General features: G+C 65.0%; 444 protein-coding genes, 5 tRNA genes and 2 pseudogenes (2 of these 451 only partly in view). 230 read left to right on the forward strand and 221 right to left on the reverse strand.

All coding sequences use genetic code 11. The features are described 5' to 3' along the window. The 10 genes from HDC29_RS04795 to HDC29_RS04840 all read left to right on the forward strand — a co-directional run. Nucleotides 1–1579: the 3' portion of a M56 family metallopeptidase gene (locus HDC29_RS04795; RefSeq protein ID WP_179494923.1), read on the forward strand. It extends 95 nt beyond the left edge of the window; 1579 of the gene's 1674 nt are visible here — the last part of the coding sequence; its start codon lies off the left edge, out of view; it ends in the stop codon at nucleotides 1577–1579. Nucleotides 1580–1726: 147 nt separating this feature from the next. Next, complete coding sequence (locus HDC29_RS04800) at nucleotides 1727–2647, forward strand: MBL fold metallo-hydrolase (RefSeq protein ID WP_179494925.1); 921 nt, start codon at nucleotides 1727–1729, stop codon at nucleotides 2645–2647. Then, the gene (locus tag HDC29_RS04805; RefSeq protein WP_179494927.1) at nucleotides 2644–3258 is read left to right on the forward strand and encodes a DUF4230 domain-containing protein; all 615 of its coding nucleotides are present in this window, start codon (nucleotides 2644–2646) and stop codon (nucleotides 3256–3258) included. Before HDC29_RS04800 ends, HDC29_RS04805 begins: the two co-directional genes overlap by 4 nt. Nucleotides 3259–3324: 66 nt before the next feature. Next, a complete protein-coding gene (locus HDC29_RS04810) occupies nucleotides 3325–4035 on the forward strand; it encodes an adenylate cyclase (RefSeq protein ID WP_179494929.1) in 711 nt (236 codons plus the stop codon). Nucleotides 4036–4106: 71 nt separating this feature from the next. Then, on the forward strand, nucleotides 4107–5096 hold the full coding sequence (gene nadA, locus HDC29_RS04815; protein WP_179494931.1) for a quinolinate synthase NadA: 990 nt from the start codon (nucleotides 4107–4109) through the stop codon (nucleotides 5094–5096). Between the two features lie 975 nt (nucleotides 5097–6071). Next, on the forward strand, nucleotides 6072–6335 hold the full coding sequence (locus tag HDC29_RS04820; protein WP_179494933.1) for a GlsB/YeaQ/YmgE family stress response membrane protein: 264 nt from the start codon (nucleotides 6072–6074) through the stop codon (nucleotides 6333–6335). 111 nt (nucleotides 6336–6446) lie between these two features. Beyond that, nucleotides 6447–6716, forward strand: coding sequence for a GlsB/YeaQ/YmgE family stress response membrane protein (locus HDC29_RS04825; RefSeq protein WP_179494935.1), 270 nt, complete (start codon nucleotides 6447–6449; stop codon nucleotides 6714–6716). A gap of 318 nt (nucleotides 6717–7034) precedes the next feature. Then, nucleotides 7035–8201, forward strand: a complete 1167-nt coding sequence (locus HDC29_RS04830) for an efflux RND transporter periplasmic adaptor subunit (protein WP_179494937.1) — start codon at nucleotides 7035–7037, stop codon at nucleotides 8199–8201. 41 nt (nucleotides 8202–8242) lie between these two features. Beyond that, nucleotides 8243–11659 carry an efflux RND transporter permease subunit gene (locus tag HDC29_RS04835; protein ID WP_179494940.1) on the forward strand — a complete coding sequence of 1139 codons (3417 nt, stop codon included), beginning with the start codon at nucleotides 8243–8245 and terminating at the stop codon, nucleotides 11657–11659. Nucleotides 11660–11732: 73 nt separating this feature from the next. Then, nucleotides 11733–12998: a DUF445 domain-containing protein gene (locus HDC29_RS04840; protein ID WP_179494942.1), complete on the forward strand. Its 1266-nt coding sequence runs from the start codon at nucleotides 11733–11735 to the stop codon at nucleotides 12996–12998. On the opposite strand, the gene HDC29_RS04845 is transcribed toward HDC29_RS04840, so the two are convergent. Further along, on the reverse strand, nucleotides 12995–13786 hold the full coding sequence (locus HDC29_RS04845; RefSeq protein ID WP_179494944.1) for an SDR family NAD(P)-dependent oxidoreductase: 792 nt from the start codon (nucleotides 13784–13786) through the stop codon (nucleotides 12995–12997). The two genes, HDC29_RS04840 and HDC29_RS04845, sit on opposite strands and share 4 nt — an antisense overlap. Nucleotides 13787–13832: 46 nt before the next feature. Here HDC29_RS04845 and pepN point away from each other — a divergent pair, with 46 nt between their 5' ends. Further along, a complete protein-coding gene (gene pepN / locus HDC29_RS04850; protein ID WP_179494946.1) occupies nucleotides 13833–16433 on the forward strand; it encodes an aminopeptidase N in 2601 nt (866 codons plus the stop codon). A 9-nt stretch (nucleotides 16434–16442) separates the two neighbouring features. Here the strand turns inward: pepN and HDC29_RS04855 are convergent, their stop codons facing one another. The 6 genes from HDC29_RS04855 to HDC29_RS04880 all read right to left on the reverse strand — a co-directional run bounded on the left by HDC29_RS04855 (nucleotide 16443) and on the right by HDC29_RS04880 (nucleotide 21429). Next, complete coding sequence (locus HDC29_RS04855) at nucleotides 16443–16763, reverse strand: multidrug efflux SMR transporter (protein ID WP_179494948.1); 321 nt, start codon at nucleotides 16761–16763, stop codon at nucleotides 16443–16445. A 130-nt stretch (nucleotides 16764–16893) separates the two neighbouring features. Further along, nucleotides 16894–17754 (reverse strand): alpha/beta fold hydrolase, encoded by an 861-nt coding sequence (locus tag HDC29_RS04860; RefSeq protein WP_257018047.1) that lies wholly within the window; start codon nucleotides 17752–17754, stop codon nucleotides 16894–16896. Nucleotides 17755–17910: 156 nt separating this feature from the next. Beyond that, nucleotides 17911–18510, reverse strand: coding sequence for an ABC-type transport auxiliary lipoprotein family protein (locus HDC29_RS04865; RefSeq protein ID WP_179494950.1), 600 nt, complete (start codon nucleotides 18508–18510; stop codon nucleotides 17911–17913). Nucleotides 18511–18518: 8 nt separating this feature from the next. Next, nucleotides 18519–19460, reverse strand: coding sequence for an MlaD family protein (locus HDC29_RS04870; protein ID WP_179494952.1), 942 nt, complete (start codon nucleotides 19458–19460; stop codon nucleotides 18519–18521). An 8-nt stretch (nucleotides 19461–19468) separates the two neighbouring features. Continuing rightward, nucleotides 19469–20323 (reverse strand): ABC transporter ATP-binding protein, encoded by an 855-nt coding sequence (locus HDC29_RS04875; protein WP_179494954.1) that lies wholly within the window; start codon nucleotides 20321–20323, stop codon nucleotides 19469–19471. Beyond that, nucleotides 20323–21429 (reverse strand): ABC transporter permease, encoded by a 1107-nt coding sequence (locus tag HDC29_RS04880; RefSeq protein ID WP_179494956.1) that lies wholly within the window; start codon nucleotides 21427–21429, stop codon nucleotides 20323–20325. Before HDC29_RS04880 ends, HDC29_RS04875 begins: the two co-directional genes overlap by 1 nt. A 102-nt stretch (nucleotides 21430–21531) precedes the next feature. Here HDC29_RS04880 and HDC29_RS04885 point away from each other — a divergent pair, with 102 nt between their 5' ends. Further along, nucleotides 21532–22257, forward strand: coding sequence for an HAD family phosphatase (locus HDC29_RS04885; protein WP_179494958.1), 726 nt, complete (start codon nucleotides 21532–21534; stop codon nucleotides 22255–22257). On the opposite strand, the gene HDC29_RS04890 is transcribed toward HDC29_RS04885, so the two are convergent. From HDC29_RS04890 to lgt, 6 genes are all read right to left on the reverse strand, one after another. Continuing rightward, a complete protein-coding gene (locus tag HDC29_RS04890) occupies nucleotides 22254–23546 on the reverse strand; it encodes a cystathionine gamma-synthase family protein (RefSeq protein WP_179494960.1) in 1293 nt (430 codons plus the stop codon). The genes HDC29_RS04885 and HDC29_RS04890 overlap by 4 nt on opposite strands. A gap of 67 nt (nucleotides 23547–23613) precedes the next feature. After that, nucleotides 23614–25020 carry a DASS family sodium-coupled anion symporter gene (locus HDC29_RS04895; protein WP_179494969.1) on the reverse strand — a complete coding sequence of 469 codons (1407 nt, stop codon included), beginning with the start codon at nucleotides 25018–25020 and terminating at the stop codon, nucleotides 23614–23616. 7 nt (nucleotides 25021–25027) lie between these two features. Further along, entirely contained in the window at nucleotides 25028–25795 is a 768-nt protein-coding gene (pgeF, locus tag HDC29_RS04900; protein ID WP_179494971.1) for a peptidoglycan editing factor PgeF, read from the reverse strand. Continuing rightward, nucleotides 25792–26310, reverse strand: coding sequence for a GNAT family N-acetyltransferase (locus tag HDC29_RS04905; protein WP_179494973.1), 519 nt, complete (start codon nucleotides 26308–26310; stop codon nucleotides 25792–25794). The genes pgeF and HDC29_RS04905 overlap by 4 nt, the downstream gene beginning before the upstream one ends. Next, a complete protein-coding gene (locus tag HDC29_RS04910; protein ID WP_257018048.1) occupies nucleotides 26307–27392 on the reverse strand; it encodes a class I SAM-dependent methyltransferase in 1086 nt (361 codons plus the stop codon). Before HDC29_RS04910 ends, HDC29_RS04905 begins: the two co-directional genes overlap by 4 nt. Further along, entirely contained in the window at nucleotides 27379–28254 is an 876-nt protein-coding gene (lgt, locus tag HDC29_RS04915) for a prolipoprotein diacylglyceryl transferase (RefSeq protein WP_179494975.1), read from the reverse strand. Before lgt ends, HDC29_RS04910 begins: the two co-directional genes overlap by 14 nt. Before the next feature lie 77 nt (nucleotides 28255–28331). On the opposite strand from lgt, the gene HDC29_RS04920 reads away from it, so the two are divergent. From HDC29_RS04920 to HDC29_RS04935, 4 genes are read left to right on the forward strand one after another with little or no spacing between them, the layout of a single operon-like run. Further along, nucleotides 28332–30038, forward strand: coding sequence for a class I adenylate-forming enzyme family protein (locus HDC29_RS04920; RefSeq protein ID WP_179494977.1), 1707 nt, complete (start codon nucleotides 28332–28334; stop codon nucleotides 30036–30038). 30 nt (nucleotides 30039–30068) lie between these two features. Then, nucleotides 30069–30920: a cytochrome b/b6 domain-containing protein gene (locus HDC29_RS04925; RefSeq protein WP_179494979.1), complete on the forward strand. Its 852-nt coding sequence runs from the start codon at nucleotides 30069–30071 to the stop codon at nucleotides 30918–30920. Continuing rightward, nucleotides 30917–31696, forward strand: coding sequence for a molybdopterin-binding protein (locus HDC29_RS04930; protein WP_179494981.1), 780 nt, complete (start codon nucleotides 30917–30919; stop codon nucleotides 31694–31696). Before HDC29_RS04925 ends, HDC29_RS04930 begins: the two co-directional genes overlap by 4 nt. Before the next feature lie 40 nt (nucleotides 31697–31736). After that, the gene (locus tag HDC29_RS04935; protein WP_179494983.1) at nucleotides 31737–32975 is read left to right on the forward strand and encodes a cyclopropane-fatty-acyl-phospholipid synthase family protein; all 1239 of its coding nucleotides are present in this window, start codon (nucleotides 31737–31739) and stop codon (nucleotides 32973–32975) included. Here the strand turns inward: HDC29_RS04935 and HDC29_RS04940 are convergent. Continuing rightward, entirely contained in the window at nucleotides 32963–33400 is a 438-nt protein-coding gene (locus HDC29_RS04940) for a DUF1801 domain-containing protein (protein WP_179494985.1), read from the reverse strand. The genes HDC29_RS04935 and HDC29_RS04940 overlap by 13 nt on opposite strands. A 114-nt stretch (nucleotides 33401–33514) precedes the next feature. On the opposite strand from HDC29_RS04940, the gene HDC29_RS04945 reads away from it, so the two are divergent. The 6 genes from HDC29_RS04945 to HDC29_RS04970 all read left to right on the forward strand — a co-directional run bounded on the left by HDC29_RS04945 (nucleotide 33515) and on the right by HDC29_RS04970 (nucleotide 39379). Next, complete coding sequence (locus HDC29_RS04945) at nucleotides 33515–34732, forward strand: argininosuccinate synthase (protein ID WP_179494987.1); 1218 nt, start codon at nucleotides 33515–33517, stop codon at nucleotides 34730–34732. A gap of 42 nt (nucleotides 34733–34774) precedes the next feature. Continuing rightward, on the forward strand, nucleotides 34775–35254 hold the full coding sequence (locus HDC29_RS04950; protein ID WP_179494989.1) for a hypothetical protein: 480 nt from the start codon (nucleotides 34775–34777) through the stop codon (nucleotides 35252–35254). A 100-nt stretch (nucleotides 35255–35354) separates the two neighbouring features. Next, nucleotides 35355–36071, forward strand: coding sequence for a hypothetical protein (locus HDC29_RS04955; RefSeq protein ID WP_257018050.1), 717 nt, complete (start codon nucleotides 35355–35357; stop codon nucleotides 36069–36071). 40 nt (nucleotides 36072–36111) lie between these two features. Then, complete coding sequence (locus tag HDC29_RS04960; protein WP_179494993.1) at nucleotides 36112–37122, forward strand: low specificity L-threonine aldolase; 1011 nt, start codon at nucleotides 36112–36114, stop codon at nucleotides 37120–37122. Continuing rightward, nucleotides 37119–38078 carry a DMT family transporter gene (locus HDC29_RS04965; protein WP_179494994.1) on the forward strand — a complete coding sequence of 320 codons (960 nt, stop codon included), beginning with the start codon at nucleotides 37119–37121 and terminating at the stop codon, nucleotides 38076–38078. The genes HDC29_RS04960 and HDC29_RS04965 overlap by 4 nt, the downstream gene beginning before the upstream one ends. 35 nt (nucleotides 38079–38113) lie before the next feature. Further along, nucleotides 38114–39379, forward strand: a complete 1266-nt coding sequence (locus HDC29_RS04970; protein ID WP_179494996.1) for a S9 family peptidase — start codon at nucleotides 38114–38116, stop codon at nucleotides 39377–39379. Here HDC29_RS04970 and murA read toward each other — a convergent pair. Further along, the gene (murA, locus tag HDC29_RS04975) at nucleotides 39366–40649 is read right to left on the reverse strand and encodes a UDP-N-acetylglucosamine 1-carboxyvinyltransferase (protein ID WP_179494998.1); all 1284 of its coding nucleotides are present in this window, start codon (nucleotides 40647–40649) and stop codon (nucleotides 39366–39368) included. The two genes, HDC29_RS04970 and murA, sit on opposite strands and share 14 nt — an antisense overlap. A 43-nt stretch (nucleotides 40650–40692) precedes the next feature. Next, entirely contained in the window at nucleotides 40693–41154 is a 462-nt protein-coding gene (locus tag HDC29_RS04980; protein WP_179495000.1) for a hypothetical protein, read from the reverse strand. A gap of 201 nt (nucleotides 41155–41355) precedes the next feature. On the opposite strand from HDC29_RS04980, the gene HDC29_RS04985 reads away from it, so the two are divergent. Both HDC29_RS04985 and HDC29_RS04990 read left to right on the forward strand, forming a co-directional pair. Then, a complete protein-coding gene (locus tag HDC29_RS04985; RefSeq protein ID WP_179495002.1) occupies nucleotides 41356–42321 on the forward strand; it encodes a DUF3011 domain-containing protein in 966 nt (321 codons plus the stop codon). 60 nt (nucleotides 42322–42381) lie between these two features. After that, entirely contained in the window at nucleotides 42382–43302 is a 921-nt protein-coding gene (locus HDC29_RS04990; protein WP_179495004.1) for a DMT family transporter, read from the forward strand. Here HDC29_RS04990 and HDC29_RS04995 read toward each other — a convergent pair. After that, the gene (locus tag HDC29_RS04995; protein ID WP_179495006.1) at nucleotides 43299–43901 is read right to left on the reverse strand and encodes a 2-hydroxychromene-2-carboxylate isomerase; all 603 of its coding nucleotides are present in this window, start codon (nucleotides 43899–43901) and stop codon (nucleotides 43299–43301) included. The genes HDC29_RS04990 and HDC29_RS04995 overlap by 4 nt on opposite strands. Further along, nucleotides 43895–44626: an SDR family oxidoreductase gene (locus tag HDC29_RS05000; protein WP_179495008.1), complete on the reverse strand. Its 732-nt coding sequence runs from the start codon at nucleotides 44624–44626 to the stop codon at nucleotides 43895–43897. Before HDC29_RS05000 ends, HDC29_RS04995 begins: the two co-directional genes overlap by 7 nt. Nucleotides 44627–44820: 194 nt before the next feature. Between HDC29_RS05000 and HDC29_RS05005 the strand changes: the two genes are divergently transcribed. Further along, entirely contained in the window at nucleotides 44821–45312 is a 492-nt protein-coding gene (locus HDC29_RS05005) for a helix-turn-helix domain-containing protein (protein WP_179495010.1), read from the forward strand. On the opposite strand, the gene clpS is transcribed toward HDC29_RS05005, so the two are convergent. The 3 genes from clpS to HDC29_RS05020 form a co-directional block, all read right to left on the reverse strand. After that, the gene (gene clpS / locus HDC29_RS05010) at nucleotides 45313–45678 is read right to left on the reverse strand and encodes an ATP-dependent Clp protease adapter ClpS (protein WP_179495012.1); all 366 of its coding nucleotides are present in this window, start codon (nucleotides 45676–45678) and stop codon (nucleotides 45313–45315) included. A 192-nt stretch (nucleotides 45679–45870) separates the two neighbouring features. Continuing rightward, nucleotides 45871–46623 carry a phasin family protein gene (locus HDC29_RS19395; RefSeq protein ID WP_179497255.1) on the reverse strand — a complete coding sequence of 251 codons (753 nt, stop codon included), beginning with the start codon at nucleotides 46621–46623 and terminating at the stop codon, nucleotides 45871–45873. Between the two features lie 122 nt (nucleotides 46624–46745). Then, nucleotides 46746–48518, reverse strand: a complete 1773-nt coding sequence (locus HDC29_RS05020) for an alpha/beta hydrolase (RefSeq protein WP_179495014.1) — start codon at nucleotides 48516–48518, stop codon at nucleotides 46746–46748. Nucleotides 48519–48633: 115 nt separating this feature from the next. On the opposite strand from HDC29_RS05020, the gene HDC29_RS05025 reads away from it, so the two are divergent. The 3 genes from HDC29_RS05025 to HDC29_RS05035 all read left to right on the forward strand — a co-directional run bounded on the left by HDC29_RS05025 (nucleotide 48634) and on the right by HDC29_RS05035 (nucleotide 51812). Then, the gene (locus HDC29_RS05025; RefSeq protein WP_179495016.1) at nucleotides 48634–49854 is read left to right on the forward strand and encodes an LL-diaminopimelate aminotransferase; all 1221 of its coding nucleotides are present in this window, start codon (nucleotides 48634–48636) and stop codon (nucleotides 49852–49854) included. Next, nucleotides 49855–50337: a DUF2721 domain-containing protein gene (locus HDC29_RS05030; RefSeq protein WP_179495018.1), complete on the forward strand. Its 483-nt coding sequence runs from the start codon at nucleotides 49855–49857 to the stop codon at nucleotides 50335–50337. It abuts the gene before it with no gap. Between the two features lie 161 nt (nucleotides 50338–50498). Beyond that, nucleotides 50499–51812 (forward strand): MFS transporter, encoded by a 1314-nt coding sequence (locus tag HDC29_RS05035; RefSeq protein ID WP_179495020.1) that lies wholly within the window; start codon nucleotides 50499–50501, stop codon nucleotides 51810–51812. Here HDC29_RS05035 and HDC29_RS05040 read toward each other — a convergent pair. From HDC29_RS05040 to HDC29_RS05050, 3 genes are all read right to left on the reverse strand, one after another. Continuing rightward, complete coding sequence (locus HDC29_RS05040) at nucleotides 51809–52399, reverse strand: NADPH-dependent FMN reductase (protein ID WP_179495022.1); 591 nt, start codon at nucleotides 52397–52399, stop codon at nucleotides 51809–51811. The genes HDC29_RS05035 and HDC29_RS05040 overlap by 4 nt on opposite strands. Before the next feature lie 56 nt (nucleotides 52400–52455). Further along, entirely contained in the window at nucleotides 52456–53199 is a 744-nt protein-coding gene (locus HDC29_RS05045) for a class I SAM-dependent methyltransferase (RefSeq protein ID WP_179495024.1), read from the reverse strand. Between the two features lie 92 nt (nucleotides 53200–53291). Continuing rightward, nucleotides 53292–54581 (reverse strand): adenylosuccinate synthase, encoded by a 1290-nt coding sequence (locus tag HDC29_RS05050; protein ID WP_179495026.1) that lies wholly within the window; start codon nucleotides 54579–54581, stop codon nucleotides 53292–53294. Nucleotides 54582–54730: 149 nt separating this feature from the next. Here HDC29_RS05050 and HDC29_RS05055 point away from each other — a divergent pair, with 149 nt between their 5' ends. Further along, nucleotides 54731–55675, forward strand: a complete 945-nt coding sequence (locus HDC29_RS05055; protein WP_179495028.1) for an alpha/beta hydrolase — start codon at nucleotides 54731–54733, stop codon at nucleotides 55673–55675. A gap of 113 nt (nucleotides 55676–55788) precedes the next feature. Further along, nucleotides 55789–56166 carry a DOPA 4,5-dioxygenase family protein gene (locus HDC29_RS05060; RefSeq protein ID WP_179495030.1) on the forward strand — a complete coding sequence of 126 codons (378 nt, stop codon included), beginning with the start codon at nucleotides 55789–55791 and terminating at the stop codon, nucleotides 56164–56166. Here the strand turns inward: HDC29_RS05060 and HDC29_RS05065 are convergent. From HDC29_RS05065 to HDC29_RS05075, 3 genes are all read right to left on the reverse strand, one after another. Continuing rightward, nucleotides 56163–57275, reverse strand: coding sequence for an ATP phosphoribosyltransferase regulatory subunit (locus HDC29_RS05065; protein ID WP_179495032.1), 1113 nt, complete (start codon nucleotides 57273–57275; stop codon nucleotides 56163–56165). The genes HDC29_RS05060 and HDC29_RS05065 overlap by 4 nt on opposite strands. Nucleotides 57276–57416: 141 nt before the next feature. Further along, entirely contained in the window at nucleotides 57417–59003 is a 1587-nt protein-coding gene (serA, locus tag HDC29_RS05070) for a phosphoglycerate dehydrogenase (RefSeq protein ID WP_179495034.1), read from the reverse strand. Nucleotides 59004–59108: 105 nt separating this feature from the next. Then, nucleotides 59109–60239: a phosphoserine transaminase gene (locus HDC29_RS05075; protein WP_373562757.1), complete on the reverse strand. Its 1131-nt coding sequence runs from the start codon at nucleotides 60237–60239 to the stop codon at nucleotides 59109–59111. Nucleotides 60240–60407: 168 nt separating this feature from the next. Here HDC29_RS05075 and HDC29_RS05080 point away from each other — a divergent pair, with 168 nt between their 5' ends. Then, nucleotides 60408–61109 (forward strand): extensin family protein, encoded by a 702-nt coding sequence (locus HDC29_RS05080; protein ID WP_179495036.1) that lies wholly within the window; start codon nucleotides 60408–60410, stop codon nucleotides 61107–61109. A gap of 208 nt (nucleotides 61110–61317) precedes the next feature. Further along, on the forward strand, nucleotides 61318–62190 hold the full coding sequence (locus tag HDC29_RS05085) for an LOG family protein (RefSeq protein ID WP_179495038.1): 873 nt from the start codon (nucleotides 61318–61320) through the stop codon (nucleotides 62188–62190). 25 nt (nucleotides 62191–62215) lie between these two features. On the opposite strand, the gene HDC29_RS05090 is transcribed toward HDC29_RS05085, so the two are convergent. Together HDC29_RS05090 and HDC29_RS05095 are read right to left on the reverse strand one after the other, a co-directional pair. Then, nucleotides 62216–62644, reverse strand: a complete 429-nt coding sequence (locus HDC29_RS05090) for a cytochrome c family protein (RefSeq protein WP_179495040.1) — start codon at nucleotides 62642–62644, stop codon at nucleotides 62216–62218. Further along, a complete protein-coding gene (locus HDC29_RS05095) occupies nucleotides 62644–63294 on the reverse strand; it encodes a cytochrome c family protein (RefSeq protein ID WP_179495042.1) in 651 nt (216 codons plus the stop codon). Before HDC29_RS05095 ends, HDC29_RS05090 begins: the two co-directional genes overlap by 1 nt. Before the next feature lie 186 nt (nucleotides 63295–63480). Between HDC29_RS05095 and HDC29_RS05100 the strand changes: the two genes are divergently transcribed. After that, nucleotides 63481–64374 carry a prephenate dehydratase gene (locus tag HDC29_RS05100; protein ID WP_179495044.1) on the forward strand — a complete coding sequence of 298 codons (894 nt, stop codon included), beginning with the start codon at nucleotides 63481–63483 and terminating at the stop codon, nucleotides 64372–64374. A 6-nt stretch (nucleotides 64375–64380) separates the two neighbouring features. Here the strand turns inward: HDC29_RS05100 and HDC29_RS05105 are convergent, their stop codons facing one another. From HDC29_RS05105 to purT, 5 genes are all read right to left on the reverse strand, one after another. Further along, nucleotides 64381–65055, reverse strand: coding sequence for a CDP-alcohol phosphatidyltransferase family protein (locus HDC29_RS05105; RefSeq protein WP_179495046.1), 675 nt, complete (start codon nucleotides 65053–65055; stop codon nucleotides 64381–64383). Between the two features lie 118 nt (nucleotides 65056–65173). Continuing rightward, nucleotides 65174–65674 (reverse strand): hypothetical protein, encoded by a 501-nt coding sequence (locus HDC29_RS05110; protein WP_179495048.1) that lies wholly within the window; start codon nucleotides 65672–65674, stop codon nucleotides 65174–65176. Next, entirely contained in the window at nucleotides 65671–68481 is a 2811-nt protein-coding gene (polA, locus tag HDC29_RS05115) for a DNA polymerase I (RefSeq protein ID WP_179495050.1), read from the reverse strand. Before polA ends, HDC29_RS05110 begins: the two co-directional genes overlap by 4 nt. Before the next feature lie 61 nt (nucleotides 68482–68542). Beyond that, nucleotides 68543–69004: an AAC(3)-I family aminoglycoside N-acetyltransferase gene (locus HDC29_RS05120; protein ID WP_179495052.1), complete on the reverse strand. Its 462-nt coding sequence runs from the start codon at nucleotides 69002–69004 to the stop codon at nucleotides 68543–68545. Next, nucleotides 69001–70179, reverse strand: coding sequence for a formate-dependent phosphoribosylglycinamide formyltransferase (purT, locus tag HDC29_RS05125; protein WP_179495054.1), 1179 nt, complete (start codon nucleotides 70177–70179; stop codon nucleotides 69001–69003). The genes HDC29_RS05120 and purT overlap by 4 nt, the downstream gene beginning before the upstream one ends. Before the next feature lie 145 nt (nucleotides 70180–70324). On the opposite strand from purT, the gene HDC29_RS05130 reads away from it, so the two are divergent. The 3 genes from HDC29_RS05130 to ahpF all read left to right on the forward strand — a co-directional run bounded on the left by HDC29_RS05130 (nucleotide 70325) and on the right by ahpF (nucleotide 73013). Beyond that, a complete protein-coding gene (locus HDC29_RS05130) occupies nucleotides 70325–70618 on the forward strand; it encodes a hypothetical protein (protein WP_179495056.1) in 294 nt (97 codons plus the stop codon). A 145-nt stretch (nucleotides 70619–70763) separates the two neighbouring features. After that, nucleotides 70764–71327 (forward strand): alkyl hydroperoxide reductase subunit C, encoded by a 564-nt coding sequence (gene ahpC, locus HDC29_RS05135; protein ID WP_179495058.1) that lies wholly within the window; start codon nucleotides 70764–70766, stop codon nucleotides 71325–71327. Between the two features lie 129 nt (nucleotides 71328–71456). Continuing rightward, complete coding sequence (gene ahpF, locus HDC29_RS05140) at nucleotides 71457–73013, forward strand: alkyl hydroperoxide reductase subunit F (protein WP_179497259.1); 1557 nt, start codon at nucleotides 71457–71459, stop codon at nucleotides 73011–73013. A 15-nt stretch (nucleotides 73014–73028) separates the two neighbouring features. On the opposite strand, the gene HDC29_RS05145 is transcribed toward ahpF, so the two are convergent. Both HDC29_RS05145 and HDC29_RS05150 read right to left on the reverse strand, forming a co-directional pair. Further along, nucleotides 73029–73514 (reverse strand): GFA family protein, encoded by a 486-nt coding sequence (locus tag HDC29_RS05145; RefSeq protein ID WP_179495060.1) that lies wholly within the window; start codon nucleotides 73512–73514, stop codon nucleotides 73029–73031. A gap of 89 nt (nucleotides 73515–73603) precedes the next feature. Then, entirely contained in the window at nucleotides 73604–74308 is a 705-nt protein-coding gene (locus tag HDC29_RS05150) for a glutathione S-transferase family protein (RefSeq protein WP_179495062.1), read from the reverse strand. 142 nt (nucleotides 74309–74450) lie between these two features. Between HDC29_RS05150 and HDC29_RS05155 the strand changes: the two genes are divergently transcribed. From HDC29_RS05155 to HDC29_RS05175, 5 genes are all read left to right on the forward strand, one after another. After that, entirely contained in the window at nucleotides 74451–74759 is a 309-nt protein-coding gene (locus HDC29_RS05155; RefSeq protein WP_257018053.1) for a helix-turn-helix domain-containing protein, read from the forward strand. Nucleotides 74760–74893: 134 nt separating this feature from the next. Beyond that, the gene (locus tag HDC29_RS05160; RefSeq protein ID WP_179495064.1) at nucleotides 74894–76087 is read left to right on the forward strand and encodes an SGNH/GDSL hydrolase family protein; all 1194 of its coding nucleotides are present in this window, start codon (nucleotides 74894–74896) and stop codon (nucleotides 76085–76087) included. A gap of 156 nt (nucleotides 76088–76243) precedes the next feature. Further along, on the forward strand, nucleotides 76244–77167 hold the full coding sequence (locus HDC29_RS05165) for an alpha/beta fold hydrolase (protein ID WP_179495066.1): 924 nt from the start codon (nucleotides 76244–76246) through the stop codon (nucleotides 77165–77167). A gap of 232 nt (nucleotides 77168–77399) precedes the next feature. Further along, nucleotides 77400–78182, forward strand: a complete 783-nt coding sequence (locus HDC29_RS19435; protein ID WP_179495068.1) for an AraC family transcriptional regulator — start codon at nucleotides 77400–77402, stop codon at nucleotides 78180–78182. Continuing rightward, nucleotides 78183–78428, forward strand: a complete 246-nt coding sequence (locus tag HDC29_RS05175; RefSeq protein ID WP_179495070.1) for a hypothetical protein — start codon at nucleotides 78183–78185, stop codon at nucleotides 78426–78428. It begins immediately after the preceding gene. Nucleotides 78429–78438: 10 nt separating this feature from the next. Here HDC29_RS05175 and HDC29_RS05180 read toward each other — a convergent pair whose 3' ends face one another. Further along, nucleotides 78439–78849 (reverse strand): hypothetical protein, encoded by a 411-nt coding sequence (locus HDC29_RS05180; RefSeq protein ID WP_373562758.1) that lies wholly within the window; start codon nucleotides 78847–78849, stop codon nucleotides 78439–78441. Nucleotides 78850–78856: 7 nt separating this feature from the next. Here HDC29_RS05180 and HDC29_RS05185 point away from each other — a divergent pair, with 7 nt between their 5' ends. Then, nucleotides 78857–80014 carry a serine hydrolase gene (locus tag HDC29_RS05185; protein ID WP_179495074.1) on the forward strand — a complete coding sequence of 386 codons (1158 nt, stop codon included), beginning with the start codon at nucleotides 78857–78859 and terminating at the stop codon, nucleotides 80012–80014. On the opposite strand, the gene HDC29_RS05190 is transcribed toward HDC29_RS05185, so the two are convergent. Both HDC29_RS05190 and pdxH read right to left on the reverse strand, forming a co-directional pair. Beyond that, complete coding sequence (locus HDC29_RS05190) at nucleotides 80009–80827, reverse strand: PhzF family phenazine biosynthesis protein (protein ID WP_179495076.1); 819 nt, start codon at nucleotides 80825–80827, stop codon at nucleotides 80009–80011. The two genes, HDC29_RS05185 and HDC29_RS05190, sit on opposite strands and share 6 nt — an antisense overlap. Further along, on the reverse strand, nucleotides 80824–81402 hold the full coding sequence (gene pdxH / locus HDC29_RS05195) for a pyridoxamine 5'-phosphate oxidase (protein ID WP_179495078.1): 579 nt from the start codon (nucleotides 81400–81402) through the stop codon (nucleotides 80824–80826). The genes HDC29_RS05190 and pdxH overlap by 4 nt, the downstream gene beginning before the upstream one ends. Nucleotides 81403–81548: 146 nt before the next feature. On the opposite strand from pdxH, the gene HDC29_RS05200 reads away from it, so the two are divergent. The 8 genes from HDC29_RS05200 (at nucleotide 81549) to HDC29_RS05235 (ending at nucleotide 90601) form a co-directional block, all read left to right on the forward strand. Then, the gene (locus HDC29_RS05200) at nucleotides 81549–82463 is read left to right on the forward strand and encodes a DnaJ C-terminal domain-containing protein (protein WP_179495080.1); all 915 of its coding nucleotides are present in this window, start codon (nucleotides 81549–81551) and stop codon (nucleotides 82461–82463) included. Nucleotides 82464–82466: 3 nt separating this feature from the next. Next, nucleotides 82467–83543, forward strand: coding sequence for a YihY/virulence factor BrkB family protein (locus tag HDC29_RS05205; RefSeq protein ID WP_179495082.1), 1077 nt, complete (start codon nucleotides 82467–82469; stop codon nucleotides 83541–83543). Next, complete coding sequence (gene fabI / locus HDC29_RS05210) at nucleotides 83540–84367, forward strand: enoyl-ACP reductase FabI (RefSeq protein ID WP_179495084.1); 828 nt, start codon at nucleotides 83540–83542, stop codon at nucleotides 84365–84367. The genes HDC29_RS05205 and fabI overlap by 4 nt, the downstream gene beginning before the upstream one ends. Then, the gene (locus tag HDC29_RS05215; RefSeq protein ID WP_179495086.1) at nucleotides 84360–84890 is read left to right on the forward strand and encodes a GNAT family N-acetyltransferase; all 531 of its coding nucleotides are present in this window, start codon (nucleotides 84360–84362) and stop codon (nucleotides 84888–84890) included. The genes fabI and HDC29_RS05215 overlap by 8 nt, the downstream gene beginning before the upstream one ends. A 4-nt stretch (nucleotides 84891–84894) precedes the next feature. After that, entirely contained in the window at nucleotides 84895–85971 is a 1077-nt protein-coding gene (gene aroC / locus HDC29_RS05220) for a chorismate synthase (protein ID WP_179495088.1), read from the forward strand. Nucleotide 85972: 1 nt separating this feature from the next. Then, the gene (locus tag HDC29_RS05225; RefSeq protein ID WP_179495090.1) at nucleotides 85973–87757 is read left to right on the forward strand and encodes an SLC13 family permease; all 1785 of its coding nucleotides are present in this window, start codon (nucleotides 85973–85975) and stop codon (nucleotides 87755–87757) included. A gap of 112 nt (nucleotides 87758–87869) precedes the next feature. Then, nucleotides 87870–89222, forward strand: coding sequence for a dicarboxylate/amino acid:cation symporter (locus HDC29_RS05230; RefSeq protein ID WP_179495092.1), 1353 nt, complete (start codon nucleotides 87870–87872; stop codon nucleotides 89220–89222). Nucleotides 89223–89269: 47 nt separating this feature from the next. Then, a complete protein-coding gene (locus HDC29_RS05235) occupies nucleotides 89270–90601 on the forward strand; it encodes a dicarboxylate/amino acid:cation symporter (RefSeq protein ID WP_179495094.1) in 1332 nt (443 codons plus the stop codon). Between the two features lie 4 nt (nucleotides 90602–90605). Here HDC29_RS05235 and HDC29_RS05240 read toward each other — a convergent pair whose 3' ends face one another. Then, nucleotides 90606–91361: a peptidase gene (locus tag HDC29_RS05240; RefSeq protein ID WP_179495096.1), complete on the reverse strand. Its 756-nt coding sequence runs from the start codon at nucleotides 91359–91361 to the stop codon at nucleotides 90606–90608. Between the two features lie 173 nt (nucleotides 91362–91534). Between HDC29_RS05240 and HDC29_RS05245 the strand changes: the two genes are divergently transcribed. The 3 genes from HDC29_RS05245 (at nucleotide 91535) to HDC29_RS05255 (ending at nucleotide 95430) form a co-directional block, all read left to right on the forward strand. Continuing rightward, complete coding sequence (locus HDC29_RS05245; RefSeq protein ID WP_179495098.1) at nucleotides 91535–92944, forward strand: cytochrome P450; 1410 nt, start codon at nucleotides 91535–91537, stop codon at nucleotides 92942–92944. A 320-nt stretch (nucleotides 92945–93264) separates the two neighbouring features. Beyond that, the gene (locus HDC29_RS05250; protein WP_179497261.1) at nucleotides 93265–94656 is read left to right on the forward strand and encodes a cation:proton antiporter; all 1392 of its coding nucleotides are present in this window, start codon (nucleotides 93265–93267) and stop codon (nucleotides 94654–94656) included. 57 nt (nucleotides 94657–94713) lie between these two features. After that, nucleotides 94714–95430, forward strand: a complete 717-nt coding sequence (locus HDC29_RS05255; RefSeq protein ID WP_326913476.1) for an extensin family protein — start codon at nucleotides 94714–94716, stop codon at nucleotides 95428–95430. On the opposite strand, the gene mddA is transcribed toward HDC29_RS05255, so the two are convergent. The 11 genes from mddA to HDC29_RS05310 form a co-directional block, all read right to left on the reverse strand. Beyond that, on the reverse strand, nucleotides 95427–96161 hold the full coding sequence (mddA, locus tag HDC29_RS05260; protein WP_179495100.1) for a methanethiol S-methyltransferase: 735 nt from the start codon (nucleotides 96159–96161) through the stop codon (nucleotides 95427–95429). The two genes, HDC29_RS05255 and mddA, sit on opposite strands and share 4 nt — an antisense overlap. Before the next feature lie 58 nt (nucleotides 96162–96219). Then, nucleotides 96220–96576, reverse strand: a complete 357-nt coding sequence (locus HDC29_RS05265) for an iron-sulfur cluster assembly accessory protein (RefSeq protein ID WP_179495102.1) — start codon at nucleotides 96574–96576, stop codon at nucleotides 96220–96222. Continuing rightward, the gene (locus tag HDC29_RS05270) at nucleotides 96576–97046 is read right to left on the reverse strand and encodes an SUF system Fe-S cluster assembly protein (RefSeq protein WP_179495104.1); all 471 of its coding nucleotides are present in this window, start codon (nucleotides 97044–97046) and stop codon (nucleotides 96576–96578) included. Before HDC29_RS05270 ends, HDC29_RS05265 begins: the two co-directional genes overlap by 1 nt. Next, nucleotides 97043–98224 (reverse strand): aminotransferase class V-fold PLP-dependent enzyme, encoded by a 1182-nt coding sequence (locus HDC29_RS05275; RefSeq protein ID WP_373562759.1) that lies wholly within the window; start codon nucleotides 98222–98224, stop codon nucleotides 97043–97045. The genes HDC29_RS05270 and HDC29_RS05275 overlap by 4 nt, the downstream gene beginning before the upstream one ends. Further along, complete coding sequence (locus tag HDC29_RS05280; RefSeq protein ID WP_179495106.1) at nucleotides 98221–98952, reverse strand: SufD family Fe-S cluster assembly protein; 732 nt, start codon at nucleotides 98950–98952, stop codon at nucleotides 98221–98223. The genes HDC29_RS05275 and HDC29_RS05280 overlap by 4 nt, the downstream gene beginning before the upstream one ends. Next, complete coding sequence (gene sufC, locus HDC29_RS05285; RefSeq protein WP_179495108.1) at nucleotides 98949–99692, reverse strand: Fe-S cluster assembly ATPase SufC; 744 nt, start codon at nucleotides 99690–99692, stop codon at nucleotides 98949–98951. The genes HDC29_RS05280 and sufC overlap by 4 nt, the downstream gene beginning before the upstream one ends. Further along, a complete protein-coding gene (locus HDC29_RS05290) occupies nucleotides 99679–100026 on the reverse strand; it encodes an Imm53 family immunity protein (RefSeq protein WP_179495110.1) in 348 nt (115 codons plus the stop codon). The genes sufC and HDC29_RS05290 overlap by 14 nt, the downstream gene beginning before the upstream one ends. Further along, complete coding sequence (gene sufB, locus HDC29_RS05295; protein ID WP_179495112.1) at nucleotides 100023–101510, reverse strand: Fe-S cluster assembly protein SufB; 1488 nt, start codon at nucleotides 101508–101510, stop codon at nucleotides 100023–100025. Before sufB ends, HDC29_RS05290 begins: the two co-directional genes overlap by 4 nt. Continuing rightward, nucleotides 101507–101968, reverse strand: coding sequence for an SUF system Fe-S cluster assembly regulator (locus tag HDC29_RS05300; RefSeq protein ID WP_179495114.1), 462 nt, complete (start codon nucleotides 101966–101968; stop codon nucleotides 101507–101509). Before HDC29_RS05300 ends, sufB begins: the two co-directional genes overlap by 4 nt. Before the next feature lie 290 nt (nucleotides 101969–102258). Continuing rightward, on the reverse strand, nucleotides 102259–103146 hold the full coding sequence (locus HDC29_RS05305; protein WP_179495115.1) for a helix-turn-helix domain-containing protein: 888 nt from the start codon (nucleotides 103144–103146) through the stop codon (nucleotides 102259–102261). A gap of 99 nt (nucleotides 103147–103245) precedes the next feature. Then, a complete protein-coding gene (locus HDC29_RS05310) occupies nucleotides 103246–105072 on the reverse strand; it encodes a DUF885 family protein (protein ID WP_373562760.1) in 1827 nt (608 codons plus the stop codon). A gap of 82 nt (nucleotides 105073–105154) precedes the next feature. Between HDC29_RS05310 and HDC29_RS05315 the strand changes: the two genes are divergently transcribed. Genes HDC29_RS05315 through HDC29_RS05325 form a run of 3 tightly spaced genes read left to right on the forward strand, consistent with a single transcriptional unit; the run spans nucleotide 105155 to nucleotide 109837 of the window. Next, on the forward strand, nucleotides 105155–106225 hold the full coding sequence (locus tag HDC29_RS05315; RefSeq protein ID WP_179495116.1) for a quinone-dependent dihydroorotate dehydrogenase: 1071 nt from the start codon (nucleotides 105155–105157) through the stop codon (nucleotides 106223–106225). A gap of 41 nt (nucleotides 106226–106266) precedes the next feature. Next, the gene (gene ggt / locus HDC29_RS05320; protein WP_179495117.1) at nucleotides 106267–107958 is read left to right on the forward strand and encodes a gamma-glutamyltransferase; all 1692 of its coding nucleotides are present in this window, start codon (nucleotides 106267–106269) and stop codon (nucleotides 107956–107958) included. A gap of 49 nt (nucleotides 107959–108007) precedes the next feature. Further along, nucleotides 108008–109837, forward strand: coding sequence for a long-chain fatty acid--CoA ligase (locus tag HDC29_RS05325; RefSeq protein ID WP_179495118.1), 1830 nt, complete (start codon nucleotides 108008–108010; stop codon nucleotides 109835–109837). A gap of 78 nt (nucleotides 109838–109915) precedes the next feature. Here the strand turns inward: HDC29_RS05325 and HDC29_RS05330 are convergent, their stop codons facing one another. The 8 genes from HDC29_RS05330 to HDC29_RS05365 form a co-directional block, all read right to left on the reverse strand. After that, nucleotides 109916–110362, reverse strand: a complete 447-nt coding sequence (locus HDC29_RS05330) for a hypothetical protein (protein ID WP_179495119.1) — start codon at nucleotides 110360–110362, stop codon at nucleotides 109916–109918. 67 nt (nucleotides 110363–110429) lie between these two features. Further along, nucleotides 110430–111158, reverse strand: a complete 729-nt coding sequence (gene gloB, locus HDC29_RS05335; protein ID WP_179495120.1) for a hydroxyacylglutathione hydrolase — start codon at nucleotides 111156–111158, stop codon at nucleotides 110430–110432. Between the two features lie 117 nt (nucleotides 111159–111275). Continuing rightward, on the reverse strand, nucleotides 111276–111713 hold the full coding sequence (locus HDC29_RS05340) for a VOC family protein (RefSeq protein ID WP_179495121.1): 438 nt from the start codon (nucleotides 111711–111713) through the stop codon (nucleotides 111276–111278). 9 nt (nucleotides 111714–111722) lie between these two features. Further along, the gene (locus HDC29_RS05345) at nucleotides 111723–112160 is read right to left on the reverse strand and encodes a thioesterase family protein (protein ID WP_179495122.1); all 438 of its coding nucleotides are present in this window, start codon (nucleotides 112158–112160) and stop codon (nucleotides 111723–111725) included. A 12-nt stretch (nucleotides 112161–112172) separates the two neighbouring features. Beyond that, entirely contained in the window at nucleotides 112173–112940 is a 768-nt protein-coding gene (locus tag HDC29_RS05350) for an alpha/beta fold hydrolase (protein ID WP_218844366.1), read from the reverse strand. Further along, nucleotides 112937–113200, reverse strand: coding sequence for a DUF6356 family protein (locus tag HDC29_RS05355; protein WP_179495123.1), 264 nt, complete (start codon nucleotides 113198–113200; stop codon nucleotides 112937–112939). Before HDC29_RS05355 ends, HDC29_RS05350 begins: the two co-directional genes overlap by 4 nt. Nucleotides 113201–113282: 82 nt before the next feature. Then, nucleotides 113283–113660, reverse strand: coding sequence for a VOC family protein (locus tag HDC29_RS05360; RefSeq protein WP_179495124.1), 378 nt, complete (start codon nucleotides 113658–113660; stop codon nucleotides 113283–113285). After that, nucleotides 113657–114079 carry a MerC domain-containing protein gene (locus HDC29_RS05365; RefSeq protein WP_179495125.1) on the reverse strand — a complete coding sequence of 141 codons (423 nt, stop codon included), beginning with the start codon at nucleotides 114077–114079 and terminating at the stop codon, nucleotides 113657–113659. The genes HDC29_RS05360 and HDC29_RS05365 overlap by 4 nt, the downstream gene beginning before the upstream one ends. A gap of 146 nt (nucleotides 114080–114225) precedes the next feature. Here HDC29_RS05365 and thrS point away from each other — a divergent pair, with 146 nt between their 5' ends. Next, complete coding sequence (gene thrS, locus HDC29_RS05370) at nucleotides 114226–116232, forward strand: threonine--tRNA ligase (protein ID WP_179495126.1); 2007 nt, start codon at nucleotides 114226–114228, stop codon at nucleotides 116230–116232. Then, nucleotides 116229–116990 carry a TSUP family transporter gene (locus HDC29_RS05375; RefSeq protein ID WP_179495127.1) on the forward strand — a complete coding sequence of 254 codons (762 nt, stop codon included), beginning with the start codon at nucleotides 116229–116231 and terminating at the stop codon, nucleotides 116988–116990. The genes thrS and HDC29_RS05375 overlap by 4 nt, the downstream gene beginning before the upstream one ends. 97 nt (nucleotides 116991–117087) lie before the next feature. Here HDC29_RS05375 and HDC29_RS05380 read toward each other — a convergent pair whose 3' ends face one another. Both HDC29_RS05380 and HDC29_RS05385 read right to left on the reverse strand, forming a co-directional pair. Beyond that, complete coding sequence (locus tag HDC29_RS05380; protein ID WP_179495128.1) at nucleotides 117088–119589, reverse strand: ABC transporter permease; 2502 nt, start codon at nucleotides 119587–119589, stop codon at nucleotides 117088–117090. Further along, a complete protein-coding gene (locus HDC29_RS05385; RefSeq protein WP_179495130.1) occupies nucleotides 119590–120291 on the reverse strand; it encodes an ABC transporter ATP-binding protein in 702 nt (233 codons plus the stop codon). It lies immediately after the preceding gene. A gap of 16 nt (nucleotides 120292–120307) precedes the next feature. Here HDC29_RS05385 and HDC29_RS05390 point away from each other — a divergent pair, with 16 nt between their 5' ends. Further along, complete coding sequence (locus HDC29_RS05390) at nucleotides 120308–121021, forward strand: arylesterase (RefSeq protein ID WP_179495132.1); 714 nt, start codon at nucleotides 120308–120310, stop codon at nucleotides 121019–121021. On the opposite strand, the gene HDC29_RS05395 is transcribed toward HDC29_RS05390, so the two are convergent. From HDC29_RS05395 to HDC29_RS05410, 4 genes are all read right to left on the reverse strand, one after another. After that, a complete protein-coding gene (locus HDC29_RS05395) occupies nucleotides 121018–121341 on the reverse strand; it encodes a YnfA family protein (protein WP_179495134.1) in 324 nt (107 codons plus the stop codon). The two genes, HDC29_RS05390 and HDC29_RS05395, sit on opposite strands and share 4 nt — an antisense overlap. Nucleotides 121342–121425: 84 nt before the next feature. Then, a complete protein-coding gene (locus HDC29_RS05400) occupies nucleotides 121426–121884 on the reverse strand; it encodes an outer membrane protein (protein WP_179495136.1) in 459 nt (152 codons plus the stop codon). Nucleotides 121885–122110: 226 nt separating this feature from the next. Next, on the reverse strand, nucleotides 122111–123361 hold the full coding sequence (gene rlmN, locus HDC29_RS05405; protein WP_179495138.1) for a 23S rRNA (adenine(2503)-C(2))-methyltransferase RlmN: 1251 nt from the start codon (nucleotides 123359–123361) through the stop codon (nucleotides 122111–122113). 143 nt (nucleotides 123362–123504) lie between these two features. Continuing rightward, nucleotides 123505–124248 carry an SDR family oxidoreductase gene (locus tag HDC29_RS05410; protein ID WP_179495140.1) on the reverse strand — a complete coding sequence of 248 codons (744 nt, stop codon included), beginning with the start codon at nucleotides 124246–124248 and terminating at the stop codon, nucleotides 123505–123507. A gap of 117 nt (nucleotides 124249–124365) precedes the next feature. Here HDC29_RS05410 and HDC29_RS05415 point away from each other — a divergent pair, with 117 nt between their 5' ends. Continuing rightward, on the forward strand, nucleotides 124366–124758 hold the full coding sequence (locus tag HDC29_RS05415; RefSeq protein WP_179495142.1) for a helix-turn-helix domain-containing protein: 393 nt from the start codon (nucleotides 124366–124368) through the stop codon (nucleotides 124756–124758). Between the two features lie 15 nt (nucleotides 124759–124773). Here HDC29_RS05415 and HDC29_RS05420 read toward each other — a convergent pair whose 3' ends face one another. The 8 genes from HDC29_RS05420 to HDC29_RS05455 all read right to left on the reverse strand — a co-directional run bounded on the left by HDC29_RS05420 (nucleotide 124774) and on the right by HDC29_RS05455 (nucleotide 132922). Next, a complete protein-coding gene (locus HDC29_RS05420) occupies nucleotides 124774–125208 on the reverse strand; it encodes a PilZ domain-containing protein (RefSeq protein ID WP_179495144.1) in 435 nt (144 codons plus the stop codon). A gap of 164 nt (nucleotides 125209–125372) precedes the next feature. Beyond that, a complete protein-coding gene (locus HDC29_RS05425; protein ID WP_179495146.1) occupies nucleotides 125373–127223 on the reverse strand; it encodes a gamma-glutamyltransferase family protein in 1851 nt (616 codons plus the stop codon). Between the two features lie 162 nt (nucleotides 127224–127385). Beyond that, on the reverse strand, nucleotides 127386–127907 hold the full coding sequence (locus HDC29_RS05430) for a hypothetical protein (RefSeq protein ID WP_179495148.1): 522 nt from the start codon (nucleotides 127905–127907) through the stop codon (nucleotides 127386–127388). A 185-nt stretch (nucleotides 127908–128092) separates the two neighbouring features. After that, the gene (locus HDC29_RS05435; protein WP_179495150.1) at nucleotides 128093–128626 is read right to left on the reverse strand and encodes a hypothetical protein; all 534 of its coding nucleotides are present in this window, start codon (nucleotides 128624–128626) and stop codon (nucleotides 128093–128095) included. Between the two features lie 190 nt (nucleotides 128627–128816). Further along, on the reverse strand, nucleotides 128817–129644 hold the full coding sequence (locus tag HDC29_RS05440; protein ID WP_179495159.1) for a glycine zipper domain-containing protein: 828 nt from the start codon (nucleotides 129642–129644) through the stop codon (nucleotides 128817–128819). 114 nt (nucleotides 129645–129758) lie between these two features. Continuing rightward, nucleotides 129759–130247 carry a GAF domain-containing protein gene (locus HDC29_RS05445; RefSeq protein WP_179495161.1) on the reverse strand — a complete coding sequence of 163 codons (489 nt, stop codon included), beginning with the start codon at nucleotides 130245–130247 and terminating at the stop codon, nucleotides 129759–129761. Then, a complete protein-coding gene (locus HDC29_RS05450) occupies nucleotides 130247–132406 on the reverse strand; it encodes a prolyl oligopeptidase family protein (protein WP_179495163.1) in 2160 nt (719 codons plus the stop codon). Before HDC29_RS05450 ends, HDC29_RS05445 begins: the two co-directional genes overlap by 1 nt. A gap of 186 nt (nucleotides 132407–132592) precedes the next feature. Further along, complete coding sequence (locus HDC29_RS05455; protein ID WP_179495165.1) at nucleotides 132593–132922, reverse strand: UrcA family protein; 330 nt, start codon at nucleotides 132920–132922, stop codon at nucleotides 132593–132595. 154 nt (nucleotides 132923–133076) lie between these two features. Here HDC29_RS05455 and HDC29_RS05460 point away from each other — a divergent pair, with 154 nt between their 5' ends. After that, complete coding sequence (locus HDC29_RS05460; protein WP_179495167.1) at nucleotides 133077–133958, forward strand: LysR family transcriptional regulator; 882 nt, start codon at nucleotides 133077–133079, stop codon at nucleotides 133956–133958. Nucleotides 133959–133964: 6 nt separating this feature from the next. Here HDC29_RS05460 and HDC29_RS05465 read toward each other — a convergent pair whose 3' ends face one another. Then, nucleotides 133965–134462 carry a hypothetical protein gene (locus HDC29_RS05465; RefSeq protein WP_179495170.1) on the reverse strand — a complete coding sequence of 166 codons (498 nt, stop codon included), beginning with the start codon at nucleotides 134460–134462 and terminating at the stop codon, nucleotides 133965–133967. Nucleotides 134463–134632: 170 nt separating this feature from the next. On the opposite strand from HDC29_RS05465, the gene dnaN reads away from it, so the two are divergent. Then, nucleotides 134633–135748 (forward strand): DNA polymerase III subunit beta, encoded by a 1116-nt coding sequence (gene dnaN / locus HDC29_RS05470; RefSeq protein WP_179495172.1) that lies wholly within the window; start codon nucleotides 134633–134635, stop codon nucleotides 135746–135748. 107 nt (nucleotides 135749–135855) lie between these two features. Here dnaN and HDC29_RS05475 read toward each other — a convergent pair whose 3' ends face one another. Further along, nucleotides 135856–137199 carry a sorbosone dehydrogenase family protein gene (locus tag HDC29_RS05475; RefSeq protein ID WP_179495174.1) on the reverse strand — a complete coding sequence of 448 codons (1344 nt, stop codon included), beginning with the start codon at nucleotides 137197–137199 and terminating at the stop codon, nucleotides 135856–135858. A 171-nt stretch (nucleotides 137200–137370) separates the two neighbouring features. Here HDC29_RS05475 and HDC29_RS05480 point away from each other — a divergent pair, with 171 nt between their 5' ends. Continuing rightward, entirely contained in the window at nucleotides 137371–137586 is a 216-nt protein-coding gene (locus HDC29_RS05480; protein WP_179495176.1) for a hypothetical protein, read from the forward strand. A gap of 3 nt (nucleotides 137587–137589) precedes the next feature. On the opposite strand, the gene argC is transcribed toward HDC29_RS05480, so the two are convergent. From argC to HDC29_RS05495, 3 genes are all read right to left on the reverse strand, one after another. Next, nucleotides 137590–138507 (reverse strand): N-acetyl-gamma-glutamyl-phosphate reductase, encoded by a 918-nt coding sequence (gene argC / locus HDC29_RS05485; protein ID WP_179495178.1) that lies wholly within the window; start codon nucleotides 138505–138507, stop codon nucleotides 137590–137592. Nucleotides 138508–138509: 2 nt separating this feature from the next. Further along, complete coding sequence (locus HDC29_RS05490) at nucleotides 138510–139454, reverse strand: C40 family peptidase (RefSeq protein ID WP_373562761.1); 945 nt, start codon at nucleotides 139452–139454, stop codon at nucleotides 138510–138512. Nucleotides 139455–139539: 85 nt separating this feature from the next. Further along, on the reverse strand, nucleotides 139540–140943 hold the full coding sequence (locus HDC29_RS05495) for a M17 family metallopeptidase (RefSeq protein WP_179495180.1): 1404 nt from the start codon (nucleotides 140941–140943) through the stop codon (nucleotides 139540–139542). A 55-nt stretch (nucleotides 140944–140998) separates the two neighbouring features. Here HDC29_RS05495 and HDC29_RS05500 point away from each other — a divergent pair, with 55 nt between their 5' ends. From HDC29_RS05500 to HDC29_RS05510, 3 genes are read left to right on the forward strand one after another with little or no spacing between them, the layout of a single operon-like run. Next, a complete protein-coding gene (locus HDC29_RS05500; protein WP_179495182.1) occupies nucleotides 140999–141826 on the forward strand; it encodes a DUF4163 domain-containing protein in 828 nt (275 codons plus the stop codon). 16 nt (nucleotides 141827–141842) lie between these two features. Beyond that, a complete protein-coding gene (locus tag HDC29_RS05505) occupies nucleotides 141843–142778 on the forward strand; it encodes an SDR family oxidoreductase (protein ID WP_179495184.1) in 936 nt (311 codons plus the stop codon). Nucleotides 142779–142801: 23 nt separating this feature from the next. Then, nucleotides 142802–142984: a DUF3008 family protein gene (locus HDC29_RS05510; protein ID WP_179495186.1), complete on the forward strand. Its 183-nt coding sequence runs from the start codon at nucleotides 142802–142804 to the stop codon at nucleotides 142982–142984. A gap of 3 nt (nucleotides 142985–142987) precedes the next feature. On the opposite strand, the gene HDC29_RS05515 is transcribed toward HDC29_RS05510, so the two are convergent. Further along, nucleotides 142988–144526: an NAD(P)/FAD-dependent oxidoreductase gene (locus HDC29_RS05515; protein ID WP_257018056.1), complete on the reverse strand. Its 1539-nt coding sequence runs from the start codon at nucleotides 144524–144526 to the stop codon at nucleotides 142988–142990. A gap of 197 nt (nucleotides 144527–144723) precedes the next feature. On the opposite strand from HDC29_RS05515, the gene HDC29_RS05520 reads away from it, so the two are divergent. Then, nucleotides 144724–145848, forward strand: a complete 1125-nt coding sequence (locus HDC29_RS05520) for a DUF47 family protein (RefSeq protein ID WP_179495188.1) — start codon at nucleotides 144724–144726, stop codon at nucleotides 145846–145848. Between the two features lie 15 nt (nucleotides 145849–145863). After that, complete coding sequence (locus HDC29_RS05525; RefSeq protein WP_179495190.1) at nucleotides 145864–146877, forward strand: inorganic phosphate transporter; 1014 nt, start codon at nucleotides 145864–145866, stop codon at nucleotides 146875–146877. Here HDC29_RS05525 and HDC29_RS05530 read toward each other — a convergent pair whose 3' ends face one another. Beyond that, nucleotides 146878–148350, reverse strand: a complete 1473-nt coding sequence (locus tag HDC29_RS05530) for a DUF4403 family protein (RefSeq protein WP_179495192.1) — start codon at nucleotides 148348–148350, stop codon at nucleotides 146878–146880. Between the two features lie 64 nt (nucleotides 148351–148414). Continuing rightward, nucleotides 148415–149785, reverse strand: a complete 1371-nt coding sequence (rimO, locus tag HDC29_RS05535; protein ID WP_179495194.1) for a 30S ribosomal protein S12 methylthiotransferase RimO — start codon at nucleotides 149783–149785, stop codon at nucleotides 148415–148417. A 92-nt stretch (nucleotides 149786–149877) separates the two neighbouring features. Between rimO and HDC29_RS05540 the strand changes: the two genes are divergently transcribed. After that, nucleotides 149878–150207: a DUF423 domain-containing protein gene (locus HDC29_RS05540; protein ID WP_179495196.1), complete on the forward strand. Its 330-nt coding sequence runs from the start codon at nucleotides 149878–149880 to the stop codon at nucleotides 150205–150207. Here HDC29_RS05540 and HDC29_RS05545 read toward each other — a convergent pair. The 3 genes from HDC29_RS05545 to serS form a co-directional block, all read right to left on the reverse strand. Continuing rightward, nucleotides 150204–151271, reverse strand: coding sequence for a TrkA family potassium uptake protein (locus HDC29_RS05545; RefSeq protein ID WP_179495198.1), 1068 nt, complete (start codon nucleotides 151269–151271; stop codon nucleotides 150204–150206). The two genes, HDC29_RS05540 and HDC29_RS05545, sit on opposite strands and share 4 nt — an antisense overlap. A 114-nt stretch (nucleotides 151272–151385) precedes the next feature. Then, nucleotides 151386–152150 carry a 5'/3'-nucleotidase SurE gene (gene surE, locus HDC29_RS05550; protein ID WP_179495200.1) on the reverse strand — a complete coding sequence of 255 codons (765 nt, stop codon included), beginning with the start codon at nucleotides 152148–152150 and terminating at the stop codon, nucleotides 151386–151388. 117 nt (nucleotides 152151–152267) lie between these two features. Then, complete coding sequence (gene serS / locus HDC29_RS05555) at nucleotides 152268–153542, reverse strand: serine--tRNA ligase (RefSeq protein ID WP_179495202.1); 1275 nt, start codon at nucleotides 153540–153542, stop codon at nucleotides 152268–152270. 189 nt (nucleotides 153543–153731) lie between these two features. Here serS and HDC29_RS19170 point away from each other — a divergent pair, with 189 nt between their 5' ends. The 4 genes from HDC29_RS19170 to HDC29_RS05570 all read left to right on the forward strand — a co-directional run bounded on the left by HDC29_RS19170 (nucleotide 153732) and on the right by HDC29_RS05570 (nucleotide 156302). Continuing rightward, entirely contained in the window at nucleotides 153732–154646 is a 915-nt protein-coding gene (locus HDC29_RS19170; protein ID WP_257018057.1) for a hypothetical protein, read from the forward strand. An 18-nt stretch (nucleotides 154647–154664) separates the two neighbouring features. Next, a complete protein-coding gene (locus HDC29_RS19175; protein WP_257018058.1) occupies nucleotides 154665–154997 on the forward strand; it encodes a hypothetical protein in 333 nt (110 codons plus the stop codon). Nucleotides 154998–155364: 367 nt separating this feature from the next. Then, nucleotides 155365–155826 carry an RNA polymerase-binding protein DksA gene (dksA, locus tag HDC29_RS05565; protein ID WP_037556559.1) on the forward strand — a complete coding sequence of 154 codons (462 nt, stop codon included), beginning with the start codon at nucleotides 155365–155367 and terminating at the stop codon, nucleotides 155824–155826. A 107-nt stretch (nucleotides 155827–155933) separates the two neighbouring features. Next, nucleotides 155934–156302: a PilZ domain-containing protein gene (locus tag HDC29_RS05570; protein ID WP_373562762.1), complete on the forward strand. Its 369-nt coding sequence runs from the start codon at nucleotides 155934–155936 to the stop codon at nucleotides 156300–156302. Between the two features lie 45 nt (nucleotides 156303–156347). On the opposite strand, the gene HDC29_RS05575 is transcribed toward HDC29_RS05570, so the two are convergent. Then, on the reverse strand, nucleotides 156348–156506 hold the full coding sequence (locus HDC29_RS05575; protein ID WP_179495210.1) for a DUF465 domain-containing protein: 159 nt from the start codon (nucleotides 156504–156506) through the stop codon (nucleotides 156348–156350). A gap of 123 nt (nucleotides 156507–156629) precedes the next feature. Between HDC29_RS05575 and HDC29_RS05580 the strand changes: the two genes are divergently transcribed. Further along, nucleotides 156630–156827 carry a DUF465 domain-containing protein gene (locus HDC29_RS05580; protein WP_179495211.1) on the forward strand — a complete coding sequence of 66 codons (198 nt, stop codon included), beginning with the start codon at nucleotides 156630–156632 and terminating at the stop codon, nucleotides 156825–156827. A 111-nt stretch (nucleotides 156828–156938) separates the two neighbouring features. Next, the gene (locus HDC29_RS05585) at nucleotides 156939–157385 is read left to right on the forward strand and encodes a DUF1465 family protein (RefSeq protein ID WP_257018059.1); all 447 of its coding nucleotides are present in this window, start codon (nucleotides 156939–156941) and stop codon (nucleotides 157383–157385) included. Here the strand turns inward: HDC29_RS05585 and HDC29_RS05590 are convergent. Beyond that, a complete protein-coding gene (locus HDC29_RS05590; RefSeq protein WP_179495212.1) occupies nucleotides 157382–158464 on the reverse strand; it encodes a DUF2332 domain-containing protein in 1083 nt (360 codons plus the stop codon). The genes HDC29_RS05585 and HDC29_RS05590 overlap by 4 nt on opposite strands. 38 nt (nucleotides 158465–158502) lie before the next feature. On the opposite strand from HDC29_RS05590, the gene hisG reads away from it, so the two are divergent. From hisG to HDC29_RS05615, 5 genes are all read left to right on the forward strand, one after another. Next, the gene (gene hisG / locus HDC29_RS05595; protein ID WP_179495213.1) at nucleotides 158503–159159 is read left to right on the forward strand and encodes an ATP phosphoribosyltransferase; all 657 of its coding nucleotides are present in this window, start codon (nucleotides 158503–158505) and stop codon (nucleotides 159157–159159) included. After that, complete coding sequence (gene hisD, locus HDC29_RS05600) at nucleotides 159146–160438, forward strand: histidinol dehydrogenase (protein WP_179495214.1); 1293 nt, start codon at nucleotides 159146–159148, stop codon at nucleotides 160436–160438. The genes hisG and hisD overlap by 14 nt, the downstream gene beginning before the upstream one ends. A 7-nt stretch (nucleotides 160439–160445) precedes the next feature. Next, complete coding sequence (gene nusB / locus HDC29_RS05605; RefSeq protein WP_179495215.1) at nucleotides 160446–160898, forward strand: transcription antitermination factor NusB; 453 nt, start codon at nucleotides 160446–160448, stop codon at nucleotides 160896–160898. A gap of 115 nt (nucleotides 160899–161013) precedes the next feature. Next, entirely contained in the window at nucleotides 161014–161946 is a 933-nt protein-coding gene (gene thiL / locus HDC29_RS05610) for a thiamine-phosphate kinase (RefSeq protein ID WP_179495216.1), read from the forward strand. Between the two features lie 181 nt (nucleotides 161947–162127). Then, nucleotides 162128–164245: a sodium-translocating pyrophosphatase gene (locus HDC29_RS05615; RefSeq protein ID WP_179495217.1), complete on the forward strand. Its 2118-nt coding sequence runs from the start codon at nucleotides 162128–162130 to the stop codon at nucleotides 164243–164245. 155 nt (nucleotides 164246–164400) lie between these two features. Here HDC29_RS05615 and HDC29_RS05620 read toward each other — a convergent pair whose 3' ends face one another. Continuing rightward, nucleotides 164401–165219, reverse strand: a complete 819-nt coding sequence (locus tag HDC29_RS05620; protein ID WP_179495218.1) for an SDR family NAD(P)-dependent oxidoreductase — start codon at nucleotides 165217–165219, stop codon at nucleotides 164401–164403. Nucleotides 165220–165534: 315 nt separating this feature from the next. Here HDC29_RS05620 and HDC29_RS05625 point away from each other — a divergent pair, with 315 nt between their 5' ends. After that, nucleotides 165535–166062, forward strand: a complete 528-nt coding sequence (locus HDC29_RS05625; protein ID WP_037556573.1) for a CarD family transcriptional regulator — start codon at nucleotides 165535–165537, stop codon at nucleotides 166060–166062. Nucleotides 166063–166156: 94 nt separating this feature from the next. On the opposite strand, the gene truA is transcribed toward HDC29_RS05625, so the two are convergent. Next, entirely contained in the window at nucleotides 166157–166897 is a 741-nt protein-coding gene (gene truA, locus HDC29_RS05630) for a tRNA pseudouridine(38-40) synthase TruA (protein ID WP_179495219.1), read from the reverse strand. 112 nt (nucleotides 166898–167009) lie between these two features. Beyond that, nucleotides 167010–167930, reverse strand: a complete 921-nt coding sequence (gene fmt / locus HDC29_RS05635) for a methionyl-tRNA formyltransferase (protein ID WP_179495221.1) — start codon at nucleotides 167928–167930, stop codon at nucleotides 167010–167012. Nucleotides 167931–168099: 169 nt separating this feature from the next. Here fmt and recR point away from each other — a divergent pair, with 169 nt between their 5' ends. Both recR and def read left to right on the forward strand, forming a co-directional pair. Beyond that, nucleotides 168100–168696, forward strand: coding sequence for a recombination mediator RecR (recR, locus tag HDC29_RS05640; protein ID WP_179495223.1), 597 nt, complete (start codon nucleotides 168100–168102; stop codon nucleotides 168694–168696). Between the two features lie 32 nt (nucleotides 168697–168728). After that, entirely contained in the window at nucleotides 168729–169262 is a 534-nt protein-coding gene (def, locus tag HDC29_RS05645) for a peptide deformylase (RefSeq protein WP_179495225.1), read from the forward strand. 37 nt (nucleotides 169263–169299) lie between these two features. Here the strand turns inward: def and grpE are convergent, their stop codons facing one another. Together grpE and hrcA are read right to left on the reverse strand one after the other, a co-directional pair. Then, nucleotides 169300–169860 (reverse strand): nucleotide exchange factor GrpE, encoded by a 561-nt coding sequence (gene grpE, locus HDC29_RS05650; protein ID WP_179495227.1) that lies wholly within the window; start codon nucleotides 169858–169860, stop codon nucleotides 169300–169302. Nucleotides 169861–169864: 4 nt separating this feature from the next. Further along, nucleotides 169865–170908, reverse strand: coding sequence for a heat-inducible transcriptional repressor HrcA (gene hrcA / locus HDC29_RS05655; RefSeq protein WP_179495229.1), 1044 nt, complete (start codon nucleotides 170906–170908; stop codon nucleotides 169865–169867). Nucleotides 170909–171032: 124 nt separating this feature from the next. Between hrcA and HDC29_RS05660 the strand changes: the two genes are divergently transcribed. The 3 genes from HDC29_RS05660 to rdgB all read left to right on the forward strand — a co-directional run bounded on the left by HDC29_RS05660 (nucleotide 171033) and on the right by rdgB (nucleotide 173301). Beyond that, entirely contained in the window at nucleotides 171033–171833 is an 801-nt protein-coding gene (locus HDC29_RS05660) for a dienelactone hydrolase family protein (RefSeq protein WP_179495231.1), read from the forward strand. A 48-nt stretch (nucleotides 171834–171881) separates the two neighbouring features. Continuing rightward, a complete protein-coding gene (rph, locus tag HDC29_RS05665) occupies nucleotides 171882–172598 on the forward strand; it encodes a ribonuclease PH (protein ID WP_179495233.1) in 717 nt (238 codons plus the stop codon). A gap of 76 nt (nucleotides 172599–172674) precedes the next feature. After that, the gene (gene rdgB / locus HDC29_RS05670) at nucleotides 172675–173301 is read left to right on the forward strand and encodes an RdgB/HAM1 family non-canonical purine NTP pyrophosphatase (RefSeq protein WP_179497272.1); all 627 of its coding nucleotides are present in this window, start codon (nucleotides 172675–172677) and stop codon (nucleotides 173299–173301) included. Between the two features lie 13 nt (nucleotides 173302–173314). On the opposite strand, the gene HDC29_RS05675 is transcribed toward rdgB, so the two are convergent. Continuing rightward, on the reverse strand, nucleotides 173315–173551 hold the full coding sequence (locus tag HDC29_RS05675; RefSeq protein ID WP_179495235.1) for a hypothetical protein: 237 nt from the start codon (nucleotides 173549–173551) through the stop codon (nucleotides 173315–173317). Between the two features lie 77 nt (nucleotides 173552–173628). Here HDC29_RS05675 and hemW point away from each other — a divergent pair, with 77 nt between their 5' ends. After that, on the forward strand, nucleotides 173629–174774 hold the full coding sequence (gene hemW, locus HDC29_RS05680; RefSeq protein WP_179497274.1) for a radical SAM family heme chaperone HemW: 1146 nt from the start codon (nucleotides 173629–173631) through the stop codon (nucleotides 174772–174774). Between the two features lie 109 nt (nucleotides 174775–174883). Then, nucleotides 174884–175774 carry a tyrosine recombinase XerC gene (locus HDC29_RS05685; RefSeq protein ID WP_179495237.1) on the forward strand — a complete coding sequence of 297 codons (891 nt, stop codon included), beginning with the start codon at nucleotides 174884–174886 and terminating at the stop codon, nucleotides 175772–175774. Here HDC29_RS05685 and HDC29_RS05690 read toward each other — a convergent pair. Genes HDC29_RS05690 through rsmI form a run of 4 tightly spaced genes read right to left on the reverse strand, consistent with a single transcriptional unit; the run spans nucleotide 175771 to nucleotide 178570 of the window. Further along, nucleotides 175771–176379: a DedA family protein gene (locus HDC29_RS05690; protein ID WP_179495239.1), complete on the reverse strand. Its 609-nt coding sequence runs from the start codon at nucleotides 176377–176379 to the stop codon at nucleotides 175771–175773. The two genes, HDC29_RS05685 and HDC29_RS05690, sit on opposite strands and share 4 nt — an antisense overlap. Before the next feature lie 22 nt (nucleotides 176380–176401). Further along, nucleotides 176402–177352: a glutathione synthase gene (gene gshB / locus HDC29_RS05695; protein ID WP_179495241.1), complete on the reverse strand. Its 951-nt coding sequence runs from the start codon at nucleotides 177350–177352 to the stop codon at nucleotides 176402–176404. A 10-nt stretch (nucleotides 177353–177362) separates the two neighbouring features. Further along, nucleotides 177363–177713, reverse strand: a complete 351-nt coding sequence (locus HDC29_RS05700; RefSeq protein ID WP_179495243.1) for a YraN family protein — start codon at nucleotides 177711–177713, stop codon at nucleotides 177363–177365. Next, a complete protein-coding gene (rsmI, locus tag HDC29_RS05705; protein WP_179495245.1) occupies nucleotides 177710–178570 on the reverse strand; it encodes a 16S rRNA (cytidine(1402)-2'-O)-methyltransferase in 861 nt (286 codons plus the stop codon). The genes HDC29_RS05700 and rsmI overlap by 4 nt, the downstream gene beginning before the upstream one ends. A 61-nt stretch (nucleotides 178571–178631) precedes the next feature. Here rsmI and HDC29_RS05710 point away from each other — a divergent pair, with 61 nt between their 5' ends. Together HDC29_RS05710 and infC are read left to right on the forward strand one after the other, a co-directional pair. After that, nucleotides 178632–179768, forward strand: coding sequence for a penicillin-binding protein activator (locus HDC29_RS05710; protein WP_179497276.1), 1137 nt, complete (start codon nucleotides 178632–178634; stop codon nucleotides 179766–179768). Nucleotides 179769–179939: 171 nt separating this feature from the next. Further along, on the forward strand, nucleotides 179940–180476 hold the full coding sequence (infC, locus tag HDC29_RS05715; protein ID WP_179495247.1) for a translation initiation factor IF-3: 537 nt from the start codon (nucleotides 179940–179942) through the stop codon (nucleotides 180474–180476). 10 nt (nucleotides 180477–180486) lie between these two features. Here the strand turns inward: infC and HDC29_RS05720 are convergent, their stop codons facing one another. After that, on the reverse strand, nucleotides 180487–181185 hold the full coding sequence (locus tag HDC29_RS05720; RefSeq protein ID WP_179495249.1) for an NRDE family protein: 699 nt from the start codon (nucleotides 181183–181185) through the stop codon (nucleotides 180487–180489). Nucleotides 181186–181282: 97 nt separating this feature from the next. Here HDC29_RS05720 and HDC29_RS05725 point away from each other — a divergent pair, with 97 nt between their 5' ends. From HDC29_RS05725 to HDC29_RS05735, 3 genes are read left to right on the forward strand one after another with little or no spacing between them, the layout of a single operon-like run. Continuing rightward, nucleotides 181283–181837: a DUF4287 domain-containing protein gene (locus HDC29_RS05725; RefSeq protein WP_179495251.1), complete on the forward strand. Its 555-nt coding sequence runs from the start codon at nucleotides 181283–181285 to the stop codon at nucleotides 181835–181837. A gap of 11 nt (nucleotides 181838–181848) precedes the next feature. Next, nucleotides 181849–182457, forward strand: coding sequence for a TetR/AcrR family transcriptional regulator (locus tag HDC29_RS05730; protein ID WP_179495253.1), 609 nt, complete (start codon nucleotides 181849–181851; stop codon nucleotides 182455–182457). A gap of 23 nt (nucleotides 182458–182480) precedes the next feature. After that, a complete protein-coding gene (locus HDC29_RS05735) occupies nucleotides 182481–182918 on the forward strand; it encodes a hypothetical protein (protein ID WP_179495255.1) in 438 nt (145 codons plus the stop codon). 232 nt (nucleotides 182919–183150) lie between these two features. Here HDC29_RS05735 and HDC29_RS05740 read toward each other — a convergent pair whose 3' ends face one another. After that, nucleotides 183151–184656, reverse strand: coding sequence for a S10 family peptidase (locus HDC29_RS05740; RefSeq protein ID WP_179495256.1), 1506 nt, complete (start codon nucleotides 184654–184656; stop codon nucleotides 183151–183153). A gap of 97 nt (nucleotides 184657–184753) precedes the next feature. Further along, entirely contained in the window at nucleotides 184754–186940 is a 2187-nt protein-coding gene (gene uvrB / locus HDC29_RS05745; RefSeq protein ID WP_179495257.1) for an excinuclease ABC subunit UvrB, read from the reverse strand. 89 nt (nucleotides 186941–187029) lie between these two features. On the opposite strand from uvrB, the gene HDC29_RS05750 reads away from it, so the two are divergent. The 10 genes from HDC29_RS05750 to HDC29_RS05795 all read left to right on the forward strand — a co-directional run bounded on the left by HDC29_RS05750 (nucleotide 187030) and on the right by HDC29_RS05795 (nucleotide 198623). Further along, nucleotides 187030–187545, forward strand: coding sequence for a DUF3617 domain-containing protein (locus HDC29_RS05750; RefSeq protein ID WP_179495258.1), 516 nt, complete (start codon nucleotides 187030–187032; stop codon nucleotides 187543–187545). A 503-nt stretch (nucleotides 187546–188048) separates the two neighbouring features. Next, nucleotides 188049–189812, forward strand: a complete 1764-nt coding sequence (locus HDC29_RS05755) for a tetratricopeptide repeat protein (RefSeq protein ID WP_179495259.1) — start codon at nucleotides 188049–188051, stop codon at nucleotides 189810–189812. A 218-nt stretch (nucleotides 189813–190030) separates the two neighbouring features. Beyond that, nucleotides 190031–190267, forward strand: coding sequence for an acyl carrier protein (locus HDC29_RS05760; RefSeq protein WP_003039428.1), 237 nt, complete (start codon nucleotides 190031–190033; stop codon nucleotides 190265–190267). Nucleotides 190268–190451: 184 nt separating this feature from the next. Further along, complete coding sequence (fabF, locus tag HDC29_RS05765) at nucleotides 190452–191714, forward strand: beta-ketoacyl-ACP synthase II (protein ID WP_179495260.1); 1263 nt, start codon at nucleotides 190452–190454, stop codon at nucleotides 191712–191714. A gap of 285 nt (nucleotides 191715–191999) precedes the next feature. Beyond that, nucleotides 192000–192941, forward strand: coding sequence for an endolytic transglycosylase MltG (mltG, locus tag HDC29_RS05770; RefSeq protein WP_179495261.1), 942 nt, complete (start codon nucleotides 192000–192002; stop codon nucleotides 192939–192941). Between the two features lie 28 nt (nucleotides 192942–192969). Further along, nucleotides 192970–193719, forward strand: coding sequence for an alpha/beta fold hydrolase (locus HDC29_RS05775; protein ID WP_179495262.1), 750 nt, complete (start codon nucleotides 192970–192972; stop codon nucleotides 193717–193719). Nucleotides 193720–193949: 230 nt separating this feature from the next. Further along, on the forward strand, nucleotides 193950–194435 hold the full coding sequence (locus HDC29_RS05780; RefSeq protein ID WP_179497278.1) for a 2'-5' RNA ligase family protein: 486 nt from the start codon (nucleotides 193950–193952) through the stop codon (nucleotides 194433–194435). 61 nt (nucleotides 194436–194496) lie between these two features. Further along, nucleotides 194497–194573: transfer RNA gene (locus HDC29_RS05785), tRNA-Met, on the forward strand. 401 nt (nucleotides 194574–194974) lie between these two features. After that, nucleotides 194975–197350 (forward strand): TonB-dependent siderophore receptor, encoded by a 2376-nt coding sequence (locus HDC29_RS05790; protein ID WP_179495264.1) that lies wholly within the window; start codon nucleotides 194975–194977, stop codon nucleotides 197348–197350. 16 nt (nucleotides 197351–197366) lie between these two features. Next, nucleotides 197367–198623 carry an aminotransferase class V-fold PLP-dependent enzyme gene (locus HDC29_RS05795; protein ID WP_373562763.1) on the forward strand — a complete coding sequence of 419 codons (1257 nt, stop codon included), beginning with the start codon at nucleotides 197367–197369 and terminating at the stop codon, nucleotides 198621–198623. A 45-nt stretch (nucleotides 198624–198668) separates the two neighbouring features. Here the strand turns inward: HDC29_RS05795 and HDC29_RS05800 are convergent, their stop codons facing one another. The 7 genes from HDC29_RS05800 to HDC29_RS05830 form a co-directional block, all read right to left on the reverse strand. Continuing rightward, nucleotides 198669–200309, reverse strand: a complete 1641-nt coding sequence (locus HDC29_RS05800) for an FAD-dependent oxidoreductase (protein WP_179495266.1) — start codon at nucleotides 200307–200309, stop codon at nucleotides 198669–198671. Nucleotides 200310–200323: 14 nt separating this feature from the next. Continuing rightward, the gene (locus tag HDC29_RS05805) at nucleotides 200324–203275 is read right to left on the reverse strand and encodes a TonB-dependent receptor (protein ID WP_179495268.1); all 2952 of its coding nucleotides are present in this window, start codon (nucleotides 203273–203275) and stop codon (nucleotides 200324–200326) included. Nucleotides 203276–203353: 78 nt separating this feature from the next. Then, nucleotides 203354–204304, reverse strand: a complete 951-nt coding sequence (locus HDC29_RS05810; protein ID WP_179495270.1) for a FecR domain-containing protein — start codon at nucleotides 204302–204304, stop codon at nucleotides 203354–203356. After that, entirely contained in the window at nucleotides 204288–204827 is a 540-nt protein-coding gene (locus tag HDC29_RS05815) for an RNA polymerase sigma factor (RefSeq protein WP_179495272.1), read from the reverse strand. The genes HDC29_RS05810 and HDC29_RS05815 overlap by 17 nt, the downstream gene beginning before the upstream one ends. 260 nt (nucleotides 204828–205087) lie before the next feature. Continuing rightward, on the reverse strand, nucleotides 205088–206707 hold the full coding sequence (locus HDC29_RS05820; protein WP_179495274.1) for an amidohydrolase: 1620 nt from the start codon (nucleotides 206705–206707) through the stop codon (nucleotides 205088–205090). Nucleotides 206708–206714: 7 nt separating this feature from the next. After that, nucleotides 206715–208319, reverse strand: coding sequence for an amidohydrolase (locus tag HDC29_RS05825; RefSeq protein WP_179495276.1), 1605 nt, complete (start codon nucleotides 208317–208319; stop codon nucleotides 206715–206717). 25 nt (nucleotides 208320–208344) lie between these two features. After that, entirely contained in the window at nucleotides 208345–211113 is a 2769-nt protein-coding gene (locus tag HDC29_RS05830) for a TonB-dependent siderophore receptor (RefSeq protein WP_257018064.1), read from the reverse strand. 738 nt (nucleotides 211114–211851) lie between these two features. Here HDC29_RS05830 and HDC29_RS05835 point away from each other — a divergent pair. After that, nucleotides 211852–214320, forward strand: a complete 2469-nt coding sequence (locus HDC29_RS05835) for a zinc-dependent metalloprotease (protein ID WP_179495280.1) — start codon at nucleotides 211852–211854, stop codon at nucleotides 214318–214320. A gap of 49 nt (nucleotides 214321–214369) precedes the next feature. Next, nucleotides 214370–214942 carry an Lrp/AsnC family transcriptional regulator gene (locus tag HDC29_RS05840; RefSeq protein ID WP_179495282.1) on the forward strand — a complete coding sequence of 191 codons (573 nt, stop codon included), beginning with the start codon at nucleotides 214370–214372 and terminating at the stop codon, nucleotides 214940–214942. Between the two features lie 109 nt (nucleotides 214943–215051). On the opposite strand, the gene HDC29_RS05845 is transcribed toward HDC29_RS05840, so the two are convergent. The 9 genes from HDC29_RS05845 to HDC29_RS05885 form a co-directional block, all read right to left on the reverse strand. Further along, nucleotides 215052–216167 carry a saccharopine dehydrogenase family protein gene (locus HDC29_RS05845; RefSeq protein ID WP_179495284.1) on the reverse strand — a complete coding sequence of 372 codons (1116 nt, stop codon included), beginning with the start codon at nucleotides 216165–216167 and terminating at the stop codon, nucleotides 215052–215054. Beyond that, a complete protein-coding gene (locus tag HDC29_RS05850; protein ID WP_179495286.1) occupies nucleotides 216161–216631 on the reverse strand; it encodes a DUF2269 domain-containing protein in 471 nt (156 codons plus the stop codon). The genes HDC29_RS05845 and HDC29_RS05850 overlap by 7 nt, the downstream gene beginning before the upstream one ends. Nucleotides 216632–216902: 271 nt before the next feature. Next, a complete protein-coding gene (locus tag HDC29_RS05855) occupies nucleotides 216903–217499 on the reverse strand; it encodes a VOC family protein (RefSeq protein ID WP_179495288.1) in 597 nt (198 codons plus the stop codon). A gap of 15 nt (nucleotides 217500–217514) precedes the next feature. Beyond that, the gene (locus HDC29_RS05860; protein WP_179495290.1) at nucleotides 217515–218132 is read right to left on the reverse strand and encodes a glutathione S-transferase family protein; all 618 of its coding nucleotides are present in this window, start codon (nucleotides 218130–218132) and stop codon (nucleotides 217515–217517) included. Nucleotides 218133–218179: 47 nt separating this feature from the next. After that, nucleotides 218180–219091 (reverse strand): SMP-30/gluconolactonase/LRE family protein, encoded by a 912-nt coding sequence (locus HDC29_RS05865; protein WP_179495292.1) that lies wholly within the window; start codon nucleotides 219089–219091, stop codon nucleotides 218180–218182. Further along, on the reverse strand, nucleotides 219091–219738 hold the full coding sequence (locus HDC29_RS05870) for a carboxymuconolactone decarboxylase family protein (protein ID WP_179495294.1): 648 nt from the start codon (nucleotides 219736–219738) through the stop codon (nucleotides 219091–219093). The genes HDC29_RS05865 and HDC29_RS05870 overlap by 1 nt, the downstream gene beginning before the upstream one ends. A gap of 140 nt (nucleotides 219739–219878) precedes the next feature. After that, nucleotides 219879–220274 carry a nuclear transport factor 2 family protein gene (locus HDC29_RS05875; protein WP_179495296.1) on the reverse strand — a complete coding sequence of 132 codons (396 nt, stop codon included), beginning with the start codon at nucleotides 220272–220274 and terminating at the stop codon, nucleotides 219879–219881. 10 nt (nucleotides 220275–220284) lie between these two features. Beyond that, the gene (locus HDC29_RS05880) at nucleotides 220285–221172 is read right to left on the reverse strand and encodes an SDR family oxidoreductase (RefSeq protein ID WP_179495298.1); all 888 of its coding nucleotides are present in this window, start codon (nucleotides 221170–221172) and stop codon (nucleotides 220285–220287) included. After that, complete coding sequence (locus HDC29_RS05885) at nucleotides 221169–222464, reverse strand: MFS transporter (protein WP_179495300.1); 1296 nt, start codon at nucleotides 222462–222464, stop codon at nucleotides 221169–221171. The genes HDC29_RS05880 and HDC29_RS05885 overlap by 4 nt, the downstream gene beginning before the upstream one ends. Before the next feature lie 108 nt (nucleotides 222465–222572). On the opposite strand from HDC29_RS05885, the gene HDC29_RS05890 reads away from it, so the two are divergent. Beyond that, nucleotides 222573–223340 (forward strand): SDR family NAD(P)-dependent oxidoreductase, encoded by a 768-nt coding sequence (locus tag HDC29_RS05890; protein WP_179495302.1) that lies wholly within the window; start codon nucleotides 222573–222575, stop codon nucleotides 223338–223340. A 113-nt stretch (nucleotides 223341–223453) separates the two neighbouring features. Here HDC29_RS05890 and HDC29_RS05895 read toward each other — a convergent pair whose 3' ends face one another. From HDC29_RS05895 to HDC29_RS05905, 3 genes are read right to left on the reverse strand one after another with little or no spacing between them, the layout of a single operon-like run. Next, nucleotides 223454–224164: a glutathione binding-like protein gene (locus tag HDC29_RS05895; RefSeq protein WP_179495304.1), complete on the reverse strand. Its 711-nt coding sequence runs from the start codon at nucleotides 224162–224164 to the stop codon at nucleotides 223454–223456. Next, nucleotides 224161–224658: a nuclear transport factor 2 family protein gene (locus HDC29_RS05900; protein ID WP_179495306.1), complete on the reverse strand. Its 498-nt coding sequence runs from the start codon at nucleotides 224656–224658 to the stop codon at nucleotides 224161–224163. Before HDC29_RS05900 ends, HDC29_RS05895 begins: the two co-directional genes overlap by 4 nt. An 11-nt stretch (nucleotides 224659–224669) precedes the next feature. After that, nucleotides 224670–226922: a TonB-dependent receptor gene (locus tag HDC29_RS05905; RefSeq protein ID WP_179495307.1), complete on the reverse strand. Its 2253-nt coding sequence runs from the start codon at nucleotides 226920–226922 to the stop codon at nucleotides 224670–224672. 123 nt (nucleotides 226923–227045) lie between these two features. Here HDC29_RS05905 and HDC29_RS05910 point away from each other — a divergent pair, with 123 nt between their 5' ends. Next, a complete protein-coding gene (locus tag HDC29_RS05910) occupies nucleotides 227046–227552 on the forward strand; it encodes a DUF3237 domain-containing protein (protein ID WP_179495308.1) in 507 nt (168 codons plus the stop codon). A 1-nt stretch (nucleotide 227553) separates the two neighbouring features. Next, entirely contained in the window at nucleotides 227554–228279 is a 726-nt protein-coding gene (locus tag HDC29_RS05915; RefSeq protein WP_179495309.1) for a glutathione binding-like protein, read from the forward strand. A 53-nt stretch (nucleotides 228280–228332) separates the two neighbouring features. Here HDC29_RS05915 and HDC29_RS05920 read toward each other — a convergent pair whose 3' ends face one another. Continuing rightward, entirely contained in the window at nucleotides 228333–228986 is a 654-nt protein-coding gene (locus HDC29_RS05920) for a hydrolase (RefSeq protein WP_179495310.1), read from the reverse strand. A 149-nt stretch (nucleotides 228987–229135) separates the two neighbouring features. Between HDC29_RS05920 and HDC29_RS05925 the strand changes: the two genes are divergently transcribed. Continuing rightward, nucleotides 229136–230026, forward strand: a complete 891-nt coding sequence (locus tag HDC29_RS05925; protein ID WP_179495311.1) for a LysR family transcriptional regulator — start codon at nucleotides 229136–229138, stop codon at nucleotides 230024–230026. A 4-nt stretch (nucleotides 230027–230030) separates the two neighbouring features. Here HDC29_RS05925 and HDC29_RS05930 read toward each other — a convergent pair whose 3' ends face one another. Both HDC29_RS05930 and HDC29_RS05935 read right to left on the reverse strand, forming a co-directional pair. Next, the gene (locus HDC29_RS05930; RefSeq protein ID WP_179495312.1) at nucleotides 230031–230735 is read right to left on the reverse strand and encodes a glutathione S-transferase family protein; all 705 of its coding nucleotides are present in this window, start codon (nucleotides 230733–230735) and stop codon (nucleotides 230031–230033) included. A 4-nt stretch (nucleotides 230736–230739) separates the two neighbouring features. Continuing rightward, entirely contained in the window at nucleotides 230740–231903 is a 1164-nt protein-coding gene (locus HDC29_RS05935) for a CaiB/BaiF CoA-transferase family protein (RefSeq protein ID WP_179495313.1), read from the reverse strand. A gap of 118 nt (nucleotides 231904–232021) precedes the next feature. Here HDC29_RS05935 and HDC29_RS05940 point away from each other — a divergent pair, with 118 nt between their 5' ends. Beyond that, nucleotides 232022–232924 carry a hydroxymethylglutaryl-CoA lyase gene (locus tag HDC29_RS05940; RefSeq protein WP_179495315.1) on the forward strand — a complete coding sequence of 301 codons (903 nt, stop codon included), beginning with the start codon at nucleotides 232022–232024 and terminating at the stop codon, nucleotides 232922–232924. Nucleotides 232925–232974: 50 nt separating this feature from the next. Here HDC29_RS05940 and HDC29_RS05945 read toward each other — a convergent pair whose 3' ends face one another. Beyond that, a complete protein-coding gene (locus tag HDC29_RS05945; RefSeq protein WP_179495317.1) occupies nucleotides 232975–233886 on the reverse strand; it encodes a DMT family transporter in 912 nt (303 codons plus the stop codon). Nucleotides 233887–234164: 278 nt separating this feature from the next. Between HDC29_RS05945 and HDC29_RS05950 the strand changes: the two genes are divergently transcribed. Further along, a complete protein-coding gene (locus HDC29_RS05950; RefSeq protein ID WP_257018069.1) occupies nucleotides 234165–235148 on the forward strand; it encodes an acyl-CoA dehydrogenase family protein in 984 nt (327 codons plus the stop codon). On the opposite strand, the gene HDC29_RS05955 is transcribed toward HDC29_RS05950, so the two are convergent. Together HDC29_RS05955 and HDC29_RS05960 are read right to left on the reverse strand one after the other, a co-directional pair. After that, nucleotides 235145–236269, reverse strand: a complete 1125-nt coding sequence (locus HDC29_RS05955) for an acyl-CoA dehydrogenase family protein (RefSeq protein WP_306455562.1) — start codon at nucleotides 236267–236269, stop codon at nucleotides 235145–235147. The two genes, HDC29_RS05950 and HDC29_RS05955, sit on opposite strands and share 4 nt — an antisense overlap. Before the next feature lie 55 nt (nucleotides 236270–236324). Next, on the reverse strand, nucleotides 236325–237074 hold the full coding sequence (locus HDC29_RS05960) for a helix-turn-helix transcriptional regulator (protein WP_179495323.1): 750 nt from the start codon (nucleotides 237072–237074) through the stop codon (nucleotides 236325–236327). A gap of 147 nt (nucleotides 237075–237221) precedes the next feature. Here HDC29_RS05960 and HDC29_RS05965 point away from each other — a divergent pair, with 147 nt between their 5' ends. Together HDC29_RS05965 and HDC29_RS05970 are read left to right on the forward strand one after the other, a co-directional pair. Then, entirely contained in the window at nucleotides 237222–239660 is a 2439-nt protein-coding gene (locus HDC29_RS05965; RefSeq protein ID WP_257018070.1) for a TonB-dependent receptor, read from the forward strand. A gap of 13 nt (nucleotides 239661–239673) precedes the next feature. Continuing rightward, the gene (locus tag HDC29_RS05970; RefSeq protein WP_373562764.1) at nucleotides 239674–240573 is read left to right on the forward strand and encodes an oxygenase MpaB family protein; all 900 of its coding nucleotides are present in this window, start codon (nucleotides 239674–239676) and stop codon (nucleotides 240571–240573) included. Here HDC29_RS05970 and HDC29_RS05975 read toward each other — a convergent pair. Beyond that, on the reverse strand, nucleotides 240570–242267 hold the full coding sequence (locus tag HDC29_RS05975; RefSeq protein ID WP_179495327.1) for an amidohydrolase family protein: 1698 nt from the start codon (nucleotides 242265–242267) through the stop codon (nucleotides 240570–240572). The two genes, HDC29_RS05970 and HDC29_RS05975, sit on opposite strands and share 4 nt — an antisense overlap. Before the next feature lie 23 nt (nucleotides 242268–242290). Then, complete coding sequence (locus HDC29_RS05980; protein WP_179495329.1) at nucleotides 242291–242914, reverse strand: helix-turn-helix domain-containing protein; 624 nt, start codon at nucleotides 242912–242914, stop codon at nucleotides 242291–242293. Between the two features lie 141 nt (nucleotides 242915–243055). Here HDC29_RS05980 and HDC29_RS05985 point away from each other — a divergent pair, with 141 nt between their 5' ends. The 8 genes from HDC29_RS05985 (at nucleotide 243056) to HDC29_RS06020 (ending at nucleotide 254409) form a co-directional block, all read left to right on the forward strand. Next, nucleotides 243056–245035, forward strand: coding sequence for a serine hydrolase (locus HDC29_RS05985; RefSeq protein ID WP_179495331.1), 1980 nt, complete (start codon nucleotides 243056–243058; stop codon nucleotides 245033–245035). 23 nt (nucleotides 245036–245058) lie between these two features. Further along, nucleotides 245059–246042: a dipeptide epimerase gene (locus tag HDC29_RS05990; protein ID WP_257018071.1), complete on the forward strand. Its 984-nt coding sequence runs from the start codon at nucleotides 245059–245061 to the stop codon at nucleotides 246040–246042. An 84-nt stretch (nucleotides 246043–246126) separates the two neighbouring features. Further along, nucleotides 246127–247269 (forward strand): dipeptidase, encoded by a 1143-nt coding sequence (locus HDC29_RS05995; protein WP_179495335.1) that lies wholly within the window; start codon nucleotides 246127–246129, stop codon nucleotides 247267–247269. 4 nt (nucleotides 247270–247273) lie between these two features. Continuing rightward, complete coding sequence (locus tag HDC29_RS06000) at nucleotides 247274–249460, forward strand: TonB-dependent receptor (protein ID WP_179495337.1); 2187 nt, start codon at nucleotides 247274–247276, stop codon at nucleotides 249458–249460. Between the two features lie 20 nt (nucleotides 249461–249480). Further along, entirely contained in the window at nucleotides 249481–250521 is a 1041-nt protein-coding gene (locus HDC29_RS06005; RefSeq protein ID WP_179495339.1) for a DUF1611 domain-containing protein, read from the forward strand. Next, nucleotides 250518–251657 (forward strand): hypothetical protein, encoded by a 1140-nt coding sequence (locus HDC29_RS06010; RefSeq protein WP_179495341.1) that lies wholly within the window; start codon nucleotides 250518–250520, stop codon nucleotides 251655–251657. The genes HDC29_RS06005 and HDC29_RS06010 overlap by 4 nt, the downstream gene beginning before the upstream one ends. Next, nucleotides 251654–253231: a serine hydrolase gene (locus tag HDC29_RS06015; RefSeq protein WP_179495343.1), complete on the forward strand. Its 1578-nt coding sequence runs from the start codon at nucleotides 251654–251656 to the stop codon at nucleotides 253229–253231. The genes HDC29_RS06010 and HDC29_RS06015 overlap by 4 nt, the downstream gene beginning before the upstream one ends. Continuing rightward, nucleotides 253228–254409, forward strand: a complete 1182-nt coding sequence (locus tag HDC29_RS06020) for a dipeptidase (RefSeq protein WP_179495346.1) — start codon at nucleotides 253228–253230, stop codon at nucleotides 254407–254409. Before HDC29_RS06015 ends, HDC29_RS06020 begins: the two co-directional genes overlap by 4 nt. 6 nt (nucleotides 254410–254415) lie before the next feature. Here HDC29_RS06020 and HDC29_RS06025 read toward each other — a convergent pair whose 3' ends face one another. After that, on the reverse strand, nucleotides 254416–255753 hold the full coding sequence (locus HDC29_RS06025; RefSeq protein ID WP_179495348.1) for a sigma-54 dependent transcriptional regulator: 1338 nt from the start codon (nucleotides 255751–255753) through the stop codon (nucleotides 254416–254418). Continuing rightward, nucleotides 255750–257546, reverse strand: coding sequence for an ATP-binding protein (locus HDC29_RS06030; RefSeq protein ID WP_179495350.1), 1797 nt, complete (start codon nucleotides 257544–257546; stop codon nucleotides 255750–255752). Before HDC29_RS06030 ends, HDC29_RS06025 begins: the two co-directional genes overlap by 4 nt. Nucleotides 257547–257738: 192 nt before the next feature. Here HDC29_RS06030 and HDC29_RS06035 point away from each other — a divergent pair, with 192 nt between their 5' ends. The 6 genes from HDC29_RS06035 to HDC29_RS06060 all read left to right on the forward strand — a co-directional run bounded on the left by HDC29_RS06035 (nucleotide 257739) and on the right by HDC29_RS06060 (nucleotide 266460). After that, nucleotides 257739–259100, forward strand: a complete 1362-nt coding sequence (locus tag HDC29_RS06035) for a dicarboxylate/amino acid:cation symporter (protein WP_257018072.1) — start codon at nucleotides 257739–257741, stop codon at nucleotides 259098–259100. Between the two features lie 38 nt (nucleotides 259101–259138). Continuing rightward, complete coding sequence (locus tag HDC29_RS06040; protein WP_179495354.1) at nucleotides 259139–262270, forward strand: TonB-dependent siderophore receptor; 3132 nt, start codon at nucleotides 259139–259141, stop codon at nucleotides 262268–262270. Between the two features lie 56 nt (nucleotides 262271–262326). Beyond that, complete coding sequence (locus HDC29_RS06045) at nucleotides 262327–263241, forward strand: DUF4886 domain-containing protein (RefSeq protein WP_257018073.1); 915 nt, start codon at nucleotides 262327–262329, stop codon at nucleotides 263239–263241. 61 nt (nucleotides 263242–263302) lie between these two features. Then, nucleotides 263303–263863 carry a hypothetical protein gene (locus HDC29_RS06050; RefSeq protein WP_179495358.1) on the forward strand — a complete coding sequence of 187 codons (561 nt, stop codon included), beginning with the start codon at nucleotides 263303–263305 and terminating at the stop codon, nucleotides 263861–263863. Beyond that, nucleotides 263863–264345 carry a DUF421 domain-containing protein gene (locus HDC29_RS06055; RefSeq protein WP_179495360.1) on the forward strand — a complete coding sequence of 161 codons (483 nt, stop codon included), beginning with the start codon at nucleotides 263863–263865 and terminating at the stop codon, nucleotides 264343–264345. The genes HDC29_RS06050 and HDC29_RS06055 overlap by 1 nt, the downstream gene beginning before the upstream one ends. A gap of 60 nt (nucleotides 264346–264405) precedes the next feature. After that, nucleotides 264406–266460 carry a transglycosylase domain-containing protein gene (locus HDC29_RS06060; protein ID WP_257018075.1) on the forward strand — a complete coding sequence of 685 codons (2055 nt, stop codon included), beginning with the start codon at nucleotides 264406–264408 and terminating at the stop codon, nucleotides 266458–266460. Nucleotides 266461–266469: 9 nt separating this feature from the next. On the opposite strand, the gene HDC29_RS06065 is transcribed toward HDC29_RS06060, so the two are convergent. The 4 genes from HDC29_RS06065 to HDC29_RS06080 are packed head-to-tail and all read right to left on the reverse strand — an operon-like array spanning nucleotide 266470 to nucleotide 273188. Next, complete coding sequence (locus HDC29_RS06065) at nucleotides 266470–267570, reverse strand: DNA alkylation repair protein (protein WP_179495370.1); 1101 nt, start codon at nucleotides 267568–267570, stop codon at nucleotides 266470–266472. Nucleotides 267571–267580: 10 nt separating this feature from the next. Further along, nucleotides 267581–268981 carry an efflux transporter outer membrane subunit gene (locus HDC29_RS06070; RefSeq protein ID WP_179495373.1) on the reverse strand — a complete coding sequence of 467 codons (1401 nt, stop codon included), beginning with the start codon at nucleotides 268979–268981 and terminating at the stop codon, nucleotides 267581–267583. Further along, nucleotides 268974–272138 (reverse strand): efflux RND transporter permease subunit, encoded by a 3165-nt coding sequence (locus HDC29_RS06075; RefSeq protein ID WP_179495374.1) that lies wholly within the window; start codon nucleotides 272136–272138, stop codon nucleotides 268974–268976. The genes HDC29_RS06070 and HDC29_RS06075 overlap by 8 nt, the downstream gene beginning before the upstream one ends. A gap of 6 nt (nucleotides 272139–272144) precedes the next feature. After that, on the reverse strand, nucleotides 272145–273188 hold the full coding sequence (locus HDC29_RS06080; RefSeq protein ID WP_373562765.1) for an efflux RND transporter periplasmic adaptor subunit: 1044 nt from the start codon (nucleotides 273186–273188) through the stop codon (nucleotides 272145–272147). Nucleotides 273189–273440: 252 nt separating this feature from the next. Here HDC29_RS06080 and HDC29_RS06085 point away from each other — a divergent pair, with 252 nt between their 5' ends. From HDC29_RS06085 to rplA, 7 genes are all read left to right on the forward strand, one after another. Then, complete coding sequence (locus tag HDC29_RS06085; RefSeq protein ID WP_179495376.1) at nucleotides 273441–274046, forward strand: TetR/AcrR family transcriptional regulator; 606 nt, start codon at nucleotides 273441–273443, stop codon at nucleotides 274044–274046. Between the two features lie 80 nt (nucleotides 274047–274126). Further along, nucleotides 274127–275455 (forward strand): MFS transporter, encoded by a 1329-nt coding sequence (locus HDC29_RS06090; protein WP_179495377.1) that lies wholly within the window; start codon nucleotides 274127–274129, stop codon nucleotides 275453–275455. Nucleotides 275456–275612: 157 nt separating this feature from the next. After that, nucleotides 275613–275810 carry a preprotein translocase subunit SecE gene (gene secE, locus HDC29_RS06095; RefSeq protein ID WP_037554036.1) on the forward strand — a complete coding sequence of 66 codons (198 nt, stop codon included), beginning with the start codon at nucleotides 275613–275615 and terminating at the stop codon, nucleotides 275808–275810. Nucleotides 275811–275842: 32 nt separating this feature from the next. Further along, nucleotides 275843–276379: a transcription termination/antitermination protein NusG gene (gene nusG, locus HDC29_RS06100; RefSeq protein ID WP_093508678.1), complete on the forward strand. Its 537-nt coding sequence runs from the start codon at nucleotides 275843–275845 to the stop codon at nucleotides 276377–276379. A gap of 33 nt (nucleotides 276380–276412) precedes the next feature. Then, nucleotides 276413–277339 (forward strand): acyl-CoA thioesterase II, encoded by a 927-nt coding sequence (locus HDC29_RS06105; protein ID WP_179495379.1) that lies wholly within the window; start codon nucleotides 276413–276415, stop codon nucleotides 277337–277339. A gap of 154 nt (nucleotides 277340–277493) precedes the next feature. After that, entirely contained in the window at nucleotides 277494–277925 is a 432-nt protein-coding gene (gene rplK / locus HDC29_RS06110) for a 50S ribosomal protein L11 (protein ID WP_058808269.1), read from the forward strand. Between the two features lie 2 nt (nucleotides 277926–277927). After that, the gene (gene rplA, locus HDC29_RS06115) at nucleotides 277928–278626 is read left to right on the forward strand and encodes a 50S ribosomal protein L1 (protein WP_179495381.1); all 699 of its coding nucleotides are present in this window, start codon (nucleotides 277928–277930) and stop codon (nucleotides 278624–278626) included. 92 nt (nucleotides 278627–278718) lie between these two features. Here the strand turns inward: rplA and HDC29_RS06120 are convergent, their stop codons facing one another. From HDC29_RS06120 to HDC29_RS06140, 5 genes are all read right to left on the reverse strand, one after another. Beyond that, entirely contained in the window at nucleotides 278719–279183 is a 465-nt protein-coding gene (locus HDC29_RS06120) for a hypothetical protein (protein WP_179495383.1), read from the reverse strand. A 73-nt stretch (nucleotides 279184–279256) separates the two neighbouring features. Further along, nucleotides 279257–279667 (reverse strand): VOC family protein, encoded by a 411-nt coding sequence (locus HDC29_RS06125; RefSeq protein ID WP_179495385.1) that lies wholly within the window; start codon nucleotides 279665–279667, stop codon nucleotides 279257–279259. After that, a complete protein-coding gene (locus HDC29_RS06130; RefSeq protein ID WP_179495387.1) occupies nucleotides 279664–280311 on the reverse strand; it encodes a heme exporter protein CcmB in 648 nt (215 codons plus the stop codon). The genes HDC29_RS06125 and HDC29_RS06130 overlap by 4 nt, the downstream gene beginning before the upstream one ends. Before the next feature lie 106 nt (nucleotides 280312–280417). Then, entirely contained in the window at nucleotides 280418–281002 is a 585-nt protein-coding gene (gene ccmA, locus HDC29_RS06135; protein WP_326915251.1) for a heme ABC exporter ATP-binding protein CcmA, read from the reverse strand. Between the two features lie 23 nt (nucleotides 281003–281025). Then, complete coding sequence (locus tag HDC29_RS06140; protein ID WP_179495391.1) at nucleotides 281026–281457, reverse strand: metallopeptidase family protein; 432 nt, start codon at nucleotides 281455–281457, stop codon at nucleotides 281026–281028. 51 nt (nucleotides 281458–281508) lie between these two features. Between HDC29_RS06140 and HDC29_RS06145 the strand changes: the two genes are divergently transcribed. Beyond that, entirely contained in the window at nucleotides 281509–281796 is a 288-nt protein-coding gene (locus tag HDC29_RS06145) for a 4a-hydroxytetrahydrobiopterin dehydratase (protein ID WP_179495394.1), read from the forward strand. A gap of 37 nt (nucleotides 281797–281833) precedes the next feature. On the opposite strand, the gene HDC29_RS06150 is transcribed toward HDC29_RS06145, so the two are convergent. Continuing rightward, nucleotides 281834–282472: a hypothetical protein gene (locus tag HDC29_RS06150; RefSeq protein ID WP_179495396.1), complete on the reverse strand. Its 639-nt coding sequence runs from the start codon at nucleotides 282470–282472 to the stop codon at nucleotides 281834–281836. Nucleotides 282473–282549: 77 nt separating this feature from the next. Here HDC29_RS06150 and HDC29_RS06155 point away from each other — a divergent pair, with 77 nt between their 5' ends. Together HDC29_RS06155 and HDC29_RS06160 are read left to right on the forward strand one after the other, a co-directional pair. Next, complete coding sequence (locus HDC29_RS06155; RefSeq protein WP_179495397.1) at nucleotides 282550–284142, forward strand: peptide chain release factor 3; 1593 nt, start codon at nucleotides 282550–282552, stop codon at nucleotides 284140–284142. A 56-nt stretch (nucleotides 284143–284198) separates the two neighbouring features. Continuing rightward, nucleotides 284199–284657: a hypothetical protein gene (locus HDC29_RS06160; protein WP_179495399.1), complete on the forward strand. Its 459-nt coding sequence runs from the start codon at nucleotides 284199–284201 to the stop codon at nucleotides 284655–284657. Here the strand turns inward: HDC29_RS06160 and dinB are convergent. From dinB to HDC29_RS06205, 9 genes and pseudogenes are all read right to left on the reverse strand, one after another. Continuing rightward, nucleotides 284650–285762: a DNA polymerase IV gene (gene dinB / locus HDC29_RS06165; protein WP_179495410.1), complete on the reverse strand. Its 1113-nt coding sequence runs from the start codon at nucleotides 285760–285762 to the stop codon at nucleotides 284650–284652. The genes HDC29_RS06160 and dinB overlap by 8 nt on opposite strands. A gap of 333 nt (nucleotides 285763–286095) precedes the next feature. Beyond that, a pseudogene (locus HDC29_RS06170) lies at nucleotides 286096–286839 on the reverse strand (MFS transporter); the annotation flags it as partial. 58 nt (nucleotides 286840–286897) lie between these two features. Next, a complete protein-coding gene (locus tag HDC29_RS06175) occupies nucleotides 286898–287446 on the reverse strand; it encodes a transmembrane anchor protein (protein WP_257018076.1) in 549 nt (182 codons plus the stop codon). 86 nt (nucleotides 287447–287532) lie between these two features. Then, nucleotides 287533–288255, reverse strand: coding sequence for a HupE/UreJ family protein (locus tag HDC29_RS06180; protein ID WP_179495414.1), 723 nt, complete (start codon nucleotides 288253–288255; stop codon nucleotides 287533–287535). Nucleotides 288256–288324: 69 nt separating this feature from the next. Next, nucleotides 288325–291519 (reverse strand): CusA/CzcA family heavy metal efflux RND transporter, encoded by a 3195-nt coding sequence (locus HDC29_RS06185; protein WP_179497284.1) that lies wholly within the window; start codon nucleotides 291517–291519, stop codon nucleotides 288325–288327. 25 nt (nucleotides 291520–291544) lie between these two features. Then, complete coding sequence (locus HDC29_RS06190; protein ID WP_179495416.1) at nucleotides 291545–292786, reverse strand: efflux RND transporter periplasmic adaptor subunit; 1242 nt, start codon at nucleotides 292784–292786, stop codon at nucleotides 291545–291547. Beyond that, entirely contained in the window at nucleotides 292783–294015 is a 1233-nt protein-coding gene (locus tag HDC29_RS06195) for a TolC family protein (RefSeq protein ID WP_257018077.1), read from the reverse strand. The genes HDC29_RS06190 and HDC29_RS06195 overlap by 4 nt, the downstream gene beginning before the upstream one ends. 110 nt (nucleotides 294016–294125) lie before the next feature. Next, nucleotides 294126–294533: a hypothetical protein gene (locus HDC29_RS06200; protein WP_179495421.1), complete on the reverse strand. Its 408-nt coding sequence runs from the start codon at nucleotides 294531–294533 to the stop codon at nucleotides 294126–294128. A 150-nt stretch (nucleotides 294534–294683) separates the two neighbouring features. Further along, the gene (locus HDC29_RS06205) at nucleotides 294684–295115 is read right to left on the reverse strand and encodes a UTRA domain-containing protein (RefSeq protein ID WP_326913376.1); all 432 of its coding nucleotides are present in this window, start codon (nucleotides 295113–295115) and stop codon (nucleotides 294684–294686) included. Between the two features lie 464 nt (nucleotides 295116–295579). Between HDC29_RS06205 and HDC29_RS06210 the strand changes: the two genes are divergently transcribed. Both HDC29_RS06210 and HDC29_RS06215 read left to right on the forward strand, forming a co-directional pair. After that, nucleotides 295580–295653: transfer RNA gene (locus tag HDC29_RS06210), tRNA-Gly, on the forward strand. A gap of 194 nt (nucleotides 295654–295847) precedes the next feature. Beyond that, nucleotides 295848–296264: a Rap1a/Tai family immunity protein gene (locus tag HDC29_RS06215; protein ID WP_179495423.1), complete on the forward strand. Its 417-nt coding sequence runs from the start codon at nucleotides 295848–295850 to the stop codon at nucleotides 296262–296264. A 71-nt stretch (nucleotides 296265–296335) separates the two neighbouring features. Here HDC29_RS06215 and HDC29_RS06220 read toward each other — a convergent pair whose 3' ends face one another. Beyond that, the gene (locus HDC29_RS06220) at nucleotides 296336–296839 is read right to left on the reverse strand and encodes an FKBP-type peptidyl-prolyl cis-trans isomerase (RefSeq protein WP_257018079.1); all 504 of its coding nucleotides are present in this window, start codon (nucleotides 296837–296839) and stop codon (nucleotides 296336–296338) included. A 210-nt stretch (nucleotides 296840–297049) separates the two neighbouring features. Here HDC29_RS06220 and HDC29_RS06225 point away from each other — a divergent pair, with 210 nt between their 5' ends. Continuing rightward, entirely contained in the window at nucleotides 297050–297223 is a 174-nt protein-coding gene (locus HDC29_RS06225; protein WP_179495424.1) for a DUF1328 domain-containing protein, read from the forward strand. A 145-nt stretch (nucleotides 297224–297368) separates the two neighbouring features. Here the strand turns inward: HDC29_RS06225 and HDC29_RS06230 are convergent, their stop codons facing one another. After that, on the reverse strand, nucleotides 297369–299186 hold the full coding sequence (locus tag HDC29_RS06230; RefSeq protein ID WP_179495426.1) for a DUF885 family protein: 1818 nt from the start codon (nucleotides 299184–299186) through the stop codon (nucleotides 297369–297371). 215 nt (nucleotides 299187–299401) lie between these two features. Between HDC29_RS06230 and HDC29_RS06235 the strand changes: the two genes are divergently transcribed. The 5 genes from HDC29_RS06235 (at nucleotide 299402) to HDC29_RS06255 (ending at nucleotide 303071) form a co-directional block, all read left to right on the forward strand. Further along, a complete protein-coding gene (locus HDC29_RS06235) occupies nucleotides 299402–299632 on the forward strand; it encodes a hypothetical protein (RefSeq protein WP_179495428.1) in 231 nt (76 codons plus the stop codon). 202 nt (nucleotides 299633–299834) lie between these two features. Then, nucleotides 299835–300419, forward strand: a complete 585-nt coding sequence (locus HDC29_RS06240; protein ID WP_179495430.1) for an EF-hand domain-containing protein — start codon at nucleotides 299835–299837, stop codon at nucleotides 300417–300419. A gap of 138 nt (nucleotides 300420–300557) precedes the next feature. After that, a complete protein-coding gene (locus tag HDC29_RS06245) occupies nucleotides 300558–301292 on the forward strand; it encodes a response regulator (protein ID WP_179495432.1) in 735 nt (244 codons plus the stop codon). Then, a complete protein-coding gene (locus HDC29_RS06250; RefSeq protein ID WP_373562766.1) occupies nucleotides 301289–302641 on the forward strand; it encodes a sensor histidine kinase in 1353 nt (450 codons plus the stop codon). Before HDC29_RS06245 ends, HDC29_RS06250 begins: the two co-directional genes overlap by 4 nt. A gap of 115 nt (nucleotides 302642–302756) precedes the next feature. Continuing rightward, complete coding sequence (locus HDC29_RS06255) at nucleotides 302757–303071, forward strand: hypothetical protein (protein ID WP_179495434.1); 315 nt, start codon at nucleotides 302757–302759, stop codon at nucleotides 303069–303071. Between the two features lie 9 nt (nucleotides 303072–303080). On the opposite strand, the gene HDC29_RS06260 is transcribed toward HDC29_RS06255, so the two are convergent. From HDC29_RS06260 to HDC29_RS06295, 8 genes are all read right to left on the reverse strand, one after another. Next, a complete protein-coding gene (locus HDC29_RS06260; RefSeq protein WP_179495436.1) occupies nucleotides 303081–303881 on the reverse strand; it encodes an acyl-CoA thioesterase II in 801 nt (266 codons plus the stop codon). 7 nt (nucleotides 303882–303888) lie between these two features. Beyond that, nucleotides 303889–305058 (reverse strand): trans-acting enoyl reductase family protein, encoded by a 1170-nt coding sequence (locus tag HDC29_RS06265; protein WP_179495438.1) that lies wholly within the window; start codon nucleotides 305056–305058, stop codon nucleotides 303889–303891. A gap of 72 nt (nucleotides 305059–305130) precedes the next feature. Beyond that, a complete protein-coding gene (locus tag HDC29_RS06270) occupies nucleotides 305131–305643 on the reverse strand; it encodes a DoxX family protein (RefSeq protein WP_179495440.1) in 513 nt (170 codons plus the stop codon). Between the two features lie 70 nt (nucleotides 305644–305713). After that, complete coding sequence (locus HDC29_RS06275; RefSeq protein WP_179495442.1) at nucleotides 305714–307435, reverse strand: cellulase family glycosylhydrolase; 1722 nt, start codon at nucleotides 307433–307435, stop codon at nucleotides 305714–305716. A 167-nt stretch (nucleotides 307436–307602) separates the two neighbouring features. After that, nucleotides 307603–308157 carry a dCTP deaminase gene (gene dcd / locus HDC29_RS06280; RefSeq protein WP_179495444.1) on the reverse strand — a complete coding sequence of 185 codons (555 nt, stop codon included), beginning with the start codon at nucleotides 308155–308157 and terminating at the stop codon, nucleotides 307603–307605. A gap of 38 nt (nucleotides 308158–308195) precedes the next feature. Continuing rightward, nucleotides 308196–308645, reverse strand: coding sequence for a cytidine deaminase (locus HDC29_RS06285; protein ID WP_179495446.1), 450 nt, complete (start codon nucleotides 308643–308645; stop codon nucleotides 308196–308198). Beyond that, entirely contained in the window at nucleotides 308642–309397 is a 756-nt protein-coding gene (locus HDC29_RS06290) for a glycoside hydrolase family 25 protein (RefSeq protein WP_179495447.1), read from the reverse strand. The genes HDC29_RS06285 and HDC29_RS06290 overlap by 4 nt, the downstream gene beginning before the upstream one ends. A 2-nt stretch (nucleotides 309398–309399) precedes the next feature. Then, the gene (locus HDC29_RS06295; RefSeq protein ID WP_179495448.1) at nucleotides 309400–309897 is read right to left on the reverse strand and encodes a UPF0262 family protein; all 498 of its coding nucleotides are present in this window, start codon (nucleotides 309895–309897) and stop codon (nucleotides 309400–309402) included. A gap of 130 nt (nucleotides 309898–310027) precedes the next feature. Here HDC29_RS06295 and HDC29_RS06300 point away from each other — a divergent pair, with 130 nt between their 5' ends. Next, nucleotides 310028–311539, forward strand: coding sequence for a replicative DNA helicase (locus tag HDC29_RS06300; protein ID WP_179495449.1), 1512 nt, complete (start codon nucleotides 310028–310030; stop codon nucleotides 311537–311539). Nucleotides 311540–311559: 20 nt separating this feature from the next. On the opposite strand, the gene HDC29_RS06305 is transcribed toward HDC29_RS06300, so the two are convergent. The 7 genes from HDC29_RS06305 to astD all read right to left on the reverse strand — a co-directional run bounded on the left by HDC29_RS06305 (nucleotide 311560) and on the right by astD (nucleotide 317414). Continuing rightward, nucleotides 311560–312363: a phosphoadenylyl-sulfate reductase gene (locus tag HDC29_RS06305; protein ID WP_179495450.1), complete on the reverse strand. Its 804-nt coding sequence runs from the start codon at nucleotides 312361–312363 to the stop codon at nucleotides 311560–311562. Continuing rightward, the gene (locus tag HDC29_RS06310; RefSeq protein ID WP_179495451.1) at nucleotides 312356–312772 is read right to left on the reverse strand and encodes a DUF934 domain-containing protein; all 417 of its coding nucleotides are present in this window, start codon (nucleotides 312770–312772) and stop codon (nucleotides 312356–312358) included. The genes HDC29_RS06305 and HDC29_RS06310 overlap by 8 nt, the downstream gene beginning before the upstream one ends. After that, nucleotides 312769–313170 carry a RidA family protein gene (locus HDC29_RS06315; protein WP_179495452.1) on the reverse strand — a complete coding sequence of 134 codons (402 nt, stop codon included), beginning with the start codon at nucleotides 313168–313170 and terminating at the stop codon, nucleotides 312769–312771. The genes HDC29_RS06310 and HDC29_RS06315 overlap by 4 nt, the downstream gene beginning before the upstream one ends. Then, nucleotides 313163–314794: a nitrite/sulfite reductase gene (locus HDC29_RS06320; protein ID WP_179495454.1), complete on the reverse strand. Its 1632-nt coding sequence runs from the start codon at nucleotides 314792–314794 to the stop codon at nucleotides 313163–313165. Before HDC29_RS06320 ends, HDC29_RS06315 begins: the two co-directional genes overlap by 8 nt. Nucleotide 314795: 1 nt before the next feature. After that, a complete protein-coding gene (locus HDC29_RS06325) occupies nucleotides 314796–315092 on the reverse strand; it encodes a DUF2849 domain-containing protein (RefSeq protein ID WP_179495456.1) in 297 nt (98 codons plus the stop codon). Continuing rightward, entirely contained in the window at nucleotides 315089–315877 is a 789-nt protein-coding gene (cobA, locus tag HDC29_RS06330) for a uroporphyrinogen-III C-methyltransferase (protein WP_179495458.1), read from the reverse strand. Before cobA ends, HDC29_RS06325 begins: the two co-directional genes overlap by 4 nt. A gap of 91 nt (nucleotides 315878–315968) precedes the next feature. Next, the gene (gene astD / locus HDC29_RS06335) at nucleotides 315969–317414 is read right to left on the reverse strand and encodes a succinylglutamate-semialdehyde dehydrogenase (protein ID WP_179495459.1); all 1446 of its coding nucleotides are present in this window, start codon (nucleotides 317412–317414) and stop codon (nucleotides 315969–315971) included. A gap of 130 nt (nucleotides 317415–317544) precedes the next feature. Between astD and HDC29_RS06340 the strand changes: the two genes are divergently transcribed. From HDC29_RS06340 to HDC29_RS19185, 5 genes and pseudogenes are all read left to right on the forward strand, one after another. Next, on the forward strand, nucleotides 317545–318477 hold the full coding sequence (locus HDC29_RS06340; RefSeq protein ID WP_179495460.1) for an alpha/beta fold hydrolase: 933 nt from the start codon (nucleotides 317545–317547) through the stop codon (nucleotides 318475–318477). Next, a complete protein-coding gene (locus tag HDC29_RS06345; RefSeq protein WP_373562767.1) occupies nucleotides 318474–319655 on the forward strand; it encodes a glycosyltransferase family 4 protein in 1182 nt (393 codons plus the stop codon). The genes HDC29_RS06340 and HDC29_RS06345 overlap by 4 nt, the downstream gene beginning before the upstream one ends. Before the next feature lie 84 nt (nucleotides 319656–319739). Next, a complete protein-coding gene (locus HDC29_RS06350) occupies nucleotides 319740–321143 on the forward strand; it encodes a nitronate monooxygenase family protein (protein ID WP_179495462.1) in 1404 nt (467 codons plus the stop codon). A 113-nt stretch (nucleotides 321144–321256) separates the two neighbouring features. Next, nucleotides 321257–321361, forward strand: a pseudogene (locus HDC29_RS19180) (GIY-YIG nuclease family protein); the annotation flags it as partial. 3 nt (nucleotides 321362–321364) lie between these two features. After that, a complete protein-coding gene (locus HDC29_RS19185; RefSeq protein WP_257018241.1) occupies nucleotides 321365–321493 on the forward strand; it encodes a hypothetical protein in 129 nt (42 codons plus the stop codon). A gap of 117 nt (nucleotides 321494–321610) precedes the next feature. On the opposite strand, the gene HDC29_RS06360 is transcribed toward HDC29_RS19185, so the two are convergent. Next, complete coding sequence (locus HDC29_RS06360) at nucleotides 321611–322609, reverse strand: D-glycerate dehydrogenase (RefSeq protein ID WP_179495463.1); 999 nt, start codon at nucleotides 322607–322609, stop codon at nucleotides 321611–321613. Nucleotides 322610–322735: 126 nt separating this feature from the next. Between HDC29_RS06360 and HDC29_RS06365 the strand changes: the two genes are divergently transcribed. Then, nucleotides 322736–323194 carry an SH3 domain-containing protein gene (locus HDC29_RS06365; RefSeq protein WP_179495464.1) on the forward strand — a complete coding sequence of 153 codons (459 nt, stop codon included), beginning with the start codon at nucleotides 322736–322738 and terminating at the stop codon, nucleotides 323192–323194. A 58-nt stretch (nucleotides 323195–323252) separates the two neighbouring features. Here HDC29_RS06365 and HDC29_RS06370 read toward each other — a convergent pair whose 3' ends face one another. Further along, nucleotides 323253–323720: a DUF1090 family protein gene (locus tag HDC29_RS06370; protein WP_179495465.1), complete on the reverse strand. Its 468-nt coding sequence runs from the start codon at nucleotides 323718–323720 to the stop codon at nucleotides 323253–323255. 192 nt (nucleotides 323721–323912) lie between these two features. Next, on the reverse strand, nucleotides 323913–325100 hold the full coding sequence (locus HDC29_RS06375; protein ID WP_179495467.1) for an acetyl-CoA C-acyltransferase: 1188 nt from the start codon (nucleotides 325098–325100) through the stop codon (nucleotides 323913–323915). A gap of 157 nt (nucleotides 325101–325257) precedes the next feature. On the opposite strand from HDC29_RS06375, the gene HDC29_RS06380 reads away from it, so the two are divergent. Beyond that, entirely contained in the window at nucleotides 325258–326712 is a 1455-nt protein-coding gene (locus HDC29_RS06380) for a coniferyl aldehyde dehydrogenase (protein WP_179495469.1), read from the forward strand. Nucleotides 326713–326909: 197 nt separating this feature from the next. Here HDC29_RS06380 and HDC29_RS06385 read toward each other — a convergent pair whose 3' ends face one another. After that, entirely contained in the window at nucleotides 326910–328019 is a 1110-nt protein-coding gene (locus HDC29_RS06385; protein ID WP_179495471.1) for an AI-2E family transporter, read from the reverse strand. 103 nt (nucleotides 328020–328122) lie between these two features. Between HDC29_RS06385 and HDC29_RS06390 the strand changes: the two genes are divergently transcribed. After that, nucleotides 328123–328207, forward strand: a tRNA-Leu gene (locus HDC29_RS06390). 22 nt (nucleotides 328208–328229) lie between these two features. Here HDC29_RS06390 and HDC29_RS06395 read toward each other — a convergent pair. Beyond that, nucleotides 328230–328877 carry a DUF4198 domain-containing protein gene (locus tag HDC29_RS06395; RefSeq protein ID WP_179495472.1) on the reverse strand — a complete coding sequence of 216 codons (648 nt, stop codon included), beginning with the start codon at nucleotides 328875–328877 and terminating at the stop codon, nucleotides 328230–328232. 180 nt (nucleotides 328878–329057) lie between these two features. Between HDC29_RS06395 and HDC29_RS06400 the strand changes: the two genes are divergently transcribed. The 6 genes from HDC29_RS06400 to HDC29_RS06425 all read left to right on the forward strand — a co-directional run bounded on the left by HDC29_RS06400 (nucleotide 329058) and on the right by HDC29_RS06425 (nucleotide 335015). Continuing rightward, complete coding sequence (locus HDC29_RS06400; RefSeq protein WP_257018081.1) at nucleotides 329058–331157, forward strand: TonB-dependent siderophore receptor; 2100 nt, start codon at nucleotides 329058–329060, stop codon at nucleotides 331155–331157. Nucleotides 331158–331206: 49 nt separating this feature from the next. Then, nucleotides 331207–331515 (forward strand): DUF3649 domain-containing protein, encoded by a 309-nt coding sequence (locus HDC29_RS06405; protein ID WP_179495473.1) that lies wholly within the window; start codon nucleotides 331207–331209, stop codon nucleotides 331513–331515. After that, the gene (locus tag HDC29_RS06410; RefSeq protein WP_179495474.1) at nucleotides 331512–333074 is read left to right on the forward strand and encodes a PepSY-associated TM helix domain-containing protein; all 1563 of its coding nucleotides are present in this window, start codon (nucleotides 331512–331514) and stop codon (nucleotides 333072–333074) included. Before HDC29_RS06405 ends, HDC29_RS06410 begins: the two co-directional genes overlap by 4 nt. Then, entirely contained in the window at nucleotides 333071–333358 is a 288-nt protein-coding gene (locus tag HDC29_RS06415) for a DUF3325 domain-containing protein (protein ID WP_373562768.1), read from the forward strand. The genes HDC29_RS06410 and HDC29_RS06415 overlap by 4 nt, the downstream gene beginning before the upstream one ends. A gap of 97 nt (nucleotides 333359–333455) precedes the next feature. Beyond that, a complete protein-coding gene (locus HDC29_RS06420) occupies nucleotides 333456–334241 on the forward strand; it encodes an AraC family transcriptional regulator (RefSeq protein WP_179495475.1) in 786 nt (261 codons plus the stop codon). A 69-nt stretch (nucleotides 334242–334310) separates the two neighbouring features. Further along, the gene (locus tag HDC29_RS06425) at nucleotides 334311–335015 is read left to right on the forward strand and encodes a hypothetical protein (RefSeq protein WP_218844299.1); all 705 of its coding nucleotides are present in this window, start codon (nucleotides 334311–334313) and stop codon (nucleotides 335013–335015) included. Nucleotides 335016–335053: 38 nt separating this feature from the next. Here the strand turns inward: HDC29_RS06425 and HDC29_RS06430 are convergent, their stop codons facing one another. From HDC29_RS06430 to HDC29_RS06440, 3 genes are all read right to left on the reverse strand, one after another. Beyond that, complete coding sequence (locus HDC29_RS06430) at nucleotides 335054–336298, reverse strand: acyl-CoA dehydrogenase family protein (protein WP_179495476.1); 1245 nt, start codon at nucleotides 336296–336298, stop codon at nucleotides 335054–335056. A gap of 96 nt (nucleotides 336299–336394) precedes the next feature. Next, the gene (locus HDC29_RS06435; RefSeq protein ID WP_179495477.1) at nucleotides 336395–337312 is read right to left on the reverse strand and encodes a LysR family transcriptional regulator; all 918 of its coding nucleotides are present in this window, start codon (nucleotides 337310–337312) and stop codon (nucleotides 336395–336397) included. 61 nt (nucleotides 337313–337373) lie between these two features. Next, the gene (locus tag HDC29_RS06440) at nucleotides 337374–338711 is read right to left on the reverse strand and encodes an MFS transporter (protein WP_179495478.1); all 1338 of its coding nucleotides are present in this window, start codon (nucleotides 338709–338711) and stop codon (nucleotides 337374–337376) included. A gap of 435 nt (nucleotides 338712–339146) precedes the next feature. On the opposite strand from HDC29_RS06440, the gene cyoA reads away from it, so the two are divergent. Genes cyoA through HDC29_RS06475 form a run of 7 tightly spaced genes read left to right on the forward strand, consistent with a single transcriptional unit; the run spans nucleotide 339147 to nucleotide 345930 of the window. Next, nucleotides 339147–340325, forward strand: a complete 1179-nt coding sequence (cyoA, locus tag HDC29_RS06445; protein WP_179495480.1) for a ubiquinol oxidase subunit II — start codon at nucleotides 339147–339149, stop codon at nucleotides 340323–340325. A gap of 19 nt (nucleotides 340326–340344) precedes the next feature. Continuing rightward, nucleotides 340345–342357, forward strand: a complete 2013-nt coding sequence (gene cyoB, locus HDC29_RS06450; protein ID WP_179495482.1) for a cytochrome o ubiquinol oxidase subunit I — start codon at nucleotides 340345–340347, stop codon at nucleotides 342355–342357. Nucleotides 342358–342361: 4 nt separating this feature from the next. Next, entirely contained in the window at nucleotides 342362–342988 is a 627-nt protein-coding gene (cyoC, locus tag HDC29_RS06455) for a cytochrome o ubiquinol oxidase subunit III (RefSeq protein WP_179495484.1), read from the forward strand. Then, on the forward strand, nucleotides 342985–343383 hold the full coding sequence (gene cyoD / locus HDC29_RS06460) for a cytochrome o ubiquinol oxidase subunit IV (protein WP_179495486.1): 399 nt from the start codon (nucleotides 342985–342987) through the stop codon (nucleotides 343381–343383). Before cyoC ends, cyoD begins: the two co-directional genes overlap by 4 nt. Continuing rightward, nucleotides 343380–344081, forward strand: coding sequence for an SURF1 family protein (locus HDC29_RS06465; RefSeq protein ID WP_179495488.1), 702 nt, complete (start codon nucleotides 343380–343382; stop codon nucleotides 344079–344081). Before cyoD ends, HDC29_RS06465 begins: the two co-directional genes overlap by 4 nt. Further along, nucleotides 344081–345388 carry an ATP-binding protein gene (locus tag HDC29_RS06470; RefSeq protein WP_179497302.1) on the forward strand — a complete coding sequence of 436 codons (1308 nt, stop codon included), beginning with the start codon at nucleotides 344081–344083 and terminating at the stop codon, nucleotides 345386–345388. Before HDC29_RS06465 ends, HDC29_RS06470 begins: the two co-directional genes overlap by 1 nt. Further along, a complete protein-coding gene (locus tag HDC29_RS06475; protein WP_179495490.1) occupies nucleotides 345385–345930 on the forward strand; it encodes a response regulator transcription factor in 546 nt (181 codons plus the stop codon). The genes HDC29_RS06470 and HDC29_RS06475 overlap by 4 nt, the downstream gene beginning before the upstream one ends. A 57-nt stretch (nucleotides 345931–345987) precedes the next feature. On the opposite strand, the gene HDC29_RS06480 is transcribed toward HDC29_RS06475, so the two are convergent. The 4 genes from HDC29_RS06480 to HDC29_RS06495 all read right to left on the reverse strand — a co-directional run bounded on the left by HDC29_RS06480 (nucleotide 345988) and on the right by HDC29_RS06495 (nucleotide 350388). Continuing rightward, nucleotides 345988–348102, reverse strand: a complete 2115-nt coding sequence (locus tag HDC29_RS06480; RefSeq protein WP_179495492.1) for a prolyl oligopeptidase family protein — start codon at nucleotides 348100–348102, stop codon at nucleotides 345988–345990. A gap of 171 nt (nucleotides 348103–348273) precedes the next feature. Beyond that, nucleotides 348274–348696, reverse strand: a complete 423-nt coding sequence (locus HDC29_RS06485; RefSeq protein ID WP_179495495.1) for a DUF4112 domain-containing protein — start codon at nucleotides 348694–348696, stop codon at nucleotides 348274–348276. A 41-nt stretch (nucleotides 348697–348737) separates the two neighbouring features. Next, entirely contained in the window at nucleotides 348738–350231 is a 1494-nt protein-coding gene (locus HDC29_RS06490) for an ABC transporter substrate-binding protein (RefSeq protein WP_179495497.1), read from the reverse strand. 71 nt (nucleotides 350232–350302) lie between these two features. Beyond that, nucleotides 350303–350388: transfer RNA gene (locus HDC29_RS06495), tRNA-Leu, on the reverse strand. 89 nt (nucleotides 350389–350477) lie between these two features. Between HDC29_RS06495 and HDC29_RS06500 the strand changes: the two genes are divergently transcribed. Together HDC29_RS06500 and HDC29_RS06505 are read left to right on the forward strand one after the other, a co-directional pair. Continuing rightward, nucleotides 350478–351425, forward strand: a complete 948-nt coding sequence (locus HDC29_RS06500; RefSeq protein ID WP_179495500.1) for an ABC transporter ATP-binding protein — start codon at nucleotides 350478–350480, stop codon at nucleotides 351423–351425. Beyond that, nucleotides 351422–352189, forward strand: coding sequence for an ABC transporter permease (locus tag HDC29_RS06505; protein ID WP_179495502.1), 768 nt, complete (start codon nucleotides 351422–351424; stop codon nucleotides 352187–352189). The genes HDC29_RS06500 and HDC29_RS06505 overlap by 4 nt, the downstream gene beginning before the upstream one ends. 66 nt (nucleotides 352190–352255) lie before the next feature. On the opposite strand, the gene HDC29_RS06510 is transcribed toward HDC29_RS06505, so the two are convergent. The 4 genes from HDC29_RS06510 to aroA form a co-directional block, all read right to left on the reverse strand. Further along, nucleotides 352256–352534 carry an integration host factor subunit beta gene (locus tag HDC29_RS06510; RefSeq protein ID WP_179495504.1) on the reverse strand — a complete coding sequence of 93 codons (279 nt, stop codon included), beginning with the start codon at nucleotides 352532–352534 and terminating at the stop codon, nucleotides 352256–352258. Between the two features lie 204 nt (nucleotides 352535–352738). Next, nucleotides 352739–354451, reverse strand: a complete 1713-nt coding sequence (rpsA, locus tag HDC29_RS06515) for a 30S ribosomal protein S1 (RefSeq protein ID WP_179495506.1) — start codon at nucleotides 354449–354451, stop codon at nucleotides 352739–352741. Between the two features lie 308 nt (nucleotides 354452–354759). After that, nucleotides 354760–355389, reverse strand: a complete 630-nt coding sequence (locus HDC29_RS06520) for a d(CMP) kinase (RefSeq protein ID WP_179495508.1) — start codon at nucleotides 355387–355389, stop codon at nucleotides 354760–354762. Beyond that, nucleotides 355386–356714: a 3-phosphoshikimate 1-carboxyvinyltransferase gene (aroA, locus tag HDC29_RS06525; RefSeq protein WP_179495510.1), complete on the reverse strand. Its 1329-nt coding sequence runs from the start codon at nucleotides 356712–356714 to the stop codon at nucleotides 355386–355388. Before aroA ends, HDC29_RS06520 begins: the two co-directional genes overlap by 4 nt. Before the next feature lie 124 nt (nucleotides 356715–356838). Here aroA and HDC29_RS06530 point away from each other — a divergent pair, with 124 nt between their 5' ends. Together HDC29_RS06530 and HDC29_RS06535 are read left to right on the forward strand one after the other, a co-directional pair. Beyond that, nucleotides 356839–357165, forward strand: a complete 327-nt coding sequence (locus HDC29_RS06530) for a TIGR02300 family protein (protein WP_179495512.1) — start codon at nucleotides 356839–356841, stop codon at nucleotides 357163–357165. 129 nt (nucleotides 357166–357294) lie between these two features. Then, nucleotides 357295–357370: transfer RNA gene (locus HDC29_RS06535), tRNA-Ala, on the forward strand. Between the two features lie 77 nt (nucleotides 357371–357447). Here the strand turns inward: HDC29_RS06535 and HDC29_RS06540 are convergent. Further along, on the reverse strand, nucleotides 357448–358392 hold the full coding sequence (locus HDC29_RS06540; protein ID WP_179495515.1) for an acyltransferase: 945 nt from the start codon (nucleotides 358390–358392) through the stop codon (nucleotides 357448–357450). A 92-nt stretch (nucleotides 358393–358484) separates the two neighbouring features. Next, complete coding sequence (locus tag HDC29_RS06545) at nucleotides 358485–358931, reverse strand: Rrf2 family transcriptional regulator (RefSeq protein WP_179495517.1); 447 nt, start codon at nucleotides 358929–358931, stop codon at nucleotides 358485–358487. Nucleotides 358932–359080: 149 nt separating this feature from the next. Here HDC29_RS06545 and HDC29_RS06550 point away from each other — a divergent pair, with 149 nt between their 5' ends. From HDC29_RS06550 to HDC29_RS06560, 3 genes are read left to right on the forward strand one after another with little or no spacing between them, the layout of a single operon-like run. Further along, the gene (locus tag HDC29_RS06550) at nucleotides 359081–359641 is read left to right on the forward strand and encodes a hypothetical protein (protein ID WP_257018082.1); all 561 of its coding nucleotides are present in this window, start codon (nucleotides 359081–359083) and stop codon (nucleotides 359639–359641) included. Beyond that, complete coding sequence (locus tag HDC29_RS06555) at nucleotides 359625–360341, forward strand: hypothetical protein (protein ID WP_179495519.1); 717 nt, start codon at nucleotides 359625–359627, stop codon at nucleotides 360339–360341. Before HDC29_RS06550 ends, HDC29_RS06555 begins: the two co-directional genes overlap by 17 nt. 33 nt (nucleotides 360342–360374) lie before the next feature. Further along, nucleotides 360375–360977: an HD domain-containing protein gene (locus HDC29_RS06560; RefSeq protein ID WP_179495521.1), complete on the forward strand. Its 603-nt coding sequence runs from the start codon at nucleotides 360375–360377 to the stop codon at nucleotides 360975–360977. A gap of 324 nt (nucleotides 360978–361301) precedes the next feature. On the opposite strand, the gene HDC29_RS06565 is transcribed toward HDC29_RS06560, so the two are convergent. After that, the gene (locus HDC29_RS06565) at nucleotides 361302–362108 is read right to left on the reverse strand and encodes an enoyl-CoA hydratase-related protein (RefSeq protein ID WP_179495523.1); all 807 of its coding nucleotides are present in this window, start codon (nucleotides 362106–362108) and stop codon (nucleotides 361302–361304) included. Nucleotides 362109–362654: 546 nt separating this feature from the next. Here HDC29_RS06565 and HDC29_RS06570 point away from each other — a divergent pair. Further along, nucleotides 362655–363473 (forward strand): DUF2711 family protein, encoded by an 819-nt coding sequence (locus HDC29_RS06570; protein ID WP_179495525.1) that lies wholly within the window; start codon nucleotides 362655–362657, stop codon nucleotides 363471–363473. Between the two features lie 154 nt (nucleotides 363474–363627). Here the strand turns inward: HDC29_RS06570 and HDC29_RS06575 are convergent, their stop codons facing one another. After that, nucleotides 363628–364212, reverse strand: a complete 585-nt coding sequence (locus HDC29_RS06575) for a hypothetical protein (protein WP_179495527.1) — start codon at nucleotides 364210–364212, stop codon at nucleotides 363628–363630. A 177-nt stretch (nucleotides 364213–364389) separates the two neighbouring features. Here HDC29_RS06575 and HDC29_RS06580 point away from each other — a divergent pair, with 177 nt between their 5' ends. Together HDC29_RS06580 and HDC29_RS06585 are read left to right on the forward strand one after the other, a co-directional pair. Further along, nucleotides 364390–365790 (forward strand): amino acid permease, encoded by a 1401-nt coding sequence (locus HDC29_RS06580; RefSeq protein WP_179495529.1) that lies wholly within the window; start codon nucleotides 364390–364392, stop codon nucleotides 365788–365790. Between the two features lie 11 nt (nucleotides 365791–365801). Continuing rightward, complete coding sequence (locus HDC29_RS06585; RefSeq protein WP_179495532.1) at nucleotides 365802–366440, forward strand: YoaK family protein; 639 nt, start codon at nucleotides 365802–365804, stop codon at nucleotides 366438–366440. A gap of 18 nt (nucleotides 366441–366458) precedes the next feature. On the opposite strand, the gene HDC29_RS06590 is transcribed toward HDC29_RS06585, so the two are convergent. The 3 genes from HDC29_RS06590 to HDC29_RS06600 all read right to left on the reverse strand — a co-directional run bounded on the left by HDC29_RS06590 (nucleotide 366459) and on the right by HDC29_RS06600 (nucleotide 367826). Next, nucleotides 366459–366758 carry a zf-TFIIB domain-containing protein gene (locus tag HDC29_RS06590; RefSeq protein WP_373562769.1) on the reverse strand — a complete coding sequence of 100 codons (300 nt, stop codon included), beginning with the start codon at nucleotides 366756–366758 and terminating at the stop codon, nucleotides 366459–366461. Nucleotides 366759–366881: 123 nt separating this feature from the next. After that, nucleotides 366882–367202: a DUF2218 domain-containing protein gene (locus HDC29_RS06595; protein WP_179495534.1), complete on the reverse strand. Its 321-nt coding sequence runs from the start codon at nucleotides 367200–367202 to the stop codon at nucleotides 366882–366884. Nucleotides 367203–367214: 12 nt separating this feature from the next. After that, nucleotides 367215–367826 carry a PadR family transcriptional regulator gene (locus tag HDC29_RS06600; RefSeq protein WP_179495536.1) on the reverse strand — a complete coding sequence of 204 codons (612 nt, stop codon included), beginning with the start codon at nucleotides 367824–367826 and terminating at the stop codon, nucleotides 367215–367217. A 411-nt stretch (nucleotides 367827–368237) separates the two neighbouring features. On the opposite strand from HDC29_RS06600, the gene rplJ reads away from it, so the two are divergent. Continuing rightward, on the forward strand, nucleotides 368238–368753 hold the full coding sequence (gene rplJ / locus HDC29_RS06605) for a 50S ribosomal protein L10 (RefSeq protein WP_166941561.1): 516 nt from the start codon (nucleotides 368238–368240) through the stop codon (nucleotides 368751–368753). A 58-nt stretch (nucleotides 368754–368811) separates the two neighbouring features. Next, nucleotides 368812–369183 carry a 50S ribosomal protein L7/L12 gene (gene rplL, locus HDC29_RS06610; protein ID WP_179495538.1) on the forward strand — a complete coding sequence of 124 codons (372 nt, stop codon included), beginning with the start codon at nucleotides 368812–368814 and terminating at the stop codon, nucleotides 369181–369183. Between the two features lie 100 nt (nucleotides 369184–369283). Here rplL and HDC29_RS06615 read toward each other — a convergent pair whose 3' ends face one another. Then, nucleotides 369284–370309, reverse strand: a complete 1026-nt coding sequence (locus HDC29_RS06615; protein ID WP_179495540.1) for a hypothetical protein — start codon at nucleotides 370307–370309, stop codon at nucleotides 369284–369286. 264 nt (nucleotides 370310–370573) lie between these two features. Between HDC29_RS06615 and HDC29_RS06620 the strand changes: the two genes are divergently transcribed. Together HDC29_RS06620 and HDC29_RS06625 are read left to right on the forward strand one after the other, a co-directional pair. Further along, entirely contained in the window at nucleotides 370574–371602 is a 1029-nt protein-coding gene (locus HDC29_RS06620) for a phosphoribosylglycinamide synthetase (RefSeq protein WP_179495542.1), read from the forward strand. Continuing rightward, nucleotides 371599–372459 (forward strand): NTP transferase domain-containing protein, encoded by an 861-nt coding sequence (locus tag HDC29_RS06625; RefSeq protein ID WP_179495544.1) that lies wholly within the window; start codon nucleotides 371599–371601, stop codon nucleotides 372457–372459. The genes HDC29_RS06620 and HDC29_RS06625 overlap by 4 nt, the downstream gene beginning before the upstream one ends. Here the strand turns inward: HDC29_RS06625 and HDC29_RS06630 are convergent. Next, entirely contained in the window at nucleotides 372380–373822 is a 1443-nt protein-coding gene (locus tag HDC29_RS06630; RefSeq protein WP_179495546.1) for a carotenoid oxygenase family protein, read from the reverse strand. The genes HDC29_RS06625 and HDC29_RS06630 overlap by 80 nt on opposite strands. Before the next feature lie 86 nt (nucleotides 373823–373908). On the opposite strand from HDC29_RS06630, the gene HDC29_RS06635 reads away from it, so the two are divergent. Both HDC29_RS06635 and HDC29_RS06640 read left to right on the forward strand, forming a co-directional pair. Continuing rightward, a complete protein-coding gene (locus HDC29_RS06635) occupies nucleotides 373909–374514 on the forward strand; it encodes a TetR/AcrR family transcriptional regulator (protein WP_179495548.1) in 606 nt (201 codons plus the stop codon). Between the two features lie 76 nt (nucleotides 374515–374590). After that, nucleotides 374591–376393 (forward strand): sensor domain-containing diguanylate cyclase, encoded by a 1803-nt coding sequence (locus HDC29_RS06640; protein ID WP_179495557.1) that lies wholly within the window; start codon nucleotides 374591–374593, stop codon nucleotides 376391–376393. A gap of 85 nt (nucleotides 376394–376478) precedes the next feature. Here the strand turns inward: HDC29_RS06640 and HDC29_RS06645 are convergent, their stop codons facing one another. Next, nucleotides 376479–376886, reverse strand: a complete 408-nt coding sequence (locus HDC29_RS06645) for a ribonuclease E inhibitor RraB (protein ID WP_179495559.1) — start codon at nucleotides 376884–376886, stop codon at nucleotides 376479–376481. Between the two features lie 191 nt (nucleotides 376887–377077). On the opposite strand from HDC29_RS06645, the gene HDC29_RS06650 reads away from it, so the two are divergent. Then, nucleotides 377078–377566 (forward strand): hypothetical protein, encoded by a 489-nt coding sequence (locus HDC29_RS06650; protein WP_179495561.1) that lies wholly within the window; start codon nucleotides 377078–377080, stop codon nucleotides 377564–377566. A 56-nt stretch (nucleotides 377567–377622) separates the two neighbouring features. On the opposite strand, the gene HDC29_RS06655 is transcribed toward HDC29_RS06650, so the two are convergent. From HDC29_RS06655 to HDC29_RS06670, 4 genes are all read right to left on the reverse strand, one after another. Then, on the reverse strand, nucleotides 377623–378393 hold the full coding sequence (locus HDC29_RS06655; protein WP_179495563.1) for a hypothetical protein: 771 nt from the start codon (nucleotides 378391–378393) through the stop codon (nucleotides 377623–377625). Next, nucleotides 378383–378607, reverse strand: a complete 225-nt coding sequence (locus HDC29_RS06660) for a helix-turn-helix transcriptional regulator (protein WP_179495565.1) — start codon at nucleotides 378605–378607, stop codon at nucleotides 378383–378385. Before HDC29_RS06660 ends, HDC29_RS06655 begins: the two co-directional genes overlap by 11 nt. A 9-nt stretch (nucleotides 378608–378616) precedes the next feature. After that, the gene (locus HDC29_RS06665) at nucleotides 378617–379120 is read right to left on the reverse strand and encodes a DUF2975 domain-containing protein (protein WP_179495567.1); all 504 of its coding nucleotides are present in this window, start codon (nucleotides 379118–379120) and stop codon (nucleotides 378617–378619) included. 181 nt (nucleotides 379121–379301) lie between these two features. Beyond that, entirely contained in the window at nucleotides 379302–380147 is an 846-nt protein-coding gene (locus HDC29_RS06670) for a hypothetical protein (RefSeq protein WP_179495569.1), read from the reverse strand. A gap of 410 nt (nucleotides 380148–380557) precedes the next feature. Between HDC29_RS06670 and HDC29_RS06675 the strand changes: the two genes are divergently transcribed. Continuing rightward, entirely contained in the window at nucleotides 380558–380740 is a 183-nt protein-coding gene (locus tag HDC29_RS06675) for a CsbD family protein (RefSeq protein ID WP_179495571.1), read from the forward strand. A gap of 96 nt (nucleotides 380741–380836) precedes the next feature. Here the strand turns inward: HDC29_RS06675 and HDC29_RS06680 are convergent, their stop codons facing one another. The 3 genes from HDC29_RS06680 to HDC29_RS06690 form a co-directional block, all read right to left on the reverse strand. After that, entirely contained in the window at nucleotides 380837–381589 is a 753-nt protein-coding gene (locus HDC29_RS06680; RefSeq protein WP_179495573.1) for a hypothetical protein, read from the reverse strand. Between the two features lie 136 nt (nucleotides 381590–381725). Next, entirely contained in the window at nucleotides 381726–382277 is a 552-nt protein-coding gene (locus tag HDC29_RS06685) for a GNAT family N-acetyltransferase (protein WP_179495575.1), read from the reverse strand. A 162-nt stretch (nucleotides 382278–382439) separates the two neighbouring features. Continuing rightward, nucleotides 382440–382838: a glycine zipper 2TM domain-containing protein gene (locus tag HDC29_RS06690; RefSeq protein ID WP_179495577.1), complete on the reverse strand. Its 399-nt coding sequence runs from the start codon at nucleotides 382836–382838 to the stop codon at nucleotides 382440–382442. A 184-nt stretch (nucleotides 382839–383022) separates the two neighbouring features. Between HDC29_RS06690 and HDC29_RS06695 the strand changes: the two genes are divergently transcribed. Together HDC29_RS06695 and rarD are read left to right on the forward strand one after the other, a co-directional pair. Next, nucleotides 383023–383250, forward strand: coding sequence for a hypothetical protein (locus HDC29_RS06695; protein ID WP_373562770.1), 228 nt, complete (start codon nucleotides 383023–383025; stop codon nucleotides 383248–383250). A 12-nt stretch (nucleotides 383251–383262) separates the two neighbouring features. Further along, nucleotides 383263–384180, forward strand: coding sequence for an EamA family transporter RarD (rarD, locus tag HDC29_RS06700; protein ID WP_179495579.1), 918 nt, complete (start codon nucleotides 383263–383265; stop codon nucleotides 384178–384180). 145 nt (nucleotides 384181–384325) lie between these two features. Here the strand turns inward: rarD and pyrC are convergent, their stop codons facing one another. Continuing rightward, nucleotides 384326–385348: a dihydroorotase gene (pyrC, locus tag HDC29_RS06705; RefSeq protein ID WP_179495580.1), complete on the reverse strand. Its 1023-nt coding sequence runs from the start codon at nucleotides 385346–385348 to the stop codon at nucleotides 384326–384328. A gap of 58 nt (nucleotides 385349–385406) precedes the next feature. Between pyrC and HDC29_RS06710 the strand changes: the two genes are divergently transcribed. From HDC29_RS06710 to HDC29_RS06730, 5 genes are all read left to right on the forward strand, one after another. Then, entirely contained in the window at nucleotides 385407–386144 is a 738-nt protein-coding gene (locus tag HDC29_RS06710; protein WP_179495581.1) for a folate-binding protein YgfZ, read from the forward strand. 31 nt (nucleotides 386145–386175) lie between these two features. Next, entirely contained in the window at nucleotides 386176–386796 is a 621-nt protein-coding gene (locus tag HDC29_RS06715) for a hypothetical protein (RefSeq protein ID WP_179495582.1), read from the forward strand. A gap of 56 nt (nucleotides 386797–386852) precedes the next feature. Beyond that, a complete protein-coding gene (locus HDC29_RS06720; protein WP_257018083.1) occupies nucleotides 386853–387395 on the forward strand; it encodes a TIGR02281 family clan AA aspartic protease in 543 nt (180 codons plus the stop codon). Nucleotides 387396–387432: 37 nt separating this feature from the next. Further along, a complete protein-coding gene (locus HDC29_RS06725; RefSeq protein ID WP_179495584.1) occupies nucleotides 387433–388041 on the forward strand; it encodes a hypothetical protein in 609 nt (202 codons plus the stop codon). 151 nt (nucleotides 388042–388192) lie between these two features. Continuing rightward, nucleotides 388193–388858 carry an MBL fold metallo-hydrolase gene (locus HDC29_RS06730; RefSeq protein ID WP_306455564.1) on the forward strand — a complete coding sequence of 222 codons (666 nt, stop codon included), beginning with the start codon at nucleotides 388193–388195 and terminating at the stop codon, nucleotides 388856–388858. A 5-nt stretch (nucleotides 388859–388863) separates the two neighbouring features. On the opposite strand, the gene HDC29_RS06735 is transcribed toward HDC29_RS06730, so the two are convergent. Next, complete coding sequence (locus HDC29_RS06735) at nucleotides 388864–389301, reverse strand: MAPEG family protein (RefSeq protein ID WP_179495585.1); 438 nt, start codon at nucleotides 389299–389301, stop codon at nucleotides 388864–388866. Nucleotides 389302–389630: 329 nt separating this feature from the next. On the opposite strand from HDC29_RS06735, the gene rpmF reads away from it, so the two are divergent. From rpmF to HDC29_RS06780, 9 genes are all read left to right on the forward strand, one after another. Beyond that, nucleotides 389631–389810 carry a 50S ribosomal protein L32 gene (gene rpmF, locus HDC29_RS06740; RefSeq protein WP_056348227.1) on the forward strand — a complete coding sequence of 60 codons (180 nt, stop codon included), beginning with the start codon at nucleotides 389631–389633 and terminating at the stop codon, nucleotides 389808–389810. 22 nt (nucleotides 389811–389832) lie between these two features. Then, nucleotides 389833–390867 carry a phosphate acyltransferase PlsX gene (plsX, locus tag HDC29_RS06745; RefSeq protein WP_179495587.1) on the forward strand — a complete coding sequence of 345 codons (1035 nt, stop codon included), beginning with the start codon at nucleotides 389833–389835 and terminating at the stop codon, nucleotides 390865–390867. Then, the gene (locus tag HDC29_RS06750) at nucleotides 390864–391829 is read left to right on the forward strand and encodes a beta-ketoacyl-ACP synthase III (RefSeq protein ID WP_306455565.1); all 966 of its coding nucleotides are present in this window, start codon (nucleotides 390864–390866) and stop codon (nucleotides 391827–391829) included. Before plsX ends, HDC29_RS06750 begins: the two co-directional genes overlap by 4 nt. Nucleotides 391830–392018: 189 nt before the next feature. After that, complete coding sequence (locus HDC29_RS06755) at nucleotides 392019–392312, forward strand: integration host factor subunit alpha (protein ID WP_037556786.1); 294 nt, start codon at nucleotides 392019–392021, stop codon at nucleotides 392310–392312. Between the two features lie 29 nt (nucleotides 392313–392341). Continuing rightward, nucleotides 392342–392713 (forward strand): MerR family transcriptional regulator, encoded by a 372-nt coding sequence (locus tag HDC29_RS06760; protein WP_179495589.1) that lies wholly within the window; start codon nucleotides 392342–392344, stop codon nucleotides 392711–392713. A 412-nt stretch (nucleotides 392714–393125) separates the two neighbouring features. Beyond that, nucleotides 393126–393626: a hypothetical protein gene (locus tag HDC29_RS06765; protein ID WP_179495591.1), complete on the forward strand. Its 501-nt coding sequence runs from the start codon at nucleotides 393126–393128 to the stop codon at nucleotides 393624–393626. 55 nt (nucleotides 393627–393681) lie between these two features. Continuing rightward, the gene (locus HDC29_RS06770) at nucleotides 393682–393909 is read left to right on the forward strand and encodes a DUF2384 domain-containing protein (protein ID WP_179495593.1); all 228 of its coding nucleotides are present in this window, start codon (nucleotides 393682–393684) and stop codon (nucleotides 393907–393909) included. Continuing rightward, nucleotides 393899–394132 (forward strand): hypothetical protein, encoded by a 234-nt coding sequence (locus HDC29_RS06775; RefSeq protein WP_179495595.1) that lies wholly within the window; start codon nucleotides 393899–393901, stop codon nucleotides 394130–394132. The genes HDC29_RS06770 and HDC29_RS06775 overlap by 11 nt, the downstream gene beginning before the upstream one ends. 44 nt (nucleotides 394133–394176) lie before the next feature. Then, a complete protein-coding gene (locus HDC29_RS06780; RefSeq protein ID WP_179495597.1) occupies nucleotides 394177–394446 on the forward strand; it encodes a hypothetical protein in 270 nt (89 codons plus the stop codon). A 55-nt stretch (nucleotides 394447–394501) separates the two neighbouring features. Here the strand turns inward: HDC29_RS06780 and HDC29_RS06785 are convergent, their stop codons facing one another. Genes HDC29_RS06785 through HDC29_RS06795 form a run of 3 tightly spaced genes read right to left on the reverse strand, consistent with a single transcriptional unit; the run spans nucleotide 394502 to nucleotide 398281 of the window. Then, nucleotides 394502–395053 carry a histidine phosphatase family protein gene (locus HDC29_RS06785; RefSeq protein WP_179495599.1) on the reverse strand — a complete coding sequence of 184 codons (552 nt, stop codon included), beginning with the start codon at nucleotides 395051–395053 and terminating at the stop codon, nucleotides 394502–394504. 57 nt (nucleotides 395054–395110) lie between these two features. Continuing rightward, nucleotides 395111–397858 (reverse strand): ATP-dependent DNA helicase, encoded by a 2748-nt coding sequence (locus tag HDC29_RS06790; protein WP_179495601.1) that lies wholly within the window; start codon nucleotides 397856–397858, stop codon nucleotides 395111–395113. 54 nt (nucleotides 397859–397912) lie between these two features. Further along, entirely contained in the window at nucleotides 397913–398281 is a 369-nt protein-coding gene (locus HDC29_RS06795) for a PilZ domain-containing protein (RefSeq protein ID WP_179495603.1), read from the reverse strand. Between the two features lie 106 nt (nucleotides 398282–398387). Between HDC29_RS06795 and HDC29_RS06800 the strand changes: the two genes are divergently transcribed. The 3 genes from HDC29_RS06800 (at nucleotide 398388) to HDC29_RS06810 (ending at nucleotide 401082) form a co-directional block, all read left to right on the forward strand. Further along, nucleotides 398388–399989, forward strand: coding sequence for a lysine--tRNA ligase (locus HDC29_RS06800; RefSeq protein WP_179495605.1), 1602 nt, complete (start codon nucleotides 398388–398390; stop codon nucleotides 399987–399989). A gap of 113 nt (nucleotides 399990–400102) precedes the next feature. Further along, nucleotides 400103–400597, forward strand: a complete 495-nt coding sequence (locus tag HDC29_RS06805; protein ID WP_179495607.1) for a DUF3291 domain-containing protein — start codon at nucleotides 400103–400105, stop codon at nucleotides 400595–400597. 5 nt (nucleotides 400598–400602) lie between these two features. Further along, nucleotides 400603–401082, forward strand: coding sequence for an asparaginase domain-containing protein (locus HDC29_RS06810; protein WP_179497312.1), 480 nt, complete (start codon nucleotides 400603–400605; stop codon nucleotides 401080–401082). Between the two features lie 61 nt (nucleotides 401083–401143). Here HDC29_RS06810 and HDC29_RS06815 read toward each other — a convergent pair whose 3' ends face one another. After that, a complete protein-coding gene (locus HDC29_RS06815; protein ID WP_179495609.1) occupies nucleotides 401144–402175 on the reverse strand; it encodes a fatty acid desaturase family protein in 1032 nt (343 codons plus the stop codon). Nucleotides 402176–402263: 88 nt separating this feature from the next. Between HDC29_RS06815 and HDC29_RS06820 the strand changes: the two genes are divergently transcribed. Continuing rightward, nucleotides 402264–404963 carry an EAL domain-containing protein gene (locus HDC29_RS06820; RefSeq protein WP_257018084.1) on the forward strand — a complete coding sequence of 900 codons (2700 nt, stop codon included), beginning with the start codon at nucleotides 402264–402266 and terminating at the stop codon, nucleotides 404961–404963. A gap of 15 nt (nucleotides 404964–404978) precedes the next feature. Here the strand turns inward: HDC29_RS06820 and HDC29_RS06825 are convergent, their stop codons facing one another. The 5 genes from HDC29_RS06825 to HDC29_RS06845 form a co-directional block, all read right to left on the reverse strand. Next, nucleotides 404979–406217, reverse strand: coding sequence for a mechanosensitive ion channel family protein (locus HDC29_RS06825; protein ID WP_179495611.1), 1239 nt, complete (start codon nucleotides 406215–406217; stop codon nucleotides 404979–404981). Between the two features lie 121 nt (nucleotides 406218–406338). After that, nucleotides 406339–407610, reverse strand: coding sequence for an amidohydrolase family protein (locus HDC29_RS06830; protein ID WP_179495613.1), 1272 nt, complete (start codon nucleotides 407608–407610; stop codon nucleotides 406339–406341). 282 nt (nucleotides 407611–407892) lie between these two features. Further along, nucleotides 407893–408843: an RcnB family protein gene (locus tag HDC29_RS06835; protein WP_257018085.1), complete on the reverse strand. Its 951-nt coding sequence runs from the start codon at nucleotides 408841–408843 to the stop codon at nucleotides 407893–407895. 133 nt (nucleotides 408844–408976) lie between these two features. After that, nucleotides 408977–409522: a (2Fe-2S)-binding protein gene (locus HDC29_RS06840; RefSeq protein ID WP_179495615.1), complete on the reverse strand. Its 546-nt coding sequence runs from the start codon at nucleotides 409520–409522 to the stop codon at nucleotides 408977–408979. Between the two features lie 143 nt (nucleotides 409523–409665). Next, nucleotides 409666–410430, reverse strand: coding sequence for a class II aldolase/adducin family protein (locus HDC29_RS06845; RefSeq protein WP_179495617.1), 765 nt, complete (start codon nucleotides 410428–410430; stop codon nucleotides 409666–409668). A gap of 279 nt (nucleotides 410431–410709) precedes the next feature. Between HDC29_RS06845 and rpsU the strand changes: the two genes are divergently transcribed. Beyond that, the gene (gene rpsU, locus HDC29_RS06850) at nucleotides 410710–410916 is read left to right on the forward strand and encodes a 30S ribosomal protein S21 (RefSeq protein ID WP_037510267.1); all 207 of its coding nucleotides are present in this window, start codon (nucleotides 410710–410712) and stop codon (nucleotides 410914–410916) included. Between the two features lie 671 nt (nucleotides 410917–411587). After that, entirely contained in the window at nucleotides 411588–412127 is a 540-nt protein-coding gene (locus tag HDC29_RS06855) for an FKBP-type peptidyl-prolyl cis-trans isomerase (protein ID WP_179495619.1), read from the forward strand. Between the two features lie 37 nt (nucleotides 412128–412164). Here the strand turns inward: HDC29_RS06855 and HDC29_RS06860 are convergent, their stop codons facing one another. From HDC29_RS06860 to pyrE, 5 genes are read right to left on the reverse strand one after another with little or no spacing between them, the layout of a single operon-like run. Then, nucleotides 412165–413280: an AI-2E family transporter gene (locus HDC29_RS06860; protein ID WP_179495621.1), complete on the reverse strand. Its 1116-nt coding sequence runs from the start codon at nucleotides 413278–413280 to the stop codon at nucleotides 412165–412167. An 18-nt stretch (nucleotides 413281–413298) separates the two neighbouring features. Continuing rightward, complete coding sequence (gene lepB, locus HDC29_RS06865) at nucleotides 413299–414147, reverse strand: signal peptidase I (protein ID WP_179495623.1); 849 nt, start codon at nucleotides 414145–414147, stop codon at nucleotides 413299–413301. A gap of 7 nt (nucleotides 414148–414154) precedes the next feature. Next, complete coding sequence (acpS, locus tag HDC29_RS06870) at nucleotides 414155–414556, reverse strand: holo-ACP synthase (RefSeq protein ID WP_179495625.1); 402 nt, start codon at nucleotides 414554–414556, stop codon at nucleotides 414155–414157. Beyond that, on the reverse strand, nucleotides 414553–415302 hold the full coding sequence (locus tag HDC29_RS06875) for a pyridoxine 5'-phosphate synthase (RefSeq protein WP_179495627.1): 750 nt from the start codon (nucleotides 415300–415302) through the stop codon (nucleotides 414553–414555). The genes acpS and HDC29_RS06875 overlap by 4 nt, the downstream gene beginning before the upstream one ends. Beyond that, complete coding sequence (gene pyrE / locus HDC29_RS06880) at nucleotides 415299–415886, reverse strand: orotate phosphoribosyltransferase (RefSeq protein ID WP_179495629.1); 588 nt, start codon at nucleotides 415884–415886, stop codon at nucleotides 415299–415301. The genes HDC29_RS06875 and pyrE overlap by 4 nt, the downstream gene beginning before the upstream one ends. 230 nt (nucleotides 415887–416116) lie before the next feature. Between pyrE and coxB the strand changes: the two genes are divergently transcribed. The 20 genes from coxB to HDC29_RS06980 all read left to right on the forward strand — a co-directional run bounded on the left by coxB (nucleotide 416117) and on the right by HDC29_RS06980 (nucleotide 440064). Then, complete coding sequence (gene coxB, locus HDC29_RS06885) at nucleotides 416117–417184, forward strand: cytochrome c oxidase subunit II (RefSeq protein ID WP_179495631.1); 1068 nt, start codon at nucleotides 416117–416119, stop codon at nucleotides 417182–417184. Between the two features lie 15 nt (nucleotides 417185–417199). Next, on the forward strand, nucleotides 417200–418870 hold the full coding sequence (gene ctaD, locus HDC29_RS06890) for a cytochrome c oxidase subunit I (RefSeq protein ID WP_179495633.1): 1671 nt from the start codon (nucleotides 417200–417202) through the stop codon (nucleotides 418868–418870). A gap of 106 nt (nucleotides 418871–418976) precedes the next feature. Further along, nucleotides 418977–419888: a heme o synthase gene (locus tag HDC29_RS06895; protein ID WP_179495635.1), complete on the forward strand. Its 912-nt coding sequence runs from the start codon at nucleotides 418977–418979 to the stop codon at nucleotides 419886–419888. Continuing rightward, the gene (locus HDC29_RS06900) at nucleotides 419885–420034 is read left to right on the forward strand and encodes a hypothetical protein (protein WP_179495637.1); all 150 of its coding nucleotides are present in this window, start codon (nucleotides 419885–419887) and stop codon (nucleotides 420032–420034) included. Before HDC29_RS06895 ends, HDC29_RS06900 begins: the two co-directional genes overlap by 4 nt. Then, on the forward strand, nucleotides 420034–420591 hold the full coding sequence (locus HDC29_RS06905) for a cytochrome c oxidase assembly protein (protein WP_373562794.1): 558 nt from the start codon (nucleotides 420034–420036) through the stop codon (nucleotides 420589–420591). The genes HDC29_RS06900 and HDC29_RS06905 overlap by 1 nt, the downstream gene beginning before the upstream one ends. A gap of 79 nt (nucleotides 420592–420670) precedes the next feature. Next, nucleotides 420671–421546 (forward strand): cytochrome c oxidase subunit 3, encoded by an 876-nt coding sequence (locus HDC29_RS06910; RefSeq protein WP_179495641.1) that lies wholly within the window; start codon nucleotides 420671–420673, stop codon nucleotides 421544–421546. Continuing rightward, the gene (locus tag HDC29_RS06915; RefSeq protein WP_179495643.1) at nucleotides 421506–421943 is read left to right on the forward strand and encodes a DUF983 domain-containing protein; all 438 of its coding nucleotides are present in this window, start codon (nucleotides 421506–421508) and stop codon (nucleotides 421941–421943) included. The genes HDC29_RS06910 and HDC29_RS06915 overlap by 41 nt, the downstream gene beginning before the upstream one ends. Further along, nucleotides 421936–422580: an SURF1 family protein gene (locus HDC29_RS06920; protein ID WP_257018086.1), complete on the forward strand. Its 645-nt coding sequence runs from the start codon at nucleotides 421936–421938 to the stop codon at nucleotides 422578–422580. Before HDC29_RS06915 ends, HDC29_RS06920 begins: the two co-directional genes overlap by 8 nt. A gap of 27 nt (nucleotides 422581–422607) precedes the next feature. Further along, a complete protein-coding gene (gene thrC, locus HDC29_RS06925) occupies nucleotides 422608–424005 on the forward strand; it encodes a threonine synthase (protein WP_179495645.1) in 1398 nt (465 codons plus the stop codon). Then, a complete protein-coding gene (locus tag HDC29_RS06930) occupies nucleotides 423998–424888 on the forward strand; it encodes a class I SAM-dependent methyltransferase (protein ID WP_179495647.1) in 891 nt (296 codons plus the stop codon). Before thrC ends, HDC29_RS06930 begins: the two co-directional genes overlap by 8 nt. Nucleotides 424889–425061: 173 nt before the next feature. Further along, entirely contained in the window at nucleotides 425062–428046 is a 2985-nt protein-coding gene (locus tag HDC29_RS06935) for a TonB-dependent receptor (RefSeq protein ID WP_179495649.1), read from the forward strand. A gap of 104 nt (nucleotides 428047–428150) precedes the next feature. After that, entirely contained in the window at nucleotides 428151–429698 is a 1548-nt protein-coding gene (locus HDC29_RS06940; RefSeq protein ID WP_179495651.1) for a tryptophan halogenase family protein, read from the forward strand. A gap of 14 nt (nucleotides 429699–429712) precedes the next feature. Next, a complete protein-coding gene (locus HDC29_RS06945) occupies nucleotides 429713–430432 on the forward strand; it encodes a SapC family protein (RefSeq protein ID WP_179495653.1) in 720 nt (239 codons plus the stop codon). Then, nucleotides 430425–431456 (forward strand): cupin-like domain-containing protein, encoded by a 1032-nt coding sequence (locus tag HDC29_RS06950; RefSeq protein ID WP_179495655.1) that lies wholly within the window; start codon nucleotides 430425–430427, stop codon nucleotides 431454–431456. The genes HDC29_RS06945 and HDC29_RS06950 overlap by 8 nt, the downstream gene beginning before the upstream one ends. Next, complete coding sequence (locus HDC29_RS06955; protein WP_179495657.1) at nucleotides 431453–432952, forward strand: tryptophan halogenase family protein; 1500 nt, start codon at nucleotides 431453–431455, stop codon at nucleotides 432950–432952. Before HDC29_RS06950 ends, HDC29_RS06955 begins: the two co-directional genes overlap by 4 nt. Further along, entirely contained in the window at nucleotides 432952–433893 is a 942-nt protein-coding gene (locus HDC29_RS06960) for a glycoside hydrolase family 16 protein (RefSeq protein WP_179497320.1), read from the forward strand. The genes HDC29_RS06955 and HDC29_RS06960 overlap by 1 nt, the downstream gene beginning before the upstream one ends. After that, the gene (locus tag HDC29_RS06965) at nucleotides 433893–434954 is read left to right on the forward strand and encodes a LacI family DNA-binding transcriptional regulator (RefSeq protein ID WP_179495659.1); all 1062 of its coding nucleotides are present in this window, start codon (nucleotides 433893–433895) and stop codon (nucleotides 434952–434954) included. Before HDC29_RS06960 ends, HDC29_RS06965 begins: the two co-directional genes overlap by 1 nt. Beyond that, on the forward strand, nucleotides 434947–436140 hold the full coding sequence (locus tag HDC29_RS06970; RefSeq protein WP_179495661.1) for an MFS transporter: 1194 nt from the start codon (nucleotides 434947–434949) through the stop codon (nucleotides 436138–436140). The genes HDC29_RS06965 and HDC29_RS06970 overlap by 8 nt, the downstream gene beginning before the upstream one ends. 89 nt (nucleotides 436141–436229) lie before the next feature. Beyond that, a complete protein-coding gene (locus HDC29_RS06975) occupies nucleotides 436230–438710 on the forward strand; it encodes a glycoside hydrolase family 3 protein (RefSeq protein ID WP_179495663.1) in 2481 nt (826 codons plus the stop codon). Between the two features lie 46 nt (nucleotides 438711–438756). Further along, nucleotides 438757–440064 carry a sugar MFS transporter gene (locus HDC29_RS06980; RefSeq protein WP_179495665.1) on the forward strand — a complete coding sequence of 436 codons (1308 nt, stop codon included), beginning with the start codon at nucleotides 438757–438759 and terminating at the stop codon, nucleotides 440062–440064. A 64-nt stretch (nucleotides 440065–440128) separates the two neighbouring features. Here HDC29_RS06980 and HDC29_RS06985 read toward each other — a convergent pair whose 3' ends face one another. Then, nucleotides 440129–441265 (reverse strand): diguanylate cyclase domain-containing protein, encoded by a 1137-nt coding sequence (locus HDC29_RS06985; protein ID WP_179495667.1) that lies wholly within the window; start codon nucleotides 441263–441265, stop codon nucleotides 440129–440131. 135 nt (nucleotides 441266–441400) lie between these two features. After that, entirely contained in the window at nucleotides 441401–443530 is a 2130-nt protein-coding gene (locus HDC29_RS06990; protein WP_218844305.1) for a S9 family peptidase, read from the reverse strand. Nucleotides 443531–443823: 293 nt separating this feature from the next. On the opposite strand from HDC29_RS06990, the gene HDC29_RS06995 reads away from it, so the two are divergent. Continuing rightward, nucleotides 443824–446016: a TonB-dependent receptor gene (locus tag HDC29_RS06995; protein ID WP_179495669.1), complete on the forward strand. Its 2193-nt coding sequence runs from the start codon at nucleotides 443824–443826 to the stop codon at nucleotides 446014–446016. Between the two features lie 131 nt (nucleotides 446017–446147). On the opposite strand, the gene HDC29_RS07000 is transcribed toward HDC29_RS06995, so the two are convergent. Genes HDC29_RS07000 through HDC29_RS07010 form a run of 3 tightly spaced genes read right to left on the reverse strand, consistent with a single transcriptional unit; the run spans nucleotide 446148 to nucleotide 448689 of the window. Next, nucleotides 446148–447161, reverse strand: a complete 1014-nt coding sequence (locus tag HDC29_RS07000; protein WP_179495671.1) for a histone deacetylase family protein — start codon at nucleotides 447159–447161, stop codon at nucleotides 446148–446150. Continuing rightward, nucleotides 447158–447736, reverse strand: a complete 579-nt coding sequence (locus tag HDC29_RS07005; protein WP_179495673.1) for an FMN-binding negative transcriptional regulator — start codon at nucleotides 447734–447736, stop codon at nucleotides 447158–447160. The genes HDC29_RS07000 and HDC29_RS07005 overlap by 4 nt, the downstream gene beginning before the upstream one ends. Beyond that, the gene (locus HDC29_RS07010) at nucleotides 447733–448689 is read right to left on the reverse strand and encodes an alpha/beta hydrolase (protein ID WP_179495675.1); all 957 of its coding nucleotides are present in this window, start codon (nucleotides 448687–448689) and stop codon (nucleotides 447733–447735) included. Before HDC29_RS07010 ends, HDC29_RS07005 begins: the two co-directional genes overlap by 4 nt. 176 nt (nucleotides 448690–448865) lie before the next feature. On the opposite strand from HDC29_RS07010, the gene HDC29_RS07015 reads away from it, so the two are divergent. Then, nucleotides 448866–449624, forward strand: coding sequence for a helix-turn-helix domain-containing protein (locus HDC29_RS07015; RefSeq protein WP_179495678.1), 759 nt, complete (start codon nucleotides 448866–448868; stop codon nucleotides 449622–449624). Nucleotides 449625–449643: 19 nt separating this feature from the next. Here HDC29_RS07015 and HDC29_RS07020 read toward each other — a convergent pair whose 3' ends face one another. Both HDC29_RS07020 and HDC29_RS07025 read right to left on the reverse strand, forming a co-directional pair. Beyond that, nucleotides 449644–450057, reverse strand: coding sequence for a DUF2147 domain-containing protein (locus HDC29_RS07020; RefSeq protein ID WP_179495680.1), 414 nt, complete (start codon nucleotides 450055–450057; stop codon nucleotides 449644–449646). After that, entirely contained in the window at nucleotides 450054–450911 is an 858-nt protein-coding gene (locus HDC29_RS07025; protein ID WP_179495682.1) for a metal-dependent hydrolase, read from the reverse strand. Before HDC29_RS07025 ends, HDC29_RS07020 begins: the two co-directional genes overlap by 4 nt. A 162-nt stretch (nucleotides 450912–451073) precedes the next feature. Between HDC29_RS07025 and HDC29_RS07030 the strand changes: the two genes are divergently transcribed. Continuing rightward, nucleotides 451074–451700, forward strand: coding sequence for a TetR/AcrR family transcriptional regulator (locus HDC29_RS07030; RefSeq protein WP_179495684.1), 627 nt, complete (start codon nucleotides 451074–451076; stop codon nucleotides 451698–451700). Nucleotides 451701–451712: 12 nt separating this feature from the next. Here HDC29_RS07030 and HDC29_RS07035 read toward each other — a convergent pair whose 3' ends face one another. After that, a protein-coding gene (locus HDC29_RS07035; protein WP_179495686.1) for a FecR domain-containing protein crosses the window boundary here: on the reverse strand, nucleotides 451713–451738 show its 3' portion. It continues 970 nt past the right edge of the window; only the last 26 of its 996 coding nucleotides appear in the window; its start codon lies beyond the right edge, outside the window; the stop codon is at nucleotides 451713–451715.

Raw genomic sequence — 451738 nt, forward strand, 5'->3', positions numbered from 1 at the left:
GCGGCTGTTCGGTCCACGGCTGACCTATGCGTTGTGGGCGGTGCCCGCGCTGCGGCTGGTGCTGCCTCCCCTTCCTTTCGCCGATCCGGTGGTCGTGACGCCCGCGCCAGCTGGGGAAGCGGTGACGGTGCAGGTCGGGCTACCGGTCGCGGCGTCCGGCCCGGTTGCCGAACCGCTTTGGTCGCTTGCCGACCTGACGCCGGTCATCTTCTTCGCCTGGGCGGCGGGGATGGCCGCCGTGCTGGCGGCGGCGATGGTGTCGCACCGCCGCTTTCGGCGCGACGTGCTGCGCGGCGCGGTTCAACTCGAACCGATCGGGACCATCCGGCTGGTGATGTCCGATGCCGTCGATGGCCCGGTCGCCTTCGGCTTGTGGCATCGCCATGTCGCGGTACCGCACGATTTCTTTGCTCGCTATGTCGCCGACGAGCGGGCGCTGGCGATCGATCACGAACTGTCGCACCATCGCCACGGCGACCTGTGGGCGAATAGCGCGGCGCTCGTGCTGCTCGCCGCCCAATGGTTCAATCCGTTCGCCTGGCGTGCGATCCGCGCCTTTCGTTTCGACCAGGAGGCCGCTTGCGACGCGCGCGTCCTGAGGATGGTCGATCAGGCGGGGACTGATCGGGAGGGGCAGCGCGACCGGGCGGCGAGCTATGCGACCGCGATCGTCAAGGCGGCGGTCGGCCCGCGCCTGTCCCTTGCCGCGCCGATGGCGGTGCATGACAATCTGCAGGAGAGGTTGACGATGTTGACGAGGCAGGATGTTTCCAAAAAGCGCGGACTTGTCGGACGCCTGCTGGTCGGCGGCGCGACGCTGGCCGTGCTCGCAACCACCGCGACGCTCGTTCCCGCCGGGATCGTTGTGGCGAAGGCGCAGACCGCCGACGTGCCGGCACCGCCCGCTCCGCCCGAAGCGCCGCTGCCGCCCGTCGCGCCCGATGCGCCGGGCGTGATGGTCTTCACCGAGCATAGCGACGATGTCACGGCCGATGAGGGCGGCAAGAAGCGCGAAGTGCATCGCATCGTGATCCGCGAAGATGGCAAAAAGGCGCCTGCGACGGTGTCCGCGCGCATCGACGGCAAAGACGAGGCGCGCCGCATCGAAATCCGCACGCCCGGCAGCCTCTCGGGCGATGATGTCCTCGCGACGCTCAAGGAACAGGGCATTTCCGGCAAGCGCGCCGAGGCGATCGCCGACAGGCTGGAGGCGAAGCGCACCGAGCGCATCCGCACCGTCATGGCACCGATACCGCCGCTGCCCCCCTTGCCCCCGATGCCTCATGCCACGTGGACAACGGACGGCAAGGCCCGGTTCATCGGCAAGTGCGGTGACGGCAAGCAGGCGGCGCCGATCGTCAAACGCGAAGAGGCCGACGGCAACCGACGCAGCAGCGTCTATATGTTCTCGTGCAGCGATACGGCGGACAGTCGGGCGGCACGCCTCTCGGCGCTCAAGAAGGCGCGGGCGTCCTTCGCCGAAAGCAAATGGTCGCACAGCATGTCCGAAGACATACGCGCCAAGGTCGCTTCCGATATCGAAAAGGCGATCGCCGACATCGAGAAATCGGGCCACTGACCCCATCGACTTCGCCGCCGGTCTTTGCTCCCCGGTGGGGCCGGCGGCAGGGGCGGGAAAGGGAGGGACCCATGTCGCTCCCTTTTCACGTCCTCTTTTTGACGTGCATCCCTTTTCCTTCGCGGCGTGCGATGCCACATGAAGGGCATGAGCGAAGAAAAGCCCTGGCCCGACAGCATCCGCGCCGGCGAGTGCGAACAGCATGAGCCGCTGGTGCGCCGCGTGCTCGCGCCGAACCCGTCACCCTATACTTTCACCGGCACCCAGACATGGATCGTCGGCGCGGGCAGCGATGTCGCGGTGATCGATCCCGGCCCGACCGGATCGGGGCTCAGCATCGGCGATCCCGCCGACATCCATGGCGCGGGGCACGTCGATGCGATCCTGCGCGCCGTCGAGGGACAGCGCGTCGCTGCGATCCTTTGCACGCACACCCACCGCGATCACAGTCCCGCCGCGGCGCCGCTGAAGGAGGCGACCGGGGCGCCGATCATCGGTTGCGCGCCGCTGGCGCTCTCGGACGATGGTCCGCGCGCGGATTCGGCATTCGACGCTGATTATGCGCCCGATCGCATTCTAGCCGACGGTGAGCGCCTTTCGGGGGGCGGCTGGACGATCGAGGCGGTGGCGACGCCGGGGCATACGTCGAACCATCTCTGCTTTGCGCTCCTCGAGACAGGGGCGCTGTTCACCGGCGACCATGTCATGGCGTGGTCGACCAGCGTCGTCAGCCCCCCCGACGGCGACATGGCGGCCTATATGGCGAGCCTGTCGAAGCTCTATGACCGGGGCGACCGTGTCTATTACCCCGCGCATGGTCCCGCAGTGACCAGGCCGCGGCAGCTGGTGCGCGGGATGCTCGGCCACCGCAAGCAGCGCGAGCGGCAGATTTTGCGGGAACTCGAAAAGGGCACACGCGTCATCCCCGAGATGGTGAAACATATGTACAAGGGGCTCGACCCGCGGCTGACCGGTGCCGCCGGACGATCGGTCCTCGCGCATCTGATCGATCTCGAAAATCGCGGCCGCGTTGCGCGCGATGCCGAAAGCTGGAGGCTCGTGGCATGAGCAAGGGGCCATTTCGTGCCGCGCTCGTCGCAATACTGGCGCTCGCGCTGTTCTTCGGCTGGCGCGCATGGCATGACTGGCAGCGCGGCTATGATCCCGAAACCGTCGTCGCCGCGAGCCTGCAGGGACTCCAGGAGCAGAATATATTGGTGCCCTTCACCGCGCGCTATGTCGCGGTGGTGACGTCGACACAGAGCCGGCTCGGGCTGAGCGCGAAGAAGACGCTGATCATGCCCGGCACGGTCCGCTACGAACTCGACCTCGGCAAGCTCAAGCAGTCGGACCTCGACTGGGACGCAGCGGCGAACGCGCTCACCGTCACCCTGCCGCCGTTGCGGCTCGCGGGGCCGGAGATCGATATCGATGCGATCAGCGAATATCGCGACGGCGAGATATTGCTGACGCTGACCGATGCCGAGCAGACGCTCGACGCCGCCAATCGCAAGCGCGCGCAGGAGGAGCTGATCAAGCAGGCCAAGGGCACGACACCGATGCGCCTTGCCCAGGGCGCCGCGCGCACGGCGATCGAGCAAAGCTTTGCCATGCCATTGAAAGCCGCAGGGATCGACGCAAAGGTGACCGCACGCTTTGCGGGCGCGCCGGCTGGGTAAAAACCGGGCTTTTCGCGCTTTTGCCGCTACGCTATCTTTCCGCCGGGTCGGGAAGGGGGAATGGGCATGGCTACAAGTGCAGGCGGCGGCGCTCGCGTTGAGCTTTTCTGGCACCGCATGGCGATCGGCCTCGCGGTCTTCATCGTTTTCGGGTTCCTCCAGTTTGCGCTGAGAGGCTTCGTCGATCCGGTCGCGGCGCCCTTTTGGGTGCATGCCCATGGTGTCGCGATGCTGGCATGGCTGGCGCTGCTGATCGCCCAGCCGGCCTTCGTCTCGCGCGATAATCTGGCGCGGCACCGCCAGCTCGGGCGTGTCGGCGGGCTGCTCGCTATCTTTATCACCGCCCTTGGCATCTTCACCGGTGTCGCTTCGCTGATCCTGGACCGTTTCCCGCCCTTTTTCACACCGGCTCATTTCCTCGCGCTGACGGTGACCGAATCGCTGGTGTTCGGCGCGATGGTTGCGTGGGCGATCCGGCGGCGGCGCGCGACCGACTGGCACCGGCGGCTGATGATCGGCGCGACGATCGTGATCCTTGAACCCGCGCTGGGCCGCATATTGCCAATGCCGCTGATGATCGGCTGGTTCGACATCCCGATCGGCCTGATCCAGCTTGCCGTCGTCGGCATTGTCGCGCTCTATGATCGGCGGACGCTCGGCCGCGTCCATTCGGCGACAAAGGCGGTCGCGGTGATTGTCATCGCGGTCCGTCTCACCATCTATATGCTGTCGATGACGCCGCCCGTCATCGCGCTCGCGGCGCGCCTCGCCGGCTGATGCGACGAATTGCCCTGCCGCGGGGCAGCGTGTAGGGGGGCGCCACGGCCAAGCCATATAAGGATAACGCCATGACTGCTCCCATCCGCGAGAATCTCTCGGGCCTCGACCTGCGCGCCGAAATCGACCGCCTCCGCAAGGAGCGCAACGCCGTCATCCTCGCGCATTATTACCAGAAGCCCGAGATTCAGGACTTGGCCGATTTCGTCGGCGATTCGCTCGAGTTGTCACGCAAGGCGGCGGAGACCGATGCCGAGGTGATCGCATTCTGCGGCGTGAAGTTCATGGCCGAGACGGCAAAGATTTTGTCGCCGGAAAAGACCGTGATCCTTCCCGACATGGACGCGGGGTGCAGCCTCGAGGACAGTTGTCCACCCGAACAGTTCAAGCGTTTCCGCGAGGCGCATCCGGACCATATCGCGCTGACCTACATCAACTGCTCGGCGGCGGTGAAGGCGCTGAGCGACATCATCGTCACCTCGTCGAGCGCCGAGACGATCATCAGCCAGATCCCCGAGAGCCAGAAGATCATCTTCGGTCCCGACCGCCACCTCGGCGGCTATCTCAATCGCAAGTTCGGGCGCGACATGCTGCTGTGGCCCGGCGTTTGCATCGTCCACGAGGCGTTCAGCGAAACCGAGCTGATCAAATTGAAGACCCAGCATCCGGGCGCCCCGGTCGCGGCGCACCCCGAATGCCCCCCGCACATCGTCGACCATGCCGACTATGTCGGCTCGACCAGCGGAATATTGCAGTTCGCGAAGAGCTTCCCCGGCGATACGCTGATCGTCGCGACCGAGCCGCACATCATCCACCAGATGGAGCTGGCGCTGCCCGAGAAGAACTTCATCGGTGCGCCCGGCGCCGACGGCAACTGCAACTGCAACATCTGCCCCTATATGGCGCTCAACACGATGGAGAAACTCTACATCGCGCTGCGCGACCTCCAGCCGCGGATCGAGATGGACGAGGAACTTCGCCTCGCCGCGCGCAAGAGTCTCGACCGGATGCTCGAAATGGCGTCGGGAACGGTGGGCAAGGGCGATCTGGGGCGCGCCTGAACTTCGCGAAAGCCGAATCGATTCGACTTTCGGTCGGGCGATTCGCGCGGCGGGATGGGTCGTGATCGAATCCGAAAATGCTGCAACGCTGTTACAAAAATGCTGCAACGAATCCGGTTGTTGCTAATGCCGGACTTATCCACAACCGGGGGCGGTTTCGAGCGGCTTTTCGCGCATTTTTTGTTGGCGCCCCGAACACTTCATGTCAGCTTCAAATCATCGGACGACAGAGACGTCGGACCACCGGGACATCAAGGGTAGTTGCAAGACTAGCCGGAAGAGAACGGACGGATTGACGAGGAAATCGACCGGTAGCCTGATCACGGAACGTAGCGATTCCCACGAGTTGATACGGACCCGATCGGGTACAGGAAATGCAGTCCATCGCTTGGACAGCGACCGCTTCGGCGGACGCAAGAAGAGATGATGAAGGGCTTTCCAGGTGCGGCCGGCCCCCGAAAGGGGGCCGACCAAACCGTCGCCGGATTGTTCCGGCGGGCGCCGCGACGCGTCGTTTTGCGGGCCGCTGATCGCGAGAGAAGCGGACCGGGATGAAGCGGGACGGAGTCAGCAGGACAAAACCGGATAGTGGGGGTTGGCAGCGATGTCGGCCCCCATTTCGCATGCCCGGCCGGCCCGGCGCCACGGGGCCCGGCATCGCCGTATTTGGAGTGCGCCCCGCGCCCTCCACGGCCCCGTCGACCCGTTGCCCCCGCATCAATTATTTTCGCGGCCGTGACTTTCGTCACACCAGCGTCAAATGCGGCTGCTTAGTGCCATAGCGCGACCCGGAGACGTTCCCGATCAGGAACCGATCCCCCTTTTCCCGGCCCGGTCCAGACGGGCCGGCCGGGAACCTTTCCATCCCCGACCGCATTGTCCCGATATCGCTGAAGCGATGTCCGGGCACGACCGGACGTTTCGATAATTGCCGGCCCTGGGCGCATGCCCGGCCGGTTCAGGGAAGGAAAAAACATGGGTTTGATCATCACATTGATCGTCGGCGGCATCATCGGCTGGCTGGCGAGCATCGTCATGCGCACCGACGCCCAGCAGGGCATCATCCTGAACGTCGTCGTCGGCATCGTCGGCGCGCTCCTCGGCAATTTTCTCGGCAGCTTTTTCGGTATGGGCGCCAGCCTCGACACCTTCAGCCCAATCGGACTGCTCTGGGCCTTCATCGGCGCGGTGGTGCTGCTCGGCATCATCAATCTGATACGGCGTGGCAGCGTCCGCTGACTGGCGTGGCGGCGCACCGCCGCCGCCATTCCGCTAGGCGATTTCAAATATTTGGGTTACCAATGACAGGCCTGCAGGGTCAGGCGCCAACACGATCGTAGGGGTGATCTTATGACTTGGATTATTGCAATCATCATGGGCGGCATCATCGGCTGGCTTGCCAGCATCGTGATGCGCACCGACGCCCAGCAGGGCATTTTCCTCAACATCATCGTCGGCTGCATCGGGTCGATCCTTGGCCGTTTCCTGTTCGGCAGCTTCCTCGGCGGCGGCCATCTGCGCGGCGACGCCTTCGATCCGATGACCTTGCTCACCGCCTTCCTCGGCGCCGTGATCCTGCTCGGGATCGTCAATCTCGTGCGCCGCGGCCGCGTGCGCTGACCGCCGAACGGCGATAGCCGGTCCCGACGGGACGGCCAAAGAAAAGGGCGGCCACCGCAAGGTGGGCCGCCCTTTTTCATGTCCGCAACCACTGGAAATCGCAGGATAAGGCGTCTATGGCGCGCGCTCCGGGGCGCAGGGGGAATGGCGAAGTTTCGCCTCTTGCCAGTGGTGATTTAATTAGGTAATACACCTCGCAGAGGATTGATCCTGTTGTGCGGGGTCGAAGGGGGCGGGCGCGTTTGCGCCTTCCGCATGATGCTGCCGCGCAAGGCAGGGAGGGTTTTCGGCGTGAACTACGAGCGGAAAGTGGATTCGATGGACAGCCTGGCGGGCACGCAAAGCTTTTATGAGGATGGCGATGACAGCCGGCGCAAGCGCACGCGACTGATCGTCGCGGTCGTGCTGATCGTCCTGGCGCTGGCGGCTGCCTATTATGCCTTCTCGAGCAACAAGGGCGGCGCCGACGCCGGCGGCGGGGAAGCCGCGGCGGTTCCGAACATCACCGTTGTCGTTCCCGGCCGCGTGTCGGTCGAGGCGGCGATCGCTGCCAACGGCACGATCGCGGCACGCCGCGAAATGCCGGTCGGGGTCGCCGGCGAAGGCGGACAGGTCGTCCGCGTGCTCGTCGAACCCGGGCAGTGGGTCGGCGCGGGGCAGACGCTCGCGGTCATCGATCGCTCGGTGCAGGCGCAGCAGGCGGCGAGCCTCGCGGCCTCGATCCGCGTCGCGCAGGCCGACGCCGATCTGGCGCAAGCCGAACTCGAACGCGCGCAGGCCCTTGTCGGCCGCGGCTTCATTTCAAAGGCCGACATGGATCGCAAGCGCGCGACGCGCGACGCCGCCAACGCTCGGGTTCGCGTCGCGCAGGCGCAATATGGCGAAGCGACCGCGCGCAACAACCGGCTCAACATCGTCGCGCCCGCAGCGGGGCTGGTGCTGACGCGGCAGGTCGAGCCCGGCCAGATCGTCGGCGCGGGCACGGGGGTGCTGTTCCGCATGGCGAAAGGCGGCGAGATGGAAATGCTGGCGCAGATGGCCGAGGCCGATCTCGCGCGGGTCAAGGTGGGCACGCGCGCGACCGTCACCCCGGTCGGCACCGACGCCGAGATCGCCGGGCAGGTGTGGCAGGTATCGCCGATCGTCGACATGGATACGCGCCAGGGCCTGGTTCGCATCGCGGTCCCTTATTCGTCGGTGCTGCGTCCGGGCGGCTTCGCCGACGCGCGGCTCGTGGCGGGCACGGCGGAAGTGCCGCTGCTCCCCGAAAGCGCGGTGCAGAGCGGTCCCGAAGGCAATTTCGTGCTGGTCGTCGGCAAGGACAACAAGATCGAGCGCAAGCCGGTCAAGGTCGGCACGGTCAGCGATGCCGGCGTGTCGATCGCGTCGGGGCTCACCGGCAACGAACGGGTCGTGACCCTCGCCGGCGCGTTCCTCAACGTCGGCGACACGGTGAAGCCGGTGCTGCAGAAATCGTCGCAATAATCCGGTCAACGGCATCGCATTCGCACAAGGGCGCCTGAGTCATGAGTTTCCGCAACATTTCCGCTTGGTGCATTCGCAATCCGGTGCCGCCGATCGTCCTGTTCGTGCTGCTGTTGCTCGCGGGCCTCGTCAGCTTCAACCGGATGGACGTCAACGACAATCCGGACGTCGAATTCCCGCTGGTGCAGGTCGTCGTATCGCAACCCGGCGCGGCGCCGACCGAATTGGAAACGCAGGTCACGCAGCGCGTCGAGGCGGCGGTGCGCGGGGTCAGCGGCGTCGACGAACTATCCTCCTATGTCAGCGAGGGCAGCAGCCGGACGATGGTGCAGTTCGCGATCGGCACCCCGATCGACCGCGCATATAACGACGTGAATCAGGCGATTCAGCAGATCCGCGGCGACCTTCCCGACGGCATCCTCGAGCCGCAGGTCGTTCGCATCGATGCAGCGGGCGGCCCGATCACCTATTTTGCCGTCGAAGCGACCGACATGACGCTCGAACAGTTGTCCTGGTTCGTCGACAACACGGTCGCCAAGGACCTGCTTTCGATTCCCGGCATGGCGACGGTCGGCCGCTCCGGCGGCGTCGACCGCGAGATCCGCGTGATCCTCGATCCCGCGCGCATGCAAAGCTATGGCCTGACCGCGAGCCAGGTGAACCAGCAGCTGCGGCAGGTCAACGTCAACGCCGCTGGCGGACGCACCGAAATCGCCGGCTCTGAACAGGCGGTGCGCGTGCTCGGCAACGCCGGCAGCGCGTTCCAGCTGGGCGAGACGCGCATTTCGATCGGCGATGGCCGCACGATCCGCCTCGCCGATGTCGCCAAGGTCACCGACGGCTATGCCGAACAGCGCAACCTCGCGAAGATTGCGGGGCGTCAGGTGCTCAGCTTTTCGATCGAAAAGGCGAAGGGTGCTTCGGACGTCACGATCCACGACGAGACGATGAAGAAGCTGGAAGAGATCAAGAAGAACAACCCCAAGGTCGACTTCAAGATTCTCTTCACCCGCACCGAATATACCAAGGAACAATATCGCAGCTCGATGCTCGCGATGATCGAGGGCGCGGTGCTCGCCGTCGTCGTCGTCTTCCTGTTCCTGCGTGACTGGCGTGCGACGCTGATCAGCGCGCTCGCGATCCCGCTGTCGGCGATCCCGACCTTCTGGTTCATGGAGATGATGGGCTTTTCGCTGAACGGCCTGTCGCTGCTCGCACTCAGCCTCGTCGCCGGCGTGCTGGTCGACGACGCGATCGTCGAGATCGAGAATATCGTCCGGCACATGCGCATGGGCAAGACGGCCTATCAGGCGTCGATCGACGCCGCCGACGAAATCGGCCTGGCGGTCGTCGCGACGACGATGTCGATCGTTGCGGTGTTCCTGCCCGTCGCGCTGATGCCCGGCGTGTCGGGGCAATTCTTCATCCAGTTCGGCATGACCGTCGTCTTCGCGGTGCTGATGAGCCTCGCCGTCGCGCGCATGATCACGCCGATGATCGCGGCCTATTTCCTGTCGGCGCAGGGCGAGCAGAGCCACGCCGAGGGACCGTGGATCGATCGTTACGAACGGATTCTCGGCTTCACGCTCGACAGTTCGAAGCAGAAGGGCGTGAAGTCGCGGTACGAGGCGTTTCCGACGCGGCTGATCTTCTTCCTGGCGCCGTTCATCGTCGCGGGAATCGCGGTGCTCGCCTTGACCTTCCAGTATTTCCAGCCGGTCCCCGCCGGCCAGGATGCGCCTAACCCGGCGCTGCATTTCCTGCTGATGACGCCGCTGTCGGCGATCATGGCATTCCTGTTGACCAGCCTGTTGATGATTTTGGGCGGGGCGCTTGCTTATGCCGCGGGTATGCGCGGTTTCGCATTCACCAATTGGGCGAAGTTCATGCTCCAGCGCGCCTATGCGCGCCTGTTCGACCATCGCGTATGGATCGTCGGGATCGGCATCTTCGCCTTTGCGTCGAGCATCGGGCTGTTCATGATCCTGCCGCAGCAATTTCAGCCTACGACCAACAGCGATTACAGCCAGATCCGCTATGAATTGCCGCCGGGATCGACGCTGGCGCAGAGCGAGACGATCGCCGATCAGATCAACGCGATCCTGCGCGACGATCCGGTGATCGAAAACGCCTTCTACGACGTCAATGTCGGCGGCGGGAATGCGTTCCTGACGCTGAAGAAGGACCGGCCCGTCACCAGCGTCGAATGGGAACGCGGCCTGCAGCCCAAGATGGCGGCGATCCCCGACGCGCGCGTGTCGTTCCAGAGCCAGTCGGGCGGCTTTTCGGGTCGTGACATCACCTTCATCATCGGCGGCGACGATCCGGTGGCGCTCGAACGCCATGCGCGCAAGATCGTCGACGAGATGAGCCGGCTCAAGGAACTGCGTGCGCCGCGGGTCGAAGGCGACATTCCGCGCCCCGAAATCATCGTCAATCCGCGCATGGACCTTGCCGCCGAACTCGGCGTGACGACCGCCGCGCTCAGCCAGACGATCCGCATCGCGACGATCGGCGACATCGACCAGAATGCCGCTAAATTCTCGCTCTCCGACCGCCAGATCCCGATCCGCGTGCTGCTGTCCGAAGATTCGCGCCGTGCGCTTGCGACGATCGAGAATCTGCCGGTGCCGACCTCGCGCGGGACGACGGTGCCGCTGAAATCGGTCGCGACGATCGGCTTTGGCGCGGGCCCGACCGAGCTTCGCCGCTATAACCAGACGCGGCGGATCGTGATCGGGGCGGATCTTGCGCCGGGGCTGGTGACGGGCGACGCGCAAAAGAAGATCGATGCGCTGCCCTCGATCAAGAATATGCCTCAGGGCATCCGCAAGGTCATTCAGGGTGATGCCAAATGGCAGGCGGAGATGATGACCAACTTCATGGTCGCGGTCGTGTCGGGGCTTCTGCTGGTCTTTGCGACGCTGGTGCTGCTCTATCGCCGTTTCCTGTCGCCGCTCGTCAATATGTCGTCCTTGCTGCTCGCGCCGCTCGGCGGGCTGCTCGGCCTGCTCATCACCGGCATGGAAGTGTCCATGCCCGTGTTCATCGGTTTGCTGATGCTGCTCGGTATCGTTGCGAAAAACTCGATCCTGCTTGTCGATTTCGCGATCGAGGAGATGGACAAGGGCATCGGCAAGACCGCTGCGCTGATGGATGCGGGCCGCAAGCGCGCGCAGCCCATCGTCATGACCACGGTCGCGATGGTCGCCGGCATGATCCCGACTGCCATCTCGCTGTCGGGTGACGGGGCATGGCGCGCGCCGATGGGCGTGGTCGTGATCGGCGGGCTGATCCTGTCGACGCTGCTGACGCTGCTGATCGTCCCGGCCGGTTTCAGCCTTGCCGACAGCATCGAAAAGCGTCTTGGCCGCTTCTTCTCGGCGAACCTGCTGACCTACCGCAAGGGCGACGACGGAAAGCCGCACGGCGAAGCCGTGCCCGATCCCGCCGAGTGAAAATTACCAGCGACCGGTGCGGCATCGCGTCGCGCCGGTTGCAACCTTTGGCGGCTTTCGCCATTTGGTTCGCATGACCGACAGCGTTTCCGCCCGGCCGATTGGCGTTTCCATACCGGCAAGAGGCTCGAACATTCGCGTCGTGGCGACCGGAATGCTCGTCGTCATGGCGATCGTCTTTGTCGGCGCCAAAACTTATCAGGATGTCCATCCCGCGATCGGTTTCGTCCGCGCCTTCGCCGAGGCGGCGATGGTCGGCGGGCTCGCCGACTGGTTCGCGGTCACGGCGCTGTTTCGCCATCCGATGGGGCTGCCCATCCCGCACACCGCAATCGTTCCGCGCAACAAGAACCGCATCGGCGACACGCTCGCGCGTTTCCTGCTCACGAATTTCCTGCTGCCGCGGCTGATCGCGCGCAAGATGCAAACGGTCGACGTCGCGGGCGCGGTCGGCAAGTTCCTGTCGGAACCGGGCGAGGGCGGCGGGCGGCTGCGGCTCGGCGCATCGCGGATCATCGCCGACGGTTTGGGTGCGCTCGACCAGCAGCGGCTGGGCGGCATGGTGAAGTCGGCGATCGCCGATCGCCTGCGCGAACTCGACGTCGCCCCCTTGCTCGGTCAGGCCTTGCAGGCGGCGCTTGCCGAGGGGCGGCACCAGCCGCTGCTCGACGCGATGGTCAAATGGGGATCGAAGACGCTCGAACTCAACGAGCATCTGATCCACCAGATGGTGCACGACAATTCGAACGCGATCGTGCGTTTTACCGGTCTCGACGAAAGCATTTCCAACCGCATCGTCGCCGGGCTGTCGAAGCTTTTGAGCGAAATGGCGGTCGACGAGACGCACCCGCTGCGTATTCGCGTCGAGGAAGGGCTCGCCAAGATGGCGCTCGACCTGCAGCATGACCCCGAAGTGAAGGCGAAGGTCGCACGGGTTCGCGACGAGTTGCTCGAAAACAGGGCGGTCAAGCGCTGGCTCGACGGCCTGTGGGAACAGGGGCGCACCGCGCTGCTCAAGGCTGCGCGCAATCCCGACACGATGCTCGCCGGGCGGATCGGCGAGCTCGTCACCCAATTCGGTGCAATGCTGGGCGAAGACGCGGGGATCAAACGCACGCTCAATCGCTATGCGCGCCGCGCGGTCGTGGGGATCGTCGACAGCTATGGCGAGACTGCGCTCAAGCTGGTGTCCGACACCATCCGCGGCTGGGATGCGAAGACGATCACCGACCGGCTTGAGAACGCCGTAGGCGACGATTTGCAATATATCCGCATCAACGGCACACTCGTCGGCGGGCTGGTTGGTGTGTTGATCCACACGGTGGACGTGCTGATCTAGGCGCCTGCCGCCAGCCCCTCGCGAAAGCTGGGATAGCGCGGTGTCCAGCCGAGCAGGCGCTTTGCCTTGCCGTTCGCGACGCGGCGGTTCTCGGCGTAGAAGGCGCGCGCGGCAGGTGACAGGCCGGCTTCGTCCAGTGATCGCAGCGGTGGGAGCGGGGCACCAAGCATTACGCAGCCCCATTCGACGAGGCGGTTCTGGTGGCAGGGCTCGTCGTCGGCGAGATTGTATACCCCTGCAGGCCCACGGAAGGACGCGATGACGCCGCCGGCGATATCGTCGATGTGGATGCGGCTGAAGACCTGGTCGGGCGATGTGATGCGATGCGCGCGACCTTCGGCGATGCGATCGAGAATCGAGCGGCCGGGGCCATAGATGCCGGGAAGACGAAAAACGCGAACGTCGCCGCGTAGTGCCCGCCATTCCGCATCGGCGGCATTGCGGTCGGGCCGACGGCCCTTGACCGGCGCGCTTTCGTCGACCCATGCACCTCCGGCATCGCCATAGACGCCGGTCGACGAAAGATAGCCGGTCCATGCGGCAGGCGCGATGGCGATCGCGTCTCCATAGCGCGAGAGGACCGGATCGTCGCCTTCGGCGGGAGGCACCGACGACAGGATATGCGTCGATGTCCGCAGCGCGGCGAGCACCGCCGCCGCGTCGTCAAATGCGGTCGTGTCGCCGCGTCCGTCCCGCGTTGTCCCGATCACCTCCCAGCCGCGCGCGCGGAGGCGCCCGGCGAGATGGCTCGCGGCATAGCCCATTCCGAAAATCAGCATCTGTACCATCGCGCGCCTTATTGCGCGTCGGCGGCGCCATGCCTAGATCGAATAGATGACCGATGCTTCCTCCACGCCCGCCATTCCTGCCACGATCCATCGCGGCGATTATCGCCCGCCCGAATGGCAGGTTCCCGACATCACGCTCGATTTCGCGCTGGGGCTCGATGAAACGAGGGTGGCGTCGACGCTGTCCGTCGTGCGCCATGTCGATGCGCCGGCGCCGCTCGTGCTACGCGGTGACGGGCTGACCGCCGCGGTGGTGCGCGTCGATGGCGAGGGATGGAATGATTGGCGGATGGATGGGCCCGATCTCGTGATCGATCTGGGCGACCGGCCCGAAGCGATGGTCGAAATCGAGACAGTCATCAACCCGGCCGCCAATACGCAGCTGATGGGGCTCTATGCCTCCAACGGCATGCTTTGCACCCAGTGCGAGGCGGAGGGCTTTCGCCGCATCACCTTCCACCCCGACCGGCCCGATGTGCTCAGCCGCTACAAGGTTCGCATGGAGGGCGACAAGGCGGCCTTCCCGATTCTGCTTTCGAACGGCAATTGCGTCGATCGGGGTGACGGGGAAGGCGGCACGCACTGGGCTTTGTGGGAAGATCCATGGCCGAAACCCTCCTACCTCTTCGCGCTCGTCGCGGGCGATCTTGTCGTCAACCGCGACAGCTTCAGGACCATGTCGGGGCGAAAAGTCGAACTCGGCATCTGGGTGCGCGCGGGCGACGAGGGGCGCACCGGGCACGCGATGGACGCACTCAGGAACAGCATGAAATGGGACGAGGAGGTCTATGGCCGCGAATATGACCTCGACCTGTTCAACATCGTCGCGGTCGGCGATTTCAACATGGGGGCGATGGAGAACAAGGGGCTGAACATCTTCAACACCCGTTACATCCTCGCCGATCCCGATACCGCGACCGACCTCGATTATGACGGCGTCGAAGGCGTTGTCGCGCACGAATATTTTCACAACTGGTCGGGCAACCGCGTTACCTGCCGCGACTGGTTCCAATTGAGCCTGAAAGAGGGCTTCACCGTCTTTCGCGACCAGAATTTCTCGGCCGACATGGGCTCGCCCGCGGTCAAGCGGATCGAGGATGTCCGCTTGCTTCGCGCCGCGCAATTTCCCGAGGATGCGGGGCCGCTCGCGCACCCGATCCGCCCCGATAGCTATCAGGAAATCTCGAACTTCTATACCGCCACTGTCTATAACAAGGGCGCCGAGATCATCCGGATGATGGCGACGATGGTGGGGCCGGAGCGGTTCCGAAAGGGCACCGACCTTTATTTCGAACGCCACGACGGCGAAGCGGCGACGTGCGAGGATTTTGTGCGCGCGATCGAGGATGGCGCGCAAGTCGATCTCGGTCAGTTTCGCCTGTGGTATGGGCAGGCGGGCACGCCGCGGATTACCGCGCGGATCGACACCGATGCGGCGACCGGCGATTATATGCTCCATCTGGCGCAGGCCGTGCCGCCGACACCGGGACAGCCCGATAAGGCACCGATGCTGATCCCGCTGCGCATCAAGGCCTATGATCCGCACGGCGGCCAAGGCGAAGAGGGCGAGCAGCTCTTGCTGCTCGACCGCGCCGAAATGGCGGTGCCGCTCGGTCGGTATACCAGCCGGCCGATGCTTTCGATCAACCGCGGTTTTTCGGCGCCGGTGATCGTCGATTTCGCGCGCGAAGAAGGCGAACTTGCCTGGCTCGCCGCGAATGACGACGATCCGTTCGCCCGCTATGAGGCGTTGCAGCAGTTGATGCTTGACGCACTCGTCGCCGCGGTGTCGGGGAAGGGCGGCGGCCGCAACGCGGTGATCGACGCCGTGGCGCAGACACTGGCGGGCCGCACCGGCGATCCTGCTTTCGTTGCGGAGGCGGTGCTGCTTCCCAGCGAAGCCTTTATCGGCGATCAGATGGTGACGGTCGACCCCGATGCGATCCGCCGTGATCGACTGGCATTGCAAGCCGCGATCGGCGCCGCGCTGGAAGGGGAGTGGCGTGCGATCCTCTCCGGCGGTGCTCCGCCGGCGACGGACCTGTCGCCCGGGGCGAAGGGCGCGCGACGTCTGCGCGGCGTCGCGCTCGCTTATCTTGCGGCGGCAGGTTTTGATGATGCCGCCGCGCTGGCGTTTCGCGTCTTCTCCGATGCCGACGGGATGACCGAACGGCAGGCCGCGCTCGCGACGCTGGCGCATGGCGACAGCGAAGAGCGCGTGGCGGCGCTCGACATTTTCTATCAGCGCTATCGCGACAACCCGCTGGTGCTCGACAAATGGTTCCAGGTGCAGGCATGGTCGCTGCGTCCCGACACGGTCGACGCGGTGAAGGAGCTTGCGCTGCATCCCGACTTTACGTTGACCAATCCCAATCGCGTGCGTTCGCTCTATGGTGCGCTCACGGGCAATCAGGCGGCGTTCCACCGGGCCGACGGCGCGGGCTACCGGCTGATCGCCGACCTCGTCATCGCGCTCGATCCAAAGAATCCGCAAACTGCGGCGAAGATGATCCCGCCGCTCGGCCGCTGGAAGCGGTTCGACGAGGGCCGGCAGGCGCTGATGAAGGCCGAACTGGAGCGCGTCCTTGCGCAGCCCGGGCTATCGCGCGACGTAATGGAGCAGGCTTCGAAGAGCCTGCTCGGTTGAGCGTGCCCGTCAGGCGGGGGCGAAGAGCTTCGTCCCGGCGACGCCCACGACGATCAGCGCCATGAAGCCAAGTTGCACGGCGCTCACCTTCTCGCCGAACAGGATGATGCCGCCGATGATCACGCCGATGGCGCCGAGCCCGGTCCAGATCGCATAGGCCGTTCCCGCGGATATTTCGCGCATCGCGAAGGCGAGCAGCGCCATGTTCAGGAAACTGAGCGAAACCGGAACGAGCGACGCCTGCCACGACCCGGCCGTTGCGGCCCATTTCAGGCTGAGTGCCCAGACGATTTCGGTGAAGACGGCGATTGCGAGGATGAGCCACCCCATTTTTGATTTCCTTCGAATTTCCGGGCTCGAAGGAATGGGCGCAGCCGGAAACCCGAAAGAGGCTGCGCGCATCGACTTGGGAGTGTCGTGGCGGCGCTCCTAGGTCGATGTCGGCGCGATGGCAAGCGCCTCAGGCGCTCGCGAGAAAGGCGAGCAGATCGGCGTTCAGCCGCTCGACATGCGTCAGCGGCAGCCCGTGAGGCGCTTGGTCATAGAGGCTGAGCGTCGCCTGCGGAATCAGGGCCGCGGTCGCCCTGGCCGTCAGCGCCAAGGGCGCCGAGGCATCGCGGTCGCCGTGAATGATCAGCGCCGGAACGTCGATCCGCCGCACATCGGCTCGGAAATCGGTAGCGAAATTCGCCTGCGCCAGCTGCGCCGCCGCCAGCAGCGAGGTCGACATCATCATCGCCTGACCCCATGTCACCATCGCTGCCGAGGTCTCGGGCGTGAAGAAGGGCTTGGTGTTGGCGGCGATCCATGCCGGGAAATCGCGCGCGAGCAGGTCGGCCCCCGCGGCGAGCGTCACCGGATCGACGCCGCCGGGATTGTCGGCGCGCTTCATCAGGCAGGGCGTGATCGTGCCGACAAGCACCACGCGCGCGATACCTCGCCCGCCGTGCCGCGCGAAATAACGCGCGACCTCGGTGCCGCCCATCGAATGCGCGACGACGGTCACGCCGTCGAGCTCCAGTCCGTCGATGACCGCCGCCAGATCGTCGGCGAGCGTGTCATGGTCGTAGCCGCGGCCCGGATCGGCCGAGCGGCCGTGCCCGCGCCGGTCATAGGCGATCGCGCGATAGCCCTTCCGCGTGACGCCAAGCATCTGATAACCCCAGAAATCGGATGGCAGCGCCCAGCCCGACAGGAACAGGACGGGCCGACCTGCGCCCCAGTCGCGGACGAACAGCGACGTCCCGTCCCTGGCGGCGACGAAACTCTCGGCCGGTCGCCTCGCCTGCGGGGCTGCGGCGAGAGCGCGGGCGGGCGGCAAAAATGCTCCTGCCGCGAAAAGGCCTGCCAATGACATGATTTCGCGCCTGTGCATTCATCCCTCCTGTCGATGCGATGGGGGGACGATAGGGCGACGAATAGGGCTAAGCGATTACCTAAGGGGTAATCGAAATGGATATGGCTCGCGGAACGATTCCTATTCGGCGAGCCATCCCGCGACGTCCACGGCGACCTTGTTCGCGGCGCGGGTCAGCGCCTCGCCGACCGGTCTGGCTTCCACCTTGCCGCCGATCGGCTCGCGCACCTCGAAGCGGCGCTGCGTGACCGTCTTGCCACCCGCCGCCACGAGCATCGCCTGGTAGGCGACGACGGCTTCGTTCGATCGTGCATCGACGCCGAATTCCATGAGTTGCCCGGCGAGCTGCTCGCCTGGCGCGGTCAGATATTGCCCCTCGTCGAGCACGACGCGCGACGTGCGCGCGGCGACGGTCTCGGACACCAGCCGCTGGAACAGGCGCGATGGCGCCTCGACCCATTGCGCGTCCTTCACGTAGGCCACGCTCGTGTCGTCCTGCTGCACGGGGATGCGCGTCGTGCGCAACTTTTGCGGGGCGGTCGGAATCAGGATCGTCAGCGTCGATGCTTCGGCGGCCGTGCGCGCCGTTCCCACAGCGGGCGCCGCGTCGGGGTCGAGCGTCAGCAGGAAGGGTGGCGGCTTGCCGCCGAGGCTGAAGCAGGCCGAAAGCGTTGCCGCGCCGAGCATGGCGAGCAGCGGAGTGCGGAGGCGACGAATCATGGCGGTCTTCATTCCTTGTAATCGGGGAGCTTGCTGCCGCTGATCACCGCGCCGGCGCCCTGCTGGTCGAGCTTGTCGGTCAGGCTCGACAGCGAGGTGGACGTGCGGCGGAGGTCGCGGATCAACGCATTGGCTTCGGGGATCGTCGTTTCGCTGAAGGTCTTGAGACCAGGCCGCGCATCGCCGATCGCGCCCTCAAGGGTCTTCATGGACTCGTTCGCGGAGGCGAGCGTGTCGCGCAAATTGCGCATCGCGGGATCGACATTTCGGTCGATCGTTCCTTGCGTCGCCGCTGCGAGACTGCCGATCTGCTCGGCGGCCTGCCCGGCCTGCTGGATCGCGATCCGCGTGTCGGCAAGCGCGCGTTCGAGCGCCGGGCCGTTGCGCGCCAGCGTCGCGGTCGTCGCTTCGACATTATTCAGGATATTTGCGAAGCTTTCCTGATTCTTGTCGTCCGCCAGCTCGGCGAGACGCTCGCTGAGCGTCGAGAGGCGCTGAAGCAGCTGCGGTGCCGTGTTGAGCAGTTCGCCGAGCCCACCGACGCGCGTCGGGATCACCGGCTTGCCCGCGGGGCCCTTGTCGGTGATGGGCGGCGCGCCCTTGACCGCGCCGTCGAGAGATATCTGCGACACGCCGGTGAAGCCGACGCCCTCGAGCGCGGCAGTCGTGCCTTGCAGCACCGGGACGCCTTCGTTCACCTCGATCCGCACGCGCACGAACTGCGGATCGTCGGGCCACAAGGCGATCTCGCGCACCTGTCCCGACGGCACGCCGGAAAATTGCACCTGTGCGCCCTTGTTCAGCCCGTCGACCGACTGTTTGAAAAATATGTCATATTCGCGCTTAGCGCCGCCGCTGTCGTTGGCAAGCCACACGACAAAGACCGCTAGCGCCGCCGTGAAAAAGAGGACAAAGGCGCCGACGAGGACATTGTTCGAGCGTGTTTCCATAGCTGTTCCTATTGCGCTCGCGCGGTTTGGTTCCCGCCCGCGGCCGCGCGGCCGCGGGGCCCATTGAAATAATCCTGTATCCACGGATGCTCGGTGGCAAGCAGTTCGGGGATGGTGCCGACCGCGATCACCTTCTTTTCCGCGAGCACCGCGACGCGGTCGCAGGTCGCATAAAGCGTGTCGAGATCGTGGGTGATAAGGAAGACGGTGAGACCCATCGTGTCGGCCAGTTCGCGAATGAGCTCGTCGAACTTCGCGGCGCCGATCGGATCAAGGCCCGCTGTGGGCTCGTCGAGAAAGAGCAGCGCCGGATCGAGCGCGAGCGCGCGGGCGAGGCCGGCGCGCTTCACCATCCCGCCCGAAAGCTCGGCGGGATATTTGGGCCCTGCATCGGGTGGCAGCCCTACCATCTCGACCTTGTAGGCGGCAATCTCGTCGAGCAGCCGCTTGTCGAGCCGCGGATAATATTCGCGCAGCGGCACCTGGATATTCTCGGCGACGCTCAGCGTCGAAAAAAGCGCGCCGCCCTGGAACATCACGCCCCAACGCCGGCGCAGGTCGCGCGATTCCTCTTCATCGGCGATCGTGTCGAGCGTCTTGCCATAGACTTCGATTTCGCCGGCCGCCGGCGTTTGCAGCCCAATGATCGAACGCATCAACACCGACTTGCCCGTTCCTGAACCGCCGACGACGCCGAGGATCTCTCCCGACCGCACGTCGAGGTCGAGCCCGTCGTGGATCACCGCATCGCCGAACTGGTTCTTGAGGCCGCGGATACAGATGGCGCGCTCGAATTTTTCGGGCCGCACCGCGTCGGCGGCGGCGAGTTCCTCACGGATTTCGATGTCGGTCTCTTCGGCCATCAATTCCACCCGAGCGTCGAAAAGAAGACCGCGAAAAGGGCGTCGAGAACGATGACGAGAAAAATCGCGGCGACCACCGCCGAGGTCGTGCGCTGGCCGACTTCCTCGGCGTTCTGGCGCACCTGCATGCCCTCATAGCAGCCAGTCACACCGATCAGGATGCCGAACACCGGCGCCTTGATCAGCATGATCCAGAAATCGGTCATCGGAATGATTTCGCGCAGACGCTGGATATAGGTGAGCGGCGGGATGTCGAGCCCGATCCAGACAAAGGCGCCGCCCCCGGCGATCGCGCACAGGCTGGCATAAAAGCCAAGCAACGGCATGGTGATTGTCGAGGCGGCAACGCGCGGCAGCACGATCGCCTCCATCGGCGACACGCCGATCGTGCGCATCGCATCGACCTCTTCGGTCAGCTTCATCGTGCCGATCTGCGCCGCGAAGGCCGATCCCGAGCGGCCCGCGACCATGATGGCGGTCATCAGCAGCCCGAGTTCGCGGATCGAGGCGCGGCCGACGAGATTGATCGTGAAAACCTCGAGCCCGAATTGTTCGAGCTGCACCGCGCCCTGCTGTGCGATGACGATTCCGATCAGGAAGCTCATCAGCCCGATGATGGGGAGGGCGTCAACGCCGACGGTCTGAAAACGGGTCACGATGGCGTTCCAGCGCAGGCGCCGGCGCGCGCGAATTTGATTGCCGATCGCGACGATCATCGCGCCGAAAAAACCGACGATGCCGAGCAGTTCGTTCCAGATCGCGACGCTCGCGGTACCGACCTGTTCGAGCATCCGCATCCAGGCGGGGCGGCGGTCGCGGTGGATGCGATATTCGCTCTTGTCGCTGGCGAGCGCTTCGAGCAGGCGCTCGGCCTCGGCGCTCGCGCCGACGACTTTCGAGCCATGTTCCTTGGCGGCGCGGGTCACGATCCATGCGCCGACCGTGTCGATCCGGTCGATCGCCGACAGGTCGATCGTCGCGATCGGGCCGAGTGCGTCGAGCCGCGCGGGCACGTCGCCCAGACGGGCGAGCGTCAGCCGGCCTGTGAAGCGGACTTCGGCGCCATTCGCTCCGTCGCTATGTTCGAAATCCGCCCTGGCCACCATCGTGCGGGCGACATTGTCTTATTTGCCCGACCACGGCAAGCGAATCCATGGTGCAGCTTGCGATGTCTTGGCGGTGCCACGTCCCTCTACTAAAGAAGAGGGATGGATGATCCGCTTGCCACTCAGGTCCCAGACTATGCACATCGCATTGCCATGTATGACATGGACCGGACGATAACGCGTTCAGGGACTTACAGCGGTTTCCTCATTCATGTTGCACGGCGGCGCCAGCAATGGCGATTGCTCTTTCTGCCGCTCGTCGGGCTGGCGGGTGCCGCCTGGTCGCTGCGGCTGATCGACCGGTCGCGGCTGAAGGCCATCAACCTCCGGCTGCTCGTCGGGCGGCGTTTCACGCGCGCGGAAATCGCGCCGCTCGCTGAAAGTTACGCCGACCGGGTGGTCGAGCGCGGGCTGCATCCGGCCGCGCTCGAGCAGATCGCAGCAGACCGCGCGGCGGGGTATCGGTTGCTGCTCGCGACGGCTTCGTTCCATCTCTACGTCGATGCGATCGCGCGACGGCTCGCGATCGACGATGTGCTCGCGACCCAGCTCGACGAACCCGACGGCGCCGATCATATCCACGCGCGGCTGGCGGGCGACAATTGCTATGGCGAAGCGAAGTTCGCGCGCATCTCGGACTGGCTTGCCGCCAACGAGATCACGCGCGAGGCGGCGCATGTCCGCGCTTATTCGGACCATGTTTCCGACCATCCGATGCTGCACTTCGCCGACGAAGCGGTCGCGACGACGCCGTCGCGGGGGTTGAAACTTCTCGCGCCGAAAATGGGCTGGCAGGTCGTCGACTGGCGCGCGCGCCGCGGTCGTTAGACCGCGTCGAGCGCCTGCGCAAAGTCGGCGATCAGGTCGTCGGGATCCTCGATCCCGACCGATATGCGCACCAGATTGTCGGTGATGCCGAGCGCCTTCTTGCGTTCGTCGGGGACCGACAGATGCGTCATCGCGGCGGGATGGCTCGCGAGCGTTTCGGTGCCGCCGAGGCTGACCGCGAGCTTCGCGATCTTGAGCTCATCGAGGAAACGGAAGCTTTCTTCTTCACCGCCCTTGATGAAGAGCGAGAAGGTCGATCCGGCGCCGGTGCAATGGCGGTCGAAGATATCCTTCTGGCGCGGGTCGGTGATGAAACCCAGATAGCCCAGTCCTTCAACCTTTGGGTGATCGCGGAGGAAAGTGCAGACCTTCAGCGCATTTTCGCCCGCGCGGGTCATTCTGAGTTCGAGCGTTTCGAGGCTGCGCAGCAACATCCACGCCGTATTGGGGTCGCAGATCGTCCCGATCGTGTTGCGCATCGGACGGATCATGTCGAGCAGGCGCTGGTCGCCCGACACCCCGCCCGCGACGAGGTCCGAATGGCCGCCGGCATATTTGGTGAGGCTGTAGATGACGAGTTCGGCGCCCTGTTTCAGCGGCTGCTGCCACAGCGGGCCGAGGAATGTGTTGTCGATCGCGATCGCGGGTTTCTGTTCGTCCGTGAAGGCGGCGTCACGCGCGGCGCGGACGGCCTCGACATCGACGAGTGCGTTGGTCGGGTTCGCCGGGCTTTCGAGATAGACGAGCGCGACCTTGCCGCCCTTTTCGTCGGCGAGCGTTTGCGCGCGCGCGAGGATCGTGTCGATTTCCTCGCGCGTCGCGCCGGCGGGGAAGTCGACGAAGCTCACGCCGAAGCGCGACAGGATGCGCGCGATCAGCGACTCCGTGGCAGCATAGAGCGGGCCCGAGTGGACGATCACGTCGTTCTGATTCACCAGCGCGAGGAGCAATGTGGCGATGGCCGACATGCCGCTCGAAAAGACAAGGCTGTCGTCGGCGCCGTCCCAGACCGCAAGCCGGTCTTCAAGGATTTCCTGGTTCGGGCCGTTGAAGCGCGAATAGACGAGGCCGTCGGCCGGCCCTTCGCGCTTGCCCGTGATATGCTCGAAGAAACGCTTGCCCGCCGCCGCGCTTTCGAACGCGAAGGTCGAGGTCAGGAAAATCGGCGGCTTCAGCGAGCCTTCGGAGAGCACCGGGTCATAGCCGAGCCCCATCATCAGCGTGGCGGGGCTGAGTTCGCGATCGCCGATTTTCTTGCTGTTCGTCTTGGGTTTGCCGCGCATGGCCATGAGATGCTCCTTGAATGTTGCAGCCCTTATAACGCGCCAAGTTTCGTTTGAAACTATATTGCGCGGGTTATCCGAGCAGCGCGATGGACCAGATGACGCCGATGAGCAGCGGCACGCCGACGATGTCGAGCGCGAGCCCGGCCTTCAATATGCGCGGCAGCGCGATATGGCCCGTCGCCCAGGCGAGCGCATTGGGCCCGGTGCCCGACGGCAGCATGAAGCCCCAGCTTGCCGCCATCGCGACGGGCAAAGCGAGCAGGATTGGGTCCGCACCGGTCGCGGCGATGAGCGCCGCGAGTACGGGCATGATCCCGCTCGCGGTCGCAACATTGCTCGCAAATTCGGTGATCAGGATGGTGAGCGCAACGATGATCGCGGCGAGCAGGATCGTCGGGATGTCGCCGAGCGGGGCGAGCACCGCGCCCAGCCATGCCGCGAGACCGCTGGCGGTGATCGCGGCGGCAAGCGCCAGCCCGCCGCCGAACATCATGATGACGCCCCAAGGCGCGCGGTCGGCTTCTTTCCACAGCAGCAGCGGGCGGCCGGTGCCGTCGGGCAGGACGAACAGCAACAGGCTTCCCGCAACGGCGATCGTGCCGTCGGTCAGCGCGCCGTCGGGTAGCATCGGTTCGAGCCAGGGCTGCGCGATCCACGCGCCGAGGACGAGGAGGAAGATCGGGATGACGCGGCGCTCGGCGGTCGACCAGATCGCCTGGTTGCCGAGCGCCGATGCGGCGGCGCGGCCGTCGAACGGATGGTCGGCGAGCCGCTGGACGCGTGCGACGGCGAACATCGCGACGGGCACCGATAGCAGCACGACCGGAACGCCATAGATCGCCCAGTCCAGAAAGGAGATCCGCAGATCGAGCGCCTTTTCGATCAGTCCGGCGGCGATCGCATTGGTCGGACTGTCGACGAGCGTACCGAGCCCGCCGAGCGAGGCGGCGAAGGCGATGCCCATCATCACAGCGCCCGCAAAGCCGTCAGTCTCCCCGTCCCGCACGCCGCCCGCGCGAACGACCGCCAGCGCGATCGGGATCATGATCAGCGTGGTCGAGGTGTTCGAGATGAACATGCTGAGCAGCGCGGTGGCCGCCATGAAGGCGAAGAGCAGGCCGGTCGCGGTGGGCGCGGCGCGCTTGAGCAGAGCGAGCGCGAGACGCCGGTGCAGCCCGACGCGCTCGATCGCGAGCGCGAGGAAGGCGCCGCCGAGGATCAGGAACAGGATCGGCGAATAATATTCCTTTGCGATCGCATTGGCATCCATCACGCCGAACACGGGGACCGTTAGGAAAGGAAGGAGCGCTGTGACGGTGAGCGGCAGCGCCTCGGTCATCCACCACACCGCCATCAGCACCGTCAGCGCCGCGACATGCCAGGCGGTCGGCTCCATGCCCGCGGGTGCGGGGAGCAGGAGCATGATGCCAAAGACGACGAGGCCGCCGATCAATCCCAGCCAGCGCGTCCTCGTCATCGCCCCCTCATCCTCCCGCCAACCCGATCACCGATAGCTGGCGGCCATAGGTGTTTTCCCCTTTGTGGCACGCGCGGCGATAGCTGAAATAATCTTGCGGCAAGGCATAGGTGTCCTGCCCGCCGATGGCAATTCGCGTGACGCCCGCCGCGGCAAGCCGCGCGGCGACATAAGCGGCGATGTCGAACATCGCATGGCCGGGTTTGCCCGCCGCGAAGAAGCGTTCGTTCGCGGGATCGCCGGTGAGGAAGCGCTGCATAAAGCCTTCGTCGACTTCATAGGACGCGCGGCCGATGCACGGACCGATCGCGGCGGCGATGGTGGCGCGGCGCGCGCCGAGGCTCTCCATCGCATCGAGCGTCGCGTCGGTGACGCCCGCGAGCGCGCCCTTCCAGCCGGCGTGCGCTGCACCGACGACCCCGGCCTCGCGGTCGGCGAAGAGGACGGGAACGCAGTCGGCGGTCAAGATGCCGAGCAGGATGCCGGGCGTGCGCGTGGCATGGGCATCGGCCTCGGGCCGGGCGGTGAGGTCGGAGCTGTCATCGACGACGATGCAGCGGTTGCCATGGACCTGATAGAGGCCGGTGAGAGTCGCATGGGGCAGGACAGCTTCGGCAACGCGCTGGCGGTTCTCCGCTATAAGTGCGGGGTCGTCGCCCGATCCGAGGCCGCAGTTGAGCGAGGCGAGATCGCCGGCCGAGACGCCGCCGCGGCGCCCGAAAAAGCCGTGCGCGATGCCGTCGAGCGTCGGCCCGGTGACGAAGGGGACGCTCACAGGTCGAGCCTGAAAAAGCGGTCTTCGTCGATATGGTTGCCGACGCGAAATTCGTTTCGGCCGACGTCGTAGAAGCCGTAGCGGCGGTAGAAAGCCTGCGCGCGGTCATTCTCGGTAAAGACTGTGAGATAGAGGGTCGACGCGCGCCCGCGCGCCCACGCGATGCCCCAGTCCATGAGCGCGACGGCGACACCCGTGCCCTTGGCCGCTTCGGCGACGTAGAGCTGGTGCAGTTCGACCGCGCTGCCGGTCGGCTGGCCCTCGGGCAGCGCGAAATCGACCGGCCCCATCTTGATATAGCCGAGGATCGCGCCTGCATCGTCGCGGACGAGCGCGACGTCATGGTCATCGCTGGCGATCTGCGCGCGCACGCGCTCCGGCGGGTTCCAGTCCGCGAGGAAAGTCGCGAGGTCGGCCGGGTCATAGATATGGCCGAAAGTGTGGGTGAAGGAGCCGTTGGCAAAGGCAGCGATCGCCTCGGCATCGGCCGGTTTTGCCAATTGAATGACGGTCATGCAGTATCTCCTGTAAATCCTGCGGGCGTCGGCCAGCCCGGTGCGGCGAAGGCCATCGCCTTGAACAAACTGCCCATCGCTTTCGGTTCGACGAGCCGGTCGCGCTGGCCCTGCAATTCATCGGCGCGGTCGGGCGCGGCCGCGATCAGCGACTGCAACCGGGCTTCGATGCCCATCCGTCGCAGCCAGTCGCCCTGCGTCGCGAGCGCGCTCGCTGCCGCGCCCGCGCCTTGCGCGATATCGGCCAGCGCTGCAAAATCGACGTGCGCGGTCAGGTCGACCTCGCCCGGATCGGCGAAGGGGTCGACGAACCGGTGCGCCTTGACCGCCTGCAGCGTGTCGCCCGCCGCAGGGCCGCTATAGCCATAGTCGATCGCCAGCATCGCGCCGCCCTGCCGCACAAGCCGGAAGGCGCAGCGTTGCATGATCGCGGCCGATACGGGGGCGGTTTCGACGATCGTCCCTTCGGGCTGGTCGCGCAGCGACGCGGGGACGGCCTCCTCCGCCGGAACCTCGCCTGCGACGGGTACCAGAGCGCTGTCGCGGCGTTCGACCAAGCGTTCGCGCCAGCCGCGGGATGTGCGGATATATTGATGGACCGGCAGCGCGTCGAAAAACTCGTTGGCGACGATGATCATCGGTGCATCGTCGGGCAGCGCATCGACTTCGTCATGATGCTCGGCGCCCGGCAGGCGCACGCGCTGGGCTTCGCGTAGCGTCGGGCTCGTCTCGACGAGATGGATGCCCTGCGGGGCGCAGCCGAAACGTGCCATCACGCGCAGCGCATCGGCGGCAAGCGTCCCGCGGCCGGGGCCGAGTTCGACATAATGAAAGGCGGGGTTGCCCGCACGGTTCCAAAGATCGGCGATCCAGATGCCGATCATCTCGCCGAACATCTGGCTGATTTCGGGCGCGGTGGTGAAATCGCCGGCGGCGCCGAGCGGATCGCGGGTCGCATAATAATGCGCGTTGGCGGCCGCCATATAATCGGCGACCGTCGCCGGACGCGCCGACGCGATTTGGCTTATCAGTTCGTCGGGGGTCGGCGGGCCGTCACGCGGCGACCCCTCACGCGACGGCATCGGGTCCGGCGATGGGCTCGACCCGGTGGCGGCGTCCCTTCGCGGTTACAACGAGCCAGACGCCTGCGAGCAGCATGGGAATGGTCAGCGTTTGTCCCATCGTCAGCCCCCAGGACAAGGTGCCGAGCTGGACGTCGGGCTCGCGCACGAACTCGACCGCGAAGCGGCTGAGGCCATAGATGATCGCTGCCGTGCCGAACAGGAAGCCGGGCTTGTAGCGCGCGTCGGTCCGCCAGAATAAGAAGGCGAGGACCGCCATCATTACGATCCCTTCGAGGCCCGCTTCGTAAAGCTGACTCGGGTGGCGCGGGTCCATCGTGCCGCTGTCCGGAAAGATGATCGCCCAGGGAACGGTGGTCGCGCGGCCCCACAGCTCGCCGTTCACGAAATTGGCGAGGCGGCCGAAAAAGAGGCCGAAGGGGACGACGCACGCGACATAGTCGCAAAAGCGCAGGAAACTGAGCTTGTCCTTGCGCGTCACGTACCAGATCGCGACGAGCACGCCGACGACGCCGCCGTGCAGCGACATGCCGCCGTCCCATAATTTAAAGATCGAGACCGGGTCCTGAACATAGTTGCCGAGGTTATAGAAGATCACATAGCCGAGCCGTCCGCCAAGAATGATCCCGAGCATGGCATAGAAGATCATGTCGTCGGCGTGACGCCGCGCCATCGGGGCGCCGGGCTGCGCAATCAGCTTTAGAAGATACCAGTAACCAACGAAAATCCCGGCCAGATAGGCGAGCGCATACCAGCGGATGGGCAAGCCGAAGACGCTGAACGCGATCTCGCTGTTCGGTCCCATCAGATCCTGAAAGTTAAGATATTGCGTTGCTTCGGCTAAGGTTGCAAAAAGAAACATATTGTCGCGCTGTCCTTCCCCAGGAGAGGCCTCCCCATAAGGGGTTAGGCGAGCGAGACCAAGAGGAGAGATGAAACATGCCATCAGCGCTCGATTTGCGCCTGGAAGCCGCCTATAATCTGATCACCGGTCCGGGCGGACCGATCCAGGTCGGGTCCGTCGAACGCTTCGGTCGCCAGCTGCCCTTCATCACCAACGCGCCGACCAACCTCGCCGATTATGTTGCGTTTTTTGCCATGCAGCATGGCGACGCGACCTTCCTTGTCGAAGGCGACGAGCGACTGTCGTTCAAACAGGTCTATATGGCGGCGCGGCAGGTCGCGGCTGGTCTGGTCGATGGTTTCGGGGTCCAGCGCGGCGACCGCGTCGGCCTCGCGATGCGCAATGCCAATGCGTGGTGCGTCACCTATATCGGGATATTGATGGCGGGCGGCTGCGCGACCTTGCTTAACGGCTGGTGGCAGGGCGGCGAACTCGCCGCGGGCATCCTCGACAGCGAAGCCAAGCTCGTCATCGCCGACGTCCAGCGCGCGGCGCGGCTCGAAGAGGCCGAACATGGCGCCAAGGTGATCACGCTCGATCTCACCCGGCCGATCGATCAGGCCATCGCGCCGATCACCGGGGCAGGCGGCAGCGCGGAGACGGTGCTGCCGGCGCTGACCGGGCAGGATCTGGCGACGATCCTCTTCACCTCGGGCTCGACCGGCCAGTCGAAGGGCGCCTATTCGCGCCATGAGGCCGTGTGCCAGGCGATCTTCAACTATGTCACGCAGACCGCGAGCATCGTCCACCTGCTGACCGAGGACGGGCAGATGTCGGATATCCAGCCGGCCACCTTGATCTGCACGCCGCTGTTCCACGTCACCGCGGAAATTCCGGTGTTCCTGCAAAGCTTCGCGTTGGGGCGGAAACTGGTGCTGATGCCGAAATGGAACGCCGAAGAGGCGATGCGGCTGATTCAGGACGAAAAGTGCAACTATTTCGTCGGCGTGCCGCTGATGAGCTATGAAATCCTGATCCACCCGAACCGCAAGAATTACGACCTGTCGACGTGCAAGAGCTACGCTGGCGGTGGCGCGCCGCGGCCGCCCGAGCATGTGAAGCGTCTCGCGACCGAAATGGGCGAAGGCAAGCCGCTGCTTGGCTATGGCCTCACCGAAACCAATGCGGTCGGATGCGGCATCATCAACGAAAATTATCTCGCGAAACCGATGTCGACGGGGCCGGCGTCCAAACCGCTCGTCGATCTGGCGATCCTCGACGATAATGGCGAGCCGGTGCCGCAGGGCGGCGTCGGCGAAGTCTGCATCCGGTCGGTCTGCAATTTCGAAGGCTATTGGAACAATGAAGCGGCGACGAAGGCGGCCTTCTTCGACAATGGCTATTTCCGCTCGGGCGACCTCGGCTATCTCGACGAGGATGGCTACCTCTTCATCGTCGACCGCAAGAAGGACATCATCATCCGCGGCGGCGAGAATATCAGCTGCCAGGAAGTCGAGGCCGCGATCTATGAGCATCCCGAGGCGAACGAATGTGCCGTCTTCGGCCTGCCCGACGAGCGGCTCGGCGAAGTCGTCGGCGCGGTGATCTGGATGAAGTCCGGCAGCAGCGTCGGGTCGGAGGATATGTGTTCCTTCCTCAGCGCACGCCTCGCCCCTTACAAGGTGCCGTGCAAGATCTGGATGTCGAACGACGCGTTGCCCAAGCTCGGCAGCGAAAAAATCGACAAGGTCAGCTTGCGCAATCGCTATCGCGAGGAATATGCCGCGGAGGTCGCCGCGTAACCGATCGAAGGAAAGGAGCGAACCGGGACCATGGCCGAGCCTGAAACTCCCGTCGCTCCCCCAAAGCCTGCCGGACCGGTGCGCGTTTATCGCCACCGGTTGCCGGCGCGTATTTGGCATTGGGTCAATGCCGCCGCGCTATTGGTTCTGCTGATGAGCGGGCTGATGATCTTCAATGCGCACCCGCGCCTTTATTGGGGCGAATATGGCGCGAACTTCGACCGCGCGTGGCTGGTGATCGGATCGACGCCGGATAGCGGCTATCTGCGTATAGGCGATCAAAGGATCGAAACGACGGGCGTGCTCGGCCGCTGGACCGACGCGCAAGGGGTTGCGAAGACCTGGGCCTTTCCGGGCTGGGCGACGATCCCGACGAGCTACAGCCTCGCCGACGGACGGCGCTGGCATTTGCTGTTCGCGTGGGTGCTGTCGATCGGACTGGCGCTCTACATGCTCTGGACGCTCTTTGGCGGGCATTTGGGCAAGGATCTGCGCGTGCGCCGCGCCGAATGGTCGCCGCGCCATATCTGGCACGACGTCAAGGATCACGCGCGGCTGCGTTTCCCTCGCGGTGAGGCGGCGGCGCGCTACGGCATCCTGCAAAAGCTCAGCTATATCGGCGTCATCTTTATCGCTTTGCCGCTGATGATCGCGACGGGGCTCACCATGTCGCCCGGAATGAACGCGGCCTGGCCGTGGCTGCTCGACATCTTCGGCGGGCGCCAGTCGGCGCGTTCGATCCATTTCATTACCGCATGGGCCCTTGTCGCCTTCTTCCTCGTCCACATCGCGATGGTGCTGCTCGCAGGGCCGGTCAACGAGCTTCGCTCGATGGTCACGGGGTGGTTCCGCCTGCCGCCCGAACGGGAGGAAGCCGCATGAGCGACATCCTCCTCCCCCGCCGCCAGCTCATTGCGCGCGCCGGTGGGCTTGTCGCCGCGGCCGGCACGCTGCCGCTGCTGTCGGGCTGCGACGCGATCAACGACGCGCCCGCGGTTCGCAAGATATTGGCGATGGGTGAGGAAATGAACCGTGCGAGCCAGCGCGCGCTGATCGAACGCGGTGCGCTCGCGCGCGAATTCACCCGCGCCGACCTGTCGCCCTATTTCCGTCCCAACGGCACGCGCCTGCCCGCCGGCGCCGACTATTCCGCGCACGCGGCGAGCGGCTTTGCCGACTGGCGCGTCCGCGTCTCCGGCCTCGTCGCGCGGCCGCTGTCGCTGTCGATGGCCGACATCCGGTCGATGCCGCAGCGCACGCAAATCACACGCCACGATTGCGTCGAGGGGTGGAGCGCGATCGGGCAATGGACGGGCGTGCAGCTGAGCCGCATCCTCGCTGCGGCCAGGGTGAAGGACAGCGCGGGCTATATCGTCTTCCGCTGCGCCGACCGGCTCGGCGACGCGCTCTACTATGAAAGTTGCGACATGGTCGACGCGCGCCATCCGCAGACGATCCTGGCCTGGGCGCTGAATGATGCCGTGCTGCCGATCGCCAACGGCGCGCCGCTGCGTCTGCGGATCGAGCGCCAGCTGGGGTATAAGCACGCCAAATATGTCACCGCGATCGAGGCTGTCGCGAGCCTCGACGGCATTGGCGCGGGCAGGGGCGGCTATTGGGAGGATCGCATCGATTATGAATGGTATGCCGGGATTTGACCTCGGCCTTTTCGCGGTGCAATTGTTCGGTGCATAAAATATGTCGATTCTGCGTCCGTTTCTCTCCCGGATCATTCGCCAGGGACGGCTGACCGTCGTCGCGCCCGATGGCTCGCGCGAGGAATATGGCCAGCCGGCCGACGGCTTCCCCAATGTCACCATCCGTTTCACCAGCCGCAGGGGAATGCGCCGTATTATCCTCGATCCGCGCATCGGCGCCGCCGAGGCGTTCATGGATGGCGAGATGGAGCTGGTCGAAGGCGACATCATGGAGCTGGTCGCGCTCATCCGCTCGAACACGCCGTGGGACCGCGGCGCAAAGCTGCACGACAAGACGTGGCTGGGCCAGCGCGCCGAGTGGGTGAAGACGCGGATCGGCTCGATCAACCGCCAACGCCGTTCGCGCGCCAACGTCAAGCATCACTACGACATCGGTAACGAGCTTTACCGCCTCTTCCTTGACGAGGACATGCAATATAGCTGCGCTTATTGGCCGCGCCCCGGCATGACGCTGGAGGAAGCGCAGGCCGCGAAAAAGGCGCATATCGCGGCGAAGCTCGCGCTCGCGCCGGGGCAGCGGGTGCTCGACATCGGCTGCGGCTGGGGCGGGATGGCGATCACGCTCGCGAAGCTCGAGCAGGTCGAGGTGCTGGGGATCACATTGTCCGAGGAGCAGCTTGCGCTCGCGCGCCAGCGCGCCGCGGCGGCCGGGGTCGCCGATCGCGTCCAATTCGAACTGATCGACTATCGCGACCTTGCCGCGCGCGAGGCGGGACGGTTTGACCGTATCGTTTCGGTCGGCATGTTCGAGCATGTCGGCGCGCCCAATTTCGAGACCTTTTTCCGCGCCGCCGCCAATTTGATGACCGCCGACGGGGTGATGCTGCTCCACACGATCGGCCGGTTCGGCAAGCCCGGATCGACCGACGCCTTCACCCGCAAATATATCTTCCCCGGCGGCTACATCCCTGCGCTCAGCGAAACATTGGCGGCGAGCGAGAAGAGCCGGCTGATTGCCACCGATATCGAAACACTGCGGCTGCATTATGCCCTGACGCTGCGCCAATGGTATGCGCGGACCCTGGCGCACGAGGCCGAGATAACCCGCATGATGGGCGTCCGCTTCTTCCGCATGTGGTGCTTCTACCTTGCGGGGGCTACGGCGGCGTTCGAAAGCGGCGGTATGGGCAATTACCAGATCCAGTTCGCGCGCAGCCGCCACGCGCTGCCGCTGACGCGCGATTACATGGCGGCGGCGGAAGATCGCTATTCGGGATAATATTTGTTCATGCTGTCCCAACTCAGCGCGACGATCTGTTCGAGGACATCGAGGTCCACGTCGGCGAGCTTGTTGATGTAGAGGCAGGATTTGCCCGTCTTGTATTTGCCGAGTTTGGCAAACAGCGCGTCGGCCTCATTCTTTTGGCCGCAGTAATTGCCCATCAGATAGAGTGTCATCGCGGCCTTTCGGGGTGAGAAGCCGGCACGGCACATCGTCCCCGAATGACCGCTGTCATAGACATAGTCATAGCTGCCATAACCGATGATCGACGGCCCCCACATCCTGGGTTCGAGGCCGGTAACGCGGCGGTGCATCGCATCGATCGTGGCTGCCTCTTCGCGGCGGCGCGCATCGGGAAGAGCCGCGATGAAATCGGCAACCGGGATCTCGGTTGCCCTGGTCTTGATTTCGGCTTTGGCCATGGCATTTCTCCCGGACGCGACGATAGCCTCCACAGGGCGGGGCGCCAAGCCGGTTGCGCCCACGGCGGCGGACTGCTAGCCGCGCCCGCGTCTTTCCCTCGCCAAAGGTGCATCATGTCCGAGTCCTTCAAGCGCGTCGTCCTCGCCTATTCGGGCGGCCTCGATACCAGCGTCATCCTGAAGTGGCTGCAGGTCACCTATGGCTGCGAGGTCGTGACCTTCACCGCCGACCTTGGGCAGGGCGAGGAAATCGAGCCCGCGCGCGCCAAGGCCGAGCTGATGGGCGTGAAGCCCGAGCATATCTATATCGACGATGTGCGCGAGGAATTCGTCCGCGATTTCGTCTTCCCGATGATGCGCGCCAATGCGCGCTACGAGGGCGATTATCTGCTCGGCACGTCGATCGCGCGCCCGCTGATCTCGAAGCGGCTTATCGAGATCGCCAAGGAAACCGGCGCCGACGCGGTCGCGCATGGCGCGACGGGAAAGGGCAACGACCAGGTGCGCTTCGAACTGTCGGCCTATGCGCTCAATCCCGACATCAAGGTGATCGCGCCGTGGCGTGAGTGGGACCTGACCAGCCGCACCGCGCTGATCGACTTCGCCGAAAAGAACCAGATTCCGGTGCCGAAGGACAAACGCGGCGAAAGCCCGTTCAGCACCGACGCGAACCTCCTGCACACCTCGTCGGAGGGCAAGGTGCTTGAGGATCCGTGGGAAGAGACCCCCGACTATGTCTATTCGCGCACGGTGAACCCTGAGGATGCACCCGACACCCCCGAATATATCACGATCGATTTCGAGCGCGGCGACGGCGTCGCGCTGAACGGGCAGGCGATGTCGCCCGCCACTTTGTTGGCGGCACTCAATGACCTGGGCCGCAAACATGGCATCGGCCGCCTTGATCTCGTTGAAAACCGCTTCGTCGGCATGAAGTCGCGCGGCATGTACGAGACGCCGGGCGGCGAAATCTATGCGCGCGCGCATCGGGGGATCGAAAGCATCACGCTCGACCGCGGTGCGGCGCACCTGAAAGACGAGCTGATGCCGAAATACGCCGAGCTCATCTATAACGGCTTCTGGTTCGCGCCCGAACGCGAGATGCTGCAGGCGGCGATCGACCACAGCCAGGCGAATGTCACCGGCACCGTCCGCCTCAAGCTCTACAAGGGCAATGCGAGCGTCGTCGGGCGCAAGTCGCCATTCAGCCTCTATAGCGAGCGCCACGTGACCTTTGAGGACGATGCCGGTGCCTACGACCAGAAGGACGCGGCGGGCTTTATCAAGCTCAATGCCTTGCGCTTGAAATTGCTCGCGAAACAGGGTCAATAAAGCGGCCGGGCACGGACCCGGTCTCGACAGGAGCCTTGGTCCATGTTCTCCCTTTTGCTGGCGGCCGCCAGCCTGACCCCCGCCTTCAATGACGCCTCCTATGCCGATCTGGGCTATGTGACCCGCACGGCGGGCGAATGCACCGCGCGCTTTGACGGCGGGTCGATCGAGATCCGGCAGGCCTTTAACGACGCCGACCGCACGATGATCAACGTCGCCGTCGTGACCGGCAAGCCGACGCGCGCCGTTCCTTTGGGCACGAAATTGTGGGCGAAGTCGAGTTATGGACCTGCATGGCGCGCGGTGGTGATCGAATCCTCGCCCGCGCGTCTTCGTTTCGTGGTGCACAGCCGTTTCGTCGGCGATCTGTTCACCGAAGATTCGCTGACGATCGCGCTCCACGACCGGATCGATGCGGGTTCGATCGGCGATGCGGTGCTGGTCGATGTGGGATCCGATGTTTCCGGCTTCCGCGAAAAGCTCGCGTCCGCGCTCGACTGTTCCGACGCCCTCGGCATCTGAGCTGATCGGCGCACCGGATTTTCCGGTGGCGCCGCGCGGTGATCGGCGGCACTATTTCCCCATGCGCTTCTTCGATTTTTCATCGTGGCAAAGCATCGGGATGACGCTGCTCGGTCTGGCGCTCTTTACCCTGATCGGCGTCGGCATCCGGCTGATGGTGATGATGACGATCCAGCAGCGCCGCGAACGAATGAACCGCCAGATCAACGAGCGGCTGCGCACGTTGATGGCGGCGTACAAGACGCTCGGCGGATCGTTCACCGGCGATCTGGTCGTCGATCCGCGACATTTGCGCGACATCAGGCGCCAGGGCGGCGCAGCGGCGGCAGAGCCGGCGGTCGACCTGTCCGACGAGAGCGCGGCGGATGGCGGGCCGGAAGGCGAATCGGACCGGCCGCGCCGCATTCGGGACGCCGTCGAGGCCGCGCTGTCCGATATCATATTGCTCGGCACCGAAACGCAGGTGCGGCTTGCCAGCCGCGCGGCGAGCGAACTGGCCGAAGGGCGCCCGGTGCATGTCCATGACCTGGTGATCGAGCTGCGCGATTTCATCCGCAAGGCGCTCGACCTCGATCCTGTGCCCGCCGACGTAACGATCCCGCTGCAGGGACCAACACGCCCATCAGGCGGCGGTGGCAAGGGCGGTGGCCGCAGCGGCGAGACGCGCGGCGGCGCTGGCGGCGGCGGGCGTGGGGGAGGCGGGGGTATGGGCATGGGTATGGCCGGCGGTCTTGGGGTCGCGGGCGGAGCTAGCCTTTCGCGCGGATCGACGGTGGACGATCCGACAGACCTGCCCACCGAACCGCAGCAGAAATGAAGGCTTAGCAGCGGCTCGCTCCTGCGCTAAGGCGCTGGGCATGACTGCGACCCGATTTTTTTCCGACAATGCCGCGACTGTTCATCCCGCCGTGATGGAGGCGATGGCCGCCGCCAATCAGGTCGATACGGCCTATGACGGCGACGCGCTCAGCCAGTCGCTCGACGCCACCTTTTCGGAGCTCTTCGAGACGGATTGCGAGGTCGTGTGGATCCCGACAGGGACCGCCGCGAACAGCATCATCCTCGCGCATTTCGTGCGGCCGTGGCAGGGGATTCTCTGTTACGAAGAAGCGCATATCGAGGTAGACGAATGCGGGGCACCGACCTTCTATTCGGGCGGCGCGAAGCTGATGCCGCTCCCGGGACGTGGGGCCAAGATCGATGTCGCCGCCCTGAAGGCGCGGATCGCCGGCATCCGGCAGGATGTGCACCAGGTCCAGCCAGCGGCTGTCAGCATCACCAACGCCACCGAATATGGCCTCGCGTGGCGTGCCGACGAGATTGGTGAGATCAGCGAGATCGCGAAAGGCAAGGGGCTGAAGCTGCACATGGACGGCGCGCGTTTCGCCAACGCCGTTGCCTTTCTCGGCTGCGCGCCCGCCGACGTTACCTGGCGCGCGGGGGTCGACGCGCTGTCTTTCGGCTTCACCAAAAATGGCGCGATGATGGCCGAAGCGATCGTCTTCTTCGGCGGCAGCGGGGGCGCGGGGGTGCGCGAACTCAAGAAACGCGGCGGTCATTTGCTCAGCAAGGGACGCTTCGTCGCTGCCCAGATCCGTGCGATGCTGAAGAACGATCTGTGGCTCGCCAACGCGCGCGCCGCCAATGCCGGCGCTGCGAAGCTCGCGGCGGCGTGCGGCGGCCGGCTGATGTATCCGGTCGAGGCGAACGAGTTGTTCGTGCGCCTGACCGCCGGGGAAGCCGCGAAGCTGCGCGCCGCCGGGTTCGACTTCTACGACTGGGGAGAGGGTGCCGCGCGCCTCGTGGTCAGCTGGGACCAGGATGCCGAAGCGGTCGCGCCGCTGGCGGCGGCGATCGGCCAGCTATGAGCAGCGAGCAGCCGACGCTGCTCAGCCCGCGCGTCTTGCTGCCTTTCGTGCTGGTCACGCTGATCTGGGGTTCGACCTGGATCGTCATCAAGGGGCAGCTCGGCGTCGTTCCGCCGAGCTGGTCCGTGACCTATCGCTTCGCCGTCGCAGCGATCGCGATGTTCGCCTTTGCCGCAATGCGACGTGAACGGTTGTGGATCGGGCCGCGCGCGATGGCCTTTGCGGCGGTGCTCGGAATTGCCCAGTTCGCGTTCAACTTCAACTTCGTCTATCGCGCCGAGCAGCATATCACTTCGGGCCTTGTCGCGGTGCTCTTCGCGCTCTTGATTGTGCCCAACACATTGTTCGGGCGGGCCTTTCTGAAGACGCCTCTCCAGGGACGCTTCCTTGCGGGTGCGGGGATCGCGATCGTCGGCGTCGGGCTGATGATCCTCCACGAATATCGCGTCGCTGCGGTGGGAGCGGGCGAAGTGCTGCTCGGCACCGCGCTGACGCTCGCGGGCGTGATGAGCGCCTCGACCGCGAATGTGATGCAGGGGACGGCCTTCGCGCGCGCGCAGTCGATGGTGGCAATGATCGCTTGGGCGATGCTGTTCGGCGCGCTCGCCGACGGCGCCTATGCGTGGATCACCACCGGGCCGCCGGTGATCGAGCCGACCGCCGTCTATCTGGGCGGCGTGCTCTATCTCGGCATCATCGCAAGCGCGGTGACCTTTCCACTCTATTTCAACGTCATTCGCGCGGTCGGGCCGGGGCAGGCGGCGTGGTCGAGCGTGCTGATTCCGATCATCGCGATGGGCTTTTCGACCGCGTTTGAAGGCTATCGCTGGGCCGCACTGTCGATCGCCGGTGGTATGGTCGCGCTGATCGGGCTGGTGATTGCGGTCGCGAAACGGCCCGAGCGGCCATCGGTGAGCGGGAATACGGTTTCGTTGCCCGTGCAGCCGCAGGACTAGTTGCCATGGCTGTGTTGTCGTAATAATACGGCGGTATGAAGATATTCGCCAGCACGCTTTTGCTCCTCGCCGCGCTTCCGGCCTCGCCGGTTCTTGCGCAAACCCCTTGCACGCCGGGAACCTATGCCGCCCCCGACGGCGATTTCGTTGTTCTTGCCAAGCTCCCGACGATTCCCGCGCCGGGGCTACGCTACCTGTTCCGTGACGGCCGGCGCGGCCTCACCTCTGACGCGAATGCGCCGCTGGCTTGCGGTGCCGGTCAGGTGACGGTGAAAGGCACGGCTTGGCAGCCCGTTGCTTTCCGCGAGACGCCAGCGACCTTCGACAGCGTGGGTACGAAGATGACGGGCATGTTGATCGAACCGCCCGGCGCCGAGGCAAAGCGGCCGCTCGTCGTGATGGTCCACGGGTCCGAACGCAGTTCGCCGATCGGCGGCCTTTATGGCTATACGATGGCGGCGCAGGGGATTTCGGTTTTCGTCTACGACAAGCGCGGCACGGGCGGATCCGAAGGCGAATATACGCAGAATTTCGAACTGCTCGCCGCCGACGCGGCGCATGCGCTTGAACAGGCGCGGAAGATGACGGCTGGCCGGTTCGGCCGCGCGGGCTTTTTTGGCGGCAGCCAGGGCGGCTGGGTCGCTCCGCTGGCCGCGACGCTGACCAAAGCCGACTTCGTGACCGTCGGCTTCGGTCTCGTCGCCTCGCCCATCGAGGAGGACCGCGAGCAGATGGTGTCCGAAGTGCGCGCGGCGGGGCTGGGCAAGGACGCCGAGGCGCTGGTCAACCGGCTATCGCAGGCGACGTCGGGATTGCTCCTCTCCGATTTCCGCACCGGCTATGACGCGCTCGACGCGGTGCGGCGTGAAATGGCGGACAAGCCGTGGGCGGCAACGATCGAAGGCGAATATAGCGGCGCGATTGCGCGAATGTCGAACGACGAACTGAAGCGGATCGGCCGCGCGCGCTTCGACAATCTCGAGTTGATCTGGGACTATGACGCGGTCGGGGCCTTGCGGAAACTCGATACCCCGCTGCTGTGGGTGCTCGCGGGCGAGGATCGCGAGGCGCCGATCGAAACGACGCGCGCCGCGCTGCTCGGGCTGGCGAAAGAAGGCAAGCCCTTCGACGTCTACCTTTTCCCCGGCACCGACCATGGCATGTTCGAATTCACGACCGCCGCCGACGGGTCGCGCAGCGTGACGCGCATCACCGACGGTTATCTCAAATTGCTCGGCGACTGGATCAAGGGGGATGTGCGCGGCACCTATGGCCACGCCGAGCGGCTTACCCCGCACTGATCCGTTCGATATCGGCGCCGACCGCCTGCAGCTTTTCCTCGAGCCGCTCATAACCGCGATCGAGGTGATAGACGCGGTTGACTTCGGTCTGTCCCTGGGCGGCGAGACCGGCGATGATCAGGCTCATCGAGGCGCGCAGGTCGGTCGCCATCACCGGCGCGCCGACGAGGTGATCGACCCCGCGCACGATCGCGGTGCGGCCCTTGACCTGGATGTCGCAGCCCATGCGCGTCAGCTCGGGGACGTGCATATAGCGGTTCTCGAAGATCGTCTCGGTGAACAAAGATGCCCCTGTGCCGAGCGTCGCCATCGCCATGAATTGCGCCTGCATGTCGGTCGCGAAACCGGGATAGGGCGCGGTCGAAAGCGTGACGGGCCCGGCGCGACCGTCCATCGCGACGCGGATGCCGGCCTTGGTCGGTTCGACCGTCGCGCCGGCTTCGCGGAGCGCGGCGAGCGTCGCGTCCATTTCGTCGGCCTTGGCGCCGACCAGTTCGACGTCGCCTTGGGTGATGACGGCGGCGCAGGCGTAGCTGCCCGCCTCAATGCGGTCGGCCATGACGCGGTAGGTCGCGCCGTGCAGGCGGTCGACGCCCTCGATCGTCAGCGTTTCGGTGCCGATACCCTCGATATGCGCGCCCATCGCGACGAGGCAGTTGCACAGGTCGACGATCTCGGGCTCGCGCGCCGCGTTTTCGAGCACGCACGTCCCCTTGGCGAGCACCCCCGCCATGACGGCATTTTCGGTCGCGCCGACCGACACGACGGGAAAGGTGAATTTGCCGCCCGCCAGCCGCCCGCCGGGGGCGACGGCCTTAACATAGCCCGAAGCCAACTCGATCTCGGCGCCAAAGGCTTCGAGCGCTTTCAGGTGCAGATCGATCGGGCGGTTGCCGATCGCGCAGCCGCCGGGCAGCGATACGGTCGCTTCGCCCGCGCGCGCGAGCAGCGGGCCGAGCACGAGGATCGACGCGCGCATCTTGCGCACGATGTCATAGGGCGCGACGGTCGAGGTCAGCGTCGTCGCGCGGGCGGTCATCACGCGGCCGAAATCTTCGGGTCGCGATCCCTCGATCGTCGTCGAGCAGCCGAGCTGGTTGAGCAGATGGCCGAAACCGTCAACATCGGCGAGGCGCGGCAGGTTGCGCAAGGTCAGCGGCTCGTCGGTAAGCAACGCGCACGGCAACAAGGTGAGCGCCGCATTCTTGGCACCGCTGATAGGAATCCGGCCCTTGAGTCGCTGGCCGCCGCGAATGACGATTTGATCCATCGGCTGTCTTTAGCGCATGCGCGAAGCCGCGCAAGCAGACTAGCTATGTCGAGCGATAGCCTGCATCGCCTTCGAACTGTTCCTGCGCCTCGCGCTGCCCTTTGCCCATGAAGATATAGCCGACGATCGCAAGGATCAACAGCGCGACGCCAAGCAGCGGAACGCCGCCCCGCGTCGCGACGATCAGTGCGATCCACACGATGTTGACGAGACCCAGGATCAGGAACAGCTTTTGGTTGTTGCCCGGAAAGCCATAGATATCGCGCCCATCGGGGGTGCGGATGCCATGGACGCCTTTGAGGTCGAAGGCGTTGTAGAGATAGAAGCGACCGCGCGCCCCGGCGACAAGTTCGGCGGCAACATTGTCCTTCACCACCGCATTGCGGATCGTTCGCGGGCCAATGCCGTCCTGTTGAAAGGTGATGCTGCGGAAAACGCTGAGCCCGCCGCGGGCGCGTTTGAGGTCGGCGGCTTCGATACGGCCGTCGATGATCGAAGTGGTCATGGTCGGATCCCCTGCAATGGTGCGACCCGGGGAAGAGACGCCAAAATAATCGATCCGGCGAAATAAGGAAAGCATGGTTAAGTCGTCGTGCTTGTGCCGCGCTTTGATCATGGCGCGCGAAGGGAAATTGTGAAATTATCAGCGACGAAATCAAGGAAGCGAGGGTTGCAGAAGTCGCAGTTCATCAGGGGAGAAAAGGGCATGCGGAATCCTGTCGTTACGGCCGTCACGGCGGCGTCGCTCATCGCATCGCAAATGGCCGTCCCGGCGCTTGGGCAGGCGACGACCCTGCCTTACCCGCCGCCACCGACGCAGCCGGGCTATGGATCGGGATATGAAGGCACGATCCGCTGCGAATCCTATGCCAATCGCCAGCAAAGCTGCCGCGTGCGGACCGGCAATCGCGTCGACCTGATCCGCGTGATCGGCGGGCGTTGTTCGAAGGGGCGCGACTGGGGCTTCGACGCCGACCGGATCTGGGTTTCGGGCGGATGCCGCGCCGAATTCGGTTATGGCTATGGCGGGGGAGGTGGCTACCCGGGCTATGATTTCGCGGGCACGATAAAATGCGAATCGCGGGACAGGCGGTATCAGCAGTGCAACGCCCGCACCGGCAATCGCGTCGAGTTGACGCGCAAGATCGCGGGCAAGTGCAACGCCGGACGGCAATGGGGCTATACGGGCGATTATATCTGGGTCGACAAGGGCTGCCGCGCCGAGTTCGGTTATGGATATCGCAACACGCGACCGCCCGAAAAGGACAAGGACAAGGGGCCGAGCACCGGCCTGATCATCGGCGGCATCGTCGTCGCGGGCGGGCTGCTCGCGCTGCTCGCGAGCCAGAAGAAGAAAAAGGCCGACGGCACGGCCGAGGAAAGCGCGACGACGCATCCGCCCCGGGGCCCCGCGACGCTCAGCGCCAATCTCGGCGGCCTGCCGAGCGCGTCGCGGCCGTCGGTGCAGAATTGCATGAACGATGCGGCGCGGCAGATCGGGATCACCGGCGGGACGCGGCTGTCCTATGACAAGCTGATCTCGCTCGAGCAGGGCAATGGCGGCTGGCGCATCCGCGCGACGATGACCGCGACCTATCCCGACGGGGCGAAGCAGGTTGAAATGTACTGCCGCGCGACACCGAAAGACATCATCCAGCTCGACTTCACCTAGACAGGAAGCGGGGTTCCGCTATCCGGTGACGGATTTCGGGTGAAGGCGGAGCATGGCTGAATGATGAAGGATGGCGGGCCCGCCGCGGCGATCTGGTCGCGGGCCTATCCGCTGCTCACCGTCACCGCGCTGTTCTGGGCCGGCAATTCGATCGTCGGCCGCGCGGCGCGCGACCTGGTGCCGCCGGCCGCCTTGTCCTTCTGGCGCTGGACGTTCGCGCTCTTGCTTCTGTTGCCGCTCGCATGGCCGCACCTGAAGCGCGACTGGCCCGTGCTGCGCGCGAACTGGCCGATCGTCGCGCTGCTCGGCGCGCTGGCGATCGGTTCGTTCAACATCCTGCTCTACACGGGCCTGCAGAGCACGACCGCGCTCAATTCGATGTTGATCCAGTCGGCGCTGCCGGCGCTTGTGCTTGTTGTCGGCGCGGTGGTTCTGGGCGACCGGACGAACCTGCGCCAAATTGCGGGCGTGGTCATTTCGCTCGCCGGCGTGCTCGCGATCATCGCGCGCGGCGATCCCGCGATGCTGTGGGGGCTCCGGCTCAATATCGGCGACGCGATCATCGGCGGCGCGGTGCTTATCTGGGCGCTCTATTCGGTGCTGCTCCGTCGCCGTCCCGCGGTGCACCCGCTCAGCTTTCTTGCGGCATCGATTGGGGTGGGGATCATGGTGATCGCGCCCTTTTACGCGCACGAACTCTGGTCGGGGCGGCTGATCGTTCCGGCGGCGGGCAGCGCGCTCGCGATCGCCTATGTTTCGATCTTTCCGTCCTTCCTCGCCTATCTTTTCTTCAATCGGGGGGTCGAGCTGATCGGGTCGGCGGCGACGGGGCAATATATGAATGTGATGCCGCTGATGGGCGCGGGGCTCGCCATGCTGTTCCTCGGCGAGGCGCTGCACCTGTTCCACATCGCCGGGCTGGCGCTGATCGTCGCCGGAATCCTGGTTGCGGGGCGACCGCCGCCGGCGGCACAGGCCTAGGCCAGCGCTTCTTCGACCTGTGCAAGGCGGTCCTTGCCGAAATACATCTCGCCGCCGACGAAAAAGGTCGGGATGCCGAACACGCCGCGCGCGACCGCAGCTTCGGTGTTTTGCACAAGCTTCGCCTTGATCTCGGGCTCCTGCGTGCGCGCGAGGAGGGCCGGGCCGTCGAAGCCGTTCGCCGACAGAAAACCCGTGATCACCTCCGGCTCGTCCATCTTGAGGCCGTCCTCCCACATCGCGCGGTTCACCGCGTCGATATAGTCGTCGAGATTGCCTTCGTCGTCGGCAACGAACGCACCGCGCATGATCGTCAGCGTATTGACGGGGAAGTGCGGGTTGATGCGGAATTTGACGAGGCCGTGCTTAGCGATGAAGCGCCGCATCTCGAGGTTTTCATAAGCGAGCTTCGCCGGCGCATCGGCATATTGGACCATCGGCGCCTTGTTGCCCGTCGCCTTGAAGATGCCGCCCAAAAGGCATGGCGTGATGATCAGGTCGGCGCCGGTGCGGTCGAGCAGGTCGGGAAGCGCCTTCATCGACAGATAGGCATTGGGGCTGCCGAAATCGAAAATGAGTTCGAGCGTTTTGGTCACCATTTTTCTCCCCAAGGGCGAAGGTCGAGTTCGTGCGTCCACGCGCTTTTGGGCTGCTTGTGCAGCATGACATAATTGGCGGCGATGGCATCGGGGTTCAGGATGAGATCCTCCGCCTTGGCATGTTCGAAATCGGGATGGCGGCCCTTGATGAATTCGGTGTTGATCGCGCCGTCGATGACCGTGTGCGCGACGTGAATGCCCTCTGGCCCCAGTTCGCGCGCCATCGATTGCGCGAGCATGCGGAGCGCCCCCTTGGCGCCCGAGAAGGCGGCGAAACCCGACCCGCCGCGCAGGCTTGCCGTCGCGCCGGTGAAGATGATCGTGCCGCGGCCGCGTGGGGTCATGCGCTTCGCGGCCTCGCGGCCCATCAGGAAACCGCCGAGGCACGCCATCTCCCAGACCTTGGTGTAAACGCGCAGCGTTGTTTCGGCGATCGGGAAGTTCACATTGGCCCCGATATTGAACACCGCGACCTCGACCGGACCGACCTCCGCCTCGACCTGGTCAAAGAGCTGGATCATCGCCTGTTCGTCGCGGGCGTCGCTGGGGAAGGCGCGCGCCTTCCGCCCGTCATCGCGGATCGATTGCGCCAGCGCTTCCAGTTGCTCGGCGTTGCGTTCGCGGCGGTTGACGCAGGCGGTGAGGCCTTCCGCCGCAAAGGCGCGCGCGATCGCCCCGCCGGTGGCGTCGCCGGCTCCGATGATGACGGCTGCGGGATGGGGCATGGGCGACTCTCCTCTTGCGCCGCATAGTAACTATGATAATCATAGTGACAAGAGGATTTTGAGGATTCGAAAGGAGCTTTTGAGGTTGCGTGCAAGAACGTCGTCATTGCGAGCGAAGCGAAGCAATCCAGAGTGGCGTAAACCGCTCTGGATTGCTTCGCTTCGCTCGCAATGACGGGAATGAAGGACGGTCTATGCCTAAACGCGCAGACCTGTCGGATACTTTCTGCCCCGTCGGGCGTTCGGCGGAATTGCTCGGCGACCGTGCGGTGCTGTTGATCCTGCGCGACCTGTTTTTCGGGCGACGGCGGTTCGAGGCGATCGCCGCGAACACGGGGCTCGGTCCCCAGCTCGTCTCGGCGCGACTGAAGCTGATGGAAAAGGAAGGGGTGGTCGAGCGCCATGCCTATCAGGAGCGGCCGCCACGCCACGAATATCGGCTGACCGCGAAGGGCAAGGACCTGTTCGACGTCCTCTATGCGATGCGCAACTGGGCCGAACGCTGGGCCTATGAAGAGGGTGAAACGGGGTCGGGTCCGGCCATGCGCTATACCCATCGCGCTTGCGGCGCCGACGTCGGGACGGCGACCGTCTGCCCCGGATGCGGCGAGCTATTGCGCTACGGCGATCTGAAGGGGGAGCCCTCTGCGGCGCTCAGCGCCGAGCAGGCGGCCAAGGGGGGCTGATCAGGCCTTTTCCAGCGTGCATTGCAGCGGATGCTGGTTCTGCCGCGCCGCGTCCATCACCTGGTTCACCTTGGTTTCGGCGACTTCATAGCTGAACACGCCGCACACGCCGACGCCCTGCTGGTGGACATGCAGCATCACCTGCGTCGCCTGTTCGATGTCCATGTTGAAGAAACGCTGCAGCACCATCACGACGAATTCCATCGGCGTATAATCGTCGTTGAGCAGCAGCACCTTGTACATCGAGGGCTTCTTGGCCTTCGCGCGGGTACGCGTCGCAATGCCGACGCCGGGGCTGCCGGGTGCGCCGTCGTCCTTGTCCGCCATGGCGCGGACCGGATGGATGGTCGAAACTGGAAACATCATGGGCAGGAATATCGCAAGCGGCGGGCGAAGCGCAAGAGGCGCGGTCGCCGATTTTAACCTCTTGTTCGCCAGCGGTAGCGCCAAAAACAAGAACCGCCCGCTTCCTGAGGAAGCGAGCGGCCTTTGGGGTGTCGGCGCAGGCGGGGAGAGGAGGGGGAAGTGCCCGCGCCAACGGTGGAAGGTGAAAGCGCCTCAGGCGGCCTTCATCTTCGAAGTGATGACCGAAACGCGGTTCGAGATCGGCGCGAAGCTTTCGTTCGTCAGCTTGACGACGAGTTCGCTGGTCTTCGAGGTCTGCGCAACAGCGGCGTCGAACGCCTTCTTGCTGTTTTCGGCATAAAGCTTGAAGAAGTCGGCCGGTGTCTTGACGGCGGTGTAGCCCTTCAGCGCGGCGGTCGTGTCTTCGAAGCTCTTGCGAGCATAGGTGACGCCTTCCTGGCCGAGCGTTTCGATGCCCTTGGCAGCGATCTTGCCCGATTCGACGAGGGCTTCGATGTTCGCCTTGTTGAACTCGACGGCCTCTTCGGCCATCTTGCTGGTCTTCGCCATGGCTTCCTTGGCCTTCTCGTTGAAGTCGGCGGTCAGGGCTTCGGCGCGGGTCTTCGCTTCGTCGGCGAATTTCTTGACGGTGTCGTTCATGGTCTTGAATCCTTTGGTGGTGACGGCGGCCGGCTTCGGCGCAGTCGCCGAGGTTTTCAGGGCGGCCTTGGGGGCAATGGTCTTCGCGGCCGCCTTCTTCGGGGCGACCTTCTTGGCTGCCGGCTTTGCGGCTTTCTTTTGGACCGGCTTGGCTTTCGCCGCGACAGTCTTGGTTTTCACGGGCGCCGGGGCCTTCGCCGCGGGCGCAGCTTCAGCCGGAGCGACAGGAGCGGCCACCGGCTTGGCGGCGGTTTCCAGCGTCGCGGCTTCGAAAGCCTTTTCGGCACTATCCATCTTGGTAGCCATCGGGACAACTCCTTTATGTTGCACTGCACAATATAGGAGTGGATCGGCGATTTCAAGAGAAAATTTGTGCGGTGCACAAAAATGCTGCAGCGCCGGTCCGAAAGCAATATATTCGCCGGATATTACCGCTGTTTGACGTAGCGGCCGGGCGCATCCTCGATCGCCTTTTTCTTGCCTTTTCCAGGAATGCGGCCGCCTTTGACGGCGGTTTTCGCGTCGTCCTGCTCGGCGATCCAGCCGATCCAGTGCGGCCACCAGCTGCCCTTGGTCTCGCTCGCTCCCGCAATAAAATCGTCGAGCGTCGCGGCGCCATTGTCGCCGGTCCAATATTGATATTTGCCCGCCGCGGGCGGGTTCACCACGCCCGCGATATGGCCCGATCCTGCGAGGAGGAAGGTCCTGGGGCCCGCGAGATGGTCCATCAACCGCCACACGCTGGCGAGCGGCGCGATATGGTCCTCGCGCCCGGCCTGGATATAGGTGGGGGTCACGATTTTCTTGAGGTCGATTGGCGTCCCCATCGCCGACAGGCTGTTCGGGATGACCATGCGATTGTCGCGATAGAGGTCGACCAGATATTGGCGGTGCCACTTGGCAGGCAGGTTGGTTACATCGCCGTTCCAATAGAGCAGGTCGAACGGCGGATAGTCGTTGCCGAGCAGATAATTGCCGACGACATAATTCCAGATGAGGTCGCGCCCGCGCAAGCTGTTGAAGGTCGCGGCCATGTAGCGCCCGTCGAGGAAACCGCCGGACGAAAGCTGCTGGAGCAGCGTCAGATAGCTTTCGTCGACGAACATCTTGAGGTCGCCCGCCAGCTCGAAATCGACCTGCGCGGTAAAGAAGGTCACCGACTTGACCTTGTCCGCCTCGCCGCGCGCCGACAGCATCGCAAGCGTGGCGGCGAGGGTCGTGCCTGCGACGCAATAGCCGATGCTGTGGACGTGCGGAACGTCGAGCAACTCGCGCACGGTGTCGATCGCATCGACCTGCGCCGCGATATAATCGTCCCACACGATTTCGCTCATCGACGCGTCGGCCGATTTCCACGACACCATGAAAACGCTGAGCCCCTGTTCGACCGCCCAGGCGACGAAGCTTTTCGCGGGGTTGAGGTCGAGGATGTAAAAGCGGTTGATCCACGGCGGGAAGATGACGAGCGGTACGGTGAAAACCTCCTTCGTCGTCGGCGCATAGTGGATCAACTGATAGAGGTCGGTCTCGTGGATGACCTTGCCCGGCGTCGTGGCGATATTGACCCCGACCTCGAACGCGTCGGGGTCGACATGGGAGAGTTGCCCGCGCGACAGGTCGGTCAGCATATGCTTCAAACCCTTGAGCAGGCTTTCGCCGCGCGTCTCGACCGCGCGCTTGATCACTTGGGGATTGGTGATCGCAAGGTTCGAGGGCGCTAGTGCCTCGGTCATATTCTTCGCGGCAAACTCCATCTTCGCGCGCGCATGTTCGTCGAGTCCCTGCATCGTGCGGGTGGTCGCCAGCAATTGCTCGGCGAGCAGGCCATAGGTCTGGCGGATCAGTGCGAAGACCGGGTTGGCGGTCCAGTCGGGATCGGTGAAGCGCTTGTCTTTCGGCGCGTCGGCATCGGGTGCGAAAGACGGCTGGATCGTCGCCAGCGAAGTCCAGAAGGTCACGCCCTGTTCCCACATCTTCGAAGATTGTTCGGCCCATAGCTGCGTCGTCGGATTTTGCAGCCAGCTTGTGGGGTCGAACAGGCTCGCCGCGGCGCTGTTGCCCTGGTTCGCCTGGCCCAGGGCGTATTCGAGCATCATCTGCTGTGCGCGGCCCAAGACGCTCGCCCAATGCTGTAGGTCATCGGGTGACGGCATGAAGGGATTCGGCGCTTCGGTTGTATCGTCCTTACCCGTATCGCTCATGCTCGTTCCTGCTGGCCAGTGCCGATATAATGCCTATAACAAGCCAGGATGCGGCTGGCGAGGCGCCGTTCGCATCCTTCCAGAATCTAACGCAAAGGAGTTGTTCTAGTTTCCCATGTCCGAAGATGAATTCTATCGCATCAAGCGCCTGCCGCCCTACGTCATCGCCGAAGTGAATGCGATGCGTGCGGCCGCCCGCGCCGCGGGAGAGGACATCATCGACCTGGGGATGGGCAATCCCGACCTGCCGCCGCCCGCGCATGTGATCGAAAAATTGTGCGAAGTGGCGATGAAACCCGACGCGCACGGTTATTCGCAGTCGAAGGGCATCCCGGGACTGCGCCGCGCGCAGGCGAATTATTACGGCCGCCGCTTCAACGTCGAACTCGATCCCGAGAGCGAGGTCGTGGTGACGATGGGATCGAAGGAAGGGCTTGCGAGCCTTGCAACCGCGATCACCGGCCCCGGCGACGTCGTGCTCGCGCCGAACCCCAGCTATCCGATCCATACGTTCGGTTTCATCATCGCGGGTGCGACGATCCGCAGCGTCCCGACGACCCCCGACGAGAATTACTGGCGCGCGCTCGATCGTGCGATGGCCTTCACTGTGCCGCGTCCGTCGATCCTCGTGGTCAACTATCCGTCGAACCCGACCGCCGAAGCCGTCGATCTTGCCTTCTACGAGCGGCTCGTCGCCTGGGCGAAGGAGAACAAGGTCTGGGTGCTTTCGGACCTTGCCTATTCGGAACTCTACTACGACGGCAATCCGACCCCCTCGATCCTGCAGGTGCCGGGCGCGAAGGATGTCGCGATCGAATTCACCTCGATGTCGAAAACATACTCGATGGCGGGCTGGCGCATGGGCTTTGCGGTCGGCAACAAGCGGCTGATCGCGGCGATGACGCGCGTGAAGTCCTACCTCGACTATGGCGCCTTCACGCCGATCCAGGCCGCGGCCTGCGCGGCGCTCAACGGGCCGCAGGATATCGTCGCCAAGAACCGCGAACTCTACCAGAAGCGCCGCGACGTGATGGTCGAAAGCTTCGCACGCGCCGGCTGGGACATCCCGAGCCCGCCTGCGTCGATGTTCGCTTGGGCGCCGCTGCCGCCGGCGCTGAAAGAGATGGGCAGCCTCGAATTTTCGAAGCAGCTGCTGACCCATGCCAAGGTCGCGGTCGCCCCCGGCGTCGGATATGGCGAGGACGGCGAAGGCTATGTCCGCATCGCGATGGTCGAGAATGAACAACGCATCCGGCAGGCGGCGCGCAATGTCCGCAAATTCCTTGCAATGCACGGCGTGAACACACCGTCGGTCGCGGCGGGCGGTGGCGCCTAGGTGACTCCCGACGCGAGCGCCATCGCGCAGACGATCCAGCTGTCGGTCACGCCGGTGTTCCTGCTGGTGGCGACCGGCAGTCTGCTCAACGTCATCGCGGGCCGGCTGGCGCGCGTCGTCGACCGCTCGCGCAATCTGATGGAGCGGTGGGCCGAGACCGAAGGCCTGGAGCATGACCGCATCGTTGCGGAACTGCGCATAGCTGACCGGAGAATGGGGATCATCAACAATTCGATCCTCTCCGCCGTCGCCTGCGGTATCGTCGTCTGCCTGCTCGTCGCGCTGTTGTTCACGCAGGCCTTCACCGGCGCCAACCTCGGCGTCGCCGCTTCCTGGGCCTTTGCGGCCGCGATGCTGTTGCTGCTCGTCTCGCTGATCCTGTTCCTCGTCGAGGTCCGGCTGGCGGTGCGCGCGATCCATGTCCCGATGGAATTGCTCGAGTTGGAGAATATGGACCGGACGCGGCCGCGCGACCATCACTGATCGCGCTGCGGCGATAGCCGGCCGGCGCTGATCGGCGAAAATTTTTCCAGGCGTCGCACGGCGGCCGCCGTAACGGCAATAGCGCACCGGCATTTTTCGCGCGCCGCAAGGACGTTGACACCGGTCCCTCCGGTCTGCTCCGATGGCGGCGGGAGAGATAAATGACTGACAAGGCCGTTCCGACCCCGGGCATCGCTTCGATCCCCGACACCGGTGTTTCCGCGCAGACGCGGACGATGCTCTGGATCCTGCTGATCGTCTATATCTTCAATTTCCTCGACCGGCAGATCGTCAATATCCTTGCCGAACCGATAAAGGGCGATCTGGGGCTTTCGGACACCGAACTCGGCCTGCTGGCCGGTCCCGCATTCGCCGTCTTCTATGCGCTGCTCGGTATCCCGATCGCGCGCTATGCCGACAAGGAGGGAACGAACCGCGTCCGGCTGATCGCGCTCGCGCTCGCCATCTGGTCGGCGATGACTGCGGTGTGCGGCCTCGCGCAGAATTTCGTGCAATTGCTCGTCGCGCGTATCGGCGTGGGCGTGGGCGAGGCAGGGTGCACGCCCGCCGCGCATTCGCTGATTTCGGACAGCGTCGCGCCCGAAAAACGATCATCGGCGATCGCGTTTTACGGACTCGGCGTGCCGATCGGTTCGCTGCTCGGGCTGATACTCGGCGGGATCGTGAACGACCTTTACGGCTGGCGTATCGCATTGATGCTCGTCGGGGCGCCCGGGCTGTTGCTCGCGCTGGTGGTGCTGTTCCTGATGCGCGAACCACGGCATCACCGGCCGGCCGAGGCGGCGGCAACCGCCTCGCCAGCGCAGCTTCCCGCGCGCGAGGCGATGCGCGAAATCCTTTCCTCGCGCGCTTTCGTCTACATATTGATCGCGGCCTCGGTCACCGCCTTCCTCGGCTATGGCAAGGCGCTGTGGACGATCAGCTTCTTCATTCGCAGCCACGGTCTGTCGACGACTGAAGCGGGATTGTCGATGGCGGTCGTGCTGGGGCTGGCAGGGGTGTTCGGCACCTGGCTCGGCGGGAAATGCGCCGACGTCTACGGCAAGCGCGACAAGCGGCATATCCTGACCTTGCCAGCCTATGGCATGGCCATCGGCGCCCCGATCCTCTTTCTCGGTTATCAGATGGCCGATTGGCGCGTCGCGGTCGCGCTCCTGATCGTGCCGACCATCCTCAACTCGGCCTATTATGGTCCCGCCTATGCCTGCGTACAGGGGCTGGTGCGGCCGCAGGCGCGCGCGGTCGCCGCGTCGATCATGCTGTTCGGACAGAATCTGATAGGGCTCGGCTTCGGACCGTTCCTGTTCGGCGTGCTGTCGGACGCGCTCGCACCCACCTATGGCGAGGAAAGCGTACGCTACGTCCTCTACGGTGCCGCGTGGCTCGGCCTGATCCCCGCCTTCTTCTTCTGGCGCGCCAGCCTGCGCCTCGCCGCCGAACTCAAGTCGGGTTAATAGGGCGGATCGACCTTGGCGCGCTGCATCTTGGCGGCGTCGATCCACCAGTTGAGGTCGTCGGCGAAGCGCGGGAACAACCGTTCGAGCTGCCTGCCCTCGTCGCCTGCGGGTAGGCCGTCGCCATCAAAGGCCTTGCCGATGCGCGCGACGGGCAGGATCGACGAGATGACCGCCATCCCCATCTCGCCCAAAATGTCGCGCCACCCCATCATCGACCGTACTCCGGCGAAAGAGCCCGCTGAGTAGCAGGCGATCGCCGCGGGGCGCCAGAACCATTCCTCCAGATAATGGTCGGTCAAATTCTTGAGGCCGGGCTGTGGCCCCCAATTATATTCGCCGGTGACGAACAGGAAGCCATCGGCGGCGCGGATCTTGCCCGCGAGTTCCTCCATCTCCGCCGGCGCCTCGCCCTTCGGATATTCCTTGTACATGCGGTCGAGCATCGGCAGATCGACCGCCTTGGCGTCGATGAGCTCGGCGCTGTCGCCGCGTGCGCCGATTGCATCGACGAGCCAGCGCGCGAGTTTGACGCCCTGCCGGTCGCGGCGATAACTGCCATAGAAGACGAGGATTTGGCGCGACATGGGCTCACCTTGATCGATTGGCGTCGCCGGCACCCTAGGCTCTTCGTCGCGCGATGTCAGCCGCGTGGCATACGGCCGATGAGCGTGCCCTTTGTGCCCGACCGGTCGAACGCGAAATCGATCTGCGGCCAGCGTTTCTGCCAGCGTCGCGCGACGAGGCGTTCGCCTGGCCGCGCCGCGTCGTCGAGCAGGATTCGCGCGCCGTCCGCAAGCCGCGGGAAAAGCGATTCGGCCGCGCCGCGCACCAGCGGATGCAAGGCCCAGGGCGGGCCGTCGATCACGAGCATACCGATGTCGCTGGGCACGTCGTAAAGTTGGTACCAAAGACCGGGCCACTCGCCGGGCGGCAGCCCGAGCGGCGCGTGGCGGAGGTCCGCGGATATGCCCTGACTGGCGAGCCAGCGCGCCGTGGAGGTGACGAATTCCTGATGCTGATCGAAGCTTATGAACCGTCCGCCGCCGAATTTCGCGAGCGCCTTGGCGATGACGAGGCTGCTCGCCCCACAGCCCAGTTCGACGACGACCGCTGGGCGCAGTTCTTCGATCGCATCGACGATATGCGACAGGAAACGCGTGTCGGCCTTCCAGCTACCGAGATGCGGCAGGGCATCGTCGGCAAGGTCGAGGCGGCGGAGCAACGCGGCTTTTTCCGCCTTTCGTCCGCCCCATAGCGACCGCAACAGCCATGGCCACTGGAGGGCGCCAAAGGCGACGACTTCCAGTCGCTCGCGCGCCGGACGCGGCAGGGCGTCATAGATATCGGGACGCGCGAGAAAGTGCGTCGGGTCGCGGCTTGTCATCCATAGCCAGCTAAGCGCTGCGGATGGCAGTTCAGTGACGGCGGGCCTGATTGCGCCCGGCTGCCGCGTCCACGGGACGACCGGCGCTTTCCTCAGTCGCTGAAGGGATCGCGGATCAGGATCGTGTCTTCGCGCTCGGGGCTGGTCGACACCAGCGCGATCGGGGTTTCGATCAGCTCCTGCACGCGCTGGATATATTTGATCGCCTGCGCCGGCAGGTCGGCATAGCTGCGCGCGCCTGCGGTCGATTCGTGCCAACCGTCCATTTCCTCGTAGATTGGCTCGACCTCGGCCTGATCGGCGGCGTGGCTCGGGAAATAATCGAGGATCTTGCCGCGCAGGCGATAGCCGGTGCAGATGCGGATCGTGTCGAAGCCGTCGAGCACGTCGAGCTTGGTGAGCGCGACGCCGGTGACGCCCGACACCGCGCAGCTCTGGCGCACGAGCACGGCGTCGAACCAGCCGCAGCGGCGCTTGCGGCCGGTGACGGTGCCAAATTCATGACCGCGTTCGCCGAGTTTCTGGCCGATTTCGTCCTCGAGCTCGGTCGGGAAAGGGCCGCTGCCGACGCGCGTCGTATAGGCCTTGGCGATGCCGAGCACGAAGCCGACGGCGCCGGGGCCGAGGCCCGAGCCCGATGCGGCGGTGCCGCTGACGGTATTCGAGCTGGTGACGAAGGGGTAGGTGCCGTGATCGACGTCGAGCAGCACGCCTTGCGCGCCCTCGAACAGGATGCGCGCGCCGGCCTTGCGGACCTTCTTCAGGCGCTTCCAGACGGGCTGGGCATATTCGAGGACATAGTCGGCGATTTCGGCGAGGTCGGCGATCAGCCGTTCGCGGTCGATCGGCGGCTCGCCGAAACCTGCGCGCAATGCGTCGTGATGCGCGGTCAGGCGGTCGATCTGCGGATCGAGCTTGTCGAGATGCGCAAGGTCGCAGACGCGGATCGCGCGGCGGCCGACCTTGTCTTCATAGGCGGGGCCGATGCCGCGCCCGGTCGTGCCGATCTTGCCTGCGCCCGCGGCGGTTTCGCGCAAGGCGTCGAGATCGCGGTGGAAGGGCAGGATCAGCGCGCAATTGTCGGCAATCGCGAAATTCTCGGGGTTGATGGCAACGCCCTGACCGCGCAGCTTGGTGATCTCGTCGCGCAGCGCCCACGGGTCGAGCACGACGCCATTGCCGATGATCGACAGCGTGCCGGTGACGATGCCCGAGGGGAGCAGCGACAGCTTGTAGACCTGCTCGCCGACGACGAGCGTATGGCCGGCATTGTGACCGCCCTGAAAGCGCACCACGGCATCGGCGCGGCTGGCGAGCCAGTCGACGATCTTGCCCTTGCCCTCGTCGCCCCATTGCGACCCGATGACGGTAACATTTGCCATGATGCTGTCCTGCTGAGCGGGCCCAAAAACCGATCGTGCAAAGCCCGGCGCGGCCTTAGCGGATTTGGCCGGAGAGGCAAGGCATGGTGGCAAGTTTTTGCGACAAATCCGGCTCAGAAGGGCGCCCGCCGGGACAAGGGAGACAATCGATGACGCAGCGAAACTGGATCGGATATGCGGGCGTTGCCGCCTTTGCGGTGGCGAGCATCATGGTGCCCGGACCCTTCGCCGATGCACGCGAGACGATGCGCGAACGGGTGCGCGAGCGGCTTGCCCAAGGGATCGGCGCCGACGTCGGGCCGAAAGTGCCGGGCGGCGAGACCATTTCCTATGGCCGCGACCCGCTTCAGACGCTCGACGTCTGGCATGCCACGGGGGACAGCGGCGCCGCGCCGCTGGTCGTCTTCGTCCACGGGGGTGGATGGAAGCGCGGCGACAAGGACAATGCGACCGGGCGGTTCAAGGCGCAGCATTATCCCGCACAGGGATATGCCTTCGCCTCGATCAACTATCGCCTCGTCCCCGCCGCGACGGTCGAGCAGCAGGCGGCCGATGTCACCGCGGCGGTCAAGGCACTGGTCGATCGCGCGAACATGCTCGGCATCGACCGGCGGCGCATCGTGCTGATGGGGCATAGCGCGGGCGCGCATCTCGTCGCGCTGGTCGGCACCGACGAACGCTATCTGAAGGGCGCGGGCCTGTCCTTTGCCGACATATCCGGTGTGATCCCGATCGACGGGGCGGCCTATGATGTGGCGGCGCAGATGAAAGATGGTCCGCCGATCATGCAGAAAACCTATGTGCAGGCGTTCGGGACCGATCCGGCGCGGCAAAAAGGGGTGTCGCCGACGCAGCAAGCCGCAGCGCCCAATGCGCGGGACTTCCTGCTGCTCTATGTGCAGCGTCCCGATGGCGTGCGGCAGGCCAAAGCCTTGGGCGCAGCTCTTGAAACCGGAGGCAGCCGCGTCGAGCACGGCAGCTTTCCCGGCGAAGGGCTAAAGGGCCATGCCGAAATCAACCGCAGTCTCGGCGATCCGGCTTATGCGCCGACGGCAACGGTCGATGCGTGGTTGAAGCGGGTGTTTGGAAAATAGCCATCGTCATTGCGAGCGTAGCGAAGCAATCCAGAGCAGAGTAAGGCCGTTCTGGATTGCTTCGCTACGCTCGCAATGACGAACGAATTAGAGCGGAGCCAAGAGGAAAAGCCATGACCAACCCCGACGCTCCCTATCACGCTCATATCTATTATGATCCAGCCGAGCGGCCCGCCGCCGTCGCGCTGCGCGACGATTTCGGTGAAGATCCCGCCATTCTGTTCGTTGGCGATCTGACCGACGGCGCCGCAGGGCCGCATCCGATCGCACAATATGAGGTGCATTTTCTGGCTAAGACCGCGCCGGCAGTGATTGCGGCGATCGAGACGACGGGGCTCCGCGCGCTCGTTCATCCGCTCACCGCTGACGATCTTGCCGACCATACGACGCTGGCGCACTGGATCGGCAAAGCGGTCGAACTCGACTTGACCGTGCTCGATCCGCCCGGCGTCAACCAGGGCATCCCGCGCTTCGGACGTTCCGACTTTTAGACTTCGACCGGCCCGTCGGGGCCGAGGCGCCACCCGCAGCCGAGCGCGCGGGCGTCGTCGGTTTCGGACAGCGCCGCCACCGTCTGCCAGTCGTCGGCGCGCAGGCTGGCAGCGAGCGCGAGATCGTGGCCGAGCGGAAGGAAGATGCGGCGGTCGGCGTCGTTTTCGGCGCCAAGCCCCGCGTCGATCAGCGGATCGGGATAGAGCGAGAAGCCGATCGCCGATTCTTCCTGTTCGCCCACCGGGATCGCATAGGCGCCGCCGCGTCCGACTGCGTCGCCCTGGCCGGGAACGAAGATCTGGAAGCCGAACCAGCTCTGATACGCGAAGCCGTGGCGTTCGGTGGGGTCGAGAGTCAGCGTGACGCGGTCGCGGATGGGCGCGGCGATCGCTTCGAGCGCGGCGATACGATCGGTCAACGCACCCGATATGTCGAAGGCACGCAGGTCGGCGATAGCCTGATCGAAGGGGCCGGTCGCGCGGAGCAAAGGCAGATAGGCCTCGGCGCCGAGCCGGGTCAGCGCGCCAGCGTCCTTGGCGTCGAGCTCATCGCGGAGCTGCTGGATATCGGCATCCACCGGAAGGGGGCCGTTCGCGAGCAGGTCGACGACGTCGGGCAGGGTGAAGTCGATCGTGACGGGGCCGATGCCTGCGGCTTCGAGCGCGTCGATCGCGACGCTGACGATCTCGCGCGCCGCGGCGACGCTGTCGCTGCCGATCAGTTCGGCGCCGACCTGCAGCATCTCGCGTGCGGGACGGAGCTGGCTGGCGCGCAGCTTCACGACCTGTCCGGCGTAGCAGAGGCGCAGCGGGCGGGGCGCCTTGGCGAGCAGCGAGGTCGCGATGCGGCCAACCTGCCGCGTGATGTCGGGGCGCAGCGCGAGGGTGCGCTGCGACACCGGATCGGTGAAGCGCAGCAGGTCGCGCGTCGAGCGCTCGTCATCGCCGCCGAGCGTCTCGCGGAATTCGGCGAGCGGCGGTGCAACGCGGCCATAGCCATGCGCGCGCATGGCATCGACAAGCGCGCGGGTGACGCGCGACGCGGCTTCCGCCTGTTGGGGGAGGCGGTCACGCAAGCCTTCGGGCAGCAGGGCAGGGGCCTTGGTCATGCGTGCGGCCTTAGGATGGTCGAAGAGAGTCAACAATCCTGAATTCCGTTCGCATCGAGCGAAGTCGAGATGCCGCAAAGGCATACACCGACGATGAGTGTCTCGACTTCGCTCGACACGAACGGGGATTGAAAGGCGGATTTAGAACTTCAAACCCTTCACCGTCTTCACGCCGGGGAGCTGGCAGAGCTGCCACAGAAGCGGTTCGGGCATCGGCGAGTCAAGGCTGAGCAACAGCACCGCTTCGCCGCCAGCGCCACGGCGGCCGAGGTGGAAGGTGCCGATGTTGAGCCCCGCTTCGCCGAGCGCGGTGCCGATGCGGCCGATGAAGCCGGGCGCGTCCTCGTTGACGATATAGAGCATGTGGCCGTCGAGGTCGGCCTCGACCTTGATCCCGAACATCTCGACAAGGCGCGGGTCGCCGTTGCTGAACAGGGTGCCCGCGACCGAGCGGTCGCCCGCTTCGGTGGCGACGGTGACGCGGACGAGCGTGTGATAATCGCCGTCGCGATCATGGCGAACTTCGCGCACGTCGAGCCCGCGTTCGCGCGCGAGGTGCGGCGCGTTGACCATGTTCACGCTGTCCGAATAGCGGCGCATCAAGCCGGTGAGCACCGCAGCGGTGATCGGCTTGAGGTTGAGTTCGGCGGCGGCGCCCTCGACCTCGACCGAGATCGTCGTCAGATTGTCGTGGGCGAGCTGGCCGACAAGGCTGCCGAGCTTTTCGGCGAGGCTCATATAGGGGCGCAGCTTCGGCGCTTCCTCGGCCGACAGGCTGGGGACGTTGAGCGCGTTGGTGATGCCGCCGGTCAGCAGGTAATCCGAAATCTGTTCAGCGACCTGGATCGCGACATTGACCTGCGCTTCGTCGGTCGATGCGCCGAGGTGCGGGGTGCAGATGAAGTTGGGGGCGCTGAACAGCGGGTGGTCGGCCGCCGGCGGCTCCTGCGCGAAGACGTCGAGCGCCGCGCCGGCGACATGGCCCGACTCCAGCGCGTCCTTGAGTGCCGCTTCGTCGATCAGCCCGCCGCGCGCGCAGTTGATGATCCGCACGCCCTTCTTCGCCTTGGCGATATTTTCGGCCGAAAGGATGTTGCGCGTCTGGTCGGTCAGCGGGGTGTGCAGGGTGATGAAATCGGCCTTGGCGAGCAAGGTGTCGAGATCGGCTTTCTCGACGCCGAGTTCGATCGCGCGCTCGGGGGTCAGGAAGGGGTCGAACGCCACGACCTTCATGCGCAGGCCCAGCGCGCGTTCGGCGACGATGCTGCCGATATTGCCGCAGCCGATCAGGCCGAGCGTCTTCGAGGTCAGCTCGACGCCCATGAAGTCGTTCTTCGGCCATTTGCCCGCCTGCGTCCCGGCGTTGGCTTCGGGAATCTGGCGGGCGAGCGCGAACATCATCGCGATGGCATGTTCGGCTGTGGTGATGCTGTTGCCGAAGGGCGTGTTCATCACGATGACGCCCTTCTTCGACGCCTCGGGAATGTCGACATTGTCGACGCCGATCCCGGCGCGGCCGACGACCTTCAGGTTCGTCGCGGCGGCGAGCACGTCGGCGGTGACCTTGGTGGCCGAGCGGATCGCGAGGCCGTCATAGTCGCCGATCATCGCGATCAGCTCGTCCTTGGTCTTGCCGGTGATGACGTCGACGTCGATGCCGCGCTCCTTGAAGATCGCGGCGGCTTTGGGGTCCATCTTGTCGGAAATCAGAACTTTGGGAGCGGTCATGTCACTATTCCTCTACTCTCGTCATCCCCGCGAAAGCGGGGACCCAGTTCCAGCGTTGGCGACGGCAGCACTGGGTTCCCGCTTTCGCGGGAATGACGATGGAAATTATTTGCGGAGTTCGGCGTAGGTCCAGTCGAGCCACGGACCGAGCGCTTCGATATCGGCAGTGTCGACGGTCGCGCCGCACCAGATGCGAAGGCCCGGCGGCGCGTCGCGATATCCCGCGATGTCATAGGCCGCGCCTTCGGCTTCGAGCAGGCCAGCGAACTTCTTGATGAAATCCGCGTCGGCGCCTGCGACCGACAGGCAGACCGAGGTCTTCGAGCGGCTGGCGGGATCGGCGGCGAGGTGGCTCAGCCACTCGCGTTCCGAAACGATCTTGTCGAGCGCCGCGGCGTTCGCGTCGCTGCGGGCTTTCAGACCGTCGAGACCGCCCAGCGACTTCGCCCATTCGAGCGCGAAGATCGCATCCTCGACCGCGAGCATCGACGGGGTGTTGATTGTCTCGCCCTTGAACACGCCCTCGGCAAGCGCACCCTTGCTGACGAGGCGGAAAACCTTCGGCAGCGGCCATGCTGGGGTGTAATTCTCAAGACGTTCGACCGCGCGCGGCCCAAGGATCAGCACGCCATGGCCACCTTCGCCGCCGAGCACTTTCTGCCAGCTGAAGGTCGCGACGTCGATCTTGTCCCACGGGAGATGGTAAGCGAACACCGCGCTGGTCGCGTCGGCAAAGCTCAGCCCTTCGCGGTCGTCGGCGATCCAGTCGCCGTTCGGGACGCGGACGCCCGAAGTGGTGCCGTTCCAGGTGAAGAGCACGTCGTTCGACCAGTCGACCTCGGTCAGGTCGGGGAGCTGGCCGTAATCGGCGCGAATGACGGTCGGGTCGAGCTTGAGCTGCTTCGCAGCATCGGTGACCCAGCCCTCGCCGAAGCTTTCCCACGCGAGTGTCGTCACCGGCTTGGCGCCGAGCATCGTCCACATCGCCATCTCGAATGCGCCGGTGTCAGAGCCGGGGACAATGCCGATGCGGTGCGTGTCGGGGAGCTGCAGCATCTCGCGCATCAAGTCGATGCAATAGGCGAGGCGCGTCTTCCCGATCTTGGCGCGGTGCGAGCGGCCCAGTGATTCGGTTGCGATTTTGGAGGCGTCCCAGACCGGCGGCTTGGCGCAGGGTCCGGAAGAAAAATATGGGCGCGCAGGGCGCACTTGTGGCGTCGTCACTTCACTCATCATAGTCTCTCCTTGCAGAGAGCTCGCGCGGCGTTGGGACCGCGTGGCCCGGCGCCGCGTTTAGGGGCGGGGGCGCAACTGTCAAACAAATTGCACGGGCCGCGCGAAATTTTCGACGAGCCGATGAAAAGGTATACAGCTTGTTAACCATTTCGTCGGCAATTTGACGCCATGCCGATCCCGACCTTCTTGAAGCCCCGGATCCTGATCGCAGCCACCGTGGCGCTGGCGCTTTCCGCCTGTTTCGGGGCGCCCGAGGCGATGAAGAACGGTGGCGGGAAGCGGACGTCGGCAAGCAAGCCGAACCGCCCGCAAGTGATAGGCTCTCCCTCCTTCACCAGCGCCGAAGCCCAGCAATGCGCCTTCGACCTCAAACAGGCCGGCGTGCGCTTCACGCCGCTTCCGAACCAGGACCATGGCGGCGGCTGTACCTCGATCGACTCGATCAAGCTGCTCGACGTCGGCGTGCCGGTGTCGGGGCTCGGCGCGATGACCTGTCCGCTCGCCCGCAATTTTGCGGCCTGGGCGCAATATGCGGTGAAGCCCGCCGCACGGAAATATTTCGGGACCGAGGTCGTGAAGATCGAGACCTTCGGAACCTATAGCTGCCGTAACATCTACGGGGGCCGTTCGGGCCGCCTGTCGCAGCACGCCTATTCGAACGCGATCGATGTTTCGGGATTTGTGCTCGCCGACGGGCGCCGCATCATGCTCGACGGCGGGTGGACGGGCGACCGGTCGTCGCAGGATTTCCTCCGCGCGCTGCACAAATCGGGCTGCCGCCGCTTCGGCACCGTACTCGGCCCCGACTATAACGCCGCCCACTATAATCATTTCCATTTCGACATGAGCGGCAACGGCTACTGCCGTTAGCGACGTCCATTGCGGGCCCTTCGACTGCCTTGCAGGCGATCAGGATCAACTCGCGCATTGCGCGAGCGAAGCAATCTCCAGCCATCGGTCTCGCGCTGTCCCGCGCGCAGGAGATTGCCGCGTCGCCTGCGGCTCCTTGCAATGACGGGGAAGGGGACCTGTTGCCGCTGACTTGGCAAAGTCACGCGAAGCGGCTAGCCGCTCGCTAATGGCAGAAGATAAACAACCCCATCGTTCGCGTTTCCACAAGGCCAAGGACGACGCGCAGTTCGCCAAGCAGGCGACCACCACCCCGCAGACGGCGGACCCCGCGTACAAGCTCGCGTTTCAGGACAATGATTTCCTGTTGCGCGAGGATCTGCGTCCCGTCCGTTTCCAGCTGGAGTTGCTCAAGCCCGAGTTGCTGCTCGATGAAGCGGGGATCGAATCGACGCTCGTCGTCTATGGCTCGGCGCGCATTCCCGAACCGTCGCAGGCCGACGCGCTCGAGGCCGCGGCGACCGATGACGCCACGCGCAACATCGCGCGCCGGCTGAAGGCGAAGGCGAAATATTATGACGAGGCGCGCTCGCTCGCCCGGCTCGCAAGCCAATATCCGTGCGACGACAAGGGCTGCCGGCATTTCGTCGTATGTTCGGGCGGCGGGCCGTCGATCATGGAGGCGGCAAATCGCGGCGCCGACGACGAGGGCCGCGAATCGATCGGGCTCAACATCGTGCTGCCGCACGAGCAGGCGCCGAACCGCTTCGTTACACCGTCATTGAGCTTCCAGTTCCACTATTTCGCGCTGCGCAAGATGCACTTCCTGCTTCGCGCGCGCGCGGTCTGCGTCTTTCCGGGCGGCTTCGGCACGTTCGACGAGATGTTCGAGCTGTTGACGCTGATCCAGACCGGCAAGATCAAGCCGATCCCGATCGTGCTGTTCGGCAAGGAGTTCTGGCAGCGCGTCGTCAATTTCGAGGCGCTGGTCGAGGAGGGCGTGGTCAGTGCGCGCGACCTCGATCTCTTCCAGTTTGTCGAGACGGCGGATGAGGCGTGGAAGATCGTTACGGACTTCTACGCGAACATCGACGATCATTGACGGCCGTCGCTCTCGCGGGCGCGGCTTATTTCGACTGTTCTTCCAGATACAGGATCAGCGCCTTGCGATCGGTGGGATCGATCACGCCGGCAAAGGCCATGCGCGTGCCCGGCACATCCTTCATCGGCGCTTTCAGATAGGCGTCGAGGGCGGCCTCGTCCCAAACGCCGCCCTTTGCCTTCATCGCTCCCGAATAGGAAAAATCGGGCTTCGAGGCCACCGCAGCATCGACGACGCCGTGCAGATTGGGGCCGATGCCGTTGGATCCACCCTGTTCGGCCGTGTGGCAAGCGACGCAGCGCCGGAAGACCTGCTCGCCCATCGCCGCCGTCGGCGCAACGGCAGGGGTTTCGACCGCCGCTTCACCGCCCGGGGCGTTGTCGGCGGGGGGCTCGCTCTTGCCGCAACCGGCAAGCGCCAAGGCGCCCGCCAGCAGGACGGGCGCGAGCCGCATTATTTCTTGGCTTCGGCCGGGGCAGGGGCTGCGGCGTCCGCGGCCGGAGCTGCCGCGCCTTCGCTCGCCGGGGCCGCGGCTTCGCCTTCCGCCGGAGCGGCGCCCGCTTCCTCCGCCGCAGGTGCGGCTTCGGCGGCGGGCAGCGGCAGGTTCGACCCCTGGCTGTTCAGATAGACGATCAGGTTGGCGCGATCTTCGGGGCTGCTGAGGCCCGCGAACGACATCTTGGTGCCCGGGGCATATTTGCGCGGACTCTTCAGCCATTCGTCCATGCCAGCGAAGTCCCAATTACCTGGAACGCCCTTGAGCGCGGCCGAATAATCGAAGCCCGGAACATGGCCGTGAGGCTTGCCGAGAGCGCCCCACAGATTCGGGCCGATGCCGTTGGCGCCGCCCGAATTGACCGTGTGGCACGCAGCGCATTTCGCGAATACCGCTTCGCCCTTTGCCGGGTCGGCGGCGGCGAGGAGATTGGGGAGCGGCACGGCCGATTCGCCACCACCGGCGCCGGCTTCGGCGTCTTCGATCGGATAACCGGGCTTTTCGGGGGCATGGCTGGCGAACAGCATCTGCGACCCGATCGTCAGGCCCAGCGCGCAAATGCCGGCGAACAGTACCCAGCCGGCAATAGTATTGTTGCGATCGTCCATGCTCTAGCAGCCCCGTTAGCTGGCGCCCGCTTGCCGGACGCATCTTTGATTTGGAGGCTCCCTTAATGGTGCGGCGACGGCGGCGCAAGGGGATGAAATCGCCCGAAGAGCCGAAGGCCGAAGGTCCGGTTGCGCGCGGCAGGCGGGAAGGCTATGCGCCGCGGCTCCACCCTGGGAAGGCAATCGATGGGCAGCTATTCGGCTTCGGCGCAGCATCTGGTCGACGAAATGCGGGCGATGGCGCTCGCCGAGCCCGCGCGCGGGCTGGCGTTTCAGGGCGCTCCCGGCGCGAACAGCGACCTTGCCGCGCGCGAATATGATCCCAACTCGCTACCGATGCCCTGCTATGCGTTCGAGGACGCGATTGACGCCGTGCGCGAAGGCCGCGTCGACCGCGCGATCATCCCGATCGAGAACAGTCTGCACGGCCGCGTCGCCGATATCCATTTCCTGCTCCCCGAATCGGGCCTGTCGATCGTCGGCGAGCATTTCCTGCCGATCCGGTATGGCCTGATGAGCCGCGACCTGGGGCCGGTGACGCGCGCGATGAGCCACGAACAGGCACTCGGGCAATGCCGCCACTGGCTGCGCGCCAACAATATCGCGCCCGTCGCGCACAGCGACACCGCGGGCGCGGCGGCGTGGGTCGCCGACAGCGACGAAGTCGGCCTCGCCGCGCTCGCGCCGCCGCACGCGGCGGATCTTTATGGCCTGACGCTCCACGGCACCGGCATGGAGGATGCCGACCATAATATGACGCGCTTCGTTGTGCTCGCGCGTGAACCGCTGCTCGATTTTTCGGCGATCGAAGGGCCGGTGATGACGACCTTCATGTTCGAGGTGAAGAATATCCCCGCCGCGCTATACAAGGCGCTCGGCGGCTTTGCGACCAACGGCGTCAACATGACCAAGCTCGAAAGCTATCAGACCGGCGGCAGCTTTGCGGCGACGCAATTTTATGCCGATATCGTCGGTGCGCCGGGCGACGAACGGATCGACCGCGCGCTCGAGGAGCTGGATTTCCAGACCAAGTCGCTGCGCCTGCTCGGCACCTATGCGCAGGCGCGGGTGCGGCCCTAGGCCGCCCTAGCCGCCGCGGCGGCGGAGCATCCGCGCCGTTGCCGACGTCTGGACGATGAACAGCGTTACGAGGATGCTCGCGACGATAAGCGCGAACAGGTCGAAGGGCGAGAAATTGGTGCCCGGGATGTCGCGGCCCCCGACGATGGGCATCAGCGCGGTCATTGCCATCAGCATCAGGCGCAGTTCGGTCGGCCCGCCCGCCATGTAGGACAGGCGGAATTCGCCGAGGATCTTCGCCGAAATAAAGGTGTGGATCGACAGCAGGAAATAACCGATCACGCCCATCAGCGCGACGTCGAGTCGCATGTAAGGGCTCATCCCGATCGCGCTGATCATCAGCAGCGTCGCGATCGCATCGACGCTGTGGTCGACGAAATAGCCGTAATTGGGCCGCTCGATGCCGCGCCAGCGCGCGAGGCTGCCGTCGAGCGAATCGCCGAACCAGTTGACGATATAACCCGCGAGCGACAGGCCGAGCCATTCGCTGTCAAACCAGCTGAGCCAGTAACCCGCCGCAACGAGCACCGCGCCCACGAACCCCAATGTGGTAAGCTGATCGGGCGTAACCCATGCGGGCAGGCGCGCGCAAAGCCAGTTGAGCAGGCGGCGCTCGCTGCGCGCGAGGATATTCTGCTGGATGCGGACCGGCGCCTTGGCGACGGGTTCGAACTTGCTCATGTGGACCCTTTGTTCGGGCCGTCACAAAAATGACGGCCGCATGTCATCGAGCCGTCATAGAACCAAAGTCGTGCGCGCGAAAGGGTCGCCCCGTCGATGCGGCGCGTGCCTCGGCCGGTCAGTCCCGCCAGGGACCGATTTCGCCGACCTCGCCGATCGTGCGGAAGCGGACCGCTTCGTCGACCCACGCCACCTCCCACATCGGCGCCGGGCGAGCCCATTCGCCAATCACGAACAGCGGCAGCCGGTTCGCCTTCACAAAGGCAAGATCGTCCGCGGTCGGTCCGGGAACGACGGTTTCGGAACGCTGATGCAACCGGACGACGACGAGTGTGCCGGCGGGCGGTGCCGGAAGCGACTGGCGCGAGGGGAAGCCGATGCTTGCGGCGACGACGGGATAGCCCTTGTCGTCGCGCCGGATGAGCAGCACCTTGTCGGCGGTCGCGTAGGGCCCCTCGACCGGCCGCCCGGCAACCTTGCGCCCCGCGATCGCGGCGAATTCGCGCAGGTCGGCGTCGGCGATCGACGACTGGCGCGCAGGCACCGCCGTCGCGGTTTCCGGCGGCGCGGGGGCGGGATCGGCGGCGAGCGCCGCGACGAACAGCAGCGCGGCGATCAATGCGCTTCGCCCCAGCTCTTGCCCGTGCCGATTTCGACTTCCAGTGGAACCGTCAGCTTGAGTGCGGGTTCGGCGGCGCCCGACATGATCGCGCGGATTACGATGCCCGCGGCTTCAGCCTTGTCCTCGGGCGCTTCGAACACCAGTTCGTCGTGAACCTGCAGCAGCATGCGGATGTCGGACAGGCCCGCATCCTCCAGAGCCTTGGGCATCCGCGCCATCGCGCGTTTGATCAGGTCGGCGCTGGTGCCCTGGATCGGCGCGTTGATGGCGGCGCGCTCGCTGCCCGCACGCTCGTTCTGGTTCGCCGCCTTGATGCGCGGGAACCAGGTTTTCCGGCCGAACAATGTCTCGGTATAGCCCTTCGCGCGGACGCTTTCGAGCGTGTCGGTGATATAGTCCGAAATGCCCGGAAAGCGCTCGAAATAACGCGCGATCAGCGCCTGCGCCTCGTCGGGGGTGATCTCGAGCCGGCCGGCGAGGCCCCAGCGCGAAATGCCATAGAGGATCGAGAAATTGACCGTCTTTGCCTTGCCGCGCGTATCGCGGTTGACCTCGCCGAACAGCTCGATCGCGGTCGCGGCGTGAATATCCTGTCCTTCGGCGAAGGCCCGCTTGAGCTCGGGCACGTCGGCCATATGCGCGGCGAGCCGAAGCTCGATCTGGCTGTAGTCGGCGGCGATCAGGACATGGCCGGGCGCGGCGATGAAGGCATCGCGGATCCGGCGGCCGGTCTCGGTTCGGATCGGGATGTTCTGCAAATTGGGGTCGGTCGACGACAGCCGCCCCGTCTGCGCGCCGACAAGACTGTAGCTGGTGTGGACGCGACCCGTCTTCGCGTTGATCTGCTGCTGCAAAGCGTCGGTATAGGTCGACTTGAGTTTTGCGAGCTGGCGCCACTCCAATATCTTGCGCGCGATGGGGACGCCGTCGCGTTCCAGTCGCTCGAGTTCGCTCTGGTCGGTCGACCAGTCGCCCGACTTGCCCTTGCGTCCGCCCTTCAGGCCCATTTTGTCGAACAGGATTTCGCCGAGCTGCTTGGGGCTGCCGATCGCGAAAGGCTGGCCGGCCTCGGCGTGGATCTCGCCTTCCATGCGCAGCATGTCGTTCGCGAACTCGCCCGACAGCCGCGCGAGATAATCGCGGTCGACCATGATACCGGCGCGCTCCATGCCCTCCACGATCGCCGCCAAGGGGCGGTCGACCATTTCATAGACGCGCGTCCCGCCCTCGATCGGCAGGCGCAACTTCAGCAGCTTCCACAGGCGCCAGGCGACCTCGGCATCCTCGGCGGCATATTGGGTCGCGCGGTCGAGCGGGACCTCGGCAAAGCTGATCTGCGACTTGCCCGTCCCGCACACTTCCTTGAAAGAGATGCAGACATGGTCGAGGTGCATCTTGGCCAGCTCGTCGAGCCCGTGCTGGTGCTTGCCCGCGTCGAGCGCGAAGCTCATCACCAGCGTATCGTCATAGGGGGCGATGGTGACGCCGTGCTGCGCGAGCACGCCGATGTCATATTTGAGGTTGTGCCCGACCTTCAGCACCGCTTCGTCGGAAAAGAGCGCATGAAGGCGGCCGATCGCATCGGCGAGCGGCACCTGCTCGGGCTTTTCGGCGAACATGTCGCTGCCGCCATGGCCGAGCGGAATATAGCAGGCGCGTCCGGGCCCGGTCGCCAGGCTGACCCCGACGAGTGTGCCGGTGACGCTGTCGAGGCTTGCGGTTTCGGTATCGACTGCCACGACATGTGCGGCGCGTGCTTCCTCGATCCAGCGGTCGAGCGCTTCGATCGTCGTCACCGTCTCGTAGAGCGCGCGGTCGATCGGCGGTATCGGCGGCAGCGTGGGGGTCGAGGGGCCGGCGGCGGATGCCGCCGGCGCGGCGCTCGCGCGCGGCAGGGTCGGCGGGCCACCCGGCGTGCCACCGAGGTCGAGCTTGGCCGAGAGCGAGCGGAAGCCATGCTCGTCGAGGAAATTTTTCAGCGGCAACGGCGGGATCGCACCGAGTTTCAAGTCGTCCAGCGCATCGGGCAGCGGACAGTCGCGCTTCAGGTCGACCAGAACGCGCGAGAGTTCGGCCATGGCGCGATGCTCGATCAAATTGTCGCGCAGCTTCGACGCCTTCATCGTTTCGGCGCCGTCGAGCGCGGCGGTCAGGTCGCCATATTCCTGGATGAGCTTGGTCGCGGTCTTCGGCCCAACCCCGCGCACGCCCGGAACATTGTCGACGCTGTCGCCCATCAGCGCGAGCACGTCGCCGACGAGATCGGGTGTGACGCCGAACTTCTCGTTCACCGCTTCCAGCCCCAGGCGGACATTTTTCATCGTGTCGAGCATGTCGACATGCGGGCCGCCTTCGGGCTCGCGGATCAATTGCATCAGGTCCTTGTCCGACGACACGATCGTGACGTCCCAGCCTTCGCGCACCGCGGCCTCGGCGTAGGAGGCGATCAGGTCGTCGGCCTCGAAACCCTCCATCTCGATACACGGCAACGAGAAGGCGCGCGTGGCATCGCGGATCAGCGGAAACTGCGGGCGCAGATCCTCGGGCGGCTCGGGCCGGTTCGCCTTGTACTGATCGTAAATCTCGTTGCGGAACGACTGGCTCGAATGGTCGAGGATGACGGCAAGGTGCGTCGGCCCGTCGGCGTCGTGCAAATCCTTGGCGAGCTTCCACAGCATTGTCGTGTAGCCATAGACCGCGCCGACCGGCACGCCCTTCGGGTTCGTCAGCGGCGGCAGGCGGTGGTAGGCGCGGAAGATGTAGCTGGAGCCATCGACCAGATAGAGGTGATTCTTCTCGGACATGGCGCGGGGTGTAGCAGCGGCGGGCGGGGCGGCCTAGCGCGATGTTCCCGGTTTCTTCCCGCTAACATCGCGCCTTGGGCGGTAGGTCGAAATGGAGCACCTCTTCGCGGACGCCCAGCTTGGTATAGAGAGCGATCGCGGGCGGGTCGGCATAATCGGCCTGCACGAACACGGCCCAGGCGCCGGTGTCGGCGGCGATATGTTGCAGCTCCTCGATCAGCATCGTCGCAATGCCGCAGCGGCGGAAATGCGGAGCGACCGCAAGGTCGTAGAGATAGATTTCGCTGCGCGCCGCCTCCAGCTTAGGCAGTTCATAGGCGGTGAGGCCGCCGACGATGCGGTCCCCCGTCTCGGCGACGAGCAGGATGACGGCATCCTTGCCGAGCTGGCGTGCGAGCCACGCGTCATCGGGCGTTTCGCGGCGATAGGTTTCGGCGTCCTCGAACGCATCGGCATAGAGCGCGTTGAGGTCGCGCATCGCGGCGATGTCGCCGGGGCCGAGACGGCGGGCCGCGACGGTCATCGATAGTCGATGCGAAGCGTCGCCGCCGCCGCGACTGCCGCAGCGCGTGCTTCGTCGGTAGTGCCGCCCGTGACCCTCGCGAGCGCGACGCCCATCCGGCGATACGGCCGCGTGAAGGGCTTGCCGAAGATGCGGGCATCGACCGCGGTTTCGGCATTGGGCTGCGCCAGCGCGTCGGCAAGGCCGGTGATCGCGAAATCGCTCGCGTCGCGGTCGGCGAGCAGCACCGCGCTCGCGCTCGCGTGCGGAACCTCGATCGCGGTGATCGGCAGGCCCAGGATCGCCCGCGCGTGCAGGTCGAACTCCGACAGGGCTTGCGAGATCAGCGTGACCATGCCCGTGTCGTGCGGGCGCGGGCTGAGTTCGGAGAAGATGACCGCGTCGCCCTTCACGAAAAATTCGACCCCGAAAATGCCATGGCCGCCGAGCGCATCGACGACCTTGGTCGCCATCTGCTGAGCACTATCGAGCGCCGCATCCGACATCGCAGCGGGTTGCCAGCTTTCGCGATAGTCGCCGCGCTCCTGCCGGTGGCCGATCGGCGGGCAGAAGCTGACGCCGCCCTTGTGCCGGACGGTCAGCAGCGTGATCTCGTAATCGAAATCGATGAATGCCTCGGCGATTACGCGCAGCCGGTCGCCGCGCATCCCGGCGGCGGCATAGTCCCACGCGGCGTCGATCGCGGCGGCGTCTTTCACCGTGCTCTGCCCCTTGCCCGACGAGGACATCACGGGTTTTACGACGAGGGGGAAGCCGATCCGCCCGGCCGCGGCCCGCAATTCCTCACGCGTCTCGGCATATTCGAAGGTCGATGTGGCGAGTCCGAGCTCGCTCGCCGCGAGGTCGCGGATCGCGTCGCGGTTCATCGTCAGCTGCGCCGCGCGCGCCGAGGGGACGACATGGAAGCCCTCGGCTTCGACTTCGGCGAGGATTTCGGTGCGGATCGCCTCGACCTCGGGCACGACATGATCGGGGCGGTGCTTTTCGATCGCGGCGCGGAGCGCATCGCCGTCGAGCATCGAGAAGACCTCATATTCGTCGGCAACCTGCATCGCCGGCGCACCGGCATAGCTGTCGCACGCGACGACATGGCAGCCGAGGCGTTTCGCCGAAATGACGAACTCGCGGCCGAGCTCGCCCGAGCCGAGGAGAAGGATCTTTGCGGTGGGGGTCATATGGCGCTCCGTTGCCCGTCCGAACACCGTCTGCCTCTAGTCAGCGCGCCATGACTTTGCCAGCGGCCAAATGCCGTCGCGTGCCGCCCGATTCTATGGTAGCCTTGGCCGGGCCACCCTGGTGAATGCTTCGGGAGGGTCGATAATGACAGACGATTGGCGAGTGGATGACCTGGCGCTGTGCATCAGCCGGCACGAGCGTTACCCGCCCGAGGTTCGCCCGGGCGCCGTTTTCACGGTGCGAACCGTGTGGAGCGACATGCCCGACCTGGTGGGCGGGACGTCAGGAACCGCGCTGAAGTTCCGCGACGTTCCCGACCTTGGTCCCCGCGCAGCCTATTGCGCGCGTCGTTTCCGCAAGATCACCCCGGGCGCGCCCGATGATTTCGACGCCGAGGTAATCGACCTTCTCGCTGGCGCGAAGGATATTTGCCGGTAATCGCCGTTTTGCGCGAATATCGGCTTTTAATCGATTCAGCCGATAAGTGTGCCCGGAAAATTGGGGTTGAGTGCGCGTGCCAGTCGGCATAGCTGGCGCCCTGCAAATCATTTTGCAGTGCAGCAAATAAAGGAAACACTCTCCCATGGGTATCATCGGAAGCTCGATCAAGCCGTTCAACGCCACCTCGTACCATCAGGGCAAGTTCGTCCCCGTGACCGACGCCGACACCAAGGGCAAGTGGGCGGTTTTCTTCTTCTATCCGGCCGACTTCACCTTCGTCTGCCCGACCGAACTCGAAGACCTCGCCGACCAGTATGAAACGCTCCAGGGCCTCGGCGTCGAAGTCTATTCGGTATCGACCGACACGCATTTCAGCCACAAGGCGTGGCACGACAGCTCGCCGGCGATCGGCAAGATCAACTATCACATGCTCGGCGACCAGAACCACGTCCTCGCCAACAATTTCGGCGTGCTGCGTGAAGATTCGGGCCTTGCCGACCGCGCGACCTTCGTCGTCGATCCCGACGGCGTGATCCAGGTGATGGAAATCACCAGCGAGGGCGTCGGCCGCAATGCCGAGGAACTCGTCCGCAAGATCAAGGCCGCGGTCTATGTCCGCGCCAACCCCGGCCAGGTGTGCCCGGCGAAGTGGGAAGAAGGCGCCGAAACGCTCGCTCCCTCGATCGAACTCGTCGGCAAGATCTAAACCGACCGATTGGCAGGACCGGGCGAGCGGCGCTCGCCCGGTCCTCGCATTCCGGAAAAAACCAATAACGCCGGGCGCCGCTCTCCGCGGCGAACCCTTGCTCCTGTCCGAAAGGCTCTCCCCATGCCGATGCTCGACGCCAACACGACCGCCCAGCTCAAATCCTATCTCGGCAACCTCCGCCGCCCGATCGAGCTCGTCGCGAGCCTCGAAGCGTCGCCCAAGTCGGCCGAGATGCGCAGCCTTGTGGAGGAAGTCGCGGCGCAGTCTGACCTCGTCACCGCGCGCTTCGACGGCGACGATGCGCGCAAGCCGTCCTTCGCGATCCGCGGCGATGCGGGGAAGGCCGAAGCCGTGTTCGCCGGCCTGCCGATGGGGCATGAATTCACCTCGCTGATCCTCGCGCTGCTCCACGTCGGCGGCCATCCGCCGAAGGAAGATACCGAACTGCTCGATGCGGTGCGCGCATTGGAAGGCGACTTCACCTTCGAGACCTTCTTTTCGCTGTCGTGCCAGAACTGCCCCGACGTCGTGCAGGCGCTCAACATCATGGCGGCGCTCAATCCGAACATCCGTCACACCGCGATCGATGGGGCACTGTTTCAGGACGAGGTCGAGCGCCGTCAGGTAATGGCGGTGCCCGCCGTCTTCCTCAACGGCGAACCTTTCGGTCAGGGCCGCATGGACCTTGCGCAGGTCGTCGCCAAGCTCGACACCGGGGCAGTGGCGCGTGCGGCCGAAAAGATCGCCGCGAAGGAGCCGTTCGACGTGCTTGTCGTCGGCGGCGGACCCGGCGGCGCTGCGGCGGCGATTTACGCGGCGCGCAAGGGCATCCGCACCGGCATCGTCGCCGAACGCTTTGGCGGGCAGGTGCTCGACACCCTCGGGATCGAGAATTTCGTCTCGGTCCAGCACACCGAAGGCCCGAAGCTCGCTGCGCAACTGGAAGCGCATGTGAAGGATTATGACGTCGACGTCATGAACGTGCAGGAAGCCGCCGCGCTGATCCCCGGCGGCGCGAACGGCTTGCACGAAGTGAAGCTAAAGAGCGGTGCGAGCGTGAAGGGCAAGACGGTGATCCTGTCGACCGGCGCACGCTGGCGCCAGATGGGCGTCCCCGGCGAGGCCGAATATCGCAACAAGGGCGTCGCCTATTGCCCGCACTGCGACGGGCCGCTGTTCAAGGGCAAGCGCGTGGCGGTGATCGGCGGCGGCAATTCGGGCGTCGAGGCGGCGATCGACCTTGCCGGGCTCGTTGCGCATGTGACCTTGATCGAGTTCGACAGCCAGCTTCGCGCCGACGCCGTGCTTCAGACGAAGCTGGGCAGCCTGCCCAACGTCACGGTCATCACCTCGGCGCTCACCACCGAAGTGCTTGGCAATGGCGAGAAGGTGGTGGGACTGCGTTATCGCGACCGCAACAGGGACGAGGAGCATCTCGTCGAGCTCGAAGGCATATTCGTCCAGATCGGCCTGATCCCCAACACCGAATGGCTCGGCGATGCCGTGGCACTCAGCGATCGCGGCGAGATCGAGGTCGACGCGCGCGGCGCCACGAGCCAGCCCGGCATCTTTGCCGCGGGCGACGTGACGACCGTTCCTTACAAGCAGATCGTCATCGCGATGGGCGAGGGATCGAAAGCGTCGCTGTCGGCCTTCGATCACTTGATCCGCTCGGGCGCCTGAACCCGCAGGCCCGCATCACCCCCTCGGCCAAACCTCTGTGTCATGGTCGGGGTGCTGGTGGTTGCTCGCCTTGATGGCGCCCACATAGGCGGCCATGGTTTCCTCGGTCGTACCCTCGGCCTTGATCGGCAAATCCTCGAACAGCGATAGCTGACCTTCGACGCCGAACTGCACCCGCGGCGGGAACTGCGACGGGTCGTCGAACGACCCGGTCGTCAGATTGATATGCTTGCTCTCGAAATAGTCATAGGCCAGCGGCGTCCCGCAGTTGCGGCAGAAGCCGCGCGCCGCCTTGTCGGAGCTGTTGAACCACGCGGGCTGCCCACGCGTCCATGTTATCGCGTCGCGCGGGACGCCGATCAGCGCGATAAAGAAATTGCCCGCTGCCTTCTGGCACATGCGGCAATGGCAGATGTGCGAGGTGTCGAGCACGGCGGCGACATGATAGCGCACCGCGCCGCACTGGCAGCCGCCCGACGCTTGGGTTTCGATCCTGTCCATGCGGCATGCTATCAAAGCCGGCGCGCGCTCACAATGGTGCGCGCGCAAGGAAGCGGTGCGCGGCGGCGACGCGCCGCGCACCGCTTCTGTCATGCGCCGTACCGCTCGATCACGTCGGCGAGCAGAACATGGCCGCGGCAGGCGCCGCTGCCGCTCGCGCTTTCGCCGCTTTCGAGCGCGGTCGCATAGACGACCGCCGGATCGGCCTCCAGCCGTGCGCGGAGCGCCGCGAGTTTCGGCCAGCGCACGGGTTCGGCGACTTCGTGGAACTCCAGCCAGCGCGCGATGCCGATGAACAATGCGTCGGCCAGCGTCGGCCGGTCGCCGACCAGATAGGGGCCGTCGCCTGCCATCTCCTCAAGCCGGTCGTGGCGTCCGATCACCGCCTCCTTGCCCCATTCGCGAAGCGACGCCTGGCGCGTCGGGCGCGGCGGGTCCATTTCGAGTGCGACCCACAGCGGCGTGAAGGCACCGGTGAAGCCGGAGTTGATGAACGCCATGATCTGCCACATCCGGTCGCCGTCCGCCGACAGCGGATCGGGGCTGATCCGCCGTTCGGTGTCGCGCGCAGCGAGCCAGTGCGCGATCGCCATCGTTTCGGTCAGCACCTTGCCCTGATCGGTGATCAGCGCCGGCGTTTCGTGCCGTGCGTTGATGCGGGCATAGGCGGGCTCGCGCATTTCGCCGAGCATGTCGACGCGGCAGAGGCGATAGGGTTTGCCCAGCCACTCCAGGGCCGCGACGAGGCCCATGGAACTTCCCAGCGGGAAGCCATAGATAAGGATCGGTTCCAATGTTTTGCTCCATCGTCTTGAGGGGAGCTGCGCAGCAGTTTGCGATATAGGGGGCTCTATTCGCGCGTAAATTACGCACCTTTTTGTAACCATGGGGACAATGATGAAGGATCTGGTTTCGCGCTGTCCGATCGAGGAGGTCATGCAGCTGTTGAGCGGCCGCTGGCCGACGCTGCTGATCTATTATCTCAGTGACGGGACCAAGCGGTTCAGCGACCTGCGCCGCGACAACCCTGCGATCTCGCACAGGATGCTGACGCTCGAACTTCGCAAGCTTGAGGATGCGGGGATCGTCCGGCGGACCGAGTTCGAAGGTTATCCGCGGCGGGTCGAATATGACCTGACTGTGGACGGTGAGCGGCTCGTCCCCCTGATCGATGCGCTCGGCGGCTGGTGGGATTCGGTAACCGCGCCGGTCGTTGCCGATGCTCCCGCGACGTCAAGGCTTTGAATTAACGGCGGCTTGCACTGGATTTTATCATATATATCATTCCTTCTTACGGTGCGGACGATATTCGCTTGGTCGATGACCGGCGGTTTCCAGTCGCTGCACCGACCGGGAGTGTCCCACAGAACTGGGAGTGAATGATGCGTCATCCTTGGAAATCCGTCACTGCAGCAGCGGCGTTGCTGCTGGTCGCCGCTGCCCCCGCGCCCGCAAAGGGCGAGTGGACGCCGGCATGGTCGGCGAGCATGTGGGAGGCAACGAATGCAAGGCAGGAAGTCGCGGTCGACAATGCGACGCTGAGCTTTGCCATTCGCGTCGGTGCCGAGGGCGACCGCATCCGCCTTCGATTGTCCAACGAATATGGCGAGCCGCTGACCATCGGTGCGGTCAGCGTCCGACGGCCCGGTGGAAAAGCCGTGCCCGTCAGCTTTGGCGGTCAGACGTCGACCCGCGCGCCGGCGGGCGCGACCCTGGTCAGCGATGCGGCGGAGCTTCAAGTCGGTGCGTTCGACCTGATCGAGATCTCGGTCTATCTTCCCGGTGCGGTAAAGCTCAACACGGTCCACGGCGCGGGGGGCGCCAAGACGCGAATATCCGCGCCGGGCAACTTCGCGGGGGAACCCTTCGTCGCGGTGCGCACGGCAGACACACGGCCGTTGCTCGCGGGCGTGGAGGTGCTGGGCAAGGCGCCGCGGCCGGTGATTGTCGCCTTCGGCGATTCGATCACGGATAACCCTGGATGCGCGAACGACGCCGTGCCGATATGCCGGTGGGGCGATGTCCTCGGCCGGCGCCTCGCACAGGAGGGCAAGCCCCATGTCGTTGTGACGCAGGCGATTTCGGGCAATCGGGTCATTTCGCGCGGCGCGGGCCCCAGCGCCGTCGAGAGGTTCGAGCGCGATGTCCTCGATCTGCCGGGCGTCACCCATGTCGTAATCCTCGAGGGGGTCAACGATATCGGCAGTTCGGGCCAGCGGCGACCGGACGGCACGACCGCGCCGACCCTGTCCCATGAACAGCTGATCGAGGGCTATCGCACGCTGATCGCAGGCGCGCATCGGCGCGGTATCAAGGCGGTCGGCATGACCATCCTGCCGTTTGAGGGGGCCAATTATCATACCGAAGCGGGCGAGGCGATGCGCATGCGTGTCAACGACTGGATCCGGACCTCGGGAGCGTTCGACGCCGTCATCGACATGGAGAAGTTCGTCGCCGACGCCGCGAATCCCAAGCGGTTGGACCCGGCACTGCAGCGGGGAGACAATCTTCACCCCGACGGGCGCGGCCAAACGCGGATAGGCGAAGCGATCCCGCTCGATATTTTCGAATGAGGTCAGGACGACATCCGACGGGCATCCACCGCCTCAAATACCGGTAAGCGCCCGGTCGCTCGCGGCCGCTTCCGGCTGCGCGGCTTCGTTGCGGCTTGCCAGCCGCGTCGATCCCCGCCAGATTGGTTTCGAAAAGAAACCAAAGGAGCGGTGCCCATGACGGCCGATTTCGAGCAGCGGCGTGTGAAGCTTTCGACCGGGGTCGAACTCGACGTCGTCGACATGGGGCCGCGCGACGCTCCGGCATTGATCTTCCTCCACGGCTTTCCGGAGTCGCATCGGACCTGGCGGCACCAGCTGCCGCATTTCGCGACCCGCTTCCGCTGCATCGCGCCCGACCAGCGCGGCTATCGCGGATCGTCGAAGCCGCAGGAGGTCGAAGCTTATACCCCCGACAAGCTGATCGCCGATATCTTCGCGCTCGCCGATGCGCTGGGCGCCGACAGATTTACGATCGTCGGTCACGACTGGGGCGGAGCGATCGCCTGGGGCGTTGCGCTCGGGGGCCAGCCGGGCGGCCTGCATCCGGCGTGGGCGGGGCGCGTGACGCGCGCGGTAATCGCCAATGCGCCGCACCCCGGCATCTTTCAGCGTCTCCTTGCGACCGACGAAGCGCAGCGCGCTGCCAGCCAGTATATCCGCACCTTCCGCGACCCCGCGAGCGATGCGATTATCGAGGAGCATGGGATCGCCGGCATTCTCGCCCATGCTTTTGCGAACCGCGTGCCGAGCGGCGGCCTCCAGCCCGCCGACGAGATCGGCCGGCTGCTCAAGGATTGGGAGGATCGCGACGCGTGCCGCGCGATGATCAACTGGTATCGCGGTTCGCCCATCAACGTGCCCGCCATGGACGAGCCCTATGCCGAGCCGCCAGCAGCGCCCTTTCCGAAGCTCGGTATTCCGACGCTGGTGATCTGGGCGCTCGACGATCTGGCGCTGCCGCCCTGCAATCTCGACGGGATGGAAAATCTCGTCCCCGACGTGAGGATCGTCGAAGTTCCCGATTGCGGCCATTTCGTGCCTTGGGAAGCGCCTGACGCGGTCAACCGCGCGATGGACGAATTTCTCGCCGCGACCTGAAGCAAGCCGTTCGTTCGACCCGAAAAAAGAGGCGGGCGGCGATCGCGCCGCCCGCCTTGGGGGGGGGGCTGATACTGCGTATTTGGGGCACGCGAACATTGTGTTGCCCACACTCATTTCCCCTCGGCAGCGACCGAGGCCGAGGACTTTGGGTGGCGCGATTTAACCATATTATCGGGGAATATAGCAGGCTTTCACATTCTCCCATTCTTGCCATACTTCGGTCATGGAAGTGGGAGGACTCAGGGTCGCCTCGATCACCGACCGGATCGATGGCCCTTCGAACTGGACGATCGAACGCGATGTCCATGCGCTGATCCTTTACGAGGCGGGAAGCTATCACTGGCTCGAAACCTGGCTGGGCGACATGCGGACGTCGCTCGGCGATCCGCTGCCGGGAGAGATGTGGCTTGTTCCTGCGGGGATTGTATATCGTGCCGCGGCAAAGGGCGGCGCCGTCCGCTATAACCAGGTCGAGATTCCGGTGCCGCTTTTGTCGATCGCGCCCGACACGCGGGCGCTTGCGGCGCACCATGATCTCGCGCTCGCCGCGCTCGTCCGCGCGCTCGCGGCAGGCGACGCCTCGGCGGCCGATCCGCTGATCGCGATCCTCGCCAAGACGCTCGATCACATGATCGGGCGCGCCGAATCCCCCGCCATGACCCGTCGCATCAACGGGCTGATGATCTTCATCCAGGCGCAACTCGAAACACCGCTGACCGTCGAGGATATCGCGGCCGAGGCGGGCATGTCGGTGAACAGCCTGATCGTCCATTTCGCGCGCGCGACGGGGCGCACGCCGGCGCAATATGTCCTGCGCCAGCGGCTGCGCCGCGCGTGCTGGTTCCTGATGAACCGGCCGCTGTCGATCGCGGAAATCGCCTTCGCCACCGGATTTTCGAGCCATGCGCATCTGTGCGCGATCTTCCGGAGCAAGGTGGGCATGTCGCCCGGCGAGTGGCGGCGGCGGCATCGTTCGGCTATCTTGCCCGATGTCGAGGAAGAGGGGGCGTAAATGTCGCATACCGCCGTCATGCTCGCCGCAGGGTTCGGCCTGCTGGTCCTGCTGTGGCTCGTCATCAGGGATACGACGCGGGCGACGCGATTATTCCTGCTGCTCTGGTTCGTGGTATCGATCGGCAACCTGCTCGTCGGAGTGTTGCATGCGGGCTATGGCTGGACCGAGGAAGCGGCCATCTGGCTGCTTGTGTTCGGTGCCCCCGCCGCGGTTGCGCTCCTCGTCGGGCGTTCGCGACCCTAGGGTCAGCGCCTCAATTTTCGGGCCGCAGCAGGCATCCGCTCGCTCCGGCATGGCGCGCGCTGCGCGACGCAAGCAGCGGTACGCTGCCGGTGATGGTCCGGGTCGCCGAATCCTCGCTCAGCGACACCATGTCCATTCCGGGTTCGAAATCGTTCTGACAGCTTTCGAGGCTGCGGCCCTGGACATAGCGGCACGAACAGCCGACGCGCGCGGCATAGGCGGATCCGAGCTCCGCCTGCGCCTTGAACGCCGGGAATTTCCAGATCGCGAAGATGGCGAACAGCACCGCGACGATGATCGCCCACGGCAGGCATCCGCCCCAGCGGCCCGGTTTCTTGCGCGGCGGCGGCGCATCCGCGGGAGGGGGCGTGGCGGCCAGCGGCTCGCCGGTTGTCGGCCCGGGCGGATTGATGTTATTCACCCTTGCCATGATCACGAAAAAACGGCTGCTGGCAAGTGCCGCGCTTGCGATGCTGGGCGCCTGGTCGCTGACCCACGCAGCGGGACAGGGCAATATGGCGCCCGCATCGCCGGCGCCCAAATTCGGCACCTCGCTCGACAGCGTCGCCGCGGCCGACCCGCCGCGCGGGCTGCCCGCCTTGCCCGCTGCGATCAGAACGCACGCCGACGCGTTGTTCACCGACGCCGGCGAGGTCGGCGAGACGCGCGCGCTGCTCGTGCTGCGCGACGGCGAATTGATCTACGAGCGCTATGGGGCGGGTTTCGGTCCCCAAAGCAAGCTGATCAGCTGGTCGATGGCGAAGAGCATTACGGCGGTGCTCATCGGCTTCCTCGTCGCCGATGGGCAATTGTCGCTCGACGGGCCGGCCCCGGTGGGAGCCTGGCAGCGCAGCGGCGATCCGCGCGGCGCAATCACGCTGCGCAACCTGCTTCACATGTCCTCGGGACTCGAACATGTCGAAAATGGCGACCCGGTCTGGCAGGGCGACACCGTCGCGATGCTGTTCGGCGGCGGGGCGGAAGATATGGCCGGCTTCGCCGAGACGAAGCCCGCCGCGGCGCAGCCGGGCGAGGTGTTCAATTACAGCTCGGCGACCAGCGTCATCCTGTCGGACATCATCGCCGACACGCTGACCCCCTCGCAAAATCCCGATGCACGCCGCGACGCGATGCGCGACTTCGTCGGCGGGCGGCTGATGGAACCGCTGGGCATGGCGAGCCTGACCCCCGAGTTCGACGCGAAGGGCACGATGATCGGCGGCTCGATCATGCACGCGACCGCGCGCGACTATGCGAGGTTCGGTGAGTTTCTGCGCAATCGCGGCGTCGTGAACGGCCAGCGGCTGCTCCCGGAAACCTGGATTCGCTTCATGCTGACGCCATCGCGGAACGACGCAGGGTATGGCGGCCACATCTGGCTGAACCGCAAACGTCCCGCCGGCGTCACTCCGGCGCTCTGGCCCGATCGTGGTCCGAACGACCTCTTCGCCTGTATCGGCCACCAGGGTCAGTATATCATCGTTTCGCCATCGCAGCGGGTGACGATCGTGCGACTGGGCATCACGCGGGACGACCAGTTCCCGGCGCTGCGCCGGCATCTCGCCGATCTCGCCGAAAGCTTATAGCAGGAAATCACCCACGACCGTCGTCACGCAGGTGCCGGCAAGCTCGACCATGTCGCCATCGAGGCGGCAGCCGACATGGCCGCCGCGCGCGCTCGCCTGATAGGCGGCGAAGGCGTCGCTGCCGAGGCGCGTCGTCCAATAGGGAGTCAGTACGCTGTGCGCCGATCCGGTCACCGGATCTTCGGGGATACCGGCACCGGGCGCGAAGGCGCGGCTGACCACGTCGGCGCCCGACGGGTCGTCGATGCCCGGCGCGGTCGCGATATAAAGGATGTCGCCGTCGCTGAGCGCGGCAAGATCGGGCGTCAACGCCCGGACTTCTTCGGCGCTGCGATAGACGATCAGCGCATAGCCGCCCTCGTGCCATAGCGTTTCGGCGACGTCGCCGCCCATTGCGCGCGCGATGTCGGGCATCGGCTTCGCGCCAGCCCGATAGGCGGGCAGCTTCATGCGATAGCCTTCGTCCTCGCCATCGCGTGTGACCTGCAAAATGCCGGCCTTGCGCGTGCGAAAGCGCATCTCGTTACGCCACTGCGCCGCCGACAGCAGGACATGCCCGCTGGCAAGCGTCGCGTGGCCGCACAGCGCGACCTCGATCGTCGGGGTGAACCAGCGCAGCTCATAATCGGCCTCGTCGCTTTCGTCGGGGACGAGGAATGCTGTTTCGGCGAGGTTGTTCTCGGCCGCGATGGCTTGCAGCGTCTTGTCGTCGAGCCATTCCTCGAGCGGCATCACGGCCGCGGGATTGCCGGCGAACGGCCGGTCGGCAAAGGCGTCGACTTGCGTGATCGGAAGGCGTCGGGCTGCGCTCATGGATAAAGAAATCCTCTCGTCCAGCTGTTGCCGGCGCGCCGGAACAAGGTGCGTTCGTGCAGCCGGTGCGCCCGGTCCTGCCAGAATTCGATTCCCGAAGGATTAACGCGCCAGCCCGACCAGCGCGGCGGGCGTGGCACGTCCTGTCCTTCGAAGCGCGCCTGCATCTCGGCGAAACGCGCCTCGAACGTGTCGCGACTGTCCAGCGGACGCGACTGGTCGCTCGCCCAGGCGCCGAGCTGGCTGTCGCGGCTGCGCGTCGCGAAATAGGCGTCGGCCGTCGCGTCATCGACCGGCGCCGCTTCGCCCTCGATGCGGATCTGGCGGCGCAGCGATTTCCAGTGAAAAAGCAATGCGACGTGCGGGTTGGCCGCCAGCTCGCCGCCCTTGCGACTGTCGAGGTTCGTATAGAAGATGAAGCCATCCGGGCCATGGCCTTTCAAAAGCACCATGCGCAGCGACGGCCGTCCGTCCGGCGTCGTCGTCGCGAGCGCCATCGCGTTGGAGTCGTTGGCCTCGCTGGCGCGCGCTTCGGCGAACCAGCTGTCGAACAGGGCAAAGGGATCGTCGCTCATCGGCGCGGTCATAATGCGGCGGGAGATAATGGTCGAGGCAGATCGTCATCTCGGCGAAGGGGAACTTGACCGCGTTCCGGCACATTACCACATGGCGCGCGCAATCGGGCTTCACGCCCACTCACTTATCGGGCTACAGGAGCAAAATGGCCGATCCCTATTCCACCTTGGGCGTTGCGAAGACCGCGAGCGATGCGGAGATCAAATCCGCTTATCGCAAGCTCGCCAAGGAACTGCATCCCGACAAGAACAAGGACAATCCGAAGGCATCGGAGAAATTTTCTGACGTCACAAAGGCCTATGACCTTTTGTCTGACAAGACGAAGCGTGCGCAATATGATCGCGGAGAGATCGACGCCGACGGCAATCCTGCCATGCCGTTCGGCTATGGCGGCGGCGGTGGAGGGTTTCGCGGCGATCCGCGCGGCCAGGGCGGTTTCGGCAACGACAGTGCCGATTTCGGCGACATTTTTGAAGGGCTGTTCGGCGGCCGCGGTGGCGGGCCGTTCGGCGGGTTCGGCGGGCGCAGCGCGCCGCCGCAAAAGGGCGCCAATGTCGCCTATCGCCTGTCGGTGTCCTTCATCGACGCTGCGACACAGGCGCCGCAGCGGATCACGCTCGCCGACGGCGGCACGATCGATTTGAAGCTCCCCGCAGGCGTCGAAACCGGGACGCAGATGCGCCTTGCCGGCAAGGGGCAGGCCGGTCCCGGGGGCACCGGCGACGGCATCGTGACGATCACCGTGAAGGATCACCCTTTCTATGAGCGCGAGGGTGCCAACATCCGCCTCGACCTGCCGGTCACGCTGAACGAGGCGGTGAAGGGCGCGAAGGTCAAGGTGCCAACGGTCGACGGACCGGTGATGCTGTCGATCCCCGCGGGCTCCTCTTCGGGCAAGGTCATGCGTCTCAAGGGCAAGGGCTTCAGCCAGAAGGGCGGCGGGCGCGGCGACCAGCTTGTGCGGCTGATGGTCGATCTGCCGGCCGACGATGCGGCGCTGATCAAGCTGCTCAGCGAATGGACCGATCCGCGCAATGTGCGGGCGGATCTCGGCGTGTGATGCGTGGCTGAAGCCAGCGAAAAGAAGATCGTCGCCGCGCTCGAGCGCGAGGTCGCCGACGAGGTCGGCAAGGAATTTCTGGCCGAAGGCCATTCGCCGCACTCACCCGAAGCGCGCGCCGAGCGTGCCAAACGCGTCAAGCTGCGCGCCCGGGCGCAGGGGATCATCGAGCGCGGCCGCGAACAGCTCGGCCCCGGCACGCGCGCCTATCATATCGTTCGCCGCGTCGTCGTCGGCACCTATACCGATGGCTTCATCCACGCGGGCAATCTCGCCTATCTGGCGCTGATCGCGCTCTTTCCCTTCTTCATCCTGCTCGCGGCGGCGCTGTCGATCTTTGGGGGCAGTGTCGGCGGGGAAGCGGCGGTCGAGGCGGTGTTTTCGACGATGCCGCCGACGGTCGCAAAGGCGCTGTCGGGCCCGATCCGCGAAGTGATGACCGCGCGCACCGGGATATTCCTGTGGCTTGGCGCGCTCGTCGCGCTGTGGACCGTGGGCAGCCTGATCGAAACGGTGCGCGACATTTTGCGCCGCGCCTATGGCACGCATTTCAGCAAGGGCTTCTTTCACTACCGCCTGCTGTCGATCGGTATCATCACGGGCGCCGTGGTGCTGATGCTGCTGTCGTTCAGCATGCAGGTGCTGATCGTAGGGATCGAACAGTTCGTGACGCGCGTGCTGCCCGAGCAATATCAGGCGTGGGGCGTCGTCCTGATCTCGCGCGGCGTGTCGGGCGCGGGCCTGTTCCTTGCCATCTATATGCTCTTCTACAGCCTGACGCCGTCGAAATACCGCCAGCTCAAATGCCCGAAATGGCCGGGCGCGCTGTTCACGACGCTCTGGTGGATCGGCGTCACCCTCGCGCTGCCACCGCTGCTCGCCAGCTTGCTCAGCTACGACGCAACCTATGGCAGCCTTGCGGGTGTGATGGTCGCGCTTTTCTTTTTCTACCTCGTCGGATTGGGTATGGTGATGGGCGCCGAACTCAACGCCGCGCTCGTCGAGGTTGAGGATTTGGGCCACGACGCTATTGGGCGCGTCGACGACGTAATTATTGCAAAGGCCGGAGAAGAAAAATGACGGGTCTGATGAAGGGCAAGCGCGGGCTGATCATGGGCTTGGCGAATGACAAATCGCTTGCCTGGGGCATTGCCAAGGCGCTGCACGCGCATGGCGCAGAATTGGCGATTTCGTATCAGGGCGACGTGATGCTCAAGCGCGTCAAGCCGCTCGCCGACGAACTCGGCTGCGATTTCCTGATCGATTGCGACGTGTCCGACATGGACAATCTGGACGCGGCATTCGCGACGCTTTCAGGACGCTGGCCGACGATCGACTTCGTCGTCCATGCGATCGGCTATACGAACAAGGAAGCGCTGCGCGGCCATTATGCCGATGTGGCGCTCGACGACTTCCTGATGACGATGAATATCAGCGTCTACAGCTTCACCGCGGTCGCCAAGCGCGCGGCATCGATGATGACGCCCTTCGACCCCGAAACCGGCAAGGGCGGTGGCTCGCTTCTCACGCTCAGCTATTATGGTGCCGAAAAGGTCATCCCGCATTACAACGTCATGGGCGTCGCGAAATCGGCGCTTGAAACCAGCGTCAAATATCTCGCCAACGATTATGGCCCGCAGGGCGTGCGCGTGAACGCGATCTCGGCGGGGCCGATCAAGACGCTCGCGGCGTCGGGGATCGGCGACTTCCGCCTGATCCTGAAATGGAACGAGCATAATGCGCCGCTTCGCCGCAACGTCACGATCGACGATGTGGGCGGTTCGGCGCTCTATCTGCTCAGCGATCTGGCAAGCGGCGTGACGGGTGAGACGCATCATGTCGACGCGGGTTATCACACCGTCGGCATGAAGCAGGAAGACGCGCCGGACATCTCGCTTGTCTGACGAAACCGGTATCCGCGCCGCGACGGCGGCGGATGCCGAGGCTATCGACACAATCGTCCGGGCCGCGTTCACCGGGACCGATTTCGGCCATCAGGGTGAAGCCGAGCTGGTGCGCATGATCGAGGCAGACGGCGACGCGCTGGTGTCGCTCGTTGCCGAACGGGACGGTGTAATCGTCGGGCATGTGCTGTTCAGCCTGATGGATATCGAGGCCGACGGCGTCGCGCTTTCGGGAGCCGGTCTTGCCCCCGTGTCGGTCGCGCCCGAACGGCAGGGGCAGGGTATCGGCGATGGTCTGATCCGCGCCGGGCTGGACCAACTGCGTGGGCAGGCCGTCCGGATCAGCTTCGTCCTCGGCCACGAATCCTATTACCCCCGCTTCGGCTATTCGCCCGACCTCGCCGCGCGCTTTGCATCGCCCTTTGCCGGGCCGCATTTCATGGCGATGATGCTGGACTCGGACGCGGCTTGGCCGCTAGGCGGAAGGGCGGATTACGCTCCCGCATTCGGCCGGATGGGATAGGGTAATGAGTTTCAACAGCTTCGGACGCGTCCTTCGCTTCACAACCTGGGGGGAAAGCCACGGCCCCGCGCTCGGCGCGGTCGTCGACGGCTGCCCGCCGCGCCTGTCGCTGTCCGAAGCCGATATCCAGCCCTTTCTCGACAAGCGCCGCCCCGGCCAGTCGCGCCACACGACGCAGCGGCAGGAACCCGACCAGGTGCGCATCCTGTCGGGGATTTTCGAAGGCAAGACCACGGGCACGCCGATCAGCCTGATGATCGAGAATGTCGACCAGCGCTCGAAGGATTATGGCGAGATCGCGCAGGCCTACCGCCCCGGCCACGCCGATTATGCCTATGATGCCAAATATGGCATCCGCGACTATCGCGGCGGTGGCCGGTCGAGCGCGCGCGAGACCGCGGCGCGCGTCGCGGCGGGCGGCGTCGCGCGGCTCGTGATCCCGGAGGTGCAGATCCATGCCTGGGTGGCCGAAATCGGCGGCGATGCGATCGACCCCGCGAACTTCGACCTCGAAGAGATTGATCGCAATCCCTTTTTCTGCCCCGACCCCGCGGCGGCGCAGCGCTGGGAAGGGCTGATGGACGCGGCGCGCAAGGCGGGCAGCTCGCTGGGCGCCGTCATCGAATGCGCCGCCAGCGGCGTCCCCGCCGGTTGGGGTGCGCCCATCTATGCCAAGCTCGACAGCGACCTCGCCGCCGCGATGATGGGCATCAATGCGGTCAAGGGCGTCGAGATCGGTGCCGGATTCCACGCCGCGCGCCTGCGCGGCGAGGAAAATGCCGATCCGATGCGCCCCGCGACCGACGGCAGCAACCGTCCCGATTTCCTGTCGAACAACGCCGGCGGCATCGCGGGCGGCATCTCGACCGGGCAGCCGGTGGTCGTGCGCGTCGCCTTCAAACCGACCAGCTCGATCCTCACCCCCGTTCCGACCGTGAACAGGGCGGGAGAGGCGACCGATATCGTCACCAAGGGGCGCCATGACCCCTGCGTCGGTATCCGCGGCGCGCCGGTGGTCGAGGCGATGATGGCGCTCGTCCTCGCCGACCATAAATTGCTCCACCGCGCGCAGAACGGCTGACATGATCGAGGCGCTCCGGGCTTTTATCGAAGCGCATCAGGCCGCCCTGTCGCTGATCATATTGGCGGCGATGTTCACGGGCTTCCTGATGGAACGGCTGCCCGCGACTGTCATCGCGATCCTGGGTGCCTGCACCTATCTGGCGCTCGGCATCCTCGACGCCGACGGCCTCTATTCGGTCTTTTCCAACTCGGCGCCGATCGTCATCGGCGCGATGTTCGTGCTGTCGGGCGCGCTGATCCGCACCGGCGTGATCCAGCGCGTCGCCGACGCCATCATGAAGCGGGCGGAGAAGCACCCGCGGCTCGCCATCGTCGAAGTCCTTGTGGGGGCGCTCGTCGCGTCGGCCTTCCTGAACAATACGCCCGTCGTGGTCGTGCTCATCCCCATCATGATGAAACTGGCGGAGGTCACCGGGGTCAGCGCAAAAAAGCTGCTCATGCCGCTGTCGATTGCCGCGGTGCTCGGCGGCACGCTGACCCTGATCGGCACCTCTACCAACCTCGTTGTCGACGGTATCGTGCGCCAGGCGGGAATGGAGCGTTTCGGCATTTTCGAAATCACCCCCATCGGCCTCGTCACCGCCGCGTCGGGAATGATCGGGCTTGCGCTGATGTGGTGGCTGCTCCCCGCCGACAAACCGATCAAAGGACCCGCCGGGACGCATGATGCGCATCAATATCTGACCGAACTGGTGCTCGAAGAGGATGACTATCTCGTCGGGATGACGGTCGAGGCGTTCCGCGACCTGCCGCGCTCGGGGCGTGTCGTCGGCGTCCGCCGCGGTTCCGCGGTCGTCCTCGGAGCCGAACTCGAGCATTGGACGCTCGCGGCGGGCGACCGGCTCATCCTTCGCGTCGACGGTGCGACCTTGATGACCTGGCGCGAGCAGGGGCGCTTCCGTCTTGGCATCGGCAGCGGCGATCCGGACGAAAATGACATGGTCGTCGAAACGATGATCGCGTCGAACCACCCCGCGATCGGCCAGCGGCTGATCGATATCCCCTTCCTGCAAAAAGTCCGCGCGCGGATCATCGGCCTCGACCGTCCGGCACACGAACCGGGGCCCGACCTTGCGAGCGTCCGCATCCGCCCGGCCGACCGCCTGCTCGTCGCGGGCGGTCCGGCCGAGGTCGAGGCGCTGCGCGACAACCCGCACCTGATCGGCGCTGACCTTGCCAAGGTGCGCGCCTTTCGGCGCGGCAAGGCGTGGATTGCGATCCTGTGCATGCTTTCCGTCGTCGCGCTCGCCGCGCTCGATGTCATGTCGATCGGCGTTGCCGCGATCATCGCGATCGGCGTGATCCTCGTGACACGCTGCATCGACAGCGAGGAAGCGTGGGGCACGATTGACGGCGACGTGCTGATCCTGATTTTCGCGATGCTCGCGGTCGGCCTCGCGCTCGAACAGAGCGGGGCGGTGACGATGATGGTCGGTTGGGTCAAGCCCGTACTCGCGGGCCAGCCCATGTGGGTGCTCGTCTTCGGAATTTATTTCTTCGCGCTGATCCTCTCCGAACTGCTCAGCAACAATGCGGTCGCCGCGTTGATGACGCCGGTGACGCTTGCCATCGCCAGCGAATTGGGGGTCGATCCGCGGCCGCTCGTCATCGCGCTGATGATCGGAGCGTCGGCCTGCTTCGCGACCCCGATCGGTTACCAGACCAACACGATTGTCTATGCCGCGGGCGACTATCGCTTCGTCGATTTCGTGAAGATCGGGGTGCCGCTCAATATCATCACCGGGGTTTCGACCTGCCTCGCGATCACCTTCTTCATAACCTGACGGCATAGCGGGCGAACCGCCTGCCCCTTGACGCTGCGGCCCGCGACGGGTCAAAGGGGGGAGAATCTGGCCGGTCACGGCGTGCCATAATGACTATTCGGGGGACGGCCGCATGGACCGCAAGCTTACATGGTATATTCTCGCGGGCATGGTGCTCGGCGTGGTCGTCGGCTATGCCGTGCACGTCGGGATTCCCGCGAGCGATCCGTGGTTCGAGCATCTCGCCAAGACCTTCAAGCTGCTTTCCGACGTTTTCCTCAACCTCATCAAACTGCTCGTCGCGCCGCTCGTGCTGTCTACGATCGTCGTCGGCATCGCCCATATGGGTGACAGCAGCGCACTCGGACGGATCGGCGTGCGCGCGCTCACCTGGTTCATCACGGCGAGCTTCGTCTCGATTGCGCTCGGCCTGTTGATGGTCAACCTCTTCCAGCCCGGCGTCGGTGCGCCGATCCCCGACGCGGTCGAAGCGGCCAAGATGGTGGGCGAAGTCAAGAAGCTCGATGCCTGGGAATTCACGCTTTCGATCTTCCCCAAAAATGCGCTCGAGGCGCTCGCGACCAACAATATCCTTCAGATTCTCGTCTTCTCGATCTTTGCCGGGGTCGCCTTGTCGGCGATCGGCGATAAGGGCGCGCCGCTCGTGCGCGGGGCCGAGGCGCTCGCCGAAATGATGCTGCAGATCACCGGCTATGTGATGCGCTTTGCGCCTTTCGCGGTGTTCGGCGCGATCGCGAAGGTCGTCGCGGCAAGCGGGCTCGGCATCCTCGCAACCTATTTCGAATTGCTCGTCGAATTCTATGTCTCGCTGGTGCTGCTCTGGATCATCCTGCTGACGATGGGCTGGGTATTCCTGCGCCAGCGGATATGGCAGCTCATCCGCTACATTCGCGAACCGCTGCTGCTCGCTTTCTCGACCGCTTCGTCGGAAGCCGCGCTGCCCAAGATGTTCGAACAGCTCGATCGCTTCGGCGTGCCGCGCCGCATCTCGGGCTTCATGCTGCCGCTGGGCTACAGCTTCAACCTCGACGGCTCGATGATGTATATGAGCTTCGCGACCATCTTCATCGCGCAGGCCTATGGAATTGACCTGTCGATCGGCACGCAGATACTGATTCTGCTCACGCTGATGATCAGTTCGAAGGGTATCGCTGCTGTGCCGCGCGCCAGCCTGGTCGTTATCACCGGCACGCTCGCGCAATTCGGCCTGCCGGTCGAGGGCGTCGCGATCATCCTCGCGATCGACCAGTTCCTCGACATGGGGCGCACCGCGACCAATGTGGTCGGCAACGCGGTTGCGACGAGCGTCATCACCAAGTGGGAAGGGATGCTTGAAGTGCCCGAACCCGCCGAAGCCGAACGGCCGCACGCGCCGTCGCATACGCCGCATCATGGAACCCGCGGGCTCGATCTTCGTGATACGAACGAGGCGGGGGATAACAAGCCAGCGGCCGATAACGCATAACGCGCGTGCTGCCGGCCGTCCGATTTGGACGAGCAAGGAGCCGAGCCATGGCCGAGACAGCGGCAATCGACGAAGCCGAGCGCGATGAGGCGCGCGCGCGGCGGCTGCGCTGGCGGATGCTTGTCGGCTTCCTGGCAGGCCTCGCTATCGGTATCGCCGTCCATTATGGTGCGCCCGGCGCCGCATGGGTCGAAACGATCACCACCTATGTGACGGGTCCGCTGGGGCAGATATTCCTGCGCCTGCTTTTCATGCTCGTCATCCCGCTGCTCGTCTCGGCGCTGATTGTCGGAGTCGCCGAAATGGGCGAGATGCGCGCGCTGAAATCGGTCGGCCTGCGCACACTCGTCTATACGATCGCGGTCTCGACGATCTCGGTCGTCATCAGCCTCGCCGTCGTCAACCTGCTCCAGCCGGGTGCCGGGGTCGACCCGGCGCTGGCGCGCTCGCTGATGGCGGAGGGCGCCGCGGGCGCGCAGGCGATCGCCGATCGTGCGGGCGAATCGAAATCCGGGATGGACGCGGTGGTCGCGATCGTCCCCGACAATATCTTCGCCGCGATGGGTGCGAACGATGTGCTCGCGGTAATGTTCTTCGCGCTGTTCTTCGGCATCGGGCTGATGCTGGTGAGCACCCCGCGCACCGAGACGCTGAAGACCGCGATCGAGGGCATTTTCGAAGTGGTGATGAAGCTGATCGGCCTCGTCATCCAGCTCGCGCCGATCGCCGTCTTCTGCTTCATGTTCAACCTTGCCGCGCAGTTCGGTTGGGACCTCATCATCCGCCTGTCGGCCTTCGTCGGCGTCGTCTTGCTCGCGCTCGCGCTTCAGATGTTCATCGTCTTCCCCATCCTGCTGAAGACGCTGGCCGGGAAATCGCCGGTCCTTTTCTTTCGCCAGACGCAGGAGGCCTTCGTGATGGCCTTTGCGACCGCCTCGTCGAATGCAACGCTGCCAACCGCGCTGCGCGTCGCGCACGACCAGTTGCGGCTCCCTGACAAGGTCGCGCGCTTCGTGCTGACCATCGGCGCGACCGCGAACCAGAATGGCACTGCGATGTTCGAGGGCGTGACCGTGATCTTCCTCGCGCAATTCTTCGGCATCGACCTGACACTTCAGCAGCAGATCGTGGTGATGCTGGTGTGCATATTGGGCGGGATCGGCACCGCGGGCGTGCCCGCCGGATCGCTGCCGGTGATCGCGCTGATCCTCGCATCGGTCGGGGTTCCGCCCGAAGGGATCGGGCTGATCCTCGGCGTCGACCGCTTCCTCGACATGTGCCGCACGACGCTCAACGTTATCGGCGATCTCGTAGCCGCAACGGTCGTGTCGGCGGGAGTGAAGGACGGGGCGGCGGCAAAGACCGCCCCGCCTTCCTGAACCCTCAGTCGGGGCGGGTCTTGTTCGCCCGGTCGCTGCGCGCGCGGCCAGCCGCCGGCGGCGTCACGCGCGGCGTGGGGGCGCTGCGAACCGCCGGCGCGGGCCGCGGGCCGCGGTCCGGACGGGCCGACGGAGCAGGGCGCGCGGGCGAAGAGGTGTCGCGGCCCGGGCGCGGACGGACCGCGCCGGGACCGCGATCGGGGCGTCCCGGATTGCCTGCGACGGGCGGCTGGCCCGGACGACCCGGTCGCGTGCCGCGCGGGCCGTCATTGTCGCGATCACCGCGATTCCAACCGCCCGGACGGCCGGGGCGACCATCGCCGGGGCGTCCATCGCGGTCGCCATGGTTCCATCCCGGACGGCCGGGCTTCCAGTCCTTGCGTCCGCCATGATGTTTCCACCATGCGCGGCGCCCGCCCCAATAGTTGAGATACTGGCCGCGCAGCGGATAACGGTTGCGGTAATTGTCGAACATCCACATGCCGTAGCCGGGGTAATAATAATCGTCGTACCAGCCGCCGCCGAATCCGATGTTCACAAAGCCGCCGCCATAATCCGACGCATCGTAACAGTCGTAGCCATAGCCGTCGCCATAGGCATAGCCGTCATAATCATAATAGGCGTCGCCGTAGCGCGCGGCGCAATCGCCGCCCGACGCATAGCTCGCGCCATAGACGTCGCCATAATAGCAGCCGCCGAGCGTCGTCGCGGCGAGCGCGCCGAGCGCGATGGAAAGGGGACGCTTCAAACTCTTCGCCATGGGCTTTGTCCTTTGGGGTCCAACGGTTGCGGCCCCTCACTCGATCAGCAAATTGCACGAGTCGAGTTGAATTTGCGGTGAATGGTGTCCCGCACCTCGAAATGCCTTACTTGCATCGATGTCAGTAGTGGGTTACGCCTAGTGTCGATACATGATGGACGAGGATCGACCCGATGAACGCGCCGACGAATATCCAGCCCGCGAGCAGCGAATGGTCCGAAAAGCGCTTTGGCCCGGAAACGCGGCACTGGCTGCCGCGCAACCCTGACAGCGCGATCGATCATATCCCGGGCGAGGACGGTATGCCGGTGATCGGCAACACGCTCGAACAGCTTCGCGACTATCGCGGCTTCACGAAGCGGATGGTCGCCAAATATGGCCGCGTCTATCGCAACAACAGCTTTGGCGGGCGCAGCGTCGCGCTCCACGGACCCGAGGCGAACGAACTCGTCATGTTCGACCGCGAGAAGATTTTCTCGTCCGAACAGGGCTGGGGGCCGGTGCTCAACCTGCTCTTCCCGCGCGGGCTGATGCTGATGGATTTCGAAAAGCATCGCGCTGATCGCAAGCTGCTGTCGGTCGCGTTCAAGCCCGAACCGATGCGCCATTATGCCGATTCACTCAATGAAGGGATCAGGGATCGCATCGGCCAGTGGAGCGGCAAGACCTTCAAATTCTATCCGGCGATCAAGGAGCTGACGCTCGACCTCGCCGCGACGAGCTTCCTCGGCATCCCCTGGGGGCCTGAGGCCGACAAGGTCAACAAGGCGTTCGTCGACATGGTGCAGGCGTCGATCGGCGTCGTGCGCGTGCCGCTGCCCTTCACCGCGATGGGCCGCGGGGCAAAGGGGCGCGCCTATCTGGTCGATTATTTCGGCAAGATGGTGCCCGAGCGCCGCGACGGCACCGGCGAGGATATGTTCAGCCAGATCTGCCGCACGCGCGACGACAATGGCGACTATATGAGCGTCGAGGCGATCGTCGACCATATGAACTTCCTGATGATGGCCGCGCACGACACGATCACCAGCTCGATCACGTCTATGGTCTGGGAACTCGCGAAGCATCCCGAATGGCAGGATAAATTGCGCGAGGAGATGCTCGCGGTGTCGCCGGCGGGCGAAGGGGTCGGCCACAACAGCCTCGGCCAGCTTGAAATGACCGAATGGGCATTCAAGGAAGCGCTGCGGCTGGTGCCGCCTGTACCAAGCTTCCCGCGCCGCGCGCTCAAGGATTTCGAATATGGCGGCTACCGCATCCCTGCGGGTACCTCGGTCGGCGTCAGTCCCGCCTATACGCACATGATGGAAGAGCATTGGCCCGAGCCCGAGACGTTTGACCCGATGCGCTTCTCGCCCGAAGTCGCCCGCGAGCGGCACAAATATGCGTGGGTGCCCTTCGGTGGCGGTGCGCATATGTGTCTCGGACTGCACTTCGCCTATATGCAGGCGAAAATCTTCTTCCACCATGTCCTCACGACGCACCGCATCGTTGTTGAGGACGGCTATGCGCCCGAATGGCAGGTGCTGCCGATCCCGCGGCCCAAGGATGGGCTGACGGTGCGCTTCGTCCCGCTCGGCTAGCTGCTTCGCGGGTCTCCCCGTAGGGCGTTGAACGGAAACGGCGGATCGTTCGATGCTGACGGCTGCCGATGATGCGCGAGCGGATCGCGTCCGGTAAAAATCCCCTATGAGAGCGTTCACACAAGATTATATTGCTTGAATGGCCGATGCCATGACGATGACGAGTCGATGGCGCGCGGGCCGAGCATCCTGCAATAATACCAATTGCAGACTTTTGTTGCTTTCACCATCCGATCGTGTCTCAGTGGTGCCGGATTGACTGATGATGGGGCCTGCGAGTCGGATCAAGGCGGCAGGGGAGGACGAAATTGGTATTGAATATGTTCGATGAGCTGATGCGGACAATCGGTGACGTCATGGGCGCACACGGTCCGGGGGCGAGCGTCACGGCCAGCTATACTCCGACCGATTTCAGCATCCATTTCTTCCTCCAGATCGCGGTGATCCTGCTCGTCTGCCGCGTCGTCGGCTGGATGGCGAACCGCTTCATGGGGCAACCGCAGGTCGTGGGCGAGATGATCGCCGGCGTGGTGCTTGGTCCCTCGCTCTTCGGCCTCTTCTTTCCCGAATTTCAGGCGGCGCTGTTCCCCAAGGAAACGCGCAATATCCTTTATGTCGGCGCGCAATTCGGTGTCGGCCTTTACATGTTCCTCGTCGGCACCACGCTGCGTCTCGACCATTTCCGGTCGAAGGCGAAAAGCGCGGTCGGCGTGTCGGCCGCGGGGATCGCCGCCCCCTTTCTGCTGGCGGCGCTGATCACGCCCTGGCTGCTCGACATCCCCGGCCTGTTTGCCGACGGGCTGGGGCAGGGCAGCGCGACGCTGTTCATGGGGGCGTGCATCGCGCTGACCGCTTTCCCGATGCTCGCGCGCATCATCAACGAGCGCGGCCTTGCGAATACCTCGCTCGGCACCCTGTCCCTCACGGCTGGCGCGTTCGACGACGCGGTGTCGTGGTGCGTGCTCGCGATCGTGCTGGCGACGTTTGGTGGCGGGCCGGGTATCGCGCTCCTCGCGATCGTCGGGGGCGTCGGCTTCGCGCTCTTCATGTTCTTTATCGGCCGCAAGCTGCTGATCCCGCTCGGCCGTGCGGTCGAGGCAAAGGGCGAACTCACGCACAGCCTGCTCGCCGTCGTGCTGATGCTCTATGCGATGGCGGCCTTCTTCATGGATGCGGTCGGGATCCATGCGGTGTTCGGCGGCTTCCTGCTTGGGGCGTGCATGCCGCGCGGGCTGCTGACCGAAGAGATCAGGAAAAAGGTGGAGCCGATGACGGTCGTCTTCCTGCTCCCGATGTTCTTCACCTATTCGGGGCTCAACACGCAGCTCGCCACGGTGAACAGCCTTTCGATCCTTGCCGTGGCGTTGGGTATCTTGCTGGTCTCGATCGCGGCAAAGTTCGGCGCGTGCTGGCTCGCCGCGCGGCTGGCGGGCGAGGATAACCGCACCGCGATGGGCATCGGCGCGCTGATGAACGCGCGCGGACTGATGGAATTGATCATCATCAATATCGGCCTGCAAAAGGGAATCATCGGACCGACGCTGTTCGCGATCATGGTGCTGATGGCGATCGTCACCACCGTGATGGCGGGACCGCTGTTCGAGCTCGTCTATGGCCGCAAGGCGCGCGCCGAAGGGCGTCTTGGTGCGCTCGAAAGCGAAGAGGCTCCCACCGGACCGCGTCGCGATCACGAGACCACGCAACTCGCCTGACGGATGGGGCGTCGATGGTGGCTTGTGCGAAGTGACGACGCGCTTCACTAAGGCGCCGTGCAGAGTATCCGTCCCTATCTGATCTGGTTTGCCATCGCGATCCTCGCGACCATCGGCGCCATTCTTGGTATGCAATGGGTCCGCGACCATCCCGAGCATATCCCCGGCACCCGCTTCGAGCTTGCGCATCCGCAGGGGTGGGCGACCCACAGCAAGCTGGTCGCGCTCGCAAATGACGACATCGCCTGCTTTGCCGCCTTCGACCGCGCCGAGGCGGGTTATCTGCGCCGGCCGCCCGTTGGCAACGGGATATGCCGCGCCAGTCAGCGCATGATCCTGACCGGCGACCGTTTCGTGCCGACAATGCGACCCGCGAACGCTGCGCCCGGCTGCGCGGTGACCGCCGCGATGGCGCTATGGAACCGCGACGTCGTCCAGCCGCTCGCGCGAAAATATTTCGGGCAAAGGGTCGCCGAGCTTGAAAATCTCGGCAGCTACAATTGCCGCAAGATCGCCGGCGAGCAGGGGCAGAGCCAGCATTCGACCGCCAACGCGATCGATATCTCGGCCTTCATCCTGGCGGACGGAACGCGCATCGCACTGATCAACGACTGGAAGCCCGGCGACAAGCGCAGCGAATTCCTCCATGCCGTGCGTGACGAGACGTGCGGCCTGTTCAGCACCGTCCTGTCGCCCGATCACAATGAAGCGCACGCCAACCATTTCCATTTCGACATGGCGGCGCGAACGGCGGGCTGGACGGTCTGCCGCTAGCGGTCGCCGACGTGCGGAATGAGCATTCCGACGCGCCGACGATAGCTGACATAGGCCTCGCCGAAGACGTCGATCAGGTCGCGTTCCTCGAGCCGGATCGCGATCAGCATATACGCCGAAAGGCCGGCCGCGAGCAGCAGGTGTCCGGCGGTCATGGCGGGTGTCGCCCAGAAGGCGATGAAGAATCCGGCGTAGAGCGGGTGGCGAACGAAGCGGTAGAAGAATGGCTGGCGCAGCACCGGCGGTGCGGCTGCTTTTTCGCGCAGCGCGAACCATGCCTGCTGCAGGCCGAACAGCTCGAAATGATTGATCAGGAAGGTGCTGGTCAAAACGATCAGCCAGCCGAGCCCGAAGAGCGCCCACAGGATCGCGGCGCCGACCGGGTCGGTCACCGTCCACACCGCCGCAGTCAGTTCGTGCCAGAACAGCATGAGGACGATCAGCGCGGCGCTGGCAAGCAGCACATAGGTACTGCGCTCGACCGGCGCGGGGACGATGCGCGTCCACGCCGCCTTGAACCCCGGCCGCGCCATTACGCTATGCTGGACGCCGAACAGCGCGATCAGCGCGAGGTCGATCGCGATCGCGACAGCGGGCTCGGCTTCGCGCGCAAAATCGACTTTTGGCCCGGCGAACGGAAAATTGCCGAAGAAGGCGATAAGATACAGGAATGTCGCGAAGAATATCGCATAGCATAGGCCAGCGTAGGCCAGGTAGAAGGCACGAAACATGGCGTTGCCCCTTCTTTTGAAGGAGCATCATAGCATGTTTTTCGCGAAAAAGCGTGTTTTAGACGGTGAAGCTCTCGCCGCAACCGCACGCGCCCTTGGCGTTCGGATTCTCGAACACGAAGCCCGCGGCGAAATCATCCTCGACCCAGTCCATCGTGCTGCCGATCAGGTAGAGCACCGACGCGCCGTCGATGTAGAAAATGCCGCCGGGGGTCTCGATCTTCTCGTCGAACTTCACCTCTTCAGTGACATAATCGACCGAATAGGCGAGTCCCGAACAGCCGCGGCGCGGCGTCGACAGCTTGACCCCGATCGCGCCCTCGGGCGCCGCCGCCATCAATTTCGCGATGCGTTCCTCGGCGTTCGGCGTCAGCGCGACGGCGGCCGGGCGGGTACGGATTTTGGTTTCGGTCATCAGAGCATTCCCAGTTCGAGCCGCGCTTCGTCGCTCATATTCTGCGGCGACCACGGCGGATCCCAGACGAGGTTGACCTCGGCATCGCCGACGCCCGGCACCGCGCCGACGCGCAGTTCGACTTCGGCGGGCATCGACTCGGCGACCGGGCAATGCGGCGTGGTCAGCGTCATCGTGACAAGCACATGGCCCTCGTCGATCTCGACATTGTAGATCAGGCCGAGGTCGTAGATGTTCACCGGGATCTCGGGGTCGAAAATCTCCTTGAGCGCATCGATCACCGCTTCGTAGAGGTCGCCGCCGACCGCACTCGGTTCGACCGCCGCGGGCTTGGCCGCCAGGAAGCCTTCCAGATAGTCGCGCTTGCGCTCCAGTTTCTCGGGCGCGGTTTCGACGTCCTCGACGCGCGCCTTGGGCGGCGCCTCGACGCTTTCGACTTCCTCGACTCTGATCGTGCTGTCTTCGCTCATCCGAAAATCCTCTCGACGCGACCGAGCCCTTCGATCAGGGCCGCCACATCGTCTTCACTGCTATACACGCCAAAACTCGCTCGCGCAGTCGCGGGCACCCCGAGATGCTCCATCAGCGGCTGTGCGCAATGGTGCCCGGCGCGGATCGCGACCCCGCTTTCGTCCAAGATAGTGCCGATGTCGTGCGGATGAACCCCCGTCATCGAAAAGCTGACAATTCCAGCACTGTTTTCAGGGCCGTAGAGCGTGATGCTGTTCTTGCGCGCCAGCGCCTCGCGCAAGCTGCCGACGAGCGCGCATTCGTGCGCGTGGACCCTATCGATGTCCAATGCCTCGACATAATCGACCGCCGCCGCGAGCCCGACCGCCTCGACGATCGCGGGCGTGCCCGCCTCGAAGCGCGTGGGGGCGGGGGCATAGGTCGTCTTGGCAAAGGTTACGCGATCGATCATCGACCCGCCCCCCTGCCACGGCGGTAACGTATCGAGCTTGTCGCTCCACAGCACGCCGATCCCGGTCGGACCGTAGAGCTTGTGCCCCGAGAAAACATAATAGTCGCAGCCGAGCGCCGCGACATCGACGGGCAGTCTCGGCACGGCCTGGCAGCCGTCGATCAGCAGTTCGGCTCCGACGCGGTGTGCCAGATCGGCGGCGCGCGCGACGTCGAGCGGGCTGCCGAGCACGTTCGAGACATGCGCGAAGGCGACCATGGTGTGTTCGGGGGTGAGCAGCTTTTCGGCGGCGTCGAGGTCGATGCAGCCGTCTTCGGTCAGCGGGCACACGTCGACCTGCCAGCCGGCAAGCTGCCACGGCACGATATTGCTGTGATGCTCGAGCACCGACAGCAGCACGCGGCCCTTCTTCGGGTGCGAATAGGCGACCAGGTTGATCGCTTCGGTCGCACCGCGCACGAACGCGATCTCATTCTCGCGCGCGCCGATAAACGCCGCGATCCGCCGCCGCGCCGCTTCATAGGCGAGCGTCATGTCGGCCGAGCGTGCATAGACGCCGCGGTGGACGGTCGCATAGTCGCGTCCCATTGCGTTCACGGTTGCGTCAATGACGGCCTGCGGTTTCTGCGCGGTCGCCGCGGTATCGAGATAGTGCCAGCCGGGCGTCAGGCCGGGAAAATCCGCGCGAACATCGGGGAAGGTGCGGAGTGCGGTCGTGGTACTCACACCAATTCCCCCAGCTTCGCCAGCGCCAGCTCCTGCAACCGCGCTTCATCCTCGGCGCCGTCGAACACGCCGGCGACGAACGCCTGCAACATCAGTTTCTTCGCCTCGCCCGGCGGCAGCCCGCGTGACTGGAGATAATAGAGCCCCATCGGATCGAGCTCGCCGATCGCGCAGCCATGCGCGCATTTCACATCGTCGGCGAAAATTTCGAGTTCGGGCTTGGCGTTGGCGGTCGCGCTGCGATTGAGCAGCATCGCCTTTACATCCTGTTCGCTGTCGGTCTGCTGCGCGTCGCGCGCAACCGCGACCTTGCCGAGATAGGTACCGGTCGCGGTGCTGCCGAGGACCGAGCGCACCACCTGCCGCGACGTCGCGCCGGGTTCGGCGTGGGTCACCGTGGTGACGATCTCGAGATTCTGCTCGCCCCCGCCGATCTGCGCGGCGCCGAGATGGAAGTCGGCGCCCTCGTGCAGCGTCACCGCGAGCTCGACACGGCCATAGGCCCCGCCGATGTTGAGGATATGCAGCGACGCGATCGCACCCTTGCCGAGCACGAGTTCAATCTGACGGATGTCGCCCGCGTCCTGCACGATCGCGCGCGCGAAGCTGCCGCCCGCAGGCACGATGATGCTCTCGGGCGCGGGCAGCGGCCACGCCGCGCTCACCGCCTCGATGTCGGAGTAACGCCACGCTTCGTCGCGGCGCGAGGGGAGGGTGGCGATGGTCAAGCCGCAATCTCCGCATAGCCATGCGCTTCCAGCTCGCGCGCGAGCTCGGGCCCGCCCGACTTCACGATCCGCCCCGCGGCCAGCACATGGACGAAATCGGGCTGCACATAATCGAGCAGGCGCTGGTAATGCGTGATCAGCAGCACCGCCTTGTCGGGCCGCCGCATGATCGCATTGATCCCGTCCCCGACGGTACGCAGCGCATCGATGTCGAGGCCGCTGTCGGTCTCGTCGAGGATCGCGAGCTTGGGATCGATGATCCCCATCTGCACCATCTCGTTGCGCTTCTTCTCGCCGCCCGAAAAGCCGACGTTCACGGGGCGCTTGAGCATGTCCATGTCCATCTTGAGCAGCCCCGCCTTCTCGCGCGCCAGCTTCAGGAAGTCGCCGCCCGACAGCGGTTCCAGCCCACGCGCCTTGCGCTGGGCGTTCAGGCTCTCGCGCAGGAACTGGACGTTCGACACGCCGGGAATTTCGACCGGATACTGGAAGCCTAGGAACAGCCCTGCCGCGGCACGCTCGTGCGGTTCCATGTCGAGCAGGTCCTGCCCGTCGAAATCGACCGAGCCGTCGGTGACTTCATAACCGGGCCGGCCGCCGAGGACATAGGACAGCGTCGACTTGCCCGCGCCATTAGGCCCCATGATCGCATGGATTTCGCCCGCATTGATGCTGAGCGACAACCCCTTCAGGATCGGCTTGTCGGCAACGGTGGCGTGGAGGTTTTCAATTTTGAGCACTTAAACTTCTTTCACTTTCGAGGGCGGCGTCCACATTTCCAATCCATCCGCGAAACTCTCCGAGCAACGCATCCAATTTCAGTGGGCCGCACGCGCCTTTGATCGAGGTGCCTTCACGCTTGAGAACGACCCAGTCATGCCCTTCCTCAAGCTGATGCTCGCCTAGGGAAATTTCTGGGCCGGCGAACTGCTCATAAACTGTGTCGGTCAGCTCAAATTTGAAAAGCCATCCCGGATTATCGCAGTTGTCGATGGTAAAGCCGTAACCATGCTCCCACTCTCCGTCACACAAGGAGAGATAGAATTTCTGCAGCCATTCGAGGTTTGACGTCACCCGACGCTCCCCTCAAGGCTGATCCCCAGCAACTTCTGCGCCTCGACCGCAAACTCCATCGGCAGCTGCTGCAGCACTTCCTTGGCAAAGCCGTTGACGATCAGCGCCACCGCTTCTTCCTGCCCCAGCCCGCGCTGCATCGCGTAGAAGAGCTGGTCTTCGCTGATCTTGCTCGTCGTCGCTTCATGCTCGACGGTCGCGGTCGGGTTGCGGACCTCGATATACGGTACGGTATGCGCGCCGCTGAGCGAGCCCAGAAGCAGGCTGTCGCACTGGGTGAAATTCCGCACCCCCTCGGCATTCGGCGCCACCCGCACAATCCCGCGATAGGTGTTGTTCGACTTGCCCGCGCTGATCCCCTTGGAAACGATGGTCGAGCGCGTGCGCTTGCCATTGTGGATCATCTTGGTGCCGGTGTCGGCCTGCTGGTAATTGTTGGTGACCGCGACCGAGTAGAATTCGCCGACGCTGTCGTCGCCGTTCAGCACGCAGCTCGGATATTTCCAGGTGATCGCGGAACCGGTCTCGACCTGCGTCCACGACACCTTGCTGCGCTTGCCCTGACACAGCGCGCGCTTGGTCACGAAATTATAGATGCCGCCCAGCCCCTCGGCATTACCTGGGTACCAGTTCTGCACGGTGCTATATTTGATCTCGGCATCGTCGAGCGTCACCAGTTCGACCACCGCGGCGTGGAGCTGGTTCTCGTCGCGCATCGGCGCGGTGCAGCCTTCGAGATAGCTCACATACGCGCCCTTGTCGGCGATGATCAAAGTGCGTTCGAACTGCCCCGTATTCTCGGCATTGATGCGGAAATAGGTGCTGAGCTCCATCGGGCAGCGCACGCCCTCGGGCACATAAACGAAGGTGCCGTCCGAAAAGACCGCGCAATTGAGCGCCGCGAAATAATTGTCGTGCATCGGCACGACCTTGCCGAGCCACTTCTTCACCAGCTCGGGATGTTCGCGGATCGCTTCGGAAATCGAGAGGAAGATCACCCCCGCGCGCTTCAGTTCCTCGCGGAAGGTCGTCGCGACGCTGACGCTGTCGAACACCGCGTCGACCGCAACCTTGCGCGCGCCCTCGACGCCCGCGAGCACCTTCTGCTCCTCGATCGGGATGCCGAGCTTTTTATATACTTCGAGAATCTCGGGATCGACCTCATCGAGGCTGCCGAGCTTCGGCTTCGGCTTCGGCGCTGCGTAATAGTACGCATCCTGATAATCGATCGGCGGCACATTGAGCTTCGCCCAATCGGGCGTTTCCATCGTCTGCCAATGGCGAAAAGCCTTCAACCGCCAGTCGAGCATCCATTCGGGCTCGTTCTTCTTCGCCGAAATGAATCGGACCGTATCCTCGGTCAGCCCCTTGGGCGCGAAGTCGGTCTCGATGGTCGAGGACCAGCCATGCTCATAATCGGCGACCTTCGCTGCGGCGTCGTGCGCGGCCTGGTCTTTTACGGGGAGGTCTGTGTTGTCGGTCATAATCTGATCTCGTCGCCGGCCAATACCGGGATCGGCGGAGGGGAGGGGAGTTTCGGTGCGACGCTCAAGGTCGCGAGGCTGATCTCTTGCAACGCCCCGCGCACCGCGCCGTTCACGACGCCCCAATGCGGCTGCACCTTGCAGCTGCCCTCGAGCGAGCAATCGTGTCGCCCTTCGGCCACACAGGACGTCAGGGCGATCGGTCCTTCGACCGCTTCGATGATGTCGGCGACACTGATCGCCGCCGCGGGCCGCGCGAGCCGCACCCCGCCGCCGCTGCCGCGCGACGCGACGAGCAGGCCGGCGCGCGCGAGCTGGCTTACCAGCTTCTGTGCGGTCGGCCCCGGAATGCCCGTTTGTTCGGCCAGCATGCCCGCATGAATCGGTACCGACCCGCATTGGCGGGCGGCGGCGCTCATCAGCACCACGGCATAATCGGCAAGGTTCGACAGGCGCATGTTCTTTTCCGTCGCAATTGCGAACGATTCTTAACTGGACTAAATTACTCCACTTACATAGGCGGTCGGTTCATGCGGCGCAAGGTCGGAGCCTTCGCATAGCTTTGCGGTGAAAAAAAAGGCACCCATCCGGCCGAAGCCAAATGAGTGCCAAGATGAAGGTCTCAAGTCCTCGAAAGAGGATGAGCTCTTCTGGGTCGCAGGGAGGGATTATGCTCCCGCGCCGATTCGCGATTGGATGAAAACGCCAAAACGACGGGACAGATAATTTTCGAAGGTTAACGGCCGTCTCAGGTTTCCGAAACGAGCGGGCTGACTTTGCCCGCAAGCTGCTTGCGGCCCTTTGTAGTCGCCTCTGTATAGCTCGTCGGCTTGCCGAGCTGGCCGGGGGTCGCGCCCGCAAAGCGCTTGATCTCGCGGATCAGGTGCGACTGATCGTAGAAGGCATCGCCGAGCTGCGCCGCGTCGAGACCTTCGCCGCGTGCGAGCGCCGACGCCGCGCGCACCGCGCGATATTTGCGCGCGAGCATCCGCGGCGACAGGCCGTAATAGCGCTTGGTCATCCGCTCGACCGAACGGATCGACATGCCGGTCGCCTCGACGAGTTCGGGGACCTGCGGCGACGGCGATTCGGTCAGCCAGCCATCGACGGTGCGGATAAACCACATCGGTGCGGGCTCATTCTGTTTGAGGACTTCGCGCGCGAAGTTATTGCCGATGATCAGCTTTTCCTCGACGCTTGCGGCTTTTTCCAGCGCGGTCGCGACCTCCTCAATCCACGGACCGAACAGGTCGGCGGCGTCCATCGCGCGGTCGGTCAGCTTCTCGGCATCGTCGCCCATCAGCGCCGCCCAGCCTGAGGGCAGCATGCCGAATCCGAACATCTGGGTCGCGCAGTTGCTGATCGCGCGGACGCGGCCGCTGGTCGGCCCGACGATGTTGGCCTTGCACACCGCGGAGCGGTGGCCATCGGCGAAGACATATTCGCCGTCGGCGGCGGTCACGAAACGGAATTGCGGTCGATCGGCGCGCTCATATTCGTCGAAACGCGGCATGTTGATGCGCGCAAAATAGAAACTCGACACCATGTCCGCCAGATCGGGATCGGGCGGAAAATAATGTAGTTCGAACGGCGCGCTGCCGTCCACGCCCAACGGCGAGGTGGAAGTTTGCGACATCAGACCGAGACCCCGACAGCCTTTCCCCGGCTGCCTTCTTATCTGGGGTAAATCATTTGCGTTTCATACCCGCGCGTCAAGCGCCAATCGTCAATTTGCTTAACCCTTCTGCGCGGCGATCCAGTTATCGACCCGCCTTTCGAGGATGTCGAGCGGAACCGGACCCGATTCGAGCACGACGTCGTGGAAGGCACGAAAATCGAATTTTTCGCCGAGGGCAGCCTGCGCGCGGCCGCGCAATTCCATGATCTTGAGCTTGCCGATCAGATAGGCGGTCGCCTGTCCCGGATAGACGATATAGCGTTCGATCGCTTTTTCGATGTCGCCGTCGGGATTGGGGGTGTTGTCCTTCAGATACTGGATCGCCTGCTCGCGGCTCCAGCGCTTGTCGTGGATGCCCGTGTCGACGACGAGCCGGCACGCGCGCCACAATTCCATGCCGAGACGACCGAAATCGCTGTAGGGATCGGTGTAGAATCCCATGTCCTTGGCGAGTTCCTCGGTATAAAGGCCCCAACCCTCGGTGTAGGCGGTGAAGCCGCCGAAGCGGCGGAAGGGCGGCAGGCCGGTCAGTTCGGTCTGCACCGCGCGCTGGAGGTGATGGCCCGGGATGCCCTCATGATAGGCGAGCGCCTCGAGCTCGGTCTTCGACATGTCGCGAAGGTCATAGAGGTTCACATAATAGGTTCCCGGTCGCGACCCGTCGGGCGAGGGCGACTGATAGAAAGCCTTGCCTGCCGACTTTTCGCGGAACGCCTCGACCGCCTTCACCTGCAGGTGCGCCTTGGGCAGCGTGTTGAAGAAGGCGGGCAGGCGCGCCTCCATCGCCTTCACCTTGGCATCGACGTCGGCGAGATAGGCTTCGCGCGTCGTGTAGAAATATTGCGGGCTGGTGCGCAGGTGCACGAAAAATTGCTGTAGCGTGCCCTTGAAGCCGACCTTCGCCATGATCGTCTTCATCTCGCCATGAATGCGCGCGACTTCGGCGAGGCCGAGATCGTGGATTTGCGCCGCTGTCATGTCGGTGGTCGTGTAATTGGCGAGCAGCGCCTCATAATAGGCCTTGCCGTCGGGCAGCCGCCAGACGCCGTCCGCGGTCGGCGCACCGGGTTGCTGGCGTTTCATTTCGGCAAGCAGGCGGGTGTAGGCGGGGCCGGCGCTCGTCGACCACGCCGATTTGGCGGCACCGACCAGCCGGGCCTTTTCGGCGGCCGCGATGTCGAGCTTTTCGACCTTGGCGGTGATATCCTCGATCAGCGCGTTGTCCGGCTTCAGCAGATTCTCGATGTCCGAGATGACATAGGCATAGACCCATTTGGGGGGCTGGATGCCCAGCTTCGCGCGTTCGGCCGACTGCGCGGTCAGCGCGTCGATCACCGGGCCGATGCCGCGGATGCGTTCGACATAGGCTTCGGCCTCGCCGACGTTCGATACGCGGTGGATGTTGATCAGGAACGCCGGCATCTGGCTTTGCGCGCCGCGCATCTGGTTGAACAGATAATTATGGTGGCGATAGGCGAACAGGCTCTCCTCGCGCGCGGCCTGCGCGTTGAACAGCTCGAACGACAGCGCATCGTCGGACGACAGGCTGGCTGGGTCGTAGCTGCCACGCATCGCGGCGGCGGTCGCCTGCTGCAGCTTGTGCCGCGCGACCTCTGCCTCGTCGCTCACCTCGTCCCATTTGCCGTAATCGCCGTCGCGGATTCCGCGATACGCCTTGGTCTCTGGCGAAAGCGACAGCTGCGCCTCGTCATATTTCTGGAAAAAATCGGCGAGCGGGGCGCCGGCGGGCGTTCCGGGAGGGGGCGGCGCGGCAGGCGCCGAGGCGGTCGCCGGCGCCTGATCGATCGCGGCGGGGGCGCAGCCCGCCACGGCGAGCAGCAGCAGGCCGGTGGACATATTGGCGGCAAGGCGAAGGTGCGACACGATTTTCTCCCGGTTTTTTCAAGCATTCATGCTGGCCCGAGGGGGGCTTGCCATAGCGCCCCGCTCGGCGCAATGGCGGGCCATGTCGCTCTTCGCCTCGCTTACCGACGCCGCCTATGCGCTCGTCCGCCCGATCGTCCACGCCACCGACGGCGAAGCCGCGCACAATCTGACGCTTGGCGCGCTCCAGCCATTGCCGCGCGCGCGGCACGCGCTGACGAGCGCGGTGCTCGCGACCCAATTCGCGGGGCTCCGGTTTCCCAACCCCGTCGGCCTCGCGCCCGGCTTCGACAAGGACGCCCGCGTCGCGCATGCGATGCCGCATTTCGGGTTCGGCTTTGTCGAGGTCGGCACGCTGACCCCGCTGCAGCAGGACGGCAACCCGCGCCCGCGGCTGTTCCGGCTGGTCGAGGACCGGGCGGTGATCAACCGCATGGGGTTCAACAATGGCGGGCAGGCGGCGGCAGCCGAGCGAATCCGCTGCCTGCGCCGCCACGGCCTGCCGGTGCCGCTCGGCATCAACATCGGCGCGAACAAGGACAGCGCCGACCGCATCGCGGACTATGCGAAGGGCGCGGCGGCGATGGCGCCGCTCGCCGACTATCTGACGGTCAATATCTCGTCGCCGAATACGCCGGGCCTCCGGGCGCTCCAGGACAAGGGCGCGCTCGAGGCGCTGCTCGACGGCGTCGCGGCCGCGCAGCCGCCGGGAGCGGCAAAGCCCGTGTTCCTGAAGGTGGCGCCCGATCTCGAACCCGCGGACATCGACGACATCGTAGCCGTCGCCTTCGACAAGGGGCTGGCCGCGGTCATCGTCTCGAACACCACGATCGAACGCCCTGTGCTCGCCTCGCGCCATGCGGGGGAAGCCGGCGGCCTGTCGGGCGCTCCGCTTGCCGGGCTGGCGCTTCGGCGCGTCAAGGATTTCCACGCTGCGAGCGGGGGCAAGCTGCCGCTCGTCGCCGCGGGAGGGATTGCATCGGCGGACGACGCGTGGGGGCGCATTCGCGCCGGCGCCGGGCTGGTCCAGATCTATTCGGCGATGGTCTATGAAGGCCCGGGTCTCGCGGCGCGGATCGCGCATGGCCTTGAAAAGCTCGCCGCGCGCGACGGTTTCGCGCGTGTAGCCGACGCGGTGGGCACCGCACACTGACGGGGTTGCGTTGGCCCGAGGGCCACGCCAATGTCGCGGCCATGTTGAAAAGATTCCTCCCGCTTGCCGCGCTCGTCACCTTCATCCTCCCGTCGCTCGCCGCCGCGCAGGGCGTAACCTCGTCGGCCGACCCGCGCGCGACCGAGGCGGGGCGCGAAATTTTGCACCAAGGCGGCACCGCAGCCGACGCTGCCGTCGCCATGGTCGCGGTGCTGACGCTGGTCGAACCGCAGTCGAGCGGCATCGGCGGCGGCGGCTTCATGTTGCACCACAATGCACAGGACGGCAGCATCTCGACGATCGACGGTCGCGAAATGGCGCCGGCGGCGGCAAAGCCCGGACGCTTCCTCGGTCCCGACGGGACGCCGCGGGGCTATATGGACGTCATTCCCGGCGGGCTGTCGGTGGGAGTCCCCGGCAATATGCGCCTGATGGAAATGGCGCACAGGAAATGGGGCAAGCTCGAATGGAAGGCGCTGTTCCAGCCCGCGATCAAGCTTGCCGAGGAGGGCTTTCTCGTCACCCCCGCGCTGAACAATTGGCTCGTCCAGTTCGAGCCGATGTGGAAGGATTTTCCCGACGCGCGCGCAATCTATTATGTCGACGGCAAGCCCGCGCCGGTCGGTACGCGGCTCAAGAACCCCGCCTATGCCGCGATCCTGCGCGACATTGCGGCGCGCGGCCCCGAGGCCTTTTACTCGGGCGCGAATGCAAAGGCGATCGCCGATGCGGTGGCAAAGGCCCCGCGCAACGCGACGCAGCTTACGGCGAAGGATCTCGCCGCCTATACGGCGAAGGAACGTCCCGCCGTCTGCACCAGCTATCGCGTCTACAAGGTCTGCGGCATGGGACCGCCCTCGTCGGGCGCGACCACCGTTTTCGGCATCCTCGGTCTGGTCGAGGGTTGGGACATGAAGGCGATGGGCAAGGACAATCCTATGAGCTGGCATCTGCTCGCTGAAGCGATGCAGCTCAGCTATGCCGATCGTGCCGCCTATCTCGGCGATGCCGATTTCGTCGACGTTCCGGTTAAGGGCTTGCTCGACAAGGCGTATCTTGACCAGCGCCGCCAGCTCATCTCGCCTTACGGCGCCGCGGGCCGCTACGAGCCCGGAACCCCGCCGGGCGCGAAGCCGCGCGCCGCTGCGCCGGCGATTCCCGAACAGGGCACGACGCATTTCGTCACCGTCGATGCCGCTGGCAATGTCGTATCGATGACCTCGACCGTCGAAAGCATTTTCGGTAGCCAGCTCATCGCCAACGGCTATTTTCTCAACAACGAACTCACCGATTTCGACCTTGCGCCGATGAAGGACGGTGTGCCGACGGCGAACCGCGTGGAGGCTGGCAAACGCCCGCTCTCTTCGATGTCTCCGACGATCGTTTACGGTCCCGACGGCAAGGTCGTGCTTGCGGTCGGATCGGCGGGCGGCAAGCGCATCATCATGCACGTCACCAAGGTGCTAATCGGCGTGCTCGACTGGGGACTTGATGCGAAGTCGGCGATGGAACTGCCCAATCTCTTCTTCGGAAAGGATGGCGTGCTGATCGAAAACAATGCAGCAGGGCAGGCGATCGCCGCGAAGATGAAACCGTTCGGTTACAGCTTCACCGCCACCGGACTCGGCTCCAAACTCAACGCGGTCGAACGCACCGCGGCGGGCTATCGGGGCGCCGCAGATCCGCGCGGCCCCGGCAGCTCGTCGATCGACGGCGCGCCGGCACAGAATTAATCCAACGAAAACAGAACAGAAGCAATGAATCTCCCTGGAGAGAGGCAGAATGAAGCTTGAAAACCCCCATCTCGACCATTTTCCGAGTCTGGTCGCGATGTTCTTCGACCGCGCGGGGCGCGGCGGCGAAGATCCCTTCCTGTGGCGCAAGGCCGACCGCGCGTGGCAGCCGCTGAGCTGGCGGCAGGTCGCGAACCAGGTCGCCGCGCTCGCACACAATCTGCGCGAACTCGGCCTCAAGGAGGGCGACCGGGTGGTGCTGGTCAGCGAGAACCGGCCCGAATGGTGCATCGCCGACCTCGGCATCATGGCCGCCGGCTGCATCACGGTACCGACCTACACGACCAACACCGAACGCGATCACCAGCATATCCTCGACAACAGCGGAGCAAAAGCGGTGATCGTCTCGACCGCGAAGCTCGCGCGGACGCTGATGCCGGCGGTGATGCGTTCCGAGGCGCATATCGTCATCACGATGGAAGGCCTGCGTGTCGGCCAGCAGGGCGAGGTCACGGTCCACGACTGGGCGCCACTTGTAGAGGGCGGCGAGACCTGGATCGAGGAGACCAAGGCGCGCGGGCTCGGCGTCAAGCGCGAGGATACCGCCTGCCTCATCTACACCAGCGGCACCGGCGGCGCGCCGCGCGGGGTGATGCAGCATCACGGCGCGATCCTCCATAATGCGGCGGGCGCGGCGGAGGTGCTCGTCAACGATTTCGGTATCGGCGACGAAGAGGTTTTCCTCTCCTTCCTGCCGCTGAGCCACGCCTATGAACATTCGGGCGGCCAGTTCCTGCCGATCATGGTCGGCGCGCAAATCTATTACAGCGAGGGGCTCGAGAAGCTCGTCTCGAACATCGAGGAGACGCGTCCGACGATCATGGTCGTCGTGCCGCGCCTGTTCGAGGTGATCCGCGCGCGGATGATCAAATCGGTCGAGAAACAGGGCAAGCTCGCCAACTGGATGCTGAACCAGGCGCTGCGCGTCGGCGAAAAGGATTATGAGCGCCGCATGGGCGTGCTCGACCGTCCGGTCGACCTCATCCTCGACAAATTATTCCGTCCCAAGATCCAAAAGCGCTTTGGCGGCCGGATGAAGGCGCTGGTGTCGGGCGGCGCGCCGCTCAATCCCGAAATCGGCGTCTTCTTCCACTCGATCGGGCTGACGCTCTTGCAGGGCTATGGCCAGACCGAGGCGGGGCCGGTGATCAGCTGCAACCGCCCGAGCGCGGGGATCAAGATGGACACCGTGGGCCCGCCGCTGATGAACACCGAAGTCCGGATCGCCGACGACGGCGAGATCTGCGTTCGCGGCGAACTCGTCATGAAGGGCTATTGGCGCAACCACGCCGAGACCGAGCGCGTGCTCATCCCCGATCCGGCCGCCCCCGAAGCGGGGCCGTGGCTCCACACCGGCGACATCGGGCATATCGACGGGCAAGGCCGTATCGTCATCACCGACCGCAAGAAGGATCTGATCGTCAACGACAAGGGCGACAATGTCTCGCCGCAGCGGGTGGAGGGCATGTTGACGCTCCAGCCCGAAATCCTGCAGGCGATGGTTTACGGCGACAAGCGCCCGCATCTGGTCGGCATTCTCGTCCCCGATCCCGAATGGGCGGCCGAATGGGCCGAGGTCGAGGGGCTGCCCAAGGATATGAAGTTGCTGCGCGAGCATGAGAAGTTCCGCGCCGCGCTGCGCGCCGCGATCGACCGCGTCAACGGCCAGCTCTCGGTGATCGAAAAGGTGCGCAAGTTCGACTTCGCCGACGAAGCGTTCACGATCGAGAACGAGCAGATGACGCCGTCGATGAAGATCCGGCGCCACATTTTGAAGCAGGTTTATGCGGACAAGATCGCAGCCCTCTATAGGGCGTGATCTTGGCAGGTGCAGGCGGGGGTGCGACCCGAAGAGCTCGGCGCAAACCGGACCCCGCCTGCGGCTGAACGCAAGGGCTCAGCCTTTGTCCCCCTCCGGTTTGCGATAGGGGACGAATTCGCCGAAAACGCAGGTCGGGCCGCGAATGCCGCTCGACCGGTCGACCAGATGAAAGAAATCGCCTTCACAGGTCGACGACCCGAACTGGCGCACCACCATGATGTCGCTGTCGCGCGCGAGGCCGGGGCAGCTGCTTTTCAGGTCGTTGCGATACACGAGATTGCCGCCCGAACGATAGAGCAGGATGCTGTCGGACACGCGGATCGTCTCGTTGGTGCGATAGCTCGGCAGGCATTTCATCGGTTCGCCCGGAACCTTGCCGGCAAGCTGCTTGTCAAGCCGCTCGGCCTGTTTGGGCGTAAGCGCCGCCGTGCCGGCTTCGGCGGAGCCAGCGGGCGCGCAACTGGCGACCAGCGGCACGGCCGCGGTCAACAGCGCGGCAGCCATCAGGTTCAGCTTCGCCATGAAAATGCTCCTTGTGATCGGCCACTATGGCCGTTGCAGATGAATAGGCGCTGAAGCGGCGACGGCATCAGGCGGCATCCTTGAGCGCGCGAATACGGCCAAGCTCGCCCGCGTTCGGCGCGCGGAAAAAGGGGTTGGTCGCGCGTTCGGCGCCTATGCTCGTCGGGACGGTGGGCTCGCCCACCGCCCGCGCGGCTTCGACCGCGGCAAGCCGCGCCGCCAGCGCCTCATTGTCCGGCTCGACCGTTACCGCGAAGCGCGCGTTCGACAGCGTATATTCGTGCGCGCAGTAGACTCGGGTGGCATCGTCGAGCGTGCCGAGCTTCTGCATGTTGGCGAACATCTGTTCGGCGGTGCCTTCGAACAATCGCCCGCAACCCATCGCAAACATCGTGTCGCCGACGAAGATCGCGGTCTCTTCGGCGAAGTGATAGGCGATATGTCCCGCGGTGTGCGCGGGCACGTCCCAGACGTCGGCGACATGCTCGCCCAGCCGCACCTGGTCGCCGCCCTTCACCTGCACATCGAGCGTCGGGATACGCGCATATTCCGCCGCGGGGCCGGTAATCGTGCAGCCGGTCGCCTCCTTGATCGCGGCGTTGCCGCCAGTGTGATCGGGGTGCCAGTGGGTGTTCCAGATATCGGTGATCGTCCAGCCGCGCTCCGCCGCCGCAGAAAGGACGGGCTCGGCGACGGCAGGATCGACGACCATCGTGGCCTTGCTGGCGGGATCATGGACCAGCCAGACATAATTGTCGCTAAGGACGGGAATACGGACGATATCCAGCGCAGCCACCTTGTCTCCTTTCCAGCTCTCGCATCCACAAGACGGAGCGGATGCCAGCGGACCTTGGTGTGCCACTCTGCCACAGCCCCCGCGGAAAGTCTCGCTTTCGCGCGGGGCGCTGCGCTTTTACCAGCTGCCGGTGTTCGGCATCGAAGCCCAGGGTTCCTGCGGGGGCAGATGGCCTTCCTGCAACAGCTCGACCGAAATGCCGTCGGGCGAGCGCACGAACGCCATATGACCGTCGCGCGGCGGGCGGTTGATCGTCACTCCCGCGTCCATCAGTCGCTGGCACGTCGCGTAAATATCGTCGACGCGGTAGGCGAGATGCCCGAAATTGCGTCCGCCCGTATATTCCTCGGCCGGCGAGCCGTCGGCGGGGGGCCAATTGTATGTCAGCTCGACTTCGGCGACATTGCCTTGGCCGGGGGCGGCGAGGAAGATCAGCGTATAGCGACCCTTCTCGTCGTCGAAACGGCGCGTTTCCTCCAGCCCGATCAGCTTGAAGAAGCGGGTGGTAGCGTCGGGATCCGACACGCGGATCATCGTATGAAGATATTTGGTCATGTCGCCATATTAGGCGCGAAGGGGCCGCTCTTCAAACGCTTCGAACAGGAATAGGAATTCGTCCGGCACCGGCGCGGGCGCGCCCTGCGCTTCGGCGACATGGACGTTGATCAGCTGCCCGCTCGCACGCAGGTCGTCTTTCCCCGCGCCGTGCAGTTCGAACAGGAAGGTCATCGAGCTTTTGCCGACGCGCGAGGCGCGCACGCAGATGTCGATCTCTTCGTCGAGCAGGATCGGAACCTTGTAATCGACCTCGGCGCGCGCGACGTGGAATTCGGGGCTGCTGTGGCCGGGCCAGCGATCATAAACGCCGGCAGCGCGCCAATATTCGGTGATCCCGATGTCGAAATATTCGAGGTAGCGGCTGTTGAACACGACGCGCTGCGCGTCGATCTCGGCATAGCGGACGCGCTTGGTGACGTGGAACCGGAAATCGCTGCGGGCCATGGAAGTCCTCTTCTAGATTTGCGTGGCGAGCCGCGCGACCGTGTCGATCAGCAGCGCGATGTCGCCATCGCGCGACAAACGGTGATCGCCGCCCTTGACCAGCGCCACCTGCACATCCGTGCTCGCGAGCGCCGCCGACAGGCGCAGGCTGATGTCGGGCGGCACGTCGCCGTCTTCCTGCCCGTGGAGCAGGCGGACGGGGCAGGTGAGGGGAATTTCGGTGTCGAGAAGGCGGTTGGCCTCGCCCGACTGCCAAAAACTGCGCGTCGTCACATAGGGTTGGTCGCTGTAGGGCGTTTCCTCGGCCAGCGCGCCTTCGGCCTGGATGATCGCTTTTTCGGCGTCGGTGAAGCCCCAGTCGGTGAAATCGGGCGCCGCCGCGATTCCGACGAGGCCCGCCACCCGGCCCGGCCCGTCGCGCTGCATCAGCGCCAGCGCGGTAAGCAGCATCAGCCAGCCCCCCATCGACGATCCGACGAGGACGATCGGCCCATCGGCCTTCGCGTCGATCAGGTCGAGCACGTCGCCGCGCCAGTCGAGCAAGGTCTGATCGGCGAACAGCCCATCCGACAGCCCGCATCCGGCATAATCGAGCAGCAGGCAGGCGTGGCCCTCGCTTGCCGCCCAGTCGAACAATGCGGTCGCCTTGCCGCCCGCCATATCGGACATATAGCCGGGCAGGAAAACGATCGTCGGCCCAGCGCCCGGCGTACGGCGATAGGCGAGCCGCGGGCGGCCGGGGCGGTCGAGATAGTCGGGAGCGCCGTCCACCGCGATCAGATGACCCAGTCGATCGTGCTCATCTGCATCACCGCCTGCCCCTTGGCGCGCCGCTTTTCGACCATGATGTGATTAAGCCGCTGGATCGTGTCGCTGCCCGTGGTGATACACCAGCCCGGAACGACCGCATGTACGAGCGCGCACAGGCCGCCCCAGATCATCGTCACGCCGAATTTCGACGCGACACCGAAATGCTCGATGTAATTTTCATCGACGCTCTTCGGATGGTCGACGAACAGGCGCTTGAACGACTTGAGCATGAGGGGACGGCTCCTTTCCGGCTGCCGCCGCCCTAGCGGGAGAGGGGCAGGGGGGCAAGCTGATCGAGTTCACGCCTGTGTCTCAAGTGACCAGCGCGCTCGGCCAGCCAATGCGGACCAGCGTCTCGTCTGGGTCCGACAGCGCGAATTCGTAAATGCCCCACGGCTTGTGCGTCGGCGCTTTCTCGGGCCCGAGAATCGCATCGCGCATGTGCTCGGCCAGTTCGTCGACGCGGTTGGTATAGAGATAGAGGCCGAACGGGTTATGGTCGCGCTCGGGCCACGTCGGTCGGGATTCATTGGTCAGGTGAAGCCGCCAGCCCTTGCCATCTTCGAGCAGGCGGTAACTGCCATAGTCGCTGACGACCGACAGGCCGAGCTTTTCGTAAAAGGCGGTGCTCGCATCAAGATCGCTGCAAGGCAGGATCGCGGCGATATGGTGGGCGGGTGTATCGGTCATCGCCGCAGTCTATGCCCGCCGCCGCTGTGACGCCAGCGCCAGTTGACAAGATGCGCGGCGGCGAGTGTCAGCGCGCCAGCGGAGGTCAGAAGGCGGTCGGCGGCCTCGGGATCGGCGGCCGCGATCCATCCCTCATGCGCCGACAGGCCGAGCGCGAGCAGACCCAGCCCCGTTGCGGCGAGGATCGCGGGCGACAAGCGCCGATGCCGCTGCCACCCGTCGCGCATCGCGATCCCCGCCGCGGGCAGCGCCAGCAGCAGAATCGCCGCATGGACGCCTTCGGGCAGCGCGATCCAGCGGCTGAGCGCGGGGGCGATGAGGATGGCGAGCGGCAATGCGAGGCAATGGATCAGGCAGGTCAACGACAGGAATATCCCCGTCAGGTCGGCAAGGCGCGGGCGCTCGGCGGGGAGGCACATGAAGATTCTTTCGCGGGAGGGGCTCGTGATGCCAGATAATGATACATTGTATCATTTCAAGTCCTGTTGTGAATCCGCCCCTTGCCGCCCATATCGCATGCTGGCAAAGGGGCGCGGCAATTTTGCCCTGAAAGGCTGTATTTTCGATGTCCGAGATGATCCGTGTCACCCTTCCCGATGGCTCTGCCCGTGAAGTCGTGCGCGGCACTACCGCGGCCGAAATCGCGGCCGACATCGGACCCGGCCTCGCCAAGGCCGCGCTCGCGGCAAAGATCGACGGCGAGCTTCGCGACATCATGCGCCCGCTGGAGGAAGACACCAACCTGGCGCTGGTGACGAGCCGCGACGAGGCCGATGCGCTCGAACTCGTGCGCCACGATTATGCCCATGTGCTGGCGGAGGCGGTGCAGAATCTGTTTCCCGGCACGCAGATCACCTTCGGCCCGTCGACGGGCGACGGCTTTTATTACGACTTCGCGCCGACCGCCGAACATGGCCCGTTCCGCGACGACGAGTTGCCGCTGATCGAGGAGGAGATGCGCAAGATCATCGCCGCCGACCTGCCGCTGACGCGCGAAGTGTGGGAGCGCGACAAGCTGATCGCCAAATGGCAGGCCGATGGCGAGACCTTCAAGGCCGAATGGGCCGCCGAATTGCCTGAAGGCGAGGAACTCACCGTCTATCGCAGCGGTGAAGGCTGGATGGACATGTGCCGCGGCCCGCACCTCGCCTCGACGGGCAAGCTCGACCCCGCTGCGTTCAAGCTGACGCGCGTCTCGGGCGCCTATTGGCGCGGCGATCAGAAGAATGCGCAGCTCAGCCGCATCTATGGCACCGGCTGGCTCAACAAGAAGCAGCTCGCCGAACATCTCGTCCGGCTCGAAGAAGCCGCGAAACGTGACCATCGCAAGATTGGCCGCGAGATGGACCTGTTTCACCTGCAGGAAGAGGCGCATGGCAGCGTCTTCTGGCACCCCAAGGGCTATCGCATCTACCGCGAGCTTGAAGCCTATATGCGCCGCGCGATCGACGGCTCGGGCTATCAGGAGGTCAAGACCCCGCAGGTGATGGACGCCAAACAGTGGGAACAGTCGGGCCATTGGGGCAAATATCGCGAAAATATGTTCGTCATCCCCGACGAGGTGCCGAACATCGAAGACGAAGGCCCGCTGGTGTCGGACGACGCCGAGTGGATGGCGCTCAAGCCGATGAACTGCCCCGCGCACGTCCTGATCTTCCGCCAGGGCATGAAGTCGTACCGCGACCTGCCGCTGCGCATGGCCGAAATGGGCTGCTGCCACCGCAACGAGCCGCACGGCGCGCTGCACGGCATCATGCGCGTGCGCCAGTTCACGCAGGACGACGGCCATATCTTCTGCCGCGAGGACCAGATCGTCGAGGAAGTGCGCAGCTTCTGCGAACTGCTCGACCGCGTCTACAAACAGCTCGGGTTCGAGAAATATGCGGTGAAGCTCGCGCTGCGCCCTGACATGCGCTTCGGCACCGAAGAGATGTGGGACAAGGCCGAGGCCGAGCTGCGCGAGGCCGTCGAACGCGCGGGCATGGCGAATGACGATTATGGCTGGGAAGAACTGCCGGGCGAGGGTGCCTTTTATGCTCCCAAGCTCGAATTCCACCTGACCGACGCGATCGGGCGGACGTGGCAGTGCGGGACGATCCAGTCCGACCGCGTAATGCCCGAACGGCTCGACGCAAGCTATATCGGCGAAGATGGCGAGCGCCACCGCCCGGTGATGCTCCACCGCGCGATCCTCGGCACCTACGAACGTTTCATCGGCATCCTGATCGAGCATTTCGCCGGCCGCTTCCCGACCTGGCTCGCGCCGGTGCAGGCGGTCGTCGCGACGATCGTTTCGGACGCCGACGATTACGCCAAGGACGCGGTGGCACAGCTCGCCGCGGCGGGTATTCGCGCCGAAATCGACGTTCGCAACGAAAAGATCAACTACAAGGTCCGCGAACACAGCCTCGCGAAGGTTCCGTACCTACTCGTGGTTGGCAATCGCGAGGCAGAGGAAGGTACGGTCGCGATCCGCACCCTCGGGCAGGACGGCCAGCGCATCATGCCGCTCGCCGAAGCGATCGCGATGCTGAAGGGTGAGGCGACCCCGCCGGATCTCCGCGCCGGGTGACGAGCCTTTCTCAGCTGGTCAGCATCGCACCGCTGACGCTCGCCGGCGCGGCGGCGATGACGTTTGGCGCGGCCTATGTGCGCGGGCTGACGGGCTTCGGCATGGCGATCATCCTCGTGCCTTTGCTCGGGCTGATCATCGCGCCGGGCGAGGCGGTGGTGCTCGGCATCCTGCTGCAATTGCTGATCGGTCCGGTGGGTTTGAAAGTCATCATGGCCGATGCCGACCGTAGCACCGCGATCCCGATCGCGCTGCTCGCGATGCTCGCAACGCCCGTCGGCATGTTCGCGCTCGACGCGACGACGCCCGATGTCGCGCGGCTGCTGATCACGCTGATCGCGGTCGGCGCCTTTGTTGCCGTCCTGCTGCCGAAACAGCCCGAGGGGCACCGGCCGGGGCGTATCGCGATCGCGGGGACGGGGATCGCCTCGGGCATCCTCACCGGCTTCGCCGCGATGCCGGGGCCGCCCGTCGTGCCATTCTACCTTCGCCGTCATCTTGAGCCGAAAGTCGCACGCGCCTCGATGATGCTGATCTTCTTCGCGACCGCTATCGCGGGCACGCTCGCCGCGCTCTGGGTCGGCATCGCGACCTGGCGGCTCTTCATCTTGGCACTGGTCCTCTTCCTGCCGATGTGGCTCGGCAACCGGATCGGCGGGCGCCATTTCGGCAGCGTGCCGCCGCATGTCTGGCAGGCGATGGTCGCGGTCGTGCTCGGCGTCGCTGCGGTTTCGGCGGTGGTGCGGATTCTGAACTGACCTGCCCCTCCCGTTCGCATCGAGCGAAGTCGAGATGCCTTTCGACCTTGCTCTGCCGCGAGGGGCGTCTCGACTGCGCTCGACACGAACGGATGGATTACAAGCTGCGCAGCGCCTGCGCGGGTTTCGCCGAGAGCAAAGGCCAGCTGCCCGCAATCCCGATCAGGAAAGACAGCCCCGCGCCGCCAAGCAAGGTCAGCCCGACGATCAGCGGGTCGGGGGCGAAGTCGAAGTCGAACAATTGCGTCACCACATACCAGGCGCCCGCAAGGCCAAGCCCCAGCGCCAGCACCGCCAATATCGCCGCGAGTACCGCATATTCCATGCCCTGCGCACCCAATATCTGGCCCCTCGTGGCGCCGAGCAGTTTCAGGATCACGCTGTCGTAAACGCGCCGCTCGCGGCTCGCCGCAATCGCACCGATCAGCACCGCGATCCCCGCGAGGATCGCGATGCTCGCCGCCGCGGCGATTGCCTGGCTCATCTGCGTCAGCAGGGTCGTGACCTGCGACACGACATCGCGCACCGCGATCAGCGACGCTGACGGGAAGGCACGCGGTATGCTGCGCGACAGGGCGGTTTCGGCCTCGGGGCCGACCGCCACCGTCGCGACCATATTATGCGGCGCCGCATCAAAGGTGCCGGGCGAAAAGACGAGCACATAGTTGAGCCCGAAATTGTCCCAGTTGACGGTGCGGAACGATGCGACCTTCGCCTGCACCTCGACCCCCAGCACATTGACCGACAGCGTGTCGCCCAGCTTCAGCCCGAGAGATGTGGCAACCTCCTGCTCGACACTGACCAAGGGCGGTCCCTTGTAATCGGCCGCCCACCATTGGCCGCCGACCAGCTCGCTGCCGTTGGGCAACACGGGGCTATAGGTTAGCCCCCGATCGCCGCGCAGCACCCACGCGCCCTCGGGCAATTCGGCGAGTTCGTCGACGCGCTGGCCGGCAAATTCGGTGACGCTGCCGCGCAGCGCCGGGATCATGTTGACCTCGGCCTTGGCGTCGGCCCCCTTCACCATCGTCTGAAAGCGCGCGGTCTCGGCGCGCGGGACGTCGAGCACGAAGAAGCTCGGCGCACGCTGCGGCACCGTCGAGCGGATTTCGGCAGTGATGCTCGTCTGGATCGCCGCCAGCGTCACGAACAAGGTCAGCCCGAGCCCGAGCGCGACGACGAGCGCCCCGGTTGCGGCGCCGGGGCGGTGCAGGTTTGCAAGCGCGAGGCGGAACAGCGGGCGTTTCGGTCGCGGCAGGCGGCTCGCGGTGCGGCGCACCAGCCAGCCGAGCCCGACGAGGATGAGGAGAAGACCGACCGCCGCCCCGATGAAACTCAAGGCGAACAAAGGTTCGCGCGCAGTGCCGACCGCCAGCGCGATGATCGCGGCCAGCGCCGCCGCGACCGCGACGACCGTCCGCCGGTCGATCCGCGCCGCGCCGCTGACCGTCGCGCGGTAAAGCCCGGCGGCGGGAACGTGCCGCGTCGCCGCGAGCGGGGGCAGGGCAAAGGCGATGGCGATGAGCAGGCCATAGGCGGCGCTGACGGCGAGCGGCAGCGGATAGATGGCGATACCGGGTTTGACCGGTAGCACATCGCCAGCGATCCAGCCGATGGCCGCGGGCGCGAGCGCGCCGACGATCAGGCCAGCGACGATGGACACCGCCGCGACCGCGAGAATCTGCAAACCATAGATACGCGCCACCGTGCCGCTGTCGGCGCCGAGCACTTTCAGCGTCGCGAGGCCGGGGCGCTTGCCCGCAAGATAGCTCGCGACGCCGTTGCCGACGCCGATCCCGGCGATCACCAACGCGGCCAGCCCGACGAGCGACAGGAACTGCCCCATGCGCTCGATGAAGCGCCGCGTGCCCGGAGCGCCGTTGCTGCTGTCGGTGATGTCCCAGCCCGCGTCGGGGAATTCGGCGGTCAGCGCCTTGCCGACCGCTTCTGGGTTCGCGCTGTCGGGCAGGCGGAGGCGATATTTGCTCTCGTAGAGGCTACCGGGCTGGATCAACTGCGTCGCGGGCAGGTCGGAAAGGCCGATGATCGCGACGGGGCCGAGCGTGAAGCCTTCGCCCAGCCGGTCGGGCTCCTCGGCGATGACGCCGTCGATCAGGAAACTCGTCTCGCCGAACTTCACGCGTTCGCCGACCTTGAGGTCGAGCCGCGAGACGAGATCCTTGCCGATCCAGATGTTGCCCGGCGGCGGCGGTCCTTTGCGCGCGCCGCTTTCCAGCCGCATTGTGCCATAGAGCGGGTAGGCGCCGTCGACCGCCTTCAATTCGGACAGCAAAGCCTCGCCATCTGGATCGTTCGCCATCGCGCGCAGCCGCACGGTGGCCGACGGCGTGCCGACACGGCGGAATCCCGCCATCTCCTCTGCCGTCGCCTCGCGCTGCGGCAGGCTGAATTCGACATCGCCGCCGAGGATCGTCTGCCCGCGCACTTCCAGCTCGGACGTGATACCGCGCGTCAGGCTGCCGATCGCCGCGAGCGTCGCGACGCCGAGGAACAGGCAGACGGCGAGGAGGCGGAGCCCCCGGATGCGCGCCGCAAGGTCGCGCCGAGCGATCCGCCAGAGCGTGGCGAGGGGCAACACCTAGGCCGCCCGCTCTTCGATTTTCCCGTCGTGCATCACGACCACGCGGTCGCAATGCTCGGCGAGTTCGGGGTCGTGCGTGATGATGAGCAAGGTCGCGCCCAATGCGGCACGGCGCGCGAAGATCAGTTCGATGATCGCCTGACCGGTTGCGGTGTCGAGGTTGCCCGTCGGCTCGTCGGCAAAGATGATCGCGGGCGAGCTCGCCATCGCACGCGCGATCGCGACGCGCTGCTGCTCGCCGCCCGACAATTGCGCGGGATAATGCGTCAGGCGGTGCCCGAGGCCGACGGCTTCAAGCTCGGCCGCGGCGCGTCCGAAGGGATCGGCAATCCCGGCCAACTCCAGCGGCACTGCGACATTCTCGAGCGCGGTCATCGTCGGCAGCAGATGGAAGGCTTGCAGCACAATGCCTATCCGCCCGCGCCTTGCGCGTGCGAGGTCATCCTCGTCCATCGTCGCAAAATCGAGCCCCGCGACATGGATGCTGCCGCCATTGGCGCGTTCGAGCCCGGCCAGCACCGCCATCAGCGAACTTTTGCCCGATCCCGACGGGCCGAGCAGCGCGACCGAGGCGCCTGCGGGAACATCGAGATCGACGCCGCGCAAAATTTCGACAGGGGCCTTGTCGCTTCCAAGTGTGAGCGTCACATTATGGGCGGCGATCGCCAGGTCTGGCGAAGGTCGAGGCGCGTCGGTCAAGAAGGGACCCTTTGAAATGAGAACGGCCGGATGGCGCTCTTTGTTGATATATGGTTGCGCGATTGCGCTTTGCCAACCGCTCGCCGCATGCGGATCGGCGGAAAACCCGTCGGCTTCGACCAATGACAAGGTTGCGGCAAAAGCGGCGCCCGCTATCCCCGCCAACGCGCCGCTGGTCATCGCCTTTGGTGACTCGCTATACGCGGGCTACCAGCTTGGTCCAAAGGAAGGCCTTGCGCCGCAATTGCAGGCCGCGCTCGCCGACGATGGCGTCGTCGCGCGTGTCCAGAATGCCGGCGTTTCGGGCGACACGACCGCTGCCGGGCGCCAGCGCCTGACCTATGTGCTCGACAATGCGAAGGCGAAGCCCGCGCTCGTCGTGCTCGGGCTCGGCGGCAACGACATGCTGCGCGGGATCGGTCCCGACCAGACGCGCGCCAATCTCGACGCGATGCTCGCCGAGCTTCAGAAGCGCAAGATTCCGGTCCTGCTCACCGGCATGATGGCGGCGCCGAACCTCGGCAGCGACTATGCAAACAAGTTCAACCCGATCTATCCCGAACTTGCATCGAAATATGAGGCGAGCTTCTATCCTTTCATTCTCGACAATGTCGTCACCGATAAATCGCTGATGCTGGGCGACAATCTCCACCCGAATGCCAAGGGGGTGAAGGTCGTGGCCGAGGGGCTCGCGCCGCTCGTCGAACAGGCGCTGCCGAACGCGGGCTAGGTGCCGCGCGGGCCGAACAATATGATCGCCGCGCCGCCAAGGCAGACCGCGGCGCCGATCAAATCCCAGCGGTCGGGCTTCGCGCCTTCGACCGCCCACAGCCACACCAGCGCCGAAACGATATAGACCCCGCCATAAGCGGCATAGGTGCGTCCCGCATGCTCGGCATCGACGAGTGTGAGAAGATACGCGAACAGCGCCAGCGACGCCGTGCCGGGCACAATCCACCACACCGGCTTGTCCAGCCGCAGCCACGCCCAGAAGGCGAAGCAGCCCGCGATTTCGGCGAGCGCCGCGCCGATATAAGCCAATGCCGTCATCGCCGCACCGTGGCGGGATCGCGGGCAAAAGAAAAGGGGCGACCCGCGGGCCGCCCCTCCTTTGTCATTCGCTGTTCCGAAGGATCAGAAAGCGAAACCGATGCCGGCGACGAAGGTGTCGAAGTCACCGAAATTGTCGATGAACTGGTGACGATATTCGCCCTTGGCATAGACGTTCTGGGTCAGCTTGTGCTGGTAGCCGGCACCGACGTACGGATCGTCGACGTCGCCGAAGGTGTAGCCGCCGGTGGCGTAGAGCTTGCCGTTGGCACCGATCTTGGCGCCAACGCGGCCGCCGGCCGAGAACTGGACGTTCGCGCCATCGACGAGCACCTTGTCGCCCGCGATTTCGGCACCGACGAAGGTCGAGCTGCCGAGGTCGAAGTCATAACCGGCGGCGAGGCCGGCCGTGCCTTCGTCCTGGCCATTGCCGGTGATCAGGCCGCCGCGAACTTCCACGCGGCCTTCGCCGGCGGGGGCCGCAAGGGCGGGGGTGGCAACGACAGCGGAGAGGAGAGCGGCTGCAACTGCGAATTTTTTCATTTTTCGTTCCTTCAATCAAATCAGGCCTACGCCCTTTGGGTCGCGGCCCGGCCCCTAAATGGGGTTCGCGGCTGTCGCTGCAATGAACGGATCGTTCAGAATATGACAATTTTCTTACCTGTGTTATTTTTACCACACGGTATAGAATAGCTATGCAGGATCGCGCCCTGAAAAGGACGGATTTCTGAGGGTATTTTGCAGTGATAATAACGCGCAGCTTGCGCGATCAGCCGAGCGCGGCCTGCTTTTCCTCGGCAATACGGTCGAGTTCGGCGCGCGTGGGCTTGGTCGCGGCGCTCTTCAATTGCCCGCACGCCGCCATGATGTCGCGCCCGCGCGGGGTACGCACCGGCGCCGAAATTCCGGCCTTGAAGATCAGGTTGCTGAACGCGCGCACTCGCTCGGGGCTCGAGCATTCATAGGGTGCGCCGGGCCAGGGGTTGAAGGGGATCAGATTGACCTTTGCCGGCAGATCATAGTGTTTGATCAGCCGGACGAGTTCGCGCGCATCCGCGTCGCTGTCATTCTTGTCCTTCAGCATCACATATTCGAACGTGATGCGCCGTGCATTGTTCGCGCCCGGATAGTCGGCGCACGCCTGCAGCAGTTCCTCGATGCCATATTTGCGGTTGAGTGGCACGATTTCGTCGCGCACTTCCTTGCTCACCGCGTGGAGCGAAACGGCCAGGTTGACGCCGATCTCTTCGCCCGCGCGCGCCATCATCGGCACCACGCCGCTGGTCGATAGCGTGATGCGCCGCTTCGACAGCGCGAGCCCGTCGCCGTCCATCACAATCTTTAGCGCGCCCTTGACCTCGTCGAAATTATAGAGCGGCTCGCCCATACCCATCATCACGATGTTGGTGAGCATGCGGCCGTCGGCGGTGTAATGGCCGACTGCGTCATCGTCGGCGTCCACATCTTCGGGGTCGGCGCCAAACCCCGCCATCGTGCCTTTGGGCCATTCGCCGAGCGCGTCGCGCGCCAGCAGGACCTGCCCGACGATTTCGCCCGCGCCGAGGTTGCGCACGAGGCGCATCGTGCCGGTGTGGCAGAAGCGGCAATTGAGCGTGCAGCCGACCTGGCTCGATACACAGAGCGTTCCCCGATCGGCATCGGGGATGAAGACCATCTCATATTCCTGGCCGTCGGCGGCCGCGAGCAGCCATTTGCGCGTGCCGTCGCTCGACACCTGCGCCTCGCGCACCGTCGGGCGCCCGATGATGAAGCGGTCGGTGAGCCAGGGGCGCATCGTCTTGGCAATGTCGGTCATCGCCTCGAAATCGGTGACGCCGCGGTGATAGATCCAATGCCAGATTTGCTTTGCGCGCAGCTTGGCCGCCTTGGCATCGAGTCCGGCCTCGACCAGCTCAGCGCGGATGGCATCGCGCGTCAGCCCGACGAGGTCGATGCGGTTGCCGCCGCGCAGCGGGACAGTGCCCGTCGTGACGGGATCGATATGGCCGGGAATCTGCATGATGCGCGGCCATATAGTGGGGAAGGGGGAAAAGCGCAATTCTCACGCTTGTCATTGCGAGGAGCGTAGCGAGGCAATCCAGCGCGGCGCAAGGCTGCTCTGGATTGCTTCGCTACGCTCGCAGTGACGATATGAAGGCGGAGTTATAGATTCTTCAGCATCGCCAGCACCTGCGGCACGCTGCCGTTCGCCTCGGCATTGCGCAGCGGCAGCACGTTCTGGACGAGGATTTCCTCGGGCGTCGGTTCGATCGCAAACATCGCCATCACCTCGTCGGCGAAATCGTCGAGCGGCATATAGCCCTCGCGCGTCGACTGGCCGGGGGTCAGGTCGGTGCGCACCGCGGGCGGCGCCAACTCGATCACCTCGACCTTGCCCGCGAGCTGGATCCGCAGCGCGACCGAATAGCTGTGCATCGCGGCCTTGGTCGCCGAATAGGTCGGCGCTTTGGGAAAGGGCACGAAGGCGAGCCCCGACGTCACATTGACGATCGCGCTGTCCGCTTGCGCCGCCAGATGATCGACGAGTGCGTCGGTCAGCCGGATCGGCCCGAGGATGTTGGTCACGACTGTCGCTTCAGCCTCTGTCAGATCGCGCTTCGCGCTCGCGTCTTCGGCGCTCATGATGCCGGCATTGTTGACCAGCACATTGAGGCCGGGATGTTTGGCGACGATCTCCTTCGCGAAGGCGGCGATCGCATCGGCGTCGGTGACGTCGAGCGAGACTGCCGCCATATTCGGCCGTCCTGCGATCGCAGCGTCGAGTTTCGCGGTGTTGCGCCCGGTGATGATGACATTGTTGCCGGCGTCGTGCCAGCGCCGCGCGAGTGCGAGCCCGATGCCCGAGCCGCCGCCGGTGACAAGGATGGTGTTGCCCGTCGTCTTCATGGTCTTTCGTCCTTTGCAGAGGGGGAAGGACTGTCTAGATATCCCTACACTCTCCAAAAGAAAGAAGGCACCCGAAAGTGCCATAGTTACCAGAAAGAGAGTTTTGGATTTTCCGCTATGCCTATGCCCGAAAAAATTTCATATGATCCGCACGCGCCGATCGACCCGCGCGTCGAAACGCTCGTCAACGAGCTCATCGGCCGAGTCGCCGACAAATGGACTCTACTCGTTCTCGAAGAGCTGGAGGATCGTGGAACCTGCCGCTTCACCGAATTGTCGCGGCTCGTTCCGGGGATCAGCCAGAAGATGCTGACCCAGACCTTGCGCGCGATGGAACGCGATGGCCTGCTGGTCCGGACGGTCCATCCGGTCGTTCCGCCGAAGGTCGAATATTGCCTGACCGATCTGGGGCATAGTCTGGGCGAGGCTTTTTGCGGGGTCTGGATCTGGGCAGAGACCAATCTCGAACGGATCGAAAAGGCCCGGTCGGCCTTTGATTCGCGCGGGTGAAGGAAGGGCGGCGCTCTACCCCTTGCGCCCGAACTGTCCCGGCACGCCGGTTGCACGGGTGAGCCCGGGGCGCCAGGTGTCGACGCGTGGTGGCGGCACGATCTGGAAATCGGCCCTGCTGTCGGCGGCGACGATCGTATCGTTATGCGCGGCGCGCAGGCGCATGGTCTGGATTTCGCGGTCGGTCTGAAGGCCGAAACGCGTTCCGGCAACCCAGCGTACCGTGCCCATCATCGGTTCGTGGCCGGGCAGGAACAGCGTCATCCGCTCGCCGATCTGCAATATATGAGGGCCCTGTCCACCAACTCCGGTCAGCGAGACATTGCGAAGGGTGACATCGAACCGGCCCAGCCTCTGACAGGCGAGCGCCGCCTTGACCAGACGCGACTGCCGCGGCTGGCGCTTTTCATCGGGGGCCGGTGAGGCAGGGGAAGCCTCGGGATTCGACATGCGCGACTCAAATATCTGCCGCCCGATTCCCACCTCGGACGGTTATCTTATTGGTCCCAAGCACCAGTCCTAAACAGGGAAGGTAAATTTTCGTATATCGTGTTTGATAATTACGCGGAATATTTGGCCGGCGGGAACGAGCGCCGCCCGTCGCCCGCTTGGGTTCAATAGGCCAGCGCACACCCGTCGGCGCGCATCTCGCTCGCCGCCGCATATACGCGCGTGTCGCCGTCCGTGCGATGCTCGACGCACTGATAGCGTCCAAAGCCCCCGTCGGACTCGCCCAATGTCCACCCGATATCGGCGAGCTTGCGGCGGCTTGCGTCGGGAACGCCGTTTTCGAGTCGCAGCAAGCCGGCCGCGCCGAGACCGGGCGAATCCTCGCCCATCGATTCGGACGACCCTTCATGATGCCAGCGCGGCGAGTCGCCAGCGGCCTGGATCTCGAGCCCGTAATCGACGCGATTGATGACGATCTGCGCCTGTCCTTGCGGCTGCATGTCGCCGCCCATCACCCCGAAGCTCATCCACGGCACATCCCCGCGCGCCGCAAAGCCCGGAATGATCGTCTGGAACGGCCGCTTGCCGGGCGCATAGATGTTCGGATGCCCATCCTGCAGACTGAACAGTTGCCCACGATCCTGGAACATGAAGCCCAGCCCGTCGGCAACGAGACCCGACCCCATGCCGCGGAAGTTCGACTGGATCATCGACACCATCATCCCGTCCTTGTCGGCGCAGCTGAAATAGGTGGTGTCGCCGCGGCTCGGCGCTTGTCCCGGATGCACGGGGGTGAGCAGGCGGTCGGGGCGGATCAGCTTCGCGCGTTCGGCGGCATAATCCTTCGAAATCAGCCATTCCACCGGCACGTTGGCAAAGTGCGGATCGGCATAATATCGCGCGCGGTCCTCATAGGCGAGGCGTTTCGCCTCGGCCTGCAAATGGATCGACAGCGCCGACTGAAAGCCGGCGCCTTTCAGGTCGAACTGCTCGAGGATGTTGAGCATCTGCAGGGTCGCGATGCCCTGCGTGTTGGCGCCGAGCGCATAGACGTCGGTGCCGCGATAGCCGGTCTTGTGCGGCTCGATCCATTCGGATCGATGCGCGGCGAGATCCTCGTAGCGTAACCAGCCGCCGATCCGCTTGAAATAGGCGTCGATCGTCCGCGCGATTTCGCCTTCGTAAAAGGCGTCGCGCCCGCCCTCGGCAATCAGGCGGAAGGTGCGTGCGAGGTCGGGATTGCGGAAGACCTGCCCCGCCGCGGGGCCCTTGCCGTCGCCGAGCCCATAGGTGCGCAGCGCATTGTCGACCTCTTCGATCCCGCGACCCGGCTGGCGGAAGCCCGCGAGGCTGCGGCGGATATAATAAGCGATCATGTCGGGCACCGGCGCACCCGCTTCGGCATGCGCGATGACGGGCTCGAACAAATCCTTCCACGGCAGCTTGCCGTAACGCTGGTGCATCGTCCACCAGCCGTCGACCGTGCCCGGAACCGACACGCTGATCGCGCCATAGGCGGGCAGCGTGCCGCCCTTGGCGCGCGACCGCACCGTCGCGAGGTCGAGCCCGCGCGGGCTCTTGCCCGATCCGGCGAGGCCCGCGAGCTTCTTCGCCTTGGGGTCCCAGATCATCGCATAGACGTCGCCGCCGATGCCGTTCGCGGTGGGTTCGAGCAGCCCGAGGCACGCGTTGATCGCGATCGCCGCATCGACCGCCGACCCGCCGCGTTTCAATATGTCGATCCCCGCCTGTGTCGCGAGCGGGTGTGCGGTGCCCGCCGCGCCGCTGAGACCATAAGCGGCCGTGCGCGATGCGAAGCTCGCACCGACCGGGCGGTCACCGCTTTGGACGTCGGGTCGCAGGAACCGGTCGGCGCCCGCTTCCCAGACCGGCGGCGTCGAAGCGTTCGTCTTGGGCGCGGCGGGCGCTGGCTTGGGTTTCGTGCCCTCTGCGAAGCTTGCGGTCGGCAACAGCGCGGCGGCCGGAACGGCGGCAAGGAGTGTACGGCGGCGCATGGGCTCAGATCCCTTTGACAAAAAAAGCCTACTTTTGCGGGATGTGCGCGCGATGGCAAGGTCGGATTCGATATCCGTCGATGGCGACAGGGCGATCCCGCGCCAACAAAAAGCCCGCCCGTGCCGGGGCACAGGCGGGCCGATTGTCAACTTGCCGGGATGTTAGCGCAGGCCCGAGAAGCGAATGTCGTGAATGCGGCCATAGCGGATGTCGCAGGTGAACTTGCCCTTGTCATACGACCCGCCGCGACCCCAGCGGCCCCGCCAGCCGTCATTGACGACCACGCGGCCCTTGACGCGATAGCCGTCGCGCTTGCGGTCGATGTCCGTCACCTGGGTGACGTCGGTGCGGCCATAGCGGCGGCTGCCGCGCTCGACGGCGTTGACGCACTGACCGACCGCGCTGCGGCTGTTGCCATAACGGTTATAGTCATAGCCATAGCCGTAGCGCGGGTCGTTATATCGGCCGCGATAACGGTCGTCGTAGCGGTCATAGCGGTCGTTGTTGCTCGACAAGATCGCCGCGAGGCCGCCGAGCACGACGGCGCCGGCGATGATTTCGCCTGCGCTGATGCCGTCGCGATCATAACGGTCGCGCGCGGCGGCGGGGGCGGCGCTCATCAGCATCGCGCCGGCGGTGGCCGCACCAACTGCGGCCCTGGTAAGGTTCGTCTTGATAGCCATGGTTCGGTCTCCTCAAACAAGCGCAGGCGGCGTGTCGCGGCCTGTTGAGGATGGTTTACCGATTCGGCGGTGACGCGGCCCTGAACTGGGTGCTTATCTGGCGTTCAGCCTGGGTTTTGCTGGCGTTCATAAAGGAAAAGGCCCCTCGCCGCGGGCGAGAGGCCTATTGCCGGTCCTCGATCCGGTCAGCCGAAACTGACATCGACGACGCGTCCGTTTTGATAGCTGCAGCCGAAGCTCCGTACCTCGCCGCCAAGGCGCGAAGCCGTGCCGGTGACATACCAGCCGCCGTTGTTGGATTCGGCTCCGGTGATGCTGTCGACGCGCGCGTCATTGCCCATCTCGCCTTCGACCGCCCAGCTGCATGCGTCGGCGGCGCGGCTTTCGGTTTCGCCCCGGCCATAAACGCCGCGCGTTGCGTCGTCGTCCTGAGAGTCGGGTTCGTAACGGGGCACCTCATATCGCTCGTCTTCCCGATATGGCGGATCGTACCGGTAATCGGGCGCCCGCTCGCGCCGGTCCTTGCTCGCGGCGCTGGCGATCGCGGCGATCGTCCCGATAATCAGCAGCCCGCCGAGCACGTCGCCGGTGCTGATCCGGTCGTGATGGCGATAGCCCCAGCCGCCATGGCGCCCGCGCGCTTCGGCGGGTGTCGCACTGAAGCCGACCGAGGTCAGGACGATTGCGGCCGCGGTCGCAAGGCTGGTCAGTTTGCGCATTGAGGGAAACTCCCCTGTGGCGAGCTCCGGACGGTCCGGCTCGCATATGGTCATGCTAGGCGCGCGATGCTTTCGCGGCGGTGAACCGTTGCTGTCGCAAGGCGAGGCGAGTCCCATGAAAAAGGCCCGCCATCCGGTGGATGACGGGCCTTGGGACCAGTTATAGGTGACCAGACCTATTCCTTGACTCTCAGCACACGCAGCGCGGCACCGGCTTGGGTTTCGGCTTCCATTTCTTCTTCGCCACATAGCGTTTCCGCACCGGGACATTTTCATAATAGGTACGCGTCGATGTCTCGACCGTCTCGGTCACGATCGGCGGTCCGTTGATGATCGTCGTGACGACGACGCCGGGCGTATAATAACCATAGCTATAACCATAACCGCCATGCCGGTAGGTGGTCGAATAGCCGCTGGGGCCATAACCGCCCTGATAATGGCCGCCTTGATAGCGAGCGCTGCGGCTCGACCACCATTCGTCGCATTTCCGCTTGTCCGCGGCGCTTCCGACTGCCGAGCCGGCGAGCGCGCCGACTCCGGCGCCGATCAGCGTGCCCGCGGCGCGGTCGCCGCGCCCGGCAATGCGGTTGCCGGCGATGCCCCCCACGAGCCCGCCGACAACCGCGCCGCCCACTGTGCCCCCCCGGCCACAGCGGCGTTCCATCTCCGCTTCATAATGCGGGTCGTACCCGCCGCTATAATATGGATCATAGGCAGGTGGCGGCGGATAGCCGGCGCCATACCCCTCTATCGTGCCCTCGTACCGGCCTTCGTAACGACGTCCGTCGGGCGCTTCGTAAGTGCCGTCCCAGGTACCGGTCCAGCGACCCTCGGCGTCATAGCTGCCATCGACGCGGCGATATTCCACCTCGCTCGGCACGCGGTCGGGATAGCCGGTGTAGACGCGTGTATCGGGATCGGCGGGAACGCCATAGTCGAGCGCCGGTTGTTCGGCGCGCGCATGGCCCGCCAGTAACAACGACCCCGCGGCCAGCCCCAACAACACGAACGTGCGCATGATTTGCTCCCTGTTCCCTCGGCCCGAACCGATTGGTTAACAACTTGTTAGCAAAAATGGCGTCTGTTCGCGAATCCGTTAACCGTGAAGTATCTGTCCCGATTTGGGGCGGGTTCAGCCGGCGAGTGATGCCGCTATGCGTGCCACCAGTGCCTCGGCACCCGCCTGATCGGCGGCGGTGAAGCGCGCCGGGAGCGGGCTGTCGAGGTCGAGCACGCCGACCAGCCGGTCGTTTGCGATTACCGGGACGACAAGCTCGCTACGGCTGTCGGCATCGCACGCGATATGGCCGGGAAAGGCGTGGACATCCTCCACCCGCTGCGTCGCGCGAAGCCGAGCGGCCGCGCCGCACACGCCCTTGTCGAGCGCGATACGGATGCACGCGGCCTTGCCCTGAAAGGGGCCGAGGACAAGTTCGGTCCCGTCGAAACGATAGAAGCCCGCCCAGTTGAGGTCCGGGATCGCCTGCCAGATCAGCGCCGCGATATTCGCCATATTGGCGATGCCGTCGCGCTCGCCCGCAACGAGCGCCGCGGCGGCGTCGCCCGCCTCGGCCCAGCGTTCGGCGGGATCGCTGGCGGTGAAGGCGAGAGTATAGGACATTATTCGACGTCCAGTCCGGTCCATTTCGCCGCAAAGGCATATTTGTCGGCGGCTTCGGCGATGATCTTGTCGGTCGGCTTGCCGCTGCCGTGGCCCGCGCGCGTTTCGACGCGGATCAGGTGCGGCTTGTCACCCGCCTTCGCATGCTGGAGCGCGGCGGTATATTTGAAGCTGTGCCCCGGCACGACGCGATCGTCGGTGTCGGCGGTGGTCACGAGCACGGCCGGATAGGAAACGCCATCCCTGATATTGTGATAGGGCGAATAGCCGAGCAGGTTCTTGAAATCGTCTTCCTTCGACGGATAGCCATAATCGTCGACCCAATAGCGCCCCGCAGTGAAGCGGTCGAAGCGCAGCATGTCCATGACGCCGACCGCGGGCAGCGCCGCGGCGAAGAGGTCGGGGCGCTGGTTGGTGACTGCGCCGACGAGCAGGCCGCCGTTCGACCCGCCCTCGATCGCGATCTGACCCTTGCTCGCGATGCCTTGCGCGATCAGATATTCGCCCGCGGCGATGAAATCGTCGAAGACATTCTGCTTCTTGTCCAGCCGGCCGGCATCGTGCCATGCCTTCCCATATTCGCCGCCGCCGCGCAGGTTCGCGATCGCGAGCACGCCGCCCTTGTCGACCCAGGCGAGCCGCGTCGGCGAAAAGGCCGGCGTCATCGACACGTTGAACCCGCCATAGCCATAGAGAAGCGTCGGCGAGCCCTTGCTGCGCTCGAGGCCCTTTTTCATCACGATGAACATCGGCACTTCGGTGCCGTCCTTCGATTTATAGAAGCGCTGCTCGACGCTGAAGTCGGCGGGCTTGAAGGTCAGTTTGGGCTCCGCGAAAATCTCGCTCTTCCCGGTCTGCGTGTCGAAGCGATAGATCGTGGTCGGCCGCGCATAGCTCGAAAAGGCGTAGAAGGTTTCGGGATCGCTCGACTTGCCGCCGAAGCCCGATGCGGCGCCGATGTCGGCGAGCTGGATGTTCGCGACCGGCTTGCCGTCGAGCGCGACCATTCGCGCCTCCGACTTCGCATCACCGAGGTAGGAAAGGATGATGCGGTCCCCGACGCGCGACGCGCCGACCAGCGTCGCGTCATTCTCGCCGACCAGCTGCGTCAGTTCGCCGGGCTTTTTGATGTCGAACGAGACGATCCGTCCGCGCGGCGCCCCCTTGTTGGTCAGGAAAGTGAAGCGCGTGCCCGCGTTGGTCACATATTCCCAGTTATTCGCAAAATCATCGACGAGGGTAATCGGCTTCGCGCCGCGCTTGCCGAGCGGATGGAGCGTCAGTCCATAGCGTTCGTCGGTCCCCTCGGACGAGATGACGAGCAGATATTTGCCGTCATCGGTGACGACCGCGCTGTTATTCAGTTTGGGCTTGTCCGGGGTCGCGTGGATCAGCACATCCTCGCTCTGCGGCGTGCCGAGCTTGTGGAAATAGACGCTGTGATTTTCGTTCAATGACTGGAATGCCTCGCCCTGCTCGGGCTCCGGGAAGCGCGAATAATAAAAGCCGCTGCCGTCCTTGGCCCAATCGAGGCCTGAGAATTTGACCCAGCGCACCTCGTCGGACAGGTCTTGCCCCGTCGCGACGTCCTTGACGCGCACGATGCGCCAGTCGGTGCCGCCGTCCTGCACCGAATAGAGGAGATGCTTGCCGTCCTCCGACGGGTTCCATTCGGCGAGCGCGGTCGCGCCGTCCTTGGCCCATAAATTGGGATCGATCAGCACGCGGCCTTCGCCCTTCAGCCCTTCGCGGACATAGAGTACCGATTGCGGCTGCAATCCGTCGTTGCGGCTGTAGAAATAGCGCGTTCCCGCCTTGGTCGGCAGGCCGAAGCGTTCGTAATTGTAAAGCTCGGTCATCCGCGCCTTGAACGCGTCGCGGCCGGGCAGCGTGTCGAGATAGGCGTCGGTCACCTTGTTCTGCGCCGCGACCCAGTCGGCGACCTCCGGATTGACGCGAACGTCGTCCTCCAGCCAGCGATAGGGATCGGCGACATCGACGCCGAACTGCGGCTCGACCGTGTCGCCGCGCGCCGTATCGGGATAGGCGAGCATCGGGGCAGGCGCCGACGCCGCCGCGGCTTCCGCCGCCTGTGCTGCCGCCGGAGTCATGGCGAGGGCAACCAGCGCGAGCGGGGCGGACAGGCTTTTACGGGGCATGGCAAGGCGACCTCAATCATCCAGGAAATTATCGTGCGCCTGTATGTAAGGATCAGCAAGGGGCGGGCAAGGGGATTCGATCACCATCCTTACAGGATCGTCGCCGAACCGGACAGCACGCCGGGACGGCGACCGTGCCCGGATCGCCGCCCCGGCTATCGGGGCCCTGCAACAGGGGCCCGGACGCTATTTGCGGATCGAACTGACCTGGATTTTCTGGTCACGCGTCGCGCTGGCGATCGCCAGATCGGCCTGCGCGGCAGCGACGCGCCGGGTGTCGCGGCGGCACTCGCGCACGTCGTTCTTTCCTTCGAGGTCATAGTCGGGCGCCGTTCCGCACACCGCGACGACGGCGCGCCAGATCCGGCGGTCGAGCGCCTTGGTGCCCGCCTCGGTCCTGAGGTCGAGGTCGCCGTGCGCGACGGCGACGCTCGGGTTCGCGGGAATCGCCTGCGCCGATGCGGGCTGGGCTGCCGAAAGCGTGGCGAAGGCAGCGAGGATCATAAGCTTTTGCATCTTCTGTCTCCATCGTCCGGCTCGGGGAGGAGGGGAGGAAGCCGGTGGAATCGTCAGATAATCGATCGGCGCGAACGACAGGAGCAACGATGTTGCCGCCTCATTCTGCAAAATTGCAGAATGAGGCGGAGGCGATTATGGCGCACAAGGCGTCATGTATGATTGGAACGACCTCAAGGCCTTTCTGGCGGTGGCGGAAACGGGCAGTACCTTGTCCGCCGCGCAGGCGCTGCGCGTCAGCCAGACGACCGTGGCCCGGCGGATCGCCGCACTGGAAGCGGCGACGGGTCTCAACCTGTTCGAGCGAAGGCAGGCGGGCTATACGCTGACCCCGGTGGGCGAAGCGATGCTGGCGAGCGCGGTGGCCGTCCGCGACGCCGCCGACCGCTTCGGCGAGGCGGCGGGCGCGCGGTCGCGCGATGCAGGCGGCACGGTCAGTCTGACGACGATGGAAATCTTCGCGGTGACCATCCTGCCGCCGATCCTCCGTGACCTTCGCGCCGCGCACCCGGCGATCCATATCGATCTCGACACGTCGGACGAACCGCGTGATCTTGCGGCCGGCGCCGCCGACATCGCGATCCGCAGCAGCAAGCAGCCGACGGGCGCGGGCCTCGTCGGGCGGCGCATCGCGGACAATCCTTGGACGGTCTATTGCAGCCGCGATTATGCGGACCGGCAAGGCATTCCGCACACGCGCGACGAACTCGCCGCCCATCCCTTCATCGGCGGTGGCGGCGGGGTGTGGGAACCCTATCAGGCTTGGCTGCGCCAATATGGGCTCGAGGAGTCGGTCGTGATGCGATATGACACCGCGTCCGGTCTGCTCGCCGGCGTGCGTGCGGGCATGGGCCTCACTGTCCTGCCGGCCTTCCTGGCCGACCGCGAAGCCGATCTGATCCGCTGCATCCCGCCAAAGAGCGAAGATACCACGGGGCTGTGGCTGCTCACGCACGAACGGCTGCGCCACGTCCCCCGCGTGCGGCTGGTCCTCGACTTTCTCGCCGCCGAACTTGCGAAGCTGGGTCGGGGCTAGGCGGCCTCAGCGCAGCCGCGCGCATCCCAGCGCCGCCGCGTCGATCGCGGTTGCGGCGCCGCGCAGGCGATAGGTGTCGGCGATCGCGCGGCCATCGCGCGTGCCGCTCTCGACGCTCATGCTCGGCGCCGACCGCATCGCCGCGACGATCGCGGCGTCCATGCGGGCGTCGCTCGCCCAGCCGTGCGCGCCGTTGCCGGTCAGGATGAAGCGGCGGCTGCCGATCGTCAGGCGCAACTCGCGGTGCGGCGCCCGCGCCTTTGACAGTCGGACGTAGAATTGGCCGCGGATGCGCGAGCTGGGCCAATAGCCGACGCTGGCATAGGCTTTCACTTTCGGTGTGCCTATCGTCGCGGCGGGCGCGGCGAGGGCATAGCAGCGCGGCGTCCCGGGATCGCGGAAGGCGCCCCAGCCGTCGAAAATGCCGAGCGCGGCGGGAGCGGCGGCAAACGTCGCTCCGGGCGTCGCCGCCGCAATCAGGAAAAGGAGGGCCCGCCGCCGCATCGCGCCTCGTTCGCGCGATTGCTGCCGCTTTGCAAGCATGGCTTGCACGTCGCGATGCTTGCGTTAAGGAAGGTGGGCATTTTCAGGGGCCAGAATCGGGGCGCGAATCGCCTCCGATGGTCTGTCCCTAAGGGACTTCTCCCGCGAAACACAGGGATGGCAGATTTAGAATGAAAGCGACGATCGAACGCGCAGTGTTGTTGAAAAGCCTCGGCCACGTCCAGTCGGTGGTCGAGCGGCGCAACACGATCCCGATCCTTTCGAACGTCCTGATCGAAGCCGACGCGTCGGGCCAACTGAAACTGATGGCGACCGACCTCGACCTGCAGGTCGTCGAAACGATCGCGGCGAAGGTCGAAACGCCGGGTACGACGACGGTGTCGGCGCACACGCTCTTTGAAATCGCGCGCAAACTGCCCGAAGGGTCGGAGGTCAGCCTGGCCGCCGCCGAGGGCAAGATGCAGGTCAAGGCCGGCCGCTCGAACTTCAACCTGCCGACGCTGCCGCGCGACGATTTCCCCGTGATCGCCGAGGGCGACCTGCCGACCAATTTCGAGCTGCCCGTCGCCGAGCTCATCCAGATCATCGACAAGACGCGCTTTGCCATCTCGACCGAGGAAACGCGCTATTATCTGAACGGCATCTTCTTCCACGTCGCCGACGATGCGAGCGGCCCGGTGCTGAAGGCTGCGGCCACCGACGGCCACCGCCTCGCGCGCTATACGGTCACGCGCCCCGACGGCGCCGCGTCGATGCCCGACGTCATCGTGCCCCGCAAATGCGTCGGTGAGATCCGCAAGCTGCTCGACGAGGCCGAGGGCAATGTCGAAATCAGCCTGTCGGCCAGCAAGATCCGTTTCCAGCTCGGCCATGCCGTGCTCACCTCGAAGCTGATCGACGGCACCTTCCCCGATTACAGCCGCGTCATCCCGACCGCGAACGACAAGCTGTTGAAGGTCGATCCGAAGAGCCTGTTCCAAGGCGTCGATCGCGTCTCGACGATCGCCAGCGAAAAGACCCGCGCGGTCAAGGTCGGGCTCGACAAGGACCGCATCACGCTGAGCGTCACCAGCCCCGAGAACGGGACCGCGGCCGAAGAACTGGCCGCCGCCTATGACAGCGAGGCGATGGAGATCGGTTTCAATGCCCGCTATTTGAGCGACATCCTCGGCCAGGTCGATGGCGACAATGTCGAGCTCCACCTCGCCGACGCCAACGCCCCGACGCTGATCCGCGAGAGCGAAAAGAGCCCGGCGCTCTATGTGCTGATGCCGATGCGGGTTTGATCCCGCGCCAGCAGCCCTTCATTGCGAGCGCAGCGAAGCAATCCAGAATGGCGTAAACCGCCCTGGATTGCTTCGCTGCGCTCGCAATGACGATATTTTCTTCGGACTCAACCCGCCTTCGCAACCCGCCAGATCACCCCGCCGGTATCGTCGGCGACGAGAGCGCTGCCGTCCTTTGCAACCTTGACGTCGGCCGGGCGGCCGCGGGTGGTTTCGCCGTCCTTGCCGAGGAACTGGTCGAGCAGCGTGACCGGGAGCGCGTCGGCGGGCTTGCCGTTCGCGCCGAACTTGACGAACACGACGTCATAGCCCGTCGCGGGCTCGCGGTTCCACGATCCGTGGCGCGCGATCAGCGCGCCGTTTGCCCAGCGTTCACCTAGGTCGAGGCCGTCCGTAAAGGTCATGCCGAGCGGAGCGGTGTGCGCGCCGAGGCCATATTCGGGGCGCTTCACATATTGCCGGCGATCCTCGCCCTCGGGCGCGACGCGCGGGTCGATGAAGCCGCCCCAATAATACCAGGGCCAGCCATAGAAATCGCCCTCGTCGAGGTCGGTCAGATAGTCGGGGACAAGGTCGCTGCCGAGCATGTCGCGTTCGTTGACGACGGTCCACAGCCGGTCGGAGCCGGGGTAGAAGGCGAGACCGACGGGGTTGCGGATGCCCGCGGCGAAGGTGCGCATATATTTATTCTCGGGCCGCACCTCGAGCACGCTGGCACGGCGGAACTCGCGGTTCATGCCCGCTTCGCCGATGTTCGAATCGGCGCCGACGCCGATGTAGAGCCAGCCGTTGGGCGCGGCGGCCAAGCTTTTGGTCCAGTGGCGGTTGGTTCCCTTGGCGGGCAGATCAACGACCTTCGCCGGCTTGCCGCTCATCTTCGTCTCGCCTTCGGCATAAGGAAAGGCGAGCAGCGCATCGGTGTTGGCGACATAGAGCGTGTCGCCGACGAGGGCCATGCCATAGGGCGAGTTTAGGCCGGTGATATAGGCGGTCTTCACCTCGGCCTTGCCGTCGCCATCGGCGTCGCGGAGCAGGGTGATGCGGTTCGCCGACGGACGGCGTCCCGCGCCGCCCTTGCCCATCAGATTCTTCATCACCGCGCCCTGAACGCCGCCGTCCTTGCGCGGCGGGCTCTGCGATTCGGCGACGAGTACATCGCCGTTAGGCAGCACCAGCATCGTGCGCGGATGATCGAGACCCTCGGCAAAGCGCGCGACGGTGAGCCCCTGCGCGACGCGCGGCGCCTGGCCCGCAGCCCAGCTCGTCGCCTCGGGAACGTTGATCGTCGGGAACGTCTCGGTGCGCTGCGAGGCCATCACCGGCACCCGGCCGCTGAGTTCCGCGGTCGAGAAGCGCGCCACGTCGGGCCGCGACATGATGTAGAGCGTGACGCCGCCAGCGATCAGCAGCAGCAGCAGGGCGAGGGCGGCATATTTCAGGAACTTGCGCATGCGGCCTGTCTACACGGGCGGCGCGCGGCGTCAAAGGGGTTGCGAAGGCGGGTTAAGGGTTAACCGGCGACGGCTTGCGATTAACCTTACCCGATCGTTCATCACGGTTGGGAACGGGGCGGTGAGGCGCGGCGCGTAGGAGGGGAGTCCAAGTAACGGACCAGGAAGCCGATGTTTCTGCCAGCACCCTTTCTTTCTGATCGCGCCGCGGTCGAGGATGCCCATGCGCTGATCATGATGCATGGCGAGGAAGCCGGGTTCGCGGCAGCGGCGCGCGCAGAGCAGTATCGCGCGCTCGGCAATCACGTCCATTTCGCGCGCTGGCGCCAGATCGAGCGACTGATCACCTATTTGTCGGTCGAGGATGTCCTCGACACGGTGCATTAGGGTTTACAGCCGCAGGCCCGCAGTTTCGGGCAATCCCGCCATGATGTTGAGATTCTGGACGCAGGCGCCGCTTGCGCCCTTGCCAAGATTGTCGAGCCGCGCGACGAGGCGCAACTGCCGGCCCGCAGGATCGGCGAATACGGTCAGTTCCATCCGGTCGGTCGCCTCGTCATGCTTGCCGAGCAGCAGTTCGCTCTCGTCGCCGCGCCGCACGGTCACCAATTCGGATCCGTCGAAATGCGCGGTGAGGGTGTCGAGGACCGCGTCGGCGGCCGGCGCGTCGAAGCTCAGCGGCACCTCGACGAGCATCCCGCGATAGACGGGGACGACGGCCGGCGCGAATAGCGGCGGATGCGCCAGACCCGCGCCCTTTTGCATCTCGGGCACATGCTTGTGATCGAGCGACAGGCCGTAGCTGCGGAAGCCAAGGTCGGGTTCGGCCTCGAACCGCGCGATCAGATCCTTGCCGCCGCCCGAATAGCCCGACACGGCATTGATGCTGAGCCGGGCGTCGGCGGAAACAATGCCCGTCGCGACCAGCGGCGCGACGAGCGCGAGGAAGCCGGTCGGATAGCAGCCGGGGTTGCTGACGCGCGTGGAGGCGGCGATCGCTGCGCGCTGCCCGGCGTTCAGTTCGGGAAAGCCGTAAGCCCAGCCGGCGGCGACGCGATGCGCGGTCGATGCGTCGATGACCTTCGTGCGATCGTTTCCGATCATCGCCACCGCTTCGCGCGCCGCGTCGTCGGGCAGGCAGAGGATGACGAAATCGGCCTCGTTCAGCGCTTCGCGCCGCGCAGCGGCATCCTTGCGGCGTGCCTCGTCAAGCGCGATCAGCGAAAATTCGCTCCGCCCGGCGAGGCGCTCGGCGATTTCGAGGCCCGTCGTTCCCGCCGCGCCGTCGATGAAAACCGTCTGTGTCATGATTATCGCAGTCTTTTATATCCGCTCACCGGCGGATCATGGTCCTTGGCAGCCGAGCGTGCGACGACCTCGGCCAGCGGTTCCGCCTTCACCGCCATCCATCGTCGGCTGGCATGAATGATGTTCTGCCCGTCGGCCATGATGCCGACATGGCCGGGAAAGAAGACGAGGTCGCCGCGCGCCAGCGCCGAAGGACCGACATCTTTGTCGGCGCCGAGGGCGGCAAGCTGTAAATCGCTGTCGCGCGGCAACTGGACGCCCGCTGCGCTCCAGACGAGCTGGACGAGACCCGAGCAATCGATGCCCTTCGCGGTGCGCCCGCCCCAGAGGTAGGGCGTGCCGATCATCTGCTCCGCCAGTTCGGCAGGATCGCGGTCTTGCGCGCCGACTTCGGCGAGCGCGGCCAGCGGCAGGTAGCCGTGCGAGGTTGCGAGCCATTCGCCTTCGACTTCGCCCATCACCAGCGCGCCGCGCGGCAGGACGGCGGGGCCGCCGCTCGCGGCGTCGGGTGCGCTGTGGAGCATAGCTTCGATCATTTCGACGCGGTGGGTCGGCGCGATCGGTGCGGCAAGCGCTTCGGCCGCGAGATAGCCGACATAATGGTCGGCGAGGCAATAGCCCCAGGCCCAGCCGCCGGTGAGATCGAGCAAGGCAAAGCCTTCGCCGAACAGCAATTCACTCGTCTGGTCGGCATCGACCGACGGGGACGCGCGCAGCGATGCGGCGGGGAGGACGCCGCTCCGCATCATCGGCGCAGCATAATGCGGGGCGAAATGCGTGCCGGCGATAGCGATGTCGGCAAGGTCGGGGCGGATCGCCACGACGCGCGGATCGAAGGCTTGCGAAGTTCCCGTCAGGCCGAACCGGTCGCGGCCGGCACCCACCGTGCCGGGGCGCCCCATGCGCACGCGATTTGCCGCTGAATGTTCGCCGCTGTCTACTGTCACTTGCCGTCCCGATGAAACCCGAGGTCCGCCGAGCGCGGACAATCGCGGGCCATTAGACCAGCAGGACCTCCATTATCAAGAATGTTCAGCTTTTCGCACGCCGGTCGTAGCGCGTCTGGAGCATCGCCCATGCGGCGCGCAGCCCCAGCGCCGCGCCGCCCTTCGGGCGTCCGGGCTTGGCCGAGGGACGCCATGCGAAGGTATCGAGATGCGCCCAAGCCACCCCGTCGGGGATGAAGCGTTTCAGGAACAAGGCCGCGGTGATCGACCCCGCGAAGGGCGAACTGCCCGCATTGCCAAGGTCGGCGATATCGGTTTCGAGCAGGTCGGCATAGCCATCCCACAGCGGCATCCGCCACAGGGGATCGTCGCGTTCGATCCCGCCTGCGAGCATCGCCTCGGCAAGATCGTCGTCGTTCGTGAAGAGCGGCGGCAGGTCGGGGCCGAGCGCGACGCGTGCTGCGCCCGTCAGCGTCGCGAAATCGACGATCAGCTCGGGCTTGGCTTCGCCGGCCTTCGTCAGCGCGTCCCCCAGCACGAGCCGGCCCTCGGCGTCGGTATTGCCGATCTCGACGGTCAAACCCTTGCGACTCTTGAGCACATCGCCGGGGCGGAAAGCGTCCGCCGAAATCGCGTTTTCGGCCGCCGCGACCAGACAGTGAAGCCGCACCGGCAGCCCGCTCGCCATCACCAGTTCGGCGAGCGCGAGCACATGCGCCGCGCCGCCCATATCCTTTTTCATCAGCCGCATCCCTGCCGCAGGCTTGATGTCAAGCCCGCCGCTGTCGAAGCTAATCCCCTTGCCGACCAGCGCGACGCGCGGGTGATCCTCCTTGCCCCATATGATCTCGATCAGCCGCGGCGCATGATGCTTCGCCGCCGCGCGCCCGACCGCGTGGATCATCGGATAGCCTTGTTCGAGCGCCTCGCCCTTGGTGACGCTGAGCTTGCCGCCATGCGCCTTGGCGATGCGCTCGGCTTCTTTCTCGATCGCGGCGGGACCCATGTCGGCGGCGGGCGTGTTGACGAGGTTTCGGACGAGCGCGACCGCGCGCATCTCCGCCACCATCGGCGCGATCGCGCCGACGTCGGTTGTGAGCAGGGCGCGCGGGCCTTTCGCCGGTGCGTTCGATTTATAGGTGTCGAAACGATATTGCGCGCTCATCCAGCCGAACAGCGCCTTGCCGGGTTGCTGGCCTTCGAGGCGGTAGCGGCCTTCGGGAAGGATTTGCCCCAGCTTGGCGAGGCACCAGGCCGACAGGCTCTCCACGTTCGCGACGGCGGTGACGACTGCCCATTTTTCGGGATCGTCGCCCGGCAGGATCGCATGGACGAATGCGTCGGGTTTGAAACCGACCGCAGCCAGATGGGCGCGTTCGCGCGCGCTGCGGCTCTTCAGCCATTCGTCATAGCCCTTTTTGTCGACGAGATGGATCGGGCGGGCATCCTGTCCCTTGTCGGGCTGGATCAGGTCGGAATAGTCGATCATGAGAGCCGTGCTAAGCCGCCCGGGATATTTTGTCGATTCCCGGCGTTATGTCGGCATGACGATCGACACATCCTGGCGAAACGCCATCCCGATCCTGGCCGGCGCGCTGCTGCTGGCGGGCTGTTCCGAAGACCGGCCGACGAAGGCGGATAAGGTCGCCGCGGCATCGGTGCCCGGCGCGCCGCCGCAAGGCGCCGCCGATGAGGCCGCGAAGAATGCGGCGGCATCGAACGTCAGCGAAAGCGACGAACTGGTCGAATTCGCCTATGCCTATCCCGTGGAGGCGGCGCGGATTCCCGAGCTGGCGAAAGCGCTCGACGGCGACCGGAAGGCAAAACGCGAAGCGTTGATCGCGGCGGCACGGCGCGACAAGGACGCGGCCGAGAAGGATGGCTACCCTTACCGCAAACATAGCCACCGCCAGACGTGGCAGCGCGTCACCAGCACGCCGCGCTTCCTCAGCCTGTCGGCGGAGATCGAAACCTATTCGGGCGGCGCCCACGGAATGCAGACCTTCGACACGCTGATCTGGGACCGCAACCGGCGCAAGCAGATGAAGCCGCTCGACCTTTTCCAGAGCAGCGCGGCCTTCGATGCCGTAGTCCGCGATGCCTTTTGCGCCGGGATCAAACGCGCGAAGGCGGCGAAGGGGATCGAGGAGGCGCCCGACAGCGTCTTTGCCAAATGCCCGCCGGCGTCGGCGCAGACGGTGTGGCTCGGCTCGTCGGACGGGCGGTATCTCGACCGGCTGACGGTCGCGATCGCGCCCTATGAAATCGGCGCCTATGCCGAGGGAAGTTACAAGGTGAACCTCCCGATGACCGGCGCGCTCGTCAAGGTCGTGAAGGACGAGTTCGCGCGCGATTTCCTCCCTATCAACTGAACCGAAGGAAAAGCCCATGGCGAAGCAGCCCAAGGCCGGCAAGGTCGGCGAAAACACGAAAGAAAAGAAGGGCAAGCGGAGCGCGGCGGCGAAGCTGCGCCGCGAGGTGGGGGGCGACAAGACGATAGCCAGGCCGCCATCCGACCGCGAAGCCGATCTCGACCGCGCACCGAAATGGGAGCCGCGCTATCCGGGGTCGGGCCGGCTCGACGGCAAGGTGGCGATCGTTACCGGCGGCGATAGCGGCATCGGCCGCGCAGTCTGCGCGCTGTTCGCGCGCGAGGGCGCCGACGTCGCGCTCGTCTATCTCGAAAACCGGGACGATGCGGTCGAGACTGCCGCGATCGTCGAGGCCGAAGGACGGCGCGCGATCGCGATCAAGGCCGATGTCGGCAAACCCAGGATGGGCGAGAAAATCGTCGCGCAGACGGTCGAGAAACTCGGTCGCCTCGACATCCTCGTCAACAATGCCGGCGAGCAGCATCCGGCGGCGGACATTCGCGATATCAGCGAAGATCAGCTGCAGCGAACCTTCGCAACCAACATTTTCGGCATGTTCTATCTGGTGCAGGCGGCGCTGCCGCACCTCAAAAAAGGGTCGGCGATCATCAATTGCACCAGCGTGACGATGTATCAGGGATCGAAGGGCCTGCTCGATTACAGCGCCACCAAGGGTGCGATCACCGCCTTCACCCGCTCGCTCAGCGAAAACCTGGTCGAAAAGGGGATTCGCGTGAACGGCGTTGCGCCCGGCCCGATCTGGACTCCGCTCAACCCGCGCGGCGGCGCGCCGGTGGAGAAGGTTGCGACGTTCGGCGAAGGCACCCCGATGAAGCGTCCCGGCGAACCCAATGAGGTCGCGCCCGCCTTCCTGTTCCTCGCCTGCGACGACAGCAGCTATATGTCGGGTCAGGTGCTGCATCCGAACGGCGGCACGATCGTTAATGGTTAGCGGGGCGGCAAAGGAGAAAGACCATGCCAGCTAAGTCCAAAGCCCAGCAGAAAGCCGCCGGCGCGGCGCTCAGTGCCAAGCGCGGCGACACGCCCAAGTCGAAGCTCAAGGGCGCGTCGAAAGAGATGGCCGACAGCATGACCGAAAAGCAACTCGAGGATTTCGCCAAGGGCTCGACCAAGGGCAAGCCCGAGCACGCCGACTAAAGCTTACTCGGCTGCTTCGAGTTCCGCTGGAGCCGCCGCGACCTTCGCCCTCGCATTGGTGAAGGTCAGCACGCCATCGGCGATCGCCCCGGTCCGCATGTCGATCCGGTCCTGGACATAATGCTGGCTGAGCCGCCAGGGCAGGGTGGCCGTGCTCTTCGGCATGATGTGCAGCGAACGCTGGATATAGCCCGACGAGAAGTCGAAGACATTTTCTTCCTGGAGGCTCGACGGATCGGCGAGCGCCGGCGTCGCTACCGTCGTTCCCGTGTCGCGCATATGGTTGAGCACGCGGCAGACATATTCGGACACGATGTCGGCCCGCAGCGTCCAGCTCGCATTGAGATAGCCGAACACCGCCGAGAAGTTCGGAACGTTCGAGAACATGCACGCCTTGTAATAGAAATGTTCGTTCCAGTGGACGGGCGCGCCATCGACACGCACCGGGATTTTGCCAGCGACCGCAAGCTTCAGGCCGGTCGCTGTGATGATGATGTCGGCGTCGAGATGCTTGCCCGATTTGAGCTGGATGCCCGTCGCATCGAACCGCTCGATATGGTCGGTCACCACCGACGCTCTGCCTGCCTTCATCGCCTCGAAGAAATCGGCGTCGGGGACGAGGCACAGCCGCTGTTCCCAGGGGTTGTAGGGCGGGGTGAAGGCCTCGGCATCATAATGGTCGCCGAGGCTTGCCTTCAGCTTCTTGGTCAGGAACTCCTTGACCTTCTCGGGCCTCTCTCGCGCGCGGCGGAAGGCTATGTCCTGCAGCCGGACGTTCTTGAAGCGCGTGATCCTGTACGCCAGTTTTTCGGGCAGGAATTTGCGCAGGAAATTGGCGAAGCCGTCCTTCGCCGGGCGGATGAAATACCAGGTCGGCGTGCGCTGGAGCATCGTGACGTGCGCGGCTTCCTTCATCGAAGGGACGATGGTGACCGCGGTGGCGCCCGACCCGATCACGACGATCTTCTTGTCCTTGTAATCAAGATCCTTCGGCCAGAATTGCGGGTGGATGATCTGTCCCTGAAAATCCTCACGCCCCGCGAACTGCGCGTCGAAGGGCTCGTCATAATCATAATAGCCCGAACCGAGATAGAGCCAGCGCGCGGTCGTCGTCGTTGTCGCGCCCTTGCCGTCTTCCATCGTGACCGTCCAGCGCGCGGCTGAGCTGTCCCAGTCGGCGCCGACGACCTTGCGGTCGAAGCGGATGCGCTCGCGAATATGGCGCTCGTCGACGATCCGGTTGAGATAGTCGAGGATCGCCGGCCCATCGGCGATCGACTTTTCATGTTTCCACGGTTCGAAGATGAAGCCGAGCGTGTGCATGTCGCTGTCCGAACGGATGCCGGGGTAACGGAACAGGTCCCAGGTGCCGCCAAGCTGTTCGCGGCGCTCGACGAGTGTGAAGCTGCGGTCCGGGCAATTCATCTGCAGATGCACGGCCATGCCGATGCCCGAAATGCCGGCGCCGACAATCAGCACGTCCTGATCGACCGGTGCAGCCTTTGCGTCCACGGGGCGTTCCATCGTCGCCGTGCCTGCCATCGTTTCGTCTCCCATCTGTCTTTGGGAGGCAGCTTACGCACCGCGTTGCATTTTGCAATCGAATTGACAGCCGTGAAAGTAGGGGCCGAAACGGCGGCGCTCCCCTTGTCGCTGTCACATTATTGTCATAGGGGCGAAACCCGATTGTCATCATTCTGCCATCGCGCCGTACCAACCATAGGAAAGGATTGATCTAAATGCGCCAGATCGCGGTCCTACCCTATCGATTCGGCGGACCTCAGCAGGACGGTCCGACCGAAATTCTTTTGATCACATCGCGCGAGACCAGGCGCTGGGTGGTGCCGAAGGGCAATCCGCTGAACGGTATGACGCGTCACGCCGCCGCAGCGGTCGAAGCCGAGGAAGAGGCGGGGGTGATCGGCGCGGTCTGCCCGACGCCGATCGGCAGTTATGAATATAGGAAGCGCCGCGCGAACGGCGCGTCGATCATGTACAACGTCGAAGTCTTCCCTCTCGCGGTGACGAACGAACTCGACGACTGGAAGGAAATGGACGAACGCGACCGCAAATGGTTCTCGTTCAGTGACGCCGCGTCGGCGGTCGACGAGCCCGATTTGCAAGCGCTGATCCGCTCGTTCGGCGACAGCGGCTTCCGCGCCGTCGCCCAGCCGCGCGGGGTCGCCCATAATGTAGCCGACAAGACAGGGGTTAGCTGGATGTTCGCATGGTTTCAGCGTTTGCTGCCGCGACAGGGAAATTTCTTTGAATTGTTCGAAAGCCACGCCGCAACGCTCGTCGCCGGCGCCAATGCGCTGTCGCGCATGCTGCAGGGCGGCGAGGGAATGGCCGACCATGTGCAGGAAATCATCGAGCGCGAGCATGACGCTGATGCGATCACCCGCGAAGTGCTGCAGACCGTCCGCCGCACTTTCCTGACCCCGTTCGACCGCAGCGCCATTACCGACCTGATCGCCTCGATGGACGACGCGATCGACGAGATGCAGAAGACCGCGGGCGCGGTCGACCTCTATGACGTTACCGAATTCGAGCCCGAAATGCGCGATATAGCGGGCATCATCGTCGATGCCGCGCGCCTCACCGCCGAGGCGCTGCCGCTGCTCCGCAACATCGGCGCCAACGGTCCGCGCCTTCACGAACTCACCGAGCGGCTGGTGCGGATGGAAGGGCACGCCGACGAAATTCACGCCGCCGGGCTCAAGCGCCTGTTCCGCGAGCATGGCGAGGCGAATCCGACGCGCTTCCTGATCGCGCGTGAACTTTTCCGCCATCTCGAACGCGTCACCGACAGTTTCGAGGACGTCGCGAACGAAATCGACGGCCTAGTCATCGACCACGCGTAAGCGAGGGGCGTCCCGATGCACGAACTCGCTTTTCCGCTCCTCGTCGGCCTCGTCATCCTCGCGCTGGCGTTCGACTTCCTGAACGGGCTGCACGACGCCGCGAACAGCATCGCGACGGTGGTCGCGACGCGCCTGCTGAAGCCGGTTCAGGCGGTGATCTTCGCCGCCTTCTTCAACTTCGCCGCCTATTTCCTCAGCCTCGCCTTTCCGGCGCTGCACAAGGTGGCCGAGACGATCGGCGCGGGGCTGATCGACAAGGATCTGGTGACGCCTGCGGTGGTGTTCGGCGCGCTGGTCGGGGCGATGTTCTGGAACGTCGTCACCTGGCTCAAGGGCATTCCTTCCTCGTCGAGCCACGCGCTCGTCGGCGGGATCGTCGGCGCGGGCGTGGCGCACGCGGGATTCGAGGGTATCCAGTGGACCGGGCTCAACAAGACCGTCATCGCGATCTTCCTCTCGCCGATGCTCGGCATGGTGCTCGCGATGCTGGTGATGCTGGTCAGCAGCTGGGCTCTACGCCGCGCTACGGCGAAATTCGCGGAGAGCACCTTCCGCACCCTCCACCTCTTTTCGTCCGCCGCCTATTCGCTGAGCCACGGGCTCAACGACGCGCAGAAGACGATGGGGATCATCGCTGTCCTCCTCTATTCGACCGGCTATCTGTCGGGCGAGTTCCATGTCCCGCACTGGGTTGCGTTCAGCTGCTATATCGCCATCGCGATCGGTACGCTCTCCGGCGGGTGGAAGATTATCGAGACGATGGGCGGGCGGATCACCAAGCTGTCGCATCATCAGGGCTTTGCCGCGTCGACCGGCGGGTCGATCATGGTGTTCACCGCCAGCCTGCTCGGCATCCCGGTATCAACGACGCATACGATCACCGGCAGCATCATCGGCGCCGGCGTCGCGCGCCGCGCGAGCGCGGTGCGCTGGGGTGTTGCGGGCAATGTCGTCGCGGCGTGGTTCATCACCATCCCGGCGAGCGCGCTCGTCGCGGCGGCCTTCTATGGGATCACGCGGCTGTTCTGATCATCGCGTCGGGCGATAATCGACGCTGGCCCCGCCGACCATCCGCACCGGCAGGTAAAGGCCATTACCATAAGCCTTGATCTCACCAGTCTCGAAGCGGTCGACACGCGTGCGGATCACGAAAGGCCCTTCGCGCCGCTGGTCGACCGCGCGGCGAATCTTGCCTTGCAGTTCGGTCAGGTCGCGGGTGAAATTCTGCGTCAGCGCTTCGGCGATCAGCGGCGCGAAGCCGGCGCTGCGGCCAAGGACGATCAAAAGGTCGCCGCCGACGCCATCGGTGTCGCCGTTGATCGACAGATCGGTAAAATGCACCTCGGCCGACCCCGGCCTGTTGACCGGGATCGCCGTCATCCAGATGCGTCCGCGCGTCGGCGCGCCCGGCCGGTTGGCGAGCTTCGCCTCCACATCGACGCCGACGGCGATGCGCCCGCCGGGCGCGCCGTAGATGGTCGACTTGCCGAATTTCACCATCATCGAGCCAAGCTCGGGCAGGTCGAAAGGCCGTTTCGACCGTTTGGCGAGCGCGCGATCGACGACGGGCTGGAGCTGGGCATAATCGGCGATGACCGGCACGCGGACGTCGAGGTGTGGTCTGGGCGCTTCGTGGACAAGGCGTGGCAGCGGGGTGGGCGCGGGATTGCCGGGGCGCCGTGAGACGAAGCTTTCGGTGATCGCCTCCACCCCTAGGTTTAGGTTGATGCGCTGGCCGTCGATCCGGTAGCCACCGTACAGAATGCGCTGCGGCGTGACGCGCATCCACACCGGCGGATTCTCGTGGTTGAGTTCGAGCGCGGTAAAGCTTTGCCGCCACACGTCGGCGGCCTGTTCGCGAATGTCGATTTTCGCGATCTCTTGGGTAACCTCGCGCTCGACGTCGCGCACGACGTGCTTCAGCTTTTCATCAGCCTCGTCGGTGAAGGTGATCCGGCGCCCCAGGAAATCGATCCCCGGCGCCTTGGTCCAGCCATAGCTGATCTGCGCCTTGCCCCGCGTCCGCCAGTCGGGCGTCAGTTCGATGCGGATACGCGCATGCGCCATCGCGGCGCCGGTCGCGGTTTCTCCCTTCAGCAGCCCGCCGACATCGCGCGCGCTGATCTTCGCGTTGAGCGGCACGTCGACGACGATCTCGCTGCCTTCGCCGCGCAGCCGCAGCGGCCCGCGCGTGACCTGACCGACGATAGTGCAGGCGATTGGCGGGGTCATCTTGACCTTCTTGCCGAAGACCTTGACCCGCTGGGGCTGGACGCACGCCTCTTCGCGCCGGTTGATCGTCCACAGCGTCCTCGGCACCGCGCGTTCGAGCGCCTGTTTGAGCGAGGCAGTGCTGGCGTTGACCGGGACTGCGATCAGCGACGTCTGTGTGGGCGAGGGCGCCTTGTCGGTTGCGCGTGGTGGCGGGTCGACATCGGTCTTGCGGTCGCACGCGGTCAGCAACCCCAGCGATAGAAGTGCGGCAAGCGTCGAAATACGCATGAACGGCCCCTGTTCGATGTCTTTGGATAACATCGAAACGGTAAAGCCGTTCCCTTTTTATGCGTCAGTCCGTCACCACCCCGAACAGGTCATGCTCGTCGGCGTCCTCTATCTCGACGTCGACGATATCGCCGGCCTTCAGCTTCGCCGCGACGTCGCGCAGATAGACATGGCCGTCGATCTCCGGCGCGTCAGCCTGCGAGCGGCCGGTGGCGCCGATGCTGCCGTCTTCATCCGCGTCGCCGACCTCGTCGATAATGACGGGCAGGGTGCGGCCGATCTTGGCTTCGAGCTTGGCGGCGCTGATCGCGGCGGTCTTCGCCATGATGCGCTGGTAGCGCTCTTCCTTGACCTCCTCGGGCACCGGATTGTCGAGCGTGTTCGCCTGTGCGCCCGCGACGGGTTCGAAGCGGAAGGCGCCGACGCGGTCGAGCTGGGCTTCGTCGAGCCAGTCGAGCAGATATTGGAAATCGGCTTCGGTCTCGCCGGGGAAGCCGACGACGAAGCTCGATCGGATCGAGATGTCGGGGGCGATGGCGCGCCAGCTTTTCAGCCGTTCGAGCACCTTCGCTTCGTTCGCGGGGCGCTTCATGCGCTTGAGCACGCTCGGGCTCGCATGCTGGAAGGGGATGTCGAGATAAGGCGTGAGCAGCCCCTCGGCCATCAGCGGGATCACCGCGTCGACGTGCGGGTAGGGGTAGACATAGTGGAGGCGAACCCACGGGGCCTTGCCTTCGCTGGTCTTCAATTGGCCGAGTTCGCGCGCGAGGTCGGTCATATGGGCGCGGACTTCGCGGCCCTTCCACTGGCGCGGGTCGTGGCGGATGTCGACGCCGTAAGCCGAGGTGTCCTGGCTGATGACCAGCAGCTCTTTGGTCCCTGCGGTGACGAGCTTTTCGGCCTCGCGCAGCACCGCGTCGATGCGGCGGCTGACGAGTTTGCCGCGCAGATCGGGGATGATGCAGAAGGAGCAGCTGTGGTTGCAGCCTTCGCTGATCTTGAGATAGCTGTAGTGGCGCGGCGTCAGTTTTAGCCCGCCCTCGGGGACGAGGTCGACGAACGGCCCTTGGGTCGGCGGCGCCGCGTCGTGGACCGCGTCGACGACCTGCTCGTACTGATGCGCGCCGGTGACCGCGAGCACGTTGGGAAAACGCGCGCGAATAACCTCGGCCTCGTTGCCCATGCAGCCAGTGACGATGACGCGGCCATTCTCGGCCATCGCTTCGCCGATCGCCTCGAGGCTTTCTTCCTTCGCCGAGTCGAGGAAGCCGCAGGTGTTGACGAGCACGACATCGGCGCCCGCATAGTCGGGCGAGAGGCCGTAGCCGTCGGCGCGCAGCTTGGTCAGAATCCGTTCGCTGTCGACGAGCGCCTTGGGGCAGCCGAGCGAAACCATGCCGACCTTCGGCTGGGTGGGGAGCGTTTTGACTGTCATGATTGGCGGCGCGCATAGTCGATTTTGCGGCCCTTGTCACGCGCGGCGCGCGCGGGCATGGAGCGCGCGGTTCGGCCGAAAGGATAGCGGTGATGGCAATTGGTGCGTTTGCAGCGATTTCGGCGGCGATGGCGGTCGCGGCGGGCGCGTTCGGTGCGCACGGCGCCGCGGGCCAGCAGGAGGCCGAATGGCTGCGCACCGGCGGGATCTATCAGCTCGTCCACGCGGTGGCGGCGCTGGCGATCATGGGTTTCGCTCGCGGGCCGGCGATCATGCTGCTCGGCGGTGCCGCCATCTTTTCGATTACCCTATATATGATGGCGCTCGGTGCGCCGCGCTGGCTCGGCGCGGTCACGCCGATCGGCGGCGGCTTGCTGATCATCGGCTGGCTGTGGGCGGGCTGGCTCTACTGGCGCGGCTAGCCGCCGGGAACACTCGCTTCACATTCCTCGCAGCGGACGACCTCGACGATCAGGTCGCCCTGTTCGAGCCGCTGCGATTCGGGTTCCCAAAAGCCATAGGGCTTTCCGCCGCGATAAATGCGCAGCCCGCGGCCGCCGCTTGCGAGTTGGTCGATGCTGCGGCCGATTTCCTCGGCACCTACCGCGCGTTCGCGCAGCTGGACGCGGCCGCCGATGCTCGCGAGGTCCGCCATATAGTCAGCGACATGTGCGCCCTGCGCCGATCCCGCGAGGAGCAGGCCGGTGAAGCTGACCGGATTGATGACATTGTTCGCGCCCGCCTGCCGCGCGAGCAGCTCGTTATCCTGCGCGCGGATGACGACGCTGATCGGCACATGCGGCGCGAGGTGGCGAACGGTGAGGACCATCAGGATCGAGGTGTCATCGCGCCCCGCCGAAACCAGCACAGATTGCGCGCGCGAGATATGCACGTCGATCAACGTGTCGTCGTTCGACGCGTCGCCCTGCAGCACGTTGCAGCCCATCGCTTCGGCCTCGGCGATCCGCGCCGCCGATTCGTCGATGACCACGACACACGCCGGGTCGGTGCCGCGCGCGATCAGTTCGCGGACCGCCTCGCTGCCGCTGATGCCGAAGCCGAGCACGACGATATGGTTGGTGAGCTTTGCCTGGATACGGGCCATGCGCCATTTTTCCCATGTGCGTTTGAGGACGAAATTATAGGCGGTGCCGACGAAAATGAAGAGCACCATGATGCGGATCGGGGTGACGATCACCGCCTCGATCAGGCGCGAGCGATCGGAAATCGGCGCAATGTCGCCAAAGCCCGTCGTCGTCACAGAAATCATCGTGAAATAGACGACGTCGAGGAAGCTGATGTGGCCGTCGTGATGGTCGATCAATCCCTCGCGATCGATCCAATGGACCAATACGACGATACCGATCAGGAAAAAGGCCAGCAAGAGCCGCGCGCTTACGTCGGCCCACACCGGCCATTTGCTGGCGCGGCGCAGCGGCTGAAACCGGTGTTGCAGTTTCAGTTTTGACACGGGACGCTTGCTCATCGGGGCGGCAGTTGCTTCATCGGATCGACGGGTATGCGATTTTTGTGCAACTGGAAATGCAGTTGTGGCGTCGGCACCTGCCCGGTCGTCCCGGCGCGCCCGATGACGTCGCGCTCAACCGCCGTAGGCGCCGCGCAATGCCGCCAGTGACGCATCATGCGTCAGGTCGAGCTGGAGCGGGGTGACCGAGATATAATGGTCGTCGATCGCTTCCAGATCGCTGTCGTGCCCCAGGCTATGCTCGATGCCGTGGAGGCCGAACCAGTAATAGTGATAGCCGCGCGGGTCGGTGCCCTCGACGATCGAGCCGCGGCCGTAGTCGTGGAAACCCTGGCGGGTAACGCGGATGCCCTTGACCTCGGCGGCGGGAAGCGCGGGGAAGTTGATGTTGATCAGCGTGCGCGGCGCCATGTCCATGTCAAGCAGCGGGCGCAGCACCTTCGCGCCCCAGGCTTCGGCCGCCTCGAACGGCACGCTGTCGCCCATGCCCTCGCGCGCATAGACCTGGCTGAGCGCGATCGCCGGGATGCCCGCCAGCGCGCCCTCGATCGCCGCCGAGACGGTGCCCGAGTAAGTCACATCGTCGCCCAGGTTGGCGCCGCGGTTGACGCCCGACAGGATCAGGTCCGGCTTTTCGGGCATCAGCTTGCCGATCGCCATCATCACCGAATCGGTCGGGGTGCCGCTGCACGACCAGCGCCGCTCGCCATGCTCGCGGATGCGCACGGGGCGCGACAGGGTGAGCGAATGACCGGCGCCCGATTGCTCCTCGGCGGGAGCGCAGACCCAGATGTCGTCGCTGAGCTGGCGCGCAATCGCTTCGAGCACCGCCATGCCGGGGGCGTGGTAACCGTCGTCGTTGGTGAGGAGGATGCGCATGATCTCAATCCATACCGGTCGTCATTGCGAGGAGCGCAGCGACGAAGCAATCTCCAGCGGGAAAGGTCGCGCGAGGCCGAAGGCTGGAGAGTGCTTCGCTGCGCTCGCAATGACGGATCAGGGCGTCAGGCGGGTAATTCCGCCCATGTAGGGAAGCAGTGCCTTTGGAATATCGACGCTGCCATCGGCCTGCTGGTAATTTTCGAGGATCGCGACGAGCGTGCGCCCCACGGCGAGGCCCGAACCGTTCAGCGTATGGACGAATTCATTGCCCTTTACGTCTTCGCGGCGAAAGCGCGTGTTCATGCGCCGCGCCTGGAAATCGCCGCAGTTCGAACAGCTCGAAATCTCGCGATAGCTGTCCTGTCCGGGCAACCAGACTTCGAGGTCATAGGTCTTGCGCGCCGCGAAACCCATGTCGCCGCTGCACAGCAGCATCTTGCGGTACGGCAGTTCGAGCGCCTCGAGGATCGTCTCGGCGGCGCGCGTCTTGCGCTCGAGTTCGGCGTCCGAATCCTCGGGACGGACGATCGAGACCAGCTCGACCTTCCAAAACTGGTGCTGGCGGATATAGCCGCGCGTGTCGCGCCCCGCCGACCCGGCTTCGGAGCGGAAGCAGGGCGTGAGCGCGGTCATGCGGATCGGCAGCTCGGCTTCGGGCAGGATTTCCTCGCGCACCGCGTTGGTCAGGCTCATTTCGGAGGTCGAGATAAGCCAGCGGCCATCGGTGGTCTGGAACAGATCCTCGCGAAACTTGGGAAGCTGCGTCGTCCCGAACGCGGCCTCGTCGCGGACCATCAGCGGCGTCGCGCATTCGGTGTAGCCCGCCTCGATCGTCTGCTTGTCGATCATGAATTGGCCGATCGCGCGTTCGAGCCGCGCCATCTGGCCCTTCAGGAAAGCGAAGCGCGCGCCCGACATCTTTGCCGCGGTCTCGAAATCGAGCCCGAGCGCGGGGGCAAAATCGGCATGTTCGCGGGGCTTGAAATCGAAGCTGCGCGGGGTGCCCCAGCGGGCGATTTCGACATTGCCCTCCTCATCCTCGCCATCGGGCACGTCGTCGGCGGGCAGGTTCGGCAGCGCGGCGAGCCTGTCCTGCAGCGCCGCGAGCTGCTCGCGCTCGGCCTCTTCCTTTGCGGGAAGCGATGTCTTGAGGTCGGCGACCTCGGACTTCAGCGCCTCGGCCTGGTCCTTGTCGCCGCTGGCCATCGCCTGGCCGATCAGCTTCGAGGCTTCGTTGCGGCGTGCGAGCGCCCCCTGAATCTCGGTCTGCAGCGCGCGCAGCGATGCGTCGGCGGCGAGGATCTCGGCGGACAGGGGTTCGAGGCCGCGCCGCGCGAGGCCGGCGTCGAAAGCTGCGGGATTTTCCCGGATCAGGCGGATATCGTGCATGGCGGGGCTATGGCGGGGCCGCCCGCGCGGCGCAAGCCTGTTGCTGGGTCACGGCCGATGGCTCGGCGTCGATGCGAATGGGCCGCGCATAAAAAGGGCCGCCCCGATGGGGCAGCCCTTAGTTCGGTGGTCCGGGTTAGCCCCCCAAACCGCCAGTGGATTTCTCAAGCCGCGTTTGCGTCGTCGTCGTTGCGGTTCGCTGCGCGGCGGCGCGCGACCAGCGCGGCTGCTGCTGCGCCGAACAATAGCATCATCGGCGGCGCAGGAACAGGGGTCGGATCGCCCGACGAGCCGCCATGGCTGCTGCTGCCGCCCGAGCTCGACGAGGAGGAGCTCGACGACGAACTGCTGCTCGACGAGGACGACGAGCTGGTGCTGCCGGTCGAACCGAAGCTGCTGCTGCCGCCGGTCGCGCCCGACGAGGTCGCGCCGCTCGACGTGCTGCTGCTCGACGAAGAGGAGGATGACGAAGAGCTGCTGCTCGATCCGCCCGAACTGGTCGAACTGCCGCCGCGCGACGAACTGCCGTGCGATGAGCTGCCGTGCGAGGAACTTCCCCATCCCGAGCTGCCATGGCCGTGCGAGCTGCCGCCTTTCGACGAGCCGCCCGATGAGGAAGAACTCGACGACGAGGAAGAGGAGGATGACGACGAACTCGACGACGAACTGCTGCTCGACGAGGAGGTGCTGACGTTACCCGACGAGGTCGATACATTGCCCGACGAGGTCGAGGTGCTGACGCTGCCGGTCGATGTGGAGACGCCGCCCGTTGAGGTCGAAGTCGACACGCCGCCGGTTGAGGTCGACACGCCGCCGGTGGACGTCGAGACGCCGCCCGTAGACGTGCTCACGCCGCCGGTAGAGGTGGAGACGCCGCCGGTCGAGGTCGAGACGCCCGAAGACGTGCTGGTGGTCGAGCTGAGGCCCCCGGTGGTGGTCGAGGTGACGACGATGCTGCCGCTGCTGCCGCCGCCCGAGCTGCCGCCGAAGAAACCTCCGAAGAAGCCGCCACCGAACCCGCCGCCAAAGCCGCCGCCGATGACCGTCACGCCGCCGCCGCTGCCGCCGCCGCCTTCCCATCCCGATTGCGGGAAGGGCGCGTAGGGGATCGGGGGCAGGGGAATGGTCTGCGTCACCACCTGCGTTTGCGGGGTTGCGGTGCGGATCACTTTCTTCGTCGTGACGACGCGGCGCACGCGCTTCACCGGCTTGCGCGCCGCGTGGCGTTTGCGCACGATCTTTTTCTTGGCGACGCAGGGTGAGCAGGACTGGACCTGGGCGCGGGCCTTCGGAACATCCGTGATCTGCATCGCGCCGCTACCGATGATTGCCCCGCCGCAGGTGCAGGCGCAAAGCTTGGCAAGGGCCATTCGGACAGACATAGGCTTCTCTTTCTTTCCCGTTACAGGTGCGAAGCGCCATCGACCGACACCCCCCCATTCACCTTCGCTATAACTCAAAAGGCCAAAGCTTTGTGAACGCGGCAATTCTGTTAACCGCGTTTGCCTGTCCGAGAGCGGGAAAAGGGGCCCGGAATCAACAAAAAATGCATGATCTGTCCCAAAACAGCACGTAATATGCCGTAATTCTGTGCAGTTGGTTAACTTTCGGACCTAAATCGCGCCTCTTTTCGAACGCGACCTCGAACCGGATCGGACCCCGGAATCGCCGCCGGTGCGGGGATGGTTCATCGCCGCTTCACGCCTTGTCGCTATCGGCAGCTTCGGCGCTTGTATCGTTGCCGGTGGCTGGGTATAGGCGCGCCACTCCCAAAGGCTGCCTGCGGCCCGCCGGGTGACAGGAAAGGACGCGAGAGCCCCTCATGCCGACCAAGATTGCCGATGTTGGCGCAGACGCGCTTCGTGAAGCCAGGTCCAATCTCGATTCGGATTATGTCCCCAGCGACGACGAAGAGTTCATGAACGAGCGGCAGCAGGACTATTTTCGCGGCCTGCTCCTCGCCTGGAAAAAGTCGATCCTGTCCGAATCGGAATCGACGCTGGCGCATCTTCAGGATGGCCCGCTGCGCGAGCCCGACCTGGCCGATCGCGCGTCGAGCGAGACCGACTGGGCGATCGAACTGCGCACCCGCGATCGCCAGCGCAAGTTGATCGCCAAGATCGATTCGGCGATCCGCCGCATCGAAGAGGGCGAATATGGTTATTGCGCGGTGACCGGCGAGCCGATCTCGCTCGCGCGGCTGCAAGCCCGCCCGATCGCGACGATGACGCTGGAGGCGCAGGAGCGCCACGAGCGTAACGAGCGGATTTCACGCGAGGATTGATCCGTGGGGCGGTGCCCCATTTACGTTTCGGCAACCGCTGCCCCCTAGATTCCGCGTCTCGATAGAAGAGAAACGGGGCGCAAATGGATTCGCAAAGACCGACATCGGTGGACGAGGAAGTCGCGGCGCTGTCGCGCGCCGCCGATCGCGACAGTCTGTTCATGCAGGCGCAGTTGGCCGTGCTCGCCAGTGGCGGCGCCTCCGCTACCGTACGCGTGCGCAACCTGTCGCCCGGCGGGATGCTTGCCGAGGGCAAGGTCGCCGTAGCGCAAGGGGCGGCGGTCGAGGTCGACCTGCGCAATGTCGGACGGGTCGCGGGGCGCGTCATCTGGGTCGGCGAAGGCAAATTCGGCATCGCCTTCGATCGCACGATCGATCCGCAGGCGGTTCGTCGTCAGGTGGTTTCGCAGTCCGATCTGCCGCCGCATCTGCGGCGCACGGGGCTCGAGACGGGCCCCCTCTATCGCCGGCGCTGATGGCCCTTGAACAGGGTGGCATCAGCGGGGCGATAGCGCTGGCGATCAGCCGATCGCGAGCATCTCTTCCTTGAGTTTCAGTTTCTGCTTCTTGAGCTGCGCGAGCGTCCCGGTATCAGGAGCGGGGCGGCGCTCTTCATTCGCAATTTTCACATCGAGGTCCGCGTGACGGGACCGTAGGGTGGAAAGGTGCGACGTGCTCATTGGCATTCTCCTTTTCGACTCGATGGGCAGGGCGAAGTAAAACATGAAATCGCCCCGATGTCGTGACGATTCGTTGGGGCGGTTGCCGTTGCGGACCAGTTGTGAACGTGGCAGGGAGGCCGGGTGAGCCCCGAGGAAATTACCCAGCGCCTGGAACTGCTTCGTATCGAGCACCGCGACCTCGACGCCGCGATCATCGCGCTCGGCGAAGGGGCAATGGTCGACCAGTTGCAGCTCGCGCGGTTGAAGAAGCGCAAACTCAAGCTGCGCGACGAGATCGCCTGGTGCGAAGATCAACTGCTGCCCGACATCATCGCCTGAACCAGCGGCCTGAATCAAAACGGCACAGCCGCGGCAAATGATGGTTACTGCGATTGCGGATCGGCCCGGAAGCGTGGCATCGCTTCGGCCATGGTCGGCGGGGACGCGAACATGATGGCGATCAATTTGCCGGTGCAGCGCGCGCAGGTCGAAAATCTCTATGTCGAGGCGATGCTGCTCGCGGACGAGGCGCATGCGGCCTTTGCCGCGCAACGCAACCTGGGCAGCGTTCGCGGCAACGCGGCGGCGCAGATCGCACTCGCCTGCGAATCGCTGAAGACGACGACGCGATTGATGCACGTCATTGCCTGGCTGCTTCACCGCCGCGCGATGTTCGCGGGCGACCCCGGTGCCGGACCGAATGACAGCGCGGCGCGCATCGGCGAACCGGTCGCCGCCGACTGGGAACTGTGCGCCGGGTTCGATGCGCCGATTCGCCGGATCATTGCCGCGAGCGAGCGGCTGTTCGAGCGGATCGCCGTGCTGGAGGCGGGATGGAAAGCCCCGCCAGTGGCGCCGGTGCAGGCGTTGCTCGCGCGGCTGGAGGCGCGGCTCTAGCGCGCCAGCCACTCCACCCACGCGCCATGCGCATGGGCGTGCGCGATCGTCTGCGCTGCTTCACCGCCCGGCCAATATCGCAGCACGAGCTCGTGATGATGCGTCGTCCGGTTCGCTTCGAGCGCGATCCACGCCAGCGGCCGGTCGGGGGTCGCGCGGGCGCCGGCTTTCTCCATCGCGGCGGTGACGCGCGCCTGCTGGTCTGCGGGGACATATTGCCAGACGATCGAATGCATCAGCACGCGCGTCGTCCCGGCGGCCTGCGGTTTCGCCAGCTCGGCCTCGACGAAATCGGCGGCGTTGGCGCGGACGAGATTCGGCTTCGCCTCATGCGCTGCGGCGATCGCGGCCTCGATGCGCGCGAAGCGGATGCCGTGCTCGGGCCAGATATAGGCTTTGAGCCGCAGCGCCTGCGCCGGGTCGGTCAGGTCGACCGGGGCGACATCGCAGCCCTTCAGGCTGGCGATCTCGATCGTGTGCATCGGTGGATGGCTGCCGCGCCATTCGGGGGTGAAGGCGATCGCGCCGGGTTGCGGTCCGACATGCACGCCGCCCAGATCGTAATGATAGCGGTCGATCATCAGGTTGATCCCCGCGCTCGACCCGATTTCGAGACAGTCGAAGCGCGGCGGCAGCTCCCGGTCCGTGAGCCAGAGCATCGCGGCGATGAAGTTCGACGAACGCCCCGCCTCGTTCGTCTGCGGCGGGCCGTCGAGCCACGGAAGCAGCGCGGCGTCGTGCCGCCGGACGACGCCGGCGATGACGGCTTCGTCGTTGATATCCTCGGCATCGGCATAGATGGGCGCGAGTTCGTGCGCGGCTTCGGACAGGTGGAGCGCATGGATGCCCCCTGCGGCGCGCAGCGGCAAGGCGTCGGCGAGCGGGGCGCCTTGCCAACCTGCGATGCGGCACGCGAATTCGCTCGCGGGTTTGTCGAGCAGGGCCCCCAGCGCCGCAACCACCCGCGCAGTCACACGCGCATCATTGGCACGGCAATAGGCGACCTGATTGGCGAAGGCGGTGCGCACGGCTTTGGGGCCGGTCGCGGTCATGTCAATGAACTCGTAGCGCTCGCTCATTGCCCTTTTTCCTCTCGCCGCTTATGGGCGCGCAAGCTATGCCCGAACCGATCATCTTTGCCATCCCGAAGGGGCGCATCCTCGACGAGGCGTTGCCCCTGCTTGCACGCGTCGGGATAGAGCCTTCCGACGAGTTTTTCGACAAGAAAAGCAGGGCGTTAGTATTCGGGACAAATCAGCCCCATATCTCGCTGATCCGCGTGCGCGCGTTCGACGTCGCGACCTTTGTCGCGCATGGCGCGGCACAGCTTGGCATCGTCGGGTCGGACGTCGTCGACGAGTTCGATTATAGCGAGCTTTATGCCCCCGTCGACCTCGGCATCGGCCATTGCCGCCTGTCGCTCGCCGGGCCGGAGGGCAGTGCTCCGCCGGGGCTCGGTGAAAGCCATATCCGCGTCGCGACCAAATATCCGTCGACGACGCGCCGCTGGTTCGAGGCGCAGGGAATCCAGGCCGAGTGCATCAAATTGAACGGGGCGATGGAAATCGCGCCGAAGCTGGGGCTCGCCTCGCACATCGTCGACCTCGTTTCGACCGGCCGCACGCTCGTCGAAAATGCGCTCGCCGAGCAGAAGGTCATCAGCGAGGTGTCGGCGCGGCTGATCGTCAACCGCGCCGCGTTCAAGCTGCGCTCGGCCGAAGTGCCGGCGCTGGTCGAGAAATTCCGTCAGGCGGTGGGCGATGCGGCGGCTTGATGCGTCCGCGCCCGGCTTCGCGGCCGAGTTCGACGCGCTGGTCAACGATCGGCGCGAGAGCGATTCCGACGTGTCCAGCGATGTTGCGGCGATCATCGCGCGGGTAAAGGCCGAGGGCGACGCGGCGCTCGCCGACTATACCGCGAAATTCGATCGCTTCGATCTCGATGCGAGCGGTTGGAGCATTTCGAAGGAAGAATGCGCTGCCGCTTATGAAGCGCTGGCACCCGAGCTTCGCGATGCATTGAACCTCGCTGCCGACCGCATCCGCGCCTATCACGCCGCGCAGCTTCCCGAGGATCGCGACTATCGTGACAGCACTGGCGCCCGCCTTGGTGCACGCTGGCGCGGCGTCGATGCGGCGGGGGTCTATGTCCCCGGCGGGCGCGCCGCCTACCCCTCGTCGGTGCTGATGAACATCCTCCCCGCCAAGGTTGCCGGGGTCGAGCGCATCGTGATGGTGACGCCGACGCCGGATGGCGCGACCAATCCGGTCGTGATGGCTGCGGCGCATATCGGCGGGGTCGACGAAATCTGGCGCCTCGGCGGGGCGCAGGCCATCGCGGCGCTCGCCTATGGAACGGAAAAAATCGCGCCGGTCGATGTCGTCACCGGCCCCGGCAACGCCTGGGTGGCCGAGGCGAAGCGCCAGCTCTACGGCGTCGTCGGTATCGACATGGTCGCGGGGCCGAGCGAGATCGTCGTCGTCGCCGACGCAAAGAACGAGCCGCATGTCATCGCCGCCGACCTCTTGAGCCAGGCCGAGCATGACCCGACCAGCCAGTCGATCCTGTTCACCGACGATGGCGACTTCGCCGATGCGGTCGCCGCGGCGGTCGCGCACGTCATCCCGATGCTGTCGACCGCGCCGACGATGCAGGCAAGCTGGGCCGACAACGGCGCGGTCATCGTCGTGCCGGCCTTGGCCGACGCGATCCCGCTCTGCGACCGGCTGGCGCCCGAGCATCTCGAACTCGCGGTCGACCCCGCCGAGGCCGATGCGCTTTTTCGCACGGTGCGCCATGCCGGCTCGGTCTTCCTCGGCCGCCAGACTCCCGAAGCCATCGGCGATTATGTCGCGGGTCCGAACCATGTCCTCCCCACCGGACGCCGCGCGCGCTTTTCGAGCGGGCTGTCGGTCACCGACTTCATGAAGCGCACGAGCTTCCTCGCGCTCGACGAGGCGAGCCTTGCCGCGATCGGTCCGGCCGCGGTCGCGCTCGCCGGTGCCGAAGGGCTTCCCGCCCATGCGCTCAGCGTCCAGAACCGTTTAAAGTAGAAAAACCATGAACAAACGCGCCCAATCCCGCTCCGCCGCCCGCCTTGCCGCCGTCCAGGCGCTCTATCAGCACGAGATGGAGGCGACCCCGGTCGCGCAGCTGATCCACGAATTCCACCAGCACCGCATCGGCGCGACCATCGAAGACGCCGAATATGCCGATGCCGACACGGCCTTCTTCGACGATATCGTCAAGGGCACGCTGGCACGGTCGGACGAGATCGACGCGGCGATCGTCGCGCGGCTCGCGAGCGGCTGGTCGATGGAGCGGCTCGACCGCACCATGAAGGCGATCCTGCGCGCCGGCACCTACGAGCTGATCGCGCGCGGCGACGTGCCGATCGGCGCGGTGGTCAGCGAATATGTCGATGTCGCAAAGGCATTCTTCGACGCGCGCGAGGCGGGGTTCGCGAATGGCCTGCTCGACGCGATCGGCAAGGATGCGCGGGCTTCCAACTGACGCTTTCAGAGTGCCGTTCGTCCTGAGCTTGTCGAAGGACTGTCCTTTTCTGATATAGGTCAAAAGGGCATAACCGCCCTTCGACAAGCTCAGGGCAAACGGAAGAGGACAGGGTTTGAGCGAAGCCGATTTCATCGCCCGCCTGCGCGCCATCGCGACCAATCCCGCCGCGCGCGGGCTCGCCGACGATGCGGCGGTGCTCGGCGACCTTGTCCTTACCCACGACATGATCGTCGAGGGCGTCCATTTCCTCCCCGACGAGCGGCCGCAGGATGTCGCGTGGAAGCTCGTTGCGGTGAACCTCTCCGATCTGGCCGCCAAGGGGGCGACGCCGCTCGGCGTGCTCGTCGGCTACAGCCTGACCGGTGACGAATTTTGGGACGCGGCCTTCGTTCGCGGTCTCGGCGAAGTGCTGCGCCGGTACGACGTTCCGCTGCTCGGAGGCGACACGGTCGGCATCCCCGCCGGCGCCCCCCGGACATTCGGCCTGACCGCCATCGGCAGAGCGCCGGGGATCGGCGCGCCTTCGCGAAGCGGCGTCAAGCCGGGCGACCAGATATGGACCACCGGCACGTTCGGCAACGCCGGCCTCGGCCTCGCGATGCGGCTGGGACAGGTCGATCCGAACGAAACCTGCCTTGCCGCCTATTGCCGTCCCGAGCCGCAACTGGTGTTCGGGCAAGCCATTGCGCCGCATGTCCATGCGATGATGGATGTGTCCGACGGCCTGCTCATCGATGCGCAGCGGATGGCGGAAGCGAGCGGGTGCGAAATCGGGATCATGCTCGAATCGATCCCCTTGTCGGCGGCGCTGCTCGCGGTGCGGCCCGACGTGCTCGACACGCGGCTCGCCGCCGCGACCGCGGGCGACGATTACCAGCTCCTGTTTGCGGCCGATCCCGGCGTGGCGGAAACGATAAGGGACATTGCGGCCGGGCTGAATGTAGCGGCGACCCCGCTCGGGCACGCGGGGGTGGGCGAGGGAATCATGCTCACGCACCGGGCCCGGCGCATCGCGCCGCCCGAACACCTCGGTTTCATGCACTGACGCCAAAGCGCGGAAAAGCGCCGAACAACCGGGGTTGCGCGCTGCTTTCTTTCTTCCCATAACTCGGCGTCCAAATTTGGGGCGGTCGCATCAGGGGAGAGCGCGAACCGGCATCAATAAGTCGGCCGTGCTCGACTGCTATCTTCTGCGTCGCCCTTCTCAAGGGAAGGAAGCAACACGCATGAATCCGGTTTTGATCGCGATAGCGTGCGGCCTTTTGGCCGTGCTCTATGGGTTCATTACCTCGCGGCAGGTGCTCAGCGCATCGGCGGGGAATGAGAAGATGCAGGAAATCGCCGGCGCCATCCAGGAAGGCGCCAAGGCCTATCTGGGCCGCCAATATCGCACCATCGCCATCGTCGGCGTCGTCGTCGCCATTCTGGTCGGGCTGTTCCTCGGCCCGATCTCGGCAACCGGTTTTGTTATCGGCGCGGTCCTGTCAGGGGTAGCCGGCTTCGTCGGCATGAACATATCGGTCAAGGCGAACGTCCGCACCGCGGCGGCGGCGCAGACCGGGCTGCAGGCGGGCCTGACCATGGCGTTCCGCGCCGGCGCGATCACCGGCATGCTCGTGGCGGGCCTTGCCCTGCTCGCGATCTCGGTCTTCTTCTGGTATCTGATCGGCCCCGGCGGTTTCACCGTCGGCGGAGACGACCGCACCGTCGTCGATGCGCTCGTCGCGCTGGCATTCGGCGCGTCGCTGATCTCGATCTTCGCGCGTCTCGGCGGCGGTATCTTTACCAAGGCCGCCGACGTCGGCGCCGATCTGGTGGGCAAGGTCGAGGCGGGCATCCCCGAAGACGACCCACGCAACCCCGCGGTGATCGCCGACAACGTCGGTGACAATGTCGGCGACTGCGCCGGTATGGCGGCCGACCTGTTCGAAACCTATGTCGTTACCGTCGGCGCCACGATGGTGCTGATCGCGCTGCTGCTGAAGGGCGCGGGCGACATGCTGCTGCCGCTGATGACGTTGCCGCTGCTGATGGGCGGCGTGTGTATCATCACCTCGATCATTGGTACCTATTTCGTGCGTCTCGGCAACGGGACGAACGTCATGGGCGCGATGTACAAGGGCTTCCTCGTCACCGCGGTGCTGTCGATCCCGGCGATCTGGTTCTCGACCAGCTATGTGCTGAAGGGCGACATGTCGACCGACATCACGGGGACCACGTTCAACGGCAGCGACCTTTTCTATTGCTCGCTGCTCGGCCTCGTCATCACCGGGCTGATCATCTGGATCACCGAATATTACACCGGCACCAACTATCGCCCGGTGCGCAGTATCGCCAAGGCTTCGGAAACGGGCCATGGCACCAACGTGATCCAGGGCCTCGCTATCAGCCTTGAATCGACCGCGCTGCCGACGCTCGTAATCTGCATCGGCATCGTCGTCGCATTCCAGACGGCGGGCATCGTCGGCATCGCCTTTGCCGCGACGGCGATGCTCGCGCTCGCCGGCATGGTTGTCGCGCTCGACGCTTATGGTCCGGTCACCGACAACGCCGGCGGCATCGCCGAAATGGCGGGCCTCGACGATTCGGTTCGCGAAAAGACCGACCTGCTCGACGCCGTGGGCAACACGACCAAAGCGGTGACGAAGGGCTATGCCATCGGGTCTGCGGGTCTCGCGGCGCTGGTGCTGTTCGGTACTTACACGGCCGACATCACCGAATATTCGGCGAAGCTGGGCCTGACCGAGCCGCTGACCTTCTCGCTGTCGTCGCCCTATGTCATCGTCGGGCTGCTGCTCGGCGCGCTGCTGCCGTATCTGTTCGGTGCGATGGGCATGACCGCGGTCGGCCGTGCGGCGGGCGAGGTGGTCAAGGATGTTCGCGACCAGTTCAAGAACAACCCGGGCATCATGACCTATGAGAGCAAGCCCGACTATGCGCGCACGGTCGATCTCGTCACCAAGGCGGCGATCAAGGAAATGATCATTCCGTCGCTGCTCCCGGTGCTGGCGCCCATCGTCGTTTATTTCGTGATCCGGGCGGTCGCGGGTCCGGCAGCGGCGCTCGAGGCGCTCGGCGCGCTGCTGCTGGGCGTGATCGTCGGCGGGCTGTTCGTCGCGATCTCGATGACCTCGGGCGGCGGCGCGTGGGATAATGCCAAGAAATATATCGAGGACGGCAACCACGGCGGCAAGGGCAGCGAAGCGCACAAGGCGGCTGTCACGGGCGACACCGTCGGCGATCCGTACAAGGATACCGCGGGTCCGGCGGTCAATCCGATGATCAAGATCACCAACATCGTGGCGATCCTGCTCCTCGCGGCGCTGGCGCACGGCGCGGCGTAAGCTGCGTCGGCCTATCGCGGGCAAAAGAATGGCCCCGTCGGAGCGATCCGGCGGGGCTTTTTCTTGTCGGCCATTGGGTGGTGAGCCGACGGTCGCGCACGCTCTGGACCCCGGCCTTCGCCGGGGTACGGCTAACTCCGGTCGAAAGCCGCCGCTTAGGTGGCGCTCGTCGCCTTCATCTGCTGCGCATAGCCCGCCTGGACCATCTCGCTCATCCGGTCGAACAACGCGTCGGGGTCGTCGCGGCGCAAGGCTGCGATCGCAGCTTCGGCGCCTTCGGCAACGACCAGTTCGCGCGTGCCGGCGTCGACCGCCGCCAGCATCTGAGCCGCAGCATCGTCGGGCGACAGGCCGTTCTCGATCGCGGCGTCGCTCGTCCCGCGCACGCTGCCATCGGCGTTAAGCGCATTGCGGCTGACGTTGGTGCGCACCGACCCCGGCGCGACGACGAGCACTTTCAGCCCCAGATGCGCATTCTCGGCGCGTATCGCGTCGTGATATCCGATGATGCCGTGCTTGGCCGCCGAATAGGCGCTGCGCAGCGGCACGCCCGCAATCCCCGCGACGCTCGATATGGCGACGATCTGGCCGCCGCCCGCGCCGACCATGCGCGGAAGCAGTTGCTGGGTGAGGGCGATGGGCGCGAGCAGGTCAACCGCGATGATCTGCTGATAGACCGAAAAGTCGGTCTCGATCGCGAGGCTGCGCTGCGAGATGCCGGCATTGTTGACGAGGCCGTCGATCCGGCCCTGCCACGCCCATGCCCGATCGGCGACCGCGGGGAGGGCGGCATAGTCGGTCGCCTCGAAAGGCAGCACCAGAGCCTCGCCGCCGCAGTCGGCGGCCACCGCATCGAGTGCCGCGACGTTGCGCCCCGACAGGATCAGCTTCGCGCCGCGCGCCGCCAGTGCCTTGGCAAGTGCCGAACCGATGCCCGACGAGGCCCCCGTGACCCACCAAACTTGATCCTGCATAGCCGCTCCCTATCTCTGATTTCGTTGCAGCCTGAAACGGGGTTGAAGAGCCGTCAAGGTGCCGACCCGCGCATTTCCGCGGAGGGGTGGCAATTTTGTTGCGAATCTGTTATAATAAATATCAACACGCCGACATTGTGCCTCTTCCCGCCGCCGGGCTGGGGCATGCTTGGCGTTTCCGATGGAGCCACATCCCTTGTCACTCTGACTGGCGAGCGCCGCCCTACCAGCCCGATCCCCCTCCGATAGAGGGCCGGATACAGAGTTGTTCACGCGCTTCCCCGTCCCCCGGCAAGGCCACTGAAAGGAACTTGAATGTCCGCAAGTACTCCCGTTTTCGAAGTCGGTGATTATGTTGTTTACCCGAAGCATGGCGTGGGGCGCGTCATCGAGCTGCAGAAATCCGAAATCGCCGGCATGCAGCTGGAACTTTATGTTCTCCGCTTCGAAAAGGAAAAAATGACCCTTCGCGTGCCGACCAACAAGGCCGAAGGCGTCGGTATGCGCAAACTGTCGTCGGACAAGACGCTGAAGGAAGCGCTTCAGGTTCTGACGACGAAGCCGAAGGTGAAGCGCACCATGTGGTCGCGCCGCGCGCAGGAATATGAAGCGAAGATCAATTCGGGCGACCTCGTGTCGATCGCCGAAGTGACCCGCGACCTGTTCCGCGCCGACGACCAGCCCGAACAGAGCTATTCGGAGCGTCAGATTTTCGAAGCGGCGTCGAGCCGCCTCGCGCGCGAACTCGCCGCGATGGAAGAGAGCGACGAAAAGACGGCGCAGGCGAAGATCCTCCAGATCCTCAACGAGCATGCGCCGCTTTATTACGCCGAAAAGGTGTAACGGCGCGCATCGCGAATGACAAAAGGGCGGTCCTGCGGGGCCGCCCTTTTTCGTTGCGTCATTGCTTCGTCGCTGCGCTCCTCGCAATGACGGACTAGGGATAAACCGCCCCCACGAAATACAACCCGTCGGGCGGCGCATTGAGCCCCAGCGCCTGCCGATCCGCCGCGTCGAGCGCCGCTTTCAGATCGCGCGCCGACCATTTTCCATGGCCGACCAGCGTCAGGCTGCCGACCATCGAGCGCACCTGATGATGAAGGAAGCTGCGCGCGGCGGCCTCGATAATCAGCTCGTCGCCGTGGCGGCTGACGGTCAGCTTGTCGAGCGTCTTCACCGGGCTTTGCGATTGGCAATGCGCCGAGCGGAAGGTGGTGAAATCGTGGAGGCCGATCAGCTGCTGCGCCGCGGCGTGCATCGCATCGGCGTCGAGCGGGCGCGCGACCTGCCACGACAATCCCTTGTCCCAGGTCAGCGGCGCGCGGCGGTTGACGATGCGATATTCATAGGACCGCCCGATGCAGGCGAAACGCGCGTGCCAGTCGTCGGGCACCACCTCGCATCCGACGATCGCGATCGGCGCGGGGCGGAGCTGGGCATTGAGCGCCTCGGTCAGCTTGAAGGGGGTCAGCGGCTTTTCGATGTCGACATGCGCGCGCATGGCAATCGCATGGACGCCGGCGTCGGTGCGCCCCGCGCTGAACACCTGCACATCCTCGGCGGTGAAGCGGTGGATCGCTTCCTCGATCGCCTGCTGGACGCTGGGGCCATGCGCCTGCCGCTGCCAGCCCATATAGGGGCGGCCGTCATATTCGATGGTGAGGGCAAATCGGGTCATGGGCGGCCTTATTCCCCCTTTTCGTCACCCCGGACGTGATCCGGGGCCCATGACTTCGGCGCTGGAATGGACCCCCGATCAAGTCCGGGGTGACGATGGAGTAGCTGGGTGTTCATGCGAGCCGCGTCCCCGCAGTAATCGGCCGCCCGCGCAGCAATTCGCTTGCCTCCATCGCCGGCTTGCCCGCGCGCTGCACCCGCGTCGCGCGGATCGCGCCGGGGTTGCAGGCGATGGTCAGTCCATCGTCGAGCGTGACGCCGGGAGCGGCGCCGGCGGCGGTCTCCGCCGGATGGATGACGTCGGCGGCGAGGATCTTGTAGCGTTCGCCCTCGAGTTCAAAGAAGGCGCCCGGCACGGGATTGAACGCGCGCACCTGCCGTTCGACCTGCACCGCGCTCGTCAGGAAATCGAGCCGCGCCTCGCTCTTGTCGATCTTTGCCGCGTATGTCACGCCCTCGTCGGGTTGGGGGACCGGCGGAAAGGCGTGGAGTTCGCTCAGCACGCGTCGCATCATCAGAGCGCCCATCTCGGCAAGTTCGTGCGTCAATAGGCCCGCGCTCTTGCGCGCGACCGGCGTGGTTTCAATGAGCCGCATCGCGCCGGTGTCGAGCCCCGCGTCCATCTGCATGATCGTCACGCCCGTTTCGGCATCGCCCGCGAGAATCGCGCGCTGCACCGGCGCCGCACCGCGCCAGCGCGGCAGGATCGATCCGTGGACGTTCAGGCACCCCTCGCGCGGCGCATCGAGCACCGCCTGCGGCAGGATCAGGCCATACGCCGCGACGACCGCGACATCGAGGTCGAGTGCGGCGAATTCGGCCTGCGCTTCTTCATTCTTCAGGCTTCGCGGCGTGCGGACGGGGAGGCCGTGTTCCTCGGCCCAGACCTGCACCGGGCTTTTCTGCAATTTCTTGCCGCGCTGCGCGGGGCGGGGGGGCTGGCTATAGACCGCCACGATATCGTGCCCCGCCGCGTGAAGCGCGGCGAGCGTCGGCACCGCAAAGGGCGGCGTTCCCATGAAGGCGATACGCATGGGTGCGGGCTTTGGCGGACGGCGGGCCGATGTGCAAGATCGATGGCTGGAGATTGCTTCGCTGCGCTCGCAATGACGAAATTGGATGTCATTGCGAGGAGCGTAGCGACGCGGCAATCTCCAGCCATGGCCCTTGCGCGACTTTGTGTGCTAAGCCAAACACCACCCCATGGCATCCACCGAAATCGAAGCCCTCGTCCAGCAACTGGCCCGCCTGCCGGGGCTCGGCCCGCGATCGGCGCGGCGCGCGGTGCTGCACCTGATGAAGAAGCGCGAGAGCGCGTTCGCGCCGCTGCTCGCCGCGCTGCAAACCGTGTCCGAACGCCTCGTCACCTGCACCATTTGCGGCAATATCGACACGCACGATCCCTGCGCAATCTGTGCCGACCCGCGCCGCGATGCGCGGTCGCTGTGCGTCGTCGAGGAAGTGTCGGACCTCTGGGCGCTCGACAAGTCGCGGCTGTTCCCCGGCAAATATCATGTGCTGGGCGGGCGGCTGTCGGCGCTGGAGGGCATCCGCCCGCAGGATCTGGCGATCGACGCGCTGGTCGCGCGTGTCGCGGCAGGCGGCATCGACGAAGTGGTGCTCGCGATGAATGCGACCTTGGAGGGACAGACGACCGCACATTATCTGGCCGAGCGGCTGGAGGGTTATCCGGTGCGGCTGACCCAGCTCGCGCATGGTTTGCCGGTGGGAGGCGAGCTCGATTATCTGGATGAGGGGACGCTGGCGCAGGCGCTACGGGCGCGACGACCGGTGGGTTGACGTCAGGCTTTCGAGTTCATACCTGAGCCCCCATGGCCATCCTACCCATCATAGAGACCCCGGACCCCCGGCTGCGCGTCATTTCGAAGCCCGTCGAGAGTTTCGACGCCGAGCTGAAACAGCTTGTCGCCGACATGTTCGAGACGATGTACGACGCCCCCGGCATCGGGCTGGCGGCGATTCAGGTCGGGGTGCCGAAGCGCATCCTGGTCATCGACTTGCAGGAACCCGATCCCGACGATGAAGAGGGCAAGAAGGTGATCCGCGACCCGCGCGTCTTCATCAATCCCGTCTTTTCGGACGAGAGCGAAGAGCATAGCGTCTATTCGGAAGGCTGCCTGTCGGTCCCCGAACAATATGCCGAAGTGACGCGGCCCGCCGAAGTCACCGTCGACTGGCAGGACGAAGACGGCAAGCATCACCAGGAACGCATGACCGGGCTGATGGCGACCTGCATCCAGCACGAGCACGACCATCTGGAAGGCATTCTCTTCATCGATCATCTGTCGCGGTTGAAGCGCGAGATGGTGCTGAAGAAGCTGGCGAAGCTGCGCAAGGCGGCCTGATTAAATCCCTCTCCCCCTTGGGGGAGAGGGTTTGTCATTACCCCGCCTTCGCCACGCCTACCATCGCGGGGCGAAGCAGGCGATCCTTCAGCATGTAGCCCGCCTGCATTTCCTGCACGATCGTGCCGGGTTCCTTGTCGCTCGGGATTTCGAGCATCGCCTGATGCTGGTTCGGGTCGAGCGGCAGGCCGATCGCCGCGATGCGCGTGATGCCGTTGCGTTCGAAGACGCTGAGCAATTCGCGCTCGGTGGCTTCGAGCCCGGTGATCAGCGGCTTGATCGCCTCGTCGGCGCGCTGCTCGTCGCTGAGCGCCGCGAGCGCGCGGCCGAGATTGTCGGCGACCGACAGGATGTCGCGCGCGAATTTGGTCGCGGCATAGGCGTGCGCGTCGGCGATTTCCTTGTCCTTGCGGCGCGTGACATTCTGCGTCTCGGCGCGCGCATAGAGCAGGTCCTGCTGGAGCGCGGCAACCTGTTCGGCGAGCTGCGCGACTTCGTCGTTCGCGCTTTCGGGCGCCGCCGTTTCGGCGGTTTCGGTGCCGTTGGTTTCGGAAGCTTGGCCGTCGTCGACGGGGGTGTCGTTTTCGATGTTCGTCATAAACCTATCGTATCAGTCTGGAGAGCGATTGTGCGGTGAAATCCACCATGGGAACGATGCGGGCATAGTTCAAGCGCGTCGGGCCGATCACGCCCACCACGCCGACCACGCGCCCGTCCGATCCGCGATACGGCGCCGCTATCACGGACGAGCCCGAAAGCGAGAATAATTTATTCTCCGAGCCGATGAAAATTCGGGTCGCGGCACCTTCGCGCGCGCTGTCGAGCAATTGCGCGATATCCTGCTTCGTCTCGAGTTCGTCGAGCAACTGCCGGACGCGGTCGAGGTCGCCGACCGCGCTGTCGTCGAGAAGGTTCGCCTGACCGCGCACGATCAGCACCGGTCGGTCGGCACCGTCGGACGACCAGATGGCGAGCCCGCGTGATACCAGGTCCTGCGCCGCGCGGTCGATCGCGATCCGCTCGGCCTCGATCTCGCGGCGTACCCGCGCCATCGCCTCGCTCAGCGTCAGCCCGCCGAGCATCGACGAGATATAATTGCCCGCCTCGACGAGCGCCGACGGGTTGAGCCCAGCCGGAATGTCGATGACGCGGTTCTCCACCGTCCCGTCGCCCGCGACGAGCACGACGAGCGACTGGTTCGCCGAGAGCGGGACGAAGGCGAGCTGTTTGAGCACGCGTTCATGCTTGGGCACGAGGACAAGCCCGGCGCAGGCCGAGAGCCCCGACAGCGCCGAGGTCGCCTGCGCAAGCGCGCTTTCGATCGGACCGCCCTCGGACAGGCTCGCCTCGATCTGCGCACGGTCCTCGGCGCTGGGTTCGGCGACCTGCATCATGCCGTCGACGAAGAGGCGTAACCCCTGCTCGGTCGGCAGGCGCCCGGCGCTGGTGTGCGGGCTCGCGAGCAGCCCATATTCCTCGAGGTCCTGCATCACGTTGCGGATCGACGCGGGGGAGAGGTTGAGCGTCGCGAGCTTCGACAGCGTGCGCGATCCGACCGGCTGCCCCGTTTCGAGGTACGCATCGACGACCAGCCGGAACACGTCGCGGGCGCGCGTGGTGAGTTCGGTGATCGGTGCGGTGGTCATAGAGGGGATTTAGGGACGGCGAGGGGGTGGGGCAAGCGCAACGCCGCTCCACACCGTTGCACGAAGAAAAGAAGGTGCAATTGGCGGGCCTTCTGCATAGCCTTCCGCTTCGGGGGAGAAAATCATGACGACGCCACCGCTAAACCGCGACGACCCGCTCGACGATTTCGACCATCGCGACATCACGCTGCTCGGCCGTAAACACCGCGTCTATGTGACGGGCGGCGGCCCTGCCGTCATCGTGATGACCGAAATGCCAGGGATCAGCCCGCATGTCGCGCGCTTCGCGCGCTGGGTCCGCGACGCCGGCTTCACCGTCTATATGCCGCATATCTTCGGGAGGGACGGCGCTGTGCCGCGGGCGCCTCGCATGTTGTTCACGATGATCGGTGGCTGCATCAGCCGCCAGTTCCGCGCCTTCCAGGCGAATGAAAGCTCGCTCGCCACCTTATGGCTGCGTGCGCTCGCGGCGCAGGCGCATACAGAATGCGGCGGGAAAGGCGTCGGCGCGATCGGCATGTGCTTTACCGGCAATTTCGCATTGTCGATGATGCTCGAACCCGCTGTGCTCGCGCCGGTGCTGGCGCAGCCGTCGCTGCCGCTCAATGATCCGGCGGGGATGCACATCGCCCCCGCCGAACTGGCGGCGGTGAAGGCGCGGATGGAGGCCGAGGACCTGAGCGTGCTCGCCTATCGTTTCGAGGGCGACAAATATTGCAAGGCGGCGCGCTTCGCGGCCTACCGGGATGCGCTCGGCGACCGTTTCATCGGGAAGGTGCTGCCCGACAGCGCCGCGAACCCCGACAGCCCGATGAAGAACCCGCACAGCGTCGTCACCATCCACCTGATCGACGAAGCGGGCCAGCCGACGGTGCAGGCGCGCGACGAAATCCTCGATTTCTTCAAGATGCGGTTGAGCCAATGAGGCCGGCGGCCTAAGGGCCACCGCAATCACCAATCGAAAGGATATCCCATGCGCCCTTCCGGCCGTGCGCCCGACCAGATGCGCCCCATCGCGATCGAGACCGAATTCACCATCCATGCCGAGGGCAGCGTGCTCGTCAGCTTCGGCAACACCAGGGTGCTGGTGACCGCCAGCGTCGATGAAAAGGTGCCGTCGTGGATGCGCGGCAAGGGCGCGGGCTGGGTCACCGCCGAATATGGCATGCTGCCCCGCGCGACGCACACGCGCGGCAGCCGCGAAGCGGCGAAGGGCAAGCAGTCGGGACGGACTCAGGAAATCCAGCGGCTTATCGGCCGCAGCTTGCGCGCGGTCGTCGATATGAAGAAGCTCGGCGAGCGCCAGATCATCATTGATTGCGACGTGATCCAGGCCGACGGCGGCACGCGCACCGCGTCGATCTCGGGCGCGTGGGTCGCGCTGCGCCTCGCGGTCGACAAGCTGCTTGCGGCGAAATTGCTCGCCGAGGATCCGATCGAGGACAAGGTCGGCGCGATCTCTTGCGGCATCTACAAGGGCACGCCCGTTCTCGACCTCGACTATGACGAGGATTCGGTTGCCGAGGCCGACGGCAATTTCGTGCTGACCGGCAAGGGCCAGATCGTCGAAGTGCAGGCGAGCGCCGAGGGGGCGACCTATGACGAAGAAGGCCTGCTTCGCCTTCTCCGCCTCGCACGCATCGGCTGCGGAGAAATTTTCGCGGCGCAGGACAAGGCGACGGGGCGGTAAACCTCCTTTCGTCACCCCCGGCAAAGAAATAGATGCCGGATCAAGTCCGGCATGACGAATTTCGAGAGGTTCGATGATGGCTCATCGCAAACTGCAACCCGGAAAGCTGGTCATCGCCAGCCACAATGCGGGCAAGGTACGCGAAATCCGCGCGCTGCTCGAGCCCTTTGGAATCGAGCCTGTGTCGGCGGGCGACCTTGGCCTGCCCGAGCCCGAGGAGACGGGGACGACATTCCGCGAGAATGCGCTGCTGAAGGCGCATGCGAGCGCGTCGGCCGCAGGCTTGCCCGCGCTGGCCGACGACAGCGGGCTCGAGGTCGCCGCGCTTGGCGGGCGGCCGGGTGTCTACACCGCCGACTGGGCCGAGCGGCAGGTCTTCGAAGGTCCGCCCGGCCGCGACTGGTATATGGCAATGGGCAAGGTCGAAGGCCTGCTCGCCGAACAGGGGCCCGATGTTGACCGCAGCGCTTGTTTCGTCTGCACCCTCGCGCTCGCATGGCCCGACGGCCATGCCGAGGTTTTCGAGGGCAGGGCGCAAGGCAGCCTGACCTGGCCGCCGCGCGGCAAACTGGGGTTCGGTTATGATCCGGTGTTCGTTCCGGTCGGCAAGTCCCTGACTTATGCGGAGATCGATCCGGCGGAAAAACATGCGATCAGCCACAGGGCCGATGCATTTGCCAAACTGGTCGCGGGGGTGTTTTAAAGCCGCGGCGACATCAGGTGCGAAACCTGATCTTGCCTTCAACCTTGATGAAGCGCGACCGGTTGCCTTTCTCCTGCATATCCCACAGCGCCTGTTTGCGGCATTCGGGATCATGGTTGATACGACGGGCGACGAGCCTGCGCATTTCTTCGTCGGCAAAGATCAAATCGTGGGCGCCGTCGATGCTCACGCCAAATTTCTCGCGGGTTCGTTTGACGAGCTCGACGAAATCCCGATTGCCAATATCCATAAGTCCCTCCGGCATCGCGTTCCGGAGATCAACCTACCCATGCAGACAATCACGGAAAAGTGACTATATCGCCCCGCATGGCCGAACCGCTCGCCCTTTATGTCCATTGGCCGTTTTGCGTGTCCAAATGCCCCTATTGCGATTTCAACAGCCATGTGCGCGAGAGCGTTGATCAGACGGTTTGGCGTGGCGCGCTGCTTGCGGATTTGCGCCACGAGGCTGCGCTGCTGCCGGATCGCCGTGTCGGGTCGATCTTCTTCGGCGGCGGCACGCCGAGCCTGATGCCGCCCGCGACGGTCGCGAGGGTGATTGCCGAGGCGGAGGCGCTGTGGGGTCTCGCGGACGATGTCGAGATCACGCTCGAGGCGAACCCCAATTCGGTCGAAGTCGCCAATTTTGCCGACCTCGCCGCCGCCGGGGTCAATCGGGTTTCGATAGGTGTTCAGAGCTTCGATGCCGAAGTGCTTGAATTTCTTGGCCGCGCGCACAGTGAAGATGAGGCACGCCGCGCCATCGCAACCGCGCAGGAGCATTTTGCGCGAGTCAGCTTCGACCTGATCTATGCCCGGCCCGGTCAGACGATGGCGGCGTGGGAAAGCGAACTTGCGGGCGCGCTGGCCTTTGGCACCGATCATCTTTCGCTTTACCAACTCACCATCGAGCCCGGCACGCGCTTTGCGACGCTCGCCGCGAAAGGCGACCTCACGATCCCCGATGGCGATACCGCCGCCGACCTGTTCGACGCGACGCAGGCGATGACGCGTTCGGCCGGCCTGCCGCGTTACGAAGTGTCGAACCATGCGCTTATCGGGCAGGAAAGCCGCCACAATCTCGCCTATTGGCGTTACGCCGATTATGCGGGCGTCGGGCCGGGGGCGCATGGTCGACGCCTTGGGCAAGCGACCGAACGGCACAAGAAGCCCGAGAATTTCATCGCGGCTGTGACACGCAACGGCCACGGTCTGAAGGTCGAAGCCGACCTGCCGGCGCAGGAGCGCGCAACCGAGGCGATGCTGATGGGGCTGCGGCTGACCGAGGGCATCGACCTGGCGCGGATCGAAGCGCGCAGCGGGCTGCCCCGCGACGCATTCGTCGATGGCGAAGCCGTCGCGCGGCTGGAAAAGCAGGGGCTGATGCGATCCGAGGGGGCACGGCTGGCGGTAACCGACGACGGCATCTTGCTGCTCGACTCGATCCTTTCCGAGGTGGTCAAAACCCACTAGCTTGCCCCAGATCCGTTCGTGGCGAGCGAAGTCGAGACACCGCTCGATCTTACGCTTCGCCGAAGGGCATCTCGACTTCGCTCGATGCGAGCGGGAATGGGGACATGGTTTGGCGCAAGATTTGATCCGCGACTGGGACGCCCATCTGGCGCATGAAAAGCGCCGGTCGGAACATACACGCCGTGCCTATATTGCGACGGCGGAGCGTTTTTGCGCCTTCCTGTCGCGACATCGCGGCGGCGCGGTCGATGCGCGCATTATCAAGGCGCTGACCCCGAACGATTTGCGCGCCTATCTCGCCGAGCGCCGTGCTGAGGGGCTCGGCAATGCGTCGGCCGCGCGCGAGCTTTCGGCGCTGCGCAGCTTTCTGCGCTTCGTGGGCGGATCGAACGCCAGCGTGCCGCAGATGCGCGGGCCCCGGGTCAAGAAGGGGCTGCCGCGGCCCGTCGCTCCCGCCGAGGTGCTCCGCCTCGCGCATGATGTCGAGGATAATGCCCGCGAGGGCTGGGTCGGCGCGCGCGATTTCGCGCTGCTGCTCCTGCTGTATGGCGCGGGGCTGCGCATCGGCGAGGCGCTCTCGCTCACCGGTGCAGTCCTGCCGCTCGGCGATACGCTGCGCGTCACCGGCAAGCGCAGCAAGACGCGGATTGTGCCGATCCTGCCCGTGGTTGCGGGTGCGGTGTCGCGCTATGTCGAGGCCTGCCCCTGGCCGATCGGGAAGGACACGCCGCTGTTTCTCGGCGCGCGGGGCGGGCCGCTGGCGCCCGGCGTCGTGCGCGCCAATGTGCGTTCGGCGCGGCTCGCACTCGGCCTGCCCGAACGCACGACGCCGCACGCGTTACGCCACAGCTTTGCCACGCACCTGCTCGCGGGCGGGGCCGATCTTCGAAGTTTGCAGGAATTGCTCGGCCACGCGAGCCTTGCCTCGACGCAAGTCTATACCGCGGTCGACGCGGCGCACCTGCTCGATATTTACCGGTCGGCGCACCCGCGCGCCTAATCGCGGCGCGGCTTCGGCTTCCAGGTGATGACGCGGTAGATATAGAGGGCGATCAGCGACCCGATCGCGACGAGTGCGAGCGGACCGACGAAGGCGTCGAGGTTCGCGAACTGCTTGCCGAACCAATTGCCCGCGCCGGCGAGCGCGGCGATCCAGATCGTCGAGCCGGCGGCGGTCCAGATCAGGAATTTCAGCTGATTCATCCGCACCATGCCCGCGGGCAGCGACACCATCGTTCGCGCGACGGGCATGAAACGCGCGATGAACACGATGGCGGGGCCATATTTCAGGAAGAAATTGTGCATCCGTTCGACCTCGTCCCAGTCGAGTGTCAGCCAGCGCCCGTGGCGGTCGATAAAGGGTTTCAGCCGTTCGTAACCGATCCAGCGGCCGATCGCGTACCAGATCCAGTTGCCCGCCGTCGTGCCCGCGACCGCGACGGCGACGAGCGTCCAGAAATCGAAGCGGCCCTGCGCGACGGCGATCCCGCCGAGTCCCATGATCACTTCGGACGGGATCGGCGGAAACACATTCTCGATGAACATGAGGATGAAAATCCCCGCATAGCCCCAGCTCTGGATCAGGTTCAGGATGAAATCGGTCATGGGGGAGCAACGCTTCGCGCGGTCAGCCGATGCGTCGCTTGATCGCGTCCCAGATCATTCCCGCCGTATCGCTGTTGTTGAAACGGTCGATCGCGACGATCCCGGTGGGTGAGGTGACGTTGATTTCGGTCAGCCACTCGCCGCCGATCACGTCGATCCCGACGAAAACCAGTCCCCGCTCGCGCAGCTGCGGCCCTAGCACATCGCAGATTTCCTGTTCGCGCGGAGTGAGCTCGGCGGCCTCGGCATAGCCCCCGACCGCGAGGTTCGATCGGAATTCGCCTTCGCCGGGCTTGCGGTTGATCGCGCCCGCGACTTCGCCGTCGACGAGCACGATACGCTTGTCGCCCTGGCTGACGCTCGGCAGGAATTGCTGGACCATGAAGGGTTCGGGCCACACCTGTCCGAACAGCTCGACGAGCGCGCCGAGGTTGCCGCCGTCGGCGTCGACGCGGAATACCGCCTTGCCGCCGTTGCCGTGGAGCGGCTTGATCACGACCGCGCCGTACCGCGCCTGGAAATCCTTCACCGCGTCGAGGTCGCGTGTGACCATCGTCGGCGGCATGAACTCGGGAAAGTCGAGCACGAACACTTTTTCGGGGGCGTTGCGGACCGAGACGGGGTCGTTGACGATCAGCGTCTCGCCCGCGATCCGTTCGAGCAGCCAGGTGCCGGTGAGATAGCCGAGGTCGAAGGGCGGATCCTGCCGCATCAGCACGACATCGACATCACGGCCGAGGTCGATCAGCACTTCGTCGCCGAACTTGTAATGCGCGCCGTCTTCGCGCTGCGCTTCGATGATACGGTGCGCCTTCGTCGTCAGCCGCCCGGCCTCCCACGTCAGGCCGCGAACATCGTAATGATAAAGCTCGTAGCCGCGGTCGAGCGCCTTCAATATCAGATGGAAGCTGCTGTCGCCCCCGATGTTGATGCCATCCATCGGGTCCATTTGTACCGCGGCGCGCAGGGTCATTCGATCTTCCTCAGGGTTGCCAGACGTGGACCAGATGGCGTGGCAGGCGCCGTGGTGCAAGGAGCATCACGTCGATGCGAATGTCGTCGCGTGGGCTGGCGAAGCGCGGAGCGAGCATTTCGGCCGCCGCGGCGACGCGGCGCAGCCGGTATTGGTCGATCGCCAGGTCGAGGTCGGCGGCACGGTCGCGCCATTTGACTTCGATGAAGGCGACCGTTCGCCCGCGCCGCGCGACAAGGTCGACTTCGCCGACCGGAACGCGAAGCCGTTCGCCCAGGATGCGCCAGCCGTGGAGGCGCAGCCACCAGGCGGCGCGGCGCTCGGCCTTGCGCCCGCGCGCCTCGGCGGCGGCGCGGTTCAATCCTGCTCTTTCAGCGTCAGCGCACGCGCATAAACCGCGTGCCGATCGAGCCCGAAGCGTTTGGCGACCGCTTTCGCTGCCTGCGCGACGGGCTTGTCCGCCATCGCTTCCCGCAATGCGGCGTCCAGGGTGTCGTCGTCGGCTTCCTCGGCCAGCGCTTCGCCGGGCGGGCCAACGATGACCACGATCTCTCCCTTTGGCGGCGCGTCGGCGTAACGCGCGGCAAGCTCGCTCAGCGTGCCGGTGACGCATTCCTCGAACATCTTGCTGATCTCGCGCGCGACCGCCGCCTCGCGGTCGCCGAGCCCTTCGGCCATTGCTGCCAGCGATGCTGCAAGCCGCGGCCCGCTTTCGTAAAACACCAGCGTCGCACGCAATCCGGCGAATTCTGCGAGCGTGTCGGCGCGCGCCTTGGCCTTGTTCGGCAGGAAACCCGCAAACAGGAAGCGGTCGCTCGGCAGGCCCGACAACGTGATCGCGGCGATCGCGGCGCAAGGGCCGGGCAGGGTGGTGACATGGCGTCCCGCCGCACGGGCATCGCGCACCAGCTTGTATCCCGGGTCCGAAATCAGGGGGGTGCCGGCGTCCGACACCAAAACGACAACTTCGCTCTCCATACGCGCAACCAGCGCGGCGCGGGTGCGTTCGTCGCTATGATCATGATAGGGGGTCATCGGCACACGCAAACCCAGATGCGACAGCAGTTTCGCGGTCACGCGCGTATCCTCCGCGGCGACCACGTCGGCGGCGGCGAGCGTTTTGGCCGCGCGCGCGCCGATGTCGCCAAGGTTGCCGATGGGCGTCGCGACGATATAGAGACCGGGCAAGGGAGAATCTGAGATGTTCGAATCTGGCATGACGCCGAAAATGGCAGAAACTGCCGACCAGCGCCAAAACAAAGCACCGCCGCGTCGCCAGATGCTGCGCGGGTTCGGCGTGATGGCGATGGCGGGGCTGCTCGCGGCGTGCCAGGTGGTTCCGAAAACCGGCGGCCCTGCCACCCCGCCGCCGCCGACCAACCCCGACGACAATGTCGGCCCCGGCCTGCCGACCGACACCGACCGCCACCGTGTCGCGCTGCTCGTTCCGCAGACCGGACCCAACGCCGACGTCGGCACCGCGATCGCCAATGCGACAACGCTGGCGCTGCTCGATACGCGCACCGAACGCGTGCGCATCACAACCTATGACACCGCGCTCGGCGCCGCCGCGGCGGCGCGGCAGGCGGTCGCCGATGGCAACAAGCTGATCCTCGGGCCGCTGCTCAGCGAGGATGTCTCGGCGGTGGCGCCGATCGCACGCGGGGCGAAGGTTCCGGTGCTGAGTTTCTCGAACGACAGCAGCGTCGCGGGCAACGGCGTCTTCATCATGGGCTTCGTCCCCGGCCAGTCGGTCGAGCGCGTCGTCGCCTTTTCGCGCGCCAAGGGGCATCAGCGCTTCGGCGCGCTCGTGCCCAAGAATGTCTATGGTGACCGTTCGGCAGCGGCGTTCCGCGCCGCGGTCGCCGAGGCGGGCGGAACACTGGTTGCCGTCGAAAGCTATGACCGCAGCGCGACTGCGCTGTCGGGTGCGGCGCGGCGGCTCGCCAATGCCGGCGCGATGGATGCGGTGCTGATCGCCGACAGTGGCGGCAATGCGATCCGCGCCGTCCCCGTGATCAAGGGAGCGGGCAGCAAGCAGATCCTCGGCACCGAACTCTGGAACACCGATGCGGCGCTGGGCAGCAATGCCGCGATGCGCGGGGCATGGTTCGCCAGCGTCTCCGACGGCCTCTATCGCCAGCTTGCGACCAAATATCGCAGCCGTTTCGGCCGGACGCCCTACCGTCTCGCCAGCCTCGGCTATGATTCGGTCCTGCTGACGGTGCGCATCGCGCGCGACTGGAAACCGGGCAGCAATTTCCCGACGAGCCGCCTGCTTGCCGCCGACGGCTTCGGCGGGATCGACGGCATCTTCCGCTTCAGCAACCGCGGCATCGCCGAGCGCGCGCTCGAGGTCAGCGAAATCGGGGCCGGCGGCTTCCGCGTGATCGATCCGGCGCCGACCAAATGGTGAACTGCGATTGACAGTGGCAGGCCGGCCACAGTTGGCCGAAAACCGGTATCGGAAAAGCGCGGCGGTCTTTACGCCGACGCGGCGATCACTATATGACAATCGCGCGTGTTCCGGCGTCGATTCCGCACGCCTGTTTACAATGTTTCAGGAGATACAGCTATACCACCGCCCATGACCCGTCGCCCGATGGCACCGATGCCGCCTAAAAACGGTCCGCGTTACAATGAATTTATCGCCTCCCCCAAAGTCCGCGTGATCGACGAGGAAGGCGAAAATCTGGGCGTGATGCTGACGGCCGAAGCGATTGAGCAGGCGGCCGAGGTCGGGCTCGACCTGGTGGAAGTATCTCCCAACGCCGATCCGCCGGTGTGCAAATTCCTCGACGTCGGCAAGTTCAAGTACGAGGCGCAGAAAAAGGCGAACCTCGCGCGCAAGAGCCAGAAGACCCAGGAAATCAAAGAGATCAAGATGCGTCCGAATATCGACGATCATGATTTCGACGTGAAGATGAAGAAGGTCTTCGACTTCCTAGAGGAAGGCGACAAGGTCAAGATGACCATGCGCTTCCGCGGCCGCGAGATGAGCCACACCCAGCTTGGCCTCAACGTGCTCCAGCGCGTCGCCGAACTGACGTCGGAAATCGCGAAGGTCGAGGCGCATCCGCGCACCGAAGGCCGCCAGATGCTCATGGTGATCGCGCCGAAATAATTTCGCTGGCTCAGCCGGTATGAAATTCGAGGGCGGTCGCTCCAGCGGGGCGGCCGCCCGCTTCGTATCGGCGCTCGATCATTCGGACCGCGCCGTCAGCCGACACGAGCACGAGCGTCGAGGCGCGCGTGCCATAGATATCGCCGCGCAGGAAGAGCCCGGGGTCGTCCTCGGCCATCAGCGTGTCGAGCAGCTTTTCGGGGTCGGTACCCGCCGCGCCGGCCATTTCGAGCGCGCGGCGCAGCCGCTCGGCGCGCGGGCAGGGGGTATCGACCGGCTCGTTGGCGAGCGCGTGGACGCCGGGTTCGAGGGGCATGATCAGGGGAACCGGCCGGTTGGTGAGCAGCCGGGCCGCACCGGCATCGACCGCGAACAGGTTGAACGCGTTGAAGCGCGGCAAATCTTGGGCGTCCGGCGCTGCGAAACGCCCTTCGCCGCGCAGCAGGTCGTACACGAGTGCGCCGCGCGATTCCTTCGCCGGATCGGGCATCGCGCCGCGGACGTTGGTGACGACGACGGTGCGGCCGCTCGGGCGGTGAACGCCAAGCCAGGTCCCGCCCGCCTGCAGGTCGCGCCCGGCGACGATGCCGCTGTCCCCGTCCCAGATGTGGAGCGGCGCAGCGGGCCGTGCGTGGAACTCGTCGCGGTTGCCGACAAGGATGAGCGGCCAGTCGGGATGGGCGCGATGGGCGAGGGCGACGACGCACATGCTGCGCATATCGGGGCTGACCGTCCGCTTGCCAAGCCTCTTGACAAAATGCTTGGTTGAATGTTCAATCAACTCATCTTGACGAGGGAGGACGGCGATGGCCGACGAATTCGAGAAGATGGGCGAAAGCCTCAAAGCGAAGACCGGCAAGGGGCTCGACGAATGGGTCGCCGCCGCGCGCGCCGCCGGCATCGCCGGCCACATGGCGTTGGTCAATCACCTGAAAAGCGAACATGGCCTCGGCCACGGCTATGCCAATATGATCGTCCATGCCGCCAATAAGTCCTCCGCGTTGTCGCAGGATGATGACGTGCTGGTCGATGCGGCATTCGAAGGGGCGAGGGCGCATTGGCGGCCGCTTTACGACCGGCTGATCGCGCAAGTGCAGGCCTTCGGCGGCGACGTCGAACTTGCTCCCAAGAAGGGCTATGTCAGCCTGCGCCGCAAGAAGCAGTTCGCGCTGCTCCAGCCGTCGACCAAGGATCGTTTCGATATCGGCCTCGCGCTCAAAGGCGAGGAGCCTGCCGGCAGGCTCGAACTTGCGGGTAGCTGGAACGCGATGGTCTCGCACCGCATGCGCGTCGCCGCGGGCGAAGAGGCGGGCGATGATGTCGCGGGCTGGCTCCGCGCCGCCTATGATCGTGCGGGCTAGGAGGGGCCGCCGTGAACGCCACCGACACGCGCAACCGCATCCTGATGACCGCGATGGAGCTGTTCTGGGAGAAGGGCTATCTCTCGACGTCGGTGTCCGACATTCTCTCGCGTAGCCAGGTGCACAGCGGCAGCCTCTATCATTTCTTCCCCGGCAAGCAGGATGTTCTCGTCGGCGTGCTCGAACTCTATCGCGACGGGATCGACGAGATGCTGCTCGCGCCGAACTGGGAGGGAGTCGACGATCCGATCGAGCGCATCTTTGCGCTGCTGGCCGGCTATCGCACGCACCTGATCGTGACCGATTGCACCTACGGCTGCCCGATCGGCAGCCTTGCGCTCGAAATCCACGAGCCCGACCCGGTGGTGCGCGATCTGATGGCGGCGAATTTTTCGAACTGGTCGGCGGCGATTGCGGGCTGTTTCGATGCCGCGGCCGATCGCCTGCCGAAGGACTCCGATCGCAAGGCGCTCGGCGAATTCGTGCTGACGGTGATGGAAGGTGCGGTGATGCAGGCGCGCACCTATCGCGACATCGGCTATTTCGATCGTAACATCGCTGTATTGCGTGACTATATCACCACATTGATGGCGGCGGCAAAGCGTGATAGCTTCGCCTGATCTTTCTGGAGGGGGAGACGAATATGAACGAAGCCGTGAAAACGCCGTGGCACCTGTGGGCCGTCGGCATCATATCGCTGCTGTGGAACGCATTCGGTGCATTCGACTATGTGATGACCAAACTCAAGAACCCCGAATATATGGCGGCTTTCACCCCCGAACAGCAGGCCTATTTCTACAGCTTCCCGCTGTGGGCGAATCTCGGCTGGGCGCTGGGCGTGTGGGGATCGGTGCTGGGCTCGATCCTGCTGCTCGCGCGCAGCCGCCACGCGGTGACCGCCTTCCTGCTCTCGCTCGTCGGCCTTGCGATCAGCAGCGTCTATCAGTTCGGGATGCACTATGGCGACCTGGAGCGGATGTTCGGGACTTTCCCGATGATCTTCACCGCGGTGATCTGGGTCATCGTGATCGCGCTGTTCCTTTATGCGCGCGCGCAGGCGGCAATGGGTGTGCTGCGCTGAAGATACCCGCCTTGGGGCGTATCCCCGACCTTCCGTTATTCATCATCCCGGCCTGCGCCGGGATGACGGTGAGGAGACTATCCTCCTTGTCGCGTAGCGATGGGGAGGTGGCAGCCCCCCAAGGCTGACGGAGGGGCCAGGCGCGCAAGCGCTCGCTGACGCCTCGCGGCCCCTCCCCCACGCCTCCCCATCGCTGCGCGACAGGGAGGAGCTTGTGGCAACCCGCCGCGCCTCAGCGCGCGCGGATAAAGGCCCGCACGTCTTCGGACAATTTATGCCGGTCCTCGTCGCGGATATACATCATGTGGCCGGCGCCATAATAGGTGTAGCTGATGCGATCCTGCGGGATGCCGGTACGCGACAGCGCATATTCGGCGGCGAAAAACGGCGTGGCGAAATCATAATAGCCCTGCGCGACAAGGACTTTCAGCCCCGAATTTTCGCGCAGCGCCTGCCCGATATAGGGCGCGACGTTCAGATAGGAGTTGGTGTCGCGGTCGCCGATCCGCCAATCCCACTGGCCGCCGATCCGGCCGATTGACTGATATTCGCGATCGGTCTTGAACCCCAGCCCGTCGCGGCTCCAGCTGTTGATCGCGGCGGTATAGCTCGCATCGATGCCGTAAAAGCTGGGGTCGTTGTCGGGGCCTTCGCCCGCGCTGTCATAATCCTTGCCGGTATAGCGGCTGTCCAGGCGCCCGACGGTGAGGCCGCGGTCGCGGAGCAGTTCCTTGTAAAAGCGCTGCGGCGTGACGCGCAGATCGGCCTGTTCGAGATAGGTTTCGGAGAGGCCGGTGAAGCGCGACAGCTCGCGGCGGATCGCGGCGCGCTCCTCGCCCTGCAATTTCTGACCCTTGAGCAGCGCCGAAGCATAGGGACCGATCGCCCATTGCCGTGCTTCCTCGACGAAGGTCTCGACCGACGGCGCGGTCGCCTTGCCATGATAGAGCGCGGTCGCGGCCATCGAGGGCAGGTTGGTGATCGGCGACAACTCGTTGCCCGGCGTGTCGGCGCCCGCGGCGAAATCGAGCACGGTCGAGATCAGGATGATGCCGTTCAATGCGACGTCATTGTACGTCTCGTTCATCAGCTGGTTGGCGACCGCGGCCGAACGTGTCGTGCCATAGCTTTCGCCGCCGAGGAACTTGGGGCTGTTCCAGCGGCCATTGTCGTTCAGCCAGCGACGGATCACCTCGGCGACCAGCTTGGCATCCTGCGTCACCCCGTAATAATCCTTGGGGTCGGCCTTGCCGATCAGGTGCGAGAATCCGGTGCCCGGCGGATCGATGAAAACGACATCGGTGACGTCGAGCAGCGCATCGGGATTGTCGACGATCGGATAGGGCGGGGCGCCGTCATCGACGCCGGTGCCGGGGATCGCGACGCGCTTCGGCCCGAACGCCCCCATCATCAGCCAGACGGTGCCCGACCCCGGGCCGCCGTTGAACAGGAAGGTGATCGGCCGGCCGGGGTCGCGCGGCTCCTTGATGTAGGAAGTGGTGACGACCGCCACCTCGGGCACGCCATCCTTGTTCTTGATGATCGTCTCGCCGATCGTCGCGGCATAGTTGATCCGCTGCCCGCCGAAGGTGCCCGATAATTTGGTGGTACGGACCTGCGGCTCATAATCGGCGTGCTTTTCGGCCTTCGGCTTGTCGTCGGCCTTGTCCTGCGCGTGGAGCGCGGCGGGCGCGGTAAAGGTAAGCGCCAAGGCTATGAGCGAAAGACCCGATTTCATAAATATATCTCCCCGATTGCGGGGCGACCCTATGCAGCGGGCGGGGAGGCGGCAAGGCTACTTGTCGGTTACAGTCGGGCTTCTGTCGAAGTGATGGTCAACGCCCCCACTTCGTCTTGCTCTGCTTCCCGAACCGCCCCTTCCTTGTTCCCGGCTTGCCCTCATTCGAGCGCCCCACGCGCGGCGCGACCTGCTGGTCCGGCGGCAGTCCCAGTTCGTCGGCCTCCAGCTTTCGGATTTCGTCGCGCAGGCGGCCGGCTTCCTCGAACTCGAGATCGGCGGCGGCGTCGCGCATCTTCTTTTCGAGTTCCTGAATGTAGGCGCGGAGGTTGTGGCCGACCATGTGCGCGGGCTTGTCTTCGCCGATGTCGATGACGACGCCGTCCTTCGACGCGACATGCGCGATGATGTCGCCGATGTTGCGCTTGATCGTCGTCGGGGTGATGCCGTGTTCGGCGTTATACGCCTCCTGCTTTTCGCGGCGGCGGTCGGTCTCGCGCATCGCGCGTTCCATGCTGCCCGTTATGCGGTCGGCATAGAGGATGACGCGACCGTCGACGTTGCGCGCGGCGCGGCCGATCGTCTGGACGAGGCTGGTTTCGCTGCGCAGGAAGCCCTCCTTGTCGGCGTCGAGGATCGCGACCAGCCCGCATTCGGGAATGTCTAGTCCTTCGCGCAGCAGGTTGATGCCGACGAGCACGTCGAACACGCCCAAGCGAAGATCGCGGATGATCTCGATGCGCTCCAATGTCTCGACGTCCGAGTGCATGTAGCGGACCTTGAGGCCCGCCTCGTGGAGGAATTCGGTGAGGTCTTCGGCCATGCGCTTGGTCAGCGTGGTGACGAGCGTGCGGTATCCCGCCGCGGCGGTCTTCTTCGCCTCGGCGATCAGATCGTCGACCTGCTCCTCGACGGGCTTGATCTCGACCGGAGGGTCGATCAGGCCGGTCGGGCGGATCACCTGTTCGGCGAAGACGCCCTGCGTGCGCTCCATTTCCCACGTTCCGGGGGTGGCTGACACGCTGACCGTCTGCGGGCGCATCATGTCCCATTCGGCAAAGCGCAGCGGCCGGTTGTCGATGCAACTCGGCAGGCGGAAGCCATATTCGGCCAGCGTGATCTTGCGGCGATGGTCGCCCTTCGACATCGCGCCGATCTGCGGGATCGTCTGGTGGCTCTCGTCGACGAACAGCAGCGCGTTGTCGGGCAGATATTCGAAAAGGGTCGGCGGCGGCTCGCCGGGCAGGCGGCCGGTGAGGAAGCGGCTGTAATTCTCGATCCCCGCGCAGCTGCCGGTGGCGGCGATCATCTCGAGGTCGAAATTGGTGCGCTGCTCGAGCCGCTGCGCTTCGAGCAGGCGGCCTTCGGCCTCCAGTTCCTTCAATCGCTCGGCGAGTTCGTGGCGGATCGCCTCGCTTGCCTGCTTGAGCGTCGGACCCGGCGTGACATAGTGGCTGTTCGCAAAGACGCGCACGTAGTTGAGGCTTGCGATCTTCTTGCCCGTCAGCGGGTCGAACTCGGTAATCTCCTCAATCTCGTCACCGAAGAAACTGACGCGCCAGGCCATATCCTCATAGTGCGACGGGAAGATTTCGAGGCTGTCGCCGCGGACGCGGAAATTGCCGCGCGCGAACGCCTGATCGTTGCGCTTGTACTGCAGCGCGACGAGCTTGCGGATGATTTCGCGGCTGTCGGCGACCTGGCCCTTTTTCAAGTCGAAGATCATCGCCGAATAGGTCTCGACCGACCCGATGCCATAGAGGCAGCTCACCGATGCGACGATGATCACGTCGTCGCGTTCGAGCAGCGCGCGCGTCGCCGAGTGGCGCATCCGGTCGATCGCTTCGTTTACCGAGCTTTCCTTCTCGATATAGGTGTCCGACCGCGGGACATAGGCCTCGGGCTGGTAATAATCGTAATAGCTGACGAAATATTCGACCGCGTTGTTCGGGAAGAAGCTCTTGAACTCGCCATAAAGCTGCGCCGCGAGGATCTTGTTCGGCGCGAGGATCAGCGCGGGCCGCTGCAGCTCGTCGATCACCTTCGCCATCGTGAAGGTCTTGCCCGATCCGGTGACGCCGAGCAGCACCTGGTCACGCTCGCCGTCGAGCGCGGTCGATACGAGTTCCCGGATCGCGGTCGGTTGATCGCCCGCCGGCTCATAGTCGCTAACCAGTTCAAATCGTTTGCCGCCTTCGACCTTTTCGGGGCGCGCGGGGCGATGGGGAACATAGCCTTCGGCGGTTTCGATTTCGTCGAGCGAGGTGCGAATCTGGATTGCCATCGCCGGTAATATGGTATCGATGGGGCGGGTCCACAATCGCAATGAACAGAACAACGCCCCCTAAACGGTTCATCACAGGAGACAGGGTTATGAAGAAATTTCTGACGGTCGCCGCCATCGGCGCGCTGGTCGCGGTGGCGGGTTGCAGCGACAAGGCCGAAAATGCCGGCGGCACGGTGAAGCGCGAGGCCGGAAACTGGAAAACCGACGTCAAGCTCGTGAAATTCGAGGTCCCCGGCATGCCGCCCGAAATGAAGGATGGCATGACGAAGATGATGGAAGGCGCCAGCGGCCTGGACCAGTGCTTCACGCAGGAGCAGGTCGACAAGGAAGACATCACGTCCGAACTCGCCAAGGGGCCGAACGGCGGCGGCGAATGCACCTGGTCGAAAAAGGAGGTCGCGGGCGGCAAGATCGACGTTGCGGGCACCTGCACGCAGAACGGTCAGACGGTCGATATGGCGATGACCGGCACGATGGCGGCGAAAAAGACCGACGTCACCGTCACGACCAAGGGCAAGGTGCCCACCGGCGGCGACATGGAAATGGTCATGCAGCTGACGAGCACGCATACCGGCCCGTGCAAGGCCGCGACGACGACCTGATTTTACCGGTTGTTTCAACGAACGACAGGGGCGTCAGCGGAAACTGGCGCCCCTTTTCTTTGGGTTCCAGCAGTGCGAGTGGCCGCGCGCTATATTCGGATCGGTGAGTTATCGACTTGCCGGGCGACAGAACAGGTGGGGCTGTCGGGCCGCCCGGCAAAGTCTTGAATGAAGCCTGAGGGGGATCGAAAGGTGCCAGGGACCAGCTCGCACCATTCGCCTTTTGGCTTCACACCGCGTCATCGCAAGGATGTCGCGATGCCCGGAAGGATGACAGAGTTTCGGCTATGCGGCAGTTACAAGGGGTCACATCGTGGAATGTTGCCGTTTGATAACCAATCCTTAACCTGATTTCGCGTTTTTCCTTGCGGATTGGCGGGACGTTTTTCTTCTGATATGGCTCAAGGCTGCCGTGTTACCGTTACGTCAAAGTAACAACGGGTGGCCGCGCCGGCCGATTGGCGTATCTACCGCACCGCCCGTCGGGGGTATTTGAGGGTAGCATGGACCAGGCGAAAGCGAACGAGACACAGGATCCCGGCGAGGTCGACCGGATCATCGCCGAAGAACTCGAGAGGCTGCTCGATTCCCCGATGTTCACCCGGTCGCCGGTGCTGTCGCGGCTGCTGCAATTTCTTGTCGAACACCGCCTGCGCGGCGGTCGCAGCTCACCCAAGGCCTATGCGATCGCGACCGAGGCATTGGGGCGCAGCGACGATTTCGATCCCGCCGTCGACAGCTATCCGCGCGTCATGGTCGGGCGGCTGCGCAGCCTGCTCGACCGCTATTACGCCGACACGCCCTGGGTTCACCGCCTGCGCGTACCGCAGGGCAGCTACGAAGTCGTCGTCCAATATCGCTCCGCGCCGCCATCGGGACGGTCGGCCGACGATCCGGCCGATGAAGATGACGTCAAGGCCGCAGCGGTGCCGCCCGCGCCCGCCCGTTCGCCCAGTCCGGGGCGGCCGTCGCGCACCCGCGATCATGGATACCGTTTCGGCCGCTGGATCGTCGTGCTCGTCCTCCTCGCGCTCGCGCTTTTTACCTTGTGGACGCTGCGCGGAGGCTCCGGCCGGCTCTTCGTCGGCGATCCGGTGCCCGTTCCGCTGCTTGAGGTCAGCCCGCCCGCAGCCGGCAATTTGCCGCAGTCGCGGGCGCTGGCGCGCGCGCTCGACGGCAAGTTGCGCGACGGGCTGCGACGGTTCGATCTGATCGACCTGTTGAGTTCGAAGGCGCCGGGCAGTGTCGAGGCGCGAACGGGGGATTATCGTCTCGACACCTCGCTCGTGCGCACGGTCGAAGGCGACACCGATGTCACGCTCGTCCTCAACCGCGTCGCCGACCAGCGCGCGATCTGGTCGCAGCAGATGCGTCTGTCCAGCGACGAAACCCCCGAATTCACCGCCATCGAACCGCTGATCGCCCAGCTTGCCGGCGATTATGGGGTGATCGTGCGCGATCAGGTCCAGCGCCAACCCGACAATTTCGCGGCGGGCTTTCCGTGCCTCGCGCAGTTCAACCGGCTGCGCCAGATGCGCAACGCGTCGGCTGCGAAGCGGGTCGACGCTTGCTTGCGCGCGACGATCGAGGCGACGCCGCGCGACCCGGTCGCGCTGACCGCGCTGTCGCTCGTGCGCTATGGGGACTGGCAACCACAGCGCCTGACCCCGGCGGGCCGCGAAGCGCTCGGTGAAGCGCGCGCGCTTGCCCTGCGCTCCTATGAAAGCAGCCCCAATTCGTCGGCGGGCCTGTTCGCGATGGCGCGGGCCAATTTCTACTCGGGCAATTGCGCGGGCGGCAATGCGATGGGCGACGCCGCGATTGCGCTCAACCCCTATGACGCCGACATGCCGGGCTTTCTCGGCCTGTTCAAGCTGGCGTGCGGGCAGGCGGAAGAGGGCGAGACGTTGCTCCGCCGGTCGCTGCAACTCGATGCTTCCTACCCCGGCGTGCCCGCGGTCACGCTGGCCTTTGTCCTGTCGCAGCGCGGCGAGCAGGAGGAAGCGCGCCGGATTCTCGACCATATGCCTTCGCCGAGCAACATGGAGCCGCAATTCATGATGGTGCGCGCCATCGTGATCGCGCGGCAGGGCGATGTCGCCGAGGGCCGCGCGCAATGGAAGCGCCTGGTCGCCTATACGCGCCAGCCGGCGGACGCGACGCCCGAAGCCGTGCTCGGCCGCTTCATGATCACCCCGGCGGTGATCCAGCGCGCGTCGGATGCGCTGCGCGATTCAGGGGTCGTGCCAGCCAAAACCGTATCCTAGCGGCGAAACGCGGCGAACCGATCCGTTCCACCTTGAACGGAGCGATGGCACCTCCTATTTCCCGACGCATGTGCGCAAGAGGGGCGGAAAGGGGACATCTTCGGCCTGTATCGCTGCGGAAGAAGGGCCGGCTGACGCCAGCCCTCTTGCCAGTCCCGCCCACGGGCACTAGGGCAATTTTCAACATTCACGACATAGTCAGAAAAAAGGAACTGTGCATGAGCGATTCGGCCGAAAAGGTTAAAAAGATCGTCGTCGAACATCTGGGCGTCGAAGCCGACAAGGTCACCGAGGAAGCGAGCTTCATCGACGATCTGGGTGCCGACAGCCTCGACATCGTCGAACTGGTGATGGCGTTCGAGGAAGAATTCGGCGTCGAAATCCCCGACGATGCGGCGGAAAAGATCGCCACCGTCAAGGACGCGATCGACTATATCGAAGCGAACAAGGGCTAAAGCCCTGCGATCCGGCGTTGCCGGATGCGGCGGCGACGCCGTCCACGCATTTCCGGCTCCCCGGTCTCGAGCGCTCGTGCGCAGCGACCGGGGAGCTTTTTTTATGCGCGCGGCTCCTCTAGAAGCGCGCCGACGGTAATGACGCGGCACCCTGCGGGGGCAGGGGCCGATGAAAGGAATGACTATGCGCCGGGTTGTGGTGACGGGTTTGGGTTTGGTGACGCCGCTGGGCGGGGATGTCGAAACCAGCTGGAAAAATCTGATCGCGGGCAAATCGGGCGCCGGCACGATCACCCATTTCGATGCGTCGGACCAGAAATGCACGATCGCGTGCGAGGTGAAGGGGCCGGATCATGAATATGGCTTCGACCCCGGCAAGCGCGTCGATCACAAGGTTCAGCGCCAGGTCGATCCCTTCATCATCTTCGGCATCGACGCCGCAGGCCAGGCGCTCGAAGACGCGGGCCTCACCGAACTCACCGAGGAGCAGAAGGTGCGCGCTGGCTGCTCGATCGGGTCGGGCATCGGGGGCCTGCCGGGTATCGAGAGCGAAAGCCTGCTGCTCGCCGAAAAGGGGCCGGGCCGCGTGTCGCCGCACTTCGTCCACGGCCGCCTGATCAACCTGATCTCGGGCCAGGTCAGCATCAAATATGGCCTGAAGGGCCCGAACCATGCGGTCGTCACCGCCTGTTCGACCGGCGCACATTCGATCGGCGACGCGGCGCGGATGATCAAGGACGACGATGCCGACATCATGCTCGCGGGCGGCGCCGAGGCGACGATCTGCCCGATCGGCATCGCCGGCTTCGCGCAGGCGCGCGCGCTCAACATGAGCTATAACGACCGTCCCGAACAGGCGAGCCGCCCCTATGACAAGGATCGCGACGGCTTCGTGATGGGCGAGGGCGCAGGCGTCGTCGTGCTCGAGGAATATGAGCATGCCAAGGCGCGCGGCGCCAAGATCTATGCCGAGGTCGTCGGTTACGGCCTGTCGGGCGACGCCTATCACGTCACCGCGCCCGATCCGCAGATGGACGGCGCTTTCCGCTCGATGCAGGCGGCGCTCAAGAAGGCGGGAATGACCCCCGCCGACATCGACTATATCAACGCCCACGGCACCTCGACGATGGCCGACACGATCGAACTCGGCGCGGTGAAGCGCCTGTTCGGCGACGCGATGGCCAATGTCTCGATGAGCTCGACCAAATCGGCGATCGGCCATCTGCTCGGCGGGGCGGGCGCGGTTGAGACGATCTTCTGCATCCTCGCGATCCGCGACCAGATCGTCCCCCCGACGCTCAACCTCGACAATCCCGACGAGGGCACCGAAGGCGCCGACCTGGTCCCGAAGGTCGCGAAGAAGCGCAAGGTGAAGGCCGCGCTGAACAACAGCTTCGGCTTCGGCGGCACCAACGCCAGCTTGATCGTCAAGGCGGTCGAAGACTGATTTTAGAACCCTCCCTGTCGCGAAGCGATGGGGAGGGGGACCGCTCGCGTAGCGAGTGGTGGAGGGGCCGCGACGTCGCGCCATTGCCCCTCCGTCAGCCGCTAGGCGGCTGCCACCTCCCCATGGCCTTCGTCCACAGGGAGGATGAAAACCCTCTTTCCTACATTGTCTTGCCATGCTCTATCACCCTGTCGCCAGGCCCCTGCTTAAAGCGACAAAGGAGACAGTCGGACATGCGCATCCGTATCTTTTTTCTCCTTCAGGAAGCGCATTGGGGAGTTTAGGGTGCATCGGTTCCGCTGGCTGACGATTGCGATCTTGGCATTGTCTCTCGCCGCCTGCTCGGGCGGCGCGCCGAAGGATGCCGAGATCGTCGTCCCGCCGGGCGCGAGCATCGCGAAGGCGGGCGAAATTCTCGAGGACGCGGGCCTCGTCTCGGCCTCGAGCTTTCGCAACCAGGCGCGCTTCTTCGGGTCGGACGAGCCGATCAAGCCCGGCGAGTACAAGATCGAAAAGGGGATGGACGCGGGCGACATCCTCGCGCTGTTCCAGTCGGGCAAGACGATCCAGCGCCTCGTCATGATCCCCGAAGGCATGCCCTCGATCATGGTATGGGAACGGCTGAAGGCCGAAAAGCGGCTGAAGGGCGACATCCCGGTGCCCCCCGAGGGCAGCATCCTTCCTGACAGCTATGCCTTTACCACCGGCGAAACCCGCGCCGCGGTCGTCAAGCGGATGCAGGCGGCGATGGACAAGGCCTTTGCCGAACTCTGGGCGAAGCGCAGCCCGCGCACCGCGGTAAAGAACCGCAACGAGGCGATGACGCTGGCGTCGATCGTCGAAAAGGAAACCGCGGTCGCGGCCGAACGCCGCACCGTCGCCGGCGTCTATACCAACCGGCTTGGTGTGGGCATGCGGCTGCAGGCCGATCCGACGATCATCTATCCGATCACCAAGGGCAAGCCGCTTGGCCGCCGCATCCTGCGCTCCGAAATCCAGGCGGTGAACGGCTACAATACATATAGCATGGCCGGCCTGCCCAATGGGCCGATCGCGAATCCGGGCAAGGCGTCGATCGCGGCCGTACTCGACCCCGAGGCGAATGATTATCTTTTCTTCGTCGCGAAAGGCGACGGCAGCCATGTTTTTTCCCGAACGCTCGCCGAGCACAACGCCAATGTCCAGAAATGGTATGCGCTCCGCCGCGAACGCGGGGAAATGGAATAGCTACGCCCATTCCGAAGCGGAGGGACCGATGACCGCAAAGCTCTTCATTCATGGGGTTCCCGATAGCCCCGCGATCTGGCGGCCTTTGATCGCCGCGCTCGACCTCGGCGATACGCCGGTAGCGGTCCCGGCACTTCCCGGCTTCACTGCGCCGCTCCCCGCCGGCTTTGCCCCGACCAAGGAGGCCTATGCCGACTGGGCGGCCGCGCAGGTCGAGGCGCTGCACGCCGCGCACGGCCCGATAGACATTGTCGGCCATGACTGGGGTGCGCTGATCGCGCAGCGCGTCGCGATGCTGCGCCCCGATCTGCTCCGCAGTTGGACGATCTCGAATGCCGTGATCGATCCCGACTATCGCGGGCATCGCATCGCGCGCATCTGGAACACCCCCGTGCTCGGCGAAATCTTTATGGCGCTCAGCAGGGCCGACAAGCTCGCCGACGGGCTCGCGGCGCAGGGCATGCCCGCTGACATCGCGCGCGAGGAGGCCGAGCAATGGAAGAACAGGGACAAGCGCCGCGCGATCCTCAAACTCTATCGCTCGGCCAAGGGGCTCAGCTTCGAGCATGACTGGGCGCTGGACATTCCGAAGCTGCCCGCGAATGGCGCGCTGATCTGGGGCGAGGGCGACCCCTATGTCGAGCTGTCGGTCGCGCGCCGCTACGCCGCGAACACCGGCACACCGCTGACGGTGATCGAAGGGGCGGGGCATTGGGCGATCGCCGAGCGCCCCGCCGAGGTCGCCGCAGCGCTCCATGCTTTCTGGAACGGCTTGTAAAGGCAGGGTAATTTTATTTCATCGATTTGAACGATTATTGTGACGGGATAAATCGATTGGAGCGCACAGCCGATCTGGCGCAAGGAATGGATCTCGAGAAAGGGCGTCCTGTGGACGATGGCAAATCTCCCCCGAAATTGCCTCGGCCATCCCTTTCCGAAGCAGATGGCCCGGGCTTCCCCCCTCCCTACCGGACCACTGGCGCCGTGCCCATCATCGCAACCGCGACGATGGGTGCGGCGGACCAGCGCTTTTTCGACGCGCTGCGTCGCGCGCATTTCCCGCCCGAACGCAATCATCTCGCGGCGCATATCACGCTCTTTCATCAGTTGCCGCCGTCGGGCCTCGACGAGCTGGAACGTCTGATCCGCGCGATCGCGGCTGATACGCCGCCGCCCGCGGCAATGCTGCGCGAAATCTATTCGCTGGGGCAGGGCGTCGCTTTCCGTATCGAAAGCCCCGATTTGCTCGCGATTCGGGCGCGCATCGCCGAGCGGTTGGCCGGAATGCTGACCGCGCAGGATCAGGGCGTGCCGCGGCTGCACATCACCGTGCAGAACAAGGTCGCCGCGGCCGAGGCGCGGGCGCTGCTCGCCGAATTGACGTCCGATTTCCACCCGCGCCCGATCGCGATCACGGGACTCGCCGCGCATCATTATCGCGGTGGCCCATGGGAGCCGGCTTTTGCACGCAGTTTCCGGGGGCGGCGCAGATGATATTGACCGGCGCCGCGAGCCTGCTTATAGGCGCGGCTCGCCCGATGCGGCGGCCTTTCGGGGCGGAGTAGCTCAGCAGGTTAGAGCAGCGGAATCATAATCCGCGTGTCGGGGGTTCGAGTCCCTCCTCCGCTACCAAGTCATATAAAATATTGAAATAATGGGATTTTCTATTCACAGAGCGGCCGCCACGCTTGTAGGCTCGCCTGGGTAACTCGTTGATATTCCGAACGCATATCCGGCCAGAAGCCCGTGAATCGCGGTCCAACCCTTCCCTCCGGGCGTATCGTTGGCCGCACTAGAAGGCTGCTATGTGCCTGAAACCGGTCAAACGGGCTCGTCTCCGGATGCTTTAAAGCAGACCCTCAAATCGCGCGGTCTTTCCGAATATGCTTTGCTGCCTCTCGCTAGGATGAGCGGTCCGCAGGTGCCCCTCATCCAAACTAACCCATCGATCGACACCTGTTTGTCACAATGAATTCCTAGGGCGCGACCGCAACCAGAACATAACTCTCCCCGTCGAGATCCAAGGAGCATCCATGAACAGCCTTACCGCCTGCGCGCTTGTCGCGCTGCAATTTGCTGCGCCCGCGGTGGCCGCGGCCCAAGAGATGACTCCGGCCGGCTCCGAAGGCGTCGAGGGCGACATGATCATCGTCACCGGCACGCGCGACGCGCGGCGGACCCAGTTCGACACGCTGGCCCCGATCGACGTCCTGTCGGGCAAGGCGATCGACAACAGCGTGTCGAACGATCTGTCGGACACGCTCGCCCAGCTCCTCCCTTCGTTCAACGTCCAGCGCCTGCCGGCGGCTGACGGGCAGGCGTTCGTCCGCCCCGCGACGCTCCGCGGCCTCTCGCCCGACCAGACGCTCGTCCTCGTCAACGGCAAGCGTTATCATCGCTCGGCCTTGCTCGGCACGCGCGGCGCGCAGGCCGCCGACCTCGCCACCATCCCGAACCTCGCGATCAAGCGGATCGAAGTGCTGCGCGACGGCGCATCGGCGCAATATGGGTCCGACGCGATCGCGGGCGTTATCAACATCATCCTCGACGACCAGCCCGGCATGACTGCGTTCGGCCAATATTCGAGCTATTATGAAGGCGACGGTCAAAGCTACCAGACCGGCGGGCAGGGCGGCGTCGCGCTTGGCGATCGCGGCACTTTGGTCTTCACCGGCGAATTTTCAAAGTCCGATGCGACATCGCGCACGCGGCAGCGCCCCGACGCCGAAGCGTTCCAGGCCGCGAACCCGGACCTCGACGTGCCGAACCCGGTGCAGCGTTGGGGCCAGCCCGATCTCCGCTCGGTGCGCGGCGCGGTGAACGCTGATTACGAGATTGTCGATGGCGCGACCGTCTATGCCTTTGGCACCGTCGGGAGCGGGGAGGGGGTTACCGATTTCAACTGGCGCAACCCCGTGGGTACCGGAAACGTGTACAACCCGAGTACGGCATTCCCCGGTTTCAGTTTCAACAGCCTGTATCCGGCGGGCTTTACGCCGCGTTTCGGCACGAAATATGACGATTTCCAGACCGCCGGCGGCGTGCGCGGCGCGGCTGGCGATGCGTTCACCTATGACCTCAGCGCGGCGCTGGGGCGCAGCCGCATCAATTATAATATGAGCGAATCGCTCAACGCCTCACTCGGACCCGACAGCCCGACCAGCTTCTATCTCGGGCGGTTGATGCAGCGCGAGTTCAACCTGAACGCCGATTTCGTCTATCGCCTGCCGCTTGGCATGGCCGAGCCGGCGAATATCGCTTTCGGTGCAGAACGGCGCAAGGAAACCTACGCCATCCGGCCCGGCGATCCCGCGTCCTATGCGATCGGTCCCGGCGCGGCGACGGGGCTCGCCCCGAACAGCAACGGCTTTCCGGGCTTCAGCCCGCTCAGCGCGGGCGAATGGTCGCAGACCAGCTATGCCGGCTATGTCGATGTCGAGGTTCGGCCGGTCGAGATGCTGACGCTCGGCGCGGCGGGGCGTTACGAGGATTTCTCGGCCTTTGGCGACACGTTCAACTACAAGCTGTCGGCGCGCCTCGAACCCGTGACCGGCGTGGCGCTGCGCGCGACCTATTCGACCGGTTTCCGCGCGCCTACCCCGGCGCAGCTCAACGCGCTCACCACCAGCCAGGGGCTCGACACGACAACGTTGCAGATTTTCAACACCGGGCGGCTGTCGCCGAGCGACCCGATCGCGATTGCGCTCGGCGCCAAGCCGCTGACCCCCGAAAAATCGCGCACGCTGACCGCGGGCCTGACTTTTCAGTCGGATTTCGGGCTGACGGGCAGCATCGACGTCTATCAGATCAAGCTGCGCGACCGTTTTGGCCAGTCGAGGACCTTTGCGGTGCCGGCGGACCTGCCGAATCCGCAGCGTTTCACGGCGGTCACCTATTTCACCAATGACTTCGACACGCGCACGCGCGGCGTCGATGTCGTGCTTGCCTATGCGCGCGACGTCGGGCCGGGCAAGGCCGACATCAGCCTGGCCTACAACTATAACCAGACACGGGTGACGAGCGGCACGGGCGCGTCGATCGGGAATGAAACGCAGCGGGTGCTGTTCGAAGACCGCCTGCCCAAGCATAATGGCACCGCTTCGCTCGGCTATACGATCGGCCGTTTCGGATTGCAGGGCCGCGCGCGCTATTATGGCGCGTGGACCGACGTCAGCGGCAACGCGACGGGCGAGGTCTTCCAGCGCTTCGGATCGATGGTGATGTTCGATCTGTCGGCGAGCCTGCAACTGAACGATCATCTGTCGATCCGCGCCGGGGCTGAGAATATCTTCGACACCTATCCCGACGAAGCGACCAACCAGGCGGTGCGTGGGCTCATCTATTCGCGCAATGCCCCCTATGACACCGACGGCGGCCAATATTATGTTCGCCTCGGGATCACCTTCTGACGCAAAGGGAACGGGCGTGGAGCTGAATCGGAGGCAGATGCTGATGGCCGCCGCGGCGGCGCCGGTGGTGGGGCGGCTCGAAGCCGCGCCGCTGCCGGCGGGCGCCGCGCCCGAAGACGAGGCCTATTGGGCAAAGGTCGCGGCGCAGTACGATGTGATCGAGGACATCATCCAGCTCGAGAATGGCAATTGGGGCATGATGGCGCGGCCCGTGCTCGAGCAATATGAAGCCGCCGTCCGGCGGGTGAACCGCGCGACGAGCTATTATGCGCGCCGCGGGCTCGTTCCCGACCTCATCGCGGTTCGCGCGCGCGTCGCGGCAAAGCTGGGTGTGGCGCCCGAGGAAATCGCCTTCACCCGCAACGCGACCGAGGCACTCAAGGCGCTGATCGGCGGCTATAACCGGCTGCGCCCCGGTGACGCCGTACTCTATACGGATCTCGACTACGACAGCATGCAGGCGTGCTGCGACTCGCTCAAGACGAGCCGCGGCGTCGATGTGGTGCGCATCGCGCTCCCCGAGCCCGCGACGCATCAGGGGCTGATCGACAGTTACGAAGCGGGGCTCAAGGCCAATCCCCGCGTCCGCCTGATCCTGCTTACCCATCTCAGTCACCGGACGGGACTTGTCGTTCCGGTCCGCGAAATCGTGGCAATGGCGCGCGCCCGCGGCGTCGATGCGATCGTTGACGCCGCGCACAGCTGGGGACAGCTCGATTTCACGCTTCCCGATTTGGATACCGATTTCGTCGGGCTGAATCTGCATAAGTGGATGGGCGCTCCGCTCGGCGTCGGTGCGCTTTATATCCGGAAGACGAAAGTCGAACTGATCGACCCCGATATTGCTAATGAACCGCCATTTGCCGCGACGAGCCAAGCGCGCGTGCACACGGGCACGGTCGATTTCGCGGCGCAGCTCACCGTCCCTGCGGCGCTCGATTTTCAAGCCGCGATCGGCGATGCGTCCCGCGCCGCACGCTTGCGCCATTTGCGCGATCGCTGGGCCGAACCGCTGCGCGGCACGCCGGGGGTCGAAATATTGACCCCGGCCGATCCGCGCCTGCACGGTGGCATCACATCCTTCCGCCTCGCCGGGCGCACCAGCGAGGCGGACAATATGGCCATTGCCAAACGCCTGCTTGACGATCACCGGATATTCTCGGTCCATCGCACCGGACCGGCTCGCGGCGCGTGCGTCCGGATTACACCAGCGTTGTTCAACACGCCGAACGATATGGACATGCTCATAAAGGCGATATCGACCTTCGTTTGATCTTTGCATTGCCGAGTGCAGCGAACTTGGCGTGCGCGATTCCCGTCAGTGCGCAAGCTCGAGAATTTGCCCCTCCGCCGTCAATCTTGCGCGAAGCTTGTCATAGTCGACGTCTTGGACGGAGACCTGGTCGTCGATCGCGAGCGAAGCGGCGGTTGCTGCCGACTGGCCGAGAATCATGAACACCGGCTCCATCCGGATCGAACCATAGGCGATGTGCGACGCCGACAGCGCGACCGGCACCAGCAGGTTCACGGCCTCGCGCTTCTTCGGCACGATGGCGTCGTAACTGATCGGATAGGCGCGACCAGGGCTGATCTCGATATTGCCCTCGTTCCGCGCGAAGCCCCGCGCGTCGACGATCCGCTGCACATTATGCGAGTCCATGTTGTACGAGCCCATTCCAACCGGCCGCGGCGTCGCTTTGGTGCCGCGCAAATGCGGTTCGGCCATCACGAAGTCCGAAACCATGCGGCGCGCTTCGCGCACATACATTTCGCGCGGCCAATGGCCGGTGCCGGTAAATTCGTCCTTGCAGAGCCCCCATCTTGACATTTCCACGCGGGTTTCGGCGGGCACGTCGGGATCGTTCGCCATGAACCACAGCAGCCCTTGCTGATAGGTCGTGTGCTCGCGCGCGATCGCGGCGCGATCGGCATCGCTGCCTTCGGGATAATCATAGTTCATACCGATATTGTCGAATGAAAAGGCGCCGAAATTGTTCGTGTCGGTCTTTCCGTTGGGGATACGATCGAACTTGCGAAAATAATCGCGATAGCCGGCGTCCATGTAGCGTTTGAGCAGCATATATTGGCTTGCGTCATAGCCTGCGGGCTTGGGGAAGGGCACGCGGTTCGCAGGCACGTCGGTCAGGCACATACGATAGGTATAGGCCTGGATCTTGCGATCGGCCGTGCCGTCCGACGCCGGGCGTTCGGCGCTGATCCGGGGCACCAGCCCGCTCGAGGGGTCGCCGGGCACGCGATACGGGTCGATGTCGAGCGTGAACTGGTGATTGTTGGTGTTCGCGAGCTGGACGCCGTTGAGCGTCTCGCCATAGGTCGCGTTCGCTTCGCGCCCGACCGCGAAGCTGACGCCGGCGCCGGCCATCAGGTCGCCCTCATAGGTCGCGTCGATGAAGATATTCCCGTCGAAACGGCGCCCCGACTTCGAGCGGAAGGCGACGATACGGTTGCCATCCATCTCGACGCTGCGCTTCGAGCGGTCGAGTGGCTGATTGCGCACGATGGTGACGCCCGCCTGCTTTGCCCAGTCCTCGAAGATCCGTTCGGCGACCTTCGGTTCGAACTGCCACATGGCATCGCCATCGACGAAGTTCTCGGCCCGGGCGGGGCGCGGGGCGTGGACCCAGACCGACGGGTCGTCATAATATTGCTTCACCTTGCGGTAGAATTCGAGCGACAGGCCGCCGATCGCGCGATGGTTGCCGGTGTCGGACCAGCCGAGACCGTTGGTCGACATGCCGCCGAGATAGTCTTCGCGGCATAGCAGTAGCACCGACCGGTCAAGCCGCCGCGCCTCTATCGCCGCGACAACGCCGCCCGAGGTGCAGCCATAAATGACGATGTCGGCATGCTGCCGAGCGCCGGCGGTCGAAGCAAAAGCCGCCATCGGCATAAGCCAGGCAGAAGCGATGGCGAGGGCGCGGAAGCGCTTGCGGCCCATGGTGATCCTCCTCATCAGAAGCTGGCGGCCACGCCGAAGAAGATCCTGCGATCCTCCTGTGCGCTGAACGTCAGGCGATCGGGTTCGCCCAGATACTGGCGGTCGATCGCCTTGGTCAGGTTGATGCCCTCGAGGGTCAGGCGAAGATTGGGCGTCAGGGTGATCTGCGCCGATGCGTCGAGTTGACCGCGCGCGGCGATATATGTGTTGCCGCCGCTGGCTGCGCCGCCGACCGAGTTCAGATATTTGCTGCGATAGGTATAGGCCGCGCGCACCGAGAAGGTGTCGTCCTCATAATAGCCGATCAGCGTGTAACTATCGCGCGACAAGCCGGGAAGCGGGAGGCGCTCGCCGGTGATGGCATCGACCAGCGGCGTCGAGCTGTCGACATAGGTGTAGTTCGCCTGGATCCCGAGATTGTCGAACGGCGCCGGCAGGAAGCGGAAGGCATGCTGATAGGCGAGCTCGAAGCCCTTGATGTCGCCATCTTCGCCATTTTGCGGCTGCGATATGTCGAACAATCCGAACCGCTCGGAAAAACCGGGAATGAACTCGCGGGTCACGGTGTTCACCGTGAAGGAATCGACCTTCTTGTAGAAGACGGCACCGGTGAGCGAACTCGAAGGCGCGAAATACCATTCGAGCGTGGCGTCAAATTGCGTCGCCTCGAATGGCCGGAGATTGGGATTGCCGCGCGAGCCGGTCATGCTGACGGTGTTGGGCACGAAGCTCGCGCTGACCTGATTGAGACCCGGTCTGGCGACGACCTCCGCCCCGGCCAGGCGCAGCGTCAGATCGTCGTTGAAGTCGATCGACAGATTTGCGCTGGGCAGCCAATAGCTGAAGTCGGCCTTGACCATGGTCGTAGCGGTCGGAGACAGAAATCCCTTTGTCGCGCGCGCTGTACTGATATAGCGCACACCGGCGTTGCCCGAATAACTCAGGCTGCCGATTTCTCCTTCGAAATTGCCCTTCACGTAGGCGCCCAGCGTATCCTGCTTGACGTCCTTTATCGAAGTCGGGCCCACGGTGATCGTCGTGTCGTAGGGATCGGGCCTCGCGAGGCCCAGCGCGTCGCGCGCGGCCCATTTATCGAGCGAGCCGCCAAGGAGATCGCGGGGAAAGGTGCCGTCGGAGCCGGGGAAAAAGGCACCATAGTCCTTGCCGTAGCTGAGCCCGGGTAACTCGTCGACGGTCAGGATGCCGTCGCCGTTCGCATCGCCGGCCGCGAGCAGGCTGGCGGCGACGGGCAGGTTTTGCGGATCGGCGGCGAGCAGCTCGACGCGCTCGTAGCGCACCCCGGTCTCTACCGAGGACAGGATGCCCCACTCGGTCTGATACTCCCAGTCCAGCCGCCCGTCATAGCCGTTGTTTTCGGTCACCGCGTCATAGTCGAAGATCGACATCAGCTGATATTGCGACGGGTCGTTCGGGTTGAAATTGGCATCGATCGACAGGTCCGGCACCGGATTGCCGCCCCTGAAATCATAACTCGCGTTCGCCGTGTTTCCCGCGCGCGGCACGACCACATAAGTGAATGAGGCACCCGGCCCGCCGTCGCTGCCTTTGCCGTGCGCATAGGACATGTCGAAGCTCACGCGGGCGCGGTCGCTTTCCCATTTTACCGATCCGCCGAGCAGGGTCGATTTGAGGTCGGTGGGCTCGTCATAGATCAGCGGCCTGACGGTCACGCCGGTGAAGGTGCCGGCGACGACCGTATCGCTCTCGTTCACGATCGCATCGGTGTCATTGTTGTTGAACAGCACCTGGTAATTGACGCTGTTCCGCTGGCGCTTGAGGTGGTTGAAGGTCGCGTCGAGGATGATTTCGAGCGTGTCGGTGGGGCGCCACTGTGCGGTGCCGTTCACCGTCAGCCGCTGTTCGGCGCGGTTGAAGATGCGCGCCATGAAGCGGTTCGGGCGGTACAGGCCCGGATCGTCCACGCCGTCGCCATTGCCGTCGATCGCGGCGGTCTGCGTCCAGCCGCCGGCATCGAACGAATGGCCCTGTGTCTTCGTGTCCGAATAGGCGATGCTGGCGAGCAGGCCGAATCGCTCGCCGAAACTCTTCGAGACCATCGCCGAACCGCGATAGCCGACATGGTCGGCCTGATCTGCATAGGCGCCCTGGAGGCGTCCGGCGGCGACGAAGTCCTTGAGGTCGAGCGGGCGCTTGGTCTTGAGGTTCACCGTCGCGCCGAGCGCACCCTCCGGCATGTCGGCGGTGGGCGACTTGATGACGAGGATGGAGGAGATGATCTCGGGGCTCACCGATTCCAGCGCCGCGTTGCCGCCGTTGCCGGGCCCGATATAGTTGCGGCCGTTGATCTCGAGCCGGTTCTGCGAAATCCCGCGCACGGTGAAGTTCGATCCATCACCCTCGCGACGGCTGATCTGGACGCCCGTCACGCGGCTCATCGCTTCCGCCACGTTCTGATCGGGCATCTTGCCGATGTCCTGAGCGGTGATGACGTCGACGATCGACTGCGCTTCGCGCTTGACGTCGATCGATTCCTGGAGCGACGCGCGGATGCCGGTGACGACGATGTCCTCGCCGGCTGGCGTGTCCACTGCCGGACCGGCGGATTGTTGCGCGGAAGCCTGCGCTCCGCTTGCCTGATCCTGCGGGGCGGCGGCGAGGTGGCGCTGCGCGACCACCGCGCGGCGCTTCAGCACGAAGGCGTTGCCGACCTTGACCGGGACGAGATTCGTGCCGGACAGGAGCAGTCGCAGCGCCGCGGCAACCTCCATCGATCCCTTGACGCGATTGACCTGCAAGCCTTCGGTTAGGGCCGCGGGAGCCAGGACCTGAATGCCGGCCTGATGCGCAAACATCGGGATACCGGTGCGCGCGGGCTGCGCGGGTACGTCAAAGCGTCGGACCTGCGCGGTGGCTTCGGCGGGCGAAGCCACGCCGCATATGATCGCGGCGGCAGTCACCAGCAAATGAATACGCGCGTGCGTCATCCGATCCTCCCCGTTTTTATCGGGCGCCCTATTTCCGGTACGCTCTTGATAACAAGAGTCCGCGCCGGCGGATTTCCGTCAGGGTAGCGGGTTCTTTTTTCGCGCCAGCCGGATCTCGGCGGGGGTGGTGGTGACGGCGACGTCGAGCGAGGCGGCCAACGTCGCAGCGAAATCGGCGGGGCGGTCGATCTGGAAAAGCCCCACCAGTCGCTGGCCCGCCAGATCCGGGTCCGCGATCACCAGCTGCTGGCGATTGTACCGGTTGAACTGCTCGACCGCGCTGCCCAGCGTCTCGTTTTCCAGCGAGATCTCGCCGCTGCGCCACGCCAGCGATCGCTCGATCGCGGCGGGCTCGGTCGCGACTTCGGGCGCTGCCGCACCGGGCCGGAAGATGGCGTATTGCCCCGCCTCCAGAATCGTCATCGTCCCGCCGCTGTCGGTCGGCCAGGCGGCGACACTCCCTTCGGTGACGGCGACGCGCACGCCGCTGTTCGTACGGCTCACCGAGAAGGCGGTGCCGACCGCGCGCACCTGGGCGATGCCGGCATCGACGACGAAGGGGCGCTTGCGATCCTTGGCGACCTGAAACCAGGCCTGTCCTTCCTGGAGCGCGATGCGGCGGCTGTCGTCCACCATGGCGACGCGCAAACTGCTGCTGGTGTCGATGGTCGCGACCGAGCCATCGGCGAGCGGCAGCCGCCGGATCTCGCCGCGTGCGGTTGTCACGCGCTCGACCATCAGGTGGGGCCAGGCGACGATCCCGGCAATCCCCGCCGCCATCGCGCCGGCGGCGCCCGCGAGCAGCCAGCGCCGCGTCGGGGCTGCCGGGGGAGGGGCGTATGCGGAGTCGATCGGCGCGCCTCCCGTCACCGCACGATCGATCACGCTCAACCCCGCCTGCGCGCGGAGCAGCGCACCGGCGTGGCGGTGATCCTGCGCCAACCATGCATCGAGTTCGGCGCGTTCGGCCGCATCGAGCGGATGACGCAGCGCCCAGGCGGCGGCGGTCTCTTCAGCGTGATCGCGCATGCGCAGCACCTCCGTCCGACAATCTCTCCCGCTCGGGTTCGGGCTCGGTGATCAGCTTCAGGATCGCGCGCAGGCTGCGGCTCGCGTCATTCTCGACCACCGCCTCGCTCACGCCCATCGCCGCCGCAATTTCCTTCTGGGTCAGCCCTTCGACCCGACGCATGAGGAAAATCCGCCGGGCGCGCTCGGGCAGGGTCGAGAGCGCTGCCTGTACGCGTTCGAGTTCCTGACGTGCGGCGGCGAACCGTTCGGGCGAGAGCTGGTCGCTTTCCGGTTCGGCATCGAAGGCTTCCGCCAGCGCTTCGATCCGGACGACCCGTGCGTGCTTGCGATGCCGCTGCGCCAGGTTGCGGGCCATGGTGAACAGATAGGCGCGCGGCGTCGTGACGTGCGCGACGTCATCGAGCTGGGCAAGGCGACAATAACATTCCTGCACGATGTCCTCCACGTCGGCTGCTGCGACGAGCCGTCGCCGCAGCCATAGCCGCAGGTCGCGTTCGTGCGGCAGGATCTCGCGTCCCACCCAATCGGCTAGCGCCTCGCGTTCCGTCGTTTCGCTCCTCTCACCGTCTAAGAGGCCCGACCGCGATGTTTCCGTCAACCGCGATGCTGAATCGGGTTCCTTTAGTTCCGTTCGATCCGCGTCCGCCGCTGTTTGCTCCCGCTTCGCAGATGCCGGCCACGAACCTCGCAGCTAGTTTCGAGCGGCAATCGAAGTAGGTCAACCGCGCTACGGCAGTTTGGCGCCTGATCCCGGCCGCCGATCGGTCGGTGCTGCGGGCGCTACTTCTCTTCCCCGGGGGTTTCGCGATCCGGATTTTCATAATCGATGCCCAGTTGCTGCAAGTAGCTGTCATACTTGTCCGGCTGGTAATATTGCTTCTCCATCGTCGGCCGAATCTGGGCCATCGTGCGGGTGTTCCGATCGATCGCGGGCATGTCGGTCGGCGCGATCAGCGGATCATAGGCCTGTTCTTTGAGCTGGACGTCGCGGAACCAAGCCTTGGCATCGGCTACCAGCTTGGGCGTCGTGGCGATGTCGAGGATCGTCATGGCGACTGCCTTGGCGCCTGCCACCGTGCCCTTGTGCGCGATCGGCGTCGCCATCGCCATCGCGGCGGTCGAATGGTGGAAGATCACATTCGGGATGTTGGCCGGATAGCCGATGGTGACGGTCGGCACCGTCCACATGACGTCGCCGATGTCGTCCGACCCGCCGAAGCTGGCCCCTCCGCGCGTCTGGGGCGTAGAAAGCGGGGCGACCGTGGTCGGCAGGGCTTGCACCTTCAACCGGTTCTCGGATTGCACCGCCTTCGCGAAGGCCTGATCGGCAGCGGACCACTGCGGCATGCCCACCGCCTTGATATTGGCATCGAGCGCCTCGGCGAGCGGCTTGTTGGCATAATTGGGTGCGGCAAAGCCCAGTATCTTGCGGGTGACCTTGGTACCCGTCGCGAGCGCCGCGGCCTCGGCCACCTCGTTGCCCGTTTGATACAGGTCGCGCAGCGAGGCGAAGTCCGACTGGCGGAAATAATACCAGCTGCTCGCCTTGTCGGGCACGACGTTGGGCTGGCCGCCGCCGTTGGAGATGACATTGTGCGATCGTTGCGAAAGCGGCAGGTGCTCGCGCCGAAAATTCCACATCACGTCCATCAGCGCGACCCCGTCGAGCGCACTTCGGCCCTCCCATGGCGAGGCAGCGGAGTGGGCGGTCTTGCCCTGGAATTCATACTCCACCGAGATCATGCCGGTGAGACCGAGATTGCCCCATCCGGTGCCGAAGCCGGTGTTGACGTGGGCAAAGATCGAGGCATCGACATCCTTGAACACGCCGGCGCGCACATAATAGGCCTTGGTCGCCAGAAGTTCTTCGGCGACACCGGGCCAGAGCATCAAACGGCCCTCGATGCCGTGCCTTTCCATCACATGCTTGGCGGCGATCGCGGCGGCGACCATCAGCGGCATGCCCGAATTATGCCCCTCGCCATGTCCCGACCCGCCTTCCGTCAGCGGTTTGATCTTGGCGATGCCGGGCACCTGCGAGACGCCGACGAGTCCGTCGATGTCGCTGCCCAGTGCGATCTTGGGGCCGCCCTCGCCCCACGTCGCGGTAAAGGCGGTGGGAACACCGGCGATACCGCGCTCGATCTTGAAGCCATTCTTCTCGAGGATGGCGATCAGATATTCGGACGTCCTGATCTCCTGAAAGCCGGGCTCGGCAAAGCTAAAGATCTGGTCGACCATGACCTGGATCTGTTTGCGCTGCACCTCCACCTCGGCGAGGACTTCCTGCTTGAGCGCGGGGGTCGCTGCCGCACCAGCGGGGGCTGGAGCCAAAAGGGCGCTGGCCAGCATGGGCACCACCCCGAGGCGAAGCCCGCGCTTCCTGCGGTCCATGCTCATCGCGCCTTCACTCCGCCGGGCCTTCGAGCATCGGATATTTGACCCCCAGCTGGTCTAGGTAGGTGTCATATTTGGAGGGGTCGTAGTAATATTTCTCCATCAACGGGCGGTAGAGCGCCATGTTGCGTTCGTTAAGCCAGATCGCGGGTACGTCCTCGTCGGTCAGGATCGGGGCATAGGTGTCGGTCTTGAGCTGGACATCCTTGAAATAGGCCTTTGCATCGGCGATGAGTTTCGGTGTGGTGAGCAGGTCGAGCACCGTCATCGCCACGGCCTTTGCGCCCGCTTCCACACCCTTGTGCGCGATCGGCGTCGCCATTGCGATGGCCGCGATCGCGTTATGGCCGATCATGTTGGGGATGTTCGACGGGTACCGGATCGTTATCGTCGGAACCGCCCACATGATGTCGCCGATGTCGTCCGACCCGCCGCCCGTCGAGGGCTTGCGACTTTCCGGGGTGGAGAGCGGGGTGACCTCGTCCTTCAGCGGTTCGATCTTGCGATTGTTGAAGCTTTGCACCGCCTTCGCGAAGGCCTGATCGTCGGCGCTCCACTTGGGCATGCCGACCGCCTTGATATTGGCAAAGGCGGCCTCGGCCAACGGCTTGTTGCCGAAATTGGGCGCCGCATAGCCCAGCGTCTGCTGGGTCATCGTGGTGCCGGTGGCCAGCGCCGCGGCCTTCGCAATGTCGTTGCCGACTTCATAGAGCTTGCGGATGTCGTCGAAGGTGCGCTCGCGGAAGAAGTACCAGATGCTGGCCTTATCGGGCACCACATTGGGCTGGCCGCCGCCGTTGGTGATGATCATGTGCGAGCGTTGGGTCAGCGGCAGATGTTCGCGCCGGAAATTCCACGCCACGTCCATGATCTCGACCGCGTCCAGCGCACTGCGCCCTTCCCACGGCATCCCCGCCGAATGCGCGGTCTTGCCCTTGAAGGAATATTCGACCGAGATCAGGCCATTGTTGCCCATCTCGCCATAGCCGGTCGAGAAATCGTTGCTGACATGCCCGAAGATCGAGGCGTCGACATCCTTGAACATGCCGGCGCGCACATAATAGGCCTTGGTCGCCAGCAATTCTTCGGCGACCCCGGGCCAAAGCATCAATCGGCCCTTGATGCCGTGCTTTTCCATCACCTTCTTCGTCGCGATCGCTGCCGCCACCATCATCGGCATGCCCGAGTTATGGCCTTCGCCATGCCCCGGCGCCCCTTCGATCATCGGTTTGAGATAGGGAACGCCCGGCATCTGCGAGACGCCGAGGACGTCGTCGATGTCGCTGCCCAGCGCGATCTTGGGGCCGCCTTCACCCCAGATCGCGGTAAAGGCAGTGGGGATGTCCGCCACGCCCTTGGTGATGGTGAATCCGTTTTTGGCGAGGATGTCGGTCAGATATTCGGACGTCCTGATCTCCTGAAAGCCGGGCTCGGCGAAACTGAAGATCTGGTCGACCATGACCTGGATCTGTTTGCGCTGCGCTTCGACTTCAGCCGCGACCTCCTTCTTGAGCGACTTGGGGGCCTCGGCGTGGGCCGGGGCGGCGGCGATCGGAGCCAGGACGGCGACCGTGCTCAAGGCAACGGCGATGACGGCGCGGGCGAATATTCTCATCTCGCGGATAATCCTTTCTTCTCGTTCAGAATTCGATCTTGGCGGCCACGCGGAACGACCGGCCGACGACGTCGAAGCGACTGCGGTTGGTCTGCGCATAGGCGGGCACATTGTTGCCGTCGGGTCCGTTGCCGACCAGAACCGGCTCCTTGTCGAGCAGGTTGTTCACGATGAATGTGAGGTGGCCTGTGCCGGCCATCGCCTCGAACTCGAAGTCGATCGACGCATCGAAATAGGTGGCGCCATCGATGTGGTTGTTGTTGATCGTGCGGAACTGCGACGTGCTGGCGGGGCAGTCGTCGTCGCACGCGATCCAGTCGTTGCCATAGACTCCGCTGGTGAAGCCGCGCGCGACCAGGTTTATGGTGACGGGATCGATCTCATAGAAGGCACTCAGGCGGTAGGCCCAGTCGGGCGAGCTATAGGTTCCCGCCGAAAGCACCCCGGCATAGTCGACGGGGAAACTGATGCCGTCGTCGATCACATTCTTGATATAGTGCGTCGCCTGGCCGTGCAGTCGCAGATTGCCCGGACCGACCGGCGTGGAGTAGCTCGCCTCGATGTCGAAGCCGCGGGTCTTCTGGGTCGAAAAGTTGATCGGCGTCAGGTCGATCGTGCTGAGCGCACCGTTCACGAACTTGATGTTGGGGCAGTAGGCCGCGATGCCCTGATCATAACATAGATCGACCGTCTGCTGCGCCGTTACCGAACCGATCGCGTCGTCGATATCGATCGAATAATAGTCGAAAGATGCGCTGAAGCCCGGCAGGAACGACGGTGTGAAGATGGCGCCAACTGTCCAGCCGTCAGCTACCTCAGGCTTGAGGTCCGGGTTGCCGAAGGCGTTCTGGACAAATTGCTGCGATCCGGTGACCGGGGCGTTTGCGCCGGCCGGGATGATGACCGAGTTGGTACGCGCGGTCCCCGCGGCAAACAGTTCGTCGAGGTTCGGCGCGCGGATATCGTGACTGATGTTGCCGCGCAGACGCAGGGCGTCGAATATCTGATAACTGGCCCCGACCTTCCACGTGCCGACCCAGCCTGACGTCGAATAATGGGTGCCACGCGCGGCGGCATCCAGGTTCATTCCGTCGAATATCGGGATGGAGAGTTCGAGGAAGCCCTCATAGACGTCATACTTGCCTTGGTTGACGCGGTAATTGCCATAGAGCCAGCCGGAGTTATGGACCGGGTCCACTTCGCCGTCGATCTGCTCGCGGCGCCACTCGGCGCCCGTTGCAAAGGCGACGTCGCCGGCCGGGAGCGTGAAGAGACTGCCCGAAATGGTGGCGGCCGCGACATCCTGCTTGATTGTCTGGTAACGCAACGGCTGGAATCCGTCGTAGTAGATATAGTCGAGCGCCTCCTGCGACGGCCCTTCCGTGCCAAGGCGATCGATCGGGACGCATCCGTTGGCCGGGTCGGTCAGGGTGGAGCGGCACACGATGCTGCCATCGGCCGCGAAGACGGCGTCCTGCGCCAGCGCCATGCGCGCGTTGAACCAGGTATTGGTCAGCTCTTCGCGCGTCTTGGTCACGCCCTTTTGGTAATAGGCGTCCCACGACATCGACGATCCGAACAGGCCGACGCTGCCCTTCGCGCCGGCGACGAAGCGATACACCTCGCGTTTGTTGTTGCTGCCCGGAATCGGGAAGCCCGCGTTGGAGGTACCGATCGTGATAGAGGCCAGATTCTGCGTGGCCATCTGCGCGGCTATCGTCGGGTATTGGCTGAGAAGATAGGCATTGTCCGCGAGGATCGAAACGCCGGTGCTCGGCGTCTGCTGGTAAGAGCTGGCACTGACCGAGCGGTTATAGGAGAATTGGCCGAAGATCTCGATATCGGGCGTCACGTCGAAACCCACGCGCTGGAACAGGCTCAGGCGTTCGTCCAGCGGCACCAGCGTGTTCGTGCCGACGTGACCGGCAAGCGTCGTCTGCCAATCGCCGCCGATCATCCACGGGCCGGCGATCGTCCCATAGGTCAGCTGCGCGGTCTGACCTTCGCCGAGGAAGTAGGTGCCGCGCAGCGGGCCGCTGGAGATCAGGCCCCCCGTCGTATAACCGGACGGACCGATCCCGCCGCCGACCAGGCGTTGGGGCTGGCCGTTGGTGCCGTCATAGGCCGGGTTGTTGATCTGGAAATAGCCGCTGTCGTTCCAGTCGCGGTCGATTCCTTCCTTGCGGTCCTGATGAAACCACGAGACGTTGGTCAGAAGGTGCAGCCGGTCGTCGAGCAGCGAGAAGCCGGCTGTCCCCGAGAGGCGGTAGTTGAAGGCGTCGCCATAGGTCGAGATACCTGTGTCGGCGGAAAGTTTCACGCCATCGAAGTCGGTGTCGAGGATGAAGTTGACGACGCCGCCCACCGCGTCCGAACCATAAGCGGCCGAGGCGCCGCCGGTGATGACCTCGACGCGCTTGACCAGATCCTGCGGGATCGTGTTGATGTCGACCGTGCCGCCCACGCTGGAAGCGACCGAGCGTTGGCCATCGACGAGGACCAGCGTGCGTCCGACGCCGAGACCCCGCAGGCCGATCGAATTGATGCCCGCAGCGGCATTGGAAAGGCCGCCAGATGCGGTGCCCGAAGTGCCGCTTCCGGCAATCGCGGGCAACTGGTTGACGAAATCGGAGATGTTGGCCGGCGATTGTGCCGCGATATCGGCTTCACCCAAGACAGCGACAGGGGTCGGCGCACTATAGCCGTCGCGCACGATGCGCGAACCGGTAACGACGATGCTGCTCGTCGGGTCCTCGGCGATCTCGTCGATGGGTGCCGGTATTTCCTGTGCCATGGTCGGCGCGACCGAGAGCAACGGCGCCGCCGAAGCCAGCAGTATCTTGATGGTCGCTATTCGCGATTTGTCTCTTGCGGTTGAAGTCCGCGCCCCGTCTGTCGTGCTTTTATACGTGACCCCATGCATCGTTAAGCTCCCTGCGGCCTGAACCTTGTCTGCCGTAGGCGTCCCACCCCATGAAAATGGAAGGTACGAGCTTGGTCACACCGGCGAGGTGCCGGTCAGCGGAATCCGCCCCGCTGTTTTCCCATCGTTTCGACCCACCCCCGCAGTAATTGCGAGGACCATTTGCCGGAAGTGCCCGTTGGCCCGTGGCCTTCGGTGCTCCTTGCCGGACACTGGCGATCCTAGCGGGAAGCGGGTGGGCGATCTCACGAAAGATCAAGCATATCGGGTCAAATGATGACTGATTCTGTCTTCAAAAGCCATATCTGCATAAAAATCATGTGCGACTCTGGCTGGAGGCGCAATTTACGATCAACGCTGTGCAGAGTGATTCGAAAATGCGGCGCAGCACCCCGATTGCGCACTCAAAGCCAACGCAGCCAATCAGGATGAAATGGAATTTCTGCACAAGTCACGCCTATCGCGCCGGAATTCATCACATAAAGCCTTTTGCCGACCGATAAGTTCGGGGATGCTGCTCTTTGATATCTGTTAGTCTCGCCAAGTCTCTTCGTGTCATCCCGATGCGTTGTTGCCGCCGATCGGTCCAGGAACAGGGGTCCAATTCCTATGACGAATACATTGCGTAACAAGCGCTTGGCCAAGCAGCTGCTCTTCGCGGCAACCGCGCTGGGGCTGGCACCGGGAACCGCGGTACTTGCCGCGCCCGTTCGCGTGACCGCCTCGCCCGACGGCGCGTTGTTGCCGGTGGAAGTGGACGCGCAGACGGGCAAGGTTCTGCTGGTCCTGCCCGCGTCCGACGCGGATGGCGTTTCGGGTCGCTATTTGTTCACGCAGGCGATCAAGACCGGGCTGGGTTCCGCTGCGATCCGCATCGACCGCGGTATGCAGGGCGACACCAAGGTGCTCGCTTTCCGGCGTTTGGGCGGCAAGGTCGCGGTGGTTTTCGAAAACCCGCGCTACCGTGCGACCGGGGACGCGGGCGTTGCCAAAGGCGCGCGCGCCAGCTTTCCGTTCAGCACGGTCGCTATGCTTGAAATCGTCGGCGATGCCCCCGTCGCAGGCCCGGTCAAGGTCGATTTGACTCCATTTTTGATGACGGACGCGATGGACTTGGCCGGGGCGATCGGGGCAGAGGCCAAGGGTTACAAGCTTTCGGAAAAGCTCAGCGCGGTCGATACGGGATCGGTCAAGGTCTTCCCGCGCAACATCGAATTGGAAACGGTGCAGACCTTCGTCGCCGACACGGCAGGGCGCGAACTCGACACGCTGGCGCCCGACGGCCGTGCGGTCAGCTTTACCGTCCACTCCTCGTTGGTGGCCTTGCCCGAACCTGGATATGTGCCCCGCCGGTTCGACATCCGCTCGGGGGCGCACGCGACGCAGATCTATGACTATGGCACGCCGCTTGGCTCGCCAATGTTGGTCGAATATGCCAACCGTTTCCGCCTGGAAAAAACGGACCCGACCGCCGCGCGTTCGACGGTGAAAAAACCGATCATCTTCTACATCGACAGCGCCGCCCCCGAGCCGCTCCGCACCGCGCTCGCCGATGGCGTCCGCTGGTGGGCCGACGCCTTCGACGCAGCCGGCTTTATCGATGCCTTCAAGGTTGAAACCCTGCCGCCCGGCGCCGACCCGCAGGACGTGCGGTACAATATGGTCAACTGGACCGACCGGCAGAATCGCAGTTGGTCCTATGGCGGGGGTGTCATCGATCCCCGGACCGGAGAGATCATCAAGGGCAATGTGGTGTTGGGCGCGCTGCGCGTGCGGCAGGACATCACGATCTTTGAAGGGCTAGTCGGAACCGCGCAAAATGGCAGCGGTGGTTCGAACGATCCGGTGCGCGCGGCGCTGTCGCGCATCAGCCAGCTCGGCGCGCATGAAGTCGGCCATTCGCTCGGCTTCGTGCATAATTTCAAGGCCAGCCTGCAGGACCGCGCCTCGGTGATGGACTATCCAGGGCCGAAGGTCCTCATCGATAATGGCAAGCTGGACCTGAGCGATGCCTATGCGTCCGGCATCGGCAATTGGGACAAGTTCACCGTCGATTGGCTCTACGGCCAGCCTGCGCCCGGTGCCGATCCCGACGCCGATGCCACGGCCAAGGCCGACGCGGCGCAGAGGGCGGGAATCGTCTTTGGGACCGACATCGACGGCCGCGCCGCGGATCTGGCGGTCCCGGGTGTGAATATGTGGACCGAGGGGCAGGACACGCCCGCTGACCTCGCGCATACGATGGCGGTACGCCGCATCGCCTTACAGACCTTCGGCCCGAATGTGTTGCAGCCGGGAGAACCGCTTGCGAACCTGCGCCGCAAGTTCGTGCCGATCTGGCTGTTCCATCGCTATTCGATCGACGCCACCGGCAAGCTGGTGGGCGGTGTGCGCTACGATTACGCCGTGGTCGGCGATGGCAAGCCGGCGCCGAGCCCGGTTCCGGCGCAGGAGCAAATCGCCGCGATCGACGCGATGGTGGCGAGCCTTTCCGAGCGTGAACTGACGGTGCCGGCTGCGCTGTCGATGATGCTGTCGAGTGGAACGAGTGCCCGCCGCGATGCCGAAATGGCGCCCGAACTGTTCCTCGGCGCCGGATCGGCGGTCTTCGATCCGCTGGTGGCCGCTCAGGTGGCGGCGCAAGTCACGCTCGACAGCCTGCTCGCGCCGGCGCGCCTGACGCGCCTGCACATCCAGCATGGCTATGATCCGGCACAGCCCGGGGTGATGGCACTGCTCGACAAGCTGCGGCCGGTTATCGGTGCGCACGACCATGTCGTCGAGCGGCGCGTCTCGCAGACGACATTGCTGGCGATCGCAGCCACTTCGCGCGATCCGGCGACTCCGGCCGATGTGGGGGCGGTGCTCGATGGTTTCATCAAGGAGATTGCGAGCGGCTTCGCCAATACGCAGCGGAAAAGCGACGAAGGATTGTGGCTGCTGTCGATGGCAAGCACGCTGTCCGATCCCAAGCGGATCGAGGCTGAAATCGGCAAGCAAAGCCGGCCCAGACCCGACATTCCGGCGGGTATGCCGATTGGCGATACCGGGTGGTTCGACGGGCTGCTATCGAATTAATTGATCCTTTTCCCCTCTTTCGTTTGAAATTCCGGAGGCTTTAGCCATTATGGCCTTGAAATCAAAAAAAGGGGTGCAAAGCAATATGGATCTGCCGCCCGGCCGACCGAACTGGCTCGATTCGGCGCGAAGCCGTCCCGTCCAGCACGAGCTTGACGATACCGACTTTCGTCTGATGCGTGCCCTCGTCGCCGAAGGGCGCGCATCGGATGTATGGCTGGGCGACAATGTGCACCTTTCCAGCACAGCGGTGGCGCGACGACGCAAGATTCTGGAGGAAACCGGCTACATCACCCATTATTCGGCGAATCTCGACGTGCGATCTCTGGGATATGGTACGCTCGTGGTAGTCTCGATCGAGCTGGTATCGCAGGCCGAAAATGTCCTGCAGGATTTCGAACGGGCCGTATTGCAGAGCCCTTCGATGCGTTTTTGCGCCTTCGTCTCGGGCGACACCGACTTTCTGATGATCCTGAACGTCCAGTCGCTCGAGGATTACGATATGATTTATCGCAAGGAATTGTCGGTCCTGCCGCACGTCGCCCGCATCCGCAGCAGCTTTGTATTGCGTGAAGTCGCGAATCGTCAGATCGCGCCGGCAATCTTGCAGTCGCGCCCGTAATGTTCTTCGGCTTGAGGTTGAATTGAAGGGCTCCCGAAGGGGTGATTTTCCGTCCTCGAAATCGGAAACCGTCGGATCATTGCGATAGCTGAACGGTTGCTTTGAGACCTCAGGCTTCGATGTCGTCTCGATTGATCTCGATATCGAGATCTGACAGCGCCGCAAGATAGCTGTCGAGATCAATCAGATCGACACAGGGCCTTGCGCCGGGTTTCCTAACCCTCTCTCTTGCCAACTGCCGGGCCAGCAGGATCGCCGGCATGCAAGGAATGTAGGGCCCGTGGCCCGACCTCGCGACAATCCAGAAGCGTCGCTCCAGCGGGTTGCCGTCATGACCTAGGCCGCTCATGAACATGTGGAAGCCACTTCGCCCGGACCCGAACCGGTCGAATGCGAAAGCGAGTTTGAGCAGCGATCCGGCATGGTCGCTGAGCGATCCGATCACCCGCAACCGTACTAGCACGCCCAACATACGCGTGCCGATATGGAGAGCCTTCAACTCATGCCCGGCGCAAAAGCGCATCGATCGGAGCGTGGGATAGCGTTGGGGAAACAGTGTCAGGTCGGGGATATCGCAGTTGCCGAATAGACGGGTGCCAAGACCAGGGTAACGGACGGCATGCGTATCTTCCCAGCCATAGACGGTTTTCATCGCACCATCGCGCAGCATCTCGATCGGCTTGCCGACATAGCTCAGCACAGCGGAGGTTGTTGCCAGACCTCGATTGGTGTGTTGCGCCGCGCTGATCCCATAATCGACAGCCTTCAGCCGTCCGAAGGACGGGAGATAGGCGTCAATCACGGCTGCGGTCAGACAGGGGACGGAGCTGGCACCACTAACGACCAGCACATCCTTCGCCTTCGCCTCGGCATCGAGCCGGTCGATCGTCGCCACGAACTCCCGAGCATCGGCGAGATCGAGATAATGACAGCCCTGCGCGATGCATGCCCTTGCGACGCGATGATCCTGCGTCTGAAAAGGTCCGGTGGTGTGGATGACAATGTCGGGCGCGATACGACCCAACGCTTCGGTGAGATCGCCATCAATGTCGATCGCATGACCTTCGGCGGCATTGGCGGCTTCGAGCGATGCCGAAAACGCATGTGCCTTGTCCGCCGATCGTCCACCGATCAGCAGGCGGATGCTCTCGTCATTGGCAAGGGTCCGCGCGATATATGTGCCGAAATTGCCATAGCCGCCGATGATCAGGATGCGCGCTACCATGTGGGCTTGGTCACCATCAGCCAGAAGATGACGACCAGTCCGCCGAAAGCGGGCCAGCCCAGCACGAACCATTTGCGAAACAGCCGCTCGTAGGCGGCTTCGTCAATTGCCTCGCCTCGCGCGTGCGCTTCCATCATCACCTTCATGCGTATCTGGATGAAGACAACGGGCACCCAGCACAGCGCCGCCAGCAGATAGAGACCATAGGTGACGACCAGCCAATAATCGTCCCACAGGAAGCCGCCCTGCCACACCAGCCATACGCCGGTCAGCGGCTGGACGATCACGGCAGGTAGGGTGAAGAGGAAATCCGCCTTCACCGTCATGCGTGCGGCAAAGGCGCGTTCGACCGGAACGCGGCTGCGACTTCCGAAGAACATGAAATTGGCGATGCCGATCCCCGTTCCGAACACGATCGTCGCACTTACAATATGCAACGTTTTGACGAGGGAATAGAGATCCATGGAATGTCGCTACCGCACTGCACGATGCGCCGCTAGAGCTACAAGAGATGTGGGGATCGTTCAATTTTTCGGGGCGACTACGCCTCATCCGTGAAGCGCAGCATTGTGGGCGGCAGTTGCCCCGAAAGTGTGCAAGAGGAATGGCAGCTCTCGAGTGCCGGGCAATCTGAAACTACCATTCCGCTATCGGTCGGAACCCACCATCGCCAAAAAAGAACCCGGCCAAAAGACCGGGTCCAGGAGGAGTTCAGCATGGTGTTTTCGGGACTGTCTATTCGGCGGGCACCGGGGTGCGACCGGTGATGAGGCCTTCGCGCTTGGTGCCGTCGGCCTGCACCGGGTCGTGCGCGACGTCGCTTTCGTCGAAGGTTTTGGTCCATGCGGCGAATTCGAGGCAGACGCCGTCGGGGTCGAAGAAATAGACCGAACGCACGAAGACTCCGGGGTGGAGTTCGTCGGTCGACTGCATCGGGCTATCGTCGTGGTTCAGCACCTTGCTGACGTTGATGCCCTTCTCGACCAGGCGGTTGTAATATTCGTCGAACTTGTCGGCGCGGACGTTGATCGCGATATGGTTCATCGACCCGTGCGCCGATACGAAGCTGCCCTGCGTCGGCAGCGCCGCGGGGGCCGAGATGCCGGGAACCGCTTCGGGCGCTTCGGGGAACCAGAAGAAGGCGAGGCTGTCGCCATTGCCGATGTCGAAGAAGAAATGCTGGCCGCGCCCGCCGGGCAGGTCGATGGTCTTGGTCAGCGGCATGCCGAGCGTATCGCGGTAAAATTCGACCGTTTTCGCCATGTCCTTGCACACGAGTGCGAGGTGATTGACCCCGCAGAATTCGAACTCGCTATTTTCTGCAGCCATCATCCATCTCCTTGTCGTTCAGCTTGCGGTGGCGCTGGGGCGGCTTTTCATCCGCTCGTACCAGCCGAGAATATTCGTATTGGCGGGGTCGATCGGCTGACCGACCGACGCACCGAAATCGAGGAAGGCGAACAGCATGATGTCGGCGAGGGACAGCGTGTCGCCCGCAACATAGCCCCGCCCCGCGATCAGCGGATCGAGCCATTTGATGCCATCCTGTGCGGTAGCCTTCAGCCCCTCGGCAGCTTCGGGCAGGCAGCGCAGCCGCTGCTCGAACAGCGGTAGCCCCTCTGCGAAACGGAAGCCGTTGGTCAGCGGCTCGCAAATCTTGAGGTCGATACGGCGCGTCCACATGCGGGTGTTCGCGCGCTCCTCGGGGGTCGAGCCGATCAACGTGCGATCGGGAAAACGCTCGTCGAGATATTCGCAGATCGCCGTGACTTCGCAAAGGAAACCGCCGTCGTCGAGTTCGAGCGCGGGCGTCTGTCCGGCGGGGTTCACCTCGACATTATAGGGTGCGCGCCGGTTCTCGCCACCGCGCAGGTCAACGGTGATCTCCGGGATCTCGATACCCTTTTCGGCCATGAACAACTTCACGACGCGCGGGTTGGGGCCGACGCTGGTATAGAATTTCATCCTGTCCTCTCCCGATCCTTTTATCATCATCCGGATCAATCGTCAATTTAGTTGACGGTTAACCCGGGGCGCGGCCAGCGGACGCGATAGAGCGTGCCGGTCGTCGATCCCGTAATATAGGCGTCGCGCCGGTCTGCGCCGCCGAAGGCGATGTTCGTGATCCCGACATCGGGCAGCGGCACGAATTCCGAACCGCCGCCGTCGGGATCGAAGACGGTGATCCCGCCTTCGACCATCGTGCCGACGCAGATGCGTCCGCTTTCCTCGATTGCCATGCTGTCGAGCAGGCGAAAGGCGGGCGGGGTTCCGACGAAGCGGCCGGGCGCCCAGGGCGGCGGCGGCGCGAGGGTGCCGGGTGCCAAGATGTCCATCGCCCAGACGCGCGCCGTCATTGTCTCGCTGACGTACAGTGTCGTGCCGCCCGGCGAGAGGCCGATTCCGTTCGGCCCCATCATGTCGGCGCGCTGGCGGCTGATCTTCGATCCGTCGGCCGCCGCATAATAGACGGCGCCATGGTCGCGGCCGGTGTCGCGCACCTGTCCATGATCGGTGAACCAGAAGCCGCCGTCAGCGTCGAAGACGATGTCGTTCGGTCCCTTGAGCCGCTCGCCTTCGAAACCGTCATAGAGCGTCGTCACCGCGCCGGTGATCAGGTCGACGCGCTGGATCGACCCGCACGCCTCAGCGTGCGCGGCATGGCCGGGAAAGAGCAGACTGCCCGCATCGATCCACTCGAACCCGCCATTGTTGCAGACATAGGCCGCGCCATCGGGCCCGATCGCGAGCCCGTTCGGCCCGCCGCCAAGTTCGGCGACGACCGTCAGGCTGCCGTCCTCCGCAACGCGCGTCAGCGTCCCGCGCGCGATCTCGACGAGCAGCACCGATCCGTCCGCCATCGGCACCGGACCTTCGGGAAAGCGAAGGCCCGTCGCGACGGCCTCGGGCACGCCATAATCCATCACCCTTGGGCGGGGCGCGGCGCGCTGAGGAAGTCGGCGGCGCTGAAGCCCTCGGGCGCCGCGATCTCGACGATCGGATCCTCGCGCGCGTCATATTCCATGCGCAGCGCGCGGGTGATCACCGCGTGCATGTCGTACAGACATGTGATGTAGGTGAATTCGAAAATCTGCTCATCGTTCCAGAAACTCTTGAGCTTGTCGAATATCTCGAGCGGCACGCGTCCGCCGGCCTGGCTCAGGCAGTCGGCATAGGCGAGCACGGCGCGTTCCTGATCGTTGTAGCAGTCGGCAACGGTCCAGTGTGCGATGGCGGCGATCTTCTCTTCGCTGACGCCAAGGCCGCGGAGCGACTTGCAATGCTGCGAGAAGACGAACTGGCTGCCCTTGACCCAGCCCGCGCGCGTCTGGCCGAGTTCGCGCAGCACCGGATCGATCGTGCGCGCCGGGTTGCGGTAAACGGCAAAGCCTTTGACCGCATGTTCAAAGATGTCAGGGGACAGCGCGAACACCGTCCACCAGTCGCCGGGGGTGCCCGTCGCGGTGCCGGGTTCGGCAACGGGGTCGCGGTCGCCGAACAGGCGGTTGTAGTAAGCGAGGACGGTCTCGTCGGTGACCTCCGAGCGGGGAACCTGGCGCAGGACGGGCATGGGATACTCCTGAAAAATTATACTCGAACCTTCGTCATTGCGAGGAGCCGAAGGCGACGCGGCAATCTCCAGCTATCGGTCCAGCGCTAGGCCGATAGCTGGAGATTGCTTCGCTCCGCTTGCAATGACGAACCTCATCATCACGCCGCCGCGAATTTGCGGAATTCGGCGACGTGCGCGCTGTCGAAATACTCGTCGAGCCGCGTGATCTTGCCATTCTCGACCTTGCACACAATCGCGCAGGGCAGGCGGACCTCTCCATCGTCGTGGACGCGTTTGCCCGTCAATACATGCTGCTGGACGAAGCCGCCGGGAAAGGTGGTGAGCCGCCGGTCGGCATATTTGCGATCCTTGATCCGCGCGACCATGCCGGTCAGCGTCTGCGCCGTCTCGTCGCGCGTGACGATCAGCTCGTCGGTATTGTGCCAGATCTCGGCATCGGGCGTGAAGCTTTCGCGCATCGTTTCGATGTCGCCCGCTTCGATCGCGTCGAAAAAGCGCTGGGCCATCGCGCGAATGTCGTCCTGCTCTGCCATGATGCTCTCCTTAAGCTTTCGCGCCGAACATGCGACCGCCGTTGGCCGCGATCAGCCCATCGATGTCGTCGCCCCGGTATTCCGGGTCGGCGGAGGGGCCGAAGGAAGAAAGCATGTCCTGCGTCACCAGCTCGGCCATCGCCTTCCATTCGGGGTGGGTGAAGATCCAATATTCGCCGGTTTCGATCGCCTGCACGACGCGCGCACCGACTTTTGCAGGGTCCATGCCACCGGCGAGCACACCCTGCATCGCCTGGCTTGTCGCCGCCGCCTTGCCGAGCTCGTTTTCGACTGGGCGCAAGTCGCGCGTCGTCTCGACGATCCGCGTCGCGGACATGCCGGGCATCAGCACCGAGATATCGACGCAGCTTTCGGCGAGTTCGTTGCGGAGCGCCATCGCGATACCGAGCGTGGCGTATTTGGAGCTGATATAGGCGACCGAAATCGGCGGCGGCACGATCGCGACCATCGACGAGGTGATGACGAGATGGCTCGGCTCGCCGCTCGCCTTCATGTCGCCGAGAAAGGTGCGACAGGCATAAAGATGCGCGTGCGCGTTGACCGCATAGTTCCAGCGCCAGACGTCGGTGTCATATTCCTCGAACGGCCCCGACCCGCCGCCGACGCCGGCGTTACTGAACAGGATGCGGACGGCACCGAAATCGCGTGCCGCTTCTCCCGCTGCGGCCCAGCTTTCCTCGCTCGTCACGTCGAGCCGGAGGCCGAGAGCCTTCGCGCCTTCGCTTTGCAGTTGTGCCGCCGCAGTTTCGGCGCCTGTGCCATCGATATCGGCGAGGATGACCGATGCGCCCTTGGCAGCCAGCGCCTTGGCGGTGGCGAACCCAAGCCCGCTCGCTCCGCCGGTGATGAACGCAGTCTTGCCCGCGACGCTGGTCATTCGGCGAAATCCTTCTCAAGGTAGCGGGTCATGCGAAACTGCGCGAGGCCTGCGGCGGCGGCGAAGGGCATCAGCGCCATCAGCGCCCACCTGAGACTGTCGTCGCCATATCCGGGCTTCAGGCTGTCGCTGACGATCCCGGCGAACAGCGGGCCGAGGCCGAGGCCCACGATGTTGAACATCAGCATCAGCACGGCGGCGGCGGTCGCCCGGCTGCGCGGCGGCGTCAAATTCTGCACCAGAGCCAAGGCGGGCGCGACATAGGCGGTGCACGCCGCCATCGGGACCAGCATGAGGGCGAGCGACAGCTGCCAGCTGTCGACGAGCAGCGCGGCGATGAAGGTCGGGATCAGCACCAGCGTTGCGAGCGCGGGGATCGAACCATAGGCGCGTGCCGACCGTTTCGCCCGGTGGCTGACGAGCCAGCCGCCGCCGAGGATGCCGACGCCGAAGGTGATACCGGCGGCCGGGCCGAAATATGTTGCCATCGCGTCGAGTGGCATCTTCTGGGTCCGCATCAGGAAGGCGGGAATCCAGTTGAGCATGCCATAGCTGACGAAGGCGGCGAGCCCGCTGCCGATCATCACCATGCGCAGCGAGGGGCGGCGGATGAACATGGCGAGGCTCTGGCTGAAGGGCAGGGCTTCGTCGGCGGGCTTGTGTGTGTCCATCTGGCCCCGCGCGGGCTCGCGCACGAGCCAGATCAACAAGGGCGCGATCAATATGCCGACGATCCCGATGACGACAAACGCGTTGCGCCAGCCGATATTCGCCGCCGCCCATGCCCCGAAGGTGGCGCCGACGAATACGCCGAACGGGCCGTTGCAGGTAAAGGCACCGATCGCGAAAGGCCGCTGCGCCGGAGGATAATAATCCGCGATGACCGAGAGCGACGGTGCCGTTCCGCCTGCCTCGCCCGCGCCGACGCCAAAGCGCATCAGCGCGAGTTGCCAGAAGTTCGAGACCATGCCGCAGGCGGCGGTGAAACCGCTCCACACGACGCAAGCAATTCCGATCAGCTTCACCCGGTTCCAGCGGTCGGCGACCATCGCGACCGGCACGCCGGCGGCGGCGTAGAACAGCGCGAAGGCGAAGCCGGTGAGCAGGCCGAATTGCGTGTCGCTGAAATTCATCTCGGCGCGGATCGGCTCGACAAGCACCGACAGGAGCTGGCGATCGACGAAGTTGATCGTGCCGACGACGAACAGCATCGCGAGCGCGACGTTGCGGCGGAGCGCATGGCCGTTGCCCGGCGCTGCGGTGCCTGCACTGAAGGCGGTGGCCTCGGTCATAACTCTCCCCAAAAACGCGCGAGTCTTCTCGTCCGAAAAATACTTAGATATTTAAGTTTATCTGTCAATGTGCTTTACGGTAACGACCAGATCAATGGGAGAGAAGAGATGGATATCAACGGCAAGACCGCCATCGTGACGGGCTCTGCAGGCGGCATCGGCCGTGCGACCGCGGTGATGCTGGCGGCGCGCGGCGCGGCGGAGATCAGGCTGGTCGATGTGAAGGAGGACGCGCTTGCCGAAACGGCGCGCCTCGTCGCGGCAAAGGGCGCGCGCGTGACGACGCATATCCTCGACCTTTCCGACGTTCCGGCGGTCGAAGCCTGGTTCCAGGCGCATGGCGATGTCGATATCCTTCACAATAACGCCGGCGTCGTGTCGGGCCTGCCGCAGTTTCCCGATGTCGATGCGGCGCGCATCCGCTGGATCATCGACGTCAATGTCACCTCGCTCGTCGCCGCGACGCAGGTGGCGGTGCAGAAGATGAAGGCGCGCGGCGGCGGGGTGATCGTCAATACCGTCTCGACCGTCGCGCTCGGCGCCGGATTTTACGACGCGATGTATGCGACGACTAAGGCGGCGGTGATGATGTTCACGCGCTGCTGCGCGCCGCTCAAGGGGGAATGCAACGTCCGCGTCGCCGGCATGCTGCCGGGGCTGGTCGACACGCCGATCCTCGACACGACGGGGGCCGGCGGCAAATCGGAATGGATGGAACAAGTGCTCGCGAACAACGAGGCATGCGCGCCCGACGATATCGCGGGCGGGGTGATGGCGCTGATCGAGGACGACAGCCTTGCGGGCGGCGACTGGGTCGCGGTGCGGCGCTTGGGCGGGAAGGTCGAATATCAGTGGGGGCACGTCGATACGCTATGATCGCACCATCGTCATTGCGAGCGAAGCGAAGCAACCTCCAGCCAACGAACTCAGCCTATGGCCGCGAACTGGGGATTGCCGCGTCGCTTCGCTCCTCGCAATGACGAGTGTGACTAACGCGTCGGAGCTTCCAGCATATTCTTGCCGAACAGATTCGACCACTGCTCCTCGGTCAGCACCGGGCGCGCGCTCGACAGGTTCGCGGCGTTCTTGACGTCGGTTCCCGCCGTCACCGCAGGCCGCTCGCCGATGCGCGCGAACCAGTCGGCGACGGCGGGATAATCATCCAGCGTCAGCCCGATCGCACGGATCGCACGCGTCCAGGGCCAGCACGCGATGTCGGCGATGCTATATTCCTCGGCGAGATAGTCGGCTTCGCTAAGGCGGCCATTGAGGACATGAAGCAAGCGCAGCGTCTCGTTGCGATAACGTTCGACCGGATAGGTCTGCCCTTCGGGCGCATAGCGGATGAAATGATGCGCCTGACCCTGCATCGGGCCAAAGCTTGCCATCTGCCACATCAGCCATTGCTGCGCTTGGCTACGGCGACGCGGGCTTTCGGGAAGCAGCTGACCGCTCTTTTCGGCGAGATAGAGCAGGATCGCGCCGCTCTCGAACACCGGGAGCGGCGCGCCGCCGCCCACGGGCTCATGATCGACGATCGCGGGCAGGCGGCCGTTCGGGTTGATGCGGCGATATTCGGGGGTCAGGTGATCGCCCTCGAGCATGTTCATCGCGATGAGCCAGTGCGACAGGCCCACCTCTTCGAGCATGATCGAAACCTTGTGGCCGTTCGGCGTGGGCGTGAAATAGACGTCGATCATGCGGTGTTTCCTTCGGAGAAAATGGCGCGCGCGGCGGCGAAAGCGGTCTCGAACGCCTCTTTCCCGGCAGGATAGGCGACGACGGTCAGCGTCACGCCCGCGATCTTCCACCCGTCCCGCCGCACCAGCCGGTGCGTGTAGCGCCCGATCAGGTCGCCGAGCAGCGCGCGGTCCTCGACCCCGACGACGTGGACGGCATCGACGATGCTTGTCACCGTCGCGCGGTCGCCGTCGATGGTCGCGATAACATTGTGCAGTTGGTGCGCGGTCGCGTCGAAGCCTTCGAGCGTCCTGCAACGGTCCGTCCATTCGTCGGCGGGCACCGTCGCGACGAGCGACCCGATCGAACCATAGTCGACCGCGATCTCGTCGGTGAAGAGCGCGCGATACGCGTCCCAGTCGCGTGCATCGAGCGCGGTCGCGTAACAGGTCACGACCGCGGCCGCCGCTTCCCTGTCGAGGAAAGCCTGGGCCGCGGCCGATCCCTGGGACATCGTATCCGACCCTAGAACTTGATCCCCGCCTCGATCGAAATGTTGCGGGTGGGCTCCAGATAGAGGATCGCGCGCGGAACGGGTGTGATCGGCGCCGGCAGGTTGAACGCGCTGCCGATCGTTTTCTGGTTGGTCAGATTCTTGCCGACCAGCGCGAGGTGCCAACTGTCGTCCTGATCGGCGAGCTGGACGCGAAGGTCGAGTTTCACATAGCCGTTCTGAACCCCGAAGATCGGGCTCTGGTTGTCCGAGTTGAAATATTTCGAACGGCCGGCGGCGACGCCGGTGATGTCGAGCTTCATATCGTCTGACATGTCGAAGCGCGCGTGCGCGGTTACGCTGCCTGTCCATTTCGACGCGTAGGCGACCGGATAGCCGGCCAGGTTGTTCGTCGCCGGGGTGCAGGTCGCGGGTTGCGACGCGAGGCAGGCCGCGCCCGGATAATCGTCATATTTGATATCCGAATAGGCGGCCGACGCGCTGATGTCGAAATTGTCGATCGGGAAGATGCTCAGCGACCCTTCGACGCCCTTCGATGTCGCGGCGGCGGCGTTGCCGGTCAAATAGCTCGAGGTCGCGGGCTGATAGACCGAAACCTGGAGATCCTTGAACTTGGTGTGATAGGCGGAGACGTTCGCGACGACCTTGCCGTCGAACAGCGTCGACTTGACGCCCGCCTCGAAATTTTCGGACTGCTCGGGTTCGAAGGTGAAGGTGCTGTCGACGGTGCCGAGCGTGTTCGAGACGAAACCGCCCGATTTCGACCCGCGGCCCCATGTCGCATAGAGCATGACGCGCGGCGCGACGTCATATTGCACCGTCACCGACGGATCGACATTGCCTTCGCTGATCGAGCCCTCGGCGCTTGAAATCGGGCGTATGGCGAAGGGCCCGTAAACCAGTCGCGACGCGAAATCGCCGTCCTTCTTGGTGTGGCTATAGCGCAGGCTGCCGATCACGCGCAGCGCGTCGGTGGCGTTGAACGTTCCCTGCCCGAACACCGACCAGCTTTCGGCATCCTGGTTGAAGATGCTGTCGATGCGGCCGAAATAGGGGCCGGTGAACACGCCGGGGATATTGAGGTTGGGGATGTTGAAGCCCTGAAATTGCTCCAGCTGATAGTTGGATTTGTCGTAATAGGCGCCCGCTACGAATTCGAAGGTTCGGCCCGTCGGCGACAGGATGCGGATTTCCTGCGAGAATTGGTCGAAGCGTTCGGGGAAGGCGTTGTAGACCGAATTGGCGGTAAACGCGCCGCCGCTGTTCGGGATCGTCTGATCGAAGCCGTTGACGATCTTCGACTTGAACCAGCTGTAGCCGGTGACCGAGGTCAGCGTGAAATCGCCGAGCGCGAGGTTGCCAACGCCCGAGATCATCACCGACTTATTGTCGTTCCCCTCGTCGCCGAGCGCCGAGCGTTCGAGATAGCGATTGGTCTGCGGATCCTGGTCGCTGGTCAGCGGGCTCGACACGGTGATGCCGCCGATGACTTCGCGGTTTCCGTACTCGACCTTCGCCGTGTAATCGAAATTCGCCGACGGCTCCCACTTCAGCGTCAGGCGCAACAGCTGCGACCTGATCTCGGGATCGTCGTGATCCTTCGCGCGGTTGTAGATATAGCCGTCCTGGTTGACGATCTTGTACGCGAAGCGCGCGCCGAGCGTGTCGGAGATCGGCCCCGACAGATAGCCCGAGAAATCGGTGCCCTTGTGGTCGAAATTGTAAAGGCCGGTAATCGCGCCCTCGAAATCCCTCGTCGGACCCGCCGACACGACGCTGACCGCGCCGGCCGCGGTGTTCTTGCCGAACAGCGCACCCTGCGGCCCGCGCAGCACTTCGACGCGTTCGAGATCGAAGAAGGGCGCCTGCGCCTGGCGATTGCGACCGGCATAGATGCCGTCGACGTAGAGGGAGACCGACTGGTCGAAGGCGAAGTTCGCCGGCGGCGAGCCGAAACCACGGATATAGATGACGTCGTTGCCCGCAGTCGACTGGACGAAGACGTTCGGCGTGTAGTTCATCACCGCCTTGATGTCGCTGGTGTTGAATTCGGCGAGCTTGGCGCCGCTCACGACTTCCATCGAGATCGGCACGTCCTGCAAGCTCTGCTCGCGTTTTTGCGCGGTGACGATGATTTCGTTGGTGTTGCTGTCATCGATCTCCGCCGCGTCGGCGGGCGCCGCCTGCGCGAACGCCGGTGCGGCACCCGCGAGCATCGCGATTCCCGCGACGCCGGACAGCAGAAACTGGTTACGAGCCTTCATTGTCACCCTCCCATAGAGCTTGTTTGTTGCGGTCCCGGAAAGCCTTCCGATCCGTCAATCTGATTGACCCTTAGTATACTAATGGTTTTATACTTGTCCATAGGCAGGAAGAGGATTCGCATCATGGACGAAGAAAATTCGCGCGCTGAACCCACCGCGCTGGCGACGCGCCATCTGTGCACCGTCGAGTTCGAGGTAGGCGGCGGTATCATCGGCATCGGTGCCTCGCCGTTCGGCGATCAGCGGTTGGGATATATCAGCGGTGGTCGCTTTTTCGGTCCGCGTATCAACGGGATAGTATTGCCCGGTGGCGGCAACTGGTCACGCAGCGGGCGGCTGGGTGACGACGCTTCGGTCGGCACTTTCGATGCCCGCGCGGTGTGGCAGACGGACGACGGCGACCTCATTTATCTGAGCTATACAGGGCGCAATATAATTCCCGACGATGTCCGCGCGACCTTTGTCGATCCGGAGGTGCCCGACGCCGACCCGTCAAGATACTATCTGCGAATCGCGCCGGTGTTCGAAACCGCGAGCGCGAAATATGGCTGGCTCAACGGCGTGCTCGCCGTGGGCGTGGGCGCGCGCACCGATTTCGGGGTCCGCCATGTGATCCACGAGGTGCTTTGAGATGATCGACCTGCATTATTCGGCGACCCCGAACGGACAGAAGGTCGCGATCATGCTTGAGGAAATCGGCGAGCCGTATCGCGTCATCCCCTATGACATTTTCAACGGCGATCAGCTCGCCTCATCGTTCGGCCGTATCAATCCGAACCACAAATTGCCCGCGATCGTCGATCTTGCTCCGGCGGGTGGCGGCGATCCCGTGACGGTATTTGAGTCGGGAGCGATTCTGCAATATCTGGCCGAAAAGGGCGGGCGTTTCCTGCCGGCATCGGGCGCGGCGCGCGCGGCGACGCTGTCGTGGCTGACGTGGCAGGTCGCCGGGCTCGGGCCGATGGGCGGGCAGGCGAGTCACTTCCTGCGCTATGCCCCGGCGGGGCAGGATTATGCCGTCGAGCGTTATACCAAGGAATTGAAGCGCCTGCTCACCGTGCTCGAAAAGCGGCTGGACAAGAGCGCCTATGTCGCCGGCGACGAATACAGCATCGCCGATATGGCGATCTGGCCTGGCCGCGCATCGGCGTTCGTGATGGGCATGGGGCTCGACGAATGGCCGGCGATGCACAGATGGTTCGAACGCATCCGCGAACGCCCCGCCGTCGCGCGCGCGATAGCGCGCGAGGACCTGAAGGCGCCCGAGAAATATATCGGCCGCCACCAGACGCTCGACGAGAAGGAGTGGTCGAACATGTTCGGCGCCGCAAATCACGCAGCGGTGAAGGGCGACTGAAGGCGACGGCGCGCGAGAGGGTGCCGGGATCGGCGAATCCCGGCACCAACGGATCAGCCGGCCGCGTCGGGCACAGGCGTGTTGAGCAGTTGCTGTTCCCACAGATAGGCGATGCCGCTGCCCGCGGCGTGCTGGATGAGGACGTCGGTCAGTTCGGCGGCATGTTCGGTCCGCGCCCAGTCGCGCTGCCATTCCGCCGCGAGGGCAAGCCACGTCATCATGTTCGCGCCCGCTGCGATCATGCGCTGGATCGCAACCTCATGCGCCTCGATCGATGTCCCGCCCGACGCATCGGTGATGACCGTGACGTCCCAGCCTTCGCCGAGCGCCTGGATAACCGGCATCGCGACGCAGATCTCGGTCCACAGGCCCGCGATGATCAGCTGCTTGCGGCCCGTCGCCTTCACCGCGTCGACCACCTTCCGGTCTTCCCATGTGTTGATGAAGGTGCGGTCGATCACTTCCTGGCCGGGGAACAGATCGGTGATCTGGGGAAAGATAAGGCCGCCGCGATCGGCGACCACGCTGGTCAGGATGGTGGGGACGCCGAACGCCTTCGCGGTTTTTGCGAGGGCGGCCGAATTATTGACCACCGCGTGCGGATCGTGGCTGTTGAGGTTCGCCAGCTGATAGGGCTGGTGATCGATCAGGACGAGGACCGAATCCTCGGGGCGAAGGAGCGACGCGAGGCCGTTGCGAAAGGTCATGATTATCCCTTGCTGTCGATAGAGTAAGGCATTGTGCCGGCAGGCCCGCGCTCTCTGCGACATGGCCTGCACACGGGTATTGCCGTTCCCCAAGCCGATCCGGTAGTGTCGCCATCTGCCACACAGCGTCGCGGAATGAGGAACGGCTATTGGATATCGATGACCTGCGCACCTTTGTGGAAGTGGCCGACGCCGGGGGCGTGTCGCCCGCCGCGCGTCGGCTGGGTGTTTCCAAATCGATCGTCAGTCGGCGGCTATCGCGGATCGAGGCGGAGCTGGGCGTCCAATTGCTCGCGCGATCGACGCGCGGCGCCGCGCTGACCGAAGCGGGCGCCATCTTCCGCGACCATGCCGCCAGAGCCGGCGCCGAGATCGACGTGGCGAGGGAAACCATTCTTCCCGCGGGCGACCTCCGCGGCCGCTTGCGGGTTTCGGCGCCTCTGACTTTCGGCCCGACCCATTTCGCGCCCGTGCTTGCCGAAATGGCGCGCCGCCATCCGCGGCTTCATCTCCAGACCTGTTACACCGACCGGTTCGTCGATCTGATCGCGGAGGGTTATGATTGCGCGATCCGCGTCGGCTATCTGCAGGACTCCAACCTGATCGCGCGCCGTATCGGCCCGATGTACGGACGGTTGCTCGCCAGCCCGGCTTATATCGAAGCGCATGGTGCGCCCGAGACGCCCGACGAGCTCGTCGCCCATCAGGCGCTGATGCAGGGCACCGAAAGCTGGCAGCTCATGGACGGCGACAGGGTCGTAACGGTCCGTCCGCAGGGGCGTTTCAAGGCGGACAACGGGACGGCGTTGATCGCGGCGGCGGTGGCCGGACTCGGGGTTGCCTATCTCCCCGACGGCCTGTCGCATGACTATGTGGCCTCGGGCGCGCTCGTCCCCGTCATGACGCGGCATCTTCCGCCGCCTGCGGGTGTTTATGTCGTCCGCCCGCCCAGCCAGCACCCCGCGCGAAAGATACGGGAACTCACCGAACTGCTCATCGAATATTATGAACAGACGCCGGCGCTGGCGGGGTTTGCATAGCCGCTCAACGTGTCGCGTGCTGGCGGTCGCCCCATAGGATCGCGCGATGTTCGTCGGTGAAGCCGGTGAGCCCGCCCTCGATCGTCTCGGCGCGCGCGACGCCGACCTTCATCCCCTCGGCGACCGCTGGCCGTTCGAGCATGGCGGCGCCCCAGCGCTCGACATGGGGGAAGCGCCCGGCCTTCTCGATCAGCTGGCGGCGGAGATAGGGCAGGGTGGCCATGTCGGCGATGGTATAGTCGTGGCCGGCCAGCCATTCGGCCTCGCCCAGTCTTTTGTCGATCACCATCATCAGCCGGTCGACCTCGCGGCTGTACCGTTCGATCGCATATTCGTGCCGGTCCTTGGCATAGTGGGTGAAATGTGCCTCCTGCCCGAACATCGGACCGACGCCCGATAGCTGGAACGTCAGCCATTGCCAGCAGATCGCGCGCTTTACCGGGTCGGCGGGCAGGAAGCGCCCGGTCTTTTCGGCGAGATAGAGCAGGATCGCGCCGGTTTCCCACAGTATGAACCGCTCGCCGCCGGGTCCTTGATCATCGACGATCACCGGCGTCTTGTTGTTCGGGTTGAGCGCGAGGAATTCGGGGGTCAGCTGGTCGCCCGCAAGGATGTCGATATATTCGAGCCGCCAGTCGAGCTCCATTTCGAGGAGCGCGATCGCGATCTTGCGCGCATTGGGGGTCGGGCCGCCGTAGAGGGTGATCATCGCCTCAAGCCTCCCGTCCGAGCCATCGTTTCAGGACGTCTGCGCTATCCTGTCCAACCGTCAGCGGGGCAGGGCGGCGAACGCTGCCCGGCGTGGCTGACAGCTTGGGGAAGACACCCTGCATGGTGACTTCGCCCAATTCTTCGTCGGCGACCGTCACCAAGGCATCGCGCGCGGCGAAATGCGGGTCGGCCATCATGTCTTCGGCGTCGAAGACGCGGCCTGCGGGCACGCCGGCTTCGACCATCTTCGCTTCGAGTTCCTCGATCGTCAGCGTCCTCGTCCATTCGCCGATCAGCGCGTCGAGTTCCTCCTGCCGCACACCGCGCGCGCGGTGCGTGGCATAGCGTTCGTCGTGCGCAAGCTCAGGCCGCCTCATGGCGGCGGCGAGCCGCGCGAAGACGCCGTCCTGATTGGCGCCGATCAGATATTCGCCGTCGCGGCACGGATAGACGTTCGAGGGCGCGATGCCGGGCAAGGTCGATCCGGTGCGCCGACGCTTGGTGCCGCTCGCCGAATAGTCGGACACGGTCGATTCCATGACCTGCAGCACCGCCTCATAGAGGGCGGAATCGACGATCTGTCCTTCGCCGGTCTTGCTGCGGTGATGGAGCGCTGCGAGCGCCCCCATGCAGCCGTAAGTCGCGGCGAGCGTGTCGCCGATCGACACGCCCATGCGCGCGGGCGGCAGGTCGGGATAGCCGACGATACCGCGCCAGCCACCCATTGCCTCCCCGATACCGCCGAAGCCGGCGCGCGTGGAGTAAGGGCCGGTCTGACCATAGCCCGACACGCGCACGACGATCAGCCCGGGGTTCGCCGTGCGGAGTTCGGCGGGATCGAGATTCCACTTCTCGAGCGTGCCGGGACGGAAATTCTCGATCAATATATCCGCCTTCGCGATCAGCTCGCGTGCCAGCGCCTGGCCTTCTTCGGACCGCAGATCGACCGCTACCGAATATTTGTTGCGCGCGATCACGCGCCACCAGCTCGGCTTGTCGCCCTGACCCCAGTTGCGCATCTGGTCGCCGGTCACCGGCGGTTCGAGCTTGACGATTTCGGCACCCATGTCGCCGAGCAGCTGTCCGCAGAAGGGGCCGGCGATGAGCTGCCCCATCTCGACCACCCTGATGCCTTCCAGCGCGCCCCCGCTGCCCGTCTCGCTCATATCATTCCTTTCGCGGCCGACTCTGGTAAGACGGCCTGCTTCGTCGATGGCCTTTGTATACTTAGAATGCTATGTAATTTTCAACCTGCTAAATGACTCGGGATGTCGAAGGCGCAAGATGTTGAAAAATAAGGTGGTGAAACTGGTAGAGGTCGGCCCGCGCGATGGGCTCCAGAATGAAGCGGCGATCGTTTCCACCGCCGACAAGCTCGAACTCGTCCGCCGTGCGATCGAGTATGGCGTGCGTCGCATCGAGGTGACGAGCTTCGTCAATCCGAAGAAGGTGCCGCAGCTTGCCGACGCCGAGGACCTCGTCGCGATGCTGCCCGAGCGCGACGATGTGACCTATATCGGGCTCGTCCTCAACCGGCGCGGTGCCGAGCGCGCGCTCGCGACCGGGCGCATCGACGAACTCGGTGCGGTTTGCGTGACGAGCGACAGTTTCGGCATTCGCAATCAGGGCCAAAGCTCCGACGAATCGCTCGCCGCGGCGATGGAGATCGTTGCACTGGCGAGGGAGGCGGGGCGCAGCGGCCAGATCACCATTGCGACCGCCTTCGGCTGTCCGTTTGAAGGGCGCGTCGCGATCGAGCGCGTCGTCGAGATGGCGAAGCGCGCCGCCGACGCAGACCCGCGCGAAATCGCGCTCGCCGACACGATCGGCGTCGGGGCACCCGCGCAGGTTTCGGAAATGGTCGGCTGCGTGCGCGAGGCGGTCGGGGAACTCCCCGTGCGCGTCCATTTTCATAACACGCGCGGCACCGGCATCGCCAACGTCTGGGCGGCGGTGAACGAGGGGGCGGCGACTGTCGACGCGTCGCTCGGCGGGCTCGGCGGCTGTCCCTTCGCGCCCGGCGCGGCAGGCAATGTCGCGACCGAGGATGTCGTCTATATGCTCGAACGGAGCGGGGTCGCGACGGGTGTGGATTTGTCGAAGGTCGTCGAAGCGGCCGACTGGCTCACCGGCGTAATGGGGCGCCCCTTGCCGGCAATGGTCAGCAGGGCGCCCGTCTTTTCCTAGAGCGGTGTCGCCTAATATACTCCGTTTGGAAAAGCCTGACCAACGTGGCCCTAAAAGGTGGCGAGCAGCGCCATCACGACGCCGCCGACGACGAGCAGCAGCCCGACGATCTCGTGCCACCGCACCGGCTCGCGCAGGTAGAAATGCGCAAAGCCGATCGTGAACACGACCTCGACCTGCCCGACGATCCGCACCAGCGCCGCAGGTGCCGCGGCGAAGCCGATATACCAGCAGGCTGAGCCGAGCGCCGACAGCAGCCCGACCTGGCTCGAATTGCGCCACGTCCGGAAAACCGCGCGCAGGGTATCGCGGTCGCGCAGCGCGACCCAGAGGATGTGCAGTCCGGTCTGGATTGCCATCACGACGACGAGCGTGACGAGCGCCGATCCGACCAGGTCGATATCTTCCAGTTCGGCGGTCGCGAGTTTCACGGCGATCGCCGCGAGCGCGAACATCGATCCCGCGCCGAGCCCGCACAGCGCCGCCGGCTGGCCGAACGCGCGCCTGAGCTCGCGCGCCGAAACCCCGCGTCCGGCGAGCGCGAGCACCAGCACGCCCGCAACCCCGGCGACGATCCCGATCCATGCGAGCAGCGGCAATCGCTCGCCAAGGAACAGCGCGGTGACGAGCGCCGCCTGCACCGCTTCTGTCTTGGAAAAGGCGGTGCCGACGACGAAGCCGCGATGCCCGAAAGCCATGATCAGCAGGATCGTTCCCGCCATTTGCGTGATTGCCCCCGCGACGGTGAAGGCCGCGAAAGCCGCACCGAATATCGGGACGGCGTCGCGCTGGATCGTCAGCCAGATGGTGGCGAAGGCAAGGGCGAAGGGAACGCCGTAAAGGTAGCGGATCAGCCCCGCGCCGCTGACGCTGAGCTCGGCGCGCAGGCGCTGTTGCAATGCGGTGCGCCAGGCCTGGAACAGGCCGCCAAACAGCGATGCGGGAAGCCAGATGGGATTCATGTCCTACTTCCGCGCCGCGCCGCGTCCCCGATTCGTTCCCAGCCCTGCATCGCTTTGCCATGCAATACTTTTATTGCTAAGTATATGAGACAGTCTCCGGAAGCGCGGGGCGCATCCGTCCGGGTGACCTGCCACACCAATCAGCTAGACCCGCGCCGCTCCACGCGGCACAAACGGTGCGGGAGAGCAAATGACACATACCGACCAACAGCCGCGCCCCGCCGCTCCGGCCTTCTGACATGGCTGCCCTCGACCTTCCGCTCTGCGAAGATCAGCGCATGCTTCAGGAAAGCGTCCAGCGTTTCCTCGCCGACCATGCGCGCCCCGGCTGGCGCGACCTGTCCGCGTCGCTCGGCCTCGCCGGGATTGCGCTGCCCGAAAATGTTGGCGGTTTCGGCGGCGGTCCGATCGACATCGCGCTCGTGATGGCCGAGCTTGGCCCGGCGCTCGCGGGCGCCGACTGGCTGTCGCACGTCGCGGCGAGCGCGCTTCTCGCGCGCGTTGCGCCCGCGCATCCGGCGCTTGGCGATCTGGCGGCGGGCCGGCGCCGCATCGCGATCATCTGCGCCGCCTCGACCGCCGCGATGCCGGCCGTCGAGGACGGGCTCGTGCGCGGCTGCGCCGCCCTGGTCGCAGGCGCGGCGGAAGCCGACCTGCTGCTGCTCGCAAGCGAAGAGGCGCTGCTGCTCATCGCCGCCGACGGCGGCAAGGTTGAACAGCGGCATCGCATCATGCACGACGGCAGCGTGTCGGCTGATCTAGCCTTCACACTCAAGCCAGGCGATGCGAGCTTGCTTGCGGATGGGGACAAGGCGCGTGGCCTGACCGATTATGCGAACGACCTGATCCTCGCCGGGCGCTGCGCCGAGGCGGTGGGTCTGATACAGCATATGATCGCCGACAGCGTCGATTACCTTGGGCAGCGCAAGCAGTTCGGTATGGCGATCGGTCGTTTCCAGTCGCTCCGCCACCGCGCCGCCGACATGCAGCTTGCGGCGATGAAGGCGGCAGCGCTGACGGAGGTGGCGATCGTCGCCGTCGATCAGGATCGCGCCGACCGGGCGCAGGCGGTGAGCGCGGCGTGTATCGAGGTCGGCGACGCGGTGCGGATCGCCGGCGAGAGTGCCGTGCAAATCCACGGCGCGATGGGATTGACCGAGGAACTCAGCCTCGGCGGGCATTTCAAACGTGCACTGGCGATCGCGGCGGCATTCGGTCCGCGCGGCGGTCACCTCGTGCGCTTTGCCGAGGTGGCGTCCTAGCCGAGCATCGCCCGCGCGATCAGGTCGCGCTGGATTTCGTTCGATCCGGCATAGATGGTCGCGGCGCGATCGTTGAGGTAGCGCGGGACCGCGACCGCCAGATCGGCGGGCGCCTGCCCGTCGGCGTCGGCCCATGCCGCATAGCCGGCGAGCTCGCATGCCAGCGTGTCGATGCGCTGCGCTGCCTCGGTCCCGAGGATCTTGAGCGCCGAGGCATAGAGCGCCGCGCTGCCGCCTACGCCGCGCATCGCTTTCAGCTCGAGTGCCTGCAGCGCCTTGAGCGTCACTGCCTCGCGGTCGAGCTGCGCGCGAAGTGCGGGGTCGATGTCGTGATGCGCACGCAGCCGTTCGAGCCGACCGATCAGCCCCGGCGCATATTTGCCGCCGCGCTCGAACGTCAGCAGGTGCTTCGCGACCGACCAGCCCTCATTCTCGTCGCCGAGCCGGTTTGCCTGCGGCACGCGCACATCGTCGAAGAAGACCTGGTTGAACTCATGATCGCCAGCGAGTGTGCGGATTGGCTCGACGCTGATCCCCGGCGTTGCCATGTCGAGCAGCAGGAAGCTGATACCCGCCTGCGGCTTGCCTTCGTTCGACGTCCGCACCAGCGCGAACATGCGGTTCGCGAAATGTGCGTGCGTGGTCCAGATCTTCGAACCGTTCAGCACATAGTCGGCGCCATCGGGCACGGCCCGTAATTGCAGCGCGGCAAGATCGGATCCCGCGCCGGATTCGGAAAAGCCCTGGCACCAATAATCCTCGCCCGACAATATGCGCGGCAGATAATGGGCGCGCTGTTCCGGGCTGCCATAGTGCATGATCACTGGCGCCACCATTTTCAGGCCCATCGGCGCCAGGTTCGGCGCGCCGGCGCCCGCGCATTCGGCGGCGAAGATATAGCGCTCGATCTCGCTCCACCCGGGACCGCCGAACTCGGCGGGCCAGTCGGGCGCGGCCCAGCCCTGGGCATGAAGGATGCGCTGCCAGGGCAGCGAGATATCGGGGTCGATGAAGACGCTCGTTGCGCGCGCTGCGCCGCGGCGGACGTTCTCGGGCAGATGCGTCGCGAGAAAGGTGCGAACCTCGTCGCGAAAGGCCGTCAACGCCGGGTCGTTCAGCATGTCCATAGTCCCGGCTTAGGCTCTTGGCCGATGCCGCGCCAAGCTGGCACCTGCATCAGGCGGCGCGCGCGCCGACGAAGCCGAGCCCGGCGGCGATCTGGATCGACTGGGCGCGACCGGTCGCGCCGAGCTTGCCCGCGGCGTTGCGCAAGTGGAAGCGCACCGTCGACACCGACAGCGACAGGATGATGCCGATCTCGCCGTCGGTCTTGCCCGCCGCTGCCCAACGCAGGCATTGCACCTCGCGCCGCGTCAGCGTCTGCGGCACGGTGGCGTTGCGCGGGCGGCCGCGCGCCTCGTTGTGCGTCGCGACCAGCTTGACCGCAAGGTTGTGGAGATGCCCGGCTTGTTCGGCGAAGACCGCCTCCACCCCGATCGGCTCGCGCGAGCACCAGAAGACCGCGCCGACCAGCCCGCGCGGCAGATGCACCGGCGCGATGATCGCCTCGCCGAAATTGGGCGTGTTCCGAGCCTGCGAACAGTCGACCTCGTCGAGAAGGTGCGTCGGACGCCACGTGCCGAGGCGCCCGTCGCTGTAGTAGAAGGGTTCGGCGGCGAGGCGCGCAGCGGTGAGGAAGGCGAGTTGCAGCGCGAGCTTGCGGTCGCGCCAATAGGCATAGCTCGGATCAACCCAGTGAAAGCTGGTTTCGGCGTAGGGGCGGCCTTCCTCGTCGCTCATCGGTTCGGGGTCGCCAAGGTCCGCTTGCGCCGCGACATAGGGAAGGCCGATCGCATCGCCCGCGGCTTGCACCGCCGCTACGAGCGCAGGCATCTCCGCCCAGCATTCGGCCCTCTGATCGGTCACGCCCGCGTCCCTCCTTTATCCTGACACAGGTGTCAGCTTGCTCGCCCCGCCGCAATCCTTTGTTCTGTCACGGTCCGGTTCGCGCGACGCTCGCACAAAGACGAGCCGCGGGACAAGGTGTTTGAGAGAGGATGAGTGATGAAAGCAATGCGTATCTTGCTGGGCGCGGGTTCGGCGATGGGGCTCGTTCTGGCGGCGCCTGCTTTTGCCGCCGGGGAAGGCGCGCCCGACGGCGTCGCGGCCGAAGGCGACATCATTGTCACCGCACAGCGCCGCGCGGAGTCGATGAACGACGTCGGTATGGCGATCCAGGCGGTCGATGGCGAAACGCTGGAAAATCTGCGCGTCACCGACATGCGCGATCTGACTGCGGTCGCGCCGAGCTTCACCGTTTCGCAAAGCTATCAGGGCGTGCCTACCTATACGCTGCGCGGAATCGGCTTCAACACGATCAACCTCTCCTCGACCTCGACCGTCGGCACCTATGTCGATGAAGTCGCTTATGCCTATCCGATCATGAACACCGGACCGGTGATGGACCTCGAGCGCGTCGAGGTGCTCAAAGGCCCGCAGGGCACGCTCTATGGGCGCAACACAACGGCGGGCCTGATCAACTTCATCACCGCCAAGCCGACCGACAGTTTGGAGGGGAGCGTCAAGGCCGACCTCGGCAATTACCAGACCTATAATATAGGCGGCCATATTTCGGGCCCGCTCGGCGAAGGCGTCGCGGCGCGCATCGCGTTCCGCAGCGAAAATAGCGACAAGGGCTGGCAGGTCAGCAACACGCGGGACGAACGGCTCGGCGAGGTCGACAAGCTGGGCATCCGCGGCTCGCTTGCGATCGATCCGGCGCCGGGAACGCATTTCGACCTTTCCGTAACCTGGTGGCGCAACAGGTCGGATACCGTCGCGGGGCAGGGGATCGGCTTCACGCCTGCGACCGACCCCGTCACCGGCACCAGCAATTCGCGCTTCTTCAACGCGCCGGGGCTCGCCGATTATATCGCGCACAATTTCCCGACCAAGGCAAGCCAGGCCGACTGGGCGCCCGAAGCTGCGCGCTCTGCCGACATCGGCTCGGGGCTCGGCCTCGATGGCCCGCTCGCCGAGGACAATCGCTTCTGGGGGCTCAAGCTGCGCTGGGATCAGGATCTCGGTGAAACGACGAAGCTCGTTTCGCTGACGAGCTATAATGATTTCAGGCGCAACGCGCTCTCCGACTGGAGCGGCGCGCCGTTCGAAATCCTGCTCCAGAACACCGTCGGGCGGATCAAGAGCTTCGCTCAGGAACTGCATCTGGAAGGCGAAAGCGGCGCGGTCAACTGGCTCGTCGGCGCCTATTATGCGAACGACCGGATCATCGATTCCAACCGCACCTTGCTGGGCCAGAACGCCAACGTCGGGCTCATTCGCGGCGCGGGTGTGCCCTTGCTCGGAACCCCGTTCAATTCGGGTGGCTATACGCCGACCGAACTCAGCCAGGCTTTCCGCACCTATGAGGACTTCGGTCGTATCCGGACCAAGACGTGGAGCATTTTCGGCAACGCCGATGCCGAACTGACCGAGCAGGTGAAGCTGACGGTCGGGGTGCGCTATACCAAGGACAAGCAGCGCTACAATGGCTGCTCGCGCGATTTCAACGGCAATATGCTGCCCAACGTCAACGTCGTGAACCGCGCGCTCTATTTCCAGACCTATGGCGTCCTCGCGCCCGAAATCGCGGCGGGTCAGTGCAACACATTCGATCCTGCGACGGGCACTTTCGGCGAGGTGCAGTCGCTGCTCAAGGAAGACAATCTCGCGTGGCGTGTCGCACTCGACTGGTCGCCGAATGACGACACCCTGATGTATGTGTCGGTATCGCGCGGCTATAAATCGGGGACGACGCCGATCAACGCCGCGAACCTCGCGCGCCAGAATGCACCGGTGAAGCAAGAGAAACTGACCGCCTACGAAGTCGGCGTGAAGGCGACGCTCGCCAACCGCGCGGTGCAGGCCAATCTCTCGGCCTTCTACTATGATTATCGCGACAAGCAGATCAGCACCTATTTCGCCGACCCGATCTACACCGCATTGTCGCGCCTCGATAATGTCCCCGACAGCGAGGCCTATGGGGTCGAAGGCGAACTGACGATCCGGCCGGCGACGGGGCTGACTCTCGCCGCCAACGCGCTGTGGCTGAAGACGCGGATCAATGATTACAACGGCACCAACGCGGCCGGCCAGCCGGAAAATTTCGACGGCGCCGAATTCATCTATAGCCCGAAATTCCAGGGTAGCATCACGATCGCCTATGACACGCCGGTCAGCGAGGCGATCAGCCTGACGGGCGCGGTCAGCGCGCGATACCAGAGCAAGTCGAATACGATCTTCGAGGATCTCGATCTCTACAAGGTCGATGCCTATGGTACCGTCAATGCGAGCCTTGGCCTTCGGCATGAAAGCGGCTGGTCGGTATCGCTGTGGGCGAAGAATCTGCTCGACAGATATTATTGGTCGGCGGTCGCGAGCAACGCCAATGTTGTCGTGCGTTTCGCCAACCAGCCGCGAACCTATGGGCTGACCGTCGGTTACGACTTCTAAGGAGGCCATCAACGTGGCGCGTTTGCCGATGCCGACCGACTATCTGGGGACCGCGATCGATTTCGCCGCGCCGACTGGCGAACCTGCGCTGCTCGCGCCCGACAGCGTCCAGTGGCGCGTGTACAAGAATCCGATCGCGCTCGGCATCGGCGGCATCGCGGCGGTGCTGCTCGAATTCGCCGAGCCGCGCATCCGGTCGGGGGTGTGGGACCATTCAACCTACAAGACCGATCCGATCGCCCGCTCGCGCCGCACCGGTCTCGTCGCCATGCTCGCCTGTTATGGGTCCGCAAGCGCCGCGAAGGAGGTGATCGGCAAGGTCAACCGCATGCACGGCAAGGTGAAAGGCGAAACGCCGGTGGGGGAGAGATATCGCGCGATGGACCCGCTCCTGCTCGACTGGGTCGCGGCGACGGCTTCCTATGGTTTCCTGATGGCCTATGATCGTTTCGTCCACCCGCTGAGCGATGCCGACAAGGACCGCTTCATGCGCGACGGCGATGCGATCGGGCGCGAGTTCGGCGCGCGTCGCACCCCGCCAACGGTGGCTGCGTTCATGGACATGATGGCCGAACTCGAACCGCGCTTGGAGCCGCATCCGATCATCTTCGAATTCCTCGATATTATCCAGTCGGGCCGCGCTGCGCCGGGCGTGCCGCGTTTTCTGCATCGCGCCATCGCCCGCGCGTCGGTGTCGCTGCTGCCCGATCATATCCGGCACAAGCTGGCGCTTGGAACCCGCTACGACCTGACGCGGCGCGACCGCGCCGCGCTGCGCATCGCCGGCCGGCTCGCCGACCGACATGTCGATCGTGCGGCGCCGCATTGTCAGGCGAGCGTCCGCCTCGGCCTGCCGCATGATTTCCTGTTCAGATCACCCGCCCAGCAGCGGCTCTTGCTTGCCGCCGCTTAGGAACAGCGGTTGAAGCCCGCGCCGCGCACCGCGCGCCCCGGTGTCGCGCCGCTATGTTCGCCGTTCCGTAGCACCGCGACGCCGTTGACGAACACGTCGCGCACGCCGACTGAATATTGGTGCGGCTTCTCGAAGGTCGACCGGTCGCCGATCACTGCCGGGTCGAACACCACGACATCGGCATAATAGCCGGGCCTGAGCGCCCCGCGATCCTTGATCCCCAAATTGGTCGCGGGCAGGGTGGTCAGACGATAGACCGCCTGTTCGAGCGGGATCAGCTTTTCGTCGCGGACATAGCGGCCGAGCAGCCGGGCGAAATTGCCATAGGTGCGCGGGTGTGCGCCCGATTTCAGGAAAACGCCCTCGGGCGCCTGCGACGCCGCATCGGATCCGAAGCTCATCCACGGCAGCTGGATCTGCTTGCGGACATTGTCCTCGGACATCAGGAAATAGACGGTGCCGACGCGCGAGCCGTCCTCGACGACGAGGTCCATCGCCGTCTCTTCGGGCGACTTGCTGCGCATCGCCGCGACCTCCGCCAGCGTCTTGCCGGTCAGCGGCTTCAGCGCGTCATTCTTGAACCCCGACAGGATCATCTTGTCAGCGCCCGCGCCGAAATAGAGATTTTCCCAGTCGCTTCCGGGCTTCTTCATTTCCTCGGCAACGCGGGCGCGGATCGCCGGGTCTTTCAGGCGCTCGATCCACTTCTCGAGCCCGCCCGCCTGCACCCACGTCGGCATCGCGGCGTCGAGCCCGGTGGCGCCCGCGGTATAAGTATACATATCGGTCGTGATCCGCAGTCCCGCGGCGCGGGCATCCTCGATCTTCTTCACGATCGCGCTGAGCTTGCCCCAATTGCTGCGCCCCGCCATCTTTAGGTGATAGATTTCCGCCGGCGCCCCCGAACGGCGCGATATGTCGATCAACTCGTCGACCGCCTCCTCGATCCGGTCGCCTTCGGACCGCATGTGGCTGATATACATGCCGCCGCATTTCGCGGCCTCGCTCGTCAGCGCGACGAGTTCGTCGGTTTCGGCGTAGGAGCCGGGCGCATAGATGATCGAGCTGCCGACGCCCATCGCACCCTCGTTCATCGCCTGTCGCACCAGCGCGCGCATCCGGGCAAGCTGCTCGGGGGTCGGATCGACGTCGCCCTCGCCCAGTTCGTGCACACGCACCGTCGCCGCGCCGACGAAGCTTGCGATATTGGTCGAAATGCCGCGTTTTTCGAGCCAGCCGAAATAATCGCCGAGCGTCGTCCATTCGATCGGATATTTGATGTCGCCCTGCCGCTCCGTTTCCTGGGCTTTCATCGCCGCGTTCATCGGTCCCATCGACCAGCCTTCGCCCATCACCTCCAGCGTAACGCCCTGGCGGATATCGCTCTGGCTTCTGGGATCGGCGATCAGCGATTCGGTCGCCCAGCTCAGCATGTTGATAAAGCCGGGCGCGACCGCCATGCCCTTGGCCGAAACCTCGCTCTTCGCCGTTCCGTCGATCTTGCCCATCGCGACGATGCGATCGTCCTTGATTGCGACATCGCCGACGACGGGCGGCTTGCCCGACCCGTCATAGAGCGTGCCGCCGCGGATGATCAGGTCATAGGCCGGCGCCTGCGCGACTGCGGCGGCGGATATGAGCATCGAACTGCAAAGCAGCAACAGGGAGGGTGCGAAGCGCCGGTGCGATGCCATATCATTCTCCAGGGTCAGGTTAGTCAGCCGTGCAGGCTCATCAGCGAATCCATCAGTCCGTCGTCGGCGCTCGAGCAGACGCCGAGCACCAGCGCCTCCTCATATCCATCGGCGACGACATAGGCGTGGCCCATCGACGAATCGATATAGATGCCCTGGCCAACGTCGAGCGTGACCGGGTCGTAAAATTCACTGTGCACCTCGATCCGCCCTTCGAGGACATAGATGAACTCCTCGCCCTGGTGATGGACGAGTTCGCCGAATTCGCGCGCGCTGTGGGCGCGGATGCGCGTCAGGATCGGGATCATCCGTTTCTGGCGCAAATCGGTGCAGAGATAGTGATAGTCGTAATTATCGGTCGTGACGCGCGCCGCGCGTTCGATGGTCCCGATGCTGCGGCGTCCGGTGACGCGCGGTGCGGCATCTTCCTCATCCTCTGCGAAGAGGTCCGACATGCGAATCTTGAGTCGCTGGCTGAGCTGTTGGAGCTTGTCGTAGCTCAAAGTCAGCCGGTCGTGCTCGACCTTCGACAGCGTCGAAACAGGAATGCCCGACTTCGCGCTCATTTCCTTGAGCGTCCAGCCGTTGCGCGCCCTTATGCCCTTCATCACCGCGCCGAGCGTCGGCGGGGTAGCACGGTCCGCCATCAGTTTTTCCAATCCCCGTTTGACAATTTTCTAATCAGGATCATTATGTCCCTATCGGGCTAACAGTCGTTGGCCCTTGGTAAGGGGTCGCGCGGCTGGCCGCAAGGTGTTGCAGGACGCGCCAGACAAAAGGGGAAAGCGATGCGTTTCATCCGCAAGGCGATGATCGGGCTGGCGGCCTTTGCCGCACTGCCGCTGGCGGCGCAGGGGCCGGTGCCCGCGCCTGCCGTAAAGAAGGCCGAGGCAACTGCGTCGGCCGCCAAGACAGCCGCGGCGCCGGCTTCGCTCGACCCCAAGGATCTCGAAGCCTGGATGGACGGATATCTGCCCTATGCGCTCGAACGCGGACGCATTCCGGGCGCAGTCGTCGTCGTCGTGCGCGGCGGCGAGGTCGTGCTTGAGAAGGGCTATGGCTATTCGGATGTCGCGAAGCGTGCGCCAGTCCTGCCCGAGACCACGCTTTTCCGCCCCGGTTCGGTGTCGAAGCTGCTGACCTGGACCGCGGTGATGCAGCAGGTCGAGGCGGGCAAGATCGATCTCGACAAGGACGTCAACGCGTACCTCGATTTCAAGATTCCGCCCTTTGAGGGCAAGCCGGTGACGATGCGCAACATCATGACGCACACCGCGGGCTTCGAGGAATCGGTGCGTCACCTGATCAGCAGCGATCCCAAGGCGGTGATGACGCTGAAGAAGCAGATGCCGCTCGCGCTGCCCGAACGCGTCTTCGCGCCGGGCACGACGCCGGCCTATTCCAACTATGCGACGGCGCTCGCGGGCTATATCGTCGAACGCGTCAGCGGCGAAAATTTCGACAATTATATCGAGAACCATATCTTCAAGCCGCTCGGCATGGCGCATTCGTCTTTCCGCCAGCCGCTCCCCGCGCGGCTCGCGCCGCATATGTCCAAGGGCTATCCCGACATCACGCAAAAGCCCGAGCCGTTCGAAATGGTCATCCCCGCGCCCGCGGGTAGCCTTTCGTCGAGCGGTGCTGACATGGCGAAGTTCATGATCGCGCATCTGAACAACGGTGCGGGGCTGATGAAGCCCGAAACCGCAAAGATGATGCACGATTTCAAGGCGCCCGGCGTCGGCCCGCTCAACAGCATGGCGCTTGGCTTCTATGAGCAATGGGTCAACGGCCACCGCGCCATCGCGCATGGCGGCGATACCGTCTGGTTCCACTCCTATCTCTGGCTGTTCCCCGATGCCGATGTCGGAATCTTCGTGTCGATGAACAGCGCAGGCAAGGACGGCGCGGCGGGCGCGGTGCGTAGCGCGCTATTCCACAAATTCGCCGACCGCTACCTGCCGGGTCCGGCCGAAAAGCCGGCGCAGGTCGATGCCAAGACCGCCGCGCAGCACGCGCAGATGATGGTCGGCAATTACATCAGCAGTCGTGGCAGCTTCACCAACTTCATGAGCCTGTTCGGGCTGTTGGGACAGGCGACGATCGGATTGACCGAGGATGGCAAGATCAGCCTTCCGGCGCTCGACGGGCTCGGCGCGGGCGCGCGCGACTGGGTCGAGGTCGAGCCCTTCGTGTGGCGCGACACCGGCACCGGCGAGCGGCTTGCCGCCGAGGTGAAGGACGGCCGCGTCGTGCGGTGGAGCGTCGACGCCGGATCGCCTTTCATGGTGTTCGAACCCGCGCCTGCCAGCGTCAACGCCGCCTGGCTCAATCCCGCGCTGATCTTCGCCTTTGGCATCATCCTGCTCGCCGCGCTGGCGTGGCCGGTGCGTGCGATGGTCCGCCGCAGCTTCAAGGCCGACTTTGCGCTTACGGGCAAGTCGCTCCGCGCCTATCGCCTGTCGCGCGTCTTCGCCTGGCTCGCGATCGGCGCGCTCGTCGGCTGGATCGGGTTGATCGCCGCCTTCTCGGCCGACATCGGCAGCATCGGCGGCCCGCTCGACTGGCTCATCCACCTGCTGCGCATCCTGACCCCGCTCGCCGCCTTCGGGCTGCTCGCGACGGCCGCCTGGCACTTGTGGCTCGCTATCAAGGACAAGCGGCGCTGGACGATGAAGCTCGGCGCGGTGCTGCTGATCCTCGCCGCGCTGATACTCGTCTGGGTGACGCTCGTCTTCCACCTCTACGGCTTTGGGATGGTCTATTGATGGCGACGCAGAGCAGGCAGAAAATGACGCTCGACCTTCGGGTCGGGCGTTTTCCCTATCATCAGCCGTTCCGCATTTCGGGGCATGTCTTCACCGAAACCGCGCTGCTCGTCGCCGAGATATCCGACGGCTCGCATGTCGGGCGCGGGGAGGGGGCCGGGGTCTATTATCTCGGCGACGATATCGATCATATGCTCGCCGAAGCGACCGGCGTGCGCGATGCGATCGAGCAGGGCGCGACGCGCGCGGAACTGCAACAGCTCCTTCCGCCCGGCGGTGCCCGCAATGCGCTCGACTGTGCTTTCTGGGATCTCGAAGCCAAGCAGGCGGGCCGCCCCGTGTGGGAGCTTGCCGGGCTGGAATCCCCGAAAGCACTGCGATCGACGCTGACTCTGGGCGCCGACAGCCCGGACAATATGGCGAAAGCCGCACTGGCGATCGACGCGCAAGCCCCGGTCAAGGTCAAGCTGACCGGCGATTTGACAGACGACATCGCGCGGGTCGTCGCAATCCGCACGGCGCGGCCCGATGCGTGGATCGGCGTCGATGCCAATCAGGGTTATGACATCGGCACGCTTTCCGACCTGCTGCCGGTTCTCGTCTCGATGCGCATCGCGCAGCTCGAGCAGCCATTGAAACGCGGGCGCGAGGCCGATCTCGACGGCCTCAAGCGGCCCTTGCCCTTCGTCGCCGACGAAAGCGCGCTGTCACTTACCGACACCGCCTCGCTTGTCGGGCGCTTCGACGTCGTGAACATCAAGCTCGATAAATGTGGCGGGCTGACCGAGGGGCTGGCGATCGCGCGGCAGGCGAAGAAGCTCGGCCTCGACGTGATGGTCGGCAACATGATGGGCACAAGCCTGTCGATGGCACCCTCCTACCTGGTCGGGCAGCTGTGCGACATCGTGGATCTCGACGGGCCGACCTTTCTTGCGCGCGATCGCGTGCCCGGCGTCGAATATCGCGATGGCATGATTCATTGTCCGGCGGAAATTTGGGGTTCGTGACAATTTGATGTCCTAAATGGGTTGACAATTTTCCGATTAGGACAATAGTCTTGAAATTGAGATTTTCGTAAGAAGGAGGCTGGAATGACGACGTCATTCCCGATGACGCGCCGCGCGGCACTCGCGGGCGCGGTCGGGGTCACTTTGTCCGCGCCGATGGTGGGTCGCGGCGCCTATGCCTTCGCTGCGGCGCCCGCAAAGGCCTATTCGCGCCGCACGGTTGACCTCGTCGCTTCCTCGCTCGTCATCGACATGCTCGCGCCGCTCAAGATCACGCTGGAAGAAGATTATGTGGCGCACCGGCTGACTGATGCCGAGGCGGCGGAGTTCAAGGCGTCGGGTATCACCGGTTTCCACAATGCCTATGGCCTCGGCGGACCTGACGCAAAGCAACAGGCGTTGACCTTCCTCGCAGGCTGGCAGGGCTTTGCGGGACGCAACAGCCACGTCTTCACCCTCGTCGATACCGCCGCCGATCTCGACCGCGCGAAATCCGAGGGCAAATGCGCTGTCATCATGGGCATCCAGAACGCCGAGCATTTCGAGACGGTCGCGGACGTCGCGCTGTTCCGCCGCCTCGGCCTGCGCTGTTCGCAGCTTACCTATAACAGCCAGAACCGCATCGGATCGGGCAGCACCGATCGCGTCGACGGCGGCGTCAGCGACTATGGCGCAGCGATTATCACCGAAATGGAAAAGCAGAAGATGCTCGTCGACGTCTCGCATTGCGGCGACCGGACGACGCTCGACGCCATCGACATCGCCAAGGGGCCGATCGCGATCACGCACAGCAATGCCCGCGCTCTCGTTGATCATCCGCGCGTCAAGACCGACGAAGCGATTAAGGCGCTCGCGGCAAAGGGCGGGGTGATGGGCATCACCGGCGTGCGCATGTTCGTGCGCAGCACCGACCCCACCCATGTCGGGCACATGGCCGATCATATCGACCATGTCGCAAAGCTCGTCGGCATTGATCATGTCGGCATCGGCTCCGACGCGGACCTTCACGGCTATGACGACATGAAGCCTGATGAATATGCCGTGCTGAAGGGCGCCTACAAGGACAGCTACGCCTTTCGAGACAAGATCGACATCGATGGTTTCGACCATCCATTGAAGACCTTCGACCTCGTCGAGGAACTCATTCGCCGCAACTATTCGAACGATAACATCCGGGCCGTGCTCGGTGGCAATTTCCGCCGCCTGCTCGCCCAAGTCTGGGGGTAAGACGATGAACAAGGGACTTTTGGTAGCAGCAAGCATGGTCGCGGTGATCGCCGCGATGCCGGTACAGGCGCAGGAAGCGGGGGCGATCGAAGCCGCGGGCGAGATCGTTGTGACCGCACAGAAGCGCGTTCAGAATGTGCAGGACGTGCCGATCTCGATCTCGGTGGTCAGCGGCGAGGAACTGCAGGAACAGGGCTCGGCCTCGCTCGTCGACTATGCGGGCTATGTTCCCGGCATGAACGTCAGCAACGGCGGCACGCCTGGCCAGACGACGATCACGCTGCGCGGCGTCGCACCGCTCAATGCCAGCCAGACGGTCGGCATCTATCTCGACGATGCGCCGGTCGGGTCGAGCGCGCTCTATAACCGCGCTGGGCAGTTCACCATCGACCTCATGCCCTATGACCTCGAACGCATCGAAGTGCTCAAAGGCCCGCAGGGCACGCTCTATGGCGCGAGTTCGATCGGCGGCCTGGTCAAATATGTTACCGTCCAGCCCGACACGCGCGAATTCAAGGTGCGCGCGGGCGTCGAAGGTTTCACGATCAAGGACGCCGGCAGCCTCGGCTGGGGTGGGCAGGTCTATGTCAATGCGCCGATTGCGACCGACACGCTCGCGATTTCGGGCAGCTTCGCATGGCGCAAGACGCCGGGCTGGGTCGACAGCGTCAACAATGCCGCGCTCAAGGACCAGAACGACTATGAACAGCGCGGCGGTCGCGCCGCGCTGCTGTGGCAGCCGACCCCCGAGCTCAGCGTAAAGCTCGCCGGCATCTGGCAGTCGCTCGATTCTGACGGCAATGGCCTCTATGCCGCCGATCTCGACGGCAACCGTTTGGGCAACGGCCATTCGTTCAACAATTATGTGCCCGAATCCTACGACGTCGATCTCGATTATTATTCGGCGACGATCGACTATGATTTCGGCGCGGCGACGCTGACGTCTGCGACGACCTACAGCAAAACGCAGAGCCGGCAGGTACAGGACGCGAGCTATGCGTTCGGCGTGCTTTTCCCGCTGCTCACCGGCGGTGCCATCGATCCCGGCATCACACCTTTCTCGCTCGACCTCGGGCTCAAGAAATGGACGCAGGAAGTCCGTCTCGCTTCGCCGAGCGGCGGGCGTTTCGAATGGATGATCGGCGGCTTCTTCACCGATGAAGAGACGAGCAATGCGCAGCTTGTCCGCTCGTTCGATATGGACGGCAATGTCATCGCGCCGCTCGATCCGCTGGCGATCGTCGGCCTTCCGGCGACCTACAAGGAATATGCGATCTTCGGCAATGCGACTTTCAAGCTGAGCGAGCAGTTCGAGGTGACCGGCGGCCTTCGCTGGGCGCGCAACGAGCAGACCTTTACCCAGATCAGCTCGGGGGCGATCGTCCCCAGCGCCAATGATCCGGGCGAGTCGGCCGAAAGCGTCTGGACCTTCTCGGTCAGCCCGCAGTTCCATATCAACGAAGACGCCATGCTCTATGCGCGCGTCGCGACGGGCTATCGCCCCGGCGGCCCGAACGTCATCGTCCCCAATGTCCCGCCCAGCGTCGATGCCGACCGCATGACCAATTACGAGGTCGGGCTGAAAGCCGACTTCGCCGACCGCATGGTGTCGGTCGATGCCGCCTTCTTCTGGATGGACTGGACCGATATCCAGGTCACGCGCGCTTTCGGCGGCGTATCGGGCGGCGCGAACGGCGGCAAGGCGACGAGCAAGGGCTTCGAGGGTAGCCTGGCGCTGCGCCCGGCGCCGGGCCTGACGATCAGCGCCACCGGAAGCTACACCGACGCGAGCCTCAGCGAGGATGTGCCCGATATCAGCGGCCTCGACGGCGACCGCTTGCCCGCTGTACCCAAGTTCAGCGGCGCGCTGCGCGCCGATTATGCGTTCGAGCTGGGCGGCGGCAACCGGGGCAGCTTCGGCGCCGGCATCCGCCACGCGAGCAACCGCCTGTCGCTCGTCGAGAGCGATCCGCTCGTCGCGCGCGCCAAGGCTTACACCTCGGTCGACCTCAATGCGTCGGTGACCTTCGATGATCACTGGACGCTGCGCGCCTATGCGCGCAATCTGCTCGACAACAAGGGCGAGATGGCGCGGTCGACGCTTGCCGACGGGATCAACCAGCCGAGCTTCCTAGCGATCTCGCCATTGCAGCCGCGCACGATCGGTGTCGCGCTCGACATGGCATTCTGAGCGAATTGGAGTTGGACAAGATGAACGCGCCCACCGGCAGGCTGGCCGAAAGCCTGACCCTGCCGCAACCCTATCTGCTGTTCCTCGGCGACACGACCGAGGCGGGCTATGCCAAGACCGCCTTTGGCCTCGCCGACTGGGCGGCTGACCGCTGCGTCGGCGAGTATGGGATCGGCGCCTGCTCGGTCAGCGCCGGCTTGCCGCGGCTGTCGCCTGACGAGGCCCGCGCGGCGGGAGCGCAGTCGCTGGTGATCGGCGTCGCGAACCAGGGCGGCGTCATCGGCGACGCCTGGGTCGCCGTGCTTGTCGAGGCGATGGAGGCGGGGCTCGACATTGTCAGCGGGCTCCACACACGGCTGACGAGCATCCCCGCGCTCGTCGAGGCTGCGAAACGGACCGGCCAGCGGCTGATCGACGTGCGCACGCCGCCGCCGTCGATCCCGATCGCCAACGGCCGCAAGCGCAGCGGCAAGCGCCTGCTGACGGTTGGCACCGATTGCGCGCTCGGCAAGAAATATACCGCGCTCGCGCTCCATCGGGCCTTTGTCGCGCGCGGAATCGACGCCGATTTTCGCGCCACCGGCCAGACCGGGATCATGATCGCGGGCGGCGGGATGCCGATGGACGCGGTGGTCTCCGATTTCGAGGCGGGGGCGGCGGAGATATTGAGCCCCGACGCGCCCGAAGACCATTGGGACCTGGTGGAGGGGCAGGGGTCGATCTTCAATCCTGCCTATGCCGCGGTATCGCTTGGCCTGCTCCACGGCAGTCAGCCCGACGTGTTCGTCGTCTGCCACGATCCGGCGCGCAAGGTGATCCTGGGCATGGAAAGCTTCGCGCTTCCCAGCATCGAGGAGGTGATCGACCTGACGATCCGCCTCGGCAGCCGGACCAATCCGGCGATCCGCTGCGGCGGGGTGAGCCTCAACACCTCGGCCTATGACGCCGATGCCGCCGAGGCGCTGATGGCGGCCGAACGGCAACGCCTGGGGTTGCCCGTAGCCGACCCGATCCGCGGCGGCGCGTCGTTCGACGCGCTCGTCGAAAACTGTCTCGCATGAGTGTGGGCGAGACGGGTGGCAGGTCGAGCTGGTTCCAGCGCTTCCTGCTGCCCGGTTTCGCGTTGAAGGCCGTCATCATCGGCGGCGGCTATGCCACGGGGCGCGAGCTGGCCGAATATTTCGTGCCGTCGGGGCCGTGGGGCGGGCTGGCCGCGATGCTGCTCGCGACCTTGATCTGGAGCATCGTCGCGGCGCTGACCTTCGCGCTCGCGCGCCGGATGCAGGCTTATGACTACCGCAGCTTCTTCGAAGGCCTGCTCGGCCCCGCCTGGATCGCGTTCGAAGGCGCCTATCTGATTTTCGTCGTGTTGATCATCGCGGTGTTCGGTGCGGCGGCGGGCGCGATCGGCGCAGCGACCTTCGGCTGGCCCGACCTCGCCGGGTCGGTGCTGCTGGCGCTCAGCATCCTCGGTTTCACCGCCTTCGGCACGGCGCTTGTCGAGACATTGTTCAAATATGCCTCGATGCTGATCTACGCGGTCTATGCGCTGTTCCTTGTGTTCGCGCTCGCCAGCTTTGGCGAAATGATCGGAAGCGGCTTCGCGAATGCGCCGCCGCCGTCGGGCAATTGGGTGGCGGGCGGCATCACCTATGCGAGTTATAATATCGTCGGTGCGGTCGTCATCCTGCCCGTCCTCCGCCACCTCACCAGCCAGCGCGACGCAGTCGTCGCGGGGCTGATCGCGGGGCCGCTGACGATGCTGCCGGCAATCCTCTTCTTCGTCGCGATGATGGCTTTTTACCCTGCGATCGGCAGCGAAACCTTGCCTTCGGATTTCCTGCTGCGGCAGATGGCCGTGCCGGGCTTTCATATATTGTTCCAGATGATGATCTTTGCCGCGCTGCTCGAAAGCGGCGTCGGCGCGATCCATGCGATCAACGAACGCGTCTCGGGCGTCGTCGAGGCGCGCGGGCGGCCGCCGCTCGGCACCGGCCCGCGCGCCGCGATCGGGACGCTCGTTCTTGTCGGCTGCATGTTCGTCGCTGCGCGCGTCGGTCTCGTCGACCTGATCGCCAGTGGCTATCGTTTCCTCGCCTGGCTTTTCCTCGCGGTCTTCGTTCTGCCCTTGCTGACGATCGGGACCTGGCGCCTGCTTCGTCCCGCACCCGCTCCCCAAATGGAGGCCTTGCCATGAAAGCCGTTCGCCTGCTCGCCCTGTCGCTGATGCTGTCGGTCGCCGCGCCCGCATGGGCCGAGCCGCCCGCCGACATCGGCGAAAGCGTCGAGGCGCTGCGCAAGAAGGTCGGCGCGGCGGGCGTGTCGATCGCGATCGTCGAGGACAGCAAGACGACGTTGTCGCGCGGCTGGGGCGTGCGCAAGCTCGGCGAGCGCGCGCCGGTCGATGCGCAGACGATCTTCCAGACCGGATCGACCGGCAAGGCGATGACCGCCGCGGCGCTTGCGATCCTCGTCGACGAAGGCAAGATCGCGTGGGACGATCCGGTGATCAAACATATGCCCTGGTTCCGCATGTACGACGCCTGGGTAACCCGCGAGATCACGATCCGCGACCTGCTTGTCCATAGAAGTGGGCTGGGGCTGGGGCAGGGGGACCTGATGTTCGTGCCGCGCACGCATCTGACGCGCAAGCAGACGGTCGAGCGCGTCGCCTATTTGAAGCCCAAGACGAGTTTTCGCTCGGCCTATGCCTATGACAATATCCTCTATGCCGTCGCGGGTCAGCTGATCGAGGAAGTCACCGGGCAGACGTGGGAGGATTTCATCCGCGCCCGCGTGCTGCGCGCCGGCGGCATGAAGAATGCGACGAGCGACAGCGAAGACCGATTCCGTATCGCGAACCGCAGCTGGCCGCACGCCCGGCTGTCGGGCGCGCTGCGTGGGCTGGGCCCGCAACAGGCGCTCGACGAACGCGACGAGCTCGGCCGCAACGGCGCCCCCGCTGGCGGGCTCGCGCTCAGCGCCGACGACATGGCGGCGTGGCTCAAGATCCAGCTTGCGCACGGCGCGCTCCCCAACGGAAAACGCCTGTTCAGCGAGAAGCAGGCGGCGGAAATGTGGGCGCCGGTGACACCGATGCCGATCACGCCGCTTCCCGACCAGCTCAAGCCCGCGCAGCCGACGCAGCAGGCCTATGCGCTCGGCTGGCAGGTGCAGGATTATCGCGGCCACCGCATCATCCAGCACGGCGGCGGCGTCTTCGGGTCGATCACGCGCGTCGTCATGATCCCCGACAAAAATGTCGGCTTCGCGATCATGATGAACAGCGAGGACAGCGGGATGCTCCTCGGCCTCACCTACGACCTTCTCGATCATTATCTGGACCAGGGCGAGTATGGCTGGATCCAGAAGTGGGAAGACTGGTATCAGGCGCGGCTCGCGGGGGGCGAGGCGTTCCTGAAGCAGTCGAAGGCGTCGCCGGCGCAGAGCGGTCCCTCGCTCGCGCTGGCGCGCTACGCCGGGCGCTACCGCGATCCCTGGTATGGCGATGTCGTCGTGGGGTCGGGCGCGAACGGGCTGACGATCGATTTCACCTCGACGCCGCGGATGGCGGGGCGGCTCAAGCATTGGCAATATGACAGCTTCGTCACCAAGTTCGACGATCCGGCGATCGAGCCCGCCTATGTCACCTTCGCGCTCGACGCCGACGGCAAGGTGACGGGCGTGACGATGAAGGCGGTGAGCCAGATCGCCGACTTCAGCTGGGACTATCACGATCTGGATTTGAAGCCCGTGGAGGACACGAAATGAAGCATATCGCGATCCTGCTGGCCGCAACGGCACTCACGGCCTGCTCGACCGGAGGCGACAAGCCGAAGGAGGCGCCCGACGCGCCGCTGCACAGCCGGATGCTCGTGCTCGACACGCACCTCGACACCCCGCTCCATTTCGAACGCGCGGGCTGGAGCTTTGCCGATCGTCACGCGCTCGCCGACGACATTTCGCAGCTCGACATTCCGCGGATGAAGGACGGCAATCTCGACGGCGGCTTTTTCGCCATCTACACCGAGCAGGGGCCATTGACGCCAAAGGGTTACGCCGATGCACTCGCCTTCGCGCGCAAGCGTTCGGACCTGATCGACAGCACCATCGCCAAATATCCCGAAGTCATCGCTCCCGCCTTGACGGCACCCGATGCGCTGCGGCTGAACAAGGAAGGCAAGCTGATCGCCTTCAAGTCGATGGAGAACAGCTATCCGCTCGGCGAAGACCTTTCGCTGCTTCAGGAATTTTACGACAAGGGCCTGCGCCTCGCGGGGCCGGTGCATTCGAAGGACAATCAGTTCGCCGACAGCGCGACGGGGGCTGGGCGCTGGAAAGGGCTGAGCCCGCTCGGCAAACAGTGGGTCGCAGAGATGAACCGTCTCGGCATCGTGATCGATGCGAGCCATTCGTCCGACGCGGCGTTCGACCAGCTATTGGCGCTGTCGAAATATCCGATCCTGCTTTCGCACTCGAGCCTGCGATCGGCCTATGACCATCCGCGCAACCTCGACGAGGGCCGATTGAAGGCGCTCGCGGCGAAGGGCGGCGCCATGTGCATCTCGACGATCTTCATGTCGGAGATGAACATGTCGCCCGCGCGCGGCGAGCTGTTCGGCAAATATGAACGGATCGGCACGCTCTCGCCCGCCGAGCAGGCCGACCTCAACCGCCAGTGGCGCGAACTCGACAAGACCGAAAAATTGTGGGCGGCCGATTTCGACGCCTATATGACGATGGTGCTGCGCGCGATCGAGGTCGGCGGCGTCGACCATATCTGCTTCGGCGCCGACTGGGACGGCGGCGGCGGACTGCCGGGCATTGAGGATGTCTCGGCGCTGCCCAAGGTCACCGAGCGGCTGAAGGCGGCGGGTTATTCGGACGTCGACATCGAGAAGATGTGGAGCGGCAACATCCTGCGCGTGCTCGCGGCGCAGGGGAAATAGACGGCGTCAGCCGCGGAACTGCTTGGGGTCGATCCCGAGCTTTGCCATCTTGTCGTACAGCGTCTTTCGCGGCACCCCTAGCCGCGCCATCGTCGCAGCAATATTGCCGCGCGCCTGCGCCAGTGTGTCCTCGATGATCGTCGCCTCGAAGCGGCGCAGCCGCTCGGCGAGCGGCGCCTCGGCGGGTAGCGAGGAACGGCCTGGGTCGGAGGGCAGGTCCAGCACGACGCTATAGGCGAAATTCTTCAGCTCGCGGACATTGCCCGGCCAGTCGTGCTCGACCAGGTGGCGGCGGATGCTGTCGTCGATCTGGAACCCCGACATTCCCATCTTCGCCGCGGCTTCGTCGAGGAAGAAGGCGAAAGTCTGCGGAATGTCCGACCGCCGCTCGCGCAAGGGCGGAATGCGCAGCTTCACGACGTGCAGCCGGTAATAGAGATCCTCGCGGAAATCGCCGCCGCGCACCGCGTCCATCAGGTCGGTCTTCGTCGCCGCGATGACGCGCAGGTCGACGGGCTCGGGTGCGCTGGCGCCCAAGGGCTGCACCTCGCGTTCCTCGATCACGCGCAGCAGCTTCGCCTGCACCGCGGGGTGCATCGTGTCGATCTCGTCGAGGAACAAAGTCCCGCGGTGCGCGCTGCGGATGCGTCCGGCCTGACCCAGCTTGCCCGTCGCGCGGTCGGCAAGGTCGCTGCCGAACAGCTCGGCTTCCGCGAGCTCTTGCGGCAGGGCGGCGCAATTGACCGCAACCAGCGATGCCGCGCTCCGCCGGCTCTGGCGGTGGAGCATATGTGCGACCAGCTCCTTCCCGGTTCCCGTCTCACCCTCGATCAGCACGTCGATATCGGCCTGTGCGAGCTGTGCGATGGTCTCGCGCAGCCGCACCATCGCCGGGCTTTCCCCGATCAGCGGGCTGTCGATTGCCGCCGCCGCCGCGGTCAGCCGGCGGTTGTCGAGGATCAGCGCCCGGTGGGCGAGCGCGCGGCGCGCGACCCCGACCAGATGGTCCGCCGCAAAGGGTTTGGCGAGGAAATCGAACGCCCCGTCGTGGAGCGCGCGCACCGCCATCGTGACATCGGCGTGACCGGTGATCAGGACAACCGGAATCTCGGGATCGATCGAATGGATCGCCGCGCGCAGTTCGAGCCCGTCCATTCCGGGCATGCGGATATCGGTGACGACGATACCGGGAAAGCCGCTGTCGATGCGCGGCAGGACGCTGCGTGCATCCGGAAAGGACTCGACCGCGAGCCCCGCCAGATCGAGCGTCTGAACATTCGCTTCGCGCAGCGCCGCATCGTCGTCGACGAAGAAGACCGTCTGCTCGGCCGTGAAAAAGCTCATGCTCGCCTCAACGTCAGGCGGAAACCCGCGCCGCCGAGGGGCGAGGGGATGAGGGTCAGCGTACCGCCGAACCCGGTCATGATGTCGCTGGCGATCGCCAGCCCCAGTCCCAGCCCGTCGGGCCGGCCGGTGACGAAGGGCGTGAACAACTGCGGCAATATGTCCGCCGGAACACCGGGGCCATTGTCGCAAATGTCGATCAGCACCGGCCCGTTGCCATGCGCCAGCAGGGTTACGCGCGCGCCATCGACGTCGCGAACCGCCTCGGCGGCATTTTGCAGCAGGTTGATCAGCACCTGTTCCAGCCGCACGCGATCGGCGTGCACGGCGACGGCCGGCTCGTCTACTCCCACGTCAAGTGCGATGCCCTGCGCGCGCAGCCGGTCGCCGATCAGCAACAATGTCCCGTCGATCGCCGATCGCAGCGGGACAGGACCAAGCGGTGCCGGCGCGCGGCGCGCGAAATTGCGCAGCTCGCCGGTGATCGCGCCGACGCGGGCGGTCAGCTCGACGATATGGCCCAGATTGCCGCGCGCCTTGTCGGGCTGCGTCCGGTCGAGATAGGCAAGGGCGTTTTCGGCGAAGGTGCGGATCGCGGCGACCGGCTGGTTGATCTCGTGCGCGACGCCGGCGGTGATCTGTCCGATCGAGCCGAGCCGGCTCGCCTGCGCGAGTTCCTCGCGCGCGGCGCGATAGCGGCGGTCGGTTTCGGCCTGCCGCTCCGATGCCTGCCGTAATTCGTCGTTGGCGGCGCGCAAATCGCGCGTGCGGGCGGCAACCTCGCGTTCGAGCGCTTCGTGTGCCGCCTGCCGCATCGTCTGCCGCTCGACGAGGCGCAGCAGCGTGACGATCGCCGCGCCGACGAGGATCAGCAGGATCAGGAAGGCGACGCGCGCGGTCGCGGCGGCGCTGTCGCGCGCGGGTCCGGCGGGCTGGAGCAGGCGGAGTGTGCTGCCGCGAAGTGAAACGCGCTCGTCGGCCTGACGGAACAGATCGTCGCCGACGCGAAGGCCGCCCCCTGCGCGGTCGACCGGCAGCGGGGCCAGCCGCGCCTCGCCATAGCTGCGCGTCGCGCGAAGCCGCCGCTGCGCTTCGGCCGAGATCGGCACGAAGGAGCGGAAGCGCCAGCGCGCGTCGCTGCTCATCACGACGATACCCGCTGCGTCGGTCACCAGTGTGGTTGCGGACGAATCGGCCCAGCGCGACTCGAGCTTGTCGAATTCGACCTTGAGCACGATTACACCGAGCCGGCGCCCGCCGACGGTGACGCGCCGCGCGAGATAGAGGCCGGGGCGCCCGCTCACCGTCCCGAGCGCGAACAGCTCGGCCTCGCCGTCTTGCATCGCGCCCTGGAAATAGGGCCGGAAACGGTAGTTCTGGCCGACAAAGCTCGTCGGCGCGCTCCAGTTGCTCGCGGCGATCGTCGTGCCGCCGGCATCGAGGACATAGATCACCGCGGCGTCGGTGCGCGTGGCAAGCTGCTCGAGTTCGCGGTCGAGACGGCGCGAGGCGGCGTCGCTCTTGTCGGCGAGCGCCGCGCGCACGTCGGGAAATTCGGTGAGGACGCGCGGCAGCAGGCGGAATTTCTGCAATTCGCTTTCGAGCAGATTCGCATGCGCGCGCGCATTCTGGCGCGCTTCGAGATCGGCCTGCGCGTTCGCGCGATCGGCCGCCCATCGGGCTAGGCCAAAACCCGCGACGAGCAGGATCGCGAAGCCGACCGCGACGGCGACGAGCAGGCGCCGGCGACCCGCTTGGGCCCTTGGTGGCTGCGAATCGGTAGGATCGGACATGTGCGGATTATTGCACAGATATTTGCAAACCTATGCGGAAAGTTGCACAAATCTGTTGTCGCCGCGAACAGGCTTATAAATAAAATTGAGCTATTACATATATTTATGAAAAATTGCCCTCATATTTGACCCCCGTTCCGCGCCGCTCGTAAATTGGCGGAAAGGCCGTCCGACGGCCGCAAGCGAGCGCCGATGGCGCGAAGACATGGGGAGAGGCTGGTGGCAGTCACGATCGATTTGACCGCGCCGCAGACGCCGCAGGCCCGGCCGTGGTGGACGCACCTCTACGTCCAGGTGCTCGCGGCAATCCTCGCGGGCGTGCTGCTCGGCCATTATTGGCCGTCGGTCGCGACCGAGTTCAAACCGCTCGGCGACGGCTTCATAAAACTCGTCAAGATGATCATCGCCCCCGTCATCTTCCTGACCGTCGCGACGGGCATCGCGTCGATCGGGGAGACCAAGGCGCTCGGCCGCGTCGTCGGCAAGACCTTCGCCTATTTCCTTTTCTTTTCAACGCTGGCGCTGATCGTCGGGCTGGTCGTCGCCAATGTGATACAGCCGGGTGCCGGGATGAACATCGACCCGGCGACGCTCGATGCCGGGGCGGTCGCGCAATATGAGGCCAAGGCGCACGAAGCGACGCTCACCGCCTTCCTGCTCGAGATCATTCCGACCACTTTTGTCTCGGCGCTGACCGAGGGATCGATCCTGCAGGCACTGTTCGCCGCGATCCTCTTCGGCCTCGCGCTGTCGCACGCGGGCGAACCGGGGCGGCAGGTGCTGGGTCTGCTCGAAAAAGTGTCGGTGGTCTTCTTCGGTCTCGTCGGCATGTTGATGAAATTCGCGCCAATCGGGGCGTTCGGCGCGATGGCGTTCACGATCGGCCGATATGGCGTCGAATCGCTCGCCAACCTCGGCCTGCTGATAGCGACCTTCTATCTGACCTCGCTCTTCTTCGTGATCGTCGTCCTCGGCGCGGTCGCACGGCTATGCGGTTTCTCGATCTTCAGCCTGATCGCTTACCTCAAGGCCGAATTGCTGCTCGTGCTCGGCACCTCCTCGTCGGAAGCCGCCTTGCCGAGCCTCATCCAGAAGCTCGAACAGGCCGGCTGCGCCAAGCCGATCGTGGGCCTCGTCGTGCCGACCGGCTACAGCTTCAACCTCGACGGCACCAACATCTATATGACGCTCGCCGCGTTGTTCATCGCGCAGGCGGTCGGCGTCGACCTCAGCCTCGGCGACCAGCTTGCGCTCCTGCTCGTTGCGATGGTCAGCTCGAAGGGCGCGGCCGGTGTCACCGGCGCGGGCTTCATCACGCTCGCCGCGACGCTGTCGATCGTGCCGTCGGTGCCCGTCGCGGGGCTCGCGCTGATCCTTGGCATCGACCGTTTCATGAGTGAGTGCCGCGCGCTCACCAACTTCATCGGCAACGCGCTCGCGGCGATCGTCGTCGCGGGATGGGAAAAGGCGCTCGACCGCGACGCGCTCCACCGCGCGCTCAGGGGCGAGCCCGCGCCGCTCGCCGCGCAGCCGATCGAGACCGACGCCGATTGACCGACAACGAAAAGAATATGGGGAGTGAGACAATGAAAATGACCAAAGCCCGTTGGGCCCGCCACAGCAGCCGCACCGTGCTGGTGCTCGTCGGCATCGGCGCCTTCGCCGCGCCGCTCGCCGCGCAGGAAGCGCCGGCGGAGACCGCCGCCACGCCGCCGGGTGAAGAGGCGATCGTCGTCACCGGCAGCCGCATCGCGCGCGAAACCTATGACACCCCGGCGCCGGTGATCGGCGTCTCGTCCGAGGACCTGGCTGAATCGGGCGACAGCGAACTCAGCGAAACGCTCGCCGACCTGCCGCAATTGTCGTCGGCGACCAACGATTCCACGGTCACCGGAAACACGCAGAATTCGGGTCTCAGTTCGATCGAGCTACGCAACCTTGGCTCGAACCGTACGCTCGTTCTCGTCGATGGTCGCCGCACCGTGTCGAACAGCGGCATTTCCAACCTCGTCAGCCTCTCGACGATCCCCAGCGATTTCATCGACCGGGTCGAGGTCATCACCGGCGGCACCTCGTCGGTTTACGGTTCGGACGCGGTCGCGGGCGTCGTCAACATCATCACCAAGAAGAATGAACGCGGCCTGACGCTGCGCGCGCGCGCCGGCGTCACCTCGGAAGGCGACGGGCAGGAACTGACGCTGGGCGCGACTTATGGCACGCGCTTCGCCGACGGTCGCGGTTATTTCCTCGTCAGCGGCACCTATGACCGCGACTGGGGCATCCGCGCGGTCGATCGCGAATGGGCGGTGCGGCCGGTGTCTTACGACTATGATTTCGAAAATGGCATCAACGAGTTCGAGGGCGTCTATATCAACGCCGACGGCGCGCCCGCGAGCGGATCGCGCCCCGCGTCCCAATTCCCGCCGCTGATGATGAGCGATCTCAGCAGCTTCATCCCCGGCGGCGTGTTCTCGGGCGCCAACTCGGCGCGCGACCGCTTCTACCGGAACGGCGTGCTCGTCGAGCGCGGCCCCGACCCCGTCACCGGGGACCCTGTCACCGGCAGCGGCGGCGGCGCGAACAGTCCCGGCAACGTCGGCTATTTCCTGCCGAACCGCGACGGGTACAACCAGCGCACCGGCCGCTCGCTGATCCTCGCCCGCGAACGCTATCTGGGCGCGGCCAAGCTCGAATATGAATTTTCGGACGCGATCGAGGGGTTCGCGCAGCTCCAATATTCGCGGATCACATCCGGCGAAACGCGCGAATCGGTGGGCATCGGGTGGGATTCGACCTATCCGCTGACCGATCCCGTCACCGGCGTCACGACCGAGATCGAATATGGCAAGATCCCGTGCCGCCCGGACAGTGGCCGGGGGTCGGGCCCGTGCAATCCGTTCGTTCCCGACGAAATTCGCGCCGATGCCCCTTCGACCGGCGCGGGCATCGCCTGGGACCGCCGCTTCGACGAGGTCGGCGGCCAGATCACCGAGAACAAGCGCGAGACGATCCGCAGCTGGGCCGGCCTGCGCGGCAAGATTTCGGACAGCTGGAATTGGGAAGCGAGCTTCGGTTATGGCCAGTACAAGCAGGATCAGTGGCGCCGGAACGAGATCAACGGCGTCAATCTGACACAGGCGCTTAACGCCGAGCTGGGACCAGACGGCGCCGCGCGGTGCGTCGATGCCGATGCGCGCGACGCAGGCTGCGTCCCCATCAACCTGTTCGGCGAAGGGGCGATCACCCCCGAAGCCGCGGCGTGGATCCGCGCCGACCTGCACCAGGAACTGACGATCCGCCAATATACGGGGCAGGCCTTCGTCACCGGCGAATTGTTCCAGCTTCCCGCCGGCCCGGTCGGCGCCGCCTTCGGCGTCGATTATCGCAAGGACAGCCAGGAACTCACCGGCGATCTGCTGTCGCAGACGGGCGGCACGACCGGCAATGCCGTGCCCAATTTCGGCGGCTCGATCCGCGCACTCGAAGGTTATGGAGAAGTCAGCGTGCCGCTGCTCCGCGACGCGCCGGGCGCCTATCTGCTCAGCGTTGATGCCTCGGCGCGCGTCGCCGACTACAGCATCGACAATGTCGGTACGGTGTTCAGCTGGCGCGGCGGCGTACAATATGCGCCGATCCCCGATATCCGCTTCCGCGCCCAATATGCCCGCGCCCAGCGCGCACCCGACATCGCCGAGCTCTATTCACCGCCGCGCGGCAATTTCGAGGCCGCGAACGACATCTGCGATGGCGTGACTCCGACGACGACCGGACAGATTGCCGCGGGTTGCCGCCTCGATCCGGGCATCCAGGCGCTCTTCGCGCAGCAGGCGACCGATGGCGTGACGCAGCAATATTCGCAGGCGGGCAACAGCCTCTACAGCCCCAACGGCGGCAACCTCGACCTCAAGGAGGAAACCGCCGACACGCTGACGCTCGGCGCCGTGCTCGCGCCGCGCTTTATCCCCGGCCTCACGATCGCGGTCGATTATTACGACATCCGCATCAAGGACGCGATCGACGCCTATTCGAACCGCGACATCCAGCTGCAATGCTATGACACCGACGTGCCTCAGGCGGACAACCCCTTCTGCGCCGACATCACGCGCAACGCCAACAACGGCCAGATCGTGGAGCTGGTCCAGCGGCAGGTAAATCTCGCGCGCTTCGACACGCAGGGGATCGACGTCGCGTTCAACTATCGCTTCCGCCTCGACGATGCGCTCGGCATCCCCGGCCGCTTCGACCTGCGTTACGACGGCACGCATGTGCTGAAGCAGAAGGTGCAGTTTCAGGGAGTCGACGGGACCGTCACCAACGACCTCGCCGGCGACCTGGCCGAAGGCAGCTTCAAATATCGCGCACGCGCATCGCTCGGCTGGCGGCTCGACAATTTCCGCATCCGCTGGACGACGACCTATTATGGCAAGATCAACGACAGCAATTCGCTCGCCGACCAATATGCCGCGCTGCTCGAAACCAATCCGAATGCCGAGGTGCCGATCTTCCTCAATATCGGCGACGTGTGGGAGCACGACCTGTTCCTGTCGTTCGACCTCGACGCGGGCGGCAAGGAATTTCGCCTCTATGGCGGCGTGAACAACCTGTTCAATTCGATCAGTCCCTTCCTGCCGAGCGGGACCGAAAGCGGACGCTTGACCAACCAGAACGGCGTCTATGATATTGCCGGACGCCGCTTCTACGTCGGCGCAACGGTGAAATTCTGATGCGAAAACAAATGAAACGAGCTTCGGGGCTTCTATCCACTGGACCCCTGAAGGCCATGTCGGGAGCGGTGCTGCTGACGCTGGCAGGGTGCGCGCCCGGCCAGGCGGTCGCCAGCACCGCCCCGCATGGTGAAACCGCCGGGCAGGCGATATCGTCCGAGCCCAAGGCCGCGCCGAAAACGATCCTCTTCATCGGCAACAGCTTTACCCAGGGCGCGCATTCGGCGGCGCGCAACTGGCGCGCGGGGTCGGTCGCTGACCTCAACCAGGCGGGCTATGGCGGCGTGCCCGCGCTGTTCAAGCTGTTCACCGAGCAGGCGGGGCTCGACTATGAGGTCAGCCTCGAGACGCAAGGCGGCAAGTCGCTCGGCTTTCATTATGACGAGCGGCGCCAGCGTTTCGACCGCGCGTGGGACGTGGTGGTGCTACAGGAATATAGCACGCTCGACCGCGAGCGGCCCGGCGACCCCGCTGAATATATCCGCAACGTCGGCCGCCTTGCGGCGCTGTTCAAAGCGCGCAATCCGGCAGTCGATATCCGCCTCGCCGCGACCTGGTCGCGCGCCGACCAGGCCTACAAGCCCAAGGGCCATTGGTACGGCAAGCCGGTGTCGACGATGGCCGAAGACCTTCGTGCCGCCGCCGATCGCGCGCGATCCGCCAACTCCGCAGTGGCGGGCGTACTGCCGGTCGGGCAGGCGTGGAACCGCGCGATGACGACGGGGGTCGCCGACCCCAATCCCTATGACGGGATCGGCTATGGCCAGCTCGACCTCTGGGCCTACGACCATTATCACGCGAGCGTCGCGGGCTATTATCTCTCGGCGCTCGTTACGTTCGGTGCGGTCACCGGTATCGACCCGACCACGCTCGGCCCGAAGGAAAAGGGCGCCGACGAGCTTGGCCTTTCGGACGCGCAGGCCGCGGCGCTGCAACGCGTCGCGCGCGATACGCTCGCAGGCGCCCCATAGATCGAAAGCGCCGCGAACGACTGTCGAACAGGGGAACGAACCGCCGCGCCAAGCGTCCAATATGGGCTCTCGGCCGGTCGTGGCCGCGGTCGGGCAGGAGGATCGGATGCAGGCGCCCGAAGGTTTGGAATCCCCGCCGCAGCGCCTGCGCCTGTGGGACCGCCACGCCAGCCCGATCTCGATCCTCGTCCTCGGCGCGCTCCTGCTCGCGGCCGTCCTCGGCTTCACTGGCGGCCAGCCCAGCCCGCCGCGCACCGCCGATTTCGGCGCGGCCCGCCTGACCGTGAAGACGCCGGCCATCATCCGCAACGGCGAGTTTTTCGAAACCGACGTGACGCTGACCGCCAACGCCCCGCTGGGTGACGCCGTGATCGCGGTGACGCCGACGCTGTGGCGCGACATGACCGTCAACACGATGATCCCGGCCCCCGTCGAGGAGAGCTTTGAGGATGGACGCTTTCATTTCTCCTACGGCCCGCTCGAGCCCGGAGAGCGCCTCCGCGTCAAGATCGACGGTCAGATCAACCCGCCGCTGTTCGCCGGCACGCAGGGGGACATCGCGGTGTTCGATGGCGAGCGGCGGATCGGCGCGATACCGCTGCGCATCAAGGTGCTTCCCTGATGGATATCGTCCTGCGCGCCACGGTGATGTTCTTCGTCTTGTTCCTCCTGATCCGCCTGCTCGGCAAGCGCGAGCTTGGCCAGATGACGCCGTTCGAATTCGTCGTGCTCGTCGTGCTCGGTGACCTGATCCAGCAGGGCGTGACGCACAATGATTTCAGCCTGACCGGCGCAACGCTCGCCATCTGCACCTTTGCCTTCTGGGCGCTGGTTCTCAGCTGGACCGCCTATCTGGTCCCGCGCGCGAAGAATCTGCTCGAAGGGACGCCGCGGGTGATCGTGCGCGATGGCCGGATCGTAACCGAAAACCTGCGCCGCGACCGGCTGACGCGCGACGAAATCCTCTCCGAAATGCGGCTCGCCGGCATCGGGCGACTCGCCGACGTCGCCTGGGCGATCCTGGAGCCGCAGGGCAAGATGAGCTTCATCAAGAAGGATGAGGGCGACGCGCGGCAACGGGATCGCGACGATCCCGCCGACTGACCGGCCGGCACGACAAGCCATTTGCTTATGCTGTATTGGGGCTGTAATACGGCCCCGAGCATGACCTGGTTTCGTAAACCCGATGGCCCCGACCCCACCCTTGCGGTGGGGCCGGGCGCACCCTTTGCCGAAATGGTGCCGCCTCCGCCGCCGCCCCTTCCCGAAACGCGGCGGGGCAAATGGGTGCGCCGCATCGCGCGCGGTTTCGTTGTGTTCTTCGCCTTTTTCCTCCTGCTCGTCGGCTGGCTCGCCCTCACCGCGCCGCTGTCGAAATCGCTCGAGCCGATCGCGCCGCCGCAGATCACCCTGCTCGCCTCCGATGGCACGCCGATCGCGCGCACCGGCGCGATCGTCGACGCGCCGGTCGAGGCGAAGAAGCTGCCCAAACATGTCACCGGCGCCTTCCTCGCGATCGAGGACCGGCGCTTTTACAGCCATTGGGGTATCGACCCGCGCAGCATCGCGCGCGCGGTATGGAGCAACGTCACCGGCGGGCGGACGCAGGGCGGCAGCACGATCACCCAGCAGCTCGCGAAATTCACCTTTCTGACGCCGAAGCGCACGCTGGGCCGCAAGGCGCGCGAGGCGCTGATCGCTTTCTGGCTCGAAGCCTGGCTGACCAAGGACGAGATTCTCGAACGTTATCTGTCGAACGCCTATTTCGGCGACAATACTTATGGCCTGCGTGCCGCCTCGCTCCACTATTTCTACCGGCATCCTGAAAAGCTGACCCCCGCGCAGGCGGCGATGCTCGCAGGGCTGGTGCAGGCGCCGTCGCGCCTCGCGCCGACGCGCAACCCCGATCTCGCCGAAAAGCGCATGAAGCTGGTCCTGAATGCGATGGTCGACACCGGCTATATGACCGAGCGCGAGGCCGGGGCGATCCGCACCCCGCGGATCGACGTGCGCACCCGCAACACGTTGCCGACCGGCACCTATTTCGCCGACTGGGCGCTGCCCGAGGCGCGCAAATTGAGCGACGTCGGCTATTCGCGCCAGACAATCACGACAACGCTTGACGCGCGGCTGCAATCGATCGCGCGCCGCGTGACGGGGCGCGCGGGGCTCGGCAAGGCGCAGGTCGCGCTTGTCGCGATGCGCCCGAATGGAGAGGTTGTCGCGATGATCGGCGGCAAGGATTATGCCGCCTCGCCCTTCAACCGCGCGACGCAGGCGCGGCGTCAGCCGGGTTCGACCTTCAAGCTTTTCGTTTATCTCGCGGCGCTTGCGGCCGGCTGGGAACCCGATGACCGGATCGACAACAGCGCGATCGAAACCGGCTCCTATCGTCCCAAAAATTCGGGCGGTGCCTATTCGAAGGACATCAGCCTCGAAGACGCCTTCGCCTCGTCGAGCAATGTCGCCGCGGTGCGTCTGTTCGGCGAAGTGGGCGACGAGAAGGTGATCGCGATGGCGCGCGACCTTGGCGTCACCGCGCCGATGGCGAAGGGGGACCCCAGCCTCGCGCTCGGCACGTCGAGCATGACCTTGATCGAACTCACCGCCGCCTATGCCGCGGTCGCGGCGAACAGCTATCCGGTCGAACCCCACGCATTCAAGGAACAGGAAAAGGGATGGTTCGAAAATCTGGTCTGGGGACCGTCGCGTTTCGGCGCTGGCGAGCATGAGGATATCGAGAAAATGCTGCGCGCCGCGGTCAATCGCGGGACCGGCCGCGCCGCGCGGCTGCCGCAAGCCAATTATGGCAAGACCGGCACGACGCAGGACAATCGTGACGCCCTGTTTGTCGGTTATGCGAACGACCTCGTCGTCGGCGTGTGGATCGGCAACGACGACAATACGCCGCTTCGGGGCATATCGGGCGGCGGCCTGCCCGCGCGCATCTGGCGTGATTTCATGACCGAGGCATCGGGCCGGCAGGCGGCGCCGCGACCCCGGCGCGCCGACCCGGCGGGCCCGGTCGAACCGCTCGACATTCCCGACATCAGCGACATTCCCGTCGGTGACCGGACGCGCGTCGGGATCGAGGGCGGCGATGCGGTGATTTCGACCGAGATCAATGGCAGCCGCATCGACCTCAGGCTGCCGATCCAGGACCGGGCGTCCGAACCGGTCGAGGCGGAACCGCCGCCGGCGGCGCCGACCCCTCCCTAGGCTGGCATCTCAGCCGGGCAACAGGTCGAATGCCGCGGTCGCCAACGTCCGCCCGTTGACGATCAACTCGACTTCATGGCGCCCCGGATGATGGCGCCGCGTACTGAAATCGCGGATCGTCTGGCCGATGGCGAGGGTGGCGGTATCGCGTCCGGCAAGCGCGAATGTTTTCAGTTTGAACACTTTGGGCGCGGTCTTGCCCCCCGCGCGGGCGTAGTGGACGCGGTAATCAACGACCAGTCGCTGATCGTCGGGCGAATCCGACAGGATCTCGGCGCTGATCGCGATCCGGTCGCCGAGGCGCACCGTTGCCGGTACGATGACGAAATCGCGCACGCTGACCGCCGCGCCATGGCCGACGCCGATCAGCGCGAGCGCGCCGGGGTCGCCTTTCTTGATCAGCGTGCGCAGCGCGTGGCGAACGATCCACGCCGTGCGCGCGTCGCCCTGCGGCCAATCGTTCAGTCGCGCCAACAACCAGTCGGGCCGGTCCTTGGCGATGTCGTTCAAATGGTTGGCGACCGATTTGCGGACATAGGCGCTGGGATCGGCCTTCAGCGCCTCGAGGATCGGCGCCGCCAGCGTCGGATCGGCCTTGAGCGCCGGCACGCGCGCTGCCCACGGCAGTCGCGGCCGCGCGCCCTCGCTCGCGAGCCGGCGCACATGATCGTCGTCGCTGCCGGTCCAGCGGGTCATCGTCGCCAGCGCGCGGGCACTATCGGCCACCAGAAAGGGGCGGATCGCGAATTCGGCGGAGCCGAAGCGCGTCAGGTCCGCGAGCGCATCCATCGACGCATCGAAATCGGCAAGACCGTGGCGCGCCACATATTCGATGATCGCGATCGCCTGAAACCCGTGGGTCAATCGCGGTGCCATCGCCCGAAGGACATCGAGACGCGCCGCATGGTCGCCGGGCAATGCGGGATGGAGCGCGTCGGCGATATGGCGCACGCGTTCCCTGATCGACAGCGCGTCGAGCCCATCGGACGCCGCGCCCAGAAACGCCTCACGGTCGAAGCGCGGAGAGACCCCGGAACCCGCGTCAGCGATCGTCTCCAGCGCCCGGAGCCCCAGAATATCCTTGAGCAGGGCCGGGGTTTCGGCGGTCACGATGTTGGCCTTACCGGCTCTCGACCAGCCCGCCGCCGAGCGCGACGTAGAGCGTGACCAGATTGTCGACCTGCGCGCGGCGCAGTTCGATCAGTGTCTGTTCGGACGCGAACAGATTGCGCTCGGCGTCGAGCACTTCGAGATATGTCGAAACGCCTTCGCGATATCTTTTGCGCGCCAGATCGGCGATCTGCCGCGTCGCAAGCGTGCCGCGCTCCTGCGCATCGACCTGTTCGGCGAGGTAGCGGCGCCCGGCGAGCGCGTCGGCGACTTCGCGAAAGGCGCCTTGCACCGTGCGCTCATAGGTGGCGACCGCGATATTCTCGCGCGCTTCGGCGACGGTCAGATTGCCCTTGTTGCGCCCGAAGTCGAAGATCGGCAGGCTGATCGACGGGCCGAAGCTCCACGTCATGCTGTCGTCGCTGAAAAGATTGTCGAGCGACAGCGACGAAAAGCCGAGATTGCCCGTCAGCGAGATCGAGGGGAAGAAGGCGGCGCGCGCGGCGCCGACATTGGCGCGAGCGGCGCGCAGTTGTTCTTCGGCCGCGACCACGTCGGGGCGCGCGACGAGCAGGTCCGACGGCAGGCCTGCGGTCAGCGTCGGTGACTGCGCCTGCGCGACGAGCGGCAGCGGCGCGGGCAGGGGGCCGGCTACCGGGCCACCGGTGAGCACGGCGAGGAAATTATCGGCCTGTGCCTTGCCGAGCTTCAGGCTCGCAAGCTGCGTCTCGGCCTGCGTCAGCAACGTTTCCGACTGGCGATAGTCGAGCGCGGAGGTCACCCCGGCGTCAAGGCGGCGTTTGGCGATCCGCAGCCCTTCCTTGCGGCTTGTCACCGTCGCCTCGGCAAGCTCGATCTGCTCCTCGGCGCCGCGTGCGGAGAAATAGGTCGAGGCAACGTCGCGGACGAGCGCGAGGCGGAAGGCGCGCTCGGCCTGCTCTGTCGCGAGATACTGGCTGCGCGCGGCTTCGGACAGATTCTTGACCCGGCCCCAGAAGTCGAGCTCGAACGAGGTCACGCCGACGCCGACCGAATAGCGGTTGATCGTCGCAGCGCCCGTGCCCGGAACCAGCTGGCTGCGCGACCGCGTCGCGTCGGCGCTCGCGCCCACCGTCGGCAGGCGATCGGCGTCCTGAATGCGATAGAGGCCACGCGCTTCCTCGATCTGCGCGACCGCGACGGCAAGGTCGCGGTTGCGCCCGATCGCCTGTTCGATCAGCACCTCGAGCTGCGGGTCGGCGAAGAAGTCGCGCCACGCGACCTCGGTCGCGCGCTGTCCCAGCGTCACGTCGCCCGCGAATTCGGCCGGATAGTCGGCGGCGGTCGACAGCGGCGGGCGCTCGTGCTGCGGAGCCATGTTGACGCATCCGGCAAGCGCCGTCGCCGCGGCGAGCGCGATCAGGTTACGCATGGCCGGGTTCCTCATGATGGCCTTTCTCGGCGGGGGCAGGGGGGCGTTTGCGGCTGAGCCATTTGCGCACCGAAAGGTAGAAGAGCGGGATGAAAAAGATGCCCAGCAAAGTGGCTGCGATCATCCCGCCCATGACACCCGATCCAACCGCGATGCGGCTCGCGGCGCCCGCGCCGCTCGCGATCACCAGTGGCACCATGCCGAGGATGAAGGCAAGGCTGGTCATGATGATCGGACGCAGGCGCAGCTTCACCGCTTCCATTACCGCATCGAGCGTCGACTTGCCTTCGGCTTCCTGCTCGATCGCGAATTCGACGATCAGGATCGCATTCTTCGCGGCGAGCCCGATGATCGTGATCAGGCCGACGTTGAAATAGATGTCCGCCGACAAACCGCGGAACATCGAAAAGAGCACCGCGCCGAGCACGCCCAGCGGCACGACGAGCAGCACAGCGACCGGAACCGACCAGCTTTCATAGAGCGCCGCGAGCAGCAGGAAGACGACGACGAGCGACAGGCCGAGGAGCATGCCGATCTGGCCCGCCGACTGCTTCTCCTCATAAGAAATGCCCGTCCATTCGAACGCGAAGCCCGCGGGAAGCTGCGACGCAAGCCGCTCCATCTCGGCCATCGCCTCGCCGGTCGACTGACCCGGCGCGGGCTCGCCCGAGATAGTCATCGCGGGATAGCCGTTATACCGCTGGAGCTGCGGGGCTTCCGCTGACCATTCAGCCTTGCTGAACGATCCGAAGGGCACCATGCCGCCGTTCGCACTGCGGACGCGCAGGTCGAGCACGTCCTGCGGCGTCATCCGGTTCGCGGCATCGGCCTGCAACAGCACACGCAGCACGCGGCCTTCGCGGGTGAAGTCGTTGGCATAGGCGCTGCCGAAGCTGATCGCGAGCGTCGCGTTGACGTCGCCGATCGACAGGCCGAGCGCCCGCGCCTGGATGCGGTCGATATCGACCTTCAGCACCGGAGCGTCCTCCTGACCCTCGGGACGGACGTTGGCGAGCAGCTTGCTCTGCATTGCGCCGCCGAGCATCTGGTTGCGCGCGGCGACCAGCGCATCGCGCCCGTTGCCGCCGCGGTCCTGCAGCTTGAAGGTGAAGCCGCTCGACGTGCCGAGCTCGGGGATCGACGGCGGGCTCAGCGAAAAGGCAAACGCCTCCTTGATCCCCATGAACGTCCCCATCGCCTTGCCCGCGATCGCGTCGGCGCTGTCGCCTTCGCCCGTGCGTTCGTCCCAGGGCTTGAGCGGCGTGAACATGATCGCGTTCGCCTGGCCCTGGCCAAAGAAGCTGAAGCCGTTGACCGATACCACATTGGCCACCTGCGGCTGTTCGGCGAAGAAGGCCTTAACCTGCTTGGTCGCCTCGTTGGTGCGTTGCGTCGTCGCGCCCGGCGGTGCCTGGATGACGGTGATCAGATAGCCCTGGTCCTCCTGCGGCAGGAAGGATCCCGGCAGGCGGAAGAACAGCAGCCCGGTCACCGCGACCATCAGGACGAAGACGCCGAGCCAGCGCAGAGGCGCCGACAATATCTTGCCGACGCCGCCCTGATAGCGATCGGTCGTGCGGCCGAACCAGTCATTGAACCGGCCGAAGAAGCGGTCGGCGAAGGCTCCGATCCGGCCCTTGCGCTCTGTATTGTCGTGCGGTTTCAGGAGCGTCGCGCAGAGCGCCGGGGTCAGCGTCAGCGCGAGCAGCGCCGAAAAGGCGATCGAGATCGCAAGCGTCATCGAGAATTGGCGATAGATGCCGCCGGTCGATCCGGGGAAGAAGGCCATCGGGATGAACACCGCGATCAGCACCAAAGTGATGCCGATGATCGCCGAGGTGATCTGGCCCATCGCCTTCACCGTCGCTTCATAGGGCGGCAGATGCTCCTCGTTCATGATGCGCTCGACATTCTCGATCACGACAATCGCATCGTCGACGAGGATGCCGATCGCGAGTACCATGCCGAACAGCGTCAGCACGTTGATCGAGAAACCGAACATCCACAGGCCAAGGCACGCGCCCGCAAGCGCGATCGGCACCACTACCGTCGGGATCACCGTCGCGCGCCAGTTCTGGAGGAACAGGAACATGACGAGGAAGACGAGCAGCATCGCCTCGCCCAGCGTTACCACCACTTCCTCGATCGACAGGCTGATGAAGGGTGTCGTGTCATAGGGGATCGACCAGGTGATGTCGGACGGGAAGCCCTTCGACAGCTCGTCCATCCGGGCGCGAATGCCCTCGGCGGTCGACAGCGCGTTGGCGCCCGGGGTCAGCTGGACCGCGAGCCCCGCCATCGGCTTGCCGTTGAGTTCGGACGAAAAGAGATAGCTCGCCGCGCCCAGCTCGACGCGACCGACATCGCCCAGCGTCACCGCCGACCCGTCGGGGTTGGCGCGCAGGATGATGCTCTCGAACTGTTCGGGCTTGGTGAAGCGGCCCTGCGTGGTGATCACGGCATTGAGCTGCGCGCCCTTGGCGATCGGCTGGTCGCCGAGCTGGCCGCCCGGCGTCTGGCTGTTCTGCTCCTGCACCGCGCCCAGGGCTTCGGCGGCGGAGAGGTTGTAGGACGCCAGCTTTTGCGGATCGAGCCAGATACGCATCGCATATTCGGGCGCGAAAGCCTGGACATTGCCGACGCCATTCACGCGGCGCAGCTCGTCGAGGACGCGCGTATTGGCGAAGTTGTTGACCTCCATCGGGTCGGTGTTGCCGCTCTTGGACGTGATCGCGACGATCAAGAGGAAGCCCGAATTCGCTTCGGTTACCGAAATGCCCTGGCGCCGGACATCTTCGGGCAGGCGCTGTTCGACGCGGCGCAGGCGGTTCTGCACCTCCATTTGCGCATTATCGATGTCGGTCCCGGCCTCGAAGGTCAGGGTGATCGACGCGGTGCCGTTCGATTCGCTGGTCGAGGCCATGTAGAGGAAGCCCTCGACCCCGTTCAGTTCCTGCTCGATGACCTGCGTGACATTTTGTTCGAGCGTGCTCGCGTCGGCGCCCGGATAGGTGACGCCGATCGTCAGCGACGGCGGCGCGACCGTGGGATATTGCTCCACGGGCAGGCTGCGCAGCGCGATGATGCCCGACAAGAGGATGCCGATGGCGATGACCCAGGAGAAGATGGGCCGGTCGATGAAGAAGCGGGGGGTCATGTCAGGTCAGCGCTTCGCCGCGGGGGCCGACGCCGTTCCCTTGGGCGCAGCGACGCGGACCGGCTGTCCCGGCTGGACCTTTTGCAGTCCGTCCACGATGACCCGGTCGCCCGGTTTCAGCCCGTCGAGGATCGACCACTGACCCGCGACCATGGTGCCCAGCTTGACGGGGCGCGGTGTCGCCACATTCTTTGCATCGAGCACCATCACGCTCGCCGCGTCGGCGGCCAGCTTCACCGCACGCTGCGGGATCAGCATGCCGTCGGCGCGATTGCCGGCAAAGATGCGCGCCCGGACGAACTGTCCGGGAAGCAGCGCCGAGTTCGGGTTCGGGAATTCGGCGCGCAGCGCCGCGGTGCCCGTCGCTTCGTCGATCGAGAGGTCGAAGAAATCGAGGTGTCCGACGATCGGGTAGGCGGTGCCGTCCTCGAGGATGAGCTGGACTTCGACGCGTTCGAGTTGCGGTGCGTTGACCTTGCCCGATTCCATGTCGCGACGTGTCGCCAAAAGGTCGGAGCTGGACTGGCCGAAATTGACATAGACGCGATCGATCTGCTCGATGGTGGTGAGCAGCGTCCCCTGTCCGGCGTTCACCAGCGCGCCCTCGGTAACCTCGGCGCGGCGCGCGCGGCCCGAAATCGGCGCGGTGACCGACGCATAGCCGAGATTGAGGCGCGCCGATTCCAGATTGGCCTGCGCCGCCTGCACATCGGCTTCGGCCGTCCGCTGCGCGGCAACCGCGGCGTCATATTCCTGTTTGCCGATTGCCTGATCGGCGAGCAGCGGCTGATAGCGTCCGACGACCTGGCGCGCGTTGGCCGCGGTGGCCTGCGCACGTGCGAGCTGCGCCCGCGCCGCATTGGCGGTCGCGGTCAACTCGCGGGGATCGATGCGGAACAGGGGGGTTCCGGCGCGCACATAGCTGCCCTCGTCGAACAGTCGCCGTTCGACGATGCCGTTGACGCGCGCGCGGACTTCGGACGTGCGATACGCCTGAACCCGACCGGGCAGTTCGATGACGTTCGGCACGGCTTGCGCGCGGACGGTCACTATATTGACCTCTGGCGGGGGTGGCGCGGGGGGCGCCTCGGACGAGCAGGCAGCCAGCAGAAAGGCCAGCGCAGCGCCGGCGGCGCAGCTGAGAGGACGGACGCGACTCATATGAACCCCTGAAAAATCGCAGTTGTGCGGGATTTGTTTATACGCAAAAGCTTGCGCCGATGCGCCGTGTAATTTAAATTACAGGAAAGAGCAAGGGAAGGGGAGCGGGAATTGAGCATGTCGGAAACGATTTTATGTCAAATGGATAAGTCATCGCCGCGCGAACGGCGGCAAAGCGCTATTCTCGACGCCGCCGAGTCGTTATTTCTCGAACAGGGCTACGAGCGCACCAGCCTTGCCGAAATCGTCAAACGCTCGGGCGGTTCGCTCGCGACCCTTTATGAACTGTTCGGCAACAAGCAGGGATTGCTCCGCGCGATCGCGACCCGCTGGTGCGACGAAGCCATGCTCAGGTCGCTCGACGATGATGCGACCCGGGGACTGTCGAGCGTCGATGTCCTGAAGCGTTATGCGCATCGCCAGAAAGAGCTGATGGAATCGCCGCACGCGGTCGCCCTGATGCGCATGTTGATATCGGAAAGTTTGCGCGACCACGAATTTGCCATGCAGATCTACCTCGACCTTCATGTGCCTGCGCTGGAGGAATTGATCGAACTGTTCGCCGAATGGGCGGCGACGGGCAGGGCCGAGATTGATCGCCCGGACGCCGCAGCGCGCCTGTTTTTCGATATCGTCATCGGCGATTCGATGCTGAACACGCTGATGGGGATAGAGGTCGAATGGCTCGATCCCGAGCAGATCGACTGGCGGCTCCAGCCGTTCCTGTCGCATTTCAAGATCCGGTAAAGCGTCTGCGCGACGCGTTGATGTTGACATGATTGTCAGTAACTGAAAACCTGCGCCTTCCGTTTCGGGAGTGTCGCAACTTGGCCAGTACCGCCCTGCCATCGGCCGCCCCGGCCGACGAAACCTCCGCCTTGCGGCCGCGCACCGTCGCCGCCTATGCTGCAACCGCGGGGCCGACGGTCATGCTCGGCCTTCCATTCAGCGTCTATCTGCCGCCTTATATCGCCGAGGGCGGGGCGATTTCGGTTGCGCTGGTCGGGCTTCTCTTTTCGCTGACGACGATCTGGGACGGTGCCGTCGATCCGCTGATCGGGACGATGGTCGATCGCGTCCGCACCGGGCTGGGCGCGCACCGGCGCTGGATGCTGCTGGCGCTGCTTCCCTTGTCGCTACTGCTGCTGGCGCTCGTAACCGTGGGCAATCAACTGCCGTTCGCGGCGCTCTTCCTGATGATGGTGCTGTTTTACTCGAGCTACAGTCTGTACGAGGTCGCGCAGCTGTCGTGGGGATCGGCGCTCGTCCGCACGCCGGCCGACAGCGCGCTCCTCTATGGCATGCGCGACTGGTTCGCGAAAATCGCGCTGATCCTGGCTTTCGCCGCGCCCGCCGCGGCGCAGCTGCTGATTCCGGGGCTTGGTCTGCAGGGGCGGATCATGGCCTATGCCAGCCTCTTCCTTCTATTGGTGCCGATAGCGCTCGTCGCGATCCGCCGCGTGCCGTTGCGCGCGGTGGTGGCCGAATCCGGCTTCGGCTGGCGGCACGAAATCCGCGCGTCGCTGTCCTTTCGGCCCCTGATGCTGCTGCTCGGGGTGCAGTTCCTCAACAGCTTCGCTTTCGGGTCGCTGACTTCGCTCTTCGTCTTCTTCGCTGCGGCCGTGCTCGATCTCGACGCGCAGAGCGCCGTTCTGCTTTTTGCGAGCTTCATCGGCGGGGCGCTGGCGTCGCCGGTCTGGACTTTCCTCGCGCGCCGCTTCGGCAAGCCGCCGATGATGATGGCGATGGGGCTGCTGATCGGCAGTCTGCTCGTCGCGACACTGGCACAGCAGCCGCGCGGGCTGGGGCAGGCGGTCGGCTTTTCGCTGATGCTCGGCACCGGCTTCGTCGGCCTGCTGTTCACCTATTCGATGCTTGCCGACCTGATTCCGCGCGACAGCGCGCGATGCGGGCGGAGCCGGTCGGCCTTCCTCTTTGCGCTCTTGAACCTGATGGCGAAATTCGGCGTCGCTACCGCGATCGCGGTCAGCTATGCGGCGCTTGATATCGTCGGTTTCGATCCGCAAAACGGCGAGGCGGCTGCGCGCGAACTGCATCTGATCTTCGCGCTGCAACCGACCGCCAGCTGGATTGTCATGGTCGGCCTGTTGATCTGGATGCAGCACGAACTTGCAATCGCCGCGCGGCCCAAGTAAAGGCCGCTTCATTCGGACAGATGCGCCGTTCTTTCCCGCCTTTCGCCGACACGCTCGGGGAGGGTGGGCGGACTATTGCCCAAAGCGTGCTTGACGCATGGGCGGCGGCAACCCATCTGGCCCGGATCATTGACGTTGCAAGGACAGGACGATCGACATGGCCAAGACCAGCCCGGCTGAGTTCATCAATCAGGTGCGCGCCGAAGCTCGCAAGATCGTCTGGCCGACGAGCCGCGAAACGGTGCAGACGACGATCATGGTGCTGATCATGACGACGATCCTTTCGCTCTTCTTCCTCGGCGTCGACACGGTTTTCAACGCGATCGTCAGCTGGCTGACGTCGCTCGCGCGCTAACGCCCGCGATCACAGGGACAGGATACGCATACATGGCGCGCTGGTACATCATTCACGCCTATTCGGGTTTCGAGAACAAGGTTCGCGATTCGGTGCTGTCCGAAGCCGAACGCATGGGCCTCACCGACTTCGTCGAAGCGGTCGAGGTGCCGGTCGAAACCGTCACCGAGGTGAAGCGCGGCAAGAAGGTCCAGGCCGAGCGTAAATTCTTCCCTGGCTATGTTCTCGCCAAGCTGACGATGACCGACGACGTCTATCACCTCGTCAAGAATACGCCGAAGGTCACCGGCTTCCTCGGCTCGATGGGCAAGCCGCAGGCGATCAGCGAAGCCGAAGCCGCGCGCATCCTCAACAGCAAGGAAGAGGCCGCGGCGCGTCCGAAGACCGAAATCCGCGTCGACTATGAAATCGGCGACCAGGTCAAGGTGCTCGACGGTCCCTTCGCCAGCTTCAACGGGCTGGTCGAGGAACTCGATTTCGAAAAGGCGCGCGTCAAGGTGTCGGTGTCGATCTTCGGTCGCGCGACGCCGGTCGAACTCGACTTCGAACAGGTCGAACGCTTCAAGTAACGGCGCCGTGCGCCCCAGCCGATGGAACAGCGCATGAGCTTCACGCCCGAAGAGCTGCAGGCGCGCCTCGATCTCGCGCGCGAAATCAACGCGAGCACGCCCGCCGACAAGGTCGTTGGCGCCGTGGCGCGGCTGTTCGACCTCGACGCGGTGCCGGGCCTCGACGATGAATTCACCTTTCCCGCGCGCCCGACCACCTCGCGCGACCGGATTTTCGGCGGGCAGGTCATCGCGCAGGCGATGACCGCCGCGGCGCGCACGGTCGATCCTGACAAGCAGGTTCATTCGCTTCACGCCTATTTCCTGCGCGGCGGCGACGAGACGAAGCCGCTGCATTTCCGCCTGCACCGTGACTTCGACGGCCGCAGCTTTTCGAACCGCCGCGTCGTCGTTCGTCAGGACGGCAAGGTCATCTTCAACCTGACCGCGTCGTTTCAGCTACCCGCCGAAGGACTGTCGCACCAGGTTCCCATGCCCGACCTGCTGCCGCCCGAGGAATGCTGGGACTTCACCGATTTCATCGCGGCAGATCCCCATATTTCCGACCGTCAGCTCGCGCATATGGCGCGCAGCCGCCCGTTCGAGGTGCGCAGCTTCCGCCCCCCGGCTTCGGACAAGGCGACGCAGCATTACCAGTGGTTCCGCGTCGCATCGCCGATCGGCGATGACCCGCTGCTCCACCGGGGTTTCCTCGCCTTCGCGTCCGACATGGGGCTCCTGTCGTCTGCAATGTTGCCGCACGGCGTCAGCTTCTCGACCCCGGGCATGGTGTCGACCAGCCTCGATCATGCGATGTGGCTCCATGGGCCGGTGCGCGTCGACGACTGGTTCGTCTTTGTGATGGACAGCCCGTGGACGGGCGGCGACCGCGGGCTGTGCCGCGGCTCGATCTATCGCCGCGATGGCACGCTGATGGCCACCGTCGCGCAGGAAGGCCTGATCCGCTACCGCCCCCAATAAGGCTTGTTTTCCGGCGCCTTTGGCCTTATGGGCGCCGCTTCGCATCAGATACGGTTGCGATTCCGCGCGGGAGGAGGGGTGATGCCCTCTGCTGGACCGCTTATTTTGAGGCTCGTCGCCACGCGGCGGGCCGACAGAAAGAAAGGAGGCCATCATGGCCAAGAAGATCAGCGGCTACATCAAGCTGCAGGTGCCCGCCGGCACCGCCAACCCCTCGCCGCCGCTCGGGCCGGCGCTCGGTCAGCGCGGCGTCAACATCATGGAATTCTGCAAGGCGTTCAACGCCGCGACCGATTCCATGGAAAAGGGCACCCCAACCCCGACCATCATCACCGTCTTCGCCGACAAGAGCTTTTCGTTCGTCACGAAAACGCCGCCGGCAACCTACCTGATCAAGAAGGCCGCGAACCTGAAATCGGGTTCGAAGGAGCCCGGCAAGATCAGCGGTGGCAAGATCGCGCGCTCGAAGCTCGCCGAAATCGCCGAGATCAAGATGAAGGATCTCAACGCCAACGACATTGAACAGGCGACGAAGATCATCGAAGGCAGCGCCCGCTCGATGGGCCTCGAAGTGACGGAGGGCTGAACATGGCCAAGCTGACCAAGAAGCAGAAGGCCCTCGAGGGCAAGGTCGACGCGCTGAAGCTCCACGGCGTCGACGAAGCGATCAAGCTGGTTCGCGAACTGGCGACCGCCAAGTTCGACGAAACGCTCGAAATCGCGATGAACCTGGGCGTCGATCCGCGTCACGCCGACCAGATGGTCCGCGGCGTCGTCACGCTCCCCGCCGGTACCGGCAAGGACGTCAAGGTTGCCGTGTTCGCGCGCGGCGATAATGCCGACAAGGCGCTGGCCGCCGGAGCCGACAAGGTCGGTGCCGAAGACCTGATGGAAGACATGCTCGCGGGCAACCTCGACTATGGCCGCGTCATTGCGACGCCGGACATGATGGGCATCGTCGGCCGCCTCGGCAAGACGCTGGGTCCGAAAGGCCTGATGCCGAACCCGAAGCTGGGTACCGTGACCCCGAACGTCGCCGAAGCCGTGAAGGCCGCCAAGGGCGGTCAGATCGAATTCCGCGTCGAAAAGGTCGGCATCATCCACGCTGGCCTCGGCAAGCTGTCGTTCGGCGAGGAAAAGCTCCGCCAGAACTTCGACGCCTTCGTCGACGCGATCGTCAAGGCCAAGCCGTCGGGTGCCAAGGGCAAGTATGTCCGCAAGGTCGCGCTGTCGTCGTCGATGGGCCCGGGCGTAAAGGTCGACACGGCCGAGGTCGCCGGCGCCTGATTTCAGGCACGCGCATGATTTAGAGAAGGGCCGGAGGAAACTCCGGCCCTTTTCTTATGGGCGGGTTTGGGGTGGGAAGGGGGCATCTGAAATCATTCACGGGATCTCAGATATCTAACCGTGTCAATGCAGCGGTCGGTCGGGGTGCGGGAGAAAAAATCTTCTCCGAATTTAGAAATCCATTCTGACTTACTATCGGGAAGTGCATTCAGAAGGTCACGTATCTTCCCAAAAAAGTTCCTGTCGACCCCGCCCTCGATGATCTCCGATCCGGTGATGGTCGACGGAAAGTTCGCCGTTGGCATGAAGGTCACAAGGCCGCCAAATTTGAACCGCTTTGATGGCGGACGCAGACGCTCGAGATCTTCCTCGAAAACCACAATCAGGTCACCTTCGACTCTGCGTTTCTGCGTGCTTGCTCCGAACATTCTGCTCGACCGGGGAGAAAACATCTTCAACGTTTCGCCGCGCTCGAAGACGAGGCAGTCGAAATGCTCGAACGAGACCACCTCTAATCCGCTCTGAATTGCGAGCTGGGCGGCAAGCTTCCGCTGCATTACTCTTTTCCCCTATGCTGCCGACTTAGCCTTATGAGGTGCAGAGCGAACGTCCACAACCGGTCGTTAGCCGTCACCCCGCCCGCCGAAACTCGATCAGGTCCCACTTGTTGCCGTAAACGTCGAGGAACACCGCCACCGTGCCATAATCGGCCTCCATCGGCTCGCGTTCGATCCGCACGCCCCGGTCGAGCAGACGCTGATAGTCGCGGGCGAAATCGTCGGTCTGCAGGAACAGAAAGACGCGCCCGCCCGACTGGTTGCCGATGAATTTCGCCTGTTCCTCGTTGGCGGCGCGCGCGAGCAGGATTGTCGCGCCGCCCGGCGGATTGCCCGGCGGCGCCACCAGCACCCAGCGCTTGTCCTGCGCCGGCTGATATTCGTCGACGACGAGCGTGAAGCCGAGCGTGCCGACATAAAAGCCGATCGCCTCGTCATAGTCGCGCACGACGAGTGCAATATGCGCGAGCGACTGGCGCGTCATTCGCGCAGCCCCCTTAGCGCCGCGCCGGCAGCAAACGGCCCGATTACCGTCAGCAGCAAGCTTGTCGCCGCGAGCAATTTCATCGCGCCGCGCCCCGACGGATCTAGCATTCCCGCCCCGAAGATCAGCAGCGGCACCGCGAGCGGCAGGATCAGCAGCCCCCCGATCGCACTGCCGCCCTTGTGGTTCGCGGTCAGCGCGGCGCTCAGCACCGCAAGCGAGGCGAGCGCCGGAACGGCCATGGCGATGCCCGTCGCGAGCAGTTCAGCGCGCGCCGCATCCTGTGCGAGCAGCGCCGCTGCGGGGAGGAGGGCGATCAACAAAGGCAGCCCGAAACCAATGGCATGCGCGCCAATCTTCACTGCAGCGATGACCTCATCGGCAAAGCCGCGCACCGCGAGTTGATCGAGCACGCCTGCATCCTTGTCGGGCTTCACCAACCGGTCGATGGGCAGCAAGGCCGCGAGCAGCGCCGCGACCCAGACCATCCCGCCGCCCGCGCGGCGCAGCAGCGGCGCATCGGGACCAACCGCGAAAGGAAATGCCGTCGCGACGAGCAGGAAGAAGAGCACCGGTAGCCACAGCGCCCCGCTGCCCCACGCGCGCCGCAGGTCGCGCCAGAAGAGGGCGATGAGAGCCGTCACGCGATACCGCCCTTTCTCGTCATTGCGAGCGAAGCGAAGCAATCCAGCGTCACGTAAACCGCCCTGGATTGCTTCGCTTCGCTCGCAATGACGGAGTGGAGGAGCATCAGGCGAGCGCCCCCATATCCAGCTCCGCCAAGTCCGGGATCCCGAGCGCGAAGTGTGACGCCAGCATTACCGCTCCGCCGTTCGCGCGGTGCCTGGCAACCGCTGCGACCAGCCGCGCCTGTGCTGCCTCGTCCATGCCGTTCGCGGGTTCGTCGAGCAGCCAGATCGCCGCGCCGCTCGCGAGCACCCTCACCATCGCCGCGCGCTTGCGCTGGCCGGTCGAGAGCATCGCGACCGGCACCTCGGCGAGCGGGGCGAGTGCCATATCGGCCATCGCGCGGTCGACCGCATGGCCATCGACCGTGTCGACCCGCGCCCAGAAATCGAGAGCGCGCCGCAACGGCAGCTCGGCGTCGAGTGCGCTGGCTTCGTCGATCAGCGCGACGCGCTCGCGGCGCTCGACTGTTCCGGCTGCCGGGCGGAGCAATCCGGCGGCAAGGCGGATCAAACTCGACTTGCCCGCGCCGTTGGGCCCGCGCAGCCACAGCGCATCGCCGCGGCCGAGCGTCAGCGACAGTCGCTCGAACAGCAACCGGTCGCCGCGGATGCACGCCACATTGTCCAGCCGCAGCAATTCACCCACGCTCGCCGCGCGCGGAGGAACGCTCACGCCATATCCTCGAGCGCGTGCATGTCGTCGTCGGAAAAACCGAAATGATGGCCGATCTCGTGGATCAACACATGACGGACCAGCCATTCGAGCTTTTCGCCGGTTTCGATCCATTCGACGAGTATGGGAATGCGATAGAGCGTCACCCGGTCGGGCATGCCGCCGCTTTCGCCGACGCTGCGCTCGGTCAGCGGGCGGCCTTCATAGAGGCCGGTGAGGTCGTGGGGATGCTCGATTTCGAGCGCGGCGAGTATCTCGTCGTCGGCGAATTCCTCGATCGCAATCACTACGCCCTTGATATGCGGCTTGAACACATCGGGCATGGTTTCGAACGCCGCCTCGGCCATCGCGAACAGCGCATCGGCGTCGGGGGCGGTGCCGGTCCATCCGGCGGGCAGGTCGGGGGGCAGGCTGGTCTTGTCGCTCATCGCGCTCTTCCTTATGGCGAGCGCACGACATTGACCAGCGGGAGAAACAAGATGGTCCGGAAACTCGACGAAACCGAGCGCAGCGCGCTCCTCGCCCGCTTTCCCGAATGGATGCACGAACCGTCGCGCGACGCGATCACGCGCCAGTTCAAATTCGCCGATTTCGCACAGGCCTTCGGCTTCATGGCGAGCGTCGCGATCGTCGCCGAAAAGATGGACCATCATCCCGAATGGTCGAACGTCTATAATCGCGTCGATATCCTGCTGACGACGCACGATGCCGACGGCTTGTCGGAACGCGACGCCAAATTGGCCGAAGCGATCGAGGCGCTCGCCTGACCCGCTGCAACGGCCGCTTTTGGGCCGGCAGTCGATATTATTCCGCGTCCAACCGCACGAACCGCATGTCGCCGCCGGCGCGGTGAAGCGTCAGCCCGCGTTCGGTTCGTTCCGCGCACGCGCCGTTGAAATCGACCACGCCGATGTCGTTGGGCACGATGACGACGCGCAGCTTGCCGCCGTCGGCGTCGGTCAGCTCGTAGCGCGGCACGGTGATGCCGTAGATCGGTTCGCGCAGCTCGATCCAGCGGGGGATGCGCGCGTCGCCTTCGGGCATCGTCCAGCCATCATATTGGGTATAATTCTCGGCCGCATCGCCGCTATCGAAACCGATCGTGAAATCGACGCCGGGGATCGCTTCGCCATTCGGCCAGGTGACGAGCAGCGTCGGGACGGCGCCGTCGACCTCGATCAGCGGGCCCTTTTCCATCACGGGCAGCACGGGCCTGGGATCGGTGGTGAGACAGATGCGTTCGTCGCAAGCTTCCCACCGGCCCTCGGCGCGTTCGTCGAGCGCGCCCGCGGCGAGCATATATTGGAAACGGCCATCGCTGCGGATCAGCAGGCCGCCGCCGACATCGGGCCCTTCGGAAAGGCTATATTCGCCGACGAAAGGTGAATCCTGCGCGCCGGCAGGCGAGGCGGTCAGGGCGACGGCGAGGAGCAGGGAGCGCATATGCCGACCATGCGGCGACCGGGGCGCGGACGCCAGCCCCTTTCCACTTGCCCCGCCACCTGCTAGGCGCCCGCGCCATGTCCAAGCATCCCGACCGCCGTACCTTCGCCATCATTTCGCACCCCGACGCGGGGAAGACGACGCTGACCGAGAAGCTGCTCGTCGCGGGCGGCGCGATCCATATCGCGGGCGAGGTCAAGGCGCGCGGCGCCGCGCGGCGCGCGCGCTCCGACTGGATGAAGATCGAGCAGCAGCGCGGGATTTCGGTGACCTCGTCGGTGATGACCTTCGAGCATGCGGGGCTGATCTTCAACCTGCTCGACACGCCGGGGCACGAGGATTTCAGCGAGGATACCTACCGCACCCTCACGGCAGTCGACAGCGCGGTGATGGTGATCGACGCCGCGAAGGGCATCGAGCCGCAGACGCTGAAGCTGTTCGAGGTGTGCCGGCTGCGTTCGGTGCCGATCATCACCTTCATCAACAAGGTCGACCGCGAAGGGCAGACGCCGTTCGAGCTGCTCGACGAGGTTGCCGACCGGCTGGCGCTCGACGTGTGCCCGATGAACTGGCCCGCGGGCATGGGCGGGCAGTTCGAGGGGATTTACGACCTCGTCGATCCGGCGCTGATGGTGCCCGGCGGCGACGCGTCGCGCATGTATGAGGGCGAACGGATCGCGGTCGAGGGGCTCGATGACCCGCGGCTTGCGGCGAAGCTCAGCTCCGATGCCTTTGCCTTGCTCAAGGAAGAAACCGAGCTGGCGTCGGCCTGCTACGCGCCGTTCGATCCAGCCGCATACCGGAACGGCGACCTGACGCCGGTCTTCTTTGGTTCGGCGCTCAAGGAGTTCGGCGTCATTGACCTGCTTGCGGGACTGGCGAACCACGCGCCGGGGCCGCAGCCGCAGCCCGCCGAGCCCGCGCCGGTGCAGCCGGACGACGATGCCGTCACCGGCTTCGTGTTCAAGGTGCAGGCGAACATGAACCCCGCGCACCGCGACCGCATCGCCTTCATGCGGCTGTGCTCGGGCAAGTTCGAGCGCGGGATGCGGCTGATGCAGGGCGGGACGGGCAAGGCGATCGCGATCAGCCGCCCGATGTTGTTCCTCGCGCAGGACCGCGAAATGGCCGAAGAGGCGTTTCCCGGCGACATCATCGGTATTCCGAACCACGGCACACTGCGCGTCGGCGATACGCTGTCGGAACGCAGCGATATCATGATTACCGGCTTGCCCAATTTCGCGCCCGAAATCCTCCGCCGCGTCGCGCTTGTCGACCCGACCAAGACCAAGCAGCTGAGGAAAGCGCTCGACGACATGGCCGAGGAGGGGATCATCCAGGTCTTCTACCCCGAAATCGGGGCGAACATGATCGTTGGCGTCGTCGGCCAGTTGCAGCTCGACGTGCTGATCAGCCGGCTTGAGGCCGAGTATAAGGTCGAGGCGAAGCTCGAGCAGTCGCCGTGGGACACCGCGCGCTGGATCGCCAGCGACGACGCCGCGGCGCTGAAGGCATTCCAGGCCGACAATCGCGGCGCGGCGGCGACCGACCGCGACGGCGCTCCGGTGTTCATGGCGAAGGATGCGTGGGAGGTCGGCTATGTCACCCAGCGCCATCCCGCGATCCGCTTCACCGCGACGAAGGAGCGGGTTTTCGCTCCGGCCGGTTGATCGCGTCCGCCAATTCCGCCACCATGACCTCATCTTGGGCAAAGGTGGGGGTATCGATGCGCGGATGGATTTTGACGCTGGCGGCGATTACCAGCTGCGCGCCGGCGATGGCACAGCCGGCGATCCAATTGCCGATCGCGGCCGGGTTCTGGACCAACGACGACCAGACATGCGCGACGGTGCGCTATGGCTATATCTTCGACGGGTCGCGTTGGGGCTCGGTCTATTATTACGGACCGTCGGGCAATCTGGGGCCCGCGGCTGAGTTGCAGCTGATCACACAGACGCGCGCCGTCGAGGACGATTTTACCCAGATGCAGTTCGGCGGCTATGACGGTGCGGGCTATTTCCGGGTCAAGGCGACAGGCGCCGACCGCGCGCTCTATCGCGTCGGCGCGCCCTTTCGTGAAGAGATCCAGGTTTCCGACGAGGCGCTGATCCGCTGCTCCTACCAGGCGATGTCGCCGAAGATGAAGGCCGCGATGCGGCGCTTCGCGCCCGCGCTCGCTAAATAAGGCTGAGCAGGTCGGCGGGGGCGGGGGCTTCGTCCTCTTCCTCTTCGCCTTCGAACTTGCTCAGCGTGACGCCGAGCAGGCGGATACCCTTTTCGGTAGGCAGGAGCGGCGCAAGGATCGCTTCACCCGCCGCGAGCAGCGAATTGCCGTCGAGGATCGGCGAAGGCACCGACTTCGCGCGCGTGATCGTCTTGAAATCGGCGTAACGCAGCTTCAGCGTCACCGTGCGGCCACGCGCACCTTTCTTTGCCGCGCGGTCCCACACGACGGTGCAGACATGCGCAAGCGCCTCGCGGATTTCGGTATCGGTGACCAGATCGTTGAAGAAGGTGCGCTCGCCGCCCAGCGATTTCAGCGGCCGGTTCGACTTGACGCAGCGGTGATCAATGCCGCGCGCCAGGTTATGGAGCCATTCGGCGCTGTTGCCGAAATGCTCGGCAAGCCAGAACGGGTCCTTCGCCGCGAGATCGGCGCCCGAAAAAATGCCGAGCCCTTCCATCTTCGCCGCGGTGACCGGGCCGATGCCGTGGAAGCGGCGGATCGACAGCGTCTGGACGAACGCCGCGCCGCGGCCGGGCGGGATGACGGTCAGGCCGTCGGGCTTGTTCTGGTCCGACGCCAGCTTGGCGATGAACTTGTTGTACGAAACGCCGGCGGAGGCGGTGAGGCCGGTTTCCTCGCGGATGCGGCGGCGGATCAGCCGCGCGGTCTCGGTCGCGCTGCCCAGCCCTTCCTTGTCGGCGCTGACGTCGAGATAGGCTTCGTCGAGCGACAAGGGCTCGACCTCATCGGCATAGTCGCGGAAGATCGCGCGAATCTGCTGCGACACCTCGCGATACACTTCGAAGCGCGGGGGCACGAAGATGAGGGCGGGGCACTGGCGCTTCGCCGTGACGCTGGGCATCGCCGAGCGAACGCCGAACTTGCGCGCTTCGTAGCTGGCTGCGGCCACCACCCCGCGCCGCGACGAGCCGCCGACCGCGACGGGCTGGCCGCGCAGCGCGGGATCGTCGCGCTGTTCGACCGAGGCGTAAAAGGCGTCCATGTCGACATGGATGATCTTGCGGTTGGTTGTCGTTGTATCTCTCTGGTGAATCAGGGGCATATCTCTTGACCGGCTTTTGCCTCCATGGGGCGAAAATCTCTATCGATTGCCGCATCGAGATTACCTGACGATTGCTCAGGATGCCAGTGTGAAGAAGAACAAACCGAGAATTCATGTCACAGTGAACGCCATTCGGTCCCTGCGTCCGTCAACTCCAAACAAGAAGAATTTCATCTGGGATGACGAGGTTCGTGGGTTTGGAGTGTATCGCACTTCAGGTGGAAATGTCATCTTCGTCTAACAGTACCGAACACCGAATAACTTTTCAACAAACTGGGCGAATATGCCGCGTTCCGGACGGCCTCTGCTCAAGACGGCGGAGGCGGCGCATTATCTCGGGCTTGCTAGTACCGGCGTGTTGACGATGACCATCGCGCTCGCGCTCGCGCTCGCGGCCGCGGCGGCGAGCGTGACCGCGAGCAGGCCGCGCAGGCGCGGCGTTTTGAGATATTGACGGGTGCCTTGGGTGGTCTTGTCGTAAATTCCGCCGGGCTGCGCCTTCGCGGTGGTACGCGGCAGGGTCACCGACAGCACAAGCAGTGCCGAGCAGGCGAAGCCGATCGCGGTGCCCGAGAAGAGCCAGTGGAAACTCATGATGCCGAGCAGAGCCGCGGCGAGGATCGGGCTGACGAGGCTTTCCATGTCATAGGCGAGGCGCGAGAGCGACAGCGCGCGCGTATAGTCTTTCTCGTCGGAGAGCACGTCGGGGATCGTTGCCTGAAAGGTCGGCGTGAACCCCGCCGACGCCGATTGAAGAATGAAGATCAGCAGGTAAATCTGCCAGACTTGGTCCACGAACGGGAGGGTCAGCGCAACGAGGCCGCGTACGACATCCATCGCGACGAGAAAGGTCTTGCGCGGCAGACGGTTCGCATAGGCGCCGACGACCGGTGCGACGCCGATATAGGCGACCATCTTGATTGCCATTGCCGTTCCCAGCACCGCGCCTGCGTTCGCGCCCGCGATCTCGAAGGCGAGCAGCCCGAGCGCGACGGTTGCGAGCCCGGTGCCGACGAGCGCGATGATCTGCGCGAGGAAGAGGTGGCGGTAGGTGCGGTTGGCAAGCACGTCGAGCATGACAAGTCCTGGCAATGGTCTCCGGCCAGACGCTGCCGGCCGGAGGCAGACCGCGTCGTCAGACGACGCGGCGCAGGTCGGTATAGGCGCCTTCGGTGCGCAACGTAATCGTGACCGGCCCGGCCGAGCGATTGCGCCAGAACCAGCCATGCTTGCCGTCGAAGGCGGCGACAAGCTCACCGGACTCACCGGCGGTCTCCTTGCCCTTGCCGTAGCCGTGGTAATCGATGCCCGGTGCATCGGCGTGCGTGTCGAAATTGACGCGGCCACCTTCGACCGACCAGTTGAAGGTGAGGCGCGCGTTCTTCGCCATCGTCGCCTTGATCTCGGCGCCTTGGCCCGGCGCGAGGGTCAGCTTCATCGTGTCCGAGCGCGGGGCTTCGGCCGCCGCGCCCACTGTCGCGACCTTTGCGGGTGCTGCCTGCGAAGCCGGGGCAACGGGCGCGGCGCCAGCGGTCGCATCGGCTGCGGCTTCCTCGGCAAGCTGGGCCTTGATCTCGCCCATCCGGGTGAGGCCGAGCTGACGGCCGATGCCCGTTGGATCGATCGCATATTCGCTGGGGAGCACGACCGCGACGAGGATCGCGCCGGCGGCGGCGAACGCCAATGCGGTCGCTCTCAAAAGTTGACGGCTTGTTGGCAAGTCTTCGATTTGGGGTTTCTGGCTGTTGAACATGATGGATTTCCTTTGGGTTAGCTGATGACGTAGCCGGCGAGCTGGTAGCCGACGAGCACGAAGCCCGCGGTCATCAGCAGCACATTGGCGGCGAAGGCATGGCGCATGAAACTCGGCGTGCGGCGCCAGAAGCCCATGACGATCAGGATAGCGCCGAGCGCCAGCAATTGCCCGATCTCGACCCCGATGTTGAAGGCGAGCAGGTTTGCGATCAGCCCTTCTTGCGCGATCTCGAACTCGATGATCTTGGTCGCCAAGCCAAAGCCGTGGAAGAAACCGAAGATCAGCGTGGCGGCCTTGGTGTTCGGCTGGACGCCGAACCAGCGCTGATAGGCGCCGAGATTGTCGAGCGCCTTATACACGACGGACAGGCCGATAATCGCGTCGATGATATAGGCGTTGGCGCTGATGCCGGTGAGCACGCCGAACAGCATCGTCGTCGAATGGCCGATCGCGAACAGGGTCACATACAGCCCGATGTCCTTCATCCGGTAGAGAAAGAAGATGACGCCGAAGAGGAAGAGCAGATGGTCGTAGCCCGTGACCATATGCTTGGCGCCCAGATAGACGAACGGCCAGAAGAGGACGCCGCTGCTTTCCTGGATATAGCCCTTGTCGCCCTCGGCGACATTATGCGCCCAGGCATCGGCGCCTGCCGCGAGCGTGAGTAGGGTCAGGCTTAGCGCGAGCAGGAGCCTCTGAAGATTTTTGCCCCGCGGGACGGTCGTCCGGATGAACATGCGGATATTCTCCTTGGTGATGGGTGCCCCGCGCGCCGCAAGGATGCGCGGGGCGAGCGGTCAGGCCGGTTAAGGCCGGGCCGCTGGGGGCTCGGTTGTCTGGTCTTTCGCCCCGCGTCCGTGGACCATGCGATAAAGCGCGGGCAGGATGAGCAAGGTCAGGATCGTCGAGGAGACGATGCCGCCGATCACCACGGTCGCGAGCGGTCGCTGGACCTCGGCACCGGCGCCGACGTTGAACGCCATCGGCACGAAGCCGAGGCTCGCCACCAGCGCGGTCATCAGCACCGGGCGCAGACGCGTCAGCGCGCCTTCGCGGATCGCTTCGTCCAGCCCGCTGCCGCTTTCACGCAGCTGTCGGATGAAGCTCAGCATCACGACGCCGTTGAGCACCGCCACCCCCGACAGGGCGATGAAGCCAACCCCGGCCGAGATCGACAGCGGCATGTCGCGGATGAGCAGCGCGGCGACGCCCCCGGTGAGCGCGAGCGGCACCCCCGAAAAGACGATCGCCGCATCCCTGGCCGAGCGGAAGAGCGCATATAGCAGTCCGAAGATCAGCAGTAGCGCGGCGGGCACGACGACTTGCAGGCGCTTTGCCGCCGAGATCAGCTGCTCGAAGGTGCCGCCATAAGCGACCCAATATCCGGGGGGCACCTCGACCTCGGCATCGACCTTGGCCTGAAGCTCCGCGATGAACGAGCCGAGATCGCGGCCCCGCACGTTCGCGGTCACCACGACGCGGCGCTTGCCGTCCTCGCGGCTGATCTGGTTGGGGCCGATCACGACCTCGACCTTCGCGACATCGGCGAGCGGCACGAAACCGCGCAGCCCCGCATCGGGCGCCGCTCCCATCGTCACGTCGGCCGATGGGCCGATGGCGGGAAGCGGAATGCGCAGCCGCCCGATCTCGTCGACCCGTTCGCGGACGTTCTCGGGCAGGCGAACGACGATCGGGAAGCGCCGGTCGCCCTCGAAAATCTGGCCGGCCTGGACCCCGCCGATCGACACCGCGACGACATCCTGGATGTCGCCGACGTTGAGGCCGAAGCGCGCGAGCGCCGCCCGGTCGGGGGTGATTTGCAGCATCGGCAGGCCGGTGACCTGCTCGACGCTGACATCCGCCGCTCCTTCGAGGCCCGAAGCCACGCCATCGAGCTGCTGACCGATTTCGAGCAGCGTATCGAGATCGTCGCCGAAGACCTTGATCGCGACATCGGCGCGCACCCCCGAAAGCAGTTCGTTGAAGCGCATCTGGATCGGCTGGGTGAACTCGTAATTATTGCCCGGAATCTCTGCCACTGCGGCTTGCAGTTCGCGGACAAGCTGGTCCTTGGGCTTGCGCGGGTTCGGCCAGTCGGCGCGATCCTTCATGATGATGAAGGTATCGGCGACCGAGGGCGGCATCGGATCGGTCGCGACTTCGGCGGTGCCGATCTTCGCCACCACCCGGTCGACCTCGGGGAACTGCTTGATCCGCGCTTCGAGCGCGGTCTGCATCTGCACCGATTGGGACAGGCTGGTTCCTGGGATGCGGAGCGCGTGGAGCGCGATGTCGCCCTCATCGAGATTGGGCACGAACTCCGAGCCCATCCGGCTTGCGGCGATCCCCGAGATCACGACAAGCGCGACCGCACCCGCGACGAACGCGGCCCGAGCCCGCATCGCCTTGTCGAGCGCGGGGGCGTAGATGCGCCGCGCCCAGCCCATCAGCCGGCTTTCCTTCTCCTCGACCTTGCCGGTGACGAACAGCGCTACGGCTGCCGGCACGAAGGTGAGTGAAAGGATGAGTGCAGCGGTCAGCGCCATCACGACGGTAATCGCCATCGGGTGGAACATCTTGCCCTCGACCCCCGTGAGCGCGAAGATCGGCACGTAGACGAGCGCGATGATCAGCATCCCGAACAGCGATGGGCGGATCACTTCAGACGTTGCGGTCGCCGCGAGCTGGAAGCGCTCGTCGCGATCGAGCAGGCGGCCGAGCCGGTGCTGTGCCTCGCCGAAGCGGCGGAGGCAATTCTCGACGATGATGACCGCGCCGTCGACGATCAGACCGAAGTCGAGCGCGCCGAGGCTCATCAGATTGCCCGAGATGCCGCCGCGCACCATGCCGCTGATCGTCATCAGCATCGTGATCGGGATGACCGCCGCGGTGATCAGCGCCGCGCGGACGTTGCCGAGCAGCAGGAAGAGAATGACGATGACGAGGAGCGCGCCTTCGATCAGGTTTTTCTCGACGGTCCAGATCGCGCGCTCGACAAGGTCGGTGCGGTCGTAGATCGCGACGGCTTTCACGCCCGCGGGGAGCGCCTTTGCCGCTTCTTCGAGCCGTTCGGCGGCGGCGCGCGCAACGATGCGGCTGTTCTCGCCCGCGAGCATGAACACGGTACCGAGCACGACCTCCTTGCCATTTTCGGTCGCGGCGCCGGTGCGTAGCTCCTCGCCCATGCCGATGTCGGCGACGTCGGCGATACGAATCGGCACGCCGTTCCGGTTGCTGACGATGATCATTCCGAGTTCGTCGGTGCCGGCGGCCTGACCCGGCGTGCGGACGAGATATTGCTCGCCATAGCGTTCGACATAGCCCGCACCGCGATTGTCGTTGTTGCGTTCGAGCGCCTGCACCACATCGCCCAGCGTGAGTCCGTAGGTCGAGAGCCGCGCCGGGATCGGGGTCACATGATATTGGCGCTCGAAGCCGCCGATGCTGTTGACCTCGGTCACCCCGGGCGTGCTGCGAAGCTGCGGACGGATTACCCAATCCTGCAAGGTGCGCAGATCCTCGGGCGTGTAGGCGCTGCCGTCGGGCTTCTTCGCCCCCGGCTCGGCCTCCAGCGTATACATGAAGATCTCGCCGAGGCCGGTCGCGATTGGTCCCATTTCGGGGGTTACGCCGGGCGGTAGCTGTTCGCGCGCCGATTGCAGCCGTTCGTTGATGAGCTGCCGCGCGAAATAGATGCTCGTGCCATCCTCGAAGACCGCAGTGACCTGGGAGAGACCGTAGCGCGATACCGAGCGGGTGTATTGCAGTCCCGGCAGGCCGGCGATCGCCGTCTCGACCGGGAAGGTGACGCGCTGTTCGGCTTCGAGCGGGGAAAAGCCCGCCGCCTCGCTGTTGATCTGGACCTGGACGTTGGTGATGTCGGGGGTGGCGTCAATCGGCAGGCGCTGGAAGCTCCAGACGCCGATCGCGCAGAGCAAAACGACAATTGCGATGACCGACCAGCGAAAGCGGATTGCAGCCGCAATCAGTCGTTCAAGCAAAGGGAGTTTACCCGGTGAGGCTGGATCAATGGTCATGGCTGGCCCCAGACTTCTCGATGTCGGCGCGGATCAGGAAAGCGCCATCGGTGACATAGATTTCGCCGGGCGCGAGCCCGCCGAGCACTTCCGTCCACTCGGGGGTACGGCGACCGATTTCCAGCATCCGCACCTCATAGGTGTTGCCGACCTTGGCGAAGACGACCTCGAAGTCGCGGAAGCGCTGGATCGCCTTGGTCCGCACCGCGAGCGGGACATTCGCTTGCGACACGGCGAAGCTGCCCTCCACGCCCATTCCGGGCCGGAACTCGCGCGACGCGACCGGCGGCAGATGGACATGCGCGAGCATCGTCTGGCTCGCGACATCCGCCGTTGGCAGCACCGCCTCGACCTCGGCCTGAAAGCGCGCTTCACCCGAAAGGCTCTTGAGGCTCACCGGCTGACCGACGCGCACTCGCTCGGCATCGCGCGGATAAACGAAGAACTCGGCGTGGAGCTTGGTCGGATCGGCAATCACGAACAGCGCACGGTCGCCGGTCGTGTCGCCGACATTGACATTCTTCTCGACGATCGTGCCGCTGATCGGGGCTGGCACCGTGTAAATCTGGAGCGAATGGCTTGATTCCACCCGTGCCAGCACCTGGCCGCGGCGGACCTGCTGACCGAGCTTGCCGTTCAGCGACACGATCAGGCCTGGCAGCCGCGCGCGGACATCGGCCTTTCCTTCGGGCGTGATCTCGATCCGGCCGCTCATGTCGATGAGGTCGCTGACCGTCGCCGGTCCTGCGGCCTCGACCTTGACCCCGCCAGCCTTGGCGGCGTCGGGTGCGATCACCGTGCGGCCCTCATAGGACTGATAGGCCCATTTGTGACTGCGGCCACCTTCGGACGCGGCGACGCGAACATCGAAGCTGTGTGGTTCGGTGACCACCCCGCTGCCGCGCAGGAAATCCTCCTGCGGCGCAAAGCTGAAGCGATCGACCTTGCCGCCGAGGCGGCCGAGCTCGATCGTCAGCTTGACGTCCGAGGGTTTGGCCGGCTTGTCGTTCCGATAAGCGTAAACGCGAAACTCGGGATCGACGCCATCTTCGAAGATGGTGACCTCCAGCGCAAAATCGCCTTCGCGCAGCATCCGGCCGCGGTGCGGGCCGCGCTCATATTCGCCGGCCTTCGCCGCTGTGGTTTCCTTGTTCTCCGTGCCGCTGTCGCCGCAGCCAGTGAGCAAAGCCAGGGCAATGACCGACGCCGCCCCGAGCAGATATTTGGTCATCGTATCGTCTCCATTTTGGCAAGCAGGGGTGTGTGGCGGCCGGTCAAACGGTCGAGCCGGACGCCCAGAAGGTGAAAGCGGCGAAGCAACTCGATCCGCCGCGCCCGCGCGTCGGACACCGCCGCCTGCGCCTGCGAAAATTCGAGGAAGGTGAAAGCCGTGCCGCCGCGCGCTAGTCCGTCGCGGATCAGCCGCACCGCGCGCGTCGCGCTGGGCAGCACTTCGGCATCGATGCGCTTGACCTCGGACGCAATCAGCTGCCGATCCGCCACAATCTTGCCGATCTCTCGCTCGATCTCGACTCGTGTCACCGCGACATCGGCTTCGATGGCGCGCTTCTCGGCCTGCGCCCGCGCCACATTACCGCGATTGGCAGTTTTGGTGCCGAGCGGGATCGAGCCGCCGACCATCACCGCGACGTCATTGCCCTCGCCAAAGTGGCGAAGCCCGACCCGTCCGCTCGGATCGGCGACATTGCCGGCCTCGGCGAGTTTCACCTTGGCGTCGGCGGCTGCGAGTTCGGCCGCGAGAATGGCGACGTCGGCCGAATCCGCCTTTGGCGGCACGGCGAGATCGAGCGTCTCGAAAAGGGCGGGGTCGAGCTTGAAGTCGCCGCTGCCGCCCCACCAGGCCGCGAGATTATTACGCGCGTTCCGTGCACTTTCGCGCGCCTGTTCGAGCGCGATTTCGGCCTGCGCAACATTGGTCCGCGCGCGCTCGGCGGCGAACCACGGATCGAGCGCGCCGGTGACGCGCTTCACGACATCGAGTTCGACGCGCTGGAGATCGGCGAGGCGCGTCTCGGCGACGGGGATCGCGGCCTCGGTGGCCAGCGCCTCGACCCACGCCGCTTGCACGCGCGCGAGGCGATCGAGCAGGCGGACGCGGTTTTGCGCTCCGACGATCGCGACATCGGCCCGCGCCGCGCCGATACGCGCCTCGCGCTTGCCGCCGCGTTCCCACGTCCGCTCATACCAGCCGGTCGCCTGCGACCGGTTCAGCGGCGAATAGGGTCCGGTCCCGGCGAAATCCTCGAAATCGATGCCGACGACATCGCGCGGACGGACGTCGGCCTGCAGGATGGCGGCGTCGGCGGCTTCGAGACGCGCGGCATTGGCAGCGATAGCGGGGTCGTTCGTCGCGACCCGCGAAAGCGCTTCGTCGAGGCCCAGAGTTTGCGCCGATGCAGGCTGCGCCACGAGGATAAGCAGGACCGCCCCGCAGAGCATGGCTCTACGCGCGGCACGCGCGCCGGAGCGCGCACGATGAAAGGAAAACATGAGATAGCGGCCTCGCTGAAAGGCATAGGAAAAGCCCACACCTCAGAAGGCGCGGGAACTCAGACGGTCAGCGAGGTGCTTCTGGGAGGTCGTTCGGGTCCGGGCGATCGCAGCCCGACGATATGTCGTTCTCGAATCGCCTGGTGCAGACTGGCGAGCGACGTGCGGGCTTCGCCCGCAGCGGCTTCGGGGACGAGCAGATTGGGGCCGCTGTCGCCATGATGATGATGACCTCCACCGGCGCGATCGCCGGGCTCATCCTCGCCATCAGAGGTGTCTTCATGATGCTCGGCGTGCGCGTCATCATTATCATGGACGGTGTCGACCGAGAAACTGGCCGGGTCATCATGATCGTGCGCGATCATCAGTCCCGGCGCGTGCTGAATCTGGTTCGCCGCTTTGGCCGGAATTGTTGCCGCATAGAACAGCATAAGCGCAACGCATAGCGCGGCTATCAGGCGATCCATGGCAGAAGCGAGCGGGTTCGTCACGGCTAAGCGTGTAATCGCGGGTGTGGCGATTGACAAGCATGGGCAATTTGGAGACCCGATGTTCGGAATTACCCCTTCAAGGCCGGAAGGCGCGATGTCTTCTGCCGGCCGTTTTCAGCTTAGCGCTTACCAGGAGGGATGAAAATGACCTTCGAGGGCGTGGTCGCCGCCAGGATACCAGAACCGGGCGAATGTTACCGGCACGTCGTCGTTCCATGTTCGCCGCTCCACGACCAGGCAGGCTTTGCCGGGGTCGATGCCGAGATGGTCTGCAAGCTTCCTATCGGCATTCTGCGCAGAAATCATATGCTTGGCCTCGGTCCAGGGCACATGCGCGAGAAGCCATTGGCCGGGACTGACCGTTTCGAGCGGCTGACAAGTAATCTGCGGCGCCGCCTCGATATTGATCAGGCGCTCCTCCAGCTGGAACGGCCGGTCGTCGCACAAATGCAGGCACAGCATGCGGATCGCTGGCGTGCCGGCGGAAAGGCCAAGATCGCTCCGGGCCGACCAGTCCGGTTCGGCCATGGCGCAATCGAGCAGGCGATAGCTATACACGCCCCCTTCGCGTTGCACCGCGTCCGACGCATCCCTGGTTGAAACCGCACTCCGGGACGTATGTCGACCAGATGGTGATCATTTGGATATCTGGAGGCTTCCATCATGGCCCTTTCGACAGAAAGGGGAGACGGGGCCATGAGCTCATAATCTGTCCAAAGCGTCGCGCCCAAGAATCGCACGTCGCCGATCGTCACGGCGGCATCCATGAGGAAGTGGACGTGCAATTCACCTGCTAGAGATTCGGCTTTAGTGGCCTCTTCAGGAAGCAAACGGGCGTACCATTCATGATTGCCGGGAACATATACCACAGGGCGGCCGCTGGCTCGCTCCGCAAGCCAGCGGACCCCTTCAGACGCCACATGGATTTCGCCTGCCGCAATAATGACATGTTGCCAAGATGTTCTCAACGGCGCGCTTGACGGCGGCCGATCAAAATGGCAATCGCCGCCGACCTTGGCGATGCGGGTATAGCATAGTGGTAATGCTCTAGCCTTCCAAGCTAGCTAGGCGGGTTCGATTCCCGCTACCCGCTCCAAGCCTTCTGAACCACCGACACCGGCAGGTCTGACTGTTCGCCGTAAGCTTCCACAATGTTTTCGACGGTTCCGTCTGGTTTGGGGTCGCGTTCGCCATGTGCTTCCCCCGATGCGGCGGGACGCCGCATATCGCTAGGCTGGCGCGGACTTAGGGTATAGAGCGGCTATGGGACGAAAGCCCCGGGGAGGGTGAATGAAGCGGTTGGTTGCTCTGGCTCTGTTCGCTGCGATGACTCCGGCCGACAGCGCGGCCTTTCAAGCGCGCGAGAGCCTCGCGGGTGGCAATTCCTATTATAATCAGTGCGTAGCGGCGGCGAAATACGATAGCGCCTGCATCGGATATTTCATGGGAATCGCCGATGCGCCGGTGATGAACGCGGAGAAATCGCCCGAGGAGGCCATTTACTGCCTGCCGGCCGGGGCGACCTATGAGCAGAACAGGGAAGTGTTCCACAAATATCTTCGGGGCAATCCGGAGATCCGGCAGGTATCGACGCATCTGCTGTTCATGATCGCGATGAACACGTCCTTTCCTTGCAAGAGCTCGCCCAGTCTCTCGGTGGACCGGGCCACGGGCGAAGTGTTCATGTCGGCGCCCAAGGCGCAATAAGGATGCGACCGGGAAATTGAGGGCGAGCTTTCCGCGCCGCGTCGATCCGTTGCAGGATTTCCCTTCCGATATCAGCGCGCAGGTTCGATCGCGAGCAATTCGACCGTGAACAGCAGGGTCGCGCCGCCGGGGATCGGGCCCTTTCCGTCGGGGCCGTAGGCGATCTGCCAGGGGATTGCGAATTCGACCTTGTCGCCGACACCCATCAATTGGACACCCTCTTGCCAGCCGTCGATCACGCGATTGAGCGGAAAGGTCGCCGGTTCGCCGCGTGCGACCGAACTGTCGAACTCGCGGCCGTCGGCGAAGGTGCCGACATAATGGACCGTCACCTCATCCGCCGGGCCGGGGTGTGCGCCGCTGCCGTCGCCGGCGACGCGGCGCCAGCGAAGTCCGCTCGGGGTCACGCGCCAGCCATCGGCGCCGTTTCGTTCGGCGAGGGCGGCCATCTGTTTGTTCAGATAGGCGGTTCCTTGTGTCGCAGGCGCTTCCCCGGGCTGCGCCAACGCTGCAGCGGAAAGGCACAGGGCGATTGCGGCAGCCGCGAGCGGCCGGTTGGGCGATGGCATAGGCATGAAACTCCCTCGAAAGATGTCCGCATAAACGCATCGCGAGCACGATAGGCAAGGGGCTATCTGCCGGAAGGCCGGAACTTTCGCGCAGGGGCGTCGTTGTCCTTTCGTATCGACAATCAGAGATTTGAGGCGCGGCCCCCGGCCGTTTCCCCCTCGAAAGCCGTGGGCTTTCGAAGCCGGTGCCGCGCGCAAATGCCAAGGAGACTTCAGATGTTCAAATGGGCTTTGATCTTCGCCGTGATCGCGCTGGTCGCCGCAGTGCTCGGCTTTGGCGGCGTCGCCGGTGCGGCAGCGGGTGTCGCCAAGATCCTGTTTTTCGTCGGCCTGGCGCTCGTCGTGCTGTTCCTGATCCTCGGTTCGGCCGCCGCGCGGAAAATAACGTAAAAAAATCGGAACGCGGCGGGAACCATCAGCGGCCCGCCGCGTTTCATCTACCTGCTTGATCGAAAGAATGAGCAGGATATGACTTCTGTCTTCGGACGAAGTCTAGGGAGCCCCGCCGCAGAAATGCGACGGGGCTTACTCGTTTCTAGGCGGGAAAGGCTTCTCGGACGCGGCGTTCGAGCACTGCGAGCGGGATGCGACCCGCGCCCAGCACGACATCGTGGAAGCGTTTGATGTCATAGCCCGGACGCTTCGATACCTCATCGCGCGCTCTGCTGATCGCGATCTGGCCGACCTTGTACGAACACGCCTGCCCCGGATAGACGATATAGCGGTCGATTTCGGTGCGCGACGCGCTCGGCGAGTTCGACGAATTTTCGACCATATAGTCGATCGCCTGTTCGCGGCTCCACCCCATCGAATGAAGCCCGGTATCGACGACGAGGCGCGACGCGCGAAAGGCATAAGAGGCGAGGTAGCCGATCTTGCCGAGCGGATCGTCGTCATACATGCCAAGCTCTTCGGCCACCTGCTCGGCGTAGAGGCCCCAGCCTTCGCCATAGGCGGTGACCGACGCCGCCTGCCGGTAGAGCGGCAGTTCGCTGTCCTCGAACTTCAGTGCCCCTTCGAACAAATGACCCGGCGCGCCCTCGTGATAGGCGAGCGTGGGGAGCGTGTAGCGCGGCCATTCGGCGGTATCGCGCAGGTTGATGAAGAAGATGCCGGGGCGCGAGCCGTCGGGGGTGCCGGCCTGCGCCGAACCGCCGGGCGCGCCGATCTCGATCTCTGGAGGGACGCGCCGGATTTCATAGGGCGCCTTGGGCAAGTGGCTGAACACCTGCGGCAGGCGGCCGCGAATCTTGACGAGCAGGCCGTTCAAATAGGCGAGCATCTCGGCGCGGCCGGCGTCGTCGTTCGCGAAGAGCTGGCCCTCTGCCTTGCCGAGAGCGTTTAGCCGGTCGCGGATGCTGCCCTTCGTATAGCCCTGCGCCTTGAGCAGCGTGTCTATCCGCGACGTCAGGTCGGCGACCTGCTCGCGGCCGATGCGATGGATTTCGGCGGCACCGAGGTTCGTCGTCGTATGCTGTGCGAGCGTCGCGGCATAATAGGCCTCGCCATCGGGCAGGCGCGCGACGCCGGCGTCTATCCCCGCTCGGGGCAAGAGTTCGGTCAGCGCGTCGATCTGTCGTGTCAGCGCGGCGCGGATCGGCCCTTCGAACACCGCCGCCGCGCGCTCGCCATAGCCCGACAGGCCGATGACGGCGCTCCGTTTCGCGATCGACGCGACGAGCGTCTTGTCCGCGACGTCGCCGTCGCGCAGGCGGCCGAGCTGCTGAAGCGCCTGGTCGAGGATGAACCGCGGTGCGACGACGCCCATCGCGGCATTCGCCTTGACGATTTCGGTGTCGGTGTCGAACAACGCGGGGATCGCCTGGAGCCGCAGCATGTAGGCGTCGGCATCGGCCTTTGTCGCGACCGGATGCTGGCTGTCAAGGAATGTGCTTACCCCGGTGTAAAAGCCGCCGAGCTGGGTAACGCCATAGGGGCCGGGGCGGTGGCCGAAGCCGCCGGTATGATAGGGGAAGCGCGCGAGCCGCTGCCGCGTGACGAGGTCGAATTCGGCGCTGTCGTGCGCGATGCGCGCCGCCTCGCCGAGCGTATCGCCCTTGATCGCGCGGACGGCAGCGAGGTCGCGGTCGATCTGGCGGGTCCGCGCCTCGCGCGCGGCAGGCGACCAGTCGGGAAATTGCGCGCGGAGCGCGGCGCGGACGCCGGTGTCGATGCCGAGCGAGGTGGCGCGCGTCGGCTCGTCGCGCAGCCCCTGTTCGAATTGGGCGGAAAGCAGCGCATCGAGGCGCGCGTCGCCGTTTTCTTGCGCCCATGCGGGGCGTGCGATCGATGCGACGGCAAGGCCGCCCATCGCCGCGAGAATGGTCCGTCGATCGGGCGCCGTGTCGGTCATGCGATTCTCCCTCCTGCTTTTACGGCGCGAGCGTAGGGGCAGTGCATCGCCGCCGCAACATGCTGAGGCTGCTGTGAAACTTTCGGTGCCGCAGCCGGGCGCCGGTTCGCTGACCCGTCCAACTTCCGCGATGAACGGCATGTGGTGGGGGGATCGATGCTGGCCGCTGATTCGTTGATCGGCGGTAGGGACATGTTCCAATGACGGAGAATGAAATGAGAATATTCAAAAAGACGGCGATAACTTTCGCGGCCCTGTCGGTCGTTGCTGCCCCGGTCGCGGCCTCGGCCGCATCGAGCGCGCCGCGCGCGGCGTCGGTCGCTGCGGGAGCAAACGAGCTTGAGGGCAATTCGAGCTGGATCATCGGGCTTGTCGGCCTGCTGGTCGGCGTTGGCGCGATCATCCTCGTCGCCGATAATGACGAAGATTCACCCGTCAGTCCCTGACGATGGTGGTTCGGGGCCGGTCCGTGACTTTGGTGCGGATCGGCCCCGTCCGCTTGCGCGCCCATGAACGGCGCGCCCTTTCTGCGACATTTTGCGACATTTTTTCGATGATCCGGCAACGGGCTGGGACAAATCGCGGCTAAAACGCCTTCATCGGGACCCGCCTCTCCCCCCGCAAGGTCCCTCGAAGGAGTTCGCTCACATGACCATGAAAATCCCTCTTTTGACGCTGGGCGCGGCCTTGATTGCCGTGCCCGTCCTCGCCGCCCCCGGTGGCGGCGATCGTAATGCGGTGCAGACCCGCGCCGAGGTGCAAACCACGGCCACCGAGATGTTCGCGAAGCTCGATGCCAACAAGGACGGCAAACTCGACGGCTCCGATCGCGCGGCCAAACGCGCCGAGATGCAGGAGAAGAAGTTCGCTCGCCTCGATGCTGACGGCGATGGCAGCATCAGCAAGGCCGAATGGGACCAGCATGGTGCCGACCGCGCCGCCAAGCGCGGTGAAAGGCGCACCGAGGCCGGCGAGGCCGGCAAGGGCAAGCGCCACGGCATACGCGGCCATCACGGCAAGCGGGGCGGCCATCATGGCATGATGATGGGCAAGGCCGATACCGATGGCGACAAGGCGATCAGCCAGGCCGAGTTCCAGACCGCGGTGCTCGCGCGCTTCGATGCGGCCGATGCGAACAAGGACGGTCAGGTGACGCCCGAGGAACGCAAGGCCCAGCGCGGCGCGTGGCGCGCCAAGCGCGGTGCGGCCCCGGCTGCTCCGGCGGGCGAATAAGCCATTTGGCAGGGGCCTTTCAGGTAACGACAGGCCATCCCCCTCCCGGCATTGCCTTTGCCGCCGGTCCCTGCCAGCTATCGCCCACCGGTCCCCGCGGACCGGTGGGCGAACTAGCATCTTTTTGACGGAAACCCGATGACCGATAGCGATACGCCGCGTATTCTGCTGATCGACGATGAACCGTCGATCCGGGAACCGCTCGCCGAATATCTGACCGCGCAGGGCTTTATGGTGGTCGATGCGGCAAGCGCCGCCGAGGCGCGCTCGGTGCTGCGCGCGCAGACGGTCGACCTTGTCGTCAGCGACATCATGATGCCCGGCGAGGACGGACTGTCGCTCACGCGCCACCTGCGCGAGACGAGCAGCATTCCCGTCATCCTGCTCACGGCGCGCGCCGAGGATACCGAACGCATTATCGGGCTGGAGATCGGTGCCGACGATTATGTCGTCAAACCCTTCAACCCGCGTGAACTGGTGGCGCGAATCCGCACCGTATTGCGGCGGACGCAGGCAGGCGGCCGCGCGATCGACGGAGGCGGGACGAGCTATGCCTTTGGCCCGTGGGTGCTGCGCGAGGTCGAGCGCGTGCTCGTCGACGAGGCGGGCGAGGAAATAGCGCTGTCGTCGGGCGAATATCATCTGCTGCATGCGCTGGTCCGCCATCCGCGGCAGGTGATGAGCCGCGACCGGCTTCTCGATCTCGTCCGCGGGCGCGAGGCCGATATCTTCGACCGCGCGATCGACAATCTGGTCAGCCGCTTGCGCAAGAAGATCGAAGTCGACGCCGCGCATCCGCAGATCGTCAAGACCGTGTGGGGCGGGGGCTATACGCTCGCCTGCGAAGTGAAACGGATGGGACCCGCCGCGTGAAGCCGCGCCTGTGGCCCCGCAGCCTCGTCGGGCAGCTCGTTTTCGCCGTCGCGGTGATGCTTTTCGTCGCGCAGGCGATCAACTTCGCGCTGCTCGCGCGCGGGCAGAAGCAGCAGTTTCTTGCGCATGGCGGCGGGATGGCCGTCGCGCGCATCATCGACGCCGTCGAGCGCGACCGGCGCGGCGAGTACCGCGCACGCCGCGAAGACCGAAACCAGGACCGGCGCGGGCGCGAGCGCGGCCCGAAGCTCGTGATATCCGAAACGCCGATCCCGGTGCCCGCCGGCGCGACGCGGATGCCCGATCTTGCCGACTATGTCTCGGGCCTGCTGCACGATGCCGAGGTCCAGGTCGAAGCGGTCGATGCCTGGATACTGCCCGCGCGTTCGCGCTTGCAACGTCCCAATTTCCCGGGCCGGATCGTCATCGTCTCGGCAAAGGTCGATGGCCGCCATTTCGCGGTGCGCAGCCGGATTCAGGTCGGCGGCGACCGGTTGCAGGGCTTTCTCGTCTGGCAGACGCTCTCGCTCTACCTCCTCCTCCTCGTCCCGGTCATGCTGATCGCGTGGCGCGTCGCACGGCCCTTGCGCGACCTGACACGCGCCGCCCGCACCAATCCGGCGCTGCGCGACGCGCCGCCGCTCGAAGAGGAAGGGCCGTCGGACATGCGCGACCTCATCGCCGCCTTCAACGCCTATCGCGGCCGGATTTCGACGATGCTGTCCGACAAGGACCGGATGCTCGGCGCGGTGGGTCACGATCTGCGAACCCCGCTCGCCAGCCTGCGCGTGCGCGTCGAGCAGGTCGACGACGACGCGCTGCGCGACAAGATGATCGCGAGCATCGAGGAAATGACGGCGATGCTGACCGATATCCTGGCATTGGCGCGGTCGGGCGCAGGAACCGAGGCGCAGGAACGCATCCCGCTCCGCGAAATGGTGGGGGAACTCGCGGCCGATTATCAGGAACGCGGCAAGGATGTCGCGATCGGCGACATTGCCGATGCCGACGTGCTGGCGCGGCCGATGCTGCTCAAGCGCGCATTGCGCAACCTTACCGACAATGCGGTGGCCTATGGGACGCGCGCGCGGCTGTCGGTGCGGGTCGAGGCCGGGCAGGCGCGGATCATTGTCTCGGACGACGGCCCCGGCCTGACCGAAGAGCAGATCAGGACGCTGATCGAACCCTTCGCGCGCGGCGAACAGTCGCGCAATCGTGCGACGGGCGGCGCCGGGCTGGGCCTGTCGATCGCGCGCGATATCGCCGAGGGTGAGGGCGGGGCGCTGACGCTGGCCAACCGCGCAGGCGGCGGGCTCGATGCGGTGATCGCTTTGCCGCTGGCGCCTTAGGGAAGGCGGCGCCCGATCCTGTTGGCCACGGGACGGTCCTGACCCGGCGCGGCGCACCGCTTCAATATGCGTTCATCTTGGCTTTGCTACGCCGTCGATCCAAAGGAGAACGGCCATGCTTATCCGTTTTGCCGCTTTCGGCGTTTCGGCGCTGTTATTGAGTGGCGTCCCTGCGGCAGCCGATCCCGGAGACTATCGGGAAGATTACCGCAAGAAGCATTGGGAGACGGTCGCCGATTGCGACAAGAAGCTCGATGAAGCGAAGGCTCGGCGCGAGTTCCGTCAAAAGGCCTTCGAGTGCGACCGTGAATTGGCCAAGCTCGACGATGAGCGCCGCCGGGAAGCCGCGAAGGAACGGCGCGAAGCCGAGAAGAAATGGCGCGAGCGCCATCATGACGGCCCGAACGACGATTACGGCTGGGACGACTGACGCATATCGTCACGCATAAATTGCGATCGCCTGACTGCCGCTGAGGATCGGCTCGCCGGCGCGGTTCCACAGCATCATGTCCTGCACCGACAGACCGTGGCGCGCATAGCCGGTCTTCGCCGAGAGCAGCCACCATCCGTCATCGGTTTCGGGCGTCCCGGTGAGCATGTTCACCGTCCAGTTCATCGAACTGATCGGGCCGAACTGGCTGAACAGCGCCATAGCGGCGGGAGGCAGCGCGTCGCCCATCGCGAGCAGCGCGACTGCGGGATGGCAGGCGGGTTCCTCGACGAAGCGCACCCAGGTCAGATATTCGCCGACCTCGCTTTTCCACGCAAAGCGCGGACCCGTCGTGGGGCGCATATCGAAATGGCGCGTGAAGGACGGGCGCGCATGATGCTCGGGCACCGGCGCCAGCGTCTCCGGATCGGGCGTATCAGGCATCGTCAGCCGGTTGTGATCGAGATGGCTTTTCCGCTCGCCCGAGAAAGCGAAGACCGCGGCGGTGCCGAAGCCCTGATCGCTCGACACGCCGGCGTCGATGAACAGCGAGGATTTCGACTGGCGCAGCACGCGCGTTTCGACCGTGCAGTCGCCTCCTACGGGGCCGACGAAACTGATCTGCGCATAGCGCAGCGGCGTCTCGGTCGGATGCAGCGCCATCGTGCCCGCGAGCGCGACCGCCGAGCTGATCCCGCCATAGGCGGTTCGCCCCTGCATCCATCCTTCGTCGATATGCGCCTTCGCCACGCCCTCTTCGGTGCGCAGCGTCGAGAGCAGCGCGTCGAGCGGGCTGGGGCAGGTCGTCATCTTGTCTTCAGTCCTCTAGTCGGAAGGTCAGCCCGGCGTTCGCCGTCAGCCGCTCGATCAACGCGTCGCCGAGCAGCGCGCCCGGTGTCCACACGCCGCCCGCGCCCTTGTTTTCGAGCAGCGCCATCCCCGTTTCGGCGAGCATTTTCGACGTCGAGCCATAGCCGGGGTCGCGGTCGCCCTGCACCGAAGCGCGCACCGTGGTGCCGTCGGGATATTCGCCGATGAAAAGGATGTCGTAGAAGCCGTTTTCGCGCTCTTCCTTGCTCGGCCCCTCGCCGGGCTTGAGCTGCGAGTCGCCGAAGGGATTCGCCTTTGCCATCGCTTCGGCCATCGCCTTTCCGGCGTCGCCGATCGTCGTCATCACCATCTCGTCATAGACGAGATCCGCGCCCCATTGATGGCCGAGCAGGAAATTGGTGCGGTGGACATTCTTCGTGTTGATCGGCGCCATGACGAAGGGCGCCGTCCAGGTGCCCGTCGCGCCGTCATATTCGGGGATGAGGCCGGTCGGTTGCGACGGTCCCTCGAAACCGGGGGTCAGCGCAAAGGAGGATTTGAGCAGCAGCGCGAGCGACGGTTTCTTGGCGATGGCCTTCAGCGTTTCGGTCAGGCTCGCGATCGTGCCGCCCGAGGCACCGCCCGCCATCTTGCGGACGCGCCCCTTGACGCGCGGCGCGGGCTTGCCGTGGCGCTTCACCGCTTCGGCCTGGAGGAACAGCACTCCGAGATCGAAAGGAATCGAGTCGAAGCCGCAGCTGAAGGTGATCCGCGCGCCAGAGGCATTGGCGGCGGCTTCATGCGTGTCGATCATCTCGCGCATCCAGCCCGGTTCGCCGCAAAGATCGGCATAGGCGGTGCCGGCGCGGACGCACGCGGCGACGAGTTCGCTGCCATAGAGCTGGTAGGGGCCGACGGTGGTGAGCACGACCTTGGTGCTCGCGGCCATCTTGTCTAGGCTCGCGGGGTCGCTCGCGTCGGCGACGATCAACGGCGTCTCCTCGCTGGCGCCGATCAGGTCGCGCACCTCGGCGAGCTTGTCGAGACTGCGCCCTGCCATCGCCCATTTGGGCGCATCCTTGCGGCCCTTGTAATGCGCTCCAAGATATTCGGCGACGAGCCGGCCGGTAAAGCCGGTCGCACCGTAAACAATGATGTCGAGATCGCGGGACGCCATGGCAAACCCTCCCTTTACGTAAACGTTAAGTGGAGGCTAGCGCAGGCGCGGGTGCTTGCCAAGCGCGAAGCGTCAGCGCCGCCAGAAGGGGCGCTTTTCGACCACCACGGGCGCGCCGACCGCTTCGGCGCGGCCTTCGGCGCGCGCGGCGCGCACCTCGGCCTCCGTCGCGTGAACTTGCGCCCGGTGCGCCGCAAGCTCGTCGCGGCGGCGCTGGCGCAGCGCGTCGTAACTCCAGCGCGTGTGCCCATAGCCGAAGAGGCAGAGGAGCCCGCCTGCGATCGCGAGATTCTTCATCGCCGCCATCGCCTGCACCGGATCGGTGAATTCGCGGTGAAAAAAGAGGATGGTAAGGAGAACGAAGGCGGCGAGCAGGATCGACCAGAGGCGCGTCGCTACGCCAAGCGCGAGGCAGGCGCCGGCGATCAGTTCGAAGAGGCCGGTCGGGATGGCGAGACCGCCGGGAAGGCCCACCGCCGAAATCATCGCATTCGTATCGTTGACGTGGATCAGCTTGTTGATCCCCGACACGATGAAAATCACGGCGATGAACAGGCGGCCGAAAAAGACGGCGATCATGGACATGGATAATCCTCCTCTGGCGGCCCCGTCCGCTTGTGGAGAGAGGACGCGCGGGGAGGCGATGGGTTCCCCGTCAGCGCGGGGTGAAGACCAGCTCGGCCACCTCGCAGTCGCTGCAATCGAGCGCGCGCAGCGTCGCGGCGCCGGGTCCGGCGGGCAGGTCGAGGTCGGCGAGCTTCACCGTCCGCCAGACGGTGCCCGCGGGAATGGCGATGCCGCGCTCGTCGATCCCGATGCGGCCGCCCTTGGCCGATCGCACGCGCGCGGACACGGTCCAGCGGCCGGTCGTCGCGACATCGGCGCTGTAGCGCATCCATTCGCCGGTGACGAAGTCGCCGACATAGGGTGCGCCGCCCGCGTCGCGCGCGATATCGACGCCGTCGTTGCGATAGGCGGCGCCATTGTTCCACGGCGTCCGCTCGCCGCCGGTGGCGACGTGATAATTGGCGTCGACCGTGTCGTGATAGGCGACGCCCGGCGGCCCGAGGTCGTAATCGACGGCGGGAATGGTCAGCGTTTCATCGCCCAGCCTGCGCGTTTGGAATGCGCGATAGCTCGCATCGTGCGGCTGGCGGAACATCGCGTCGATGACATCGGGCTTGGGGATATTCTTCTCGAAGCGCGCGCTGTCGGCGAGCTGCATCATCGCGGCGAAGGCCTCGTCGGCCGGGGGTTTCTCTCCCTTGCCCGTCATCCATGCCACGATCTTCATCCAGCCGTCGCCGGCGACGATCTCGAGCGGCTGGTTGAAACCGATCTTCTTGAGCGGCCAGAAATTCCAGCCGATGCCGCCCTCTTCGACGAGCGCGATCGCGTCGCGATACCATGCGTTGCTGTTCTCGCCCGACTCGCCGAGCCAGATCGGGCGGTTATAGCTGCTGCGCAGCGCCTTGATTTCGGCGATGCTGCTTTCGTCATTGCGATTCCAGTATTTATGGAAACTGAGCACCATATTGGCGTCCCAAGCGGGCGGCAGACCCCCGTAATTATTGCCCCAGCAATTGCCCTCGATGATCACGATATGCTTGGTATCGACCTCGCGGATCGCTTTCGTGATGCGGTGCTGGAGGCTCCAGACCGCCTTGTTCTCGGTCTCGTCGCAGCCATTGCCCTTGCCGGGAGTCGCGAAGCTCCAGTTGGGCTCGTTGATCAGGTCATAGGCGCCGATCCACGGCTCGTCCTTGTAGCGCGCGGCGAGCTTGCGCCACAGCGCGACGGTCTTGCGCTGGTTCTCCTCGCTTTGCCACAGCGAGGGCTTGTCGGGGTCGCGGTCGGAAATGGCGAGGTCGTTGCCCTGGCCGCCCGGTGCGGCGTGGAGATCGAGGATCAGGTAGATGCTATTCGCCTTGCTCCATTCGAGCAGGCGGTCGATGCGCTCGAAACCTTCCTCGTTCCATGTATCCTCCCCCCGCTTCGGCTCCTTGTCGGCGGGCAGGGTGAGCCGGTCGAAATGGATCGGCAGGCGCACCGAGTTGAAACCCCATTTCGCCATCGCGTCGATGTCGGCGCGGGTCGTGTGATTGTCGAGCCAGGCGCGATAGAATTGCGCGGTGCGCTCCTCGCCGACGAGTTCGACCAATTTCGCGCGAATCTTGTGCTGCTGCCCGACCTCGCCAAGCTTCAGCATATAGCCTTCCTGAAGCATCCAGCCGCCGAGCCCCATGCCGCGCAGGATCACCGGCTTGCCCGATCCGTCCACGATCGCTGTCCCTTCAACCTTCAGAAAGCCTTGGGCGTGTGCGGCGGCGGAAGGAAACAGCGCGGCGAGCGTGAGTGCGGCGGCACGGAATTTCATGACCTCATCCCCATTTTCGATTTATGGGAACGTTATCAATTTTAGCGCGTGACGCAAACCGATCTTTGTCATTGCGAGCGTAGCGAAGCAATCTCCAGCAGTGTTCATTCACGACGATAGCTGGAGATTGCCGCGTCGCATTCGGCTCCTCGCAATGACGAGGTCACTCAAAGCTTGGGCAGCGTGACGCCCTTTTGCCCCATATATTTGCCCGCACGGTCGGCGTAGCTCGTCTCGCACGGCTCGTTGCCCTGCAGGAAGAGGAACTGGCATGCGCCTTCATTGGCGTAAATCTTGGCGGGCAGGGGGGTGGTGTTCGAGAATTCGAGCGTCACATGGCCTTCCCAGCCGGGTTCGAGCGGGGTGACGTTCACGATGATGCCGCAGCGCGCATAGGTCGACTTGCCGAGGCAGATGACGAGCACGTCGCGCGGGATGCGGAAATATTCGACCGTCCGCGCGAGCGCGAAGCTGTTCGGCGGGATGATGCAGACGTCGGTCTCGCGATCGACGAAATTCTTCGGGTCGAAATCCTTGGGATCGACGATCGTCGAATCGACGTTGGTGAATATCTTGAATTCGGGCGCGACGCGCGCGTCATAGCCATAGGAGGAGAGGCCGTAGCTGATGCAGCCGTCGCGGCGTTGCGCCTCCACAAAGGGTTCGATCATGCCCTGCGTCTGGGCGGCTTTGCGAATCCAGCGGTCGGAAAGAATGGCCATGGTGTCTCTTGTAAGCGCGGCGCGTTTTGCGCAAGCGGTCAGTCGATGAGGCCGAGATCCTTGGGCCCGAAGGCCGCGGGAAGCAGCTGGCTGAGCCGGTAGCTCTTGACCGCGCTGCCATCGCCCGAGGCGCAATGGACGAGAATATCAACCTTCGACCGCTCGGCCGCTTCGTTGAGGATCTGGCGGCAGCGACCGCACGGATTGACCGGGTCGGCGCCCATCAATTCCTCGCCGTGGGGGCGCCCGCCGATGATCGCGACCTCGGCGAGCTCGCCGATCCAGCCCTCGTTGACGATCTTCGCCACCGCCACGGTCTCGGCACAGAGGGTGAGGCCGTAGCTCGCATTTTCGACATTGGCGCCGGTGACGATATCGCCATTTTTGAGCAGTAGCGCCGCACCGACGTGGAAGCCCGAATAGGGGGCATAGGCGCGAATCGCGGCGTCGCGCGCCGCGTCGATCAGCGCATCACGGGTATCGGTCATCGCATCTCTCCTTGCGGGCGCAGCACATTCCAGCCGACGGTGCCCGTCGCGCCCGACAGGCGGACATAGTCGTTCGCCTGCCACATCGCCCACGGATGCGCGCCATAATCGGGTTCGAAAAAGTCGCGGCGCAGCCAGGTCGTGCGCGCGATGCCCCGCGTCACCTTGTAATCGCTCTCGAATGCCGGGCCGGGCGCGATCAGGCTTTGCTTGCCCATATGCGCCTCGATCTGCGCGAGGAAGGTAGCGAGTTCGGACAGGAGCAGCGCGCGCGTCGGGCGATCGGGGCAGCGGTCGTCATAGTCGAGCCAGACCACGGCGGGCAGCATGTCGGCGCGGCGCGGCACATGGCGGATGAAATTGGCGGCCTGGTCGGTCGCGAGCTGGCAGAGGCTGTAGCGGTGGATTGCGCCCGCCTGCACGCCTGCGTCGCGCGCGCCGGCCATGTTGCGCGCGAATTTCGGGTCGATACCGCCCAACCCGTCGGTCGCAGCGATATAGGCGAATTCGGCGCCCGCGGCCTTGATCGACCCCCAATGGACGTCGCCATTGCCCGCGTCGATTGTCACGCCCTGCGTTGGATAGACGGCGCGGTCGGGCGTCCAGCGCGCCGCCCACCAGAGCGCGAGGCCCGCAGCGAGGAGAAGCAATACGACCGCGGCGCCGATCCGGCGCAGCGTGCGCCCGATCGCGGCGCGCCATGCGGCTGCGGTCTGCGCTGCCTTTCCACCCCTGATCGCCCCCGTTGCCATGATCAGCCCTTGATGTGCAGCACGCAGATCAGCGTGAACAACCGCCGCGCGGTGTCGAAATCGACCGCGATCTTGCCGTCGAGCCGATCCATCAGCAGTTCGGCAGCCTCGTTGTGCAGCGCGCGCCGCGCCATGTCGACGGTTTCGATCTGCTGCGCGGTCGAGGTCTTGATCGCCTGATAATAGCTGTCGCAGATTGCGAAATAGTCGCGGATGGGGCGGCGGAAACGGCCGAGGCCGAGAATGATCGCCTCGAGCGGCGAGCCATCTTCGCGAGCGATTTCAAAAATCAACCGGCCGTCCTCGACACGCAGCATCAAGCGATACGGACCCGCATAACCGTCGGGATGGCCGCGTTGCGGCACGAACTTGTTATCCTCGATCAGGTCAAAGATCGCGACGCGGCGCTCCTGCTCGACGTCGGGATTGCGCCAGACGATCGACCCTTCGTCGAGTTCGATCGAAATGATCCGCTGTTTGGAGGGGTCTGCGTCGTTCATGCTGTCCGTGCTTCTACTTGGCGCGCCGCGAAGGGCAAGGGGGCGACTTATTCACAGCAACCCACAGTTATGATAGCCTGTCGGGCATCGCCTGTTGCGCCGTTCGAAGCGGCAACGCATGAGGGTCGCCATGCCAGAACTAGCCCTGATCCCGACCCCGGCAAACACCGGGGATGAGCGCCAATTACCCCGTAATATCGAGGCTGAGGCCGCGTTTCTCGGCGCGATCCTGATCGACAACCGAGTCGTCGAGGATCTGCCCGTCGCGCTCAGCCCCGAGCATTTCTTCGAGCCGCTGCACGGCCGCATCTTTCAGCAGACGATGGCGCTGATCGAGCGCAACAGCATCGCGACGCCGGTGACGCTGAAGCCCTATTTCGAGGCCGACGAGGCGATGAAGGCGGTCGGCGGGGTCGGCTATCTGGCGCAGCTGACGGGCAGTGGTGCCGGGCTGATCGGTGCCCGCGACTTTGCGCGGCAGATTTTCGACCTTGCGCTGCTCCGCGAGCTCGCGGGTGTCGGGCGCACGCTCGTTGAAAATGCCCTCGATACCAGCGAGCGCGTCGATCCGCAGGCGCAGATCGAGGAAGCCGAGACGGCGCTTTACCGCGTCGCCGGGGGCGAGGCCGAGATGGGATCGGTCAAGAGCTTCAGCCAGGCGAGCCTCACCGCGCTGCAGGCGGCCGAGCGCGCATTGAATTCGGGCGGCCACCTGTCGGGGATCACCACCGGCATCGCGAGCATGAACGCCAAGATCGGTGGCATGCACAATTCTGACCTGATGATCCTCGCGGGCCGCCCGGGCATGGGCAAGACCTCGTTCGCAACGAACATCGCCTATAACGCCGCCGAACGCTGGCGCCGCGACGAGGACGACGGCATCCCGGCCGAGAAGAATATGGGCGCGAAGGTCGCCTTCTTCAGCCTCGAAATGTCGGCGGACCAGCTCGCGACGCGCGTGCTCGCCGAACAGTCGGGGGTGTCGGGCGAGGCGCTGCGCATGGGCAAGATCAGCAAGGAGCAGTTCCAGCAATTGAGCCGCGCCGCGCAGCAGCTCCAGACCTTGCCCCTGTTCATCGACGACACGCCGGGCCTGACGATCGCCGGTTTGCGCACGCGCGCGCGGCGGCTGCAGCGGCGGCACGGCATCGGCTTCATCGTCGTCGATTATCTCCAGCTGCTGCAAGGTTCGTCGAAAAGTGGCGACAATCGCGTCCAGGAAATTTCAGAAATTTCGCGTGGCCTGAAGACCTTGGCAAAGGAACTTCATGTCCCCGTGATGGCGCTGTCGCAGCTCAGCCGTCAGGTCGAAAGTCGCGAGGACAAGCGCCCGCAGCTGTCCGACCTTCGCGAATCGGGCTCGATCGAGCAGGACGCCGACATGGTGCTCTTTGTGTTCCGCGAGGATTATTATGTCGCGGCGAAGGAGCCCAAGCGCCCGGTCGAGGGCGACGATGTGAAGATTCACGCCGCGCACGAGGAATGGGCGGCCGAGATGGAGCGCGTCTTCGGGCTCGCCGAGGTCATCGTAGCGAAATCGCGTCACGGCTCGACCGGCAAGGTGCGCCTGCACTTCGAGGCGAAGACGACCAAGTTCAGCGACCTCGCCGACGACAGCATGGCGTTCGAGGATTATGAGTGAGGGTTGATCCCTAAGTTCGATCAGAACGCCGGGTCGTTCGCCGGGTCGTCGCCGAGCGGCGTCACCGCTTCGTGGATGCCGCACTCGGTCTTGTCCCAGCCGCGCCAGCGGCCCGAACGCGGGTCTTCGCCCGGCTTGACCTTCGACGTGCAGGGCGAGCAGCCGATCGAGGGATAACCTTCGGCCTCGAGCGGGTGGCGCGGCAGGTCGTGCGCCTCGAAATATTCATCGAGCTGCTCGCGCGTCCAGTTGGCGAGCGGATTGAATTTGAGGCGGCCGGTGGTGCCGTCGAGTTCGAAGCGCGCGAGGCCCTGCCGCGTCGATGACTGGAAACCCTTGCGCCCGGTGATCGACGTGTCGAAATCGGCGAGGGCCTTTTCCAGCGGCTTGACCTTGCGAATTTCGCAGCAGCCGTCGGGGTCGTAGGACCAGCGCAGCTCGGTCGCGTCCTTCTTTGCGAGTTCCTCGGCATCGGGCGCCAGGTTGACGATGTTGAGCTTCAGTTTCGCGGCCAGTTCGTCGCGATAGGCGAGCGTTTCGGGGAAATGCTTGCCGGTATCGAGGAACAGCACGGGCATGTCGGGCGCAGCCTGCGCCACGAGATGGAGCAGCACTGCGCTTTCGGCGCCGAAGCTCGACACGATCGCGGTCTCGCCGAGCAGGCCCGCGCCGATCACGCTCGCGACGACTTCGGCGGCGTCCTGACCGCGGAACAGGTTGTTGAGGCGGATGACGTCGGCCTGCGTGAAGCGGGGCGCGACGTCGATGCGGTCGCGGGTGCGGTCTTCGCCGGCTTTGGGGAGAGAGTGTTTCACGTCAGCCATGCCTCAGCTTCCATATCGGCACCGCGCCGTCGGCGGCGCCCTGATAATGTTCGGGCCAGCGCGACAGCGCCGCCTCGACGTCCGCAGGGTTGAGGTCTTTTTCGGGTGCGAATGTATCGAAGCCGCAGCGCTTCATATAGGCGATCTGGTCGACGAGTACGTCGCCCTGCGCGCGCAGCTCGCCCGCATAACCCGCCTCGCGCAGGATGCGCGCGGAGGAATAGCCGCGGCCGTCGCGGAATTTGGGAAAGGCGACCTCAATCAGCTTCAGCCGGTCGAGATAAGGGATGAGCGCGCGCGCATCCTCATCGCTTTCGAGCCGGACCGCCGTCGCGTTCGACTGTGACAGAAAGGCATCGAGGGTGACGCAGGGCTCTTCGCCTTGCTGATCGCTTCGGGCGTCGGTCATGCGGCGTCTCCGGAAATGCGGGCGATTACCTTGATTTCGAAGGTGAAGCCGGAAAGCCAGGTCACCCCGACGGCGGTGATGTTCGGATAGGGCTTCTCGCCCCAGTTAGCCCCGAGCACCGGAAAGATCGTCTCGAAATGCTTGTCGGGATCGATCATGAACAAAGTCACGTCGACGACCTCGTCGAAGCTCGACCCGGCGGCTTTCAGGATCGCGTTGAGATTGTCGAACGCCAGCTGCACCTGCGCCGCGAGGTCGGGTTCGGGTGAGCCGTCGGTGCGCGCGCCGACCTGTCCCGACACGAACAGGAATCCATTCGACCGGATCGCGGGCGAATAGCGATGCGCTTCGTACAGGGCGTGGGGTTCGGGCGGGAAAACCGCGTCGCGCTCAACCATAGATCGCCTCCTTGAACGGGGCCATGCCGACGCGGCGGAAGGTGTCGACGAAACGCTCCCCCTCGGTCCGTTCGGCGAGATATTTGTCGGTAACGCGCTCGATCGCGTCGACGATGCCGTCCTCGTCGAAGCCCGGGCCGGTGATCGTGCCGAGCGACACGTCCTCGGCGCCCGATCCGCCGAGCAAAAGCTGGTAATTCTCGGTACCTTTGCGATCGACGCCGAGGATGCCGATGTGGCCGGCATGATGATGGCCGCACGCGTTGATGCAGCCCGAAATCTTGAGCTTGAGCTCGCCGAGTTCCTTCTGGCGGCCGAGGTCCGAAAAGCGCGCCGCAATCTTCTGCGCGACCGGGATCGAGCGCGCGTTGGCGAGGCTGCAATAATCGAGCCCGGGGCACGCGATGATGTCGCTGATCAGGTCGAGGTTCGGCGTCGCGAGCCCCGCTTCGTCGAGCTTTTGCCAGATCGCGTAAAGATCGGCCTTGCGGACGTGCGGCAGCACGATGTTCTGCGCGTGGGTGACGCGGAGTTCGTCATGACTGTACGTCTCGGCGAGATCGGCCATCAGGTCGATCTGCGCCGACGAAGCATCGCCGGGGATGCCCCCGACGGGCTTCAGGCTGATGTTGACGATGGCGTGGGCCGGCACCTTATGCATCGCGACATTCTGGTCGACCCACACCGCGAAGTCGGGATCGCTGCGGTCGATGGTGTCGGGCGCCGACGCGTCGAGCGGCGGCGGCGCGAATTGCGCCGCGATGCGGTCGAACTCGGCCTTCGGCGGGTCGATGCCGAGCGACTTCACATGCGCCCACTCTTCCTCGACCTGGCGGCGATATTCGTCGGCGCCGAGTTCGTGGATGAGGATCTTGATGCGCGCCTTGTAGATATTGTCGCGGCGGCCATAGCGGTTGTAGACGCGCAGACACGCCTCGGCATAGCTCAGCATATCTTCGAGCGGCACGAATTCTTTGATCAGCGGCGCGATCATCGGGGTGCGGCCCATGCCGCCGCCCACGTAAAACGCAGCGCCGTGCTGACCATCCTTCTCGACGATCTGGATGCCAATGTCGTGCAGGCGCATCGCGGCACGATCTTCGTCGGCCGCGATGACGGCGATTTTAAATTTGCGCGGCAAATAGCTGAATTCGGGGTGGAAACTCGACCATTGGCGGAGCAGCTCGGCCCACGGCCGCGGGTCGGTGATTTCATCCGCGGCGGCGCCGGCCCACTGGTCCGAGCTGATATTGCGGATGCAATTGCCGCTGGTCTGGATCGCGTGCATCTCGACCGACGCGAGGTCGGCGAGGATCGCGGGGGCGTCCTCCAGCTTGATCCAGTTATACTGGATGTTCTGGCGCGTGGTGAAATGGCCGTAATCGCGGTCGTACTTGCGCGCGATATGCGCCAGCATCCGCATTTGACGACTGTCGAGCGTCCCATAGGGCACCGCGACGCGCAGCATATAGGCGTGAAGCTGGAGGTAGAGGCCGTTCATCAGCCGCAGCGGCTTGAACTGGTCCTCGGTGATCTCGCCCGCGAGGCGGCGGCGCACCTGGTCCGAAAATTCGGCGACGCGCGCGTCGACCATCGCATGGTCATATTCGTCATATTTGTACATGTCAGATCACCCAGTCGCCGGCCGCGGGATCGGCGGGTTTCAATGTCAGGTCGGGGCGCACGGTCGGTCCCAAGGCACGGATACGGTCCTTGATGTGCGCGGGTCGGGGGCCATCGGGGGTTTGCTCGCCCGCGATGATATAGGGCGCGTTGACGCGGCGTGCGCCTTCCTCGGCGGCGAGGATCGCCTCGCCATGCTCGCCGACATCGGCGGCGTCCTCGATATGGATCGACCAGTCGGTGCCGGTCCACCAGGTCACGAACCCGGTCTTCAGATCATTGCCCGTGAGCAGCTTCATGTGAAATCCCTTATTTGTGTCGCGACGCCCGGCGCGCCGAGGCAGTCGAGCGCATCGGCGCGCGCCGCGACCTTGCCGACGATGATCAGCGACGGGCTCCGGACTTTCTCACGCGCGACGAGGTTGCCGAGGTCGGTCAGGAGGGTGCGCAGGACGCGGGCATCGGCGGTCGTGCCGCGCTCGATCACCGCGACCGGCAGGCCCGGCGAAACGCCGTCGGCGATCAGCTTGTCGGCGATGGCCGATGCGGTCGCGAGACCCATGTAGATGACGAGGGTGCGGCCGTGGCCCGCGAGCCCCGACCAGTCCTGGTCGCTCAGGTCCTTGCACTGGCCGGCGACGAAGCTGACCGCGCTGGCATCCTCGCGGTGGGTGAGAGGAAGGCCCGCCTGCGCGGCGCAGCCCGCCGCCGCGGTGATGCCAGGGACGACCTCCACCGCGACGTCGGCCTTGCGCGCGGCATCGAGTTCCTCGCCGCCGCGGCCGAAGATGAACGGATCGCCGCCCTTGAGGCGCACGACCTGTTTGCCGGCGAGCGTTTCGCGCACGAGCAGTTCGTTGATCAGTTCCTGCTTCATCGTGTGGCGGCTGCGCTGCTTGGCAACGCTGATGCGCGTCACATGCGGCGGGATCAGCGCAAGCACCCCTTCGCCGACCAGCCCGTCATGAACCACGAGGTCCGCGCTTTCGAGCAGCCGCGCGGCGCGCAGCGTCAGCAGGTCGGGATCGCCGGGGCCGGCGCCGACAAGCCACAATTTGCCCGCAGGAGGGGGTGACTGTTCCATGCTGGAGAAGATGGGTCACGCGCCCGGAAAGCGCAAAGCAGGGTTTATTGACGGTGGTGAAGGTAAATTTGCACGGCCTTCTTTCCCGGTATTAAAGATACTTCTTCGTCACCAGCTGCGACCCTTCGGGGTCGCGGAGGCCGACGCCGATCGAGGCACGCATCGTATCGCTTTCGGCTGACGCCACCGGATAGGCGCAATAATCGGCCGCGTAAAAGGCGCTCGGGCGGTGGTTGCCCGACAGGCCGATGCCGCCGAAGGGGGCCGCCGACGAGGCGCCATTGGTCGGGCGGTTCCAGTTGATCACGCCCGCGCGGGCATTCGCCCAGAACTGGTCGTAAAGCTGCGGCGTGCCGCCGACCAGCGACGCCGACAGGCCAAAGGCGGTGTTGTTCGCCTCGGCGATCGCGGCCTCGAAACTTTCCACGCGGATGACCTGGAGCAGCGGGCCGAACAGCTCGACATCGGGGCGTTCGGGCATCGCGGTGACGTCGATGATGCCGGGGGTCAGGAAGGGGCGGCCGGCGATCGGCCGCGCCATGTGGCGGATCACCTGACCGCCGTTCGACATCAGGATAAGGAAGCTTTCGGTCAGGCCGTCGGCCGCCTCATTGTCGATGACGGGCCCCATATAGGGCGCAGGGTCGGCGTGCGGATGATCGACGATCAACCGGTTCGCGAGGCTGCACACCTCGTCGATCAGCGCGTCGGCGAGGCTGTCCTTGACGATCAGCCGGCGCGCGTTGCTGCACCTTTGCCCGGCGCTGAGGAAGGCCGACTGCACGACGAGGATCGCCGCGGTGCGGATATCGGCAGTGTCCCAGACGACGATCGGATTGTTGCCGCCCATTTCGAGCGCGAGCATCTTGCCCGGCTGGCCCGCGAACTGGCGGTTCAAGGCGAGGCCGGTGCGCGCCGAGCCGGTGAAGAGCAGGCCGTCGATGCCTTCGTGCCCCGCGAGCGCCTTGCCCGTCTCGGGTCCGCCGATCACCAGGCGCAGCACCTCTTGCGGTACGCCCGCGCTGTGAAACAGTTCGACAAGCTTGGCGCCGACCGCGGGGGTCTTTTCGGATGGCTTGAAGACCACCGAATTGCCCGCGATCAGCGCCGGAACGATGTGACCGTTCGGCAGGTGGGCCGGGAAATTATAAGGGCCGAGCACGGCGACCGCGCCATGCGGTTTGTGACGCACCGCGTTGCGCAGCCCCATTGCGCCCTCGATCCGGCGGTTCGGGGTGCGCTCGGCATAGGATTTCACCGAAATATCGACCTTGTTCGCGACCGATTCGACCTCGGTGCGGGCTTCCCACAGGGGCTTGCCCGTTTCGCGCGCGATCAGGTCGGCAAGCGACTCGCCCTCGGCCTTTACCCGGTCGGCGAAACGGCGCAGCGTTTCGGTGCGGAAGGTGACGGGCTTTGCCGCCCATTCGGGCCAGGCGCGGCGGGCGGTTTCGACTTCGGCATCGACATGGCTGACCGGCCCGCGCCAGAGCTCCTCGCCGGTTGCGGGTTCGAAGGAAATCAAGGACTCGCTCATGGTCGCCCGCGTCTTATCGGCGAAAGCGGGCGGCGGCAACCTGCGGGACGTGGATGCGACGGATTGCTTGCGCCGCGCCGCGCGGTTGGCGATAGACGGACGATGAGTCCTGCGCGTCGGGACAGCGCCAATGCGAAGACAAAGGGGACGAGCCATATTGGCCCAGCAGGATGCAAAGCAGGAACGGCGCCGCGACTGGTCGGACCAATATTGGTGGTCGCACGACGGCGTCCGGCTGCACGCGCGCGTCTATGCCGGGCCCGAAGGCAGCGAAGGCGCGCCGCCGGTGCTGTGCATGCCCGGCCTCGCGCGCAATGCCCGCGATTTCGAGGCGCTGGCGCCGCACGTGGCGCAATATCGCAAGGCGATCGTGATCGAATTCCGCGGGCGAGGCGAGAGCGCCTATGCCAAGGATCCGATGACCTATGTCCCGCTGACCTATGTGCAGGACGTCGTCGCGATGCTGGATGAACTGGCAATCGACCGGTTTGCGGCGATCGGGACCTCGCTCGGCGGGCTGGTCGCCATGCTGATGGCGGCGACGCTGCCGGGGCGGCTGGTCGGCGCGGTGCTCAACGACGTCGGCCCCGAGCTCCAAGCCGCCGGGCTCGAGCGGATTCGCGACTATATCGGCGCGGGCGGCAGCCAGCCGACGTGGATGCACGCCGCGCGCGCCTTCGCCGAGCTCAACGGCGCGGTCTATCCGGGCTATGAGATCCATGACTGGTTGCGGCTGACCAAGCGCACGCACAGGCTGACTCCCGAGGGACGCATTGTCACCGATTACGATAAACAGATCGCGGCGCCGCTGCGGGTGCCGAATGGCGGCGATGCCGGGGTCGACCTGTGGCCGGCGTATCGCGCGCTGGGCGGCATTCCTCTCCTGGTCCTGCGCGGTGCGCTGTCGGACATTTTGGCGCGATCGGCGGGCGAGAAGATGGTGGCGGAGTTGCCGGGTTCGCGGCTGGTCGAAGTGCCGGGGGTCGGCCATGCACCGACGATGGACGAACCCGAAGCGCTGTCGGCCATCGATGCGTGGGTCGCGGAGCTTCCGCAAGCGTGAGCGCCGACGCGCCCGAGACGCCGTGGCCGATCCGTATCCTGCACCTTCATTCGAGCTTTTCGCTCGGCGGGAAGGAGGCGCGCGCGGTGCGGCTGATGAATCTGATGGGCGACCGCGCGCATCACACGATCCTGTCGGCGATGCCCGAAGCGCTCGGCGCGCGCGAGGCGATCGATCCCGCGATTATCGTCGATTTTCCGAAGGATGCGCCCCCGCTGCACGGCAAACCGGCGCTTGGCCGCTACCGCGACCTTGCGCATTACATGCTGAATTTCGAACTGGTGCTCAGCTATAATTGGGGCGCGATGGACGGGGTGATGGCGCACCGCCTGTTTTGGAACCGGCTGTGGGACAGGATGCCGCCCAGCCTCATCCATCATGAGGACGGGTTCAACGAGGACGAGAGCGTCCGGCGCTACTGGAAGCGCAACCTGTTTCGCCGCGCCGCGCTGAAGCACGCGATGGGCGTCGTGGTTCCCTCGACCCTTTTGCAACGGATTGCCGCCGACGAATGGGGTGCCGGACCCCGCACCCATTTGATCCGCAACGGCATCGACGTCGCCGCCTATGCCAAGGGACCGTCGGTGCCGATCGCGGGTTTCGAGCGGCGCGACGGCGAGGTGGTCATCGGCACGGTCGCGGGGCTGCGCAAGGTCAAGGACCTGCCGCGGCTCGTGCGTGCTGTCGCCACGCTGCCGCCGCATGTCCGGCTCGTGATCGTCGGCGAAGGGCCCGAGCGCGCGGCGATCGCCGCCACGGCAGCCGCCTGCGGCATGGCCGACCGGCTCGTCATGCCCGGCTTCATGGCGGACCCTCCGCGCTGGATCGGCCATTTCGACCTGCTCGCGCTCTCGTCGCTCAGCGAACAGGCGCCGATCGCGGTGATCGAGGCGATGGCGGCGGGGCTGCCCGTGGTGAGCCCGGCGGTCGGCGATGTCGCCGCGATGGTTTCGGACGCGAACCGGCCCCATGTGACTGCGGACGAGGCTGGTTTCCGGGCGGCATTGGCGCAATTGGCAGGAAATGCGGCGCTGCGCGCCGATGTCGGGGCGGCCAACCGGCGCACCGCCGCAGAGCGGTTCGACGAATCTGATATGGTCGGCGCCTATGAAAAGCTCTATGCTCGCGGACTTCATGGTTATGGGCCGTTCAGCGGCGGATGGGTCGGCTTCGATTGACAAGAGGGCCCAATTTCCGCTTACGCAGGCGGCAACGGGGGCCGGTTCGCGCGCGCGGACCGGCGGAGAGAGAGAAGGTTTAGAGTGTTCAAAGGTTTGAAGCCCATCCTTTATGGCGGGCGCGAAGTCTGGCCGCTTGTCGAAGGCGGCAAGGGCGTGTCGGCGACCAACCATATGTCGAGCGGCGCGTGGGCCGCGGCGGGCGGCATCGGCACCGTTTCGGCGGTCAATGCCGACAGTTACGACGCCGAGGGCAAGATCATTCCGCAGATTTACCGCGCGCTCACGCGCAAGGAGCGGCACGAGGAACTGATCCAGTACGGGATCGAGGGCGCGGTCGCGCAGGTCAAGCGCGCCTATGACGTGTCGGGCGGCAAGGGTGCGATCAACATCAACGTGCTCTGGGAAATGGGCGGCGCGCAGCAGATCCTCGAAGGCGTGCTCGAACGGACGAAGGGCCTGGTCGCGGGCGTGACCTGCGGCGCCGGCATGCCGTATAAACTGAGCGAAATCGCCGCGCGGCACAATGTCCTCTACCTGCCGATCATCAGCTCGGCGCGCGCCTTCCGCGCATTGTGGAAGCGCGCTTACAGCAAGGTCCCGCACCTGCTCGGCGCCGTGGTGTATGAAGATCCCTGGCTTGCCGGCGGCCATAACGGCCTGTCGAACGCCGAAGATCCGCTGGTGCCGCAGGACCCGTATCCGCGCGTCGCCGCGGTGCGCGAGACGATGCGCGCCGAGGGTATCGCGGACGATGTGCCGATCGTGATGGCCGGCGGCGTCTGGTATCTGCGCGACTGGGAAAACTGGATCGACAATCCCGAACTCGGCCAGATCGTATTCCAGTACGGCACCCGGCCGTTGCTGACCGAGGAAAGCCCGATCCCGCAGCAGTGGAAGGACCGTCTGCGCACGCTCGACGACGGCGACGTGCTGCTCCACCGCTTCTCGCCGACCGGTTTCTATTCGAGCGCGGTGCGCAATCCGTTCCTCCGCGACCTCGAAGCGCGCTCGGAACGCCAGATCCCTTATTCGAAGCAGCAAGCGGGCGATCATATCGTCCAGCTCGACGTCGGGGTGAAGGGCAAGAATTTCTGGGTCACCCCGCATGACCGCGCCCGCGCCCGCGACTGGTTCGCGGAGGGCTATACCGAGGCGCTGAAGACCCCCGACAATACGGTGGTGTTCGTGACCGAGGCCGACAAGGCGATGATCCGCAAGGATCAGACCGATTGCATGGGCTGCCTGTCGCATTGCGGTTTTTCGTCGTGGAAGGACCATGACGATTACACGACCGGCTACCTCGCCGATCCGCGCAGCTTCTGCATCCAGAAGACGCTCCAGGACATCGCGCACGGCGGCGACGTCGAGCAAAATCTGATGTTCGCGGGCCACGCCGCGTTCAACTTCAAGACCGATCCCTTTTATTCGAACAACTTCACCCCGACGGTGAAACAGCTCGTCGACCGGATCCTGACGGGGGATTAGCAACTCTCGTCATTGCCAGCGAAGCGAAGCAATCCAGGGGCGGTCATGCGCCAACGTTTGCCAGCGGTCTATATCGTCGCCAATCGGCGCAATGGGGAACACTCTATACGGGTGTGACAGCGCATCTTGTTCAACGGATATTGCAGCATCGTGAAGGCCTCGGCGGCTTTTCGACGCGCTACGACTGTAAGCTCCTTGTTTGGTTCGAGATGCATGCGACGATGGAAACCGCCATTGCGCGCGAGAAACAGATCAAGGCGGGGAGCCGGGCGAAGAAGCTCGCGTTGATCGAGGCGGAGAACCCGCTTTGGCTCGACCTGTGGCCGACGATCCTCGATGGCAGTGAGTGACGCTCTGGATTGCTTCGCTGCGCTCGCAATGACGGAGTTTTATTGAGCTTCGTCATTGCGAGGAGCGCAGCGACGAAGCAATCCAGAGCGGGAGCAAACCGACCTTCGCGGCAGGCCTTAAGCCCACCCCTCCAGCACCTGGTCGGGCGGGCGGTGGCCGTCGCACCAGGCGCGGATGTTGGCGATGACCTTTTCGCCCGAGGCTTCGCGGCCCTCGATCGTCGCCGAGCCGAGGTGCGGCAGCAGCACGACATTGTCGAGCGCGAGCAGCGCGGGATCGACCGCGGGTTCGTGCGTATAGACGTCGAGCCCGGCACCGGCGATGCGGCCGGTCTGGAGCGCCGCGATCAGCGCCTTTTCGTCGACAATCTCGCCGCGCGCGGTATTGATCAGATAAGCGGTCGGCTTCATCGATCCGATGCGCGGCGCATTGACCATCTCGTGCGTTTCATTGGTGTGCGGGCAGTGGATCGTGACGACGTCGCTGATGCGGAGCAGCGTATCGACGCTCGCATGATAGCTGGCGCCCAATTCTTCCTCGATCGCTTGCGGAAGGCGGCGGCGGTTGTGGTAATGGATCGACAGGCCGAACGCGCGGGCGCGGCGTGCGACCGCCAGGCCGATGCGGCCCATGCCGATGATGCCGAGCAATTTGCCGCCGACGCGGTGCCCCAGCATCGCGCTCGGCGCCCAGCCGGCCCACTGACCCGACCGCATCAGCTTTTCGCCCTCCGCGAGGCGTCTGGGCACGCTGAGGATCAGGGCCATCGTCATGTCGGCGGTGTCTTCGGTGAAGACGCCGGGCGTGTTCGAAACCATGATGCCCTTCGCGCGCGCGGCGGCGAGGTCGATGTGATCGACGCCTGCCCCGAAATTGGCGATCAGCTTGAGCCGCTCGCCCGCCGCGGCGATCACTTCGGCGTCGATCTCGTCGGTCACGGTCGGCACGAACACGTCGCAGTCGGCGACCGCGGCCTTCAATTCGCCGCGGGTAAAGGCGTGGTCGTTCGCCGACAGCGCGACATCGAACAATTCGGCCATGCGCGCTTCGACGTGCGGCATCAACTGGCGGGTGACGATGACGCGGGGGCGCTTCGGGCGGGTGGAATCAGGCATGGCCGCCGATAGAGCGCGGCGCGGCGCGGCGGTCAAGAGCGGGACAAGCGAAAAGGCTGGGGATGAACGCAGCCTTTTGCGCGGTGAACGGTTGAAATGCGGATATGAGTTTGACAAGGCAAAGCGATGACCAGCCGCCACATATTCGCCGCCGCCGCGCTGATGGCCACCGTGGGACCGGCCGCCGCGCAATCCGAAGTCGAACTGCCCTATTGGGCGTCGATCAGCGTCGATGAGGCGCGGATGCGCAAGGGGCCGTCGCCCGACGTCCCGGTGATGTGGGAATATCGGCGGAGGGATTTGCCGGTAAAGGTCGTTGCGCGCCATGAAAACTGGCGCAAGGTCGAGGATCCCGACGGGACGCAAGGCTGGATGGCGGCGCGACTGCTCAGCCGCACGCGCACCGCGATCGTCACCGGAACGATCCGCCCGATGCGCGAGGATGCGAGCGTATCGGCGGCGGTCGCCTATCGCGCCGAACCCGGCGTCGTCGGCCGGATCAGCGATTGCAAGAACGGCTGGTGCCTGTTCGACGTCAAGGGCCGCAAGGGCTGGATCCAGACCGACCATATCTGGGGCGACTGACCGGCCCATGGAAAAAGGGCCGGGCGATTGCTCGCCCGGCCCTTTCTGTTGTTAGCGGTTAGCGCCACCGGAAGTGGTTGCGATAGACCCGGATCACCTTGCCACTGCGCATATTGACGAGCAGCAGGTCGTTATAATGGCGCACATAGGTCAGGTTGCGCCCGGCCCGCGGCACGCCCCAGCGGCTGTCCCACGCCGGGCGATAGCTGGGCGCGTAATAGTTCGAGCGCAGGGTCGAACCGACGCGGAACTGCTGGTAGCGGAAGGGCGCGCGATAATTCTGGTAGCGCGTTTCACGACGCCAGTCGCGCTTGTCTTCGCGGAGTTCCTGACGCGCGTCGCGTACGTCGCGGCGCTCTTCGCGAACATCGCCGCGATCGCCATAACGCTTTGCCTGGCGCAATTCGCGCTGTTCTTCGCGCACATCCCGGCGGCTGTCGCGCACTTCGCCGCGCGTCTGGGCCGCGGCGACGCCGGGCACCATCAAAGCTGCGATCAGGCCGACGGTGAGAAATTTGGTTTTCATTGGTACATCCTTTCATTCCGTCAGGGGGAGGGGACTGCCCGATGACTGAAAGGAGGATTAGGCGATTCGATTTGAACCGACCCCGAATGCGGCGTTTATTTTCAGGTCATTAGTGTCGCAATTTGTCGCGCTCTAACGACGAAATGGCGCCGTCTTGCGACGGCGCCATGCAACTTTTCCCGGCTTTCGGCTTCAGACCAGTTCGATCGCCACCGCGGTCGCTTCGCCGCCGCCGATGCACAGGCTGGCGATGCCGCGCGTCTTGCCGTGGCGCTGCAGCGCCGCGATCAGCGTGGTGATGATGCGCGTGCCGCTGGCGCCGATCGGATGACCGAGCGCGGTCGCGCCGCCGTGGACGTTGATCTTGTCGTGCGGAATGCCGAGGTCGTGCATCGCGAACATCGCGACGCAGGCGAAGGCTTCGTTGACTTCGAACAGGTCGACGTCGCCGATCGACCAGCCGGTCTTGGCGAGCAGCTTGTTGATCGCGCCGACGGGGGCGACGGTGAAATCCTTGGGTTCCTGCGCATGTGCCGCGTGCGCGACGAGGCGCGCGACGGGCTTCGCGCCCTTCGCCTCGGCGACCGACTGGCGCGTCAGCACGACCGCGGCGGCGCCATCGGAGATCGAGCTGCTGGTCGCGGCAGTGATCGTGCCGTCCTTGGCAAAGGCGGGCTTCAGCGTCGGGATCTTGTCGGGCATCGCCTTGCCCGGCGCCTCGTCGGTATCGACGATCACGTCGCCCTTGCGGCCGGCGATCGTTACCGGCGCGATTTCGGCGGCAAAGGCGCCGTCGGTGATCGCGGCCTTGGCGCGGCTCAGCGAGGTCAGCGTATAGTCGTCCTGCGACTGGCGGCTCAGTTGATAGGCGTCAGCGGTATCCTGCGCGAAGGTGCCCATCGCGCGGCCCGCCTCATAAGCGTCCTCCAGCCCGTCGAGGAACATATGGTCATAGGCCGTGTCGTGGCCGATGCGCGCGCCCGAACGATGCTTCTTGAGCAGATAGGGCGCATTGGTCATCGATTCCATGCCGCCAGCGACGATCAGGTCGACGCTGCCCGCGGCGAGCGCCTCGGCGCCCATGATGACGGTCTGCATGCCCGAACCGCACACCTTGTTCACGGTCGTCGCCTGCACCGACTTGGGCAGGCCGGCCTTGATCGCGGCCTGGCGCGCGGGTGCCTGGCCGAGCCCTGCGGGAAGCACGCAGCCCATATAGATGCGCTCGATATCGTCGCCCGACACGCCCGCGCGCTCGACCGCCGCCTTGACTGCGGTCGCGCCGAGGTCGGTCGCGCTCGCGTCCGACAGGCTGCCCTGCATGCTGCCCATCGGGGTGCGCGCATAGGAGAGGAAGACGACGGGATCGGTGGCGGTCATGGCAAGAGACTCCGTAGGGGAAAACTGGTCGGCGGCCCGATTAGCGGCTTTGCTGCAATTGCGAAAGGGGCAGGGGAAAGATGGGAGGCCGGTTTCATCTTGCAACCCGCCATCGGGCATGATCAAAGATCGCCATCAGATATAGGGGAGACGGGTCATGGCTACCGCGATCACACAGGACATCGCCGGCGAAACAGCGCGCATGCATCAGGTTCTGGCGGCGCAGAAGGCGAGCTTCACCGCCGCGATGCCCGAAAGCCTTGCCGTCCGCACCGATCGCATCGACCGCGCGGTCGCCATGCTTGTCGACCATGCCGAGGATTTCGCCAAGGCGGTAAGCGAAGATTTTGGCCACCGTAGCCGCGAACAGACGCTGATGACCGACATCATGCCGTCGGTCAGCGCGCTCAAACACGCCAAGAAGCATATGGCAAGCTGGGCGAAGGGCGAGAAGCGCAAACCCACTTTTCCGCTCGGGCTGCTCGGCGCGAAGGCCGAGGTGGTGTTTCAGCCGAAGGGCGTCGTCGGCATCGTGGCGCCGTGGAATTTCCCAGTCGGCATGGTTTTCGTGCCGATGGCGGGCATCCTCGCGGCGGGCAACCGCGCGATGATCAAGCCCAGCGAATTCACCGAAAATGTGTCGGCGCTGATGGCGCGGCTCGTTCCCGATTATTTCGACGAAAGCGAAATGGCGGTGTTCACCGGCGATGCCGAGGTCGGCATCGCTTTCTCGAAGCTCGCCTTCGACCATATGATCTTTACCGGGGCGACGAGCGTCGGGCGTCACATCATGCGCGCCGCGGCGGACAATCTGGTGCCGGTGACGCTCGAGCTCGGCGGCAAGTCGCCGACCTTCATCGGGCGCAGCGCGAACAAGGATCTCGTTGGTCAGCGCGTCGCGCTCGGCAAGATGATGAACGCAGGGCAGATTTGCCTCGCTCCCGACTATCTGCTCGTTGCGGAGGATCAGGAAAGCGACGTGATCGACAGCGTGACGAAGGGCGCGACCGCGCTCTACCCGACCCTACTCACCAACGACGATTACACGTCGGTCGTCAATACGCGCAATTATGACCGCCTGCAAAGCTACCTTGCCGATGCGCGCGAGAAGGGCGGCGAGGTGATCGAGGTCAATCCGGGCGGCGAGGATTTCGCGAGCTCGAACGGCCACAAGATGCCGCTCCATATCGTCCGCAACCCGACCGACGACATGAAGGTGATGCAGGAGGAAATCTTTGGCCCGATCCTGCCGGTGAAGACCTACAAGACGATCGACGACGCGATCGACTATGTGAATGCGAACGACCGCCCGCTCGGCCTTTATTATTTCGGACAGGACAAGAGCGAGGAGGACCGTGTGCTGACGCGCACGATCTCGGGCGGGGTCACGGTCAACGACGTGCTGTTTCACAATGCGATGGAGGACCTGCCGTTCGGCGGGGTCGGGCCGTCGGGGATGGGGAATTATCACGGCGTCGACGGCTTCCGCACCTTCAGCCACGCGCGCGCGGTCTATCGCCAGCCCAAGCTCGATGTCGCCGGGCTCGCGGGCTTCAAGCCGCCCTATGGCAAGGCGACGGCGAAGACGCTGGCGAAGGAATTGAAGAAATAGAATTCAGTTCCCAAACTTCGTCATTGCGAGCGAAGCGAAGCAATCCAGGGGCGGCCATGCCGCGCAAGGAAAGATGGCGCTGATCGAAGCCAGCAACCCTCAATGGGCCGATCCGTGGTCGACAATAGTCGATGGCAGCGAGTGACGCTCTGGATTGCTTCGCTTCGCTCGCAATGACGGCAGCAGGCGAAAGCTACCTAATCCGCACCTGCGATCCGGATGTCCTTGCCGAGCAGCGTTTTCACATACACCCGCTGCACCAGCACATAGACGACCACGGTCAGCGGCGCGGCAAGCAGCACGCCGAGGAAGCCGAACAGGATCCCCGCCGCGACTACGGCGAACAGCAGCACTGCGGGGGGCACGTCGACCGCCTGCTTCTGGATCATCGGCTGCAGGAAATTGCCCTGCAGCTGCTGGATCGCGAGGAACAATATCAGCGTCCACAGCGCCGTCATCGGCGATACGGTAAAGGCGAGCAGGACCGCGGGAATGCCCGCGATGATCGGGCCGATCATCGGGATCACGTCGAGCAGCCCGGCGATCAGGCCGAGCCCCCCGGCAGCGGGCACGCCGAGCAGCGCCAGCCCCGCCCAGGTCAGCGCCGCGACGACGAGCGAGGAAACCGCCTGTCCGACCATCCAGCCTTTCAGCCCGCGCGCAGCGTCGTCGAACGCCAGCGCCGCCGTCCCTTCGGCGCGTTCGGGCAGCATGAGCAGCAGCCCGCGCCGATAGGTCGCGGGATCGCTGGCGAGGAAAATCGCCGCGACGAGCACCAGCACGAAATCGGCGATGCCGCTGCCCGCCGCGAGGGCGTAGCCGCCGGCTTGCGATGCGAGGCGCGAAAGATCGTCGCTGCCCACCTCGGCCAGCTCGCGCACGCGTTGCCCCAGCCCATAACGGTCGAGAAATGCCTCGACCCCGCGCAATGCTTGCGGAATCTGTTCGCGAATCGTGTCGACCTCGCGCGCCAGCTGCGACCCGAACAGCATGAAGGCTCCCGCGAAAATCGCGACGATCCCGGCGACCGACAGCGCCAGTGCAACACCGCGGCCGATCTTCGTCTTGCGGCAGAGCCAGCTCGCGATGGCGTCGAAGATCGCGCCGAGCACGATCGCCGCGAAAACGAGCATCAAGAAACGCGTCAGCTCGATCACCAATAGCGCGACGCCGATCAGCGCCAGCACGATCAGCGTGGCCCCCGCGATTCGGCCGGGACCGAAGGCGGGCGGCGGAGCGCCGGCGGACTTCGCTTCATTCTGCGATCGGGCGGTCGAGGCGGCGTGCGCCGGCGTCTTTTCGGTCATCGCGCGACCTTATCGGCCACGACGTTTCGCGCAACCATATGCTGCGCCGTGATTCACGCTGGACGCGGACCGTGCTTTTGTGGCAACGGCTCCGCGTCCACGGGCCCCTGTGGTGAAATTGGTAGACGCGCTCGACTCAAAATCGAGTTCCGCAAGGAGTGCTGGTTCGAGTCCGGCCAGGGGCACCAACACAAGCGACGGCGGTGACGTCTACGGTGCGACGAAGGTCAGCGTCGAGATGTGATAGGTCTTGGCGACGTCTTTGCCGCCGAGCGCGCGGGCGCCCTCGACATCGTGCGAGGTCGACAGCAGATAGCGGCCGGAGCCCGTCACGGGAACGTCGATCCGGCCCTGATCGTTGGCGGCAAAGCTTTTCTGCCAGCGGTCGGCGTTGATCACCGTCACCTTCGCACCGGGCAGCGGCTTGCCGAGCCAATGGACGACGAAGCTGTTCGCGTCGGCAGCGGTCGGAACGATCTCGAGGTCGAGCGCCGAGCGGGTTTCGGTGCGTCCGGCGCGCGCATAATAGATCACGCCTTCCCATTTTCCGCCGTCGGCTTCCCACGGCGCGAACACATTGTCGTCGGTCAGGCGGACGTCACCGGCCCCGGTCACCGCCGCTTCGATATGGTTCGCGCGGCGAACCAGCGCCGCTGGCTTCGCGGCGTCCGCCGCGATCAGGCGCGGCGCTTTCAGCTTGGAAAATTCGGGATCGCCGGCCTCGGGAACCGGATCGGCGGGCTCGCCCAGATAGATGCGTGCCGGGCCGCTCGCGTCGCGTTCCACCCAGACCTCATGGGCCGTGGCGGGTGACGCCAGGAAGCTGAAAGCCATCAACGCGGCAAAAGTCTTTTTCATCGGGGGCCTCTCTCATTCCGACTGGTCCGGACGCTGTCGCCCGCTGTGGGCAAGGTCCGGCGACCCTTATGTGGCCGCAGGTGCAGCTTATTGCAAACGATTATTACTAGCTTGCTATTGCGAGCCGTTCGCTTTAGCGGCCACTCCCAATTGAGATTGAGTCGCAAAAGGGGATACGCCATGACCGTCCGAATGATCGCGCTCTGTGGAGCTGCCACGCTGGCGATTGCAGCCAATCCGGCTTGGGCGGGCGAGGGCGGGGACGTCGCCGCGTCCGCCGACGCCGCGGCTGCCGAAGCCGATGCGGGGGCAGATGAGGACGCGATCGTCGTCACCGGCTATACCGGAACCAAGACCGATACGGCGCTGACCGAATTGCCACAGCCGATCAAGGTCATCACCGCCGAACAATATGAGGCGCAAGGCGCGATCAGCATCAGCGACACGGTGAAATATGCCGCCGGCGTTCTCGCCAACCCCTATGGCCGCGACACACGCGTCGATGGCTTCAACATCCGCGGGCTCGACGCGCTGCAGTTCCGCGACGGCATGCGCGACATCTTCAGCTACTATGCCTCGATCACCTCGGATCCGTACAACTTTTCGCGCGTCGAGATCGTGCGTGGGCCGGCCTCGGTGCTGTTCGGCCAGGGTTCGATCGGCGGCATCGTCAACCTCGTCAGCAAGACGCCCGATTTCGACACGCGGGGCGAGGTCAACCTCGTTTACGGCAGCGATGACCGCAAGGAAGTGCTGGGCGACGTCAACCTCGCGCTCGCCGACAATCTCGCTGTCCGGTTCGTCGGCCGCGCGCGCGACGCCGACACCTTCATCGACCATGTCCCCGACGACCGCGTCATGTTCGCGCCCTCGATCCGCTGGCAGCCGACCCCTGATACCGACATCGTGCTGACCGGCCTCTATCAGGAGGACGATACCGGATCGACCTCGCAGTTCCTGCCGATCGTCGGCACTTTCAGGCCGAACACGGTCGCCGGCGAGCAGCTCGATCGCTACACCTTCGTCGGCAAGGCGGGCTGGGACCGCTATGCCGGCCGCTCGCTGCAGGGCGGCGCCTCGATCACCCACAGCTTCTCTGACGCCGTCAAGCTCAGCCTCAAGGCCCGCTACATCGACAGCGACCTCGAATATAAAACCCATTATGCCGACAGCTATACCAACCCGCAGGATCCCTTCTCGGTCTACGGCACCGACGGGCGCACCATCGGCCTGTATGCCGATGCCAGCGACGCGCGGATGAACGTCTTTTCGACCGATAACAATCTCCAGTTCAATTTCAGCACCGGCGCCAATATCGAGCACAAGTTGCTGGTCGGCATCGACTATAGCTGGAACAAGGTCGCCAAACGCGGCATCTTCGGTTTCGAGATCGTCGACCTCTACGACATCGATGATGATGCGCTGGCAACTTACGATCCGACCCACCCCTTCACCAGCGAAAGCCAGAAGCAGCTGGGCGTCTATGTCCAGGACCAGATCCGCTTCTTCGACCGCGTTTCGGTCGTGCTCGGTGCCCGCCGCGACCGCGTCACCGGTTCTTCGGGGCAAAAGGACAATGCCACCACTTTCCGCGCCGGCATCATCGGCGAGATCGGCGCGGGCTTCTCGCCCTTCTTCAGCTATACCGAAAGCTTCCTGCCGGTCGCCGGCCGCATCGAAAATAGCGACGGCACCTTCGGCGATCCCTACCGGCCGCAGACGGGCACGCAGTACGAAGCCGGCGTGAAATGGCAGCCGACCATCAATACGCTGGTCACAGCGACCGCCTTCAAGATCAAGGAACGCAATCGCGTCCTCTATCTCGCCGCCGGCGGCACCGCCCAGTCAGGTGAGCTGAACACCAAGGGCTTCGAGATCGAGGCCAGCCACACGCTGCCCGGCAATTTCGAACTGCTGGCCAATTACGGCTATTCGAAACTCAAGTCGGAAACCAACACCAGCCTCGACTATATGCCGCGCCACACGGCGTCGCTCTGGTCGACCAAGACCTTCGGCCTTCCGGACGAAGCGCAGCTGCGCCTCGGCGCCGGCGTCGTCTATAGCGGCAAGAGTGTCTCGACCAGCGACGTCTGGTCGATCGTCACGCCGTCGCGCACGACGGTCGACGCGCTGGCGGAGGTGAGCTGGAACAACTGGCGCTTCGCGGTCAACGCGACGAACCTGCTCAACAATAAATATTTCGCCTCCTGCCTCGCGCGCGGCGACTGCTTCGTCGGCGCCCCGCGCAACGTGATGGGAACGATCGGCTATCGTTTCTGACGCGGACGAGGCTATTGCGAGTCAGTCGCAATGTTGCGATAGGGGTGCGATGAGCAGGGCGGTTCAAAATTTGGGCGGCGCGCGCGCGAGAGAGATCGCGGCGCGTGCGCTGGCCGCGGTGCCGCTCAACTATGCCGTCACCGCCGCGCTCACCATGCTCATCGCGCGGCTGTTGCCGGGCGGCGGGGCGCAGGCCTCGATCGGCGCGACGATGCTGTCCTTTGCGATCTTCGCAGGCCTCGCCATGACCGCCTTCGCGGTTCGCTCGGTTGCGAAGCTGTGGATCGGCCTGGTTGTCGCCGGGCTCGTCGCGGGCGCTGCGGACTGGTTGCTGATCGCCGCGGGAGGACGGCTGTGAAAGGCGGCTTCCGGCAATCGATGGCGTGGCTGCACACCTGGACCGGGCTGCTGCTCGGCTGGTTGCTGTTTGCGATCTTCGTGACCGGGACGTCGGCCTATTTTCAGGAAGAGATCACGCGCTGGATGACCCCGGAGGTGCGCAGCGTGCCCTCCGATCCCGCGAGCGGCTTCGTGGCGGCGACCGAGTGGCTGAAGCGCGAGGCGCCCGGTGGCAGCGAATGGTCGATCTATTCGACGGGCAAGCGCGCCGCCGGCCTGCAGCTCTATTGGGTGAACGGCCCCGACGCGCCCGCCGACGCGCCGACCAGCGCGCGTCTCGACGGCACCGGCACCAAGGTTTTCGCGCGCGAGACGCTGGGCGGCTGGTTCCTCTACCGCTTTCATTACGACCTTCATTATATCAACTGGTATTGGGCGCGCTGGCTGGTCGGGATTGCGGCGATGGCGATGCTGGTCGCGATCCTCAGCGGTATCGTCACGCACAAGAAAATCCTCACCGATTTCTTCCTGCTCCGCCTCGGCAAGGGCCAGCGGAGCTGGCTCGATGCGCATAATGCGTCGAGCGTGCTGTTCCTGCCCTTCATCCTGATGATCACCTATACCGGCCTCGTCAGCCTCGCGACCCATTATATGCCCTGGGGTATCGCCGCCAATTACGCCAACCAGGGCAAATTCTTCGAAGCCGCTTTCCCCTGGCCCGTGCCGGCCGAAAAGGCCGGGCCGGCGCCGCTTGCGCCCATCGGGCCGATCGTCGAGCGCGCCGAACGCATGTGGGGCACCGCCGCGGGCAGCGTCCGTATCCTCAATCCGGGCGATCGCACGGCGCGGGTCATCGTCTCGGGCGCGCCCGACGCCGGCATGTCGGTTCGCCTGCGCTCGATGACCTTCGACGGAGTGACCGGCCGCCCGGTCGACGCGCACGATCCATCGGGGGCCGCGACCGCGACCGAAGGCACGATGATCGGCCTTCACGCCGGGCGCTTCGCCTCGCCCTTGCTGCGAACGCTCTATTTCATGTCGGGGCTCGCGGGCTGCGTCATGGTCGCCTCGGGCCTGATCCTGTGGACGGTGAAGCGCCGCGCCAAGCTTCCCGATCCCGACCGGCCGCATTTCGGCTTCCGGCTCGTCGAAAAGCTGAATATCGCGGCGATCGCCGGGCTGCCCTTCGGGATGGCGGCCTATTTTCTCGCCAACCGCCTGTTGCCGCTCGGCATCGCCGGGCGGAGCGAGCGCGAGATCGACACGATGTTCATCGCCTGGGGCGCGGTGGCGATATGGGCGCTCGCGCGGCCCGCCCGCCGCGCGTGGCCGGAGGCGCTGTCGGCGACCGCGCTCGCCTTCGCCTCGGTTCCGCTCGTCAACGCCTTGACCACCGACCGGTCGCTGGTCGCCAGCCTTGCCGCCGGCGACAGCCTTTTTGCCATGTTCGATGGCGTGATGCTGGTCTTGGCGGCCGGCTTCGGCTGGGCTGCGCTGAAGGTCGCGCGCAGGCGGGACCGCGAGGCGGCGTCGCGCGGATCGCCGATGCGCGCGATAGCGGGTGCGGAGGCGGCGTGATCCACATCCTGCTCTTCCTGCTTGCCTTGTCGGGATTCGCGATGCTTTGCCTCGCACGCGACCGGCATCAGCGCGATCTTCTGGGCCACAAGCTTCCCGCCAGGACCGCCGTCAGCTTGCGCCGGGGCGGCCTGTTCCTGCTGCTGCTCGCCTATCCGGTGGCGGGCCTCGCGCTCGGGTGGGGTTATGGCGCGGTCGAATGGTTCGGCCAGCTCAGCGGCGGCGCGCTGCTCACCGTGCTGCTCCTCAATCGCCTGTCGGCGCGCGGAGCCGCCGGCCGCTGATCAATCATCCGGATGGTCTCCGCCCGAACTGGACGGCTTTCTACCGGCATCCTAATGGAGCCTGACCCACGCTGTTCGGGAGGGGCTGGCAGGTTCGATGACACATAAGCGCGCCATTGTCATATCGGCGGAATTCGCCAGTTTCATCGGGCGCGGGCCGCTCGATACGGCGTGGCTGCCGCCCGCGCCGATCGTCATCGGCTTCGGCGATATGGGCGAACCGGCGGTCAGCATATTGACCAGCGAGGATATCGAAGGCGAAGCGGGCGGGCATATCCTGCTGTTCGCGATCAGCCGCGCCGCTTGCCTGCGCATGTTCGGCCTGCTGCCGAGCGTGGAGGGCAGCTGGTATCTTTCCGCCGACCTGCGCGAACTGGGCCGCGCGCTCGTCGCGGTGGAGGGAGAGGGCGAAGTGGCGGGCATGCTCCGCGTGGCGCGCAGCCTCGAACTGCTCTGCCAGCTGTTCGGGGCGCTGAAAGAACATCGCATGGTCGAATTCCATGGCAAGACGACGCTCAGCGAGATCGACGCGATGCGCGTCGCCGCCGCGCACCAACTGGTCAGCGAAGCCTGGCAGGAGCCATTGACGGTAGCCGAAGTGGCGCGGCGGTCGGGGCTCGGCAAGGCGAAGCTGACGCAGGGCTTTCGCGAGATGTATAAATGCACGGTCGCCGAGGCGGTGAGTGAGCGACGGCTGTCGAATGCCCGCACCTTGCTGGCGCTAAGCGACCTGCCGGTCTCCACCATCGGTTATCGTTGCGGTTACCAAAGCAATGCCAGCTTTACCCGCGCCTTTGCGCGCCGGTTCGGCATGACGCCGACCGAAATGCGGCGGCACGAAAAGCCGCCCGCCGGATCGGTTCCCGCGGATCTTTCGCCATAGGAAGTTTCTGCGGCGCGTACGCAGCCCGCGTCGTCATGGGTGTAAAGGCCCGGTTCCAGGACGCTATTGATGAACGGGCGCGCATCGAGCATTCTCGGGGGCATGAGCAAGACGTCCAGCCAGGGCCCAAAGGGGCTGCGTCAGTTTCTGGATCCCGATCAACAGGACGCGTGGCTGGAGGGAAGGGCGGAATTGGCCGACGCCGGGGAGCGGCAGGATGCGATCGAGCAGCGGATGAAATATGCGCCGCGCTTCCAGAAGCTGCTTCGCCGGTCGCAGGCGCCTGATCTCCTGAAGGTTCTGGAGCTATACGGCCAGACCTGCATACCCATGCCCCGCGCGACGGAGCGATATTATTGGTCCGTTTCCTGCCTGCCATCGACCTCGGACAAACCGTTGGTCCGTGTCAACGCAAGCTGGATGGAGCTGTTCACCCTCTACGCAGACGGCGACGGCCTCCGCGCGCGATTCATTGTCCATCTTTCGGATTTCACGACCGATGGCGTGCTCGCCCCGGAGGCGGTGGACCAGAGCTTTCTCGAACGGTGCGTGCGGGCGCCCGCGGACTTGACCTATTCCTTCCCGAGCGGCCCGGACATCTTCATTGTCAAGATACGCGGCGCCGCCTCTATCCGCGACTTCCTCGCGGCCCCCCGCGCGCTGCGCGCCGTCCGGCGATTCAACCTGACCCATATGAATCGCGGCAGGAACGCCTATCAGGCCAGCCATTCCTACAGCGTGGCCGATCATATGCTGGGGGAGGGCGCCGCCTGACGGGTGGGGACGGCGGCGGGTGGCCGCCGTCCGTGTCGTCAATGACGCCCGAGCTCGTCGCGGCCCACCACCATATAATGCACTTCGTCGGGGCCGTCGGCAAAGCGCAGGTGGCGCACATCGGCATAAAGATCGGCGAGCGGGGTCCAATGCGAGATGCCGGTCGCGCCGTGGATCTGGATCGCCTGGTCGATGATCTGGCACACGCGTTCGGGTACCATCGCCTTCGCCATGCTCACCCAGACGCGCGCCTCGCGGTTGCCGAGCAGGTCCATCGCCTTCGCCGCTTTCAATACGATCAGCCGCATGGCCTCGATCTCGACCCGCGCCCGCGCGATCACCTCCAGATTCTTGCCGAGTTGCGACAGCGGACGACCAAAGGCGGTGCGCGAATTGCCGCGCTTCACCATCAGGTCGAGCGCGACTTCGGCCTTGCCGATCGTGCGCATGCAGTGATGGATGCGGCCGGGGCCGAGGCGCATCTGCGAAATCTCGAACCCGCGCCCCTCGCCGAGCAGCATATTGTCCTTTGGCACGCGGACATTGTCGAAGCGCATGTGCATATGCCCCTGCGGCGCATGGTCGGCGCCGAACACCCGCATCGGGCCGAGCACCTGCACGCCGGGCGTGTCCATCGGCACGAGGATCTGCGAATGCTGTGACTTGCGTGCGGCTTCGGGCTTGGTCTTGACCATGCAGATCAATATCTTGCAGCGCGGATCGCCCGCACCGCTGATGAAATATTTCTCGCCGTTGATGACCCATTCGTCGCCTTCGAGCCGCGCGCTCGTTTCGAGGTTGCTCGCGTCGGAAGAGGCGACGCCGGGCTCGGTCATCACATAGGCCGAGCGGATTTCGCCGTTCAGAAGCGGTTTCAGCCAGCGTTCCTTCTGCGCGGGCGTGCCGACCATTTCGAGCACTTCCATATTGCCCGTATCGGGCGCCGAGCAGTTCAGCGATTCGGATGCGAGCGGCGACTTGCCGAGTTCGGCGGCGATATAGGCATAGTCGAGGTTGCTGAGCGGGGTGCCCGTGTCGCCGTGGGGCAGGAAGAAATTCCACAGGCCCGCCGCCTTCGCCTTGTCCTTCGCGCCTTCGAGCAGTTCGAGCTGCCCCGGCGCCCAGCTCCAGCGATCGGCGCGGTCTTCGCCGAGGCGGAAGAATTCTTCGGTGATCGGCGCGACATTGTCGGCGATGTGGCGCTTCACGGCGTCGAAGAGCGGTTGCGCTTCCTTCGACATGCGCAGGTCGTTGAGTTCGGCTTCGAGTTCGATCTCGGTCATTTGGGTCTCCGATGGATTTTACCGGAGAAGGTTAGCGGCGCCGGGCCATCCATGAAAATGATAGGTTTGAATATTCAATATTCACAAACCGAATAGTCATCGCGGCGAAGGGCCGCCCAACTCTTCGATGATGATCCCGCGTAACCAGCCGAGCCCGGGGTCGGCCTGCGCCGCCTGATGCCAATAGAGATAGCTGCCGCCGGGTTCGACCGGCAACGGCAGCTCGACGAGTTGCATCGGCCACATCGCGTCGAGGATCGCGGCATGCGATTTCGGCAGCGCGAAGAGCATGTCGGATGCGGCGACGATCTGCCAGGCGGTGATCGCGTGCTGGCAGCGAACGGCGACACGGCGCGTCAGCCCCATGCGGTCGAGCGCCATATCCTCGATTCCCGGACCATAGGGCCGCGCGGTGGCGATGATGTGATCGAGCGCCAGATAGGTGTCGAGATCGATCGCCCCGTCGACGCGCGGGTGCCCCTTGCGCGCGACGACGACGAGCGGTTCGGCGCCCAGATAGTGGCGGCACAGCCGATCATCGGCAGGCAATTCGACGTCGAGCGCAAGATCGAGATCGCCGTTCGCGAGCATCGCGACAAGGTCGCGGCGCCGGAAGGTGACGCTGGCGAGCGCGACATGCGGAGCCTCGTCGCGCACGCGTGCAACCAGCGAGGAAAAGCGCGGCATTTCGCCCGAAAGACGCACCCCGATGCGGAATTCGCGCGTCGTCTGCGCGGGATCGAACGCGGTTGCCGCGTCGAGCGCGACGTCGAGCGCGCGCAGCGCCTCGCGCACCGGCCCCGCGATGGCGCGCGCGGCGGAGGTGGGGACGAGGCGATTGCCCTGCCGCACGAAGAGCGGATCGTCGAACTGCGTGCGCAGCCGTGCGAGCGCGTGGCTGATCGCCGGCTGTGACAGGTTCAGGTGCCGCGCCGCCGCCGATACGCCGCCCTTGGCGAAGATCGCGTCGAAAATGCGCAGCAGGTTGAGGTCGAACCGGGCGAGATGCCGCAAGGCCGGCTCCTAGACGAAGGCCGCGCGCGATCGGCGACCCACGCCAGGCATGTCGTGCCGATCAGTCAATCGTGCTCGCCAGTTCGCGGTTGAGCCACAGCGCGACGAGCGTGCCGATCGCCCCCGACAGCAGATAGGCGCCCGCCGCGATCAGCCCGAATTCGCTCGACAGCCAGAGCGCGACCATCGGCGCGAAACCGGCACCGAACAGCCAGGCGAGGTCCGAGGTGAAGGCCGATCCGGTGTAGCGGTGGCGCGGGTGGAAGTTCGACGAGAGCGCCCCCGACGACTGGCCGAAGGACAGGCCGAGCAGCGCAAAGCCGAGGATCATGAACGCCGCTTCGCCTATCTGGCCGGCGTCGAGCAGCTGCGGTGCGAAGCCGCTGAACGCCGCGATGGCAGCAGCGGTGGCAGCGAGAAGCGTGCGGCGGCCGAAGCGGTCGGCGAGCGCGCCCGATGCGATGATCGTCCCGATACCGAAGACCGCGGCGATCGCCTCGATCATCAGGAAGCGCACCGGAGTCTCGTCGGTGAAGAGGAACACCCACGACAGCGGATAGACGGTTACCATGTGGAACATCGCGAAGCTGGCGAGCGGCGCGAAGGTGCCGATGACGATCGTTTTCCATTCCGAGCGCACGGTCTCGAGCAATGGCGCCGGCTGGAGCGCCCGGTTTTCGAACAGCTCGGCATATTCGGGCGTCACGACGATGCGCAGCCGCGCAAACAGCGCGACGACGTTGATCGCGAAGGCGACGAAAAAGGGATAGCGCCAGCCCCAGTCGAGGAAATCCTCGGCCGGCAACGCTGCTATGAGGAACATGAAGAGCAGGCTGGCGACGATGAGACCGAGCGGCGCGCCGAGCTGCGGGATCATCGCGTACCAGCCGCGCTTGTTCTCTGGCGCGTTGAGCGCGAGCAGCGATGCGAGGCCGTCCCAAGAGCCGCCGAGCGCGACGCCCTGGCCCATGCGGAACAGCGCGAGGAGGAGCGCGGCGCCGATGCCGGCCGATTCATAGCTGGGAACGAAGGCGATCGCGGCGGTCGATCCGCCCAGCAGGAACAGCGCGATGGTGAGCTTGGCGCCGCGGCCATAGGCGCGGTCGATCGCGGTGAAGATGACCGTGCCGACCGGGCGCGCGACGAAGGCGAGGGCGAAGATGGCGAACGACCAGAGTGTGCCCGTCAGCGGGTCGAGGTGCGGGAAGACGAGCTTCGGGAACACCAGCACCGATGCGATGGCATAGACGAAGAAGTCGAAAAACTCCGACGTCCGGCCGATGACGACGCCGATCGCAATCTCGGCGGGGTCGATGCGGTGGCCCCCGTGTTCGTCGGCGCCATGGAGGGCGCGGGCGTCGCGTTCGGCCTCGGTGGTGGGGACGGTGTCGGCAGCCATGGCAACAATCCTTGAGCTGGCGCCCTCCGCAGGACAGGATGCGGCGGCACGAGTCGGTCATAGGGCAAAATTGCCCCGAATGAAAATGCCCCTGCGCGATGAAGAGCGGTCGCGGGATTGGACAAAATGTCCTATGTGCAGTGCAACAAAGGAGGCTTAGGGCCCGCCCTCAAATCCAGCGGCGCCGAGGTTTGAAGCAAAATGGCCCAGTGCGAGGAAAGAAGGCGAAGACATATGTCGATATTTCGAGACTTCTTGACGAAGCAATGGGCCATTTTGATCAAATCCCTTCGGGACGTCCAAATGGCTTCCATCTCGGGCCGAAAGCCGCTTGCGAAGGCAACCAGCCTTCCCGGCGGGTCTTTCGGCCCAAGCTGTTTGCCATTTGGACGCTTCGACGCCGCTGGAATTGAGGGCGGGCCCTGCGCGCGCATCATGCCAAGCTATCTCCCCCGGTTTCTCGCTCGATGGCGGTTTTTGCCGCTGCTCGCCGCGCTGCCCCTCCTGTCGGGCTGCGGGCTGATCGTGCTCGATCCCGCCGGCGACGTCGCGCGCCAGCAGGGCGATCTGATCGTCCTGTCGACGGTGCTGATGCTGCTCATCATCGTGCCGGTGATGGCGCTGACGATCTTCTTCGCGTGGAAATATCGCGCGTCGAACAAGGAGGCGACGTACAAGCCCGACTGGGACCATTCGACCCAGCTCGAACTCGTCATCTGGTCGGCGCCGCTCTTGATCATCATCTGCCTGGGCGCAGTGACGTGGGTCGCGACGCATTTGCTCGACCCCTATCGCCCGCTCGCGCGCACGGCGCCGGGCCAGCCCGTTGCCGCCGAGGTCAAGCCGCTCGACGTGCAGGTGGTGGCGCTCGATTGGAAATGGCTGTTCATTTATCCCGAACAGGGCGTCGCGACGGTGAACGAACTGGCGCTGCCGGTGAACCGGCCGGTGCGTTTCCGCATCTCCTCCTCGTCGGTGATGAACAGCTTTTACGTGCCCGCGCTCGCGGGGCAGATTTACGCGATGCCGGGCATGGAGACGAAGCTGCACGGCGTCTTCGACAAGGCCGGCGAGTTTACCGGCTTTTCGGCCAATTATTCCGGCTGGGGCTTTTCGAACATGCGCTTTGCGGTGAAGAGCCTGCCCGCGGGCGAGTTCGACAAATGGGTCGCCGAAGCAAAAGCCTCGTCCGAAGGCGACCTCAGCCGTGACGCCTATCTGAAGCTCGAAAAACCGACGCACAAGGAGCCGGTCCGCCGCTTTGCCGCCAGCGATCCGCAGCTGTTCGACGCCGTCGTCAACATGTGCGTCGAGCCCGGCAAGATGTGTATGCACGACATGATGTCGCTCGACGCGGCCGGCGGCGCGGGCATCGCAGGGATCGGCAATGTCCGGCAGGTCACCTACGACAAGTTCGCCGCGCGCGGCACCGTCGACGCCGCCCGCTGGAGCATGCGCTATGTCGCCGCCTATTGCAGTTCGCCGGTGATGTCGAACGACCGCCCCGACGCAAGGCCGGTGTCGCCGGAAAGGCTGAAGGGCGAGGGGCTTCCGGTTCCGGCCGAGCCCGAACGCACCGCGCTCAACGCGCGTGTCGCCCGCCCGATGTCCTGAACCTAAGCCCGAGATCCCCATGACCATCCCGCATCCCGCACCCGAAACCGGTCCGATCCTCGGCAAGCTGTCGCTCGAGGCGCTGCCGCTCCACGAGCCGATCCTCGTCGTCACCTTCATCGGCGTCGTCCTCGGCGGCATCGCCGTGCTCGGCCTGATCACCAAATTCCGCCTCTGGGGTTATTTGTGGACCGAATGGTTCACCACCGTCGACCACAAGCGCATCGGGATCATGTACATGATCCTCGGCCTCATCATGTTCCTGCGCGGCTTTGCCGACGCGATCATGATGCGCCTGCAACAGGCGATGGCGTTCGGCGGGTCCGAAGGATACCTGACCCCCCACCACTATGACCAGGTGTTCACGGCGCATGGCGTGATCATGATCTTCTTCGTCGCGATGCCGTTCATCACCGGCCTGATGAACTATGTCGTGCCGCTCCAGATCGGCGCGCGCGACGTCAGCTTTCCCTTCCTCAACAATTTCAGTTTCTGGATGACGACCGCCGGCGCGGTGCTGACGATGATCTCGCTGTTCATCGGTGAATATGCGCAGACCGGCTGGCTCGCCTATCCGCCTTTGTCGGGCATCGCCTACAGCCCGAATGTCGGCGTCGATTATTATATCTGGGGGCTGCAGATAGCCGGGATCGGCACGACCCTGTCGGGTATCAACCTGATCGTCACGATCCTGAAGCTGCGCGCGCCGGGCATGGGGCTGATGAAGATGCCCGTCTTCACCTGGACCTCGCTCTGCGCGAACATCCTGATCGTCGCCTCCTTCCCGATCCTGACGGCGACGCTCGTGCTGCTGACGCTCGACCGTTATGTCGGCACCAATTTCTTCACCAACGATCTCGGCGGATCGCCGATGATGTATGTGAACCTGATCTGGATCTGGGGTCACCCCGAAGTCTATATCCTCGTGCTGCCGCTGTTCGGCGTCTTCTCCGAAGTCACCTCGACCTTCTCGGGCAAGCGCCTCTTCGGCTATACCTCGATGGTTTATGCGACGATCTGCATCACGATCCTGTCCTATCTCGTCTGGCTGCACCATTTCTTCACCATGGGATCGGGGGCAAGCGTCAACAGCTTCTTCGGCATCACGACGATGGTGATCTCGATCCCGACGGGGGCGAAGCTCTTCAACTGGCTGTTCACCATGTACCGCGGCCGCATCCGTTTCGAACTGCCGATGATGTGGACGATCGCCTTCATGCTGACCTTCGTCATTGGCGGCATGACCGGGGTGCTGCTCGCGGTGCCGCCCGCCGACTTCGTGCTCCACAATTCGCTGTTCCTGATCGCGCACTTCCACAATGTCATCATCGGCGGCGTGCTGTTCGGCCTGTTCGCGGCGATCAATTACTGGTGGCCCAAGGCGTTCGGCTACAAGCTCGACGTCTTCTGGGGCAAGATCAGCTTCTGGTGCTGGGTGGTCGGTTTCTGGGTCGCCTTCACCCCGCTCTATATCCTCGGCCTGATGGGCGTGACGCGGCGCATGCGCGTGTTCGATGACCCGAGCCTGCAAATCTGGTTCGTGATCGCGGGGATCGGCGCGTTGATCGTCGCCGCGGGCATCGGCGCGATGCTGATCCAGTTCGGTGTCAGCATCTGGCGCCGCAAGGAACTGCGCGACACCACGGGCGGCGATCCGTGGGACGGTCGCACGCTCGAATGGGCAACCAGCTCGCCGCCGCCCGACTATAATTTCGCCTTCACGCCGGTGATCCACGACCTCGACGCGTGGTACGATATGAAGACGCGGGGGCACCAGCGGCCGGTCGGCGGCTATCGCGACATCCACATGCCGAGCAACACCGGCACGGGGATGATCCTGTCGGGTTTCTGCCTGGTGATGGGATTTGCGCTGGTCTGGCACATCTGGTGGCTCGTGGCGCTGAGCTTCGCTGCGACGATCGTCGGCGCGATCTATCACACCTTCAACTACAAGCGCGATTTCGACATCCCGGCGGCAACGGTCACCGCGGTCGAGGAAGCGCGCACCCGCCAGCTGGCGGCCGGAGCCTGATGCGATGAGTGCCAAGACCATCACCGCGAACGAACCCGTCCAGTTCTACGACCTCGACGAGCATGCGCATCCCGAGGGGCACAGCACGATGCTGGGCTTCTGGATCTACCTGATGAGCGACTGCCTCATCTTTGCGATCCTTTTTGCCTGCTATGCCGTGCTCGGCGGCAGCTATGCCGCAGGGTCGGCGCCGAAGGATCTGTTCGATCTCAAGCTCATCGCGCTCAACACCGCGATGCTGCTCTTCTCGTCGATCACCTATGGTTTCGCGGTGCTCCAGATGCAGCAAGGCAAGGTGAAGGGCGTCCAGCTCTGGCTTGGCGTTACCGGCCTGTTCGGGCTCGCCTTCCTCGGGATCGAGCTTTACGAATTCCACCATCTGATCGAGATCGGCGCGGGTCCGCAGCGCAGCGCCTTCCTGTCGAGCTTTTTCACGCTCGTCGGCACCCACGGTCTGCACGTCACCTTCGGTATCATCTGGCTCGTCACGCTGATGGTCCAGCTCTCGAAGCATGGCCTGATCGCCGCGAACAAGCGCCGCGTGATGTGCCTGTCGATGTTCTGGCACTTCCTCGACGTCGTGTGGATCGGCGTCTTCACCTTTGTCTATCTGATGGGAGTGCTGCGGTGAGCCACGATACGCACGCGCATGACGCGCACCACGAGATCGAGATGCCGCACGCGACGATGCGCGACTATGTCATCGGTTTTGTGCTGTCGGTAATCCTGACCGCCATTCCCTTCTGGCTGGTGATGACGATGCCGCTGAGCGCGGGTGCGACGGGGGCGATCATCATGGGCTTTGCCGTGGTGCAGATCGTCGTCCACATGGTCTTTTTTCTTCACATGACGCCAAAGGCCGAGGGCGGCTGGTCGCTGACCTCGCTCGTCTTCACCATCATCGTGGTGGTGATCATGCTCGCGGGGTCGCTGTGGGTGATGCACCACCTCAACACCAACATGATGCCGATGCCGCACGAGCCGACGAGCCAATCCATCGGCCAGTCGACGGGCCGGATCCCGTGACACGCGCCCGCCGCGCGGCCTTCGCCGCGGCGGCGCTGATCGCGGCGCTCGGCCTCGCGGCGCTCGGCGTCTGGCAGATCGAGCGGCGCGCGTGGAAGCACGAGCTGGTCGCCGCGGTCGATGCGCGCATTCATGCCGCGCCGGTTCCGGCACCGGGACCCGCGCGATGGGATGCGGTGAACGCACGGGACGACGCCTATCAGCGCGTCGCGGCGACGGGGACATTCCGCCATGATCGCGAGACGCTGGTACAGGCCGTGACCGATCGCGGTCCGGGCTTCTGGGTTCTTACCCCCCTCGAAACCCCCGGCTTCACCCTGCTCGTCAATCGTGGTTTCGTGCCCAACGACCGGCGCGACGCGGCGACGCGCGCGGCGGGCAATGTCGCGGGGCCGGTGACGGTGACCGGCCTCCTTCGCGTGACCGAGCCCGGCGGCGCCTTCCTTCGCTCCAACGACCCGGCGGGCGGCCGCTGGTTTTCGCGCGATGTGACGGCGATCGCAAGGGCGAGGGGGCTGCGCAACGCTGCGCCCTATTTCGTCGATGCCGACGCGTCGCCGAACCCCGGCGGCTATCCCCTCGGGGGCCTCACCGTCGTGCGCTTTCGCGACCATCACATGGTCTATGCGCTGACCTGGTTCGCGTTATCTACGCTCAGCCTCTTTTTTGCGTGGCGGCTGTGGCGTATCCGCGAATGATGACCGACCCGACGATCCTGCCCGCAGCAGCTGCGAAAGCGCCCGCGGGCCGCCGCAACATGACGCTGCTGATCCAGTTGCGCTGGCTCGCGGTCGGGGGACAGCTCGCGACGATCGGGATCGTCAGCGGGCCGATGGGCATTTCGCTGGCGCGCGGGCCGCTGCTCGCCGCGATCCTCGTGCTGATCGCGATCAATTTCGCGAGCACCGCCTTGCTCCGCCGCGGCCGGTCGGTGACCAATGCCGAACTCACCGCGGCGCTGCTGTTCGACGTCGCGGCGCTCGGTTGGCAGCTTCATCACAGCGGCGGGCTCGCCAATCCTTTCGCCTCGCTCTTTCTGCTCCAGGTCGTGATCGGGGCGATCCTGCTGACGCCGCGCTCGTCGTGGGCGATCGTTGCGGCGGCGCTCGCCGCGCTCGCGGCGCTGCGCGTCGACCCGACGCCGCTCGTGCTGCCGCCGCCCTATGCCGCCGACCCGATGAAGCTCTATCTGCAGGGCAGCTTCGTCTGCTTCCTCCTGATCGCGGTGCTGCTCGTCGCCTTCGTGACGCGGATCAGCCGCAATTTGCGCGACAGCGACGCCGCGCTCGCGGCAAGCCGCCAGCGCGCGGCGGAAGAGGATCATATCGTGCGCATGGGCCTGCTCGCCTCGGGCGCTGCGCACGAACTCGGCACGCCGCTGTCGACCTTGTCAGTGCTGATCGGCGACTGGCAGGCGGCGCCGCGGCTGAAGGACGACCGTGAGTTGCAGGAGGATCTCGCCGACATGGATGCGGCGGTGCAGCGGTGCAAGGCGATCGTCAGCGGCATATTGATGTCGGCGGGCGAGGCGCGCGGCGAAGCGCCGCAGCTGACCACGATGCGCGCCGCATTCAACGAGATCGTCGCGCATACCCGCGCGGTGCGCCGTCCGGGCACGGTCGAATTCAACGACCGCTTCGGTGCCGATGTGGCGATCGTGTCGGACCCCGCGCTGCGGCAGGTGATCGGCAACGTCCTCGACAATGCGGCGGAGGTGTCGCCCGACTGGACCAGCTTCACGGCGTCGCGCGACGGCGACATGCTGGTGATCGAAATCGCCGATCGCGGCCCCGGATTCAGCCCGGAGATGCTGGAGAATTTCGGCCAGCCCTATCGCTCGACCAAGGGGCGTCCCGGCGGCGGGCTCGGCCTGTTTCTGCTCGTCAATGTGCTGCGCAAGCTCGGCGGCGGCGCCAGCGTTGCCAATCGCGATGCGGGGGGCGCACTGGTTCGGATATTCCTGCCGATTTCGGCACTCGCGCGGCCGGGTGGAGAGGCGACATGACCGACGCCGGAAATGATCGGCGCCATCTGCTGATCGTCGAGGATGACGATGCCTTCGCACGCACGCTGAAACGCTCGTTCGAGCGGCGCGGCTACGCGGTGAAGGTCGCGCACAGCCCCGAGGAAATGGAGGCGCTGCTTGCGACTTTCCGGCCGGGCTATGCGGTCGTCGACCTCAAGCTTGGCGGCGCGTCGGGCCTCGCGTGCGTGCAGGCGTTGCGCGCTGCCGATGCGACGATGCGGATCGTCGTGCTGACCGGCTTCGCGAGCATCGCCACCGCGGTCGAGGCGATCAAGCTCGGCGCCTCCTATTATCTCGCCAAGCCGTCGAACACCGACGATATCGAAGCGGCGTTCGAACGATCGGAGGGCAATGTCGAGGTGCCGCTCGATGCGCGTCCCTCGTCGATCAAGACGGTCGAGTGGGAGCATATCCACCAGACGCTGGTCGAGACCGACTTCAATATTTCGGAGACCGCACGCCGGCTAGGAATGCACCGGCGCACGCTCGCGCGAAAGCTGGAGAAAAGGCAGATCCGCTGAAAGGGCACGGCCCGGCGCCAATCATTCTTGCCCCCCATTAGTTGAGAGGTTGGGCAGTTACTTCTTCTCCACCAGCTCGCGCAGCAGGAAACCGTGGAGCATTGCGGCACGCACCGCATCCTCGGCATGGTCGGCGCCGACCGAATGGCCGCCCTCGATATATTCATGATAATAGACGCGGTTGCCATTCTCCATCAGCCGCGCGGCGTATTTGCGCGCGTGGCCCGGGTGGACGCGGTCGTCCTTGGTCGACAGATAAAGGAAGATCGGCGGGTAGGTCACGCCCTTGCGGATGTTGTGATAGGGCGAATATTTCGACAGGAAGGCCCAGTCTTCGGGAACGTCGGGATCGCCATATTCGGCGACCCATGAGGCGCCGGCGAGCATCTTGTCATAGCGCCACATATCCTTGATCGGCGAACCGGAGATGACGGCGCCGTACAGGTCGGGGCGCTGCGTCATCGCCGCGCCGACGAGCACGCCGCCGTTGGAGCGGCCCGAGATCGCGATCTTGCCCTTGGCGCTGACCCCGGTCTTCACCAGATCCTCGGCGACCGCGTGCAGGTCGTCAAAGCTGTTCTGGCGCTTTTCGCGCAGCGCCGCCTGGTGCCAGGCGGGACCATATTCGCCGCCGCCGCGAATATTGGCGAGGACATAGGCATTGCCGTCCTCGACCCAGAAGAGGCCGAGCGGGCCGGCGCGGTAGGGCTGGCCGGTCAGGTAACCCGGCGTCTGCGCGGCGCGGAAGCCGCCATAGGCGTGGACGAGAGCCGGGACGGGGCCCGTCGCACCCTTTTTTCGGACGAGGAAATAGGGAATTTTCGTCCCGTCCTTCGACGTTGCGAACCGTTTCTCGGCGGTCATGTCCTTTGCGTCGAAGGTCGCGGGCAGGCTTTGGACCGGCTTCGGCGCGCTGTCCGCGCTCACGGCATAGAGCGTCGGGGGCATCAGCATCGTCTCGGCGCTCGCGAGGATCGTATCGCGTTTGCCGATCGTGCCCGCGATATGGACCGTCGCATTGGCGGCGAGGGGAATTTCCTTCTGGCTCCAGCGCCCGTTCGGCTGGTCGCGGCGGAGCGCGAACAACTTGCCTTCGACGTCGTCGAGCGCCTTGACCCAAAGAATATCGTCGGTCGCCGAGACAGCCTCGATCGCCTGCGCGCTGGTCGGCGCCATGACCGGTATGACCGGGACCTGCCGGTCGGCCGCCATATCTTCGAGCGACAGCGAGATCAGCGAGCCTGCGGGAAAGCGGGTGCCGAAATCCTTGTTGAGAAAGACGATCGCCTGCCCATCCAGCACGTCGCGAAGGCTGGCGGTGTCGGGAATGATCGTCGAATGATAGCCGTCGCTGCCGACGCCGCGGATCAGATAGTCGGCGGTGTAGAAGGTCTTGCCGCGGCTGATCATCGGCCAGCGCGTGTCGCCGTCGACGAGCGCGAAGACATTCATGCCGACATCCTCATGCTCGCCCTCGGCGACCATCGTCGCGGCCGAGAGCGGGGTGCCGCGTTTCCAGCGCTTGACGATGCGCGGATAGCCCGACGCGGTCATGCTGCCCTCGCCATAGTCGGTGGCGACGAGCAGTGTGTCGGCATCCTCCCACGTCACGCTGCTCTTCGCCTGCGGCAGCGCGAAACCGCCGTCGACGAAGCTTTTGGTCGTGCGGTCCCATTCGCGCACGACGTCGGCGTCGGTGCCGCCGGGGCTCAGTGACACGAGGCAGCGTTTGTAATCGGGGGCGAGGCAGTCGGCACCGTGCCAGACCCAGCTCTGCTTTTCCGCCTTGCCGAGCGCATCGACGTCGATCAGCGTCGTCCATACGGGCTTGCCGGCAAGATAGGCGCCCAGCGAACTCTGGCGCCAGATGCCGCGCGGGTTGTTCGCGTCGCGCCAGAAATTGGTGATCATGTCGCCCATCACCTCGCCCGGCTCGGCGATCTGGCGGTCGTCATCGAGGATTTCGCGCGCGCGCTTGCGGTCCGCCTCGAAGCCGGGGCGGGCGGTGATCAGCTTGTCGGTTGCCGCATTTTCTTTCTTGACCCAGTCCAGCGCCTTCGCGCCCTCGATATCCTCGAGCCAGAGATAGGGGTCCTTCTCTTGCGGTGCGGCGAGCGCGACGGCGGTCATCGAACAGCTGAGGGCAAGCGCGGCAAGGCTGGCGCGGATCATTCAGAAAGTCTCCCCTGGGGTGTGGAGCCGCTGTGCTAGCAGCATTATACAGCGGAGGGGAAGGCCGGTTGCCAATGCACCATCGTCATTGCGAGCGTAGCGAAGCAATCCAGGGCGGCCTTGCGCGACTCTGGATTGCCGCGTCGCTTCGCTCCTCGCAATGACTGGAAATTACTGGTCGATGATGATCGTGCCCGGATGATGCTTGTCGAGATGCTTCTTGATGATCTTGAGATTGCGCGTGTTCGAGCGAAAGAAAAAGTCGAACGCGTCGCCGACGAGCGGCACCGCGCCGAGCGCGGTATCGACACCCAGATTGCCGACCATGCGCCAGATCTTCCACTTCGGCATGCCGAGGTTGCGCGCTTCCCAGATAAGATAGGCGCCCATCGTCGCGGCGATGACGTCGCCGACCACGGGGACGAGTCCGACGATCGCATCAAGGCCGACCGGACGGTTGATGCCGGGAATGACGAAGCTGCGCTCGAGGAGGATTTCGAGCGTTTCGACACGCTTGCGCAGCGCCGCGGGGTCGGTCCGGTTCTGGATGAGAGCGTCGAAGATCGCATCCGGATTGGGGGTCGAAGGGGCCATCAGGGTCCTTTCAAAAGCGCTCGAACTTGAAGCGCCTCCATTTAGTTAGGCGCGGCGATCAGGTGATTCAATGGGTGCTGCGCACGGCCGTTGGCGCGCAGCCCGGTCAGGCGCTGCGACGCGACCGACCAGCGCAGCGGCGTCGCGAGCGGGATGAAGGGCGCGTAACGCGCCAGCACCGCCTCGGCCTCGCTGATCTGCTGGCGGCGCTGGCCGATATCGATGTTGGCGGTCGCCAGATCGATCAGGTTTTGCGCCTCGCGGTTGCACAGCGTGTCGCGGCGGCACGACAGGCGGCGTATTCCCCACAGGGGATCGTCGTTCGGGGCGACCTCGTCGATCAGGCGAAGGTCGGCGGACGACGCCATCGCGACGCGCCGGCTCGGCACGCCGATCGCGTTGAAGTCGGCGGCGACATAGGCGAACAATATGCGACCGCCCGGCGTATCGGGCACCGCAATGCGCAGCGGCTCGATCTCGCGCCCGGCGGCGCGCCAGGCATCGACCACGCGTTTCGCCTGGGCGAGGCGCGAGGCTTCGTCGAAATCGGCCCAGGCGGGGACCAGCGGCACCGGGCCGCCGTCGCGCGTGTAGAGCGCCGGGCGCAGCGTGACCTGCGGCTGCCATTCGGCGAGGCCAAAGGCCTCGATCAGCCGCTCGCGCCGGATCGCGCGGACGAGCGCGTCGCGGTTGATGTCGGTTGCGAGGAACCCCTCGGCGCGCACGAACGACAGGCCGAACAGGCCGGGCACCGGATCGACGACCAGCCGCGAACGGCCGACGTTCGAGGCGACGAAATAGGGCAGGGTCGAAAAGCGTCCCCCGATCACGCCATCGGCATAGCCGTTCTTGAACCGCGCGAGCGCGCCCTCGGGCGAGGTGCCGACGAGCTCGATCGAGGCGGCGGGATCGTTCGCGGCGGCCTCGGCGGCTTCGGGATCCTCGGCGAGCGGGTCCGGGACGGGCGACAGCAGCACCGCGCGGCCGATCTTGCGCCCGCGCATCGGGCCCCAGCCCATGCCCTTGTTGACGATCGCCATCGACGGCTGCGCGAGCAGTTCGAGAATCGCGGGCTGCGGTACCGCGAGGCGGATTTCGATGACGGTCTCGGTCATCGCCTTGATCGTCTCGACCTCGGGGAAATCGTCCTTGAGGATGTGACGGCTGGCGGGGGCGAGATAGGAGCGCAGGATCGCCGAGACATCCTCGGCGGTGACCTTGCGCCCGTTGGTCCACTTGGCTTCGCGAAGCCGGAAGATATAGCTGCGCCCGTCGGTGGTGACGGTCCAGCGGTCGGCGAGGCCGGTGTCGATCTGCCCTTCTCCGTCATAGCTGACGAGGCCCTGCGAGGTCGCATCGAGCAGCGCGGCATTGGCGCCCGACAACTCCCCCGAAAGCGGCGTCGCCGCGGGATTGAGCGTGCCGATGGCGGCGATTTTCACAGGGCCGCGTTCGCCGAACAGGTCGCAGCCCGAAAGCGCGACCGATGCGGATGCGACGAGGGAGAAGAGGATAGCGGGACGGATCAGGCGCATTGCGAACGCACCCTAGGACGGCGCGCTTCGCAAGGCCATGCCCTATTGCCGACCGTTCCGGCGGGGCAATCTGGTGCGGACGGCGGGACTTGAACCCGCATGACACTAGGCCGGCAGATTTTAAGTCTGCTGCGTCTACCGATTTCGCCACGTCCGCCTGGCCCGTTGGTCAAGCCGATGGGTCGATGGAGGTCAAGCGATGTTTGTCGCTTCACGGCAAGGGGTTGCTCGGCTAGACGGCGTGTCATGACAGCTGTCCTCCAAATTTCCGGTCTCGGAAAAACCTACAAGAGCGGTCACAAAGCCCTGAGCGACGTCGACCTTACCATCAACAAGGGCGAGATTTTCGCGCTGCTCGGGCCGAACGGCGCGGGCAAGACGACGATGATCAGCATCGTCTGCGGCATCGTCACGCCGAGCGCGGGGACGGTGACCGTCGGCGGTCACGACCACGCGCAGGGCTATCGCGCCGCGCGGGCGCTGATCGGGCTGGTGCCGCAGGAACTGCACACCGACGCGTTCGAGACGGTGATGGCGACGGTCACTTTCTCGCGCGGCCTGTTCGGCAAGCCCAAGGACCCGGCGTTCATCGAGCAGCTGCTGCGCGACCTCTCGCTCTGGGACAAGCGCTCGTCGAAGATCATGGAATTGTCGGGCGGGATGAAACGCCGCGTGATGATCGCGAAGGCGCTGAGCCACGAGCCCGAAATCCTGTTCCTCGACGAACCGACCGCGGGTGTCGACGTCGAATTGCGCCGCGACATGTGGAACATGGTGCGCGGCCTTCGCGAGCGCGGCGTGACGATCATCCTGACAACCCATTATATCGAGGAAGCCGAGGAAATGGCCGACCGGGTGGGGGTGATCACCGGCGGGCGGCTGATCCTGGTCGAGCAGAAGGACGAGCTGATCAAGAAGCTGGGGCGCAAGACGCTCACGCTCAATCTCACCGAACCGCTGGCGGCGATCCCCGAAGAGCTCGCGCAGTGGAAGCTCGAACTCGCGGGCGAGGGCAATGAGCTGGTCTATGAGTTCGACAGCCGGGCCGAGGCGACGGGCGTGCCGTCGCTGCTGCGGCGGATGACCGACATCGGGGTCCAGTTCAAGGATCTGCACACGCGGCAAAGCTCGCTCGAGGATATTTTCGTCGGGCTGGTGCACGAATCGAACGGCATAAAGGGAGAAGCCGCATGACCGCGAACTGGCGCGGCGTACGCGCGATCTACGCCTTCGAAATGGCGCGCTTCGGGCGCACCTTCTGGACCAGCCTGATGCTGCCGGTGATCACCACGGCGCTTTATTTCGTCGTCTTCGGATCGGCGATCGGCAGCCGGATGACCGAGGTCAGCGATGTGCCCTATGGCGCCTTCATCGTGCCCGGGCTGATGATGCTGACGATGTTCACCGAAAGCATCAGCAACGCCTCGTTCGGCATCTATATGCCGAAATGGACGGGGACGATCTATGAAATGCTGTCGGCGCCGCTGTCGCCGCTCGAAACGGTGATCGCCTATGTCGGCGCGGCGGCGACGAAGTCGGTGGTCATCGGGTCGATCATTTTCGCCACCGCGCACCTGTTCGTCGACGTGCAGGTCGCCTATCCGCTGTTGATGGTCGCCTTCATGATCCTGATGGCGGTGACCTTTTGCCTGTTCGGCTTCATCATCGGCATCTGGGCGCAAAGCTTCGAGCAGCTTCAGGTCATTCCGATGCTGGTGATCTATCCGCTGACCTTCCTTGGCGGCGCCTTCTACTCGCTCGACATGCTGCCCGCGGCATGGCGGACGATCACGCTGTTCAATCCCGTCGTCTATCTGATCAGCGGCTTCCGCTGGACCTTCTTCGGCAAGGGCGACGTCGGGATCGAGGTCAGCATGGGCGCGGTCGCGCTGTTTCTGGCGCTGTGCCTTGGCGTGATCTTCTGGATGTTCCGCACCGGATACCGGCTCAAGAACTGAGGCTTCAATAACGTCATGGCGAGCGCAGCGAAGCTGCGCTCGCCATGACGGCGTTCGGACTGTCGCTCAGCTGTTCAGCCGCTCGCGCATTTCCTTGCCCGGTTTGAAATAGGGGACGCTTTTCGCCTTCACATCGACGGCGGCCCCGGTGCGGGGGTTGCGGCCGGTGCGCGATTCGCGCGAGCGGGTCGAGAAGGCGCCGAAGCCGCGCAACTCGACGCGGCCGCCCGCCGCGAGTTGGTCGACGATCGAGTCGAAGAAGGTGTCGACGATGCGCTCGACTTCTTCGAGTCTCAAATCGCTGTTTTCGCTCGCGATCTTTTGAACCAGTTCTGACCGGATCATGTGCTTCCCCTAATATATACAGCCACGCGTTTCCCGCCGAAGCAGGATTCCGGACGTTGCCGGCCCTTAATGCGTGAGACCCCTCCCAACGCGCCGCAAAGGTATCACGAATCCCGATCCGGTCAAAAATATATCGCGACATGAAAAAGGCCCGCAGAGGGACACTCTGCGGGCCTTTTCTGTTGCCTGACGGCGGAAGGAGGATCAGTCCTTCTTGCCGGCCTTCAGCGCTTCGCCGAGGATGTCGCCGAGCGACGCGCCCGAGTCCGACGAGCCGTACTGCGCGACGGCTTCCTTCTCTTCGGCGATCTGCATCGCCTTGACCGAGAAGTTGGGCTTTTTCGAACGGTCGAAGCCGATGACCATCGCGTCGAACTTCTGGCCGACCTGATAGCGTTCGGCACGCTGTTCGTCGCGGTCGCGGCCAAGGTCGGCGCGCTTGATGAAGCCGGTGGCGCCATCTTCGCCGGCCTGCACTTCGAGGCCGTTGTCGCGGACTTCGAGGACCGAGACGGTGACGACGTCGTTCTTCTTCAGCGAACCCGCAGCGGCAACGCCGCCGCCGACGGCCGGAGCACCCTTTTCAAGCTGCTTGATGCCGAGGCTGATGCGTTCCTTCTCGACGTCGACGTCGAGAACGACGACCTGCACGGCCTCGCCCTTGCGGTGGAGGTGCAGCGCTTCTTCGCCCGAGATGCCCCACGCGATGTCCGACATGTGGACCATGCCGTCGACGTCGCCGGGCAGGCCGACGAACAGACCGAATTCGGTCGCGTTCTTGACTTCGCCTTCGACGACCGAGCCGATCGGATGCGATTCGGCAAAGGCGCCCCAGGGGTTCGACTGGGCCTGCTTGAGGCCAAGCGAGATGCGGCGTTTGTCGCTGTCGACTTCGAGGACGATGACGTCGACTTCCTGGCTGGTCGAAACGATCTTGCCGGGATGGACGTTCTTCTTGACCCACGACATTTCGCTGACGTGGACCAGGCCTTCGATGCCGGGCTCGAGTTCGACGAACGCACCGTAATCGGTGATGTTCGTGACGGTGCCCGACAGCTTCGCGCCGACCGGGTACTTGGCGGCGACGCCTTCCCACGGATCGCTTTCGAGCTGCTTCATGCCCAGGCTGATGCGCTGCGTGTCGCGGTTGATGCGGATGATCTGCACCTTGACCGTGTCACCGATGTTGATGACTTCGCTCGGGTGGTTGACGCGCTTGTAGCTCATGTCGGTGACATGAAGCAGGCCGTCGATGCCGCCCAGGTCGACGAACGCACCATAATCGGTGATGTTCTTGACCGCGCCTTCGATGATCTGGCCCTCTTCGAGGTTCTGGATCAGGCCGGAACGCTGTTCGGCGCGCGTTTCCTCGAGGATGGCGCGGCGCGACACGACGATGTTGCCGCGGCGGCGATCCATCTTGAGGATCTGGAAGGGCTGCGGCAGGTCCATGAGCGGGCCGACGTCGCGCACGGGGCGGATGTCGACCTGCGAACCCGGGAGGAACGCCACGGCGCCGCCGAGGTCGACGGTGAAACCGCCCTTGACGCGGCCGAAGATGACGCCTTCGACGCGGGCTTCCTTGTTGAATTCTTCTTCCAGGCGGTCCCAGGCGGCTTCGCGGCGAGCACGGTCGCGCGACAGCATGGTTTCGCCATTGGCATTTTCGACGCGGTCGACATAGACTTCGACTTCGTCACCGACGTTGATGTCGGCCTTCTGGCCCGGCATCGCGAATTCGCGAAGCGGCACGCGGCCTTCGCTCTTCAGGCCGATGTCGATCACTGCCAGGTCGTTTTCGATCGCGGTCACGGTGCCCTTGACGACGCGGCCTTCAAAGCCGCCATCAGCACCACCCAGCGATTCGTCGAGCATCGCGGCGAAATCGTCGCGCGACGGAAAAGCCGTAGAGGCCATAGAGTGTATTCCTTACTTCATTGTTCCGGCCAAGCGGTTGGTTCCGCTGGTCTTGTGGCCGATCCGTCCCGTCCGCCGGATGCGAGGCGGGACATCTTCAGGGCTGTTCGTCGGCCAAGGCATGGGCAAAGCAAAATGGGCGCGAAGGGTGAACCCCATCGCGCCCGACGCCCGATTGCGAGCGGCGGCTTGTCCGTGCCTCGACCGGCAAAAGCCCGTCGGACGGCGCGCGTATATGCGGGAAAGGGGCTTTCGGCAAGGGAAAAGGCCGGGCCGGCCGCCTTCGGGCGGCCTCTGCGCGATGCTCTTCAGCCGCGCGCGCCGATCCTGCTTTCCACAAAGGCGATCGCGGCGGCGATGGCGGCGTCGCGATCGAGCGCGCTATTGTCGAGCAGCATCGCGTCGGGCGCGCGGACGAGCGGAGCGTCGGCGCGACCCGTGTCGCGTGCATCGCGGGCATGGACGTCGGCGAGCACCGCGTCGAAACTGACCTCGACTCCGCGGCCCAGCATTTCGGCGTGACGCCGGCGCGCACGTTCCTCGGCGGTCGCTGTCACGAACAATTTGGCGTCGGCGTGCGGCGCGATGACGGTGCCGATGTCGCGCCCGTCGAGCACCGCGCCGCCGGGCTGGTTCGCGAAATCGACCTGGCGCTGGAACAGCGCGGCGCGGACCTGCGGGTGGACCGACGCGCGGCTGGCGAGGCTGCCCGTGCTTTCGAAGCGCAGCGCGGGATCATCGAGCAGGCTGGCGGGGAATTCGCAGGCAGCGAGCGCGTCGGCGGCGTTGTCGGGGTCGCCGTGATCGAGCTGGGTCTGATAGCCGACCGCGCGATAGAGCAGGCCGGTGTCGAGCACGGGAAGGCCGAAATGGGCGGCGAGCGCCTTGGCGATCGTGCCCTTGCCCGACGCGGTGGGGCCGTCGACCGCGATGATCATTGTTGCAAGCCCGCAAGCAAGGCTTCGAAATTGGGGAAGCTCGTCGCGACCGGCGCAATGTCGTCGATCGTCACCGGCGCCTTGCAGACGAGCCCCGCGACCGCGAAGCTCATGCAGATGCGGTGATCGAGGTGGCCCGCGATGGTCGCGCCGCCAGGTAACAGATCGCCGCCGGTGCCGTGGATGACGAGGCCATCTTCGCTCTCTTCGACGCGCACGCCGATCGCCGCGAGGCCGGTTGCCATCACGGCCAGGCGGTCGCTTTCCTTGACGCGAAGCTCGTCGAGCCCGGTCGTGACGGTGCGGCCTTCGGCGAGCGCCGCGGCGACGAACAGGATCGGGAATTCGTCGATCATGCTCGGTGCGACGGCGGGATCGACGTCGATGCCCTTGAGCGCGCTGTGGCGGACGCGCAGGTCCGCGACCGGCTCGCCGCCGACTTCGCGCGCATCGAGGAGTTCGATGTCGCCGCCCATCTGCCTGAGCACCTCGACGAGGCCAGCGCGGGTGGGGTTCAGGCCGACATTGGCGATGGTGACGTCCGATCCGGGCACGACCAGCGCCGCGACGATAAAGAAGGCGGCCGACGACGGGTCGCCGGGGACGATGATCGTCTGCGGCTTCAACTCGGCTTCGCCGCGAATGCGGATATGGCGCGTGCCTTCGCCGTCGGAGTCGACCGTCAGCTCGGCGCCGAAGCCCTTGAGCATGCGTTCGCTGTGGTCGCGCGTCGGGACGGGTTCGATGACTTCGGTGATCCCCGGCGTGTTGAGCCCGGCGAGCAGCACGGCGCTCTTCACCTGCGCCGATGCCATCGGCAGGCGGTAGGAAAGGGGGATGGCGGGGGCGAGGCCGCGGATCATCAGGGGAAGGCGGCCCCCCGGAGAGGCCGAGATGTCGGCCCCCATCAGCGACAGCGGATCGATGACGCGGCCCATCGGGCGCCCCGACAGGCTGGCGTCGCCGACGAAGGTGGCGGTGATCGGGTGGCTGGCGACCAGCCCCATCAACAGGCGCGTCGAGGTGCCGCTGTTGCCCATGTCCAGCGCTGCGCGCGGCTGGAGCAGCCCGCCGACCCCGACGCCGTGGATGCGCCATTCGCCATCGTCCCGCCGCTCGATGGTTGCGCCCATCGCGCGCATCGCCGCGGCGGTCGCGAGCACGTCATGCCCTTCGAGCAGGCCGGTGACGCGGCTTTCCCCGACCGCGAGCGCGGAGAGCATCAGCGAGCGGTGCGAGATGCTTTTGTCCCCCGGAATCGCGATCCTGCCCTTCAGCGGAACGGAAGCGGAAAAGCTGCGCGGGGTGGCGGTTTGATCGGTCATGGCGTGCGGCTTTTGACAGCGGCCTTGCAATCTGGCAAGGCGCACGCCGATTTGACGGATAGCTATTCAGGCGCCGTCGCTCTTCCATATTTCTATCCTGTTTCCAAAGGATTATGAGGCGTTTATGATCAAGGCTGAATGGGGCACGAAGCGCAGCTGCCCGAAATGCGCCACCCGATTCTATGATTTGACGAAGGACGATCCGGTCAGCTGCATCAATTGCGGCTATAGCTGGATTCCGGAATCGGTGCTGAAATCGAAGCAGCCGATGCCGTTCGAAGAAGCCGAGAAGCCCGGCAAGGTCGTGAAGGAAGATGTCGCGGCCGACGAGGATCTGGATCTGGACGTCGATGTCGACGAGGACAGCGACTCGCCGGACAATGATGTCGACCTTGGCGGCGACGACGATCTGGGCGTTGCCACGGGCGACGACGAGGACGACGAAAGCTGATTATCGGCGGGTGAGCGCCGGGGGTCAAAAAAGCATCGAAAGATGATTTGGCCCCTTGCATCACCCGACGGCGCTGCTAAAGGCGGCGTCCCGGTCGCACCGCCCAGGCGCGACCCGCACGAATGGCACGGGGCCTTAGCTCAGCTGGGAGAGCGCCTGCATGGCATGCAGGAGGTCAGCGGTTCGATCCCGCTAGGCTCCACCATTTCTGTTTAACTCCCGATATCGAACGAAACGGCAATCCGAGCCGGCGATGGTCAATGCCGTCGCCGATGGCCTCAATCAGGTCGCGAGGCCGGTCGGCCGTCGTTCGGGTAAGCGGATGATCCACAAGCAGGCGATGGCCACCGACAGGATGATGGCGGTCTCGCGCGGCCAGCCAAAATGAAATCCGGCCTGCACGATGGGCATGTGAATCGCATATAGCGGAAATGAAATGTCGCCGAGCAGGGCCGATGGCCCCTTGGGCGCGCTCGGGTCGAGTCCGGCGAGCAGCGCCAGGGGGGCAACCAGGAAGATGAAAGGCAGCGGCCAGAAGGCGAACGGCCACGCCGTCACCAGCGCGATATAGGCTGGAAGCGCCGCGGCCCCGGCCCAGAAGGGAATCTTCGGCAGCGACCGTTTCATCGTCAACCGCGCCACCAATATGCCGATGATATAAGCCGTCATCGCCCGGAATATGATCAGCAACTGGGTTTCGGCGGACGTGTGTTGAAGAATGCGCGGGAAGCCGCCGTAGGAATAGGCCGCCACAAACGCCGCGCTGACCGTTGCGAGCGCGACCCACAACATGCGATCACCCATCTTTGCCAACCACAGGCCGTGAAGCGCATTTGCCAGAAGCTCATAGGTGATCGACCAGGCCGGGCTGTTCAGGATATAGGGCGTCGTTGCTCCATAGGGGATCAGGAGCATGGCGAATAAATAGGTCACCGCCAGATTGGGCGACGGCCCCAGCGCCCAAAGAGGCAAGGCCAGGCCAAGCGATGCGCCGACGGCCATCGTGAACCAGAGCCGCCGATAGCGTTTGAGCAGAAAGGACAGGGGGCTCAGCGACCTGTCGCGAAGGCGATCCTCATAGGTGCGGGCCATGACGAAACCCGACAGCATGAAGAAGAAATCGACCGCAAGATGCGCTCCGGCCAACGTCTGGCTCGCGTGCATCAGCAGGACGAGCCACGCGGCTATCCCACGCAATGCGTCGAGACCATGGATCCTGCCCCTCATGATAGCGGTGTGGGGCAAATTGGTTAATGTCCGGCTAAATGCCGCGTTGGCGCCGGCTGCTCAAGCGAAGCCGTAGTGGGGCGGCGGCGAAGCTATTCCGCCGCCTCTTCCTTGTCGAACAGCGGCAGCATCTCGATCGGGTCGGCGAGCGTGATGCGGTCGAGGATCGACGCCGTGTCGTCGCGGACCCGGAGCATCAGGCTGCGCAACCGGCAGTCCATTTCGGGCAGGCAATTCTTGCAATGCTCGTGCGCGTTGCGTGCGGCGCAGGGGACGAGCGCGAGCGAACCGCGCGTCAGCCGCACAAGATCACCATAGCTGATGTCGATCGGGGGCAGCGCGAGCTGGTACCCGCCATCGCGCCCGCGCTGCGAGATGAGCAGCCCCTCGCGCGCCATTTCGGACAGGATCACGGTCAGAAACTTGGGCGGGATATTCTGCGCGTCCGCAATGTCCGCCAGCTGCACCTGCCCCTTGCCCCAATGATCGGCCAGGTGCTGGAACGCGCGGATCGTATAGCGGGTCTTCTGCGAGAGCATGGCGGCGTTACTGTGACATATTCGACCTTAATTCAACCTGTCTGGATGACAAATGTTGCACGGTTGATGAAAATCACAGCGGGTGGCATGAATCACCGATAAAAGGGTCGCTGGACAGCCCGGGTTCGGGCGCATCGAGGGTGGACAGGATGATGCGGAAAATTTTGGCGACCCCGGCCGTGCTCGCGGCCTGCCTGCTTGCCGTCGCGCCGGCGCAGGCGCAGTTCGGCGGCCTGCTTCGCAAGGTGACGACGCCGGCGCCCAAGCCGAGCGAGGACGACAATGGCGGCTGCCCCAAGGGCAAGAAGGGCAATAGCATCGGCCGCAACATATTGGGCAATGTGATCAACGACGCGGTCGGCGATGTCGCGAGCAAGGCCGGCGTCTACTCCTATGTGCCGATTTCGGAGGTCAGCGGCACGCTCACCGACGCCATCGCCTGCCGCCTCGACCCCGCCGAACAGGTGCAGGCGGCGGCGGCGACCGAGGAGGCGACGCGCGGCGAAGAGGTCGGCGCGACCGCGAACTGGACGAGCGGAACGCGCGAGAATGTCAGCGGGTCGTCGACGGTCGCGGCGAAGAACGAACTTGCCGATGGGACTCAGTGCATGAACGTCACCGACATCATCATCGTCGAGGGCGAGGAAACGCGCGTGTCGAAACGGATGTGCAAGGGGCCGGGACAGGCACGCTATGTCCTGGCCGCGTAAATTCGTTCGTCTCGCGGCGGCGGCGGGGCTGATCGCCTGCCTGACCGGCGCCGCGAAACCGGCGGTCGATCCGGCGAACCCGACCTGTCCGCTGAACCCCGACTGGTCGGCCAATCCGGCGATGAAGCTCACCCCCGTCGCCATGAAGAACGGCAAGGTGCTGCTCGCCGAGGGGCGGATCGACGCGGGGCTGCCCGAGCGGCTGAAGGCCGCGCTCGCCGCCAATCCCGACGTCGGCGAGGTCTGGCTGCGCTCGCCGGGCGGCGACGCGCGCGCGGGCAATGCCGCGGGACGGATCATCCGCTCGAACTTCGGGCTGACGACGCGCATCCCGGCGGGCTGGGCCTGTTTCAGCGCGTGCAACTTCGTCTTCATGGGCGGCCAGCCGCGCGTGATCGACCCCGGCGGGCTCTTCATCGTCCATATGTTCACCCGCACCGGCGATCGCAGCACGATCGACATGAGCGTCGCGATGGGCACCGACGCGACCAAGGAATTGATCGGCGACATCGAACAGGACGCCGCGCTGCTCGCGAGCGAGGACAATGATTTCCTCATCCGCATGGGGGTGTCGCGCAAGCTGCTGACCGAGGTCATGTACCAGCAGAAGGCGCTCGAAAATGCCGACGACAAATCGACGCGCCGCTGCCTGACGCAGGCCGAGGTGAAGACCTATAACGTTGCAAATAACAACGAATAGGATAGGCTGCGCCTCAAAATAGGAGAGGCTGCCATGAACGAGATGACGCACGATCACGCCACTTTCCGCTCGATGATCGACGGAACGCAGGAAGATTGGGACATTATCGCACGCGAGCAAAAGGAGTTCGCGCCGAACAATGGCAAGCGCATCCTCGACCATCTGAAGCTGCTCGGCGGCGATTATGGCGGCTTCCCCGTCGACCGGCTCGAACATTGCCTGCAGACCGCGACCAGGGCGCATAGGGATGGCCGCGACGAGGAATATGTCGTGATGGCTTTGCTCCACGACATCGGCGACACGCTCGGCGCGTTCAACCACCCCGACGTCGCGGCGGCGATCCTCAAGCCCTTCCTGTCAGAGGAAAATCTGTGGATCGTCCAGCATCACGGAATCTTCCAGGGCCATTATTTCTTCCACTATCTCGGGCTCGACCGCGACATGCGCGACCAGTTCAAGGATCATCCCCATTATGCCGCGTGTGCCGAATTCTGCGAAAAATATGACGCGCCGGCGTTCGACCCCGATTATGACAGCGAGAGCATCGAGTTTTTCGAGCCGATGGTGATGCGCCTCTGCTCCTATCCGCGCACGAGTATCTACAAAAAGGTGATGGTCGAGGAAGCGGCGGAGTAGTAGCGGGTTGCGGGAGTTCAGTTAACCGATGTGGTCGCGTTTCAAGGCATTGAGGAATTTCAACAAATCCCTTCTGCTGATACTTCTGTTCATATCGATCGTGCTACCGCTAGAAATCTTCAATAAGATTTCTAGCGGCGTTGAAATGAGCGGCGAAGATTATCTGAAATATGCCCTGATCTGGGCCTCGTTCGTGTTCGGATTCGTCTTCATAAATTTTGTTGATTTTATCGTGAGAGCGATGAACGGCGACAGCGCGGAATTGTGACACTTCTGGCCTAACCGGTAAAAGTCATCGGTCGACGCCGGATATGTTTTCCGGACTTACTTCCCCTTGAACTCGGTCTTGCGCTTCTGCTGGAACGCCATGATGCCTTCCATCGCGTCCGCGGTGCCGCCCGCGATGAACTGGCCCTTGGCTTCGGCGTCGAGCGTGGTTGCGAAATCCTGCGACAGCCCGTCGCGCAGCACCTTGCGCATCGTGCCGAGCGCGATGGTCGGACCGTTCGCGAGCCGCGTCGCCAGCGCCTTTGCTTCGGCCATCAACTCGGCATCGTCGACGCATTTATAGATCATGCCCCAGTCGGCCGCCTGCTCGGCACCGATCTTCTCGCCGAGCATCATCATCTGCAACGCGCGCGGCACGCCGATCAGGCGCGGCAGCAGCCACGAGGATCCGCCGTCGGGAACGAGCCCGATATTGACGAACGCCTGCAGGAAATAGGCGCTCTTGCCCGCGATGGTGAAATCGCCCGACAGCGCAAAGCTGCACCCGACGCCCGCCGCGGGGCCGTTGACCGCGACCACGACGGGGATGTCGAGATTGGCGAGCGAAAGCAGCATCGGGTTGTAATGGCCGCGCAGCGCATTGCGGCTCCGCGCCCCGCCGCTGACGGCGTCGCCCGCCGACCGGTCGCCCGCCAGATCGGCGCCCGAGCAAAACCCCCGGCCTTCACCCGTGATCAGCAGCGCGCGCGCGCCAAGCCCCGGCAAATGATCGAGCGCCGCGCGAATGTCGTCGGCCATCGCGGGCGGCATCGAATTCAGCCGGTCGGGGCGGTTGAGCGTGATCGTCGCGACATTGTCGGCGACGGCGAGCTTGATCGTGTCGAAGCTGGGACTGTCGGTCATGGGGAAGAATCCTCTCGCAAATGCTTTACCTTTACGTTCACGTAAAGTTGTGACGCATTTGCCGGGCGAGTGCAAGGGGGAAGGGGGCGCGACCACGCTCGCATCCCGCCGATGGCAGCTGCTCGCCTTCTTGCTTCGCCATCCCCGCGAAAGCGGGGGGCCAGAGCGGGCTTGGGCCGACCCCGCACCGGGTTCCCGCTTTCGCGGGAATGACGGGGGAGGCGGGATCGCCCGCTCTCCACCCCATGTCGGTCGTCGGTGGCCGATCTGGCGGCAATGACCGGCACCGATTGCCGACATGCAGCCCAACTCCGTTCGCATCGAGCGAAGTCGAGATGCCCCTCGGGCGAAGCGCCACGTCGATGGATGTCTCGACCTCGCTCGACACGAACGGACAGAGAGGAGCGTCCGCTCTCCCCCCCCCCTTTCCGACCATTCACTGCCGATTTGGCAAGAATGACGGCATTCGACCGATTTCGGACGCTCCCGTGACAGGAACTAGAGCTTGAAAGCTGACTTTGCACGTTTGCCGAGGTACGACGTGCCATGGATAAAACCGATCGAGCTAAGTTAGGTCCGCCGGATGATACGCCGATTATGGGGTGGTACGACGGCGTGTATTCGCATGGGTTCGTCGCCGTTCATCCATTTTTCACTGTCGAAGGATTGGATCCAAACACGTGCGAGCATGGCACTTTGGTTCTCTCAGGTCGCGAAGCTCCGCGGGAACTCGGTTTGATGGAGTGGGCGGACGAAGAGTCTGCACAACGACGGGTCGGCAAAGAAATTACCGCAGAAGGGGTTGATGGTCTCGCAAAGCGATTCGGGCGGCAGGTTAGTTGGCGAATGATGTGTCAGCAGGCCAACTTCGCCAACCACTGCGAATTGGACCGGGCGCTTCGAACGGGGATTGGAGGGCTTAGGCAGGATCTTGCAGATACCGCTGCGTCCGATCGGCTTGCCTACTACTGCTCTGAGCATCGAATCTTCACCCCAAATGAAGGAAGGTTTGAACCATCAATGCAATCCAGCTTGGCAAAACTCTTTCGAGCCGCGGGTTTTCTTAAAGTCGTGGTCGGCGATGAGTTTGGTGACGACGAGCGGCTAGTAGATATTGAACTGCTGGAGCGAGACGAACTGTGGGACGGGATGAACGAGCTTCCGCAGTATGGCATCAAACGCTTGATCGCTCCCGATCATTCCCTTCTTGCGTGGGTCCACTGGGACAGCTTCTACACTCTGATACTTGGGACTGGCGACTCCCTCCGCGAGCTTAGGATCGATCGTTCGTTCGAGGGGTTTTGGTGCTCCGATGAAACTGACACTTACTGGCTTAATCAAGTCTGCCTTCCGCTCATCCAATAGGTTTAGGTACGGTCGGCTTATTCCACATGGCCGATCAATATCAGACAGTCCGCTCACCACCCCAAAACCGACGTTCGTCGCCGATCCGGATGCAATGTCGGGAAACGACCGATTGCGGACGTTCCCACCTAACTCAGCGGGAGACCTAGACGCCCTACAGCCCGTCGGGGTGCGACGATAGCCAATCGGCATATTTTGATCGCAACTCCTTCGCCTCTGCTTCTGAGGGCAGGAACATATCTACTCCACCGTCGTAAGGCGCAAATACTGCGCCGCTCTCGGCAGATATCCAAAGTGTAGGTGCAGCCCGTTCGTCGGCAATGCGCAACAGCGCGTTATCAAAGCCACCCTGTTTCCATCGAACAGGGGCCGCCATAACGTCCCAAGTAGCAACAGCATCGTCTCCTTCATCCAAGCCGAAGGAGAAGGCGTAATTGAGCCCAAGCTCGCGCGTTTCGCGGAACATCTCGCGCTTGTCGGCCGATTCGACAACGCCTTGTGGCGTGATCCAGCAAGCTTGCGCCATCCAACAGGCGCGGCCGTTCCCCAGAACCGCGCTGGCAAGCGCATTTTGCCTGCCAAGGAGGGACGAATATTCTTCCTTGGTTTCCGCGTAACGTTTCGAATGTGGAAGCGAGTGAAAGCGGATCCAGTGTCGGACATTGGCTGCTCGCATCAGCCAGCCAGTAGGCTCAGCGTCAGGGTGGAACGTTCTCCACAGATCAGCAAACTCGCTCATGTTATGCTCCGGCGTTGCTTCGTTGCGACGCCGCTATGGAGGAATCGACCTTGAAGCTCAATGTCCGCTCTCCACCCCAAAGCCGCCAATCGCCGCCCTCCCGATTGCACGTCTTGCGCTGGCGCCGGACGACCTTACAAGCGGCCGAAAGCCATTTAGCGCCCAAGGGGGATCCGCATGACCGACAGCCTGTTTCGCCGCAAACCGATCGTTCCGGAACGGCGGGAGGGGGAGCAGGCGCTGGCGCGGACGCTCGGCTGGCCGCACCTTATCGCGCTCGGTGTCGGCGCGATCGTCGGCACGGGCATTTTGACGCTGATCGGCGTTGGCGCCGACAAGGCGGGGCCGGCGGTCATCCTCTCTTTCGCCGTGGCCGGGCTGATCTGCGCCTGCGCCGCGCTCGCCTACGCCGAGATGGCAACGATGATTCCCGCGTCGGGCAGCGCCTATACCTATTCCTATGTCGTGATCGGCGAACTCATCGCATGGGTTGTCGGGTGGAGCCTGATCCTCGAATATTCGCTCGTTGTCAGCGCGGTCGCGGTTGGCTGGTCGGGCTATGCCGCGCCCTTGCTCCAGGCGTGGGCGGGATTCCCGATGGCGCTGATGCAGGGGCCGGAACTCGGCGGCATCGTCAACCTGCCGGCGATCGCGATCATCGCCGTCGTCGCGGGGCTGCTGCTTGTCGGCACGCGAGAGAGCGCGACGCTCAACGCGATCCTCGTGCTGGTCAAGATCGCCGCGCTTGTCGTCTTCGTCGCGGTCGCGCTCCCCGCCTTCGATGCGGCCAACCTCGAACCCTTCAGCCCCTATGGCTTCGCCAAGCATATGGGCCCCGACGGCGTCGAACGCGGGGTGATGGCGGCGGCGGCGATCATCTTCTTCGCCTTCTACGGCTTCGACGCGATCGCGACCGCGGCCGAAGAAGCGAAAAATCCCGACCGCGACCTCAAGATCGGCATCGTCGGTTCGATGGTCGCGTGCGTCGCCATCTATATCGCGGTCGCGGTCGCCGCGGTGGGGGCGATCGCCTACACGCGCTTCGCCAACAGCCCCGAACCGCTCGCGCTGATCCTGCGCGAACTCGGCAGTCCGCTCGCGGCGCAATATCTCGCCGTGTCGGCGGTCATCGCGCTGCCGACCGTGATCCTCGCATTCTTTTACGGACAGAGCCGCATCTTCTTCACCATGGCGCGCGACGGCTTGCTGCCCGCGGGCCTTGCGAAGCTGTCGTCGCGGGGCACGCCGGTGCGCATCACCATCTTCACGGCGATCGTCGTCGCGGTGCTCGCGGGCTTCATTCCCCTGGGCGAGCTCGCCGCGCTCGCCAACGCCGGCACGCTCGCGGCTTTCTCCGCGGTGTCGGTGTGCATGCTGATCATGCGCCGCCGCGCTCCGCAAGCACCACGCACCTTCCGCACGCCGCTGCCGTGGGTCGTGGGCGGCATCGCCGTGCTCGGCTGCATCTATCTCTTCTTCAGCCTGCCCGTGCAGACGCAGCTCTGGTTCGTCGTCTGGAATATCGGCGGGCTGGCAGTCTATTTCCTCTACGCGCGCCGCAACGCGGCCGTGGGCTGACCGCGGCCGGCATGATCCGTTTCGACCGGTCGCAGCAGAGGCTGGCAGCGGGCGTTTCGGCGCTCGCCGGCTTTATCGACGCGATCGGCTTTGTCGAATCGGGGGGCTTTTTCGTCTCCTTCATGACCGGGAATTCGACGCGGCTCGCGGTCGGGGCGGCGGAATGGACCGCCGCGGCGCTGATCGCGGGCGCGATCATCGCGCTGTTCCTTACCGGGGTCGTCGCGGGTTCGCTCCTCGCCGCGCGCGCGGCCGTCCGGCGGAGCGGGTGGATCCTTCTGTCCGTCACCATGCTGCTCGCCGTCGCCGGCGCGCTTCGGCTGTTCGATCTTGCATGGCTTTCGGTCGCCTGCCTCGCGCTCGCGATGGGCATGGTCAATGCGGCGATCGAGGGGCGGGGCGGGGCCGTCGTCGGCGTGACCTATATGACGGGAACGCTGGTCCACATGGGTCACAAGATCGCCAATGCGCTGCGCGGCGACGGTGACGCGCGCTGGTTGCCGCACCTCGCATTGTGGGCGGCGCTCGTCGTCGGGGCGATCGCCGGTGCGCGCGCCGTCATCTGGTCGCCGCCGCTGGCTTATGGCCTGGCGGTTCTGTTTTCGGCAGGGCTGACGGCGCGGGCGCCATGGGCGGAGCGGCGCACCTGACGGCGCGCCGCCGCCGCTTCAATCGAACAGGTCGCTGAGGAAGCTCTTTTTGTAATTTTTCTTGTACGGCTTGCCGCCATAATGGCGGTCATCATAGCCGCGTTCGCGATATTCGGGCTGTGGCGGCGGGGGAGGGGCCGACGCGCGCGGCGCGGGGGCGCTCGCGGCTTCGCTGCGCTCGATGATCTTGTCGAGTTCGCCGCGATCAAGCCACACGCCGCGGCATTGCGGGCAATAATCGATCTCGATCCCCTGACGTTCCGACATCGTCAAATTCACGCGGCAGGTCGGGCAAAGCAGGCCTTGGGGTTCGGACACGGATATTCCTTTCTTCGTAAAGGCGGCCCACCGGCTGCCGTCTCGCTTCAACGTGCCACCGCCGGCCTGCGTTCCGCAAGCCGGAAGGCCCGATCCGGCCTACGGAGGCGGAGCGGGCCGATGTCAGGCGGGTTTCCAGTCGAACGCCAGCGGGGCTTCGCGAAAGGCAAAGCGGTCGAGGTGGCGTGCGACGACGCCCGTCATCGCTTCGACATGCGCCTCGCTGCTCGCATCGATACGGACCGACAGTGCGTCGGCGCCGGCGTCGAAGGTGACGAGCGCATCGCTCGTCCAGGTGGCGCCGCGCCCATCCTTGGGGAAGGTCACGGTGCCATGGTCGGGGGTGAATTCGACCGCGAGGTTGTGCTGCCAATGCTTGCACAGTTGCTGCAGGTATTTGCTCGCATGCGCCGTCGGTACGTGCGCTACCGATGATAATGTCATGGTCTGATTTCCTTACAGTCGTTCGATTTTTTGTGATGCCTCGTCGATCAGCGCGACAATGGCGTGCATGGTCTCATTATCGAGATCGCGATCGCCGAGCCGGTTCATCAACACCGCTTTCAAATTGCCCATCGCGCGGCGGACCGAAGCGGGGTCGGTGCGCTGGGTTTCTTCGCCAACCGCGGTCAGGCGGGCGAGGGCGGCATCGACGATCTCGCTGTTGGCCTCCAGTTCGGCGCGCCCGGCGTCGGTGATCGCGAACAGCTTTTTGGCGCCTTCGCTCTGCTGCGCCTCGATCTGTCCCATGTCGTCGAGCATCGTCAGCGTCGGATAGATGACGCCGGGGCTCGGCGCATAGGAACCGCCGGTCAACTCCTCGATGTGGCGGATCAGATCATAACCGTGACGCGGTTCGTCGCCGATCAGCTTGAGCAGCACAAGCCGCAACTCGCCGCCGTCGAACATCCGGCGGCGCTCGCCGCGCTCGCCCCGGCCGCCGCCGCCGCGACGGCCCCCGCCGCCAAAGCCATGTCCGAAACCGTGGCCAAATCCTCGCCCGCCGCCGCGATGGATCGCCCGCCGCCCGCCGCAACCCCGGCCGTCCAATTTTGCATAAAAAATCATTTGTCGTTCCTCAGAGTGATTCTAGATGTGTCTAAGATATATCGTAATACGAACTTTGCAAGGGCTGCCCCCCGCGCTGCGCGGCACCTTCGCCAACTTCCACCGCACGCCTTGACTTCGCGGCCATTCCCGCTATTAGCGCCCCCGTGTTGCCACGGGCTTGCTCGCGGCAATTCCGTCCGAGACAGTTGGTGAAGGGGATCTGCCCTTCTTAATTTCCAGCCGAGACGGGGAACAGTCTTTTTCGGTCGCCCGCCTGTTTTCAGGCGACGCGTCTTGACCGACCCCATCGGACATCGTTGCGCAAATGCAGGTGAGCCTTGGCTCGCGTCGGCATTTGCGTGTGTTAGCCGCCCGGCGGCGCGCGTGCTTCGGCGTGCGGGCATCCGGGCAGATGAGTGGAGTATAGGCATGGATCGTACGGAAAAGGCCGAAGCCGTATCCTCGCTGAACGCTACGCTGGGATCAGCTGCTGCTGTTGTGGTCGTCCGCAACCTCGGCATGACCGTCGCTCAGTCGACGGTGCTGCGCCAGCAAATGCGCGATGCAGGGGCCGACTTTCGCGTCACGAAGAACCGTCTTGCCAAAATCGCGCTCGATGGCACGTCCTACACCGGTATCGGCGAACTGCTGACCGGTCCCACGGCCCTCGCGACCTCGACCGATCCGGTCTCGGCTGCGAAGATCGCCGTGGAATTTGCCAAGACCAACGACAAGCTTGAAATCGTTGGCGGCGGCATGGGCGACGTGGTCCTCGACGTGAATGGCGTGAAGGCGCTGGCTTCGCTTCCCTCGCTCGACGAGCTCCGCGCCAAGATCATCGGTCTGGTGCAGGCTCCGGCCACCAAGGTTGCGCAGATTGCCGCAGCCCCGGCGGGCCAGTTGGCGCGGGTTTTTGGCGCATATGCCGCCAAAGAAGCAGCGTGATTTCGAACTAACTTTGAAACTTACTGCCGGGATATCCCGGTTCTGATGGAGAATGAACATGGCTGATCTTGCAAAGATCGTTGAAGAATTGTCGGCGCTGACCGTCCTCGAAGCGGCTGACCTGTCGAAGATGCTCGAAGAAAAGTGGGGCGTTTCGGCCGCCGCTGCTGTCGCTGCCGCTCCGGCCGCTGCCGCTGCTGGCCCGGCTGCTGAAGAGCAGACCGAATTTGACGTCATCCTGACGGGTGACGGCGGCCAGAAGATCAACGTCATCAAGGAAGTCCGCGCGATCACCGGCCTGGGTCTTGGCGAAGCCAAGGCGCTCGTCGAAGGCGCGCCGAAGGCCGTGAAGGAAGGCGCCAGCAAGGCGGAAGCCGAAGAGCTGAAGAAGAAGCTCGAAGCTGCCGGCGCGACCGTCGAACTGAAGTAATTCGGTTCGGGGTTCCGGCCGGTCAACCGGCCGGGTTCCAGCGAAAAAAAGGGCGGTGCCGGAAGGCACCGCCCTTTTTTATTCGGCGGGAGGCCGCCGGTCAGTTCCGGGCAAAGCCGGGGCGAAGCGTACCAAGGCGTACCGAGCCGCGCTCGGGGCGGCGAACTTCCTGTTCCGCGGGCGTCTGAGTGACTTCGCGCTGGGCAATTTCCCATGCACTTACTGGCTTGCGCGTCATATCTTGCTGATTAGCCAGCGTTTCGTCGTAGGCGACGCGTTCCTGACGGTCGAGGAAACGGGCACGCTTGAGGCGCTTGCTGAGCGTCGCAAAAGGATTGCCGGGCGTCGGCCCCGCAAGGGCCATCGCTTCGTGACGTCCCATGCTGCCGCTCGGCGCCGCGGCGAAAGCGGGGGTGGTGCGCGGTGCCTCGACGCGTTCGCGCGGAGTATAAGCGGGTGTGATCCACGGCTGCGCTTCGGTCATCGCGGGCGTGGCGGTCACCGCCGGCTCACTGTCATAGGCGCGCGCATTTTCTGCATTCGCGCTCGCGCTGCGGCGGCGGCGGCGAGCAAAGGCGAGACCCGCACCCCCGACGATGAGCAGCGCGGCCGCGCCGCCAGCGAGTTCCCAAGGGAAATCGTTGCCGCCAACGCTCGAATTTTCAGCAATCGGCGGCGATGCGGCTTCCGCGACGGGTTCGGCGGGGGCAGTCATCTGAGCGGCGACAGGTGCGACATCTTGGGTAGGCGCGGCATCGGTGGCGGGCGTTTCGGCGACCCGCTCAGGCGCGGCTGCCGGAGCAGCGGCCGTGCGGGCGCGCGGCGATGCCCGTTCGCTCTTGGCCGGAGCAGGAGCGGCTCGCTCGGCCGTCTTAGGCGCGGGGGCGGGTTCCGCCGGCTCGATTTCGAGCGGCACTCGGATGACCGGCCTCGGCGCCGGCGGCTGCGTGGCGGGGGGCTGTGCGGCTTCCGGCGCCGCAACGGGGGCGGGCGTACTCGGCTCGGGCACCGTTGGCGGGGTTTGCGGGGCAGGCGCAGCGACCGGCGGGGTCATTGTGATCGTCGGCGCTTCCTGTGCGAACGCGCCGGGGGTGGACAGGGCCAGAAACGCGGCAATCGCGCTCATGGCGGGGCGGGAGAGGGCGATATTCTTTGTCATAGTGAGGAAGGAACGAGCCACGTGTTGAAAGTGCTGCCCGAAATGCGGCGCTTCCGCGACGAGCCGTGCGCGTCGAACGGCGCGGCGAAGATTTCGCCACGATAGACCATTATAGGGAAGCCGCCTTTTCCAGACTTTTGGGGATGAAAGTGACAGTGATTTTGCGTTTTGATGGCAGCCGCGTCACCAATACGTCATTCGCGCGCAACCTTGGCGTGATCAACGCCGGGCATGAAGACGACCGACCCTGTCCCCACCCGGCTACCCGACCATCTGCGCGAAACGCAGCGCCTGCTTTTCATCGCCAAACATGCGCGCTGGACGGGCGGCCTGCATCCCGACGATGGCAACCACGCGCCCTATCACAGCGAAATGCGCGAAACGCTTGAGCGGCTTGGCATCGCGCTATCGATCGCTGACAGCTATGCCGCGCTGTTCGATCGGCCGGCGGTCGATTTCGTCTTTCCGCTACTGAATCGTGGCGGCTTCTTCAATTCGGAAATGCTGCTTCCCTTGCTGTGCAACCAGCATGGCTTGCCGTATCTGGGCGCCTCGCCGATTGTTCGCGGCTTGTCCGACGACAAGCATCTGACCAAGCTGGAAGCAGCGGCGCGCGGCGTGCCGACTGCACCCTGGGCCTTGTTCCGCCGCGGCGCGCCCATCGACGTGTCGCGTTGCCCGCCGGCGCGGCGCTGGGTGATCAAGCCGAACAACAGCTCCGCCTCGTGGGGCGTGCGCGATGCCCACGACCGTGTGCAACTTGCGCGGGCGGTCGCCGGAATCCACGCGCTTGACCATGATGCGATCGTCGAGCCCTTTATCGACGGCAGCGATATCGAGGTGCCGGTCATCACGCTCGATGGCGAGCCGACCATGCTGCCGATGATGATTTTCGAGCAGGCCGACCCGACCCAACTCCGCTCGTATCAGGAGAAGCGCGACCTGGTCGGTCATGTCGGATATTCGATCAAGCGGTTCGACGATCCATTCATCGCTGGCCGGGTTGCGGACTATACGGCTCGAATGGCGGATATTTTTCGCCCGTTCGATTATGGTCGGTTCGAGTTTCGCGTCGATCATGCGACCGGCGACGTCCGGTTGCTCGAGGTCAACCTGAACTGCAACCTCTGGTCCGAAAAGCTGTTCTCGCGCTCCGCGGTGGCCGCGGGCTTTTCCCACGCCGAGCTGATCGAAACGATCGTCGCGGAAAGCATGATCCGCCAGATCGTGCCCGCGGCAGCGCGGCGCAACGCGGCGTGAGCGGATCGATCCTGATCCTGGCCGGGCGGCGACAAGGAGCCGTCGATCCGCTTGCCGAGGCGCATGGCGTTGCCGACAAATGCCTTGTTCCCGTCGCGGGACGGCCGATGATCGCGCATGTTCTTGAAAGCGCGGCGGACAGCAAGGCGGTGCGGATCTTCGTTTCGACGCACCACGCCGGGCTGCTCGACGATCTCGCCGATCCGGTGGTCGAATTGCTGGGCGGCCGCCTGATGGTCACGCCGGCGGCCGACAATCTGGCGGATTCGGTCCTCGCGGTTGCCGACAACGCCGCGTTTCCTTTGCTTGTCACCACGGCGGATAATTGCCTGCTGACCCCTGCGACGATCGCGGAGATCGAGGCGGAGGCCGTGCGGCTGGATGTCGATGCGGGCGTGGCGCTGGCGCGCCGCGAGGACGTGCTTGCGGTCCATCCGGAAGGTCAGCGGCGCTTTTACGAGTTTTCGGACGTCGCGGTGTCGAACTGCAACGCCTATTGGATCGGCCATCCCGGCGCCTTGAAAGCGGCGGAGGCATTTCGCGGGGGTGGGCAGTTCGTGAAGAAGCCACTCCGCGTGATGCAGGCGTTCGGCCTCATCAACTTGCTCCGTTTCCGCTTCGGCCTTGGACCAATCCATCATATCTTCCGGCGCATTTCACGTCATCTGGGAGTCGAGATCGCCCCGTTGCTGGTGAGCAACGGGGCGACGGCGATCGATGTTGACAATGAAAGGTCGCTACGAGTGACAGAGGCGCTGATGAAGCGCCTCGATATCATCAATCCGCGACCCAGTTCCCGTGAAAACCCGGGGGGACGCGGTGGGGCAGGTGAACGACAGCTTGCGGTGACCCGGTAAAATCATCGGCGTCGACGATGACGAGCGCGGTCGTTTCGTTATTCATGTTCACGACCAGCCCGATCAGCCAGCCGTCATCCTCGGCGCCGCTTGCGCTGCGCGGGACGAAGACGAACTCGCCGGGATGGCGGCCGGGACCGAAATCATGGATGGCGGTCGTTCCCTTTTCGAGGTCGTGCTTGAACAGGCGCGTTTCTGCCAGCGCCCATTCGGCAGACACGTTGTCGGGGATCGCAATCGTATAGGCATAGCGATAAGGCTTCGTCGTCAATCGTTCATCGTAGCGCGGGAATTCCTGCGCATGATCGTGGATGACGGTGCGGGTCGTCGTTCCGGCGACCGGATCGATCGTCCAGCGTTCCAATCGCGATTTTTCGCTGTCGGGACCGCGCTTCGAACTCGCGAACATCGTCTCGTGCGCGACGACGTCGACGATCACCTTGCCGTCAGCTGTTTCATAGGCGTTTGCGGGGTGGAAGACATAGCAGGGCTCGACCGGCACCCAGATGATACTGTCGCCGCTGCCTTTCCTGGGGAGGAGCCCGACGCGCGCTGGATGCGCATCGTTCCATGCGTAGGGGAAGCGATAGCCCGCCAGCAGCATTTTCATCGAGAAGGTGACGGGGAGGTCAAAGACCAGCACGTAATTTTCGGTGATGGCGCAATCGTGGATCGAAGGGCCGTCGCTGACCGTGACCGGCTCCTCCCGGATGACGTGCGCTTGGCTGTCGAGCACGACGTGCCAGACCTTGTTCGGCTCGTCGCCGCGATAGGTGATGGCGTGCATCTCGTCGGTGAAGGGATCGTGATGCGGATGTGCCGTATATCCTCCGATCAGCGTGCCGTCGAACGGGTTGTGCGCGATCGTGTTCAGCTCGTAGCCCAGTTCGACAGGCTTTCCGCCGGCCTCGACGATAGCGAACGTACGACCCGCGAGGCCGACGACATTGGTGTTCGGCGCGTCGTTGCGGCCTTCGCGCGGGCCGGGAGGCAGTTCCTCACCCAGAACTTCGCACGCCTCGGTGCCGCGGACCCAGCGGTTGCGGTACCAGTCGGCCTTGCCGCCTTCGATGCGGATGCCGTGGACCATGCCGGCGCCGGTGAACCAGTGGTAGCTGGCGGGATCGGGCGCGGCGGCGGGGTTCGGGCCGTTGCGCAGGTAGCGGCCGGTGAGCTGCGCCGGGATCTCGCCATCGACGCGGAGCGCTTCGAGCGTGAGTTCTTCGGTCATCGGTTTGTGGATGCCGGTGAGGAAGGGGTGGGCGTCGGTGGGGCGGGGGAGGCGCTTGCGGTTGAAGTCGGCGACCTTGCCGATGCCTTTGACGACCGCGCCGCGGATGAGGGTTTCGACGTTGCTTGCCATGACGATGCTCCTTACGGAAGGTGACGAAGGTGCCGCGTAGCGTGGGGGTTGCGCCGGCGACTCGATATGTTTACAGTGGCAACATCATGGCAAGCAAAGATAACAGTGTCAACTTAAAAGGCGGGGCGCCGAAGACGGCGCGCGCCTATCATCATGGCGACCTGCGCGCGGCGGTCATCGCGACGGGGCTGAAGAGGCTGGCCGAGGGCGACGGCGCCGAGCTGGGGCTGCGCGCGCTGGCGCGCGACGTCGGGGTCAGCGCGACCGCGCTCTACCGCCATTTCCCCGACAAGGAAGCGCTGCTCGACGCGCTCGCCGACGAGGGGCTGCGGCGGCTCGGCGCGTTGCAGGCGCAGGCGTGGCTGAAGGCGGGCGGCGGGGTCGCGGGCTTCAAGGCGACGGGGATCGCCTATGTCCGCTTCGCCCACGACGAGCCCGCGCTTTTCCGCCTGAGCTTCACGCGCCAGATGCCCGACCGCAAGGAAGGCGGCGACGGCGGCGAGGTTGCGTACAATCTGCTGCGCGCCGGGGTCGGCGAAGCGCTGCCCGGCGTGGACAATGTCGATATCGCCGCCCTGCACGCCTGGGCGCTGGTGCACGGCCTCGCGATGCTGATCCTCGACCGGCGCATCGACTGGGACGAGGCGAAGGTGGCGGAAGTCGTCGGCCTGACCTTTGGCGGGGTGGACTGATCGCGGGAAAAACCGGGCCGCAAGGGCGGCGCGTTATATTAGCGGTTTATTTTACCCTTTTCGGCTAACTGGTTGCATGACCCAGTCGCTGTCCCCCAGAGTCGAGGCGGTCTTTTGGTTCCTCCTGACCGCGACGGGATATTTCCTGCTGGCGAGCCTGTCGCTGCACGCGACCAAGGGCGCCGACAATATCGCGGCGGTCTGGCCGCCGAGCGGCTATTTCCTGGCGCTGCTGCTGTTGATGCCGAGCCATGCGCGCGCGCGCCTTTCGGCGTTCGCGGGCATGGCGTCGGCGAGTTTCGCGGCGAACCTGTGGGGCGGCGTGCCGCCGCTGTCGTGCATCGCCTATACATTGGCGAACGCGTGCGAAGCCGCGGTCGCGCTGTGGCTGATCCGCCGCCGCGAGGTGGGCGAGCTGTCGTTCATGGTTCCGCGCGCGGTCGCGGGTTTTTGCCTAGCGGCCCTGGGCGCGAGCGTGGTCAGCGCCGCGGTGGCCTGGGCCCTGGTCGAAGGACTGACCGGGGCGAGCGCCGATTTCTTCCTGTCGTGGCTGACCACGGTGCTGTTGGGGATGCTGATCGTCACGCCGCCGATCGTGATGCTCGCGCGGATGATCGGGACAAAGGCGATGGACAATGCATCGCGGGCGATGAAGGCCGAAGCCGCAGCGATCCTGACGCTGTCGGGCCTCGTCACCATCGCGGCCTTTTCGCAGTCCGAGTTTCCGCTGACCTTCCTGCCGTGCATGGCGGTCGTCGCGGCGGCGTACCGGCTCGGTCCGTTCGGCGCCGCGGCAGGAATGCTGATCGTGACGATCATCACATCGTTGATGACCGGGCAAGGCTATGGGCCGATCGCCGCGATCGAGGAGGCGTCGAAGGTCAAGGTGCTGTTCCTGCAATTCTATCTGCTGTCGCTGCTGTTCACGACGCTGCCGCTGGCGGCGATGCTGATCGTCCGCCAGCGGCTGGCGAAGCGGCTGGAGCAGAGCAACCGCTGGCTGCTCCAGGCCGAGGCGGCGGCGCTCGTCGGCCATTGGCGCGTCGATCTGGTCGGCTGGTCGATCCGCTGGTCCGACCAGGCCTATCGCATCCACGGGCTCGTTCCCGGCACGCCCGTCGATGTGAACTATAGCGTCGAACAATATATCGCCGAAGACGGCGTCGCGGTGCGAAAGATATTGGAACAGGCGGTCCGTACCGGCGAACCGTTCGAGTTCCAGGGGCGCATCCGGCGCGCCGACGGCGAGATTCGCCACGTGAAGTCGCACGGATCGATCGAAACGGGGCGGGGCGGCCGGGCCATCGCGATTTTCGGTACCGTGCAGGACGTCACCGAGATCGTCGAAAATGCGCGGATACTGGAAGCTGCGCGCAGCGCCGCCGAGCGCGTCGCGAACACCGACATGCTGACCGGCCTGCCCAACCGGCGGCACACGCTGGCCTTCCTCGAAAAGGCGCTGGAGGGCGCGCGCGAACATGGCGCGCCGCTGGCGGTCGCGATATTCGACATCGACCATTTCAAGCGGATCAACGACACCCACGGCCATGCGATGGGCGACCGCGTCATCCACCGCGTCGGTCAGCGCGCCAAGGCCGCGCTGCGCGACGAGGATATGCTGGGCCGGATCGGCGGCGAGGAATTCGTCTGTATCCTCCAGCGCGCGAGCGCGCAGGCCGCCGAAATCGTCGCCGAGCGCGTCCGCAAGGCGGTCGAAACCGGCACCGCGGCCGAAGACGGCCTGCCGCAGGCGACGGTCAGCATCGGCCTTGCGGTCTTTGACGGCGAGCTCGACATCGAGGAGCTGTTGCACCGTGCGGATCAGGCGCTCTATGCGGCGAAGCGCGACGGCCGGAACCGGCTGCGCATGGCGGCCTGACGGCGGAAGGTTCCGGTTTGGGAATATTGGCGGGTTTGGGGTGGGGAGCGGAAAGCGGGCCGGATGCTGCGACGCTGGGATGGGCTCAGTCGGTTGCTTCTTCGACGGAAGTTTCCCATCCGTCATATTTTACCTTGTAATGAGCCTCCATCCTCAGCGTGTCTTGGCGAAGCCGAGCCAAATCCTCGGGCGTCGTCGATTGCTCTCGTTCAAGCCAAAGATAGAGTTTGCCGTCAGCGTCACTTACATCAACCAATCGCCAACCTAAGGCAATGGCATCGCCTTTAAGTCGATTGATCGGTGCATCTTCCCCAGCAAAATACACGCTGACTGGTCGAACGATATTGGGGGCGTCCCCAGCGTCCCTCAGGGCGCTGACGACTTCAGCGTCAGACATCTCCTCTTTTGCGAGGCGCTCTGCCGTGATCGGAACCTGATCCAACCCCATTGAGAGGATTCCTGCGGCGAGAACCATCGATAACATTTGGCTCATGTGCCACTGCCCACCGATGTCTGCAACTGGTCGTTTCCCGACATTGCATCCGGATCGGCGACGAACGACAGAAACGGGGTGGGAAGCGGACAGTCGGTTTTCAGGACCGGTACGTCGTTAAGCGGATCGTCACAATTAGAAGCCCAAACTCAGACGGACGAGCACTTCTACTACCCAAGAATGAGCCGAGCATGAAACTTGCGATACGGATTGTAGTTACGATGCTCACGGCTGCCACCATTGCACCCGCAATGTCGGCCGAAAAACCAGCTGATCAATTGGAACTGCTTCATGATCCTGAAATTCGGGTCATCGTTATCGGTCGCCAATGGGTGCCAAGCCCAGATGTCCAACAAAGTGCGTTCGATTTCGGAGAGACGTTCTTCGCAAACGGCACGTGGCAAAGCTGGCGCGCCGAGCGCGCCTTGGTTCAGCTAGAAGGCGTATGGACAATCGAAAACGATAAGCTTTGCGTCAAGCTTACGAAAACGCGCTCTGGCGTTCCAATGGCGGGCGATATCCGTTGTCGGACAGTGCGGCGGATCGTCGGTGGCGATAAAATCGCAATGACAGATCTCGATGCTTCCATCGGTCAGGCCGACCAATTACTTGTTTTTTCGGAGAGGCCGTTTCTTTCGGACACGCACTTGTTCCCGAGCGACGGCTTTCGACGGCGCTAGCCGCGCGCCCAACGTCAAATTGTGGTCGAAAGCTACCGTTCGCCATCGCGGGCTCTTCAAATCATCGGGGCCTGCGCCGGATCGGGCCGCAGGTCTTCGCCCTTTACCGCGGCGGCATGGCGCGCGGCGACGGCGTTGCTGCCCGCCATGGTCAGCGCCAGCAGGCCGACGACGAGCGCGTCGAGCAGGAGGAGCGGCCCGTCGATGATCGCCGGGGCGACGATCGCGCCGAAGCTGAGCGCATAATGCACGATCATCAGCGGCAGCACGCCCGCGAGGATCAGCAGCACGGTGCGCCAGAAGCTGCCCGCCATGATCCGGATCGAGCGGATCGGGCCGATCGCGGCGTTGCCGAGCGCCCAGGCGACGGTCCATGCGGTGAAATAGATGCCGGCAATGCTGCCGAGCAGGACCAGCGCATAGCCGGTCCATTGCGCGGCCGGGCCGGAAAGGCCCATGAGGCCGGTGAGCGAGGGGCCGAACAGCGCCCACCATTGCTGCAAGCCATTGAGCGCAAACAGGATGAGCCACAGGCCGATCGCGGGCCATTCGATGCGTGCCGCGCGCCGCGCGTCGAAATCGAAGAGGATGTAGCGCGTGAACCAGTAACCGGGCAGCAGCAGCGCCAGCGTCTTCGCGAACCCGAACTGGAGGCGAAGCATGTCGCCCTCGGCCGCCTTGGCCCCGGCGATCCCGTCGTACATGCCCGCGCGCCATTCGACGACATGCTGCGCGAGTTCGACCAGCACGGGAATGATGAAGAGGAGCGGGCAGGCGAGGGCGAAGGCCCACGCGCTGCGATAGATGGTCGCGATGTCAGTCTGCATCGGCGGGCCCTTCCGGGTCGAAGGCGATCAGGTCGCCGGGTTGGCATTCGAGCGCGCGGCAGATCGCGTCGAGCGTCGAGAAGCGGATCGCCTTGGCCTTGCCGGTCTTGAGCACCGACAGGTTGGCGACGGTGATGTCGACGCGTTCGCTGAGTTCGGTCAGCGTCATCCGCCGCCGCCACAGCATGTCGTCGAGCAGGATGCGGATCGCCATATTAGGACCCTAAATCGTCTGTTCGAGTTCTTCGCGCATCGCCGCGCCCTGTTCAAAGATGCGCGCGAGGACGAAGAGGAGGAGGACGGCGAGCCACGCGGCCAGGCTGGGCTGCCAGCCGAACACCTCTCCGCTGGTGCGCGACATTTCGAGCGAAAGCCAGCCGTAACCCGCGTCGATGACCTGCGTCGCGAGCAGCCACCAGCCGATCGTGCGGAGGCGCCGGGCGTTATCGGAGGTGAAGGCCGCGCCCGCCCGTGTCGCGTCGATCATCGCGATCAGCCGCGTGAAGATCGCATGCGCCGCAATGGCGATCGGGATGCAGAGCAGGAGGGTGATGCGGAACAGGTCGAGCATGTAACCGCCATCGACTGCGGGCTTGGCGCCGGCGATCGCGTCCACGACGATATCGGGCCGCAGGCTGGTCGCGACCAGCGCCACCATGAACAGCGCGAGCAGCACCCAGTTCAGGATATTCAATCCCATGAGCAGCCGGCGGCTCCAGAGCAACATCGCGAATCCCTCTTTGATTATCGACACGCTACATATCGATAATCGATAAGTTGTATATTGCAAGGCGATATTGCGACGGCTGAGCTGATGACGATCAGGAGAATGGGGCGAGGGTGGCTTCGCGCATGGAAAAGGGCGCGGAAGCGATGCTTCCGCGCCCCGATCCCTGAGCCGAAACGGCTTAGTTGGCGGGCTGTTCGACCGTCGCGTCGGCGGCGGCGGTCGCGTCGGCCTGCTGCGCCGGTTCGCCCGTCGCCTGCGCGACGGCGGCGGCGAACTGTTCGGCGGTATAGGCTGCTGCCAGGCCGGCGGGCGACATCAGGAAAGCGCTGCGCGGCAGGCTGACATCATCGCCCGAAGGCGTCGTCACCACAACCGCATCGGCGCTGGCCGACTTGACCTTGCCGAGCACAGCGGCGCCCTTGAGGCTGCGGACGTCGGTGCCCGCCACGAGCGCTGCGGCGACCGCGGCGTCATCGGCGGCGGCGGCGGTGTTCACTTCCTGCATCGCGGCGGCGAACTGTTCGGCGGTGAAGCTGGTCGCGAGACCGGCCTGGCCGATGAAGAAGGCGCTGCGCGGCAGTTTCACGTCGCCGGTCGGGCTGGTGAGCACCACGCCGTCGGCGGCGACAAGCTTGACCTTGCCGAGGATGGAGTTGCCGTTGACGCCGCGGACGTCGGCGCCGGGCTGGAGCGCGGCGGTCAGCTTGGCCTCGTTGCCCGCGGCGGCCTGATCGACCGCAGCCATGACCTGCGCCTTGGTGGCGCCGATCGTCGGACCCTGTTCAAGCTTGCCGAAGGAATTGGCCGGGAGGGTGACCTGCTTGCCTTCGCCGAGATCGACGACGACATTCGCGCCCTGCGCGCTCGAGACGGTGCCGAGTTCGGCGCCCTCGGAGTCGAAAACCTTGGTGCCGACCGAAAGGTCGACCGTCGCCGCGGCGGCGTCCTGTGCCATTGCGGGGGCGGCCACGACGGCCGCCATGCCGAGAGAGAAAGTTGCAACAAAGCCTGCGAGTTTCCGCATCGCTTGGGGTCTCCTTTGAGGAATTGAGATTGGAACGGATGAATCTTGAACGCGCATAAGGGCGCAAGGGCCACGCCAAGGCTGACGAACCGTGCCTTGGACGGGGTGAGGCGAGTATTTGCCGTAGCGGGAGGAGCGAACCGGCATTCCGGGGGACTCGCCCCGGGGACCCGCAGCGCCTCTTGCCCATTTGGGTGATGCGGGCCCGCGGGGCGGTCGGTCGAGGCCAGCGCGGCTATGAATCCCCGATCAGTTGCGGCACGGCGACGCGAGGGCATCCACTCTCCCTCTTGGGCAGTCGTCCTTTCTCCGGAACATTCTGTCGCCGTCACGGAACATCTGTCCCCGCGCCTCGTTGGTTGGACAAGAGGCGCACCCCCTTCGCCTCTGGAAAAACAAGGAGATACGCCGTGGGTGAACTCACCGAAAAAGCCAAAGGTCTTGCCAACGAAGCCGCCGGCAATGTGAAGCAGGCGACGGGCAAGGCGACCGACAACGAGCGTCTTCGTGCCGAAGGCGAGGCGCAGGAGCGCAAGGGCGAAGCCCAGAATCTGAAGGGCAAGGTCCAGGGCGCGCTCGGCGACAAGATCTGACCGCCAAGACCTGATAGCCTGCTCACGCAAGCGACGAAAAAGGCCCCGGGAACCCTCTCCCCGGGGCCTTTTTCATGGGCCGCGCGGAGGTGAGGCCTATTTGCCGCCCGAGGCGACGATATCGACGTCGGTCATCCCGCCGTCGCGGCGCATCATCAGCACATAGGCGAGATCGCCCTTCGTGCCGCCGAGCAGATGCTCGTTGCCGTTGACGCGGTGATCGCTGGTATAGCCGGCGCGGATCGCCATCGTGTGATAATAATCGAGCACTGCCTGCATCGACGCCGCGGTCTGGAAATTGACGACGCGGATATTGCATTTGCCGCCGGCGATCCCGGCGGCTTCGCGCAGCGTCGCGCGCGGATAGACTTTGAACGCGGCGGGCAGGCGGTCGGCCCAGGCGTTGCTGTAGGTCAGCTTGGCGTCGCAGCCGCCCTTCTGCTGGTCGCGCGCGAGCGCGCCGATGGTGACCGGGCGCGCCTGTGCCGCGCAGCCGTCGCAGCCGGCCGCTTCCATCGGAAGCGCCCGGGGCGCGGTGAGCAGCTTGCCGGCCTTCAGCGCCGCGGCGGCTTCGGCAGCGGTCGCGGCCTTGCCGCCCGCGATGCCGGGGACGCCGCCGTCGATCGGCCGGTTGCCCGGCCCGACGGCGTTGCGGTTCGACTGGCCGGCGAGCTTCGGATCGACCATGATCTTGTCTTCGAGCGAACCCTTGATCGCGGGATCGTCGCTCGTCAGCCCGTCGTCGAGCGGTGCGAGATCGGCCTTGGCATTCGGATTGTCCCGGCAGCCGCCGAGCGGCATCGTCGCCATCAGCAAGCCGGCAACGATCCAATTTCCGCGCAACTTCATCGCTAACACTCCCTTAATCCTTTACCGGGAATGCCCGATCCTGGTCAAAAAGGCCCAAATAAAATGCGTTAACGCGGTGGGGTTTATGCCCCGAAAACTGTCTCGGAGCGAGACGCTTTCGCGAAATGGCGCGCGTTCAGGGCTGAAATTGCTTGCGCCTGGCGCGCCACGCGTCGGCGCTCTGCGTCCACGCATCGACGGGCGCGTCCTCGAACGGCGCGGGGAGGCGGGTCGGCCCGCTGTTCGTCGCGCCGAGCCGTTTCGCGAGGGCTTGCGAGCGCGTGTTGGCGGGATCGATGCTGTGCATCAGTTCGGGCCATTTCAGGAATTCGACCGCGAAATCGCAGGCGGCGACGCTGCCTTCGAAGGCGTAGCCCTTGCCCGCGAAGCGCGCGCTGACGCCATAGCCGATCTCGGGCGCCGGCCAGCCGTCGGGCTCCCACGGGCCGAGGCGGCCGACCCATTCGCCGGTATCGCGTTCGATCACCGAGAACATCGAAAAGCCGCGGATATGCCACGCGCCCGCAAGCGTGCACCATTGGCGCCACGCCGCCGAGCGCGGGCACGCGCCGCCGATGAAGCGCATCGTGTCTTCTTCGGCGCACATGGCGGCGAAAGCCTCGAAATCCTCCGCCGCGGGCGGGCGGAGGATCAGGCGCTCGGTGACGAGCAGGGGGCCGTTCAGCATGATCTATCACTTTCCCGCAGCGTTGGACGACGCTTGTGGGGCAAGAACGGTCGATGGACAAGCCGCACGCGCTTGAGGGCACCGGCGTTAACCGGTGCCCTCGCCATCAGCGTGTACGGGTGGAGGGGTCTCGAACCCGCACTCGAGACGGTTTCTGTCTCATTAGCGGCAGCGATATTTGTCGCGGTCGATCTCGCGGCCGAGCAGCGCGCCACCCGCGGCGCCGAGCACGGTACCGAGCAGCTTGTCGCCGCCACCGGCGATTTCGTGGCCGGCGAGGCCGCCGACGGCGCCGCCGATCAGGAGGCCGGTCGTGCCATTGTCCTTCTTGCAGCGATAACGGCCATCATTGTCGCGCCAGATACGGGTGTTGCGGCTGACGCGCTCGTCACGCGCATAATAGCGGCGATCCTTGCGCTTGCGGTAGAAGTCCGACGCCTGTTCGAACTCGTGATAGCCCGGCGCCTTGGCGGGGGTCGTCACGCCGGCGTGAAGCGGGGTGGTGCCGAGGACGCTGGCGGCGACGAACGCGCCCATCAGGCCTTTGGTGAAGATACGCATAGTAAAGTCCTTTCCTGGTTCGGCAGCTCCGCCCCCTTTGAACAGGGGCGTGCGCTTCGAGGGAAAAACGAGCCGGCTCCCGATCGCGTTGCATTAACCCAAGGCAACAAGACGAAGCGAGCGCATCCATCGACGAACCGAAAGGCCCTTGCCGCATCGGCAGCGGCGTGCGAGAAACGGAGCCATGCTCAATATCGGATCGCTCGTCATCGGCGCCATCGCCTTGGTTCTGGCCGTTTTTGCGTTCATTCCGCTGCTCGGCTGGGCGAACTGGGTCATCATCCCTTTCGCCGTCATCGGGCTCGCGCTGCGCGATGTCGGACAAGACGAGCGGGCGGAACCTCAATATCGTCGTCATCGTCATCGGCGTCATCCGCCTGATGCTGGGCGGCGGCATCATCTGACCCTCTAGAAGTCAAAAGCCATGGCTCAGACACCGGGCCCCGCGGGGAGCGACCAGGGCGGGCTGCCCTATGCCATTGCAGCCTATGGCATCTGGGGCTTCGTCCCGCTCTTCTTCAAGCTGATCGCGAGCGTCCCGCCGGTCGAGGTGCTGGCGCAGCGGATCATCTGGTCGCTGCCGCTCTGCTTCGCGATCATGCTCTTCCGGCGGCAGATCGGCGAATATCTGGCGGCATTGAAGGACTGGCGGACGCTGCGGCTGCTGCTGGCAAGCGCGGTGCTGATCGCGGTGAACTGGCTCGTCTATATCTATTCGATCTTCACCGACCATGTGCTCGCGGCGAGCCTCGGCTATTATCTCAACCCGCTGGTCAATGTGATGCTGGGGATGATCTTTCTCGGCGAGCGGTTGTCGCGGTTGCAGCTGGTGGCGGTCGTCATCGCGGGCGTGGGCGTCGCGATCCTGCTCGCGGGGGCGCTCGATACGCTGTGGATCAGCCTGACGCTTGCCTTCTCTTTCGGTATCTATGGTCTGCTCCGCAAAGTCGCGCCGGTCGGATCGCTGCCGGGGCTTTCGGTCGAGACGACGGTGCTGCTCTTGCCCTCGCTCGGCGTCGCTGCCTGGTATCTGTGGGCGGGCGACGGGCGCGGCTTTGGATCGGACACGTCGATCAGCCTGCTGCTGATGGCGGGCGGTGTCGTCACCGCGGTGCCGTTGCTGCTCTTTGCGACCGCGGCGCGCCGGATGAGCTATGCGGCGCTCGGCTTCGTCCAGTTCCTCGCGCCGACGCTGCAGTTCCTTTTGAGCCTGTTCGTGTTCCACGAACCGCTCAAGCCCGTGCAGCTCGCCTGTTTCGTGCTGATCTGGATCAGCATCGCAGTGTTCAGTTTCGACATGCTGCGCAAGATGCGCGCCGAACGGATGATCGAGGTGGCCTAGGGCCGCCTATTCTGTCCTCTTCATGCCGGACTTGATCCGGCATCCATCGCCGCAGCCGCTGCATGGACCCCGGCTTTCGCCCGGGAGCATGAACTTACGTGCCCACAGGGGATAATCTCCGGCCAAGTCCGGGTGACGAAGAAAGTTAAACCAGCCGCCAGCCCAGCGTTTCGCCCGCGTGGAAGGGGACGACTTCGCCGATGCGGTCGGGGACGAGCGTCCCGGCGCGTTCGAGCGTCACCGTGCCCTCGTTGAGCGGCAGGCCGTAGAAGCGCGGGCCATGTTCGCTGGCAAAGCCTTCGAAATGGGCGAGCGCGCCGTCCTCGTCGAACGCCTTGATGTAGCTTTCGAGCGCATAGGGCGCGTTGAAGATGCCCGCGCAGCCGCACGAGGCTTCCTTGGTATGCACGGCGTGCGGCGCGCTGTCGGTGCCGAGGAAGAATTTGGGCGAGCCCGAGGTCGCGGCCTTGCGCACCGCGAGCCGGTGATGCTCGCGCTTGGCAACGGGCAGGCAGTAAGCGTGCGGGCGGATGCCGCCGACAAGCATCGCGTTGCGGTTGATGTGGAGATGCTGCGGGGTGATCGTCGCGGCGACATTGGCGGGCGCGTCGGCGACGAACTGCGCCGCTTCGGCTGTCGTGATATGTTCGAAGACGATCTTGAGGCCGGGCAGCGCACGGACGAGGGGTTCGAGCGTGCGTTCGATGAACACCGCCTCGCGGTCGAAGATGTCGACGTGTGCGTCGGTGACCTCGCCGTGGATGAGGAGCGGCATGCCGATGTCCTGCATCCGTTCGAGCACGCCCATGATGTTCGCGACGTCGGTAACGCCATGCGCGCTGCCGGTGGTCGCGTGCGCAGGATAGAGTTTGGCGGCGGTGAACACGCCCTCTTCATGGCCGCGCGCCATCTGGTCGGGGTCGCTGTGGTCGGTGAGATAGGCGACGATCAGCGGCGTGAAATCGAGATCGGCGGGCACCGCAGCGTTGATGCGGTCGCGATACGCGCGGCCTTCCTCGGCGGTCGTGACCGGCGGCGAGAGGTTCGGCATGACGATCGCGCGCGCGAACTGGCGCGCGGTATAGGGCGCGACATGGGCCAGCATCGCGCCGTCGCGCAGATGGACATGCCAGTCGTCGGGGCGGCGGATCGTCAGGCGGTCGGTCATCGAAAAGACTCGTCGTAAGTGGGCTTGGCTTTGGCTGCCGCGTCCCTAGATTATCGCCATGGCCAATACCACCCTTCACGACCGCGCCCTCATCCGTCTGTCGGGGGAGGACGTTCGCGGCTTCCTGCAAGGTCTGGTCACCAACGACACGTCGGGCAATCTGCCGGTGTGGGCGGCGCTGCTCACCGCGCAGGGCAAGGCATTGTTCGATTTCCTGATCTGGGCCGACGAGGAGGATGTGCTGATCGACTGCGAGCGCGAGGCCGCCGACGCGCTCGCCAAACGGCTGACGCTCTATCGGCTGCGCCGGGCGATCACGATCGAGCGCGACGAGGGGCTTGCCGTCCACTGGGCGCCCGAAGGCAACCTTGGCGTCGTCGATCCGCGGCTTTCCGAACTCGGCCAGCGCTGGCTCGCGCCGGCGGATGAAGGCGCAGGCGCAGACGGGGACGCCGATGCGGCGTGGCGCGCGCATCGGCTGGCGCTCGGCGTCACCGAAGGGCGCGCCGAGCTTGGCGACGGAACGACGCTCTGGCTCGAATGCAATGCCGCCGAACTCAACGGGGTCAGCTTTACCAAGGGCTGTTACGTCGGGCAGGAAAATACCGCGCGGATGAACTGGCGGCAGAAGGTGAACCGGCGGCTGGTCGTGGTGCCGATCGCCAATGCTGACGAAAAGCGGCAGGTGATCGCCTATCCCGAACTTGGCTGGTCGGTCGAGCATCGGCGGGCGGAGAATGTCGATGCCGCCGAAGCGCCGGAATGGCTGCGCGAGGGGCTCGCCGCCGGTTCATGACAGGTGCAGGCTTTGCTGATAGATTGCGGCCATGCGCGCACTGCTGATTTCCTCGGCGCTCGCCGCCGCTTTTGCCCTGTCGGCCGCCGTCGGCGCGGTGCCGACTTCGTTGCTGCCTGCCGAGCCGGAGATCGCGGCGCCGCCCTCCCGGCTTTCCCCGCTCGCGGCGGACTCGGCGTGGACCCCGCGTTTCGAGGCCGCGGCGGACGAACTGGCAGCGGCGCTGCGTTCGCGCGACGAGGCCCAATGGGCGCCGCTGCTTGGCGGACGTTGGCTGGCCGCTGCCGATCGCGAGCGCATAAGGAGCCTGCTCGACGATCGTGACAGCCCGTTCCTTCATGCACTTTTCTCGAAGGGATATACGCATCGCGCGATTCTTGGCTGGAACGCCCCCGCGTCGATGAGCGCCGCCGAGCGCGCAGCGATCGAAGCCGGGAAGGAGGCCGAGGCGCTCGTCTGCTGGACCGCGGGCGGAAGCGGCGAGGGGCCCTGGCCGGCGACGGCGCGCGACGCCGACAATCGCCCCGGTCAGCCCTATGCCTGCGCACGAATCGCTTACAGCATTCGCGGCGAGGCGCCGACCTGGCGCGCTTTCATCGAACAGGGCGAGGAGCGCGCGGCGGCGGCCGCCGCACCACGCGAACCCGCTTAACCAATCTCCAACCCAAATTTGCGACAAACCCGTCCATGATCGGACGGTTTCTTGGATTGGCGGTCGCCATCACGGCGTTGGCGGTCGGCGTGGCGAGCGTCGCCAGCCGATCGACCGGCGATGGCGGCGATGCGCCGGTGACGGCGGCGACGCAGGACAACAGCAACTGGACGACGCAGCGCGGCAAGCGCGGCTGGTCGTCGGGTGTCCCGTCGTCGGGCGCGCGATCGCCGGGCGGCGAAGTGCGGCTCGGCCGGTCGGGCGATTCGCATTTCTATGCCGACACCGAAGTCGACGGCACCAATATCCGGATGATGGTCGACAGCGGTGCGTCGATCGTCGCGCTGACACGCCGCGATGCCGAGGCGATCGGGATCGATGTCGACAGCCTGCCGATCGGCGGCATGGCGCGCACCGCGGGCGGCGACGTGCCGATGCGCACCGTGACGCTCGACAGTGTCGTCGTCGAGGGGATCGAGGTGCGGCGGGTCCCGGCGGCGGTGATCGATGCCGACATGGGCGTGTCGCTGCTCGGGCAGAGTTTTCTGTCGAAGCTGGATGCCGTCAATGTCGAGGAGGATATGATGACGCTGCGGTGACGCGGCGGCTTTGGGGTGGGAAGCGGACTGTCTGGTAATGACCTTGGCTGTTCAGAGCGGACGCTTTGATTTGTTGCGCGGACGGGTAAACAGATCAGTGAACGGGTTTCGGGACAGGGGCAATCGAGTGCACAAAGGGGCTTCTATCTTAGGCTTGATTGCCATGCTGTGCCTTGGCGGATGCGAGGGGGACGAGGCATCTCGCTCGTCGCAACAGCGGCGTGGAGAAAAAGCTATCTCTACCGTGTCGGCTAGCCCCGAGATTCAGAATCCTTTTCCGGGCGCCAAGGAAGTTCGGCTTTTTGTTGAAAAAGGATATGGCCCGGATGGCACGCCAATTTTGAGTAGGCCCGAGGGTCGCCTTTTAAGTGCCAGCGAGTTGGCAGATTTTGAAGGGGCCTTGCGTATCGAAAAAGCTCCAGAAGCCATGGCCGCTTGTTTTATCCCACATCATTTTTTCCGCTATTATGACGAGCGCGGCAGGCAAATCGGCGAGATCAATATCTGCTTCTGCTGCTCAGGCGTAGAAGCATCCAAGGGCGCAAAAATATCGGTAGGTCCTGATCAAATCCTGGCGGCCGATTACAAGAAGCTGGAGGCTCTCGTCCTTCGTCTAGGCGAACCGACAGATGTGCTCTGCGATTGATGGAGCGGGGCCTCAAATAAATTGCCGCTTTCGGGATCGAGAGCGTTTGCATCTGAGGACGGCAATCGGTCGTGAACTGCCACACCGGGGCGGCGGTCGCGATCGCGCGCCGGCCTTGCCATTCGCGACGCTTTTCCCCACATCGAGCGCCATGAATGCTTCCAATCCCCCGATGCGCGCGGCGATCGTGCCGGTCACCGCTTTCCAGCAGAATTGCACGCTCCTGTGGTGCACCGCGACGAACAAGGCGGCCTTTGTCGACCCCGGCGGCGACCTGCCCAAGCTGAAAGAAGCGGTGCAGCAGACCGGCGTCGAGGTCGAGAAGATCCTCGTCACCCATGGGCATATGGATCATTGCGGGCAGGCGGGGATGCTCGCGAAGGAACTTGGCGTCCCGATCGAGGGGCCGCACGAGGACGACCGTTTCTGGATCGAAGCCTTTGCCGAGGACGGCGCGCGTTTCGGGATGGTCGGCGAATCCTTCGAGCCCGACCGCTGGCTGGTCGATGGCGACACGGTGACGGTCGGCAATCTCGAGATCGATGTCATTCATTGCCCGGGGCATACGCCGGGGCACGTCGTGTTCCACCATGCGCCGTCGAAGCTGGCGATCGTCGGCGACGTGATCTTTCAGGGATCGATCGGGCGCACCGACTTCCCGCGCGGCAACCACCAGCAATTGCTCGATTCGATCACGCAGAAGCTGTGGCCGCTGGGCGGCGACACGACCTTTCTGCCGGGGCATGGTGCGCACAGCAATTTCGCCCACGAACGGCGGACGAACCCGTTCGTGAGCGATATGGCGCTGGGCGGCTAGACGGATCAGCGCGGCGCGACCGCCACTTCCTCGATTTCGGTCGTCGTGATGTTCGTCGGCGTCAGATAGACGATCGCGAGCGCGCCGATGGCGAGGCCGAGCAGCGTCAGCATGGTGATGATCGTGCCGGCCATGCGGCCCCACATCATGCCGTCCATGCCGAGCGCGTGGAGGATGCGGCCGACAAGGTAGAGCGCGCCAACGCCCCACAGCCACATCGACGAGCCGAGGCCGAGTTCGACGAGCGCGAGCAGGATCAGCACGAAAGCGGTGTTTTCGACGAAATTGCTGTGCGCGCGCATCCGCCGGGTGAGGAGGTCGTTGCCGCCGTCGCCGATAAAGACCTTTTCCCTTGTGCGAACGCGGCCGACGCGGACCGAGAGCCACAGGTTGAGCAGCGCCGCGCCGGCGGCGATCGTCAGGCTGATCGGCAAGATTATCATTTGGCTTCCCCCTTATGGGCCGGTCGTTCCGGCGATGGGGGCGGTGTGGCATCGCCGGGCGCGCAGGGCAAGCTTGTGCCCGATAATGAAGCCGTGGCCATCTTCGCGCGCAATGGGCTTGCCTTTGCGGGCAAAAACGCTATAGCCGCGCCCGATCCGGCACCCGACACCATCTGGCGTTGAGGCACCTTCCGGCGGAAGATTTTTCCTGCGTCATCTGGGCGGGAATGGGCTTCGGCGTGGCGGGCGGGCCAGTCATTCCCGGCGACGGAGATGACAAATCCGGGTAGCCGATTCGTGACACACTATTTGAGAATGCAGGAAAAATCATGGCCGTTCCCAAGCGAAAAACCTCGCCCTCGAAGCGCGGAATGCGTCGCAGCCACGACAGCCTGAAGGTCGAAGCCTATCAGGAATGCCCGAATTGCGGCGAGCTGAAGCGCCCGCACAACCTTTGCAACGCCTGCGGCCACTATAACGGCCGCGAAGTGGTGTCGGTCGGCGCGTAAAAATTCAGCCGGAGGGCATTAGATGGCACTGACACCGCGAATCGCAATCGATGCGATGGGCGGTGACGTCGGCGTGCAGATGATGCTCGCCGGCGCCGCGATGGCGCGCCACAAGCATGATGGCCTCCGCTTCATCCTCGTCGGCGACGAGGTGCAGATCAAGGCGGCGCTCGACAACCACCCGAACCTGCGCGCGGCGTCGGATATCCTCCACACCGACGGCGTCGTGAAGGGCGAGGACAAGCCCAGCCAGGCGATCCGCAAGGCGAAGAGCACCTCGATGGGACTCGCCATCGACGCGGTGAAGCGCGGCGATGCCGGCGGCGCCGTGTCGGCGGGCAACACCGGCGCGCTGATGGCGATGGCGAAGCTGGCGCTGCGCACGATGCCGGGAATCGACCGGCCCGCGCTCGCGGCGCTGCTGCCGACGCTCGGCGACAATGACGTCGTGATGCTCGACCTCGGCGCCAACACCGATTGCGACGCCAACAATTTGATCCAGTTCGCGGTCATGGGCGCCGCCTATGCGCGCACCGCGATGGGGCTGGAACGTCCGCGCGTCGCGCTGCTCAACATCGGCACCGAGGAATTGAAGGGCACCGACGAGATCCGCGACGCCGCGGCGCGGCTGCGCGAGGTGCACGGGCTGCCGATGGAATTCACCGGCTTTATCGAGGGCGACAAATTGTCGCGCGGCGATGTCGACGTGATCGTCCACGACGGTTTTTCGGGCAATATCGCGCTGAAGACGATCGAGGGGACGGCGCGTTTCGTGACCGACCTGCTCCGCCGCGCCTTCACCAGTTCGACGCGCTCGAAGATCGGCTTCCTGATCTCGCGCCCGGCGACCGAACTGCTGCGCCACCATCTCGACCCCAATAATCACAATGGCGCGGTGTTCCTCGGCCTCAACGGCGTGGTGCTCAAGAGCCATGGCAGCGCCGACGCGAAGGGGGTCGCGAACTGCGTCCACCTGTGCGCCGAGCTGATCGAAAAGGATATCACGCGCCAGGTGACCGAGGATCTCGCGAATTTCCGCAGCGGCGACGCGGCATGACGCTGCGCGCCATCCTGGCCGGCACCGGATCGGCGCTGCCGCGCACGCGGGTTTCGAACGCGGAACTGGCGCAGCGCGTCGATACCAGCGACGAATGGATCGTCGAGCGCACGGGCATTCGCTTTCGCCACATCGCCGAGCCTGACGAGACGACCGCCACGCTTGGCGCCGATGCGGCGCGGCAGGCGCTGACGGCGGCGGGGCTCGAGCCGTCGGACATCGGGCTGATCATCGTCGCCACCGCGACCCCCGACAACACTTTTCCCGCCAGCGCCACGAAGGTGCAGGCGCTGCTCGGCACGCCCGACTGCATCGCGTTCGACGTTGCAGCGGTCTGTTCGGGCTTCCTCTATGCCGTGTCGGTCGCCGACGCGATGCTGCGCACCGGCGCGGCAAAACATGCGCTGGTGATCGGCAGCGAGACGTTCAGCCGTATCCTCGACTGGGAAGACCGCACCACCTGCGTGCTGTTCGGCGACGGCGCGGGCGCGATCATATTGTCGGCGGAGGACGTCGCCGACGACCGCGGCATCCTCGCGACGCGGCTCCACGCAGAGGGCAAATATTCGGACATGCTCTATGTCGATGGCGGACCATCGACGACCGGCACCGTCGGCCACGTCCGGATGCAGGGTCGCGAAGTCTTCCGCCACGCGGTCACCAACCTCGCGAGCGTGCTCGGCGAAGTGATGGAAGATATCGGCCTGTCGGCCGACCAGATCGACTGGGTCGTCCCGCATCAGGCGAACAAGCGGATCATCGACGCGACCGCCAAAAAGCTGGGTTTGCCCGCCGAGCGCGTCGTGCTGACGGTCGACCAGCACGCCAACACATCGGCGGCGTCGGTGCCGCTCGCGCTCGACCTTGCGGTGCGCGACGGGCGCATCAAGCGCGGCGATCTTGTAGTCCTCGAAGCGATGGGCGGCGGCTTCACATGGGGCGCGGCCGTCCTCAGGATGTGACCAAAGGCGGACGCGTCGGCGGCCCGCAGCGGGGCACGGCGGAACTCGTCGCGTCAACTTCTCGCTCCATCCGTTTCAGTTTGGCGGATTAATTCGGATTTGTTACATATGCGTAACGGGACTCGTGACGGTGGGGGCTGTCACAGGACCAATTGCGCATTTTCGCTTCAGGAGGGGGAAGGGATCAACATGACCGCAGGGACACTTACGCGAGCCGATATCGCCAGCCGGATCAACCAGCAGATCGGGCTGTCGCGCAATGAATCGGCGGCGATCGTCGAATCGATTCTGGACCATATGTCCGACGCGCTCGCGGTGGGGCAGAATGTCAAAATCTCGGGCTTTGGAACCTTTGTGCTGCGCGACAAGGCGCAGCGGATCGGCCGCAATCCCAAGACGGGGATCGAGGTGCCGATCCTGCCGCGGCGCGTGATGACGTTTCGCGCCAGCCAGACGATGCGAGCACGCGTTGCCGGCAAATAGCTTTCGCCCCATCGATGCCGAGGCCTGGCATGGCCGGCGATGACGGCAAGGCGCCCAGCGCCATGCTGGCAATCGGCGAACTGGCGGTACGCATCGGGGTGCCGACGCATGTGCTGCGATATTGGGAAACGCGTTTTCCGCAATTGAAGCCGCTCCAGCGGTCGGGCCGCCGTCGCTATTACCGCGCCGAGGATGTCGCGCTCGCCGAACGTATCCACCATCTGTTGCATGTGCAGGGATTTACGGTGGAAGGCGCGCGCAAGGCGCTGTCGGAGCCGGACGCGGCGCCTGCACCACAGGCGGCGCCGATGCGCGATACCCAAGCGCCGCCGCGCGCGGCCGGAATCCCGGTCGAGGCGCTCGTCGCGCTGCGCCAGCGGCTGGCCGCGGCGCTGCAGTGAGGCGACGGCGGTTCGGTCCGATAAGGCCGGCCTAGGGTGAGCGTTTCCGATCCTCCGGGCGGGAAGGATCGGCAGCTTCCAACCAAAAAGAACCTCGATGTGGCGCGGGATTCACGGAAAGAGCCCTGCCAGACGACAGGGCCCTCCCGTCCTCTGCGGTCATGACCAAAGGAAGCCCCGTCGGCTTTCCGGGTCGCCAAGGAAAGCCTCTGTCGTACGAGGCTAGGCCTATTCGGCGATATGTCGAATCAATTCGGCCGCTTCCGCGAGGAGGGCAGGTTTGACGCGCGTTGCGCGGAGCGCGCGCCTTGAAAAACAGGGCTGGCGATCCCACTTACGATATATCGCTGGCTTTGTTCTGCATGCCGGAGACTGAGAGACGATCGCGCTCCCGCAAAAAGGGAGGATGACGGTGGATCTCAACCAACTTCTCTATCATCACCAGATGGCGCTCATGGTCGTGAGCCAAGCCCGGCGCGACGGCCATTTGCTGCCGAGCTTCGATCTGCCGCGCTATTATGCGAAGCGGATCAACGAATATCGCGAGCGCCGCGGCCTGGGGGACGGGTTTGTCGCGGTGGCCGAGCAGGCGCATGGCAGCCCGAAGGCCGGCGCGCCGGTTTCCGAGCCTGCGGCCGATTATCCGGTTTTCGTTGGCGACACGCTGGTTGCCGAATTGCTCGTCAACGAGGCGCTCGCCATGACCGACGAGGAAAGGACATCCTTCGGCCTTGACGACGTCGTTGGCCGCCTTGCCGAGGTCCAGGAAGATATCTGGATTATCGGACGCGACATTTATCGTGCGCTGGGGTTCGATGAGGACAAGCTGGCCACGCTCGCCGCCAAATTGCCTGCCTCGCCCGATTTGCATGGCCGGACGAAGAGCGGGGGCGACGATGCCAGATCCGGATAAACCCCGCCCTGCCTCGGCGAGTCTGCGTACAAATCCGTTTCGGCGAAATCGCCGGTTGACGCCCCTCGCGCCCGATGATGCGCAGCGGCAAGGCGCCATCAGCGCGCTGGCGTTCCAGCTACTTGGCGGGCGGGATGCGGCGCTCGACTTCCTCAACACCGAAGACGCAGTCCTGAGCGGACGTCCGATCGCCGTCGCAACACAAAGCGAGGCTGGCTATGCCAGCGTCGAACGGGAAATCCGCGCGCGATCCGTTTTGCCGGGCGCGCGCCATGGAGAATGATCCCCCGGATGCGAGCCATATCGTGCGATGCTGGTTCGAATGGCAGATCGACGGCCTTGCGCGAAAGGTCATCCTTGTCGTCGAAACCGATCTCCCCATGCAGCCGGACGAAAACGGCTATGAAGTGATCGCTCTCGACCATCTGCGCGCCGCAGCCATCGCGCGGTCGCGTGCGTCACCCGGCGCCATCGACGGGATCCGCATTGTGCCGGTTCGTTACTAGGGCAGGCCCCTGGCCTGCCCCGACAAGAGGATCGAACGTCCGATATGGCAGACTATGAGATCATCGCCGTTCGCGAAGGTACCGGTAACGGCCGGACGCATCATATCGCAGCGGTGAAAGTGGGCGAGAGCCTGTTCCTCGCCGATCAGATCGTCGACTGGATCAACGCCGGGACGCACCGTTTCTGGGTGTGGTTCCAGAATGAAGAGATCAATGTGATCGCGAGGGAGCAAGGCTCTTCGCGGCGCTATTACCTGACCATAACAGGCGGGAGCTTTCCGCCGATCGCTCTGCTATCGCTGCCCCGGTTCTGATCAGGATGCCGGCCTGGCTCGATGGCCGGCATTCCGCGCGATACCGGCGATGCCCTCAATCGTCGTCCATGGCCGGGGCAAGCGCCGGGTCGAGGTCACGGGGGCGGATGAAGTCGGCGAAGCGCGCGATTCCGGTGTCGAGATCGTGCCAGTCGGCGATGTCGAGGTCGAGCCGCGCGAGCGCCGAGGTCGGAAGCTTTTCCTCCACCTTCGCGCGGAGCTCGTCGCCCGCCGATTCGGGGACGAGCATCAGGACCAGATCCTCGAGGCCCGGATTATGGCCCGAGATCAACAGGTGCTGCGCGTCGCGGCCGGTGTCGCGGATCACGTCGATCAGCGTCGCCGCCGACGCGAGATAGATGCGGCGGTCCCAATGCGGTTCGAGCATATCGAGGCCGGCGGCGGGCTGAAAGATGTCGAGCGTTTCGGTCACGCGCACCGCGGGCGAGGCGATGATGCGATCCACCGGTAGCTTCCGCCGTTTCAGCCATTGGCCGATGATTTCGGCGCCGCGCGCGCCGCGCTTGTTGATCGGGCGGTCGAAATCGCGTTCAACCTGGACGTCCCAACCCGATTTGGCGTGGCGCAGGATGGTCAAAGTCTTCAAAATATCTCCCCGCGCCGCTGCGCTATCCCTCGATTTCGCAGGCCTTGTGCCGGAAACTTATGACGGTGAAAAGGCTGGAAACGCGGTAGACTTCGTCCCCCGTCTGCGCGCGACATTGGCAGCGGCGACATGGTTGACCGCCTCGTCGAGCGGCAGGCGGCGGATCGGCGTGCCTTCGGGAAAGGCGCCGAGCAGCCGCGAGGGAAAGCTGGGCGAGAGCATGACGAACTGGCCGAAATCATCGGCGCGGCGGATCAGGCGGCCAAATGCCTGCCCGATCCGCGCGCGGATGACCATATCGTCATAGGCGCTGCCGCCCTGCGCCGCGCGCCGCGCCGCGTGCAGGATCGTCGGGCGCGGCCATGGCACCCCTTCCATCACGACGAGGCGGAGCGAATCGCCGGGGACATCGACGCCGTCGCGCAAGGCATCGGTGCCGAGCAGCGAGGCGTGCGGGTCGGCGCGAAAAATATCGACGAGCGTGCCGGTGTCGAGCGGATCGACATGCTGGGCATAGAGCGGGAGGCCGGCGCGGGCGAGGCGGTCGGCGATGCGCGAATGGACGATGCGGAGGCGCCGGATCGCGCTGAACAGGCCGAGCGCGCCGCCGCCCGCCGCCTCGATCAACCGGCTGTAAGCGCCGGCAAGCGCGGGCAGGTCGCCGCGCGCGATATCGGTGACGATCAGCACCTCGGACTGGCGGGCATAGTCGAAGGGGCTCGGCACCGCGAAATGGCGGACGCCGCCGTCCATGTGGCGCGCGCCGGTGCGGATGTCGGCGTCGGCCCAGCCGCCGCTGCCGTGCCCGCCGCCGCGTAACGTCGCTGAAGTCACGAGCACACCCTGCGCCGGGCGATAGACAACCTCGGCGATCGGACGCGCAGGGTCGAGCCAGTGGCGGTGGAGGCCGCAGTCGAACTCGCGCCCGTCGTAGCGGTCGACCGCGAGCCAGTCGACGAAATCGGGGTCGGCGGGGCCCCCGACGCGCCCGAGCAGCGACAGCCAGCCGCCGAGCGTGTCGATGCGCGTGCCAAGGCTGTGGCGCGCGCCATCGACGCGCGCGCGGGCCTGTCCGTCGAGCCAGTCGGGCGGGTCCTCGGTCAAGGCTTCGAGCCGTTTGCCGAGCGTCATCAGCGGACGGAGCAGCGCCTCGATCGCGTCGCTCGCGCTCGCGGCCGCGGTGACCAGTTCGGGGTCGGGATCGGCGAGCTCGGTTTCGAGACCATAGCCCGTGTCGGCGGTGCGGCTGTCGATGCCGCGGGCATAGACCATCGCACGCACCGCGACGAGCAGCCGCTCGACCGCGCCCCACGGTTCGTTTTCCGAAAGGCGGCCGAGCCAGCCGTCGCCGGGCAGTTCGGCGGCGGCGGCGATCGCGGCCTGGATCGCGCGGTCGCCCGCCTCGTCATAGCTCGCGACATCGGCGAGGCGTGCGGCGAGCCCGCGGCGGCGCCCGCGCGATTTGCCCTCTGGCCCCAGAACCCAGCGGCGGATTTCGACCGCTTCCTGGCCGGTGAGCGCCGCAGCGAACATGCTGTCGGCGGCGTCCCACAGATGGTGGCCTTCATCGAAGATCAGCCGCGTCGCGGGCGCGCCCCCATCGCGCGGACGCGCCGCCTGCACCATCGTCAGCGCGTGGTTGGCGATGACGATATCGGCCTGCGTCGCCGCGCGAGCCGAGCGTTCGATGAAGCATTTGCGGAAATGCGGGCAGCCCGCATAGATGCACTCGCCGCGCCGGTCGGTCAGCGCGGTTGTGCCGTTGCGGCGGAACAGCGCGGGAAGCCAGCCGGGCAAATCGCCGCCGACCATGTCGCCGTCGCGCGTATAGGCGGCCCAGCGCGCCACAAGCTGCGCAAGGATCGCGGCGCGGCCCGAGAAGCCGCCTTGCAACGCGTCTTCGAGGTTGAGCAGGCAGAGGTAATTTTCGCGCCCCTTGCGCACGACGACTTTTTCACGGTGCGTTGCGGCGTCGGGGTAGAGCCGTTCGGTTTCACGCGACAGCTGGCGTTGCAGCGCCTTGGTGAAGGTCGAGATGCACACGCTGCCCGCCGACTGGTCGATCCATTGCTTGGCGGGAGCGAGGTAGCCGAGCGTCTTGCCGATGCCGGTGCCGGCCTCGGCAACGAGCATCTGCGGCGCGTCCTTGCGCTCGCGCGGCGCGAAGATCGCGGCGGTTGCGCGGGCGTAATCCTGCTGCCCCGGGCGGCGTTCGGCGCCGTCGCCGGTCAGACGGTCGAGCCGCGCCACGACGTCGGCTTCGTCGATCGTCACCTGGCGCGGGACCCCGCGCGGCGGCGTTTCCTCCCATTCGGGGAGGCGCGCGAAGAGCCAGCGTTCGCTGGCGTCGGGGCGGGGCAGGCGCGGCTGGACCAGCGGCGCCCACGACCAGCGCTGGCGCGACAGCGCCTCGGCGCCGTGCCACGCGCCCTCGCGCTCGGGCCAGTCGGGATCGTCGAGGGTCGAGAGCATCGCGGCGGCGGCCCTGGGCAGGAAAGCGGCGATATCCTCTTCGCTTTCGGGCGGAGTCAGGGCGACGGCGGCGGCGATACCCGCCGGGGTCGGCACCGCGAAACGCGCGGGATAGAGGAACGCGAAAAGCTCGAGCAGGTCGAGCCCCGACAGTTCGGGATAGCCGAGCCGGTCGCCGGTCAGCGTCGCATTGAGGAAAAGATGCGGCGTCGCCGCGACCGCCGCGATCGCCTCACCGCGCCCGACGCGCTGCACGCGGCCGTGCGCGTCGGCGATCCAGATGCCGATGTGGCTCGCGTGGATCGCGGGCAGGGTAAGCGGGTGGGGCGCCATCGCGCCACGGTAGGGACAAAAGGCGAACGCGGCAAGGCGATCGCGACGGATCGATCAGGACAGGCCGCGGCGTCCGAACACAGGCGGGCGGCTGCTGTGGAAAATCTGCGCGGGCACGACAAGGGCCGCGTCGCGTGCGCTCCGGAGGATATTGTAGAGTGCGCCGTGCGCGAGTTCGTAGGGGAAGCGCACGCCCATGCGGTCGTGCTCGGCCCACATGACCACGGCATAGGTCACCTGGCCGCCATAATGGATTTCGCAGCGCGAGCGCGCCGGCATGCTGGCGCCGTCGATGCGCGCGCCGCCCTCGGACAGGTCGGTGATCCGGCCGTCGACGAAGTTGAGCACGCCGTTGACGGTGACGTCGATCGACACCGGGGTGCGTTTGTGGCCGCGGGCCGTGGGGATGCGAAAATGGTCCATGTCCGCGACGCTACGCCTTCATGGTAAATTTTCCGGTAACGATGTTGGATCGCGGCGGGACAATTTTGCCTTTCGATTCCGCCCCGCTTGCCGCTATGGGCGCGGGATGACCGACTTGCATCTTCACCCGTCGCTGCGCGAACCCGCGCAAACGTCCAAGGCCTGGCCGTTCGAGGAAGCGCGCAAGCTGGTCAAACGCTATCCCGACGGGAAGCCCGGCGGCGAGGCGGTGATTTTCGAGACCGGCTATGGTCCGTCGGGGCTGCCGCATATCGGCACCTTCAACGAAGTGCTGCGCACGACGATGGTCCGCCGCGCCTATGAGGCGCTGACGGGCGGCGCGCCGACGCGGCTGATCGCGTTCAGCGACGACATGGATGGCCTTCGCAAGGTTCCCGATAATGTGCCCAACGGCGACATGCTGCGCGAATATCTGGGCAAGCCGCTCACCGCCATCCCCGATCCGTTCGGGAAGTTCGAAAGTTTCGCGCACCATAACAATGCGATGCTGCGCGAATTCCTCGACCGCTTCGGCTTTGAATATGAATTCGTCAGCTCGACCGAGCAGTACAGGGCGGGCGCGTTCGACGACGCGCTGAAGAATGTCCTGCGCCACAATCAGGACATCCTCGACATCATGCTGCCGACGCTGCGCGCCGAGCGCGCCGCGACCTATTCGCCGATCCTGCCCGTGAGCCCCAAGTCGGGCATCGTGCTGCAGGTGCCGGTGACCGTCGTCGATGCCGACGCGGGGCTCGTGTCGTTCGAGGACGAGGGCGAGACGATCACGCACTCGGTGCTCGGCGGCGGCGCGAAGCTGCAATGGAAGGTCGACTGGGCGATGCGCTGGGTCGCGCTGGGCGTCGATTACGAGATGTACGGCAAGGACCTGACCGACAGCGGCGTCCAGTCGGGCAAGATCGCCAGGGCGCTCGGCGGGCGCAAGCCCGAGGGGCTGATCTATGAGATGTTTCTCGACGAGAAGGGCGAGAAGATTTCGAAGTCGAAGGGCAACGGCCTCTCGATCGAGGAATGGCTGAGCTATGGCAGCGAGGAAAGCCTGGCCTTCTTCGCCTTCCGCGAGCCCAAGGCGGCGAAGCAACTCCATATCGGCGTCGTGCCCAAGGCGGTCGACGAATATCTGCAGATGCGCGGAAATTATCCGGCGCAGGAGCCCGACAAGAAGCTCGGCAACCCAGTGCATCACGTCCATGTCGCGCGCGGGCAGGATGTGCCGGCGGCCGAACTGCCGGTGACCTTCGGTCTGCTGCTCAACCTCGTCGGGGTGATGGGCGCCGACGCGTCGAAGGAGCAGATCTGGCGCTATCTCGGCCAATATGTCGCGGGCGCGAATGCCGAGGCCCATCCCGAACTCGATCGGCTGATCGATAATGCGATGGCGTATAACCGCGACTATGTCGCGCCGACGCTGAAGCGCCGCAAGCCGCAGGATGGGGAAGGCGCTGCACTGAAGGAACTCGACGACAAGCTCGCCGCGCTGCCCGCCGAAGCCTCGGCCGACGATATCCAGAATATCGTCTATGAGATCGGCAAGAATGAGGCCTATGGCTTCGAAAACCTGCGCGATTGGTTCAAGGCGCTTTACGAGACCCTGCTCGGGTCGAGCGCGGGACCGCGCATGGGCAGCTTCATCGCGCTGTTCGGCATCGACAACACGCGGCGTCTGATCGCCGAGGCACTCGCCTGAGGCAATATGAGAAACCCGTTCGTGTCGAGCGAAGTCGAGACACCCATCCGGACGGCGCAAGATCGAGGGGCATCTCGACTTCGCTCGATGCGAACGGAATTGAGGAGGTCCGAATGACCGCTGAGCCTGCTTACGAATTGGCGCAGATCAATATCGGGCGCTTTCGCCTGCCGCCCGAGCATGTCGCGAACCGCGACTTCATGGATGCGCTCGACCGTGTGAACGCGGTCGCCGAGGCCGCCGACGGCTTCGTCTGGCGGCTCACCGGCGAGGGCAATAATGCGACCGACGTGCCCGTGACCGACGATCCGCACCTGATCGCGAACATGTCGGTGTGGCGCGATATCGACGCGCTCGCGGCCTATGTCTATCGCACGCCCGATCACCTGACGGTGATGAAGCGGCGCAAGGAGTGGTTCGAGCATATGGCCGTCTATCAGGCGCTCTGGTGGGTTCCGGTCGGCCATCGCCCGACCGTCGCCGAGGGCATGGCGCGGATCGCGACGATCGAGGCGCTGGGCCCGACCGCCGAGGCCTTCACCTTCAAACGGCCGTTCGCGGCGCCCGACGGCACGCCGGCATCGCCCGTGCAGGATGAGTGCGCGTGACCGACATGATCGATATTTTCACGACCGGCGGGACGATCGACAAGGTGTATTTCGATGCGCTGAGCGAGTTCCAGATCGGTCCCGCGGCGATCCCGGACATGCTGCGCGAGAATAATGTCCATGTGCCCCACCGTGTCACGCAGCTGATGCGCAAGGACAGCCTCGAGCTTGACGATGCCGACCGCGAGGCGATCCGCGCTGCCGTCGCCGCGAGCGATGCGTCGCGCATCCTCGTCACGCACGGCACCGACACGATGGTCGTCACCGGCCGCGTGCTGGCCGGAATCGCGGGCAAGACGATCGTGATGACCGGCGCGATGCAGCCTGCGTCGGTCCGCGCGAGCGACGCCGAATTCAATGTCGGATTTGCATTGGCTGCCGTGCAGACGCTGCCGCCCGGCGTTTATGTCGCGATGAACGGGATGATCTTTGACCCCGAAAAGACGGTGAAGGACCGGGCAGGGTCGCGGTTCGTCGCGGAATAGACCTCGGCGATTTTCGGCTCCGTCATTGCTTCGCTTCGCGCGCAATGACGATGGTTTTGGTTCAGCCTTTCGCCGTCACCTGTCGCAGCACGGCGGTGTAATCGGGCGCGATCGTCATCGAATCATGCTTGCCCGCGCGACCGAGTGCGGCGTGGACCTGGGGCAGACGATAGCAGGGCACACCCATGAACAGGTGGTGCTCGGCGTGATAATTCACCCAATATGGAGCGACCGTGGCGCGTGCGAGCCAGCCCGCGTGGGTGGTCCGGGCGTGGGTGAAGGGATCCTCGCTGCCCGTCGTCGTGCAGGCATGTTCGGCGATGTTGCGGACGCGGAGGTAAAGCTGGAAAGTCGTCGCGAGCCCGGCCAGCCAGAGCAGCCAGGGCGTCCAGCCGTAGAGCGCGAGCGACAGGGCGAGCAGCGCCGCCTGGACGACAAGGAAACGGCCGACCGCGCGGGCCACGGCGATCGCGCCCGCGACGTCGATCGTCGGTGACGTCATGCCGTCATCGGACTGCTTGTTGAACGGCGTTCCGGCCTTGGTGCTCGCGCCGCTCTTTTGCGCGGCCTCGCCGCGGAGCATCGCTTTCAATCCGGCAGAGGCGAAGCCGAATTGCGCCATGCGCTGTTTGAAGAAGGTCTGCCCGGTCAGGTCGCGCAGCATCTTGCGGCGCAGGCTGGCGCGCGTCGTCGGGAAGGGTTTCGACAGCGAAAGGTCGGGGTCCTCGGGCTGCTGGGTGAATTTGTGATGCTGGAGGTGATAGGTGCGATAGGCGATCAGGTCCGACCCGACCGCAGCGCCGGTCAGCCACTGGCCGAGGAAATTGTTGATTTTGCGGTTCGGATGCAGCGCGCCGTGCGCCGCGTCGTGCATCAGGATCGCGAGACCGAGCTGGCGCCCGCCGACGAAGACGATCGCGAGCAGCCATGCGGCAGGGTTCTGCGACCAGGCCGCGAGGCCGACGAGCGCGATGCTGACGATCCATGCGTGCGCCACGAGCCAGATGCCGCGCCACGAGGAGGCGCGTGTGATCGCCGACCATTCGGCGCGGTCGAAAAAGCGGTCGGGCGGAAACAGGCGGACGGCGGGCATGGTTGATTCATAACAAGTTGCGAACCGAAACCCAAGCCCTTCCGTTTTGGCACAATATCGGCGGAAATCAGGGCGCTGCGGTAAGGATTTGGCAACCCTCTTCCGGCCAGTGAGAACCGCGATCACACAGGCGGAGAGTTTCGGGAAATTGACGGTTCGGCGCACCATCATCCGGCCGGGAGCGGGCGATCCGGCGACGGGCGAGTCGCTGTTCGATTCGCCCGAGTTCGTTACCGGCGTCATGCGCGTCGCGAAGCTGTGGCATTATGTGCTGATCGGCCGCGTGCTGGCGTTCCTGACCTTTGCTTTCCTGCCCGGTCTTGCCGGCTTTCTTGATCACCCGTCGCACTGGCTGGTGATGGCGGCCGGGTTGCCGTGTGACGTCGTGCTGACGGTGATCGGGCAGGCGATGCGCCGGCCGCGGCCGATCGCGCACCAGCGTGTGCGGGCGATGGCGATGCTGTGCATGGCGCTGATCGCGCTCGGCACGCTGTTCAACGCGGCGGCGATGTTCGCCGCGATCGCGGCGCCCGACGAGGGCAGCTATTTCGATGCCTTCACCGCGATTCATGTCGGCACGCTGCTCGTCGCGGCGTCGGCGGCGGCGATCGTGCGGCCGGCCTTCTTCACCTTTGCCGGGGCCACAGCCCTTGGCGGTGCGATCGGGGTGGCGTCCTGGCCGTTCGGCGTTGCGGGTTTCATATTCCTCGGCCTGCTCATCGTCATGATGCGCGAAGATGTTCGCCATCAGCGCCGCGCGACGCGCGCCGCGCGTCTGGCGATCGGCGACCAGCAGCGCGCGCTGAACCTGATGCGCGATTTCGAGCGCGCGGGACGTGGCTGGTTCTGGGAAACCGATCGCGAAGGGCGGCTCGTCTATATCTCGCCCACCGTCGCGGCACGCCTCGAACGGCCGCTCGCGCATCTTCTCGGCCATCCCTTTACCGACATCATCCGCAAGCGCGTCGGAAAGGACGAGAGCGAGGAGCGCACGCTGGGGTTCAGCCTGTCGTCGCGCACGCCGTTCAAGGAATTGACCGTGCAGGCCGCGGTTCCGGGGGAGGAGCGCTGGTGGTCGATTTCGGGCCAGCCGATCAGCAATGAATTCGGCAATTTCCAGGGGTTTCGCGGCAGCGGCACCGACCTGACCGACAAGAAAAGGTCGGAGCGGGAGATCAACCAGCTCGCGCGTTACGACACGCTGACCGGCCTTGCGAACCGGCGCCACATTACCGACCTGCTCGAACGCGCGCTGAAGAGCCACAGCGGCCAGCCACAGCCCTGCGCGCTTTTGCTGATGGACCTCGACCGGTTCAAGGCGGTGAACGACACGCTGGGGCACCCCGTCGGCGACCAGCTGCTCCAGCAGGTCGCGGGGCGGTTGACCCAGATCGTCGGCGACAAGGGACAGGTCGGGCGGCTCGGCGGCGACGAATTCCAGATCGTCGTGCCGCAGATGAGTCAGCCGGAGAAGCTCGCGGGTATCGCCAACGCGATCATCCTGAGCCTCGCCAAGCCCTTCGCGATCGAGGGCGAGCAGGTGCGCGTCGGATCGTCGATCGGCATCGCCGTATCGGAGGGGCCGGGAGTGAGCGCGTCGGCGCTCGTCCGCAACGCCGACCTGGCGCTTTATGCGGCGAAGGATGCGGGACGCGGCGTCTATCGCTTCTATGCCGACGCGATGCACAACCAGGCGAGCGAGCGCAAGGCGATCGAGGATGCGCTGCGCGATGCGCTGGCCAAGGACGAATTGAAATTGCTCTATCAGCCGATCGTCGACGTCACGAGCGAGCGGATTTCGGGGTTCGAAGCGCTGATCCGCTGGCATCATGCGACCGCGGGCACGATCAGCCCGTCGAAATTCATACCGATTGCAGAGGAATCGAATCTGATCGTGCCGATCGGCGAATGGATCATCCGATCGGCCTGCGCGGCGATCGCGCGGATTGGTCCCGGCTACCGCGTCGCGGTGAACGTCTCGCCGCGCCAGTTCGCGAACGAAAAGCTGCCCGCGACGATCGTCAACGCGGTGTCGGCGGCGGGCATCCGGCCCGAGCAGCTCGAGCTGGAGATTACCGAAGGCGTCTTCCTCGACGAAAGCGCCGAGAATCTGGCGATGTTCCAGAAACTGAAACGCACCGGCGTGCGGCTGGCGCTCGACGATTTCGGCACCGGCTATTCGGCGCTCGGCTATCTCAAGAAAGCGCCGTTCGACAAGATCAAGATCGACCAGAGCTTCGTCCTTGGCGCCGCCGACAAGAACAGCATGAACGCCGCGATCATCTCGTCGATCGTGGGGCTTGCGACCGCGCTCGATATGGAGACGACCGCCGAGGGGGTCGAAACGCACGACGATCTCGCGCTGGTCAGGGGGCTGGGGTGCAGCCATGTCCAGGGCTATATCTATGGGCGTCCGATGGCGCTGGCCGAGGTGCTCGCGCTGCTCCGCGAAGGCGGCGGGCGCGTCGAAGCCAAGGGTTTCAAAAGCGCGCGCGAGGCGCGGCTGACGGTCTTTCGCACGATCCAGATCGATAGCGGCGGACACCGTTACGAGGCGATCGTCCGCAACATGTCGTCGCGCGGCGCGCTGATCGAAGGGCTGTGGAACGTCCCGCCGGGAACACCCCTCACGCTCGAATTCGGGCCCGGCCAGTCGGTCGATGCCGAGGCGCGCTGGTCGGCGGACAACCGCGTCGGCGTCCAGTTCGCCGCGGGGGTCGAGATCGAGGCGCTGATCGGGTCAAAGGCCGCCGCGCCGGCGCGGGGACGCGTCCGGCGGGCGGCATAAAGGGCGGCGCCGCGGTCAGGCCGCGAGGCCGCGCCGCAGGTCGAGACCGCTCGGTTCCTGGAACGGGCGGAGGCCGAATTCGGGCAGGATCGCCAGCAGATGGTCGAAGATGTCCGACTGGATATCCTCATAGGCGCTCCACGCGGTCGTATTTGTGAAGCAATAGATTTCGACGGGCAGCCCCTGCGGCGTGGGATCGAGCTGGCGCACGATCAGCGTCATATCCTTGGCGATATGCGAATTGGCGCGGAGATATTCGACGATATAGGCGCGCAGCGTGCCGATATTGGTGACGCGGCGGATGTTGACGGGATCGCGCCCGGCCCGTTCGGCCGCCGCGTTCCATTCGCCGAGTTCGGCCTGCTTGTGGCCGAGATAATCGTCGAGCAGCTGGAAGCGGCGCAGCGCCTGCTTTTCGTCGGGCGTCAGGAAGCGGATGCCATTCTGGTCGATGAAGATCGACCGCTTGATCCGCCGCCCGCCCGATTCGGACATGCCGCGCCAGTTCTTGAAGCTTTCCGAAATCAGCCGGTGCGTCGGGATGGTGGTGATCGTCTTGTCCCAATTCTGCACCTTCACCGTGTGGAGCGCGATATCGATCACGTCGCCATCGGCGTTGAGCGCCGGCATCTCGATCCAGTCGCCGACGCGCAGCATGTCGTTCGAAGTAAGCTGGACCGAGGCGACGAGCGACAGGATCGTGTCCTTGAACACCAGCAACAGCACCGCCGCCATCGCACCGATCCCCGACAGGAGGATCAGCGGCGACTGGTCCATCAGCGCGGCGATGACAAGGACCGCGGCGCCGCCGTAGAGGATGATCTTCAGGAGCTGGACATAGCCCTTGATCGGGCGGCTGGCCGCATCGGGGCGGCGGTCGTAGATTTCGTTGCCAAGGCTGAGCGCGCGGCTGACCGCCATCGCGACGAACAGGATGATCGAGGCGGCGGCGACATTGCCGATCACGGTGACGGCGGCGGGCGGCAGGTGCGGCACCGCCGCGATCCCGTTCGATATGATGAGCGCGGGCACGATATGGGCAAGCCGGGCGGCGACGGGAAGCGGGGTGAGACCCTCGTGCGGCAGCCACCGGGTGATGACGCGCAGCACGATATGCTTGACGATGAAATTGGCGACCCACGCAAAGAATGCGAGGATGCCGAGGCCGGTCAGCGTTTCGGCCCAGGGCGGTAGGTCGGCGAGGAAGGGGATGGAATCGGCGGTCGAAAGGCTTTCAATCGTGAACTGGCGCATAGCGTCATACCCGCGAGGCGGCGGGTCGATCTCCTTTGGCTGTGAGCGAAGGCCCCAGGGTGGACGACGCGGCCCGCCGTGTCAAATGACCCGAAGCTGGCGTGGCCGCGGCGACCGGTGCTCAGTCGGCGATGCGGCCGCGCGCCATCACCCAGTCGACCTTTTCGAGCGCGGTGACATCGGCGAGCGGATCGCCGCTGACCGCGATCATGTCCGCCGACATGCCGGGCGCGATGCGGCCGATCTCGCTTTCCATCGAGAGCAGCTTCGCGGCAACCGTCGTGGCGCTTGCCAGCGCCTCGCGCGGGGTGAGGCCATATTTGACGAGCAGCGCGAATTCCTGCCCGTTGCGGCCATGTTCGAACACGCCGGAGTCGGTGCCGAAGGCGATCGGCACACCGAGCGCCTTGGCGCGCGTCACCGCCTTGCCCACATCGCCCAGCGTCATGCGCACCTTCGCCTCGACCGTCGGGGTATAGATGCCCTTGCCGAGCCGTTCGCGGATCCCCTCGAACGCCATGAGGGTCGGGACGAGATAGGTGCCCTTGGCCTTCATCACCTTCAGCGTCGCGTCGTCGGCGAAGGTGCCATGCTCGATGCTGTCGATCCCCGCCGCCGCCGAGGCGGTGATCCCGCCCGCGCCATGCGCATGCGCCATCACCTTCAGGCCGAGCGAATGCGCGGTGTCGGCGATGCTTTGGAGTTCGGCGCTGGTGAAATGGCCCTCGAGCCCGCGCGCCTGTTGCGACAATACCCCGCCGGTCGCGGTGATCTTGATGACGTCGGCGCCGGCGCGCGACGCCTTGCGGACCTTTTCGGCGCATTCGAGCGCGCCGGTGCAGGTATAGCCCGTGTCGAGGACGTCGTGGACGTCTTCGCGGAAGCCGGTGACGTCGCCGTGGCCGCCGATGATCGACAGCGCGGGGCCGGCGGCGACGATGCGCGGCCCCTCGATAAAGCCGTTCGCGGTGCCGCGGCGCAGCGCATAGGCGGTATATTGCGCCGACCCGGCTTCGCGCACCGTGGTGAAGCCCGCGCGCAAGGTGATCGCGGCGTTCTTGGCGCCGACGACGACGCCCCATTCGTCGGGATCGACCGCGGCGGCGCGATAATCGTCGCCGGGATCACCGGTCAGGTGGACGTGGAGATCGACGAGGCCGGGGAGCAATGTCTTGTCGCCGAGATCGACGATCTCGGCGCCCGCCGGCGCTTCGGCGCGGCCGGGGGTGATCGAGGTGATGCGACCGTCGGTGACAATGACGGTCGAGGGCCCCTCAGCGGGCTTGCTCGCGTCGGTGATGACGCGGCCCGCATAGATCGCCGTGGTTTTCGCGTGCGCCGCCGAGCCGAGCAGCGCAAGCGTCGCGGCCGCGACCAATCCCAATTTACGCATGAAGCCTCCCCTGTCTGATCGCGCCACCGTGGCGGAGCGGGCGGGGCAGGGCAAGGGGGGGGCGAAGAATGTCGGCTTTGGGGTGGGGAGCGGACGCTCTCAAAAATCTCATTCGTGTCGAGCGAAGTAGAGACACCCATCGACCCTGCACGACGCCGAGGGGCATCTCGACTTCGCTCGATGCGAACGGAGTTGGTTGGGCAGATTTCGGTCGAAACCCGCCAAAAAAAGGGGGCCGGCGAACCGGCCCCTCAGTTTGTCTTCGGGTAACCGAAAGGAATATTACCAGAAGAAATCGTAGATCACGTCGATCACTTCGCCCGAATAGGTGTCGACCAGAAGCGCATCGTCATAATAGCGGATCCAGCGCGTACCGCCGTAGGCGGGCGGCAGGCGGTAATAGCCGGGGTTGTTGATCCAGTAGCGCGAGCTGTAGAACAACGAGTTCAGGCTGAAGCCGATGCTGAACCGCGTATATCCGTAACCGCGATACGGGTTGTAATAGCGCGGCATCCGGTAATGGCTGCGGTTCCGCTCGCGATAGCTGCGCCAGTCATAGCGGCGGTCGCTCCGCCAGTCGCGATTCCAGCTGTGCTGCCTGCGGTTATCGTACCGCCGATCGACGCGATTATTGTTGTTGCGGTCGTAACGCCGGTCGATCCGGCCGTCGCGGTTGCGATCGTAACGCCCGTCGCGCCGGTCGATGCGATTGTTGTTGTTGCGATCCCAGCGGCGGTCGAGGTCGCCGTTGCGATTGCGGTCGTAGCGTCGATCGACGCGGTTGTTGTCGTTGCGATCATAACGCCGATCGACCTGGCCATTGCGGTTGCGATCCCACTGGCGGTCGATGCGGCCGTCGCGGTTGCGGTCATAAGTGCCGCCGCGCTGGCGCTGGGCCGCTACCGCGCGCTGCTGCTGTTCGCGGCGCTGTTGCGATTGCTGGCGCTGCTGGTCGCCGCTGCTGCGCTGCTGCCATTGCTGGCGCTGCGCCTGACGCTGTGCGTCATTGCCGCGCTGTTGGCGCATTTCGCTGCGTTGCTGTCGCTGCGGTCGTTGCGCGCGGGTTTCGCCGCGATTGCCGCCGCGCCGCACTTCGGGGCCGCGCGGCCCCCGGTCTCCACGGTCGCCGCGCTGCGCGATCTGGACTCTTTCGCCAGGCGCCTGCGCGGCAGCCGGGGCAATGGGAGTCAGGATCGTCGCCGCCATCAGCAACCCTCCGAACATCTTTTTCATCTCGCCATTCTCCAACTCATGTCCCGTTTGCTGGAGGCACCAGCCGGGATGATGAAGCGATTCTTACCAGTGGCAAGATGATCGATGGCTGACCGCGCCGTTGCCTCCGGTTCAGCTAGATGAACGGGCGCGTTCAGCTGCCGCGCGGCGGGCGGAGCGAAGGCACGGCGCGCGCGGCGTCCTCGGGACGAATGCCGGGGGGCGGCGCGGCGGCGATGCGCTCCTCGCCGCGCATTACGCGGCCGGCGAGGCGGATCGCGGTGCGGATACGCGGATAGGTGCCGCAGCGGCAGATGCCGGTCATCGCGGCGTCGATCTCGGCATCGCTGGGATTGCTGTTCGCGCGCAGCAGCGCGGCCGCCGACATGATCATCCCCGACTGGCAGAAACCGCATTGCGGCACCTGCTCGGCGACCCACGCCTGCTGCACCGGATGGCTGCGGTCGCGCGCGAGCCCTTCGATCGTGGTGACGAAACGGCCCTCGCATTCGGCGATCGTCACCAGGCAGCTGCGGATCGCTTCGCCGTCGATGTCGACGGTGCATGCACCGCACTCGCCGGTGCCGCAGCCATATTTGGTGCCCGTCAGGTTCGACGCGTCGCGCAGCGCCCACAAGAGGGGCGTTTCGGGGTCCATGCGATATTCGACCGGGCGGTCGTTGACCGAGAATCGCGTCATGCGGGGCTTCTAGCGGCTCGCCAATTCAAATGCGCGCATTTTTCCCCTTCGCCATTGCGAGCGAAGCGACGCAATCCAGGGGCGCCTTATGCCGCTCTGGATTGCTTCGTCGCTTTGCTCCTCGCAATGACGAAGCGCGGGGTTCAATCGCGCCAGCTCGTATCGATCTTGTCGACCTTGCGCACCATCGCGTCGAATTCGGCCTTGCCCGCCTGGCCGGGGATCGAGGCCATGAACAGGTCGCGCTGGTGGACCGCGACGACCTCGTCGGGAACGACGATCGGCTGGCCCATGCTCATCGTCGCCATCTGGATCTCGCAAGCGCGCTGGAGCGCCCAATATTTGATGAAGGCTTCGGTCAGCGTCTTGCCCATCACGACGGGACCGTGATTCTTGAGCATCAGAATCCGCTTGTCGCCGAGGTTCTGGACGAGGCGCTCGCCCTCTTCCTCGCGCACCGTCACGCCCTCGAAATCATGATAGGCAAGCTGGCCCGCGAAGTTGCACGCATAGAAATTGACCGGCTGCAGCCCGCCTTCGAGCGCGCAGACCGCGACCGTCGCGGTGGTGTGCGTGTGGATGATCGCGTGTGCATCGGGCAGGACGCGGTGGAACAGGCTGTGCTGGACGAAGCCCGCCTTGTTGACGTGCCAGGGATTATCCTCGTCGACCTTGTTGCCGTCGATGTCGATCTTGATCAGCGTCGAGGCGGTCACTTCGCTGAAGTGCATGCCATAGGGATTGATGAGATAGCTGCCCTCCTCGTCGGGAACCTTCACCGTGATATGGTTGAAGATCATCTCGTCCCAGCCCATCATCGCGAAGATGCGATAGCAGGCGGCAAGCTCTTGCCGCGCCGTCCATTCGGCTTCGCTATATTTGCTGTTGCGCTTGAGCTGGGTCGCCATGTTCCTGTCCCTTGGATGATTGGTTTCGTCCTGCTACCTATGCCATAAGGCATGGGCCAGGCACAATCCCGGGCGCGGGTGGGGCGGTTCGATAGCCATGCAGGCGCGGTTCGCCGCGCGGGGGCTTGCATTTCGGCGCGAATCTCTCTAGTTGGCGCTTCATCGGAACGTCGCGTGATCGCGGCGCTCTTTTTATTGCCCGAATATCGGCGGTTTATGGCGAACCGGATCCATCCGGTGGCCGCAGATCGTTTTGACGAACAGGAGACGACACGGCGTATGCAGATCATCGTTCGCGACAATAATGTCGACCAGGCCCTTCGCGCGCTCAAGAAGAAGCTGCAGCGTGAGGGCGTGTATCGCGAAATGAAGCTGCGCCGTCATTACGAGAAGCCCAGCGAAAAGCGTGCCCGCGAGCACGCCGCCGCCGTCCGCCGCGCCCGCAAGATGGAGCGCAAGCGGATGGAGCGCGACGGTATCAAGTAAGACCGTCTCCCGTTCGGGATCCTGATCGTGAAAAGGGCGCCGCGGCAACGCGGCGCCCTTTTTCGTTGGATTGGTGCGGGGTGGGCGGGTTTCGACCGGAAGTGGACATTCTTTTGAACCGTCACCCCGGACTTGATCCGGGGTCCACGACTTCAACGCCGCAGTGGATCCCGGATCAAGTCCGGGATGACGAAGGTCTGAAAACGACCGATTTCGGACGAGCGGTAATGTTGGCACAAAGAAACATGCCGAAGTTACCGACATCCTCATCCGTCTTTAGGCTGTTCCTTTGGTACCTCTGGTCGATTCCGATTGTTGTCGCTGTCCTGCACATCTTCGATCTGCATTTCGAGTATGATGGCGATCTAATGTTCTGGGTGATCGCGGGCTACATCGCTCCCGCAGGTTTGCTCAGCGAAGCCGTAGGCCAAGGGTTCGGGGTCGGCCTATCGATTTACATAATCCTGCTTGCTGTCATTACTGCTTGGTCGGTTCGGCGCAGCAGGCGCGCTAACGCGCCGTCTGAGGAAGCCCGCTCCCCACCCAATAGCCGACATTCGTTCTCTCGCGGTTCTCATGCTCAATTGCCTCTGGACCGCCGCGCGCCGCACCGCCTATAGGCGTGCGCGACATTCGCCCCCGGGAATGCGGGGCAGGAAAAGGACTGCAAGATGAGCGTAACGACGGTTCCACTGCGCCCGGTGAGCAAGGGCGGGCTGTGGCTGATGTGGTTCGGGCTCGCGGCGCTGCTGGTCGCGGGCGCGGCCTTTGCCTGGCACATGACCCCGCGCATCGGGTTCGAGGTCGTCAAGGCAGGCACCGGGCCGAGCCCGACGAAGGCCGACGTCGTTCTGGTCAAATATGAAGGCAAGCTCGACGACGGCACCGTCTTTGACGCCAACGAACAGGCGCCGATGCAGGTCGCGCAGGTCGTCCCGGGCTTTTCGGAGGCGCTGACCCGGATGCAGAAGGGCGGCGAATACAAGATCAGCATCCCGCCGAAGCTCGGCTATGGCGACCGCGCCGTCGGACCGATCCCGGCGAACAGCACGCTGCACTTCTCGGTCACCCTGCTCGACTTCCGCTCGGAGGCCGAGGTTCGCGCGATGCAGCAGCAGATGCAGCAGATGCAGCAGCAACAGATGATGCAGGGTGGTCCCGGTGGCCCTGGCGGTCCTGGTGGTCCGCCGCCGGGCGCGCCGCAGCCGTAAGGCGCGCGATCACAAAGAAATGCAGAACGGCGGCGGGCTAAATGCCTGCCGCCGTTTTCGCATCGGCGGCGCCGGCGTTGCGTTCGGCTTCGCGTTCGAGCGCGACCTTGATCATCGCGACGATCGGGTCGGCGAGGAACAGCCCCATGAGCCCGAGCAGCGCACCGAAGAGGATCTGCGCGCCGAGCACGAGCGCGGGCGCAAGGTCGACGGTCTTTTTGGCGACCATCGGGACGATCAGATAACCATCGACCGTCTGGACAACGAAATAGATGGCGATCGCCCACAGGCCCGTGTCGGTCCCCGCCGAAAAGCCGACGAGCACGAGCAGCACACCCGAGACGATGGCGCCGATATTGGGGATGAAGGCGAGCAGGCCGGTGAGCAGCCCCATCAACGCCGCCATCGGGATGCCGACCGCCATGCAGGCGAGCCAGGTGCCGACGCCTTCGACGAACATGCCGAGCAGGCGGCCCGCCATCAGCCGGCGCAGCGTGAAGCCCATGCGCGCGGTCGTGATGTAGAAATTCTCGCGGCTCTTCATCGGCAGCATCCATGCGACGCCGCGCTCGTAGAGCCTCGGTTCGATCGCGATGAAGATGCCGAGCACGACGATCATCACGAGGCTGGTGAGCCCGCCGAGCACCGTACCGACCGCCGCGGTGACGCGGCCGACGGTGCCGGCGATATTGTCGGTGATCGTCTTGGTATCGAGCTGGAAATTGCCCATGCCATGATCGCTCGCCCAGGCGGCGATGCGCTCGATCTGCGCCATCACCACCGTTTGCAGCGTCGCGGCCTGATCGGCGATCTGCGAGCCCGCGAACAGGATGGTCCAGCCGAGAAAGGCAAGGAGCGAGAGGCAGATGATGAGGAGGCGCCAGGCGCGGGCGATCGGCAATACGCGGCCGAGCAGGCGCGTCCCGCCGTCGAGCATCGATGCCATGACGATACCGGCGAAGATCAGCAGGATCGGCTGGATCAGCACGATGCACACGCCGATCAGCAGCGCGAGGCCGAGCCACACGCCCGCCTTCAAAAGCTCGGTGCGGACGAGCTGGCTGCGGATTTCGGTGGGGCCGGGGGCCTCGGTGTGCGCTTCGGGCTGGACAGTGGCGGCGCGTGTCGCTGTCGTCTTCCTCGTCGCCGCCATATCCTGTTCCCCGTTGCTCTAACTGCCCTGACGCTCGGGCCGCAGGTCGGTTCCCGCGCGCCCCGACCGCAGGGCATTAAACCAGCTCAATGGGTTGTACCATTCGGCGGTTCCGTCGGTCGAAAAGCTGATGATCTCGGCGCGTCCGGCGATCGCGTCGAAGGGGACGGGGCCGCCGAGCCCCTTCTGGCTGGCGTCGACGCGGCTGTCGGCGCTGCCGTCGCGGTTGTCGCCCATCAGGAACAGATGATTCGCGGGAACGGTGACCGGGCCATAATCGTCGGTCGGATAGCCGGGGCCCATGTCGATGGTGTCGAAGGTCGCGCCGCCGGGCAGCGTTTCACGGACGATGGGAAGCTCGAGGACCTGCTGGCCGCTCGTATCGCGATTCACGAAGCGGTAAAGGCTGCTGTCGGGGCCGGGCAGGTTCGGGTCGACCGGGATCGAGAGCATCGGTTGCACCTCGCGCTTCACCGGCTTGCCGTTGATGCTGAGTTCGCCATTCCTTAGTTCGATCGTGTCGCCCGGCAAGCCGATCACGCGCTTGATATAATCGACGCGCGTCACCGGATGTTCGAGCACGACGATGTCGCCGCGCTCGGGCAGCTTGCCGAACAGCCGGCCCGCGACCTTGGGCGCGAGGTGGAAGCTGACCGACGAATAAGACCAGCCATAGGGATATTTGCTGACGATCAGCCGGTCGCCGTTGCGCAGAATCGGCATCATCGAATCGGACGGGATATAGAAGGGCTTGGCGACGCAGCTGTGGATGCCGAGGACGAGCAGCAATATCACCACGACATCGCGGATCAACTTGCCCCAGCTGCCGTCATCCTTCGTCCCGGCTTTCGCACCACGCTTCGTCATTATTCACTCAATCCTTGATTGCTTCGATGATGACGAAAGCCTGCGCCCACGGATGGTCGTCGGTCAGCGTCAGATGGATGTGCGCGCGGTATCCCGAGGGGGTCATCTGCGCGAGCCGTTCGGCGGCGCCGCCGGTGAGCGCCAGCGTTGGCGCGCCCGAGGGGGCGTTGACGACGCCGATGTCCTTCATGAACACGCCGCGTTTGAATCCCGTGCCGACGGCTTTGGAGAAAGCCTCCTTGGCGGCGAAGCGCTTGGCGTAGGTGCCGGCGCGGGTGAAGGGACGGCGTGCGGCCTTGGCGCGCTCGATGTCGGTGAAGACGCGGTTTTCGAAGCGCTCGCCGAAACGGTCGAGCGAATTCTGGATCCGCTCGATATTGCACAGGTCGGAGCCGAGGCCGATGATCACGCGGCGCCTCTCGCCTCGTCCATCAGCGCGCGCATCCGGCGCACCGCATCCTCCAGCCCCGTAAAGATCGCCTCGCCGATCAGATAATGGCCGATGTTGAGTTCGGCGAGCTGCGGGATCGCGGCGACGGGGACGACATTCTCATAGGTGAGGCCGTGTCCCGCGTGGGGCTCGATGCCATTCTTCCACGCGAGCGCGGCGGCGTCGGCGAGGCGGCGGAGTTCGGCGGCGCGCTCCTCGCCCTCGACATGGGCGTAGCGGCCGGTGTGGAATTCGACGACGGGGGCGCGGAGGCGCATCGCCGCTTCGATCTGGCGCGCGTCGGGCTCGATGAACAGGCTGACGCGGATGCCCGCGTCATTGAGGCGGGTGACGATGGGGGCGAGATGATTGTGCTGGCCTGCGGCGTCGAGCCCGCCCTCGGTCGTGCGCTCCTCGCGCTTTTCGGGGACGATGCATGCGGCGTGCGGTTTGTGGCGCAGCGCGATTTCGAGCATCTCGTCGGTCGCCGCCATTTCGAGGTTCAATGGCAGGTCGGTTGCGGCCTGGATGCGCGCGAGGTCGTCGTCGCGAATATGGCGCCGGTCCTCGCGCAGATGCGCGGTGATGCCATCGCCGCCGACCGCCGCGACGATCTCGGCCGCGCGCACCGGGTCGGGATGTTCGCCCCCGCGCGCGTTGCGGATCGTCGCGACATGGTCGATGTTGACGCCGAGCCGCAGGCGCGAGGAGGAGGGGCCGGTCAAGCCGCCTTGCTCCGGCTGCCAGGCTTTACCGCCTCGGTCGCGACGAGCGCGTCGGGCAGTTCGTCGGCGGCATAGGTCGGGAAGTTGATCGCGACGAGCGGGTAGAAGGGCACGCCGAGATCAACGCTGCCCGCCGAGCGGTCGACGAGCGCGGCTTCGGCGATCACTTCGCCGCCCGCGGCGCGCACCGCCTCCATCGCTTCGCGCGACGAGAGGCCGGTGGTGACGACATCCTCGACCATCAGGACTTTCGCGCCGGGATCGATGGCGAAGCCGCGCCGCAGTTCGAACGTACCGGTCGGCCGTTCGACGAAGATCGCGGGCTTGCCGAGCGCGCGGCCCATTTCGTGGCCGATGATCACACCGCCCATCGCGGGCGAGACGACGATGTCGATCGCTTGCCGCAGCTCGCGCGGCAGCTTCGCGGCGAGCGCGGCGGCGAGGCGTCCGGCGCGCTCGGTATCCATCAGCACGCGTGCGCATTGCAGATAATATTCGCTATGACGGCCGGAGGAGAGAAGGAAATGGCCCTGGAGCAGGGCGTCGGCGGCGCGGAATTCGGCCAGGATTTCATCGTCGGTCATGAAGGATTATTCTTTTGTCCTGTGCGTCGCCCATGGCGGGCGAGCGGGTTTAGGCGGCGAAGATTTGCCAGCCGCAAAATAGTGTTAGAGATGCTTGAGGCAAGCGGCAAGCGGGTCTATAGCGCCCGCGAGATTCAGCCTGTCCGATGGCTGCGTGGGCGCATGTCCGGCAGCGGGGAAGGGGGGCTGGGGCATCATAAGAACAACAGGCAACGGGCGGCACTATCCTTATGAAGAGCTTGAAAACCCTTGTAATTGCGGCGGCTTTGTCGCTCGGCGCAGTCGGCGCCGGTCATGCGCAGGCGCCGGCCGCGGCTCCGGCCGAAGCCCCCGCCGTGGGCGCTCCGGCGAATCCGGCCCCGGCCGCTACCGATGCGGCGGCGACTGCGGCGGCTCCGGCGGGTGACGCCACCTATGTGCCGATGAAGCCGACTCCCGGCGTCGGCCAGCCGGTCGATGCGGGCATCGATTTCCAGCCGCAGGTCAGCCCCGTGGGTGAACAGGCCTATTGGTTCAACCATGTGATTCTGCTTCCCGTGATCACGATCATCACGCTGCTCGTGCTCGGCCTGCTGCTCTGGGCGATGTTCCGTTACCGTGCCAAGGCGAACCCGGTGCCGTCGAAGACGACGCACAACACCCTCATCGAAATCATCTGGACGGCCATTCCCGTGCTGATCCTCGCGGTGATCGCGGTGCCGTCGATCCGGCTTCTGGCCCAGCAGTACGAACCGCCGTCGAAGGATGCGCTGACGATCAAGGTCACGGGGTATCAATGGTATTGGGGCTATGCCTATCCCGACCAGGGTATCGGCGAATATGTCTCGAAGATCTTGCCCAAGGACAAGGCCGAGGCGGCGGGCGAGCCCTATCACCTCGCCGTCGACAACCGCATGGTCGTGCCCGTCGGCCGCCAGGTGAAGCTGATCATCACCGGCGCCGACGTGATCCACAGCTTCGCGGTTCCCGCCTTCTGGACGAAGATGGACGCGGTCCCCGGCCGCGCCAACGAAACGACCTTCACCGCGAACAAGGTCGGCGTCTATTACGGCCAGTGTTCGGAACTGTGCGGCGTCGATCACGGCTATATGCCGATCGCCGTCGAGGTTCTGCCGGTCGACAAGTGGGAGGCATGGGTCCGCTCGAAGGGCGGCAACCCCGCTGGTCCGGTCGCTCCGGCGCCCGCAGCCGCCGCGCCGGCTCCCGCCGTCGCCGCTCCGGCCGCGACGCCGGCCGCCGCCACGACCGAAGCTGCGCCCGCAGCGGCTCCCGCCGCCGCACCGGCTGCCAAGAATTAACAAGGGGTCCGACAGATGACCGATATCGCAGCGACTGCACCCGCGCACGGCCACGCCCATGCGCATGAAAACCATGATCACGACACGCCGGGCTTTTTCGTCCGCTGGTTCATGTCCACGAACCACAAGGATATCGGCACCCTTTACCTGATCTTCGCGATCATTGCCGGCATCGTCGGCGGCGTGATTTCGGGCATGATGCGCCTTGAGCTCGCGCACCCCGGCATCCAGTATCTGACCGGCTGGGCGCAATTCTTCGACGCGTCGGCGGGCGAGGTGCAGGCCAAGCATTTCTGGAACGTGATGATCACCGCGCACGGCCTGATCATGGTTTTCTTCATGGTCATGCCCGCGATGATCGGCGGTTTCGGCAACTGGTTCGTGCCGCTGATGATCGGCGCACCCGACATGGCGTTCCCGCGCATGAACAATGTCAGCTTCTGGCTGACGGCGGTCGCGTTCGTCATGCTTGTCGGCTCGATGTTCGTTCCTGGCGGCAGCGGCCTTGGCGCCGGCACCGGCTGGACGGTCTATGCCCCGCTATCGACCAGCGGCTCGCCTGGGCCCGCGGTCGACATGGCGATCTTTTCGCTCCACCTTGCGGGTGCGGCGTCGATTTTGGGTGCGATCAACTTTATCACCACCATTTTCAACATGCGCGCGCCGGGGATGACGATCCACAAGATGCCGCTGTTCGTGTGGTCGGTGCTGGTCACCGCCTTCCTGCTGCTGCTCGCGCTGCCGGTTCTGGCCGCCGCGATCACCATGCTGCTGACCGACCGCAACTTCGGCACCACATTCTATGATGCGGCGGGCGGCGGCGATCCCGTCCTCTACCAGCATCTCTTCTGGTTCTTCGGCCACCCCGAAGTCTACATCATGATCCTGCCGGGCTTCGGCATCGTCAGCCAGGTCATCTCGACCTTCAGCCGCAAGCCGGTGTTCGGTTATCTCGGCATGGCCTATGCCATGGTCGCGATCGGCGTCGTCGGCTTCATCGTGTGGGCGCACCACATGTTCACCGTCGGCATGAGCGTGAACCTGAAGATGTATTTCACCGCGGCAACGATGGTCATCGCGGTCCCGACCGGCATCAAGATCTTCAGCTGGATCGCAACCATGTGGGGCGGTTCGATGAGCTTCAAGACCCCGATGGTATGGTCGCTCGGCTTCATCTTCATGTTCACGGTCGGCGGTGTGACCGGCGTCGTGCTCGCCAATGGCGGCGTCGACACCAATTTGCACGACACCTATTATGTCGTCGCGCACTTCCACTATGTGCTGTCGCTGGGCGCGGTCTTCTCGCTCTTCGCCGGCTTCTATTACTGGTTCCCGAAGATGTCGGGCCGGATGTACAGCGAGTTCCTCGGCCAGCTGCACTTCTGGATCTTCTTCATCGGCGTGAACGTCCTGTTTTTCCCCCAGCACTTCCTGGGCCAGCAGGGCATGCCGCGCCGTTACCCCGACTATGCGGAGGCCTATGCCTATTGGCACCTGATCTCGTCCTATGGTTATGTGATCATGGGCGTGGGCGTACTGATCTTCTTCGTGAACATCCTCTACTCGCTGTTCGCGGGCAAGCAGGCCGCCGACAATCCGTGGGGCGAAGGCGCGACCACGCTCGAATGGACGTTGTCGAGCCCCCCGCCGTTCCACCAGTTCAACGAACTGCCGCGTATCGCATGATCGGTTACGCCCCCTGCCTGGAAACGGCAGGGGGCGTCGCCCCAAAGGCGGGGTCTGGGAAATATGATCAACCCTGTCGAGCTGACAAAGACGGTATTTTTCTGACATGGCGCAGAGCCTGACCCACGGCGAAACCGCACTCCCCGCCGACTGGCGCGACCTGTTCGCGCTGACCAAGCCGCGCGTGATGTCGCTGGTGGTCTTCACCGCGCTGTGCGGGTTGCTCGCGGCGCCGGGCGAGGTGCATCCGGTGCTCGCCTTCTCGTCGATCCTCGCGATCGCGCTGGGGGCGGGGGCGTCGGGCGCGCTCAACCAATGGTATGAAGCGGGCCTTGACGCCAAGATGAAGCGCACCGCGGGGCGGCCGCTTCCGGCCGGCCGGCTCGATCCGCAGACGGCGCTGCAGTTCGGCATCGGGCTCGCCGCCTTTTCGCTGTTCCTGATGCTCTTCGCATCGAACTGGCAGGCGACGCTCCTGCTGCTCGCCTCGATCCTCTTCTATGTCTTCGTCTATACGATGTGGCTGAAGCCCAGGACGCCGCAGAATATCGTCATCGGCGGCGCGGCGGGCGCCTTTCCGCCGCTGATCGGCTGGGTCGCGGCGACGGGATCGATCGCGCCGCTGCCGGTGCTGCTCTTCCTGCTCATCTTCCTGTGGACGCCGCCGCATTTCTGGGCGCTGGCGCTGTTCATGCGTTCGGATTATGCCGCCGCGGGGATCCCGATGATGCCGGTTGTCGCGGGCGAGAAATCGACGCGGCGCCAGATCCTCTTTTATGCGATCATCATGGCGGCGGGAGCGATCGCCCCGTGGCCGCTCGGTTACACCGGCGCGCTCTATGGCTGGACCGCCATCCTCCTGTCGGCGGTCTTCGTCCTGTTCTCGATCCAGGTCGGCACGCGCACGACGGGCGAGGGCGATCTGATGCAGCCCGAAAAGCGTCTCTTCGCATATTCGATCGCTTATCTTTTCATATTGTTCGGCGCTGTCGTCGTCGACCATTGGTGGCCGCTATGACCGAAGACACCCCGAACGAACCATTTGACGAGGCCGAATATCGGCGCCGTCAACGTAGCCGCGCCAATCTGATGGCGTGGATGCTCGGCGGGCTCGCGATCCTCTTTTTCTTCATCACCATCGCCAAGATGCAGATATTCGCATGATGGCCCGCGTGTCCCCCAACGCGAAAACCGCCAGCCTTGCCGCGCTGCTCGCACTCGCGATGGTGGGCCTCGGCTTCGCGGCGGTGCCGCTCTATAATCTCTTTTGCCGCGTGACCGGTTTCGGCGGCACGACGCAGCGTTTCGACCCGGTCGCGGCGGCGGCGGAACCCAAAATCTTGTCGGACACGATTTCGGTGCGCTTCGACGCCAATGTCTCGCCGAATCTGCCGTGGAAATTCTATCCCGAACATCCGACCGACACGGTCAGCATCGGCGCGCGCGACATGGCGATCTTCATCGCCGAGAATAATTCGGCGCAGCCCGTCATCGGGACCGCGAGCTTCAACGTCACGCCGACGCAGGCGGGCAAATATTTCACCAAGATCCAGTGCTTCTGCTTCACCCAGCAACGGCTGGAGCCGGGGCAGCAGATGCGCATGCCGGTGCTGTTCTTCGTCGATCCGAAGATCAAGGACGACCCCGACGCGCGCGACGTGCAGGAAATCACCTTGAGCTACACCTTTCACCCTGTAGACGAGGGTAAAAAGGCGAGCTAAGGCCGCGAACAAGAGTCTAACAAGACCGGCAGATGATGGGGAATCGTCATGCTGGGGCAGCAAAAACGGGAATTGTGACATGGCCGGTGCCAAACATCATGACTATCACCTCGTAAATCCCAGCGTCTGGCCGCTCATCGGCTCGGTTGCCGCGCTCGTGATGTTCTTCGGGCTCGTCATGTCGATGCACGCCGACCATTTTGGCGGCGTCGGCAAATGGGTTCTCGGCCTTGGCTTCATGGGCGTGATCGCGACCTTCTTCAGCTGGTGGTCGGACGTCATCAACGAAGCGCATGCCGGCGATCATACCCCTGTCGTCCAGCTGCACCTGCGATACGGCATGATCCTGTTCATCGCGTCCGAAGTGATGTTCTTTGTCGGCTGGTTCTGGGCCTGGTTCGACTTCTCGCTCTTTCCCGTGCCGATCGAATATGCCGAAGGTGCGGTCACCTCGCTGTTCGGCCAGGATGGCGCCGACGCGATCACCATGTGGCCGCCGAAGGGCATCGAAGTCATCGACGCCTTCTCGCTGCCGCTGCTCAACACGCTGATCCTGCTCTGCTCGGGTACCACGATCACCTGGGCGCACCATTCGCTGATCCACGGCGACCGCGAAGGCCTCAAGAAGGGCCTGTGGCTGACGATCATCCTCGGTGCGGTCTTCTCGACGATCCAGGCTTATGAATATGCCCATGCGCCGTTCGGCTTCGGACAGAGCAACTATAGCTCGGCCTTCTATATGGCGACGGGTTTCCACGGCTTCCACGTCCTTGTCGGCACGATCTTCCTGATCGTCTGCCTCGTGCGCACCTATAAGGGCCACTTCACGCCGCAGCAGCATTTCGGGTTCGAAGCCGCGGCCTGGTACTGGCACTTCGTCGACGTCGTGTGGCTGTTCCTCTTCATCATCGTCTATGTCTGGGGCGGCTGGGGCGCGCCGGTCGCCGCGCACTAAATTGCCCGCTGGCAATCAACCGCAAAAAGGGCAGCCGCCGATCGCGCGCGCTGCCCTTTTTGGCCTTTGTCCCGAATGCGGCGCGCAGACGCTGTTCGACGGGCCGGTGAAATTCGCGCCGCGTTGCCGCGTCTGCGGGCTCGATTTCGAGAGCTATAATGTCGGCGATGGACCCGCGGCGTTCCTGACGCTGATCATCGGCGCGCTGCTGATCGCGATCGCGCTGACGATCGATGCCTTGTTCCGACCGCCTTTCTGGGTGCATGTCGTGCTGTGGGTACCGCTGACCGCCGCCGCCGTCGTCTATGGCCTGCGCGTCGGCAAGGCGGCCCTGCTCGCGAGCGAGCATCAGCGGCAAGCCGCCGAGGGGCGGCGGGTGGACGATGACCATGACTGAACCAGCCGAACGGCCCGTGCGGCGCTGGCCGCTGATCCCGACCCTGCTCGTGCTCGCCGCGGTCGCGGTGATGATCGCGCTCGGCGTCTGGCAGCTCCAGCGCAAAAGCGAGAAGGAAGCGCTGATCGCGCTTTACCAGCGCAATATGGCGATGTCGTCGCTGGTGGCCTATCCCGAGCTTCCGCCGGTGGAAGACAGCTTCCTCTATCGCAAGAGCAGCATCGTGTGCCTCGAGCCTGTGCGCTGGGATCCGCGCAGCGGCACCGACCGCAAGGGCAAGTCGGGAATCCGCATGATCGCCGATTGCCGGACCGGCGTCGAAGGGCCGGGGGTGCTCGTCGATGTCGGCATAGGCGACGATTTTGCGCCGCCGAAATGGGGCGGCGGGACGGTGCAGGGGACGATCGTCCCCGGTCCCGAGCAGCCGACGGTGATGGCGCGGGCGATGGGCAAGGCGGTTCCCGCGCGCGCGATGCTGGTCGCCGACGCGCCGGTTGCGAACCTGCGCCCCAGCGGCGTGCCTTCAGCCGACGATACGCCGAACAACCATCTGGCCTATGCGGTGCAATGGTTCCTGTTCGCCGCCGCGGCGCTCGTCATCTATATATTGGCTGTCCGTCGCCGCTTGCGGCCTTGAGCCTCTCCCGCTAGGCGCTGGGCCGCCATGGAATATATCAGCACCCGCGGCTCCGCGCCGACCCTCGACTTTCGTGCCGCGACATTGGCCGGCCTTGCCAGCGACGGCGGCCTCTATGTGCCGGCGAAATGGCCGCGGATGTCGGCGGAGGATATTCGCGCGCTCGCGGGGCTCGACTATGCCGAAACCGCGGTGCGGATCATGCGGCCCTTCGTCGAGGGCGTGCTGACCGAGGACGAGCTGCGCACCCTGTGCCGCGCCGCCTATGGCCGCTTCAGCCATGACGCGGTGACGCCGCTCGTCCAGCTCGACCATCGCCACTGGCTGCTCGAACTGTTCCACGGCCCGACGCTGGCGTTCAAGGACGTCGCGCTGCAATTGCTCGGGCAATTGTTCGAAAAGTTCCTGGCGGGCGGCGATACCGACATCACGATCGTCGGAGCGACGTCGGGCGATACCGGGTCGGCGGCGATCGAGGCGGTCGCGGGACGCGAGCATATCCAGATCTTCATGCTCCATCCCGAAGGGCGTGTCAGCGACGTGCAGCGGCGCCAGATGACGACGGTGCTCGCGCCCAACGTCCACAATATCGCGATCGACGGCAGCTTCGACGACGCACAGGCGATGGTGAAGCGGCTGTTCGGCGACGAGGAAGCGCGGAGCCAGGTCAACCTGTCGGCGGTGAACAGCATCAACTGGGCGCGGCTGATGGCGCAGGTCGTCTATTATTTCTACGCCGCGGTGCGCCTTGGCGGACCCGACCGTCCGGTGGCGTTCAGCGTGCCGACGGGCAATTTCGGCGACGTGTTCGCGGGCTATGTCGCGGCGCAGATGGGGCTGCCCGTGGCAAAGCTCGTCGTCGCGACCAACGTCAACGACATTCTCCACCGCGCGCTGACCAGCGGCGACTATAGCGCGGGCACGGTGACGCCGACCGCGACGCCGAGCATGGACATCCAGGTGAGCAGCAATTTCGAACGCCTGCTGTTCGACCTCTCGGGCCGCGACGACGCCGCGATCACCGGGATGATGAGCGAGTTCGACGCGAACCGCGCGATGACGATCCCTGCCGACATGCTCGCCGGCGCGCGCGACCTGTTTTCGAGCGCGAGCATCGACGGCGACGCGATGGCGCTCGCGCTGCGCTGGGCGCAGGAGCATGGCGGGCAGATCATCGACCCGCACAGCGCCGTCGGCCTCGCCGCCGCGCGCGCGCTGGAGATCGATGCCGATATTCCCGTCGTCACGCTCGCGACAGCGCATCCCGCGAAATTCCGCGAGGCGGTCGAGCGCGCGACCGGCGTGCGCCCGCCGCTGCCCGCGCGGCTGGGCAACCTCTTCGAGCGCGAAGAGCGCTATACGAAGCTGCCCGGCGACTATGACGCGGTGAAGGCCTTTGTCCTCGCGGAAGCGGCGCGTGGCTGACCTCTTACCCCTTGTCACGCTCGTCGGCGAGGCGTGGGACGATTATGGGCTGGTCGACAGCGGCCACGGGCGCAAGCTCGAACGATACGGCCGTTATCGCTTCATCCGCCCCGAGCCGCAGGCGATGTGGGCGCCGGCGCTTCCGCCGAGCGAATGGGAAGCCGCCGACGGCGAATTCATCCCTGCGTCCGACGACGATGGTGGCGGGCGCTGGTATTATAACAAGCCCGTGCCCAGCGAGGGCTGGCCGCTCGCGTGGCGCGAGACGCGTTTCACCGCCTCGTGCACCCCGTTCCGCCATCTCGGTTTCTTCCCCGACATGGCGCCGGTGTGGGACTGGCTGCGCGGCCAGGTGGCCGACAAGCCCGATCCCGCCTTTCTCAACCTCTTCGGCTATACGGGCGTCGGGAGCCAGGCGCTCGCCGCGGCGGGGGCCTCGGTCACGCATGTCGATGCGTCGAAGAAGTCGGTGGGGCAGGCGCGCGAGAATGCGGCGCTTGCCGGCCTGGCCGACAAGCCGGTGCGCTGGATCGTCGACGATGCGGGCAAGTTCACCGCGCGCGAGGTGCGGCGCGAGCGGCGTTACGATGCGATCCTGCTCGACCCGCCGAAGTTCGGGCGCGGGCCGGGCGGCGAGCGCTGGCAGATCGAGGAGGGGCTCGCGCCCTTGCTCACCGACTGCCGCCGTTTGCTCGACGCCGACAGCCGGGCGCTGTTCCTGACCGTCTACGCCGTGCGCATGTCGGCGCTCGCGATCGGCGAGCTGGTCGCGCAGCTTTTCGCCGACCTGCCGGGCAAGGTCGAGTGCGGCGAACTGGCGGTGCGCGAGGAGGCGAGGGGGCTGCTGCTGCCAACGGCGATTTTCGCGCGCTGGAGCCGCTGACGCATTTCCGCGGCGGGCGCTTTGCTGCATACGTTTGCCGCACAAAAAAGCGCAGCATTGTGACCCAAATGCAACGGTCGATGCGTTGACAATGAGAACGTTCCCATTTAGATAACGTTCACATAACGGGAATGCCGCCACCAAAAGAGAGCGGCTATGTGGGAGAAATGGGGATGCGGGCGTCTCAAAAGCAGTGGCTTGCCAAGTTTCTGGCCGGGACTTCGGCGCTGTCGATGATGGGCATGGCGCAGGTCGCCTTCGCGCAGGAAGCGCCGGCCGACAGCGAAGTTGGCGGTGATGAAATCATCGTGACGGGCATTCGTGCCTCGCTCGCTGCATCAGCCGACATCAAGCGCGAGGCGCAGGGCGTCGTCGATGCGATCTCTGCCGAAGACATCGGCAAATTCCCCGACACCAACCTCGCCGAATCGCTCCAGCGCATCACGGGCGTGTCGATCGACCGCTCGAACGGCGAAGGTTCGCTGGTCACGGTCCGCGGCTTCGGCCCCGAATTCAACCTCGTGACATTGAACGGCCGCCAGATGCCGACCGCGCTGATCGGCGACGGCGGCAGCGCGCCGTCGTCGCGGTCGTTCGATTTTGCCAACCTCGCGTCCGAAGGCATCGCGTCGGTCGAGGTCTACAAAAGCGGCCGCGCGACGATCGAATCGGGCGGCATCGGTTCGTCGATCAATATCCGCACGCCGCGCCCGCTCGACAATCCGGGGATGCGCGGCAGCCTTTCGGTCAAGGGCGTCTACGATACGTCGCGCAACAATAGCGACCCGATCACGCCCGAAGTGTCGGGCATCTTCAGCACGACTTTCGCCGAAGACCGCATCGGCATCATGATCGCGGGATCGTACCAGAAGCGCAAGTCGAGCACCAACACGGCGAATGTCGGCTGGCGCGACGGTTATCTGGGCAGCGAAAACAACTGGGGTTCGCTCGCGCAGCCGGGCGATCCGCGCGCCGACAACATCACCAATCGTCCTGGCCCCGACGACGTCTATCAGGTGCCGCAGAATGCGTCCTATGACCTCAACGACATCAATCGCGAGCGCATCAACGGGCAGGCGGTGCTGCAGTTCCGGCCGACCGATGAACTGACCGCGACGGTCGACTATGTCTATTCGCGCAACACGGTCGAAACGCGGAACAGCAATGTCGGCGTCTGGTTCAACCACGAAAACACGTCGAGCGCGTGGACCGACGGGCCGGTCGCCGGGCCGATCTTTTACAGCGAGATATTCGCGCCGCCGACCGGGACGCCCGGGCCCGACGCGCTCTATGGCGGCAAGGATCTGTCGTACAGCGGCGCGCTGACCGAAAACCGGGCGGAGAATAATTCGCTCGGCTTCAACCTCGAATGGAAGGGCACGGACGGGGTGACGTTCGAGCTCGACGCGCATCATTCGACCGCCGAGGTCAATCCGGTCAACCGCTTCGGGTCGAGCATGTCGCTGGGTAATGCCGTCTTTGGCGTGCAGAATCAGACGATCAATTTCGAGAATGACCTGCCGGTCATCTCCTACGGCATGTATCCGGGCATCGACCCGCTCGACGCGTCGTTGATCACGCCGACGGGTAATGCCTTCCGCAACGCTTTTTTCCGCAACCGGATCAACCAGGTGCAGCTGCGCGGCCAATATGACCATGACGGCGGTTTCCTCGACAGCATCGATTTCGGCGTTTCCTATGTCGACAGCAAGGTGCGCTCGGCGTTCGGCACGATCCAGAACGACGACACATGGGGCGGCGCGGGTCCGGCGGCGGATATTCCCGACGACATTTTCAAACTCGTCACGCTGCCCGACAAATTCCCCGGTCTTGCGCAATCGGGGATGATCGAGAGTTTCTATACCTTCGATTTCGAGCGACTGGCCGACCTGAACGAGCAGAATTATCAGGTCTGCAGCAACCCCGCGACGGGCGCTGCACAGCCGGGCACCTGCCTTGCCGTCTTCAACACCGATCGGCGCATCTCCGAAAAGACGCTGGCGCCCTATCTGCAGGTCGCGACGGTATTCGACCTGTTCCAGAATCCCGCGCATTTCACGGCGGGTATCCGGTATGAGACGACCGATATCTCGTCGGCGGCGCTGGTGCCGGTGCCGGTGACGACCACCTGGGTCGGCGACAATGAATTCAACGTCGTCTTTTCGGGCGAAAGCGACTTTACGCGGTTCAAGGGCTCCTACGACAATTGGCTGCCGGCGATCGATTTCGACATCTCTCCGATGGAGGACATCAAGCTGCGTGCATCCTACAGCCACACGATCACGCGCCCCGACTATGCCAGCATGCAGGGCGGGCGGACGATCGATACGCTGTTCCGCGTCGGCGGCGGCACGGGTGCGCAGGGCAATCCGGGGCTGGTCCCGTACAAGTCGAAGAATATCGACCTGTCGGCGGAGTGGTATTACGGCCGCGATTCCTATCTGTCGGTGGGCTATTTCCACAAGGATGTGAGCAATTTCATATCCTCGACGCGGATCGACTCGAGTGCGTTCGGGTTGACGACGCCGGTGGGCGGGCCGCGCTGGAATGCCGCGATCGCCGCGATCGGGTCGGGTGCGACTGTCGGGCAAATTCGCGAATATATCATCGAGAATTTCCCCGACACGGTCACGGGCAACATCATCAATGCCGCGCCCGGCGATCCGCTCGTCAATTTCGAAATCGCGACGCCGGTGAACAGCGACCAGACTGCGTCGCTCAACGGCTGGGAGTTCGCGCTCCAGCACAGCTTCTGGGATACCGGTTTCGGCGTCATCCTGAACTATACGATCGTCAACGGCGATGCGACGTACGACAATACGCAGCCGTCGTCGGTGGCGCAGTTCGCGCTGACCGGACTCAGCGACAGCGCCAACGCCGTGGCCTTCTATGACAAGAATGGCCTCCAGGCGCGCGTCGCGTGGAACTGGCGCGACGAATTCCTCGCGGGAACGGGCCCCAACCCCTTCTATACCGAGGAATATTGGCAGATCGACGCGAGCGCGAGCTATGAGTTCATCCCGGGCTTTACGGGATTCGTCGAGGCGATCAACCTGACGGGCGAGGGCCGCCGCGGGCACCTTCGCAGCAAGAACAATGTCACCTTCGTCCAGCCGGGCTTCGCCCGCTATGCGGCAGGGGTCAGGTTCAGCTTCTAGAACGGCGGAACCCGTCCGCCGGGTTTCCGGCAAGGGGGTCGCGCCTTTTCGGGCGCGGCTCTTTTGCGTGACGGATCACGAAGCGTAGCCTAGGATCGGTGACAATGAATAGCGCGATCGAGAGGGTTGTCATCGTGGGCGGCGGCACCGCCGGCTGGCTGGCGGCGTCGCTGCTCGCGACATCGCGGCGGGCGAAGGCGGCGCCACTGTCGGTGACGGTGGTCGAGGCGCCCGACGTCGCGATCGTCGGCGTCGGCGAGGGCACCTGGCCGACGATGCGAACGACGCTCCAGACGATCGGGCTGGACGAGACCGAGTTCCTCGCGGCCTGCGACGGGGCGTTCAAGCAGGCGTCGCGTTTCGACGGCTGGGTCGATGGCTCGGCGGGCGATTCCTATCTCCACCCCTTCACCACGCCGCCGGCGGTGCCGCTCGGCGAATTGCTCGCCGCGTGGCAGGCCTCGGCCCCCGACCAGCCGTTCGCGGCGGCGATGAGCGCGCAGGCGGCGGTCTGCAAGCAGCATCTCGCGCCGCGGCAGCGCGCGATGCCCGGCTATCAGGGCGCGGCCAACTATGCCTATCATTTCGCTGCGGAAAAATTCGCGGCGCTGCTGTCGGTGCACGCGACGCAGGTTTTGGGCGTCGAGCATATCCTGGGCCGCGTCACCGGCGCACGGCGCGCCGCGAACGGTGATATCGCCGCGCTGACCAGCGACAGCGGGCGCGAGGTCGCGGGCGACCTGTTCATCGACTGCACCGGCTTCAAGGGGCTGTTGATCGACGGCGAACTCGGCGTCGAGTGGATCGACCGCAGCGACCATGCGTTCAACGACCGCGCGATCGCTTCGCAGGTGCCGGTGCCGCCGGGCAGCCCCATCGCATCGCAAACGATCGCGACCGCGCACGAGGCCGGCTGGATCTGGGATATCGGCCTGCCGTTGCGGCGCGGCATCGGCTGCGTCTATTCGAGCCGTTTCATGGACGCCGAACGCGCGGAGACGATCCTGCGCGACTATATCGCGCGCGAACTGCCCGGCGCGCTGCCCAAGGAAGGGGCGTTCGGCGCGCCGTTCAAGCATATCAGCTTCCGGACCGGCCACCGCGCGCGCTTCTGGGAAAAAAACTGCCTTTCGATCGGCCTCGCCGCGGGTTTCATCGAGCCGCTCGAAGCGTCGGCGATCGTGCTGATCGAATTGTCGCTGCGCGCGCTCACCGACAATTTCCCGGCCGACCGCGCCGCGATGGACATCCACGCGGCGCGCTTCAACAAGCTGTTCCGCTATCGCTGGGACCGCATCGTCGAATTCCTGAAGCTCCATTATGTGCTCAGCCGCCGCGACGAACCCTATTGGCGCGCGCACCGCGACCCCGACCATATCCCGCCGCATCTGGCCGACCTGCTGACGCTATGGCGCGACCAGCCGCCATCCTCGTCGGATTTCCCCTATGTCGACGAGATTTTCTCGGCGGAAAGCCACCAGTATATCCTCTATGGCATGGGATTTCCGGCCCCCGCCGGCTGGCCCGCGAGCGACCGCGCGCTGGCGGCGCTGGCCGAGATGCGGCAGCGCGCGCGCACGCTTGCCGCCGGGTTGCCGACGAACCGCGCCTACCTCGACACGCTCGCCGCCGATCGCGTCGCGGCCGAATAGGAAGAAAGACCCGAATGACCCAGCATGCCGTGCTCAACAAAAATACCCATCGCGAACTGCGCGTTCGGGCGGAGGCGGGTGCGGACCTTGGCGACGGGGTGATGGCGACGCTGACCGTGCCGAACGAGTTTCGCAGCATCCAGGGGCATTTCCCGATCCTGTTCCGGCGCGAGATCGACCGCAACGAATTCATCGCGGTCGCCTTGCTCGGCTTTGAATCGGGCGAAAATCTGTTTCTCGACGGCGACCGCTGGGACGCGCGTTATCGGCCGCTGTCGCTCGCGATCCAGCCCTTTCTGATCGGGCGCCCGGCGAGCGGCGACGGGCCGGGACAGGTGCATGTCGACCTGGAGCACCCGCGCATCGCGCCGGGCGGGGAGGGCATTCGTCTGTTCGACGCCGACGGCGCGCCCACTCCCTATCTCGACCAGATCGCCGAGCGTCTTGGCGACCTCGACGAGGGGTATCGCGCGAGCAAGGCCTTTCTCGACGCGCTCGACGCCTATGAATTGCTCGAACCCTTCAACCTCGAAGTCACACTCGACGATGGGTCGATCAATTCGCTCGTCGGGTTCCATATCATCGACGAGGCGAAGCTGCGCGCGCTTGATGGCGAGGCGCTCGGCGCGCTGCACGCGGCGGGGCATCTGATGCCGATCTTCATGGCGCTTGCCTCGCTGTCGCAGCTGTCGGCGCTCGTCGCGCGCAAGAACCGCAGGCTCGGCAGTGGCTGAACAGGGCGGCGCCTTTACCGACCGCCTCGCGCGGGTGCCCGAGCGTTCATGGGATAAGGGGGCGGGGCCGGGCGCGTTGCTCGAAGGCGCGCGCGAGCCCTTTGTCCTTCGCGGGCTTGCCGCCGGCTGGCCGCTGGTCGAGGCGGGCAAAAGGTCGGCGCGCGACGCGCGAGCCTATCTGCTCGAACATGCCCGCGACCGGCCTTTCAAAGTGTCGATCGGCCCGCCGGGACATGACGGGCGGCTGTTCTACGACGACGACATGGCGATGAATTTCCGCGTCGGGACCGGGAAGCTGGCCGATATATTCGGAGGCATCGATACGGCCGAGGAACGCGGTGAGGCGCGCACCGTCTATCTGGCGTCGATCGATATTCCGTCGCATTTCGACGGGCTCGACGAAGCGAACCCGATCGACCTCGGCGACCGCGATCCGCTGAAAAGCATCTGGATCGGCACGCGCACCAAGATTGCGGCGCACAACGACTTTCCCGACAATCTCGCCTGCTGCGCCGTGGGACGCCGCCGGTTCACGCTGTTCCCGCCGGGCGCGTTCCGTAATCTCTATCTCGGCCCGATCGACAATACGCCGGCGGGGCGCGTCGTCAGCATGGTCGATTTCGACGCGCCCGACCTTGCCGCCCACCCGCGCTTCGTCGATGCGATGGCGGAGGCGTTGACGGTGGAGCTGGAGCCCGGCGACGCGATCTTCATCCCGTCGATGTGGTGGCACCATGTCGAGGGGCTCGCCGACTTCAACATATTGGTGAACTATTGGTGGCGCCGCACACCCGCCTGGCTGGGCCAGCCGCAGGCGGCGCTCAATCACGCGATCCTCGCGATCCGCGACCTGCCGGCCGAGGACAAGGCGATCTGGCGCGAGCAGTTCGACCATTATGTATTCGACAATGACGCCAGCGTCACCGGCCATATTCCCGAAACCGCGCGCAGCATCCTCGCCCCGCTCACGTCCGAGACGGCGGGGCGGCTGCGCGCCTTCTTGCTGAGGGCTTTGAGCAAATGAGCGACAGGAAACCGGTCCAGCGCATCGTCATCGCGGGCGGCGGCACCGCGGGCTGGATGATGGCGGCGGCGATCGCGCGCACCATGGGGCCCACGGTCGACCTGACGCTGGTCGAGTCCGAGGCGATCGGGACGATCGGGGTTGGCGAGTCCACCATTCCGCCGCTCGTCAATTTCAACCGCATCCTCGGCATCCCCGAGCCCGAATTCATGCGCGCGACACAGGCGACGTTCAAGCTTGGCATCCTGTTCGACAATTGGAAGCACGACGGCGACAGCTATTTCCACAGCTTTGGCCTGTCGGGCAAGGATCACTGGTCGGCGGGGTTCCAGCATTTCTGGCTCAACGCGCGCGAACGCGGGCATGAACAGCCCTATGAGGATTATTGCCTCGAGCTGGTCGCCGGGATGCAGGGCAAGTTCGCGCACCTGCCCGAAGAGCGGATGAATTATGCCTATCATGTCGATGCGACGCTTTATGGCCGCTATCTGCGCAAGCTCGCCGAGGCCGATGGGTGCACGCGCGTCGAGGGCAAGATCGCGCGCGTCGAGCTGGACGGCGAGAGCGGCGACATCGCCGCGCTGCATCTCGACGGCGAGCGGCGGATCGAGGGCGACATGTTCGTCGACTGCACCGGCTTTCGCGGCCTGCTGATCGACGGCGCGCTGCACGCGGGGTTCGAGGACTGGAGCCACTGGCTGCCCAACGACAGCGCGATCGCGGTGCAGTCGAAGCATCTCGGCCCGCCGATGCCCTATACGCAGGCGATCGCGCACGACGCCGGCTGGCAATGGCGCATCCCGCTGCAGCACCGGATGGGCGCCGGGATCGTCTACACCAGCGGCTATCTGTCGCGCGACGAGGCTTATGACCGGCTGATGGGCAGCGTCGGCGAGCCGCTGATCGAACCGTTCGACATCAAGTTCAAGGGCGGGGTGCGGCGCAAACAATGGTTCCGCAACTGCGTCGCCGTCGGCCTTGCGGGGGGCTTTGTCGAGCCGCTCGAGGCGACGACGGTGCACTTGATCCAGCGCGCGGTGCTGCGTTTCATCCGCCTGATGCCGAACGGACGTGTCAGCGAGCGCGACGCGCAGGAATTCAATGACCAGCAACGGCTCGACATCGAGCAGATCCGCGATTTCGTCGTGCTGCATTACAAGGCGACCAACCGCCGCGACAGCCCCTTCTGGCGCCATGTCGCGAACATGCCGGTTCCGGACTCGCTGCAGCAAAAGATCGAGCTGTTCCGCGAGACGGGCCGCGTGTTCCGCAAATATGAGGAATTATTTGCCGAGAATAGCTGGGTTCAGGTGATGATGGGGCAGGGGATCGAGCCGCAGACCTATCACCCGATCGCCGCCAAGCTGCGCGACGACGAGGTCGAGCGGCTGTTCCAGACGCTGCGCGACAATATCGCGCAGACCGTCGCGACGCTGCCCGAGCATCACGCCTATGTCGCGCGCTATTGCGGCGCCGAGGAGCCGAAGGCCGCGTGATGCGCGCTGCGGCGATCCTGATGCTGGCCGCCGCGCCGGCCGCTGCTACGGCGCAGCAGGGCGCGGATGCCGGGTGGCGGCTCGCCTGGTCAGACGAGTTTGACGGAAGCGCGGTCGACCGCGGCAAATGGGATTTCGACGTCGATTGCTGGGGCGGCGGCAACAATGAACGCCAATGCTATACCGACCGGCCCGCCAATGCGGCGATCAAGGACGGCAAGCTCGTCATCACCGCGCGCAAGGAGGCGATGACCGGGCCCGCCTTTCCCTTGTCGCAGCGCGGCGACGCCGAGAAGGCGGCGGCGCAGGCGACGAAGCGCTTTACCTCCGCCCGCCTCGTCACGCGCGGCAAGGCGGCGTGGACCTATGGCAAGATCGAGGTGCGCGCGAAGTTGCCGCAGGGGCAGGGGACGTGGCCCGCGATCTGGATGCTGCCCGAGGCCAGTCATTACGGCACCTGGGCGGCGTCGGGCGAGATCGACATATTGGAGGCGGTGAACCTCGGCGTGCGGTGCGACGAATGCGCGGGCGGGATCGAGAACCGCATCCTCGGCACGCTCCATTTCGGCGGGCAATGGCCCGACAACAAATATAAGGGCGACGAGACCGCGCTTCCCGCCCCGCTCGACGGTTTCCACGTCTTCGGCATTGTCTGGGAAAAGGGCAAGATCGTCTGGACGGTCGACGGCAAACCCTATGCGACGCGCGTCGCGAGCGAGTGGTCGACGAGCGGATCGAGCGAGCCCGCGGCGCCGTTCGACCGGCCCTTTCACCTGATCCTGAACCTCGCGGTCGGTGGCGGGCTCGCCGAGGGGCGCGGGCTGAAGGGAGTCGATGAAAGCGGCTATCCCAAAAACATGGAAATAGATTGGGTTCGCGTCTGGCAATGTGGCGGTGATGCCGTTAGCGATTGCGGCAGCACGGGGGATCAAGACGAATAATGGGGCGTCGGCGGCAGTCGGTCACGATCAAGCATGTTGCAGCCGACGCGGGTGTGTCGCTGCAGACGGTGAGCCGCGTCATCAACGACGAGCCCAATGTTCGGCCCGAGATGAAAGAGCGCGTTCAGGCGTCGATCGACAAGCTCGGCTATGTGCCCTCGATCGCGGCGCAGCGGATGAGCGGGTCCAGATCCTATCTGATCCTCGCGATCAACGACCGCGAGCGCACGATTGCCGACTGGCAGGGGCGGCAGGGCGTCGACTGGGTCGACCAGATGCTGCTCGGCGGGATGCTGAAATGCGCCGAATATGGCTATCGCATGATCTTCGAACTCGTCGACACGCACAACGACCATGTCGAGCGCGAACTGCGCGCGGCTATCGCGGCGCTGCAGCCCGACGGCGTCATCCTGACCCCGCCGCATTCGGACAATCCGCTGATCGTCGGCCTGCTCGACCAGCAAAAAATCCCCTTCGCGCGCATCGGGTCGCGCGGCGGCGCGGCGGGGATCGCGCTGACGATGGACGATGAGGGATCGGCGCGGCGCGCGACGCGGCACCTGATTGACCTCGGCCACCAGCGTATCGGCTTCATCGCGGGATCGCCCGAATACAGCCTCAGCCGCTGGCGCATCGACGGCTGGGAAGCCGAGATGGCGGCCGAGGGCCTGCCGACCGCCGGGCTGCTCGTCGAGGGCGATTTCACTTATGCTTCGGGCGCCGCCGCGGCACGGCAACTGCTCGGCGGTGCGAACCCGCCGACCGCGATCATCGCGAGCAGCGACCAGATGGCGCTCGCGACACTGGAAGTTGCGCGCGAAAGGGGGCTGGGCGTGCCGGGGCAGCTCTCGATCGTCAGCTTCGACAATACGCCCGTGGTGCGTTTCACCCAGCCGGCGCTGACCGCGGTCGACCAGCCGGTTGCCGAAACCGCGTCACGCGCGGTCGAACTGATCATCGCGGCGCAGCGCGGGGCGCCGCGTCCGGCCGAGCCGACGCGCGTGCAGGGCGGGCTCGTCGCGCGCGGGTCGACCGCCGCGCCGGCGGTCGGGCATGGCTGACACCGCCGCGGCGCGGCGCCAGTCGCTCCCGTTCCTGCTTCTCTACGCGCTCGCTTCGGCGGGCGGGGCGATCGCCTATGTCCCGTTCCTGACGATCTGGCTGCCGTCGCGAATGACCGAGCTGGCGGGGCCGGCCGACGTCCAGACCTTGGGCTACGTCACTTTTTTCGGCGCGATCGCGGCGAGCATCGGGGGCATCCTTTTCGGCTGGCTCAGCGACCGCACGCACAGCCGGCGCGCGTGGGTGCTCGCGGGGCTGGTCCTCAGCATCGCCTTGCTGATGCTCGTGCCGCTGGCGGAGGATATCTGGACGCTCGTCGGCATCGTCATCGGGTGGCAGCTTACGCTCAACATGATGCTCGGGCCGCTCGCCGCCTGGGCAGGCGACTGCGTTCCCGACGATCAAAAGGGGCTTCTCGGCGGGCTGCTCGCTTTCTCGCCCGCGCTTGGCGCCTGGTCGGGGGCGCTCGTGACCTGGCCGGGGCTGGTGTCGGACGACAGCCGGCTGGTCGTCATCGCGCTGCTCGTCGCAGGCGCGGTGCTGCCCGTTCTCTTGCTCGGCCGGCCGCGCCCATTCCCGGAACTGACCGCGCCGCCTTTGCGCGCGGACGGTGCGCTGCCGCGGCGGCCGAGCGGCCCCGCGGTGCGGATGTGGCTCGCGCGCCTGCTGGTCCAGATCGCCGAGGCGGCGCTGTTCGCCTATCTCTATTTCTGGTTCCGGTCGATCGACCCCGATATGCAGGACAATGAAAAGGCGCGTATTTTCGGGATTGCGCTGACGCTCGCGGTGCCGATCGCGCTGGCGAGCGGACGCTGGGCCGACCGCAACGACCGGCCTTTCCTGCCGCTTGTCGCCAGCGCGGCGATATCGGCGACAGGGATGATCGGCATGGCCTTTGCGACCGAAGCCGACATGGCCAAGGCAAGCTATCTCGTCTTCGGCGTCGCGACGACGGTGTTCCTCTCGCTCCACGCCAGCCAGACGCTGCGCATCCTGCCGCGTTCGGACCGACGCGGGCGCGACCTCGGCATCTTCAACCTGACCAATACCGTGCCGTCGCTCATCATGCCCTGGCTGACCATTTCGCTGGTCCCCGGATTCGGATTCGACGCGCTTTTCCTGTTGCTTGCCGGGCTGACCGCGATCGCCGTGCTGCTCCTCGCGACGATGCCTCGCGCGCGCTGATCCCGCACCGAACAGAGAGCTTGATTTCATCCGGCCGCTATGCGACATCGAGCCTTGATAACGTTCACATACGAGGGATGGGAGAGACGATGCGCCGACAGGCAATGGTGATCGCGACTGCGCTGCTTCTGGCGGGAACCGCAATGGCAGCAACGCAGGACGCAGGCGAGGCCGCGGCCGTCCATCCCGAACTCTGGCCCGCGGCGAAAAGCCCGGCCGCCATCACCGACGCTGCGACCGAAGCGCGCATCGACGCGCTGATGAAAAAGATGACGGTCGAGCAAAAGGTCGGCCAGCTGATCCAGGCCGACATCAGCACGATCACGCCGAAGGATCTCGAAACCTATCCGCTCGGCTCGATCCTCGCGGGCGGCAACAGCGGGCCCAACGGCAATGAGCGTTCGACCGCCGCCGACTGGGCGAAGCTGGTCGGCGAGTTTCGCGCGGTGTCGATGCGGCCGCAGACAAATGGCGTCGCGATCCCGATCATTTTCGGCGTCGATGCCGTCCACGGGCACAACAACATCCCCGGTGCGACGCTCTTTCCGCACAATATCGGGCTGGGCGCGGCGCGCGATCCCGAGTTGATCCAGCGTATCGGCGCGGTGACGGCGGCCGAAATCGCGGGCAGCGGCATCGAATGGACCTTCGCGCCGACGCTCGCCGTGCCGCAGGATCTGCGCTGGGGGCGCAGCTATGAAGGCTATGCCTCCGACCCCAGGCTCGTCGCCGATTATGCGAAGGCGATGGTGCTCGGGCTTCAGGGGACGCTCGCCCCGGGCAAGACCGTCGATGCGAACCATGTCGCCGCGACCGCCAAACATTTCCTCGCCGATGGCGGAACGTTCGAGGGCAAGGATCAGGGCGACGCGAAGGTCGACGAGAAAGAGCTGATCGCCAAACATGCGATGGGTTACCCAGCCGCGATCGACGCCGGCGCGCTGACCGTGATGGCGAGCTTCTCGAGCTGGCAGGGCGTCAAGCACCACGGCAACAAGGGGCTGCTGACCGACGCGCTCAAGCAGAAGATGGGCTTTGAAGGCTTCGTCGTCGGCGACTGGAACGGGCATGGGCAGGTTGCCGGGTGCAGCGTCACCGACTGCGCGCAGTCGATCAATGCCGGGCTCGACATGTTCATGGCGCCCGACAGCTGGAAGGGGCTTTACGATACGACGCTGAAACAGGCGAAGGACGGCACCATTCCCGCCGCGCGCCTTGATGATGCGGTGCGCCGCATTTTGCGCGTCAAATACAAGCTCGGGCTGTTTCCCGAAGGGCATGTCGATCGCAGCGTCGTAAAGGCGGTCGGCACGCCCGACCATCTCGCCGTGGCGCGCGAAGCGGTCGCCAAGTCGCTGGTTCTTCTGAAGAACAACGGCGGCGTGCTGCCGATCAAGCCCGGCGCGCGCGTGCTCGTCACGGGGCCCGCGGCCGACAGCATGGCGATCCAGTCGGGCGGCTGGACGATCAGCTGGCAGGGGACCGACGTCGTGCGCTCGGACTTCCCGAACGGGCAGACGATCTGGGAAGCGCTCGACAAGTCGGTGCGCGATGCGGGCGGCGTCGCGACCTTGTCCGAAGGCGGCGTCTTCAAGGAGAAGCCCGACGTCGCAATCGTCGTGTTCGGCGAGGCGCCCTATGCCGAATTCCAGGGCGACGTCGCGACGCTCGATTACCAGCCGACCGACGCGACAGACCTCGCGACGCTGAAGAAGCTGAAGGCCGCGGGAATCCCGGTCGTCGCGCTCTTCCTGTCGGGACGACCGATGTTCACGAACCCCGAAATCAATGCCTCCGACGCCTTCGTCGCGGCCTGGCTGCCGGGGTCGCAGGGTGCCGGCGTCGCCGACGTGCTCGTCGCGGGCAAGGACGGCAAGACGGTGCGCGGCTTTACCGGCACGCTACCTTTCGCCTGGCCCTCCGACGCGCGCTCGCCCGTCGAAAAGCCGCAGTTCGCGGTCGGTTACGGATTGAAATATGGCGACACAGCGACGGTGCCGCAGCTTTCGGAAGAGCTGGGCGTCGATATTTCGGCGGCGCTGAATGTCGAGAACTTCTTCTCGGGCGGTCGCGCGCGGGCGCCGTGGGTGCTTTCGATCACCGATGCGGGCGGCAAGCGCCCGGTGGAATCGGCGCCGATCGCGAGCCCCGGCGGCATGATCGCGGCGCGCTCGATCGACGTGCGCGCGCAGGAGGACGGCAAGGCGTTTGTCTGGACCGGCCCCGCGACGCTCGAACTGACCGGGCCCTATGCGGACCTGTCGCGCCAGCTCAACAACAGCTTCGCGCTTCGCGTCGACTGGCGGATCGATGCAGCCGGCGGCGCGCCGGTCAGCCTCGCGCTCGGCGGCAAGGCGTTCGACATTTCGGAGATGGTCAAGGCGGCGCCGCAGGGGCAGGTTTCGACGATCAAGCTGCCGCTCCGCTGCTTCGCCGATGCGGGCGCCAATTTGCGGCAGGTCGACAATGCGGTGACGGTCAAGGGCGACAAGGGCTTTGCCGCGACGCTGCTGAATACGAATGTCGAGGCCGTCGGCGAGAATCTGCCTTGCCCACCCGCCGCAAAATGACAAGACCGGACGCGGGATAGCCAGAAAACAGGGTTGGGAGAGAGACATGGCATTGGCGCCGAGCGTTGCGACGAGTGTGGACCCGAACGCGGTCGAACAGCCGGGCAAGGGAGGGGGCGGCACCAAAGTCGTGCTGATCCTCGCCTTCGCGGTGTTTTTCCTGCTCGGCGGGGTGACGAACATCAACGATCTGCTGGTCGGCAAGTTCAAGCCGATGTTCCACCTGACGCACGCCGAGGCGAACCTCGTGCAGATGGCGTTCTTCATCGCCTATGGTGCCTTTTCGATCCCCGCCGGGATCATCATGTCCAAACTCGGCTATATTCGCACCTTCGTGCTCGGGTTCATCATCGTTGCGGCGGCCTCCTTCCTGTTCATCCCCGCGTCGGCCGCGGCGTCCTACCCCGGCTTCCTCGCCGCGCTCTTCTGCATCGGCGCGGGGATCACGGTTTTGCAGGTCGCGATGAATCCGGTGATCACGACGCTGGGGCCGGTCGAAACCTCGCACAGCCGGCTGACCTTTGCGCAGGCGTTCAATTCGATCGGGGTGTTCCTGATGGTCTATGGCGGCGCGACCTTCCTGCTCGGCGATTCGACGCCGATCGATGCCGACACCGCGAGCGAGGCGCAAATTCAGGCCTATCGCGTCGCCGAGGGCGCGTCGATCGGCACCGCCTATATGTGGCTCGGCGTGCTGATGCTGGTCATCGCGGCGGTGTTCTGGATGTACCGGTCGGCGCTCGACCACGCCCGGACCGACGCTGTAAAGCTTGAGGGCACCTGGGGCCTCTTGACCCACAACCGCCGCGTCCAGTTCGGCGCGCTGTGCATCTTTGTCTATGTCGGCGCCGAAGTGGCGATCGGCTCGAACCTGATGGCCTATCTGGCCGAACCGAGCGTGATGGGGCTGGGGCTCCAGGCCGCGGGCAAGCTGGTTGCGATGTACTGGCTCGGCGCTCTGGTCGGCCGGTTGCTCGGCGGCTTCATCCTGCGGCTGGCCAAGCCGGGACGCGTGCTCACCACCTTTGCGGCCGGGGCGATTTCGCTGATCCTGCTGTCGGCGGTGACGACCGGCGCGCTGTCGGGCTGGGCGCTGATTCTGGTCGGCTTCTGCAATTCGCTGATGTTCCCGACGATCTTCAGCCTCGCAACCGAAGGATTGGGCGAACGAACGCCGCAGGGATCGGGCATCATGTGCACCGCTATCATCGGCGGGGCCATCGTGCCGTTTCTGTTCGGAACGGTGGCCGATCTCAGCGGCGATATACGTATCGCGCTGGCGGTGCCGCTGATCTGCTACGCGATCATCGCGAGTTTCGGCCTGTGGGCGGCCGCGCGCCAGGCGACCGCGTAACGATTGCCGCGGGCGGCCGGCTCTGGCGCCGGCCGTCCGCGGGCTCCCGCCCCCTCGCGGGAATTCATGCCGGGTCGGCGATGCGAATGCAGTTCCGGCCTGCGGCCTTCGCCTTGTAGAGTGCTTCGTCCGCCGCCTTGAGCGCGGCGCGCGGGTCGCCATAGCCGAAGACGTCGGCGACTCCGCCCGAGAAGGTGATCTGGCCGAAGGGCTCGTCGGTCTTGCGGTTGATCAGGCGCCGGTCGGCGAGTGCTTCGCGGGCGTCGTCGAGCTTTTGCGCGGCCTCGGTCGGGGTCAGGCCGCGGAACAGCATGACGAATTCCTCGCCGCCGTGGCGCGCGACATGGCAATGATCGTTCGAAATCCGCGCCAGCGTGTCGGCGATCGCCTTGATCACGCGGTCGCCCGCCTCGTGCCCGTGGATGTCGTTGACCTTCTTGAACTCGTCGATGTCGCAGAAGGCGACGCTGAGCGGTTCGACCGCGGCGCGCGCTTCCTTGTGATGGCGGTCGAGCAGCACCTCGAAGGCGCGGCGGTTGGGCAGGCCGGTCAGATAGTCGAGTTCGGCGTCGCGCTTGGCGCGCTCGAGGCTCCTGCGTAGCGCCTTTGCCTCGTCCTCGCTCTTGCGCATATCGTCCTCGGCCTTGCGCGTGCGTTCGAGCATGACCTTGGCAAGGTCGGCGAGGCTCGAGACGATGCGGCCGGTCTTTTCGAGCTGCTCGAGATCGGTGACATGCTGTTCGAGCTCGATCCCATAGTCGCTGGTGACGGTCCGGGCTTCCTTCGTATTCGCCTGGAATGCCTCGATATTGGTTTCGAGCCGCGTCATCAGCCGGTCGAGTTCGACGCGGTCGGGTTGGCCCGCTTCCTGTTCGTCGAGTTCGTTGAGCCATTTCTGGGTGATGCCTTCGGCGGTCTGCGCCTGCGCGACGATCTGCCGCGCGAGCCGCGGGTTGCGTCCCGAAAAGGCGCCGTGCGCCAGCAGGAGGTTCGTCGGCGACACGTCGAGGTCGTTATCGACAAGAAAGGAGGTGATCGACGCCGCGAGCTCGTAGCGCGCCTCGCGCGCCAGAAGGCGCGGGCCGCCGGGGTCGGGGGGCGCGTGGCCCTCTTCGGGGGCGCCGCCGCGTGCGTGGCGAAGCCCCAGCCAACCAAGGAGCCGCCCTACCGGCTCGTTCGATGCTGTCGCTTTGGTGGTCATGCGAGCTTTAACGAGCGGGCGCAGCCGGATTTAAGCGCGATTTGCACCGATTCGGCGGGATTTTGCCGCAGCCCGTCGCCGCGTGCCCGGAGGCCGCGGCGATCCTTTCGTCAAATCAGCGATTTAGCTTCGCGCCTATGCGACGCAGCGCATGGCGAAGGCCCAGAAGAGCGCCTTCTCCTTATATTCGCTCGCCAGATCGGCGCTGCCCTGGTGGCCGCTGTCCATGTCGGTCATCAGCATCGCGGGATTGCCGCTCGTCGACCGCCGCCGCACTTCCGCCACGAGCTTCGCCGGCTCCCAATAGGCGACGCGGTCGTCCTTCAGCCCCGCGGTGCAGAGCAGCGGCGGATAGGAGGCTGCCTGCACATTCTCATAGGGCGAGATCGAGGCGATATAGTCATAGGCCTTCGGATCGGCGAGCGGATCGCCCCAGTCGGGCCGGAACAGCGGGACGAGCGGATGCGCTGCATCGCTCATCGTGTTGAGCATGTCGACGAAAGGCACCTTCGCAATCACGCCGCCCCAGAGCGTCGGGGCGATATTCATGCTCGCACCGACCAGCAGCCCGCCAGCCGAGAGGCCGTAAGCGACGACCTTGCCCTTCGCGGTATAGCCTTCGGCAGCGAGATGTTCGGCGCAGGCGACGAAGTCGGTGAAGCTGTTGCGTTTGGTGAATTTGCGTCCACCGAGGAACCAGCGACGCCCTTTCTCCGACCCGCCGCGCACATGCGCGATCGCATAGCGCCAGCCGCGGTCGACGAGCGCGAGCGCGGGGATCGAAAATTCCGGATCGCTCGGCACGCCATAGGCGCCATAGCCATATTGGAGGAGCGGCGCCTTGCCGTCCCGCGCCATGCCGCGGCGCGAGAGCAGGGTGATCGGCACCATCTCGCCGTCGGGGGCGGGCGCGAACAAGCGTTCGACTTCATAATCGTCCGGATCGAAGTTCGCGATCGTCTGTTGCCGCACGACCCTTTGTTCTCCATTCGAAAGATCGACGCGGATCCAGCGTGGCGGCGACTTGGGCGACTGATGGACGATCATCGCTGACGATGCGTCATACGCCTGCTCGCCCGGCAGTTCGATCGCATAGGCGGGATCGTCGAAGGTGATCGCCTGTTCGGAGCCGTCGGGGCGGAGGATGACGAGGCGGTGCAGTCCCTCGATGCGTTCGAGCCGGACCAGCGCCGTCTTGAATGGCAGGATTTGCAGGATCGGGGTCCCCGCGCGATGCGGGACGAGCGTCGCAAGCGTTCCGAAATCCTCAGGATCGAGCCGCAGGAGCTGCATGTCGAACGCATCGTCCCGGTCGGTCAGCGCGACGAGGCTGCCGTCCCACTCGTCGATCTCGTACCGCACGCCGGCCTTGCGCGGCCAGACCGTGGTGGGGGCGGCGGTTTCATTCGCTGCCGATACAAGGCGAACCTCGGCGGTTTCGGGACCCGCGAGCGTCAGCGCCACAAAGCCGTCGGCGGCGGTGCGCTTGACCGACATGAAGATCGCCGGGTCCTTTTCCTCATAGACGAGGTCGGTGATCTTGCCGTCGACCGAGGTCCGATAGAGCCGCGTCGGCCGGTTGCGCGCGTCGCGCCAGATCCAGAATAGCCAGCGCGACGAAGGCGAAAAGACCAGCCCGCCATAACCATAGGCGTCCTTGTCGACGATCGTGCGGATCGCGCCGCTCGCGTTGTCGCGGATGCAGATGCGGTGGCGGTCGTTGCCGATGACATCCTCGGCCCATGCGAACCAGCGATGGTCGGGGCTCGGCTGGTGGCCGGTGCTACGAAAATAGGGCTGGCCCTTTGCGCGCAGGCCTTCGTCGACAAGCAGTTCGGCCTGTCCGCCGTCGCGCTGGCGGCTATAGCGCGCGTGCGTTTCGCCTTCGGAAATCGCCGATGAATAGCGCCAGCCGTCCTTTTCGAGCGCCGGAGCCGCGACCGCGCCGGCGCTTCGCGCGAGCATCGCGCGGACCAGTTCGGCCTGCATCGCTTCGGTCGGATTCAGCATCGCGTCGGCATAGGCGTTTTCGCCGGTCAGCATCTTCGCGACCGGGGCGGGCAGGTTGGTCCGGTTGCGTTCGCCGCTCGCAGGGATGAACTTCATCCAGCTGTAGGAATCGTCGCGCGACCGGCCCAATTGCTCGATCGGGTTCGAGATGCGCGGCGATTGCGGGGGTGTGATCTTGGGCCAGCGTCCGCCCGCCTCGCGCGCCCAGCCAGCGCGATGCCCGAGCATAAGTGCCGCCGCCGCGACGCTGCCCATAAACGCTCTCCGACCTTTGTTTTCGATGCTGTGCATGCGACCCTCTTTCGACCGGCGGGGATATCGCGTCCAGTCTATGATGGCACGAATGGCTTACTGCGCCGATCAGGCCGCCCAATCCATCGATCGGGCAATTTGACCGCTGGCCCTCGCGAAACTGCGCTTTCCCGCGTGCAGGTGCTGGCCCGATCCGGCTGGATTATGGCCCGACCATCGCCGTCACGCCAGTTTCGCGTGATAGCTTGAGCATCGGATTTTCCTACCAATAGGCATTATCAAAAAGGGAGGCAAAAATGGGGTTTGCATCGATCCGGCGGGTCGCCGTGTGCGGCATCTCGATCCTGGCGCTGGGGTCCGCGACGGGCGCGACCGCGCAGGAAACCGATGACAGCGAGATCGTCGTCACCGCCGCCAAGCGCGAACAGTCGGTGCGCGACGTCAGCGGTTCCGTGAGCGCGGTCAGCGAAGCGACGCTGCAGAAGCTCAACGCGCAAAGTCTCTCCGACTATATCACGCGCGTCCCCGGCGTCGTGTTCAACGATTATCAGCCCGGCGTGTCCGAAGTCGTAATCCGCGGCGTCGCCTCATCGACCTATCACGAAGCGAACCAGGCGACGACGGGCTATTATCTCAACGAAGTCCCGCTGATCGAACCCGGCTTCCCGCTCGTTATCCCCGATGTCGACAGCTTCGACGTCAGCCGCGTCGAGGTGTTGCGCGGGCCGCAGGGCACGTTGTTCGGATCGTCATCGCTCGGCGGCGCTATCAACTATGTGGTGAACGAGGCCGATCCCAGCCGTTTCGATGCGGGGTTTGAGGGCAATCTTGCGACGACCAAGGGCGCTGGCGAGGCAAGCTATGCCGCGAAGGCGATGGTCAACCTGCCGATCGCGACCGACAAGCTCGCCGTCCGCCTCGTCGCGCTCCAGCGCTACGACGCGGGCTATCTCGACAACACGCTGCTCGGCGAAGATGGCAGCAACGACCTGCGGGTCAGGGGCCTGCGCGGGTCGATCGTCTTCACCCCGACCGAGGCGACGCGCATTTCGGCGCTCAGCATGTATCAGGAATATGATCTCGACGATCAGACCTATGTGATCTTCGGTCCGCCCAAGACGTTCGACCGCGCGACCAACGTGGCCGAGTTCCAGGACACGAGCTTCATGATGCACAGCCTGCGGCTCGAGCAGGATCTGGGCTTTGCGACCTTGACGGCGGTCGGCAGCTATACCGAGAAGAAAGCCAACCTGGCGTTCGACAATTCGATCTTCGGCGGCAACGACCCGCGCACCGACACGCCCGAACTCGCGAGCAGCGACGGCAAGTCGAAGACCGAATATGGCGAGCTCCGGATCGCCTCGCCCGACGGCGGACGCTTCCGCTGGCTGATCGGTGCCAATTACACGCGGCTGCGGTCGAACAACACCGACGGCACCTTTATCGAGGGCATCGCCGATTATATCGACGCGAACCCCGGCGAGTTCGACGGCCAGCCGGGCAGCGAGCTTGCTCCCGGCGACCTCGCGACGCGAACGATCAGCAGCAACCGCGTGACCGAAAAGGCGATATTCGGCGAAGCGTCGTTCGACATTGTCGATGCGCTGACGCTGACGGTCGGCGGGCGCCTGTTCGAATATCGCTCGCGCCCGCGGCTGCAATATCTGCCTAACGCCAATCTGGTCGATCCGTTCGATTTTGCCCCGGCGGCGAGCAAGGATTCGGATTTCATCCCGAAAGTCTCGCTGACGTACAAGCCATCGAACGACTTCATGATCTATGCGCTCTATTCGGAAGGTTTCCGCATCGGCGGCGTCAACGTCTATTCGGCCGCGGTGCCCGGCCTGCCGCTGACCTTTGAAAGCGACACGACAAAGAATTACGAGGTCGGGACGCGGTTCGACCTGATCGACCGGACGCTGAGCGTCGATGTCACCGCCTATCATATCGACTGGGGCAATGTGCAGGCGCGCCTGTTCACGCCGGTCGATTTCAACGCCTATACGGTGAATGGCGGCGGCGCCGATATCGACGGCGTTGAAATCAGCCTCAATCTGCGTCCGACGCGCAACCTGACCTTCTCGTCGAACATCGCCTATAATGACGCGCGCCTGTCGACGCTGCTCCCCGACAGTTTTGCGCCGGGGGGCGGTTATGCCAAGGGAACGCGCCTGCCGGGGGCGTCCGAATGGACGCTGTCGAACTCGCTCGACCTGAGCTTTCCCGACATGTCGATGAAGCCGCGGTTCGGCATCGCGCACCGCTATCTGTCGAGCGCGCCGGTCGATTTCGCCGGGTCGCTGGAGAAGGGCGATTTTCATCTGGTCGATCTCAACGCGTCGGTCACGGTGAACGACCGGATCGAATTTAGCGTCTTTGCGAAGAATCTGTTCAACCAATATGGCATTTTGAACGCGCCGTTCGCGTTCGCGGGGTCGGTCGCACGGCCGCGCACGATCGGCGCGAGCCTGCGCTTCAGCTTGGATTGAGGACAGGGAAGGGCTGCCCCGCCGGCAAGGCGGGGCGGCCTTTTTCCTTACGATCCGATGATGGAATAGCCGGTTTTGAACGGTTGCGGACGTTCTGCGGGGGATGGCCGCTCCTCACCCCAATGCCGTCGTTATGCGTTGAAGCCCGATAGAAACGCCGCGACATTCTTGCCGAGGTCGCCGACGGCATAACCGCCCTCCATCACGATCAGCGTCGGGACGCCGAGCGCGGCGATCCGGCTTGCCAGCGTCACATAATCCTCGCGTTCGAGCGCGAAGCTCGAGATCGGGTCGCTGCTGTGGGTGTCGGCGCCGAACGACAGGACAAGGAATTGCGCGCCCCAGTCCGAGATGGCGGCGAGCGCGGCGTCGAGCGCGGGCGCATAGCTTTGTCCGTCGGTGCCGCGCGGCAGGGGGAGGTTGAGTGTCGCGCCTTCGCCCGCACTTTCGCCGGTTTCGTCGGCATGGCCCCAGTAAAAGGGATAGTCGGTCCGCGGGTCGGCATGGATCGAGCAAAAGAAGACTCCCGGATCCTCGTAGAAAATGTCCTGCGTGCCGTTGCCGTGGTGATAGTCGATATCGAGCACCGCGACCGGCCCAAGGCCGCGGTTGTGCGCCTCGCGCGCCGCGATCGCGGCGTTGTTGAGGTAGCAATAGCCGCCCATATAGTCGCGCCCGGCATGATGGCCGGGCGGGCGGCACAGCGCGAAGGCATGCGCCTCGCCGCTCGCCGCCAGATGGTCGAGTGCGGTCAATGCGCCCTGCGCCGACCAATAGGTCGATTCCCACGTCCCCGCTGCGATAGGTGTCCCGGCGTCATAGCTGTAAGCGCCAAGGTCGGCGTCGATGCGGCCGAAGGCGAGCGGCCGGCGCCGCCGGATCGGGAAGGTATAGCCGATCGCATCGCCGCTGCGTCCCGCCGCGATCCAGTCGCGATGCGCGCGTTCGAGGAAAGCGATATAGTCGGCATCATGCACGGCAAGCAGCGGCGCCATGCCGAAGTCGCGCACGGGGCGCCAGTCGGTGAAGGCATCGACAATGGAACGTGGGCGCTCGACATTCTCGGCATAGGGCACCCAGTCGCCATTGTGCAGCTCGCGCGACGGTGCGTGGGTCAACTGGCGATCGTCGAAGAAAAGCTTCACCTCTTTGCCTGTCCTTCCATCCATAGCGCGAGCGTCCGGTCGCCGTGCCCCGCGACGATCTCGGCAAAGCCCTGCGGGCTTTCATCCTGCCCGAGCTTGAAGCTGTGCTCGGCCGAACGGACGTGCGCGCGAAAGGCAATGATCTGATCGAGCATCGTGTCATAACGTGTGCCCAGGCTCGCTGTCGACCAGCCGCCGTCTTCCATCCTGGCGACGAGCTGCTCGATAGCGTCCTTCGTTTCGCCCTCGACGAACTCGACCTCGACGACGAAGCGCAGCACGGCATAATTCCACGTCGGGGCCCAATCGGGTTTCGACAGCAGGCTGGTCGGGACGTAGCCCGACGGCCCGTTGAACAGCACCAGCCCGCGCGGGTCGGCGCGGAAATCGGCAACGAGCGGGTTGCGAAGCGCGCAATGGCCGAAGAGCGCCGCGACCGCGCCACTCGCATCGGTCTCGGCGATCAGCGGCAACGGGCTCGCGTGAAAATCGCGCGAGACGAGCCAGGCGAGCGGGTAGTCGGCGACGAGTTGGCTTATGTCGGCGGCATCGCGCGGTTCGTAGGGCGAGGTCATGTCTTCACGATATCACGGATCCATGCGGCCTGCTCGTCGAGCGCGCGGTTTGCGAGCGGCGCGATCGACATGGCTTCGAGGAAGCTGTGGGTCGCGCCCTTATAGGTGACCGCATGGGTCGGGACGCCGGCCGCTTCGAGCTTGGCGGTGAAGGCGTGATTGCAGTCGGCCAAGATGTCGCATTCGGCGATCGCGAGAAAGGCGGGGGGGAGGCCGGTGAGGTCGGCGCGCAGCGGCGCGACGAGCGGGTCGGCAAGCTGTTCGGCGCCATCGACATAGGCAGCCCAGAATGCATCCATCTCGTCGGCTTCGAGCGAATAGTCGCCCGCGCCGAAGCGCGCATAGCTCGGCGTGCGTTCGGGGTCGAAGGCGCCATAGTTGAGCAGCATCGCCGCGGGCAGGGGGCGCCCGCGCTGGCGCTGCAACAGACAGGTCGCGACCGAGAGGTTGGCGCCCGCGGAATCGCCGCCGATGAGCAGGCGGCTCGCGTCGAGGTTCAGCGCCTCGGCTTGCGACGCGATCCAGTCGAGCGCGGCGGCGCACTCCTCCAGCGCGACCGGAAACTTGCTTTCGGGCGACAGGCTGTAATCGATGCCGACCACCGCGATACCCGCGCGCGCCGCATATTCGCGCATCAGCCGGTCGTGCGTGTCGATGCTGAACAGCATCCAGCCGCCGCCATGGATATAGAGCATGACGGGCAATATTTTGTCCGCGACCGGGCGGTGGAGGCGCAGGCGGACGCCGCCCATGTCCAGTTCGCGGGTCTCCGCCATTATCGGGCCACCTTCGCGCCACGGCCGGCGCACGCGTTCGGCGACCTCGCGGCGCGTCGCCATGCTCGCGCCCGCGGGCGCGGCATGTTCGGCGTAGGCGGCATTGATGGCATCGACAAAGCGGCGGATATCGGGGTCGGCCATGTCGTCCTGCATGGCGCTCAAGCCCTTTGACATGATTGGCATATCCTCTCGAAACGATCCTTTGATCGCCTGATAGCTTTTACACGATCGCCTCTATCGCCCAAACGGGCCAATCACCGCAGCGGACAGGCCAGCGGGCGCCGTGCGGCTGGTCAGTGGGGTGTCCGGCCTATATTGTGTGTTTGTCCAGTATTTGCGAGGATCGGGCCATGAAACATAGTGTCGATGTCCTGACGGCAGGCCGGCCGGTGATGGCGCTGCAGGATGAATATCCCGCGGGTTTCGTCGATCCGATGCACAGCCACGACCATATCCAGATCCTCTATGCTTCGGCGGGGGTGATGTCGGTACGCACGCCCGAGACGAGTTTCGTCATCCCGCCACAGCGCGCGGTGTGGCTCCCCGCCGGGACGCGGCACGAGGTCGCGTGCCGCGGGCCGGTGTCGCTCCGCACGCTCTACCTGCCGTGCGCGGGGCACGAGCATGAACAGCAATGCCGCGTCTTCGAGGTGTCGAACCTCGTCAAATCGCTGATCCTCGAGGTCGTCGATTTTCCCGCGCTTTACGATGTCGACGGGCGCGAGGGACGGATCATCGCGCTGCTGCTCGACGAGATCGGGCGGATGCCCAACGCGCCCTATCAGGTGTCGATGCCGTCCAACCCGCGCCTGCTGCGCGTGTGCAACGCGATCATCGCCGATCCGTCGGACCCGCGCGACATCGACGACTGGGCGGCGCTCGCTGCGATGGGGCGGCGAACCTTCACGCGCAGCTTCAAGCAGGAAACGGGGATGGGGCTTGCCGTCTGGCGGCAGCAGGTGCGGCTGATGGAGGCGCTGTCGCTGCTGGCGGCCGGCGCCTCGATCACGCAGGTCACCTATGACGTCGGATATGATAGTCCCAGCGGGTTCGCCGCGATGTTCCGCCGCGCTTTCGGCGTTCCGCCGAGCCAGTATCTGAAACACTGACCCGGCGAAGCGCATGGCATCAGCCGGCGCGGGTCCAGATCTTGGTGCGGCAGAAAAAGGCGATGCAGCCCTTGAGTTCGAGCTTGCCGTTCGGGAGCAATTTGAGCTGGCCCTTCGCGGCGCCGTCGCCGGTTTCCGGGTCGTAGACAGGGCCGCCCTTCCACTCGGTCGGACCGCCGGTGAAGCCATTGAGGACAACGAGGCCCTTGAGCTTGCGCTGGCGGAGCTCGGGGTCCGAATTGCGCACGTCGCGCAGGTCGGGATTGGCGCGCAGCCGCTTTGCATCGACCACCTTGCCGCACAGCGCCTTGCCGCAGCGGTAGATTTCGACGCGCCCGCCCTCGCTGCCCGTCGCCCAGACGCCCGTGATATCGGCGGCGGCGGCGGGCGTGGCGACGGTCGCGGCGGCCAGAAGGAGCAGCGTCCGCCTCATGCGGCCAGTTCCTTGGGCTTGCCGCCTTCGAGCAGGCGGAGCGCCTCTTCAAGCAGCGGCCGGTCGTCGAGTTCCCACGGGTGGAATCCCGGCTTCATATAGGTGAAGACGCCGCGCAGCAGAGCACGCATCAGCCCGTCGCGGCCATAAAGCCATGCCAAGAGGCCCTTCCACGTCGCCCAATTATTGCGGCCGTCCTGCGCGAGCAGATCGGCGGTGTTGCGAAAGATGACATAGTGGAAGCGCATCGTCGTCACGCACATCACCGTGCTGCGCTTCAGCCAGCGGCGCAGCGGGGTCATCGTTCGCGCGGCGTGGAGATAGGTATCGAAGGCGACGGCCTTGTGCTCGATTTCCTCGATCGCGTGCCAGCGCCACAATTGCCGCGCCTCCTCGGCGGCGCCGCCCAGATGCGCCGGGTTGGCGAGCGCATCATGCGCGAGCGTCGCGGTGAAATGTTCGAGCGCGCAGGTCGCGGCGAGCTGCTGGATCGGCGAGCGGCGCTTGACCCAGGCGATCGTCCGCCGCGCGCGATCCTCGGCCGCCGCGATGTCGAAGCCCGCGTCCTCGGCCTGGCGGTTGAATACGACATGTTCGCGGCTGTGCATCGATTCCTGGTAAAGGAAATCGTCGATCTGCCCGCGCAGCGGCTGCGGCGTGCCCTCGCGATAATGGCGCACCGAGGTCATGAAGAATTTCTCGCCGACCGGGAAGGTCGAGGACAGCGCGTTGAAAAAGGCGGTGCGACCGGCGTCGCCGCTGTGCCACCAGCGCGGCGGCGGGTTCTCGCGACCGAATTTGAGGTCGCGCTTTTCGATCCGGATATCGGCGGGGGTGTGGAGCGGCGTAGACATCGTGCAACCTTTCTGCAAATCAAAGTTACATTAACATCAATGTTTATATCATGCGTTTTCCGGAACGGCAAGCGGGACGATAAGGGTGACAATCCACCGCTTTCGGGTAAGGCTTCCGGCACGAAGGCCGTAGCGGGGCGCGACGGCCGCAAGGAAAGATTGATGTACAAGCAAGCGCGGCCGCACCAGAAAAGGCGCAAGCGTTCAGGGGACGAGGTTCGCGAGGAAGGGCTGGCGGCGGCGCGTGCGCTGCTTCTCGATCGCGGCCCTGCAGCGGTGACGCTCGCCAACATCGGCCAGGCGATCGGCATGTCGCATGCCAATGTGCTCCACCATTTCGGATCGGCGGCGGGCTTACAGTCGGCGCTGATGGAATCGATGATACGCGACCTCACCGACGCGCTCGGCAATGTCGTCGAACTGATGAAGACCGACAGCGCGGCGCCGCGCGCGGTGGCCGACCGCGTATTCGACGCTTTCGACAAGGGCGGGGCGGGGCCACTCGCGGCATGGATCATCCTGTCGGGCGATGTCGAACAACTCGAACCCGTGCGCGCCGCGGTGCGCGCGCTCGTAGAGGCGATCGTCGGCCAGTCGACCGACGAAGCCGCGCCCGACCGGGTGCGCGCGGCGGTGCTGATGATGGCGGTCAGCGCCTTTGGCGACGCGGTGATCGGGCCGCATGTCCGCGATATGCTCGACCAGCCCGACGACGCGATGCGCGACCTGATCGCGCGCATCCTGCCGCTGTTCCTGATCCCGACGGGAATTCCCCCGGCCGCGCCCTGAACGGCGCCGGCCCTATTCGCCGCCCGACAGGAGGATAT

It is taken from the genome of Sphingopyxis sp. JAI108 (assembly GCF_013410105.1).
GTDB classification, from domain to species: Bacteria; Pseudomonadota; Alphaproteobacteria; order Sphingomonadales; family Sphingomonadaceae; genus Sphingopyxis; species Sphingopyxis chilensis.

Coding starts and splice junctions, on each gene's coding strand:
- HDC29_RS06915 (WP_179495643.1), top strand. CDS start 421,506: ATGTCTGGGGCGGCTGGGGCGCGCCGGTCGCCGCGCACTAAATTGCCC.
- HDC29_RS04895 (WP_179494969.1), bottom strand. CDS start 25,020: ATGACGAGGACGCGCTGGCTGGGATTGATCGGCGGCCTCGTCGTCTTT.
- HDC29_RS06790 (WP_179495601.1), bottom strand. CDS start 397,858: ATGGCGCCCCACCCGCTTACCCTGCCCGCGATCCACGCGAGCCACATC.
- HDC29_RS05540 (WP_179495196.1), top strand. CDS start 149,878: ATGGCAATTGGTGCGTTTGCAGCGATTTCGGCGGCGATGGCGGTCGCG.
- HDC29_RS06050 (WP_179495358.1), top strand. CDS start 263,303: ATGGGCTCTCGGCCGGTCGTGGCCGCGGTCGGGCAGGAGGATCGGATG.
- HDC29_RS06710 (WP_179495581.1), top strand. CDS start 385,407: ATGGCCAATACCACCCTTCACGACCGCGCCCTCATCCGTCTGTCGGGG.
- HDC29_RS06975 (WP_179495663.1), top strand. CDS start 436,230: ATGCGCCGACAGGCAATGGTGATCGCGACTGCGCTGCTTCTGGCGGGA.
- HDC29_RS06375 (WP_179495467.1), bottom strand. CDS start 325,100: ATGACCGCCACCGATCCCGTCGTCTTCCTCTCCTATGCGCGCACCCCG.
- HDC29_RS04830 (WP_179494937.1), top strand. CDS start 7,035: ATGGACAGCCTGGCGGGCACGCAAAGCTTTTATGAGGATGGCGATGAC.
- aroC (WP_179495088.1), top strand. CDS start 84,895: ATGAGTTTCAACAGCTTCGGACGCGTCCTTCGCTTCACAACCTGGGGG.
- HDC29_RS05940 (WP_179495315.1), top strand. CDS start 232,022: ATGTTGAAAAATAAGGTGGTGAAACTGGTAGAGGTCGGCCCGCGCGAT.
- HDC29_RS05865 (WP_179495292.1), bottom strand. CDS start 219,091: ATGGATTATGGCGTGCCCGAGGCCGTCGCGACGGGCCTTCGCTTTCCC.
- coxB (WP_179495631.1), top strand. CDS start 416,117: ATGAAGAGCTTGAAAACCCTTGTAATTGCGGCGGCTTTGTCGCTCGGC.
- HDC29_RS05980 (WP_179495329.1), bottom strand. CDS start 242,914: ATGGCGGACCGTGCTACCCCGCCGACGCTCGGCGCGGTGATGAAGGGC.
- HDC29_RS05835 (WP_179495280.1), top strand. CDS start 211,852: ATGACGAATACATTGCGTAACAAGCGCTTGGCCAAGCAGCTGCTCTTC.
- HDC29_RS06680 (WP_179495573.1), bottom strand. CDS start 381,589: ATGAAGTTGCGCGGAAATTGGATCGTTGCCGGCTTGCTGATGGCGACG.
- serS (WP_179495202.1), bottom strand. CDS start 153,542: ATGCACGATATCCGCCTGATCCGGGAAAATCCCGCAGCTTTCGACGCC.
- cyoA (WP_179495480.1), top strand. CDS start 339,147: ATGCCAAGCTATCTCCCCCGGTTTCTCGCTCGATGGCGGTTTTTGCCG.
- HDC29_RS05780 (WP_179497278.1), top strand. CDS start 193,950: ATGGGTGCGGCGGACCAGCGCTTTTTCGACGCGCTGCGTCGCGCGCAT.
- HDC29_RS04980 (WP_179495000.1), bottom strand. CDS start 41,154: ATGACCACTTCGATCATCGACGGCCGTATCGAAGCCGCCGACCTCAAA.
- HDC29_RS05445 (WP_179495161.1), bottom strand. CDS start 130,247: ATGTCCTATACTCTCGCCTTCACCGCCAGCGATCCCGCCGAACGCTGG.
- HDC29_RS06650 (WP_179495561.1), top strand. CDS start 377,078: ATGAAACTTGCGATACGGATTGTAGTTACGATGCTCACGGCTGCCACC.
- fmt (WP_179495221.1), bottom strand. CDS start 167,930: ATGCGTATCGCCTTCATGGGAACGCCGCCCTTTGCGGTGCCGACGCTC.
- HDC29_RS05440 (WP_179495159.1), bottom strand. CDS start 129,644: ATGCGCACGTTCGTGTTGTTGGGGCTGGCCGCGGGGTCGTTGTTACTG.
- HDC29_RS05240 (WP_179495096.1), bottom strand. CDS start 91,361: ATGGCGAAGAGTTTGAAGCGTCCCCTTTCCATCGCGCTCGGCGCGCTC.
- sufB (WP_179495112.1), bottom strand. CDS start 101,510: ATGACCGACAACACAGACCTCCCCGTAAAAGACCAGGCCGCGCACGAC.
- HDC29_RS06840 (WP_179495615.1), bottom strand. CDS start 409,522: ATGACGCGATTCTCGGTCAACGACCGCCCGGTCGAATATCGCATGGAC.
- HDC29_RS06580 (WP_179495529.1), top strand. CDS start 364,390: ATGACCGACAGCCTGTTTCGCCGCAAACCGATCGTTCCGGAACGGCGG.
- HDC29_RS07025 (WP_179495682.1), bottom strand. CDS start 450,911: ATGTCTACGCCGCTCCACACCCCCGCCGATATCCGGATCGAAAAGCGC.
- HDC29_RS05860 (WP_179495290.1), bottom strand. CDS start 218,132: ATGAAATTCTATACCAGCGTCGGCCCCAACCCGCGCGTCGTGAAGTTG.
- HDC29_RS06340 (WP_179495460.1), top strand. CDS start 317,545: ATGCGAAGACAAAGGGGACGAGCCATATTGGCCCAGCAGGATGCAAAG.
- HDC29_RS05390 (WP_179495132.1), top strand. CDS start 120,308: ATGAGAACGGCCGGATGGCGCTCTTTGTTGATATATGGTTGCGCGATT.
- HDC29_RS05035 (WP_179495020.1), top strand. CDS start 50,499: ATGACTGACAAGGCCGTTCCGACCCCGGGCATCGCTTCGATCCCCGAC.
- HDC29_RS06800 (WP_179495605.1), top strand. CDS start 398,388: ATGACCGACTTGCATCTTCACCCGTCGCTGCGCGAACCCGCGCAAACG.
- HDC29_RS07010 (WP_179495675.1), bottom strand. CDS start 448,689: ATGTCAAAGGGCTTGAGCGCCATGCAGGACGACATGGCCGACCCCGAT.
- HDC29_RS06845 (WP_179495617.1), bottom strand. CDS start 410,430: ATGGCGACCCAGCTCAAGCGCAACAGCAAATATAGCGAAGCCGAATGG.
- HDC29_RS05460 (WP_179495167.1), top strand. CDS start 133,077: ATGTATGATTGGAACGACCTCAAGGCCTTTCTGGCGGTGGCGGAAACG.
- HDC29_RS05900 (WP_179495306.1), bottom strand. CDS start 224,658: ATGTCCCAGGGATCGGCCGCGGCCCAGGCTTTCCTCGACAGGGAAGCG.
- plsX (WP_179495587.1), top strand. CDS start 389,833: ATGGCACTGACACCGCGAATCGCAATCGATGCGATGGGCGGTGACGTC.
- clpS (WP_179495012.1), bottom strand. CDS start 45,678: ATGATGTTTCCAGTTTCGACCATCCATCCGGTCCGCGCCATGGCGGAC.
- HDC29_RS05025 (WP_179495016.1), top strand. CDS start 48,634: ATGTCCGAAGATGAATTCTATCGCATCAAGCGCCTGCCGCCCTACGTC.
- HDC29_RS06595 (WP_179495534.1), bottom strand. CDS start 367,202: ATGACATTATCATCGGTAGCGCACGTACCGACGGCGCATGCGAGCAAA.
- HDC29_RS05225 (WP_179495090.1), top strand. CDS start 85,973: ATGATCGAGGCGCTCCGGGCTTTTATCGAAGCGCATCAGGCCGCCCTG.
- HDC29_RS06290 (WP_179495447.1), bottom strand. CDS start 309,397: ATGGCAACGGGGGCGATCAGGGGTGGAAAGGCAGCGCAGACCGCAGCC.
- HDC29_RS05820 (WP_179495274.1), bottom strand. CDS start 206,707: ATGAGCATGGACCGCAGGAAGCGCGGGCTTCGCCTCGGGGTGGTGCCC.
- HDC29_RS05425 (WP_179495146.1), bottom strand. CDS start 127,223: ATGCGCCGCCGTACACTCCTTGCCGCCGTTCCGGCCGCCGCGCTGTTG.
- HDC29_RS05395 (WP_179495134.1), bottom strand. CDS start 121,341: ATGACGGCATTGGCTTATATCGGCGCGGCGCTCGCCGAAATCGCGGGC.
- HDC29_RS04885 (WP_179494958.1), top strand. CDS start 21,532: ATGGATGATCCGCTTGCCACTCAGGTCCCAGACTATGCACATCGCATT.
- HDC29_RS05520 (WP_179495188.1), top strand. CDS start 144,724: ATGCGCCAGATCGCGGTCCTACCCTATCGATTCGGCGGACCTCAGCAG.
- HDC29_RS05230 (WP_179495092.1), top strand. CDS start 87,870: ATGGACCGCAAGCTTACATGGTATATTCTCGCGGGCATGGTGCTCGGC.
- HDC29_RS06405 (WP_179495473.1), top strand. CDS start 331,207: ATGAGCAGGGCGGTTCAAAATTTGGGCGGCGCGCGCGCGAGAGAGATC.
- HDC29_RS06635 (WP_179495548.1), top strand. CDS start 373,909: ATGGCAAGCAAAGATAACAGTGTCAACTTAAAAGGCGGGGCGCCGAAG.
- HDC29_RS05145 (WP_179495060.1), bottom strand. CDS start 73,514: ATGGACAGGATCGAAACCCAAGCGTCGGGCGGCTGCCAGTGCGGCGCG.
- rplK (WP_058808269.1), top strand. CDS start 277,494: ATGGCCAAGAAGATCAGCGGCTACATCAAGCTGCAGGTGCCCGCCGGC.
- HDC29_RS06545 (WP_179495517.1), bottom strand. CDS start 358,931: ATGCTCTCGCAGAAGACCCGCTATACGATCCGCGCGTTCCAGCACCTG.
- HDC29_RS06860 (WP_179495621.1), bottom strand. CDS start 413,280: ATGGCGGCGACGAGGAAGACGACAGCGACACGCGCCGCCACTGTCCAG.
- HDC29_RS05325 (WP_179495118.1), top strand. CDS start 108,008: ATGAAGCTTGAAAACCCCCATCTCGACCATTTTCCGAGTCTGGTCGCG.
- HDC29_RS06215 (WP_179495423.1), top strand. CDS start 295,848: ATGAAGCGGTTGGTTGCTCTGGCTCTGTTCGCTGCGATGACTCCGGCC.
- HDC29_RS06780 (WP_179495597.1), top strand. CDS start 394,177: ATGGCAGACTATGAGATCATCGCCGTTCGCGAAGGTACCGGTAACGGC.
- HDC29_RS06895 (WP_179495635.1), top strand. CDS start 418,977: ATGGCGCAGAGCCTGACCCACGGCGAAACCGCACTCCCCGCCGACTGG.
- HDC29_RS05985 (WP_179495331.1), top strand. CDS start 243,056: ATGCGTTTCATCCGCAAGGCGATGATCGGGCTGGCGGCCTTTGCCGCA.
- HDC29_RS07005 (WP_179495673.1), bottom strand. CDS start 447,736: ATGACCTCGCCCTACGAACCGCGCGATGCCGCCGACATAAGCCAACTC.
- HDC29_RS05420 (WP_179495144.1), bottom strand. CDS start 125,208: ATGTCGAATCCCGAGGCTTCCCCTGCCTCACCGGCCCCCGATGAAAAG.
- HDC29_RS06630 (WP_179495546.1), bottom strand. CDS start 373,822: ATGGCAAGCAACGTCGAAACCCTCATCCGCGGCGCGGTCGTCAAAGGC.
- HDC29_RS05945 (WP_179495317.1), bottom strand. CDS start 233,886: ATGAATCCCATCTGGCTTCCCGCATCGCTGTTTGGCGGCCTGTTCCAG.
- murA (WP_179494998.1), bottom strand. CDS start 40,649: ATGGATCAAATCGTCATTCGCGGCGGCCAGCGACTCAAGGGCCGGATT.
- HDC29_RS05480 (WP_179495176.1), top strand. CDS start 137,371: ATGTTTCTGCCAGCACCCTTTCTTTCTGATCGCGCCGCGGTCGAGGAT.
- HDC29_RS05760 (WP_003039428.1), top strand. CDS start 190,031: ATGAGCGATTCGGCCGAAAAGGTTAAAAAGATCGTCGTCGAACATCTG.
- HDC29_RS06430 (WP_179495476.1), bottom strand. CDS start 336,298: ATGACCGAGATCGAACTCGAAGCCGAACTCAACGACCTGCGCATGTCG.
- HDC29_RS06540 (WP_179495515.1), bottom strand. CDS start 358,392: ATGAGGGGCAGGATCCATGGTCTCGACGCATTGCGTGGGATAGCCGCG.
- HDC29_RS05950 (WP_257018069.1), top strand. CDS start 234,165: ATGCTTCAGGAAAGCGTCCAGCGTTTCCTCGCCGACCATGCGCGCCCC.
- HDC29_RS06830 (WP_179495613.1), bottom strand. CDS start 407,610: ATGCGTAAATTGGGATTGGTCGCGGCCGCGACGCTTGCGCTGCTCGGC.
- HDC29_RS05805 (WP_179495268.1), bottom strand. CDS start 203,275: ATGACGCACGCGCGTATTCATTTGCTGGTGACTGCCGCCGCGATCATA.
- HDC29_RS05415 (WP_179495142.1), top strand. CDS start 124,366: ATGCCTATGCCCGAAAAAATTTCATATGATCCGCACGCGCCGATCGAC.
- HDC29_RS06320 (WP_179495454.1), bottom strand. CDS start 314,794: ATGTACAAATATGACGAATATGACCATGCGATGGTCGACGCGCGCGTC.
- HDC29_RS07015 (WP_179495678.1), top strand. CDS start 448,866: ATGAAACATAGTGTCGATGTCCTGACGGCAGGCCGGCCGGTGATGGCG.
- HDC29_RS05545 (WP_179495198.1), bottom strand. CDS start 151,271: ATGAGCAAGCGTCCCGTGTCAAAACTGAAACTGCAACACCGGTTTCAG.
- HDC29_RS04890 (WP_179494960.1), bottom strand. CDS start 23,546: ATGGCCATGCGCGGCAAACCCAAGACGAACAGCAAGAAAATCGGCGAT.
- serA (WP_179495034.1), bottom strand. CDS start 59,003: ATGACCGCTCCCAAAGTTCTGATTTCCGACAAGATGGACCCCAAAGCC.
- pyrC (WP_179495580.1), bottom strand. CDS start 385,348: ATGACCGACCGCCTGACGATCCGCCGCCCCGACGACTGGCATGTCCAT.
- HDC29_RS05060 (WP_179495030.1), top strand. CDS start 55,789: ATGACCAACCCCGACGCTCCCTATCACGCTCATATCTATTATGATCCA.
- HDC29_RS05020 (WP_179495014.1), bottom strand. CDS start 48,518: ATGAGCGATACGGGTAAGGACGATACAACCGAAGCGCCGAATCCCTTC.
- HDC29_RS04800 (WP_179494925.1), top strand. CDS start 1,727: ATGAGCGAAGAAAAGCCCTGGCCCGACAGCATCCGCGCCGGCGAGTGC.
- HDC29_RS06030 (WP_179495350.1), bottom strand. CDS start 257,546: ATGTCCGATCCTACCGATTCGCAGCCACCAAGGGCCCAAGCGGGTCGC.
- HDC29_RS06690 (WP_179495577.1), bottom strand. CDS start 382,838: ATGCGTATCTTCACCAAAGGCCTGATGGGCGCGTTCGTCGCCGCCAGC.
- HDC29_RS06555 (WP_179495519.1), top strand. CDS start 359,625: ATGTCCTGGCCGCGTAAATTCGTTCGTCTCGCGGCGGCGGCGGGGCTG.
- fabF (WP_179495260.1), top strand. CDS start 190,452: ATGCGCCGGGTTGTGGTGACGGGTTTGGGTTTGGTGACGCCGCTGGGC.
- HDC29_RS05505 (WP_179495184.1), top strand. CDS start 141,843: ATGGCGAAGCAGCCCAAGGCCGGCAAGGTCGGCGAAAACACGAAAGAA.
- HDC29_RS05840 (WP_179495282.1), top strand. CDS start 214,370: ATGGCCTTGAAATCAAAAAAAGGGGTGCAAAGCAATATGGATCTGCCG.
- HDC29_RS05800 (WP_179495266.1), bottom strand. CDS start 200,309: ATGGGCCGCAAGCGCTTCCGCGCCCTCGCCATCGCTTCTGCCTGGCTT.
- HDC29_RS04810 (WP_179494929.1), top strand. CDS start 3,325: ATGGCTACAAGTGCAGGCGGCGGCGCTCGCGTTGAGCTTTTCTGGCAC.
- hemW (WP_179497274.1), top strand. CDS start 173,629: ATGGCCGAACCGCTCGCCCTTTATGTCCATTGGCCGTTTTGCGTGTCC.
- astD (WP_179495459.1), bottom strand. CDS start 317,414: ATGAGCGAGTCCTTGATTTCCTTCGAACCCGCAACCGGCGAGGAGCTC.
- HDC29_RS04945 (WP_179494987.1), top strand. CDS start 33,515: ATGTCCGAGTCCTTCAAGCGCGTCGTCCTCGCCTATTCGGGCGGCCTC.
- HDC29_RS06910 (WP_179495641.1), top strand. CDS start 420,671: ATGGCCGGTGCCAAACATCATGACTATCACCTCGTAAATCCCAGCGTC.
- HDC29_RS05345 (WP_179495122.1), bottom strand. CDS start 112,160: ATGGCCCGCAGCGATTTCCGGTTCCACGTCACCAAGCGCGTCCGCTAT.
- HDC29_RS06325 (WP_179495456.1), bottom strand. CDS start 315,092: ATGAAGCTGCTCACGGGCAATGATCTGAAGACCGGGTTCGTGACCTGG.
- HDC29_RS06180 (WP_179495414.1), bottom strand. CDS start 288,255: ATGTTCATCCGGACGACCGTCCCGCGGGGCAAAAATCTTCAGAGGCTC.
- HDC29_RS06960 (WP_179497320.1), top strand. CDS start 432,952: ATGCGCGCTGCGGCGATCCTGATGCTGGCCGCCGCGCCGGCCGCTGCT.
- HDC29_RS04845 (WP_179494944.1), bottom strand. CDS start 13,786: ATGGTACAGATGCTGATTTTCGGAATGGGCTATGCCGCGAGCCATCTC.
- HDC29_RS06040 (WP_179495354.1), top strand. CDS start 259,139: ATGACCAAAGCCCGTTGGGCCCGCCACAGCAGCCGCACCGTGCTGGTG.
- HDC29_RS06725 (WP_179495584.1), top strand. CDS start 387,433: ATGACCTTGGCTGTTCAGAGCGGACGCTTTGATTTGTTGCGCGGACGG.
- HDC29_RS06715 (WP_179495582.1), top strand. CDS start 386,176: ATGCGCGCACTGCTGATTTCCTCGGCGCTCGCCGCCGCTTTTGCCCTG.
- HDC29_RS04875 (WP_179494954.1), bottom strand. CDS start 20,323: ATGGCCGAAGAGACCGACATCGAAATCCGTGAGGAACTCGCCGCCGCC.
- HDC29_RS05885 (WP_179495300.1), bottom strand. CDS start 222,464: ATGACCGAGGCCACCGCCTTCAGTGCAGGCACCGCAGCGCCGGGCAAC.
- fabI (WP_179495084.1), top strand. CDS start 83,540: ATGACGGGTCTGATGAAGGGCAAGCGCGGGCTGATCATGGGCTTGGCG.
- HDC29_RS05620 (WP_179495218.1), bottom strand. CDS start 165,219: ATGCAGGATCAAGTTTGGTGGGTCACGGGGGCCTCGTCGGGCATCGGT.
- HDC29_RS05080 (WP_179495036.1), top strand. CDS start 60,408: ATGCCGATCCCGACCTTCTTGAAGCCCCGGATCCTGATCGCAGCCACC.
- HDC29_RS05355 (WP_179495123.1), bottom strand. CDS start 113,200: ATGCTCAAGTCGTTCAAGCGCCTGTTCGTCGACCATCCGAAGAGCGTC.
- HDC29_RS06685 (WP_179495575.1), bottom strand. CDS start 382,277: ATGCTGAACGGCCCCCTGCTCGTCACCGAGCGCCTGATCCTCCGCCCG.
- HDC29_RS19185 (WP_257018241.1), top strand. CDS start 321,365: ATGGAAACCGCCATTGCGCGCGAGAAACAGATCAAGGCGGGGAGCCGG.
- HDC29_RS06530 (WP_179495512.1), top strand. CDS start 356,839: ATGATCAAGGCTGAATGGGGCACGAAGCGCAGCTGCCCGAAATGCGCC.
- HDC29_RS05625 (WP_037556573.1), top strand. CDS start 165,535: ATGTCCGCAAGTACTCCCGTTTTCGAAGTCGGTGATTATGTTGTTTAC.
- nusG (WP_093508678.1), top strand. CDS start 275,843: ATGGCGCGCTGGTACATCATTCACGCCTATTCGGGTTTCGAGAACAAG.
- HDC29_RS05085 (WP_179495038.1), top strand. CDS start 61,318: ATGGCAGAAGATAAACAACCCCATCGTTCGCGTTTCCACAAGGCCAAG.
- HDC29_RS06760 (WP_179495589.1), top strand. CDS start 392,342: ATGGCCGGCGATGACGGCAAGGCGCCCAGCGCCATGCTGGCAATCGGC.
- HDC29_RS06955 (WP_179495657.1), top strand. CDS start 431,453: ATGAGCGACAGGAAACCGGTCCAGCGCATCGTCATCGCGGGCGGCGGC.
- hrcA (WP_179495229.1), bottom strand. CDS start 170,908: ATGACCACCGCACCGATCACCGAACTCACCACGCGCGCCCGCGACGTG.
- HDC29_RS06970 (WP_179495661.1), top strand. CDS start 434,947: ATGGCTGACACCGCCGCGGCGCGGCGCCAGTCGCTCCCGTTCCTGCTT.
- HDC29_RS06155 (WP_179495397.1), top strand. CDS start 282,550: ATGTCCAAGCATCCCGACCGCCGTACCTTCGCCATCATTTCGCACCCC.
- pdxH (WP_179495078.1), bottom strand. CDS start 81,402: ATGAGCGACGATCCCTTTGCCCTGTTCGACAGCTGGTTCGCCGAAGCG.
- HDC29_RS06060 (WP_257018075.1), top strand. CDS start 264,406: ATGACCTGGTTTCGTAAACCCGATGGCCCCGACCCCACCCTTGCGGTG.
- ahpF (WP_179497259.1), top strand. CDS start 71,457: ATGCTCGACGCCAACACGACCGCCCAGCTCAAATCCTATCTCGGCAAC.
- pepN (WP_179494946.1), top strand. CDS start 13,833: ATGACCGATGCTTCCTCCACGCCCGCCATTCCTGCCACGATCCATCGC.
- HDC29_RS06655 (WP_179495563.1), bottom strand. CDS start 378,393: ATGCAGACTGACATCGCGACCATCTATCGCAGCGCGTGGGCCTTCGCC.
- HDC29_RS05710 (WP_179497276.1), top strand. CDS start 178,632: ATGCTGCGCGGGTTCGGCGTGATGGCGATGGCGGGGCTGCTCGCGGCG.
- HDC29_RS05235 (WP_179495094.1), top strand. CDS start 89,270: ATGGCCGAGACAGCGGCAATCGACGAAGCCGAGCGCGATGAGGCGCGC.
- HDC29_RS05475 (WP_179495174.1), bottom strand. CDS start 137,199: ATGCGCAAGTTCCTGAAATATGCCGCCCTCGCCCTGCTGCTGCTGCTG.
- cyoC (WP_179495484.1), top strand. CDS start 342,362: ATGAGTGCCAAGACCATCACCGCGAACGAACCCGTCCAGTTCTACGAC.
- cyoB (WP_179495482.1), top strand. CDS start 340,345: ATGACCATCCCGCATCCCGCACCCGAAACCGGTCCGATCCTCGGCAAG.
- HDC29_RS05055 (WP_179495028.1), top strand. CDS start 54,731: ATGACGCAGCGAAACTGGATCGGATATGCGGGCGTTGCCGCCTTTGCG.
- HDC29_RS06755 (WP_037556786.1), top strand. CDS start 392,019: ATGACCGCAGGGACACTTACGCGAGCCGATATCGCCAGCCGGATCAAC.
- HDC29_RS04930 (WP_179494981.1), top strand. CDS start 30,917: ATGAGCGACATCCTCCTCCCCCGCCGCCAGCTCATTGCGCGCGCCGGT.
- HDC29_RS06085 (WP_179495376.1), top strand. CDS start 273,441: ATGGATAAGTCATCGCCGCGCGAACGGCGGCAAAGCGCTATTCTCGAC.
- HDC29_RS05075 (WP_373562757.1), bottom strand. CDS start 60,239: ATGATGAGTGAAGTGACGACGCCACAAGTGCGCCCTGCGCGCCCATAT.
- HDC29_RS06380 (WP_179495469.1), top strand. CDS start 325,258: ATGGCTACCGCGATCACACAGGACATCGCCGGCGAAACAGCGCGCATG.
- truA (WP_179495219.1), bottom strand. CDS start 166,897: ATGACCCGATTTGCCCTCACCATCGAATATGACGGCCGCCCCTATATG.
- HDC29_RS06805 (WP_179495607.1), top strand. CDS start 400,103: ATGACCGCTGAGCCTGCTTACGAATTGGCGCAGATCAATATCGGGCGC.
- aroA (WP_179495510.1), bottom strand. CDS start 356,714: ATGACCGATCAAACCGCCACCCCGCGCAGCTTTTCCGCTTCCGTTCCG.
- HDC29_RS06750 (WP_306455565.1), top strand. CDS start 390,864: ATGACGCTGCGCGCCATCCTGGCCGGCACCGGATCGGCGCTGCCGCGC.
- HDC29_RS06695 (WP_373562770.1), top strand. CDS start 383,023: ATGCTCAATATCGGATCGCTCGTCATCGGCGCCATCGCCTTGGTTCTG.
- HDC29_RS04970 (WP_179494996.1), top strand. CDS start 38,114: ATGAAGATATTCGCCAGCACGCTTTTGCTCCTCGCCGCGCTTCCGGCC.
- HDC29_RS05160 (WP_179495064.1), top strand. CDS start 74,894: ATGATGCGTCATCCTTGGAAATCCGTCACTGCAGCAGCGGCGTTGCTG.
- dksA (WP_037556559.1), top strand. CDS start 155,365: ATGCCGACCAAGATTGCCGATGTTGGCGCAGACGCGCTTCGTGAAGCC.
- HDC29_RS06735 (WP_179495585.1), bottom strand. CDS start 389,301: ATGATAATCTTGCCGATCAGCCTGACGATCGCCGCCGGCGCGGCGCTG.
- mddA (WP_179495100.1), bottom strand. CDS start 96,161: ATGTTTCGTGCCTTCTACCTGGCCTACGCTGGCCTATGCTATGCGATA.
- HDC29_RS05400 (WP_179495136.1), bottom strand. CDS start 121,884: ATGAAAAAATTCGCAGTTGCAGCCGCTCTCCTCTCCGCTGTCGTTGCC.
- HDC29_RS06120 (WP_179495383.1), bottom strand. CDS start 279,183: ATGCAGCGGAAGCTTGCCGCCCAGCTCGCAATTCAGAGCGGATTAGAG.
- HDC29_RS05265 (WP_179495102.1), bottom strand. CDS start 96,576: ATGACCGAAACCAAAATCCGTACCCGCCCGGCCGCCGTCGCGCTGACG.
- thrS (WP_179495126.1), top strand. CDS start 114,226: ATGTCCGAGATGATCCGTGTCACCCTTCCCGATGGCTCTGCCCGTGAA.
- HDC29_RS05910 (WP_179495308.1), top strand. CDS start 227,046: ATGGACGAAGAAAATTCGCGCGCTGAACCCACCGCGCTGGCGACGCGC.
- HDC29_RS05410 (WP_179495140.1), bottom strand. CDS start 124,248: ATGAAGACGACGGGCAACACCATCCTTGTCACCGGCGGCGGCTCGGGC.
- HDC29_RS06260 (WP_179495436.1), bottom strand. CDS start 303,881: ATGACGACCTGCCCCAGCCCGCTCGACGCGCTGCTCTCGACGCTGCGC.
- HDC29_RS05435 (WP_179495150.1), bottom strand. CDS start 128,626: ATGCGCAAACTGACCAGCCTTGCGACCGCGGCCGCAATCGTCCTGACC.
- HDC29_RS05995 (WP_179495335.1), top strand. CDS start 246,127: ATGACGACGTCATTCCCGATGACGCGCCGCGCGGCACTCGCGGGCGCG.
- HDC29_RS05120 (WP_179495052.1), bottom strand. CDS start 69,004: ATGACCGTCGCGGCCCGCCGTCTCGGCCCCGGCGACATCGCCGCGATG.
- HDC29_RS06025 (WP_179495348.1), bottom strand. CDS start 255,753: ATGAGCTTTTTCACGGCCGAGCAGACGGTCTTCTTCGTCGACGACGAT.
- HDC29_RS05175 (WP_179495070.1), top strand. CDS start 78,183: ATGTCGCATACCGCCGTCATGCTCGCCGCAGGGTTCGGCCTGCTGGTC.
- HDC29_RS05495 (WP_179495180.1), bottom strand. CDS start 140,943: ATGATCGACTATTCCGACCTGATCCAGCCCGACAAGGGACAGGATGCC.
- HDC29_RS06385 (WP_179495471.1), bottom strand. CDS start 328,019: ATGACCGAAAAGACGCCGGCGCACGCCGCCTCGACCGCCCGATCGCAG.
- grpE (WP_179495227.1), bottom strand. CDS start 169,860: ATGACGAACATCGAAAACGACACCCCCGTCGACGACGGCCAAGCTTCC.
- HDC29_RS06640 (WP_179495557.1), top strand. CDS start 374,591: ATGACCCAGTCGCTGTCCCCCAGAGTCGAGGCGGTCTTTTGGTTCCTC.
- HDC29_RS05965 (WP_257018070.1), top strand. CDS start 237,222: ATGCGTATCTTGCTGGGCGCGGGTTCGGCGATGGGGCTCGTTCTGGCG.
- HDC29_RS05725 (WP_179495251.1), top strand. CDS start 181,283: ATGGCCGACGAATTCGAGAAGATGGGCGAAAGCCTCAAAGCGAAGACC.
- HDC29_RS06230 (WP_179495426.1), bottom strand. CDS start 299,186: ATGACCGACACGGCGCCCGATCGACGGACCATTCTCGCGGCGATGGGC.
- rimO (WP_179495194.1), bottom strand. CDS start 149,785: ATGACAGTCAAAACGCTCCCCACCCAGCCGAAGGTCGGCATGGTTTCG.
- polA (WP_179495050.1), bottom strand. CDS start 68,481: ATGTCCGAGAAGAATCACCTCTATCTGGTCGATGGCTCCAGCTACATC.
- HDC29_RS06360 (WP_179495463.1), bottom strand. CDS start 322,609: ATGCCTGATTCCACCCGCCCGAAGCGCCCCCGCGTCATCGTCACCCGC.
- HDC29_RS05330 (WP_179495119.1), bottom strand. CDS start 110,362: ATGGCGAAGCTGAACCTGATGGCTGCCGCGCTGTTGACCGCGGCCGTG.
- HDC29_RS06105 (WP_179495379.1), top strand. CDS start 276,413: ATGAGCTTCACGCCCGAAGAGCTGCAGGCGCGCCTCGATCTCGCGCGC.
- HDC29_RS05430 (WP_179495148.1), bottom strand. CDS start 127,907: ATGGCTATCAAGACGAACCTTACCAGGGCCGCAGTTGGTGCGGCCACC.
- HDC29_RS06560 (WP_179495521.1), top strand. CDS start 360,375: ATGAACGAGATGACGCACGATCACGCCACTTTCCGCTCGATGATCGAC.
- rplA (WP_179495381.1), top strand. CDS start 277,928: ATGGCCAAGCTGACCAAGAAGCAGAAGGCCCTCGAGGGCAAGGTCGAC.
- purT (WP_179495054.1), bottom strand. CDS start 70,179: ATGACCCCCACCGCAAAGATCCTTCTCCTCGGCTCGGGCGAGCTCGGC.
- HDC29_RS05040 (WP_179495022.1), bottom strand. CDS start 52,399: ATGTCGCGCCAAATCCTCGTCTTCTATGGCAGTTATCGCCGCGACCGG.
- lgt (WP_179494975.1), bottom strand. CDS start 28,254: ATGTTTCTTTTTGCAACCTTAGCCGAAGCAACGCAATATCTTAACTTT.
- def (WP_179495225.1), top strand. CDS start 168,729: ATGGCCATCCTACCCATCATAGAGACCCCGGACCCCCGGCTGCGCGTC.
- HDC29_RS05510 (WP_179495186.1), top strand. CDS start 142,802: ATGCCAGCTAAGTCCAAAGCCCAGCAGAAAGCCGCCGGCGCGGCGCTC.
- HDC29_RS05875 (WP_179495296.1), bottom strand. CDS start 220,274: ATGGCAGAGCAGGACGACATTCGCGCGATGGCCCAGCGCTTTTTCGAC.
- HDC29_RS06645 (WP_179495559.1), bottom strand. CDS start 376,886: ATGAGCCAAATGTTATCGATGGTTCTCGCCGCAGGAATCCTCTCAATG.
- HDC29_RS05190 (WP_179495076.1), bottom strand. CDS start 80,827: ATGAGCGCAGCCCGACGCCTTCCGATCACGCAAGTCGACGCCTTTGCC.
- HDC29_RS05755 (WP_179495259.1), top strand. CDS start 188,049: ATGGACCAGGCGAAAGCGAACGAGACACAGGATCCCGGCGAGGTCGAC.
- recR (WP_179495223.1), top strand. CDS start 168,100: ATGGCATCCACCGAAATCGAAGCCCTCGTCCAGCAACTGGCCCGCCTG.
- rdgB (WP_179497272.1), top strand. CDS start 172,675: ATGGCTCATCGCAAACTGCAACCCGGAAAGCTGGTCATCGCCAGCCAC.
- HDC29_RS05880 (WP_179495298.1), bottom strand. CDS start 221,172: ATGACCAGCGTCGCGGGCAAGACTGCGTTCATCACCGGCGGAGCGAGC.
- HDC29_RS06075 (WP_179495374.1), bottom strand. CDS start 272,138: ATGACCCCCCGCTTCTTCATCGACCGGCCCATCTTCTCCTGGGTCATC.
- HDC29_RS19395 (WP_179497255.1), bottom strand. CDS start 46,623: ATGGCTACCAAGATGGATAGTGCCGAAAAGGCTTTCGAAGCCGCGACG.
- HDC29_RS06010 (WP_179495341.1), top strand. CDS start 250,518: ATGAGTGTGGGCGAGACGGGTGGCAGGTCGAGCTGGTTCCAGCGCTTC.
- HDC29_RS06305 (WP_179495450.1), bottom strand. CDS start 312,363: ATGGCTGACGTGAAACACTCTCTCCCCAAAGCCGGCGAAGACCGCACC.
- HDC29_RS05870 (WP_179495294.1), bottom strand. CDS start 219,738: ATGCCCGTCCTGCGCCAGGTTCCCCGCTCGGAGGTCACCGACGAGACC.
- HDC29_RS06245 (WP_179495432.1), top strand. CDS start 300,558: ATGACCGATAGCGATACGCCGCGTATTCTGCTGATCGACGATGAACCG.
- HDC29_RS05465 (WP_179495170.1), bottom strand. CDS start 134,462: ATGCGGCGGCGGGCCCTCCTTTTCCTGATTGCGGCGGCGACGCCCGGA.
- HDC29_RS05500 (WP_179495182.1), top strand. CDS start 140,999: ATGACGATCGACACATCCTGGCGAAACGCCATCCCGATCCTGGCCGGC.
- HDC29_RS06310 (WP_179495451.1), bottom strand. CDS start 312,772: ATGACCGACGCCCGAAGCGATCAGCAAGGCGAAGAGCCCTGCGTCACC.
- HDC29_RS05360 (WP_179495124.1), bottom strand. CDS start 113,660: ATGACCGATACACCCGCCCACCATATCGCCGCGATCCTGCCTTGCAGC.
- HDC29_RS06005 (WP_179495339.1), top strand. CDS start 249,481: ATGAACGCGCCCACCGGCAGGCTGGCCGAAAGCCTGACCCTGCCGCAA.
- HDC29_RS06935 (WP_179495649.1), top strand. CDS start 425,062: ATGCGGGCGTCTCAAAAGCAGTGGCTTGCCAAGTTTCTGGCCGGGACT.
- HDC29_RS05000 (WP_179495008.1), bottom strand. CDS start 44,626: ATGCCCCATCCCGCAGCCGTCATCATCGGAGCCGGCGACGCCACCGGC.
- HDC29_RS05920 (WP_179495310.1), bottom strand. CDS start 228,986: ATGACCTTTCGCAACGGCCTCGCGTCGCTCCTTCGCCCCGAGGATTCG.
- HDC29_RS05105 (WP_179495046.1), bottom strand. CDS start 65,055: ATGAGCAAGTTCGAACCCGTCGCCAAGGCGCCGGTCCGCATCCAGCAG.
- rpsA (WP_179495506.1), bottom strand. CDS start 354,451: ATGGCCTCTACGGCTTTTCCGTCGCGCGACGATTTCGCCGCGATGCTC.
- HDC29_RS06235 (WP_179495428.1), top strand. CDS start 299,402: ATGAGAATATTCAAAAAGACGGCGATAACTTTCGCGGCCCTGTCGGTC.
- HDC29_RS06370 (WP_179495465.1), bottom strand. CDS start 323,720: ATGAAAACCAAATTTCTCACCGTCGGCCTGATCGCAGCTTTGATGGTG.
- HDC29_RS05340 (WP_179495121.1), bottom strand. CDS start 111,713: ATGACCAAATATCTTCATACGATGATCCGCGTGTCGGATCCCGACGCT.
- HDC29_RS06265 (WP_179495438.1), bottom strand. CDS start 305,058: ATGGCGTCCCGCGATCTCGACATCATTGTTTACGGTGCGACCGGCTTT.
- HDC29_RS05090 (WP_179495040.1), bottom strand. CDS start 62,644: ATGCGGCTCGCGCCCGTCCTGCTGGCGGGCGCCTTGGCGCTTGCCGGT.
- secE (WP_037554036.1), top strand. CDS start 275,613: ATGGCCAAGACCAGCCCGGCTGAGTTCATCAATCAGGTGCGCGCCGAA.
- HDC29_RS06730 (WP_306455564.1), top strand. CDS start 388,193: ATGAATGCTTCCAATCCCCCGATGCGCGCGGCGATCGTGCCGGTCACC.
- surE (WP_179495200.1), bottom strand. CDS start 152,150: ATGCGCATCCTCCTCACCAACGACGACGGTTACCACGCCCCCGGCATG.
- dnaN (WP_179495172.1), top strand. CDS start 134,633: ATGAAAGCGACGATCGAACGCGCAGTGTTGTTGAAAAGCCTCGGCCAC.
- HDC29_RS06510 (WP_179495504.1), bottom strand. CDS start 352,534: ATGATCCGGTCAGAACTGGTTCAAAAGATCGCGAGCGAAAACAGCGAT.
- HDC29_RS06315 (WP_179495452.1), bottom strand. CDS start 313,170: ATGGTTGAGCGCGACGCGGTTTTCCCGCCCGAACCCCACGCCCTGTAC.
- HDC29_RS05825 (WP_179495276.1), bottom strand. CDS start 208,319: ATGAGAATATTCGCCCGCGCCGTCATCGCCGTTGCCTTGAGCACGGTC.
- HDC29_RS06475 (WP_179495490.1), top strand. CDS start 345,385: ATGACCGACGCCGGAAATGATCGGCGCCATCTGCTGATCGTCGAGGAT.
- HDC29_RS04935 (WP_179494983.1), top strand. CDS start 31,737: ATGTCGATTCTGCGTCCGTTTCTCTCCCGGATCATTCGCCAGGGACGG.
- HDC29_RS05165 (WP_179495066.1), top strand. CDS start 76,244: ATGACGGCCGATTTCGAGCAGCGGCGTGTGAAGCTTTCGACCGGGGTC.
- HDC29_RS06505 (WP_179495502.1), top strand. CDS start 351,422: ATGACCGCGAACTGGCGCGGCGTACGCGCGATCTACGCCTTCGAAATG.
- HDC29_RS05890 (WP_179495302.1), top strand. CDS start 222,573: ATGGATATCAACGGCAAGACCGCCATCGTGACGGGCTCTGCAGGCGGC.
- infC (WP_179495247.1), top strand. CDS start 179,940: ATGACCCGTCGCCCGATGGCACCGATGCCGCCTAAAAACGGTCCGCGT.
- HDC29_RS06670 (WP_179495569.1), bottom strand. CDS start 380,147: ATGCGGAAACTCGCAGGCTTTGTTGCAACTTTCTCTCTCGGCATGGCG.
- HDC29_RS05690 (WP_179495239.1), bottom strand. CDS start 176,379: ATGACCGATTTCATCCTGAACCTGATCCAGAGCTGGGGCTATGCGGGG.
- hisD (WP_179495214.1), top strand. CDS start 159,146: ATGCGGCGGCTTGATGCGTCCGCGCCCGGCTTCGCGGCCGAGTTCGAC.
- HDC29_RS05250 (WP_179497261.1), top strand. CDS start 93,265: ATGTTCGATGAGCTGATGCGGACAATCGGTGACGTCATGGGCGCACAC.
- HDC29_RS05300 (WP_179495114.1), bottom strand. CDS start 101,968: ATGCGCCTGTCGAACCTTGCCGATTATGCCGTGGTGCTGATGAGCGCC.
- nusB (WP_179495215.1), top strand. CDS start 160,446: ATGAACAAACGCGCCCAATCCCGCTCCGCCGCCCGCCTTGCCGCCGTC.
- HDC29_RS06520 (WP_179495508.1), bottom strand. CDS start 355,389: ATGATCATCGCGGTCGACGGCCCCACCGCGTCGGGCAAGGGCACGATC.
- HDC29_RS06825 (WP_179495611.1), bottom strand. CDS start 406,217: ATGCGCCAGTTCACGATTGAAAGCCTTTCGACCGCCGATTCCATCCCC.
- HDC29_RS04865 (WP_179494950.1), bottom strand. CDS start 18,510: ATGATTCGTCGCCTCCGCACTCCGCTGCTCGCCATGCTCGGCGCGGCA.
- HDC29_RS06615 (WP_179495540.1), bottom strand. CDS start 370,309: ATGAGCGCGATTGCCGCGTTTCTGGCCCTGTCCACCCCCGGCGCGTTC.
- ahpC (WP_179495058.1), top strand. CDS start 70,764: ATGGGTATCATCGGAAGCTCGATCAAGCCGTTCAACGCCACCTCGTAC.
- HDC29_RS05590 (WP_179495212.1), bottom strand. CDS start 158,464: ATGAGCGAGCGCTACGAGTTCATTGACATGACCGCGACCGGCCCCAAA.
- HDC29_RS05515 (WP_257018056.1), bottom strand. CDS start 144,526: ATGGCAGGCACGGCGACGATGGAACGCCCCGTGGACGCAAAGGCTGCA.
- HDC29_RS04985 (WP_179495002.1), top strand. CDS start 41,356: ATGCGGAATCCTGTCGTTACGGCCGTCACGGCGGCGTCGCTCATCGCA.
- dinB (WP_179495410.1), bottom strand. CDS start 285,762: ATGCCCCTGATTCACCAGAGAGATACAACGACAACCAACCGCAAGATC.
- rplL (WP_179495538.1), top strand. CDS start 368,812: ATGGCTGATCTTGCAAAGATCGTTGAAGAATTGTCGGCGCTGACCGTC.
- HDC29_RS06365 (WP_179495464.1), top strand. CDS start 322,736: ATGACCAGCCGCCACATATTCGCCGCCGCCGCGCTGATGGCCACCGTG.
- pyrE (WP_179495629.1), bottom strand. CDS start 415,886: ATGACCGACGATGAAATCCTGGCCGAATTCCGCGCCGCCGACGCCCTG.
- ctaD (WP_179495633.1), top strand. CDS start 417,200: ATGACCGATATCGCAGCGACTGCACCCGCGCACGGCCACGCCCATGCG.
- HDC29_RS05525 (WP_179495190.1), top strand. CDS start 145,864: ATGCACGAACTCGCTTTTCCGCTCCTCGTCGGCCTCGTCATCCTCGCG.
- HDC29_RS05455 (WP_179495165.1), bottom strand. CDS start 132,922: ATGCAAAAGCTTATGATCCTCGCTGCCTTCGCCACGCTTTCGGCAGCC.
- rplJ (WP_166941561.1), top strand. CDS start 368,238: ATGGATCGTACGGAAAAGGCCGAAGCCGTATCCTCGCTGAACGCTACG.
- HDC29_RS06145 (WP_179495394.1), top strand. CDS start 281,509: ATGGTCCGGAAACTCGACGAAACCGAGCGCAGCGCGCTCCTCGCCCGC.
- HDC29_RS04880 (WP_179494956.1), bottom strand. CDS start 21,429: ATGGTGGCCAGGGCGGATTTCGAACATAGCGACGGAGCGAATGGCGCC.
- HDC29_RS05775 (WP_179495262.1), top strand. CDS start 192,970: ATGACCGCAAAGCTCTTCATTCATGGGGTTCCCGATAGCCCCGCGATC.
- HDC29_RS04955 (WP_257018050.1), top strand. CDS start 35,355: ATGACGCTGCTCGGTCTGGCGCTCTTTACCCTGATCGGCGTCGGCATC.
- HDC29_RS05735 (WP_179495255.1), top strand. CDS start 182,481: ATGAACGAAGCCGTGAAAACGCCGTGGCACCTGTGGGCCGTCGGCATC.
- HDC29_RS06015 (WP_179495343.1), top strand. CDS start 251,654: ATGAAAGCCGTTCGCCTGCTCGCCCTGTCGCTGATGCTGTCGGTCGCC.
- HDC29_RS06395 (WP_179495472.1), bottom strand. CDS start 328,877: ATGAAAAAGACTTTTGCCGCGTTGATGGCTTTCAGCTTCCTGGCGTCA.
- HDC29_RS06255 (WP_179495434.1), top strand. CDS start 302,757: ATGCTTATCCGTTTTGCCGCTTTCGGCGTTTCGGCGCTGTTATTGAGT.
- HDC29_RS04870 (WP_179494952.1), bottom strand. CDS start 19,460: ATGGAAACACGCTCGAACAATGTCCTCGTCGGCGCCTTTGTCCTCTTT.
- HDC29_RS04925 (WP_179494979.1), top strand. CDS start 30,069: ATGGCCGAGCCTGAAACTCCCGTCGCTCCCCCAAAGCCTGCCGGACCG.
- HDC29_RS04905 (WP_179494973.1), bottom strand. CDS start 26,310: ATGACCGTCATTCAATTGGCAAAACCGGCCGATGCCGAGGCGATCGCT.
- HDC29_RS05245 (WP_179495098.1), top strand. CDS start 91,535: ATGAACGCGCCGACGAATATCCAGCCCGCGAGCAGCGAATGGTCCGAA.
- HDC29_RS04840 (WP_179494942.1), top strand. CDS start 11,733: ATGACCGACAGCGTTTCCGCCCGGCCGATTGGCGTTTCCATACCGGCA.
- HDC29_RS05045 (WP_179495024.1), bottom strand. CDS start 53,199: ATGACAAGCCGCGACCCGACGCACTTTCTCGCGCGTCCCGATATCTAT.
- HDC29_RS06900 (WP_179495637.1), top strand. CDS start 419,885: ATGACCGAAGACACCCCGAACGAACCATTTGACGAGGCCGAATATCGG.
- HDC29_RS06400 (WP_257018081.1), top strand. CDS start 329,058: ATGACCGTCCGAATGATCGCGCTCTGTGGAGCTGCCACGCTGGCGATT.
- HDC29_RS06020 (WP_179495346.1), top strand. CDS start 253,228: ATGAAGCATATCGCGATCCTGCTGGCCGCAACGGCACTCACGGCCTGC.
- HDC29_RS06995 (WP_179495669.1), top strand. CDS start 443,824: ATGGGGTTTGCATCGATCCGGCGGGTCGCCGTGTGCGGCATCTCGATC.
- HDC29_RS05850 (WP_179495286.1), bottom strand. CDS start 216,631: ATGGATCTCTATTCCCTCGTCAAAACGTTGCATATTGTAAGTGCGACG.
- HDC29_RS06945 (WP_179495653.1), top strand. CDS start 429,713: ATGACCCAGCATGCCGTGCTCAACAAAAATACCCATCGCGAACTGCGC.
- HDC29_RS05905 (WP_179495307.1), bottom strand. CDS start 226,922: ATGAAGGCTCGTAACCAGTTTCTGCTGTCCGGCGTCGCGGGAATCGCG.
- HDC29_RS06225 (WP_179495424.1), top strand. CDS start 297,050: ATGTTCAAATGGGCTTTGATCTTCGCCGTGATCGCGCTGGTCGCCGCA.
- HDC29_RS06980 (WP_179495665.1), top strand. CDS start 438,757: ATGGCATTGGCGCCGAGCGTTGCGACGAGTGTGGACCCGAACGCGGTC.
- HDC29_RS06660 (WP_179495565.1), bottom strand. CDS start 378,607: ATGGCGATCCGCATCCTGCTCGACGACATGCTGTGGCGGCGGCGGATG.
- HDC29_RS06440 (WP_179495478.1), bottom strand. CDS start 338,711: ATGGCTGCCGACACCGTCCCCACCACCGAGGCCGAACGCGACGCCCGC.
- HDC29_RS06815 (WP_179495609.1), bottom strand. CDS start 402,175: ATGCCCGCCGTCCGCCTGTTTCCGCCCGACCGCTTTTTCGACCGCGCC.
- HDC29_RS06035 (WP_257018072.1), top strand. CDS start 257,739: ATGGCGCGAAGACATGGGGAGAGGCTGGTGGCAGTCACGATCGATTTG.
- HDC29_RS06470 (WP_179497302.1), top strand. CDS start 344,081: ATGACCGACCCGACGATCCTGCCCGCAGCAGCTGCGAAAGCGCCCGCG.
- HDC29_RS04950 (WP_179494989.1), top strand. CDS start 34,775: ATGTTCTCCCTTTTGCTGGCGGCCGCCAGCCTGACCCCCGCCTTCAAT.
- HDC29_RS06570 (WP_179495525.1), top strand. CDS start 362,655: ATGGATAAAACCGATCGAGCTAAGTTAGGTCCGCCGGATGATACGCCG.
- HDC29_RS06425 (WP_218844299.1), top strand. CDS start 334,311: ATGAACGGGCGCGCATCGAGCATTCTCGGGGGCATGAGCAAGACGTCC.
- HDC29_RS06985 (WP_179495667.1), bottom strand. CDS start 441,265: ATGACCACCAAAGCGACAGCATCGAACGAGCCGGTAGGGCGGCTCCTT.
- HDC29_RS06295 (WP_179495448.1), bottom strand. CDS start 309,897: ATGAACGACGCAGACCCCTCCAAACAGCGGATCATTTCGATCGAACTC.
- HDC29_RS05450 (WP_179495163.1), bottom strand. CDS start 132,406: ATGCCCCGTAAAAGCCTGTCCGCCCCGCTCGCGCTGGTTGCCCTCGCC.
- HDC29_RS06905 (WP_373562794.1), top strand. CDS start 420,034: ATGGCCCGCGTGTCCCCCAACGCGAAAACCGCCAGCCTTGCCGCGCTG.
- HDC29_RS04995 (WP_179495006.1), bottom strand. CDS start 43,901: ATGGTGACCAAAACGCTCGAACTCATTTTCGATTTCGGCAGCCCCAAT.
- HDC29_RS05065 (WP_179495032.1), bottom strand. CDS start 57,275: ATGACCAAGGCCCCTGCCCTGCTGCCCGAAGGCTTGCGTGACCGCCTC.
- HDC29_RS05845 (WP_179495284.1), bottom strand. CDS start 216,167: ATGGTAGCGCGCATCCTGATCATCGGCGGCTATGGCAATTTCGGCACA.
- gshB (WP_179495241.1), bottom strand. CDS start 177,352: ATGACCCTGCGCGCCGCGGTACAAATGGACCCGATGGATGGCATCAAC.
- HDC29_RS05315 (WP_179495116.1), top strand. CDS start 105,155: ATGTCGCTCTTCGCCTCGCTTACCGACGCCGCCTATGCGCTCGTCCGC.
- HDC29_RS06220 (WP_257018079.1), bottom strand. CDS start 296,839: ATGCCTATGCCATCGCCCAACCGGCCGCTCGCGGCTGCCGCAATCGCC.
- rpmF (WP_056348227.1), top strand. CDS start 389,631: ATGGCCGTTCCCAAGCGAAAAACCTCGCCCTCGAAGCGCGGAATGCGT.
- HDC29_RS06620 (WP_179495542.1), top strand. CDS start 370,574: ATGAAGACGACCGACCCTGTCCCCACCCGGCTACCCGACCATCTGCGC.
- HDC29_RS05930 (WP_179495312.1), bottom strand. CDS start 230,735: ATGATCACCCTCTACGGCGGCCCGACCCCCAATGCGCGCAAGATCGCG.
- HDC29_RS04990 (WP_179495004.1), top strand. CDS start 42,382: ATGATGAAGGATGGCGGGCCCGCCGCGGCGATCTGGTCGCGGGCCTAT.
- HDC29_RS05155 (WP_257018053.1), top strand. CDS start 74,451: ATGCAGCTGTTGAGCGGCCGCTGGCCGACGCTGCTGATCTATTATCTC.
- HDC29_RS07020 (WP_179495680.1), bottom strand. CDS start 450,057: ATGAGGCGGACGCTGCTCCTTCTGGCCGCCGCGACCGTCGCCACGCCC.
- HDC29_RS06855 (WP_179495619.1), top strand. CDS start 411,588: ATGAGCGTAACGACGGTTCCACTGCGCCCGGTGAGCAAGGGCGGGCTG.
- HDC29_RS05200 (WP_179495080.1), top strand. CDS start 81,549: ATGGCCGATCCCTATTCCACCTTGGGCGTTGCGAAGACCGCGAGCGAT.
- HDC29_RS05720 (WP_179495249.1), bottom strand. CDS start 181,185: ATGTGCGTCGTCGCCCTCGCCCATCGCGCCCATCCCGACTGGCCGCTC.
- HDC29_RS06990 (WP_218844305.1), bottom strand. CDS start 443,530: ATGGGCAGCGTCGCGGCGGCGGCACTTATGCTCGGGCATCGCGCTGGC.
- HDC29_RS06585 (WP_179495532.1), top strand. CDS start 365,802: ATGATCCGTTTCGACCGGTCGCAGCAGAGGCTGGCAGCGGGCGTTTCG.
- HDC29_RS06795 (WP_179495603.1), bottom strand. CDS start 398,281: ATGGACCATTTTCGCATCCCCACGGCCCGCGGCCACAAACGCACCCCG.
- HDC29_RS05895 (WP_179495304.1), bottom strand. CDS start 224,164: ATGATCGACGTCTATTTCACGCCCACGCCGAACGGCCACAAGGTTTCG.
- rarD (WP_179495579.1), top strand. CDS start 383,263: ATGGCTCAGACACCGGGCCCCGCGGGGAGCGACCAGGGCGGGCTGCCC.
- rsmI (WP_179495245.1), bottom strand. CDS start 178,570: ATGCCAGATTCGAACATCTCAGATTCTCCCTTGCCCGGTCTCTATATC.
- HDC29_RS05575 (WP_179495210.1), bottom strand. CDS start 156,506: ATGAGCACGTCGCACCTTTCCACCCTACGGTCCCGTCACGCGGACCTC.
- ggt (WP_179495117.1), top strand. CDS start 106,267: ATGTTGAAAAGATTCCTCCCGCTTGCCGCGCTCGTCACCTTCATCCTC.
- HDC29_RS04940 (WP_179494985.1), bottom strand. CDS start 33,400: ATGGCCAAAGCCGAAATCAAGACCAGGGCAACCGAGATCCCGGTTGCC.
- HDC29_RS05830 (WP_257018064.1), bottom strand. CDS start 211,113: ATGGCACAGGAAATACCGGCACCCATCGACGAGATCGCCGAGGACCCG.
- HDC29_RS06125 (WP_179495385.1), bottom strand. CDS start 279,667: ATGACGCGCCAGTCGCTCGCGCATATTGCACTCGTCGTGCGCGACTAT.
- HDC29_RS06150 (WP_179495396.1), bottom strand. CDS start 282,472: ATGCGCTCCCTGCTCCTCGCCGTCGCCCTGACCGCCTCGCCTGCCGGC.
- HDC29_RS05975 (WP_179495327.1), bottom strand. CDS start 242,267: ATGGCATCGCACCGGCGCTTCGCACCCTCCCTGTTGCTGCTTTGCAGT.
- rpsU (WP_037510267.1), top strand. CDS start 410,710: ATGCAGATCATCGTTCGCGACAATAATGTCGACCAGGCCCTTCGCGCG.
- HDC29_RS06275 (WP_179495442.1), bottom strand. CDS start 307,435: ATGAAATTCCGTGCCGCCGCACTCACGCTCGCCGCGCTGTTTCCTTCC.
- HDC29_RS06600 (WP_179495536.1), bottom strand. CDS start 367,826: ATGATTTTTTATGCAAAATTGGACGGCCGGGGTTGCGGCGGGCGGCGG.
- HDC29_RS05615 (WP_179495217.1), top strand. CDS start 162,128: ATGAATCCGGTTTTGATCGCGATAGCGTGCGGCCTTTTGGCCGTGCTC.
- HDC29_RS04855 (WP_179494948.1), bottom strand. CDS start 16,763: ATGGGGTGGCTCATCCTCGCAATCGCCGTCTTCACCGAAATCGTCTGG.
- HDC29_RS05530 (WP_179495192.1), bottom strand. CDS start 148,350: ATGCGTATTTCGACGCTTGCCGCACTTCTATCGCTGGGGTTGCTGACC.
- HDC29_RS05790 (WP_179495264.1), top strand. CDS start 194,975: ATGAACAGCCTTACCGCCTGCGCGCTTGTCGCGCTGCAATTTGCTGCG.
- HDC29_RS06285 (WP_179495446.1), bottom strand. CDS start 308,645: ATGACCGATACCCGTGATGCGCTGATCGACGCGGCGCGCGACGCCGCG.
- HDC29_RS06070 (WP_179495373.1), bottom strand. CDS start 268,981: ATGCGTAACCTGATCGCGCTCGCCGCGGCGACGGCGCTTGCCGGATGC.
- HDC29_RS05915 (WP_179495309.1), top strand. CDS start 227,554: ATGATCGACCTGCATTATTCGGCGACCCCGAACGGACAGAAGGTCGCG.
- nadA (WP_179494931.1), top strand. CDS start 4,107: ATGACTGCTCCCATCCGCGAGAATCTCTCGGGCCTCGACCTGCGCGCC.
- hisG (WP_179495213.1), top strand. CDS start 158,503: ATGCCCGAACCGATCATCTTTGCCATCCCGAAGGGGCGCATCCTCGAC.
- HDC29_RS05955 (WP_306455562.1), bottom strand. CDS start 236,269: ATGCTGAACGACCCGGCGTTGACGGCCTTTCGCGACGAGGTTCGCACC.
- HDC29_RS04960 (WP_179494993.1), top strand. CDS start 36,112: ATGACTGCGACCCGATTTTTTTCCGACAATGCCGCGACTGTTCATCCC.
- HDC29_RS06575 (WP_179495527.1), bottom strand. CDS start 364,212: ATGAGCGAGTTTGCTGATCTGTGGAGAACGTTCCACCCTGACGCTGAG.
- HDC29_RS06480 (WP_179495492.1), bottom strand. CDS start 348,102: ATGATCCGCGCCAGCCTTGCCGCGCTTGCCCTCAGCTGTTCGATGACC.
- HDC29_RS04910 (WP_257018048.1), bottom strand. CDS start 27,392: ATGCCGTCGCGTGAGGGGTCGCCGCGTGACGGCCCGCCGACCCCCGAC.
- HDC29_RS05935 (WP_179495313.1), bottom strand. CDS start 231,903: ATGAGCGAGACGGGCAGCGGGGGCGCGCTGGAAGGCATCAGGGTGGTC.
- HDC29_RS06190 (WP_179495416.1), bottom strand. CDS start 292,786: ATGACCAAATATCTGCTCGGGGCGGCGTCGGTCATTGCCCTGGCTTTG.
- HDC29_RS05990 (WP_257018071.1), top strand. CDS start 245,059: ATGACGCTCGACCTTCGGGTCGGGCGTTTTCCCTATCATCAGCCGTTC.
- HDC29_RS06240 (WP_179495430.1), top strand. CDS start 299,835: ATGACCATGAAAATCCCTCTTTTGACGCTGGGCGCGGCCTTGATTGCC.
- HDC29_RS05660 (WP_179495231.1), top strand. CDS start 171,033: ATGACGACGCCACCGCTAAACCGCGACGACCCGCTCGACGATTTCGAC.
- HDC29_RS04825 (WP_179494935.1), top strand. CDS start 6,447: ATGACTTGGATTATTGCAATCATCATGGGCGGCATCATCGGCTGGCTT.
- HDC29_RS05585 (WP_257018059.1), top strand. CDS start 156,939: ATGATGGCGATCAATTTGCCGGTGCAGCGCGCGCAGGTCGAAAATCTC.
- HDC29_RS05305 (WP_179495115.1), bottom strand. CDS start 103,146: ATGTCGCAAACTTCCACCTCGCCGTTGGGCGTGGACGGCAGCGCGCCG.
- HDC29_RS06270 (WP_179495440.1), bottom strand. CDS start 305,643: ATGTCCATGATCGCCGTCTTTTTCGGCCGCCTGTTCATCGCCGTGATT.
- HDC29_RS06045 (WP_257018073.1), top strand. CDS start 262,327: ATGTCGGGAGCGGTGCTGCTGACGCTGGCAGGGTGCGCGCCCGGCCAG.
- uvrB (WP_179495257.1), bottom strand. CDS start 186,940: ATGGCAATCCAGATTCGCACCTCGCTCGACGAAATCGAAACCGCCGAA.
- argC (WP_179495178.1), bottom strand. CDS start 138,507: ATGACACAGACGGTTTTCATCGACGGCGCGGCGGGAACGACGGGCCTC.
- HDC29_RS06940 (WP_179495651.1), top strand. CDS start 428,151: ATGAATAGCGCGATCGAGAGGGTTGTCATCGTGGGCGGCGGCACCGCC.
- HDC29_RS05050 (WP_179495026.1), bottom strand. CDS start 54,581: ATGGCAAATGTTACCGTCATCGGGTCGCAATGGGGCGACGAGGGCAAG.
- HDC29_RS05270 (WP_179495104.1), bottom strand. CDS start 97,046: ATGAGCGAAGACAGCACGATCAGAGTCGAGGAAGTCGAAAGCGTCGAG.
- HDC29_RS05100 (WP_179495044.1), top strand. CDS start 63,481: ATGGGCAGCTATTCGGCTTCGGCGCAGCATCTGGTCGACGAAATGCGG.
- dcd (WP_179495444.1), bottom strand. CDS start 308,157: ATGGCCATTCTTTCCGACCGCTGGATTCGCAAAGCCGCCCAGACGCAG.
- HDC29_RS06195 (WP_257018077.1), bottom strand. CDS start 294,015: ATGCTCTGCGGGGCGGTCCTGCTTATCCTCGTGGCGCAGCCTGCATCG.
- HDC29_RS06000 (WP_179495337.1), top strand. CDS start 247,274: ATGAACAAGGGACTTTTGGTAGCAGCAAGCATGGTCGCGGTGATCGCC.
- HDC29_RS05130 (WP_179495056.1), top strand. CDS start 70,325: ATGACAGACGATTGGCGAGTGGATGACCTGGCGCTGTGCATCAGCCGG.
- HDC29_RS04805 (WP_179494927.1), top strand. CDS start 2,644: ATGAGCAAGGGGCCATTTCGTGCCGCGCTCGTCGCAATACTGGCGCTC.
- HDC29_RS05855 (WP_179495288.1), bottom strand. CDS start 217,499: ATGATGGCTGCAGAAAATAGCGAGTTCGAATTCTGCGGGGTCAATCAC.
- HDC29_RS06665 (WP_179495567.1), bottom strand. CDS start 379,120: ATGTTGCTCTGGAGCCGCCGGCTGCTCATGGGATTGAATATCCTGAAC.
- HDC29_RS06200 (WP_179495421.1), bottom strand. CDS start 294,533: ATGGATCGCCTGATAGCCGCGCTATGCGTTGCGCTTATGCTGTTCTAT.
- HDC29_RS06965 (WP_179495659.1), top strand. CDS start 433,893: ATGGGGCGTCGGCGGCAGTCGGTCACGATCAAGCATGTTGCAGCCGAC.
- HDC29_RS19175 (WP_257018058.1), top strand. CDS start 154,665: ATGGTCTGCGTCACCACCTGCGTTTGCGGGGTTGCGGTGCGGATCACT.
- HDC29_RS05810 (WP_179495270.1), bottom strand. CDS start 204,304: ATGCGCGATCACGCTGAAGAGACCGCCGCCGCCTGGGCGCTGCGTCAT.
- HDC29_RS05675 (WP_179495235.1), bottom strand. CDS start 173,551: ATGGATATTGGCAATCGGGATTTCGTCGAGCTCGTCAAACGAACCCGC.
- HDC29_RS06500 (WP_179495500.1), top strand. CDS start 350,478: ATGACAGCTGTCCTCCAAATTTCCGGTCTCGGAAAAACCTACAAGAGC.
- HDC29_RS05005 (WP_179495010.1), top strand. CDS start 44,821: ATGCCTAAACGCGCAGACCTGTCGGATACTTTCTGCCCCGTCGGGCGT.
- HDC29_RS06140 (WP_179495391.1), bottom strand. CDS start 281,457: ATGAGCGACAAGACCAGCCTGCCCCCCGACCTGCCCGCCGGATGGACC.
- HDC29_RS04965 (WP_179494994.1), top strand. CDS start 37,119: ATGAGCAGCGAGCAGCCGACGCTGCTCAGCCCGCGCGTCTTGCTGCCT.
- HDC29_RS07030 (WP_179495684.1), top strand. CDS start 451,074: ATGTACAAGCAAGCGCGGCCGCACCAGAAAAGGCGCAAGCGTTCAGGG.
- rph (WP_179495233.1), top strand. CDS start 171,882: ATGCGCCCTTCCGGCCGTGCGCCCGACCAGATGCGCCCCATCGCGATC.
- HDC29_RS06160 (WP_179495399.1), top strand. CDS start 284,199: ATGCGCGGATGGATTTTGACGCTGGCGGCGATTACCAGCTGCGCGCCG.
- HDC29_RS05740 (WP_179495256.1), bottom strand. CDS start 184,656: ATGAAATCGGGTCTTTCGCTCATAGCCTTGGCGCTTACCTTTACCGCG.
- HDC29_RS06550 (WP_257018082.1), top strand. CDS start 359,081: ATGATGCGGAAAATTTTGGCGACCCCGGCCGTGCTCGCGGCCTGCCTG.
- HDC29_RS05185 (WP_179495074.1), top strand. CDS start 78,857: ATGATCACGAAAAAACGGCTGCTGGCAAGTGCCGCGCTTGCGATGCTG.
- HDC29_RS06835 (WP_257018085.1), bottom strand. CDS start 408,843: ATGAAAAAGATGTTCGGAGGGTTGCTGATGGCGGCGACGATCCTGACT.
- HDC29_RS06490 (WP_179495497.1), bottom strand. CDS start 350,231: ATGCGCCTGATCCGTCCCGCTATCCTCTTCTCCCTCGTCGCATCCGCA.
- HDC29_RS04820 (WP_179494933.1), top strand. CDS start 6,072: ATGGGTTTGATCATCACATTGATCGTCGGCGGCATCATCGGCTGGCTG.
- thrC (WP_179495645.1), top strand. CDS start 422,608: ATGGAATATATCAGCACCCGCGGCTCCGCGCCGACCCTCGACTTTCGT.
- HDC29_RS06775 (WP_179495595.1), top strand. CDS start 393,899: ATGGAGAATGATCCCCCGGATGCGAGCCATATCGTGCGATGCTGGTTC.
- cobA (WP_179495458.1), bottom strand. CDS start 315,877: ATGGAACAGTCACCCCCTCCTGCGGGCAAATTGTGGCTTGTCGGCGCC.
- HDC29_RS04920 (WP_179494977.1), top strand. CDS start 28,332: ATGCCATCAGCGCTCGATTTGCGCCTGGAAGCCGCCTATAATCTGATC.
- HDC29_RS06565 (WP_179495523.1), bottom strand. CDS start 362,108: ATGACCGACAGTCCCAGCTTCGACACGATCAAGCTCGCCGTCGCCGAC.
- HDC29_RS05095 (WP_179495042.1), bottom strand. CDS start 63,294: ATGGACGATCGCAACAATACTATTGCCGGCTGGGTACTGTTCGCCGGC.
- HDC29_RS05750 (WP_179495258.1), top strand. CDS start 187,030: ATGAAGAAATTTCTGACGGTCGCCGCCATCGGCGCGCTGGTCGCGGTG.
- HDC29_RS06055 (WP_179495360.1), top strand. CDS start 263,863: ATGGATATCGTCCTGCGCGCCACGGTGATGTTCTTCGTCTTGTTCCTC.
- rlmN (WP_179495138.1), bottom strand. CDS start 123,361: ATGCAGATTCCCGGCCATATCGATCCCGTCACGACGGGCACTGTCCCG.
- HDC29_RS04835 (WP_179494940.1), top strand. CDS start 8,243: ATGAGTTTCCGCAACATTTCCGCTTGGTGCATTCGCAATCCGGTGCCG.
- HDC29_RS06420 (WP_179495475.1), top strand. CDS start 333,456: ATGACACATAAGCGCGCCATTGTCATATCGGCGGAATTCGCCAGTTTC.
- HDC29_RS06920 (WP_257018086.1), top strand. CDS start 421,936: ATGACTGAACCAGCCGAACGGCCCGTGCGGCGCTGGCCGCTGATCCCG.
- HDC29_RS05365 (WP_179495125.1), bottom strand. CDS start 114,079: ATGTGCCTCCCCGCCGAGCGCCCGCGCCTTGCCGACCTGACGGGGATA.
- HDC29_RS06810 (WP_179497312.1), top strand. CDS start 400,603: ATGATCGATATTTTCACGACCGGCGGGACGATCGACAAGGTGTATTTC.
- HDC29_RS06300 (WP_179495449.1), top strand. CDS start 310,028: ATGCCAGAACTAGCCCTGATCCCGACCCCGGCAAACACCGGGGATGAG.
- HDC29_RS06485 (WP_179495495.1), bottom strand. CDS start 348,696: ATGGCCCCTTCGACCCCCAATCCGGATGCGATCTTCGACGCTCTCATC.
- lepB (WP_179495623.1), bottom strand. CDS start 414,147: ATGACGAAGCGTGGTGCGAAAGCCGGGACGAAGGATGACGGCAGCTGG.